The sequence below is a fragment of the Oceanobacillus longus genome, assembly GCF_042650085.1.
Lineage (GTDB): Bacteria > Bacillota > Bacilli > Bacillales > Amphibacillaceae > Oceanobacillus > Oceanobacillus longus.
On the sequence record NZ_JBHSAO010000001.1, the window covers coordinates 57,672 to 519,044 of the forward strand.

At 37.5% G+C, this 461,373-nt stretch carries 457 protein-coding genes, 2 tRNA genes, 1 other RNA gene, 1 pseudogene, 2 riboswitches and 7 other annotated features (2 of these 470 running past the window's edge); of the genes and pseudogenes, 341 read left to right on the top strand and 120 right to left on the bottom strand.

The annotated features are described in order from the left end of the window. Window positions 1-1,102, top strand: partial view of a DUF4317 domain-containing protein gene (locus ACFOUV_RS00270; RefSeq protein ID WP_379494762.1) — the 3' portion only. The gene continues 101 nt to the left of window position 1, outside the view; only the last 1,102 of its 1,203 coding nucleotides appear in the window; the start codon falls outside the window, past its left edge; it ends in the stop codon at window positions 1,100-1,102. Between the two features lie 570 nt (window positions 1,103-1,672). Here the strand turns inward: ACFOUV_RS00270 and ACFOUV_RS00275 are convergent. Next, window positions 1,673-3,835 (bottom strand): FUSC family protein, encoded by a 2,163-nt coding sequence (locus ACFOUV_RS00275; protein WP_379494763.1) that lies wholly within the window; start codon window positions 3,833-3,835, stop codon window positions 1,673-1,675. 253 nt (window positions 3,836-4,088) lie between these two features. Between ACFOUV_RS00275 and ACFOUV_RS00280 the strand changes: the two genes are divergently transcribed. The 7 genes from ACFOUV_RS00280 (at window position 4,089) to ACFOUV_RS00310 (ending at window position 12,180) form a co-directional block, all read left to right on the top strand. Further along, a complete protein-coding gene (locus ACFOUV_RS00280; protein ID WP_379494764.1) occupies window positions 4,089-5,075 on the top strand; it encodes a sodium:calcium antiporter in 987 nt (328 codons plus the stop codon). Window positions 5,076-5,166: 91 nt separating this feature from the next. Beyond that, window positions 5,167-6,072: a cupin domain-containing protein gene (locus ACFOUV_RS00285; protein ID WP_379494765.1), complete on the top strand. Its 906-nt coding sequence runs from the start codon at window positions 5,167-5,169 to the stop codon at window positions 6,070-6,072. Between the two features lie 257 nt (window positions 6,073-6,329). Beyond that, entirely contained in the window at window positions 6,330-6,509 is a 180-nt protein-coding gene (locus tag ACFOUV_RS00290; protein ID WP_379494766.1) for a DUF2187 family protein, read from the top strand. Between the two features lie 109 nt (window positions 6,510-6,618). After that, complete coding sequence (locus tag ACFOUV_RS00295) at window positions 6,619-7,059, top strand: GNAT family N-acetyltransferase (protein WP_379494767.1); 441 nt, start codon at window positions 6,619-6,621, stop codon at window positions 7,057-7,059. Window positions 7,060-7,278: 219 nt separating this feature from the next. Continuing rightward, on the top strand, window positions 7,279-9,648 hold the full coding sequence (locus ACFOUV_RS00300; RefSeq protein ID WP_379494768.1) for a polyprenyl synthetase family protein: 2,370 nt from the start codon (window positions 7,279-7,281) through the stop codon (window positions 9,646-9,648). A gap of 306 nt (window positions 9,649-9,954) precedes the next feature. Then, window positions 9,955-11,142, top strand: coding sequence for a DHH family phosphoesterase (locus tag ACFOUV_RS00305; protein WP_379494769.1), 1,188 nt, complete (start codon window positions 9,955-9,957; stop codon window positions 11,140-11,142). 114 nt (window positions 11,143-11,256) lie between these two features. Then, window positions 11,257-12,180, top strand: coding sequence for a DUF4349 domain-containing protein (locus ACFOUV_RS00310; RefSeq protein ID WP_379494770.1), 924 nt, complete (start codon window positions 11,257-11,259; stop codon window positions 12,178-12,180). Between the two features lie 40 nt (window positions 12,181-12,220). Here ACFOUV_RS00310 and ACFOUV_RS00315 read toward each other — a convergent pair whose 3' ends face one another. Both ACFOUV_RS00315 and ACFOUV_RS00320 read right to left on the bottom strand, forming a co-directional pair. Then, complete coding sequence (locus ACFOUV_RS00315; RefSeq protein ID WP_379494771.1) at window positions 12,221-12,667, bottom strand: CoxG family protein; 447 nt, start codon at window positions 12,665-12,667, stop codon at window positions 12,221-12,223. A gap of 62 nt (window positions 12,668-12,729) precedes the next feature. Continuing rightward, entirely contained in the window at window positions 12,730-13,230 is a 501-nt protein-coding gene (locus ACFOUV_RS00320) for a hypothetical protein (protein WP_379494772.1), read from the bottom strand. A gap of 98 nt (window positions 13,231-13,328) precedes the next feature. On the opposite strand from ACFOUV_RS00320, the gene ACFOUV_RS00325 reads away from it, so the two are divergent. From ACFOUV_RS00325 to ACFOUV_RS00335, 3 genes are all read left to right on the top strand, one after another. Continuing rightward, a complete protein-coding gene (locus ACFOUV_RS00325) occupies window positions 13,329-13,928 on the top strand; it encodes a vWA domain-containing protein (RefSeq protein ID WP_379494773.1) in 600 nt (199 codons plus the stop codon). A 178-nt stretch (window positions 13,929-14,106) separates the two neighbouring features. Further along, on the top strand, window positions 14,107-14,547 hold the full coding sequence (locus ACFOUV_RS00330; protein ID WP_379494774.1) for a hypothetical protein: 441 nt from the start codon (window positions 14,107-14,109) through the stop codon (window positions 14,545-14,547). A gap of 201 nt (window positions 14,548-14,748) precedes the next feature. Beyond that, a complete protein-coding gene (locus tag ACFOUV_RS00335; RefSeq protein WP_379494775.1) occupies window positions 14,749-15,186 on the top strand; it encodes a CBS domain-containing protein in 438 nt (145 codons plus the stop codon). A gap of 204 nt (window positions 15,187-15,390) precedes the next feature. Here ACFOUV_RS00335 and ACFOUV_RS00340 read toward each other — a convergent pair whose 3' ends face one another. Beyond that, complete coding sequence (locus ACFOUV_RS00340; protein WP_379494776.1) at window positions 15,391-16,950, bottom strand: PTS sugar transporter; 1,560 nt, start codon at window positions 16,948-16,950, stop codon at window positions 15,391-15,393. Between the two features lie 206 nt (window positions 16,951-17,156). Here ACFOUV_RS00340 and ACFOUV_RS00345 point away from each other — a divergent pair, with 206 nt between their 5' ends. The 6 genes from ACFOUV_RS00345 to ACFOUV_RS00370 all read left to right on the top strand — a co-directional run bounded on the left by ACFOUV_RS00345 (window position 17,157) and on the right by ACFOUV_RS00370 (window position 25,050). Further along, window positions 17,157-18,941, top strand: a complete 1,785-nt coding sequence (locus ACFOUV_RS00345; RefSeq protein ID WP_379494777.1) for a sigma 54-interacting transcriptional regulator — start codon at window positions 17,157-17,159, stop codon at window positions 18,939-18,941. A 141-nt stretch (window positions 18,942-19,082) separates the two neighbouring features. Then, the gene (locus ACFOUV_RS00350; protein WP_379494778.1) at window positions 19,083-20,282 is read left to right on the top strand and encodes an iron-containing alcohol dehydrogenase; all 1,200 of its coding nucleotides are present in this window, start codon (window positions 19,083-19,085) and stop codon (window positions 20,280-20,282) included. 30 nt (window positions 20,283-20,312) lie between these two features. After that, window positions 20,313-21,656 (top strand): GntP family permease, encoded by a 1,344-nt coding sequence (locus ACFOUV_RS00355; protein WP_379494779.1) that lies wholly within the window; start codon window positions 20,313-20,315, stop codon window positions 21,654-21,656. Between the two features lie 55 nt (window positions 21,657-21,711). Beyond that, window positions 21,712-23,172 carry a CoA-acylating methylmalonate-semialdehyde dehydrogenase gene (locus ACFOUV_RS00360; protein WP_379494780.1) on the top strand — a complete coding sequence of 487 codons (1,461 nt, stop codon included), beginning with the start codon at window positions 21,712-21,714 and terminating at the stop codon, window positions 23,170-23,172. 254 nt (window positions 23,173-23,426) lie between these two features. Next, window positions 23,427-23,837, top strand: a complete 411-nt coding sequence (locus ACFOUV_RS00365) for a MarR family winged helix-turn-helix transcriptional regulator (RefSeq protein ID WP_379494781.1) — start codon at window positions 23,427-23,429, stop codon at window positions 23,835-23,837. Between the two features lie 13 nt (window positions 23,838-23,850). Then, a complete protein-coding gene (locus tag ACFOUV_RS00370; protein ID WP_379494782.1) occupies window positions 23,851-25,050 on the top strand; it encodes an MFS transporter in 1,200 nt (399 codons plus the stop codon). Between the two features lie 82 nt (window positions 25,051-25,132). On the opposite strand, the gene ACFOUV_RS00375 is transcribed toward ACFOUV_RS00370, so the two are convergent. The 3 genes from ACFOUV_RS00375 to hxlA form a co-directional block, all read right to left on the bottom strand. Beyond that, window positions 25,133-25,399 (bottom strand): DUF1292 domain-containing protein, encoded by a 267-nt coding sequence (locus ACFOUV_RS00375; protein WP_379494783.1) that lies wholly within the window; start codon window positions 25,397-25,399, stop codon window positions 25,133-25,135. Between the two features lie 291 nt (window positions 25,400-25,690). Beyond that, complete coding sequence (hxlB, locus tag ACFOUV_RS00380; protein ID WP_379494784.1) at window positions 25,691-26,245, bottom strand: 6-phospho-3-hexuloisomerase; 555 nt, start codon at window positions 26,243-26,245, stop codon at window positions 25,691-25,693. A 1-nt stretch (window position 26,246) separates the two neighbouring features. Then, entirely contained in the window at window positions 26,247-26,888 is a 642-nt protein-coding gene (hxlA, locus tag ACFOUV_RS00385; protein WP_379494785.1) for a 3-hexulose-6-phosphate synthase, read from the bottom strand. Window positions 26,889-27,075: 187 nt separating this feature from the next. On the opposite strand from hxlA, the gene ACFOUV_RS00390 reads away from it, so the two are divergent. After that, the gene (locus tag ACFOUV_RS00390; protein WP_379494786.1) at window positions 27,076-27,222 is read left to right on the top strand and encodes a hypothetical protein; all 147 of its coding nucleotides are present in this window, start codon (window positions 27,076-27,078) and stop codon (window positions 27,220-27,222) included. A gap of 424 nt (window positions 27,223-27,646) precedes the next feature. Here ACFOUV_RS00390 and ACFOUV_RS00395 read toward each other — a convergent pair whose 3' ends face one another. Then, window positions 27,647-28,024, bottom strand: a complete 378-nt coding sequence (locus tag ACFOUV_RS00395; protein WP_379494787.1) for a winged helix-turn-helix transcriptional regulator — start codon at window positions 28,022-28,024, stop codon at window positions 27,647-27,649. 303 nt (window positions 28,025-28,327) lie between these two features. On the opposite strand from ACFOUV_RS00395, the gene ACFOUV_RS00400 reads away from it, so the two are divergent. From ACFOUV_RS00400 to ACFOUV_RS00415, 4 genes are read left to right on the top strand one after another with little or no spacing between them, the layout of a single operon-like run. Beyond that, window positions 28,328-29,104 (top strand): ABC transporter permease subunit, encoded by a 777-nt coding sequence (locus ACFOUV_RS00400; RefSeq protein WP_379494788.1) that lies wholly within the window; start codon window positions 28,328-28,330, stop codon window positions 29,102-29,104. A 30-nt stretch (window positions 29,105-29,134) separates the two neighbouring features. Continuing rightward, window positions 29,135-29,830, top strand: coding sequence for an ABC transporter ATP-binding protein (locus ACFOUV_RS00405; protein WP_379494789.1), 696 nt, complete (start codon window positions 29,135-29,137; stop codon window positions 29,828-29,830). A 4-nt stretch (window positions 29,831-29,834) separates the two neighbouring features. Continuing rightward, the gene (locus tag ACFOUV_RS00410; RefSeq protein WP_379494790.1) at window positions 29,835-30,833 is read left to right on the top strand and encodes an aliphatic sulfonate ABC transporter substrate-binding protein; all 999 of its coding nucleotides are present in this window, start codon (window positions 29,835-29,837) and stop codon (window positions 30,831-30,833) included. A gap of 22 nt (window positions 30,834-30,855) precedes the next feature. Beyond that, entirely contained in the window at window positions 30,856-31,368 is a 513-nt protein-coding gene (locus ACFOUV_RS00415; RefSeq protein ID WP_379494791.1) for a thioredoxin domain-containing protein, read from the top strand. Between the two features lie 295 nt (window positions 31,369-31,663). Here the strand turns inward: ACFOUV_RS00415 and ACFOUV_RS00420 are convergent, their stop codons facing one another. The 6 genes from ACFOUV_RS00420 to ACFOUV_RS00445 all read right to left on the bottom strand — a co-directional run bounded on the left by ACFOUV_RS00420 (window position 31,664) and on the right by ACFOUV_RS00445 (window position 39,682). Beyond that, window positions 31,664-31,846 carry an anti-repressor SinI family protein gene (locus ACFOUV_RS00420; RefSeq protein ID WP_379494792.1) on the bottom strand — a complete coding sequence of 61 codons (183 nt, stop codon included), beginning with the start codon at window positions 31,844-31,846 and terminating at the stop codon, window positions 31,664-31,666. Window positions 31,847-31,948: 102 nt separating this feature from the next. Next, window positions 31,949-32,650, bottom strand: coding sequence for a response regulator transcription factor (locus ACFOUV_RS00425; RefSeq protein WP_379494793.1), 702 nt, complete (start codon window positions 32,648-32,650; stop codon window positions 31,949-31,951). Further along, window positions 32,643-35,957 (bottom strand): ATP-binding protein, encoded by a 3,315-nt coding sequence (locus ACFOUV_RS00430; protein WP_379494794.1) that lies wholly within the window; start codon window positions 35,955-35,957, stop codon window positions 32,643-32,645. Before ACFOUV_RS00430 ends, ACFOUV_RS00425 begins: the two co-directional genes overlap by 8 nt. Before the next feature lie 334 nt (window positions 35,958-36,291). Continuing rightward, the gene (locus ACFOUV_RS00435; protein ID WP_379494795.1) at window positions 36,292-37,017 is read right to left on the bottom strand and encodes a YczE/YyaS/YitT family protein; all 726 of its coding nucleotides are present in this window, start codon (window positions 37,015-37,017) and stop codon (window positions 36,292-36,294) included. Window positions 37,018-37,300: 283 nt separating this feature from the next. Beyond that, entirely contained in the window at window positions 37,301-38,299 is a 999-nt protein-coding gene (locus tag ACFOUV_RS00440) for a hypothetical protein (protein ID WP_379494796.1), read from the bottom strand. Window positions 38,300-38,536: 237 nt separating this feature from the next. Further along, on the bottom strand, window positions 38,537-39,682 hold the full coding sequence (locus ACFOUV_RS00445) for a plasmid pRiA4b ORF-3 family protein (RefSeq protein ID WP_379494797.1): 1,146 nt from the start codon (window positions 39,680-39,682) through the stop codon (window positions 38,537-38,539). A gap of 291 nt (window positions 39,683-39,973) precedes the next feature. On the opposite strand from ACFOUV_RS00445, the gene ACFOUV_RS00450 reads away from it, so the two are divergent. Next, window positions 39,974-40,753, top strand: coding sequence for an acetoin reductase (locus tag ACFOUV_RS00450; RefSeq protein ID WP_379494798.1), 780 nt, complete (start codon window positions 39,974-39,976; stop codon window positions 40,751-40,753). Between the two features lie 146 nt (window positions 40,754-40,899). Here ACFOUV_RS00450 and ACFOUV_RS00455 read toward each other — a convergent pair whose 3' ends face one another. Further along, on the bottom strand, window positions 40,900-41,910 hold the full coding sequence (locus ACFOUV_RS00455) for a tetratricopeptide repeat protein (protein WP_379494799.1): 1,011 nt from the start codon (window positions 41,908-41,910) through the stop codon (window positions 40,900-40,902). Between the two features lie 265 nt (window positions 41,911-42,175). Further along, window positions 42,176-43,210 carry a zinc-binding dehydrogenase gene (locus ACFOUV_RS00460; protein ID WP_379494800.1) on the bottom strand — a complete coding sequence of 345 codons (1,035 nt, stop codon included), beginning with the start codon at window positions 43,208-43,210 and terminating at the stop codon, window positions 42,176-42,178. A gap of 144 nt (window positions 43,211-43,354) precedes the next feature. Here ACFOUV_RS00460 and ACFOUV_RS00465 point away from each other — a divergent pair, with 144 nt between their 5' ends. Beyond that, window positions 43,355-44,050, top strand: coding sequence for a response regulator transcription factor (locus tag ACFOUV_RS00465; protein WP_379494801.1), 696 nt, complete (start codon window positions 43,355-43,357; stop codon window positions 44,048-44,050). 162 nt (window positions 44,051-44,212) lie between these two features. Further along, on the top strand, window positions 44,213-44,590 hold the full coding sequence (locus tag ACFOUV_RS00470; protein ID WP_379494802.1) for an SET domain-containing protein: 378 nt from the start codon (window positions 44,213-44,215) through the stop codon (window positions 44,588-44,590). Window positions 44,591-44,712: 122 nt separating this feature from the next. On the opposite strand, the gene metE is transcribed toward ACFOUV_RS00470, so the two are convergent. Next, window positions 44,713-47,007: a 5-methyltetrahydropteroyltriglutamate--homocysteine S-methyltransferase gene (metE, locus tag ACFOUV_RS00475; RefSeq protein WP_379494803.1), complete on the bottom strand. Its 2,295-nt coding sequence runs from the start codon at window positions 47,005-47,007 to the stop codon at window positions 44,713-44,715. 47 nt (window positions 47,008-47,054) lie between these two features. After that, window positions 47,055-48,920 carry a bifunctional homocysteine S-methyltransferase/methylenetetrahydrofolate reductase gene (locus ACFOUV_RS00480; RefSeq protein ID WP_379494804.1) on the bottom strand — a complete coding sequence of 622 codons (1,866 nt, stop codon included), beginning with the start codon at window positions 48,918-48,920 and terminating at the stop codon, window positions 47,055-47,057. Between the two features lie 589 nt (window positions 48,921-49,509). Between ACFOUV_RS00480 and ACFOUV_RS00485 the strand changes: the two genes are divergently transcribed. Continuing rightward, window positions 49,510-52,554 (top strand): efflux RND transporter permease subunit, encoded by a 3,045-nt coding sequence (locus ACFOUV_RS00485; protein WP_379494805.1) that lies wholly within the window; start codon window positions 49,510-49,512, stop codon window positions 52,552-52,554. Window positions 52,555-52,671: 117 nt separating this feature from the next. Here ACFOUV_RS00485 and ACFOUV_RS00490 read toward each other — a convergent pair whose 3' ends face one another. Together ACFOUV_RS00490 and ACFOUV_RS00495 are read right to left on the bottom strand one after the other, a co-directional pair. Continuing rightward, window positions 52,672-53,025, bottom strand: a complete 354-nt coding sequence (locus ACFOUV_RS00490; protein WP_379494806.1) for a YbaN family protein — start codon at window positions 53,023-53,025, stop codon at window positions 52,672-52,674. Between the two features lie 220 nt (window positions 53,026-53,245). Continuing rightward, window positions 53,246-53,680, bottom strand: coding sequence for a DUF6376 family protein (locus tag ACFOUV_RS00495; protein WP_379494807.1), 435 nt, complete (start codon window positions 53,678-53,680; stop codon window positions 53,246-53,248). Between the two features lie 163 nt (window positions 53,681-53,843). Here ACFOUV_RS00495 and ACFOUV_RS00500 point away from each other — a divergent pair, with 163 nt between their 5' ends. Next, entirely contained in the window at window positions 53,844-54,509 is a 666-nt protein-coding gene (locus ACFOUV_RS00500) for a GntR family transcriptional regulator (protein ID WP_379494808.1), read from the top strand. A gap of 51 nt (window positions 54,510-54,560) precedes the next feature. On the opposite strand, the gene ACFOUV_RS00505 is transcribed toward ACFOUV_RS00500, so the two are convergent. Continuing rightward, window positions 54,561-55,325: an SDR family NAD(P)-dependent oxidoreductase gene (locus ACFOUV_RS00505; protein ID WP_379494809.1), complete on the bottom strand. Its 765-nt coding sequence runs from the start codon at window positions 55,323-55,325 to the stop codon at window positions 54,561-54,563. A 286-nt stretch (window positions 55,326-55,611) separates the two neighbouring features. On the opposite strand from ACFOUV_RS00505, the gene ACFOUV_RS00510 reads away from it, so the two are divergent. The 8 genes from ACFOUV_RS00510 to ACFOUV_RS00545 all read left to right on the top strand — a co-directional run bounded on the left by ACFOUV_RS00510 (window position 55,612) and on the right by ACFOUV_RS00545 (window position 64,737). After that, complete coding sequence (locus tag ACFOUV_RS00510) at window positions 55,612-56,190, top strand: hypothetical protein (RefSeq protein WP_379494810.1); 579 nt, start codon at window positions 55,612-55,614, stop codon at window positions 56,188-56,190. 592 nt (window positions 56,191-56,782) lie between these two features. Beyond that, a complete protein-coding gene (locus ACFOUV_RS00515) occupies window positions 56,783-57,799 on the top strand; it encodes a LacI family DNA-binding transcriptional regulator (protein ID WP_379494811.1) in 1,017 nt (338 codons plus the stop codon). 31 nt (window positions 57,800-57,830) lie between these two features. Continuing rightward, complete coding sequence (locus tag ACFOUV_RS00520; RefSeq protein WP_379494812.1) at window positions 57,831-59,252, top strand: extracellular solute-binding protein; 1,422 nt, start codon at window positions 57,831-57,833, stop codon at window positions 59,250-59,252. Window positions 59,253-59,355: 103 nt separating this feature from the next. Continuing rightward, window positions 59,356-60,231 carry an ABC transporter permease subunit gene (locus ACFOUV_RS00525; protein ID WP_379494813.1) on the top strand — a complete coding sequence of 292 codons (876 nt, stop codon included), beginning with the start codon at window positions 59,356-59,358 and terminating at the stop codon, window positions 60,229-60,231. A 4-nt stretch (window positions 60,232-60,235) separates the two neighbouring features. Then, window positions 60,236-61,102 carry a carbohydrate ABC transporter permease gene (locus tag ACFOUV_RS00530; protein ID WP_379494814.1) on the top strand — a complete coding sequence of 289 codons (867 nt, stop codon included), beginning with the start codon at window positions 60,236-60,238 and terminating at the stop codon, window positions 61,100-61,102. Window positions 61,103-61,122: 20 nt separating this feature from the next. Further along, complete coding sequence (locus ACFOUV_RS00535; RefSeq protein ID WP_379494815.1) at window positions 61,123-62,418, top strand: CehA/McbA family metallohydrolase; 1,296 nt, start codon at window positions 61,123-61,125, stop codon at window positions 62,416-62,418. 2 nt (window positions 62,419-62,420) lie between these two features. After that, window positions 62,421-63,662 carry an MFS transporter gene (locus tag ACFOUV_RS00540; protein WP_379494816.1) on the top strand — a complete coding sequence of 414 codons (1,242 nt, stop codon included), beginning with the start codon at window positions 62,421-62,423 and terminating at the stop codon, window positions 63,660-63,662. After that, window positions 63,655-64,737, top strand: a complete 1,083-nt coding sequence (locus ACFOUV_RS00545) for an ABC transporter ATP-binding protein (protein ID WP_379494817.1) — start codon at window positions 63,655-63,657, stop codon at window positions 64,735-64,737. The genes ACFOUV_RS00540 and ACFOUV_RS00545 overlap by 8 nt, the downstream gene beginning before the upstream one ends. 261 nt (window positions 64,738-64,998) lie before the next feature. On the opposite strand, the gene ACFOUV_RS00550 is transcribed toward ACFOUV_RS00545, so the two are convergent. Both ACFOUV_RS00550 and ACFOUV_RS00555 read right to left on the bottom strand, forming a co-directional pair. Beyond that, window positions 64,999-66,522, bottom strand: a complete 1,524-nt coding sequence (locus ACFOUV_RS00550; protein ID WP_379494818.1) for a class I adenylate-forming enzyme family protein — start codon at window positions 66,520-66,522, stop codon at window positions 64,999-65,001. A gap of 14 nt (window positions 66,523-66,536) precedes the next feature. Next, window positions 66,537-67,868 carry a short-chain fatty acid transporter gene (locus ACFOUV_RS00555; protein WP_379494819.1) on the bottom strand — a complete coding sequence of 444 codons (1,332 nt, stop codon included), beginning with the start codon at window positions 67,866-67,868 and terminating at the stop codon, window positions 66,537-66,539. Between the two features lie 139 nt (window positions 67,869-68,007). Here ACFOUV_RS00555 and ACFOUV_RS00560 point away from each other — a divergent pair, with 139 nt between their 5' ends. The 15 genes from ACFOUV_RS00560 (at window position 68,008) to ACFOUV_RS00630 (ending at window position 86,071) form a co-directional block, all read left to right on the top strand. Further along, window positions 68,008-68,601, top strand: a complete 594-nt coding sequence (locus tag ACFOUV_RS00560) for a TetR/AcrR family transcriptional regulator (RefSeq protein ID WP_379494820.1) — start codon at window positions 68,008-68,010, stop codon at window positions 68,599-68,601. Between the two features lie 112 nt (window positions 68,602-68,713). Beyond that, window positions 68,714-69,472, top strand: a complete 759-nt coding sequence (locus ACFOUV_RS00565; RefSeq protein ID WP_379494821.1) for a 3-oxoacyl-ACP reductase — start codon at window positions 68,714-68,716, stop codon at window positions 69,470-69,472. Between the two features lie 232 nt (window positions 69,473-69,704). Next, window positions 69,705-70,304: a DUF6438 domain-containing protein gene (locus tag ACFOUV_RS00570; protein ID WP_379494822.1), complete on the top strand. Its 600-nt coding sequence runs from the start codon at window positions 69,705-69,707 to the stop codon at window positions 70,302-70,304. Window positions 70,305-70,625: 321 nt separating this feature from the next. Further along, window positions 70,626-71,336 (top strand): FadR/GntR family transcriptional regulator, encoded by a 711-nt coding sequence (locus tag ACFOUV_RS00575; protein ID WP_379494823.1) that lies wholly within the window; start codon window positions 70,626-70,628, stop codon window positions 71,334-71,336. 39 nt (window positions 71,337-71,375) lie between these two features. Further along, window positions 71,376-72,362, top strand: a complete 987-nt coding sequence (locus ACFOUV_RS00580) for a fumarylacetoacetate hydrolase family protein (protein WP_379494824.1) — start codon at window positions 71,376-71,378, stop codon at window positions 72,360-72,362. An 83-nt stretch (window positions 72,363-72,445) separates the two neighbouring features. After that, on the top strand, window positions 72,446-74,014 hold the full coding sequence (mhpA, locus tag ACFOUV_RS00585; RefSeq protein ID WP_379494825.1) for a bifunctional 3-(3-hydroxy-phenyl)propionate/3-hydroxycinnamic acid hydroxylase MhpA: 1,569 nt from the start codon (window positions 72,446-72,448) through the stop codon (window positions 74,012-74,014). A 44-nt stretch (window positions 74,015-74,058) separates the two neighbouring features. Beyond that, the gene (gene mhpA, locus ACFOUV_RS00590) at window positions 74,059-75,639 is read left to right on the top strand and encodes a bifunctional 3-(3-hydroxy-phenyl)propionate/3-hydroxycinnamic acid hydroxylase MhpA (RefSeq protein ID WP_379494826.1); all 1,581 of its coding nucleotides are present in this window, start codon (window positions 74,059-74,061) and stop codon (window positions 75,637-75,639) included. A 113-nt stretch (window positions 75,640-75,752) separates the two neighbouring features. Beyond that, a complete protein-coding gene (locus ACFOUV_RS00595; RefSeq protein ID WP_379494827.1) occupies window positions 75,753-76,634 on the top strand; it encodes a VOC family protein in 882 nt (293 codons plus the stop codon). A gap of 12 nt (window positions 76,635-76,646) precedes the next feature. Further along, window positions 76,647-76,937, top strand: coding sequence for an antibiotic biosynthesis monooxygenase family protein (locus ACFOUV_RS00600; protein WP_379494828.1), 291 nt, complete (start codon window positions 76,647-76,649; stop codon window positions 76,935-76,937). Window positions 76,938-77,057: 120 nt separating this feature from the next. Further along, window positions 77,058-78,242: an acetyl-CoA C-acetyltransferase gene (locus tag ACFOUV_RS00605; protein WP_379494829.1), complete on the top strand. Its 1,185-nt coding sequence runs from the start codon at window positions 77,058-77,060 to the stop codon at window positions 78,240-78,242. A 46-nt stretch (window positions 78,243-78,288) separates the two neighbouring features. Continuing rightward, complete coding sequence (locus tag ACFOUV_RS00610; protein ID WP_379494830.1) at window positions 78,289-79,077, top strand: enoyl-CoA hydratase/isomerase family protein; 789 nt, start codon at window positions 78,289-78,291, stop codon at window positions 79,075-79,077. A 64-nt stretch (window positions 79,078-79,141) separates the two neighbouring features. Next, window positions 79,142-81,139, top strand: coding sequence for an acetoacetate--CoA ligase (locus ACFOUV_RS00615; RefSeq protein ID WP_379494831.1), 1,998 nt, complete (start codon window positions 79,142-79,144; stop codon window positions 81,137-81,139). Window positions 81,140-81,268: 129 nt separating this feature from the next. Then, window positions 81,269-82,240, top strand: a complete 972-nt coding sequence (locus ACFOUV_RS00620; protein ID WP_379494832.1) for an MBL fold metallo-hydrolase — start codon at window positions 81,269-81,271, stop codon at window positions 82,238-82,240. Window positions 82,241-82,668: 428 nt separating this feature from the next. Next, on the top strand, window positions 82,669-83,058 hold the full coding sequence (locus ACFOUV_RS00625; protein WP_379494833.1) for a (deoxy)nucleoside triphosphate pyrophosphohydrolase: 390 nt from the start codon (window positions 82,669-82,671) through the stop codon (window positions 83,056-83,058). Window positions 83,059-83,182: 124 nt separating this feature from the next. Beyond that, window positions 83,183-86,071: a DUF3427 domain-containing protein gene (locus ACFOUV_RS00630; protein ID WP_379494834.1), complete on the top strand. Its 2,889-nt coding sequence runs from the start codon at window positions 83,183-83,185 to the stop codon at window positions 86,069-86,071. Window positions 86,072-86,154: 83 nt separating this feature from the next. On the opposite strand, the gene ACFOUV_RS00635 is transcribed toward ACFOUV_RS00630, so the two are convergent. Together ACFOUV_RS00635 and ACFOUV_RS00640 are read right to left on the bottom strand one after the other, a co-directional pair. Further along, the gene (locus ACFOUV_RS00635; RefSeq protein ID WP_379494835.1) at window positions 86,155-88,497 is read right to left on the bottom strand and encodes a DEAD/DEAH box helicase family protein; all 2,343 of its coding nucleotides are present in this window, start codon (window positions 88,495-88,497) and stop codon (window positions 86,155-86,157) included. Further along, the gene (locus ACFOUV_RS00640) at window positions 88,497-88,820 is read right to left on the bottom strand and encodes a phosphoribosyl-ATP pyrophosphohydrolase (RefSeq protein ID WP_379494836.1); all 324 of its coding nucleotides are present in this window, start codon (window positions 88,818-88,820) and stop codon (window positions 88,497-88,499) included. Before ACFOUV_RS00640 ends, ACFOUV_RS00635 begins: the two co-directional genes overlap by 1 nt. Before the next feature lie 152 nt (window positions 88,821-88,972). Between ACFOUV_RS00640 and ACFOUV_RS00645 the strand changes: the two genes are divergently transcribed. From ACFOUV_RS00645 to ACFOUV_RS00690, 10 genes are all read left to right on the top strand, one after another. Next, window positions 88,973-89,698: a glycerol kinase gene (locus tag ACFOUV_RS00645; RefSeq protein WP_379494837.1), complete on the top strand. Its 726-nt coding sequence runs from the start codon at window positions 88,973-88,975 to the stop codon at window positions 89,696-89,698. A gap of 240 nt (window positions 89,699-89,938) precedes the next feature. Beyond that, window positions 89,939-90,712, top strand: a complete 774-nt coding sequence (locus tag ACFOUV_RS00650) for an NERD domain-containing protein (protein ID WP_379494838.1) — start codon at window positions 89,939-89,941, stop codon at window positions 90,710-90,712. 195 nt (window positions 90,713-90,907) lie between these two features. Beyond that, a complete protein-coding gene (locus ACFOUV_RS00655) occupies window positions 90,908-93,148 on the top strand; it encodes an McrB family protein (protein ID WP_379494839.1) in 2,241 nt (746 codons plus the stop codon). Beyond that, window positions 93,148-94,440 carry an McrC family protein gene (locus ACFOUV_RS00660; RefSeq protein ID WP_379494840.1) on the top strand — a complete coding sequence of 431 codons (1,293 nt, stop codon included), beginning with the start codon at window positions 93,148-93,150 and terminating at the stop codon, window positions 94,438-94,440. The genes ACFOUV_RS00655 and ACFOUV_RS00660 overlap by 1 nt, the downstream gene beginning before the upstream one ends. 532 nt (window positions 94,441-94,972) lie before the next feature. Continuing rightward, window positions 94,973-95,539 (top strand): sigma-70 family RNA polymerase sigma factor, encoded by a 567-nt coding sequence (locus ACFOUV_RS00665; RefSeq protein WP_379494841.1) that lies wholly within the window; start codon window positions 94,973-94,975, stop codon window positions 95,537-95,539. Window positions 95,540-95,691: 152 nt separating this feature from the next. After that, window positions 95,692-96,558 (top strand): DnaD domain-containing protein, encoded by an 867-nt coding sequence (locus tag ACFOUV_RS00670; protein WP_379494842.1) that lies wholly within the window; start codon window positions 95,692-95,694, stop codon window positions 96,556-96,558. 494 nt (window positions 96,559-97,052) lie between these two features. Continuing rightward, entirely contained in the window at window positions 97,053-97,277 is a 225-nt protein-coding gene (locus ACFOUV_RS00675) for a DUF1659 domain-containing protein (protein ID WP_379494843.1), read from the top strand. Window positions 97,278-97,316: 39 nt separating this feature from the next. Further along, on the top strand, window positions 97,317-97,532 hold the full coding sequence (locus ACFOUV_RS00680) for a DUF2922 domain-containing protein (protein ID WP_379494844.1): 216 nt from the start codon (window positions 97,317-97,319) through the stop codon (window positions 97,530-97,532). 95 nt (window positions 97,533-97,627) lie between these two features. After that, complete coding sequence (locus ACFOUV_RS00685; RefSeq protein WP_379494845.1) at window positions 97,628-97,762, top strand: YvrJ family protein; 135 nt, start codon at window positions 97,628-97,630, stop codon at window positions 97,760-97,762. Between the two features lie 178 nt (window positions 97,763-97,940). Beyond that, window positions 97,941-98,111 (top strand): hypothetical protein, encoded by a 171-nt coding sequence (locus ACFOUV_RS00690; protein WP_379494846.1) that lies wholly within the window; start codon window positions 97,941-97,943, stop codon window positions 98,109-98,111. 118 nt (window positions 98,112-98,229) lie between these two features. On the opposite strand, the gene ACFOUV_RS00695 is transcribed toward ACFOUV_RS00690, so the two are convergent. Both ACFOUV_RS00695 and ACFOUV_RS00700 read right to left on the bottom strand, forming a co-directional pair. Further along, window positions 98,230-99,114 (bottom strand): fructose bisphosphate aldolase, encoded by an 885-nt coding sequence (locus tag ACFOUV_RS00695; RefSeq protein ID WP_379495729.1) that lies wholly within the window; start codon window positions 99,112-99,114, stop codon window positions 98,230-98,232. A gap of 561 nt (window positions 99,115-99,675) precedes the next feature. Further along, window positions 99,676-99,783: a putative holin-like toxin gene (locus ACFOUV_RS00700; RefSeq protein ID WP_379494847.1), complete on the bottom strand. Its 108-nt coding sequence runs from the start codon at window positions 99,781-99,783 to the stop codon at window positions 99,676-99,678. A gap of 351 nt (window positions 99,784-100,134) precedes the next feature. On the opposite strand from ACFOUV_RS00700, the gene ACFOUV_RS00705 reads away from it, so the two are divergent. Further along, entirely contained in the window at window positions 100,135-100,770 is a 636-nt protein-coding gene (locus tag ACFOUV_RS00705; RefSeq protein WP_379494848.1) for a 2OG-Fe(II) oxygenase, read from the top strand. Window positions 100,771-101,251: 481 nt separating this feature from the next. After that, window positions 101,252-103,159: a DUF2339 domain-containing protein gene (locus ACFOUV_RS00710; RefSeq protein ID WP_379494849.1), complete on the top strand. Its 1,908-nt coding sequence runs from the start codon at window positions 101,252-101,254 to the stop codon at window positions 103,157-103,159. A gap of 145 nt (window positions 103,160-103,304) precedes the next feature. Here ACFOUV_RS00710 and ACFOUV_RS00715 read toward each other — a convergent pair whose 3' ends face one another. Then, a complete protein-coding gene (locus ACFOUV_RS00715) occupies window positions 103,305-103,631 on the bottom strand; it encodes a phosphoribosyl-ATP pyrophosphohydrolase (RefSeq protein WP_379494850.1) in 327 nt (108 codons plus the stop codon). Between the two features lie 321 nt (window positions 103,632-103,952). On the opposite strand from ACFOUV_RS00715, the gene ACFOUV_RS00720 reads away from it, so the two are divergent. Then, window positions 103,953-105,125, top strand: coding sequence for a glycosyltransferase family 4 protein (locus ACFOUV_RS00720; RefSeq protein WP_379494851.1), 1,173 nt, complete (start codon window positions 103,953-103,955; stop codon window positions 105,123-105,125). Between the two features lie 226 nt (window positions 105,126-105,351). Here ACFOUV_RS00720 and ACFOUV_RS00725 read toward each other — a convergent pair whose 3' ends face one another. Beyond that, a complete protein-coding gene (locus ACFOUV_RS00725) occupies window positions 105,352-106,275 on the bottom strand; it encodes a LysR family transcriptional regulator (protein WP_379494852.1) in 924 nt (307 codons plus the stop codon). Between the two features lie 185 nt (window positions 106,276-106,460). Here ACFOUV_RS00725 and ACFOUV_RS00730 point away from each other — a divergent pair, with 185 nt between their 5' ends. Continuing rightward, window positions 106,461-107,669, top strand: a complete 1,209-nt coding sequence (locus tag ACFOUV_RS00730) for an acyl-CoA dehydrogenase family protein (protein WP_379494853.1) — start codon at window positions 106,461-106,463, stop codon at window positions 107,667-107,669. Window positions 107,670-107,762: 93 nt separating this feature from the next. Continuing rightward, complete coding sequence (locus ACFOUV_RS00735; RefSeq protein ID WP_379494854.1) at window positions 107,763-108,245, top strand: flavin reductase family protein; 483 nt, start codon at window positions 107,763-107,765, stop codon at window positions 108,243-108,245. Window positions 108,246-108,264: 19 nt separating this feature from the next. Here ACFOUV_RS00735 and ACFOUV_RS00740 read toward each other — a convergent pair whose 3' ends face one another. From ACFOUV_RS00740 to ACFOUV_RS00750, 3 genes are read right to left on the bottom strand one after another with little or no spacing between them, the layout of a single operon-like run. Then, on the bottom strand, window positions 108,265-108,969 hold the full coding sequence (locus ACFOUV_RS00740) for an ABC transporter ATP-binding protein (RefSeq protein ID WP_379494855.1): 705 nt from the start codon (window positions 108,967-108,969) through the stop codon (window positions 108,265-108,267). Then, a complete protein-coding gene (locus ACFOUV_RS00745; protein WP_379494856.1) occupies window positions 108,966-109,346 on the bottom strand; it encodes a GntR family transcriptional regulator in 381 nt (126 codons plus the stop codon). The genes ACFOUV_RS00740 and ACFOUV_RS00745 overlap by 4 nt, the downstream gene beginning before the upstream one ends. A 3-nt stretch (window positions 109,347-109,349) precedes the next feature. After that, the gene (locus ACFOUV_RS00750) at window positions 109,350-110,135 is read right to left on the bottom strand and encodes a hypothetical protein (RefSeq protein ID WP_379494857.1); all 786 of its coding nucleotides are present in this window, start codon (window positions 110,133-110,135) and stop codon (window positions 109,350-109,352) included. A gap of 234 nt (window positions 110,136-110,369) precedes the next feature. Between ACFOUV_RS00750 and ACFOUV_RS00755 the strand changes: the two genes are divergently transcribed. Next, window positions 110,370-110,591 (top strand): hypothetical protein, encoded by a 222-nt coding sequence (locus tag ACFOUV_RS00755; protein WP_379494858.1) that lies wholly within the window; start codon window positions 110,370-110,372, stop codon window positions 110,589-110,591. Further along, complete coding sequence (locus ACFOUV_RS00760; RefSeq protein WP_379494859.1) at window positions 110,572-111,315, top strand: RQC-minor-1 family DNA-binding protein; 744 nt, start codon at window positions 110,572-110,574, stop codon at window positions 111,313-111,315. Before ACFOUV_RS00755 ends, ACFOUV_RS00760 begins: the two co-directional genes overlap by 20 nt. A 411-nt stretch (window positions 111,316-111,726) precedes the next feature. Here ACFOUV_RS00760 and ACFOUV_RS00765 read toward each other — a convergent pair whose 3' ends face one another. The 3 genes from ACFOUV_RS00765 to ACFOUV_RS00775 all read right to left on the bottom strand — a co-directional run bounded on the left by ACFOUV_RS00765 (window position 111,727) and on the right by ACFOUV_RS00775 (window position 113,120). Next, window positions 111,727-111,912 (bottom strand): hypothetical protein, encoded by a 186-nt coding sequence (locus tag ACFOUV_RS00765; RefSeq protein ID WP_379494860.1) that lies wholly within the window; start codon window positions 111,910-111,912, stop codon window positions 111,727-111,729. Between the two features lie 165 nt (window positions 111,913-112,077). Next, a complete protein-coding gene (locus ACFOUV_RS00770; RefSeq protein WP_379494861.1) occupies window positions 112,078-112,731 on the bottom strand; it encodes a hypothetical protein in 654 nt (217 codons plus the stop codon). A 185-nt stretch (window positions 112,732-112,916) separates the two neighbouring features. Next, window positions 112,917-113,120 carry a hypothetical protein gene (locus tag ACFOUV_RS00775; RefSeq protein ID WP_379494862.1) on the bottom strand — a complete coding sequence of 68 codons (204 nt, stop codon included), beginning with the start codon at window positions 113,118-113,120 and terminating at the stop codon, window positions 112,917-112,919. 426 nt (window positions 113,121-113,546) lie between these two features. Between ACFOUV_RS00775 and ACFOUV_RS00780 the strand changes: the two genes are divergently transcribed. Further along, on the top strand, window positions 113,547-114,770 hold the full coding sequence (locus ACFOUV_RS00780) for a dicarboxylate/amino acid:cation symporter (RefSeq protein ID WP_379494863.1): 1,224 nt from the start codon (window positions 113,547-113,549) through the stop codon (window positions 114,768-114,770). Window positions 114,771-115,083: 313 nt separating this feature from the next. Here ACFOUV_RS00780 and ACFOUV_RS00785 read toward each other — a convergent pair whose 3' ends face one another. Then, on the bottom strand, window positions 115,084-115,512 hold the full coding sequence (locus ACFOUV_RS00785) for a HEAT repeat domain-containing protein (protein WP_379494864.1): 429 nt from the start codon (window positions 115,510-115,512) through the stop codon (window positions 115,084-115,086). 310 nt (window positions 115,513-115,822) lie between these two features. On the opposite strand from ACFOUV_RS00785, the gene ACFOUV_RS00790 reads away from it, so the two are divergent. Both ACFOUV_RS00790 and ACFOUV_RS00795 read left to right on the top strand, forming a co-directional pair. Next, window positions 115,823-116,389, top strand: coding sequence for a 2-phosphoglycerate kinase (locus ACFOUV_RS00790; RefSeq protein ID WP_379494865.1), 567 nt, complete (start codon window positions 115,823-115,825; stop codon window positions 116,387-116,389). Between the two features lie 270 nt (window positions 116,390-116,659). Then, window positions 116,660-116,851 (top strand): DUF6366 family protein, encoded by a 192-nt coding sequence (locus ACFOUV_RS00795; protein ID WP_379494866.1) that lies wholly within the window; start codon window positions 116,660-116,662, stop codon window positions 116,849-116,851. 368 nt (window positions 116,852-117,219) lie between these two features. On the opposite strand, the gene arr is transcribed toward ACFOUV_RS00795, so the two are convergent. Beyond that, window positions 117,220-117,636, bottom strand: coding sequence for an NAD(+)--rifampin ADP-ribosyltransferase (arr, locus tag ACFOUV_RS00800; RefSeq protein WP_379494867.1), 417 nt, complete (start codon window positions 117,634-117,636; stop codon window positions 117,220-117,222). A 714-nt stretch (window positions 117,637-118,350) separates the two neighbouring features. Here arr and ACFOUV_RS00805 point away from each other — a divergent pair. The 12 genes from ACFOUV_RS00805 (at window position 118,351) to ACFOUV_RS00860 (ending at window position 127,663) form a co-directional block, all read left to right on the top strand. Continuing rightward, window positions 118,351-118,536 carry a hypothetical protein gene (locus ACFOUV_RS00805; RefSeq protein WP_379495730.1) on the top strand — a complete coding sequence of 62 codons (186 nt, stop codon included), beginning with the start codon at window positions 118,351-118,353 and terminating at the stop codon, window positions 118,534-118,536. 613 nt (window positions 118,537-119,149) lie between these two features. After that, on the top strand, window positions 119,150-119,464 hold the full coding sequence (locus ACFOUV_RS00810) for a hypothetical protein (protein ID WP_379494868.1): 315 nt from the start codon (window positions 119,150-119,152) through the stop codon (window positions 119,462-119,464). A gap of 388 nt (window positions 119,465-119,852) precedes the next feature. Next, complete coding sequence (gene map, locus ACFOUV_RS00815) at window positions 119,853-120,593, top strand: type I methionyl aminopeptidase (RefSeq protein ID WP_379494869.1); 741 nt, start codon at window positions 119,853-119,855, stop codon at window positions 120,591-120,593. A gap of 63 nt (window positions 120,594-120,656) precedes the next feature. Further along, window positions 120,657-121,364 (top strand): DNA alkylation repair protein, encoded by a 708-nt coding sequence (locus ACFOUV_RS00820; RefSeq protein WP_379494870.1) that lies wholly within the window; start codon window positions 120,657-120,659, stop codon window positions 121,362-121,364. A gap of 512 nt (window positions 121,365-121,876) precedes the next feature. After that, complete coding sequence (locus ACFOUV_RS00825) at window positions 121,877-122,509, top strand: hypothetical protein (RefSeq protein WP_379494871.1); 633 nt, start codon at window positions 121,877-121,879, stop codon at window positions 122,507-122,509. Between the two features lie 130 nt (window positions 122,510-122,639). Next, on the top strand, window positions 122,640-123,047 hold the full coding sequence (locus ACFOUV_RS00830; RefSeq protein WP_379494872.1) for a hypothetical protein: 408 nt from the start codon (window positions 122,640-122,642) through the stop codon (window positions 123,045-123,047). Between the two features lie 167 nt (window positions 123,048-123,214). Beyond that, window positions 123,215-124,048: a hypothetical protein gene (locus ACFOUV_RS00835; protein WP_379494873.1), complete on the top strand. Its 834-nt coding sequence runs from the start codon at window positions 123,215-123,217 to the stop codon at window positions 124,046-124,048. 87 nt (window positions 124,049-124,135) lie between these two features. Further along, window positions 124,136-124,717: a GNAT family N-acetyltransferase gene (locus ACFOUV_RS00840; protein ID WP_379494874.1), complete on the top strand. Its 582-nt coding sequence runs from the start codon at window positions 124,136-124,138 to the stop codon at window positions 124,715-124,717. A 122-nt stretch (window positions 124,718-124,839) separates the two neighbouring features. Beyond that, a complete protein-coding gene (locus tag ACFOUV_RS00845; RefSeq protein ID WP_379494875.1) occupies window positions 124,840-125,142 on the top strand; it encodes a DNA-binding protein in 303 nt (100 codons plus the stop codon). Between the two features lie 92 nt (window positions 125,143-125,234). After that, on the top strand, window positions 125,235-125,435 hold the full coding sequence (locus ACFOUV_RS00850) for a damage-inducible protein DinB (RefSeq protein WP_379494876.1): 201 nt from the start codon (window positions 125,235-125,237) through the stop codon (window positions 125,433-125,435). Window positions 125,436-125,494: 59 nt separating this feature from the next. After that, window positions 125,495-125,863 (top strand): rhodanese-like domain-containing protein, encoded by a 369-nt coding sequence (locus ACFOUV_RS00855; RefSeq protein WP_379494877.1) that lies wholly within the window; start codon window positions 125,495-125,497, stop codon window positions 125,861-125,863. A gap of 129 nt (window positions 125,864-125,992) precedes the next feature. Next, window positions 125,993-127,663: a ribonuclease J gene (locus tag ACFOUV_RS00860; RefSeq protein ID WP_379494878.1), complete on the top strand. Its 1,671-nt coding sequence runs from the start codon at window positions 125,993-125,995 to the stop codon at window positions 127,661-127,663. Window positions 127,664-127,811: 148 nt separating this feature from the next. Here the strand turns inward: ACFOUV_RS00860 and ACFOUV_RS00865 are convergent, their stop codons facing one another. Together ACFOUV_RS00865 and ACFOUV_RS00870 are read right to left on the bottom strand one after the other, a co-directional pair. After that, window positions 127,812-127,955, bottom strand: a complete 144-nt coding sequence (locus ACFOUV_RS00865; protein ID WP_379494879.1) for a hypothetical protein — start codon at window positions 127,953-127,955, stop codon at window positions 127,812-127,814. 182 nt (window positions 127,956-128,137) lie between these two features. Next, window positions 128,138-129,268, bottom strand: coding sequence for a CAP domain-containing protein (locus ACFOUV_RS00870; protein WP_379494880.1), 1,131 nt, complete (start codon window positions 129,266-129,268; stop codon window positions 128,138-128,140). A 210-nt stretch (window positions 129,269-129,478) separates the two neighbouring features. On the opposite strand from ACFOUV_RS00870, the gene ACFOUV_RS00875 reads away from it, so the two are divergent. Together ACFOUV_RS00875 and ACFOUV_RS00880 are read left to right on the top strand one after the other, a co-directional pair. Then, a complete protein-coding gene (locus ACFOUV_RS00875) occupies window positions 129,479-129,601 on the top strand; it encodes a hypothetical protein (RefSeq protein WP_379494881.1) in 123 nt (40 codons plus the stop codon). Window positions 129,602-129,618: 17 nt separating this feature from the next. Continuing rightward, window positions 129,619-129,939, top strand: coding sequence for an iron-sulfur cluster biosynthesis family protein (locus ACFOUV_RS00880; RefSeq protein WP_379494882.1), 321 nt, complete (start codon window positions 129,619-129,621; stop codon window positions 129,937-129,939). Between the two features lie 167 nt (window positions 129,940-130,106). Here the strand turns inward: ACFOUV_RS00880 and ACFOUV_RS00885 are convergent, their stop codons facing one another. After that, on the bottom strand, window positions 130,107-130,775 hold the full coding sequence (locus ACFOUV_RS00885; protein WP_379494883.1) for a GntR family transcriptional regulator: 669 nt from the start codon (window positions 130,773-130,775) through the stop codon (window positions 130,107-130,109). A gap of 386 nt (window positions 130,776-131,161) precedes the next feature. Between ACFOUV_RS00885 and ACFOUV_RS00890 the strand changes: the two genes are divergently transcribed. The 5 genes from ACFOUV_RS00890 (at window position 131,162) to ACFOUV_RS00910 (ending at window position 137,273) form a co-directional block, all read left to right on the top strand. Beyond that, window positions 131,162-132,178, top strand: a complete 1,017-nt coding sequence (locus ACFOUV_RS00890; RefSeq protein WP_379494884.1) for a zinc-binding alcohol dehydrogenase family protein — start codon at window positions 131,162-131,164, stop codon at window positions 132,176-132,178. Between the two features lie 91 nt (window positions 132,179-132,269). Continuing rightward, entirely contained in the window at window positions 132,270-133,622 is a 1,353-nt protein-coding gene (locus ACFOUV_RS00895) for a gluconate:H+ symporter (protein WP_379494885.1), read from the top strand. Between the two features lie 412 nt (window positions 133,623-134,034). Continuing rightward, a riboswitch (SAM riboswitch) is annotated at window positions 134,035-134,146 on the top strand. An 86-nt stretch (window positions 134,147-134,232) separates the two neighbouring features. Then, on the top strand, window positions 134,233-135,051 hold the full coding sequence (locus tag ACFOUV_RS00900) for a MetQ/NlpA family ABC transporter substrate-binding protein (protein WP_379494886.1): 819 nt from the start codon (window positions 134,233-134,235) through the stop codon (window positions 135,049-135,051). Between the two features lie 121 nt (window positions 135,052-135,172). Beyond that, a complete protein-coding gene (locus ACFOUV_RS00905; RefSeq protein WP_379494887.1) occupies window positions 135,173-135,949 on the top strand; it encodes an enoyl-CoA hydratase/isomerase family protein in 777 nt (258 codons plus the stop codon). A gap of 106 nt (window positions 135,950-136,055) precedes the next feature. After that, window positions 136,056-137,273 carry a CaiB/BaiF CoA transferase family protein gene (locus ACFOUV_RS00910; protein ID WP_379494888.1) on the top strand — a complete coding sequence of 406 codons (1,218 nt, stop codon included), beginning with the start codon at window positions 136,056-136,058 and terminating at the stop codon, window positions 137,271-137,273. 108 nt (window positions 137,274-137,381) lie between these two features. Here ACFOUV_RS00910 and ACFOUV_RS00915 read toward each other — a convergent pair whose 3' ends face one another. Further along, a complete protein-coding gene (locus tag ACFOUV_RS00915) occupies window positions 137,382-137,666 on the bottom strand; it encodes a hypothetical protein (protein ID WP_379494889.1) in 285 nt (94 codons plus the stop codon). Between the two features lie 426 nt (window positions 137,667-138,092). Between ACFOUV_RS00915 and ACFOUV_RS00920 the strand changes: the two genes are divergently transcribed. Further along, window positions 138,093-138,302: a hypothetical protein gene (locus ACFOUV_RS00920; RefSeq protein ID WP_379494890.1), complete on the top strand. Its 210-nt coding sequence runs from the start codon at window positions 138,093-138,095 to the stop codon at window positions 138,300-138,302. Between the two features lie 197 nt (window positions 138,303-138,499). Here ACFOUV_RS00920 and ACFOUV_RS00925 read toward each other — a convergent pair whose 3' ends face one another. Then, window positions 138,500-139,021 (bottom strand): DUF421 domain-containing protein, encoded by a 522-nt coding sequence (locus ACFOUV_RS00925; RefSeq protein WP_379494891.1) that lies wholly within the window; start codon window positions 139,019-139,021, stop codon window positions 138,500-138,502. Between the two features lie 163 nt (window positions 139,022-139,184). Here ACFOUV_RS00925 and ACFOUV_RS00930 point away from each other — a divergent pair, with 163 nt between their 5' ends. The 3 genes from ACFOUV_RS00930 (at window position 139,185) to ACFOUV_RS00940 (ending at window position 141,795) form a co-directional block, all read left to right on the top strand. Then, on the top strand, window positions 139,185-140,171 hold the full coding sequence (locus ACFOUV_RS00930) for an acrylyl-CoA reductase family protein (protein WP_379494892.1): 987 nt from the start codon (window positions 139,185-139,187) through the stop codon (window positions 140,169-140,171). A 200-nt stretch (window positions 140,172-140,371) separates the two neighbouring features. Continuing rightward, window positions 140,372-141,154 (top strand): alpha/beta fold hydrolase, encoded by a 783-nt coding sequence (locus tag ACFOUV_RS00935; protein ID WP_379494893.1) that lies wholly within the window; start codon window positions 140,372-140,374, stop codon window positions 141,152-141,154. Between the two features lie 272 nt (window positions 141,155-141,426). Then, window positions 141,427-141,795, top strand: coding sequence for a hypothetical protein (locus ACFOUV_RS00940; RefSeq protein WP_379494894.1), 369 nt, complete (start codon window positions 141,427-141,429; stop codon window positions 141,793-141,795). 265 nt (window positions 141,796-142,060) lie between these two features. Here ACFOUV_RS00940 and ACFOUV_RS00945 read toward each other — a convergent pair whose 3' ends face one another. After that, a complete protein-coding gene (locus ACFOUV_RS00945; RefSeq protein WP_379494895.1) occupies window positions 142,061-143,128 on the bottom strand; it encodes an alpha/beta fold hydrolase in 1,068 nt (355 codons plus the stop codon). Between the two features lie 246 nt (window positions 143,129-143,374). Here ACFOUV_RS00945 and ACFOUV_RS00950 point away from each other — a divergent pair, with 246 nt between their 5' ends. The 5 genes from ACFOUV_RS00950 to ACFOUV_RS00970 all read left to right on the top strand — a co-directional run bounded on the left by ACFOUV_RS00950 (window position 143,375) and on the right by ACFOUV_RS00970 (window position 147,132). Next, window positions 143,375-143,641, top strand: a complete 267-nt coding sequence (locus ACFOUV_RS00950) for a hypothetical protein (RefSeq protein WP_379494896.1) — start codon at window positions 143,375-143,377, stop codon at window positions 143,639-143,641. Window positions 143,642-143,698: 57 nt separating this feature from the next. Next, a complete protein-coding gene (locus tag ACFOUV_RS00955) occupies window positions 143,699-144,568 on the top strand; it encodes a GNAT family N-acetyltransferase (RefSeq protein WP_379494897.1) in 870 nt (289 codons plus the stop codon). A 28-nt stretch (window positions 144,569-144,596) separates the two neighbouring features. Continuing rightward, window positions 144,597-144,959, top strand: coding sequence for a VOC family protein (locus tag ACFOUV_RS00960; protein WP_379494898.1), 363 nt, complete (start codon window positions 144,597-144,599; stop codon window positions 144,957-144,959). A gap of 364 nt (window positions 144,960-145,323) precedes the next feature. Beyond that, window positions 145,324-146,100 carry a GTP-sensing pleiotropic transcriptional regulator CodY gene (gene codY / locus ACFOUV_RS00965; RefSeq protein ID WP_379494899.1) on the top strand — a complete coding sequence of 259 codons (777 nt, stop codon included), beginning with the start codon at window positions 145,324-145,326 and terminating at the stop codon, window positions 146,098-146,100. Between the two features lie 252 nt (window positions 146,101-146,352). After that, window positions 146,353-147,132, top strand: coding sequence for a Cof-type HAD-IIB family hydrolase (locus ACFOUV_RS00970; RefSeq protein WP_379495731.1), 780 nt, complete (start codon window positions 146,353-146,355; stop codon window positions 147,130-147,132). Between the two features lie 133 nt (window positions 147,133-147,265). On the opposite strand, the gene ACFOUV_RS00975 is transcribed toward ACFOUV_RS00970, so the two are convergent. From ACFOUV_RS00975 to ACFOUV_RS00995, 5 genes are all read right to left on the bottom strand, one after another. After that, a complete protein-coding gene (locus tag ACFOUV_RS00975) occupies window positions 147,266-147,748 on the bottom strand; it encodes a DUF2798 domain-containing protein (protein WP_379494900.1) in 483 nt (160 codons plus the stop codon). A 263-nt stretch (window positions 147,749-148,011) separates the two neighbouring features. Further along, window positions 148,012-148,182, bottom strand: coding sequence for a YjcZ family sporulation protein (locus ACFOUV_RS00980; RefSeq protein ID WP_379494901.1), 171 nt, complete (start codon window positions 148,180-148,182; stop codon window positions 148,012-148,014). Window positions 148,183-148,223: 41 nt separating this feature from the next. Then, a complete protein-coding gene (locus tag ACFOUV_RS00985; protein WP_379494902.1) occupies window positions 148,224-148,346 on the bottom strand; it encodes a YjcZ family sporulation protein in 123 nt (40 codons plus the stop codon). A 160-nt stretch (window positions 148,347-148,506) separates the two neighbouring features. Then, the gene (locus tag ACFOUV_RS00990) at window positions 148,507-149,364 is read right to left on the bottom strand and encodes a protein-glutamine gamma-glutamyltransferase (RefSeq protein WP_379494903.1); all 858 of its coding nucleotides are present in this window, start codon (window positions 149,362-149,364) and stop codon (window positions 148,507-148,509) included. 241 nt (window positions 149,365-149,605) lie between these two features. Then, window positions 149,606-150,709 carry a 5-methyltetrahydropteroyltriglutamate--homocysteine S-methyltransferase gene (locus ACFOUV_RS00995; RefSeq protein ID WP_379494904.1) on the bottom strand — a complete coding sequence of 368 codons (1,104 nt, stop codon included), beginning with the start codon at window positions 150,707-150,709 and terminating at the stop codon, window positions 149,606-149,608. Between the two features lie 285 nt (window positions 150,710-150,994). Between ACFOUV_RS00995 and ACFOUV_RS01000 the strand changes: the two genes are divergently transcribed. From ACFOUV_RS01000 to ACFOUV_RS01015, 4 genes are all read left to right on the top strand, one after another. Further along, entirely contained in the window at window positions 150,995-151,435 is a 441-nt protein-coding gene (locus ACFOUV_RS01000; protein ID WP_379494905.1) for a cell wall hydrolase, read from the top strand. 171 nt (window positions 151,436-151,606) lie between these two features. After that, window positions 151,607-151,984, top strand: coding sequence for an FAS1-like dehydratase domain-containing protein (locus tag ACFOUV_RS01005; protein ID WP_379494906.1), 378 nt, complete (start codon window positions 151,607-151,609; stop codon window positions 151,982-151,984). A 300-nt stretch (window positions 151,985-152,284) separates the two neighbouring features. Continuing rightward, a complete protein-coding gene (locus ACFOUV_RS01010) occupies window positions 152,285-153,781 on the top strand; it encodes an MFS transporter (RefSeq protein WP_379494907.1) in 1,497 nt (498 codons plus the stop codon). A gap of 702 nt (window positions 153,782-154,483) precedes the next feature. After that, window positions 154,484-155,950: an alkaline phosphatase family protein gene (locus ACFOUV_RS01015; protein ID WP_379494908.1), complete on the top strand. Its 1,467-nt coding sequence runs from the start codon at window positions 154,484-154,486 to the stop codon at window positions 155,948-155,950. Window positions 155,951-156,029: 79 nt separating this feature from the next. On the opposite strand, the gene ACFOUV_RS01020 is transcribed toward ACFOUV_RS01015, so the two are convergent. Then, on the bottom strand, window positions 156,030-156,725 hold the full coding sequence (locus ACFOUV_RS01020) for a DUF421 domain-containing protein (RefSeq protein ID WP_379494909.1): 696 nt from the start codon (window positions 156,723-156,725) through the stop codon (window positions 156,030-156,032). A 171-nt stretch (window positions 156,726-156,896) separates the two neighbouring features. On the opposite strand from ACFOUV_RS01020, the gene ACFOUV_RS01025 reads away from it, so the two are divergent. From ACFOUV_RS01025 to ACFOUV_RS01080, 12 genes are all read left to right on the top strand, one after another. After that, entirely contained in the window at window positions 156,897-157,727 is an 831-nt protein-coding gene (locus ACFOUV_RS01025) for a manganese catalase family protein (protein WP_379494910.1), read from the top strand. A 372-nt stretch (window positions 157,728-158,099) separates the two neighbouring features. Beyond that, the gene (locus ACFOUV_RS01030) at window positions 158,100-159,236 is read left to right on the top strand and encodes a betaine/proline/choline family ABC transporter ATP-binding protein (protein ID WP_379494911.1); all 1,137 of its coding nucleotides are present in this window, start codon (window positions 158,100-158,102) and stop codon (window positions 159,234-159,236) included. Continuing rightward, window positions 159,229-159,882 (top strand): ABC transporter permease, encoded by a 654-nt coding sequence (locus ACFOUV_RS01035; protein ID WP_379494912.1) that lies wholly within the window; start codon window positions 159,229-159,231, stop codon window positions 159,880-159,882. Before ACFOUV_RS01030 ends, ACFOUV_RS01035 begins: the two co-directional genes overlap by 8 nt. 1 nt (window position 159,883) lies before the next feature. Then, the gene (locus ACFOUV_RS01040) at window positions 159,884-160,771 is read left to right on the top strand and encodes a glycine betaine ABC transporter substrate-binding protein (RefSeq protein WP_379494913.1); all 888 of its coding nucleotides are present in this window, start codon (window positions 159,884-159,886) and stop codon (window positions 160,769-160,771) included. A gap of 471 nt (window positions 160,772-161,242) precedes the next feature. Next, window positions 161,243-161,836, top strand: a complete 594-nt coding sequence (locus ACFOUV_RS01045; RefSeq protein WP_379494914.1) for a sigma-70 family RNA polymerase sigma factor — start codon at window positions 161,243-161,245, stop codon at window positions 161,834-161,836. Then, a complete protein-coding gene (locus ACFOUV_RS01050) occupies window positions 161,821-162,489 on the top strand; it encodes a DUF6241 domain-containing protein (RefSeq protein WP_379494915.1) in 669 nt (222 codons plus the stop codon). Before ACFOUV_RS01045 ends, ACFOUV_RS01050 begins: the two co-directional genes overlap by 16 nt. A 100-nt stretch (window positions 162,490-162,589) precedes the next feature. Then, window positions 162,590-163,156, top strand: a complete 567-nt coding sequence (locus tag ACFOUV_RS01055) for a DUF6241 domain-containing protein (protein ID WP_379494916.1) — start codon at window positions 162,590-162,592, stop codon at window positions 163,154-163,156. Between the two features lie 148 nt (window positions 163,157-163,304). Then, the gene (locus tag ACFOUV_RS01060) at window positions 163,305-163,649 is read left to right on the top strand and encodes an ArsR/SmtB family transcription factor (RefSeq protein WP_379494917.1); all 345 of its coding nucleotides are present in this window, start codon (window positions 163,305-163,307) and stop codon (window positions 163,647-163,649) included. Between the two features lie 34 nt (window positions 163,650-163,683). Next, entirely contained in the window at window positions 163,684-164,040 is a 357-nt protein-coding gene (gene arsD, locus ACFOUV_RS01065; protein ID WP_379494918.1) for an arsenite efflux transporter metallochaperone ArsD, read from the top strand. Between the two features lie 15 nt (window positions 164,041-164,055). Continuing rightward, window positions 164,056-165,819 carry an arsenical pump-driving ATPase gene (gene arsA, locus ACFOUV_RS01070; protein ID WP_379494919.1) on the top strand — a complete coding sequence of 588 codons (1,764 nt, stop codon included), beginning with the start codon at window positions 164,056-164,058 and terminating at the stop codon, window positions 165,817-165,819. A 29-nt stretch (window positions 165,820-165,848) separates the two neighbouring features. After that, entirely contained in the window at window positions 165,849-166,130 is a 282-nt protein-coding gene (locus ACFOUV_RS01075; RefSeq protein ID WP_379494920.1) for an adhesin, read from the top strand. Window positions 166,131-166,279: 149 nt separating this feature from the next. Then, entirely contained in the window at window positions 166,280-167,917 is a 1,638-nt protein-coding gene (locus ACFOUV_RS01080; protein WP_379494921.1) for an FAD-dependent oxidoreductase, read from the top strand. A 177-nt stretch (window positions 167,918-168,094) separates the two neighbouring features. On the opposite strand, the gene ACFOUV_RS01085 is transcribed toward ACFOUV_RS01080, so the two are convergent. The 3 genes from ACFOUV_RS01085 to ACFOUV_RS01095 are packed head-to-tail and all read right to left on the bottom strand — an operon-like array spanning window position 168,095 to window position 169,685. Then, entirely contained in the window at window positions 168,095-168,400 is a 306-nt protein-coding gene (locus ACFOUV_RS01085) for a monooxygenase (RefSeq protein WP_379494922.1), read from the bottom strand. Window positions 168,401-168,421: 21 nt separating this feature from the next. Further along, window positions 168,422-169,342, bottom strand: a complete 921-nt coding sequence (locus tag ACFOUV_RS01090; RefSeq protein ID WP_379494923.1) for a DsbA family protein — start codon at window positions 169,340-169,342, stop codon at window positions 168,422-168,424. After that, the gene (locus ACFOUV_RS01095) at window positions 169,329-169,685 is read right to left on the bottom strand and encodes a winged helix-turn-helix transcriptional regulator (RefSeq protein ID WP_379494924.1); all 357 of its coding nucleotides are present in this window, start codon (window positions 169,683-169,685) and stop codon (window positions 169,329-169,331) included. The genes ACFOUV_RS01090 and ACFOUV_RS01095 overlap by 14 nt, the downstream gene beginning before the upstream one ends. Window positions 169,686-169,867: 182 nt before the next feature. On the opposite strand from ACFOUV_RS01095, the gene ACFOUV_RS01100 reads away from it, so the two are divergent. The 4 genes from ACFOUV_RS01100 (at window position 169,868) to ACFOUV_RS01115 (ending at window position 173,028) form a co-directional block, all read left to right on the top strand. Beyond that, window positions 169,868-170,422 (top strand): maltose acetyltransferase domain-containing protein, encoded by a 555-nt coding sequence (locus ACFOUV_RS01100; RefSeq protein ID WP_379494925.1) that lies wholly within the window; start codon window positions 169,868-169,870, stop codon window positions 170,420-170,422. A gap of 83 nt (window positions 170,423-170,505) precedes the next feature. After that, window positions 170,506-171,306, top strand: coding sequence for a SurA N-terminal domain-containing protein (locus ACFOUV_RS01105; protein ID WP_379494926.1), 801 nt, complete (start codon window positions 170,506-170,508; stop codon window positions 171,304-171,306). A gap of 146 nt (window positions 171,307-171,452) precedes the next feature. Further along, on the top strand, window positions 171,453-172,046 hold the full coding sequence (locus ACFOUV_RS01110) for a class I SAM-dependent methyltransferase (protein WP_379494927.1): 594 nt from the start codon (window positions 171,453-171,455) through the stop codon (window positions 172,044-172,046). A 139-nt stretch (window positions 172,047-172,185) separates the two neighbouring features. Further along, window positions 172,186-173,028 carry an aldo/keto reductase gene (locus ACFOUV_RS01115; RefSeq protein WP_379494928.1) on the top strand — a complete coding sequence of 281 codons (843 nt, stop codon included), beginning with the start codon at window positions 172,186-172,188 and terminating at the stop codon, window positions 173,026-173,028. Between the two features lie 78 nt (window positions 173,029-173,106). Here ACFOUV_RS01115 and ACFOUV_RS01120 read toward each other — a convergent pair whose 3' ends face one another. Beyond that, entirely contained in the window at window positions 173,107-173,499 is a 393-nt protein-coding gene (locus ACFOUV_RS01120; RefSeq protein WP_379494929.1) for a hypothetical protein, read from the bottom strand. Window positions 173,500-173,538: 39 nt separating this feature from the next. Then, on the bottom strand, window positions 173,539-173,928 hold the full coding sequence (locus ACFOUV_RS01125; protein ID WP_379494930.1) for an RDD family protein: 390 nt from the start codon (window positions 173,926-173,928) through the stop codon (window positions 173,539-173,541). A 320-nt stretch (window positions 173,929-174,248) separates the two neighbouring features. Between ACFOUV_RS01125 and ACFOUV_RS01130 the strand changes: the two genes are divergently transcribed. From ACFOUV_RS01130 to ACFOUV_RS01150, 5 genes are all read left to right on the top strand, one after another. Continuing rightward, window positions 174,249-175,724: a protein adenylyltransferase SelO gene (locus ACFOUV_RS01130; RefSeq protein ID WP_379494931.1), complete on the top strand. Its 1,476-nt coding sequence runs from the start codon at window positions 174,249-174,251 to the stop codon at window positions 175,722-175,724. Between the two features lie 95 nt (window positions 175,725-175,819). Next, window positions 175,820-176,131, top strand: a complete 312-nt coding sequence (locus ACFOUV_RS01135) for a hypothetical protein (RefSeq protein WP_379494932.1) — start codon at window positions 175,820-175,822, stop codon at window positions 176,129-176,131. After that, window positions 176,109-176,345: a hypothetical protein gene (locus ACFOUV_RS01140; RefSeq protein ID WP_379494933.1), complete on the top strand. Its 237-nt coding sequence runs from the start codon at window positions 176,109-176,111 to the stop codon at window positions 176,343-176,345. The genes ACFOUV_RS01135 and ACFOUV_RS01140 overlap by 23 nt, the downstream gene beginning before the upstream one ends. 164 nt (window positions 176,346-176,509) lie before the next feature. Further along, entirely contained in the window at window positions 176,510-177,271 is a 762-nt protein-coding gene (locus tag ACFOUV_RS01145; protein WP_379494934.1) for an alpha/beta hydrolase, read from the top strand. Between the two features lie 298 nt (window positions 177,272-177,569). Continuing rightward, window positions 177,570-178,448 carry a 3D domain-containing protein gene (locus ACFOUV_RS01150; RefSeq protein ID WP_379494935.1) on the top strand — a complete coding sequence of 293 codons (879 nt, stop codon included), beginning with the start codon at window positions 177,570-177,572 and terminating at the stop codon, window positions 178,446-178,448. A gap of 108 nt (window positions 178,449-178,556) precedes the next feature. Here the strand turns inward: ACFOUV_RS01150 and ACFOUV_RS01155 are convergent, their stop codons facing one another. Next, window positions 178,557-178,778, bottom strand: a complete 222-nt coding sequence (locus ACFOUV_RS01155; protein ID WP_379494936.1) for a hypothetical protein — start codon at window positions 178,776-178,778, stop codon at window positions 178,557-178,559. 170 nt (window positions 178,779-178,948) lie between these two features. Between ACFOUV_RS01155 and ACFOUV_RS01160 the strand changes: the two genes are divergently transcribed. Together ACFOUV_RS01160 and ACFOUV_RS01165 are read left to right on the top strand one after the other, a co-directional pair. Beyond that, window positions 178,949-179,104: a DUF1540 domain-containing protein gene (locus ACFOUV_RS01160; RefSeq protein ID WP_379494937.1), complete on the top strand. Its 156-nt coding sequence runs from the start codon at window positions 178,949-178,951 to the stop codon at window positions 179,102-179,104. Between the two features lie 254 nt (window positions 179,105-179,358). Continuing rightward, window positions 179,359-179,613 (top strand): MerR family transcriptional regulator, encoded by a 255-nt coding sequence (locus ACFOUV_RS01165; RefSeq protein WP_379494938.1) that lies wholly within the window; start codon window positions 179,359-179,361, stop codon window positions 179,611-179,613. A 33-nt stretch (window positions 179,614-179,646) separates the two neighbouring features. On the opposite strand, the gene ACFOUV_RS01170 is transcribed toward ACFOUV_RS01165, so the two are convergent. From ACFOUV_RS01170 to ACFOUV_RS01185, 4 genes are all read right to left on the bottom strand, one after another. Then, window positions 179,647-179,844: a YrdB family protein gene (locus tag ACFOUV_RS01170; RefSeq protein WP_379495732.1), complete on the bottom strand. Its 198-nt coding sequence runs from the start codon at window positions 179,842-179,844 to the stop codon at window positions 179,647-179,649. Continuing rightward, window positions 179,810-179,941, bottom strand: coding sequence for a DUF2568 domain-containing protein (locus ACFOUV_RS01175; RefSeq protein WP_379494939.1), 132 nt, complete (start codon window positions 179,939-179,941; stop codon window positions 179,810-179,812). Before ACFOUV_RS01175 ends, ACFOUV_RS01170 begins: the two co-directional genes overlap by 35 nt. Before the next feature lie 91 nt (window positions 179,942-180,032). Then, on the bottom strand, window positions 180,033-180,698 hold the full coding sequence (locus ACFOUV_RS01180) for an MBL fold metallo-hydrolase (RefSeq protein WP_379494940.1): 666 nt from the start codon (window positions 180,696-180,698) through the stop codon (window positions 180,033-180,035). Next, window positions 180,676-181,326, bottom strand: coding sequence for a TetR/AcrR family transcriptional regulator (locus ACFOUV_RS01185; protein WP_379494941.1), 651 nt, complete (start codon window positions 181,324-181,326; stop codon window positions 180,676-180,678). The genes ACFOUV_RS01180 and ACFOUV_RS01185 overlap by 23 nt, the downstream gene beginning before the upstream one ends. Window positions 181,327-181,544: 218 nt before the next feature. On the opposite strand from ACFOUV_RS01185, the gene ACFOUV_RS01190 reads away from it, so the two are divergent. After that, window positions 181,545-182,735 (top strand): cation:proton antiporter, encoded by a 1,191-nt coding sequence (locus ACFOUV_RS01190; protein WP_379494942.1) that lies wholly within the window; start codon window positions 181,545-181,547, stop codon window positions 182,733-182,735. Window positions 182,736-183,056: 321 nt separating this feature from the next. Here ACFOUV_RS01190 and ACFOUV_RS01195 read toward each other — a convergent pair whose 3' ends face one another. Next, complete coding sequence (locus ACFOUV_RS01195) at window positions 183,057-183,626, bottom strand: biotin transporter BioY (RefSeq protein ID WP_379494943.1); 570 nt, start codon at window positions 183,624-183,626, stop codon at window positions 183,057-183,059. 322 nt (window positions 183,627-183,948) lie between these two features. Between ACFOUV_RS01195 and ACFOUV_RS01200 the strand changes: the two genes are divergently transcribed. Next, complete coding sequence (locus tag ACFOUV_RS01200) at window positions 183,949-184,968, top strand: multicopper oxidase domain-containing protein (RefSeq protein WP_379494944.1); 1,020 nt, start codon at window positions 183,949-183,951, stop codon at window positions 184,966-184,968. Between the two features lie 145 nt (window positions 184,969-185,113). Next, a complete protein-coding gene (locus tag ACFOUV_RS01205) occupies window positions 185,114-185,755 on the top strand; it encodes a TVP38/TMEM64 family protein (protein WP_379494945.1) in 642 nt (213 codons plus the stop codon). Window positions 185,756-185,805: 50 nt separating this feature from the next. Here ACFOUV_RS01205 and ACFOUV_RS01210 read toward each other — a convergent pair whose 3' ends face one another. Both ACFOUV_RS01210 and ACFOUV_RS01215 read right to left on the bottom strand, forming a co-directional pair. Then, on the bottom strand, window positions 185,806-187,011 hold the full coding sequence (locus tag ACFOUV_RS01210; protein WP_379494946.1) for an aminotransferase: 1,206 nt from the start codon (window positions 187,009-187,011) through the stop codon (window positions 185,806-185,808). Next, the gene (locus ACFOUV_RS01215) at window positions 187,008-187,511 is read right to left on the bottom strand and encodes an Lrp/AsnC family transcriptional regulator (protein WP_379494947.1); all 504 of its coding nucleotides are present in this window, start codon (window positions 187,509-187,511) and stop codon (window positions 187,008-187,010) included. The genes ACFOUV_RS01210 and ACFOUV_RS01215 overlap by 4 nt, the downstream gene beginning before the upstream one ends. A 337-nt stretch (window positions 187,512-187,848) precedes the next feature. Between ACFOUV_RS01215 and ACFOUV_RS01220 the strand changes: the two genes are divergently transcribed. Continuing rightward, window positions 187,849-188,760, top strand: a complete 912-nt coding sequence (locus ACFOUV_RS01220; RefSeq protein ID WP_379494948.1) for an AEC family transporter — start codon at window positions 187,849-187,851, stop codon at window positions 188,758-188,760. A 102-nt stretch (window positions 188,761-188,862) separates the two neighbouring features. Here ACFOUV_RS01220 and ACFOUV_RS01225 read toward each other — a convergent pair whose 3' ends face one another. Continuing rightward, on the bottom strand, window positions 188,863-189,336 hold the full coding sequence (locus tag ACFOUV_RS01225; RefSeq protein ID WP_379494949.1) for a DinB family protein: 474 nt from the start codon (window positions 189,334-189,336) through the stop codon (window positions 188,863-188,865). 269 nt (window positions 189,337-189,605) lie between these two features. On the opposite strand from ACFOUV_RS01225, the gene trhA reads away from it, so the two are divergent. After that, window positions 189,606-190,247: a PAQR family membrane homeostasis protein TrhA gene (gene trhA / locus ACFOUV_RS01230; protein ID WP_379494950.1), complete on the top strand. Its 642-nt coding sequence runs from the start codon at window positions 189,606-189,608 to the stop codon at window positions 190,245-190,247. A gap of 139 nt (window positions 190,248-190,386) precedes the next feature. Further along, the gene (locus ACFOUV_RS01235; protein ID WP_379494951.1) at window positions 190,387-191,064 is read left to right on the top strand and encodes a serine/threonine protein kinase; all 678 of its coding nucleotides are present in this window, start codon (window positions 190,387-190,389) and stop codon (window positions 191,062-191,064) included. Between the two features lie 51 nt (window positions 191,065-191,115). On the opposite strand, the gene ACFOUV_RS01240 is transcribed toward ACFOUV_RS01235, so the two are convergent. Next, window positions 191,116-192,651, bottom strand: coding sequence for a multicopper oxidase family protein (locus tag ACFOUV_RS01240; RefSeq protein ID WP_379494952.1), 1,536 nt, complete (start codon window positions 192,649-192,651; stop codon window positions 191,116-191,118). A gap of 397 nt (window positions 192,652-193,048) precedes the next feature. On the opposite strand from ACFOUV_RS01240, the gene ACFOUV_RS01245 reads away from it, so the two are divergent. The 6 genes from ACFOUV_RS01245 (at window position 193,049) to speB (ending at window position 198,775) form a co-directional block, all read left to right on the top strand. Beyond that, window positions 193,049-194,503 carry a potassium/proton antiporter gene (locus ACFOUV_RS01245; RefSeq protein WP_379494953.1) on the top strand — a complete coding sequence of 485 codons (1,455 nt, stop codon included), beginning with the start codon at window positions 193,049-193,051 and terminating at the stop codon, window positions 194,501-194,503. 377 nt (window positions 194,504-194,880) lie between these two features. Next, window positions 194,881-195,135, top strand: coding sequence for an S-adenosylmethionine synthetase N-terminal domain-containing protein (locus tag ACFOUV_RS01250; RefSeq protein WP_379494954.1), 255 nt, complete (start codon window positions 194,881-194,883; stop codon window positions 195,133-195,135). Next, entirely contained in the window at window positions 195,132-196,631 is a 1,500-nt protein-coding gene (locus ACFOUV_RS01255; RefSeq protein WP_379494955.1) for an aminotransferase class I/II-fold pyridoxal phosphate-dependent enzyme, read from the top strand. Before ACFOUV_RS01250 ends, ACFOUV_RS01255 begins: the two co-directional genes overlap by 4 nt. 13 nt (window positions 196,632-196,644) lie before the next feature. Beyond that, entirely contained in the window at window positions 196,645-197,070 is a 426-nt protein-coding gene (speD, locus tag ACFOUV_RS01260; RefSeq protein WP_379495733.1) for an adenosylmethionine decarboxylase, read from the top strand. Next, window positions 197,070-197,918 carry a polyamine aminopropyltransferase gene (speE, locus tag ACFOUV_RS01265; RefSeq protein ID WP_379494956.1) on the top strand — a complete coding sequence of 283 codons (849 nt, stop codon included), beginning with the start codon at window positions 197,070-197,072 and terminating at the stop codon, window positions 197,916-197,918. Before speD ends, speE begins: the two co-directional genes overlap by 1 nt. Next, a complete protein-coding gene (gene speB, locus ACFOUV_RS01270; protein WP_379494957.1) occupies window positions 197,915-198,775 on the top strand; it encodes an agmatinase in 861 nt (286 codons plus the stop codon). The genes speE and speB overlap by 4 nt, the downstream gene beginning before the upstream one ends. Window positions 198,776-198,934: 159 nt before the next feature. Here the strand turns inward: speB and ACFOUV_RS01275 are convergent, their stop codons facing one another. Beyond that, window positions 198,935-200,404 carry a glycosyltransferase family 4 protein gene (locus ACFOUV_RS01275; RefSeq protein WP_379494958.1) on the bottom strand — a complete coding sequence of 490 codons (1,470 nt, stop codon included), beginning with the start codon at window positions 200,402-200,404 and terminating at the stop codon, window positions 198,935-198,937. Next, window positions 200,401-201,504, bottom strand: a complete 1,104-nt coding sequence (locus tag ACFOUV_RS01280; protein WP_379494959.1) for a CotS family spore coat protein — start codon at window positions 201,502-201,504, stop codon at window positions 200,401-200,403. The genes ACFOUV_RS01275 and ACFOUV_RS01280 overlap by 4 nt, the downstream gene beginning before the upstream one ends. Before the next feature lie 209 nt (window positions 201,505-201,713). On the opposite strand from ACFOUV_RS01280, the gene ACFOUV_RS01285 reads away from it, so the two are divergent. The 6 genes from ACFOUV_RS01285 to ACFOUV_RS01310 all read left to right on the top strand — a co-directional run bounded on the left by ACFOUV_RS01285 (window position 201,714) and on the right by ACFOUV_RS01310 (window position 208,152). Next, window positions 201,714-203,006 (top strand): UDP-glucose dehydrogenase family protein, encoded by a 1,293-nt coding sequence (locus tag ACFOUV_RS01285; protein WP_379494960.1) that lies wholly within the window; start codon window positions 201,714-201,716, stop codon window positions 203,004-203,006. A gap of 27 nt (window positions 203,007-203,033) precedes the next feature. Next, the gene (locus ACFOUV_RS01290; protein WP_379494961.1) at window positions 203,034-204,086 is read left to right on the top strand and encodes a glucose-1-phosphate thymidylyltransferase; all 1,053 of its coding nucleotides are present in this window, start codon (window positions 203,034-203,036) and stop codon (window positions 204,084-204,086) included. A gap of 32 nt (window positions 204,087-204,118) precedes the next feature. Next, the gene (locus ACFOUV_RS01295) at window positions 204,119-205,123 is read left to right on the top strand and encodes an NAD-dependent epimerase (protein WP_379495734.1); all 1,005 of its coding nucleotides are present in this window, start codon (window positions 204,119-204,121) and stop codon (window positions 205,121-205,123) included. Window positions 205,124-205,270: 147 nt separating this feature from the next. After that, window positions 205,271-206,167, top strand: a complete 897-nt coding sequence (opp4C, locus tag ACFOUV_RS01300) for an oligopeptide ABC transporter permease (RefSeq protein ID WP_379495735.1) — start codon at window positions 205,271-205,273, stop codon at window positions 206,165-206,167. A gap of 170 nt (window positions 206,168-206,337) precedes the next feature. Next, window positions 206,338-207,153: an STAS domain-containing protein gene (locus ACFOUV_RS01305; protein ID WP_379494962.1), complete on the top strand. Its 816-nt coding sequence runs from the start codon at window positions 206,338-206,340 to the stop codon at window positions 207,151-207,153. A 225-nt stretch (window positions 207,154-207,378) separates the two neighbouring features. Beyond that, window positions 207,379-208,152, top strand: a complete 774-nt coding sequence (locus ACFOUV_RS01310; RefSeq protein ID WP_379494963.1) for an STAS domain-containing protein — start codon at window positions 207,379-207,381, stop codon at window positions 208,150-208,152. A 245-nt stretch (window positions 208,153-208,397) separates the two neighbouring features. Here ACFOUV_RS01310 and ACFOUV_RS01315 read toward each other — a convergent pair whose 3' ends face one another. After that, entirely contained in the window at window positions 208,398-208,829 is a 432-nt protein-coding gene (locus tag ACFOUV_RS01315) for a S1 domain-containing RNA-binding protein (RefSeq protein ID WP_379494964.1), read from the bottom strand. A 220-nt stretch (window positions 208,830-209,049) separates the two neighbouring features. Here ACFOUV_RS01315 and ACFOUV_RS01320 point away from each other — a divergent pair, with 220 nt between their 5' ends. Then, window positions 209,050-209,904, top strand: coding sequence for a DegV family protein (locus ACFOUV_RS01320; RefSeq protein ID WP_379494965.1), 855 nt, complete (start codon window positions 209,050-209,052; stop codon window positions 209,902-209,904). An 88-nt stretch (window positions 209,905-209,992) separates the two neighbouring features. Further along, entirely contained in the window at window positions 209,993-210,166 is a 174-nt protein-coding gene (locus ACFOUV_RS01325) for a hypothetical protein (protein ID WP_379494966.1), read from the top strand. A gap of 113 nt (window positions 210,167-210,279) precedes the next feature. On the opposite strand, the gene ACFOUV_RS01330 is transcribed toward ACFOUV_RS01325, so the two are convergent. After that, window positions 210,280-210,447 (bottom strand): aspartyl-phosphate phosphatase Spo0E family protein, encoded by a 168-nt coding sequence (locus ACFOUV_RS01330; protein ID WP_379494967.1) that lies wholly within the window; start codon window positions 210,445-210,447, stop codon window positions 210,280-210,282. Window positions 210,448-210,705: 258 nt separating this feature from the next. Here ACFOUV_RS01330 and ACFOUV_RS01335 point away from each other — a divergent pair, with 258 nt between their 5' ends. Further along, a complete protein-coding gene (locus tag ACFOUV_RS01335) occupies window positions 210,706-210,939 on the top strand; it encodes a hypothetical protein (RefSeq protein WP_379494968.1) in 234 nt (77 codons plus the stop codon). Between the two features lie 171 nt (window positions 210,940-211,110). On the opposite strand, the gene qoxD is transcribed toward ACFOUV_RS01335, so the two are convergent. The 5 genes from qoxD to ACFOUV_RS01360 form a co-directional block, all read right to left on the bottom strand. Continuing rightward, window positions 211,111-211,395, bottom strand: coding sequence for a cytochrome aa3 quinol oxidase subunit IV (gene qoxD, locus ACFOUV_RS01340; RefSeq protein ID WP_379494969.1), 285 nt, complete (start codon window positions 211,393-211,395; stop codon window positions 211,111-211,113). Window position 211,396: 1 nt separating this feature from the next. Beyond that, complete coding sequence (qoxC, locus tag ACFOUV_RS01345; protein ID WP_379494970.1) at window positions 211,397-211,993, bottom strand: cytochrome aa3 quinol oxidase subunit III; 597 nt, start codon at window positions 211,991-211,993, stop codon at window positions 211,397-211,399. Further along, complete coding sequence (gene qoxB / locus ACFOUV_RS01350) at window positions 211,990-213,939, bottom strand: cytochrome aa3 quinol oxidase subunit I (RefSeq protein WP_379494971.1); 1,950 nt, start codon at window positions 213,937-213,939, stop codon at window positions 211,990-211,992. Before qoxB ends, qoxC begins: the two co-directional genes overlap by 4 nt. Before the next feature lie 55 nt (window positions 213,940-213,994). Next, window positions 213,995-214,930 (bottom strand): cytochrome aa3 quinol oxidase subunit II, encoded by a 936-nt coding sequence (qoxA, locus tag ACFOUV_RS01355; RefSeq protein WP_379494972.1) that lies wholly within the window; start codon window positions 214,928-214,930, stop codon window positions 213,995-213,997. 234 nt (window positions 214,931-215,164) lie between these two features. Continuing rightward, on the bottom strand, window positions 215,165-215,578 hold the full coding sequence (locus ACFOUV_RS01360) for a CHRD domain-containing protein (protein ID WP_379494973.1): 414 nt from the start codon (window positions 215,576-215,578) through the stop codon (window positions 215,165-215,167). A 198-nt stretch (window positions 215,579-215,776) separates the two neighbouring features. Between ACFOUV_RS01360 and ACFOUV_RS01365 the strand changes: the two genes are divergently transcribed. The 5 genes from ACFOUV_RS01365 (at window position 215,777) to ACFOUV_RS01385 (ending at window position 223,732) form a co-directional block, all read left to right on the top strand. After that, the gene (locus ACFOUV_RS01365; RefSeq protein ID WP_379494974.1) at window positions 215,777-216,994 is read left to right on the top strand and encodes an EAL-associated domain-containing protein; all 1,218 of its coding nucleotides are present in this window, start codon (window positions 215,777-215,779) and stop codon (window positions 216,992-216,994) included. Window positions 216,995-217,168: 174 nt separating this feature from the next. Further along, a complete protein-coding gene (locus ACFOUV_RS01370) occupies window positions 217,169-218,359 on the top strand; it encodes an exonuclease SbcCD subunit D (RefSeq protein ID WP_379494975.1) in 1,191 nt (396 codons plus the stop codon). Window positions 218,360-218,391: 32 nt separating this feature from the next. Next, on the top strand, window positions 218,392-221,484 hold the full coding sequence (locus tag ACFOUV_RS01375; RefSeq protein WP_379494976.1) for an AAA family ATPase: 3,093 nt from the start codon (window positions 218,392-218,394) through the stop codon (window positions 221,482-221,484). A 112-nt stretch (window positions 221,485-221,596) separates the two neighbouring features. Then, entirely contained in the window at window positions 221,597-222,253 is a 657-nt protein-coding gene (locus tag ACFOUV_RS01380; RefSeq protein ID WP_379494977.1) for a reverse transcriptase-like protein, read from the top strand. Window positions 222,254-222,553: 300 nt separating this feature from the next. Beyond that, window positions 222,554-223,732, top strand: a complete 1,179-nt coding sequence (locus ACFOUV_RS01385; protein WP_379495736.1) for a hydroxymethylglutaryl-CoA synthase — start codon at window positions 222,554-222,556, stop codon at window positions 223,730-223,732. A gap of 117 nt (window positions 223,733-223,849) precedes the next feature. Here the strand turns inward: ACFOUV_RS01385 and ACFOUV_RS01390 are convergent, their stop codons facing one another. Both ACFOUV_RS01390 and ACFOUV_RS01395 read right to left on the bottom strand, forming a co-directional pair. Continuing rightward, window positions 223,850-224,233, bottom strand: coding sequence for a hypothetical protein (locus ACFOUV_RS01390; RefSeq protein WP_379495737.1), 384 nt, complete (start codon window positions 224,231-224,233; stop codon window positions 223,850-223,852). A 48-nt stretch (window positions 224,234-224,281) separates the two neighbouring features. Next, the gene (locus tag ACFOUV_RS01395) at window positions 224,282-225,667 is read right to left on the bottom strand and encodes a class II fumarate hydratase (protein WP_379494978.1); all 1,386 of its coding nucleotides are present in this window, start codon (window positions 225,665-225,667) and stop codon (window positions 224,282-224,284) included. 197 nt (window positions 225,668-225,864) lie between these two features. On the opposite strand from ACFOUV_RS01395, the gene ACFOUV_RS01400 reads away from it, so the two are divergent. The 7 genes from ACFOUV_RS01400 (at window position 225,865) to ACFOUV_RS01430 (ending at window position 232,418) form a co-directional block, all read left to right on the top strand. Then, complete coding sequence (locus ACFOUV_RS01400) at window positions 225,865-227,079, top strand: glycosyltransferase (protein WP_379494979.1); 1,215 nt, start codon at window positions 225,865-225,867, stop codon at window positions 227,077-227,079. Continuing rightward, window positions 227,048-227,770 carry an HAD-IIB family hydrolase gene (locus ACFOUV_RS01405; protein ID WP_379494980.1) on the top strand — a complete coding sequence of 241 codons (723 nt, stop codon included), beginning with the start codon at window positions 227,048-227,050 and terminating at the stop codon, window positions 227,768-227,770. The genes ACFOUV_RS01400 and ACFOUV_RS01405 overlap by 32 nt, the downstream gene beginning before the upstream one ends. Window positions 227,771-227,922: 152 nt before the next feature. Continuing rightward, window positions 227,923-229,314 (top strand): NAD-dependent succinate-semialdehyde dehydrogenase, encoded by a 1,392-nt coding sequence (locus ACFOUV_RS01410; RefSeq protein ID WP_379494981.1) that lies wholly within the window; start codon window positions 227,923-227,925, stop codon window positions 229,312-229,314. A gap of 245 nt (window positions 229,315-229,559) precedes the next feature. Next, entirely contained in the window at window positions 229,560-230,537 is a 978-nt protein-coding gene (locus tag ACFOUV_RS01415; protein WP_379494982.1) for a bile acid:sodium symporter family protein, read from the top strand. A 167-nt stretch (window positions 230,538-230,704) separates the two neighbouring features. Further along, on the top strand, window positions 230,705-231,757 hold the full coding sequence (locus tag ACFOUV_RS01420) for an FUSC family protein (protein ID WP_379494983.1): 1,053 nt from the start codon (window positions 230,705-230,707) through the stop codon (window positions 231,755-231,757). 164 nt (window positions 231,758-231,921) lie between these two features. After that, window positions 231,922-232,224 carry a hypothetical protein gene (locus tag ACFOUV_RS01425; protein WP_379494984.1) on the top strand — a complete coding sequence of 101 codons (303 nt, stop codon included), beginning with the start codon at window positions 231,922-231,924 and terminating at the stop codon, window positions 232,222-232,224. Between the two features lie 14 nt (window positions 232,225-232,238). Further along, complete coding sequence (locus ACFOUV_RS01430) at window positions 232,239-232,418, top strand: hypothetical protein (protein ID WP_379494985.1); 180 nt, start codon at window positions 232,239-232,241, stop codon at window positions 232,416-232,418. A 45-nt stretch (window positions 232,419-232,463) separates the two neighbouring features. On the opposite strand, the gene ACFOUV_RS01435 is transcribed toward ACFOUV_RS01430, so the two are convergent. Continuing rightward, entirely contained in the window at window positions 232,464-233,930 is a 1,467-nt protein-coding gene (locus tag ACFOUV_RS01435; RefSeq protein ID WP_379494986.1) for a potassium/proton antiporter, read from the bottom strand. A 140-nt stretch (window positions 233,931-234,070) separates the two neighbouring features. Here ACFOUV_RS01435 and ybaK point away from each other — a divergent pair, with 140 nt between their 5' ends. The 4 genes from ybaK to ACFOUV_RS01455 all read left to right on the top strand — a co-directional run bounded on the left by ybaK (window position 234,071) and on the right by ACFOUV_RS01455 (window position 236,079). Beyond that, the gene (gene ybaK, locus ACFOUV_RS01440) at window positions 234,071-234,559 is read left to right on the top strand and encodes a Cys-tRNA(Pro) deacylase (RefSeq protein ID WP_379494987.1); all 489 of its coding nucleotides are present in this window, start codon (window positions 234,071-234,073) and stop codon (window positions 234,557-234,559) included. A gap of 98 nt (window positions 234,560-234,657) precedes the next feature. Continuing rightward, window positions 234,658-234,900, top strand: coding sequence for a DUF2642 domain-containing protein (locus ACFOUV_RS01445; RefSeq protein WP_379494988.1), 243 nt, complete (start codon window positions 234,658-234,660; stop codon window positions 234,898-234,900). 46 nt (window positions 234,901-234,946) lie between these two features. After that, a complete protein-coding gene (locus tag ACFOUV_RS01450) occupies window positions 234,947-235,831 on the top strand; it encodes a manganese catalase family protein (RefSeq protein WP_379495738.1) in 885 nt (294 codons plus the stop codon). 59 nt (window positions 235,832-235,890) lie between these two features. After that, on the top strand, window positions 235,891-236,079 hold the full coding sequence (locus ACFOUV_RS01455) for a hypothetical protein (protein WP_379494989.1): 189 nt from the start codon (window positions 235,891-235,893) through the stop codon (window positions 236,077-236,079). Window positions 236,080-236,155: 76 nt separating this feature from the next. On the opposite strand, the gene ACFOUV_RS01460 is transcribed toward ACFOUV_RS01455, so the two are convergent. The 6 genes from ACFOUV_RS01460 to ACFOUV_RS01485 all read right to left on the bottom strand — a co-directional run bounded on the left by ACFOUV_RS01460 (window position 236,156) and on the right by ACFOUV_RS01485 (window position 240,574). Next, window positions 236,156-237,289, bottom strand: coding sequence for a zinc-dependent alcohol dehydrogenase (locus ACFOUV_RS01460; protein WP_379494990.1), 1,134 nt, complete (start codon window positions 237,287-237,289; stop codon window positions 236,156-236,158). A 110-nt stretch (window positions 237,290-237,399) separates the two neighbouring features. Further along, entirely contained in the window at window positions 237,400-237,606 is a 207-nt protein-coding gene (locus ACFOUV_RS01465) for a hypothetical protein (RefSeq protein ID WP_379494991.1), read from the bottom strand. Window positions 237,607-237,795: 189 nt separating this feature from the next. Further along, window positions 237,796-238,245 (bottom strand): YndM family protein, encoded by a 450-nt coding sequence (locus tag ACFOUV_RS01470; RefSeq protein ID WP_379494992.1) that lies wholly within the window; start codon window positions 238,243-238,245, stop codon window positions 237,796-237,798. A 119-nt stretch (window positions 238,246-238,364) separates the two neighbouring features. Further along, a complete protein-coding gene (locus tag ACFOUV_RS01475; RefSeq protein ID WP_379494993.1) occupies window positions 238,365-239,834 on the bottom strand; it encodes a sodium:solute symporter family protein in 1,470 nt (489 codons plus the stop codon). Between the two features lie 2 nt (window positions 239,835-239,836). Continuing rightward, window positions 239,837-240,019, bottom strand: coding sequence for a hypothetical protein (locus ACFOUV_RS01480; RefSeq protein WP_379494994.1), 183 nt, complete (start codon window positions 240,017-240,019; stop codon window positions 239,837-239,839). A 420-nt stretch (window positions 240,020-240,439) separates the two neighbouring features. Further along, the gene (locus tag ACFOUV_RS01485) at window positions 240,440-240,574 is read right to left on the bottom strand and encodes a BA3454 family stress response protein (RefSeq protein WP_379494995.1); all 135 of its coding nucleotides are present in this window, start codon (window positions 240,572-240,574) and stop codon (window positions 240,440-240,442) included. Between the two features lie 197 nt (window positions 240,575-240,771). Between ACFOUV_RS01485 and ACFOUV_RS01490 the strand changes: the two genes are divergently transcribed. Continuing rightward, window positions 240,772-241,629, top strand: coding sequence for a YtnP family quorum-quenching lactonase (locus ACFOUV_RS01490; protein ID WP_379494996.1), 858 nt, complete (start codon window positions 240,772-240,774; stop codon window positions 241,627-241,629). Window positions 241,630-242,304: 675 nt separating this feature from the next. On the opposite strand, the gene ACFOUV_RS01495 is transcribed toward ACFOUV_RS01490, so the two are convergent. Further along, on the bottom strand, window positions 242,305-242,619 hold the full coding sequence (locus tag ACFOUV_RS01495) for a PepSY domain-containing protein (protein WP_379494997.1): 315 nt from the start codon (window positions 242,617-242,619) through the stop codon (window positions 242,305-242,307). A 158-nt stretch (window positions 242,620-242,777) separates the two neighbouring features. Between ACFOUV_RS01495 and ACFOUV_RS01500 the strand changes: the two genes are divergently transcribed. Together ACFOUV_RS01500 and ACFOUV_RS01505 are read left to right on the top strand one after the other, a co-directional pair. After that, complete coding sequence (locus ACFOUV_RS01500) at window positions 242,778-243,842, top strand: M42 family metallopeptidase (RefSeq protein ID WP_379494998.1); 1,065 nt, start codon at window positions 242,778-242,780, stop codon at window positions 243,840-243,842. A gap of 49 nt (window positions 243,843-243,891) precedes the next feature. After that, on the top strand, window positions 243,892-244,398 hold the full coding sequence (locus ACFOUV_RS01505; protein ID WP_379494999.1) for a DUF84 family protein: 507 nt from the start codon (window positions 243,892-243,894) through the stop codon (window positions 244,396-244,398). Window positions 244,399-244,445: 47 nt separating this feature from the next. Here the strand turns inward: ACFOUV_RS01505 and ACFOUV_RS01510 are convergent, their stop codons facing one another. After that, window positions 244,446-244,886 carry a YtoQ family protein gene (locus ACFOUV_RS01510; RefSeq protein WP_379495000.1) on the bottom strand — a complete coding sequence of 147 codons (441 nt, stop codon included), beginning with the start codon at window positions 244,884-244,886 and terminating at the stop codon, window positions 244,446-244,448. A 159-nt stretch (window positions 244,887-245,045) separates the two neighbouring features. On the opposite strand from ACFOUV_RS01510, the gene ACFOUV_RS01515 reads away from it, so the two are divergent. The 13 genes from ACFOUV_RS01515 (at window position 245,046) to motS (ending at window position 259,517) form a co-directional block, all read left to right on the top strand. Then, window positions 245,046-245,552: a hypothetical protein gene (locus tag ACFOUV_RS01515; protein WP_379495001.1), complete on the top strand. Its 507-nt coding sequence runs from the start codon at window positions 245,046-245,048 to the stop codon at window positions 245,550-245,552. A gap of 73 nt (window positions 245,553-245,625) precedes the next feature. After that, window positions 245,626-245,991 (top strand): thioredoxin family protein, encoded by a 366-nt coding sequence (locus ACFOUV_RS01520; RefSeq protein ID WP_379495739.1) that lies wholly within the window; start codon window positions 245,626-245,628, stop codon window positions 245,989-245,991. 28 nt (window positions 245,992-246,019) lie between these two features. After that, window positions 246,020-246,829, top strand: coding sequence for a DUF1444 domain-containing protein (locus ACFOUV_RS01525; protein WP_379495002.1), 810 nt, complete (start codon window positions 246,020-246,022; stop codon window positions 246,827-246,829). A gap of 14 nt (window positions 246,830-246,843) precedes the next feature. After that, complete coding sequence (ytpR, locus tag ACFOUV_RS01530; RefSeq protein ID WP_379495003.1) at window positions 246,844-247,446, top strand: YtpR family tRNA-binding protein; 603 nt, start codon at window positions 246,844-246,846, stop codon at window positions 247,444-247,446. A gap of 352 nt (window positions 247,447-247,798) precedes the next feature. Beyond that, window positions 247,799-250,330: a DNA translocase FtsK gene (locus ACFOUV_RS01535; protein ID WP_379495004.1), complete on the top strand. Its 2,532-nt coding sequence runs from the start codon at window positions 247,799-247,801 to the stop codon at window positions 250,328-250,330. Window positions 250,331-250,400: 70 nt separating this feature from the next. Further along, complete coding sequence (locus ACFOUV_RS01540; protein WP_379495005.1) at window positions 250,401-251,516, top strand: nicotinate phosphoribosyltransferase; 1,116 nt, start codon at window positions 250,401-250,403, stop codon at window positions 251,514-251,516. 165 nt (window positions 251,517-251,681) lie between these two features. After that, window positions 251,682-252,986, top strand: a complete 1,305-nt coding sequence (murC, locus tag ACFOUV_RS01545) for a UDP-N-acetylmuramate--L-alanine ligase (protein ID WP_379495006.1) — start codon at window positions 251,682-251,684, stop codon at window positions 252,984-252,986. A gap of 806 nt (window positions 252,987-253,792) precedes the next feature. Continuing rightward, window positions 253,793-254,200 carry a DUF948 domain-containing protein gene (locus tag ACFOUV_RS01550; RefSeq protein ID WP_379495007.1) on the top strand — a complete coding sequence of 136 codons (408 nt, stop codon included), beginning with the start codon at window positions 253,793-253,795 and terminating at the stop codon, window positions 254,198-254,200. A gap of 27 nt (window positions 254,201-254,227) precedes the next feature. Beyond that, window positions 254,228-254,809 (top strand): YtxH domain-containing protein, encoded by a 582-nt coding sequence (locus tag ACFOUV_RS01555; RefSeq protein ID WP_379495008.1) that lies wholly within the window; start codon window positions 254,228-254,230, stop codon window positions 254,807-254,809. Between the two features lie 677 nt (window positions 254,810-255,486). Continuing rightward, complete coding sequence (locus tag ACFOUV_RS01560; RefSeq protein WP_379495009.1) at window positions 255,487-256,560, top strand: bifunctional 3-deoxy-7-phosphoheptulonate synthase/chorismate mutase; 1,074 nt, start codon at window positions 255,487-255,489, stop codon at window positions 256,558-256,560. Between the two features lie 227 nt (window positions 256,561-256,787). Continuing rightward, complete coding sequence (gene ccpA, locus ACFOUV_RS01565) at window positions 256,788-257,789, top strand: catabolite control protein A (RefSeq protein ID WP_379495010.1); 1,002 nt, start codon at window positions 256,788-256,790, stop codon at window positions 257,787-257,789. Between the two features lie 128 nt (window positions 257,790-257,917). After that, entirely contained in the window at window positions 257,918-258,742 is an 825-nt protein-coding gene (gene motP, locus ACFOUV_RS01570) for a flagellar motor protein MotP (protein ID WP_379495011.1), read from the top strand. Continuing rightward, window positions 258,732-259,517 carry a flagellar motor protein MotS gene (gene motS / locus ACFOUV_RS01575; protein WP_379495012.1) on the top strand — a complete coding sequence of 262 codons (786 nt, stop codon included), beginning with the start codon at window positions 258,732-258,734 and terminating at the stop codon, window positions 259,515-259,517. The genes motP and motS overlap by 11 nt, the downstream gene beginning before the upstream one ends. 23 nt (window positions 259,518-259,540) lie before the next feature. On the opposite strand, the gene ACFOUV_RS01580 is transcribed toward motS, so the two are convergent. The 4 genes from ACFOUV_RS01580 to ACFOUV_RS01595 form a co-directional block, all read right to left on the bottom strand. Beyond that, window positions 259,541-260,698 (bottom strand): acetoin utilization protein AcuC, encoded by a 1,158-nt coding sequence (locus tag ACFOUV_RS01580; RefSeq protein WP_379495013.1) that lies wholly within the window; start codon window positions 260,696-260,698, stop codon window positions 259,541-259,543. Then, complete coding sequence (locus ACFOUV_RS01585) at window positions 260,695-261,345, bottom strand: acetoin utilization AcuB family protein (RefSeq protein ID WP_379495014.1); 651 nt, start codon at window positions 261,343-261,345, stop codon at window positions 260,695-260,697. The genes ACFOUV_RS01580 and ACFOUV_RS01585 overlap by 4 nt, the downstream gene beginning before the upstream one ends. A 1-nt stretch (window position 261,346) precedes the next feature. Further along, window positions 261,347-262,000 (bottom strand): GNAT family N-acetyltransferase, encoded by a 654-nt coding sequence (locus ACFOUV_RS01590; protein WP_379495015.1) that lies wholly within the window; start codon window positions 261,998-262,000, stop codon window positions 261,347-261,349. Window positions 262,001-262,196: 196 nt separating this feature from the next. Beyond that, window positions 262,197-265,214 carry a transglycosylase domain-containing protein gene (locus ACFOUV_RS01595; RefSeq protein ID WP_379495016.1) on the bottom strand — a complete coding sequence of 1,006 codons (3,018 nt, stop codon included), beginning with the start codon at window positions 265,212-265,214 and terminating at the stop codon, window positions 262,197-262,199. A 115-nt stretch (window positions 265,215-265,329) separates the two neighbouring features. Continuing rightward, window positions 265,330-265,548: a binding site (T-box leader), on the top strand. A 55-nt stretch (window positions 265,549-265,603) separates the two neighbouring features. Here ACFOUV_RS01595 and tyrS point away from each other — a divergent pair. Beyond that, window positions 265,604-266,875: a tyrosine--tRNA ligase gene (gene tyrS, locus ACFOUV_RS01600; protein WP_379495017.1), complete on the top strand. Its 1,272-nt coding sequence runs from the start codon at window positions 265,604-265,606 to the stop codon at window positions 266,873-266,875. Window positions 266,876-267,033: 158 nt separating this feature from the next. Then, complete coding sequence (locus ACFOUV_RS01605; protein ID WP_379495018.1) at window positions 267,034-268,623, top strand: BCCT family transporter; 1,590 nt, start codon at window positions 267,034-267,036, stop codon at window positions 268,621-268,623. 57 nt (window positions 268,624-268,680) lie between these two features. Here the strand turns inward: ACFOUV_RS01605 and rpsD are convergent, their stop codons facing one another. After that, a complete protein-coding gene (gene rpsD, locus ACFOUV_RS01610; RefSeq protein ID WP_379495019.1) occupies window positions 268,681-269,283 on the bottom strand; it encodes a 30S ribosomal protein S4 in 603 nt (200 codons plus the stop codon). A gap of 404 nt (window positions 269,284-269,687) precedes the next feature. Between rpsD and ACFOUV_RS01615 the strand changes: the two genes are divergently transcribed. Next, window positions 269,688-271,496, top strand: a complete 1,809-nt coding sequence (locus ACFOUV_RS01615; protein ID WP_379495020.1) for a GGDEF domain-containing protein — start codon at window positions 269,688-269,690, stop codon at window positions 271,494-271,496. Between the two features lie 41 nt (window positions 271,497-271,537). Here the strand turns inward: ACFOUV_RS01615 and ACFOUV_RS01620 are convergent, their stop codons facing one another. Then, the gene (locus ACFOUV_RS01620) at window positions 271,538-272,020 is read right to left on the bottom strand and encodes a GAF domain-containing protein (protein ID WP_379495021.1); all 483 of its coding nucleotides are present in this window, start codon (window positions 272,018-272,020) and stop codon (window positions 271,538-271,540) included. A gap of 125 nt (window positions 272,021-272,145) precedes the next feature. Here ACFOUV_RS01620 and refZ point away from each other — a divergent pair, with 125 nt between their 5' ends. The 5 genes from refZ (at window position 272,146) to ACFOUV_RS01645 (ending at window position 277,416) form a co-directional block, all read left to right on the top strand. Then, window positions 272,146-272,814 (top strand): forespore capture DNA-binding protein RefZ, encoded by a 669-nt coding sequence (refZ, locus tag ACFOUV_RS01625; protein WP_379495022.1) that lies wholly within the window; start codon window positions 272,146-272,148, stop codon window positions 272,812-272,814. Between the two features lie 168 nt (window positions 272,815-272,982). Next, the gene (ezrA, locus tag ACFOUV_RS01630; RefSeq protein WP_379495023.1) at window positions 272,983-274,677 is read left to right on the top strand and encodes a septation ring formation regulator EzrA; all 1,695 of its coding nucleotides are present in this window, start codon (window positions 272,983-272,985) and stop codon (window positions 274,675-274,677) included. 93 nt (window positions 274,678-274,770) lie between these two features. Next, a complete protein-coding gene (locus ACFOUV_RS01635) occupies window positions 274,771-275,910 on the top strand; it encodes a cysteine desulfurase family protein (protein WP_379495024.1) in 1,140 nt (379 codons plus the stop codon). A 6-nt stretch (window positions 275,911-275,916) separates the two neighbouring features. Next, the gene (gene thiI, locus ACFOUV_RS01640; RefSeq protein ID WP_379495025.1) at window positions 275,917-277,119 is read left to right on the top strand and encodes a tRNA uracil 4-sulfurtransferase ThiI; all 1,203 of its coding nucleotides are present in this window, start codon (window positions 275,917-275,919) and stop codon (window positions 277,117-277,119) included. Window positions 277,120-277,215: 96 nt separating this feature from the next. Continuing rightward, window positions 277,216-277,416, top strand: a complete 201-nt coding sequence (locus ACFOUV_RS01645) for a small, acid-soluble spore protein, alpha/beta type (RefSeq protein ID WP_379495026.1) — start codon at window positions 277,216-277,218, stop codon at window positions 277,414-277,416. A gap of 122 nt (window positions 277,417-277,538) precedes the next feature. On the opposite strand, the gene ACFOUV_RS01650 is transcribed toward ACFOUV_RS01645, so the two are convergent. Next, window positions 277,539-278,339, bottom strand: a complete 801-nt coding sequence (locus tag ACFOUV_RS01650) for an NAD kinase (RefSeq protein WP_379495027.1) — start codon at window positions 278,337-278,339, stop codon at window positions 277,539-277,541. Between the two features lie 145 nt (window positions 278,340-278,484). Here ACFOUV_RS01650 and ACFOUV_RS01655 point away from each other — a divergent pair, with 145 nt between their 5' ends. The 5 genes from ACFOUV_RS01655 (at window position 278,485) to ACFOUV_RS01675 (ending at window position 282,529) form a co-directional block, all read left to right on the top strand. Next, on the top strand, window positions 278,485-279,051 hold the full coding sequence (locus ACFOUV_RS01655; protein WP_379495028.1) for a DUF2953 domain-containing protein: 567 nt from the start codon (window positions 278,485-278,487) through the stop codon (window positions 279,049-279,051). Between the two features lie 10 nt (window positions 279,052-279,061). Continuing rightward, the gene (ytfJ, locus tag ACFOUV_RS01660) at window positions 279,062-279,517 is read left to right on the top strand and encodes a GerW family sporulation protein (protein ID WP_379495029.1); all 456 of its coding nucleotides are present in this window, start codon (window positions 279,062-279,064) and stop codon (window positions 279,515-279,517) included. A gap of 148 nt (window positions 279,518-279,665) precedes the next feature. Next, window positions 279,666-280,166: a thiol peroxidase gene (tpx, locus tag ACFOUV_RS01665; RefSeq protein ID WP_379495030.1), complete on the top strand. Its 501-nt coding sequence runs from the start codon at window positions 279,666-279,668 to the stop codon at window positions 280,164-280,166. Between the two features lie 176 nt (window positions 280,167-280,342). Further along, entirely contained in the window at window positions 280,343-281,326 is a 984-nt protein-coding gene (locus ACFOUV_RS01670) for a class I SAM-dependent methyltransferase (protein WP_379495031.1), read from the top strand. 18 nt (window positions 281,327-281,344) lie between these two features. Continuing rightward, window positions 281,345-282,529, top strand: a complete 1,185-nt coding sequence (locus ACFOUV_RS01675) for an acetate kinase (RefSeq protein ID WP_379495032.1) — start codon at window positions 281,345-281,347, stop codon at window positions 282,527-282,529. 258 nt (window positions 282,530-282,787) lie between these two features. Here the strand turns inward: ACFOUV_RS01675 and ACFOUV_RS01680 are convergent, their stop codons facing one another. Continuing rightward, window positions 282,788-283,216, bottom strand: a complete 429-nt coding sequence (locus ACFOUV_RS01680) for a universal stress protein (protein WP_379495033.1) — start codon at window positions 283,214-283,216, stop codon at window positions 282,788-282,790. Between the two features lie 122 nt (window positions 283,217-283,338). On the opposite strand from ACFOUV_RS01680, the gene ACFOUV_RS01685 reads away from it, so the two are divergent. After that, a complete protein-coding gene (locus tag ACFOUV_RS01685; RefSeq protein ID WP_379495034.1) occupies window positions 283,339-283,497 on the top strand; it encodes a hypothetical protein in 159 nt (52 codons plus the stop codon). Between the two features lie 360 nt (window positions 283,498-283,857). Continuing rightward, window positions 283,858-284,976, top strand: coding sequence for an alanine dehydrogenase (gene ald / locus ACFOUV_RS01690; protein ID WP_379495035.1), 1,119 nt, complete (start codon window positions 283,858-283,860; stop codon window positions 284,974-284,976). Window positions 284,977-285,016: 40 nt separating this feature from the next. On the opposite strand, the gene ACFOUV_RS01695 is transcribed toward ald, so the two are convergent. Next, entirely contained in the window at window positions 285,017-286,114 is a 1,098-nt protein-coding gene (locus ACFOUV_RS01695) for a M24 family metallopeptidase (RefSeq protein ID WP_379495036.1), read from the bottom strand. A gap of 155 nt (window positions 286,115-286,269) precedes the next feature. Here ACFOUV_RS01695 and ACFOUV_RS01700 point away from each other — a divergent pair, with 155 nt between their 5' ends. From ACFOUV_RS01700 to ACFOUV_RS01725, 6 genes are all read left to right on the top strand, one after another. Further along, complete coding sequence (locus ACFOUV_RS01700; RefSeq protein WP_379495037.1) at window positions 286,270-286,782, top strand: DUF4178 domain-containing protein; 513 nt, start codon at window positions 286,270-286,272, stop codon at window positions 286,780-286,782. A 30-nt stretch (window positions 286,783-286,812) separates the two neighbouring features. Beyond that, window positions 286,813-287,478: a PspA/IM30 family protein gene (locus ACFOUV_RS01705; protein WP_379495038.1), complete on the top strand. Its 666-nt coding sequence runs from the start codon at window positions 286,813-286,815 to the stop codon at window positions 287,476-287,478. A gap of 65 nt (window positions 287,479-287,543) precedes the next feature. Next, the gene (locus ACFOUV_RS01710) at window positions 287,544-288,209 is read left to right on the top strand and encodes a DUF4247 domain-containing protein (protein ID WP_379495039.1); all 666 of its coding nucleotides are present in this window, start codon (window positions 287,544-287,546) and stop codon (window positions 288,207-288,209) included. Window positions 288,210-288,223: 14 nt separating this feature from the next. After that, window positions 288,224-288,619, top strand: coding sequence for a DUF350 domain-containing protein (locus tag ACFOUV_RS01715; protein WP_379495040.1), 396 nt, complete (start codon window positions 288,224-288,226; stop codon window positions 288,617-288,619). Between the two features lie 75 nt (window positions 288,620-288,694). Then, the gene (locus tag ACFOUV_RS01720; protein ID WP_379495041.1) at window positions 288,695-290,251 is read left to right on the top strand and encodes a polyamine aminopropyltransferase; all 1,557 of its coding nucleotides are present in this window, start codon (window positions 288,695-288,697) and stop codon (window positions 290,249-290,251) included. Between the two features lie 103 nt (window positions 290,252-290,354). Continuing rightward, window positions 290,355-291,035, top strand: coding sequence for a metal-dependent hydrolase (locus tag ACFOUV_RS01725; protein ID WP_379495042.1), 681 nt, complete (start codon window positions 290,355-290,357; stop codon window positions 291,033-291,035). A 38-nt stretch (window positions 291,036-291,073) separates the two neighbouring features. Here ACFOUV_RS01725 and ACFOUV_RS01730 read toward each other — a convergent pair whose 3' ends face one another. After that, entirely contained in the window at window positions 291,074-291,859 is a 786-nt protein-coding gene (locus ACFOUV_RS01730; protein WP_379495043.1) for a PulJ/GspJ family protein, read from the bottom strand. Between the two features lie 61 nt (window positions 291,860-291,920). Between ACFOUV_RS01730 and ACFOUV_RS01735 the strand changes: the two genes are divergently transcribed. The 12 genes from ACFOUV_RS01735 (at window position 291,921) to ACFOUV_RS01790 (ending at window position 301,826) form a co-directional block, all read left to right on the top strand. Then, window positions 291,921-292,340: a type II secretion system protein gene (locus ACFOUV_RS01735; RefSeq protein WP_379495044.1), complete on the top strand. Its 420-nt coding sequence runs from the start codon at window positions 291,921-291,923 to the stop codon at window positions 292,338-292,340. After that, complete coding sequence (locus ACFOUV_RS01740; protein WP_379495045.1) at window positions 292,337-292,813, top strand: hypothetical protein; 477 nt, start codon at window positions 292,337-292,339, stop codon at window positions 292,811-292,813. Before ACFOUV_RS01735 ends, ACFOUV_RS01740 begins: the two co-directional genes overlap by 4 nt. Continuing rightward, window positions 292,810-294,432 carry a GspE/PulE family protein gene (locus tag ACFOUV_RS01745; protein WP_379495046.1) on the top strand — a complete coding sequence of 541 codons (1,623 nt, stop codon included), beginning with the start codon at window positions 292,810-292,812 and terminating at the stop codon, window positions 294,430-294,432. Before ACFOUV_RS01740 ends, ACFOUV_RS01745 begins: the two co-directional genes overlap by 4 nt. Before the next feature lie 11 nt (window positions 294,433-294,443). Next, window positions 294,444-295,490, top strand: coding sequence for a type IV pilus twitching motility protein PilT (locus ACFOUV_RS01750; RefSeq protein ID WP_379495047.1), 1,047 nt, complete (start codon window positions 294,444-294,446; stop codon window positions 295,488-295,490). Continuing rightward, window positions 295,487-296,683, top strand: a complete 1,197-nt coding sequence (locus tag ACFOUV_RS01755; protein ID WP_379495048.1) for a type II secretion system F family protein — start codon at window positions 295,487-295,489, stop codon at window positions 296,681-296,683. Before ACFOUV_RS01750 ends, ACFOUV_RS01755 begins: the two co-directional genes overlap by 4 nt. Window positions 296,684-296,757: 74 nt before the next feature. Further along, window positions 296,758-296,841, top strand: a riboswitch (cyclic di-GMP riboswitch). A gap of 35 nt (window positions 296,842-296,876) precedes the next feature. After that, the gene (locus ACFOUV_RS01760) at window positions 296,877-297,248 is read left to right on the top strand and encodes a competence type IV pilus major pilin ComGC (protein ID WP_379495049.1); all 372 of its coding nucleotides are present in this window, start codon (window positions 296,877-296,879) and stop codon (window positions 297,246-297,248) included. A gap of 125 nt (window positions 297,249-297,373) precedes the next feature. Next, entirely contained in the window at window positions 297,374-298,129 is a 756-nt protein-coding gene (locus tag ACFOUV_RS01765; protein WP_379495050.1) for a prepilin peptidase, read from the top strand. Between the two features lie 12 nt (window positions 298,130-298,141). Beyond that, the gene (pilM, locus tag ACFOUV_RS01770; protein ID WP_379495051.1) at window positions 298,142-299,047 is read left to right on the top strand and encodes a type IV pilus biogenesis protein PilM; all 906 of its coding nucleotides are present in this window, start codon (window positions 298,142-298,144) and stop codon (window positions 299,045-299,047) included. Window positions 299,048-299,059: 12 nt separating this feature from the next. Beyond that, a complete protein-coding gene (locus ACFOUV_RS01775; RefSeq protein WP_379495052.1) occupies window positions 299,060-299,602 on the top strand; it encodes a hypothetical protein in 543 nt (180 codons plus the stop codon). Next, window positions 299,595-300,131, top strand: coding sequence for a type 4a pilus biogenesis protein PilO (gene pilO, locus ACFOUV_RS01780; RefSeq protein ID WP_379495053.1), 537 nt, complete (start codon window positions 299,595-299,597; stop codon window positions 300,129-300,131). The genes ACFOUV_RS01775 and pilO overlap by 8 nt, the downstream gene beginning before the upstream one ends. 89 nt (window positions 300,132-300,220) lie before the next feature. Next, a complete protein-coding gene (locus tag ACFOUV_RS01785) occupies window positions 300,221-300,448 on the top strand; it encodes a hypothetical protein (protein WP_379495054.1) in 228 nt (75 codons plus the stop codon). A gap of 70 nt (window positions 300,449-300,518) precedes the next feature. After that, window positions 300,519-301,826: a DRTGG domain-containing protein gene (locus tag ACFOUV_RS01790; RefSeq protein WP_379495055.1), complete on the top strand. Its 1,308-nt coding sequence runs from the start codon at window positions 300,519-300,521 to the stop codon at window positions 301,824-301,826. 574 nt (window positions 301,827-302,400) lie between these two features. On the opposite strand, the gene ACFOUV_RS01795 is transcribed toward ACFOUV_RS01790, so the two are convergent. Then, window positions 302,401-302,697, bottom strand: a complete 297-nt coding sequence (locus ACFOUV_RS01795; RefSeq protein ID WP_379495056.1) for a YtpI family protein — start codon at window positions 302,695-302,697, stop codon at window positions 302,401-302,403. 150 nt (window positions 302,698-302,847) lie between these two features. Here ACFOUV_RS01795 and ACFOUV_RS01800 point away from each other — a divergent pair, with 150 nt between their 5' ends. Continuing rightward, entirely contained in the window at window positions 302,848-303,795 is a 948-nt protein-coding gene (locus ACFOUV_RS01800; RefSeq protein WP_379495057.1) for a DHH family phosphoesterase, read from the top strand. Window positions 303,796-303,839: 44 nt separating this feature from the next. On the opposite strand, the gene ACFOUV_RS01805 is transcribed toward ACFOUV_RS01800, so the two are convergent. The 3 genes from ACFOUV_RS01805 to ACFOUV_RS01815 all read right to left on the bottom strand — a co-directional run bounded on the left by ACFOUV_RS01805 (window position 303,840) and on the right by ACFOUV_RS01815 (window position 304,993). Continuing rightward, window positions 303,840-304,037 (bottom strand): hypothetical protein, encoded by a 198-nt coding sequence (locus ACFOUV_RS01805; protein WP_379495058.1) that lies wholly within the window; start codon window positions 304,035-304,037, stop codon window positions 303,840-303,842. A gap of 120 nt (window positions 304,038-304,157) precedes the next feature. Then, window positions 304,158-304,661 (bottom strand): sporulation membrane protein YtrI, encoded by a 504-nt coding sequence (gene ytrI, locus ACFOUV_RS01810; protein WP_379495059.1) that lies wholly within the window; start codon window positions 304,659-304,661, stop codon window positions 304,158-304,160. Next, window positions 304,661-304,993 carry a YtrH family sporulation protein gene (locus tag ACFOUV_RS01815; protein ID WP_379495060.1) on the bottom strand — a complete coding sequence of 111 codons (333 nt, stop codon included), beginning with the start codon at window positions 304,991-304,993 and terminating at the stop codon, window positions 304,661-304,663. The genes ytrI and ACFOUV_RS01815 overlap by 1 nt, the downstream gene beginning before the upstream one ends. A gap of 165 nt (window positions 304,994-305,158) precedes the next feature. Between ACFOUV_RS01815 and dnaE the strand changes: the two genes are divergently transcribed. The 8 genes from dnaE (at window position 305,159) to ACFOUV_RS01855 (ending at window position 316,123) form a co-directional block, all read left to right on the top strand. Continuing rightward, window positions 305,159-308,521 (top strand): DNA polymerase III subunit alpha, encoded by a 3,363-nt coding sequence (gene dnaE, locus ACFOUV_RS01820; RefSeq protein ID WP_379495061.1) that lies wholly within the window; start codon window positions 305,159-305,161, stop codon window positions 308,519-308,521. Between the two features lie 256 nt (window positions 308,522-308,777). Further along, entirely contained in the window at window positions 308,778-310,013 is a 1,236-nt protein-coding gene (locus ACFOUV_RS01825) for an NAD(P)-dependent malic enzyme (RefSeq protein ID WP_379495062.1), read from the top strand. A 76-nt stretch (window positions 310,014-310,089) separates the two neighbouring features. Continuing rightward, window positions 310,090-310,695 carry a FadR/GntR family transcriptional regulator gene (locus ACFOUV_RS01830; RefSeq protein ID WP_379495063.1) on the top strand — a complete coding sequence of 202 codons (606 nt, stop codon included), beginning with the start codon at window positions 310,090-310,092 and terminating at the stop codon, window positions 310,693-310,695. A 136-nt stretch (window positions 310,696-310,831) separates the two neighbouring features. Then, the gene (gene accD / locus ACFOUV_RS01835; RefSeq protein WP_379495064.1) at window positions 310,832-311,692 is read left to right on the top strand and encodes an acetyl-CoA carboxylase, carboxyltransferase subunit beta; all 861 of its coding nucleotides are present in this window, start codon (window positions 310,832-310,834) and stop codon (window positions 311,690-311,692) included. After that, the gene (gene accA / locus ACFOUV_RS01840) at window positions 311,689-312,645 is read left to right on the top strand and encodes an acetyl-CoA carboxylase carboxyl transferase subunit alpha (protein ID WP_379495065.1); all 957 of its coding nucleotides are present in this window, start codon (window positions 311,689-311,691) and stop codon (window positions 312,643-312,645) included. The genes accD and accA overlap by 4 nt, the downstream gene beginning before the upstream one ends. A gap of 180 nt (window positions 312,646-312,825) precedes the next feature. Next, window positions 312,826-313,785 carry a 6-phosphofructokinase gene (gene pfkA, locus ACFOUV_RS01845; protein WP_379495066.1) on the top strand — a complete coding sequence of 320 codons (960 nt, stop codon included), beginning with the start codon at window positions 312,826-312,828 and terminating at the stop codon, window positions 313,783-313,785. A gap of 90 nt (window positions 313,786-313,875) precedes the next feature. Continuing rightward, window positions 313,876-315,636, top strand: coding sequence for a pyruvate kinase (gene pyk / locus ACFOUV_RS01850; RefSeq protein ID WP_379495067.1), 1,761 nt, complete (start codon window positions 313,876-313,878; stop codon window positions 315,634-315,636). 100 nt (window positions 315,637-315,736) lie between these two features. Further along, entirely contained in the window at window positions 315,737-316,123 is a 387-nt protein-coding gene (locus ACFOUV_RS01855; protein WP_379495740.1) for an FxsA family protein, read from the top strand. A gap of 5 nt (window positions 316,124-316,128) precedes the next feature. Here ACFOUV_RS01855 and ytvI read toward each other — a convergent pair whose 3' ends face one another. Then, window positions 316,129-317,235 (bottom strand): sporulation integral membrane protein YtvI, encoded by a 1,107-nt coding sequence (ytvI, locus tag ACFOUV_RS01860; protein WP_379495068.1) that lies wholly within the window; start codon window positions 317,233-317,235, stop codon window positions 316,129-316,131. Between the two features lie 404 nt (window positions 317,236-317,639). Between ytvI and citZ the strand changes: the two genes are divergently transcribed. From citZ to ACFOUV_RS01960, 20 genes are all read left to right on the top strand, one after another. Beyond that, window positions 317,640-318,761 (top strand): citrate synthase, encoded by a 1,122-nt coding sequence (gene citZ / locus ACFOUV_RS01865; RefSeq protein ID WP_379495069.1) that lies wholly within the window; start codon window positions 317,640-317,642, stop codon window positions 318,759-318,761. A gap of 31 nt (window positions 318,762-318,792) precedes the next feature. After that, the gene (gene icd / locus ACFOUV_RS01870; RefSeq protein WP_379495741.1) at window positions 318,793-320,106 is read left to right on the top strand and encodes an NADP-dependent isocitrate dehydrogenase; all 1,314 of its coding nucleotides are present in this window, start codon (window positions 318,793-318,795) and stop codon (window positions 320,104-320,106) included. Window positions 320,107-320,214: 108 nt separating this feature from the next. Next, entirely contained in the window at window positions 320,215-321,153 is a 939-nt protein-coding gene (mdh, locus tag ACFOUV_RS01875; protein WP_379495070.1) for a malate dehydrogenase, read from the top strand. A 205-nt stretch (window positions 321,154-321,358) separates the two neighbouring features. After that, window positions 321,359-322,051: a response regulator transcription factor gene (locus tag ACFOUV_RS01880; protein ID WP_379495071.1), complete on the top strand. Its 693-nt coding sequence runs from the start codon at window positions 321,359-321,361 to the stop codon at window positions 322,049-322,051. Next, window positions 322,051-323,415, top strand: coding sequence for a two-component system histidine kinase PnpS (pnpS, locus tag ACFOUV_RS01885; RefSeq protein WP_379495072.1), 1,365 nt, complete (start codon window positions 322,051-322,053; stop codon window positions 323,413-323,415). Before ACFOUV_RS01880 ends, pnpS begins: the two co-directional genes overlap by 1 nt. Window positions 323,416-323,563: 148 nt before the next feature. Continuing rightward, on the top strand, window positions 323,564-326,203 hold the full coding sequence (polA, locus tag ACFOUV_RS01890) for a DNA polymerase I (protein WP_379495073.1): 2,640 nt from the start codon (window positions 323,564-323,566) through the stop codon (window positions 326,201-326,203). Window positions 326,204-326,217: 14 nt separating this feature from the next. Continuing rightward, window positions 326,218-327,045 (top strand): DNA-formamidopyrimidine glycosylase, encoded by an 828-nt coding sequence (mutM, locus tag ACFOUV_RS01895; protein WP_379495074.1) that lies wholly within the window; start codon window positions 326,218-326,220, stop codon window positions 327,043-327,045. 15 nt (window positions 327,046-327,060) lie between these two features. Continuing rightward, window positions 327,061-327,660, top strand: coding sequence for a dephospho-CoA kinase (gene coaE, locus ACFOUV_RS01900; protein WP_379495075.1), 600 nt, complete (start codon window positions 327,061-327,063; stop codon window positions 327,658-327,660). A 192-nt stretch (window positions 327,661-327,852) separates the two neighbouring features. Next, window positions 327,853-328,887, top strand: a complete 1,035-nt coding sequence (locus ACFOUV_RS01905) for a glyceraldehyde-3-phosphate dehydrogenase (protein ID WP_379495076.1) — start codon at window positions 327,853-327,855, stop codon at window positions 328,885-328,887. A gap of 81 nt (window positions 328,888-328,968) precedes the next feature. Continuing rightward, the gene (locus ACFOUV_RS01910; RefSeq protein ID WP_379495077.1) at window positions 328,969-329,427 is read left to right on the top strand and encodes a cytosolic protein; all 459 of its coding nucleotides are present in this window, start codon (window positions 328,969-328,971) and stop codon (window positions 329,425-329,427) included. A 34-nt stretch (window positions 329,428-329,461) separates the two neighbouring features. After that, window positions 329,462-329,929 (top strand): transcriptional regulator NrdR, encoded by a 468-nt coding sequence (nrdR, locus tag ACFOUV_RS01915; protein WP_379495078.1) that lies wholly within the window; start codon window positions 329,462-329,464, stop codon window positions 329,927-329,929. A 31-nt stretch (window positions 329,930-329,960) separates the two neighbouring features. Then, window positions 329,961-331,292 carry a replication initiation and membrane attachment family protein gene (locus tag ACFOUV_RS01920; protein ID WP_379495079.1) on the top strand — a complete coding sequence of 444 codons (1,332 nt, stop codon included), beginning with the start codon at window positions 329,961-329,963 and terminating at the stop codon, window positions 331,290-331,292. Between the two features lie 26 nt (window positions 331,293-331,318). After that, window positions 331,319-332,245 (top strand): primosomal protein DnaI, encoded by a 927-nt coding sequence (gene dnaI, locus ACFOUV_RS01925; RefSeq protein ID WP_379495080.1) that lies wholly within the window; start codon window positions 331,319-331,321, stop codon window positions 332,243-332,245. Between the two features lie 295 nt (window positions 332,246-332,540). Then, entirely contained in the window at window positions 332,541-333,389 is an 849-nt protein-coding gene (gene ytxC / locus ACFOUV_RS01930) for a putative sporulation protein YtxC (RefSeq protein WP_379495742.1), read from the top strand. A 75-nt stretch (window positions 333,390-333,464) separates the two neighbouring features. Then, window positions 333,465-333,688, top strand: a binding site (T-box leader). Between the two features lie 60 nt (window positions 333,689-333,748). Continuing rightward, entirely contained in the window at window positions 333,749-335,695 is a 1,947-nt protein-coding gene (gene thrS, locus ACFOUV_RS01935) for a threonine--tRNA ligase (RefSeq protein ID WP_379495081.1), read from the top strand. Between the two features lie 193 nt (window positions 335,696-335,888). After that, window positions 335,889-336,016 (top strand) — a sequence feature (ribosomal protein L20 leader region). 67 nt (window positions 336,017-336,083) lie between these two features. After that, on the top strand, window positions 336,084-336,590 hold the full coding sequence (gene infC, locus ACFOUV_RS01940; protein WP_379495082.1) for a translation initiation factor IF-3: 507 nt from the start codon (window positions 336,084-336,086) through the stop codon (window positions 336,588-336,590). Between the two features lie 42 nt (window positions 336,591-336,632). Further along, window positions 336,633-336,827, top strand: coding sequence for a 50S ribosomal protein L35 (gene rpmI, locus ACFOUV_RS01945; RefSeq protein ID WP_379495083.1), 195 nt, complete (start codon window positions 336,633-336,635; stop codon window positions 336,825-336,827). Between the two features lie 68 nt (window positions 336,828-336,895). Then, the gene (gene rplT / locus ACFOUV_RS01950) at window positions 336,896-337,252 is read left to right on the top strand and encodes a 50S ribosomal protein L20 (RefSeq protein ID WP_379495084.1); all 357 of its coding nucleotides are present in this window, start codon (window positions 336,896-336,898) and stop codon (window positions 337,250-337,252) included. Window positions 337,253-337,385: 133 nt separating this feature from the next. Next, window positions 337,386-337,664 carry a DUF1294 domain-containing protein gene (locus ACFOUV_RS01955; RefSeq protein WP_379495085.1) on the top strand — a complete coding sequence of 93 codons (279 nt, stop codon included), beginning with the start codon at window positions 337,386-337,388 and terminating at the stop codon, window positions 337,662-337,664. Window positions 337,665-337,753: 89 nt separating this feature from the next. Further along, window positions 337,754-338,353 (top strand): TVP38/TMEM64 family protein, encoded by a 600-nt coding sequence (locus ACFOUV_RS01960; RefSeq protein ID WP_379495086.1) that lies wholly within the window; start codon window positions 337,754-337,756, stop codon window positions 338,351-338,353. 21 nt (window positions 338,354-338,374) lie between these two features. On the opposite strand, the gene ACFOUV_RS01965 is transcribed toward ACFOUV_RS01960, so the two are convergent. Then, window positions 338,375-338,767, bottom strand: coding sequence for a sigma-w pathway protein ysdB (locus tag ACFOUV_RS01965; RefSeq protein WP_379495087.1), 393 nt, complete (start codon window positions 338,765-338,767; stop codon window positions 338,375-338,377). A gap of 122 nt (window positions 338,768-338,889) precedes the next feature. On the opposite strand from ACFOUV_RS01965, the gene ACFOUV_RS01970 reads away from it, so the two are divergent. From ACFOUV_RS01970 to ACFOUV_RS01980, 3 genes are all read left to right on the top strand, one after another. Next, window positions 338,890-339,375, top strand: coding sequence for a dUTP diphosphatase (locus ACFOUV_RS01970; protein WP_379495088.1), 486 nt, complete (start codon window positions 338,890-338,892; stop codon window positions 339,373-339,375). A gap of 65 nt (window positions 339,376-339,440) precedes the next feature. Then, entirely contained in the window at window positions 339,441-340,526 is a 1,086-nt protein-coding gene (locus tag ACFOUV_RS01975; protein WP_379495089.1) for a M42 family metallopeptidase, read from the top strand. A 169-nt stretch (window positions 340,527-340,695) separates the two neighbouring features. Then, window positions 340,696-341,679, top strand: coding sequence for a ring-cleaving dioxygenase (locus ACFOUV_RS01980; protein WP_379495090.1), 984 nt, complete (start codon window positions 340,696-340,698; stop codon window positions 341,677-341,679). A 760-nt stretch (window positions 341,680-342,439) separates the two neighbouring features. Here the strand turns inward: ACFOUV_RS01980 and ACFOUV_RS01985 are convergent. From ACFOUV_RS01985 to sspI, 6 genes are all read right to left on the bottom strand, one after another. Next, on the bottom strand, window positions 342,440-343,072 hold the full coding sequence (locus ACFOUV_RS01985) for a lytic transglycosylase domain-containing protein (protein WP_379495091.1): 633 nt from the start codon (window positions 343,070-343,072) through the stop codon (window positions 342,440-342,442). Window positions 343,073-343,134: 62 nt separating this feature from the next. Next, complete coding sequence (locus ACFOUV_RS01990; RefSeq protein ID WP_379495092.1) at window positions 343,135-343,806, bottom strand: ABC transporter ATP-binding protein; 672 nt, start codon at window positions 343,804-343,806, stop codon at window positions 343,135-343,137. Next, window positions 343,799-344,932, bottom strand: coding sequence for an ABC transporter permease (locus ACFOUV_RS01995; RefSeq protein WP_379495093.1), 1,134 nt, complete (start codon window positions 344,930-344,932; stop codon window positions 343,799-343,801). The genes ACFOUV_RS01990 and ACFOUV_RS01995 overlap by 8 nt, the downstream gene beginning before the upstream one ends. Continuing rightward, the gene (locus ACFOUV_RS02000; protein ID WP_379495094.1) at window positions 344,929-346,152 is read right to left on the bottom strand and encodes an ABC transporter permease; all 1,224 of its coding nucleotides are present in this window, start codon (window positions 346,150-346,152) and stop codon (window positions 344,929-344,931) included. The genes ACFOUV_RS01995 and ACFOUV_RS02000 overlap by 4 nt, the downstream gene beginning before the upstream one ends. 53 nt (window positions 346,153-346,205) lie before the next feature. Continuing rightward, window positions 346,206-347,792 carry a hypothetical protein gene (locus ACFOUV_RS02005; RefSeq protein ID WP_379495095.1) on the bottom strand — a complete coding sequence of 529 codons (1,587 nt, stop codon included), beginning with the start codon at window positions 347,790-347,792 and terminating at the stop codon, window positions 346,206-346,208. A 192-nt stretch (window positions 347,793-347,984) separates the two neighbouring features. Next, a complete protein-coding gene (gene sspI, locus ACFOUV_RS02010; protein WP_379495096.1) occupies window positions 347,985-348,197 on the bottom strand; it encodes a small acid-soluble spore protein SspI in 213 nt (70 codons plus the stop codon). A gap of 98 nt (window positions 348,198-348,295) precedes the next feature. Here sspI and ACFOUV_RS02015 point away from each other — a divergent pair, with 98 nt between their 5' ends. The 3 genes from ACFOUV_RS02015 to pheT all read left to right on the top strand — a co-directional run bounded on the left by ACFOUV_RS02015 (window position 348,296) and on the right by pheT (window position 353,054). Beyond that, window positions 348,296-349,033 carry a TrmH family RNA methyltransferase gene (locus ACFOUV_RS02015; protein WP_379495097.1) on the top strand — a complete coding sequence of 246 codons (738 nt, stop codon included), beginning with the start codon at window positions 348,296-348,298 and terminating at the stop codon, window positions 349,031-349,033. 530 nt (window positions 349,034-349,563) lie between these two features. Beyond that, window positions 349,564-350,598 (top strand): phenylalanine--tRNA ligase subunit alpha, encoded by a 1,035-nt coding sequence (gene pheS, locus ACFOUV_RS02020; RefSeq protein ID WP_379495098.1) that lies wholly within the window; start codon window positions 349,564-349,566, stop codon window positions 350,596-350,598. Window positions 350,599-350,624: 26 nt separating this feature from the next. Then, window positions 350,625-353,054, top strand: coding sequence for a phenylalanine--tRNA ligase subunit beta (gene pheT / locus ACFOUV_RS02025; protein WP_379495099.1), 2,430 nt, complete (start codon window positions 350,625-350,627; stop codon window positions 353,052-353,054). A gap of 174 nt (window positions 353,055-353,228) precedes the next feature. Here pheT and ACFOUV_RS02030 read toward each other — a convergent pair whose 3' ends face one another. Continuing rightward, window positions 353,229-353,921 (bottom strand): uracil-DNA glycosylase, encoded by a 693-nt coding sequence (locus ACFOUV_RS02030; RefSeq protein ID WP_379495100.1) that lies wholly within the window; start codon window positions 353,919-353,921, stop codon window positions 353,229-353,231. Between the two features lie 184 nt (window positions 353,922-354,105). Here ACFOUV_RS02030 and zapA point away from each other — a divergent pair, with 184 nt between their 5' ends. From zapA to uvrC, 12 genes are all read left to right on the top strand, one after another. Next, entirely contained in the window at window positions 354,106-354,369 is a 264-nt protein-coding gene (gene zapA / locus ACFOUV_RS02035) for a cell division protein ZapA (RefSeq protein ID WP_379495101.1), read from the top strand. 3 nt (window positions 354,370-354,372) lie between these two features. After that, a complete protein-coding gene (locus ACFOUV_RS02040) occupies window positions 354,373-354,930 on the top strand; it encodes a CvpA family protein (RefSeq protein ID WP_379495102.1) in 558 nt (185 codons plus the stop codon). Between the two features lie 115 nt (window positions 354,931-355,045). Continuing rightward, entirely contained in the window at window positions 355,046-356,764 is a 1,719-nt protein-coding gene (gene polX / locus ACFOUV_RS02045; protein WP_379495103.1) for a DNA polymerase/3'-5' exonuclease PolX, read from the top strand. Between the two features lie 42 nt (window positions 356,765-356,806). Then, window positions 356,807-359,152 carry an endonuclease MutS2 gene (locus ACFOUV_RS02050; protein ID WP_379495104.1) on the top strand — a complete coding sequence of 782 codons (2,346 nt, stop codon included), beginning with the start codon at window positions 356,807-356,809 and terminating at the stop codon, window positions 359,150-359,152. A 93-nt stretch (window positions 359,153-359,245) separates the two neighbouring features. After that, window positions 359,246-359,653: a DUF350 domain-containing protein gene (locus tag ACFOUV_RS02055; RefSeq protein WP_379495105.1), complete on the top strand. Its 408-nt coding sequence runs from the start codon at window positions 359,246-359,248 to the stop codon at window positions 359,651-359,653. Between the two features lie 188 nt (window positions 359,654-359,841). Continuing rightward, on the top strand, window positions 359,842-361,542 hold the full coding sequence (locus ACFOUV_RS02060; RefSeq protein WP_379495106.1) for a long-chain-fatty-acid--CoA ligase: 1,701 nt from the start codon (window positions 359,842-359,844) through the stop codon (window positions 361,540-361,542). A gap of 133 nt (window positions 361,543-361,675) precedes the next feature. Then, entirely contained in the window at window positions 361,676-362,263 is a 588-nt protein-coding gene (locus ACFOUV_RS02065) for a TetR/AcrR family transcriptional regulator (protein WP_379495107.1), read from the top strand. Between the two features lie 39 nt (window positions 362,264-362,302). Further along, complete coding sequence (locus tag ACFOUV_RS02070) at window positions 362,303-363,076, top strand: enoyl-CoA hydratase (protein ID WP_379495108.1); 774 nt, start codon at window positions 362,303-362,305, stop codon at window positions 363,074-363,076. 26 nt (window positions 363,077-363,102) lie between these two features. After that, window positions 363,103-363,876 (top strand): electron transfer flavoprotein subunit beta/FixA family protein, encoded by a 774-nt coding sequence (locus ACFOUV_RS02075; RefSeq protein ID WP_379495109.1) that lies wholly within the window; start codon window positions 363,103-363,105, stop codon window positions 363,874-363,876. A 27-nt stretch (window positions 363,877-363,903) separates the two neighbouring features. Beyond that, window positions 363,904-364,875: an electron transfer flavoprotein subunit alpha/FixB family protein gene (locus ACFOUV_RS02080; protein WP_379495110.1), complete on the top strand. Its 972-nt coding sequence runs from the start codon at window positions 363,904-363,906 to the stop codon at window positions 364,873-364,875. Window positions 364,876-365,175: 300 nt separating this feature from the next. Next, window positions 365,176-365,490, top strand: coding sequence for a thioredoxin (gene trxA, locus ACFOUV_RS02085; RefSeq protein ID WP_379495111.1), 315 nt, complete (start codon window positions 365,176-365,178; stop codon window positions 365,488-365,490). A gap of 107 nt (window positions 365,491-365,597) precedes the next feature. Further along, window positions 365,598-367,376, top strand: coding sequence for an excinuclease ABC subunit UvrC (gene uvrC / locus ACFOUV_RS02090; RefSeq protein WP_379495112.1), 1,779 nt, complete (start codon window positions 365,598-365,600; stop codon window positions 367,374-367,376). Between the two features lie 435 nt (window positions 367,377-367,811). Here uvrC and ACFOUV_RS02095 read toward each other — a convergent pair whose 3' ends face one another. After that, window positions 367,812-368,252, bottom strand: a complete 441-nt coding sequence (locus tag ACFOUV_RS02095) for a DUF2507 domain-containing protein (protein WP_379495113.1) — start codon at window positions 368,250-368,252, stop codon at window positions 367,812-367,814. Between the two features lie 326 nt (window positions 368,253-368,578). Between ACFOUV_RS02095 and ACFOUV_RS02100 the strand changes: the two genes are divergently transcribed. The 4 genes from ACFOUV_RS02100 to ACFOUV_RS02115 all read left to right on the top strand — a co-directional run bounded on the left by ACFOUV_RS02100 (window position 368,579) and on the right by ACFOUV_RS02115 (window position 372,272). After that, window positions 368,579-369,199 carry a succinate dehydrogenase cytochrome b558 subunit gene (locus ACFOUV_RS02100; RefSeq protein WP_379495114.1) on the top strand — a complete coding sequence of 207 codons (621 nt, stop codon included), beginning with the start codon at window positions 368,579-368,581 and terminating at the stop codon, window positions 369,197-369,199. A 27-nt stretch (window positions 369,200-369,226) separates the two neighbouring features. Then, a complete protein-coding gene (sdhA, locus tag ACFOUV_RS02105) occupies window positions 369,227-370,978 on the top strand; it encodes a succinate dehydrogenase flavoprotein subunit (RefSeq protein WP_379495115.1) in 1,752 nt (583 codons plus the stop codon). 17 nt (window positions 370,979-370,995) lie between these two features. Continuing rightward, complete coding sequence (gene sdhB / locus ACFOUV_RS02110) at window positions 370,996-371,760, top strand: succinate dehydrogenase iron-sulfur subunit (RefSeq protein WP_379495116.1); 765 nt, start codon at window positions 370,996-370,998, stop codon at window positions 371,758-371,760. 71 nt (window positions 371,761-371,831) lie between these two features. Beyond that, entirely contained in the window at window positions 371,832-372,272 is a 441-nt protein-coding gene (locus tag ACFOUV_RS02115) for an acyl-CoA thioesterase (RefSeq protein WP_379495117.1), read from the top strand. Between the two features lie 191 nt (window positions 372,273-372,463). Here the strand turns inward: ACFOUV_RS02115 and ACFOUV_RS02120 are convergent, their stop codons facing one another. Continuing rightward, a complete protein-coding gene (locus tag ACFOUV_RS02120) occupies window positions 372,464-372,688 on the bottom strand; it encodes a helix-turn-helix domain-containing protein (RefSeq protein WP_010651078.1) in 225 nt (74 codons plus the stop codon). A gap of 330 nt (window positions 372,689-373,018) precedes the next feature. Here ACFOUV_RS02120 and ACFOUV_RS02125 point away from each other — a divergent pair, with 330 nt between their 5' ends. From ACFOUV_RS02125 to yihA, 13 genes are all read left to right on the top strand, one after another. Continuing rightward, window positions 373,019-373,435: a MarR family winged helix-turn-helix transcriptional regulator gene (locus ACFOUV_RS02125; RefSeq protein WP_379495743.1), complete on the top strand. Its 417-nt coding sequence runs from the start codon at window positions 373,019-373,021 to the stop codon at window positions 373,433-373,435. 21 nt (window positions 373,436-373,456) lie between these two features. After that, entirely contained in the window at window positions 373,457-374,281 is an 825-nt protein-coding gene (gene racE, locus ACFOUV_RS02130; RefSeq protein WP_379495118.1) for a glutamate racemase, read from the top strand. Between the two features lie 92 nt (window positions 374,282-374,373). After that, complete coding sequence (locus ACFOUV_RS02135; protein ID WP_379495119.1) at window positions 374,374-375,441, top strand: GerMN domain-containing protein; 1,068 nt, start codon at window positions 374,374-374,376, stop codon at window positions 375,439-375,441. 185 nt (window positions 375,442-375,626) lie between these two features. Continuing rightward, entirely contained in the window at window positions 375,627-376,379 is a 753-nt protein-coding gene (rph, locus tag ACFOUV_RS02140; protein ID WP_379495120.1) for a ribonuclease PH, read from the top strand. A gap of 13 nt (window positions 376,380-376,392) precedes the next feature. Further along, a complete protein-coding gene (locus tag ACFOUV_RS02145; protein WP_379495121.1) occupies window positions 376,393-376,986 on the top strand; it encodes an XTP/dITP diphosphatase in 594 nt (197 codons plus the stop codon). A 29-nt stretch (window positions 376,987-377,015) separates the two neighbouring features. Beyond that, the gene (locus ACFOUV_RS02150) at window positions 377,016-377,525 is read left to right on the top strand and encodes a metallophosphoesterase family protein (RefSeq protein WP_379495122.1); all 510 of its coding nucleotides are present in this window, start codon (window positions 377,016-377,018) and stop codon (window positions 377,523-377,525) included. 219 nt (window positions 377,526-377,744) lie between these two features. After that, a tRNA-Gly gene (locus ACFOUV_RS02155) sits at window positions 377,745-377,818 on the top strand. A gap of 7 nt (window positions 377,819-377,825) precedes the next feature. Then, a tRNA-Arg gene (locus ACFOUV_RS02160) sits at window positions 377,826-377,899 on the top strand. 203 nt (window positions 377,900-378,102) lie between these two features. Continuing rightward, window positions 378,103-379,083 (top strand): tetratricopeptide repeat protein, encoded by a 981-nt coding sequence (locus ACFOUV_RS02165; protein ID WP_379495123.1) that lies wholly within the window; start codon window positions 378,103-378,105, stop codon window positions 379,081-379,083. A 134-nt stretch (window positions 379,084-379,217) separates the two neighbouring features. Next, window positions 379,218-380,504, top strand: a complete 1,287-nt coding sequence (gene tig, locus ACFOUV_RS02170) for a trigger factor (RefSeq protein ID WP_379495124.1) — start codon at window positions 379,218-379,220, stop codon at window positions 380,502-380,504. Between the two features lie 384 nt (window positions 380,505-380,888). Beyond that, complete coding sequence (clpX, locus tag ACFOUV_RS02175; RefSeq protein WP_379495125.1) at window positions 380,889-382,166, top strand: ATP-dependent protease ATP-binding subunit ClpX; 1,278 nt, start codon at window positions 380,889-380,891, stop codon at window positions 382,164-382,166. A 223-nt stretch (window positions 382,167-382,389) separates the two neighbouring features. Next, entirely contained in the window at window positions 382,390-384,726 is a 2,337-nt protein-coding gene (gene lon / locus ACFOUV_RS02180) for an endopeptidase La (RefSeq protein WP_379495126.1), read from the top strand. Then, a complete protein-coding gene (yihA, locus tag ACFOUV_RS02185) occupies window positions 384,707-385,294 on the top strand; it encodes a ribosome biogenesis GTP-binding protein YihA/YsxC (protein WP_379495127.1) in 588 nt (195 codons plus the stop codon). Before lon ends, yihA begins: the two co-directional genes overlap by 20 nt. A 46-nt stretch (window positions 385,295-385,340) precedes the next feature. On the opposite strand, the gene ACFOUV_RS02190 is transcribed toward yihA, so the two are convergent. Next, window positions 385,341-385,820, bottom strand: coding sequence for a LiaI-LiaF-like domain-containing protein (locus ACFOUV_RS02190; protein WP_379495128.1), 480 nt, complete (start codon window positions 385,818-385,820; stop codon window positions 385,341-385,343). A gap of 224 nt (window positions 385,821-386,044) precedes the next feature. Here ACFOUV_RS02190 and hemA point away from each other — a divergent pair, with 224 nt between their 5' ends. The 8 genes from hemA (at window position 386,045) to ysxE (ending at window position 394,602) form a co-directional block, all read left to right on the top strand. Then, entirely contained in the window at window positions 386,045-387,418 is a 1,374-nt protein-coding gene (gene hemA, locus ACFOUV_RS02195; protein WP_379495129.1) for a glutamyl-tRNA reductase, read from the top strand. 18 nt (window positions 387,419-387,436) lie between these two features. Next, window positions 387,437-388,255 (top strand): cytochrome c biogenesis protein CcsA, encoded by an 819-nt coding sequence (gene ccsA, locus ACFOUV_RS02200; protein WP_379495130.1) that lies wholly within the window; start codon window positions 387,437-387,439, stop codon window positions 388,253-388,255. An 11-nt stretch (window positions 388,256-388,266) separates the two neighbouring features. Next, complete coding sequence (hemC, locus tag ACFOUV_RS02205) at window positions 388,267-389,196, top strand: hydroxymethylbilane synthase (RefSeq protein ID WP_379495131.1); 930 nt, start codon at window positions 388,267-388,269, stop codon at window positions 389,194-389,196. After that, window positions 389,196-389,957, top strand: a complete 762-nt coding sequence (locus ACFOUV_RS02210) for a uroporphyrinogen-III synthase (protein WP_379495132.1) — start codon at window positions 389,196-389,198, stop codon at window positions 389,955-389,957. Before hemC ends, ACFOUV_RS02210 begins: the two co-directional genes overlap by 1 nt. A gap of 1 nt (window position 389,958) precedes the next feature. Next, on the top strand, window positions 389,959-390,945 hold the full coding sequence (gene hemB, locus ACFOUV_RS02215) for a porphobilinogen synthase (RefSeq protein WP_379495133.1): 987 nt from the start codon (window positions 389,959-389,961) through the stop codon (window positions 390,943-390,945). 12 nt (window positions 390,946-390,957) lie between these two features. Then, window positions 390,958-392,247 (top strand): glutamate-1-semialdehyde 2,1-aminomutase, encoded by a 1,290-nt coding sequence (gene hemL / locus ACFOUV_RS02220; protein WP_379495134.1) that lies wholly within the window; start codon window positions 390,958-390,960, stop codon window positions 392,245-392,247. 206 nt (window positions 392,248-392,453) lie between these two features. Then, entirely contained in the window at window positions 392,454-393,524 is a 1,071-nt protein-coding gene (gene spoVID, locus ACFOUV_RS02225) for a stage VI sporulation protein D (RefSeq protein WP_379495135.1), read from the top strand. Window positions 393,525-393,594: 70 nt separating this feature from the next. Next, on the top strand, window positions 393,595-394,602 hold the full coding sequence (ysxE, locus tag ACFOUV_RS02230; protein ID WP_379495136.1) for a spore coat protein YsxE: 1,008 nt from the start codon (window positions 393,595-393,597) through the stop codon (window positions 394,600-394,602). Here the strand turns inward: ysxE and ACFOUV_RS02235 are convergent. Continuing rightward, the gene (locus tag ACFOUV_RS02235; protein ID WP_379495137.1) at window positions 394,599-394,787 is read right to left on the bottom strand and encodes a hypothetical protein; all 189 of its coding nucleotides are present in this window, start codon (window positions 394,785-394,787) and stop codon (window positions 394,599-394,601) included. The two genes, ysxE and ACFOUV_RS02235, sit on opposite strands and share 4 nt — an antisense overlap. A gap of 160 nt (window positions 394,788-394,947) precedes the next feature. After that, window positions 394,948-395,176, top strand: a binding site (T-box leader). 50 nt (window positions 395,177-395,226) lie between these two features. On the opposite strand from ACFOUV_RS02235, the gene ACFOUV_RS02240 reads away from it, so the two are divergent. Beyond that, a complete protein-coding gene (locus ACFOUV_RS02240; RefSeq protein WP_379495138.1) occupies window positions 395,227-397,872 on the top strand; it encodes a valine--tRNA ligase in 2,646 nt (881 codons plus the stop codon). 150 nt (window positions 397,873-398,022) lie between these two features. On the opposite strand, the gene ACFOUV_RS02245 is transcribed toward ACFOUV_RS02240, so the two are convergent. Both ACFOUV_RS02245 and ACFOUV_RS02250 read right to left on the bottom strand, forming a co-directional pair. After that, a complete protein-coding gene (locus ACFOUV_RS02245; RefSeq protein ID WP_379495139.1) occupies window positions 398,023-398,874 on the bottom strand; it encodes an ATP-grasp domain-containing protein in 852 nt (283 codons plus the stop codon). Further along, window positions 398,871-399,761 (bottom strand): ATP-grasp domain-containing protein, encoded by an 891-nt coding sequence (locus ACFOUV_RS02250; RefSeq protein WP_379495140.1) that lies wholly within the window; start codon window positions 399,759-399,761, stop codon window positions 398,871-398,873. The genes ACFOUV_RS02245 and ACFOUV_RS02250 overlap by 4 nt, the downstream gene beginning before the upstream one ends. Before the next feature lie 59 nt (window positions 399,762-399,820). Between ACFOUV_RS02250 and ACFOUV_RS02255 the strand changes: the two genes are divergently transcribed. The 26 genes from ACFOUV_RS02255 to yajC all read left to right on the top strand — a co-directional run bounded on the left by ACFOUV_RS02255 (window position 399,821) and on the right by yajC (window position 421,030). Continuing rightward, complete coding sequence (locus ACFOUV_RS02255) at window positions 399,821-401,089, top strand: bifunctional folylpolyglutamate synthase/dihydrofolate synthase (RefSeq protein WP_379495141.1); 1,269 nt, start codon at window positions 399,821-399,823, stop codon at window positions 401,087-401,089. A gap of 121 nt (window positions 401,090-401,210) precedes the next feature. Further along, window positions 401,211-402,077: a hypothetical protein gene (locus ACFOUV_RS02260; RefSeq protein ID WP_379495142.1), complete on the top strand. Its 867-nt coding sequence runs from the start codon at window positions 401,211-401,213 to the stop codon at window positions 402,075-402,077. 164 nt (window positions 402,078-402,241) lie between these two features. Next, window positions 402,242-402,967, top strand: a complete 726-nt coding sequence (gene radC / locus ACFOUV_RS02265) for a RadC family protein (protein ID WP_379495143.1) — start codon at window positions 402,242-402,244, stop codon at window positions 402,965-402,967. Between the two features lie 230 nt (window positions 402,968-403,197). Continuing rightward, the gene (locus tag ACFOUV_RS02270) at window positions 403,198-404,235 is read left to right on the top strand and encodes a rod shape-determining protein (protein WP_379495144.1); all 1,038 of its coding nucleotides are present in this window, start codon (window positions 403,198-403,200) and stop codon (window positions 404,233-404,235) included. 18 nt (window positions 404,236-404,253) lie between these two features. Further along, a complete protein-coding gene (gene mreC, locus ACFOUV_RS02275; RefSeq protein ID WP_379495145.1) occupies window positions 404,254-405,132 on the top strand; it encodes a rod shape-determining protein MreC in 879 nt (292 codons plus the stop codon). Further along, window positions 405,132-405,671 (top strand): rod shape-determining protein MreD, encoded by a 540-nt coding sequence (mreD, locus tag ACFOUV_RS02280; protein ID WP_379495744.1) that lies wholly within the window; start codon window positions 405,132-405,134, stop codon window positions 405,669-405,671. Before mreC ends, mreD begins: the two co-directional genes overlap by 1 nt. Window positions 405,672-405,733: 62 nt before the next feature. Further along, complete coding sequence (gene minC / locus ACFOUV_RS02285; RefSeq protein WP_379495146.1) at window positions 405,734-406,420, top strand: septum site-determining protein MinC; 687 nt, start codon at window positions 405,734-405,736, stop codon at window positions 406,418-406,420. Next, entirely contained in the window at window positions 406,413-407,213 is an 801-nt protein-coding gene (gene minD / locus ACFOUV_RS02290; RefSeq protein ID WP_379495147.1) for a septum site-determining protein MinD, read from the top strand. The genes minC and minD overlap by 8 nt, the downstream gene beginning before the upstream one ends. A gap of 147 nt (window positions 407,214-407,360) precedes the next feature. Then, on the top strand, window positions 407,361-408,125 hold the full coding sequence (locus ACFOUV_RS02295; protein ID WP_379495148.1) for a peptidoglycan DD-metalloendopeptidase family protein: 765 nt from the start codon (window positions 407,361-407,363) through the stop codon (window positions 408,123-408,125). Beyond that, window positions 408,112-408,972 carry a site-2 protease family protein gene (locus ACFOUV_RS02300; RefSeq protein ID WP_379495149.1) on the top strand — a complete coding sequence of 287 codons (861 nt, stop codon included), beginning with the start codon at window positions 408,112-408,114 and terminating at the stop codon, window positions 408,970-408,972. Before ACFOUV_RS02295 ends, ACFOUV_RS02300 begins: the two co-directional genes overlap by 14 nt. Window positions 408,973-409,032: 60 nt before the next feature. Beyond that, window positions 409,033-409,103 (top strand) — a sequence feature (ribosomal protein L21 leader region). 13 nt (window positions 409,104-409,116) lie between these two features. Then, window positions 409,117-409,425, top strand: a complete 309-nt coding sequence (gene rplU, locus ACFOUV_RS02305) for a 50S ribosomal protein L21 (RefSeq protein ID WP_379495150.1) — start codon at window positions 409,117-409,119, stop codon at window positions 409,423-409,425. A 12-nt stretch (window positions 409,426-409,437) separates the two neighbouring features. Next, on the top strand, window positions 409,438-409,767 hold the full coding sequence (locus ACFOUV_RS02310) for a ribosomal-processing cysteine protease Prp (RefSeq protein WP_379495151.1): 330 nt from the start codon (window positions 409,438-409,440) through the stop codon (window positions 409,765-409,767). A gap of 13 nt (window positions 409,768-409,780) precedes the next feature. Continuing rightward, on the top strand, window positions 409,781-410,071 hold the full coding sequence (gene rpmA, locus ACFOUV_RS02315) for a 50S ribosomal protein L27 (protein ID WP_379495152.1): 291 nt from the start codon (window positions 409,781-409,783) through the stop codon (window positions 410,069-410,071). A gap of 220 nt (window positions 410,072-410,291) precedes the next feature. Then, complete coding sequence (locus ACFOUV_RS02320) at window positions 410,292-410,825, top strand: Spo0B domain-containing protein (RefSeq protein WP_379495153.1); 534 nt, start codon at window positions 410,292-410,294, stop codon at window positions 410,823-410,825. A gap of 13 nt (window positions 410,826-410,838) precedes the next feature. Beyond that, the gene (gene obgE, locus ACFOUV_RS02325; protein ID WP_379495154.1) at window positions 410,839-412,119 is read left to right on the top strand and encodes a GTPase ObgE; all 1,281 of its coding nucleotides are present in this window, start codon (window positions 410,839-410,841) and stop codon (window positions 412,117-412,119) included. 36 nt (window positions 412,120-412,155) lie between these two features. Further along, a complete protein-coding gene (pheA, locus tag ACFOUV_RS02330; protein WP_379495155.1) occupies window positions 412,156-413,007 on the top strand; it encodes a prephenate dehydratase in 852 nt (283 codons plus the stop codon). Window positions 413,008-413,252: 245 nt separating this feature from the next. After that, complete coding sequence (gene safA, locus ACFOUV_RS02335) at window positions 413,253-414,284, top strand: SafA/ExsA family spore coat assembly protein (protein WP_379495156.1); 1,032 nt, start codon at window positions 413,253-413,255, stop codon at window positions 414,282-414,284. Window positions 414,285-414,430: 146 nt separating this feature from the next. After that, on the top strand, window positions 414,431-415,171 hold the full coding sequence (nadE, locus tag ACFOUV_RS02340; RefSeq protein WP_379495157.1) for an NAD(+) synthase: 741 nt from the start codon (window positions 414,431-414,433) through the stop codon (window positions 415,169-415,171). A gap of 68 nt (window positions 415,172-415,239) precedes the next feature. Then, entirely contained in the window at window positions 415,240-415,794 is a 555-nt protein-coding gene (locus ACFOUV_RS02345; RefSeq protein WP_379495158.1) for a YhcN/YlaJ family sporulation lipoprotein, read from the top strand. Window positions 415,795-415,882: 88 nt separating this feature from the next. Continuing rightward, a complete protein-coding gene (locus ACFOUV_RS02350) occupies window positions 415,883-416,614 on the top strand; it encodes a YebC/PmpR family DNA-binding transcriptional regulator (RefSeq protein WP_379495159.1) in 732 nt (243 codons plus the stop codon). 89 nt (window positions 416,615-416,703) lie between these two features. Beyond that, window positions 416,704-417,312 carry a Holliday junction branch migration protein RuvA gene (gene ruvA / locus ACFOUV_RS02355; protein WP_379495160.1) on the top strand — a complete coding sequence of 203 codons (609 nt, stop codon included), beginning with the start codon at window positions 416,704-416,706 and terminating at the stop codon, window positions 417,310-417,312. 15 nt (window positions 417,313-417,327) lie between these two features. Then, a complete protein-coding gene (ruvB, locus tag ACFOUV_RS02360) occupies window positions 417,328-418,332 on the top strand; it encodes a Holliday junction branch migration DNA helicase RuvB (protein WP_379495161.1) in 1,005 nt (334 codons plus the stop codon). Between the two features lie 5 nt (window positions 418,333-418,337). Next, on the top strand, window positions 418,338-418,532 hold the full coding sequence (locus tag ACFOUV_RS02365) for a DUF2905 family protein (protein WP_379495162.1): 195 nt from the start codon (window positions 418,338-418,340) through the stop codon (window positions 418,530-418,532). Window positions 418,533-418,556: 24 nt separating this feature from the next. Beyond that, entirely contained in the window at window positions 418,557-419,585 is a 1,029-nt protein-coding gene (gene queA, locus ACFOUV_RS02370) for a tRNA preQ1(34) S-adenosylmethionine ribosyltransferase-isomerase QueA (protein WP_379495163.1), read from the top strand. A 15-nt stretch (window positions 419,586-419,600) separates the two neighbouring features. Then, window positions 419,601-420,740, top strand: coding sequence for a tRNA guanosine(34) transglycosylase Tgt (gene tgt, locus ACFOUV_RS02375; RefSeq protein WP_379495164.1), 1,140 nt, complete (start codon window positions 419,601-419,603; stop codon window positions 420,738-420,740). A gap of 29 nt (window positions 420,741-420,769) precedes the next feature. Then, on the top strand, window positions 420,770-421,030 hold the full coding sequence (gene yajC / locus ACFOUV_RS02380) for a preprotein translocase subunit YajC (protein WP_379495165.1): 261 nt from the start codon (window positions 420,770-420,772) through the stop codon (window positions 421,028-421,030). A gap of 165 nt (window positions 421,031-421,195) precedes the next feature. Here yajC and ACFOUV_RS02385 read toward each other — a convergent pair whose 3' ends face one another. Beyond that, entirely contained in the window at window positions 421,196-421,576 is a 381-nt protein-coding gene (locus ACFOUV_RS02385) for a TIGR04086 family membrane protein (protein WP_379495166.1), read from the bottom strand. Window positions 421,577-421,704: 128 nt separating this feature from the next. Between ACFOUV_RS02385 and ACFOUV_RS02390 the strand changes: the two genes are divergently transcribed. Next, window positions 421,705-423,003, top strand: coding sequence for an ArsB/NhaD family transporter (locus tag ACFOUV_RS02390; RefSeq protein ID WP_379495167.1), 1,299 nt, complete (start codon window positions 421,705-421,707; stop codon window positions 423,001-423,003). Window positions 423,004-423,030: 27 nt separating this feature from the next. Here the strand turns inward: ACFOUV_RS02390 and spoVB are convergent, their stop codons facing one another. Beyond that, window positions 423,031-424,581 carry a stage V sporulation protein B gene (spoVB, locus tag ACFOUV_RS02395; protein WP_379495168.1) on the bottom strand — a complete coding sequence of 517 codons (1,551 nt, stop codon included), beginning with the start codon at window positions 424,579-424,581 and terminating at the stop codon, window positions 423,031-423,033. 113 nt (window positions 424,582-424,694) lie between these two features. Here spoVB and ACFOUV_RS02400 point away from each other — a divergent pair, with 113 nt between their 5' ends. From ACFOUV_RS02400 to dtd, 7 genes are all read left to right on the top strand, one after another. Then, window positions 424,695-424,988 (top strand): post-transcriptional regulator, encoded by a 294-nt coding sequence (locus ACFOUV_RS02400; RefSeq protein ID WP_379495169.1) that lies wholly within the window; start codon window positions 424,695-424,697, stop codon window positions 424,986-424,988. A gap of 46 nt (window positions 424,989-425,034) precedes the next feature. Further along, entirely contained in the window at window positions 425,035-427,287 is a 2,253-nt protein-coding gene (gene secDF / locus ACFOUV_RS02405) for a protein translocase subunit SecDF (protein WP_379495170.1), read from the top strand. A gap of 126 nt (window positions 427,288-427,413) precedes the next feature. Beyond that, a complete protein-coding gene (locus ACFOUV_RS02410; protein ID WP_379495171.1) occupies window positions 427,414-427,749 on the top strand; it encodes a LapA family protein in 336 nt (111 codons plus the stop codon). Window positions 427,750-427,805: 56 nt separating this feature from the next. Beyond that, complete coding sequence (recJ, locus tag ACFOUV_RS02415) at window positions 427,806-430,124, top strand: single-stranded-DNA-specific exonuclease RecJ (RefSeq protein WP_379495172.1); 2,319 nt, start codon at window positions 427,806-427,808, stop codon at window positions 430,122-430,124. Beyond that, complete coding sequence (locus ACFOUV_RS02420; protein WP_379495173.1) at window positions 430,114-430,626, top strand: adenine phosphoribosyltransferase; 513 nt, start codon at window positions 430,114-430,116, stop codon at window positions 430,624-430,626. Before recJ ends, ACFOUV_RS02420 begins: the two co-directional genes overlap by 11 nt. Before the next feature lie 213 nt (window positions 430,627-430,839). Next, a complete protein-coding gene (locus ACFOUV_RS02425) occupies window positions 430,840-433,044 on the top strand; it encodes a RelA/SpoT family protein (RefSeq protein WP_379495745.1) in 2,205 nt (734 codons plus the stop codon). A gap of 407 nt (window positions 433,045-433,451) precedes the next feature. Beyond that, complete coding sequence (gene dtd, locus ACFOUV_RS02430) at window positions 433,452-433,898, top strand: D-aminoacyl-tRNA deacylase (RefSeq protein ID WP_379495174.1); 447 nt, start codon at window positions 433,452-433,454, stop codon at window positions 433,896-433,898. 62 nt (window positions 433,899-433,960) lie between these two features. Here dtd and ACFOUV_RS02435 read toward each other — a convergent pair whose 3' ends face one another. Further along, the gene (locus tag ACFOUV_RS02435) at window positions 433,961-435,022 is read right to left on the bottom strand and encodes an N-acetylmuramoyl-L-alanine amidase (protein ID WP_379495175.1); all 1,062 of its coding nucleotides are present in this window, start codon (window positions 435,020-435,022) and stop codon (window positions 433,961-433,963) included. A 671-nt stretch (window positions 435,023-435,693) separates the two neighbouring features. Between ACFOUV_RS02435 and ACFOUV_RS02440 the strand changes: the two genes are divergently transcribed. From ACFOUV_RS02440 to ssrS, 4 genes are all read left to right on the top strand, one after another. Further along, window positions 435,694-435,867: a hypothetical protein gene (locus ACFOUV_RS02440; protein ID WP_379495769.1), complete on the top strand. Its 174-nt coding sequence runs from the start codon at window positions 435,694-435,696 to the stop codon at window positions 435,865-435,867. A gap of 50 nt (window positions 435,868-435,917) precedes the next feature. Beyond that, window positions 435,918-436,136: a binding site (T-box leader), on the top strand. 61 nt (window positions 436,137-436,197) lie between these two features. Beyond that, window positions 436,198-437,490: a histidine--tRNA ligase gene (hisS, locus tag ACFOUV_RS02445; RefSeq protein WP_379495176.1), complete on the top strand. Its 1,293-nt coding sequence runs from the start codon at window positions 436,198-436,200 to the stop codon at window positions 437,488-437,490. Next, window positions 437,483-439,258: an aspartate--tRNA ligase gene (aspS, locus tag ACFOUV_RS02450; RefSeq protein ID WP_379495177.1), complete on the top strand. Its 1,776-nt coding sequence runs from the start codon at window positions 437,483-437,485 to the stop codon at window positions 439,256-439,258. The genes hisS and aspS overlap by 8 nt, the downstream gene beginning before the upstream one ends. Before the next feature lie 73 nt (window positions 439,259-439,331). Further along, window positions 439,332-439,527, top strand: a non-coding RNA gene (gene ssrS / locus ACFOUV_RS02455) — 6S RNA. 109 nt (window positions 439,528-439,636) lie between these two features. Here the strand turns inward: ssrS and ACFOUV_RS02460 are convergent. Both ACFOUV_RS02460 and ACFOUV_RS02465 read right to left on the bottom strand, forming a co-directional pair. Next, window positions 439,637-440,308 (bottom strand): RsfA family transcriptional regulator, encoded by a 672-nt coding sequence (locus tag ACFOUV_RS02460; RefSeq protein WP_379495178.1) that lies wholly within the window; start codon window positions 440,306-440,308, stop codon window positions 439,637-439,639. A 139-nt stretch (window positions 440,309-440,447) separates the two neighbouring features. Beyond that, window positions 440,448-441,725 (bottom strand): replication-associated recombination protein A, encoded by a 1,278-nt coding sequence (locus ACFOUV_RS02465; RefSeq protein WP_379495179.1) that lies wholly within the window; start codon window positions 441,723-441,725, stop codon window positions 440,448-440,450. A gap of 140 nt (window positions 441,726-441,865) precedes the next feature. On the opposite strand from ACFOUV_RS02465, the gene cymR reads away from it, so the two are divergent. The 17 genes from cymR to mtnN all read left to right on the top strand — a co-directional run bounded on the left by cymR (window position 441,866) and on the right by mtnN (window position 457,751). Next, window positions 441,866-442,285 carry a cysteine metabolism transcriptional regulator CymR gene (gene cymR / locus ACFOUV_RS02470; protein WP_379495180.1) on the top strand — a complete coding sequence of 140 codons (420 nt, stop codon included), beginning with the start codon at window positions 441,866-441,868 and terminating at the stop codon, window positions 442,283-442,285. A 32-nt stretch (window positions 442,286-442,317) separates the two neighbouring features. Continuing rightward, window positions 442,318-443,457: a cysteine desulfurase family protein gene (locus ACFOUV_RS02475; protein ID WP_379495181.1), complete on the top strand. Its 1,140-nt coding sequence runs from the start codon at window positions 442,318-442,320 to the stop codon at window positions 443,455-443,457. Window positions 443,458-443,472: 15 nt separating this feature from the next. Further along, window positions 443,473-444,585, top strand: a complete 1,113-nt coding sequence (gene mnmA, locus ACFOUV_RS02480; RefSeq protein WP_379495182.1) for a tRNA 2-thiouridine(34) synthase MnmA — start codon at window positions 443,473-443,475, stop codon at window positions 444,583-444,585. A gap of 15 nt (window positions 444,586-444,600) precedes the next feature. Beyond that, the gene (locus ACFOUV_RS02485; protein WP_379495183.1) at window positions 444,601-445,263 is read left to right on the top strand and encodes a tetratricopeptide repeat protein; all 663 of its coding nucleotides are present in this window, start codon (window positions 444,601-444,603) and stop codon (window positions 445,261-445,263) included. 26 nt (window positions 445,264-445,289) lie between these two features. After that, on the top strand, window positions 445,290-447,611 hold the full coding sequence (gene recD2, locus ACFOUV_RS02490) for an SF1B family DNA helicase RecD2 (RefSeq protein WP_379495184.1): 2,322 nt from the start codon (window positions 445,290-445,292) through the stop codon (window positions 447,609-447,611). Window positions 447,612-447,680: 69 nt separating this feature from the next. Then, window positions 447,681-447,869, top strand: coding sequence for a hypothetical protein (locus ACFOUV_RS02495; RefSeq protein WP_379495185.1), 189 nt, complete (start codon window positions 447,681-447,683; stop codon window positions 447,867-447,869). 53 nt (window positions 447,870-447,922) lie between these two features. Beyond that, window positions 447,923-448,990 (top strand): AI-2E family transporter, encoded by a 1,068-nt coding sequence (locus ACFOUV_RS02500; protein ID WP_379495186.1) that lies wholly within the window; start codon window positions 447,923-447,925, stop codon window positions 448,988-448,990. Between the two features lie 42 nt (window positions 448,991-449,032). Beyond that, window positions 449,033-449,243: a binding site (T-box leader), on the top strand. Between the two features lie 51 nt (window positions 449,244-449,294). Further along, on the top strand, window positions 449,295-451,934 hold the full coding sequence (gene alaS / locus ACFOUV_RS02505) for an alanine--tRNA ligase (RefSeq protein ID WP_379495187.1): 2,640 nt from the start codon (window positions 449,295-449,297) through the stop codon (window positions 451,932-451,934). A gap of 98 nt (window positions 451,935-452,032) precedes the next feature. Beyond that, window positions 452,033-452,302 carry an IreB family regulatory phosphoprotein gene (locus ACFOUV_RS02510; RefSeq protein ID WP_379495188.1) on the top strand — a complete coding sequence of 90 codons (270 nt, stop codon included), beginning with the start codon at window positions 452,033-452,035 and terminating at the stop codon, window positions 452,300-452,302. Beyond that, window positions 452,299-452,712 carry a Holliday junction resolvase RuvX gene (gene ruvX / locus ACFOUV_RS02515; protein ID WP_379495189.1) on the top strand — a complete coding sequence of 138 codons (414 nt, stop codon included), beginning with the start codon at window positions 452,299-452,301 and terminating at the stop codon, window positions 452,710-452,712. The genes ACFOUV_RS02510 and ruvX overlap by 4 nt, the downstream gene beginning before the upstream one ends. A 12-nt stretch (window positions 452,713-452,724) precedes the next feature. Further along, window positions 452,725-453,006 (top strand): DUF1292 domain-containing protein, encoded by a 282-nt coding sequence (locus ACFOUV_RS02520; RefSeq protein WP_379495190.1) that lies wholly within the window; start codon window positions 452,725-452,727, stop codon window positions 453,004-453,006. Between the two features lie 122 nt (window positions 453,007-453,128). Continuing rightward, window positions 453,129-454,247 (top strand): endolytic transglycosylase MltG, encoded by a 1,119-nt coding sequence (mltG, locus tag ACFOUV_RS02525; protein WP_379495191.1) that lies wholly within the window; start codon window positions 453,129-453,131, stop codon window positions 454,245-454,247. A gap of 74 nt (window positions 454,248-454,321) precedes the next feature. Beyond that, on the top strand, window positions 454,322-454,966 hold the full coding sequence (locus ACFOUV_RS02530; protein ID WP_379495192.1) for an O-methyltransferase: 645 nt from the start codon (window positions 454,322-454,324) through the stop codon (window positions 454,964-454,966). A gap of 17 nt (window positions 454,967-454,983) precedes the next feature. Next, on the top strand, window positions 454,984-455,619 hold the full coding sequence (udk, locus tag ACFOUV_RS02535; protein WP_379495193.1) for a uridine kinase: 636 nt from the start codon (window positions 454,984-454,986) through the stop codon (window positions 455,617-455,619). Between the two features lie 127 nt (window positions 455,620-455,746). Next, window positions 455,747-456,223 (top strand): transcription elongation factor GreA, encoded by a 477-nt coding sequence (greA, locus tag ACFOUV_RS02540; protein WP_379495194.1) that lies wholly within the window; start codon window positions 455,747-455,749, stop codon window positions 456,221-456,223. Between the two features lie 120 nt (window positions 456,224-456,343). Continuing rightward, window positions 456,344-457,030: a YrrS family protein gene (locus tag ACFOUV_RS02545; protein WP_379495195.1), complete on the top strand. Its 687-nt coding sequence runs from the start codon at window positions 456,344-456,346 to the stop codon at window positions 457,028-457,030. A gap of 34 nt (window positions 457,031-457,064) precedes the next feature. Beyond that, window positions 457,065-457,751, top strand: a complete 687-nt coding sequence (mtnN, locus tag ACFOUV_RS02550) for a 5'-methylthioadenosine/S-adenosylhomocysteine nucleosidase (RefSeq protein WP_379495196.1) — start codon at window positions 457,065-457,067, stop codon at window positions 457,749-457,751. Between the two features lie 42 nt (window positions 457,752-457,793). Here mtnN and ACFOUV_RS02555 read toward each other — a convergent pair. Then, window positions 457,794-458,162: pseudogene (locus ACFOUV_RS02555) on the bottom strand (sigma-70 family RNA polymerase sigma factor); the annotation flags it as partial. Window positions 458,163-458,323: 161 nt separating this feature from the next. Continuing rightward, window positions 458,324-458,632 carry a hypothetical protein gene (locus ACFOUV_RS02560; RefSeq protein WP_379495197.1) on the bottom strand — a complete coding sequence of 103 codons (309 nt, stop codon included), beginning with the start codon at window positions 458,630-458,632 and terminating at the stop codon, window positions 458,324-458,326. A 410-nt stretch (window positions 458,633-459,042) separates the two neighbouring features. Between ACFOUV_RS02560 and ACFOUV_RS02565 the strand changes: the two genes are divergently transcribed. Both ACFOUV_RS02565 and ACFOUV_RS02570 read left to right on the top strand, forming a co-directional pair. Beyond that, window positions 459,043-459,936 (top strand): tyrosine-type recombinase/integrase, encoded by an 894-nt coding sequence (locus ACFOUV_RS02565; protein ID WP_379495198.1) that lies wholly within the window; start codon window positions 459,043-459,045, stop codon window positions 459,934-459,936. A gap of 797 nt (window positions 459,937-460,733) precedes the next feature. Continuing rightward, window positions 460,734-461,373, top strand: the 5' portion of a protein-coding gene (locus tag ACFOUV_RS02570) for a DUF3102 domain-containing protein (RefSeq protein WP_379495199.1). Its footprint extends 299 nt past the window's final position; the window shows 640 of its 939 coding nt (coding positions 1-640); the start codon lies at window positions 460,734-460,736; the stop codon falls past the right edge of the window.

Consider the following 461,373-nt stretch of genomic DNA (forward strand, 5'->3'; position numbering starts at 1 on the left):
AAGCGATATTTATCATCACCAAAGCACGCCATTTGAGTTGCTTGAACAGGAACAGCAAGAATTATTTATGATGAACTTTAAGAAAGTCCTGACAGGGCAATTAGATCAAAAATTATTTGAACTTAAATTTCAGCGTGATGTAGAGAATAGTAGCCAGCTTATTCTTCATCAAGGGATTTTAACGAACGATACGGAAGAATGGAAAGGCCATATGTTGCAAATGGTTGAAAAAATGCTGAAGGATAAGCAATACGAAATGGATATTGTTGTTACCTTTATCAAAGGTGAATATTTGAAACCGACAAAAAGAAGCGGTGGAGAGACAGAAGAAAGTGTACGAGATAAGGTTTATTCCCATTCTTTCATTCTGGGTAGTATAAACAAAACGCAAGATCCGAAAAAGGAATTGTTATTTGATTATGTAGAGAAGGAATTTAAATATAATTTTGTTGTCGATCCAGTTATTAATCTAAAGACCCCAATAGGAGGGTTTTTATTCCCGTGCTTTACGGATCATGTAGCAGATGTGAATCATGTGCTTTATGCTGCCGAGAAACCGTATGAACTAGATTATCATTTTGTTGAAAAGGTTTTAAATGCAGAAGATGCAATGACTGCTGAAGACGATAAAATTGTATTTGAGGAAATAGTGAAAGACGTGGCTGGAGACCAGATCAATACATCAACCCTTTCAAACGTCTATGAAGAAATCCATCGTGTCGTCGTAGAAAATGAAGAAGAAGATGTACCGAAATTAGATTATAGAGATGTAGAACAAGTATTAAAAAGCAGCGGAATAGAAAATGTCGATCCTGAAAAGGTAGAATCTGCTTTTAAAAAGGTAATTGATGATGAAAAATTTGAGTTGAAAGCAACGAGCATCTTACCAAAATACGAATCCAAGTCGATTAAGATCAAAACAAAAGTAGCAAATATTACCGTCAGTCCACAAGATTTACGGTATATGCGGCAAGTTCATATTAATGGAAAGCTTTGTTTAATGATCGAATTGGAAGAAAATACGATGATTGAAGGCTTTGAAATGATTCCAGAGGTGTTATTTCAGAAGGCAAAAGAACAAGACGAAGACGAAGAAGAATAATTATAGAGAAAAGACAGGTTTAATGATAATCCTGTCTTTTCTCTATGGTTATACAATGGTAGAAACCTTTGCACATTGGACATGGATCAGCTAATGAATGCCAGACAAAGCTGAAAAGCCCTGAGAAGGTAACTCATAGAGCTGATGAGTACCCGAACAAGGTGAAATACCTAGTAAAAGGTAACTCATAAAGCCGATGAGTGCCCAAACAAGGCAGGAACCCAAGTAAAAGGTAACTCATAACCCGTGCAGTTGACTATTATCTGCTTCAACTGAATTAGGAGGCTACGTCAATTTAATCCTTGCCTTAGAATAATAAAAAAAAGAGCCTGGGACATAACTAAAGTGTTTAACTCAAAGCCGAACATTTCGCCATAATAGCGAAGGAAATACACGGAGACTCCTGCGGGATGAAAAGCCTAGGTGAGACTACATAGAGCGATAGCTCGGAGTAGGCTCAGCAGCGCCCGCGAAAAGCGTAGTGTATTTCCGTAGCGGTATATATGCACCAACTATGTTCGGATTTTACTTTGGTTAAAACACTTTTGTCCCAGTCTCTTCCAAAAAATGCTATGCTTCTTTTGCTCCTGCTTCCAATCCTAATTCAACGATCGACTGATTAATCCGCCATACATAATACAGATGATGAATTAGGTCTCGTTTGGATTGATGTCTTTGCGGTGAGTGTCGTTCGATTTGTTCCCGTTCAATGGTGAGACGGTACACTTTTACATCGCCTTCGTTTTTACCTTCAAGTAGATTTGTTACTGCTTCGATATTGTGATCCAGTTTTTCTACCATTGTTGTAAAGACATCCACCAATTCTTCCGGGTAATCAAATCCTTTGCGATAACTCGAAGCAACTAATTGTCTTGCATAGTAATTGATTGCTGCAATTACTGTTATCCATCGAATGGTATCTGATTGAGCGGGTGACTCAGAGCGTTGTGTGATGGAAACAGCTTCATCCTTGATGAGCTGAAGCTTCTGATCCAGTTGAAAGGCGCTTTCGGATAGTTCTTTCACATTTACATCTTCCTTAAATCCCTTTACATAGGTTGTGATATAAGGTTTTAGTTCGTTTAAATAGTCATTAATTGATTCAGAAATTTTATCTCTAGTTTTCTTTGGGAAAATAAAGGTTGATACACCAAGTGCGATGGCAGCACCAGCAATCGTATCAATGACGCGTGCTCCAATCAGGGATAATGTAATGCCACCCATTAAGATGTCGTACATAAATGCAATTAACATCGTAATAAAGACATTCATTAATGTGTAGGAAACACTAAGCAAATAAAATGCTAAAAATAGGACGATAAATATCATAATAACTTCAAAGGTGGATTGGCCAGAAAGAAGCTTAGCCATCGTAAAACCAAGCACCGCTCCAATAATTGTTCCAACAGATCGTTGATATCCCTTTGTGTAAATCCGGCCAATGGATTGCGTTCCTAGTAAGACGATAAACGTTGTAAGGAGTACCCAATATGGCTGGGTAGGTGAGATGATTTGACCGACGATAATTGCTATTGTACCTGCTACAAGAGCTTGGTAGGCTTTTTTGGTTGATGGTTTCAAACCCTTCTGATCATCTTTTACAGGATCTTTGTCTTCCTCTATTGCTTCCTCCTCTGTGTCGCTTTCGCTATGGAGCGATTGCTGGATAGTAATTGCTCCTTTTATCACATGATTCGAAATAGACTCGATACGACGGATTAAAAATAGCCATCTCTCAGGTTGCTGTTTCCGATCAAACAGATCTGCGATAAGCAATCTTAGTGCTTGTACAGAGAGTTCGGCTTCTGCTAAGTTTTGTTTTTCATAGTTGGATGCGAGTACTTCTGTATCACGAAGCGACTCAGTTGACCATATTAAGATGCGCCTTAGTTCATCAATCTCCAGTGCATCGGCTTCTTTTAAGCTTTTAATCGAATTAGTCAACGTTTCGATAAGCATACCCGTATCAAACACATAAAGCCGTAATTGAGCAACCGTTAAACCGGGCCATAATTCCTTAACATCTGCTGCGTTGATGTATCCAGAAACAATGATTGCATACTCTCTAAGCTTGAGAACATGCTTCTGCAGCTGTTTTTCTTGCTTCGGGCTTAGTTCCTTTTTCTTCATTCCTTCTATTAATAGATCAAACGTAAGATTACTCTGAATGTGAAACGAATGAATGCTTCTTTTTAAACTTTTCGCAGTACCTTGAAAAAGAATGAAGTTCATAACGTATGCATATGCTACGCCGATTGCAATGGACATGTAAAACCAAGGAATCTGGTTGCTTGATAGGTTTAAAATGGAAGAAATATATACAGTCATAAATCCAATCATGCAAAGAGAAAAATAACGTACACCAAAGCGAGTAAGATAAAAGCTTCCAAAAATAAGAGTAATCATAACCACATCAATAAAATAGGCATTCCCTGCTAGGATAGAACCGAGCGTTATTCCGAGCATAGCAGAAACACCGATGAACAAAGTGGTTACTTTCTTTTTTTTCTTCGAATCGTCCAAAACGTTCATGATACCCATCATCCCCACCATTGCCGAGACAATACCTGGAAAGAGAGGATCATTTCCGCTTGTACTTACAATGAATATCGTAGTAAAGAGAGACAATATTAAACTGATGGTGGCTTTACCAGCTTTAAAAAGACGTATCTGACCAGGGTCAGAAGCTTGTAGTCTACTTAGCCACGGATTTCTTTTATACAACAACTTCATATTGTCACCTATCTTTTCCGTTTTAATGAGACTTTAATTTTACCATGGGCTCCAAGGATATCCAAATGAATCGTATTTCCCCATTTTGTTCACGGTTCAGTCACATAATCTTCCGCTTGGGCAACATACTAAGTTTGATTCGGAAAAAGAAGTGGTAATAAAAATAGGTGTGTGTTCCATGGTATCCTTGGAGTATGTCTGTTTGGACAAGTGATGCTCCTCTGGTATGCTTTTAAAGAAGGAGTGGGAAATATTGATATTTATCTTTTTTATTTTAGCTGCAATTGTAACAGTTTTTACTGCAATGAAGTTATCGCAGTTTGCTGATGTGATTAGCGAAAAGACCGCTATGGGCGGGATGCTTGTCGGGACTTTTCTATTAGCCGGAGCTACGTCACTTCCTGAAATTACAACAAGTTTCTCAGCGGTACTTATAGATAACGTCGATATTGCGATTGGTAATATGCTTGGTTCAAATTTGTTCAATTTATTGATTTTAGCTGGATTTGACTTGTATTTTAGAAGAAAGCATTTGTTTCATCTCGTAAACCGAAATCATATGTATTCAGCTGTCCTTGGGCTATTTTTAATGCTGATGGTAACTTTAGCACTTGTTTTAAAAATTGATTACACCATTATTGGAATTGGTGTTGATGCGTTGTTGATATTGATTATCTACATCGTCGGAATGGTAATCATCAGTCGGATGCCCTCTCCTCCGAAAGAAGAGGAAACGGATAAGCATTCGAAGCCGGTGAGAGAAAAAGAAGTATCATTAAGAAGCGCTATTATTGGTTTCATTATTGCTGCTGTTGTCATCATGGCGGTAGGGAGCGTGCTGTCCATCACAGGTGATCAAATTGCTGTTATAACTGGGCTGGGATCGAGTTTTGTCGGAAGTTTTCTTATTGCAGCAACGACATCATTGCCCGAAGCCGTGTCTGTGTTTACCGCCTTCCGTCTTAAAAACCCGAATATGGCTGTTGGATCCATTCTAGGAAGTAATATGTTCAATATGGTAATTTTAGCTGTATCAGATGCTGTGTATCAAGGAGGATCCATATTAGCAGATGTATCGGGTTCGAATATAATTACTGGTATCGGAGTTTCGATTTTATCTGCAGTACTCATTTGGGGACTGATGAGAAAACCATCTAAATCACTGTGGACATACAGTATTCCTTCGATCATCACTGTTGTCGGTTACTTTGTCGTTTCCTATTTTATTTTCTTGGGCTAGGAGGAAATCGACTATCTGGAGAACTTCGATGTACATTCCCTAAACATCATGCATAGTATAATTTTATAAATGTGTGAAGGGAATGATTACCATGTACGATTCTTCTAATATGTATCCATATCCGTATTACGTAAACGCACCATCATATAATTCAGATGTTAGGTCAAGAAACCACGAAGTACACAGTCAAACTGTAAATGATGCCATACTTTCCGGAATGAAGGGGAAAGCATCAAACGTTGATTTTTACAGTCGGTTAGCAGAGGATGCGCCAGATCTAAACCATAAGCGTGATATTCTTCATGCGCTGGAAGATGAAAAAGTCCATTTGCAACAATTTACCGATCTGTATACATCGCTAACTGGAAGCCAGCCCGTTTACGAAATCGACAAGGTTACATTTACTGATTATCGAGAAGGATTACAAAAGGCTTATGAAGCAGAAATAGAGAATTATGAAGAATATCGAAATAGTTATATACTTACGCAGAATTCACCTGTTAGAGAGGTATTTTTGCGTGCTTGTACGGATGAAGTAGAGCATGCTAAACGATTTAGTTCGCTTGGGGATGACAGCATGGTATTAAGAGATTATGGTTCCCAATCCTTTCTGGTGAATATTGAAGAAGCAACGACTCAAAACAATACATTTCGCACTGCCTTATGGACGGGAAACAATTTGCAGGTTACTGTAATGAGTATCGGAGTGGGTGAAGACATCGGTTTAGAAATCCATCCAACGGTCGATCAATTTTTACGTGTTGAACAAGGGCAAGGATTGGTTCAAATGGGGGACAGAGAGGATCAACTGGATTTTCAAGAAAATGTATATGATGACTTTTCGATTATGGTCCCCGCCGGTAAATGGCATAATTTAACAAATACGGGGGATGTTCCTCTGAAACTTTACACAATCTATGCCCCACCTGAGCATCCATTTGGAACTATTCATGAAACAAAAGCAGATGCAATGCCTGCTGAAGAATACGAAGACTAATAAGTAATTACAGAAAAGAGTTGGTGATTTAAATCATCAGCTTTTTTTATAGAAATAGATTTACATGATCAGTAGATTTGTTGTAAACTAAATTTACAGAATAATCATTTAAGGTTGTTATATTAAAAACTTTGTAACAATTTTTAATGAAAATAACATATACTATTTAAACTTTCTTTACTTTCATAGGGTAAAATAAGTAGTAGTAGTTCAGTTTCTAAACAGAAGACAAGCATTTTGTAAAGGTGGGAAATATATTGAGTTCCGAGAAGAATGCAGAGATTGGCGATCAAATTTATTTCAAGTCTGGAATCATAGGTATTGTTGAAAAAATCTATGAAAATTCAGTGATGGTAATGGTGACTGAAAACCAGACAGACTTAGAGTTTAAAGGAAATAAAACAATTGTAGGACATAGAAATTATGAGGTAATCTGATTGATTTTACTAGAAGGTGCTTTCCTGTAAATAGGAAGAGCACCTTTCTTTATGATAAAAGTGTTATTCTTAAATAGAACCTTTATTACGATTACGGGGAGAATATATTATGAAGACGTTAAAAGTGAAAGAACTTCAATCACAAAGTGAAATACGGGAAGCCTTTCCGATAATAAGACAGTTGCGGACACATCTGGACGAAGATACATATCTTGAACTAGTAATCGATGCACAGAAAAATGATAGCTACAAAATGTTTGCTTTATATGATAATAAAAAGATGGTTGCAGTTACTGGATTTAAACCGATGATAACTCTTTATTATGGAAGATTTGTTTGGGTATGTGACTTAGTAACAGATCATCAGCTACGTTCCAAAGGATATGGTGAAAAGCTACTTACATTTGTTCACAAATGGGCAAGAGAAAAGAAGTATGAAAGTGTCGCATTATCATCAGGATTACAACGTACAGATGCACATCATTTTTATGAAGATCGGATGGATTATGACAAAGTAAGCTATGTATTTAAAACGTCGATCAACGATTGAAGATAAAGGGCGCCTTCCTGTATTAAGGATTAGCGTTCTTTTATTTTTTAGTAGATATGATTGAAGGTTGAGAAGTGATTTTTATTCCGTACTTACAATCTTAAGAATCCAAATTAGCTTTCTAGTTATAATGATGTTATTTTTGGATTATATTTATAGAGATATGGATTGAATTTGATTGCTTACAAATATAAGAGACATGAGTAGAGGGAATGTATAATGAAAGAGAAGTTAAACATAAATGCAGATGGAGGTTATCATCTGGCCGAACAGAAGGCGGCTGATTATTTTAAATTACTTTCTGTGCAGCTGAACGAAAAAGACTATGTCGTTAACCTGACTAAAGATATACAATCTTGGAAACAAAATCATATTCATACCTATTCCTTATTTTCCTTTTTGTCACGTAGAAAAGGAAAAAGGGATGTTTCAGAGTATCAACGTTATATCCAATGGCTGGATTCAAGCGGAAAATTGGATAATTACCTCGACCGCAGCATTTCCTATATTTTCATGCGCGATTTGGGGAAAGCCTTGGACGCTCCGGATACGCAAGAAAGGATCCGGCAAGTCGTGGCAGATTTTAAAAGACATCTCACTCAATCAGATAAAGGTGACACTACCGAAACCTTTAGCATGGCAGCGTTGTACCGTTTGGCCCAAAAGGAAGGCATAGAGTCTACAATCATCTGGGTGATGGATAAAATAAAAACTGTATCTGCCAATATTCCAAGCGGGATGGATGTAGATGAAGCCCAGCGGAAGCTAATTAAAATCATTGCCGGTGTACTTATGCATGAACTTGAAGAGATGAGTAATGATCTGCTACCGGAAGACCGTTCTGAAAAACTGGATGTTGCAATAAGGCTCGGCTATTCCTATGGACTGACCTACCCGCTTATCGACGATCTTCTCGATTCGAACGTCCTGTCTGATGAAGAGAAGGCAAGCTATTCCGATTTGATTCGTACCGCCCTTGTAACTGGAAATGTGCCGGAACTGGTTGTGTGGACTGGGAAAAATGGTGAGTTAATCCACTTTATTCACGGGGAATTAAGTGATGCTTTTACCTATATTAAGACGCATCAGCGACCGGAAACACGACAATCATTCTTTGAGCAATCGTATGTATTTTTTCAGTCTCAGGAAATTGACCGTGTCAAGGATCTAACTAATACTGCTTACTCGAATGAAGAGCTGTATATCCCCATCATTTTGAAATCAGCATCGTCACGATTAATCGTCCGTTCGGTAATCAGTGCAGAGGAAGATGATGGATTTTTGGACCGGACGTTTTATTATGGCATATACAACCAACTTGCTGATGATTTTGCAGATATGTTTGATGATTTAAAAGCGGGCGCGGTTACTCCCTATACGTATTATTTGACCCACCATGAGAAGCGTAAAGATCTGATCAACCCATTTGAATTATACTGGACAGTCATTTCTCATTTGATTCATCATGTCTATCACTCGGACAGACAGGCATGTGAGGTGATGTTGGATCGTGCGATAAACGGTCTGAAACGATTTAGGGAGAAAAGGGGAACCAACACCTACAACGAAGTGATGGAGTTATTTGCTTCTTTTAATCCGAAATTCAATCGCTTGATTCAACAAATGGTTCAAAAAGCAGATGATGTGGATTTCTTTGATAAACTGCTCAGGGACCATATCATTACAACGTTGAAAAAGGATCGGAAGGAACAAGAGGAATTTTTGGAGACTGCCGAAACCGTACGCCTTCAAATTAATAGCATCTTACATCTTTCGAATACCAATCAGGAGCCATCGATAAATGCGCCACTTCTGGATGCTGCAAACTATAGTCTGGAAGGAGATGGAAAGCGGCTCCGTCCAATAATGACATGGTTCATGGGTGTACATGAGTATGGATTGGATGAGGCTGCAATTGTACCACTGTTGAAATCACTAGAATATATGCACACGGCCTCCTTAATATTTGACGATCTGCCATCCCAGGATAATGCATCCATCCGCAGGGGACGACCTACTTTGCATGAGGTGTATAACACTGCCAATGCAGAATTGACCGGATTATTTCTGACCCAAAAGGCATATGAAGAGCAAGCTTCTCTTACGTCGTTCGATCCTAAAACGGTACTTCATCTAATACGATATTCTTCCCAAATGACAGCAGATATGTGTAGGGGCCAAGCGATGGACTTGGATTCCAAAGGCAAAAAATTGACTCTGGAGCAACTAAATACGATGTGTTTTTATAAAACGGGAATGGCATTTGAAGCATCACTCATTATGCCTGCAATTCTCGCCGGTAAAGGGGAAATAGAAGCTTTAAAAACTTTCGCCTACCACGCCGGCATTGCATTCCAAATCAAGGATGACTTGCTGGATGTAGAAGGAAATCTTGAATTACTCGGGAAAGCCCCTATGAAGGATATAGCTAACAACCGCGCTACGTTTGTGTCCATATTAGGTATTGATGGTGCCAAAAAAGCAATGTGGGAGCATTATTGCCTTGCTTCAGAAGTCTTGCAGGAACTCCCACAGCCTATTCACTTTTTGAAGCATTTCCTGAATTATTTAGTGAATCGGGATCATTGAGGGTTGTTTACTTAGGCTGAATTGCGGGGTCCAAGCGGAAAGTCGTGCGATCAAAGCCAGAAGTTGCGCGGTCCGAGCGGAAAGTCGTGCGATCAAAGCCAGAAGTTGCGCGGTCCGAGCGGAAAGTCGTGCGATCAAAGCCAGAAGTTGCGCGGTCCAAGTGGAAAGTCGCGCAACGAGGCGAGAAGTTGCGCGGTCCGAGCGGAAAGTTGAGCAATCGCGGCCAGAAGTCGCGCGATAAAAGAATGCAGATAATCATTCTATATTTTTCACTTTTAAAAGCATAATATACTTGAGGTGAAGAAAATGTATAGACTATTGTCGCATAATGATTTAGATGGAGTTGGCTGTGGAATTTTAGCGAAACTTGCTTTCGGTAAAGATATACGGGTACGATACAACTCTATTGCAAGTTTAAATCGGGAAGTCGAATGGTTCCTGGAAAATGGTAATCAGGATACATTTTTATTTATTACCGATTTATCTGTAAATGAAGAAAATGAAAAAAATCTGGAAGAATTTTATCAAGCTGGAGGGAAAGTTCAATTTCTGGATCATCATAAAACCGCATTGCATTTTAATGAATATGAATGGGGTCATGTTGTGGTAGAAGATGAGGAAGGAAAATTAACTTCAGCAACCTCCTTATTTTATGAATATCTGGTGGGTAAGAAATTACTGAAGGCAACCGAAGCCCTAACCGAATTTGTAGATCACGTCAGACAGTATGATACGTGGGAATGGGAGAAAAACGAAAACCAAACAGCAAGACAGCTTAATGCGCTCTTTTTTCTGGTTTCCATTGAGGAATTTGAAGATATTATGCTCGAACGATTACAGAAAAGTGATCATTTCTACTTTGATGATTTTGAAAAGAAAATCCTTGGTATGGAAGATCATAAAATTGATCGCTACATCCGTCGGAAAAAACGTCAGCTCGTGCAAACAAAGATTGGTGAACATTATGCTGGCATTGTTTATGCGGAATCGTATCACTCGGAGCTCGGAAATGAACTTGGCAAAGAATATCCGCATCTAGATTATATTGTCATTTTAAATATGGGTGGTAAGCGAGCGGGATTCCGGACCATCCATGATCATGTAGATGTATCGGAGGTTGCAGGCCGTTTCTCTGGGGGTGGGCATGCCAAAGCATCAGGTTGCTCGTTAAATAATGATGCTTATAAATTGTTTGTAACAGACACCTTTCACTTGGATGCATTAAGAGAAGATGCGAAACGAAACCGGTATAATCTAAAACACGCATCATTTGGTTCGATGTATAAAAATCGCACGGAAGCCTTTTTTCTAATTTTTCCTGAAGACGATGATCGATGGGTAATTGAGCAAAATCAAACAGAAATAGATCAAACTTTCTACACCTTTGAAGAAGCGGAAAACTTTCTGAAGCGAAACTACGAAGCTTGGCTTGTCAAAGATGATACATTTGTCAGGCACTTGATGGAAAAACTGGGTAAGATTAACAGAGACTAAGGTTCCTTATCCGCTGTTCCCCGTTTCTTTTTTTAAAAATAATTGTAACCCTTTTCTGTAAATTCCGTCTATACTTAATGTAAACGAGTATAGAAGTGAAGAGGGTGGGTCGAAATGAAGAAAGGTTTGCTTTTGTTGATTGTTCTTTGTATAGGAATCCTGGTGACGGCTTGCAGCAATGATTCGGAAAGTAGTGAATCGAGCAGTGACCAAGCGAATTTTAATACGGAGGAAAGTGTAGAGAGGGAGATTAATGATTCGATTAGTGAGGGAAATGATCAAGCTGTCGTGCAAGAAGATAGTGATTTCCAAGAGGAGGGAGCTGCATCTCAAGAAGTAGAAATCATCCCGTCAGATCGAAAAATAATTTATAACGCCAATCTTTATATTGAAGTCAAAGATTATCAACAAACATTAAATCGTATTCAGTCTCAGGTTGCAGATCGTGGCGGCTATATTGTGGAATCGAATATGACTGGGGATACTGAAAATAGTTCCACGTATGGTCATGTGACTGTAAGAATTCCCCAAGATCAGTTTCGTGAATTTATTCTGATCGTGGAAGAAGGAAGTAGCAACGTATTGGAAAGTTCTATTTCAGGTCAGGACGTAACGGAAGAGTTTATTGATTTGGAGTCGCGTTTGAAATCAAAACGTGTCGTGGAAGAAAGGCTGTTATCGTTTATGGAGCAAGCGGAAAAAACAGAAGATCTATTAACGATTTCAGCTGATTTGGCAAAAGTTCAAGGCGAGCTTGATGAAATAACCGGGCGAATGAAGTATTTAGAAAACAGAACGGATTTGGCAACAGTTACGATCTCTATTCAGGAAAACAATGTAACGATTTCAGGAATGAATGACGGAGATTTAAATACGTGGGAAAAAACAAAACAACAATTTTTGAAAAGTATTAACTTTCTTCTCTCTGCATTCTCTGGAATTTTCGTCTTTATCATAGGAAATTTACCACTGTTTATCTTACTCGGAGCTATCGCAGCGATTGTATTTTTTGTTTATAGGAAGAAGATGAAGGGATAAAGGTACAGGTTCGGCGTGGACCCGAACCTGCTTCCGTCCCTTAGGAACAAATTTTTTGAATATCGTTTGAAACAGCTGCCGTTAATTCGGTGGCTGTTTTTGGAATAACGGATTTTAGTGCTGGGTTTATGGCGCGACCACGTAAACCACTCGCTTTTATATCGAGATATCCAGTGATTTTTGTACGTGCTTCTGTGATTTTCTCCGCCTCAAAATAGCCCGAACCGGTAAATTTTTCATTAATTCCTTTTAAGTTAAAGGTAACTTTGGTTGGTTCCTGCCAATTGATGATGTCTACTTCCATATGAAGCGTTCTTTTAATAATCCCGATATCACTGACAAATTTCCAGGTTGATTGCTTATCATTGATGATCTGATGCTCGATATAACCTGGGACTAATGGTGCCCAGTTATTAATATCCCTTACGAACGTCCAAACCGTTTCGATTGGACAATCCACTTGAACGGAATGACTTCCACCTGGCATTTGAATACCTCCAGTCATAGTTAAATATGAATATAGTACTACTATTACCAAAATTTGACGTGTTAAAACTGCAGGAGCGGTTCCAAACCAAAATAGTTCAATGCTTCATTAACATCAAACAGATTATACATTTTTTTCTCCATACAAAACTGTACCACCAAATCGTTGGTGTCACTATTAGATAGAGAGTAGCCTGCAGCACTGAGTAGATGATCTAGATCGTCCCTATTCAGCTCCAGTGCAAAGGAAAGTGCAATAAGACTATTTTTCTTAGGAAGGTAGTTGGCATTGTTTCGTATTTTGGAAAAATGTTTGCGGTCGATTCCTGCTTTCTTATAAACTTCAGGATCACTGAGTCCAGACTTATCAATATAACTAAACAATACTTGCTGCAGTGTGGGCTGTCTGTTGCTTTTGATATAATCCGATAGCTCAATTTCCTGAATATCCATCTCACTTTCCAAAACTTCATAGTGCTCACTTTTACTGTAAAGAATTGTTATTTCTTCCTGATACAGTTGTATGTAATTTTCTAACTCCAAGAAGAATTTCGAATTAAGCATTTCCATCCCCCCAAAAAATGTCGCTTTGCAGGCGACCAATTTATGGAAAACATCCATTATGATTATAGCATAGATACGAAACTGGGAGGATGATTCAAATGAACAAAGAACGAACAGAAATTATATTTTTACTGGATCGCAGCGGCTCAATGGCTGGGCTTGAAAGAGATACAATTGGTGGATTTAATTCGTTGATAAAACAGCAATGCAAGCTTTTAGGTGACACGTTGCTGACGACCGTACTTTTTGATCATGATTACGAGGTATTATGGAATGGCATCGATGCAAAAATGGCAGACCTAACAGACAACGAATATTATGTAAGAGGAACTACCGCATTATTGGACGCGGTGGGGAAGACGATTTTGGATGTGGGGCATCGATTAGCAGAAACGAATGAAGATCAGCGGCCGGGCAAGGTAATCTTTGTCATTACAACCGACGGAATGGAGAATGCGAGTCGGGAATTCACTTATGAAAAAGTACAAGATCTCATCCTACGTCAGCAAGAAAGGTATCATTGGGAATTTATATTCCTTGGAGCAAATATCGATGCAGTCAAGGAAGCGGATAGCCTCGGAATCAGCAAGGAGAGTGTATACGAATTTGAGGCATCAGAAATAGGCGTCGATAAAATGTATAGCCTTGTTAATGAAGAAATTGCAGTTAGAAGAGAGCGTTTTAATGATCGCGAATAATGTTAAAAGGTGTTTTTCCTTTACTTATTGTTGTGCTTTTAAAATAGTAATGATTCAACTATTAAAATAATTATCGTTAAAACACACAATATTTCTGCTATACTAATAAATAGACAATTTTCATGACAAAGATCGTCCAAAAAATAGATAGGATTGTGTTTCTTCAGGAGGGGTTCAATTGAGTTTACAGAAAAAGGAAATGTATTTTGTTGATGCAAATGAATTAATTTACGGGGAGGATTTCGATGTGGTGACAGATACACCATTTATAGAGGGAGAAGTTGAGCGGTTGTATGGGTTGGATAATCATAAGATTAATTATAGTTTAATACAAAAACTCAATCTCGGAGTAGTAAAAAATAAATACTACGATGAATATTACATTTATAATGCCGTTTGTGATAACATCAAGAACGAATCGATCAGACTCGGTATTTATTACCAGATAACCCATCCGGAATTTGATGACAAGGCTTTGGATAGCTGGATATTTGGAAGTACGGATGGGGTAGATTACATCCTCGACCTCTTTGGCTCCCACGGCGTTTGCGTTTTAAGTTGGCTAAACGATATTTTCAGTAAGAAGAAAGGGAATGTGCTTGCGTTTAACCCACGGTAGCATTTCTTCTAATTAATAAATTAAATTAAAAACTCCACTTCGTTGAAATAAACGGTAGTGGAGTTTTTAGTTTCACCGTTTTATGCATGAAAACTTTATTCGACATACTTCAACAAAAACCGGGGAGTGACAGGCACCTAATGTATAACATCAGAAAAATATGCCAACCTATAGGGGAATAAACAAAGGGAGGTAATAAATATGTCACAATACTTAAGAGACATCATGACATCTCAAGTTATGACAGTTAATGAAACACAATCTGTACAAGAAGCTGCCGCGATTATGAGTCAGTATAATATTGGGGCTGTACCAGTTATAAATAATAGTGGACAAATGGTCGGAATGGTAACCGACCGTGATATCACCTTGCGTACAACGGCACAAGGGCAAAATGCACAAACGCCTGTTTCCCAAGTGATGACGGCACAACAAATGGTAGAAGGTACCCCGGATATGGATGTGCACCAAGCTGCGCAGTTAATGGCACAACAACAAATTCGCAGGTTGCCGGTAATTGAAAACGGTCAAATCGTTGGAATGGTAGCATTGGGAGATCTAGCTGTACAAAACCAATACGCCAATGAAGCTGAACAGGCACTTTCCAGTATTTCAACACCTTCTGCACCTCAGTCGTAAAACAAAAGTAAGGGAAGATAATAAACGTGCTTGTTCCCCATCGTTATAGCATCTAGCGGTGGTGGGCAGGCATATTTTTATTCGACAAAATTCATCAAAATTCAGGGAGTGACAGGCACTCAAACGGCACTTAAACCAAAAAAAGCGAATATCGAGCAGTGTATAAAATGCTTCGATATCCGAATTTTGTTTATCTTTTAGTGGTTACTTCGCCTTCTTCATCTTATTCGCAATTAATGTGATGCCAAATGAAAGAATAAATGAAGTAGCCATTGCTATTACAAAACCGATTGAATTATTTGTTAGAAATGGTGCGGTGAATGTTGGTACATATGCGGTTCCCCGGACATCGAACAATCCAACTAAAGCACCACCGATTCCAGCAGAGAAAATTGCACCTGCAAATACAAATTTATTGGAAAACATAAATGGATAAGCAGCTTCCACAAATGTTCCGAATCCCATATTGATTAGAAATCCTGGAGTAGCTGCAGCAGCTTCACCTTTATCTCTTGGTGCAATAATATTTGCCAGGTTAATACCTGCTGATACAAGAACTAATCCAACCATATCTATCGCACCTAAAAAGCTTGCGCCTGTCCTTTCCATTTCCAGTAAAACTATTGGTAGAATTGCTGCATGATAGACACCGCCTAAAATTGCGGGCCAAATGAGCAAACCGCCTACCAATCCAGCAAGTACCGGATTAAATGCAATAGCAAGTTCAATTGCTTCTTTAATCCCATCTCCAATCATTAAGGCAATTGGTGCGAAAAGGAAGTATACGAGTAAGCCTGAAATTAATCCGGCAAGTCCGCCAGCAACGATATTGACCGTTGTCATTGGAAATTTCCATTGAATACACTTCGTAAATAAAATTTGCACGAGTATACCTGCTAAAATCCCACCAATTATCCCACCGATAATCCCACCATCTACAGATAGAACGCCGGCCACGACGCCGGCTACGATAGAAACTTCATCTAGATTGGAAACCTGTTTCGCTGCAATTACCGCAACAATGATAGGAAGCGCTGCAATCATAATATCAAAAACATCCTGCAAGCCAGAAAAAGCAGGAATCTTACTTAGTGCAAGGACCAGTGCCATTGCGATAAAACCAGGAAGTGCAGAAATCATAATGCCACGAATATTGATATTTTTCCATATGGATGGATTTGTTTGAGCACCGTTATCTATAGGATTTCTGGTCCCTATAATTGGTTTATATTTTATATCCCAATATTTGGCGAGTGAACTAATAAATGAAATGGCTCTTGTCCGATTGGTAGTTCCTGTCGTTCCGGACTTAGCAATAACATGGGCACCTTTAGCACTAATGCTCGCCATGGAAGTTCCCCCTGTACCAACAATAGGAATTCCGGTTTCCACTGCTGCAGCAATAGCTTTCTTATTGACTCCCTCTGGGTCAGCGCTCATTACGATGAGTCCATCAATTTTGCCTTCATGAATAAGCGTTTCTATTTCACTATCATAATCGTTAGCTTTCAAATTTACTTCTGCCAATGGACTTGTAAGCATCTGTACAACTTGACCATTTTGATCACGACCGTAAATCGTTGCACGTGTTGTCTTTTTTACTGCATCCATGGAAGTGTCTGCAGCAATAAACTGGATGGTGGATATATGTAATTCTGTTTCCTCACTTTGCGTTATGATTTCCTGTAACAGCTTCTCCGGTTGCTTTCCACCCAAATTAAATAAATTTCCCCCACTGCTTCCTATAATTGCGATGTTTTTCAAAGCAAATCTCTCCCCCTGATGAATAAACTAAATCTTTAAGTATTTTATCATAATAAAGTATTAAAGTGTTAAAGTAATGTAATTTTTTTAAAAGGAAGTTGCAGATCAGAACTAAATCAGTTTAAATAGATTAAATCTTCAATTGAATACAAATTATCGTTATAATAAGAGATAAATCAAACTGTTAATCAAAAAGGGGCGAAAATATGTTGCATGGAGAGATAGAGGAGCTTGGAACAGGCAAGGATATTTGTGTTCAGAACTGGATGATTACTAACCCCTATTCTGCCAACTCAAGAGATACGATTAAGGATACTGCAGCGACGATGAGTAATATAAATGTAGATTGCATCCCTATTTTAGGAGATTCCAAGAATCCCATCGGAATATTAACCTGTAAGATGTTATTGGAGGCATATATTAAAGGTGCACAAGACGAGACAATTTTGCAATGTATGTCTAAAGTGGATTTTTATATCGTCCGTCCTAGTGATTCGATTTTAGATATATACGAATTACCTTATCAATATTTTCTCGTAGTTAATGATAAACATCGATTAGTTGGAATGTTAACTAGAGGTGAAATATCAAAAGGCCTTTCAGCTTATATAGAAGAGTTGACTCAAACCTTTCATACAGCAGAAATATTGGACGTTATCCTAGATAGTGCTTATGAAGGGGTAGCGGTGGTTGACAAGGATAGCGTTCTAGTTGAGTTTAATGAAGCGTACAGTCGATTTACCGGAGTGGATAAAAAAGACGCGATTGGTCGCCCTGTCCAAAGTGTTATTGACAATACTAATCTTCATAATACTGTGAGGACAGGAATGCCTGAGCGTGGTGCTATTCAGTATATACAAGGTCAGCCCATGGTAGTTCACCGTATCCCTTTGTGGAGAGATGGAAAGTTGGTTGGAGCGATAGGAATGTTGATTTTTGAAGGGGTAACGGAATTATATCGAATTTATGATCGTTTTCTGGAAAAAACGGTACAAAATTCAGCTACTAGAAAAGAAGAGCCTTTGCAGAATAGGTCGGTAAGAAATATGTCAATTGAGCAAATTATTGGTTCAAGTGAACAAATAGTAAATCTCAAGAGAGTTACAAGAAAGGTTGCAAAAACAGATGCTCCGGTCTTAATAACAGGAGAAAGTGGTACAGGGAAAGAAATGTTTGCCAATGGTATTCATGATTTAAGCCATTATAATCAAGGACCATTTGTAAGTGTAAATTGCAGTGCAATTCCTGAACAACTATTCGAGTCGGAGTTATTTGGTTATGAAGAGGGAGCTTTTACAGGTGCAAAAAAAGGAGGAAAGCCAGGAAAGTTTGAACTGGCTGAATCAGGAACTATATTTCTGGATGAGATTGGTGAAATGCCGCAACTGATGCAAACAAAATTGCTACGGGTGTTGCAGGAAAGAAAATTTGAACGTGTAGGCGGCGTGCAAAAGATACAGTTAAAAGCAAGAGTTGTTACTGCAACGAATCGAAATCTGACGGACATGGTAAATTCAGGAACCTTTCGAGAAGATTTATATTATCGGATTAATGTCATTGAACTTACAATTCCTCCACTAAGACAGCGACAAAAGGATATTCCTCTATTAATCTCTCATTATTTAACAGCAACATGTAAAAAATATGAGGTTAAAGAAAAAGAATTTACTGGAGAGGCACTGTCTGCACTTATGGGGTATGAATGGTATGGAAACATTCGAGAGCTAGCAAATACCCTGGAAAAATTAGTCATCTTAACCGAAAGTAATACAATCGATTCGCATCATCTTCCTAATTACATAAAGGATATGCATGCTAACAACTTATCGCCAATTAATCAAGTAAGGCAGGAAGAGCATGATAAAGAAAAAGAAATTATCATTAAAGTATTGGAGGAATCAGGGGGGAACAAATCTAAAGCTGCCGATAAATTAGGTGTTCATCGGACGACGTTGTACAAAAAGTTGAAAAAATACGAATTAGATAATTAATGTAGTTACATTACTACATTAAACAACAAAAGTGTAGCCTACGTGCTACACTTTATTTTTGAAACGCTTACATAGTTAGCTTTTAATAGTTGGCACACTTTTTGCAGGATAAATAGTGAGAAAGAAGAGGAGGAAGAAAATATGGAAAACTGTGCTGTTTTTCGTACGCCGCAAACGATTAATTATGGTCGAAATTCGTTTGAAAAAGTGGGAAAGGAAACAAGAATTAGGGGTAAAAAGGCACTGATTATAAGTGATAATACGATGGATAGCCTTGGATATGTAAGCAAATGTAGGGATTTACTTTTGAATGAAAAAGTTGAAAGCGTTATCTACTTAGGTGTTGAATCTGAACCAACGGACGTATACGTAGCAGAATCACTTGAATTATTTAAAAAGGAGAATTGTGATATTGTCATTTCTCTTGGTGGAGGTAGCTGTATTGATACGGCAAAAGCAATTGTCGTCGTAGCAACTAACGGAGGTTATATTGGTGATTATATGGGTGGGAGAAAATTAGCAGTTGAGCTTCCCATTCCTCATATATCGATACCTACTACAGCTGGAACTGGTTCGGAAGCAACAGATGTTACTATTATTACAAATACGACGAATGATGTAAAAATGATGATTAAGCAACCAGCATTTATGCCTGATGTTGCCATTGTTGATCCATTATTGACTGTTTCTTCACCTAAATCTGTGACAGCTGCTACAGGTGTGGACGCACTAAGCCATGCGATAGAGTCATATCTTTCAAAACGTGCACAGCCAATGACAGATATGTTGGCGCTATCGGCAATTGAAAAAATTGTTAGGAATTTAAAAGTTACTTATAATGACGGAAATAATATTGATGCTAGAGAAGCAATGTCATTAGGATCCTTGCAAGCTGGCATGGCGTTTACAAATGCTTCCGTTTGTCTGGTCCATGGTATGTCCAGGCCAATTGGAGCGTTATTTCATGTTCCTCATGGGATATCCAATGCTATGCTCCTGCCAGCAATACTTGAATTTAGTAAAGATTCCTGTGTTGATCGTTTAGCTAATTTGGCTAAAGTATTTTCAACAGATTCTATTCATCTCTCAAATGAAGAAGCTGCTGAACTTACCGTAAATGAAGTAAAAAAACTTTGTTTAGAATTGGAAATTCCAAATTTGAAAGGATGGGGAATCAATCAAGAAGAATTCAAAAAACTAACTAGTAAAATGGCAGATGATGCGTTAGCAAGTGGTAGTCCAGATAATAATCCAAAAGTACCGACAAAACAAGAAATAGAGGAGCTTTATCAAGTTTGTTTTGAATACAATTACAGCCCAGAAAAAACAGTTAACCTGTGAAAAGGTAATAATGCAATAGGGGGGAAAGTGATGGGAATTCTGGGTATGATTGGATTGGTCGGTTCTCTAGTATTATTAGTTTACCTTACAATGAAAGGTATTAATATTATAATTGCAGCTTTAATTAGTTCTGTAGTTATTGCCCTAACTAGTGGGCTAAGTTTAGAAACGGCATTAATGGAAGATTATATGACTGGATTTACAGGTTATTTCGCTTCATGGTTTCTAGTGTTCTTGCTTGGGGCAATATTTGGGAAAATTATGCAGGAGACAAAGTCAGCTGATACTATTGCACAATGGATTAAAATGAAATTCGGTGCAAAACGTGCAGTGTTTGCTGTAGTTGCAGCTGCAGCAATAATGACTTATGGTGGAGTAAGTTTGTTCGTTGTAGGGTTTGCAGTGTATCCAATTGCTGTTTCATTATTTCGAGCTGCTAATTTGCCACACCGTTATATTCCTGCTGCATTAGTGTTTGGATCAATTTCATTTACAATGACTGCACCAGGGTCACCAGAAATTCAGAATATTATACCTACTGAATTTTTTGGAACATCTCCGACTGCGGGTGGTTGGATTGGCGTACTGAGTGCACTTTTAATCATGACATTGGGTGGGTTATGGCTAGGGTTAATGGTTAGAAAAGCTTCTGTAAATGGAGAAGTATTTTCATTGCCGAATGCAAAGGATGAAGAAATGGTAGCTAGTTTAGCAGCCGAAGAAGAACTAGTTGGTCACAATCCAAAGTTATTAGAATTACCCAATATAATTGTTGCAATTATGCCACTCTTTTTAGTTATCGTTATATTAAACATTTTAGGTCAATTCATGAATCCGACAACTGCATTATTAATTGCTTTAACAGTTGGTATCGCTGTCGCGTGTATATCAATGTTTAAGTTTCTTACTGAATTTTGGGGTTCATTGGCTACAGGTACACAGAATGCATTGGTTGCATTAGCGAATACATGTGCAGTGGTAGGGTTTGGTAGTGTAGCTGCACAGGTTTCCGCCTTCGATTTGTTGATTACAGGTTTAATTAATCTACCTGGCCCACCTCTATTAGGCTTAGCCGTTGGTGTAACAGTTATTTGTGGTATAACGGGTTCTGCATCAGGCGGATTAGGAATTGCATTACCAATTCTTGCTCCAATATACCTGAGTCAAGGAGGAGATCCAGGCTCCATGCACCGTATTTCTGCATTAGCTTCAGGTGGATTAGACTCGTTACCGCATAACGGATATGTTGTAACTACTGTCCGAGCAATTTGTGGCGAATCTCATAAAAGAGCTTATAAGCCTATTTTATTGATAAGTGTATTTTTGCCAACAGTAATACTGGCGCTAGCTGTTATTCTTTACACAATATTTTAGAGCAAGTTTATTTATTAAAAGTTAAAGAATTATAAAATAATAGGAGGTTTTTCAAATGACAAAAACAAAAGTAGAAATACTAAGAAACTATGTTGGTGGTAAATGGATCGAGGCAAATACAGACAATACGCAGGAGGTTATCAATCCGGCGACAGGAGAAGTAATTGCCCACGTTCCGCTTTCAACGTTGGAGGATACGAATCATGCCGTACAGGTTGCCGCAAAAGCATTCGAGACATGGAAAGAAGTACCGGTACCGAAACGTGCTCGGATTCTATTTAAATACCAACAACTTTTAGTAAATCATCATGAGGAACTAGCTAGATTGATAACGATAGAAAATGGGAAAAATTTAGCCGAAGCCTATGGAGAAGTTCAACGAGGAATTGAAAACGTGGAATTTGCTGCAGGTGCTCCGACCTTAATGATGGGTGAATCTCTACCATCGATTGCTACTGAATTGGAATCTGGAGTATATCGTTACCCAATCGGAGTTATTGCTGGAATTACACCTTTTAACTTTCCGATGATGGTACCATGCTGGATGTTCCCGATGGCAATTGCTACAGGAAATACATTTGTTATGAAACCATCGGAGCGTACGCCGTTACTTGCCAATCGTTTGGCAGAGTTATTTGAAGAGGCGGGTCTTCCGGCAGGAGTATTCAACATTGTTCATGGTGCACATGATGTAGTTAATGGTTTATTGGATCATAAACAAACAGCAGCAATTTCCTTTGTAGGTTCTCAGCCAGTCGCTGATTATGTATACAAGCGTGGTACAAATAATCTGAAACGTGTCCAAGCACTTGCAGGCGCGAAAAACCACTCCATTGTATTAGGTGATGCGAATTTAGAAAATGCTGCAAACCAAATAATGAATGCAGCATTTGGATCAGCAGGTGAGCGTTGTATGGCAGCTTCTGTTGTAGCCGTAGAAGATTCTATAGCGGATGAATTTATTGAACTGTTAACAGAAAAAGCAAATAATATTCAAATTGGAAATGGTCTAGATGAAGGAGTCTTCCTTGGTCCAGTTATTCGAGACAATCACAAAGAGCGCACGCTAGGCTATATTGAAACAGGAGAAAAAGAAGGAGCAAAACTTGTCCGTGATGGTCGTAGAGACGAAGCTGCACAGCAAGAAGGTTATTTTGTAGGACCGACCATCTTTGATAATGTTACTTCAGAAATGAAAATTTGGCAGGAGGAGATTTTTGCACCAGTACTGTCCATTTCTCGAGTAAGTAATCTTGAAGAAGGTATTGATTTAACCAACCAATCACGATTCGCGAATGGCGCATGTATCTTCACAAAAGATGGAGGAAGTGTTCGTAAATTCCGCGAAACAATTGATGCAGGTATGTTAGGGGTTAATATCGGAGTACCAGCACCAATGGCATTTTTCCCATTCTCCGGATGGAAGGATTCCTTCTATGGAGACCTACACGCAAATGGAAAAGACGGATTACAATTCTACACACGTAAAAAGGTAATTACTACAAAATGGGTTTAAAATAACTATAAATAAAGAAGTCCTAGCAGGTATGGCACCCGAAAAGATGAAGTAAAGACTATCTTTTTGGGTCACTGCTAGGGCTTCTTTATTTGCTTTAAAAAGCGGGTAGACGAATTAATATGATAAAATCACAACCTATTTGGTGAATAGAAAGATTCTTCGAGAGGATATAAAATTCAAACCTAGACAGTTACATAAAAAAGGTATATAGTTACTTAGGTAACTATTTTTAAATTTTGGAGGGAAATCCTTTGAAACATTCGTTTTTTCATCAACACTTACAGTTCACGCGGTCGTTCACAAAAAAATTAAACGAACATTTAGCCGAGGTAGGCTTATATCATTCACAATGGTTAATGGTGTATTACTTGAAACAGCATGAGACATCTACACTTATAGAAATTAGCAGTTATCTTGCTGTGGAGAAGCCAACTATTTCTCGTACGGCCAAACGATTGGAAGAACAACAGCTTATTGAAAAAATTCCAAGTAAAGATAAGCGGGAGCGAAGAATCAGACTAACGGAAAAAGGAATAAAAGTTTATGAGGAAGCATTGCAGGTTGTTAGCAATTTTGAACAAGAATTGATGGATGGAATTTCAGAGGAAGATAAGGAAACAAGCTTACGCACGATACAACTTCTTAGAGGAAAACTTAAATAAGGGGGGAATTTTCTTGAATCGAAAACCTAAATTATGGACAAAAGATTTTATTATGGTTTCAGCAGCTAATTTCCTGCTGTTTGTATCTTTTTATATGTTAATGGTAACATTAGCGATTTATTCCATTGAACAATTTCAGGCGTCTCAAAGTATGGCAGGACTTGCATCAAGTATCTTTGTTTTGGGAGCTGTTATTGTAAGACCAATAGCAGGGAAAATGATTGAAACGGTGGGCAGGAAGAAGCTCTTAGTCTTTGGTATTGCACTGTTTTTAGTTATCATGTTACTTTATTTTCCTGTTAATAACTTAGGACTTTTATTACTCATCCGGTTTTTGCATGGTTTTGCTTTTGGTATTGGTACAACCGCAACAGGAACGATTGCGGTTGGTGTGATCCCAGAAGTACGACGAGGGGAAGGAATGGGTTACTTTGCAACGAGTACGAACCTGGCAATGGCGGTAGGGCCATTTTTAGGATTGATCATCAGTCAATATTTTGAAGATGACATGATCTTTGTTGCAACAACAATCTTCTCAATTATTGCTTTAGTAGCGACTTTACTTATGCATGTGCCAGAGAGAGAAAAAGTTATAGAACATCAGAATGTGAAAAAAGGTTTCCGTTTTAGTGATTACTTTGAAAAAACGACATTACCAATTGCAATTTTCGTTGCAATCTCTGGATTTGTATACTCCAGTATTTTGTCATTCATGACTGCTTATGCAACCGAAATAAACTTAGTGGATGCAGCAAGTTTCTTCTTTGTCATGTACGCCGTCTTTCTATTACTTTCCAGACCAGTAACAGGTCGGATGTTTGACCTTAGAGGGGAAAACACTGTCATGTATCCGGCAATCTTATTATATGGTGTTGGGTTAATTCTATTAAGTCAGGCTCATCTCGGAATTACATTGCTTATAGCTGGTGCAATCATTGGAGTTGGCTTTGGTACATTACAATCAAGTGCACAAACCATTGCTGTGAACGAAGCTCCTAACCATCGAGTTGGCTTAGCCACATCGACCTTTTTTGTGTTCTTTGACATTGGAGTTGGAACTGGTCCATTTCTATTAGGAATCATTCTCCCATTAACAGGCTTTCGAGGGCTCTATCTAGGCATGGCAGCCATCGCCTTTATTACAATTGTAGTTTATTATTTGGTGCATGGTAAAAAAGCGGCTGAGCGACATAGACTTGCAGCACAAGAATAAAATTGCCCAAAAATAAAGGAACCGACTCATTTGTATGAGTCGGTTTTTTCGCAATAAGCCTTCTTGCTTATCTGTTTTTTAATTATTCATCATCCAAGATTTCATCAAATGCTTCGGAGACTTTATCAAATTCATCATCGGTTTCGATTGCTGACAACTCACCATCATCGTCGATTTTAAGGAAAAAGAGATCAATTTCTTCTTTACTATCTTCTTGCAGGTCCTCTAAAAAGCTTACCGCCACATAGTCTGTATCTTCTAGGGTCACCTTTGCCAACACTTCAACTTCTTGATCCTGTGCCGTTTCATCCGTAATCGTAAATACTTCGCCAACTTCAATTCTATCCATTTGAATAATCCTCCCTTTCTTCATATAAAATGAATTTGTAATTGCTTTCTTTAGTTTTACTTGAAGTAGGAAAATAATGCAAATCAAATATAAACATACACTAAGAAATTTTATAGAAACCATTTATAATGCAGGGAAGGGGCAATGTATAACAGCAGTGGAGGACAAAAATGAATACGGTAAAAAGATATGTTTCATGTGGATGTTACAGAACGAGTTACAATGGAAGTAAAAAAAGAACTGGGTCAGGAACAGCTCTCGAAACTTGGACAACTTTCCTGACCACATGTCCTATTCTAAATTTGCATGTCTTCCGTACATAGTATCGTTGTGGAGTTCTTTTTTCTCCATAAATCGTAAAATAATTGAATCATAAAATAATAGAAGGGACTGTTCATACAGGGATCCCATTGGTTGAATGGATTTCCCGCTAGTTCCCTCTGCCTTTGCTTGGGCAGGAATTTCAATCATAATCGCTGCTAATGGAGCGATGACAGAAGTAGGATTGGTAGTCACCAGCGCAAGGCTTGCACCTATGCTTGTGGCTTTCTCGGCCATGGATAGCAGGCTTTTGGTTTCTCCTGACCCAGAGCCAATGATAAGCATATCATTGGCTTCGAGATTTGGTGTAATCGTTTCGCCTACGACATATGGATCAAGTCCAACATGCATCATGCGCATGGCAAATGCTTTCGCCATTAAACCGGAGCGACCACTACCTGCAACAAAAATTTTATTTGCACGCTGCATTCCATCTACCAGCTTTTCTGCTTCTGCATCATCCATACGCTCGATGGTACGACTTAGCTCGGCAAGTATTTCCTTTGTATAAGCAATTGTTTGCATATTATGCGGTCACGCCTGCATTAATAAGTTGTTGCATTTGTGCAGCGACTTCTTTTTTATTTTCTTTGCCTGTGATTCCTCCACCAACAATGATGAGATCTGGTTGTGCTTTAATGACCTCAGGTAAGGTTTCAAGCTTAATTCCACCAGCAATTGCTATTTTCGCATTTTTTACAACGCTTTTTATACTACGTAAGTCTTCGAATGAATCTTTACCTTCTGCTTGCAAGTCATAGCCTGTATGCACACAAATATAGTCAGCGCCTAATTCATCAAGCTCTTTTGCACGCGTTTGGATATCTTTTACAGCAATCATATCTACGAGAATTTGTTTTCCCTGTTTTTTTGCTTCTTCAACAGCACCTTTGATGGAAGCATCTTCTGCTTGACCAAGAATAGTAACAATATCAGCGCCAGCTTGAGATGCATTTGCCACTTCATAACCAGCAGCGTCCATGATTTTAATATCTGCTAGAACCTCTAAATTAGGGAATGCTGTTTTGATTGCTTGTACTGCTCTATGACCTTCTATATTAATAATCGGTGTTCCTATTTCTACAATATCAATATGTTCTTCTACTTCCTTCACCAATTCGATGGCTTCTGGAATGTTTACTAGGTCTAAAGCTAACTGTAATTTCATTTGTTATTTCCCCTTTGTTTTATAATTTTATGCATACCTAGTATAAATCCTTAAACTAAAATTGATAAGTACGCACATTGAAAACATATAGTGATTCAAAGTATACTGTGGTCTTCAAGAAAGGAAGCCATCTCTTGTATTTGTTTTCTTTATTGGTGTTTATACATGATCTGCTGGAGATGTCCCATTGAGTGTGGAAGATTTTTATGACAATTTGCATGTGTTAGATTTAAATGGAAAAGTATGTGGTGTCTTTGGTTCCGCTGACTCCTATTATGAGCAGTATGGTACAGCAGTTGAAATGATAGATGAACAAAAAAGAAATTTAGGTTAGAGCGATGTGAAGCAATGGTGATGGATTAACAATTATTTATATTCAAAATATCTGTATTGAACACGTATCAAAATCAAGGAGCAGATGGGTGACCAAACAAGGAAAAAACTCAAAAGAAAGGTCATTCATAGGGCAGATGAGTGACCAACCAAGGACACAACACAAGTGAAAGCTACCTTTCCTTATTGGGAAGATAGCTTTCATACGTATTTCATACGAGTTTTGAAACAAATAATTTAGCATCAAAATTAACGGATGTTTTTCTTGATTTCTTCAATCATCGTTTTATATTCTTCATCACTTAAGTATGTCTTGTTTGGGTTCATTTCGTTATTTTTGGCTTTAAAGTGCTGCAATTTTATAGTGTTTTAAATTTTTCTTTACGGAAAGCTTAATACATAAGGTTATCTGCTATTTCTGCTAGTTACTTAGCCGCCGTTTCTTTGATCGTAATTGAATTAGGTACGGTTTCATCTAAAAAATCCTTATAAGAAATACCCCATTTCGTCATTTGTTCGAGCAAGGGGCGAAGCGAATTTCCTTGTGCTGTTAACGAGTACTCTACTTTCGGTGGTACGACAGGATATACCTCTCTGTGAACAAGAAAATCAGATTCTAATTCACGAAGTTGGGTGATGAGCATGCGTTGGGTAATTCCTGGAATGAGTCGTCTTAATTCATTAAAACGTGTCGTTCCTTCATTACCTAAATTCCAAAGAATCAGCATTTTCCATTTCCCACCTATAACAGAAAGCGTTAGTTCTTTCTCACAATTAAACTCTCTTTCACGTCCATGATCCATGGAATCATTCCCTCCATCTAATTGAAATAACAGTATACTTTTATGTACTATATACGTAAAACATACTGTCTTTTGTAAAAGATAGTATACGTCAATCGAATTAAATTTGTATAGCTTAACGACTTGAGAAGGACAGGGTTCGTATCTAATTTGGTCTTTCATATTGAATGAAACATGGAATATGTCACAATGTGACGAAAATTATCTGAAATAATCAAAATTTAATCTTTACAAAAACGATAGGGATTATTATAATTAGGAAGTTATCATACCCATTTAAAATTTTATGAAGAAGGTGAGAAAGTGAAAAGAAGCGCTAAATGGTATAACAATCAATTATTCCCATGGTTGTTGCCTATCGTCTTTATTGTACTTTGGCAACTACTTGGTCAATACAAAATACTTACATCGACACTTCTACCTACTCCAGTGGAAATCGCGCAAGCAGGGATTCGGTTATTTAAAACCGGCGATTTACAAGAACATGTATTAATTAGTACGCAACGTGCCTTAATCGGTTTTTTCATTGGAGGAGCTGTCGGATTTGCTCTTGGACTATTTAACGGTACTATTTTATTCTTTGAAAGACTGACGGATACAACCATTCAAATGGTACGCACGATTCCCCATTTGGCATTAATCCCACTCGTAATTTTATGGTTTGGAATTGATGAAAGTGCAAAGATATTCTTAGTTGCAGTTGGTGTGATGTTTCCTATTTACATAAATACATTCAATGGTATTAAGAATGTGGATCGGAAATTAATTGAGATGGGTACAGTTTATGGGCTATCGAAGTGGAAGTTATTTACGAACATTATCTTACCAGGATCCTTACCTTCGATTTTAGTCGGGATCCGTTATGCTCTTGGAGTTATGTGGATGTCGTTAATCGTGGCAGAAACCATTGGTGCAGATTCAGGGATTGGCTTTATGGCAACGAATGCCCGTGAATTTATGCAAATGGACATCGTTGTATTAACCATCGTACTCTATGCCATTTTAGGTAAGCTATCCGATGTTATTGCAAAGCTGTTTGAAAAACGTTTATTAAAATGGAATGCGGCTTTTAACAAATAACAAAACTTAATGTGAGATTGGGGGGATACGATGTCTAATATTGAATTAAAAAATGTTAGTAAAAGTTATGGTGACAACGAAGTGTTACGTGATATCAACTTATCGGTAGAACAAGGTAGTTTTACAGCAATCGTTGGTCGAAGTGGTTGTGGGAAAAGTACACTTTTACGCATCATCGCTAAATTAGAAGAGAGTACGAAAGGTTCATTATCGTTTTTAACCGACGATGCGAAGGAACCAAAGATTCGTATCATGTTTCAAGATGATCGCTTGCTTCCGTGGAAAAATATTTTAAATAATATTACTCTTGGAGCGGTTAATCCAGCAGCAGCAAAAATTTCGCTAGAAGAGGTTGGGTTAATGGACAAGAAAGATGATTGGCCCGATCAATTATCAGGTGGACAAAAACAACGTATAGCCCTTGCACGCGCATTAGCAAGTAACCCTGGTGTATTGTTGTTTGATGAACCACTTGGTGCACTTGATGCGCTTACGCGTATGGAAATGCAGAATTTGATTGAAGGATTATGGCAACAGCAGAAGTTTACATCACTACTTGTTACTCATGACGTTACTGAAGCTATACACTTAGCAGATCGGGTGATTGTTATAGACAAAGGGGTTATCCAATTAGATGAAGTAATCGATTTGCCGAGACCGCGTGAACGTAACGAAAAATTTACTTATTATGAAAAGAAAATATTAAATCAAATCCTAGGGGGATAAAAAAATGAAAAAACAACTATTGATTCTAATAACAGCATTATTGGTGCTAGTATTAGCAGCCTGTAGTGAAGACTCTACTGCTGATGCAACGGATAATAGCAATGACAGTGAAAATGAAGTGATTACAATCGGTTATCAAAAAGGGAATACGGTAAATATTTTAAAAGAACATGGTAATTTAGATGAAGCATTAAACGAAGCTGGATATACGATTGATTGGAAAGTATTTACTACTGGTACCGTATTATTAGAAGCATTGAATACAGATAACATTGATTTTGGACATGCTTCTGACGGTAACGCTGTATTCATGCAATCAGGTGGCCACGAATTGAACTATCTAGCTTCAGAGGCACCGTATCCAGAAGGCGTTGCATTAGTTACTAAAGTAGATTCCGATATTGAAACAATTGAAGATTTTAAAGGGAAAACAGTAGGTGTTACACGAGGTGGTAATCAACACTATCTATTATTGGTAGCATTAGAAGAAGCGGGTATTCCTTTAGATGAAGTTGAAATTAAGTTTTATAAAGATGCTGCAGAAGGTTTAGCAGCATTTACACAAGATGAGTTTGATGTTTACGGTACATGGGATCCATACTTGGCAATTGTAGAAAACACAGTAGAAACACGTACCATAATAAATGGCACGGATACAACTGAAAATCGTACATTCTATTTTGCAACAGAAGAATTTTTAACTGAAAAACCTGATGTGGTAAAAATTATTTTAGAAGAATTACAGAATGCGGATCAATGGGCAAATGAAAATAAAACAAAAGTTGCTGAGATTTTAGCTGCTGAATTGGGCTTAGATGTAGCACCACTTCAGAAAGCAAATGACCGTCGTACGTTCGGTGTTGAGAAAATTGACGCAGAAATTATTGAAAGTCAACAACATTTAGCAGATACATTCTATAATGCGGAACTACTAGAAACGGATATTAGTATAGAAGAAGCCGTCAATATTGATGAAGCACTAATTCCAAGTAACATAGAATAGTATAGTATAGAGGAGGATTTACATGACAAAATCTGTTGAAAATGCATTCCTAAGTTATGGAGATAAAAATGCACCTGTGAAAGTAGAAGTATTTTTAAATCTTGCATGCCCATACTGTAAAACATTTTTCGAAGCGGCAGATGAAAGTTTAACACCTTATATTAAAGATGGGCAAGTCGAATACATTATTAAACATTATGACAAACCTCGCGAAATGTTGTTATATGGTACGTTAGTTAATACGTATCTTGATTATAGCGATCCAGAACGTATCTATACCATTATGAAAGAGCTTTTCGCAAACCAAAGCGCGTGGAGTGAGTCTGATAGTCACTCGATTAAAAACATGTTATCCGAACAATACGGGTTAAAAGAAGAACCTGATACAATTGAATTAAGCTTGAAAATTACGGCTGAAGCGATCGAGCGTCAGGTAAAAATGGTACCAACAGTTTATATTAACGACAAGGAATTTCAATTTCCTGTTGAGATTGACGCTGGTCAACTAAAAGAAGAAGTGGAAAAAGCATTATAAGAATCTACAACTTCCTTACAAGTGGCAAGGTACACATCCCGGTAAAGCATTTCATAGAATAATAACCAAGAGAGCCCTATTGCACATTGCAAAAGGGGCTTTTTTGGGTTGTGATTTTCTCTGAATTGGGTTGCTTAATAAACAGACGAAGGGGAAAATCAAACGTCATGGAGTGCTTGTTCAGTTGGAAGAAGTGGTTATTATAAGAAGACTTCAAAAAACAATAAACCCCGTTATTATCGTCTATAACGGAGTCTTCATTAAAGTGTATTGTGTTTGTTTGAGAAACACGATTTTATGTTCTAGTACGGGTATAATTCACCTCAGGATTCCCTTGAAGAATAAATGTTGCATTGTTTTTCTGTTGCAGGAAATTACGGATTTCTTCTATGGAAAGGTCGAGTTTTCTAGCTTCCCGTATCAAATGCAACCATTCCTTATCCAACTTTGCTATGTCAACCGATCGTTGTGAATGCATCTCTATTTCCGTTCACCCTTTCCCCGAAAAATTCACCTTATCTTCTGCCTTGTTTCATTATAATAGGGGAAGGTTAAAACAAGGTTTAAAAAGTAATAATTTTTAATTTTCTGGTGAGAATTTATATCCAAATCCTCTAACTGTAGTTATAAATTCTGGTTTTGCAGGATTAATCTCTAATTTTTTCCGGATATTACTAATATGAACTTTGACGGTTTTATAATCCCCGAATTTGTTTTCTCCCCAAATTCGTTCATAAAGCTGTTCGATGGAGAATACGTGATTGGGATGTTGAATCAGGAAGAATAGTAGCTGAATCTCTTTCGCATACAAATGGACGCGATCCCCATTCCTGAGAACCGTATAATTATCCAGATTCACTTCAAGATCTCCAAATTTCATCAAGGACACGTTTTCATTTGATTGTTTCAAAGCAATTTCTTTTCTCCTTAAATGCGCTTTGACGCGCGCAAGCACTTCACCAGGATCAAAAGGCTTGATAATATAATCATCAGCACCTGCATCTAACCCGAGAATACGATCCTCATATTCGCTACGGGAACTCAAAAATAAAATCGGAACCTCCTCATTAACGTTTCGAATTCGCCTGCATACTTCCAATCCATCTATTTCCGGCAAAAGGATATCCAAAAGAATAAGGTCAGGTGAATGGGCATGGAAACGTTCGATTGCTTTTTTACCATCTTCAGCCATGATTACATGATAATCCTTTTCCAAATATAATTGGATTAAATGACAAATATCTGCATCATCTTCTACAATCAAGATTATTTCTTTACTCAATTTCTTTCACCTCTCTGGTAACGACTGGATACAAAGGAAGAGTGATATGGAATGTACTTCCTTTGCCTACTTTGCTTTCTACCCATAAGTAACCCTGATGGTATTCCATAATCTGTTTGGAAATCGAAAGTCCAAGACCTGTATTGTTACTTTTTTCCTTGCTCAATTTATCCGCTTGATAAAAGCGATCGAATATGAGTGGAAGCTCCTCTGGAAGCATTCCTTTTCCGGTATCACGGACACTTATCTGTAAAAAAGAATGATCTGGTGTGGGCTCACGAGATTTTCCAACTTCATCGTGTTGTACTGGAACGGAGTTTGTCTTTTTTAAAGTTATTTCGATTAATCCAGATTTTCCTATAAATCGAATCGCATTAAAGATAAGATTCTGTAGAACCTGATCGATTCTGTCGATATCAATCGTCACTAATTCCATGTGTTCAGTTCCCTTTAGTTCATCCTGTATCTCAAATGTGATTTCATGCGCTATTACATCGATTTCATACTTTTGAAGCAGAATCGCTGGCAAATCACCAGCAGCTTGCTCTCTCCAACGAAAGCTAATCTGTCCTGATTCCAATCTCGATAGTTCATATAGATCCTGAATTAGCCGATCGATAAATAAAATTTTCTGATACACAATCTTTAGATAGCTATGGTCATTGGAATCGACGACCCCATCCATCATTGCTTTCACATACCCTTTGACTGAAGTCATCGGTGTGCCAAGTTCATGCGAAATATTGGACATCAGCTGCTTTCTTGCTCCTTCCGTTCTGCTGAGCTGTTCGGTACTTATTTGTAGTTCCTTTGTTCGCTTCTTTACTTTGGCTTCAAGTGAACGATTTAAATGGGAAAGTTCCTTATTAATGGAAACAACTTCCTCCATCATCTGTTTTAAGGATAGAAGTGTCTTTACGCGTGATAATAGTTCTTCCTTGGAACATGGTTTGGCTAGATAATCATTTGCTCCCATTTCAAAGGCAGTTACAATATCTTCCGTTTGTGAACGAGCGGTAAGTATCAAAATGGGAAGTTCGGTTAATGTATACTGCTCTCTTAGTTTCTTTGCAACTTCAAATCCGGAGTGTCTTGGTAACATGACATCAAGAATCACCAAATCGAATGAAGTTTTTCCAGCTAGAAGATCAAGTGCATGTTCACCATCATAGGCAATAACGACTTGATATCCGGCTGTTGACAAATGGTTGAGTAGGACTTGAATATTCACAACTTCATCATCAGCAATCAAAATTCGTTGCTGTTGATCTTCAGTTGCCGATAGCGCTGCCAATTCATCTTGGATTGGTGTTGGTTGCTGCAAATGGGAAGTCGAATTTGAAACGACATGCTTTAAAAGTTGCTTCATTCCTTGGTAAATGGGAATAGAAAAAGATACCGTCGTTCCTTTTCCAAGGGTGGATTGGATCATGATATCCCCGTCATGCAAATCGATCAGCTGTTTCGTAATGGTGAGTCCCAAACCAGTTCCAATGGAAAATCTGTCTTTAAGGTTTGAGCCTCGTTCAAAGCTTGCAAAGATGATTTCCAGGTCCTGTTCGGATATACCAATGCCTGTATCTTGAATTGATACGATTATTTCTTTTTCCTTCGTCACGGCGAATAGGGTAATCTCTCCCGAATCAGTATACTTGATTGCGTTACCTATTAAATTGTATAAAATCTGTTGCAGGCGATTTTCATCAGCGGCAACAGGAGGTAACGTGTCTGGTATCAGGTTCCGTATAGCCACTTGCTTTGCGGAGCTAATAGTGGAAGAAACGGTACAGGTCACTTCAGCTAATTCCCTCAAAGAAACGGGTTCAATATCCAGTTCCAATTCATGGTGGTTTAGTTTCGATACATCAAGCAAATCATTGATCAGATGGGTGAGCCGTTTCCCACTCGTGATGATCAGAGAAAGATTTTGGTTAATCCGCGTATCGACACCGGGACCATCCCGTAATGATTCAGCGATGCCAATCATGCCATGTAATGGTGTCCGTAGTTCATGGGAAGTATTTGCGAGAAATTCATCCTTTATCTTATTAGCCTGTTGTAAATGTTTGACCGCAAGTTCCTGACTCTGTCGTGCATGCTGTTCTGCAGCTTCCTTTCCCTGGCGCAGCCGATTAATTTGTTCACCCAATGCAAAGGAGAACAGGATAATTTCGATACCTGATCCTAGTTGAGAAGCGTATTTCGTGAGGAAGGTTACTGGAATCAGCCCCATATCGGCCAAGGAACTGCAGGTTACGCCGATAAGAAAAATAACCCATCCGAAAAAGAAATATTTGGCAGGAACATAGCCATTTTTCCAACATAGAATTGCGGCAGTAATAACAATCAACACTAAACCAATGGTCGAACCCATGATTAAATTCAATGCTAACTTATAGCTAACTGAAAGAATTACGATGAGAATCGGTTGTATGAGAATAAAGATGTTAATGAGTTTATGCAGTTTTGGTGTATTCGTTTTAAGTTGAAGAAATGATTTCGTAAACAGCATGGCACTGATATTCGCGCTGGCCATAAAGAACAGGATGGCCCGATTGTTCCACCACGTCATCTCCGGCCAGAGGTATTGGAAAGCAAGCCCATTCAAGGTGAAATGACATAGCATGAGCGATAGGATGAAGAGGACATACCACAGATAACTCGTAAAACGAATGGAGATAAATAAAAATAAGTTATAAAAAATCATAATCAGGCCAAACCCAAAATAGATCCCAAGAAGAATATATTCCACTAGACTCTTCTTATGAAAGTCATCTTCTGACCAAAGCGTCATCGGTAATTGCATGGAGCCAGCCGTATCGACTTGCAGATAATATGTCACCATCTCGCCTTGAGGAATGGTGAGCTTATACACAAAATTACGGTGGTGAATGTCTCTTGTTAAAAAGGGCAAATGATCTCCCGTCTCCCTCAAGGAGAATCCATTGTCTCCTGTTGGAGTATAAAGTCCAACCCAGTCATGGGGTGGGTAGGTCATATCTAGCAACCAATCCTCTTCTGGAGAATGATTGGAAAGGGTAATGCGGGCCCAAAATGTCGATTCTGTATAGCCATAGCTTGGAACGTCACCTGGATAATGGAAAAAGTGGTCATCAAGTATTCCACTGGCTATATCTTCTATATCCCATTGCTCTTCCTTATCCTCCAGCAGTTCAACTACTGAACCGAGCGGGTAGCTTTCTTTTCCTTCCTCTAACAGTACTTCCGCAGATACTTCTCCAGTGTTGTATATAATGATGAAAAGCATGCAGCATACAACCGTTAACATGAGTGAAACTTGACGCATTCTCCCCATCACCTTTATTCCATTTTATAAGACTATTATACTAGATTTATAACTGTAAATATAGTATTTTCTAATTTTTGTGACAACATTACCTGGATGAAACAGTCTATTAAGCTGTATTGTCACTGTAGAAGAGGTGTCGGGGCAAAAACCAAGAGAAAGGTAACTCACCAAGCTGATGAGTGACCGAAAAAGGTGATTAATTTTATAGATGGAGGTGGAGTTGTGAGTAAACTTTTTGGATTCCGTTATTTGCATCCTTTGGAACGATAATATTACTATAAGTAGTAGGCTCAAAGGTCAGATTGTCGGCAATTCAACACGAATCTTCATGTTAAGAGGAGTGACTCGTGTTTTCTTTTTGTGGTGTCGTATTTTCTATAGATTCAATATATAAATCTTCTTTATTTTTATTAATCCATAGCACTACATATTTTTGATAATGTTTCATTAACCAGCCTACAATTTTACCGATGAAGTACGCAGCAATTAGTGTACCAATACCAATGGATCCTAATGATTCAATGAATATAATACATACCAAACCTGCCAAACCGACATTTAATAAATCACTGGAAATTTTCGCATTACTAAATTGCATGTTAAATTTATGACTGATGACATGTGTTAACTCATCATATGGCATTAAAGGGAATTTAGCACTGAAATATCCAAGTAAACCAATTGCTACAACGAATAAACTAATAGTTAAAAATCCCCATCGCATAACTAATGTTTCAGGTGCAGGCAGTAGTTGCAACAGGAATAAGGTTATATCCATAAAGAAACCAAATAAAAATGCAATGATTAATTGCACGATAGAATCCCTCAAATGGAATTGTTTACTTAAAATCACTTGTACGATAATAAATAAAACATTTGCGAATACGGTCATCATCCCAACTGATAAACCGGAAGACAGTGAAAATGCATAGGCTAACGATGAAACTGGCGATACACCAAGATCTGCTTGTATGGAAAAGCTGACACCAAGTGAAAGAAAAAATAAACCAACAATGTACAGACAAAGTCGCTTCATGGTCACATTCATATATTTCATAATCCCTCTCTTTATAAATAATCCAACTTCTATTTTAGCATATAAGTTGGTATATTAAACAAGGATATTTAGCTACTTACAATAACATTGGAGGTGTTCTGTTGACACGCTTAAAGGATTGGAGAGACCCCACGCTGTTACTGTTTTCTATTGGAATATCGAGTATCGGAGACTTTATTTATTTAGTTGCGATAACGAAAAATTAAATGTTTAAGTTTATTAGATTAAATCAGCTGAATAGATATGAAACAATAGGGGGAGGAGTTTTCCAGAGAAGTTCGCTCTAAGCAAAGCGATAGTAAATCAAAATGAAGGTAGACAAGACAAATAAGAAATTAAGAAAAATGAAAATCATTTGATCTATTCTAGATTTGTGCATCTTAATTGGAGGGTGATAAAAAGAGACACCTTCAATAATAAAAATTAGTAAGATAATGTGGATCATCGCATGACCAATAATCTCCGTTATTCCAAAGAGCATGGATGTGAGTATAAACAATATCGTTACTATTGCTGCTAAAAGTCGGTTTAGTATGCCTACTACAAGTAAATAACCAACAACAAATTCTATAAAAGCAGCCATCACTATAAAAATGGACGGTTCAAATCCAAATGTAGGAACAGCGTGACGCTCAATAATATCTAGCGTCATAGCTGGATACACCCATTTTTCAACAGCAACCCAACAAAGTGAAAGCCCCGTGCCCAGATATAAGAAAGGAAATCCCCATTTTTCCCACTTTGACTTCCCTACTAATAATACGAAGAAAATAGCGATATAAAATCCATAATCAAGCATATGGAACCATCCTGTGTAGGACCAAACCATTATAAACAGACCTAAAAGTACGATAGAAGCTAATTTTGTTGCATAGTGATGGGGAATCAGTAATAAAACAATTGCAAACCAAAATGCAATTTGTTGCATTGGTTCTGTTATGCTAAATTCAGGTGCAAACATAGTTCCTGATAAAGCTTGAATGGCTAATGCAAGAGCTGTTCCGTATTTTAGCAAATGCCTTGAATAGATACGCAAGCCTGCTAGTTTTCCTTCAATCTTTTTCGCTATCTCTAAATTCATCAATCTAGGAAGAAATTGGGGTATTGCAGCTAAAACTATAGCAACGAATAGAGCAAATGCCATGAAAAAAGGCGATAAAATATTTACAATACTTTCCTTTAAAGCTGCTTCTTCTGTAAACCATTTAACGTGAGCATTTGAAATGAGTGGCGCAAACAGGCTACACAATAAAACAGTGATAAATAACAAACTTCTATTCACAAGAAGACCTCCTTTTATTACACCCCTGATTAATAATTAGTTTTTGTTAATTATTTAATTGCTATACGTCATTTGGTCTGTCATTTAATTAATATGCCCCTCGATGCGGAGGCCTTTATAGTTATATGGGATGGTGATAGAATTAAAGAACAAATAAACACTTCGGGTTAGTGCCACTGGAGCTGGCCGAAGTGTATTCTGTCTGTTTAATTCTTAATTTGTGGATTCCTATATTTTTTACTCAAATTCACTCCTCAGGAACCTGTTTACCTTCTCAATATCAAACTCCCGTTTATATTGTCCTTTACCCCATTCCAACATATGCTGATGATCGGGGTGAGTTGGATCTGCTAGGATGTTTAGATACATTTCATAGCCGTGGGTGCCACCGACATCTTCAGGTGGTGTGTTTCCTTCTCCTTCCATACATACCGGAAAATTTTTGTCATAATCATTAATGAATGATTCGACTTCTATACGATGAGTCCAATCATCGCCAAAGTCATAAATGTAATTCATATGTTTATATGTTGGAAGGTAGCTGGACAGTTTTATTTCTGCTTCAAGCTTTACCGGGATATCATTTTTATAGTCTAAAGTCTCTTTATTGCATACAAGATTTACGATGAGTTTCTTATTTTCAAGATCAAAGGAAGGGTAGTTGAGGGACCTTCCCTTGTTTTGTGCATCAGTAGTTTGGTCACCATAAATATAGAATTCATGTAAATGATAATCTTTCCAGTCAAAAGCAATTTGTAACGCTTTATGTAACTGATAAAAAGTGAAGTTAAGAGGAACCACCAGTTTGCGCACTACAGAACGATTTTCTAAATTTAATTTCACGTTAAGTCTTACTGCTTTCACTTGTATTGCCATTTGACCCGTGAAATCCTCAAGATTCTTATATAGTTCCCGGTTAGGGTTGATATAATTATTTTTGCCATTTGTAATTAAATAGCGGCTTGCTTCCTTGTTAAACTTTATTTGTTCAACATGATCATCATCCAATAAGTCATCCCAAATATAGATTGTTTCACAAGATTTATTCATTCTGGCTACGGATGTCTTATCTTTTGTTTTAGCAAAGGTAAAATCTGGGGCGTGTTGGATATATTGTTCGACGATTTCTTCCTTTATCCCTTCTTCCAAAAACGTTTCTTTAATGCTTTCTAAGATAAGTTCATCAAGTTTCTTTACATGCTTTGCGGTTATTCCATATAAAACGATGATATAGCGATTTCTATCATTTACTAAAACAATCGCTTTTCTGCGGTTAATGGTCATTAAATTGGCGTGCCATGAGAAAAGAGGGTCTAATTCCTGTTGGGACACAGGATTTATTTTTAAATAATCCAGTAGTTTTTTCGTACCTTGAATATGCATAGGGAATAACTCCTTGTTTTAATTATGAACGAACGCTTTCATTCGTTTACAGCATTATATCATGTTGATTTTTAGTTTAATAACACGGGGCAGGAAAGTTGTCCAACTGTTGCGCTTAAAATGGGACAAGTTTGAGGTGAACCACGTCCCCTATCAAGTAACTGAAAGTCTCTAAGGAAGTTTTAATGTGCACTATACGGGTATACTATCGTTACGCATACAAATTTTTTATAAAACTAATATGCAATACACTAAAATTGTATATAAACACATATGTCGGAGGCGATTATAATGAGCAATCAAAAAGTAGCAGTTATCACAGGCGCAGCACAAGGAATTGGTAAAGGATTAGCAGAAAAACTAGCAGCAGATGGATTTGCTATTGTTTTAAGTGATTTGAATGAAGAAGTTTTAAACGAAACAAAGAAGGAATTTCAAGATAAAAATGTTCAGGTAACATCATTTGTTGGAAATGTCGTAAACCCTGACGAACAAGAAGCACTTGTCAAGCATGCAGTTGAAACGTTTGGTAGTGTCGATGTATTTATTAACAATGCAGGAGTGGAAGGGCAAGTGGCGCCACTGACACATGTTGACCCGAAGGCAGTTGATTTTGCGCTTGATGTTAACGTTAAAGGTACAATTTACGGCATTAAAGCAGCAGCAAATCAAATGAAAAAACAAGGAAATGGCGGTAAAATCATTAACGCTTGTTCCATTGCTGGTCAAGAAGGGTTCGAAATGTTAGGCGTTTATTCTGCAACTAAATTTGCGGTTAAAGGGCTAACACAAACGGCTGCCAAAGAATTGGCGAAAGACAAAATTACCGTAAATTCGTATTGTCCAGGGATTGTTGGAACAGGCATGTGGGAACGACTGGATGAAAAAATGATGGAACACATGGGAACGAAAAAAGGGGAAGCATTTGAGAAATTCATAGAAGGAATTGCACTTGGACGTCCACAAACACCCGCAGATGTAGCAAACCTTGTTTCATTCTTGGCATCTCCTGCTTCGGATTATATTACAGGGCAAAATATTTTAACGGATGGCGGAATGGTATTTAATTAATTTAACAACAAAAACGTCCTATTATAGGACGTTTTTTTAGTAAGTATTGCACGGTCTCTCTCATGTCTGATTTGGAATAAAATATAAGTGTAAAGACCTGGCAATTGTTGAAGGGTCATTAAAGAGCCATATCGAAAGTATTGCGCTTAAAAATCCTTCAACTTCTCTTTTGCTTCTGTATCACCTAGAAGTGCAGCTTGTTGGTACCAGTACTTTGCTTTTTTTATATTCCTCGGGGTGCCAGTTCCGGATTCATAGCAAAAACCGAGGTTGAATTTGCCAAGAGCGTCTTGCCTATCCGCTGCCATTTGGAACCAGTATAATGCGTCTTCGCCGTTGTCCTGTTCAAATGCTTCCTGACCGAGGTGATTGGCTGCATAGTCATCACCGGAAAGGGCAGATTTTCTAAACCAATGCCTTGCTTTTCCCAAATTCATTGCTACACCGATACCATTCTTATACATATAGCCAACGGTATACATGGATTCAGCAACACCAAGTTCCGCGGCAATGGAAAATAACTCAAATGCACGTTGAACATCCTTTTCAACATACTCCCCACGGAAATACATATCTGCATAATTGTTCATTGCGTCAGGATGGCCTTTTTCTGCGGCTTTCCTATAGCATGTAAATGCCTTTTTAAAATTCTTATCGAAACCAATACCGTCAAAATAATAATTGCCAACCCAGTAGAGGGCATCGGGATTACCTGCATTTGCAGCTGCTTCGTACCAAACAAAAGCCCAATCATCTCGGTTGATTGTTTTATAGAATTTACCTAGTGCAAGCTGTGCATCCGAATCACCTTGCATTGCATGTTGATACCACGTAATTACTTCCTGCAGTTCAGCCTCTTCCATGAGTATGCTAACAAAGTCATGAGTCGGCGTGATAATTTCTTGTAGGATGTATCGCAGATCACGAAGTAATATTTCTTGATAAGTCTCATCATATACGGATAAAGCCCGTACTTGTGCATACAGAATACCGATATCATTTGAAAAATCGATTGCTTCCGCCTGGTAGTCTTCCAAAATTTCAGCGATCGTCTCAAGTTTTTCAATACCTTGCTTCACCGTGACCAAAGGCAGTAGCTTTGCAGCTTTTTGATAGCCATGTTTATTAAGATCCTTTTGTAACTGTTGTATATCCATGAAGTAACGCTTCCTTCCGTGCATTCCTCTCGTTATCATACTATTTTTATGGCAACAGTTCAGCTAACTTGCATCTAGATACTCTAAACCTTGAAAGTTCTAGCAACGATGGAAAAAGAAAAATGTCCTAAGGGGTGGGGAATAGCACCTCTAGGATTAGTCATCCTGTTAGAAAAAGGAGTCCGAATAATAATTTGGAGAAAAGAAAGGCGTTGATAGCAAACAAAAATAGCTGTCCAGAATTTCTCCAGACAGCCCATTTTACTTAGCTAAAATCCGTCACAACGAAAGTACCCGTTGTTTTGAAATTAGTCATATCTTCAAAAATTCCTTCAACCTCAGAAAGCTTGATATTTCTTGTTACCATTTTACCTGGCTCCAGTTTACCTGTAGCAACCTGATCTAATAGGGAAGGGAAGCGGAATGCTGGGATTCCAAGTGTAGTTACAAATGATTTTTCGTTCATTAACATATCATCGACAGGAATGGAAATAAATCCGCCTTCTTTTTTCGTCGTAACCCCAATTTGTAAGTGCCGGCCACCTTTACCAAGACTGTTTATTCCATTTACACATGTTTCTGGAATTCCAAGTGCATCGATTGAAACATCAGCACCGCCATGTGTCAATTCCTTAACTGCTTCCACAGGATTGGTATTTTTACTATCAATCGTGTAATCCGCACCAAGTTTCTTAGCAAGCTCAAGGTTCGATTCATTAATATCTACACCAATGACAGTTGCCCCCATCGATGAAGCAATATGAATCGCAGAGAGTCCGATGCCACCGCAACCGTAGACGACTACCTTTTCACCAGGTAATACATGCACGCGATCAACTACGCCATGATAGGCAGTCATAAAGCGACATCCGAGTGCTGCTGCATCAGAGAAACTAAGGCTATCCGGCATATGCATCACATTACGATCACCTAATGGCACTGCAACATATTCTCCGTATCCGCCCTGATAAGCGGTACCTGGTACGAAAAATGAATCACAGAGGTTTGTATTTCCAGCGATACAATGTGGGCAGGTTCCATCACTTCCAGAGAAAGGAACGATAACACGGTCCCCACGCTTAAAGTTCTTGACCTCAGGACCTACTTCTTCCACAACCCCACAGAACTCATGGCCGATGATAGGCTGAACAATTCCATGGTCGCCTACCCATACATGCCAGTCACTTCTGCATACGCCGTTTGCCATGGTTTTAACTAGAATACCGTCTTTTTCAATTTCCGGATCTGGAACATTCTTTACAACTGCTTTTTGAACATCTTCTATTACTAAAGCCTTCATTAATTTATCCCCCTTATGCATTTAAAAATAAGTAAATACTCACGCTTTTAGATAACGCTTTCATAAATTAATGTTATAATATTCGTGGAAGTGCGTATATTCCTATTTTTGTATAGTCCATCTACCCCAAAAGGAGGAGTTCCTATGGTTCAAATGTCTACCTTATCTGATCAATTACAATTAATCGAAAATACAGCATCCCATGAGAAGCAACTCGTCGCTTATCTGGAAATGTATACGGACCTATTTCCTGTACAGAATGCTTACCTATTACGTTATTCTCCACTGGGATTTTTAGGAGAAGGAATTATATCTTTGGAACAAGATGAAATTAAATATATCCATGAATTGCGATATGATATTCGAACGCTACCGACGATTATGGCAGCGATTGATGAGAAGAAAGCTAAGTTCTATCGGGATAGGGAGCTTTTTGAAAAGACGAGCAGTAATTTCGTCATTGAATCCGCGATTACTTCTTTTCTTGTCACACCGATCTGCTGCAGGTCCATCGTAGTTGGATTTATTTATAGCAGTTTATTTAATGAAGGTGCTGAATTCAATGAAGAAGACCTCAATGCCATCACGGATTTCAGTAATAAGATTGGTCAAATTATTCAAGGTTCAACACATAAGGATAGGAAGCAACTACTTAGTAAACGTGAGTTTGAGGTTATGAAAAGAATTGCGAAGGGCGAGTTAACAAAAGAAATCGCATCATCCCTAAGTATTAGTGAACTGACTGTTAAACAATATGTAAAAATGGCAATCAAAAAGCTCGACGCAACGAACCGAGTTCATGCGATTGCAGAGATGTTCCGGCGGGGAATGCTCGCCTAGGGGCATGTTTGCGACACCTAAATGATAGGGTTTCGCCAACTTTTTAGTTTAATGTTAATAGTATAAGTTAATCTAAAAAGGGATGAATGCCTTTTTTAAGCATTATGTTAAAATTCATGTTACAGTTAGATACAATAATTAAAAAGTGAGTAGGCGAACAACATGATTGAGATAAAAACATCTTCACTTAGTGATGGAGAATTTAATAGAGGGGTATTTGCTACATGTGATATCAAAAAAGGAGAAATTTTACATGTTGCACCTGTAATTTCCTATCCAAACGAACAGCATCAACACATTGAGCAAACACTACTAGCAGATTACGCTTTTGAATATGGGATCAACCATACTGCAATCCTTCTTGGTTATGGAATGCTGTTTAACCATTCCTATGAGCCTAATGCAACATACGAGATTAGTTTTGAAAATCACACTTTTATCTTTTTTGCACATACGAATATAAAAGCAGGAGAAGAGATTCTAATCAATTATAATGGTGATGTTGATAACAATGATCCGTTGTGGTTTAACGAGGACTAAAAGAATAGTAATTAGGAAAAGGTTTTTACAGGCAACCGACTCATGATGGATGAGTCGGTTGCTTGTCTATTCATTAAAAATATATTAGTGAAACTACCCAATCATACATGTGATAAGCTGACTTATTGTTTTTGAAAGGTTAACTGTTCTTCGCGTATTTCTTTAGCAGCTTGAATCATTGCTTTTAATGCCCCAATTGTTTCAGCTTCACTTCTTGTTTTTAAACCACAATCAGGATTGATCCAGAATTGTTCTTTAGGTATGGTCTGTAATGCTCGGTTGATATTTTGTTTGATTTCTTCTTTATCTGGAACACGTGGACTGTGAATATCATACACACCAAGTCCAATTTCTTTTGCATACGTATTCTCTTCAAACGTAGAAACAATCTCCCCATGACTTCGGGATGTTTCGATAGAGATAACATCTGCATCCAATCCATCAATCGCATCATAGATATTTTTAAATTCAGAATAACACATATGTGTATGAATTTGCGTTACATCTTTTACAGATGATGTTGCTAATTGGAATGCGTATACTGCAGCATCTAAATAATCTTTCCATTTATTTTCGTCCAATGGGAGTCCCTCTCGTAATGCAGGTTCATCTACTTGAATAATTTTGATGCCATTTTCTTCAAGAGATTCAACTTCTTTTCTCAGTGCTAGAGCAATCTGATTTTGTACCGTATACCTGGAAACATCATCATGGGCAAAAGACCAATTTAAAATCGTGACTGGACCTGTTAGCATTCCTTTGACAGGTTTGTCTGTTAAGCTTTGAGCAAAAACACTTTCCTTTACTGTCATTGACTGATCCAATGATACATCCCCAAAAATTAATGGAGGTTTGACACAGCGTGAACCATAAGACTGGACCCAACCGTATTCGGTCACACCAAACCCATTCAGTTTTTCACCAAAATATTCAACCATATCCGTTCGCTCGAATTCACCATGTACAAGGACATCAAGGCCAAGTTCCTCTTGGATGTGTATCCACTTTTCTATATTATCTTTAACAAAATGTTCGTATTGAGCGGTTGTAATTTCACCTTTACGCCATTTCGTTCTCGTTTTTCTTACTTCTGTTGTTTGTGGTAAGCTACCAATCGTAGTTGTTGGAAGTAGTGGCAAATTCAATTCTTGATGCTGTTTTTTTATACGCTCGTTAAAAGGTAGAGAGCGTGTTGCATCAGAAGCATCTAATTTATTTATCGCATCTTGTACTTGTTTATTATTTCGATTTGTTGAATTGGAAAAACGATCTAGTGCATTTTTATTAGCTTTTCGTTCCGTTTTAATAGAGTCTTTCCCAGAATGAAGTCCTTTCGTAAGTAAGACAATTTCCTCAAGTTTCTCATCTGCAAAAGCTAACCCATCTTTCACATCTGAATCGAGCTTTACTTCAGACTTTATGGTAACTGGAACATGTAACAGGGAAGAAGACGGCTGTATAATTAATTGATTCCCCTTACTATATTGTTGAATCAATTCTAATTGGGAGATTTTGTCTTCTAAGTTAGCTCGCCATACATTTCGTCCATTGATAACCCCAGCTGCAAGCACCTTATCTTCAGGGAAGCCATACTGTCTAATTAATTCCAATGAATCTCCAAAAACAAAATCAAGTCCAATAGCATGTACAGGGAATTCTACGATCTCTTTGTAATGAATAATATGTTCAAAATAGGTTTGTAAAATAAGTTTCAGCTTCGGTGCAGCTTGCTTAAATTGTTCATATACTTGCTTTGCTTCTAGGATAACTTCTTTGGATACATTCGTTCCAAAAATTGGCTCGTCGATTTGTACCCATGACGCTCCTGCTTCTTCAAGTTCTTTTAATAGTTGGATATATAAAGGAATAAATTCCTGTAACCGTGCTGAAAAGTCTTTCTCCTCATATCCCTTTGATAATTTTAGGTATGTAATGGGACCTAAAATAACTGGCTTGCCATTAATACCTAGCTTTTCTTTTGCTTCCTTATAAAATGCAAGTGGGCGATTTTCGGTTAATGTTGGCTTCTGATTTTCGAGTTCAGGAACAATATAGTGATAGTTCGTATTAAACCATTTCGTCATTTCAGATGCGACTGCATCTTTTCTTCCGCGAGCAATTGCAAAATACGTTTCTAAATCAACTTTTCCACCATTATAATTAAAACGATCTGGAATAATTCCAAACATAGCAGATGTATCGAGAACATGATCATATAGGGAAAAATCACCAACTGGTATTAAATCAACTCCAAGTTCTTTTTGCTTTTTCAAGTTTGCTAGTCTGATTGCATCCGTTTGTTCTAGTAATTCTTTCTCGGAAATTTGCTTGTTCCAATATCTTTCCAAAGATCGTTTCCATTCTCTCTTTTCACCAATTCGTGGATAACCTAAATTTGAGCTAATTATATTTGTCATTTTATTTCCTCCTCATGTTTGTTTTACTTGATTTAGATAATCATTATCTACAGATTGTGCCCGGTAATGGACAACACCTCCTCAACAGGATGTAGCTGTACTTTTTCCTGTATATATTCAACAAGTTGAATGATCATCTCATAACGCATGAAAGGTGTGATTAGATAAATACCGTTAAAGTTGTCTAATGCTGTATCAATTAATGTTTTTGCAATTGCAATCCCTTTTTCAATTGACAATTGTTTATCTGAAGCAACTGAACGCATTTCTTCTCTTACATTGTCGGTTAACTTGATGCCTGGCACTTCATTATGAAGAAATTCTGCATTTCTAGTGGACGTAAGTGGCATAATTCCTACATAAATCGGTGTATCAATATGCTTTGTTGCCTCACGTAATTGGATAATTTTTTCTGGACTGTACATTGGTTGTGTAAGAAAATAATCTGCACCACAGTCGATTTTTTTCTCCATTCGTTCTACTGCTTTGTCAAGTCGGGCAACATTCGGATTAAAGGCAGCACCGACTTGAAAGGAGGTTTTCTGTCTTAATGACTTTCCGGAAAAAGAAATTCCTTTATTGAATTGCTTGATTAATTTAATCAAATCAAAGGATGTAACATCAAAAACAGAAGTTGCACCTGGAAAGTCGCCAATTTTCGTCGGATCTCCAGTAATTGCTAGAATTTCATGGATACCTAATGTATGCAGTCCCATGAGATGCGATTGTAAACCAATCAAATTTCGATCCCGGCAAGTTAAATGCACAAGTGTTCTGATTCCGACCTCTTGTTTAATTTTTTCAGCGATTGCGATATTACTTATTCTTGGTGTTGCTAGTGAATTATCTGCCAATGTAATCGCGTCGACTCCGGTTTTTTTTAATGCTTTCACAGATTCCATATATTCTTCAGTCTCTAAGTGTTTCGGAGCATCGAGTTCAACAATAATGGAAGGTCTCTTTTTCACAATATCGAGTAAAGGGGTTATGGGTTGATTTTGATTCCCTTTGACTTCAATTGGCGATGGCTTCTTAACAACTTTCTTTTCTGTTAATGGTTTTAAATCGTGTACCCCTTTTGCTAACGCTTTTATATGTTCAGGTGTAGTGCCACAGCATCCACCGAGTAATCGAACACCTTCATTGCGGAAATCCTCTGCAGAACGAATGAAATAATCTGGTTCATTTTCATAGATTAGTTTTCCATCCCGGTAAGCAGGTAAACTAGCATTCGGATATGCTGCTAGATATGAATTTTCTGGTAATGGAACATCTTTGAACGAATTTAGCATATGGAAGGGGCCCAAATGGCAATTGATCCCAACCACATCGGCACCACTGTCTTCCAATCTTTGTAGTGCGTTAGGTAAGTGAATACCATTTTCAAGAATACCTGGCTCATGCATGGATACATTGGCGATTATGGGTATGTTTGTTTCTTCCCGTGCAATTTCTAACACGGTTGTTAATTCATCCAAGTTGTAATACGTTTCTAACATTAGACCATCTACATTTTCTAAAAGTAAGCAATACAACTGCTCTCTGAAACTTCTTTTCACTTCTTCATTTGTCGCCTGTGACGCTTGTGTTCCATGAATGCCACCTATTGTACCAAGAACAAATACATCGTTATTCGCGGCCTTTTTCGCTATTTTTACTGCTTGTGTATTTATCTTTTTTACTTGATCTTCTAATCCATATCGAGCAAGTTTGATATAATTAGCACCATACGTATTCGTTTGGATTAAGTCTGAACCAGCATCAATGTAGGATTGATGAATATGTGTGATTTGTTTTTCATGGGTTAGGTTTAACTCTTCAAAGCAGCGATCAACACCATAGGAATAAAGTAAAGTTCCCATCGCACCATCACCGATTAGGATTCTTCTTTTTAGTTCGGCTAATAAATCCATCCATGTCATCCTTTCAATCAATTATTATTAAAAAACCACTATTCACCAAAAGCTATAGGACCTTCAGATAAAGTTATGGCAATTCATCCTCCTTTTTTTTGTCAGTCATTGCTAAGTAAATCCTTATCGGTTAAAAACTAAACGATTTAAAATAATAAGTGAATAACGAAAATTCTATATTTAAAACTGTATATCAAGCGTATCATTAAAGAATCGATATAGTATAATACTTAAAATCTTTCCCAAGATATAGCTTTTAACTATATCCAATAGGGATTTCTATTGTTTGTTACTTTCTGTCTAAACACTTTTCCTGTACCGCCCCGTCTAAGTCTTAAGTTTTAGATGAAATCAGACCCAAGGCTATTGTTTGAAAAGTTAAAATAGTTTAACATGAAAGCAGGTGAATTAGCAATGCTAGGGGGGATACGTAAAATGTTATAGCGATAATTAGAAATAAACAGAAATTTAATCATCTGGGTCTTTGTACTTAAAGTTTTTGTAAATTATGAATGCTCTTTAACAAATTCTATTATTTATCTTTTATACTGATGAAGGTTTGTAAATAAAAGCGAGGGACGGGGAAAAGTTGCTAAAGTTTATTGTTAATCGGAAAATTTTGGTGGGATTGACTACAGTATTAGTACTTATTTTGGGTGTTTATTCATTCACGAATCTTGATGAAGAGTTATTTCCACCTGTGGAGTTCGATGGAGCATATATTGCTGTCAGTGCAGGGGATATGGCTGCGATTGAAGTAGAAAGAAAAATTACGACCCCACTTGAACAGCGAATTCTTGGGATTGATGGCGTGGAAGAAATCTCTTCCACGAGCACGGTCGGCCAAAGCAGCTTACAGATTATGATTGAAAAAGGCCTCGGTGAGGAAGTTTCAAAAGAAATACAGACTGTGGCAAGTACGGTTGCTACCAATGTGGCCGGCGTTACAGAAATAATAGCAGAACAGATGAGTTTAAGTGCGAACTATGAATTTTTTATGGATGTTTCCAGTGGGGAAATGGATGAACTGACAGCTTTTGCTCTGGATGTCCTGGAACCTCGTTTGGAGGAACTTTCTGAGGTAAAAGATGTTTCTCTAATGGGAATACAGGAAGATGAAATGAGTATCGAGTTCAATCGGGATAGTCTGACAGAACATGCACTGGATAGTTCACAAGTTATTTCCATTATTCAGCAGACGAATACAGAAGCTACATTAGGAGAAATCGAGGAGGAAGGTGCACAGCCATCCATTCGTTGGGAAACCGATTTAACGTCAATTGAAGATATGGAAAAGATTAAAATTCCAACACAGGCAGGTTTTATAGAGCTTAATGAAATTGCGGAAATTTCCATAAATCCCGTGGAAAATGCCTCCTATGTTTGGAAAGATGGTACGAAGGATTTTATTTTTGTTCAAATTGGCCGGACATCCGATGTGACGCAAATTGAAATGGCTGATGCAATACGTGAAGAAGTTCAAAAAATCAGAGATGAAGGACTAGTAGAGGATTTTGAGCTAAATGAGCTCGTTGCACAAGCTGATTATGTAAAAGAATCCATTGATGGTGTCTCCAGTAATATCCTCATTGGAGGTATATTGGCAATTGTCATCTTACTGTTGTTCCTGCGCAATGTACGCGCGATGGTTATTATCGGAATATCCATTCCAACTTCTATTCTATTAACCTTTATTACAATGTGGGTTTTAGACTATAGCTTCAATATGCTTTCACTTATTGCCCTGGGCTTGGGTATCGGTATGATGGTAGATTCATCAATCGTTATTTTAGAGTCGATTTATAAGAAAAAAGAACAAGGATTAAAGTCATTGGAATCGGTGCTGGAAGGAACAAAAGAAGTAGCTTCGGCAGTAATCGCTTCGATGCTGACCACGATTGTCGTATTTTTGCCTATCGGCTTGATGGGTGGAGATGTCGGGCAATTTATGGTCATCCTGTCTACGGTGGTTGCCGTTACACTAATCAGCTCGGTTATTGTATCCTTTACTTTAATTCCATCTTTGTCTGAGAAATTCCTTAAAATCCGCAAAAAGAATAATAATGGAAAAGAAGGACGACTCGTCAAGAGGTATGGGGAGTTCGTTTCCTGGGTCGTAAAGAAAAAACGAAACAGCATAGCAATGATTTTTATCTTTTTCCTTATGTTCGTTGGATCGATGTTTCTCGTATTTAAAATTCCAATGACCATCATGCCGGATGTGCTAAATCGGTATGCGGAGTTAATGGTTGACCTAGAGACAGGAGTTTCAGCAGCAGAACAGGAAGAAATTGCGCTAAAAATAAATGAAACTTTGGCGGCAATTGAAGATGTGGAAACAAGTTACATTATTGATGATGGATCCATGTTCTTCATGCTGATTAATATGACCAAAGGCGATGAAATCACAAGAGAACAGAAAGAAGTGAATGAGGAGATACTAAGCTCCTTGCGTGAACTGGGAGAAGATTACCCGATTAAAAGTGTTCAGAGTGCGATGTCTGTAGGTGCCGGGCAGCCGGTTCAAATACAGATGAAAGGAGCAGATTATGATGAACTGCAATTGCTTGTAAATGATTTTACGCAAGAGTTGGAAGGTATTGAAGGACTTACTGGTATTACGAATTCGATTGAACGTACTTCCACAGAAAAGGTCGTCGAAATGGATGAAGCGGCGATGGAAGATGTCGGTCTATCGGAAATCCAGATTCGCCAATACATACAGGAAGCATTTCTCCATATGCCAATTGGTGAAGTAGCAATCGATGAAAAAAGTGTCCCATTAGTAGTGAAGTGGAATGAAGAAATAGTAAATGAGGAAAATCTGCTTAATCTCGAAGTCTCAACTCGTGAAGGGGAAAGGAGACTATCCGAGTTTGTCCAATTACGTAGCGTCGATATGCCAAATGAAATTTCGCATATCGATGGAGAACGTTATATAACGGTTTCTGCGGATATTGAAAATACTGATTTAGGGACAGTAAACAGAGAAGTACAGAATCTTATCGATGATTTCGAAACGCCATCCGGTTACACGATTTCTGCTGGAGGCGATCTTGAAACACAGCAGGAGCTGCTTTATGATATGGTGCTGATTCTCGTCATTTCAATTTTTCTTGTGTACTTGGTGATGGCAGTACAATTTAATCATTTGGCACATCCGATTATTGTGATGTCCGTTATTCCAATGACGATTGTTGGTGTTATCCTTGGATTGTTTGTTACGCAGCGAGAACTTAGCGTGATGTCAGGAATGGGGATTATTATGCTCATTGGTATTGTGTTAAACAATGCAATTTTATTAATTGATCGCGCAAATCAGCTAAGAAGAGAGGGAGCTTCTGCAAATGAAGCAATCAGTAGGGCCGGAAAGGATCGTCTTCGTCCGATATTTATGACGACATTTACGACAATCGGGGGCATGCTGCCACTTGCATTAGCAGCAGGTACAACAGGTAATTATCAGGCACCGATGGCAACCGTAATTATCTCCGGGCTTCTGTTCGCAACGATGATCACATTAGTCTTAATTCCCGCAGTCTACCGGATGTTTAATGCGGTTGGAAATCGCTTTAGTAGCTTATTTAGGAAGAAGAAAAAAGTAAAGGATGAGGTAAAAGAACTGGTAGGATGATAACAGTAACACAATGGGGACAGAGGGACAGTGGGGACAGAGGGACAGGAAAGTTGTCCCAGCTGATACCGTTAAAATGGGACAATTTCCTGACCCCACGTCCTACTCATTTAAAATCTACTGACCTGGTGTAATCGTTTTGATTTTCTTTATAAAATAATAATGCTTATAGATGCCAAGTGCCAATAAAATAACTCGAACCAATAATATGTCGACATAAAATACGGAAAATAGGATGAAGAAATCGGCAATTAAATTGATGCGGATTTTTTCTTTGCGTGTCATTCCTTTATTCTGCCGGAATTCTTCCACGTATTTTTCATAGAATGTTGTGCGCTTAAACCAATTTTCAATCCGCTTAGAGCTTTTGGCAAAGCAATAGGAGGACAACAAATAAAACGGCCCACCCGGAAGAACCGGTAAGACAGTCCCTGCAATACCGATACCAAGGAATATAAATCCAAAAATCATAAATAAAACCTTTTTTATATGTGTAATGGTAAATCACCTGACTATGTGTTATTTTTATTAGCTATTAGAATGTGAATCCACTGCTTCTATTTTATCTTATAATATCTAAAAGGGTAACCACCAAAAAGGTACTGAAACTTTCCCTCCTTGCTCCGTGAAGTGTATTTTAAGACTATTTCTGTATAATGAAAAAAACCACTTCACAAAGAAGTAGTTTCCATTAAAATCCGAGTTCTTCAATTTGGCTTTTCAATTCAGTTATATTCTCAATCGTTTGGTATAAATCAGAGTTCTGCAGTTGATCTATTGCTACTTCGCCATTTTGAATTATACCGTCTGTAATATCGAGAAGCTGCTGATTCTTTTCCGTTAGATTTTGATGTAGACCCTCTGCAATCCCGGGGGCGTCAAGGGCATTAAAATCTGTAATCGATTCTTCTAAAGCTATTAATTGAGTTTCTAACTCTTCTTTTGCTGCTGGGTCAGAAGCTGCTTGATTCACAAGTCCAGAAGTTTCTTCAGCGAAATTGCTGAGATCATTGAAGTAATCCGTTGCCTCTGTTGCGTAGTTTAATGAGTTATTCGTTTCCTCAATAAAGGAACATCCAGAAAGTGCTATCGTGAATATTATAAGTATCATTATTTTTTTCATCATATAAAGCTCCTTCCATATCTATTCATTTTAACTTATTCAGGGAAATTTGTCCTCATTCAAAAAACGGAGGACTATGTGGTGCTGTCCTTCGTTGTTTAAAAAGCTTCATTTTTGATGAACATTAGTATAATATTAACTATTATATATTATATAGAAGGGGTAAATGATGGAAAATTTTAATTTCTCTTCATTAATGGAAGGTAAAAATTACTCGCTACCTGAACAAATTGCAAATTATATATTAACAAAGATATTCATAGGTGAACTATCACAAGGTGAACGCCTGATTGAATCTGAAATTGCGAAAGAATTAAATGTCAGTAATATTCCTGTACGAGAAGCTTTCTATGTTTTACAAAATACTGGGATTATCGAAAGGTTACCAAGAAAAGGTGTACGGGTAAAATCGATAACAGAACAAGAAATGAATGATTATACGGATGCATTGATTGAATTATTTCGGTTAGGAGTCGATTATTCGACCACAAAGTGGGATGATGAAAAACGTAATCATTTGGAACAGTGTTTAATAGAAGCAAACGAGAAACTTCTGGAAAAGAATATACTGGAATATGTTGTAAAGGTACATCGATTATGTGGCTATATATTTGAAGTTGCAGAAAATAAGGCATTTATTAAATTTTATTCTGACATAACGTTTATTACCAATGCATATTCTCAAATGATGTGGGGCGATGTGGAAAAAACAAAAGAACGTTATATGTATCTGGAAGCATTGGTAGATGCAATTGTCCATTCCAATTTCAAGAAGGCAAAAGAAGCTTTTGAAATATTGACGAGACAATCGTTAAGCCTAAAAATGCTATAAACCAAAAATAGATTTGTTCGAAAAAAAGAGAGACAACTGTCTCTCTTTTTATTAATTGGCCATTACGCCGCCATCAACAGGGAGTTCTACACCTGTAATGAAATTAGATTCATCCGATGCAAGGAATAATGCAGCATTAGCAATATCACTAGGATCTCCAAAATGACCTAATGGCGTTTTATTTAAGTAGAATTGTTTTATTTCTTTCGCTTCTTCCGTTTCAAGTGATGCAGACATTGGTGTGCTGATTTGACCTGGTAAGATAACGTTCGCTCTGACATTATCTTTTCCATAATCGACAGCGATATTTTTCGTTAAACCGATTAAACCAGCCTTAGCTGCCCCGTACCCAGTACCACCTTGACCACCAAGTGTAGCAGCGATGGAAGAAATGGTTACAATGGAACCTCCACCATCTTTAATCATTTCAGGGATAGCATACTTGCTTCCGAGGAAGGAACCTTTCAAGTTAATTGCCAGAAGTTTATCCCATTCGTCTGGATCATGTTCATGTGCTTTCGCTACAAATGGACCAGCCACTCCTGCAGTATTTACTAAAACATTCACTTTACCATATGTTTCTACAGCAGTATGAATAGCATTTTCCCATTCTTCCGGGGAAGAAATGTTTAGCTTAATTGCAATCGCATCACCGCCATCAGCCTTAATTTCATCAACAACTTTTTGAAGGGCTTCTACGTTCATATCAGCTCCAACCACTTTTGCCCCTTCTTTTCCAAATAAACGAGCTTGTTCCGCACCCATACCACTACCTGCACCTGTGATAATAGCTACTTTACCTGTTAATCGACCCATTTAAAATTCCCCCTTGAAAATATAATGTCATAAACCAAAATAAAATTAATCTATTATTATGGTTAAATATATTATATATAATATATAATTTTTAGTCTAATAAATTGCTTATACGGAGAATGCCGATTTCCTACAGCTCCCGGAACAGCAGATGACATAATCTCATCTAACGGAAAAGAATCAACTTTACTAGAAGAATTACGAAGCTATCTAATAATACAATGAAACCTTCCCTATATATCATCCGTATGAAAGGTAAGAAAAAGTATACAAGTGTGGTGACTAGATGGATTTTTTGGTGTGGATTTTCGTTGCAATCGTATTCTATTATGCTTACCGGGTTATTCAAGTTCTAATTAAGATGAGGAAGGATATTGTACTGCCAGTTTCAGCTGAAGAGTTAGCGTCGATTCGAAAAGAACCGCAGAAAACAGTAAAACCTCCGACCTATTCCAGTCAAAGGGCTGGCATTATTTTCTATATTTTGGTGCTAATTTATATTATTGGAATGATTATTTTGGTCTGGCGGCATGATGTTGGATTCGGATTATATTTTCTAATCATATTTCCGATTTTCCACCTATCAAACTTTCTAAATTTATTTGCTGTCACGAAGGACGGAATACTATGTGGTGCTCGTTTTGCATCATGGAAAAACATAAAATCATTTGAATTTTTACGAATTGATGTTAATCATAATTACTATGGCTTCTCAAGCGAAGTAAATAATCAATATGAATTGAGAATAAAGACGAGGTTTAGTACGTTGAGCTGTGTTGTGACTTCAGAAGAGATGAAAGCGAAGTTGGTTGGTTTATTAAAGGAACAAGGGGTAGAACAAAAGTTGGAAGCTGAAGTTATTTAATGAGGTAGACTCTTTTCTATTAGACTAAAATTTAGCTATAGTTAATATTTATGTTTGCTGTAGAGTATCCAATTTACTGAGATAATTATCGAAAAGTCAGAGTTGGTACTTACCAATGGCTTTTTGTTATTCTACTTATTTATCAAACAATATTTGCGATTGCAGTTATTCATTGTTTGGCCTTACTAGGTGGAGCTTTTGTGACGGTTACGCATATGTGCGTTTGAGTATTACGATATATCAAAATTTAGGGATCTTCAATTATATAATCCATAGAAAGAGCTCTCCTGATTCCGGAGAGCTTTTTCTATGGATTATATATCAATAATAGTTAAACCGGTTTTATAATGATGTTCCAATAATCTTATAGATAAGTCATGAATTTATAGTACTGGTATACGTTAAAGTACTTATTAAAAGCAATCAACTACATGATATATTTAAAAATAGCAAAATTATTCCTTTGAAATAAGGCATTATCACAGTATAAATAAAAAACTAATCGAGAGTTAAAGTTAACGGAAGTTATACAGTGCATTAATACTCTCTTAATAAAACCGGTTTAATATATTAGACGTGGAGGAGGAAATGCATGGCGAAAATGGAAGATGTTGCAAAGGTTGCTGGAGTTTCTAAAAGTACAGTTTCAAACGTATTTAGTGAGAAACGGCCCATTAGCAAGGAGGTGAAAGAGCGGGTACTAAGAATTGCAAATGAATTAAATTATAAGCCTAATTATTGGGCAAGAAGCTTGGCTGTAAAAGAAACTAGAATTATTGGCTTGAATATGCAGGCTGAAAAAGTGAAATTCAGTCAGTTTCATCTATCTTTGCTTAACGGTGTATTGAATGAGTGCTATAAACAAGGTTATCGATTACTAGTCAACACATTGTCTGACAACTACAAAAATAAGGTTGAGTTTCAGACATCCGATCCTGTTGATGGAGAAATTTTATTAGACCCTGAGATAGAAGATCCGAGAATTGTAGGACGAATGAAACAAAATATACCACTTGTTGTTATTGGAAAGCCTCCTCAAACTTACGAAGATAAATTGTCATATGTTGATAACAATAATGTAAGTGCGGCAGAAGGTATAGGAAAACATTTAATTTCGTTGGGTCATAAAGATATCTTGTTTTTAAATGCACCATCATTTCGAACTGTAAGTATGGATCGTGAGCTAGGATTTAAGATTTCCTTAAAAGAAGCAGGAATTGAACTAGATTCTGACCAAGTAGTGTACAAGGATAAAAAATCAAGCTCAGTTGAATTTGGTTATGAAAAAGCAAAGGAAATATTAATACAAAATAATAAGATTACTGCAATAATTACTGATAATGACAAGATGGCACTTGGTGTTTATCGTGCTGCTGAAGAAGAAGGATATTCTATTCCAAATGACTTAGCTGTTATTTCCTTTAGTGATGATTCTGTATATGCGACAGAATTTTCACCGCCATTATCATGTGTTCACTTAAATGGGGAGCAGCTTGGTTCAGAATCTGCAAAGCTATTAATCGACCAACTACATACAAATAAACCTCTTGTAAAGCGGATTATTGTACCTACACATTTTGAGAAACGAGGCTCATGTTCGAATAGTTGATGTTATCACTTATATTCTAAGGAGGATTAATATGCTTTTTAAAAATAAATATATAGTTACTTTTATCTTAGTATTTTCACTGTTTATTTTAGGAGCTTGCAATAGTTTAACTGAAGAGGATGCTGAAGCAAATGCTTCTGATAATAAAGAGACAACAGAAGAGGGAGGAACAATTAAAATCCTAAGCAATGTCGTTGGTGGTAAGGATGCTGATGAACTAGAGCTTTTTGTAAAAGAGCTTGAAGAAAAATTGGGTATCAAAGTTGATATGGAGAAGCCTCCTTCTGATTATGATCAAAAGCTCTTAACATCTATTTCTTCTGGTGAAAAATATGACATTATCTATTTAACAAAAGATCTAATGGATATTTTAGTAGATCAAGGTGCTTTAATGCAATTAAATGATCAAATTGATTCCTCTGAGACTTTATCAAATAAAGCTGTTATTCCACAATCTGAATGGGAACAAATAACATACGATGATGGTGCAATTTACGGAGTATTTAATAAATCTGAAGGTGGAACCATGCCAATTGTTCGCCAGGATTGGCTGGATAAATTAGGTCTTGACCAACCAACAACATTGGATGAATTTTATGACGTATTAAAAGTCTTTACAGAGGAAGATCCTGATGGAAATGGCAAAGCTGATACGTATGGATTATCTACAGCTGGACTATATGATATTCAACCATTTATGAGTGCTGCTGGAGTGAAATATAAATATGTAGTAGATGAAGAGGGAAACCGGACTATTCCATATGCAACAGAAGATGCCATCCCAGTATATGAATGGTTCAACATGCTTCATGAAGAAGGAATATTAGATCCGAACTTCGCAACAAATGACACAGGAAAAATGAGAGAAATGTTTTTGACTGACCGTGTTGGTATAGTTACATACTGGGATGCGTGGGTAGGATTGTTCAATAACATTCGTCAAGAAGAAGATCCAAATACAGAATTCCAAGCAAAAGGGATTACCGGTGCAGAAGGGCCGAATGGTTTCATGCTTCGCCGTGGGGACCCTAGTTTGTTTGCTATTCCTGTGAATGCAGAAAATCCTGAAGGTGCATTGAAATTCCTCGAATTTTGGCATTCTGAAGAAGGAAACATTTTAGGTACACTTGGTGTTGAAGGACACGATTATACCGTTGATAACGGTAATTATGAGCTAACCGAAATTGGTAAAGAACACGGAATGGACCATGGTGTAGTTGTTCCGAATAATTCGAATTTCGAAAACCCTATCGGACTATTGCCAGGTGTGGAAGAGGCTCGCGATGTAGTTATGACGAATAATTCAACACTTGAGAACTCCACAGCAGATTGGCCAGATGCCGAGAAAATTGTTACAAACTATGCATTCAAAGCAATTATGGGTGACCTACCAGTTGAGGAAGCTGTTTCATCTATGAATGAAGAATTAAAAGCAGCGAACCTTATAGATTAATAGAAAGAGGGGGCATAAAAGCCCCCTTAATCTTAATAAGTAAAAATAACACTTTTGATAAATAAAATCGTTTAGTCCTATAAACACAAAGAGGTGTTTAGTATTGGTTTATAAAATGAAAAAACATTACAGTCTTTATCTAATGATATTACCTATTTTTATCTATTTTATTATCTTTAATTATTACCCAGTTATCAAGGGATTCATAATAAGCTTACAGGATTTTAAATTAATTGGAGACCGACCTTTTATTGGTTTCCAAAATTACATAACTGTATTAAATGATCCTGTTTTTTGGCGAGTTGTTCAAAATACCCTTTTAATTGGTGGCGGAATTCTATTACTAGGTTTTATTGCTCCATTAGTTGTAGCACTTTCCTTAAATGAAGTTTTCCAACCACTTTTTAAAAAGGTAACCCAAATGGTAATTTATCTTCCACATTTATTTTCATGGGTAGTTGTTGGAGGGATTTGGATTTACATATTGTCACCTGATGCAGGATTAGTAAATGGAGTATTGCAATGGATAGGTGTTGGTCCAATTCACTTCTTTGCACAAGAAGAGTATGCCAAACCAATTATGATTTTATCTGCGATTTGGAAAGACATGGGTTACACCTGTATTATTTATCTAGCTGCAATTGTTGGAATAAGTCCAACGATGTATGAAGCAGCTAAAATAGATGGGGCCAATCGTTGGAAGCAGATGATTTATATCACCCTTCCACAATTAGTTCCGACTATGAAAGTTGTACTGCTATTAAATATAATGGGGATTCTTCGGATATTTGATCAGGTATTTGTGATGAGTAATCCTGCCATTGCAAGAGAAGTAAATGTAATTATGATGTATGTTTATGAAAAAGGGATATTAGAATTTGAAATGGGTGTAGCAACAGCAGCGGCATTTCTTGTAGTTTTTGCAACTCTTATTCTAGTATCTTTAGTAAGAAAAGGTATCCGATTCGATATGGAGTGATTTGATGAAAAAACAAAAACTTGAAACTGTAAAGTCAAATGGTGCCAATATACTTAACAAATTGTTCCTTATATTACTAGTTCTAACGATGATAATTCCATTATGGTATACATTCGTAACGTCCATTTCCTCTAATATATCATCCATGCAACCGGGTATTAGATTGTGGCCAACTGAATTCAGTCTGGAAGGATACGAAACTATTTGGACGAAAATGGAACTATGGCGCCCATTTTTAAATAACGTCATTGTAACGGTAATTGGAACTATATTTCATGTGCTTTTTGCTGCTATGGCCGGTTATGTATTAATCCAAAAAGAATTACCAGGGAAGAAAATAATCGTATCTATGATTATCTTGACGATGGTCATTCCAGAAGAAGCTATTATGATTCCTTTATATATTGTAAATAGAGATCTGGGGTTATTAAATACACTTACTTCATTAATCATTGCAGGCTTAGTTTCTGGATTTAGTATTTTACTTATGCGTAATTTTTTTATTTCCATTCCTAGTGACTTAGCAAAATCAGCAAGGATGGATGGAGCAGGGGACTTTTGGATCTTTAGAAAAATCTATCTTCCACTTGCTAAACCTGGTCTTGCTACTGTGTTATTGTTTGAATTTGTTAGTCGCTGGAATCAGTTTACTCAGCCATTACTATACATAAGTGATAGCGATAAATATACACTGCAAATTGCTTTACAATCATTAGTAATATCAACAGATGCAACATCTAGCAGTGACTTCTTTACGCCAAATGTTAGGATGGCGGGAATTATGATTGCTTTAATACCGTTAGTAATTATTTATCCCTTCGTACAGAAATATTTCGTTAAAGGGATTATGTTGGGTTCTACCAAAGAGTGAATAAAGAAAGGTGATATAGGATGGTTCAAACTACAACTTCAGAACAAATAAAAAAATGTTGCGTAATTACAAATGGTGAACAATTACAGTATATTGAAGTTCCATTTGAGTTGACAGAGGATATTATCAACATCCATATAAAGTATGCTGTAAAAAACAAATCAAAAGAAGAATGTGTTGTCGACTTAGGAATAAGGGATCCGTACCGAGTGAGAGGTTGGAGTGGTGGGGCTAGAAGCGAGATAGAAATTGGTTCAAAAGTCTCTACTCCCGGATACCTTTCTGGGAACCTCGCAAAAGGCACCTGGGCTGTTATTCTTGGAGCATACAAAATTCCTCAGGGTGGTAGCGAAGTTGAAGTAAACATTAAATTAGAAAAAAGTACGAATAATAAAGAAACCTGGTTAAAAGGCGATTTACATATGCATAGTGTGCATAGTGATGGTTCCTATACCTTGCAAGAAATAGCTGCAATCGCATTGGAAAAGGAACTAGATTTCATTGCATTAACAGATCACAACACTGTAAGTCAAAACTTCACTCTTCCTCGGTACGAAGATCTTATCATTATACCGGGGATGGAATTGACAACATACAAGGGTCATTGCAACTTTTTCGGCATAAACGATCCAATTAAGGATTTTCGCGCAGTTAATAATGAAGAGCTTCATAGCAAAGTCGAGGAAGCTAGAAGTTCTGGAGCAAAGGTTTCGATTAATCACCCACATGATCCAGGGTGTCCGTGGGAATGGACATGGAATGTGAATTACAATTGGGTTGAGGTATGGAATGGCCCTTGGCGTCCAGGAAACGAAAAAACCCTTGACTGGTGGCAAGAACAGCTAGTTAATGGTAATAAAATAACCGTGATAGGTGGAAGTGACACACATCGACCAGATCCTTATGTGCAACACGGTATGCCAACAACTTGGGTTAAAACAGCGGATAAGTCACAATGCGGTATCTTTGCTGGAATTGATAAAGGCCATGTGTTTTTAAGCTATAGTCCAGAGGGACCTACCATGGAATTGACTTGTGGAAATAAACAAATGGGGGATACAGTCACAGATATTTCTCAACCAGTAGTAGTAAATCTCAACAGACTACATGAAGGTGACTTAATAAAGATTATTTCTGATAGAGGAATAGAACGAACATATACTGTTCCAAAAGCAGAAAAAACCTTTCGTAAGCAACTGAAAATCAGCGATCAGAAATTTTATCGAGTAGAGGTGTGGAAATACTTTCAGGAGGTTAACCAGACACTGATGGCGGCAATGTGTAATCCCCTTTACATAAGCAAAGAGGGAATGTAAGTATGAAACAACTACCTCTTACAAAAAAGGGAATAATACAATCAGACGAAACTAATGTTCTATCAAGGACAACGAAAATTTTCCTAGCTATTATTTGCTTAAATGGTGTTGCTAATAGCTTATCCAGTATATTTATCAATGTGTATTTGTATAAGCTTTCACAAGATTTCTTTGAAGTTGCCCTATTTAATTTTATTTCTTATTTGATATGGGCACCTACTTTTGTTTTCGCAGGTTGGCTAAGTAAGAAAACTGACAGGAGAAATGGGCTGATCGTTGGAGGGGCTTTACAGCTTCTCTTTTATATTGTCCTTCTCATGTTAGGAAGCTCTGCTAGTAATAATATTGTCTTTCTGGGATTAATATTTGGAACTGGGTCGGGTTTTTATTGGTTGTCAGTAAATACATTATCCGTTGACTTAACCAATCATACCAACCGAGATTGGTTTAACGGTGTAAATGGTATCTTTAGCGCATTTTCCCAAATGATTGGCCCAGTAACAGCGGGATGGATTATTATTGCACAACCAGGTTTTAGTGGATATCAAATTATTTTCACCTTAACATTTATTTTATTTTTATTATCATTAGGTATCACATTTTTCCTTCCAAAGTACGTAGATAAGAGCACATTTAATTGGAAAGCCTTATGGAATATTAATAAGAATGTTGAATGGCGTCATCTTTCGAGAGTTTTTAGTAGTCTTGCATTTCGTGATGGAGTCTTGTCATTTGCGATTTGGATATGGGTCTACATGGTAACAGGGAGTGAAGGTAGTCTCGGTAACTATGTATTTTATACAACAACAATATCCATTATTACATATTATCTGATAGGTAAATTTCTCAGCCCAAAAAATCGAGGGTTCTATATCATAATTGGGACAATTGGTGTCAGCGTAGCTGTTTTTGGTCTAGTGTTAGATGTTAATTTTGTGACACTTCTATTCTATGGGTTTGCTGCAGGCATATGTATTCCATTGTTTGAAGTCCCATTTAATACACTTTCTCTAAATACCATTGCAAAATTTGATAATAGGGGTAAAGACCGGATTGAAATGGTTGTGTCAAGAGAGTTGGCATTAAGTACTGGCAGGATTCCAAGTGTTGGTGGGTTAATGCTCATCTATACAATTGAGGGTAATCAAAATCTATGGGTCGCATCGTATCTATTAATTGTTATATTCATAGGATTATTATCGTTACATTTTTTGCGTAACTATAGGAGGAATACAATTGGCTGAGATTCTATTTGAACATGTAAATAAAGAATATGACGAAAATGTAGTAGCTGTAAGAGATTTTAATTTAACGATCAAAGATAAGGAATTTATCGTATTTGTTGGTCCTTCTGGATGTGGAAAGTCTACTACATTGCAGATGATTGCAGGTTTAGATGAAATAACAAAGGGAAGTATCTACATTGATGGAAAACGAATAAATGATGTTTCGTCAAAAGATCGGGGTATAGCAATGGTTTTTCAGAACTATGCATTATATCCACATTTTACCGTATATGAGAATATGGCGATTAGCCTAAAATTGCGAAAAATGAAAAAGGATATTATTGAACAACGTGTAAAACATGCTGCAACTGTTTTAGGGTTGGAAAGTTATCTGGAGCGGAAACCAAAAGCTCTTTCAGGTGGACAACGTCAGCGTGTTGCATTAGGGCGGGCCATGGTTCGTGATGCAAGAGTATTTTTAATGGACGAACCGTTATCAAATCTTGATGCTAAGTTACGTGTACAAATGCGTTCTGTTATTACTAAGTTACATAAAACACTACAAACAACAACGATTTATGTTACACATGATCAAACAGAAGCAATGACAATGGCAACTAGAATCGTTATTATGAAAGACGGATTGATTCAACAAGTTGATTCTCCAAAGGAGATTTATGACAATCCTGAAAATGTTTTTGTAGGCAGCTTTATTGGATCACCACCAATGAATTTTATTACATGTATTATAGAGGATGCAAAAATAAAGGTAGGACCTGCTTCATTTCCAATTCCTGAAGAAAAAAGAAGCATTCTAAGAAAGAATAATTACTCACACAAAAAAATCATTCTAGGAATACGGCCAGAAAATATTAGCCTATCAGGAATGCACGATGTTAATATGCATATCAAAGTCAATCTCTCAGAACTGTTAGGTTCAGAAATTGTCCTTCATTCGGAGGTAGACGGGCAGTCTGTAATCGTACGTGAAGATGCTGATTATAATATTAACATTGGAGATATTATTACGGCTGGGTTTAATTTTAGTGATGTTCACCTTTTTGATGTGGAATCGAGTAGACGGATTAGATAAATAGAGTACCTGAGTTTAATAGATTATAAAATGTTTACTGAAAGGGATTCACTCTAGTGTAAAGAGGGGGTCTCTTTTTTATTCCCAAGTGAAGGGGAATATAGATAGGCGCTGCTTCATGAAAATTCTATAAATATAACAAAAGAGAAAGTGCAGGTGGAATAAACTATTGATTTCTTAGGGAAAATTAAATTGGAAAAATAAAATGAGAAGAATAAATTGAATATTCTTCTCTTCTATAATACTAAAAGGTTAACTACTTTACTGATGCCTATGCCTCAATATATTCTTTTGAATCTTACCAATAGAAGTACGTGGAAATTCATCAATAAAATAAAATTCTTCAGGTATTTTAAAGGAGGATAATCTCTCTTCGCAATATCCCCGCAATGCCTCTTCGGTAACTTCAGTATTACTTAGCTCAACATAGGCTACAACCTTTTCTTCCCGTAATTCATCCGGTGCAGCAACGACAGCACAGTTTGCGATACCTGGATGGCCGGAAAGAACGTTTTCTATTTCCAAAGAAGAAATATTTTCGCCAGCTCGTTTAATCATATCTTTATTACGATCGACAAACCAAATATAACCTTCTTCATTCATATATCCGTTATCACCTGTGTGGAGCCAGCCATCGATAATGGTAAGGCCCGTCGCTTCTTCATTCTTATAGTAGCCTTTCATCAGCGAAGGGCTTTTGATAATGATCTCACCTACTGTGTTAAAAGGGCATTCCTTTCCACTCTCATCGATAATCTTTACTTCCTGACCTAAACCTGGTTTTCCCAAAGCGAGAATTCCTGTTTGTTCATCTTCAGGCATCTCCGAATAGAGAGGAGTTGTAATATTAGTTGTTATAGATTCTGTCATACCAAACCATTGGAACAGATGAATTCCAAATCGTTCTTTAAATGCATCAACGTCTTGTTTAGGAACGAATAAACCGTAACCGACCTGCCTCATGGAATGTTTCTTTTCGTACGGGTGTGGATCTGTCTTTAATAGAATTTTTATAATGGTAGCTACAAAACTGGAAACAGTAGGCTTGTTTTTTGCAACCGTATCCCAGAAGGTATTTGCACTGAATTTTTCCAATAAAATGATGGAGCCACCTACAACGAGTGTTGCCATGGACGTATAATATTGAGAATTGGCGTGAAATAATGGTAAGAAGATCAAATATCGATCATCCGGTTGTAGTTGCTGATACAGGACGGACGAATGGCCGGCATATAAATAATTTTCATGTGTAATTAGCACACCTTTTGGTTTGGCTGTTGTCCCAGAAGTATACATAATCCCGCATACATCATGAGCATCAACGTTGTGATAGTGGGAATCTTTGCGCTGTACATCTAATTCTTTTTTCCAATTAATATCATTAGGTCTGGCGAATAGCAATTGCTTCAGGTCAGAGAAGATTTCCTGATGCTTTTCTGTAATCAATGATTCATCATAAATAAACCCTTTACTATCTGAATGTTCCAGAAAATAGTTAAGCTCATTTGGTGTAGAAGCAGTGTTTATAGGGAGCAATACCGCACCTAATGCTCCGCATGCAAACCAAATATCATAAAACGCTGGAGCATTTTTTAGCATAACAGCAACCGTGTCATTCTTCTGAATACCTTGTTGCAACAACCAGGATGCCGTCTGATTCACTCTATTTTCCATGTCCTGATAAGTTATTTCTTCTTCTTCAAAATAGATGAATACTTTATTTGGATATTTTTTTACCTGTTTTTGCAGATACGTATAGATTGTCATATTTCCGTGTGTAAGCATAAATAAACTCCTTTCTAAAAGATTAAGGGAATAACAGTTACAATGATAGAATTTGCGATTAATAATAAGACCATCGTTACGAGGCAGTAACCCCAGATGTCTTTTAGCTCCAATCTGGCTAAGCCTAATGCAGGTAAGGCGAAGAAAGGTTGAAGTAAGTTTGTTATCGTGTCTCCCATCGATACGGTGTTTACAACAACAGAAGGATGTAAAGAATATGATTGAATTGCTTCAATCATGATTGGACCTTGAACCTGCCATTGACCGCCTGCGGATGGTACAAAAATGTTAACAATTGCTGCAGACAGGAAGGAAAGCAATGGAAACGTGAGTTCATTGGATATGGATACTAGGGATTGAGCGATAATGGAAATTAATCCGGATCCAGCCATCATACCCATTATTCCGCCATAAAAAGGAAATTGTAGAAGGATCCCACTTGCTGAAGGCATCCCATCTGTAATTGCATTGATATAGCTGCTTGGTGAACCATGCAAGGCTAAACCTAAGATAATGAAAGCGAAGTTTAGAATGTTTAACTCCAAATTAAATCCATTCTGAACGATGTACATAATCAGCCATAAGACCCCAAAAGCTACGAGCGCATAATTTATTATTTTACTGTTATTCATTTTCTCTGCAAATGAATGGGGGATTCTATTCTCTGTTCTTGTCAACTCACCGTTTTCCTCACTATTAAATGGGATAACGTTTTCTTGTTTAGGCATCATTTTTAAATAAGCAAAAATTACTATAAGCAAACCAAGACCTGCTGCAAGAAGCATAGTTGGACTAAAAATCGTTTCAGTTAACGGAATCAGTCCAATCGTTTCCTCCAACGAATGATCAGGTGTATTCACAAGAAGTGGGGCTGTTAGCGTAATACTTGCTGGTAAGATAGCAATAACGGCTGTATAAGCAGCTGCAATTAAAATACGAAAATCTGCTTTAGGTACTCTTTTTGCCACTTCAATTGCAAATAATGCTCCTAATACAAACCCTAACCCCCAACTCAGATAACCAGCTGCAGCAGCTACAAGAATGGTAGAAATTAAAGCTGATTTTTGAGTTTTCGGTATGGAAGCTACACGAATCATTAGTTTCTCAACAGGAGGGGCTTTAACCAACGCATAACCAGTAATTAAAATGAGAATCATCTGTGTGGTAAAAGCTAGGAAATTCCAGAAACCTCCATACCAATGCTCCGTCATGTCTAGTAAACTGGAATCAGTAAAAAACATCCCTAGAATTAACGTAATAAAAGTCAATAGTATTGCAAAGATAAAGGCATTCGGTAAAAATTTCTCGATTACAATTCTTATTTGATTTGAAAAAGCTCTTAACATTGTTCTTCCTCCTTTTTGATAGCGTTTACATTAATTCAATTGCAAACTACCTTTTGTGATACTATAATTATATAAATTATATTTTACAGACTACAGTCTCTTTGTCAATACTTTTAGAAAATTGAAAGGAGTGATAACAATGAATAAAAGGGCGACGAAAGCTTTACTTACGAAGAAAAAGATTACAGAAGCAGCATTAAGCTTGTTTAATGAAAAAAGTTTTAGTCGAGTTACAGTGGATGAAATCATCAAGGAAACGAACACGTCCAAAGGGGCCTTTTATACACATTTTAAAAGTAAGCATGATATATTTCTGGAAAAGTTTAAGGAAATTGATGATTATTATGTGAATGAATTAGTTGACATTATAGCAAAGGAAGGAAGATATGCAGATAGATTAGAAGTTTTTTTGCGATTACAAATGACCTATATCGAAAGAGATCTAGGATGGGATGTGATTCGGACCATTTATGAGGTGGAGTTAAATACGGAGAGAGACAGCTTTTTCCTAATACCAGACCGGCCTCTATATTCCATTTTGATGGATATCTTTGAAAATGGGCAAAAAAATGGAGAGTTTCGTGATGATCTTTCAACGGAAAAAATGATGGAAATCTGTCTCCGTACGATGCGTGGTATATTATACGATTGGGCATTGCGTAAAGCTGATTTTTCACTGGTAGAGGAGCATGGGGAATTGTTTGGGGTGATGATTAGGGGGATGAAAAAGTGATTACCAATCTATTTATCTTATGTTTCTCTGTTAAACAAAATATTTTTAATCCAGTACACTCCATGTTAAGATTTATTTGAAAGCACTTACAAAATAGAACGGAGGAATCACTATGGGAAAATTAGATAATAAGGTTGCGTTTATTACTGGAGCTGGTTCTGGAATGGGGAAAGCTCAATCTGTCTTGTTTGCGAAAGAAGGAGCAAAAGTAATTGCTGCAGATATCAATTTTGATGGGGTTCAAAAAGTGGTTGATCAAATCAAAGCAGATGGAGGAGAAGCGGTTGCAATAGAGATAGATGTCTCCAAGAAATCGAGCGTAGCAACAGCGGTAGATAAAGGGTTAGAAGAATTTGGGCGAATTGATATTTTAAGTAATACTGCTGGTATACTCGATGGGTATGCACCTACGTTAGAAACTTCTGAAGAATTGTGGGACCGGATTATGAACATCAACCTTAAAGGTGTATATCAAGTGACAAATGCTGTACTTCCTCAAATGATTGAAAGAGGGGATGGCATCGTTATTAATATAGCATCAATTGCCGCCTTTGTTGCTGGTGGTGGCGGTGCAGCATACACAGCTGCGAAACATGGAATTGCTGGATTTACCAAACAACTATCATTTGATTATGGTTCAAAAGGAATCAGAGCAAACGCCATTGCTCCAGGCGCGATCGAAACGGGTATGACGAAGGAAATCTTTGCTGAAGGTTCTGCAGAAGTGATGGAATCGGTTAATTCTGTACCGGCTGGACGTTATGGTCAGCCCGAAGAGATTGCTAATGTTGCACTATTCCTCGCTTCTGATGATTCTTCCTTTATGCATGGAGCGATTGTACCAGTTGATGGTGGTTGGTTAGTGAAATAGAATGGCTTGACTTATACACTTGTTAATTGTTAAAAGCACAGATCCTGTAAATGGGATTTGTGCTTTTTGCTTTCTGTTAAACTGAGAAATGTATATAAAAAAGAACACCTGTCCTGAGCGTCATTATGTATAACCTTCCTGCTACACTCATAGTAGATAAATAACATCGATGATTTATATGTGATCAACCGAACGAATGCTTAAGTGAAAAAATTCAAGGAGGTTATAAATAATGTTCAAAAAATTGTCTCTGAAGCGTACGGAATGCTATGGATCATGTCCCATATACCAAGTGGAAGTCACGCCGGATGGTGTGGTTTACTGGAACGGGGAAGGCCACGTTTCCTTTATGGGAGAAACTACCTTTCAGATCTCAGATAAAAAAGTTCAGCAATTGGGAGCGTTGCTGGAAAGCTTTGATTATCGGATCTTCATCTATAAAGAGGGAAATCTGATGGCGACGGATATGCCATATTGCATCACTAGAGTTGAATTTGAAGATGGGTATATCAACGAGGTCGAACATTACTTGGGAGATATGGATGATCAGGCAAATAAATTGAAGCATTCCCTTACCAGTCTGGAAAAATTCGAGAAGCGGGTGGAGCGTATTATCGGTACGAAGAAATACGTAGAACAAACCCTATATATCTATCATATTCATTCAAATAATATGGCTTATATTGTTTCTGCCCCGAATCAAAAAGAAGCACTAAATCTAGTAGAAATAGAAGGTGAGTGCGACATAAGGAAAATAGGGAAAGATACAACAGGGTCGTTATATTCGTATGTTGTCATGGAGAGAGAGGGAAAAGGTGAGTTTTCAGAGTGAGTAAGAAGGATCAGGAGATGTTTTTAGAGGGGGCATAAGGATTCGTATATTCAAGTACTAGTTTACTGAACTAGTAGGATGCATTCCCGGAATGAGGGACGCATCCTTTTTGAGTTATTGATATAGGAAAACCTTAGTAAAATATTTAAAATATAGTATCGAATAAAAATTATAAATATATTAAAAAATATTGACAATTTATATTGGCCAAGTGTATTATTTAAACAAGTACTACTTATCAGAAAATATAAATAAGTAATACTTGTGTAAAAACCTTTGTAAGGAGGGATCTATTTCCTTATTCGAAAAGAGGTCTAAGCAATGCAAAATAGAAGTGAAGAGATTGTAGGTAAAATTGGAAGGGAAATTGTAAGCGGTTCAATTAGGTCTGGAGAAACACTACCAAAGATGGAAGATTTAGGTAAGGAATATGGAGTAAGCCGTACGGTTATAAGAGAAGCTCTCCAAGGGCTATCAGCAAGGAAAATTATTAGATCGACTAAACGCTCAGGTACGATCGTATTACCACGTAATGATTGGCAATGGTGGGATTTGGACGTCATGACTTGGATCAGTGATCATCAAGGGAAAGATGGAGAATTTTTCCTTGATATGACACATGTACGGTTAGGAATCGAGCCGATAGCTGCAGGATTGGCAGCAAGAAACGCAACCGCACAAGATAAAGAAAATTTAACGATTTGCTTTAGGAATTTAGAAAATACGATAGATGATACGAAAGAGTGGGCAAAAGCTGACTATGAATTTCATTTAAAAATAATAGAAGCATCCCATAATTCATTGATGATTAGTTTATTAAAATTACTTCATAAAGGATTAATAATCAGTAGAGAGAAAAGTATAGCTGCACTAAATAGTAATCCAGAATTACAACAGGATAAACCAACATCAGAAGTATTAAAAAGGCATGAGGAATTATACAACGCAATTATAACTGGAGATGAAGAGAATTCTAGGATCGTCATGACAAATATGATCTTACGAGTTCAACAATTATTTGAAAAAACGTAATCTCACCAAAAAAATTAAAAAGAAGAAGGAGTCGTTCATATGGGAATTCAAGTTGTTCGTTTTGAAAAAGATAATACGGAAAAATGGGGAGTACTATCGGATAATCAAATCAAAGTAGTAAAAGGCAATTACTTAACACTTTCAGACTTTTTAGAGGAAGGTCAGGAGGAAGCGAAAAAGTTGCTAGAAGATTCATCTGCTGAAAGCGTATCTTTTAATGATGTAACTCTACTTAGTCCAGTAACCAAACCGGCAAGAATTGTATGTCAAGGGGCTAATTACTCTACCCATCGTGCAGAATCTGGAATGGAAGCCAAGCGACCTCCATTTAATATGATATTTAGCAAGGCGGATAGTTCGCTAACTGGTGCAAACGCTAATATTGTGCGTCCATCGAATGTAGATCTACTCGATTATGAAATTGAATTAGGACTGGTAATAGGTTCTAATATTAATGAAGCGGTAGAAGTAACGGATGATAATTTACATGAATATATAGCAGGAATTGTTTTAACAAATGATGTATCTGCTCGTGATATACAGTTAGTCCAAGGACAATGGCTTAAAGGGAAAAGTTACCGTACCTTCTGTCCAACTGGGCCCATTCTATATCTACTAGACCAAGAAGAAATTTCACTTATTCATGACCTGGAATTAAATCTATGGGTAAATGATGAACTTCGTCAATCAGCAAATACGAGTCAATTACTATTTAAACCAGCAGAAACAATGACAGAGCTATCTCAAATTATGGATTTATCTAAAGGTGACTTGGTATTATCTGGTACTACAGGTGGAGTAGCAATGAATCTAACACCAGATATATTAAAGCTTGTATCTGATCCGACTTTTCCGGCTGAGGAAAAGCTAACTACATTTGTAGATAATCAATTAAGGGGCAATAATAAATATCTAAAAGATGGAGATGTTGTTCGAGCTTCTATAAAGAGCAAGGACAGCAAGATAGACCTAGGTGAACAAAAAAACGTAATTACTTCTCATTCTTTGGTTACATCAAATCACTAATAGTTATAGTAGGTGGCTTAAATCACCACCTATGAATAAAATGTATGCGCTAACATATTAAAAAATAGACGAGGGGGAAAAATATGAAAACGTTGGAGTATGATGTGATTGTAATTGGATATGGTCCGGTTGGAAAGCTAGTTTCCAGTTTACTTGGAAAAAAAGGTTGGAAAGTTGGCGTTTTTGAGAAATTTGAAAAGTCGTATGGACTTCCTCGAGCAGTAAAATATGATCATGAAGTTACAAGAGCAATCCAGACGATAGCTCCAGTTGAAGGAATTAAAAAAGTATCTGTAAAAGTACCAGATAATTATGTTTGGAGTAACGGTGAAGGTAAAACACTTCTAGAAATTGATTGGTCACAAGATGGGATTTCTGGTTGGCCTGCAGACATGCTTTTTAATCAAGCGGCGTTAGAAGAACTAATGGATCAGTCCTGTAAATCATTTTCTACTGTTGATGTTCGATTAGGCTGTCAGGGTATATACCTTAACGAATATGCCGACCGTGTAGATGCTCTGTTCAAAACAAAAGAAGGCGAAGTTATATCAGCAAAAGCAAAGTATGTTATTGGTTGTGACGGTGCAAACAGTTTTGTACGGGAAAACATGGAACATACCATGACTGATTTAGGATTTTACAATGATTTCCTTGTTGTTGATATTATTCCAAAAGAAGAAATGAAATTTGAGCCGATGAATCAGCAAATTTGTGATCCTAAACGACCAACTACGAAGGCTTCTGGTGGGCCTGGTAGAAGAAGATGGGAATTTATGTTACTTCCAGGAGAAACGAAAGAAGAGTTCCAAGACGAAGCCGTTAGTTGGGAACTTTTAAAACCATGGAATATTACCCCTGATAACGCGATTCTAGAACGAAATACAGTTTATACCTTTAAAGCAAAATGGGTAAATGAATGGAGAAAAGGAAGATTGATTCTAGCAGGTGATGCTGCACATTTAACCCCACCATTTATGGGACAAGGATTATCATCCGGAATTCGGGATGCTAATAATATTGCGTGGAAGTTAGATCATGTATTAAATGGCATTGCGGAAGACTCATTGCTAGATACGTATACGGACGAGAGAAAACCGCATATGATCAAACTTATTGAAGCAGCCATTTACTTAGGGAAAATGATTTGTACGACAGATGAAGAAGAAGCGAAAAAGAGAGATGAAGCGTTTCTAACTGGAAACTTTCCACCATTTCCTGATTTCCCAATTATTACGGACGGGATTCTCTATAAATCTGTGGAGAGTGGCTTAACCGGCCAATTATCCTTGCAGAGTGTCGTGAAATATAAAGGGGAAACAGATCTTTATGATAATGTCGTAGGCCATGGTTGGATGGTGATGGGATGGAAACAAGATCTAAAACAATATTTGAGTGATGAACAAATTCAATTTCTGGAGAGTATTGGAGCAAAGTTTGTAACGATAACTAACAACGCGGGGTCCGCAGAAGAAGTAATTGATGTCGAAGGAAACTATGAAAATTACTTTAAGAATAACAATATCGAGGCTCTTGTTGTTCGACCAGATTTCAATATTTTCGGGAGCGTTTCGCAGGCAAAGGAATTACCAAATGTCATTGAGAGTCTAAAATCCTCTCTTGGTCTAAAGGTAAGCGCAGTTAGTCCGATTTAAAAATTTTAATTTTAAATTTAAAAATATAAAGTTGAGGTGAATTTATGAAGAAAGAATTTGTGGACGTTGCGATTGTTGGCTACGGTCCTGTAGCTAAAATGTTAGGTACCCTACTAGGGAAAAAAGGTTGGAAAGTAGGTATCTATGAAAAATTTCTAGAGCCTTATACAATGCCTCGAGCAATTGCGATGGATGATGAAATTGCAAGAATCCTTCAACAGGCAGTACCTTCTATTGAATTAGAAAAACAGTTGGAATCAGCTGGAGGAGAAATGTATAACTGGTATAATGCGGCACGAGAGCTTCTTTTAACAATACCCTTTGAAAAAGAAGGAGTATCTGGATGGCCTGGAGAACTATTTTTTAATCAGCCATCTCTTGAAAAGGAAATGGATAAAACATGTTGTAGTCAGCCTTCAGTTACTGTTAATTATGGAAATGAAGTCATCGATTTACAGGAAATGGATGACGATGTGGAGTTGACGGTAAAAGATCAAAAAGGCGAAGAAAAAAAAGTCATTGCAAAATATACGGTTGGATGTGACGGTGCGAATAGTATAGTGAGAGGAAACATGGACCATACGATTACGGATTTAAATTTCGTCTATGATTTTCTAGTTGTTGACATTATTCCAAAAGAAAAAAGCAGTCTACCGGTTATTATGCAAATTTGTGATCCAGGTCGCCCAACAACTGTCGTTTCTGGCGGACCAGGAAGAAGAAGATGGGAGTTTATGGTGCTTCCAGAGGAATCTAAAGAAGAGGTTAGCAAGGAAGAATATATATGGAAACTTTTAGAACCTTGGGATCTTACTCCGGAAACGGCCATCTTAGAGAGATCCGCTGTTTATACTTTTAAGGCTCTTTGGGTAAATAAATGGAGGAATGGCAGGGTGATCTTAGCTGGAGACGCAGCACATCTAACACCACCTTTCATGGGACAAGGAATGTGTTCTGGATTACGAGATGCGGCTAATTTGGCATGGAAGCTCGATTTGGTGTTGAAAGGAAAAGTCAATGACCAGATTTTAGATACGTATATGGAAGAACGGAAGCCCCATAATGAAAAAATTGTACATGCTGCATTATATTTAGGTGAAATAATATGTATAGATGACCTTAAAAAAGCAGCAGAAAGGGATACATCTTTCTTATCCGGAATGGTTCCACCTTTTCCTGAATTTCCAATACTAAGCGATGGGATTCTTTATCAACGAGGAGAAGGAAAAGAGGATAATCTTGCAGGTAAATTGTCGTTACAAAGTCAAGTAGAATATCAAGGGAAAGTTGGTTTATTCGATGATGTCGTTGACACAGGCTGGATGGTAATAAGTAATGGACAAAATTCGAAGTCATATCTAAGTAAATCGCAACTTACATTTCTAACAGAGATCGAGGCAACATTTATTGAAGTTTCTACGATTGATGAAAGGAAAAAGGACTCAATTGTGGATATAAATGGCAAATATACCGCGTATTTTAGAGAGAATAATATAGAAGCTTTCATCGTTCGACCAGATTATTATATTTTTGGAAGTACTTCAGATGTTTCGAAAGTATCTTTACTTGTTGAGGATTTATCGATTCAATTTAAAAAATACATGAACACAGCAACTGTCCAATAAGTAACCTTCAGCTACTAGTTCATGTATATAGGTTTGGGGGACCTATTTATTTATCTTAACTTATTAGAAAATTGATAGCAAATAAAGACTAATATTAAAAGGAGGAATTATTTATGACTGTTAATATGTTTCGATTAGCTTACGTTGATTTCTTATCAAAAGATCCTACTAATATGGTGGAGTATTATACAGACACCATGGGATACCGCATTACGGAAGAACAGGATGGAATTACCTATCTAAGTAATGGTTACGACCATCACAATATTGTTATTACGCCTTCTGACAAGCAGGCGATTCGAAGCTATGGATATCAATTAGATGGGAAATTGTCATTAGAAGAAGTACAGGAGAAATTCATTGCAAGCGGAATTGACTCAAGAATACATGAAGATGCAAAACCTGGAGTAGCAAGATTCATAGAATTAAATGATCCAGCAGGAAATACAATTGAATTATTTACAGAAATTGATCAACCAGCAGTTGGCTTTTCCGGAGTAGGAATAAGTCCATTAAAATTAGGGCATGTAGCCTTTTTGGCAAATAATTATGAGGAAACAATTACGTTTTACAAGGATGTATTAGGTTTTACTTTTACCGATAAAATCGGAGAAAGTTTTGCTAACTTCTTGACTTGTAACACGGACCACCATGTCTTAAACATTATTGCAGCAGATGAAACACGATTACATCATATTGCTTTTCAAGTAAAGGATGCTAGTCATCAATATGCTGCATCTGATTTACTAGCTAAACACGGTAGACCAATCATTTGGGGCCCTTCTCGTCATACGGCTGGTAGTAATATAGCAACCTATCATCGTGATCCAGATGAGAATGTTGTGGAATTGTACACGGATATGGATGTATATGTTCCTGAACTTAATATTTTTGAACCACGTCCTTGGCATACTGAAATGCCGTATAAACCAAAAGTATGGGATAACTTAAGTGTTTGGGGAACGGAATATCAATTCGATTTAGCAAAGATCTAAGGGGTTGGACTGATGGTACAAGAGATTTTCATGATACATGTAAAATCAGGGACAGAAGAGGAATTTGAAAAGGCATTTAAAAAAGCAACGGCACTCTTGTCAACAGCTAAGGGTTACAAAGGTGCCGAAATAAAACGTTGCGTGGAGCAAAGAAATAAATATTTGGTATCTGTTTCTTGGAAGCTGGTAGAAAATCACGTAATCGATTTTAAAAACACACCAGAATTCGAAGAAATGAAGAAGATTCTTAGCCCTTTTTATTTGAGTGTTCCAAAAGTACAGCATTATGAAAAGGTAATCTAGTTAATTTTATATAGTTGCGCTCATTAAAATCTTTGAATACTTACTAATGACACTCATTGATTTTATAGGCGCAACTTTTATGAGGAAATAAAAAATTTTAAGAGAAATGAGGAGAAGTACATGCAGTCTTATATTGTAGAAGGAGCAAGAACAGCTTTTGGAACGTTCGGTGGTGGATTTAAAGATGTTAGTGACTTGGATTTAGGAGTGGTATCGGCTAAAGGTGCCATGAAAAGAAGCGGGATTTCAGCAGAGGATATCGATGAGATTATATTCGGGAACGTTATTCAAACAGGTGATCATGCGGCCTATTTAGCAAGACATATTGGTTTAATGAGTGGCTTACCCGAATCCTCTGCTGCACTAACGTTAAATCGGTTATGTGGGTCTGGATTGCAAGCAATCGTATCAGCCGCACAATCCATCGCTTTGAATGAGAGCAACGTTATTGTAGCTGGGGGCACCGAGAATATGAGTCTTGCCCCACAAGTACTTAGAGGAACGCGTTTTGGATCGCCAAATAAAGCTCCTGTTGTGGATGATATGCTATGGAAATCGTTAACGGATAAATACATTGGCTGTGGCATGGGGATGACAGCAGAAAATTTAGCAACAAAATATAATATATCGAGAGAAGAACAGGATCATTTTGCCATTCAATCACAGGAAAAAGCGAGTAATGCAAGAAAGAATGGTCGTTTTGCGGAGGAAATTGTCCCTTATGTTTCCAAGGATAAGAAAGGGAGAGAATTCGCTGTTGATGTTGATGAGCATATTAGAGATGGCGTGAATGTAGAGAGTTTAGGTAAGTTACGGACAGCATTTAAAAAAGATGGCACGGTCACACCAGGAAATTCGAGTGGTATTAATGATGGTTCGGCTTCCGTAATAATAGCATCTGAGCAGTATGTACAGGAACATGAATTAAAGCCACTCGCAAAAATTGTCTCTTGGGGTGTTGCCGGAGTGGATCCCAAGATTATGGGGATTGGACCTGTACCAGCAAGTAAGAAAGCTCTAGAAAATGCTGGATTACGTATAGATGATATCGATTTGATTGAAATTAATGAGGCTTTTGCAGCCCAATCGTTGGCAGTGATAAAAGAACTTGGTCTAAATCAGGAAAAAGTGAATGTGAACGGCGGTGCCATCGCTTTAGGTCACCCGCTTGGTGCCAGTGGAGCGAGAGTAACTTATTCACTCGCTGTTGAACTGAAGAAGAGGAATTTAAAATATGGATTAGCTTCCCTTTGTATTGGTGGAGGCCAAGGCATTGCAATGATCATTGAAAATGTTTCGAACTAAATATGAAGCGTAGTAATAAAATCATGTACAAGTAAGGAGTTATATTATGGGAAATAACCTTGTTGAATTAACAGTAAAAAATGATGTAGGAATGGTGACCTTAAATCGTCCAAATAAAGGAAATGCAATAAATTTACAAATGGCGAAAGAACTGATGAATATTGCTTTAGAGTGTTCGGAGAATGAAAAAATCAGAGCGGTCGTAATTACAGGTGCAGGGAGTACGTTTTCGGTTGGAGGCGACTTAAAAAGCTTCTCCGAACAAGGGGAAGAAATTAGTTCCCATCTAAAACATGTGACAACGTATTTGCACCAAGCAGTATCCATTTTTACGAGAATGGAAAAACCTTTTATTGGTGCGGTGAATGGAGCGGCAGCTGGTGCTGGAATGGGCCTTGTTCTTGCTTGTGACTTAGCCTATGCTTCTGAAAAAGCAAAGTTTGTGATGGCTTATAACCGTGTCGGATTAACACCAGATGGATCTGGAAGCTACTTTTTACCTCGTGTAGTTGGGATGAAACGAGCATTAGAGTTAATGTATACAAATAAACAATTAAGTGCATTAGAGGCGAAAGAATGGGGAATTATCAACGACACCCATCCTGATGAAAGCCTATTTGAAGAAGTAGTTCAATTAGCTGAGAAGTTAGCAAATGGCCCGGTAAATGCTTATGGACAAACGAAAAAATTATTCTATCATTCACTACAAGAAACATTAGAGTCGCAAATGCAATTAGAGTCTTTATCACTAGCTGAACGAGCAACAAGTAAAGAAGGAAAAGAAGGGATTTCTGCATTTTTGGAAAAACGGGAAGCAGATTTTCCTAAAAAGTAAATGTGATAGAAAAATGTTTTCGGTATTTTTATAGATTTACTTTTTTTAGGAAGGGGCAATGAAAATGACAGAAGAAGTGCAGCAACGCGTACTATGGCAACCTTCACAAGAAATGCAAGAAAGATCAAATTTGAAAAAATTTATGACTTGGCTTCGGGAAGAGAAGGGACTAAGCTTTGAAAACTACAACGAATTATGGAAATGGTCGGTGGATGAAAAGGAAGATTTTTGGGTAGCAATTTGGGATTACTTTGAAATAAAAGGGGAAAGAAAAGATGATATTGTTTTATCAGGTGAAGCAATGCCTGATATGACATGGTTTCCAAATGCAACCTTAAATTATGCGGAACATATTTTTAGAAAAGAAGACCCAGATAAAGAAGCGATCATTTATCAATCAGAAACACGGTCAGAATCTGCATTAACATGGAAAGAATTAAGACAAAATACTGCTTCGATTGCGGCTTATTTGAAATCAATTGGAATTAAACCAGGTGATCGAGTCGTTTCTTATTCTTCCAATATTCATGAGACGATCACTGCATTCTTGGCATGTGCGAGTATTGGTGCCGTTTGGTCCAGTTGTGCCCCTGAATTTGGTGTGAAGAGTGTCATAGATCGGTTTAAACAAATTGAGCCAAAAGTAATGTTTGCAGTTGATGGCTATCAATATAATGGGAAGCAATATGACCGTCTGGAGAATATCCGTCAAATTCAAGAAGAATTGCCTACATTGGAACAAACGATTATTATTCCTTATTTACGTGAGGATGTACAAGAAGCAGTTCCAGAAAGTCATTCTACGATAATATGGAATCAGATACTAAAAGAAAGCCGTGAAGCAACATTAACCTTTGAACAGCTGCCATTTAATCATCCGCTTTGGATATTGTATTCTTCTGGAACAACCGGAAAACCAAAAGGAATTGTTCATGGGCATGGTGGCATATTACTGGAACATTTAAAATTTCACGGACTGCAAAATGATTTGAATGAAAGTGACCGCTTCTTTTGGTATACCACAACGGGATGGATGATGTGGAATATTGTTGTAAGTGGACTATTAACAGGAACTACTATCGTTTTGTATGATGGTAATCCAGGTTATCCAAATTATGAGACGCTATGGAAATTTGCAGAATCTAGCAAAATGACCGTATTTGGTGCGAGTGCAAGCTTGTTAATGGCAAGTTCCAAGGAAGGGGTAAAACCAAAAGAAACCTATGATCTTTCTAACTTACGAGCCATTGGATCAACAGGCTCTCCACTACCAGATGCTGGCTTTGATTGGGTTTACGAAGAGGTAAAAGAAGATGTATGGCTTTATTCTACCAGCGGCGGTACGGATATTTGCTCGGGATTTTTAGGAGGAAGCCCACTGTTACCAGTCTATGCCGGGGAAATACAAGCACGTGCACTTGGCGTAGCAGTGAAGTCATTTAACGATGCTGGGGACGAAATCATAGATGATATTGGGGAGCTTGTGATTACAGAGCCAATGCCATCCATGCCTATATACTTCTGGAATGATGAGAACGGAGAAAGATATCGGAATAGTTATTTTGATCATTATCCTGGAATTTGGAGACATGGTGATTTTCTCCAAATTACTTCAAGAGGTACAGGAATTATCTTTGGCCGTTCCGATGCTACCATTAATCGTGGTGGTATTCGAATGGGTACAAGTGAAATTTACAGTGCCCTAGATCGTGTACCGGAAATAGCGGACAGTTTAATCTTAGACATTCCGATAAGTTCAGAGCAATCCATGATGCCTTTATTCCTTGTGTTAAAGGATGGAGGGCAAATTACTGATGAATTAAAAACTAGAATTAAACAAACGATACGCCAAAACTGCTCACCAAGACATATTCCAAATGAAATAATTGAAGTTGATGATCTACCAAAGACTCTAAATGGAAAGAAAATAGAAGTCCCAATTAAGAAGATCTTAATGGGTGTCCCACTGGAAGATGCGATTAACATCGGTTCCTTATTGAATCCAGAATCGATTGACTATTTTTTGGAGTTTAAAGAGTCGTTGGGAGTAAGATCTCATTAACCGTAAATAGTAGTCTTTGGTTTAGACAATATTTGATTTGCTATGATTGGAGTGTAGAAGGTGAAAAACAAATATATATTTTTAATTGCAATCTGCTTTATTTCTTTCGTTTGGTTAGGTGGATGTGCAATGGAGACGCAATCGAAAAGTGATGAAAACGAGGCGAAAGAATCGAATCAGGATAGTAATTCCTCTTCAGAACAAAATGATGATACGGATAAGATAGCTCAGGAAGAAAGTAGTGCAGATATAAAGGTAACGCTTCTTGGAACTGGATCACCAGTTTTGTCTATGGATCGTTTTGGAAGTGCCACTTTAGTAGAAGCTGGAGATGAAAGGTTACTTTTTGATGTTGGAAGAGGAGCTGCCCTCAGGTTGGATCAAATGGATATTGCTCCAGGAATGATTGATAAATTATTTGTCACTCATCTACATCATGACCACACGGTTGGGTTTGCGGATTTACACATAACGGCAGCTGTGCCTGACCCAAGGGGAAATAGAGAAGGTGACTTTCAAGTTTGGGGACCAAAAGGAACCGAAAATATGGTTAATAGCACAATCCAAGCATTTGAAGTAGATATCCAAACCCGAAAAAAGGTGGAAGGTGCATCCGGGTTGGAAGCTGAAGTTCATGAGATTGAAGAAGGGGTCGTATACGAAAATAATGGTGTGGAAGTTATTGCATTTAATGTTGACCACGGTCCCATGAAGCCGGCATTAGGTTATAGAATTAATTACAATGGACATTCCGTCGTTATTTCTGGAGATACCACATATAGTGAAAATCTCATTAAGTATGCAAAGGATACTGACTTACTCGTTCAGGAAGTCGTGGTAGTGAAAGGTCCAGAAGAAGAATATCAATCAGAAGCTCATAAAAACATCGAAGCTTATCATACGACTCCGGAACAAGCAGGAGAAATATTTAAGGAAGTAAATCCTAAACTTGCGGTATTTACACATATCGCAACCTTTTTACCGGAACACGAAGCTACTATTGTAGATCGAACTAACGAAATTTACGATGGTAAGGTTGTATTGGGGGAAGATTTGATGACGATTGAAATTGGAGCTGAAGTAAAAGTAATTCAAGATTAAATGGCTTGGTTTTGAAAGAGCTTAGAATTAGATACTTGTACCTCAATTATTTACCGTATTAAAAGTACTTTGGGCATTGAGATTATTCCTATAAGGTAGACAGATCAAATGAGGGTGTTACGTTGTCCTTAAGGAGTATTTGCAATGGATTGTTGATAGAAAACGTGAAGGAAAACAGACGGAAGAATCGAATAAGGCGATAATTACTCTTAAATACAAAATGATGAGACTAATAAGAACAATGAAAGAAAAAGTGCCGACTCCGCTTTAATACGTTAAAGCAATGGGGGACAGGCACTTTTTTTAGTGTGATAATTTTCATTATATGTAAGCAGAACATTATCTACAGGATAAATGAAAAGATTGCTCTTGTTGTATCAATATCGGTATAATTTAGTAACAATAAATAAAGGACAAAGGAGAAACGCATGAAAAAAGATATACACGTAGTAGGAGCAGTAATCATAAATAAAAATAAAATCCTATGTGCACAAAGAGGACCCGACAAATCATTACCATACATGTGGGAGTTTCCAGGTGGAAAGATAGAACCTGGAGAGACTCCTCAAGAGGCTCTAAAAAGAGAAATCGTTGAAGAAATGCATTGTGAAATTGAAATAGGCGAGCAAGTCGAACATACGATATATGAATATGATTTCGGTGTTGTTCATTTAAGTACTTATAAATGTAAACTAATTGAGGGAACTCCTGTATTAACAGAGCATGCTGCTATCAAGTGGTTATCGTCAAAAGAACTTCCATCTTTGGAATGGGCTCCAGCAGATATACCTGCCATAGAGAGACTGGCAACGGAATAATCGATATACATTACAGAAAACCTACTCCATTATGGGGTAGGTTTTTGAATAGTTTAAAAATATTGCGGTTTAATAGAGTGAGTAGTAAGATTAACCTATAAATTGGAAAAGATTGGTGGTTATTATGGAAGACTTTATCCAAGATTTACAGGATTCTTTACATAAGGGTTTTATTGACCAAACATACAACAAGACTAGCAGATATATTCCTGAATTATTAATAAATAATACAAGCCAGAATAAAAACGTATTAACAACACTTCTAGAAGAGCTTGATAGCTGTAATTCATTTCTGTTTTCAGTTGCATTTATTACAGAAAGTGGACTGGCAACCCTTAAATCGCATCTACTTGATTTGAATAGAAAGGGGATTAAAGGAAGAATATTAACATCTACCTTTCTTAATTTTAATCAACCAAAAGTATTTAAAGAATTAATGAAGATTACGAATGTTGAGGTCAGAATGACGGATATACCTGGATTTCATTCAAAAGGGTATATATTTGACCATAGTGACCATTATTCGTTAATTGTCGGAAGCTCTAACTTAACTGCCCACGCACTACAAGTCAATCATGAATGGAATGTTAAGCTTTCATCTCATGAAAATGGGGAAGTAATCAACCACTTCAAGTCACAATTTGAAGATGTTTGGAATGAGGCACATCCTTTAACAGATCAATGGATAAAAAATTACGAGGAAGTATATACGCCAGTGGACTTCAAAAAGGCAGAAAAGGTTATCGAATTACCTTCAAATTACAGTGTAAATCCGTTAGAAGAGGCTTTAGAAATTAAACCAAATAAAATGCAGATTGCTGCATTGGAACAAATCGAGTCGGTTCGTAATGCAGGAAATAATAAAGGATTGGTAATTTCTGCAACTGGGACAGGTAAAACTTTTCTTTCTGCATTTGATGTAAGAAGATTTACTCCCAAGAAAATGCTTTTTATCGTACATAGAGAGCAAATACTTCATAAGGCTAAATCTGACTTTCAACTCATTACGGGTGGTATAGACAAAGAATTTGGAATTTTATCAGGGTCTACCAAGGAGAAAGAAGCAAAATACTTATTTGCAACTATACAAACAATTTCAAAGCAGCATATGCTAGATCAATTTAATCCTGAAGAATTTGATTATATCCTGATCGATGAAGTTCATAAAGCCGGTGCTAAATCGTATTTGAGAGTAATAGATTATTTTAAACCAAAGTTTTTAATGGGAATGACAGCAACTCCGGAACGTACAGACGATTTTAATATATTTGAGCTATTTGATTACAACATCGCGTATGAAATTAGATTACAAGAAGCTCTCGAAGAAGATATGCTCTGTCCTTTTCATTACTTTGGGGTAACTGATTTAGAATACAATGGCGAGCTCATTGATGATGCAACCATTCTTTCTCATCTTGTTACAGAAGAACGTGTGAATCATATCATGGATAAAGTGAACTATTATAGCTATTCAGGTGAACATATAAAAGGATTAATGTTTTGTAGCCGAAAAGAAGAAGCTATTAAGTTATCAGAAGCTCTGAATAATAGGGGGTTAAGGACAGTAGCTTTAAACGGTGATCATTCACAGGAAGATAGAATGCATCAAGTAAATCGTCTGGAAAATGGAAGTCTGGATTACATTATAACTGTAGATATTTTTAATGAGGGTATCGATATACCGAGTATTAATCAAGTGGTTATGCTTCGTCAAACACAGTCAAGTATTATATTTATACAACAGCTAGGAAGAGGTCTAAGAAAACATAATTCAAAAGATTATGTTACTATCATTGATTTTATAGGTAACTACAAAAATAACTATTTAATTCCAGTAGCGCTCTCAGGAGACAAAACACAGAACAAAGATAATATTCGCAAGGCTACAGCAGAAACCAGTTATATCAAAGGTGTTTCCACAATTAATTTTGAAGAAATAGCTAAGAAGCAAATCTTTAAATCGATTAATAATAGTAACCTAACCGCTATGAAAGTTCTTAAAGATGCCTATATAGAATTAAAAAATAGAATAGGAAAAGTACCATATTTCTATGACTTTGTAGAAAACCATTCGATCGATCCAGTTGTTATTGCAGATAAATATAAGAACTATTATCAATTTCTGCTTAAGGTAAAGGAAGAAGTGCCAATACTTAATGCTTATGAGAATAGTGTGTTAACCATGTTTTCTTTAGAGATTCTATCAGGCAAGAGAAAGCACGAATTAATTTTGCTAGATCAATTAGTACAAAATGGAGAAGTTGCTTACAATGACTATTTACATCTTTTAGAAACATCAAATTGTTTAGTTAGCCAGGCAAACTTAAACTCAGTGCATCGTATAATGAATTTATCCTTCTTTACACAAACAGACCAAACAAAGTATGGCGTTGAGCCAATTGCTGAGTTGAATGATGAAAAGAATTATGCATTTAATAGTAGAATAAAAGAAAGCCTGGAAAAAAATAAGTACTTTAAGCATTTAGTTGAAGATGTGATTCGCACTGGAATGGAAAAAAGTAAAAAGTATGATGCTGACAAGTCTTTAACGCTATATGAGAAATACTCTCGAAAAGATTCTTGTAAGTTATTAAACTGGGACAATGATGAAAGTTCCACCATGTACGGCTATAAACCAAAACATCAAACATGTCCTGTATTTGTTACATATCATAAAAATAATGAAGTTGAAGCAAGTGTCGATTATGGAGATGAATTCATAAGTCCTCAATTATTTAAATGGTATACCAGAAGCAATAGAACCTTACAATCAAGCGAAGTCCAGAAGATTATTCATGCAGAGGAAAATAATCTAGATATTCATTTATTCGTGAAGAAAGATGATGATGAGGGAACCGGTTTTTATTATATGGGTGAAGTAAAACCAGATCAAGATACTGTTCAGCAGGACAAAATGGCAGATAATAAGCCAGTGGTACACATGAACATGGTCATGGAACAGCCGGTTGAAAGTATGCTTTATAACTATATTGTAAATGGACAGGAACTCTAGGAAGAACATGTAAAAAGCTCACTTCTTTTAAATAGAATTGAGCTTTTTATACATGAATTATTTTTTATAGGATGAATCCAATTTCAACTATGTTTAACTTTCCTCTCAAAATATACCTGCATCTTATACTCGCAAATCCCACCAGTCATCTCATGCAACACGTCTTGATCATCTTTTTCAACATCAAAATTCATCCCAAACTGACTATCCTTAAAATAAACAAGAGCATCCTTACCAACCCACTTTGTCATAGGCATATCAGCAATCAACTTAGCAACTTTAGCTTCATCATAGTTCCATAGTTTCTTCGTATTTTTATTCGAAAAGTCAGCATTTCTTCGATAGCTTTTTTCCATGTAAAACTGATGAAAATAGAGAGCGACTTCTTCTGGCGTTACGCTTTTCAGCCAATCACTCGGGCCTTTATCAAGTAAATACTGTAGAACAACCATCTTATAGGACTTAGACATTTGCTCCTTTTCTACTTTGATAAACCAGCGATAATGTTTCTGATAGACTTCAAATTCATGATCAGTCAGTTCGCCGTATTCATTCAAGAATGCATAGTAGCCACCAAACGCTTGACGATATTCTTTGGAGTTAGTCGTTCCATGAAGGTGAACTTCTTTATATGTTGGTCTTCTCCCTAAATACTCTTTGACTTTTAAGTAATCCAGATAAACTCCTTCTTTTCTTGAGCTCCGTTTCTTTCGCATTTCCTCCAAAAGATTGATTACCTCTGTTTCAAATTGAATTTCACACGTTGCAGGTACTACTGGAACAACGCTTTGATTTGTTTTTGGTTCATCAGCTTGATAGTCATTAAATACTTGAAGTTTTGTATCAGCGTTTCGATAATTCCCGATAAGATCAATAATGACACAGGTTTCTTTCCCTGCGTATTTTCTTAAGCCCCTGCCAATTTGCTGTGTAAATACAACGAGCGACTCCGTTGGTCTTGCGAAAAGTAATGTATCAACGGATGGGATATCTACACCTTCGTTAAATAAATCGACGGTGAATATAATATCAATCTCATTTGTCTCAAGCATACGTATCGCTTCAGACCGAGAAATATCTTTGGTTGCAGAAGTTACTGTAATCGATCTAACCCCTTGTTCATTGAAATAACCTGACAGAAATTCAGCCTGTTGAATCGATGAGGTGAATGCAAGCGTACGTGTTTGTTTATACTCATTCCATTTATCATAGATTTGCTTTGCTCGCTCATCTTGAAGCTGCTGAATTATCAATTCATGCTGATCATATTGTTTTCCGAGCCATTTGATTTGTGAGTAATCAATATTATCCTTAACACCATAATAATTAAAAGGTGTTAACCAGCCATGTTGAATTGCTTCAATTTCATATGCGACATTTCCATCACAAATAGCGAAAACATCCTGGCCGTCTGTTCTTTCGGGTGTCGCGGTTAAACCTAGTAGGAATCTCGGCTGAAAGTATTCAATAACCTTTTGGTAGCTTTTTGCTGCTGCATGGTGGAATTCATCAACTATTACCAAATCAAAATTCTCTGGATCAAATTGATGTAATTGTTCCTGGATGCTAAGAGTAAAAATAGATGCGAAAAGCATATCGTGGTTTGCATCTTTTTCCAAACCGTAATACAGCCCTCCAGATTTTTCAAGAACCTGTTCAAAGCTCTTCTTTGCCTGTTTTAGAATCTCCTCACGATGAGCAATGAATAAAATCTTATTGAATCGTTGTGCAAAAAATGCAGCCAAATAGGTTTTACCAAGACCAGTTGCCATTACTACCATCGCTTTGTTATAGTCCTCATTCATGGTGTCCTCTAACCCTTTTAATGCATCCAATTGTGCAGGTCGAGGTTCTAATTTTGTTATGTAAGGTATTGGTGTATCTATAACTTGCTGGGGTATTTCCTGGTCTTCACTATGTAAGGTCAGTTCTATTTCCTCACGTTTTGTCCATGTGGATATAAGATTTGTATCGTAAAAGGATTCAATGAATAGATCAATTGCCTGATTAAACGTATCTATAGAAGCATTACGCTGCATGCGTAGATTCCATTCCACACCGCTTGTTAATGCGGAGCGGGATAGATTAGAGGAGCCAACGATGATCGCACCTTCTTCTTGATGTTTGAAGATATATGTCTTTGGATGAAAGGAGATCCCGTTGCTGTGCCGCAGCCGAATTTCCAGGTTAGCTCCTTGCAAATCTAATAATCTTGTTAACGCTTTTGGCTGAGTTATATACAAATAATCTCCAGTTAATATTTTTACATCTGCACCTTTTGCCAGAGCATCTTGAAGGGCATCAAAAATTACCTCCACACCCGATTTCATAATGAATGATGTCATAATGTAGATGGTTGAGGAGTTTTGCATATCCTCTATTAGTTGTTTATGCAGATTAGATGTATGTATCGATATGTCAGCCATTAGTCTTCAACCTCAATTAAAAAGATTTTTTCGTCAAAGCCTCCTCGCTTCTCAGCTTTTTTAGCTCTGATTTTTTCCACTTCTTCGATAGAAGATCCATGAACATTTGTGAGGGCGTGCATTAATTCCAATACATCTGCTAGTTCTTCCAAAGCATCTTTTTGGGTTGCTGCCTGTTGGTATTCTTCCACTTCTTCATATAACTTTTTCTTAAGTTCCAGGATATAGCGATCATGGTTAAGTGTCTCTGTTTTTAAATCTTTACCAGAGTTTTTAATAATTTCCGGGATACGGTCACGTACGAGTTTGTTATATGTTGGCATGTGAACACTTCTTATTGTTGTTAGTTTTAGTTTATAGAAAATATAGTAGTCTAGCAAATGAGGTTGTTACTGTTAATTTTCTGTTAGGGTTGTCCGATAACAGATAAGAAGAACTATATAATTAGGATAATTTTGGAAAAAGGGGAATTGCCATGGCTATTAAAAATCAGGTAAAATATTTGTCAACTACTGCACTCTCTAAGGAACTAAAAATGGGTGTTAAAGATGTTTTTCAAGTCTTGCTAGATAACGATTATATTACAAGAGTTAATGAAAAATGGGAATTAACAGAAAATGGAAAACAAAGCGGAGGAATTACAAAGAAGCACCCTAAAATAGGAGAATACATAGCTTGGCAAGAGGATTTAAAAACAAATACCATGTTTAAAACCAGCAATGAAATCCTTCTAAATGCAACAGCATTAAGTGCTCATTTTGGAGTTTCTAAATTTAAAATGAATCCTATTTTATCTGAACTTGGATTTATACAAAAATCGGTAAAAGGATGGACGGTTACGAAACTTGGATTAAGTATTGGAGGAGAACAATTAGAATATGATAGAACTGGGGTGCCATATGTGAACTGGCCAGAAAGTATTCTAAAAAATAAAAGGTTATTGGAAACTATTCGTGAATTGGAAGGGAATGAACCTGTTGAACCAAAAAGAATATCTGAAGATCAAAACTCTCTAGGATTTCGTGAAAAATTTGTTGCAAAGCATAGAAGTGCTGATGGTCATTATGTACGTTCAAGAGCAGAAATGCTAATAGATAATTGGTTATACATGTCTGAGATCGCTCATGCATATGAAAGAAAGCTACCAATTGAAGAAGATGTTTATACAGATTTCTACTTACCAGTTGGAAAGTATACATAGAGTACTGGGGATTAGAAAATGATCCAAAATATGCTGAAAGAAAACAACGGAAATTAGAGATTTACCATAAATATGGATTTAATTTAATCGAATTACAGGATGCAGATATTCAGAATTTGGATGATATCCTGCCTAAGAAGTTGTTAAAGTTTGGAATACAGGCTTATTAGATTAAAATTGTAAGATTGGCGGCTTTATGATTTATAGTGTATTAAAATAATTAATGAATGGATGGGGAAATTGTCAGTAATCATTTATATAATTTTTATATTTCTATTTTTATTTTTAATTTACGTTAAGCTTAATTTTGCAAATATTAAAGGAAGTTATGGAGAGAAACGTGTTAACAATATACTAGGTCAATTGGATGAAAATGAATATAAAATCTATCATGATTTGTATATTCCAACAGATGGTAATAAAACAACACAAGTCGATCATGTCGTTACATCTTCGTACGGTATTTTTGTAATAGAAACTAAGCACTACAATGGATGGATTTTTGGTAATGAAAGAAATAGATACTGGACCCAGGTAATTTATAAGCGAAAAGAAAAACTATTTAATCCAATATGGCAAAATGCTGGTCATATAAAATCATTAGAAAATTACCTTGAGATAGATAAGCAATTGTTTGATTCGATTATTGCTTTTTCTAACCAATCCACCTTTAAATTCAAGGAAGACTTTACTCGTGCGAAAGTCATTCATTTTACAGAGTTACGTAGGACAATTAAAGAGAAGGAATCAAAAGTATTTAGTGATGAACAACTTCAGGCAATAAATAATAAGTTGAACAAGCTAATTATTACAAATAAAAAAGTAAAAAGACAAATAAGTAAAGAACATGTTAATACAGTAAAAACGGATGTACAGAAAAGCAAAGTGCCTTATTATGATAAGGCAAAATGCCCCAAGTGCCATTCTAATTTAATTAAAAGAAGAGGTAAGTATGGTGATTTTATGGGATGCAGTAATTATCCGAAATGTAGATTTACTAGGAAATTAAGTTGAGTGGCGGAGATTTTTTAGAACTATGTCTAAGTAACTTAAAAAAGATAAATTACAGTGTATTTGTTATTTAAATGGTATACATAAAAATGTACAACTATTCTTCTATACTAAAGTTGTAATATCATGTATATGATAACATTAGAGCACAAAGAGCTTGACATAACTCAACTATATTTGGAATAAGGAGCTAATCTAATGAACCGCATACAGCAAATAATAGATACATACAAAATGATCTCGCCAGAACGTCTATATAATGAAAACAGACAGCTTTTTGAAGAATACTATGAAAGTGCAAGTAATTTTCATAAAAACTATAAAGACAGAGTAAAGGATGCAAACTGGGATGAAGAGAAGAAAACCACCGTACTAAGAGTCATTGATATTATTCAAAGTCCGTCCGAAAAATTTGCTGATGATGATGTTACGGATTTGGACACTTTTACGGGAGTCATCAATTTAATCGTCAATACAAATAATTTCTTAAACAACTTCAAATCAAATCGATTGGATATTGTTTCATTATTCAATGAAATGAAAGAAGAAAACGATTATCAAGTGATTTTAAATCATTTCAAAATGCCTTCAACCTTGAAAGGTCATTTTGTCCATCTATTTTCGATTGTGAAAAATATCCAAGCACCGGATGAATTTCTTGTATCGTACAAATTTGAAAGAAGTATGAACAAGGTGATTTTAAATAAAACAGAAGATTATAATGATCTCTTGGAAACTTATCGACAATTTGAGGCAACGATGGAAATAAAATATTTATCCTTTTATACATACTGCGGGGTAATACGTCAATTGATTGAAAATGATGTAAATGAGCTGCAACCAGCATTAAGTAAGAAGGAACTAAGACAATTAGATAAAATATATCAGTTTAGTAGTCGTGCCAAAACATTAAAACTGGATTGTAACCTATTATCCTTCCAGTCTAAAGAGTCTGTCTCGAGCCTCGAGGAACAATGGAATACTGGATCCACAGTGGTAGCTGAAATGAAAACAGATGATATCAATATCAAGACACTAAAGACTATCGAAAATACAAAACTGTATATATGTGATCGTTCCACTGAAGAAGTAAAGTGGGTAGCCGATGTTGACGTGGTTTTATTGGATGAAAGTGAAGTGTCATTGCAACCAAGTGTAATAGAAATTGACCCTTCTAACACAAAAGGTGAAACGGTTTGGTTGAAAATCAGTAAATTAATGAAATTAACAACGAGCATCTTGTTGGACCAATTGGTTCCGGTACATCATAAGATTGATAAAGTAGCACATCAGGGACTTCATTTAATTTTTAAAACGGAATTAGGACTGTCGAATATTAAACCTAATCCAACTCAAGAAGAAGACGTGGTAGTAAATTACGATGAAGAGTTAATTTACAGTAACCCGAATATGATTCTTTACGGACCACCAGGGACTGGGAAAACGTATCAAGTTGCCACAAAAGCTATGGAAATCATTTACAATCTCTCTGCAGAAGATTTGGAAGATCAAATTGATATAAAGAAAATGTTCAAAAAGTACCAGCAGAAGGGACAAGTACGATTTGTAACTTTCCATCAATCTTATTCTTATGAAGACTTCAATGAAGGCCTCCGCTCGGATGATAAAGGCAAGTTCGTACCAACGGATGGCACGTTTAAAAGGGTAGTAATAGATGCATTGTTTGCTGGTCTTGAGAATAACGGTCAGGAAGTTGATTATAGCGAACGGAAAAGTCGGGTATTAGATGCACTGCAAAATGATGGTTCATTTAATTTTGACCGTGCGGATAAATTCGTAATGATTATTGATGAAATAAATCGTGCAAACATTTCTAAAGTTTTTGGCGAGTTGATTACATTAATTGAGGATGATAAACGATTAACAAAGGAAAACGAAACACGTGTAAACTTGCCGTATTCTGGAGAGACGTTTGTGTTGCCACCAAATCTTTGGATTATAGGAACAATGAATACAGCTGACCGTTCCGTAGCACTGTTGGATACCGCATTGCGCCGTCGCTTTGAATTTGAAGAAGTCATGCCAAAGCCTTCCTTACTATCTACAATTGATGATATTGATTTACCAACCATGCTGCACCGGATGAACCAACGAATCGAAATTCTGTATAGCAGGGATCACACGATTGGTCATGCATATTTCATTCATGTGGAAACGGTAGATGAAATAATCACGACATTGCAAAATAAGGTAATTCCTTTGCTGAAAGAATATTTCTATGATGACTGGGAAAAAATCGCTTTAGTTCTAGGTGGAGTAGGTAAGAGTGAACAAGATTCCTTTATTATTTATCAAGAGAAAGTAAATGTGGAAGCATTATTTAAACGTACCAGTGCCTACACCACGATGGATTTCCCAGCCAAATATCATATAAAATCCAATATCACGGTCGAAGATATAAAAGGGATCTATGAATAATGAAACAGATAATTATTAGAGAAGCTTATGATTGGCTTTATCTGCATGATGAGGAACCTAGGAGTCTCACTCAAGTAGAGTGGGAGCAACTCCTCCTTTTCCTGGAACAAGAATACAGAAATGAAAATATAGTGGAATATTCCAATAAGAAACTTCGATTTATCAATTTGGTGGGCGTTATCCAGTTGAAGACAGTCAGGATTGAGATACTTCCTAAAATAAATTTGATTGAACAAGACGATACACTTAATCGAAGAGCGTTACTTAATATGCTCGCAGTTACCAAGAAACTCCCGGTCGAATTAGGAGAACAAACGCTCAGTAAGTTTGAAAAAGTAGATTTGATCCACATATTGGCCCAATTGTATATCAAAGAACTGAGTAAAACGTTACACAGAGGAATCTACAGAGAGTATCGTTTGAAAGAGGAGAACATTCCAACGCTAAAAGGTCGATTGCTGGTCTCCGATCATATCCGTAGAAATGCCTTTGGTTCGGTAAATGCATACTGTGAATTTGATGATTTGACTCCTAATATTTATGTGAATCAAGTGTTAAAAGCAGCTTTAAAGAAACTATTTCCATACGTGAAGCAAATCTCTTTAAAAACAGATATGTTAAAAGGGCTTGCATTATTGGAAGATGTCCAAGATGTCTTATTTGATTCTACGACAATTGGGCAGTACGAACTCAATCGTCAAAATACACATTATGATAGCTCCATTCAATTAGCACATGCTATCTTACAATCGAATTCAATGACTAGTGGTAAGGACAATCAAATTGCTTTCTCCTTTTTGTTTAAGATGAACGATTTATATGAGGGGTATATTGGAGAAGTAATGAAAATGATTATACATGGAACTTCTTATGAGGTATGGTCCCAACATGCTGAGAAAAGATTGCTGGAAAACATCCATTCAGGCAGGGAAAATATATTGCTGAAGCCAGATTTTGTTATATCGGATAAAGATTCCATTCCTAGGACAATCATAGATACCAAATGGAAAAGCGTTGTAGTCAATACACGTTTCAATTATAAGCAAGGTGATATTTATCAAATGTACGCTTATGTTACAGCGTATAAAACAGCAGAGAAGTGTATTCTGTTATATCCAAGAACGGATGAAGATAAATTATTGCCTAAGTGGCTGGTACCAGACAGTCATCCGGAAAAATATATTGAAGTGCATCAAGTTCGGTTGGATAATTTGCAGGCTACGGTAGAGGATGTCCGTATGTTGTTATCGGATATTTTTACTGATTCGGTGGAGACGAGTGTGGTTCAATGATTAAGTAGTGGTAAGTATGATTGGTGCCTGTTCCTCACTGCTTTGCATTTCAGAGTGATGGGGATTGATAAATTAAAACTCGCTATTGATCTTGAAGGAAAACAGCAAGGTTAGTAAGAGACTAGGATTTTTAAAAAGTTTCATTAAAGATTTCAAGTGCCTGTCCAACACCTCTTTAATACTGTAAAGTGGTGAGGGACTGACACCATTTACTACTGCACAAGTGCCTCTATTTCTCTTCAATATCAATATGTCTATAAAGAAAAATCTACCATATCTAAAATGTTTATCTGGTACGTGTATACGTACCAACTTTTAAAATAAAAAATAGCTAACTTGCAAACCCCCTCCGAAAATTGATTTTTAGGAGGGAGTTTTTTGTGTATTTCTCCATTTTCCCCTAGAGAAAATTCAATTTTACAATCAAAAATGGCAAGTTAGGCTAGATGCAGATTTTTTGATTTTATGTAGAATAAATCTATGACCTTACTAACTTGAAAAACAAATTATTAATAAGAAAGGGAGTAATCAAATGAAGAAGGACAACGATCAAACGTTTGAGGAAATCTTCAAGCAGAATGAACGAAGGATCTATTACCAGATGCAGCGATTAGGAATCAAGGATCCGTCAAGGGAATTTTATACGGAAGGACTATACGCTATGTGGATGGCCTACAAGAAATATCAACCAGACAAAGGACCTCTTGCAACTTACTTCAATTACACCATCCGCAACCGATTAATCGACTTGCTACGAAAGAAAGCATCAACCCTCGAAGTAGAAGAGAAAAATCGCAAAGAAGCAGTAACACAATTAACGGAAGGAAATTATATCCGCAACAGTCATACTCCCTATCCGCTTCCAAATGTCCCCGATATTCTACTTGAAGACCCAATTCAATGGAGGAAGCTTAAATCACAATTAACCGAGAATCAGTGGAAGTGGATCTATTTTCATATCTTAGGAGACATGTCAGTGAAGGACATCGCCATTCAAGAAAATACGACCGTAGAAGCTGTAAAGAGTTGGGGAAAACAAGTGAGGAAGAAACTGAAGAGAATGAGTGAGGTTGGTTCTTTTAACTTCTTTATGGACTGATGTTGTCCAAGGCTCTGCACTGTGTTCCTCGAATTTTGTTAAGAGTTACTAGAATTACAGAGGCTGTTAGGAGGATGCTAGCAATTCTTTTTGTATTTTCTAACAGCCTTGCATCCGTATAAAAAGTTTCCTAATTTGAAAGGGTGGAATCAATGAATTACATAAAACAAGTTAATGCATTTTATACTCATTTGGAGACGAACCCGCTGTCAGCTGCAGCGGCGAACCTTTGGCATGTGTTGATGCATGTTAATAATCGAGCAGGCTGGAAGGAGGAATTTACGGTTTCGATGTCGGTACTCTGTTGTAAAGCAAATTTATCTGAAAGCACATTTAAACGAGCACGGACGGAATTGCGGGAGAAGGGATATATTTGTGTGAAGTCACGAGGCGGAAATCAAGCAGCGGCATATCAGATTGTTTCATTAGATGGAATGATGAATCAGGGGAATGGGATTGATGAGATGGACGAAAGCATGGGCGGAAGTGTGGACTATAGTGTGAACTACAAGATGGACTGCAATATGAACCGCAATGTTGACCCATTAATTAAACAAAACAAAACGAAACAAAACCATACAACAAACACAACAGACGCGATTCGATTTTTCCAGGAAAATTTCGGTGTGGTGAGTCCGTATGTGGCAGAGGATATGATTCATTGGATTAATGACTTAGGTGAATCGTTAGTTCAGTATGCCATGAAACGAGCGTTAGAACGTGGAAGTTCAAACTGGGGGTATGTAAAAGCAATCCTTGATTCATGGGCAAAGAAGGGCATTCGGAACTTGGACGATGCTAAGGCCGAGGAAGCGGCATATCGGCGTCGTCGCGAGCAGAAAGCGACATGTAGGCCAGGTGGCTTTCACTCTGGTGGTCAGGTTGTTGCGGAGATTGTGCCGGATTGGTTTAGGCAGGGCGGTCATAATGTGCAGAAGCGTGAAGATCGGGAAAAGAAGAATGTGGAAGAGGAGATGGCGGAGATAGGAAGGAGGTTGAAGGAGTTTGCGAATGCGTAATGGGTTTGCTCTCTTTGAAACTGACAATTGAATATTTCTATAACTACAATCGATACGAGATTGAAAGAGGGGGCATTTTTAAGCAAATAAATTTTTATATTTTTTAATGCCACCAAACGCAATGTCGTTATCGATTGTGGTTGTGAAGGTATCTAAAAAGCAAAGCTTTTTAGACGGGGAGAGGACCTAGTTAGATACAAGTGAATGACAATATCATTTTAATAATTACAAAATGAAAATATACGTTTGCTTAGAGGTTATAAAACAGAACTATTCTGCCGTTAGATTAAAAGAGTTCAAATCATATAGGGATGATACGACTACTTTGTGATACTTATATAAGTAAAAATAGTGAATGATGTAATGAAAGTCTGTCCCAAAGTGCTTGAACATCTCGCCTAATATGGCAATTAAATTATTTAAAAAATTTCTCCACTTCACACCCCCTAATCCAATTTCATTTCGATTGTAATTGTGAAAGGGAGGTGAGAAACATGGCAGTAGCAGATATGACAAAATCCACATTACAGTTGGTACTTCAAGATGGGATTGATTCCGAATCAGGTTCACCAATTTTTAAGTCCAAAAGCTTCAACAACGTCAAGACCGATACAACGGCAGATCAGCTTTACGCAATTGCAACAGCTTTAGTAGAACTACAAGAACGTGCCCTTTACAACATTAATCGTAAGGACACAGCGGATATTCGGGAGGCGTAGTAAATTTTGAATTCAATTAAATAGAAAGGAGTTGTAACCATGAAAAAACTTGAAATGAAGTTTACAAATCAAGACGGCAAAATTGTAACGTATTCATTAGACAAGCCTATTGAACCTGTCAATGTCGCATCTGTACATGCAGCGATGGATGAGATCATTGCACAGAATGCTTTTACTTCTACTGGTGGCGATCTTATTGAGAAGAAAAGTGCTCGCTTGGTTGAGAATATTGTGGAAGATATTGAATTAGGTTAATTAAATTAGAGGGCTTCGGGGATAATGGAGCTTCATTAAAAAAACATGACTAGTGGCTTTGCCTCTGGTCATGTTTTGATAAGGAGGGAATTTACATGGAAACCTGGATACCATTCATGACTGAAGTCGGCTTTCCAATTGCGGTTACATTTTACTTACTACACCGTGTTGAGGGAAAGCTTAATCAATTGATTGAATCGATTCATGCGTTGCCAGGAAAAATGAAATGATAGAAAAGAGAGGCTTCAAGTGCCAGTATTAAAGTGCCTGTCGCCTATTACGTTAATGTGATAGAGCGTTGGGGGAAAACAGTCACAAGTGTGAGCATATATGCTTTTAACTGAAAAGGATTCCACGTATATTTTCATTTCCTCTTCTCATACTAAAGAAAAAGAGGAGTGAAATCACATGGCAAAAAGAACAAAGAAAAATGATCCACAACAAAAAAATAAGCAGGGTTTTGATTCCAGCAAACGAGATTCTGAGTTCTCAAAAGAAATTGGTAGTGGCAGTGCAAAGGCAAATCAAGCACATAAAAATAAAGCGAAAAAAGCTAGAGCTGATAATCGAGAAATATAACTGTAGTAAGAAAGTGCCCCCACTGCTTTAGTGGGGGCACTTTCTAGTCTAAGACCTCTTGCTGACTGATAGGAAACGTTGGAGTATTGGGACAAGGAACTCTCTCTATGACTCTATTCTAAACAGATGCCTCATAAATTGACTTCACAGCTTTTTCCAGTGCTGCATGAAACGTTTCATTGGTTTGGTTGACATTGAGATCCTGGCTTAACGCTCTAGAGAAGCTGGCGATGAGACCATCATTTGCTTTTAGTTTTTCATTTGCCACGTCTGTGGAATATCCGCCAGAAAGTGCCACGACACGAACTACCATTGAATGATGGATTAACTCCTTATACAAATTCTTCCTTGTAGGAATTGTTAATTTTAACATCACATACTCATCATTATTTAAGTTATCGAGATGACGAAGAATCTCCGCTTTTAGAATTTCTTCGCATTTTTCCTTTTCTGGGCTATTAATATCAACTTCTGGTTCAATAATTGGGACCAAACCAGCAGCAATAATTTGTTTTCCGATTTCAAATTGCTGATCAACGACAGCCTTGATGCTTTCCGGTTTGGCTTCTTTAATAACGGAGCGCATTTTCGTACCAAATATATGACGTTCATTCGCACGCTTCAATGTTTTTTCTAGGTTTGTGATTGGTTTCATCAGCTGCACGCCATCTTTTTCCTCTGCAAGACCTTTATCCACTTTTAAAAAAGGTACAATACCTTTCTTCTCAGCCAAATAATCGCCTGTGTACATTCCCTCAATTTGTCGATCCATCGTTTGTTCAAATAAAATGGCTCCGAGGATGTGATTGGGATCAAATGCAGGCGAGGTGATTATCCGTGTCCTCATTTCGTGAACCAAATCAAACATTTCCTCTTCATTGGAGTACGCTTCATCTGTAACACCGTAAGCAGCAAGTGCTTTTGGTGTGCTGCCACCACTTTGATCGAGCGCTGCGATAAACCCTTTTCCGTTTTTGATCTTTTCAAATTGATTTTGCTTCATCATTTCCACACTCCTCTTGTAATCATTTTATCTTTATAATCAAATTGTAACTATAATTGGAATAATGTTATAGTTATATGCATTGAATTGTAGTATGACGAAATAAAATAGGACTATTATCAATGAAACGGAGGGACAGATCCATGTCTCTGCAGATTTAGGTATCTGGAATCCCAACCTTAGGTGGGAGAATACTAAAAAGACTGATGGAGAAAATGAAGAAGTGGCGTATTGAAAATTAATTGTCTTACCATTCTCGGTGGGGTAGGAGTATTAAAGTGCCTAGTAAATTCAGTTTGCCTATTTGCTAGATATCGAGCGTGCAGAACCTTCCATTATGGCAGAATGGCTCTTCGCTGAAAACGATTGTCGGTTGAGGTGGCAGTTATATGTATCCAATAAATTGACAGTATAATGAAATAAATTTATACTATAATAAGAATAAGGTACTGAGTAGCTGTAACTACTCAGTACCGGCAACTACAAACCGCATAATGAGCGGTTGACCAAGTTAATGATGTTGTTCATAGAAGTAATCGCCATCTTAGTCAGAGTGGGCGGTTACTTCTTTTTGTATAGAAAAACGACAATAGATACAATAAAAGAAAGAACCGCTATTAGTATGAGACTAAATTGCGCTACTAGATTTAATGCTTCGTATGTCGTCATCTTACCACCTCCCCTCTACAGGAAGATGGTCAACCGCCCACTAAAATAACCAGGGGTAATCCATTTCGAGGGACGGGGGGACGTGAAACATTCCCTCGTTCCTGTGAAATTTCATCTTGTTTCACAAAAAGTAAAGTCTGGGAATAATCACAATATCCTAAATCTCCATTTGCCGGATTATGTAAGTAGGGAAGAATTAAGAGAAGCGTATTTTGGAAAAAGAATAAATCTTTCGAAATGTACCTTAATTTACTAAAAAGACGGAAAATTGCAGTATAATAATATAAGAACGGCAGATTCGGATACAAAAGCCCTCTTCTGGAATTTAAATATTGAAGGAGTCGATGTACGTTGACAAAGGTAAAGGAACAAACCATTTTTCATCATGTCGGAAATCGATTTCAAACAGAGGATAGAGAGATTCATATCGTTGCCCGTCTGGAAGAACCGCTCGTGGTAGTGTTAGAGAATGTTTTGAGCGATGAAGAGTGCGACGAATTAATTCGATTATCAAAAGATAACATGCATCGTTCAAAAATCGGAGATGTTCGGGAAGTGAATGACATTCGAACAAGCAGCGGCATGTTTTTTGATGAAGAACATGACATTCTGAAGCCCATTGAAAAACGGGTAGCAAGCATTATGAACATCCCTGTCGAACACGCAGAAGGGCTTCAAATTCTGAACTATACGCCCGGACAGGAGTACAAAGCTCATTATGATTATTTTCAAGCTGCAAGCAAAGCTTCCAAAAATAATCGAATCAGCACGCTGGTCATGTACTTAAATGATGTCGATCAAGGCGGAGAAACCCTTTTTCCGGAACTTGGTTTTTACGTTTCCCCGAAGAAAGGAATGGCGGTGTACTTTGAATACTTCTATACCGATCAACGCCTAAATGAACAAACCTTACACGCCGGTGCACCTGTCATCGCTGGAGAGAAATGGGTAGCCACACAATGGATGAGAAAACAAAAAGTGAGATAGTTAAGAATTAATTGAACAGAAAAGAGACTTGAGTAATCAAGCCTCTTTTTAAAATGTACAAGCTTAACCCATGGTAATGCCGCCATCAACAACCACTTCATAAGCGATTGTACGATAAAAGAATAAGAAGTATATAGAATTAGTGTGATTTGGTAAATGGGGGATTTTACTTAACATGAAATCCGTCGTTTCCTGGGTTTGAGTTAATTCCACTCGAATCTCTAACCAAACTTATTTTCCAACTGTTCGGAATCAGTAGAGTTTTTACTGATGAAAAATCTTGTATATTAGTGACTGGTGTTTCATAATTTGGACAGTGGGGAGCTCAACCTTGTCTCGTCATCTAGAGAAGCTGGAACGTGACTGTCCCTCGTCCCCAACAAAATATGACTTTTATTCGTACGCTTTAAATTCAAATGCCTATCCCCATCGCTTTAATACTGTAAAGAAGAGGGGGACAGGAACCGTCAGGAGGTAGCCCATGGAAGATGAAAAAGTTATTAAGCTGGAGCAGAGAATCAGGAAACTTGAGATGGATGTTCAATCACTTAAAGAGCAACGTTTGGCTGAGAAAGAATCAATCAAGCCGAAGCAAGAGCAAAGAACAGAGGATACGCTCCATACAACTGAATATAAGCAACAAATCGGAAAGCCAAGAACCACCAAACCTGCCAAACCTTTTGAAATACCGAAGAAAACTGCAATGGATCCCAGAAAGGAGCCGGTTGATTGGGAGAATCTGATTGGAAGGGTCTGGCTGCCAAGAATTTTTATTTTCATTCTATTATTAGGAGTTATTTGGGGATTTAAAGTAGCGGTCGATGCAGGAATATTAAACGAGACGAATCGGGTTATTACTGGTTTTCTTGCTGCAATTTTATTTTTATACATCGGCGAGAAACAAATCAAGCGCGATCATCATGCATTAGGAAAAGTGCTTGTATCCGGTTCAGTTGCGATTCTTCTGTTGTCAACGTTTGCGATGCACATTTTATATGGTATGATTCCAGCCGGATTTGCCTTTTTCCTGAATGTTCTCTGGGTTGCCATGGGAATTTATTTAGTCCACCGCCATAAATCAGAGGCAATGGGGATCATGATGACGGTATTTGGCTATTTAATCCCATTTCTCGTCCAGGGAGCGACAGATACAAATGAGATTTTTCTTGTGATTGGCTATGAACTGCTTTTCTATATTGCATTATTAATTTTCGCCGTTCGCATGCAATATAAGAAGCTTTTCTATATTGCTGCAGTACTGCTTCATTTTGTCTTTCTAACATTGTCCGTATCTGCTTTCCAATATGATTCGATTGTTTTCGTATGGATGGCAGTCGGTATGATGCTGCAGCATGAATTGATCTTTGGCACCCTCTATTTTAAAAAGATGAATAATCGAGGAACATTTCCTGTTCTGTTTACTAGTTTTATAGCCACATTGCTATGGACAAAAGGCGGTTTTGATGCCATCGATCAGGATCTGTATTATCTGCTCTATCTTGTTGTTGCTACCATTCGATATGGCGCCGTTGCCTATTCTTCCCATCTGCGGAAAAGGGAAGAATTATTTCCGCTGTCCATTGTCCTAGCAACAATTGGTCTGTCTTGTATCATTTTTGAAGGCTTGAATAATCAGGATATGGCTTTTTCCATGTATTTGATTGTAGGTTTATTCGCTACGTATATTGGATACTATTTCCATGTTTTCGCACAAAGGTTTATTGGACTGATCATTTATTTTTTAACTGCATTCATGGTTGTTGCGGATCCGCTGTATGACCTTTGGAGTTGGGATTTATTCAACATGCTTTTATTGATTGGAACGCTTTATGCCATGCATATTCTCTTAAAACCGTTTGTAGAAAATCATGTGCAGCAAATATTGACAGGTGTCCTGCTTGCTGCACATGTCCTGTTTTTAATGAAAATACCAATCCTCTATCAGGCGATCAGTTTGGAAACCTTATTATGGATTGGGGTGATTATTTCTTTATATATTCTGTATCAATTGGTACGGACAGAAATCAATCGCTACTTTCATATGGCAGTGGTAGCAGTACACGTAACGATTCATTTGACCTTTATCACAAAACTTATTATAGCACTGACTGTCAATCAATCAGTGAGTATTGAAGTGATGTCCATATCGATTGGCTGGGCTCTCTATGCAACAGGCTGTTTGATTGCAGGATTTGTCTATCAGAAGAAATCTGTCCGCCTTTTGGGGATTGGTCTACTTTTCCTGACACTTGTTAAGCTTGTATTTATCGACCTGGCTTTCCTTGACCTCATTGTCCGTGCTGGGTTATTTATGGGTATTGGTGTATTGGGTATCGTTTTATCCCGCTTGTTTTATATCAAAGATACCGGAACAGAGAAAGAGGAATAATTTAGGTCACTTAGCCCACTCAATATAGGGGGTAAATTTTTGGGAATGTTTCTATGGCCAAATATTTGGGTTCCTGTTTAATTCTTAGATAATAATAAAAGAGATTCCATTAATTACAGCGGAATCTCTTTTACCAAATAATCTCTTAATCTTCAACCTCAACAAGAAAGACTTTCTCCTCATATCCGCCACGTTTCTCAGCCTTATCAGATCGAATTTTTTCTAATTCTTCCATGGATGAGTCATGAACATCTTTCACTAGCGTATGGATTAATTCTAATAGATCAGCCAGCTCTTCCAGTGCATCTTCTTTGGTTGCTGCCTGTTGGTATTCTTCTACTTCTTCCATTACCTTTTTCTTCAGCTCCAAAATATAACGGTCATGATTAAGTGTATCAGTCTTACAAGATTTACCGGAATTTTCAATGATTTGCGGGATACGGTCACGTACGAGTTTATTATAGGTTGGCATAGGAACACTCCTTTTCGTTGATAGTTTACTGTTTCACTTTTGCTATTGAGATAAACATGGATAGAGGAAGAGATTGTTCTTCCTATCACTTTTACATGATAGATTATCAAAAGGGTGGTTGACTGGTAATAGAATAAGAAGAGGTGCTAAAAAAATAGGGAATTTAGGAAGAAAGGGGATATTCTTGGCATTAAGAATAAGATAAAATATTAGTCGATTTTGTACATTGTAAACTTATTTTATCCTTATCTTAAGGAAAATTTAATTATTTTTTAGTATAATAAATTAAATTCAAACTTTTCCGTAAAAGGGAGGAACAGAATGAAGATTCTAATTACAACGGAATGCTATTCTCCAGTAATTAATGGGGTAGTAACTTCTGTTGTTAATTTACATCAAGAATTAATTAATCTTGGACATGAGGTACGAATACTGACATTATCAGGAAAGTTACGTTCGTTTGAGAAGGACGGTGTAACCTATATAGGATCTTTAGGAATTGGTAAAATCTATCCAGGTGCAAGAGTAGCATTAACTACTGAAAATGTATATCTTAAGACTATAGTTGAATGGGAGCCGGACATTATCCATTCACAAAGTGAATTCAGTACCTTTCAAATGGCTAGGCATATGGCCAAAAAGCTTCATATTCCAATTGTACATACATATCACACCATATACGAGGATTATACGCATTATTTCTCACCGAATAAAAAATGGGGAAAGGCAATGGCGGCCCGGTTTACTAAAACCATCCTAAAGCATACCGAGTGTGTGATTGCCCCTACGGACAAAGTGCGGTGTTTGTTAGAAGATTATGGTGTTAACCAAAAGATCCAAGTTGTACCTACTGGAATTAATTTGGAATTATATGTAAAAGAAGTAGAAAACACCAAGAAACAACAACTGCGAGACAGGATTGGTATTCCTCGTAATCATAAAGTGCTTCTATCTGTTGGGCGATTAGCAAAGGAAAAAAATCTGGAAGAGATAATACTTTTTCTTTCAACATTACAAACGGGCAATTTTACCTTGTTAATTGTTGGAGATGGTCCGCATCGCAGTTTTCTAGAAAAGTATGTTGGTGAATTAGGCCTTTCGAAAAAAGTGATTTTCATAGGGATGGTACTTCCTGAAGAAATATCCGCATTTTACCAATTAGGAGATGTCTTTGTTAGTGCTTCCAATAGTGAAACCCAAGGATTAACGTATTTAGAAGCAATGGCAAATGGGACTCCTGCACTTTGCCGAAAGGACGCTTGTTTGGAAAAAGTGATTGTCAGTGGGGTTAATGGATGGCAGTTTTCTTCATACGAAGAATTTGTGAAAGGATTGGAATCGTTACTAAAGTACAGGGATCTTATCAGCCAAAATGCTAGATTAGATGTCATTTCTAACTATTCTTCAGCTGTTTTCGTAAAAAGGGTTGAGAAGATTTATCGAAATGCAATTCAACAGTACAGCTTGAAAGAGAATGAACTACTTCCTCAGTAAAGGAGAAATAAACGAAAAGTAGAGGTAAGCCCATGCAACCGCAATAGGATTTAAATGCCAGTCCCCCATTACTAGCTTAAAGCGGTGGGGGACTGGTACTTTAAGTTATATTTCTTACGCTCGCATACCATAATTCCTACAATTAAACTGAGTTCACTAATCCCCTTGCCACGAGACCTTTATAGGCTTTCCTTACGACTGTCCAGCAAACTTAATACATCATCAATTAATGATTATAACTTTTTATATTAATTTTCATCACTTCATTTACAAATAACTCAACAGAAGGATTTTGAATGTTTTTATTCCAAGCAATACCAATATCAAAATTTAATAAATCACTTTTTAGTGAGTCCGTTTTAATAGGCAATGTAATAATTTGATTATCATGATTAAAATAATCAAATATTGAATTGGGTAAAATAGAAATCCCTATATTCGATTTAACCATCATTAGTAAATGTTCGAAATTATCAGGTTCATTAACTATGATAGGATTTAAACCATTTTCATTACAAAGTTTGATAATGCTGTTATTTGCATACGAAGCACTTTCCTCAGATAATATGATAAAATTTTCGTTCTTAAGTTCTGAAAGGTTTACAAATTTTTCAGAACTTAATCTATGATTTTTATGGCAATAGATTACAAAAGAATCACTGTAAATACTTTTGAAAATAAGGTTTGGATATTTTTCAATTATCATAGAAAGCGAAAAAATAATATCTAAATTATCATTAATTAAAGAATTAATTAATGGCCCTTGATAATATTGTTTAGAAATCAAATTAATATCAGGGTATTTTTCATGAAAATTTTGCAACAGATCGGGTAAAAATTTAAATTCAGCCGGTCCTAAATAACCTAATCTCAAGGTTTTTTTATAGCTTGAACTTATGTCTTCAATTTTCTTCACCGCTTCTTCAATTTTAGTTATAATTTCTAGCGCATCTTTATAAAAAGTTTGACCAACAGATGTTAATTTTACAGTTCTTTTATTTCTTTCTAATAAAACGACGCCTAATTCATCTTCTAAAGCTGCAATTTTTTTACTTACAGCTGCTTGACTTACAAACAATTTTTTTGAAGCGTTAGTAAAGTTCAATTCTTTTGCGACTTCAATGAAGTATCTAATTTGGATTATATCCATATCTATCATCCTTTTTAAGTTTTTTGTTATTACAGATATAACAAATATGCATTTCACCAAATGATTGTTTTAATGTAGTATCTTAAGTAAGCGTTTGCAGTTGTTGGAAATATCAGTTAATTATTTTGTTCAATACTGCAACCTCTTACCAATTAATTATAGCATTTTATCAAAGGAGGATTTTTATGGTAAATAAGCAAATGTCAATCGAATCCACATTTTATGAAGAATTATTAGGAAAAGCTGAGGAAATGATACCAAATCTTCGGGAACGAATGAATGAAGTAGATCGTCTAAGAAGTATTCCCCAATCTACTATTAGTGAATTAACAGAAGCTGGTCTTTTAAAATTACTTACACCTAAAAAATATGGAGGTTATCAACTAAATTTCCGACAGTATTTAGATATTGTATCACAGATTGGTAAGGGATGTGGTTCTACTGCCTGGGTGGTGGCTTTAATAAACGTTGCAAAATGGGTTGTTTCTGTAAATTTCACGGAAGAAGTTCATGATGAAATTTTTAAAGATGATGCAATTGCTAACGTTTGTGGTGTGTTCGAAGCAAGAAAATGTGATGTGGAGAAAGTTGAGGGAGGATATCTTATTAAAGAAGGGTTGTGGGGGTTTGCTTCTGGTTCCAATCATTCAGATTACTTCTTTTTAGGATTCCCACAAGTCAACGAAAATGGAGAAGTGGAAGGCCTCGGTGCTGCACTTATACCTCGTAAGGATGTTAATCTTTTAGACGATTGGCATACGATAAGCATGCGAGGGACAGGAAGTAATAGCGTCACAGTAACAAATTTATTTGTACCGGAAAAATGGACAACATCTTTATCAAAAGCTGTTGTTGGGGAATACCCCGCAGTACATTTAGAGGATCAAGCGTTGTATAAATCAGCCTTCATTCCAGTAGCTGCACTAGTTCTACTAGCTCCAGGAATAGGGTTAAGTGCAGCAGCAAAAGAGATCTTCTTAGAAAAACTACCCAGCAGGAGAATTCAATATACATTCCATAACAAACAGGCAGAAGCAGCAGTCACGCATTTACAATTAGCGGAGGTTGTAATGAAAATGGAAACAGCTAGTCTATTAGCATACCGTGCAGCAGATGAAATTGATAAATGGGCAGCTTCTGGAGAATATATGAACTTTAATAGTCGTGTACAAGCCCGCGTAGACTGTAGTTACGCTAATAGATTGAACTGTGAAGCAGTAGATCTTATTTTTTCACTTGCCGGAGGTAGTGCAATTTCAGAGTCAAACCTACTTTCTAAAATTATGAAAGATTCTAAGACACCTCCACAACATGGCTTAATAACACCAACAACAGGCCTTGAGTTATATGGAAGAATTTTAGCAGAACAAGAACCGAACACTTATTTAGTTTAAAGTTTTGTAGATTTTAAAAGCGAATAAACCGTGTGATTACATTTAAAGTGGTACACAGCACGTGAACAAAATATGCTAAAGGGAGGAATTTTAATGGACGCAAAAGAATTTCGTAATGTGATGGGACATTTTGCATCAGGAGTGACGGTGATTACAACAAAGAATGAAGATAATTTCGTAGGATTAACAGTGAATGCATTTTCTTCACTATCATTAGATCCAGCTCAAATTCTTTTTTGTATTGACAAAGGTTCAACCAGTTTACACGCAATTAAGAATGACAGTCCTTTTGTAGTTAATATTTTGCAGGATCAACAGGAATCTGTGTGCCGAGGATTTGCTAGAAAGGGCGGAGATAAATTTTCTGGTATAAATTATTCTCTCACCAATGAAGGAATTCCGTTCTTGAAAGATAATCTAGCAACCATTCATTGCACCGTTCATGAAATATATGAAGGCGGAGATCACTTTATTGTCGTAGGAAATGTAGGCGATTTCTCTTATGATGATACAAAAAATCCACTTCTTTTCTATGGCGGAAAATTCAGTTCTATTTCTCAAAGATCTTTAGTTTAAATTCAGAAAAAGCAATCACCTAATGGCGATTGCTTTTTTCATATATATCCGTCATCCAGTCAACAATGTTCGTATGCTTTTCCTCACGCAGCTGCTCCACATTATGGTGACCGACAACAGAACCATCTTTAATTGCAATCACTTCATCCAGAACATTTTCCAGTTCACGGATTTCATGTGTTGTAATCAGCACAAGTTGCTTTTCCAGGTCAATAAAGGAAATCAGTCCTTTTACAATGGAATTACGGACCATTGGATCAAGACCAGATAATGGTTCGTCCATCAAGATAACTGGTACATTTCGCGACAAGGAGAGCACCATTTTTAACCGGCCACGATTTCCTTTTGATAGATGTTTCAGTTTGTCATTTGGGTTGAGCTTCATAAATTTCAAAATTTCATAGGCTTTTTCCTCATCAAAATCCGCAAATTGACTTGCATAAAATGCGATGGATTGTCTGACATTAAAAAACCTGTAATATTCATCAAGCTCTGACAAATAAGAAACGGACTGAGCAATTCTTCGGTTTACTTTATTCCCATTCACCTTAATTTCACCTTTTGTAGGATGGTTAAGCCCTGCAATCAGCTTAAGGGTTGTTGATTTTCCACTACCGTTTTCTCCAACAAGACCAATCAATTTTCCAGGTGTTAATTCCAAATTGACCTGATCTAATGCTCTTTTACTTCCATATCTTTTTGTTACATCCGTTAGCGTAATCATGCATTTGCCTCTCCCTTCTCTTTTAAATAATTCGTTAATCCGCTCTGTGTCTCCTTGTCTGAATAACCCATCTCATGCATTCCCCGAACAAAATCAGTAATCATTTTTGTTTTCATTTCTTCACGTATAGAATTAAGCGCAAATTCATCTTTTGTAACAAATGTGCCTTGCCCACGTCTTGTTTCAACAATTTGCATGCTTTCCAATTCCCGATATGTCCGCTGCACCGTGTTCGGATTCACACTTACCTCAATCCCGGTTTCCCGAACAGATGGAAGCTTATCACCAGGAGATAACTCTCCACGTATGATTTGTCTTTTTATCCGCTCAGCAAGCTGTTGATAAATAGGCTGCGATGATTGGAATATATCTGCCATCAATTACACCTCAACTTTTCGCTCGATGATCCAGCAAGCAGCAATAAACATGATGATTGCAAAAAATATATCTCTTACAAAATGACCAATATAGAACACTGTTGCTTCCTTCATCGTCTGGACCTCAAATGATTCCTGAATATAACTCATTTCAAGTCCGACAAAAATATCTCCTACTTGAATGTCTCCCCAGTTCGTCAGCGTTTGGACAAAGGATATATCCAGGAATTTGCTATAGGCCCAAGCACTAACAAAAAATAGAACAATCGTAAGCAAAAAGCTAAGAAAATTATTAAATTTTTGACTGAAAGTAAGGTAAACAGTCCAAAACAACAGGAACGCGGAGCCAATAAACAATGCCGTAATTAATATTATAAATGAAGTGACTCCTACACTATTAAAGAGACTATCCTGATTTAATAGGCTGAATGTATGCTTGAAACTTTGCATAGCTAGGATGATTGAAATGATAAAAGTTGAAAGCATAAATACGATTCCTGTAAAAAGCTTAGAAGTGAGTAGTCCTACTATAGACATTGGTGTATGTAGCCATAAATGCAATCGTCTTTTTTCTGCATTCAAACTATAATACAAGTAAAAGGCAAGAAAAAATGTGTGAAGACCTACAACAATCGATAGTGCAATTGTCATAAACTCACCTTCAAATCCAAATTGATTACCAGCAATAACACCTCCACCTATAATTCCCGAAAATAAAATTAATGCAATAAGAAAACTAGGTAAACCGAGCCGAAATTCCTTCTTCGTTAAATACAACCAAGCATTCATCGATCATCCTCCTAAAATTGTATTAGTGTACTATCTAAATAGTGCACTAATACATAATGTTTTGTCAATACCTATTCTTAGACAAAACAAATAAAAAAGTCATAAAATTTGGGTTTGTTTAAATCTGCACGAATAATATTCAATTTATCTAAACGAATATCAATGCATACTACTTTTTCCTTCAATTAAAAAGTAGTATCCTAGAACTGATAATTATTGAAAGGGCCGAAACAAATGGTAAAAAATAAGTCCGATTGGGCAGAAGCTAAAAAACGTTGTCGCTTGAATCAAGCAGATATACAAATGGCAAAAGAACTAGGGTTAAAATCAAAAAGCTTAATTAAAAATATACCAGCTCCCAATCAGCAGTGGAAGGAACCTGTTAAAATATGGGTTAGGGATTTATACGAAGAAAAGTTCGGAAAGGTAATTGAAAATGGGATTAACAATAGATGAAAAGTTAGCGATATTAAGAGCTGCTGATGAAATTATTGGGCAAGGTGGTCGCACCCTTTTGACTAAGATTCTAAAAGGTTCGCGCGATAAAAAAGTTCTGGCATTAGAATTGGACAAATGTCCTGTCTACGGATATTTTAAATCTGAAAAAATAGCTGATATCGTAGAAAAAGTAGATTGGATGATTGATTATGACTTTTTATCCATTGAATACTATGGGAAGTTACCACTGATAATTTTTACGGAACGTGGTTGGAAAATCGAGTCTAATCAACTTTCAGATGAATTTTTAGCAGAATGGGATGCATGGATAGAAGCGAATAGACCTTTACCAAATATGGAATATTTAAAAGACCGTAACCGAAATATGATGCTTTTGTTCTTAGAAAAAGTAAAAGAGTCTAAAGATCGAAAATACATACCTTATCTTAAAGCGTGGGAAAAGATTGATTATAAGAAGGTAAGGGCAGAAATTCGCTCAAGCATCGAAGCCATAGAATCCAATCAAGAAATAGATTATATTGCCTTACAAAACAGAGAAGCAGAAATCCAAGAAGCTTTATCGGGTTCTGCGCCACAGGATCTGCTTCTTAAATGCTGGGAATGTGGTGATAGATTTAAGTTCACGATTGGTGAGCAACAGTTTTATAAACAGAAAGGTTTTGATTTTCCTAAAAGATGTGAGGAATGCCGAGATAGACGAAAGTTTGGAGAGCTTTATTAAAGAGCTAACATTTAAAACCAAAAGTCTATCTTGCTAATCCAGCAGAGTTAATAGGAAAGCGTATGCAGATGTTAGTGAAATAGACATTAAAATATCAAGAAAATCGAGACCCAATGGTAGGTATAGTAGAAGTCAAACGGAAAAGAAAAAAGTAGTTTCCTAAACGCTCATGACAGTATTCAACAAATGGATAAAGGAAAATGAAATCAGCTTTTAGATGATGACAGGGAAAACCGAACAGTTCCTGGTACTGTACGGTTTGATTATCGTACGGAGTTGTATTTTAGAATAGTGTGAGTTACTTTACTGATGTTGATCAGAAAGTTGGCGAAGCTTTTTCTCATGTTGTGCCGTTTTACTTAATATAAAATCGGTGGTTTCTTGCGTTTCAGTTAATTCTACTCGGTTGCCCTAGACCTTTTTTTCTAAGCGGTCGAACCTTTGATTAACTTTTGTAAACCCTTCATCCATCTTAGAATTCAAATCGTCCAATCTTTTATCAAATTTTTTATCCATTTCGTCAAATCTTTTATCCATATGTTCACCATGTGATTTTAGTGCGTTTAAAATTTCCTTTAGAATCGTTTCTTGTTCCATGCGTTTCACCAACTTGTACCAATATTATAAAGGATAATAGACTGTTTGGAAGGATACGTGGGCAACGTAAAATTTTGTGAAGCACGGGGACGGTTCTCATGCTTCCTTTTGTACAGATATGGAAGCACGAGAACCGTCCCCGTGCTTCCCAGCAGGCAATTACATTTATTCTGTAGCTTCCTCTGCTTCTTCTAGAGCTTCGGGATAATTAACTGTATCAAATACTTCACCGGTCGCAGCATCTTCCAAGGAGATCGTTACATTATAATCATCTGGTGATGCACCATCAAATAACTGGTAAAGCATTCCACTCATTCCTAATGTTAAAGCTGCAAATCCGTCAAAACTGTTTTCGTATCCTTCGCGGTCCACTACCATGGTGAATTCTGAAAATGATTTACTTGCTTTAACATCCTGTATGGAGACGTAATCTTCACTGGTTACCATATCTTCTATGGTTGTACTGATTTCTGACTCCATTTCTTCCATCATCTCTTTATGTTTGGACTTGGACATTTTGTATGTCAGGGTACCATCACTATTTTGTGTGACTTCCTTGATTCCTTCTTCCGCTTCGGCCTCTTCAATAATCGTTGCCACATCCTTTTCCTCGGATTCAAAGAAATTAGGTGGAAGGGTCACTTCAACGTTTAATAATCCTTTATCAACGTCCAGTGATTCATCACTTTCTTTCTCGGATGCAGAACCGCTTTCTTGGTTTTCCGTATTACCAGTGTCATTGTCCCCACATGCAGCCAACAATAGAAGTAGACTTAAGAGTACGATAAGACACAGGCTTTTCTTTCTGTTAACGATCAAAACGAACAACCCCTTATTATAATTACACAGATCAACAGAACTTGACCGTGTAATACCGATTATATCGTAATGGGTGTACAAAGATATGTATTTCTACTTAGGAAATTGTATTTTTTAGATAAATAAATAACTCAAAATAAAAATGCCATTCGCTCCAACATCAGTTGATAGAATGGCATAATTCTTCACTTAAATAACTTCTTAATCAATTTAAATAGATCAAATGATGTTTTGTTGTAAACCTTATTGTAGGCATATTTCTTTGGGTTACGGATCCATCCTTTGCCTTTTGGCATCTTTAACCCAGCTCGATGGACGACTTGGCGTTTGATACTCGTTTTTGCAGAGATTCTCTTCTTTAAGCTTGGTTTTCGCATACCGAATTTCATGAGATTCCTCCTACATTTTCTTATCCAAATAGGTGCGTTGAATTTGTGGGCTTCTATATCTATTCTACTACAAGGATATGTAATTAAAAGGATGGTATGGAAGTTTCATTATAAATTTATCTCTTTACATTAACAAAGTGATGGGCAGACACTGTGTTTTAGATTCTTCATTTAAAAAGTTCTATATACGAAGTTTTAGCAATAGGATGATTATAAAAATAAACAAATGTAATCGCTTTCAAAAAATGCGAATCTGGTAGTTATTGAAAATAAAGGAGGGGGTTTATGCGATAGAATTTGGATAAAGAATTTGGTTGGCAATAGAAGGAAATTCATTTTGGGGTGGAATTATAATTTGGAGGTATACCGGTTGCTGTCAACTGAATAAAGCTATTTTCATCATTTCATAAGAAAGGTGGTAGCTAAATGAGTTTAACCAAAAAGATACTAATAGCACTTGGTCTTGGTGTGATTGTTGGTTTAGCTTTAACCTTTGTACCGGAAAATATTTTTTCTCCTATTGATAACTATGTACTGTATCCAATTGGACAAATATTTATTAATTTAATTATGATGGTTGTTGTCCCAATCGTATTTGTATCTATCGTTCTTGGATCGGCTGGTCTGGGTGAACCGGCAAAGCTTGGTAAAATCGGAATTCAAACCATTACTTTTTTTCTTATTACAACAGCATTAGCCCTCTGTATCAGTCTTGCATTAGCTTATGCAATCAAACCGGGAGCGGAGGGAGTATTTGATGTAAACACCGCAAATTACGAAGCGAGTGAAGCTCCTCCGATTATGGAAACCATTGTTAATATTATTCCAACAAACCCGCTATCTTCTATGGCTACAGGCTCTATGCTACAGATTATTGCATTTGCTATTTTTATTGGGGTTGCACTCGCCTTCTTAGGGGATAAGACAAAAGGGATTTATCGTTTATTCGAGCAAGCAAATGAAATCCTTATGTTAGTCGTAAATTTTATTATGAAAACAGCCCCATATGGCGCATTTGCTTTGATTGCATCTGCAATTGGAGGAGCAGGATTGGATGCGGTCGGGTCGATGGGTGCATATATGGGAACCGTTATCTTAGGATTGTTTGTTCATGCAGGGATTACGTATAGTTTGGCAATCTGGCTGCTTGGAAGAGAAAATCCGCTTCGTTTCTATAAGGGATTTTTCCCAGCAATATCCGTTGCATTCAGTACGGCCAGTTCAAGTGCAACATTGCCAATTTCCATGAAAACAGCACAGGAAAACCTAGGTGTTAATAAAAATATCAGCAGTTTCGTACAGCCATTGGGTGCTACCATTAATATGGACGGAACAGCGATTATGCAAGCAACGGCTGCGGTATTCATTTCCCAAGTGTATGCAATACCTCTGGAATTCAGTGATATCATTATGATTATTATAACTGCTACATTGGCCAGTATCGGAACCGCCGGTGTTCCTGGTGTTGGATTAATTATGCTTGCCATGGTTCTGACACAGATAGGTCTGCCAGTTGAAGGGATTGCATTAATCATTGGAATCGATCGTTTATTGGATATGCTGCGAACGTCCCTCAATATTACAGGAGATGCAACTTGTGCCTATATTATTTCTGAAAATGAAAAACGTAAGAATATAAAGACCAGCTGAATGAAGGTGAGTTATTATCTTAAATTTCTCGTTTTGAAAAGGATGGTGGAGATTCTGGATATGTAAGTGCCAGTCCCTCCCACTTTGAAGGAGTGACCAAGGCATAATAACAAGAAAAAGCAGATGAGTGACCGAACGAGGCAAAACAACTTGAGAAAGGGCACTCATAGAGCTGATGAGTGCCCAAATCAGGCGAACCGACAAGAGTAAGGACACTCATATAGACATTGGTGACCCTTAGTCTAAGATAAAAAAAGCCACTCCTTCTACATTCGAAGAGAGTGACTTTTTTTGTGAATTGCCAAACTACGGATTACAGTTTTGCCCAACGTTCCTCTAACCAGCTCATAAATTGTTCTCCTTTGTCGCCTTCATACGCATCATAGACATCTAATCGCATACGTTTTAGCTTGTCCGCAAAGTCTTCCACAGTGTGGTCCTTTGGTAGGCTCTTTTTCACTCGTAGGAAAATTTTGTCTGTGTTTTTAATAATATCAAATCGTGCAGGTGATGGCTTTTCTACGTCCTCACCAAACGCTGCAAGTGCTTCGTAAGCAGCGATTTGCACCTTGTAGACAATATCATGCTGCATACGGTTTTTTAATAAATCTATAATTTTGTCATGTTGATAAGCCGATAATGTTTCGACTGCGTCTAATCGGTCTCGCCAGCTAGACGTATAATTGGCCTGTTTTTTTAATGCCTCGTATTGCTCAGGTAATGTTGTTTCAAACTTTTTCAAGTAATTGCACCTCTTTTTTTTACTAGTGGAAAAATGAATTCCTCTTCTGCTTTTATTATTATACGTTGTCTGAATGAAAAAAGCGATGAATCATTGGTATATAGATATAAATTACATAAAAATTAACTACATGAAGCGAATCGTATCCTAAGTATGTGCATTTTTCTTAAGTTCAGTTGAAGGGTTTAGGTGCTGAAAGTTAAATGACAAGGTTAAATTTTTAAAAATTCTAATATATGATAAGATAACTTAGGAAATATTATATTTAAGCTGGCGGAGAAATAATTTATAAATTGGATAGGAGTAATTTATGGTTATTTTAATAAGTGCTGTAAGTGGTACTGGTAAAACCTTGATGGCACAGAATTTATTAGAGAAATATAAAATTCCTTATCTTTCTATTGACCATTTAAAAATGGGTTTGTACAAAGGGGATAAGAATTGTGGGTTTACACCACTAGATAGTACCGAAGTTATTGGAGTTAAACTGTGGCCAATATTAAAGGGGATTATTAGGACGAATATCGAGAATGATCAACATATCATTATTGAAGGATGCTATATATTGCCTCACTATATAAAGGACTTTGACGTCCAAGATTCAGAAAAAATTCTTCCAGTATTCTTAAGTTTTTCAGAGAATTATATTCAGAAAAACTTCACTTCAAAAATAGTAAAATATAGAAATGCTATTGAACTCCGTAATTTGCCGGAAAAAAGAACGTTAACGGAACTAATCAAAGAACATCGGGAATTTAAAGCACAATGTTTAGAAGCTGGTGTTAAGTATTTTGAAATTGAAAAAGACTATCATAAAGAAATATTAAAAGTATATGACTATATAGCTACACAAAAGCGAAAAATGGATTCCTTATAATGGAGATCCACTTATTGAATAAGAATGCTAAATGGTACCAGAGTAGAAGGCAATCATAATTTGATTGTCCTTTCTTTTTGTGCGCCCAGCATGCATGGGCTATAACTTGGTGGTGTGAGAAACCGACTAGTCAGTTAATGGCTAGTCTCCTACTCGATTGAAAACCATATGGATTAGTATGTTAAGATTAATTAAAAGTTTATTGAGTTAACTGGCAGAAGAGTTGAATAAGATTATTGATAGAATAATTAAACTTAAGGGGGTATTAAAATGGATAAAGATAAAGAAACTCCTCAAATGAGAAGAGAAAAAATGAGACAAGAGGAATTAAAAAAACCTTCCAGCAGTATTCACGGAAGTAATCTTTCTGACTTAGTTGGTGGTATAGGTTGGAGAGGCACAGGAATACTTATACTTTTAGCTATATTAGGTTTTATAATTTATGCTGTTTTCTTTCGTTAACGGGTGCATAAGATCAAAGGAAGGGTTGGATTTTATGGGAATTATAGAAAAAACGCATAAACCTGATTATGTCCTTGAGTATTATATGATCTGTGTATTTTCTATACTAACATTTAGGAAAATAAAAAGAGTTGAAAAATTGAAAGTGAAATTTAGAAAAAGGAAAGAAGAGAACTCTAATAGAAATATGTAACTACATGATAATGTTTTTGCTATCTGGTGCGTCAGCTTTATAAGCCAAATCAAAAAAATCGGTTCCTAAAATGTTGTAAGGAACCGATTTTTCTATGTTGTAATTTGCGTACGTTGTAAATCCGAATTTTCCTGACGCTACCCCTTTTAAGTCATGACTTTATAGATGTTGAAGATTAATCGTGTATTACAGCTTTTCCTTGTTCACGTAATTTTTTTAAAGATGTAAGCATATGATTTATTTCTTCATCGGAATGTCTTTTCCATGAACTTAATTCAGCTATTATTTTCAATGGCGATTTAGACCTATAAGAACGTGTTGGGTTTCCAGTAAATTTTTTGTCAGTTACGTTTGGATCATTTTCAAAATCACCTAATGGTTCTACAATGTAAATTCTTTCTTTGGAATTAGAAGTTGCTAATTCAGCACCCCATTTAGCCGCATCTAATGTTGCAGTGAAATATATATAGTTCGATTTTTTGTCTTGGTAATTTGATAAGTGTTGTGGTTCTAAAAGATCTCCAATTTTTAGTTTTGCTTTAGTACCATGAAAGAAAGGACCATTATCTAAGATATCTTGTTTGTCATTCATACCAATACACCTCTTATATTTTTAATTTGTATATAAAAGTATAGGACAGGAGCTTTAGAAAGTATAGTCTATAAATAATTTACAATTAGTAGTATAATGTAAGTAGAGAGAATGATGTCGAACGACGCGTTATAATTGAAGACCGTTATTAACTTTTTCTTTTAATCAATACTTGGTTTTTGGAAAATATAGGTTAAATAAAAAAGAGTAAGAGATAAAAGAGCCACCTTTATTCAGGTGGCTTTCGGTTTATATACTAATATTAAGTGTTCGGGCAACTAAGATTGAAAAACAACAAATATACTAACGCATTCAAACGATAGCTATTTATGCTAACTTTGTGAAAGAATGTGGTTAAAGTAAAGGGTGCAAGAGTAGAAAAGACAATCCAAATTTGATTGTCTTTTCTTTTGCTAATAATGTTAGGAATATAATTTTATTTTAATGTTAAATAAAAAAATGTTGAGCTATTTAGCAGAAGAGTTGGAAAAGTGAAACGTATACTGGTTCTAATTCGTATACAAAAGGTAAGAGTACTTTAATTTAAATTAGCCTAATAAGGGGGAAGTAATATGAAAAAGGGCCGGATTGATTAACAAGATTATTGATTAAAAAGAGGGCGAGGGTGATATTTTGAATGAGAAAAAAACAAAGAATATATTAGGAGCTTTATCAATATTAACCGCGGTAATAAGTGTCATCTTTTTCTTTATAATGAGAGGACCTAATGCAAACTTGACTATGGGAATAAGCGTATTTACAGTCCTTTCTGTACTTGGAATTATTTTTGCAATAATATCTAAAAAACTGTTGTTTGTTATAACAGGAATTCTACTGAATGGCACTGTGCTAGTATTTGCTTATTTTCTTTTGCTTGCATTAGGAATTGGCGGACCATAAATTTTCTTACATTTTGTTTAATGTCATAGGTTCTTGGTCATATGATTATTATTACTTTTTTTATGACCTTGAAAATATTGTTTAATATGAACGAAGATAAATGGAGCAAAACATATCTCCTAAGTACCGTAACTTGTGGATTATTTATTATCGGCTCCATTGTGTATGTCTTAACACATTACAATACAATAGTTTAAAATGTGTCAAAGAGAAGTAACATAATATACTCAAGCAAATAAAAAATTAGTAAGCTAAATCGCAAGTGTGAACGGTAAACGTCATTCTATGAAGGAGTGAGACTATGGGTTTTTGGTATTTCTTAATATTATTTGTAGGAATATTTTTAGTTGTTAAGGGGTTACGTAGGAATAAAAAAATTAGCTTGGTATTTGCAGGACTTTTATGTATTGCGTTCTCAATATTTATGTTTTCTCCAGGAAGTGCTGAAATCATCTCTGAATTATTCAATTTGGATTAGATCTATTGGTATCTGGCAGGCTTGTTAAATAGAGATTAGGGGGTGGTAATATGGAAAGTTTCAAAAATGATACATATATAGTATTGGATTTACCAAAGAAAAATTTAAAAGGCGAAAGAAAGGAGGGTTATAAATATGGACCTACCTTTGGAAATTGCGCGTATTTTACTTCCTGTGATAATAATGGGTGGGATTGCAGTATTTGTAGTTTTAAGAATGAAACATAAATATAAGAAAGACACCCTGGGTAAGAAAAAATCAAAAGGCGCTCAAAATCTGTTAGATAGTTTAATCCCGCTCGGAATGATGATTGGTTGTGCTGTTGCTGTACTTCTTAGCATGTTTTTCCGTATCTCCTTACTATCAACAATTGTTTGGGGACCTGGAATCGGTTTATTATTTGGATATTTTGCTTATGAAATTTATAGTAAAAAAAGAGAAAGTTATTAGTAAAGAGTTATATTCCAGTAAAGGGCGCCTTTGGTGGAAGAGAATATCAGCAATCAGGCTTATAATCCTGGAAGACGGAGCCGTATCTTTATTAAGGTACGGTTTTTTAAGTATTGTGATATTCTTAAATTTAAGTAGGCATATGCCCGTCAAAAACAATATTAAGAAATCAGCTATTATGGTATTAAGATGGCATAAGATTTACGAGTTATACGTCAAACATTTAATACCAATTGGATTATATTTTCATAATCATATCTTTTCAAAAAATGTTTTGAATGTATGCTAGAAACTGGACATCTGATTGAAGAAAAAGCAATCCATTTATGCTAGAATCTAAATGGAATGACACTCATAAAATACATACTTAAAGAAGTGGGGACCCACGATGATTGCAAAGACGGAAGAAGATTTTAATGGATTAAAAGAAATTGGTAAAATTTGTGGATCAATTCGAGATGAATTACTCCAACGTACGAAACCTGGAATTACGACTAAAGAACTCGATGAAATTGCTGCGGAGATTTTTGAAAAAGAAGGAGCCCAATCTGCACCAAAAGGAGAATATGATTTCCCTGGATATACGTGCATTAGTGTAAACGAAGAAGTAGCACACGGTATTCCGAGTAAACGGGTCATTCAGGAAGGGGATCTTGTTAATATTGATGTTTCAGGTTCTAAAAATGGGTATTTCGCTGATACTGGAATCTCCTTTGTTGTTGGTAACGGAGAGGTCATTTTGCAGAAAATATGTGACGTTGTTAAAGAAGCATTTGACGCTGGACTTGAGAAGGCAAAACCAGGTTCGAAAAAAAGCGCTCTCGGAAAAGCTGTACACAATGTAGCGAAAAAGCATGGCTTAACTGTCATAAAAAATCTTACTGGACACGGTGTTGGGCGCTCGATTCATGAAGCGCCAGACCATATTTTCAATTATTTCTCTCGCTGGGATGACGAAATTTTAAAAGAGGGTATGGTAATTGCCTTTGAGCCTTTTATCTCAACAATTGAAGAGGAAGTTTTCCAATCCGAAGATGGATGGACCTACCTAACCGATGAAAGCTTTGTCGCTCAATATGAACATACGATTATTCTTACGAAGGAAGGACCAATTATTACTACATTGTAAGAGCATTAATACTTTAGATTTGGAATAAAATGCATATTATATGAAGGAAGGAAGTACAAAACGGTGGATTTCGATACAGTGATGCGGGAGCTTGAAGAATTGGGCAAGGAAAGAATGAAAAAAATGTACATATCCAATGGTGCACACGAGCCGCTTTTTGGCGTGGCCACAGGTGCTATGAAACCAATCGCAAAGAAAATAAAAACAAATCAACGTTTAGCTGACGAACTTTATGCCACGGGCAACTATGATGCAATGTACTTTGCAGGCATTATTGCAGATCCAAAAGCCATGACAGAGACGGATTTTGACGCTTGGATGGATGGAGCATATTTTTATATGCTGTCCGATTATGTGGTAGCAGTAACCTTATCTGAGTCAGATATTGCCGAGGGCGTTGCCGATAAATGGATCCGTAGCGGTGAGGAGCTAAGAATGTCAGCGGGCTGGAGTTGTTACTGTTGGCTTTTAGGGAATCGTAAAGACAATGAATTTTCTGAAAGCAAGATTTCCAATATGCTCGATATCGTGAAAAATACGATTCATGATTCTCCAGAACGAACGAAATCTGCGATGAATAATTTTCTATACACCGTGGGGGTTTCCTATTCACCACTACATGAAAAGGCGATGGAGACCGCAGCGGCAGTAGGTATAGTAGAAGTCAAACGAGAAAATAAAAAAAGCAGTATCCTAAACGCTTATGAAAGTATTCAAAAACAAATGGATAAAGGAAAGTTAGGCTTCAAACGCAAATATGTAAGATGTTAAAATTAGCAACGCATCAGAGTGTTAATCCAAGGAGGATGGACACTCTTTTTGATTTTACAAAACGGGATATTGTTATTGTGCATACTTGCCAGGCTTTTGGCGTTTTAAACGTTCGTTGACTGTCTTTTTTACTAATAATGTTAGGAATATTATGTTAATGTTGAATAAAAGACTGCCCGAGCTATCTGGCAGAAAAGAAGAATGGGAGTTGAGATAATTGAAGACATTCCTTTCTGGTATTGCAGGGGTACTTATAGGGCTAATAATTTTGGGTTTAATTCGTAATGGAGAAATAGATTGGGACTCAATTGGTATTCTAATTGCTTTAACTTTCTTAGTATTGCTTTTTAGATTAGGTTTGAATTTATATAAAAAGTAGAGTGAATTCCTATTGAAAAAACGGGTTCGTTGTTATATGACTGGCCATGTTTATTTATTAAAAAGGGGCTTACTAAAATGAAATATTTCTTGAAGTTAAATGTTATGAGTATTCTGTATGCTTTTTTGTTATTATGCCTATTGAACTTATGTTAAATGTATATAGAATCAGCAGACTAACCAATTGGGAAATTGGTACGGTAAATATTTTCACTGGTGTAATAGTCATTGTTGATATTATAGGTGGTACAATATTACTCTTCTTCTTAACGAAAAAGTGGTTGGATGGGCGAAAGGCAAACTTTTGGACAGTCATCCTGTGGGTACTATACTTTGTTCTTTTTATTTATGTATTCGCATCTTTATTTCCGATAACTAATGGTGGAGATGACCCCAATCCTGTTACTGGTCTTTTAGCATTAGGTGGACTGGTCGTTTATCCATTTTATATATTAATTCTTAATTTTGTAGGTATGGAGGGGATAATTAATTCTTGTAGTAAAGTGGCGGGATTGTTAATTGATTCGGTGAAGGGAGGTTCAAGAATGGAAGTAATTTTAATTAGTATCTTTTCAGCTATAATAATTTTTATTACTGTTTATTCTATAATTAAGGTACTAAATATCGCCTATAAAAGAAAAGAAATCACGCTTTGGAAATTAAGGGTTTTGGTAACTACTTCTATTGTAATTGGTTTATTGATAGCTTCATCTTTGCCCTTTGGTTACCAAAAATTATTTGATACATTTCTCCAACCCCTTTTGTAATGTTGATGGTAGAAATTAACGTAATTGGTGCGGAAACAAAGAAGTCATTCATTTACTGTGATGAACAATAATTGAATAAAAAATTTTGAGGGATGTGAGATAAATCGCATATGATGTACGATCACAAAGAATGTCGATTTTTGTTTTTTTCTTTAGCGTAACCTTATGGAATGTATTAGCAGATTATTATGGAGGCATTTTACCTCTATTCTCATCTATTTTATTATTAGTTATACTATTAGCTTCTTTTCGGTTTAAATTTATAATCCACCCTGATCATTTAGTATATCAAATATTATTATTTAATAAATCTGTTATCAAAAGGGAAATTTATCCTGAACAAATAAATCAAGTGAAATTTATGCGAGTTGGTTGGGCTAAAAAAGCTGCAATTATAAAAGTAAATAAAGGGATCAATATTAGGTTAGCTGTGCTCGAACCGCAAAAAGCATATGATCATTTAATTGAGTATGCAGAAATACACGATATAACGATATTTAAATCAAAGGACTATTTAATCCTGGAAAGAATGAAATAGAAATTGTTATTCAAGTAGGGACAGGTTAATACAATAGGAATATCGTAAATATGGCTAATTTTATTCAGCTTAACTGGCAGGATTGTTCAACAAGTGAAACTTCACATCTTTTTAACCGTAGTAATAAATGTAAGCGTTTAGAAGTATTGATTGTTAGGAGGAGTTTTATGGAAACCAAGAAAGTGTTTTTAAGTATCTTTATTGTATTTTTCTTTATCTTGACCGCTTGTTCGAATAATGATGTTAGTGAACATATATCCTCAGTACAAGATGCAAGTGATAAAGCTACTCAGCTTGGAAACGGGAAATTTTCATATGTTAATGTCGTAGAAAACGAGAATGAAGAACAAACGAAAGAAACAGAAGGGGTTTTTGTTGATCAAGATGATTATATTGATTGGCATACAGAGTTGGTTTTAGGAGATGGGAATAATAAAACGCTCACCGAGATTATTCAAAAAGATAAAAAGCAATACCAGCGTTTTAGTAGAATAAACGGGGATGATCAATTTATTGGTAGCGATAATGAGGTATTAACAGAAGAACCTGAATGGCAAATAATTAATGAGGATGCAACGGGATACCCTGATTATCTGCAATCATTTATGAATCTAGAACTGAATGCGGATGATATTGAAAAGATAGAGAAAAAAGAGGAAAACCATTTAACGATTTACGAGATTGCTTACAATGACTCTTACCTATCATCTTTAAAGCGGGACAATATTGCTGAAATAAATGAACAGTTGGACAAGGCGAAACAAGAAGATGCTGATCCTAACGTAATAAGTTCTTTAGAAAATTCTTTATCTTATAATGAGAACATAACCTATAATAGCATAAATTTGATTTTAACAGTGGATGACACAGGAGTGTTGAATAGAAAAGAATTACATAGTAGTTTTGAACAAACGGTTAACGGTTCATCAAAAAATATACAAATGACGGATCGATTAGAAATTTTAGAATATAACGGGACAGATATAATAATTGAACTTTAATTCTTGAAAGAAATTAAAGTATTAATTTAAAGTAACGGGTGGAAATAGCAGGTTACTAAAAAAGTAACCTAAAAGGAGGAGAGATATATGAACATAGATTCTGATGCATTTCCCGTACTTGAGACTAAAAGATTAGTATTAAGAAAGATTACAAATGAGGATGCAAACAGCATTTTGAATTACCTTTCTGATGAAGAAGTAATGAAGCATTATGGATTAGAGCCTTTTAATTCAATAAACGATGCCTTGGATGAGATTTCATGGTATCAGTCAATTCAAAAAAACAAAACAGGTATTCGATGGGGAATTACGTTAAAAGAGGAAGGAATTGTTATTGGCAGTTGTGGTTTCCATAACAATGTTTCTCAGCATTTTCGTACAGAAATAGGCTTTGAATTGAGTAAAGAGCAGTGGGGGAAAGGCATAGCTGCAGAAGCGGTTAAAGCTATAATAAGTTACGGATATGAACATATGAATTTCATGCGGATAGAAGCATTAATAGAGCCCCCTAATCGACCGTCACAAAAGTTAGTAGAAAAATTGGGTTTTATCAGAGAAGGATTACTAAGGAATTATGAGTTTACATGTGGTAAATTTGATGATTTGTATATGTATTCTTTGTTGAAGCAAGACTTTGATAAATGTTTCACTCATAAAGCAGATGAGTAAACGACAAGAGAAACTTACAATAGAAATTCGAGTTTTCTAGAGTGAGTTAGCACCTGGTCAAGCAAGAAAGGCATAATTTATCGGTGTGAAAGAATGAATATATCTTTAGAGGAGTGAAAAGTATGGAATGGGATTTTATTTGGATAGCAATAGGAATTTCCTTAGCAGGTTATTTTATTGGAGAGGGATTGAAGAATTTTAAAAATCCCAAGGCAACAGGTCTTATAGGTTCTTTAGATGATGATGAGGATGATGAACACGAACTAATAAAAGAAAACGAAGTACATTATTTTATAGGTATATCAAAAGAAGATGTAAGTTCTTTAATTCAAGAGCATGCAGACATCCCACACATTATTATAAATAACAACATATACTACCCAAAAGCAAAATTGCGACAATGGTTATTAAATTTAGAAAAGTAAATTTTAGATTAACAAGCAGAGAAAGAACCACGTTAATATTTTAAAAAAAGCCACTTATTAATTAATAATCGAATAAATCAGGAGGCGAGTAGATGAATTTATCTGTTTTTAAAGATAGTAAATTTACGATTGGAATGATTTTTTCGTTTGTATTAACTCTTATAGCAGTTATAACTGCAGCTACTATAGAAAATAAAAATTGGGTTATATTTATTGTTCTTTCATACATCATATTATTTTTTAGTATTCAAAGAGTAGATAAATTATATAGGGAAAAAGGAAATGAGAGCTAGACCCAGCTTAAGGGTTTGGCTTTTTTTATGTCCACAGTTTGTTTAATATGTAATTATTAGTGGCACTCAATCATCTATACGGAAGATATAAAGAAGTAAAAGTTTCACAAGTTCGAGAATTGGTTGAAACGAGTTCTTTTATTATTAATGCAAGAGAAAAAGGTGAGTATCGTTCAGGACATCTAAAAAATGCAGTAAATATCCCCTTAAGTGAATTTAGAGAGCGCCTGGAGGAAATTCCAAAGGATCAACTGGTTTATATTCATTGTCGTTCAGGCCAACGCAGTTATAATATCGTCATAGTTCTGGAAAACTTAGGATATGCCAATGTGTTTAATATTTCTGGTTCATTTTTAGGTATATGCCTCTATGAATACTACAATGATGTCGTTACTAGAAGGGAAAAGCTTGTATCGGGAAATTCTTAATAATCTATGCGCACGCCAATTTCTCCTCCTATTCGTCACGAGCAGTTTCCTCTGCGTCACCCTCCCCACTAATAAATGGAAACCAAAAGGGCATACTACGGTTAAAATTTAAAGTGGGAGGACAAAAAAATGAATACAAGGGAGAATATCCTTTCTATCTTCGCCTTAGGTGGCTTACATGAAATCGGTAAAAATATGTATGCAATTGAATATTCAAATGATATCGTGATTATCGACTGTGGAAATAAATTTCCTGATGAAAGTTTATTGGGAGTCGATTTGATTATTCCGGATTATGCTTACTTAGTAGAAAATAAGGATAAAGTAAGGGCTTTAATTGTCACACATGGCCATGAAGATCATATCGGGGGGATTCCGTTCTTCTTAAAAACGTTGAATGTACCTGTTTATGCCACTCGCTTCACTCTAGGATTAATTGAATTAAAATTGAAAGAGCATAAACTTCTAAGAGAGAGCGAACTTATTGAAATTAACTCGAATTCAAATTTAACCATTGGAGAAATAACTGTAAACTTTTTCAAAGTGAACCACAGTATTCCGGATTGCTTGGGAATGGTTTTGCGCACACCACAAGGTAATATTGTACATACAGGGGATTTTAAATTCGATTTAACCCCTGCGAATAATGAGCATTCGGACATTCAAAAAATGGCCGAAATTGGTAAAGAAGGGGTCTTGCTTCTATTGTCCGAGAGTACCAATGCGGAACGTCCAGGGTGGACCCCATCTGAACAAATGGTAGGGGAACATCTAGACGCAGCATTCATGAAAGCCGAACGCAAGATTATTATTTCTACCTTTGCTTCTAATATTAGCCGTGTGCAACAGGTCGTGCATGCAGCACAAAAAATGAATCGTAAACTTGCGTTGCTCGGAAGAAGTATGGTTAATGTCGTAGCGGTCGCTATGGATCGTGGTTATTTAACGGTTCCGGATGGGATGTTAATTGAACCCCATGAAATTAATAAAATGGATCCCGAAAAAGTTGCTATTTTATGCACGGGTAGTCAAGGAGAACAAATGGCTGCTCTTGCTCGCTTGTCCACTGGAGATTTCCGTGGTGTTGACATTTTATCAGGAGATACGGTTATCTTTGCGGCAGGTCCAATACCTGGGAATGAGAAAAATGTCACGAGTATTGTCGACAACTTATTTGCGCTCGGGGCAAAAGTGATTTATGGATCCGGGAGTTCGTCGGGAATGCATGTTTCTGGTCATGGTTATCAAGAAGATATCAAACTGATGCTTACATTAATGAAACCAACCTATTTAATTCCTATTCATGGAGAATACAGGATGCTGCATCATCATCGAATGCTCGCTGAATCTGTTGGCGTTGAGCAAGAAAATACTTTTATTATGAGTAATGGGGATGTCGTTGATATTGAAGATTCCATTGCCCGTCAAACTCGGAAAATAGACGCGGGGAATACGTATGTAGATGGTGGAGATGTAGGCAATGTAGGGGAATTTGTATTACGGGACCGCAAACAGCTGTCAGAGGATGGAATGCTCATGATTATTTTAACGATGAATAAAGCTGATGGAAAAATCATTTCTGAACCGGAGACGATTTCTCGTGGTTTTTTGGATCGTGATTTCGCGGAACTTCGAAAAGATATTAATCGAATCACTTTAAAAACGGTTAACGAGCTACATGAAGCAAATAAATATAATAGGAATGGAATGAAAAAACAAATCAAAAAAGCCGTACGACAATATGCTTATTCTCAAACGAAGAAAAAGCCCATGATTGTTCCGATATTTATTGAAATTTAAATGAGGAAATCTCCTTTGCTTATTTGAGAAATTTTATATCCACTTAAAAACCCCACCTATTTATGATTATAAACAAGTGGGGTTTCTATTTAACGTCGATCTCTGCATCTAAATCTAATGGAGTTTCCGTTTTTTACACTTCCTTTTCTTAAACAGCCAATTTACTGTACTCGCTAATCTGGTCTTCCGTCAATTCCTGTACAAAATGATAAAAGTTAACAGATTCCATACCATACCTTTCACAAATAGACAAGTAACCACGATATGCTGTCAAACACATATTTTCCATCATTTCTCCTCCTTTTGTTATATAACAGTTGTTATATTGTTTAATATAATATATAACAGTTATCGTTCTCTGTCAATAGTTATTTTTAGAATTTTAGAAACAGGAAAATAACAATGAAAAGCATTGCAAAAGTAAGTGACCGAACAGCTCTAGGAACTGTTCGGTCTTTTAGAAGTAATTTACAACTACTTCGTCAAAAAATTCTCCGTATAATATGGTCTTGAATCTGAATCGAATGAAACACCAACAGCAAGTGTTTCATAACCTTCTTTCAATATGTTTTCTCTATGACCGAGCGAGTTCATTAAGCCTTCATGGGCAAAAATACTGCTTGGCTGACCGGCAGCAAGATTTTCTCCGGCTGTACGGAAGACAATATCATCTTCTGCCATTCGGTCAAATGGTGATTGCCCTTCCAGATTTGTGTGACTGAAATAGTTGTTTTCAGCCATATCTGAGCTGTGGTCCTGAGCTGTTTCTCGTAATGGCTCGTTCCAGTCCAACACGGAAAGTCCGTGATTCACTCTTACGGCATTTGTTAAATCGAATAATTGATATTCCAATCCCTCGTTTAACGCTTCACTAGGCTCGGGATAGTATGCGTCTTTTTGGTTTTCGAGTTCACCACTAATGATCTGAATCGCTGTTACCGTACTGTTCTCATGCTTGTCATAAAAAATAGTTACATAATTGTTATCGATATGAAATGTATCATATTCTTCATTGGCTTGAATTTGGATATTGATGAACCCTTTACGTATTGATTGAAGTGGTTCACCTAGTACAGATAGTACAGACTCCCTTGTACTGTCGTAGGTAATTCCATCGGTAGAGGATAATAAGTCTTGATTGGTGTATAAGCCGGTAACTTTATCCTGCTCATCATAAGCAGCCATGAAAAAGTTGTGATAATTATCATGATAGGTCATCCACTCAACCCCATATTCATTCATGGAGGAGCGCTCTGGAGCACCTGTATGTTGCTCCAGCTCGGAACGTTCATCACCAATTTCAGCATTGTGGATTGAAAACGATTGGTCCTCTGGAGCCTCTAATGGAGGTTTTTCAGGATCAGGTTGTGAAGGCTGTTCGTTATCCTTTTTATCCTCTGTTATCGTACCAATAAATGATTGAATCTCTTGATTTATCGTATTTAACACAGCAATCACATTTGGATGTTGTCTAATTTCATTGACATCTGTTCGAATTTCTTCATAAACTCCCGTAAAACCGGAATCCTGGAAATCCTCTCCATAAAAATGCCAAAGAGTTCCTGCTATTAGCAACAAAACGATGATATTTCTTAATTTTGGCATATGTTCCCACCCTGTCGTACTTCTAATTCATCTATTGTAGCAAGTATCATCAGTATGAACAAATATGAGAAAGGTAGTAGTATTTTGAGACTTACGTAATAAAAGTAGAATTTCATATGTTTTCTGGCCGAAATGCAATTGTGTATAATGAAAGTATGATTACATCGATACCATTTGTTAGTTGAAAACAGATATGGGAGGTTAAAGCAATTGGAAAACAAAACGTTCTTCATTCTTATGATTTCTATACTATTCGGTGTTGCAGGGATGCTTGATATCAAGTATAAAGGCTTATTTTATCGTCAAGTGCAGAAAGTATTCAAGACCAATTGAAACAAGAAAGGGGAAACATGATGAAAATAGACATCCGCGATAAAGCAGTAGAAGAATTGTCCCAAATTACATTCCAAGAAGATGAAGGAATACGAATTCTGGCTGAGTTTGTAGGTACTTGTTCCATTGCAACGGACATCGAATTGTCTGTTGCAAAAGCGAAAGAAGATGATTTCGTACTTGTAGAAAAGGGGATTAACTTCTTTGTGCCAAAAGGGTCGGTAGCGTCTTTACCGGAAGAAATCATTTTAGATTTTAAAAATGGGATGGGATTTAAAATTTCATCTAAAGAGGAAACATTAGGGTATAATTTTAAGCTGAATAATCATAGAAGGTAAGGCCACTTTTATTGAATAGATGTGGCAGGCGACAGAGAAATAATAAGATTTTTCAAAATAAAGTTGTCTATAAGTAGAACCTCCATGATTTCTACTTACAGGCAACTTTTATTAGAAATTAATTATGCCTTCAATGAATATTCTGCCGACCTCCAAAGATTCTCACTTTATAGATTCACTTCATCCCATCGTAATTTAGCTTCCTTTTTAATACTTTCAATGTGCTGCGTTATTGTATCAGAAAAGAAAGAAAAATTACGATCCCTTATTGCCTCATATAAACTTAGGTGATCTTTGTGCCTTTTTATAGTGCTTTCTCGTGAGGTGGAGTGGACGATCCGGGATAAGGATACATGCGTATTTAATGAAGTAAACATATCTCTAATTTTTTTATTACCTGTCCAATCTATTAAAGTTAAATGAAATTGCATATCTAACTTATTATACGATTCAAAAGGAAAGGGTGTCACTTCCAGAAATGAATCCATTTCCTGAATAATTTTCCCCCATTGTTCTATCTTGTCAGTTGGTAAGGTATTAATTATTTGCCCAGCAGCCCAGATTTCAATCATTAATCGTGCATCGAGTACTTCAATAAACTCGGTAAAATTTAATTCCGTTACATACGTACCTTTACGAGGAATGATTTCTATTAGTTCATCATAAACAAGTTGGTTTATTGCATCCTTTACAGGCGAGCGACTCACACCGAATTCATCTGCCAACTTTTGAATATCTAACTTATTACCAGGCAAGTATTCTCCAGAAATAATTTTACCACGCAGCACCTCATATACTTGCTTTGTTAAAAGAGAAGTTTCAATTTTAATCATCATTTAATTCCCCTTTGTTCTATTTTCAATTGTACATTTTCAGTATAATCTACTATCGGATTACCATTTATTATATAGGGCTTTCAATAAAAAGAAAACTCTAATTTTTTTAAAAATAAAAGTATTTGACTCCTAATAATTATTATTGTATCCTAATAAAAGTGTTGTGTGAAATGTAACATGTTACATTTCACGTAAGCGGTTTCCATTTAAAAGCTTTTCTATTTACCCTCACCATATGCTCAATAGATTATAAATTAACGTGCTAAAGATGGTAGGGTCATAACAACATAAGTCAAAGATTTAAATATTTCTATCTACAAGATTTTCTTTGTTATGTAAATGAAAGGGATTACAAGTTTGTTGCAAACTTAAAAGGAGTGGACAAGATGAAGGCAGTACAGATTCCAGAAGCAAATAAGATTGAGATTCTGGATATACCAGAACCAGATTTAGAACAGGCAGGTGATGTGAAAGTAAAGATAAGAAGTGTGGGCATCTGTGGTTCAGATATGCATATCTATCATGGTACTAACCCTCTCGCGACATATCCAAGAATCGTTGGACATGAAGTAACTGGAGAAATAGTGGAAATTGGTTCGGAAGTAAATCATGTAGCGGTTGGTGATCATGTCGTGATTGAACCAATTAACTATTGCGGCGAGTGCTATGCATGCAAAAGTGGAAGACCAAACGTATGTAAAGAAGTTTCTGTATTTGGTGTACATGAAGATGGTGGGATGAGAGAGTTTGTTATATTGCCAGAAAAACAAGTACATCAAGTGGCTTCTGAGATTGAATGGGACGAAGCGGTAATGGCTGAGCCTTATACAATAGGTGCCCAAGCTACATGGAGAGGGAGTGTTCAGGAGGGACAAACGGTCTTTATCCAAGGAGCAGGACCCATTGGTATTACTGTCTTAAAAATGGCTAAACTGCGTGGAGCAACTGTTATTATTTCCGATTTTACAAATGAACGTTTGGAATTTGCGAAAGATAATGGTGCCGATTTCACATTAAATCCAGCAGAAGTTGATTCTATAGCTAAAATAAATGAAATTACGAATAACGAGGGTGCAAATGTGGTCATCGATGCAGTTGGAGTTCCTCAGACATTTGAATTGGCTGTGGAGGTAGCATCACCAGCTGGAAATGTCGTAACACTTGGCTTTAATGAAACGCCTTCATCGATTGCAATGATGCATATCACTAAAAAGGAATTAACCATTACAGGTTCAAGACTACAAACCAATCAATTTTCAAAAGTAGTGGAACTGATTAATGCAAAGAAATTAACTCATAACGGCCTGGTAACGCATCGATTCCAAGTCGATCAAGTTAAAGAAGCATTTGAATTTATTGAAAAGAACCCAGATAAAGTTAGAAAAGCTGTTATAGAGTTTTAGAAACATAATTCAAACGTACTTCGTCTATTAGAATTACAAAAGTTTAGGAGAATACGAACGTTACATTTAAAGAGAAAAGGGAGAGAAAGTCATGCCATTACTTATTACTGCATTGGGTATTTTACTTCTATTAATTATGATAATGAAGTTTAAAATTAATACGTTTATTACATTGGTGGTTGTTTCATTCTTACTTGGCCTCGCACTTGGAATGCCAGTAAATGAGATTATGGGGTCCATTGAGGCTGGTCTTGGAAGCACATTGGCGAGCACAGGATTAATTTTTGGATTTGGTGCCATTCTTGGTAAATTAATCGCAGACGCAGGCGGGGCACAGCGGATTGCAATGACTTTAATTGCAAAATTTGGCGAGAAAAGAGTGCAATGGGCAGTTATTTTAACCGCATTTATTCTCGGTATAGCGCTGTTCTTTGAAGTAGGTCTAGTATTATTAATTCCTATCATTTACCAGATTGCTAAACAAACAAATATATCATTTCTATGGTTGGGTCTTCCAATGGCTACAGCATTGTCTGTAACCCATGCATTTCTACCGCCACATCCTGGTCCAACAGTTATTGCTGATCAATATGGAGCCAATATAGGAATGGTATTATTATACGGATTTATTATTGCGATTCCGACTATTCTTATTGCGGGTCCGTTATTTACGAAATATGCAAGAAAAATGGTCCCTGCAGCTTTTGAGAAAGCCGGTGAGGGAAGCATTGCGAAACTTGGTGATGCGAAACAATATAAATTGGAAGATACGCCGAGTTTTGCTATAAGTGCATTTACAGCATTATTCCCAGTTATTTTGATGGGTCTTTCAACGATCTTCACCCTTATAAAGGATACTGTCGGAATGGATGACAATTTATTCTTTGATATTATTGCGACTTTAGGAACTCCTTCCATGGTAATGCTGCTTTCTGTATTACTTTCTATTTATACGATGGGTATTGCCCGTAAGATTCCAATGACAGATCTTATGGAATCAGCGGAGAGCTCAGTAAAAGCTATTGGTATGCTATTACTAATTCTTGGTGTAAGTGGCTCACTGAAAGAAGTTTTGATGGATGGTGGAGTAGGCGATTATGTCGCTGAAGTTTTTGAAGGAAGTACCATTTCACCATTACTGCTTGCTTGGTTAATTGCAGCTATTATAAGACTAGCACAAGGATCAGCAACAGTATCAGCATTAACGACAGCAGGGTTGGTTCTACCAATGGTGGCTGATTCAGATGTTAACCTAGCATTAATGGTATTGGCTACAGGTGCTGGTAGTATTATAGCTTCTCATGTTAATGATACAGGTTTTTGGATTGTTAAAGAATCATTTGGTTTGTCGATGAAGGAAACATTTGCCACATGGACCGTCTTAGAAACGATTATCTCTGTTAGTGGTCTTGCATTTGTACTACTTTTAAGCTTGTTTGTATAGTAACTTTGTAACCGAACAGTGCCTGTCACTGCTCGGTTTTTTGATTGTTTAGGAAATTATAAAATTGTATGTTGTAGATAACGTAAATACACAGAAACAGCCACGTCCAGCTCCAGCGCCCAATGACTATTGGACTTCCCTCACCTCCGTAAGATAAGTCAACATCGGTTCGCATACGCTCACCGTGTTTCCCTCACCTCCGTAAGATAAGTCAACATCGGTTCGCATACGCTCACCGTGTTTCCCTTATCTCCTACGGCTCAGTCCAGTCCATACGTCGCTAACCGGGCGCTTACGCTTTTGTTCTTATGGAATCACAAAAGAAATGAAACAGAAAATAAAATAAGTATTGACGCAATTAGAATTATACGGTAATTTAAATAGATAGAATTGATAATCGAATAGTAAAAATCTCTTATCAAGAGTAGCTGAGGGACTGGCCCGTTGAAGCTCGGCAACCTTTATGCGTTACAGCATAGTAAGGTGCTAAATCCTGCAAAACGTAATGTTTTGAAAGATGAGAGAGGATCCCTGTAGAATTTTACAAGCCTCTCTTTCTTATAAGAGAGGCTTTTCTATTATCAGTGACTTACAACAAGGGGGAAATGCAATGAAGAAGTTAGGATTTATCTTATCGATTATTTTACTAGTTGGCGTACTTGCTGCTTGTGGAGATGATACATCTGACAGCTCTACAATAAGTGAAGATAAATTAGTTGTCGGCGTAACTGCTGGTCCACACGAGCAAATCGTAGAAGTCGCTGCTGAAGTTGCTGCTGAAAACGGACTGGATGTTGAAGTGAAGGTGTTTTCCGATTATGTGCTACCGAACTCCGCATTATCAGAAGGGGATTTGGATACGAATAGTTATCAACATGGACCTTTCTTAGATCAATTTAATGAAGATCATGAGACAGATTTAGTCCCTGTTGGTAAAACCATTCTAAATCCTATGGGTGTTTATTCGGAAACCTATGAAAGCATCGAGGATCTTCCGGATGGTGCAAAATTTGGATTACCAAATGACCCAACAAACGGTGGACGCGCACTATTTATATTAGAAGAAGCTGGGATAATTACATTAGAAGAAGGCAAAGAAGAAACAGCTTCGATTTATGATATTGTAGATAATCCGAAAAACCTGGAGTTTATCGAATTAGATGCTGCGCAAATTCCAAATCAACTAAGCGAGGTTGATGCAGCTGCAATTAATACAAATTTCGCTTTAGGGGCGGGAATAAATCCAAAAGAGAATTCTATTCTATTGGAATCAACCAACTCACCATATGTTAACTTTATTGTTGTACGTGCAGAAAATGAAAATGATCCAGTGATTGAAAAATTCGTAAATGCGTATCAATCCGATAAAGTGAAAGCATTTATCGAAGAAGAATTTCAAGGTTCAGTACTTGCAAGTTGGGATGAATAAGGATAAATAAGAAAAGAAGAATGTTGCGTATTTGGAGCAGCATTCTTTTTCGAAAGGGATTCAATCGCTCGAAAACCGACTTGCAGCACGATTGAAAAAGATTAAATTGGAGGGATTACGCATGTCACATGAACTTTATATTGAAAAGGATGGCGCGATTGCAACGATAATCATTAACCGTCCACAAAAAAAGAATTGCTTCAACCTTGCCATGTTTCAAAGGCTCGAAGAATTACTTGATGATCTGAAACAGGATGAGACAATCAAACTCTTAATTGTCCGTGGGGTGGATGAAACAGCCTTTTCCGCTGGCGCTGATATTAGTGAGTTTCTCGAAGTCCGCCTGCATGCGAAGAAAGCAAAAGCATATAATGATTTCGCACTTGGAGCCATTGAAAAACTATATCGGTTTCCGAGGCCGACGATTGCCCTTATCCAAACACTGGCAATCGGTGGTGGTCTGGAGCTTGCGAACGCATGTGATTTCCGGTTTGCAACGTCAGGCAGTAAGGTTGGCATAACCTCTGCGAACATCGGCATCGTATATAACTTAGCAAGTACAAAGCGTTTATACAATTTAATTGGCCCATCTAAAACAAAGGAATTGCTTTATACAGCAGAACTCCTCACAGCAGAAGAAGCGCAAGCCATTGGTTTAATCGACTACATATATTCTCAAGAGGAAATCGAAGGCAAAGTACTAGCATTTGCCAATCGGATTCTTAGCAAATCACCGGTTGCAAATTCTGGCATTAAGCAAGTAATCCAAGCAATTACCGATGGAGAAAACACAGAGTCCGACGCTATTTCAGATCTTATTCTTGAATCCTATAGCTCCGATGATTATACAGAAGGAATCCAAGCCTTCCTTGAAAAAAGAAAGCCAAATTTTCTATAAAGGTGATTCATGAGGACTCTTTTTTCCAAAATATCCTATCCTCCTCTTGATCACGCATTTATGAAAACTAGACAACAAGAAAATAATCATAAAGGAGTACATCAAAATGGAACAAGCATTAAAAGGCATGAAGGTAATTGATTTATCACAAGTTTTAGCAGGACCTTATTGTACGATGGTATTAGGTGATATGGGCGCAGATGTCATTAAAGTAGAGAAATATCCAAAAGGCGATGATACCCGGACAATGGGGCCCTATATTCATGAAGAAAGCTATATGTACATGATGGTCAATCGGAATAAAAGAGGAATGTGTTTAAACTTAAAAACAGAAGAAGGGCTAAATGTTTTCTATGAGCTTATCAAGGACGCTGATGTTATTGTTGAAAACTATCGACCCGGCGTAACGAAGAAGCTTGGCATTGATTATGACCATTTAAAAGTAATCAATCCAAACCTGATCTATTGCTCCATCTCTGGTTACGGGCAAACAGGACCTTATCGGAATAAAGGTGGATTTGATATTATGGCACAAGGCCTTTCCGGGTTAATTGATATGACTGGCGATAAAGAAGGAAAACCTGCTAAAGTTGGAATTGCGATTCACGATATTGCTGCAGCAGAGACTGCAATCCAGTCCATACTCACCGCTTACATTCATCGTTTAAAAGGCGGAAAAGGCCAATATATTGATATTTCTCTCGTTGACTCTGGACTCGCATGGACCGTTTGGGAGGCTGCCGCTTACTTTGGTAAAGGGGAAGTTGCACAGCGAAACGGAACGGCACACCGTGTTTCCGCTCCTTATCAAGGGTTTAAAACAAAAGACGGCTTTATCTTAATCGGTGCAGGAAATCAGAAGCTCTGGGAGAATTTATGCCGGCACGTGCTTCATAAACCGGAATGGACCCAAGAGCAGCGCTTTTTAACAAACAGTATCCGTGCGGAAAATGTAGTAGAGCTTGAGGCCGAAATTGAAAATGTACTTACAACAGAGTCAAGTGATTACTGGCTTGATTTACTAGATAAGCACGGCATTCCATCTGGACCGATCTTATCCTATGATCAAGCACTTCATAATGAACAAATCCAATCACGTGAAATGATTTTGGATTACGAGCATCCTGTTGGTGGTTCGATGAAAACACTCGGATTTCCCGCTAAGTTTTCTGCAACACCTGGGCAATTGGTAAAACCTGCCCCTCTTCTTGGACAACATAATAAAGAAATCTTAGCTGAACTCGGTTATTCAGATGAAACGGTTGAACAATTGGTTCGTGATACGATATTGAATGACAACGCGGATAAAAGCGGAATCAGGTAGTGAATATGTTGATGATACAGTCCTAATGATAAGTAAATCAAACAGTACGTGTCACTGTTTGATATGACTATAGTACCGTATTGGATTCCAGGAGTAGTGTGAGGGATTTTACTGATGTTGTTGCTCTGAAAGTTGGCGAAGCTTTTTCTCATGCTGTGCAGTTTTACTTAACATGAAATCGGTCGTTTCCTGGGTTTCAGTTAATTCAACTCGAATTCCGTCGACTTTTTTTTCTAACCGATCGAATCTCTGATCAAACTTACTTTCCAACTGTTCGAATCTGTTATCGATTTGCTCAAATTTGCTATCCATCTGTTCGAACCTATTATTCATTTGGTCTCCGTGATTTTTTAATACATTCAAAATTTCTTTTAGAATGGTTTCTTGTTCCACGTTATTCACCTCCTTGTATCACCAGTATAAATGATTTTGGGTTGGTTGAAAAGATTATTTAAAAAGTGTGAAAGTTGAATCTTTAATGGTGAAAAACCTTGTAACTTAGTGTAATAGACATTAAAATATGTTGAAAATTGGATTTCAGAGCACTACAGAGACATAAAAACCGTTCTCTTAAATAATATTTTTTTGAAATGACTAGTTCAGCATTCAAGTGCCTATACCCATAACTTTAAATTATTAAAGTGGTGGGGGAGTGGGAATTCTATTTATACGATTTAGTACGCGTTCAAGATAACGATTCGTTTGGTTGTGTAGACGCTTATGGTATAATGAAGCGCTTAGGATAATTACGACTTTCTCTTAATTGAACGGATGCTAAGAAAAGCCTCCGCCTAGGATAAAAAATGGAGGTGTAAGTGAATGGGTAAACGTTGGACAATCGGTGAGATAAATGAATTTGTAGAGAAAAATTCGGAAAGTAAGTTGCTGTCGACAGAATATCGTGGTTTTTCTCAAAAGTTACTATTTACATGTTCGTGTGGTAACCATTTCGAAAAAACATTTACGAAATTTAAAAATAAAAACCAACGTAAATGTGACGTGTGCCAACCGCCAAGACCGTCAAGATAAACGTCTCGTGAATAGATAAAGTAATTCTTTACTTAAATAAAAAATGGGAACAGGGTCTATTAAAGACCATGTGCCCGTTTTTTTATTTCAACCACCAGAAAGATTGCTGTATAGTGGCTTTTTGTATTGGCCCCTGGATCAATGCTATGACAATCCATAAAAGTCCAATTAACTTCATACTCGCAAGTAATTTCTATTTATTTCAATACATTATCGTTTTTAACATTAAACAATGTGGATTGATGTAATTCATCTGATTTTTTTATGATTGATATCGTTCCATTCGTCTCAAGCACAACGGCTTCAATCATGTCCAATGATTCAATGCCGCTTGATCTTGCAGCTTGAAGAATTTCTACTTTGAGGATACGATTTTTCTTCATAACTTTATAAAAGAACTGATCCTTATAGTAAATCAGTTCAGGTTCAGACTTAATTAATTTACCAAAAAAATTTGACCTTACTGATAACCATGCAACAATATATTGCATAGCAATTAAAATAAATAAAGCGGATATCCCTTCTGTGAGTGCTACATTTTTATTTAACAGGATGGTTGCTAGTGTAGAACCAAGTGCCACGGTAATAACAAAATCAAATGCATTCATTTTCGACAAGGTCCTCTTCCCAGAAATTCGAAGGAATAAGATCAAAGTCAGATACGCCAAAAAACCTAATAAAATTGTTCTTCCAATTGTCTCCCAATCATTAAAAAACATATCCTTCCTCCTTAAGAAAATACTCAATAAAATTTTATTCCCTTAATTAAATTTCTAAAAACCCTACCGGTATTAAAACAGAAATCCGGATGCAGTCCATTACTATTTTTCAAAGTGAATATGTTACGATATATTTAATCATACGTAGAGGAGATGGCTAAATATGGATAATTTTCAAGCGTTAGTACTGAATAAAATTGATGAACAAACGAATTTGAATGTGAAACAATTAACGATAGATGACCTTCCAAAAGGTGAAGTAACTATTAAAGTTGCTTACTCCAGTGTGAATTATAAGGATGGTTTGGTAGGCATTCAGAATCAGTTGGTAGAATCCTATCCTTTAATACCTGGAATCGATTTGTCAGGGACAGTCATGGAATCAACGGATACACGTTATAAAGAGGGTGATGAAGTGATTGTTACCAGCTATAAACTTGGGACAGGACATTCTGGCGGATTTAGTGAAGTAGCAAGAGTACCCGGAGAGTGGGTCGTTCCTCTTCCTGAAGGATTATCATTAAAAGAAGCTATGATCCTTGGAACAGCAGGATTAACAGCAGCATTATCTGTTGCAAAGCTTGAAGCTGCTGGATTAAAACCAGAGGATGGGCCTGTATTAGTTGCAGGTGCTACAGGTGGAGTAGGCAGTATTGCAGTCAATATTTTGGCTGATAGAGGCTATGAAGTTGTAGCAAGTACCGGTAAAGCAGATCAAGAAGCATATCTAAAACAGTTAGGTGCGAAAGAAGTTATCCACCGCAATGAAATCGTAGCTACAGATGCGCAGCCGGCACGCAAGAAAAGATGGGCTGCTGCAGTGGATCCTGTCGGTGGAAAAACACTGGAATATATCCTTACGACATTACAATACGGTGGATCTGTTGCAACATGCGGATTAGCTGGTGGGGTAGAAGTAGCAACAACGGTGATTCCGTTTATCTCACGTAGTATTAACTGGCTTGGTATTGATTCGGTGATGTACCCGATGGATAAACGATTAGAAGCATGGAAACTTCTCAGTGACAATATGAAACCAACTGCATTGAATAATGAGATGGTAAATGAAGTTTCATTAACAGATCTCCCAGAAATACTTGGTGATATTTTAGAAGGAAAAGTTCGAGGGCGGACTTTGGTTAAACTTTGATTTTGTGGAAGCATGGGGACGGTTCTCCTGCTTCCGTTTTTAATTTCGGAAGCGACAGAACCGTTCCCATGCTGATAGATATAAACTGGATTACTTGGTATATAGATAGGAGTACGGAATAGCAAACCTCTGTTACGTTCACCCATGTTACTCAAGCTGAATAATGTATTGTAAAATACGTTATTGTTGGAGGAATCTGCATGGGATACTATGTAACGGTAGAACCAGGGGTAAATTTATTTGTAGAGGATATTAATCCAAGGGGGAGCAAGACCATTGTATTTCTACATGGTTGGCCATTAACCCATGAACAGTTTGAGTACCAATTTGATGTTCTTCCATCCATGGATTACCGTTGTATAGGGATAGACTGGCGGGGATTCGGAAATTCGGATAAACCGATGGATGGCTATACGTATGACCGATTGGCAGATGATATCTACTCTGTTGTGAATGCGCTCCAGTTAGATAATTTTACACTTGTTGGCCACTCCACGGGTGGAGCAATTGCAATTCGATATATGTCAAGATACAACGAATACGGAGTATCCAAGCTTGTTCTTATTGATGCTGCGGCTCCTATTGGCTTCACTGCAGAAACGGCCGCTGAACTTCTCGAGGGTGCGCTCAATGATCGTCCTAAAATGATGCAAGAAGTAACAGATACTTTTTTCTTTCAATATATTAGTGTTCCGTTTTCAAAGTGGTTCTTGCAAATGGGGTTACAGGCTGCGGGTTGGTCAACAGCAGCTGTTATTAAATTATTAAGAGATGAAACATTATATGAAGATCTTGGTAAAATAAATACGAATGCGCTAATTGCTCATGGTATCCATGACAAAGTGATCCCCTTTGCGCAGGCGGAGGAACTGAACAGAAAAATAAGTAATTCTCATCTCGTTCCGTTTTCCTATAGTGGGCATGGTCTTTTCTGGGAAGAACGTGATACATTTAACCAGCTATTGATGCAATTTATTGGCTGAGAATCCTAACTTGCATTTCTATTAAATGATAATTCTGTTGAACTTAGAGCGCATTTCACTGAAATGCGCATTCTTTAAGTTAAAGTGCATTTTCTTGAAAAATTAGACTTTAACAGGATATCATAAGTCTAGTAAATCTATGCTTCTTTCATACATATCATAAAATGGACGAATAGTAGAGGGGATTAGCCATTACGGAAATGTAGAGCCAACATATAAATACTAGTGGCAGTAGAAAATTATTGCCAAATCATAGGAAAGGGGGAACGACCATGTCAAAGGTATTCTCTACGGGACCATTAGAAAATGCAAACGGTCCACTTACGACCGCATCATTCGTTATGGTTAAAGTTTTAAATAATGACACAGACGATGAAACAGAAGCTCACATCAAAGTTTTTGCTTTAAATGGAGATAAAATAGAAATTGGCGATGAAACACTCGAAGTGGAACCAGAATCCTCGGATTTCACTTCGTTTGATGTATCTAACGCGGTTGAGTACGAAGTCCAAATCGAATTAGAAGAAGAAACAGATGATGTATTAGTTAGTGTGTTTGGTAAAAATGTAGACAATGAGCTAATAGCAGCTCACCGTGTACTGCAGTCGGAACTTAAAAAAATAGACGAACTTACAGATTAAGTTAACTTGAATAGGTAGGTGTTTTCGAAAAAATAAATTGTCATTTAAGCAGAGCTTGTATCCCCATACAAACTCTGCCTTTTTTTTGGCTTCCTTAAAAAACAGATTTCTTCGTCAAGATTTGGAGGAAATACAAATAATTGATCCAAAGAAAAGGTAACTGGATTGGGGCAGAAAACCTGGCCCTTTGTCCAGTGCCCCTGATGCCGTTAAAAAAGTCAGTCCAATTAGACTGACTTTTCAAGTTATAATTTAATATGTCTAATTAAAAAACTTTATCTGCAACTGCAATGGACAGTAATTCATTAAGGTGTTTATCAATTTGGTCATGGTAGTAAGAGCCTTCACCGCCAAATAATCCAAAGTGTCCGGCAATGCTATGGATAATCTTCATTTCGCTATTCGGAATCAGGTTTTGTTCTACTTTACAGTCTCTTGGTGGGAAAAAGATGTCTTCATCGATTGGCATCACAAACACTTTTGCTTTAATTCTTCCAAGTGCCTCTTCAAGATTCCCCTTTGTCATCCTACTGACATCACCGCGCTGCCACTTCCAGGCCATCGTTAGTAAAGCGTTCGGATCCATACCTTGAAAAAAGGGCTCGAGAAACCCTGATACAAATTCCTCTGCAGAATCAACGCCGAAAAGTGTCCATTTTTCCTGTTGATAAAATTCGGTGCTCAATCCCATCACTGACCAAATATCTGCATGTCTTTTTAAACCTTCTGCCACTTCTGTATTGGAGTTATAGTTCCCGTTATTCCAACCTGGATCTGAGGTGATGGCATCCATTAACGTTTTTGTAAATAGGAAATCATGCGTCGTATTTTTAGCGGTTCCGGCAATGGGCGCTGCACGTTTTACCATGTCTGGATATCTAACTGCCCATTCATACGTTTGCTGTGCTCCCATAGAACCTCCGACTACGAGCGCTATTTCTTTTATTCCATATTTCTCAGTAATCAGCTGATGTTGTGCACGAACATCATCACCGATTCTTACTTTCGGAAAATTGTTCATAGAAATAGGTTCGGGACTATTGTGTGGCGAACTTGAAAGTCCATTTCCAATTTGATTAATGACAATAATAAAGTACTTTGTTGGGTTTAGTGCTCTTTCTTCTCCAATATAACTTTCGTAATCGTTGCTTGTCCCAGCAAACCAGGTAGGTATAACAATTACATTATCTTTCGCTTCATTTAGCTCTCCAAAAGTTTTGTATGCCAATGTACAATCAAGTATTTTCCCACCATCTTCTAAATCAAAATCACCCGCATCATAAAGTTCGTAATTGCCGTGAATTTCTTTTGTGTAAAAGTCATTTTTATACATTTATTGTACCCCCTTTCAATTTTTGTTGAAATTGGTGACTGAAAGATATATGTACTCTAATCATAGATTAATTATATTTTTTAGAAAAGTCAATAAATAAAGCTTGGAGAACAGATGACTAGGACAATAGATGTATGGAAAAGAGATCATCGTGAGCTAAAGAGATAGGGAAACCTTTTTAATTCTAACACGTAATATATATCGAACTATAAATTATTTTCGGAAATTAAATACTGGAGGGATTGGATGATAAAAGATAATTTAAAAGGAGTAATTACTCTGGGAGCGTTATTAGCTATTCTTGGTTTTATATTAATATTTTCCAGTGTACATTTCGGAATTTCGCTTGCAGATAATTGGTTAGCCAAACAAGGTGGAGCAGATACTTCCATTTATTTAATCGTCATAGAAGGATATACAAATAACTTTTTGTTTGCGGGAAGCATTCTCTTTGGGGTAGGTTTAGTCACTTTTATCATCGCAATCTATAAACTGCTTCACATAAAAAAGTAAGAAAATTTTTAGATCTAAATACGAATATTTTAGTTGAGAGAAAAGTGGTGTTTTTAAGTGAATGAGACAATAGAAAAAGCAAAAGACCTGAAGGAATTAGCTAGATTTTTATCTGAAATAAATAAGCAGAAAGTATCACATATTGGTTATTGCGGTGAAAAGGTAGAGGAAATCTACGAGACATTAAAACAAGATTTTATCGATAAAGATGGTGATATCAAATTTCTCGTTGCGCGAGGTAATTCAGGGGAAATTATAGCAGCTATTGGTATGGACATAGATGACACTCGTGCAGAAGTGTGGGGGCCGTTTAATCAACCAGGTTCTGCTACGCTTCAAGATCAATTATGGACACAGATTGTAAATGATAATCCTACTGTTCTAGACTTTCATTTTTTTATTAATAAAGAAAACATAGGACAACAAGCATTTATGAATGAACTAAAGGCAATACGGACGGGGGAACACCTTATCCTAGAAGTTCAAAAACAAAACTTCGTTAGCCTTGATAAGATAAAAAGTGTATCGTTTAAACAAGGTGATTTTAAAGCATTTGAAAAATTGCATAACGAAACTTTTCCAAACACGTACTATGATGCGAAAACAATTATTCATCGGCTCAGTACAGAGAATATTTTAAAAGTGCTTAAAAACGAATCAGATGAATTACAGGGCTATGCCTATTTTGAAATGGATACGAAAATGGAAGAGGGTTCCTTAGAATATATTGGAATTTCTGCAAATGCTCAAAATCAAGGTTTAGGCACATTGTTATTAAAAGAAGTACTGACAGATATGTTTTCATTCCCACAAATTAACGAAATCAGATTATCCGTAGATTATTCCAACAGTAAGGCAAATCATGTTTATATGAAAGCAGGATTTAAACCGAAAAACATTTTAATTAGTTATTGTCTTAAACCATAAGGTGGATTATTTAAAAGGAGGGAATTTTATGATTATTGGCTTGTATCACGCTCAAATTACTATTCCAAAGGGCGCGGAAGAAGAAGGAAGAAACTTTTATTGTGGGGTATTGGGATTAACTGAAATTGAAAAACCGGAATCACTTAAAGCAAGGGGAGGATTTTGGTTAAAGGTTGGCGACATAGATGTACACATCGGAACAGAAAATGGTTTTGATCGAACAAAAACAAAAGCACACATAGCTTATCGTGTAGATGATATCTCTTATTGGAGGGGAATTTTGGAGCAAAATGATATTAAAATTATAGACTCGGTTCCAATCCCAAATTTCGAACGATTTGAGTTTCGAGACCCCTTTGGTAATAGGGTGGAGATGATAAAGGAAATTTAAATATACACTATAAATCTCTATGTTCAATCCAAATTCGACATGTTTCAACAAAATTCGGGGAGTGACAGGCACCTTAGAGATGCTCCCTTCATCTGTTGTTAGGCACCTTAAAATAAATAGATTAAAGTTGAATAAAATGAAGTTTAAAGTTGTTTTATGTTGATAGTTATATTATGATTTACTATTTAAGGTAGAAATTTGTCTATTCAACTAAATTCTTGGGTTTCTGTGCATATGGAAAGGGGAAGGCTAAAGACATCATGTAATAAACGAATGCGATAACTTCCTGGCCGGAGTCTCAAGTGTATTAGATAAAAGGTAAATAGGATATTATGATAACAAATGACCATTTGGAGGTATTTAAGTGAATTTATTAACAAAGTCAAGAAAAATCAATGCGAATCTTCAAAACGCAGGAGGAAATCAAGTAAACTTTAAAGAAATGGCAGAAACACTTTCTGAAGTGATCGAAGCAAATGTTTTAGTTATCAGCAGAAAAGGAAAAATTTTAGGGTACGGGTTGCACGATACGTTTGAAAACGACCGGATGCTCCAAATGCTAGAGGAACGTCAATTGCCTGAAGACTATACAAATCATTTATCAACTGTTCACGAAACGGCTGAAAACTTAGATGTTAATAGCGAATTTACAGCATTTCCTGAAGAAAGCAAAGAATTATATAAAACGGGGTTAACAACTATCGTTCCTATAATTGGTGGTGGCAGAAGATTGGCCACGCTAAGCCTTTCACGACTGGATAAAGAATTCAGTCCAGATGATTTGGTTTTATCTGAATATGGGGCAACGGTTGTCGGTATGGAAATATTACGTGGTAAAACGGATGAGATTGAAGCAGAAGCTCGTAGTCAGGCTATTGTGAAGCAAGCCATCAGTTCTCTGTCTTTCAGTGAAATGGAAGCAGTTGACCAAATTTTTCAAGAGCTGGACGGGATGGAAGGATTAATCGTTGCGTCTAAAGTGGCTGACCGCGCTGGTATCACTCGCTCCGTTATTGTGAATGCCTTGAGAAAATTGGAAAGTGCAGGCGTCCTCGAATCACGTTCGCTTGGAATGAAAGGAACTTTTATTAAACTTTTGAATGACAAATTCCTCGTTGAGCTGGAAAAAGCTAAACTTTAAGAAGAATTCCCACTTGAATAATAGAAACACCTGTAAGTTTTCATCGGCTGCGGGTGTTTTTTTAGTGGATAATCAAATGGAGGGCTTGCACTTTTTCTAACAAATACAGGGAACAGATCGGACTATATTCCCCAATGGCGCGCACGCTCTATCTCCTTTAATCGAACCAAATTGTATTATTTCATTTCGCTTTGGGTTAGAATGAACGAGAAAAATACGAATCATACTACCTATGGAAAGTTGGCGAAAACGATGGCGGAAAGAAGTGTTATTTTTTTTGATATAGATGGTACTTTACTGACACATGATAAAAAATTGCCTGCATTAACGAAAGAAGCGATTTTTACGTTAAAAGAAGCAGGCCATGAAGTAGCAATTGCAACGGGACGTGCTCCTTTTATGTTCGAAGATTTGCGAAAAGAGTTGGATATACATACGTATGTTAGCTATAACGGTCAGTATGTGGTGCTGAACGGGGAGGTTATTGATAGAAATGCATTAAATCTTCCTTCTCTTGAAAAATTAACGGCGACGGCTCTTGAGAATGATCACCCGGCTGTCTACATGGACCACGAAGATATGAAAGCGAATGTCCCGGAACATAGCTATATTACGGAAAGCATGAGCACATTGAAGATTGGTCGTTTTCCCGCCCATAATTCAAATTATTATAAAGACCGCGAGATGTATCAAACCCTTTTATTTTGTGCTGAAGGAGAAGAAAAACAATATGAACGCAAATTTGAGGACTTTGATTTTATAAGATGGCATCCAGTGGCAGTTGATGTTATACCAGCTGGAGGATCAAAGGCCAAAGGAATTGAGAAAATCATTGAAAAATTAGGGTATCCAAGAGAAAGGCAATATGCTTTTGGTGATGGACTAAATGATCGAGAAATGCTTTCTAGTATTTATCATAGTGTAGCAATGGGAAATGCAAGTGACGAAATAAAAGCAGTTGCAAAACATGTAACGGAATCGGTAGAAGATGATGGGTTATACCGTGGGCTACAGCTAGTAGGGTTGTTGTAAATACTTTGCGAAAAGTCAAATGAGTGTCCGAACGAGGGAAAATTCAAGGAAGAAATGCATGTTGTAGGAGCAGTTTTACTATTTCTACATACTAAAAAAACAAGCAAGCTACCAATACGTAGCTTGCTTGTTTTTATGCGTTTAATTCTGGTTGTACTGCAGATGGTTTCACGTATTTGGCTAAGAGCGCACGTGAGATTGGTCCAACAATTAGTAATTGTGATGGAAGTGCCACGATGAAGTTTAGTCCAACTGTCTTAAGATACGCTGTGAAAATGGAACCTTCAATTCCTGTCATTAGCGCCGTTAAACCTAGTCCATACACCGACATAATCAAAACCATCATAGGGACCATACAGAATGCAATAGCCACGATAATGTTGATTTCTTTCGATTTATCATACGGTAGCGCTAATGCAATTTTACGAGCTTGCGGTTCAACAATCGATTCTACGATAAAAGCGACTGCAAATGTTACTGCAAATTGAATCATTACACTCCATATTGTAAGCGATGAAAATCCGTGTAAAGCTGTGTTGTAAACGGACATAATCAGAACCATTCCAAAACACATAAATAGTCCGAAAATAATACCTTCTTTTTTATTACTAGGCAAATATAAAACGTCCTTCCTTTTTGAGCATAAAGCTTATTATATATTCCTAAAAATTTTTATGTAAGTGACAGATTTGTGTCAAATTTTAACTTATGTTCATTGATACGGTTGTTTTATTGCGAAAAATAAAGTTATCCTTGTTTATAGGAAATACTAATTTAAAAAAGGAAACAGAGCATAAATTTCCAATATAAAAGGCTGTCGAGTAGAAGAAACTCGAAGCAGCCTTTTATATTCCTATTTAATTGTATTATACAGTATGGTTATTTAAACCAAACTGCACCTACAATAATTAGAAGAATAAACAATACTACAATTAACGCAAATCCATTACCAGCACCGTGACCGGCTCCGCCAACAGGCCCGCAATATCCAGCACCAGCAACAGGTCCACCGTGTCCAAATCCGCCGAATGGTCCATTCTCGTATCCCATATATATCTCTCCTAACATATCGATTTATTTTTTATCAAATTTTAATAACCGTATCCACCATGTCCACCGAAAGATGCTCCGACGATAATGAGGAGGATAAATAACACAACTACAAATGCAAAACCTCCACCGTAACCATAGCCTGCTCCAGTTGCTTCGCCCATTCCATATCACCTCCATTAATTAACATATGATGGACGTGAGATTGTGACAGGGCTCTGACAAGCTAATCTTAATTGGATGTCTGATTTCTGTAAAAAAAGAATAAATACAAAAATAACAATCCGAACGGGTTCTGCTTTCAGGTGCACAACTTTAATAATCTTATATTTGTAAATGCTGATTATAGAACTGTTGTAAATAAAATAGATATTGATCACATGAAATGGAACTTTCCTGATGGTGAATGGCGGTATGCTGGATTTTATAAGAAGTTAAGCTGCGAGAGTACATAGAAAGATTTGCGAGGTTTTTAAATGACGGCCTTGCGATAACGTTTGACAGATAGGCGGAGCGGTTGCTACCGGGCTTTCTCATCTCATTCAGTGCTTGAATCATTTGTTCAGCGTTCCTTATGCCCAAGCCATGTCCAAAGAATGTTCCATCACCTAGATCAACCGCATTTTCACCTCTCCACCAGGACGTATCCGGATTCACATCCGGGTTATTAAAATAGACAACATCTCCAGGCAAATAATGGTTATTATTAACGGTATGAATTCCGAGATCTGGGTCGAAATGCCAACTATACAAATAAAGATTTTGGAATAACTGATTAAACAAATCTTTATCGATACTATTTAAAACAGCATGGTAAAAGATAATTACTTTTGCTACTGCACACTCAAACCCATATAGGGAACTGTTCGTGAAAATGTCCTGAATTGCAACAGATGGCAATACTCCATCCTTTAAATGAAATCCACCAGCACTCGTTAAACGCCAGTACTCAGAATTACAATAAGATGTTCGAAAGACTTCAAACTGTGCCTGACCATTATTCATGGCTCTTGCACTTGCAATGATGTTTTTTCGTAACGTCAGTTCGAAACCAAGCTCTTCAATGGATGAATAGGAATAAACAATTGGATCTTGATTCATCCGTTGAATGATGACTCTTTCCATACTTCCAGGAGGCCAGATGTTACTTTGTTGAAAAGCAATTCCTGATACTTGTATCATACAATACCTCATTCCAAGATTACGTATTTTTTGGCAGTATTTCTTTCTGCATAAGTGCAACTAAGGCAATTCGCCTAAAGGCTTGGCGAACGCCAAGTTTTCTAATATTATTGCTTAGTTTATTCACCTAGCATTTAAATGTGAAGGATTAATGATGTATTTATAAAATTATCATAATTAATCAATAAAATAATGCAAAAAAATCGATGCATTCTTATATGAATGCATCGATTTTTTCATTTTATCCCCAAATTTCTTTGGACACATCGACTATAAATTTTAATTTTTCCCATTGCTGTTCTTCTGTTAGTTTGTTGCCGTGGTGTGTAGAAGCAAAACCACACTGCGGGCTGATACAAATCTGTTCCAATGGTACATAATTAGAAGCTTCTTTCACGCGAGTAATAATCGCTTCTTTATCTTCTAATTCGCCGTTTTTAGATGTGAATACACCTAGTACGACTTGTGGTCCTCCAGCTGGTACATGTTCAAGTGGCTTGAAGTCTCCGGAACGTTCATCATCGTATTCTAAGAAGAAACCGTCTACCTTTTCTTTCGCAAAGAAACTAGGAGCGATTCGGTCATATGGACCTTCAAAGGCATAAGCAGATTGATAGTTTCCACGGCAAAGGTGCGTTGTAACAATTAAATCTTCAGGTTTGTCTTCCAATACACCGTTGGCTACTTGTAATGCTAGATTAATCAAATTTTCCCTTTCCAAATCACTTTTCGCAAATGGAAGCTCCGGTGCACAAAGTCCTGCAATATAAACATCATCTAGCTGAATATAACGGCAACCAGCATCATAGAATGCTTGAATTGCATCACGATAGGCTTGAATAATATCTTGCGTGAATTCCTCAATCGTTGGATAAATTTCTTCATTTCGGATACCAGAGTTGAAAAATTGATTTGGGCTTGGGAGTGTCATTTTTGCTACTGCACGATCACCTACAATTTCTTTAAATTCAATAAAATCTTTTAAATGCGGGTGATCTGGGTTGAAGGAAACTTTACCAATGGTACGCACATCATACGCTTCGGTTTCAACGCCTTCAAATTTATATCCATGGTCAGGAATATAACCTTCCACACCATCTAAATGCTCCATGAAATCGGTGTGCCAAAATCTGCGGCGGAACTCACCGTCCGTTACTGCTTGAAGTCCAGCTTCAATTTGTTTGTCTACGATTCGCTTTATTTCTTCCGTTTCCACGTCACGTAATTGTTCAGCAGAAATGGAGCCTTCCACAAATTTCTTTCTGGCATCATGAATGGATGGAGGACGAAGCAAGCTTCCGACATGATCTGCTCTAAAAGGTGCTTTAATAATCGTTTTTGTCATTTTCATACCTACTTTCTTCTTATTAATTTGTAATGTAAGTGTAGCATGAAAGAAAGTTTATAGAGTAACATTTAAAATCTATATCCTGCTATAGTTTTAAACTATGGTGAAGGTTATCATTGTTTAAAAATGAAACCCAATGTCTGTTGTATCGTAGTGCAATAAGGAGTCGCATCGTGTTCATAATAACTAAAGTCGTAAAACTTAAAAAGTCTAGAGAATTCTTATTTGATAAACAAGGTCATTAATGTCTTTTTTTTCATAGTATAGTTTGGAGGTGAAAAAATGGCAAGAGTAGCTTACCGAAGTGCGGACGTTGACTTAATGGCAAGGATGATGCGAGCAGAAGCTGAAGGCGAAGGAAAACAAGGTATGCTCTATGTTGGCAATGTAATTGTTAACCGTGCTGTAGCAGATTGTATCGATTTTAATGAAGTGAGAACAATTGAAGATGTCATTTTTCAAATACAAGGAGGAAATTACTCTTTTGAAGCTGTACAAAAAGGCAATGTGTTTTATCAAAGACCAAGAGAATTTGAAAGAAGATTAGCTAGGCAAAATTTAGATTATTGGAGAAACCATCCAGCGAAATATGCCCTTTGGTACTTTAATCCATATGGTCCGTGTCCTCCAACATGGTACGACCAACCTTTTACTGGACAATATAAACAACACTGTTTTTATGAACCATTGCCTGGAACATGTGATAGTGTATATAGTGGATGACAAGTTAGCTCTTTAATCTCATCCTTAAGATTATGGTCTTAGGGGTGGGTTTTTTGTTATTTAACCAGTTTTTATTAATAAAAAGATGGACATTTCAAAGTTCAGATTAGATAATGAAGAGAAAATGTTTTCAAATAAATAATAAAATATATAATTTTTGGAGGGATTTATATGTCATTAAAAGTAGGAGATATCATTACGTTTGAACGGACTTTTACAGTAAAGGATGTTGAATTATTTATAGAGATTTCAGGTGATGAAGGGATTCATCATATAACGCCAGATGAAAAGGGAAGACTTGTCATTCAAGGGTTATTGACTGCTACATTGCCAACAAAAATTGGTGGAGACAACAATGTACTAGCCCGTACGATGAACTTTGAATTTTTGAGACCAGTTTTTACAGGAGATACAATAATATGTGAAGTAACGATTGAGAAGTATGAAAAGCAAGATAATAATCGAATATCTATTTTGGCGTTTTTTGTATGTACAAATCAGAATGAAAAACACGTATTGAAAGGAAACTTTTCGGGAGTAATCGTATAACCTATATGTTTTTTCACCGTTGTAGGAGGCTTAAAATGGTTGAATCACTAATGTACTTGAATAGGGTAAATGGTAATTCGAATAGTCTAAAAAGACACTTGATTATTAAAACGCTTTCAGTTATAATTTCCTGTATTGATAGTTTGTTTACCAAACAAAATAATGGGTATTTATTAACAAAGTTATTTTGACTATTGTTAAAAGTACAAAATGTAAGCGATTTAGTAGGAAAATGAATTTGGGCAAAATTTTTAAATCCTATAAGGGAGATTTTTGAAAAGACTTAAGGGGGAAAACAACATGGCAAGCACTACAATGGAACAAAATAATCAATATAATTCTGCAAAGATATGGCAAATCGGATTATTTGCCTTAAATAATACAGCTACAAACATGTATCTATTCATTATTGGATTCGTGGCGTATTATGCGACAGGCATTGCCGGACTAACTGTTGTAGCAGTTAGTGCAGTTATCGGGCTTAGTCGGGTACTTGATGCGATAACTGACCCAATTATTGGTTTCATTATTGATAAAACGGAATCCAAATTTGGTAAGTTCCGGCCAATGATGGTGATTGGAAACGTTATCCTAGCTAGTTCCGTTTTAATTATGTACAATGTTACGCATTTATTACCCGAAGTATGGCAACTACCATTCTTCATTTTGCTTTATGCCTTGTACATTATCGGTTATACATTCCAGACCGCATGTACGAAAGCAGCACAAACGGTTCTGACGAATGATCCAAAACAACGTCCACTGTTCAGTGCATTCGATGCAGCGTATAATATTGTCGTATTCACTGGTGGGCAAGTTTTCGTTGCCAATTATCTAGTAGCTAAACATGGTGATTTCACGATGGCTCTGTTTACGGAATTGAATATGTTTGCCATTGTTTTAGCAGGATTATTTACAATCCTGGCAGTGTTTGCTATTAAGGGTAGAGATAGGAAAGAATACTATGGACTTGCTGGTGAAAATGTAGAAACAAGATTCCGTGATTACTGGCCAATTCTGAAAGGAAACAGACCGTTACAAATGTTAGTTATCGCAGCTTCCACAGATAAAGTTGCAACCATGGTGCTTAGACAGCCAGCAGTCTATATTATGTTCTTCGGAATTGTATTAGGGGATTATGCACTTAGCGGTACTTTTTCAATGATTACAATTGTACCAAGTCTGTTAATTACTATATTCGGTGTTCGGTTAGCTTCGAAAACAAGCTTAAAGAATGCGTTAGTAAAAGCGACATGGGTGGGTTTAATCACAGCGGCCATTCTAATGGCACTCTTCTTGCTCGTTGATCCAAGTCTAATCTCACTTAATAATATTGGATTTGCTACGATTCTATTTATCGTTTTCTATTGCTTGCTTCGTGGAATTGAGACGTTAACACCAGCAATCGTTATTCCGATGATTGCTGACGTAGCTGATTATGAAACATATCGAACAGGCAGATTCGTACCTGGTATGATGGGAACTATTTTTTCCTTTATTGATAAAGTAATGTCTGCAATGGCACCAGCACTTGTTGGAATTGTTGTTGCAATGATTGGTTATAAGGATGAGTTCCCACAATTGGGAGAGGCATTAACCACGCCATTACTTATCGCGACCTTGATTCTTATATTCGGTATTCCGATTCTTGGTTGGATTATCTCACTCATCGCTATGAAATTCTATGGTCTTGATGATAAGAAAATGGTAGAAATTCAAACAGAAATTACAAGAGTAAGAGAACAGATTACGACAGCGAAAGAGAAAAAGGCCGCTGCCGCTTCAAAAAAAGTGTAATCGAACATTTGTAGATAACCTTGTTGAATATATCAGTTCTAGTGTAGGACAAGCATAACTTTAATTAATTGCTCAACACAAAAGTCGTCTGCATAATAAGCAGGCGATTTTTTATTTAGAGATGATTTAATCAACTTTTTCTGCAAAAGCATCACTATAGTTACAACTAATGAAACAAAATGTAGAGTTGTTGTATCCAATTAAAAGGTGATTTAAGATAATTTCAGAGGAGAGGTGAACATTAGGAGTAAATATGAACTTTCGACATTAAAAAAGAGCTGCAAATCTTAGACTTACTGCAAGAGGAACAATTTCTAACATTAACAGAAATCACAGAGACGCTTGAGTTAAAGTTATAGCTGAAAGTAAAGAAATTACAAAGGAACTAAATATTCGGTATTAAGATTGTTTAGACATTAGACGTTCAATTGACAGAGAATGAAATTACAAAAATTGATAATATTTTTCAATAATTACCGGAATGGGTAGAACATATGATGACGGTGTAGTGCCTGTCACTCCCCGAATTTTGTCATATTTTGTTGGAAAATGCCTTATATAATTAAAAGAAGGTGGAACAATAGAGAGATACTCTATATTGCTCCACTTTTTTATGACTTGTCACTTACATTTCCGTCGACAAATTTCAACATAATTCGGGGAGTGACAGGCACCCTTTATGATAGTGAGGATGAAAATGATATGAAGAAAAAGGTAAGATCGTTTAAACCTGTAATTTTGCTGAACATTGATTCATTGATGGCGGAACCGCTTGAGGTAGCTATCCAAACCGGACGTGCTCCTGCTTTAAAATTTTTAATGGAAAATGGCAGTTATATTCCAAACATGGTGACTTCGTTTCCGACAATGTCCGTCACCATCGACAGCAGTCTCTTGACAGGTACATATGCTGACAAACATCATATTCCGGGCCTAAACTGGTTCGATGATTCCCGAAAAGAAATTATTAACTACGGAACGGGATTCCGGGAGACGTTCAGGCTAGGGATGCGGCGGTCTGTCCATAACATGCTCTACCGATTGAATAATGAGCATATGAGCAGTGAAGTTACTACGATTTATGAGGATTTAGCTGGAAGAGGGATACCTTCTGCGTCCATTAATTCTTTTGTTTATCGTGGAAACACACCACAACGGTTACGTGTACCGCGGTTACTTAGTACATTAACCCGATTTAAAGACGGTAAATGGACAACAGATGCAACAACTATTTTTTCCTTAGGTACGTTCTCCAAACTAAGGTCATGGGGTGTCGCAACTCAAATAGCTGCCGGAAATTATAAATATACAGCCCGGGAGCTTAGGTATTTAATTCGTAAGCGAAAGCTTCCAGGTTTTACTTTTTGTATATTTCAGGATATGGACGCCCGTATTCATTTTAAAGGACCGATGGATATTAAAGGGATCGCCAAGATTGATAGGGAGATTCAAAAAACATTGAACCTGTACCTAAGTTGGGAGGAAGCGCTCAATCAAAATATATGGCTTGTTATGGGAGATAATGGTCAATCTCCAACAGGTAGCAGGTACCGTGACTTTATCATTGATTTACGCAAACAATTAAAAAAATATCGTATCTCCCGCATCGAACGTCCTGTATCCAAAAAAGATCAGCTTGTCCTCTGTGTAAACCAGCGAATGGCTTATATTTACGTACTAGATCAACAACTTCCACTGTCTGCTATTGTTGAACAGCTCAAAAATGATCAACGAATTGATATCATAGCCTGGAAGGACGAAGATTCCATTCACGTCGAATCTGGTATGAGAGAAGGTTCATTGCAATTTCATCCAGGGGGAGAATATACGGATGTATATCATCAAACATGGAGTATGGAAGGAGATTGTAAGCTTTTGGATTTGAATCTGACAAATGGAAAAGAATTGTCTTATGGTGATTATCCTGATGCGTTAGTTCGGTTACATAGCGTATTGCACTCCCATTCGGGACGTTATATTGTCGTTAATGCGAAACCGGGTTGTGAATTTAAAGCACAATCTACACCATTCCATCTTGCTGGTGCAGCACACGGTTCATTACACAAACAAGAATCACTTGTACCGCTCATCATTTCAGGAACTACCGAGAAACCAATATATCGACGTGTTGTGGATTTGAAAGCGTATATACTTAAGTTGATTCCATAAAAGCTAACTTGTGTATTCAGACTGGATTTTATAAAAAAGATCTACGTTAAATAGGGAGAAGGCTAAATAGAAAGCTATTTTAACGTAGAATATCTTTTTTCTTATCGATATATAAAGTACCGTCTTTTTGCACTTCAGCATAGAAGACATCTGAAATAGATGATATACCAGCTGCTTCTAATTGTTGGTTTACCCATTGGTGATCAAGTTTTAACTTTTTTAAATTATCTTTTTTAATTTTCCCATCTGAAATAACAGCCGTAGAAATAGAAAAAACGGGCTTAGTTGGGTGAATATTCATATCACCTTTATTTAACGGTTGATTGCCTTCCTTTTTCAATACGGAGAGCGTGCCGTCGGTTTCAAAAATTGCATAGTCTACGTCTGAAAGTGAAAATACATACTTTTTTCGTAAGAGCGCATTTAATGCGTCTACATCTAAACGTACCTTTCGAAGTTCACTCTCCATAATTTTCCCCTTTTTGATCAGAATTCTTGGTTGTCCTTCGACAGTGTAGCGAACTTTTGGGGATTTTATGTCCAGAATTCCTAGGATAATCGTAAATGCGCTCCAAATGATTAAGGCAATGATCCCGTTGCGAATACTTAACGTAGAATCAATTGCAAGGGAAGCACCAATGGTACCTATAGAAATCCCTGACACAAAATTAAAAAAAGTCATTTGCGAAATCTCTTTTCTACCCATGAGCCTTGTTAGAATGATCAAGGTTACATAAGCTATTGCAAGTCTGAGAACTAATTCTACAATTGTCATATTCAATCTCCTTCTATGTTTCAACTATTAACAGTTATTGTTCCGGGATATTTAAGTTTTGATACATTAAATAGTCAATGGTTAGGACAATCTAATGTTACATCCTAAATATTATGGAAAGAATAAATAGTTGGTTGTAGGTTAATTTAAAACTAAAAGGAGTGTGGAATCATGTTTTATCACGTGAAAGAATTGCAGTATAATGCAAAACCAGATCGGCCTGACCCAGTTTATGCTAAAAAGCTACAAGAAGTTTTAGGTGGACAGTTCGGCGAAATAACCGTTATGATGCAGTACCTTTTCCAAGGTTGGAATTGTCGTGGTGAAGAAAAATATCGTGATATGCTGTTAGATATTGGTACGGAAGAGATTGCCCATGTGGAGATGCTTGCTACAATGATTGCACAATTACTTGATCATGCCCCGATTGAGGAACAGGAGCAAGCTGCAAAAAATCCGGTTATCGGAGCTGTGATGGGTGGGATGAATCCTCAGCATGCCATTGTTTCAGGATTGGGAGCAACGCCTACAGATAGTGCGGGTTATCCATTTAATGCACGATATACCATTGCGAGTGGGAACTTGCTTGCTGATTTCCGAGCAAATTTAAATGCGGAGTCACAGGGCCGCCTTCAGGTAGTGAGACTCTATGAAATGACTGATGATAAAGGTGTAAGGGACATGCTTTCCTGGCTAATTGCCCGCGACACAATGCACCAAAATCAGTGGATGGCAGCAATTGAGGAATTGGAACAGAGACAAAAGCCAATTGTACCTTCTACGTTTAATCAAAAATACGAAAAACAGGAAGTATCCTATTCGTTCATGAATTATTCATTAGGTGAAGAGAGCAGTGAAGGTCGATGGGCAAATGGAAAGAGCATGGATGGACAGGGAGAATTTAAATATGTAAGTGAGCCAAAAGCTTTAGGGCAGAAACCAGCACTACAACCGGCTCCGGGATATATTCACGGAACGCCACCCACCAACCCTAAACAATAAGTTAAAGATGTCTTCTGAGTTAGGAGGCATCTTTTTGTGTTTAGATTGCTTTTTAACTATTGTGTTATCCAAAATTTCCATAAAAGTAACGTTTAAGAAACATGCTTTGGATAAATGACAGTCAGCAAGAGGATATAAGAGGCTTAGAGAGGATTTATAACTTAAATCATTTTAATGTTCACTATTTTCGCAAATAGTGGAAAATATTGGCTTATTGCACTGTTTATCGGCTTTGTACCTATTACTATTGGGATGTATACTGAAATTAGAACTATTTTTTACATAAGCCTTTTCTAATAAAAAAGGTTTCCCTGCGCACACTAGTGCTTAGGGAAATTTTTTTTTGTTAGAAAAAAACTACAGGGGGTACATATGTTAAAATTTGAAAACGTAAGCAAAGTTTACAAGGATGGTTTTAAAGCAGTAGATTCCGTCAGTTTTGAAATTCCTGAAGGAGAGCTTGTTGTTCTTATTGGACCAAGTGGATCCGGAAAATCAACGACAATGAAAATGATTAATAGAATGATTCCCCACACATCGGGTACGATTTCTATAAATGGAAAAGATGTTACGAAGTTAAATGCAGCAGAGTTGCGACGTAATATCGGGTATGTTATTCAACAAATTGGCCTATTTCCACATTATACGATTGAAAAAAATATTGCGATTGTACCGCAACTTAAGGGTTGGAAGGAACAGGATATCAAAGAGCGAGTGAAAGAACTTTTGGTGCTGGTTGGACTTGATCCAAAGGTATTTAGCACCCGTTATCCTAAAGAATTATCAGGTGGACAACAGCAGCGTGTCGGTGTGGCAAGAGCTCTAGCATCCAATCCTAGTGTTATCTTGATGGATGAACCATTTGGTGCACTTGATCCAATCACAAGGGAGCAATTACAAGGAGAGTTAATTTCGTTGCAGCAAAAATTGAAGAAGACAATTGTTTTTGTAACGCATGATATGGATGAGGCGTTAAAGCTTGGTGATCGAATTGCCATAATGAAAGATGGTGCTTTACTTCAGCTCGATACTCCAGAGAAATTATTACACGAACCAGCATATGGCTTTGTCGAAGATTTTATTGGTAAGCATCGAATTATCCAAAATCCAGATTTAATGTCCGTTGTAGATGTCATGACGGATTCAGTCTTAACGGCTCTTCCAAATAGATCTCCTGAAAAATCCCTTGCAATGATGCGCAAACAAAGAAAAACGATGTTAATTGTTGTTGACGAGACGGATAAATTGCTAGGAATTGTATCTGCATATGATCTAATGAAGAAAATGGACGATATTAAAACAATTGAAGAGATTATGCTTCCTGCTAAGGTATTTCTTGATAGCTCAAAAAGTGCTAAAGATGCCATTCTTTTAATGCAGACAGCTTCACGGGGGATAATTCCGGTAGTAGATGAGGGCGAAAAGCTAATCGGATTAGTGACTCGTGGAACATTGCTTTCCGCATTATCTAGTCAATGGACAGAAATGGAGGAGGAAGTGAATGAATAATTTAAATTTATGGGAACAAATTGTCCAACAGACACAAATGCGTTGGCAAGAAGTTCTTGAGGCGACATTTGTCCATATCCAACTCGTGTTTTTTTCTATGTTAATGGCTATTATATTAGGTGTTTTCTTAGGTATTCTTATAACACGCGTTCCATCGCTCGTACCGTTCGTATTAGGTGGGACAGGTATTATGCAAACTATTCCCAGTCTAGCAGTACTTGGCTTTTTAATCCCTGTTTTTGGAATTGGTGTCAAGACAGGAATTGCAGCCTTATTTTTATATTCCCTTTTACCGATTGTTCGGAACACGTATACAGGTATTAAAGATGTAGATAGGGCAACCTTGGAAGCGGCTAAGGGAATGGGAATGACGAGCAAGATGATTTTATTTAAAGTGGAGCTCCCTTTGTCCATCCCAATTATAATGGCTGGAATCCGTACTGCAGCTGTTATCAACGTGGGGAATGCTACATTGGCAGCCTTTATTGGCGCTGGTGGGCTTGGAGACTTTATATTCTTAGGTATTACCCGAGGGATTGATGGCTTAATTTTCTTAGGAGCAATACCAGCTGCTATCTTAGCGATTTTACTTGAGTTTTCCTTCAATAAGATTGAACGTTGGTCTACACCAGAAGGGTTGAAATAGAATGAATAAGATAAAATTACTATTAATGGTTATTATTTTTATTACGGTTCTCCCACTTGCAGGTTGCATTTTAAAGACAGATGATGCAGTCACTGTTGGTTCAAGAAATAATACGGAAAGTATCATATTATCGAATATTATGGGTCAATTGATTGAAGAAAAAACAGATATAGATGTCATATATCGGGAAAATCTTGGTGGATCTAATGTAGTGTGGAATGCAATGATGAATGGTAGTATTCAGGTAATACCTGATTATACAGGTACGATTGTGATAACGTATTATGGTGAATCTCCCGGTACTGCGGAGGAAACGTTAGCGAAAACGAAGGAACTGGTGGCTGAGGATGGGATTGCAGCATTTGGCACATTCGGCTTTAATAATACGTACACACTTGCCTTTGATGAATCAGAAGCAGAACGACTAGGGGTAGAAACGTTTAGTGACTTTGCCGAAGTATCCGACCAATATACACTTGGAGCTGTTTTCGAGTTTATTGATCGCCCGGACGGTTTGCCAGGTTTTGAAGAAGAATACGATTTGGAGTTTAAAGATGTGAAGGGTATGGATCATGGGATGATGTATCGTGCCATAGATAATGGTGAAGTGGATGTAATCAATTCCTACACAACGGATGGGCAATTACAGATATATGATTTAAGAGTGCTCGAAGATGATAAATCTTACTTTCCACCATACCATGCGCTTCCTCTAGTACGAGAAGAAACACTTGAAAAATATCCGGAGTTAGAAGAAGTACTACAACTGCTCGAAGGTAAAATTGATGAACAAACAATGCAAGCTATGAATGCTAAAGTGGATAACGAAGGCATGATGGTTGATTTGGTGGCAAAAGAATTTTTACAAGAATCTGAGCTAATTGAATAGAAGGAAGCATCTCCATGCTTCTTCTTTTTTTTGGAGAAAAATATTTGAATAGTTAAAATTGTGACTAAAATTTAAACGACTATGATGTGGTGGTTCCTGCGTATTTTGGTTTCCTCAGATTTCCTTCCAATACCCGAATCATAAGCAAACTACATACCTTATATTCCATATTTTATTAAACATCACTTAATTAAAAATAAGTGAAGCAGATAAGCCGGAGTAAAGATTAGAAAGATGATAAACTGAATCAATAGAAAAAATTGTTAGCAAGATGTTCACTGATGCTAGGAAGGATGAAATGGATTTTAATATATGTCCCTCAGCGGTTTAAGGCATGAAAACGCTGGCTGTGGTTCTTTTTCTGAAAAAGAACCGGATCTAGGTAGATTCGAAAACTTTGTGGGTTTTTTGAATCATTTTTTATATTCACTACGTCTAACTAGGATGTCATCTAAAGAAGGGGGAAGTAGATTGGTCAAATCGATAAACTCTACGTCATACGATAGAAGTGATACAGAGATTTTACAATTAAATCCGAACGAAGCAATTAATACCATCATGGATATATATGGTAATGAAATAAAAAGATTAATATACACCTATGTTAATAGCGTTGCAGAAACAGATGATATTACGCAGGAAGTCTTTGTGACGATTTATCAAAAGTTGGATACATTCCAACGAAAATCATCTTTGAAAACATGGATTTACTCCATCGCTATCAATAAATGTAAAGACTACCTAAGAAGCTGGCAATCACGGAATAAGCGATTAAAGGAGAAAATGTTGCAACAGGTTGACCAGGTCGAAGTAGAAGATACGCCTGAAGAATTGATTATAAAGAAGAACGAATCCAATCTCATACTGAATCAAGTATTGAAATTGCCGATCAAATATCGGGAAGTCATTATCCTATATTATTTTAAAGAGTTATCGGTAAAGGAAATAAGTAATTCATTACATATGAAAGAAGTGTCTATACGTACAAGATTGCAACGAGCCCGTGAAAAGTTGAAAGTTCTTTTGCTGAAAGAAGGGGTGGATAGTTTATGGATGGACATTTGAAGAAAAAAAGTAAAGATCTGGAAAATCAAATTCCAGTGTCATTTACGGAAAAAGATAAGCAGGCAATCTTAAAGAAAATTAAAACTACAGAGCAAAGTCGAAAGACAAACGCACATCAAATTTTTCCGAAGCTTATGACTGCATTTGTCCTTGTTGGAGCAATTTTCCTACTTATTTCGATTACCATATCAGATTTTAATCAGGAACAGACAAGTCAAATAGAAGAAAACGATCAAATCAAAGATGTGGATGAAGAAATGGAAGAAAAAAAGAGTGTTAGGGAAAAAAATCCATTTGGAAACTTTATTTCTCATGGAAGTCTAAAGGAGACGGACTATCTACAATATATTCATTGGATGTCACATCAAAAAGTCATTGCTGAGAATAAGTGGGGATTCTATGAAATCACAGATGAGCGGATTAGTTGGTTAATAGAAGGGCTAGAAAAGAGAGATTTTGGTCATGAGGAAACTTACCGGGATATCCTGGAAAGGTGGGCATCAGGTGATTTTTCAGAAGTAGATGAAGACCATAACATCGTACACGGTATATTGGGTGGAACCGAAGATGAAGCAACTGGAATACTAAGCCCAGAAGAAGAACAAGAATATATCAACAACACACAAGAAGTAAGCGAAATATACAACAACTAGGAAGCATGGGGACGGTTCTCTTGCTTCCATTTCGGACAAATGGAAGCAGAAGAACCGTCCCCGCGCTTCCAATAAGACGATAATTGGGAGGAATAACAATATGAAGAAAGCATTATGGATTTTGGGAACCGCGGCAGTTATCGCATTAGGCGTTTTCTTGTATATGGTAGGAACGACATTATTTGAAGCAGCAGAAAAAGCAGAGGAAGATGATCCGTCTACAGAAGAAACGAAAGAAGTAAACTTTGATGCTGTAATGAACGGGGAGGCCGAAGAAGAAAATTCTGAGGAGGAGGAAGAAACGGAAGAAGTTTCAGCAGATATGAATCCATTCGGTCAGGCTATAGTTGTCAGTGATATAAAAGAGGACCACATCCAAGGTTATATACATAATATGTCCCATCAGAAGGTAGAAGCAAGTGAGAAGTGGGGATTCTATGAAATAACAGATGAGCGTATTAATTGGTTATTAGAAGCTGTAAATAATGGTGATTATCCGAATGGAGATACTTACAGAGATATTTTAGAAAGATGGGCGAATGGCGATTTTTCCAGCGTAGTTCAAGATCATAACACGGTCTGGAGTTTACAGGATGGAACCATCGGCAAAGCAACAGGCATATTAAGCAAAGAAGAAGAACAAGCCTTTATAGAAAGTAGAAAGTAAGAAAAAGGAAGCACGGGGACGGTTCTCGTGCTTCCTTTTAAGTCTGCATGGAAGCAGGAGAACCGTCCCCGTGCTTCCAGAACTTTTGGTTTGAGTATATAAGCAAATCGTTATATAATGATATTAAGATAGGGTGGAGGTGAATTCTATGTTGCAAACAGCAACGGATATAGAGAAGGCGTCAATGTTACTGAAATTGTTAGGGGATAAAACACGTTTAAGCATGATGAAAATTCTTGATAGTCAGGCTTGTTGTGTTTGTGAATTTGTAGAGATTTTTCAGATGAGTCAACCTGCGATTAGTCAGCACCTTCGTAAATTAAGAGCCATTGGTTTAGTTAATGAGGAAAGAAAAGGTCAATGGATTTTTTATTCGGTAAATAAGGAACACGGGGACTACCCATTTATTCAGCAGATTCTTAGTCAATTACCGAATCAAGATGATAAATTAAAAGAATTAGAAGAACGAGGTACGCGTATTACGTGTTGTTAACAATAAATCATTCTTATGAGGGAGATGTTTAAATATGAAAAAAGTTGAGATTTATGATCCGGCAATGTGCTGTTCTACAGGAGTTTGCGGGCCGAGTGTTGATCCTGACTTGACTCGTGTTGCCTCAGCTGTGTATTCGCTTGAGAAACAAGGTGTGGATATTAAACGTTATAACTTGGCAAATGATCCGGCAACCTTTGCAGAGAACGAAACAATTAATCAGGTACTTCAGGAAAAAGGCGTCGATGCACTTCCAATTACGCTTTTAAATCAAAAAGTTGCTAAAGCTGGAGCATATCCCACGAATGAAGAATTTGCAGAATGGGCTGAAGTGAAAGCCGAGGAACTTAACGAAAAACCTCGTGTACGTGTTTCGATAAAACTTGATTAACAAAGGAGGAAGATTATGTACCAACTATACGATCCAATAAAGAATGTTCAAACTCCAGTTTTATTCTTTACTGGAAAAGGTGGGGTTGGGAAAACATCCGTAGCTTGTTCCACTGCTGTGTCCCTGACAGATGTAGGGAAAAAAGTACTCTTAGTTAGTACGGATCCAGCATCCAACTTACAGGACGTTTTTGGCATCGATCTGACGAGTGACCCGATTGAAGTGCCGAATGTGAAAAATCTTTTTGCAAGCAATATTGACCCCGAAGAAGCAGCAAGCGCTTATCGGGAGAAAACGGTAGGTCCGTATCGAGACAAACTTCCGGAATCTGTTGTTAATCAAATGGAAGAACAACTATCAGGCGCTTGTACGGTAGAAATTGCTGCATTTGATGAGTTCTCTCATATACTTGCTAATGATTATATATTAACGCAATATGATCATGTATTATTTGATACCGCACCAACTGGTCATACGCTTCGATTATTATCGCTGCCAACGGCTTGGAATGGTTATTTAGAAGAAAGCACACACGGTGCCTCTTGTTTAGGGCCACTTTCAGGACTTGGAGACAAAAAGAATTTGTATCAAAAAGCGGTTCAAGCTCTCTCTGATGATGAGAAAACAACGCTCATTTTAGTCGCGAGACCCGAGGAATCAACGTTAGTAGAGGCAAATCGTGCGTCGATGGAATTGCGCGATATCGGGATTCAAAATCAAATGATGATTATCAACGGACTGCTTCAATCACATGTGCCAACTGATGCAGTTTCCAAAGCGTTTTATGAAAGTCAGCAAGCTTCATTAAAACAAATACCAGAGTCATTGCAGCAAATGAAAACTTTATCATTGCCATATATTTCGTATTCATTAACAGGTGTCAATAGCCTGCGTCAACTCGTAAGCGAACATCCATATATTGAAAAAGAGGTTAAATCGAATGAAATTGAACTTGATCAACTATCTGAGTTAAATGATGTGATCGATGACTTTTCCACCAGAAATACACGTGTTATTTTTACAATGGGAAAAGGTGGAGTCGGAAAAACATCTGTCGCTTCAGCCATTGCAGTTGTCCTCTCGGAAAGAGGGCATAAAGTTCATTTGACAACGACGGACCCTGCATCACATCTGGATTACATTTTTAAAAATAGGGCTGTAGACGAAAATTTATCGATAAGCAGCATTAATCCAGAAACCGAAGTTGAAACATACAAGAAGGAAATCATTACAGCAGCTGGTGAACTGTCTGAAGGAGAATTATCTTACTTGAAAGAGGACCTTGAATCACCATGTACCGAAGAAATAGCGGTTTTCCGTGCCTTTGCTGATGTGGTGTCAAGGTCTGAAAATGAGATAGTTGTTATTGACACAGCACCAACTGGCCATACGTTATTGTTGCTCGATTCTTCAGAAGCATATCATAAGGAAATGAATCGCTCGACAGGTAAAATACCCGGAAATGTAAAGGAATTATTACCTCGACTTCGTGATCCTGAAGAGACAGGAGTAGTCATTGTAACATTGGCAGAAGAAACACCTGTATTTGAATCCACTCGTTTGCAGGAAGATCTTAAGCGTGCGCAGATTGTTCCAAAGTGGTGGGTCATCAATCGAAGTTTATATGCGACAGGAACAAACGATCCAATCCTAAAAGCAAGGGCATCCAGTGAAAAACAATGGATTAAAAAGATAGAAGAGGATCTGGCTGAACAAAGTGCTCTTATCCCGTGGACATCAGAAGTTAAAATCGGTTTACCTACCAAAACATACGTATAAACGTTCATTAAATTAGAGGGGGATTTAAAATGAATATTACTGAAAAGGCAAAATTGAACTTGCAAACCATTTTTGAAACAAAGGGCGGAGAGAGTATTCGCTTTTATTCCATGGGAGATGGATGCTGTGGACCACAACTAGGAATATCATTGGATGGACCGGAAGAAAATGACATCGTTGAAGAGGTAAATGGAATAAAAGTAGCAGTGGATCAGGATATAAAAGATACGGTTGAGGGATTAACATTAGACAATGATGAAACTCCTGAGGGTTCACAGTTTGTGTTATTAGGAATGAATCAATGCTGTTAGTTTTTTTGGCAGTAAAGAAAGTATATCCATATTTCTTTCTGCATAAGTGCAACTAAGGCATCGCCCAAAGGCTTGGCGAATGCCAAGTTTTCTAATGTGACAATTAAAGACGGTGAAACAACAAATCATCCTTTGGAGGAATTTTTAACATGAAAATAATCATTATCGGCTCAGTTGCTGCAGGTACTTCTGTTGCTGCAAAAGCCCGCAGAAATGATGAAAAGACGGAAATAACTTTATATAATGCGGACTACGATATCTCTTATTCAATATGTGGGATTCCTTACTTTTTGGGTGGAGAAGTAAATGAATTAGAATCATTAACCCCTCGAAGTGCAGCTTGGTTTAAAAAGCGGTACAATGTGGATATTTTTACCCGCCATGAGGTAACGACAATCAACCATAAGCGTAAAAAAGTAACCGTTAAAAACCTGGAAACCAATGAAACAATGGAAGACGATTACGATACATTAGTATTTGCAACCGGAGCAACACCTACAACACCAGATATTACGGGGGCAGATCAGGATCATGTCTTCCATGTACGCACTATTCAAAACACAGCCGCAATTGACGCTTATATGACGGCAAATCAACCAAAAAAAGTAACGATTATTGGTGCTGGATTTATTGGACTTGAAGTGGCGGAACAACTGACACATAAGGGATTAGAAGTAACATTAATTCAACGAAGTAACCAAATAATGCCCCATCTGGACAAAGATATGGCATCCAGAGTGAAACATCATGTAATCAGTCATGGTGTGACATTGTACTTAAATGAAGAAGTCCGTACTATTTCGGAAAATGCTGTAGAAACGAAAAACGGGATGGTCATTGATTCGGAGATGGTCATCTTAGCGACCGGTGTCCGACCAAATAAAAAACTGGCAGAAGAAATCGGTGTGGAATTAGGAAAATCTGGTGCTATCAAAGTGAACAACAAAATGCAAACGAATCTTCCGGAAGTATATGCAGTTGGCGATGTTGCGGAAAGCTTTTCTGTAATTACTGGAGAACCCATTTATCGTCCGTTAGGTTCTACTGCCAACAAAATGGGTCGTATTGCTGGAGATGTAATTACAGGTGGAGATTTGGAACATCGAGGGGTTCTTGGTACTGGAATTTTAAGGGTGTTTGACCTTGCTGTTGGTTACACTGGATTAAGTGAAAAAGAAGCAATTAAAGCCGGCTATGATATGGAAGTACTTCACAATATTAAACCGTCGAGAGCAGATTATTTGGGAGGGAAAGAACTTGTTATTAAGGCGATAGCTGATAGAAAAACGAGCCAGATTCTAGGTGTTCAAATTATTGGTGAAGACGGTGTTGATAAGCGAATTGACGTTTTCGTAACTGCTATGTCTTTTAAAGCAAAAGCTGAGGATCTGTTCCATTTAGATCTAGCATATGCACCTCCCTTCAGTACAACGAAAGATCCCGTTATGTACACGGGAATGGCTTTGCAGAATGCCATCGATAAGAAAAACAAACTGATTACCCCGCGCGAACTAATTGACCGGATCGACAATGGGGAACAGTTACAAATTATTGATACGAGAGCGACCAAGCAATTTGAAGCTTCTAATGTAACGGGAGCAATCAATATTCCATTGGCAGCATTACGTTCTGAGGCTAAAAATCTAGACCCCAACTTACCTACTGTTACATACTGCAACAGCGGAGTATCTGGTAATGCAGCTCAGAATGTTTTAAGAAATATGGGATTTAAAGAAGTGTTTAACCTATCAGGTGGAAATAAAAATTATCAAAGCTTTCATAAGTAGTAGGAAGCACGGGGACGGTTCTCGTGCTTCCCTTTTACGTATGCATGGAAGCAGAAGAACCGTCCCCGTGCTTCTTTTCAAAAACAATTAATTATATTACATGTTTCCGTGTAAGTATCTAAAACACGAGAAATGAAAAAACGGTAACCCCTTGATGAGAAGGAGGTTACCGTTGTTTTATTTTACAGGACCATTCGTAATCGCTGTCAGTTTTGAATTAATAGCAAATACTTTTGCGTTTACGTCGGTTATTCCGAATCCTGCCAATCGTTTTGTATGCATCTCCATATATTTACCAGCTGTTTCTTTCGTTTCAAATATATAAATTCCACCAGCCTCGTTTGTTTCGGGGCTTTCTGTCCAAATTTTCCATAGGAATCCTTCTTCCTTGTTGATACTTTCTGCTAAATCGGCAAATGCATTTGCCATTTCATCCCCGAATGGTCCATCCATCGTAAAATCAACCTGTAAAACATACGCCATTTGAATTCTCCTTTTGTTGATTTATTTTTTTACAAAATAGGTTTCGCCTAGAATTTCTTTTGTTTGATAATCATTTGATGAAAGCTCTTTTTCAACAAATGCGCGGATAGTTGTTTTTTCAACATCGTACATGATTTCAATCTCTTTTGAGAATAAAAGTTTTTCTTTTTCAAGTAAACTGGAAAGTGCTGGTTGTTGTGATGGTTCGAGCTCATCTACATTCAGAACTTGCTTTAGCCCAGTAACATAGGACTCAAATGGGCGCCCGCCAACAATTTTCATGCCCTTATTTTCCTTGTTTACCATTACAATGGTTGGAAATCCTCTAGCGCCTAAATTTGCAGCAAGCTTGAAATCTTCGTTCAATAATTGCTGGGAGCTCGGTAATTCTGCTTCTTTTACAATTGCCTCACCATCAAGTCCAAGATCATTTACGATTTCAATTAAAATGGATTTCTCTGCAATATTTTGATTAAACGCAAAAACGGCTTCTCTTGCGCGTCGTAAAAATACAGAAGCTAACGCTTGGTTATGCTCTTGAATAACTTTATATACGCGTGATGGGGGATAGGATGAGTAAACAGGATTGTCATACCAAAGGGTTCCATCAATTGGCATACGCGTTTGTTCCCCAACTTCTCTCCAGTGCCCAGCAACATCTGCTGGTCCTGAAATACCGTTGGCTGAATCGGCAAAACCATCTCCCCATTTCTCCAATAATCCGCCCATCACCGTATGGAAGTTGAAATGAGCGCCGTACTGCTCTACAAAACGACGAAGAACAGGTTCCAATGCCCAGCAATGCGAGCAAATGGGATCTGTCACATAATACAGATCAATCTTTTTCTCAGGTTGATTCAAATCAATTAATTCCATATCTTCGTCACTAGCTACACCGCATACTCCTGTTTCCGTGTCACAAATCATACTATTGTTCGTCAAATTCTTTTTCCTCACTTTCCATTGATATATTTACATCCATATAATCCCTGGCCCAATCCTGAATTGGTTTAAGACTATCCGCCAGGGCGATGCCTTTTTCTGTTAATCGATATGAAATGATAACAGGGGAACCAATTTTCACTACTTTTTCTACTAATTTATTCTCTACAAGTTCCGTTAGCTTAAGGGAGAGTGCTCTGGACGTAATTCCGGACAAATCACGCTTTATATCCGAAAAATGAACCGTATTATTATCACATAAGGATAAATAATGGATCAGTTGCCCATTCCACTTTTTTCCTATTATTTGAAAGGAAGCTTCAATATAAGGGCAAACCTTCATTTTTACCACCTCTTTTTATAATTATAACAAGTATAAAAAATATATCAAGTATAAAAATTATACTAATATTTGAAATTGGGATTGGCTTGGCGCATGCCAGGTTTTCTAAGATAAAGATAAAAATGATGTCTGTATGCTATGATTACTTAATATCATGGTTTTTATAAGGAGGAAATTATTTATTGAAAACAGAAAAGGAAAAAATGTTAAATGGTGAGCATTATAATGCCGCTGATTCCCAATTACTAGAGGAGAGAAAAAACGCTAGAAGACTTACAAGATTATATAATCAAACATTGGAAACAGAAGAGAACAAAAGGAACAAACTATTAAAGGAACTTTTCGGATCAACTGGAAATAATCTTTACATAGAACCAACGTTTCGATGTGATTATGGCAAAAATATTTATGTTGGAGAAAATTTCTATGCGAATTTTGACTGTGTATTTCTAGACGTGTGTGACATTCGAATCGGAGATAACTGTTTTATTGCTCCAGGGGTACACATCTATACAGCAACACATCCGCTAAACGCCTCCGAACGAATATCGGGAGTTGAATTTGGTAAACCAGTCACGATTGGTCATAATGTCTGGATTGGCGGAAGGTCGATTATAAATCCAGGAGTTACTATAGGAAATAATGTGGTCATTGCTTCTGGTTCAGTTGTAATCGAAAATGTGCCGGATCAAGTAGTCGTTGGTGGAAATCCAGCACAATTCATAAAAGAAATATAAGAGATGAGAGGAAGCACGGACATACAAATGGATGTACAAGAAGTAAATTTATGGTAGAATAGCAAGCAAAATAAGAAAGGGGAATGAATTTGATTAAAAAATGGTTATTAAGTTTATCTATTGCTGTACTTGCTGTAGTAGTCGTTGCATGCAGTGATGAGGATGATACAGCTGAAGATAATAATGAAAATGCACAAACACAAGAAGAGTCTAATAGTGATAGCGAAGAAACTCCGGAAAGTGAGGAAGGTTTAGAACAGCCGCAAATGCCTGAACCTGATTTAGAAGGGGTTCCTGATGTTGTTGCAGAAGTGAATGGAGTAGAAATACCGAGAGAAGAATTTGAAACGAATTACACTGGGCAATTTCAACAAGCCGCCATGCAATCTCAGATGACTGGACAAGAAGTTGACCAGGATCAATTAAAAAAGCAATTAGCAGAAAGTATGATTGGTCTTGAACTACTGAAGCAGGAAGCAGACAGGACTAATATAGAAGCTACAGAAGAAGATATCGATCAGACATTAGATGAATTAGCAAAACAAAATGGACTTGAATCAAAGGATGAGTTCTTGACTGCATTAAACGAACAAGGCATGGGTGAAGAAGAAGTCATGTCTCAGCTTGACTTGCAAGTAAAAGTAGAAAAGCTTATCGCTAATGAAGCTGGTGAAATTGAGACAACTGACGAAGAGTTAGAAGAAATTTATGATCAATTCAAAGCGCAGCAAGAGGAAATGAATGGTGAAGATGCAGAAGTACCATCTTTTGAAGATATGAAGCCACAACTTGAACAACAAGTTAAGGGTCAACAAGAAGCGGAAGCATATCAAGCGTTAGTTGAAAAACTTCGTGAAGATGCAGACGTCACTAACTACTTATAATAGCTAATAAAACCAGGCTCAATACGATTGACCTGGTTTTTTAGTGTTTAAATGGAAGCATGGGGACGGTTCTCTTGCTTCTGTTAAAGGATAAAGGAAGCAAAATAACCGTCCCCATGCTTCCTGTGTATAAAGGATGATGGCAGTTGAGTATATGGTTTACGAAAATGTATGACTACTTCATGAAACCGCTTGAAAAAAATCGATTAGGAAATATTCGCAAGCACCTTGTTTCACAGCAGAAGGGGATTATATTGGAGATTGGGTCGGGGACAGGGGCTAATTTCTGTTATTATAAACAGGCGGAAAAGGTTGTTGCCATCGAACCAGATGCTGCGATGATGGGACAGTCGTTTACTAGAGTAGAAGTGGCAACGGTACCGATCGAACTGGTGAATGGCTCGGGTGAATGGTTACCATTTGAAGACAATAGCTTTGATGCAGCTGTCGGAACTTTGGTGCTATGTACTATACCTAATCCGAACCGGGCGCTCAAAGAAATCCGCCGTGTATGTAAACCAGGAGTTCCTATCTTATTTATAGAACACGTCAGGATTGATAGGCCGTTGCTCGGTAATCTACAGGATTTGGTGACGCCATTATGGAAGCGGCTGTGTGATGGCTGTCATTTAAACCGTAACACACTTGAACTCATTCAACAAAATGGCTTTGAAGTGATAAAGGTGGAAAAGTATTATAAGGACATCCTTCTTTCTATTGAAGCGACGAATGAAAAATAAAAATTACAGACTGATTGGAGAATCTCGAATTCAAATTGAATTGATTACAGTTGTCCTGAGTAGAATGAGTACCACAAATAGTTGAATTTCAATTCCTATAGGTGGTACTCTTAAAGTATATGGAAGGGAGTTTTTTGTTATGGGGATATCTATTCCAGAAATTACGCTTAATGATGGTGTTACATTGCCGGTTATCGGTCTTGGTACATATAAACTTAATGGAAATGAGGGTGCTACTGCGATAAATAGTGCAATTGACGCAGGTTATCGACTAATTGATTCCGCTTATAATTATGAAAATGAAGGAACTGTAGGTGAAGCTGTTCGTCGTAGTACAGTTCCAAGGGAAGAATTAAGAATTACATCTAAATTACCTGGTCGTTATCAAGCGTACGATAAAGCGGTCACTACTATTCAAGAATCTTTATACCGTGCAAATTTGGATTATTATGATTTATATCTAATTCATTGGCCAAATCCGAAACAAAATGATTATGTAGAGGCATGGCAGGCATTAATTGATGCTAAAAAATGGGGGTTGATCCGTTCGATTGGAGTTTGTAATTTCTTACCCGAACATTTGGAGCGTTTAAAAAAGGAAACCGGTATAATGCCAAGTATTAACCAAATAGAATTACATCCGTTTTTCAACCAGGAAGAACAAAGAAAATGGCATGAGGAGAATAATGTGCAGACTCAATCCTGGAGTCCATTAGCTCGAGTAAACCATGTTTTAGAAAATGAAACACTGAAAAATATTGCAGAACATCATAACAAGACGGTTTCACAAGTTATTTTACGTTGGCATCATCAACTTGGATCGATTCCAATTCCTAAATCTTCATCACCTGAACGACAACGTGATAATATATCAATTTTTGATTTTACTCTAAGTGAAACAGATATGAGTGAGATTGCGAAACTAACGCTCCAAAACGGCAGACAGAAAGATCAAGATCCGGCTATTTACGAAGAATTTTAAGTTTTAGGAAGCACGGGGACGGTTCTTTTGCTTCCATTTTAAGGATGGTTGGAAGCAGGAGAACCGTCCCCATGCTTCTCAATCTTCTTTTTCTACTAAAAATGATATTATCATAAATAACAAAAATGCTAATAATAATAGTGAGCCACCAATAATGAAAAGGACCATGGCTAGGGTTTGATTAATATTAAAAGGATTTATACTGTACATCCACATTCCGAAAGTTAATCCGAAAGCTCCTGCCATTGCGAGGTAACTGTGAAGGCTAACAAGTTTCTTGTACCTGACTTTATAGACTTTGTAAAAGATCCCCCATGCAAAAACGGATAACCAACCGACTAATAATATATGCGCATGAATTGGTCGAAGTGAATAATCCATGCTACCTGACATCTGTGAACCTATGAATGTACCAATGAATCCAAAAACAGTTGCAAATCGTATTAAACGTATACTCCAGACTTTCTCCACAACTAGATCCTCCTGTGTCTATTCATTTATGCAAACTTTTTATATTTCTTTCACTATTGTACCTGAGAATCGGTCATGAGGGAGAATCGATCCATCTTGTTTCTCAAATTCTTTATGGTTTTTCAAGTAATCCAGCGTGCTTAAGGTATCCCGATAAGCCATGCGCTTTATGATTTGGCATGATGTTAGGTCTGAACCATCTTCATTTTCAAGGACAAGTCCAATCTTTTTGTAACCAATCGTTTGACCAGATTTACGTAACTGGGTGTATTCTAGTGTCCATAATACGATGGTCGGGGTAATCAAAACATGAACCATTTCATTTTTTACTTTTTTTCTTAGAAAATACTCAACACCAGCAGTCACTGCGCTTGATATTGCCATGTCTAGCAGTATTGCACCCGTACGCTTTTTCGTAATAGATTTCATTAAAATCCTCCTCTAGCTTTTGCCTATGTATAATACTACGAACAACTAAGAAATAAGTTTCAATCATTTTGGAAGCACGGGGACGGTTCTCCTGCTTCCTCACCACAAATTAGCGAATGGAGAATATAAATCTGTATTATTATTCTGTTTAGCTGAAACTATATCGTTTCTGATTCGTATGTAATGTATGTATGAAGATCACAAAATTTACGTGATAGGAAGCATATTACCTTAGGATAATATTTTAATGGTAGTGGAGACTAAATAGGATAAATTTTTTATAGAGAACACAAATTTTTAGAAGTAAAGAAGGCGATATGATGTCGAACGGAGAAGAAATCACAAAAACAGGATGGAACTTGGACAATAGTTATGCTCGTTTACCGGAATTATTTTTTAAGAGCCTAACCCCTAACCTAGTACATGCACCGAGACTAGTCATTTTTAATAGTCAGTTGGCAACATCACTTGGATTGAATGCCCAGGAGCTGATCAGTGATGATGGCATTGCAATTCTTGCTGGTAATCGGACTCCTGAAGGTTCTTTGCCACTTGCTCAAGCTTATGCAGGACATCAATTCGGAAATTTTACCATGTTAGGAGATGGCAGGGCGATGCTGTTCGGCGAGCAAATTACTCCGCACGATGAGCGGGTTGATATTCAACTCAAAGGATCAGGCAGAACACCATATTCACGCGGGGGCGATGGACGCGCTGGGCTTGGACCGATGCTTCGCGAGTATATTATCAGTGAGGCAATGCATGCGCTTGGTATTCCAACTACGCGCAGCCTGGCAGTGGTTACGACGGGTGAGGCAATCAAGCGTGAAACGGAATTGCCTGGTGCAATTATGACACGTGTGGCTGACAGTCACCTGCGTGTCGGCACTTTTGAATATGCGGCAAACTGGGGCACGAAAGCGGATCTTCGGCTTCTTGCTGATTATGCATTGCAACGGCATTTCCCAGAAATTGATAATGTTCCGGACCGCTATCTCTCCCTGCTTCAAGAAGTAATTAAGCGTCAGGCTAAGTTAATTGCACAATGGCAATTAGTAGGTTTTATCCACGGGGTAATGAATACCGACAACATGACGATTAGTGGAGAAACGATTGATTATGGTCCGTGTGCCTTTATGGACATTTATGACCCGAAAACGGTCTTCAGTTCCATTGATGTTCAAGGCCGCTATTCCTATGGAAATCAGCCGGGGATTGCTGGCTGGAACCTCGCACGCTTTGCTGAAACGTTATTGCCATTATTGCATGAAAATAAGGAACAGGCACTTGAACTGGCTCAAAATGCAATTTCAGAATTTCCAGATCTGTATCGTTCGAAGTGGCTTGAGGGAATGCGAGCAAAACTGGGGTTATTTAATGAAGAAACAGAGGATGCGTCATTGATTGATGACCTGCTTCAAATGATGCAAACGTATCGTGCGGATTATACGAATACCTTCCTTGCGTTAACATTTGACACACCGGAAGATTTTGTCCTGTTCGGTACTCCAGAATTTGTGCAATGGCATGAATTGTGGCAGGCGAGACTCGGAAGGCAGAATGAATCGAAGGATTCCTCCCTACAAATGATGCGAAACAGTAATCCTGCAGTAATTCCTCGGAATCACCGGGTAGAAGCTGCACTGGAAGCCGCAGTAAATCAGGGAGACTATCGTGTGGTTGAGCAACTTCTTCATGTTCTTTCAAATCCATACGCACACTCACCCGAACAAGCTGATTACACCAAACTACCAGCAAAATCAACTCAACCATACCAAACATTTTGCGGTACATGACAGGAAGCACGGGGACGGTTCTCCTGCTTCCCAGCTCTTAGGAAGCAAAAGAACCGTCCCTATTCTTCCTATTTCGAATAGAGGGAGGTTAAATTATGCTGAAAATCGGTGTTCCTATGTTTGTGCTGTTCTTGATTGCTATACTGGCTTATATATTAAGTAAGCAACTACAGAGAGAATGGACATTTGTTGTTTGGGGAATTGCGACCATTGTACCTATTGCACCTTTGTTATCTTGGATTATTTCATATTTATACTCATATTATGAAGGTGATGGTTTTGCAGGTATAGCCCTATTTGGGATCTTGTTACCACTTCTTTTTCTGGTCGGATTGGTTTTAATTGCCATCGGTATTTATAGAATAGTAAGGAAGAAGGGTTCGGATGAAAAAGTTGAAAAACTATAAAAAGATATCTATCATCTGCTTACTTATTAGTATAAGTGTTTGGATTCCGAATATTATTTTTCAAATACCAGCTCCATTTTGGATGACAACTTTTCTCATTGCCCCGATTGGTATACTGTTTGCATTTTTTACAAAGAAATCTTGGTTAATTCTAGCAAACACAGCAATGTTCTTCAGCTTTTTTATCTTTATGTTTGCAGGTTATCAAAGATGAAAGCACGGGGACGGTTCTTTTGCTTCCTAAAATGGAAGCAAAAGAACCGTCCCCGTGCTTCCTGAAATTTGTTGTTTATTAATCATGAGTAAACTGGTATGATTAATATAATTAATAAATTTAAATAAATGATTGGTTTAAAACATATAGGGAGTGAAACTTTCATGCAAAATAAATATCCAGTAATCTCAGGTGCAGAACAGTTTTATAGGAAGCGGGGGCAAACGGGGATTCTTATCTCGCATGGTTTTATGGGCACCCCGCAAAGTGTACAATATATCGGAGAAAAACTGGCAAAATACGGATATTCTGTTCTTGCTCCAAGATTAGAAGGTCATGGAACGCATTATTATGATCTAGAGAAATGCAATCATAACGAATGGTTTGAATCATTGGAGAGAGGATATCATGAGTTAAAACAACACTGTACAACTATTTTGGTTATGGGTCAATCCATGGGTGGAACATTGGCACTTTGGCTTGCTAAAAAATACAAGGATGTAGAGGGCGTTATTTTAGTTAATCCAGCATTAACACTTCCATCCTATGAGTATTTGAGAGAAAAAACAGAACCGAGGTTTATAGATGAAGGGGTCCCAGATATTAAAGCAGAAAATGTTCATGAAATAACGTATTCTAAAATCCCAATCAGTGCAATCCATCAACTGCAAGAATTAATGGAACAGACTCCTCGAATTCTTCCGGAAATTAATTGTCCCGTTCTTGGCATTAAATCAACGGTAGACCATGTTGTGCCACCTGAAAACACAGATTATATTTTGAACCATGTAGGATCTGAAAAAAAACAAAGGATGATCTTGGAAAATTCCTATCATGTAGCATCTCTTGACAATGACAAAGAGCAAATAGCAAAAGGTTGTCACGATTTTACTCAAAATCTGGTTGGGTTGAAAGTGCCGTATTAATCATTATGTATGTACCTTTCAATCTAAAGTAGAAAGCACGGGGACGGTTCTCCTGCTTCCAAAAGTGGAAGCAAAAGAACCGTCCCCGTGCTTCTTGCTTGGGTGGAATCGGTCAATGGCATGAGATCTCCAATATATTCTATGCAATTGGTAGAGCAAGTAGAACCAATTCCTTAAAATATATTTAATTTTTAATATAGTGTGATAATTTGTAATCTTCTCTTAAACGAGCTGTAACCACAGATAGAATTTTGCGTGTTACGATAAGACTTGTCAATAATAAAAGGGGGACTACATAATGAAAAAGTTAGTAGCCGCATTTATAGGGTTGATCATGGTAAGTATTGCTGCGACGTCGGTGTCAGCAGCTGAATATGAGATACATAAGGGAGATAGTCTTTGGAAAATAGCAAATGAAAATAATACAACAGTAGAAACGTTAATGGAAATAAATGAACTGAAATCTTCTTTGATTCATCCGAAACAAGTATTGAAGCTAGAAGAAAAAGAAACGACAGCAGAATTTTATATTGTTCAAGAGGGAGATACCTTGAGCCAGATTCGTAGTGCACATGGTGATAACGTATCGGTAAAAGAACTGAAAGAGTGGAATAATCTTTCTTCTGACCTAATTATCACGGGACAGAAATTGATCGTGAATGATGCTACAGAACCTGAAAAAGTAGAAGAAGAATCTTCGGGGCAAACAGCAAATGTCGAATCTGAGGAACCTGAAAAAGAAGAGGTTGTTGAAATAACAACGGCTAGCAGTGAAGAAGTAAGTGAGGCGGAAGTAGAGACAGCTGAAGTAGACGCACAGCAAGCAGAAAAAGAGGTCGAACCGAAAGAACAGGTAACGGAAACAAAAACGGAACAACAAGTTAACGGTAGAACGTTTGCTGTTGAGTCAACAGCTTATACTGCAGGTTGTAATGGTTGCTCTGGTATTACTGCAACTGGAATAAATTTGAATAACGACCCAAATGCAAAAGTCATTGCTGTTGATCCAAATGTTATCCCGCTCGGCACGCAAGTCTATGTTGAAGGCTATGGGTATGCCGTGGCCGGTGATACCGGTGGTGCGATTAAAGGAAATAAAATAGATGTCCATCTCCCAACCAAATCCGAGGCCTACAGCTGGGGCAGAAGGACGGTAAACATTACCATTGTAGAGTAATTAGGAAGCATGGGGACGGTTCTCCTGCTTCCTTGTAACAGCAGTTTCTAATTAAATGAAATATGTAAAAAATGCTTATCCTCATACCGCATGAGGATAAGCATTTTTTTATTCGGATTCGTATGGAGATGCTTGCGTCTGTAGCGCGCTTTGGACTTGGCTTACCGTTGTTTGTGCTTGCGCAATTTCAGCAGTAGCCTGTTTTATCGCTTCTTGAGCCAATGCTTGATCAGATGTGGCTTTTTCAATTGCTTGGGTTAACAATTGCTGTGTTAATGTAACATTTGCTTTGGCTTGGTTTAATTGATTTACATCAATTTGTTGAGACATTCATATCTCTCCCTTAAGATAATTTTACAGACAGATATAGCTTTTACATTTTTTCAAAAGTTATTAGCATTTTTTATAAATTATTATGTACGAATCAAGAAATGGAAGTTAATTAAAAGTATCAGTCACTTTCCATTTGTACATGATAAACGAATGAGGAGGTGTGATTCATGGCACAAGATGTCCTTTGTGAAGTTAATAATTGTACGTATTGGGGACCAGGAAACAAATGTCATGCGAAAGCAATTTATGTAGTAAGTCATAAGGGAAAACAAGCATCAAATAGTGAAGAAACAGATTGCAAAACATTTATTCCGAAAATTTAAGTTAAGGGGTAACCATCATGGTGGTTACCCTTCTTACATTTAATACAAATTAGCATTTTCTTTCATTATTAAAAGCCTCTCTCTAAAGAATTTAAATCCTTTTGTGGGATGGTCAGATGAAACCATTTCAAAAATTACTCTCTTTTCCCATATTTGTTTCATATATATTCCACGATTTACTTTTAAAATGCGTGTATGAGGGGAAATGCAAATATGCAAAATTTCTAATCTCATTTAGTTTAAACGAGAGTGTGGTGAAAACATTGTATTTAATCAGTTTGTATGGGTTATGCCAGATTATTAACGTTCCGCTGGGTACAGTGAAAAAATGGATCGATGAATATGATACCTATATTCCAAAAACAAAAATCAATGGTGTCACCTATTTTGAATTGGAAGCAATTGATGTATTAAAATTTATAAAAATATATACAGAAGAAAAGCTTGAAAAAATAAAAATAGAAAATATGTTAGCAAACACTACATTTGTCTTGACTGAGGAACTGTAAATGAAGCAAAAGAACCGTCCCCATGCTTCCTGACTACAAATCCAATAAGAATAGCATAAGTTTGTTTATCAAAATAGCTCCCAAGAAAGAAATTCCAAGCATACTTTTACCAGAAACGTGTAAGGCAGCTGCTGCCAAGCTGAATATCCCAATTTGAAGTATCGTTCGTAAGGGTTCCGTTGTAAGGTAGGATGCTTTAGGAGCTAAGAACAATCCCCAGACAAATGCGATGAAAGGGTGTACTTAAACCGAATAAAATTTTAATGGAAATGCCTCTATCCACATGGAACCCCCAGTAGGAAAATGCTACTAGGGCTGCTATTTCCAATAAAAAAATGAAGTATATAATATAATTTCCACAAAAACCATCAAACTCAGCACCTCTCTGAAGGAAGCATAGGGACGGTTCTCAAGCTTCCTTATGTCATTTTACGAACGTAAGCTTCTATTTGTTCTGCTGGTTTATAAACGGTGTTTCCATGACATACTTCCAGTTGCTTTGGTTTTAGTTGCTCGACGATGGTGCTGCTTTTGACAGCTTCCTTCATATTTCCGGTAAACAGTGGCATCGGTTTCTGCAGTTTTCCTTTTTTAGAGGTGAACAGATCTCCTGCTAACAGCACTTGATCCTCTGCATGGTAATAGACAACATGGCCAGGGGAATGACCGGGTGTAAAATATGGTGTAAGACCGGAAACGGAATTTAGTCTGCCTTGCTCATCTGTTTTAAGCGGTTGAACAATCCCTTTTTTAACATTCTTTTCTAATTTCTTTCTCCCCGGATAAAGCTTATCTCCTTCCAAATATGGAATTTCAATATAATGCGCATGTACGGATATTTCCTTTTCTTGTGTAACCTTTTTTAATGCACCAATATGATCAACATGTCCATGTGTCAGTAAAATACGATTTAATGGTCCGGCATCCAGCTGTTCCACAAATTTCATTATTTTTGTTGCCATCAGTGGCATTCCTGCATCGACGAGTGTGACACCTTCTTCATCTGTAACGGCCCATACGTGGATCGGCATTCCAATCCAACTTTTCAAGCTCCAAATATGGTCAGATACTTTTTTTATTTTCATTTCTATTCTCCCCTTGATTTATTTTTTCTTTAAATCCCGATATTAGAATTTCTACTGTAAGATCAAATGTTGGTGTTAACCTTTCCATTAAAATTTCTGTAGGTTCATGTTGATAGGAATAGGTGCTTAAGATCCCATATAAGTTGTAGAAGAAAATACGTGAGAAGGCTAATAATTGTTCGTCATCGGGTAGTGACAAACAGTTTCCGAGTAAATGTTTCATGATCGCGAATATCTCTAAGCGCAATTTATTAATCTCTAGCTCTGGTTCCTGTTCATCTACTCTAGATGACTTCACATTAATAAAAATAGAGTAGACGCTCTTGTTCGTTAAACAAAAGTGTATAAATTCGTTGCAGATTCCTTTTAGTTTTTCTTCCGATGTTAGAGAGTACATTTCTACGGTCCGAAGCATATTTTGTTGCAAATTTTTCAGAGAAGGCATGGTGAGTTCGTGAAGCAATGCTTCCTTGTCCTTGAAATAAAGATAGATGGTTGTATGCGAACAACCCGCTTTCTTAGCGATTTCTCGAATTGATACGGCATCATACCCTTTTTCAGCGAAAAGTTTTCCCGCAGTAATAAGAATTATCTTCTTTGTCTCCTCAGAACGCTTCGTTTTCCTCAATGCTATTCACTCATTTCTTTAAAAATCAATAACTAACCACTGGTTATAATGTAACCAGTGGTTAGTTATTTGTCAATAGGGGATGGAAGCACGGGGACGGTTCTTTTGCTTCCGCACTATGTTATTTGGCAAAACAGGAAGCAAAAGAACCGTCTCCATGCTTCCTGTTTAACTTTGGTTGCTTAGAGGTATTAATTAAATTAGATGGGGGTGTTCGTATGGTTTACTATCAAGTGTTTTTACTATTACTTATTGGATATATTGTGTTCACTGTAGATAAAAAGCAAAAGAATTTCCCTGTTCCGATGGTGCTGTTGCTGATTGGGATTGGTCTTTCTTTTATCCCATTTTTCTCATCCATGGAAGTTACAAAGGATATGATCTTCAATATCTTTCTGCCGGCATTGCTCTTTGTATCAGCATATCAATTTCCAATTGCTGGATTGAAGAAAAATATCGGTGTGATTACGGTATTAAGTACAGTTGGCTTAATTTTCACTGTCCTCCTGCTCGGCACGTCCATTTATTTTGTGAGTATGGCATCATTGACATTTGTCGGTTCATTGCTTATTGCCTCTATTCTCACACCTACAGATCCGGTATCCGTCGTATCGATTCTTAAGCAGTCGTCAAATAATCCAAAGGTAGCAGATGTTGTAGAGGGAGAATCAATGGTAAATGATGGTACAAGCATCGTGCTATTTACCATCATTGCTCAAATTTATATAACGGATGCAAGTTTTCATGTCGGTACAGCTTTTCTTGAATTTTTTAAAGTTTCACTTGGAGGTTTATTTATTGGGATTTTCTTTGGTTGGCTCGTCAGTAGAGTCATTCATTTGACCCACGATCGGCAATATCAGATTATGTTGAGTATTGTGCTGGCATATGGAAGTTTTTATGCAGCCGAGCATTTTGGGGTATCAGGCGTGCTGGCATCTGTTTCAGCAGGGATTATGCTTTCCTGGAAATTAGGTACCACCGTTAAGGAAGATGACTACCGCAGTTATCTCGATGCTTTTTGGGAAGTGATCGAACCAAGTATTTTAGCAATCCTATTCCTTATTATCGGTATCGAATTCAGTGACTATTTTAACATTGGACAAATCGGTTTTGTTTTTATTATCTTTGGACTTTCGTTGGTTGTCAGGTTTGTGGTTCTTGCAGGAGTTTTTAAGCTGTTTCCGAAATGGAGAAAAGAATTTTTGTGGAGTGATATTTCTTTGATTACCTGGTCAGGAATCAAAGGAACGATGTCTGTAGCACTGCTTCTTGGGTTAGCTGCAGATAGTCCCGATAAAGCGGCACCTTTATTATCATTGATTTATGGGTCAATTATTTTATCCCTGGTCATTCAAAGCCCGCTCGTCTACCCATTATCCAAAAAGTTTTCAAAAGGGAATAGTTAGTATGTGAGTGTATGGATATTGTGCTGAACATTGGAGAAGTTTTAGTTCAGAAAATCGCCAAAACAGAACACCAATATTAGATTAGTTTTTAAAGAGCAATTATTTGTTATCGTACGAGTAGAAGTCCATACAATAGAAAAAGCGTTCCATGCAGCAACGTGGAACGGCTCCATAGCCCGACCCTACCAAGAAAGAGGGGAGGCGCATGAAAAGAATAAACCCTCACGGCCTGGTTAGAGCACATGAGGGTTTGTTTGTCCTATTTAATTATTAGATCACCTTGCTCAAAATTGCTTCTTTGTTATTATGGCTTGTCCTGGATTAAGCAATTTCTTTCTTTGGGGCAGTGATTAATTTTGCTTGAATTAATCGTTGTCTCACCGTTATTCCGATCCAGCTTGCTAAATATGCTTTTATCAAACCTACGACGATAAATGGATAAACACCTGCTACGATGGCTGCATTCCATCCTAAATCAAGTACAATTTTCAGTTGAACGGTACCGAATAGGAGAGTGACAATCATTCCGACTATATTGGCAAGGAACGCCATCCGAATGGTGAACTTCGTTTTCTCTAGAATTAGACCAGTGACATATGCTGCTGCAATAAAACCGAAAATATACCCTCCTGATGGGCCCACCAGAACTTGTGGACCTCCGCTGAATCCTGCGAAAACAGGAAGACCAACCGCGCCAATGGCCGCATAACAAACCATTGCCAACGCGCCATGACGGCTACCAAGAATAGTAGCTGCAATACCAACGGCCAAGGTTTGCCCACTAATTGGTATGAGAGGTAATGGAATCTCGATTTGTGCTAAAATTGCAGTAATTGCAGCAAAAATGGAACACTTTAGAAGTATTCGAAGTCGCTCGCTTTTTTTGTTCATTTTAATACTCAGCCCCTTATTGATTTCTTAATAGGATCGTAAAAATTCTATGTAGTTTTCTTACTATTTGAATTATAAGATATGTCACCTTTAATTGTCAACCTAAAATAGTATTAAGTTGACGGTTAGTAGTGAGGTAGTGCTTTGTATTTTCAATAGAGTTAAACTGGAATAATTGATGTATCAAGGTTTAGATGGACATAATTTGTACATAAAGTGTTAAAAAAAAGTGATTCAAATCACATTGAAAGTTCGCATACTGATCTATACTGATATTAAAGATAAGACATGTATCTTATCTAAACATAACGAGGTGAGGATCATGCAAATAAGTAAACGTTGTTTTGGCTTAGCCACTGGTCTAATATTGAGTACATTTATGTTATATGCTTGTAGTAATGAAACTGCAGAAGGAATTGAGTCCATAAGTGCTGAAGAGAACGAAGTCGCTGTTATAACGCCACATAAAGATTTAAATCAACTGCCCGTTGCCCCTGAAATCGAGCGCGATGGAGACGATGTTTTTGTTAAAATGACCGCTCAAATCACGGATATTGAAATTGATAAGGATTACAATTATAAAGCATGGACATTTAATGGAGAAGCACCAGGACCAGTAATTGTCGTTAATGAAGGTGACACGATTCATTATACATTGGAAAATCTCGATCCGGCAATCCCCCATAGTATGGATTTCCACGCTGTCCATACTGCCCCGGATACAGGATTTGCTGATGTCGCACCGAATGAAGAAGGAACATTTGTATATCAAGCAAACAGTCCTGGAGTTTTTATGTATCATTGTGGTACTGATCCCGTATTATCACATATTGCAAATGGCATGCACGGTGTTATCATCGTTAAGCCGGCAGATGGGTACCCGACAGATGATGAAATTGATCGCGAATTTGTCATTATTCAAAATGAATGGTACAAATATAATGATTTAAATGACATGACAAATAACGAACCTTCTCAAGTCGTATTTTCTTCCAAAGCCCTTAATGAGGAAGATCAACCAAATACAGACGGAACAGTTGGCGCATTAATTGATGAACCGCTTCAAACAAAGGTAGGAGAAAAAGTGCGATTCTATCTTGCCAATATGGGACCGAATGAGTTTTCAAGCTTTCATGTGATTGGAACGATCTTAGATGATGTCTATATAGACGGTCACCCATACAATCACAATAAAGGAATGCAGACGGTCGGGTTGCCAGCAAGTGGTGGAGCGGTAATTGAATTTACGCTAAAAGAAGAAGGACAGTATAAATTCGTTACCCATCAATTTAACCATGTACAAAAAGGTGCAGCCGGTAAAATTATTGTCGAAGGTGAATAAGTGGTACAGACAGGCACGAACCCCTTTCTTGAAAGAGAATGGGGTTCGTTTTTGTCTGTGAACAGGACTCAACGCTTGGAGATAATAGCACTCCTATAAATCGGTAATACTACCAAAGATATATAATTTGGTAGGGAGCATGCGTATGAAAAAAGGAATCGTTGTTGTTATCCTGTATGGAGTTATTTTATTTCTAGCATTTTTGTTTCGGGAGCCATTACTAATTTGGTTGGATTACAGCGATTTTTCGCAGCTACCATTGATGTTTTTTCTTGCGATATTTTTTGCTGTGATTCCGGTCATTCCATTTACGGTTTTTGCTGGATTGATGGGGGTGAAGTATGGCGTCTGGATTGGTGCAACTATCAATTGGATAGGTTCAGTAGGGGCTGCAGTGATTTTTTTCGTGCTGGCTCGCCATTTTTTTGTTCAACAATTTCAGGCTTATATAGCAAGATATCAAAAGGTAAAAAAGTTTGATTATATTATTAGTCAACATGCATTTATTGCTGTTTTATTCAGTAGGTTGATTCCTATTGTTCCATCACCTGTGATCAATATTTACTCTGGTCTGAGCACCATGCAGTTTCGAATATATTTTATGGCAACTGCGATTGGTCAGATTCCAGCAATGATTGTTTTTGCTTATCTTGGAAACCAACTTTTCAGCTCGGTCCATTCTTTTACCCTAGGTATCTCCGTGTATGCTGGATTTGTATTTATGATGATGGTGTTGTATCGCTTTTGGTATAAACTTTCGCAACGAAAAGTGCAGGATGCAGAATAGGAAATAACAGCCTTCACGCTATTGACGAAGACTGTTATTTTACAGCTGATTTATTTTGCTTGTTTTAAATGATCGCTTTCCTTTACTTCGAGCGACAATAGAAACCGTTCGATTCGGTTCATAGCTTCCTGAAGCTGGTCAATAGAAGTAGCATAGGAACAACGGATATATCCTTCACCTGAAGCACCAAATGCATTTCCTGGAACGACAGCTACTTTCTCCTGATGCAGTAGACCTTCAGCAAACTGTTCCGAAGTGAGGCCTGTTTTCTTAATGGATGGAAAAACATAAAATGCTCCGCCTGGTGTATGACATTCCAAACCAATTTTATTGAGAGATTGGACGGTGAAATTCCTTCTCCTCCAGTAATTCTGCTTCATCTTTTCTACTTGGTCTGAGCTATTGCGTAACGCTTCAATCGCACCAAGCTGCAGCATGTAAGGTGCGCACATCGTTGTATACTGATAAATTTTAATCATTACACTGATAAATTCACTTGGTGCCGTTAAAAATCCTAAACGCCAGCCGGTCATTGCAAATCCTTTAGAGAAACCGTTAATTAAAATGGTTCGTTCATACATTCCTGGAATAGCGGCAAAGCTTGTATATTCCTGGTCATAGGCAAGCTCTGCATAAATTTCATCCGAAACAACAAGAAGATCGTGTTTTTCAACAACGCTCGCAATCGCTGTGAGTTCATCCTTATTTAAACATGTGCCTGTGGGATTATTTGGCGAACATAGTAAAATGGCTTTCGTTTTATCGGTAATGGATGCTTCGATTTGTTCTGGTGTTACTTTAAATCCGTTTTCTTCCTTTGTTGCGATTCGAACCGGGTTCCCACCGGCCATCGTAACGAGTGAAGCATAGGAAACAAAAGCAGGTTCAATAACGAGTACTTCATCACCTGGATTCAATATAGCCCGGAAAGCTAAGTCCAATGATTGACTGGCACCAACAGTTACAATCACCTGATTTTCGGCCTGATATTCCACGTGAAATCTTCTTTGCAAATAAGCGGTGATTTCTTGACGGAGCTCAAGCAAGCCAGCGTTGGCAGTATATGAAGTGTATCCATCCTGTAACGCTTCAATGGCAACTTCGCGAATATTCCAAGGCGTTATAAAATCCGGTTCGCCGACACCTAAGGAAATAACGCCTTCCATACTTGCCGCTACATCAAAGAATTTTCGAATGCCGGAGGGTTCTAAATCCATTGCTTTTTTGGAAAGATAGTTTTGATGATTTAAGCTCATGGAGAAATCACCATTCTACGGTCTTTGTCATCATTTCCTTCCACAATAAAACCATCATGTTTGTATTTTTTCAACATAAAGTGACTTGTTGTAGAGACCACGTTTTCAATCGTAGCCAGTTTGTTGGATACGAACAATGCAATTTCCTTCATGGTTTTTCCTTCGACAGTTACAGATAAATCATATGTTCCAGACATAAGATACAGAGAAGTAACTTCCGGGTTACGGTAAATCTGTTCCGCCACCTCGTTAAAACCAACACTTCGTTGCGGTGTCACTTTTACATCAATCATTGCCACGATCATTTCCTTACCCTCAATTTTATTCCAGTCAATAAGGGTCGGATAGCTTACAATAATTTTTTCATTCTCTAATTTCTTAACAATCTTTTGTACGTTTTCCTCCGTCATCGCCAACTGCATAGCAATGGATTTGGAAGATAGGCTGTGATTTTCTTCCAGTATGCCTAATATATTCAATTCTTCATTTGTTAGTTTCATAAAAATCCTCCTTCCAAGAGTTCCAAGATTCAATAATTCAGTTATTCAACTGTAATTTAAAAATTATAACACTTTTGAGTGATAATCTACAATAAATTATGCAAATGGTCAAATTCGTAAATAATTTATCAGATAATTCAAAAATGTGGAGAACATCAAGCGTCAGTAATGCTCCTATCAGAGAATTTGAAATCACTAAAATATGTGAGAAAGAAGGGCGGATAAAGTAGCCCTGTGGACAATTTTCGACAATTTTCAGCATAATTCGGGAAGTGACAGGCACGATATGTTATATTAATTTAGTAATCTGATAAGTTGCAGTTGGGAGTAATGTGTGGTGTCTGGTTTTAATGATCAATTTCTTTATTCTATTTTTATTATTGCATTGGGATATATTCTGAAGCGGTCGAACATTATTAAAGAGGATGATGGGGAAGGTTTGTCCCGAATTATTTTTAATCTGACGCTTCCGGCTCTGATTCTCGTTACATTTAATGATATTACTATCGAGTATTCTTTGTTTATGCTTATTCTTATCGCCTTTGTTTATGGTTTATTTTCAGCAGTATTAGGCATTTTAATTTTTAGAAACCAATCAAAGAATGCAAAAGGTATGCTCTCCATGATGGTGCCCGGATTTAATATTGGGCTCTTTGCCTATCCATTAGTGGAAGGCATCTGGGGAAGAGAAGGTATCCAGCATTTCGGCATGTTTGATGTAGGTAATTCCTTTATCGTATTTGGTGTATGTTACTTTATTGGTAGTTATTATGCAGGGGAAGGGGCTCGTTTGGATGTAAAAACGATGTTCATTAAGATGTCCAAGTCGATTCCCTTGATGACTTACATTGTTGTTCTTATCTTAAATTTAGCAGGTTTTAAGCTGCCAACGCTGATGATTGAAACAGCAGATATTATTTCATTGGCCAATATGCCATTATCGCTATTGTTGCTTGGTATTTATTTGAATTTTACGTTTGATAAGAAATACATAAAACTGATTTTCAAATACATGGCAGTAAAATATGTCGTTGGTATCGTTGTTGGGGTTGGATTATTTATCCTCTTGCCGTTCGATGATATGTTTAAATACACCGTGTTAATTGGTCTGATCCTACCAACGTCCATGTCCGTGCTGCCATATGCCGTCGAGTTCAATTATGATAAACGATTTGTCGGTACCGTATCCAATATAACGATTATTACAAGCTTTATCCTCATCTGGATTATCGCTAACTTTGTCATCTAACGGTGCCTGTCACTTCCCGGTTTTTGTCATATTTTGTTGAAGGATTCCGAATCAAAAAAGCAGATGGGACAATGAGTAACTTTTCATTGTCCCATCTGCTTTTTATTTTGATTTTGCTAAACGGTATATGCTTTTAATGGTTTCCATGTGCATGGCTTCATGGTAGAAGCTAAATAGGAAAGTTTCTCCGAGTGTGTTGAATGTTAGTCCACGGCTATTTGTGAATGGGGTGATAAGTTTTTCCTCCAGACGGCCTGTAAGAAATTCCTCTACTCTCGATTGTTGTTCTGTCAAAATGGTTTCAATTTCTGGAAGCAAAGGGGGAGCAATCTTCCAATCTGCAGGCTTCGTTCCAGGACTGAATAATTCTTTATACTCTACTGGTAGACCGGATTCTTCCCCAACCACTCCAAAGACAAGATTCTCCTGTACATAAGCAATATGTCCGAAATTCCATTTTATATTGTTGTTATACCCTTTTGGGACGACCTCAGAAGCATCTTCCGGTATCCGTTTGATCGATTTTTCCGTAATTCCTCTAACTTTACGCATATGGTGAAAAACAGTTTGTTCCAAAAGAAATTCCTCCTTTACTTCTATATATTAGTATTCTAGAGAAGTGAACTTTTTCCTTCTTTGTTTATATTTATTTTCATTTTAACTTAACTTAACTTTCCTAGTGTGGAACGGACAAAAAGGGTTGGTAGAATTAGGATAGTTGGAGAAAAAGTTCGCAAGATGTCTAGCGGTCTAAATAAATTAGACACTTCAATTTCATATCTACTAATACTTCCTGTTATAATAAGTTAATATCGATGAAAATTAGAACGTAAGGGATGATTGGTTTGGCAGAAACACATGTATTCTCTAAAGGTGAGGAAATTGCGAATGCAGTTACTCATGGAATCGGAGCGGTTTTAAGTCTTGTTGGGTTAGTTGTATTAATTGTTGCTTCGTCACTCCATGGTACAGCATGGCATATTGTCAGCTTTACAATCTTTGGGGCGACGATGTTTATCTTGTATATATCATCTACAATGGTTCATGCATTGAAACCTGGTAAGGCCAAGGATTTATTTGAAATCTTTGACCATTCCTCGATCTATCTGTTTATTGCTGGAACGTACACCCCATTTACATTTATTGTCATACAAGGTCCCATAGGTTGGACAATGTTTGGAGTAATCTGGGGTATTGCAATCGGAGGAATTGTTTTTAAAGCGTTTTTCGTTAAAAAATATTTGTTTACCTCAACAATTCTGTACGTCGTCATGGGCTGGATCATCACCCTTGGGTGGAGTCAAATTGTTGAAAATTTACATCCGAATGGCGTCGTTTTACTCGTCGTTGGTGGACTTTGCTATACTGTCGGTGCTGTTTTTTATGTATGGCGGGGTTTTAAATACCACCATTTGGTTTGGCATATATTTGTTCTAGCAGGAACAACGACACATTATTTTTGTGTATTGCTGTATTTATTACCATAGTACGAAAAAATTCAGGAATAATGCTATGACCTGCATGATGCACATAGCATTATTCTTTTATTATTTAAGGAATTGTATAGAAACAAATAAAATTAAATATACATAAAATACATCATGCATTTTAAGAAGGGGAAACACGATGGAAAACAACTGGGAAACAGCAACTCCATATCTATCCAAAATTAGAGTTACATCTAATCCAAACAATCAACCTGTAACCATACATGGAGATTCAGACGGGTTAAAATGTATAGGCGTTGGCACAGACGCAGCCGTTTTTCAATGTCTTTATGTTCCGTCCTACGCATTTAAACTCTATGCAGAAGATAAAATTTCTAAAGTTAATATCGAAAAAGAAGTTTATCGTACTTTAGGAGCGTCATCATTCTTTTCAACGTGCTTTGCTGCAACGGAAAACTATCTTGTTTTGAGTTTTGAAGAAGGACCGACTCTTTTTGATTGCCTCTTACAAGGAATACACATTCCAGAACGCGTAATTCTGGACGTGGAGGATGCACGACAATATATACGTGAGCAAGGGCTAAACCCACGTGATATCCATCTGAAAAATATATTAATGCAAAACGGGAGAGCAAAGATTATTGATGTTTCTGAATACATTCAACCAGGGAATGATTTTCGTTTTGAACATTTAAAAAAGGCATACGAAGATCACTATCATCGAATGGATAGCAAACCGGTTCCATTTTGGTTATTGGAAACGATTCGGAAATGGTATCATCAGCGGCAAAAGTATTTTTCGACGTATGAGGAATTTATGCAATTTGTTATCAAGCATACAACATTTAAAAAGTAATGTAGCTATGAAAAACTGCTGAACTTACAATTTGTAAATTCAGCAGTTTTGTTATTTTTCCGGGTCTGTAACGGTAAACGGGCGCATCATATCATAATCTTCATGTTCAAGAATATGGCAATGCCACACGTAATCACCGGTATATGGTGCAAATTTGGCAATGACGCGGGTGATTTGTGCAGAAGGTGCTGTCACCGTGTCTTTCCATCCGCGCTCGTTTGGTGCAGGTGCTTGAGGGGAGCCGGTGTAAATAATTTGCCCATCTTTGTTATAGCGTTCCAAATCAAATGGCTGATGGTCCAGTACTTGGAATTGAATCAAATGGATATGGATTGGATGGCCAAAGCCAGTAATATTAATCAATGACCAAATTTCTGTTGCACCGAGGTGCGGTTTTTCAGTAATGGGATCATCCCATTTTTTATTATCAAGTAATAAAAGGGGGCGTCCATATTTATCATTTGATCCGACTAATTTCAAATTACGAATCGTTGAAATTTTGTTCGCTTTCAATGAAGAGATTTGAGATAAATTTTGTGGGAGGCTACTTGTATCCTTCTGTTTGAGCGGCTTCGTTACCCGAAACTGCATGATATGAGCAAGGTCATTATTGGGATCGGCATCTGGACCAAGATTATTTTTTAATGTGACCCACTCACCCATATTTTTCGAAAAATCGATAATTACATCGACACGCTCGGAAGGCTGCAGGCGAATCTGATTTAGCTCCAACGTTTTTCGAAGTAAGCCACCATCTGAACCGATTTGATAGATTGGCTGTTCTGAATCAAGATAAATCTGGTAACCTCTTGTGTTTGATCCATTCACCATTCGAAACCGATATTTACGTGGTTCTACTTCCAAATAAGGCCAAACTTTTCCGTTTACAAGAATTGTTTCTGCGGCATATGCAGGGAGAATAGAAGGATTGGGAAGATTGTCCGCCGCATCTTCCGGCTGTACTGGATAAAATAGGGAGCCATCTGAGTTGAAAGTCCGATCCTGAATCATCAGCGGAATCTCATAATCGTCTGCAGGAAGGTTAAGTGCTTTTTCCTTCCAATCACGAATAATATACATGCCAGCAAGTCCTGCATAAACATTTAATCTCGTAATACCCATTGCATGGTCGTGATACCATAGCAAGGTAGCACGCTGATGATTAGGGTATTCATACACTTCTCTACTGAAAGAAGGACCAGTTTCTGCAAATCCACGTGTATACCATGCCTCCGGATATCCATCACTGTCCGGCTTTGTTTCACTGCCATGCAAGTGAACAACCGATCGCACAATAGGTATATGTTCCAAATGATGGATGGAGCGGTCAACCGGAAGGATATGCCTGTTGGGCAGATTGTTCATCCATTTTACATGTACCGCTTCACCTCGGTTTGTCTCAATCGTTGGTCCCGGAAACTGTCGGTTATAGCCCCACAGTTTCGTCGGTGGCAAATCTCTATGCAACTTTCGCCTGAATTCCTCCATGCCTACTTCATAATAAGCTCCTTCTTTTGTTTTCTTGTGCGGCTTTATTATCCCTATAATTGGCAGCGGATCCACGAATTTTTCAAGCACTGGACTCATTTTCTCATCTCCATTCCTAAGCATTTGTAATAGTAGATGACAAAAGCTCAGAAAATGGGAAGGCTAATGTAACGGTTTTGGGAAAATGGGTTACTGCTTTATGAACGGGTTGCGGTGAGGGATGCATCGAAAGGGAAAAATAAAAATATGAACTGATTATCTATTTAGAAGGATTTATAGGTGCATTTCCTAATCATGGATTTGCATCTTTTTTTATAGTTAAGCATAGGCAATGAATAAGGTTAAAAATAGATATTTGTGTTAAAATTTAATAGAGAATCATTTAAAAGTTTCAGGTTAAACGAATAAGTTGGAAAATCTATTTAAATAGTAGATTAACTTTTCACTTTTTTACAATAAATTGTTATAAGTTAATGTAATGGAAGGATTGTTCTGGATGGAAATCATAGGGGGATTATTATTCTTACTATCTGTCATGCTAATCATTGGTGTATTAACGACGAAGTTCTCTTCTCGATTAGGAGTGCCTTCACTTATTCTTTTCCTAATTGCTGGCATGATACTTAACAGATTTATTTTTTTTGAGGAAGTTCGGTTAACCCAATTTATTGGTACGTTGGCATTAATCATTATTCTATTCGATGGTGGTACCCAAACAAAATGGGGTAGAATACGGCCAATCCTTGTTCCTGCGACATCTCTGGCAACACTGGGAGTCTTCATTACAACGATTGTGACTGGTTTAGCAGCTATGTATATTTTGGATTTTTCATTATTGGAGGGACTTCTTTTAGGTGCTATCGTTGGATCAACGGACGCAGCAGCCGTCTTTTCGGTATTAGGAAATAAAAACTTCAATAAACGACTGACATCTACATTGGAGGCTGAGTCTGGTTCGAATGATCCGATGGCTGTATTTCTTACCGTTACGTTAATTGAAATGATTCAAATTCCCGACATGTCGATTTGGTCTGCAGTCGGAAGTTTTTTCTTGCAAATGGGTCTTGGCCTTGGATTAGGACTACTACTTGGTAAAATCACTGTTGTTGTTATAAATAATATAAAACTGGATATTTCCGGCTTATACCCTGTACTTGCAATGGGATCTGCTGTTTTCACGTATGCACTAACCGATTTCCTTGGAGGTAGCGGTTTACTCGCAGTTTATGTCATGGCCGTATTTGTTGGTAACAGTGATTTAACACACCGTTTTTCTATTTTAAGGTTTAATGAAGGTTTTGCCTGGATGATGCAAATTGTAATGTTTACCCTGCTTGGACTACTTGTCTTTCCGGAACAACTAACAGCAGTATTTTGGGAAGGGATTCTGATTGCCATTATTTTAATGTTTGTCGCACGTCCGATTGCTGTTTTTATCAGTATGCTGTTTATGAAATACGATGTAAAACAAAAATTATTTATTTCATGGGCAGGTTTAAAAGGTGCAGTGCCGATTGTGTTGGCTACCTATCCTATTTTATCGGGTCTGGAAAATAGTAATCTGATATTTAACACCGTATTTTTCGTTGTATTAATTTCTGCCTTAGTTCAAGGAAGCACATTATCCTGGCTTGCTGAAAAGCTAGGTTTAACGGAAGAGGAAGAGGATGGAAATGCAAGCATTGAATTAATCAATTTGGGGAATACCGACTCGGAAATTATGAAGGTAACTATACCAAAACGTTCCCCAGCGATTGGAACATCATTAATCGATTTGGAATTACCTGATGCGACATTAATTATTGGGATTACTCGAAAGAAAAAATTATTGACGCCAACAGGTACGTCTATCATTGAAAAAGGCGACACGTTATTCGTCTTGAGTGATAAGGAAAACAGGAAAAAAGCAAAAACAGCATTATTGGGAAATCAAAATAAGCGTGAACTTTAATTAATCGTTATGTCCTATAATCCCATGTGATTATAGGACATCTTTGTGATGTTTGAAAAATTTGTTCGGCAACAGTTAAATTTTAGGAATTCCATACAAAAAAATCAATTGACATGATATATATTATCGATTAGTATTATTCTCAGCATGAATAAAGTCTATCTTATTAATAGCCGTTGAGACGAGGGGTCAAGGATACGGTGGCAAACCAATCTGATTTAAACAATCAGATCATGGGGCCCAACCTGAGCACAAAATATTGCATTTTGTGAACGATAAGAGGATAAGCAGCTGATATTAATCGAAGCTTTCCTTAGGTGGTTGTAGGAGAGCTTTTTTGTGTGCCTAAAATTATTTTTTTGTTAGGAGGGTTAATGTTGGCAGAGAAAATTTTATTTACTTCAGAGCCTGTGTCTGAAGGACATCCCGATAAAATCGCAAATCAAATTTCGGATGCAGAACTGGGCGCAGAACTTGAGCAGAATCCCTTTTCAAGGGTAGCCTGTGAAGTGTTTGACACGACAAATACGGTTATTGTAGGTGGGAAAATGACCACTAGAGCCTTCATAGATATCGAAAAAATTGCAAGAGATACATTAATTGAAATAGGGTACACGGTATCATCGACATGATGAACGAATTGCAGGAGCGTGTAACGAAAAGTATTTCATTGGTTGATCAGGATAAGATGCCCTTGTTTGAAGCTTTAGTTCACTATGCAAAGCAAAAAGTAACCCCGTTTGATGTACCAGGTCATAAAATGGGTGCCCAAATGAATCCGTTGAAGATGGCACTTGGGGAAACGGCGATGCGGATGGATGTTAATTCTATGAAAGAGCTTGATCTATTAAGTCATCCTCAATTTGTCATTAAAGAAGCACAAGACTTAGCTGCCGATGCGTTTGGTGCCGATCATGCTTATTTTCTAGTGAATGGAACGACGATTGGCATTCATGCAATGATTATGGCAGCCTGTAAGCCGGGAGATACATTACTCGTACCCCGAAATTGCCATAAATCCGTCATGGATGGAATTATTTTAAGTGGAGTAAAACCAGTATTTATTAAGCCGGAAGTTGATTACCACTTTGGAATTTCCCACGGTATTTCGGTTTCAAATGTAAGAAAAGCTATCGAAGCGCATCCAGAAGCAGGGACGTTATTGGTTACCTACCCAACTTATTTCGGATCGATGAGCGATTTGGCAACAATTTGCCGGATTGCCCATGACCAGGATATGACGGTCATTGTTGACAGTGCGCACGGTGCCCATCTTGGCTTTATGTCAGAGGAGATGATCGATCCTATCTATGCTGGGGCAGATGTTGTAGCGGTAAGCATGCATAAAACTGGTGGCTCATTAACACAAAGTTCCATACTTCTCCTTAACAATAATAGAATCGCATCTAAACAGATTCGAAAAGTACTGGATATGCTGCAAACAACGAGTGCAAATTACTTGCTTATGAGTTCGTTGGATGTAGCAAGGAGGGAATTGTCTCTCTACGGAAAGAAGCGTTACAGTCAGTTACAATCAATTATAGAAGAAGCGATCAATGAAATTGAGTCGGCTTCAAACTATGAAATATTGAAAGCTCCCTATGTAAAAGACCATTATGATCAATCGTATGATTGGACGAAATTAGTCATCCGGGTGAATGGTATTGGTTTAACTGGATTCGAAGTATATACCCTTTTAAAAGAAAAATACGGAATACAGATGGAACTCGCTGAAGGCTATGTTATCATGGCCATAGTTACTGGATCGGATACAAGGGAATCGATTGAAAAACTTGTTTTGGCTTTAAAGGATATTGAAAAAAACCTTGGTCACCGTTCTATGATTATGCTGCCACATGTTACAGCAGATCAGGTTAATGAACTCGTTATAAGCCCAAGGGATGCATTCTATGCTGCCCAGGAGTCAATTACTATTGATGATGCTGTTGGCAGAATATGTGCAGACACATTAATGATCTATCCACCGGGGATACCACTTGTGATTCCAGGGGAACGGATATCCACGGATATCCTCAAGCAATATCATTATTATCGTAAGACGTTTGGCAATGTGTTAACGGAATCTAAAGAAACAAACCATATAACAGTTATAAAGGAGAATGCGTAAAATGGGATTAGAAATAAAGGCATTAGGGAGACATGTTTTAATTGAGTTTTACGGTTGTCCAAGCGAAGTGATTGAAGATCATGCCTTAATTGAAAAGCATATGCGTGGAGCGGCAGCTTATTCTGGTGCGACGATTGTTGAATCGGTTTTCCATCATTTTAATCCATATGGAGTTTCAGGTGCCGTCATTATTGCAGAATCGCATTTAACCATTCACACATGGCCGGAATATGGTTTTGCTTCTGTAGATGTTTATACTTGCGGCGATTCCGTAAACCCTTGGAAAGCAGCTGATTACTTATCTGAAAAACTGCAAGCCAAAAAAACCGAATCATCTGAAGTACCTCGTGGAATGGTTGATAAAATTCGCCAATTTGCGGAACAGGAAATTGAAGAGGTAAGAGTGAAGCCAAAAGAAGAATTAGAGGGTGTAAAGTAATGAATTGGTATACCGAACAATGGAGTAACGATTGTAAATTCTCCATTGCCTATGATAAGAAAATATACAGTGAACAATCATCCTTTCAACAAATTAATTTCTATCAAGGAAAAGAATTTGGTACATTTTTCACATTGGATGGATTGATGATGGTAAATGAAAAAGATGAATTTATTTATCATGACATGATTGTACACCCTGCATTTGCAACAAATCCGAACATCAAAAAGGTTTTGATTATTGGTGGGGGAGATGGTGGAACAGCACGTGAAGTGTTACGTTATCCAAACGTAGAAGAAGTGGTTATGGCAGAAATTGATGAGCGGGTTTTTCGATTATGTCAACAATATTTGCCAGTGACTGCCCGCGGTGTTGAAGAAGATAGCCGGATGAAGTTGCGCTTTGAAGATGGCTTGGAATATGTACGAAACGCGCCGGATCAATCGTTTGATCTGATCTTGGTTGATTCCACAGATCCAGTCTCTGTAGGTGAAGGACTGTTTACGAAGCCATTTTATAAGGAATGTTATCGCGTATTAAATGCGGATGGTATCTTGATTAACCAGCACGAATCGCCATACTTTGCTGAATATGCTGCCAATATGAAAAAAGCACATACGAAGATTAAAGATATTTTCCCAATTACGCATGTATATCAATACCATATGCCCACCTATCCATCAGGCCATTGGCTATTTGGGTTTGCATCAAAGCGTCTAGATCCCCTCAAGAATCTAAACGTGAAAGCCTGGGAGCAGTTCGGACTTAAAACGAAATATTATAATACCAATCTCCACATTGGGGCCTTCGGTTTGCCGAATTACGTGAAGGAGGCTCTCAATCGGTGAAGAATAAATCGTTAAATGTAAGTACCTTCATTGGTTGTGAAAATTCATACAAAGAAGCGGAGGTTGTCTTATTTGGTGTGCCATTTGACGGTACAACAAGTTTCCGTCCAGGGACTCGTTTTGCTATGCAGCATATCAGACCGGATTCTTATGGACTGGAAACCTATTCCCCGTATTTAGATAAAGACCTGGAAGATACATCTATTTTCGATGGTGGAGATTTAGAATTGCCTTTTGGAAATACAGGTCGAGTAATCGAACAGATTTTTGAATACAGCCAGGAAGTCTTGCAGGATGGGAAGAAGTTTCTCATGGTAGGCGGAGAGCATCTGGTTAGTTTACCTACGATTAAGGCAGCACATGAAAAATATCCAGAGTTGCATGTGATTCATATCGATGCCCATACAGATCTTCGAGAAGATTATTTAGGAGAAAAGCTTTCCCACGCGTCCGTTATTCGCCGGAGTCATGACTTTCTGGGAGATGGACGGATATTTCAATTCGGGATCAGGTCCGGACTGAAGGAAGAGTTCGACTGGGCAAAAGAGCATACGTATTTAGAGCGGTTTTCCCTTTATACGTTAAAAGAGAAAATAGGTGAACTAAAAGATGTTCCCGTATATATAACCATGGATTTGGATGTTCTTGACCCTGGTATTTTTCCTGGGACAGGGACGCCTGAACCCGGTGGAATCACCTATCGAGAACTGCTGGAGGCAATCCAGCAAATGCAAGCTTTAAATCAAATTGTAGCAGCTGATGTGGTAGAACTTTCACCAGCCTACGATCCATCAGGTGCTTCAACAGCGATGGCATGCAAAACGATTCGAGAACTTTTACTTACGTTAGTAAAATAGAATTTATTATGTATTAAAGAAAATACACCGTTCATTCGGTGTGTTTTTTTATCATGTCAACTTGTTTACGTCTTACCCAAATAGGATGTGAGTCTAGGATCAGTCCCATTTTTTACGAAAGGTGTCGTTTAGCTTGGGACCGACACAGGACTCATATCCCTATTGTGTTCTTTGTTCCTGCTTTTCTTCCTCTGAATGTTTGTTGTTATTATTAACTTGCTGCAGTTTTGCTTCTATTGACTTTATAATTAATTTGTTGGTTCTTAACAACGTACGGTCTGTCTCTTGCTCCAGTTGTTTTTGCAGAAGTACTTGAAGAATAACTAGACCTTTTATTTGCGTAGAATTGGAATTTTTATTGAAAATGGTACTTTCATCATTTTCAATTTCCAAGTTCTCAAATGACGTTTTAGCTATAGAATCCACGCTTATTTCATTAAAATAATCGACATCCAGAATGTTATAATCCTGACTTTCCATGTTCTCTACTTCATCCCAAACAGAAGAAATATCATTGACGACACGTTCCCACGTATAGTGTTTTTCAGCTAGGGTGCGTCCGTATTTGCCCATTTCTTCCCCTTTTTCCGGATTGGAGAGAAGGTAAGATAAATGTTCAACAAATTCTCCTGGGTCTTTTGGATTTTCTACCAATATCCCATTCTTATAGGGTTCAATTACTTCTTTATTTCCACCTCGGTCTGTTGTAATGATCGGTAATGCTGCTGCCATGGCTTCATAGTGGACTCGAGCTAGAGGCTCTTGCCATTGGGAAGTACAAACAAAAATGTCAGAGGCAACGAACCATTCATGGATTTTATCTGGAGATACAAAACCCGTTTGAATGACCGGGATTGGAAGTCGCTCAGCAAGTGCTCGAACATAGGCAATATAATCGGTTACGGAATTATTGCTGAACCATTTACTTCCCATAATAACGAGAGCAATATCTTCATGTTTTTGTGCCAATTCAGGAATCGCCCGAATCAGTACATCGATTCCTTTATTAGGGGAAAGTCTACCGGCGAATAAGATAACTTTTTTTGAGGAAAGATTATGCGCTTCACGCATCTTCGTTCTGATTATTTTTGCTTCTTGCGAATAGGATGGTACGAAACGATCCAAATCGACTCCGGAATAGATGGTTTGAAGCTTAGGAGCGGCATCAGGGAACAAATCTTTAATCGTTTTGCCTATATAATTACTGATCGTAATTATTTTATCGACGTTCTTTACAGCAAATGCTCCCTCCGTTGCATCAATTTTTTCAGGTTTAAACATGTCATTATGCATACTCAAAACAATTCTGGACTTAGGTGCCAGTGTGCGAACGGAATTTACTAAACGTGGCCGGTTGAAAATATGAATCAAATCATAATCTTCCTGTGATGCGTTGAAGAATTGGATGACATTTTCCCGGTAAATCTCCAATAGACCACCATCGACCCGAATGTAGCGGATATCATCTTGGACTTCATCATTAGGAAGTGATTCGTCACTTCTTCCCAACACCGTTATTTGGTGTTTTTTCTTTAATGCTGGTAGTGCTCCGTCGATATACGTTTGAATAGCCCCACCACGAATGGCTGGAACGGGCAATTTCTCCGTACAAATGATTAAAATTTTCATGTTGTTGTTTTACCTCCTTTCCGATCTTTGGCTAATTCCTCTAGCACAGGCCATTTTTGCTTATCGAGTTCAATGATTAACTGTAATTCCTGATCTAATTTCTCAGTCATAAATATGGTGGGAGAGTAGACGATATCTTTTATATTCTTATAAAACAAATTTGGCAATGATAAATCGATGAGTAACATCTCATATGATTCATCCGTAATTGGATTAGCTTGCTCGTAAGCTTGAATCATTTCTCTTATCCAATTTATATCCCATTTTTCAAGATAATACATTCGATCGATAATCAGTTTTCTTAAATCACGAATCGTGATGTCGAATGACACACCATCCAAGTCAATAATCCACATTCTATCATCAGCAAATTGGGAATTTCCCCATCCATAGTCTTGGTGAGCAAGACCAGCTTCCTGTGTGCCCATGGCAAGTATTTTGTGATAGGGTGAATTTGCTAGTTGAATGCGTGCTTCGCGAGCTTGATTTTCAAACATGTCGATTGCAGATAAGATCGTTGCGCTTGCCGGCATATCACTGTAGGCTGTTGCGATATCCCGAAACCAGCCCAATTTTTTCTCGATTCGTTCATAGGTTCTTGGCCACCGATGAAGTCGGGAGACATGTTCTGCATCAGCTGGAGGTACGTATCCATGTGATCGTCTATGAAATTCCCCTAAAGCATAGCAAAGCATTTTCGTACCTTCCAAATCTTCCGAGACTGGTTGTAGTGTCTCAATCCATTTTGCTACAAACCAAATTTTCCCTCCCATTTCAACATAGTTTTCTCCTTCTACTGTTTGAATAATTGCTGGCACGTTTGCCTTTTGTACCTTTACTAAATATTCTTGAGCACCAAGGCTAAATTTGCTGTGAGCCGGTCTACGGTGTAATAACTTCAAACTAAAAGGACCTTGATCGGTGTCAATTTTCCAAATGGCACCGCCTTGTTTATCCTTCGTTGCCATAACCGCCATATGATGAACACTAAACTCGTAAAACTTCAATACTTCCTGTGTCATATCCTCGATATACGCTGGAACATAAAGAGAGTCTGAAGCAATCTCTTCTGCCCATGGTTTTATTAATTGATCTGCCATTATTTCACCTCCGTAGTAAGTATTCTATTCAGGCAAAAAGAGAAAGTATAGATTGATTACTTACAAATAGAGAAAATAGACAATTTATTAAGGGAGTGTATCAAGTAGCCGTACGCCTTATTTGTGCTTTTCTACTTATTCGCCGTTACTGATTTTGGAAATAGCAATATATTAATCGTACGACTTGTTAATAAGTGGGGAGATATTTTATGAAAATTTTATTCATAGGGATGGGTTACGTTGGTACGACAATGGGAGCGGTATTTGCAAACGCAGGCCATGAGGTTTCAGGTTTAGACACTGATAAAGAAAAGATAGCTTCGTTAAAGAAAGGAGAACTCTATTTTTACGAGCCGGGCTTACAAGAGATGCTAAGAAATCAAATTTGTCATGAACGGTTAAGTTTTACAACAGATGTAAAAGAAGCGATCGAAAACCATGACATTCTCTTTATTACAGTTGGCACACCTTCCCTCGAGAATGGGAATGCTGATTTAACCTATGTAAAAAAAGTTGCTCAAATGATTGGGCGTTATAAGAACAGGGAGAAAACAATTGTAGTAAAAAGCACTGTACCAATTGGGACGACAAATAAAGTGAAGGAATGGATTAACGAAGAAAGTGCTGATTTAAACCCCGTGCATGTAGTAATGAATCCAGAGTTTTTAAGAGAAGGAAATGCATTGCAAGATGCTCTTTATCCAGACCGTATCATAATAGGTAGTGATGATGAAGAGGCACTGAAAGCAATGCTCAAACTTTATCAAAGCTGGAATTGTCCGATTTTACAAACGACTGCAATGGCTGCAGAAACGATAAAATATACTTCCAATGCTTTTCTCGCAACAAAAATATCTTTTATCAACGAAATGGCAAAACTTTGCGATACACTCGGAGTTAATATTAAAGATGTATCAAAAGGGATGGGATTGGATGATCGTATTGGCCCCCACTTCTTAGAGGCTGGACTCGGCTATGGAGGTTCCTGTTTTCCAAAAGATGTCAAGGAGCTCTTGGGCACAGCTGATGCCTATCAACGTCCACTTGGTCTTTTAAAAGAAGTGGAGAAGATTAACAGTAATCAAAGCTCCTATTTCTTAGAAAAAGTAAAGAAGAGTTTTGATACGCTAGAAGGTAAAAGAATTGCTTTATTTGGATTGGCTTTCAAGCCTCATACAGATGATACGCGTGAATCGGTATCCTTACCGATTATAGACCAATTGCTGAAAGAAAAGGCAAGTGTTGCTGTACATGATCCGGTTGTTCATCTATCAAAGGATTGGATAAATAAAGGGATAAAACAATACAGTGACCCTTATGAAGCGGTAAAAGGGTCCGATGCAATTCTTATTTGTACGCATTGGCCGCAATATGAAGAACTGGATTGGGAGAGAGTACGGCATCTCGTAAATGAGCCATCTATTTTTGATGGAAGGAATATGCTAGATGCTGCAAAAATAAAAGAATTCAAGTTTCATTATAAAGGAATTGGTTATTCCTAATGACCGTTTACAGAAAGGATGAGAGAAATGAAGGGTTTAATCCTGACCGCAGGAAAAGGAACTAGATTAAGGCCTTTAACGTATACAAAGCCTAAACCCTTATTGCCAGTTGCAAATCAATCCGTAATTAATTATGGAATAGATCATTTATACAATATCGGCATACGGGAAATAGGCCTCGTAATACAACCAAATGATGAGGAAATATTTAAGAACCATGTACAGTCCAGTACGAGTAAAGATATACGGTTTCATTATATCTATCAATATGAACAAAAAGGCATTGCGCATGCAGTTGGTAAAGCTGAAGATTTTATCGGATCAGACTCTTTTGTTTTATTATTGGGCGATAACTTGATAGAAGAACCGTTAGATTTATTAATGGAGTCATTTCATAAAGAAGATATCCACGGTACGGTGTTGGTGACGAAAGTAGAACACCCTAAAGATTATGGAATAGCAGAAATTGAGGATGGGAAAATCAAAACCTTGGAAGAAAAACCAGCAAATCCGAAATCTGATTTGGCTGTGATTGGTGCTTATATATTTAATGGAAATATCTTTAAGGCTATCGATTCGATCTCCCCTTCAGCAAGAGGTGAATATGAAATTACTGATGCCATCCAATGGATGATTGATCATGGTTATTCCATCAATTATATAAAAACGAACGAACCTACCTTTGATGTGGGAACGATGGAACGTTGGCTTGAGGCCAACCAGTGGATGCTTAAGAAAAGTCCTACACAGTCGGATCATGATTTCGAAGAAGAAATTACTAGAAATTCGATTATCATTCCACCAGTCATCATTGGAGAAAATTGTGAAATTAGCAATTCTGTAATTGGCCCATACGTATCAATTGAAGCAGGTGTGACAATAAAAAAATGCACTCTAAAAAACAGCATCGTTCTAAAAGGTTCTTGCTTGAAAAATGTACCGTATGAAATTACGGATAGTGTATTTGGAGAGAAAGCAAAACTGATTGGAAAAAATATTAAAAAAAATACAATTTATGGGGTTTTCGGTGATGAATCAACCTTACATTTTTCAAACTCCAACTCAAAAAAGAAAAAGTAATGGAAAAGGAACCCCTAAAATTTAGAGGTGAGATCATGATTCTAGTAACTGGCGCAGCAGGTTTTATAGGTGCGCATTTGTCGAAACGTTTACTTCTTCTTGGGTATCCAGTAATCGGAATCGATAACATGAATGATTATTATGATGTGGAATTAAAGGAAAATCGCTTAAAATGGTTATCCGATGAAAACTTTACTTTTGTGAAAATGGAACGGGAAAATCAAGATCAAATAAATGCGTTATTTAAAGAGTATCAACCTTCTATCGTTATCGATCTAGCTGCTCAGGCAGGAGTGCGTTATAGTTTAGAGAATCCACATGCGTATATAAATTCAAATATCGTCGGTTTCATTCATATACTTGAAGCTTGTCGCCACCATAACGTTGATCATCTGATCTATGCATCTTCAAGTTCGGTCTATGGAGCAAACACAAAATTACCATTCTCCGTTCATGATAATGTCGATCATCCCGTAAGCTTATATGCCGCTACCAAAAAAGCAAATGAACTGATGGCTCACACGTATAGCCACCTCTATGGATTACCTACAACTGGCCTCCGATTTTTCACTGTATATGGACCATGGGGACGCCCGGATATGGCATTATACCAATTCACCGAAGCGATACTGGAGGGGAAACCGATAAAAATATATAATCATGGAAACATGGAGCGAGATTTTACCTATATTGATGATATTGTGGAAGGCATTGTAAGGATTATGAATCATTTGCCGAACTCGAACGCGAAATGGAGTGATAATCCAGATGCCAGCAGTCGTAATGCACCGTATAAAATTTACAATATAGGGAGCAACACTCCGGTCAAATTAATGGATTTTATTGCTGCAATTGAAAACAAACTCGGTGTTGAAGCCAAGAAAGAGTATCTGCCATTACAGAGTGGGGATGTCCTTCAGACATATGCGGATATAGATGATTTAATTAAAGACGTTGGCTATAAACCTAGCACTTCCATTGAAGAAGGTATAAGTGAATTCATTGATTGGTATAAAGATTATTACGGTTATAAATGATTCCATCCGTAAAACGAGTAATTGATGAGCGCGTTTCAGTAAAATGAATGCGCTTTTTTGTGTTTAGAAAAGGAACTAATATCATAAGCAGAATGATGAAATGTTACAAATTACAAATTATTAGCAGAAATATATCAATTTACTACTATATTTAATAATCGCAAATATACTAGAAAAGAATTGGGTAGCCTGTCAAATTTGTCTAAATTGGGCTTACACCGGTTTATAAGAAATAAAATGGCAGTTGTCAGTTTATTTATTTTACTCATTATTATTATGATTTGTGTCATGGCACCCGTATTCACAACTATTGATCCAGAAGAAACGAACCTATTATTGATTGAAAAGGGACCAAGTAATGAGCATATTCTAGGTACAAATGGAACAGGTCAAGATAACTTTGCGCGTCTTTTGTATGGTGGGCGTGTGTCTTTAATTGTAGGTTTTAGTGCGATGTTCTTTACGCTGATTATCGGAGTTATTCTTGGTTCACTTGCTGGCTACTATGGTGGAAAAGTCGACAATGTTATTATGCGGGCAACGGATATTATGCTTATGTTGCCATTTCTCGTCCTTGTGCTGACAATTATGGCGATTATTGACAAAGTGACGATTGGATTATTCGTGACGATTATTGCGCTAACGTCGTGGCCTAATTTAACTCGTATTATTCGAGGGACGTATTTATCATTACGTGAACAGGAGTTTGTTCTAAGTGCACGTGCTATAGGAGCGACGGACTTCCGTATTATTTTTAAGCATTTTATCCCAAATGCAATTGGACCAATTGTCGTTAATGCGACACTAATGATGGCATCATACATTATCATTGAGTCTGGTCTAAGTTTTATTGGATTTGGTATTCCTCAGCCGACACCTACATGGGGAAATATGATCTCTGAAGCTCAAAATATACGAATATTGCGCAACCATCCCGAAGCATGGATTCCACCGGGGTTAGGAATATTGATAACGGTTCTGTCTATTAATTTCATTGGGGATGGTTTACGGGATGCATTTGATCCGAAGAGTAATCGGAGATAGACCTTCGTGCTTGTAATTCATGCAAAAATCTAGGGAATTACAAGCCATTCTTTATTGGATAAAGGCTAATAGACTCATTTTAAAAGGAAATAGGGAACAAATGTAGAATTATTATATTGAGGCCTTAACCAATATAAGACCGAGCACAATACAAGAAGGTGGGAATACGCATGAGCTCGTTATTTATTTTTTCCAAATACATAAGTGAAAATAAGAAGATATTGGCTACCAAAGTTGTAAATGGAGTAATTCGAAAAGGAAAGTTAGATGTTCCAAAATGGGAAGAAGAACAGGCAATGGAGATGTATGATGATTTATTTAGATTTTTGGGAGAATCACTTATTGATAAGGATGAGAAGGAGATCCCAGATTTACTATTGGAATGGAGTAAGAAAAATTCAGAGATGCAAGTATCCTCTGGAGGCAGATTATCAGAGATTATTAATCGCTATCCACCTACCAAAGAAATCTTTAATGATATTTTAACTGGGTTGAGTATAGAGTTTGGTTTGTCTATCCGGGATCATGCGTATATTTTGAAACGGATTGATAAAATGTTGGACGCTAGTTTAAATGAAACCTTCCTTTGGTATAAACGCCTTTCCGATAAACAGAGGGAAGATACAGAAAAAGAAGTCCTGAAGTTGTCTGCACCAATTGTGCCGATTCAAGATGGAATCGTTATTGTACCCTTAATCGGATATATTGGGAGAAATAATGCAAAACATATTATGGACAACGTTGTTCCAAAAATTGCTGAACTAGAAGTAGATCATGTGATAGCAGATTTCTCGGGAACATTAACCATTAATGAATACATTTCAGATTTAATACATCAAGTAGGAACAACACTGCGCTTGATGGGTATACACGTAGTTATTACAGGCCTTCGTCCAGATATTGTACAGACAGTTATACATAGTGGTATTGATTTATCCGACGTTGAATCTTTTGCAACGGTGAAGCAAGCTGTAGAGAATATATAATAGGACAAAGTAAGGGCACACTATGACGACGTGTGCTCTTGCTTTGTGTATAGGGTTTTACGTCATATTTTATAAATGTATTCGGTCTTTTCGTTTACTATCCTTTCGACATGCATGAAATTTATGTTAGACTAGTGAGAATTCCTCATGTTATAAATCTTACTGACATATCGTAATGAAATTACATAATTGACTTCTATAAGTAGAAAGGTGAAAGTGATATTAATGGAACAAATCAACAGTACGTTTCCATTGCCTATGTTTAGTATAAATAAAAACCTCGATGTATTAGGTTGCTCTTCAGAGGTTTCTGAAACATTTCATGAACCTGATTCTTTGCTTGATATTATTGATGTGGAAAGCCGTGCTAAAGTCAAAACGTCCATTCATCCTGACATCAAAAAGACATATCTTGAAGTAGATATGGTGGGAAAATTAGGAGAAGTGATTTTAACAGACCTTTATGTAAAGTGGAACAGCGGTTTTTATGGAGAAGTACTAATTATAACGAAAGATCGGGCTATGGAAAAAGTCACAAATCAATTAGATACGTTGCAGCGTAGACTAAAGGAAAAGAATTTAGAACTCTTAAAAGAAAGAGAAAAAATGGATGAGCTCTTAGAAGATAATATAAAACTATCTGCCCCCTTTATTGAAGTTACACAAGATGTAGCACTTATACCATTGTTTGGCGATTTAGATGAAAACAAGGTTGACGAAATTAGAGTCAACACGTTAAATATGGCATATTCATGTGAAGCGAATAGTCTATTAATAGATTTTACTGCAGTAGGTGGAATTGATTTTGAAGGTCTTTCCGGATTAAAAAATTTGTTTAAATCGCTCCAAACTTTAGGGAAAGAAGTCATTATAACTGGCATTCATCCTAAACAGGCACAGCGTCTTCATCATTTGGACATTCGCCTAAATATAAGATTCATTCAATCCCCCCAGGTAGCTGTTAAGGAATTGTTTAATAAAGTTTCCTATCAAACCTAAGGAAACCGTTAGCTTTGAGTTTCTTTATGAGCAATATATGAGGACCTTAATTAAATGTATTCAATTTTTATGTGAAGAAAGGAAACACGGGTTTAATTAATTATTCAAATGATTCATGCAACCGATTTTTTCGGTGAATTGGATTCGAACAAGTACAGTACAGAACTTTCCGTTAATAATAAAAAAAGCAAAAAGGCAAGCCGTTGTACATGCCGGCTTGCCTTTATCTATTTGTTTCCTATTAATTATCCGCGTCGTCCGCCTCTGCCACCACGTTTTGATTCAGTGCTGCGTTTGAGGGTATATAAATTCTCTTCGCTCGACTTTAAGAAACTAGCCATTTTATCTTCAAAACTTTCCTTTGGTTTGAAATTTCCTCTTGGACGTGAGTCTTTGGAATTTCTGTTTCCCTGACGTTGTGGACGCTGGGAATAGCCTTCAGGTCTGTCGATTGCTTTTTTAATGGATAAGGATGTCTTACCTTCCTTCTCACTGATTACTTTTACTTCAATTTCATCGCCAACTGTAAGATGATCATTTACATCCTTTACATAGCTATCAGCTACTTCACTGATATGCACGAGACCAGTGGTACCTCCGGGTAATTCTACAAATGCTCCAAAATTAGTGATACCTGTAACCTTACCTTTTACCTTACTACCTATTTCGATTGACAAAAAATTTCCCCCTCAATATTGATAACACACTTATTATACCAAGGATGGATTACAATATCAATTGGAGGAATTAGGTTATTTGAATTACATTATATAATTGATCCTATAACCGTTTAATATACGAAATCGAATGGTTTAGCACCAGTTATTAATACTTGGTATAATTCACAATACCCTGTATAATCTTCATTAGAAAGTGAAATCGAAAGGAGTGGATGACATGGCAAAGAAAAAGATTGCTTTTGTTACAGATACGACGGTTTATCTAACAGAAGAATTACGTTCCCACCCCGATGTATATGTTGTTCCAATGGTTGTTATTGCCGAGGGAAAAGAATACGAAGATGGAGCAGATCTGTCAACAGATCAATTATATGACATCATTCGAGAAAATAAAGAGGTACCTAAAACATCGCAGCCTTCTGTCGGCAGATTTAAAGATTTGTACGAACAATTGAAAGAAGACTATGACGATGCAATAGCAATTCATGTTTCCTCCAAATTAAGTGGGACAATTTCCAGCTCCACAGCAGGTAAAGATCAAGCAGATTTTGATGTAGAAATAATTGATTCCTTATCACTCTCCTTTGCAATTACCATGCTTATCGAAAAAGGGATAAAATTAGCAAATCAGAATGTGGATAAGACTATTATTGCCAATGAACTTCGGGAGGAAGCTTCCAGATCGCAAAATTTAATTCTGCTTGGAAGTTTGGAACAGTTATATAAAGGTGGGAGAATGTCAGGAGCACAATTTTTATTAGGTAATCTCCTCCAAATCAAACCGATTCTTTCAATCAATTCGGGTGGGGAACTTGGGATCTATGAGCGGGTCCGTTCAGAGAAAAAGGCAACCAAGAAACTGGTCGTATTATTAAAACAATCATGTGATGAAAACGAGGTTACACAAGTAGGCATCATGCAAGGTAATACAATAGAGAGAGCAAAAGAATTGAAGCAAATGATTGAACAGGAGATCCCTGGGATGGAGATTATCGTTGGAGATATCAGTTCATCACTAGCAGTACATGCAGGTGAAGGAACTTTGGCCGTTTTCTGGAATCCAAAAAAATAACCGGTTTTATAGATTTCCAAAAAAGATAGCTTCTTTTCCGAAATCGTAATATAATAGAAGTCTAATACGAATTACGAGGAGACAACCAATGTCTGGTGAAAAGAAACTTAGCACAAGAGAAATTGTACAGCAACAATTGGAAAGAAAAAAACAAGCACAAGCGGATAACAGGAATAAAGGCAATGCGAATAGTACGACAAAACGCATGCAAAGCCAACAAACCAAAAAACCGAGTAATACGCGTAGGAAAATGGGTAGTTAATTCATCGGGTTGAAATAGTGAAGTACTTGGTAGGAGTTAATCACTCCTGCCTTTTTTGTGTGATTCTATAATGGAAGGGCGCTATTCTTTATAAGAATTGCGCCCTTCTTCTATCAAACTTTATTTAAATTATTCAACAAGGAGTCTAGTTCCTGGCTGCACGCTATTGTCTTGTTGGAGGATAAACCATTTATTTTTGCGAGCGACAACATTTCATTCCTCTTTCTTACGATCATTAAGACGATTGATTCCCTATCAATCTTATTTTCTTCTACCACCATGATCTTCACCTTCACCTTTTATTAAAATTAACACGCTTTGCATTATCTCAAATAAAAAATGAAAAATAAATAGTTTCGACAAAGGTAGACAAAAAGATATATCATTTAGCAAAATAATCATCTTTTTCAACAAAAAAAGAGTTGTATTAGCTAAATTATAGTTTGTCAATTTTAAAAAGGTAACTTCGCAAAAATGACATAAATTATTTGACAAATTTATGAACAATATGAATAATATAAAGAAAGGGGATGTTTGAAATGGATGTTAATGTCAAATTATTAAAAGCAACTTCCTATATATGTGGAACGTTATTAACAATTGGGATGGCAATTTTCTTTTACAATTATTTTGTAAGCGGTTCCTCCCCGTGGACTGCTATAGGCATTGGTACAGTGATGGGTGCGACGTTTATATTTATTATGGGGATTTTCCTTGTAGCAACAGAAGAGACAATTGGAGGCAAGAAAGAGCAGGGGAGACAACTTTCGTAAATCTTGAAGAATCGCCCGATATAAAAGTGTCTATCCATTTGATAGGCATTTTTTAATGGAATCACAAGTGGTTGTGAACGGCAGCATTTCCACCACAGATAGTTTCACGGACCGAATCACACACCATCAAAACATAAAAAAACGCCTGGACCGAAATCCAAGCGTTGGTTTTTAAAGGTAACCCCATACCATTACAAGTAAAGAACCGAATACGGTAATTAGCGCAATGAAGATACCGTAATACAGACTTGTATAAATTGCTTTTTTATCTTCGCCTTCACCGGCATGCATGAATATGAGAAGCTGCACGCCAGCTTGTACGAATGCTGTTACGATTAGGATTGTTATGCCCAATTCAAATGACATATCTAAAAAGTATACACTAAGTGCTACTACCGTAAGTAGCATGGAGAATACAAAGCCATTGACTTGTTTCATTGGAAATAATTCTTTCATGTTACATCATTCCTTTCAGGTAAATGAAGCTGAAAATGAAGATCCACATGACGTCAAGAAAGTGCCAGTATAATGAAAAAATAAATGATTTATTAGCTGTTTGAGGAGTCAGGCCTTGTTTTCTAATTTGCAGGAAGATGAAAAGACCCCAGAATAAACCAAATGTAACGTGGGCACCATGTGTACCGAGCGTCGTTAACAGCATACCTGTAAAGGCACTTGTTTGCAGTGTTGCTCCAACGTGATAGTAATGGATAAACTCATAAATCTCAACCCCAAGGAAAGCAGCGCCAAGCAGAAGGGTAATGGCTAAGAATCCAAGCATTGCTTTCTTGCGGCCAAGTCTCATTGCGTTAACGGCAAGTCCAATTGTGAAACTACTCGTTAAGAGCAATATTGTTTCGAATAATACAGGTGTTATCTCAAAGATTTCAGCTCCACTAGGACCACCTCCTATACGATTTTCATAAATAAAGTAGGAAGTGAATAATGTTGCAAAAAGCATAATCTCAGCCCCTAGGAAAATCCAAAAACCTAATATATTCAGGCGATTTTGTTCGGTGCTGTATTCAAGAGGCTGTGTAGAATCTATCTTCATTTGTTAGCACCTCCAAATGTATCTTCTGTTTCTTTAATTTCTTCAGTTGAAATATAACGTCCATCATCTTTTTCAAATGAGCGATATGCCATGCATCCAAGTATTCCTAGTCCAGAGATGATTACTGCTGGCCAGATGAAGAAGACAAATGAGAATCCAAATACTAAGAAAAATCCAGCCATAATGATTGGCCATCCGGTATTGTTTGGCATGTGAATTTTTTCAATCTTGTCTTTGAATAAAACATGGCCGTGTTTCTTGACATCCCATAAAGCCTCAGACGACACTACTTCTGGAGCAACTGCAAAGTTATATTCTGGTACTGGGTTATGTGTTGCCCATTCCAGTGAACGTGCATCCCATGGATCGTCTCCAACATTTCTTGGTGAATGCCTGAAACTGTAATAGATGTTATATACAATAATAACAAATCCAATTCCCAATAAACCTGCTCCAAAGAAGGAAAGCATATTTAATGGTCCGAAACCAGTTGCTTCTGAGTAGGTGTACATGCGTCGTGCCTGACCGTCCAATCCGGTAATATACATCGGGAAGAAAGATAAACAGAAACCGACAACGATAAACCAAAATGCGGATTTACCGATTTTTTCATTCAACATAAAGCCGAACATTTTTGGCCACCAGTAAATGAGGCCGGCAATCATCGCAAATACAACTCCAGGTATAATGACATTATGGAAGTGGGCTACCAAGAACATCGTATTATGATATTGGTAGTCGGCACTTGCGATTGCAAGCATAACTCCTGTCACACCGCCAATAGTAAATAGGGGAATAAACGCGATGGAATACAACATCGGTGTCGTAAAGCGAATTTTCCCTTTCCACATCGTAAGTAGCCAGTTAAATATTTTTATACCGGTTGGTACAGCAATTGCCATCGTTGTAATGGAGAATATGCTGTTGGTCATGGCATCCTGACCCATCGTAAAGAAATGGTGTACCCATACTAAGAAGGAGAGGAGTGAGATTAGTACCATGGATGCAACCATCGATTTGTAACCATATAGATTACGACTGGAGAAGGTAGCAATGATCTGACTATAAATACCAAATGCCGGTAGAATTAAGATATACACTTCAGGATGTCCCCAAATCCAGAATAAGTTGGCCCACATCATATCCATGCCACCATTTTCCGTTGCAAAGAAGAATGTACCGAACTGGCGGTCAAATGTTCCCATTAACAATGCGATTGTGAGAACAGGGAACGCGAATACAATAATGACATTGGTAATGAGCGCAGACCATACGAACATTGGCATTTTCATCAATGTCATTCCAGGTGCTCTCATTTTCATAATCGTAACGATAAAGTTGATTCCAGTCATCAATGTACCGATTCCTGAAATTTGTAATGCCCAATTATAGTAATTTACACCGACGGATTGACTGAAATCAGTTCCTGCCAGTGGATAATAATTGGTCCAACCTGCATCAGGTGAACCGCCGACAACAAAGGATATGTTAAACAGCATTGCACCTGCGAAGTACAACCAGAAACTTAATGCGTTTAATCTTGGGAAGGCAACGTCTCTTGCACCAATTTGCAGTGGAATAATGTAGTTCATCAAACCAATAACAAATGCCATCGCCATAAAGAAAATCATGACAACACCATGCGTGGTAAATACTTCATTATAATGCTGAGCGTCCAGAAACGCATTTTCAGGTACAGAAGTTTGCAATCGCATCATGACCGCATCTGCGCCACCACGGAAAAGCATAAGAAGTGCAGAAATAATATACATCATACCGATTCGTTTATGGTCTGTGGTAGTTAACCATTCATTCCATAAGTAGCCCCATTTTTTAAAATAAGTGACACCTGCGATAATTGCGATGGTTACGAGAGCGATAGAAACCATTGCGCCATAAATCAACGGGCTTGGATGGGGGACGGCGAATCTATCAAAAAAGTCCATATCTATTTAACTCCTTTCGAGAGTCTTGAAGTTTGTCTGTTTATCGTGAAACGGATTAGTGGTTACTGTGTTCTGATTCTTCACTGCTTGATTGGTCATTATGTTCTTCATGTTCTGTGTTTTCATCTTCAGAATCAGTGGTGGAACCGTGGTTATGTCCACTATTTTCACCTTCAGGGGCAGGTGCGAAATCTAAATGTGTCCCTGTAAATGTCATTTGCCCAAGATGGCCGGGCTCTAATAATTGTTCGAATTCTTCTTCGGTAAGAGGATCAGCAGTTGCATGAATCTCTTCTACCCATGTATCAAATTCTTCCTGTGGCATGGCAGTTACATTAAAGGTGTTTTCTGCAAAACCTTCTCCATTAAAGTTGGCGTTACGTCCCAGATAATCACCTGGAACTTCAGCAACAAGGTTTAATGTGTTTACCATATCTGCCATCGCGTATTTTTGTCCTGCAAGTTGTGGTATCCAGAAACTCGAAATTGTGCCATGGGAATAGAGTTTAAACTCTATTGCCTGGTTGGTAGGGATAAATAGGTAGTTAACCGTTTCGATATCTTGTTCCGGATAACTAAAATGCCATTTCCAGTTGGAAGAAGAGGCATAAATGACCATTGGTTCCTGTTCTTCGTATCCGACTGGTGTGGACTCTACTTCATAGGTCGACATGACAGATACAACAGATAGGAAGGCAACAATCAAAATTGGAATCCCAACGATAATTCCCTCAACAATTGGATTTCCTTCAATGTATGGAGGCTCATAATCATCCGGCTGTTTGGATGCTCTGTATTTCACAAGAACGATGATTAAAAGTGTGATGACGACGATAACAATGAGTGCCATTGAGATAATCGAAATCCATATCACATTGGCTGTGGTTTCAGCCTGTGGCCCTTTAGGATCTAAAACGAGGACAGGCTCACAACCTGTTAAAACGGCGACTATAGTGATCATAAATGTTAATACTGCCCATTTAAACTTCATCTGAATACCCCTTTCTCTTAAACTATATTTATTTTTTAGTGGATAATTACAGAAATGCTCAAAAAACATAACATGTTACATAATAGTGTCGAAAAAATTTAATTTCAATATCATGAGAAATCCTTCACAAAATGTTCATGAAGATTAGTATATTTTATGAAAGGGGGTGTTAATTAATGGAATTTTATTGAGGCTTGTCCATTCGACAAAAAACGGGGAGTGACAGGCACCCCCTTACTGTTGTTTGATTTTTCCGCGGATTTCACCGTCCGGAAATTGAGTAGTATGGACATTCACATATGTTTTACCAGCACTCATGAGATCAACTAATTCCGATAATGGCTTTCCCATTAATGGACCAACAAGATCTTTTGCAGTTAGGATTCCTTCTATTACTTTATTATTTGTACTGGTCCCATGATCAATTGGACCAAATAGAAAAGCGACGATGGGACCATTAATATTTCTTTGTCCTAAATGGATATGTGCCTGTGTCATGTTTCTTAAGTCATGAACAGCCAACCGATAGATAATCTTCTTTTGATCGCTACTCACATGAAACAATGCCAATCCATCAGCGTCTGTACGAACAGGTGGTACTTCCTGTGAACCAGATAATTGGGAAATGAAAAAATAATCGTTATACATGTTTATCCTCCTTTTCATATAGTTTATTTTTGGAAGGACAATCTGCTTGTATTGCTATCTCTACAAATGGCAAATCGTTAAAAAATGGCTAATGACCATGACCAATTAATTATTATTCTCTATAACATCGTTTCCTTTACAGCATTTCGGAATGGGACAGACATCACTTATGATATAATTGGGTGTGGAGGTGATTGTATGGACCCGTTAGAAATTATGTTGAATTTGGATCGCGTAGTTCCCCATTATAAACCTGTCATTAGTGCGGATAATCAAATGGTTGTTGGCTATGAAGTGATTGCGTTCTTTCAGGAAGAAGATGGCAGTATGGAACGGATGGATTGGTTTTTTGATGACTCGACGATCCCTGATGAATTCCGTCTTGAGGTGAATAATTATATCCACCAACAAGCGATTGATCGACTGATGAACGAAGAACAACCTATACATCTGACTATTTATTATGACGCTGATCTATTAATTAAAGACAATGGTGAATCATTATTGTCCATATTGCATTCCAATGGAGAAAAAGGCTTGGATCTGCATCAGATTGTGATTGAAATAAAGGATACATACTTAATCGAACAACTAGATACCCTTCGTAATTTAATAAAATATATGAAAACACTTGGCATTCGAATTTCCCTCCATATGGAACAACCGAATGGAAGTCTTGACAAATTGGCTATCATTCAGCCGAATATCGTGAAAGTAGATGCGGGATTTTTGAAAGATGATTTATTGCCACATTTATATCGTGATGTACATCAGTCCCTTTCCATGCTGTCCCGGAAAATAGGTGCTGCCTTATTATTCAAAGGGATCTCCTCGTATAATCAGTTTAACTATGCATGGAGGAGTGGAGGACAATATTATCAGGGCCGTTACCTGAAAGAACCTCAAGCAGCATTCATTGAAGCAGATTGCTGTCAGCAACTCATTCGAACGAACTTCCATCAATTCGTAAGTTTTGAACGAAGAAAGGTCAAAGCGCAACTAAAACTAATGGAACAGCTTAACCAAAAGTTTAAAACAACGCTAATGGCAATAAATCCGGATAACGCGTACGATGATACTATTCTAAGTGTTGGAAGTGCCTGCAACGAACTTGCTTTTCGGGTGTATATTTGTAATGAAGAAGGGATACAATTGTCCTCGAATGCGGAAAAAAATATAGATGGGGAATGGGAGCTGCTGCAGGAAGGAAGAAATAAAAACTGGAGCTGGCGTCCTTATTTCTTTGAAAATATTATGCGAATGAACGTGGAGAAGAGAGGGTTACTTTCTGATTTATATACAGATATCGAAAAGGACGAACTGATTCGAACATACTCTTATCCAATCACAGATGAATTATATGTTTTTCTAGATGTTCCTTACGCGTATCTGTATGACCAGGAAGGACTGCTTTAGTTTTAAACACACCGCCTTAGAACGTTTATGGAAAGCTTTGGAGCCTCTCTTCAAAGCTTCCACCAACTTCCACATTTTAAGAAGCCCACAAGAATCCTCATCATGATAAACTAATACCATACGAACCTAAAAGATTATTATAAAAATATAAAACTAAAAAAAGGGGAGAAGTTTATGAAATTTTTCCACACAGCAGATTGGCATTTAGGAAAACTTGTGCAAGGAGTCTATATGACGGAGGAACAGCGCTATGTTCTCAAGCAATTTATTAAAGCGGTAGAAGAAGAACAACCAGATGCTGTTATCATTGCAGGTGATTTATATGACCGTGCAGTTCCGCCCATCGAGGCCGTTCATCTTCTAGATGAGGTTCTGGAAACAATTGTATTAAAATTAAAAACTCCTGTTATAGCGGTAGCTGGTAACCATGATAGCCCGAGCAGATTAAACTTTGGGAGCAGCATGATGAGGAATAACGGTTTTCATATTGTTGGAAACTTTACGGGAGACATGAAACCGGTAATCTTGCATGATGAGCATGGGGAAGTTCATTTTCATCTAATTCCGTATTGTGATCCTAGTATCGTGCGCAATGTTTTGGATGATGAAGAGATCCGTTCCCATAATGATGCGACGAAAAAAATTGTGGAGAATATCAGTAAATCCATGGATCCAAATAGCAGACACGTTGCAGTTGGACATGCTTTTGTGACCCCTTTTGGTGAAGAGGAAGAGAATACAAGTGATTCGGAGCGACCACTCTCCATTGGTGGAGCAGAATATGTTGATGCACATCATTATAAGCCTTTCCACTATACGGCATTGGGACACTTGCATCAGGCGCACTATGTACAGAATGAAAAAGTACGTTATTCTGGTTCTATTTTAAAATATTCAATCTCTGAAGAGCATCATAAAAAGGGATTCCATATTGTGGAAATGGATGCAGAAGGGACAATTACGTTACAAAAACGTCTTTTGAAACCAAGACGTGATATTCGAACTGTAGAGTCAAGCTTAGAGGATATATTAACACACCCTATTAATGAAGATTATGTTTTTGTGAAACTACTTGATGAGACACCAGTTCTTTCGCCAATGGAAAAGGTCAAGTCGGTTTACCCGAATGCGATGCATGTGGAACGGACCAAATACTCGCTATCTCCTGCCTCGAAGCAACACGAGACGATAAATCGGAGCAAAATGAGTGACTTCGAACTGTTTAAAGCTTTCTATAAGGAAGTTAAAGGGGACGATGCTACGGAAGAAGCGGAAACCATTTTCAAAGAAGTTCTGAATGACTTATTAAAAGAAGCAAATGAAACAAATGTGGATACAAAGAAAAAAGAAGTTCTATCAAACTAAGGTCTTATGGATGGCAGGAAGGTGAATAATCATTGAAACCACTTAAATTAACCATGACGGCATTTGGACCGTATAAAAATATGGAAGTTATTGATTTTACGGAGTTAGAAGATACCAATCTGTTTGCCATTTCCGGAAATACGGGTGCAGGGAAAACAACGATATTCGATGGGATTGCTTTTGCATTGTATGGTAGTGCCAGTGGGACAGACAGGGAAGATAATAAAATGCTTCGCAGTGATTTTGCTGATGATAGTGTCCATACTGCTGTGGAACTAGAGTTTTCGCTAAACGATCGAATCTACCGTGTATTCCGTCAATTGGGTCATGTGAAAAAGGGGAATAAGTCTAAAACGGGAGAACGGTATGAGTTTTTCGAGAAAGTGGATGGAAAAGAAGTTCCCTGTGTTGACAGACAAATTGTTTCAGAGATTGATAAAAAGGTGGAAGAAATTATCGGTCTCACACAAGATCAGTTCAAGCAAATTGTTATGTTGCCACAAGGTGAGTTTCGTAAACTATTAACCTCGGAAACAGAAAACAAGGAAGCGATTTTACGTAGACTTTTCAAGACAGAAAATTATAAGCAATTGAATGAAGTGTTACGAAATAAAAAGAACCTGGTAGAAAATGACTTTAATCAAGTAAAACAAACGAGGGACCATTATATTGGAAACATTTCTACGGTTTTACCAACTCGTGAAGAATCGCTGCTCTTCGGTGTGCTAGCTGCAGATCATTACAATGTCCCACAGGTTGTTGCAGGTCTTGAAGAAGAAACAGAATTTTACCGGAATCAAATTAGCAAGGATGAACAAAGCTATAAAGAAGCATATAACGCTCATGACAAAGAGCAAAAGGCCTATCATCAGGCACAGGCATTAAACGAACGTTTTCTCGAATTGGATCAAAAAGAGAAGTTATTCAAAGAGCTAGAAGTCCAGGTTCCTACCATTTTGGAGAAAGAAAAACAACTGGAAGATGCGGAACGGGCTAGTACCATTGAGGTTTATGAAAAACAGGCAGATGAGTGGCGTCAGGAAGAAAAGCTGAAAGAACAAACACTTACGAATACGGTGGCAGCGGAGAAAGCTGCCTTGGCTAATCTGGAAAAAGCGCAATTAAGCTATCAAGAGGAAGAAAATAAAAAAGAGCAACGAGAAACGGCTGGTAAAACGCTCGATCGACTCGAAGATCATTTACCAGTTGTTAAAGATATTGATGAACGAAAAAAGTATTTAGCTGAACTTGCTCGTAAAGGTGCGCAAACACATGCAGAACTGGAAAATGTAAAATCCAAGCTAAATGAATTAAACCTCCAGTCTGAAAAATACAAGGAACAAATCGACAAGCTTGATCAAGCTGTCAGCGAATTACCTGATAAACAGGAGAAGTTAACCGAGATGCGCGAACAGGCAAGAGTTTTAAAAGGCTATAGCGATTTAAAGGAACAGCAGGAAACCCTTGCTAAAGATGCAACAATCAAAGAGCAGGAATACAAGAGCACGAAAGATGCCTTTATGAATCTAGAGAAGGCGTGGCTTAATAATCAAGCAATTGTTTTAGCAAATCATTTACATGATGGTGTGGCATGTCCTGTTTGTGGAAGTGTAGATCATCCGAATATAGCAACAACCGAAGAGGATATCGTAACAAAAGAGCAGCTCGAAGCATTTAAGAAACAACTGGATGAGAAGGATGAATTATATCGAACTGCAGTTGCAGAAGTAAAAGCAAATGTAGCCCAACTTGCAGATAAGGAAAAGGAAGTTGCAGAACATAAGGTGCAATTGGATGAAATCCCATCGTTATTCCGCCAATTGGTAGAAGCGGGAAAACATGTAGTGAAAGAAGTAGAGGAATTAACAGCTTCACGGAATCAATTGAAGAAGCTGAAAGAAGCAGCAGAGAAAATTAATGGGGAAATCAAGGAATTGGAGCCAAAGCGGGACAAGCTTGATCGGACGAATCAGGATCAAAGGGCGACATATAAAGCTGATTTGGCTGTTTATGAAGAAAGATTGCGTAACATCCCAGAAGAAGTAAGGGTTTTAGCTGAACTGGAGAAACGTATTCATGAAGCCAAAGCATATAAATTAAAACTGGAAAAAGCATGGGAAGATATTCAGATCGTGTACCAGAAGGCAAAAGAAGAACACACGAAAGCAACCTCCAACACTGCTCATTCAAAAAGCCAATTCCAGGAAACGAAAAGCAAACGGGAAAGTTCGGTACAACAATTTAAAGACGTGCTCATTGATGCGGATTTTGCATCCGAAGAAGCATACCAACAGGCAAAAATGTCTGCAGCAGATCGCCAAAATTGGAAGGAAGAAATCAAGCAGTTTAATCAAAAACTTGCATCCATCAAACAGCAAGTCGCTGATTTGAAAGATGCATTAAAAGAGAAAACAAGAATTGATTTAGCCTTGCTAGAACAAAAGCTTGGACAGTTAAAACAAGAGTATGAGCTTGCTTTAAATCAGCTGAATCGTTCTAAAGAGCATCATCAGGAAGCAGCTGATTTAAAAGCGAATATCATGGAAGCAAATGAGCATGTAAGAGAAAGTGAAAAACAACTTGGTGTGATCTCGGATTTATATGATGTTCTCCGAGGACAAAACAGCCGGAAAATTTCATTTGAACGGTATTTGCAAATTGAGTATTTGGAGCAAATTATTGAAGCGGCAAACAGCCGTTTGAAAGAGTTATCCAATGGGCAATATTATTTGACGAGAAGTGACAGACAGGAATCCCATGGAAAACAAAGTGGCTTGGCGCTTGATGTGTATGATTCCTATACAGGTCAAACCCGTGACGTGAAAACATTATCTGGTGGTGAGAAGTTTAATGCTTCGTTATCACTTGCACTTGGAATGTCCGATGTCATCCAGAGCTTCCAAGGCAATATATCAATCGATACGATGTTTATTGATGAAGGATTTGGTTCACTGGATGAAGAATCTTTAACGAAAGCAATTGACACATTAATCGACCTGCAACAGTCTGGACGTATGATTGGAGTTATTTCCCATGTACAGGAACTAAAATCGATGTTCCCAGCAACATTGGAAGTTCTGAAAACAAAGGAAGGCCACAGCAATACGAAGTTTGTTGTAAAGTAAACGACCCACAGCTGTGTGTTCGTAACCTAATTCGACAAAATTCGGGGAGTGACAGGCACCATGGTGGGGTATGCTATGTAGAGATTAAATTGTAGTTGGGGCTGATATCATCGTGAAAGTTAGAATTGAATTGTCATATAAAACACCAAAAGGTTCTGAAGCGCTATTTACTTCGGATGAAATGCGTGATGCGCATGCGATTTTAATTGCCGAAGACTTGGTTAAAACCGGGCGTGCTAAGCAGGTAATGTTTATTGATCGACATGAAAATACATGGACGATGAAGGAAATGAAGAAGTTCATGGAGGGGATTAAAACCGAACCGCATCATGTGAAGGTTTATTTTGATGGTGGCTTTGATTTGAAAGATAAAAATTCAGGGCTCGGCTGTGTCATTTATTATGAACAAAATAATAAATCCTACCGAATCAGAAGAAATGCACGTGTTCAAGAGCTAAATACGAATAACGAGGCTGAATACGCAGCATTGCATCTGGGGTTGCATGAACTGGAGTTGCTCGGTGTCCACCATTTACACGTTACGTTTGTTGGTGATTCAAAAGTCGTCATTAATCAGTTAAACGGAGAATGGCCTTGCTATGAAGCAGAGCTGTCATTGTGGATTGACCGGATTGAGGCCAAGTTTGAGAAATTGGGAATTACACCTGAATATGAAATCGTCTCTCGTAAATTGAATCGCGAGGCAGACCACCTCGCATCGCAAGCATTGAATGGTACTGAAATAACGAGTAACATCGAACTTTCATAAACACGAATAAATGGTAGAACGAATACTTCATAAAATAGGAAACTCAGGGTATATCATGTATACCTGAGTTTTTCTGTTAAACGAAACACATGCCGATCGACAAAGTTTTAGGTCCGTGTTCTAAGACTGAGAGGCACTCATAGTTGCTTTTTTAAGGGTGGTTATATTATCATTTAGATATTGAATTCCTGAGCGGAAGGTATATGTGTGAATACAATTATGAAGCTCATACGTTATGTATATCTACGGAATCCGTTTCTGCATAACGAAACTATACATAAGTAGATAAGGAGAATAATGTTGAAAATTGGAATTGATAAAATCGGGTTTTATGCCCCTCATTTATATGTAGATATGAACAATTTAGCGGTAGCAAGAAATATAGAACCAGAAAAATTTACAATTGGCATCGGGCAGGAAAAGATGGCGATTGCACCAATTACTCAGGATCCCGTTACGTTAGCAGCAAACGCAGCGGTCGAAATTCTGGATGAAACCGATAAAGAAAAAATTGACTTTGTTATTTTTGGAACGGAGTCAGGTATTGATAACTCCAAGTCTGCTGGAGTTTATGTTCATCGATTGCTCGGCTTGAACCCACGCGCACGTACAATTGAATTGAAACAGGCATGTTACGGAGCGACTGCAGCGATTCAAATGGCAAAAGGGCATATCGCTTTAAATCCGGAAAGCAGGGTACTCGTACTGGCATCTGATATTGCCAGATATGGCTTAAATACTTCAGGAGAATCCACGCAAGGTGCTGGGGCGGTTGCGATGGTGATGAGTGCAGATCCGAAAATGATGGCACTTGAAGATCAGAGTTCGTATTTGACGGATGATGTGATGGATTTTTGGCGTCCCGTCTATTCGGACAAAGCGTTTGTTGACGGTAAATTTTCAAATGAACAATATATTTTATTTTTCCAAAAAGTATGGGAAGAATATAAAGAAAAGACGGGATTTGGACTTGCTGACTTTGAAGCAATCTGCTTCCACTTACCATATACGAAAATGGGAATGAAGGCATTACGGACAGTGTTGGAACAAGGTACAGAAGAAGATCAGGAGCGATTATTGGCAAATTACAAGATTAGCACATTATATAATAGAATCGTAGGAAATATCTACACTGGTTCGTTATACTTGAGCCTGCTATCCCTTCTTGAGCTAAAAGAAGATTTAGAAGATGGATCCCGTATTGGTTTGTTCAGCTATGGTTCAGGAGCTGTAGGGGAATTCTTCACAGGGATAGTGCAACCAAACTATCGTGCGCATTTGCATGTGGATAGGCATACGAAAGTATTCGAATCAAGAACAGAAGTAACCGTTCCTGAATATGAAGCGATTTTTAATAAAACATTACCTGTCGATGGTTCGACCGTTGAATTGGATATAGACAGCGATCCAGCGACGATTTGTTTGTCTGGTATGAAAGATAATATGCGATTGTACATTAATAAAATGAATAGAAATTAAGTATAAAAAGACCAGCTTGTATTAGATACAGCTGGTCTTTTTAATGCAAAGAGTTGTTAGCTTACATCATTTAAGGTTACACAATCTGTATTTTTAGCATATAGAAATATTTTTCGCTTATGCTTTGTACACTGCATTGTACGAATTTTCCCCTGCATGGACGGAAAGCAACGTATCTGCATAGCCGACAAGTCGATTGATAATTTCGTCTGCTAAAGCATAAACAAATGGATGCAATTGTGGGTCATACATGTTTGGATCATCAAAAATGATTGTTGTATTGATAAATATATCTCGGTTACCCAAGAGATTGTAATGAATGATCGTCTTCCCAGCTGCTCCACCTGTTTTCTTATCTTTAAATCCAGGCAGATAAACATACCATTCTTCAGCAGTGGACGAACGGAAATTTTTAATAAACGTTAACCCATTTATTTCCTTGTCAATTAGCTTTTTTAATGTTGGATCTACGACGACGTCAATCGCAATGTTTTTCTCCATCATGCCACCTACTTTTAAATTACTGTCCTCTCTAAGTACCCACCTTAGTTATACCATTCCTTTAGGATTTAATGCTTTGACAATTTCAGGTGTGAGTAAATCTTTTTCTTGAAGAATTTCTTTGATCTTAACATTTTTCTCATCTGCTTCTTTACCTATTTGGGCGGCACGGTCATACCCCATGATTGGACTCAGGGCCGTGACGAGTGCGAGGCTTTCTTGCATGAAATGATTGCAGATTTCCTCATTTCCTTCGATTCCATTAATACATTTTGTTACAAGAGTAGGTAACGCATTGGACAATAGTTCAAGAGACTCCATTAATGTATGTGCAATTACAGGCATCATTACATTGATTTCTAATTGACCAGCAATTCCTGCTGTTGCTACTGTCGTTTCATAGCCGATGACCTGGCAACAGACCATATGCGTCATTTCTAAAATAGCTGGATTTACTTTTCCAGGCATAATTGTTGAACCGGGTTGAACAGAGGGGAGTGAGATTTCTGCTAAACCTGTTCTAGGGCCGGATGCTAGGAGGCGTAAATCACTCGTAATTTTAATTAAGTGAATGGAAAGTTCTTTCAAAGCTAGCATGGTACGTATTGGTGCATTTGTATTTTGCATAAATTGGAACATATTTGCAGGTTCCCGAAATGGTAGATTGGTTCGATTGCAAACCTCTTTGATAATTTTTGGAATATAGTCGGGTGGTAAGTTCATTCTCGTTCCAATTGCTTTTCCGCCTAAACCAATTTCATACAAGGCATCTGTCGTATCTTCTATTTGTTTATACGTTGATTTAATGGTTTCTGAATATCCAGCGAATTCTTGTCCTAAACGCATTGGTACTGCGTCATGCAAATGCGTACGTCCAGATTTCATAATCGGCATTAATTCAATGGATTTTCTTTCCAGCTCTTTTTGCAATTGGAGCAGTGATGGTAAAAGTCGTTCATGAAGCATTTCTGCAGCTGCCAGATGGATAGCTGCATGGAAGGTATCATTTGTTGATTGCATCATGTTCACGTGATCATTTGGATGAACCCGATGTGATTCCAAAGTTCCATCTAATAGTTCAGATGCGCGATGTGCAATAACTTCATTTATATTCATGTTTTGAGAAGTTCCAGCACCAGCCTGGTAAACATCAACGACAAACTGATCATCCCAATTGCCTTGGATTACTTCTTCGGCAGCTTGTATGATCGCTTCCCCTGTTGATTTTGGCAACAAGCCCAATTCCATGTTTGTCTTCGCTGCCGAAGCTTTAATAACTCCCTGCGCTTTAATGATCGATCGTGGCAGACGCAATCCACTAATTTGATAATTATTTACTGCGCGTTGAGTTTGTGCACCATAATAGGCATGTTTTGGAACCGCAATTTCACCCAAGGAATCCTGTTCTTTTCGGTATTCGTTAGACGAATTCATTCCGACACCCCCTTGATATATAAATAGTCTTTCTATGTAACCATACTGATTATTGTCTCCATTCAAGAAACTATTAAACATAATCTGTTCGACAAAATTCGAGCAAATTCGGGGAGTGACAGGCACCATTCCGTGTTTGAAAAAAGAAAATTAGGGAAATTAATTAAAGAATATATTATTAAGGGAGCGATTGTGTTTTGGGGAAGAAAATTCTATTTATTTCAGATCACGGAGATCCACTGGCAAAGCTCGGTGGAAAGCAGTCAGGTGGACAAAACAACTATGTAAAACAACTAGCACTTGCACTAGATGATAAGGGAATAAAGGTAGATGTCATTACTCATTGGAGTAACCCTGAAGCACCAATGAAAGAAGAATTTGGAAAAAAATGCAGCGTCATCCGTATTGCTGCAGGACACAAAGGGTATGTTCCAAAAACTAAAATGTACCGCATGCTACCAGCTTTCTTCGAAGAAATAAAAGAGAAAGTGCAGTTGGAAACCTATGATATTGTTCATACACATTATTGGTTATCCGGGCTTCTAGGTTTATATGTCAAAAAAGAATATGATATGCCGCTGGTTCATACATCACATTCGCTTGGGGTTGCAAAAAAGGAAGCGACCGGAAAAGTGGAGAAAAGGCGATTACAAGCAGAGAAAATGATACTTAAAGGAGCAGATCGCGTTATCGCAACAACTCCAAATGAAAAAGATTTAATATGGAAGTTTGCAGGTGAAGACGTGAAAGTGGAAATTTCATCCATTGGCGTTGACCCAGCTTTTCAACCATACGCAAAGAAAAAACGATCGATCCCACCAACATTTGCTTTTGCTGGAAGATTGGAGAAGACAAAAGGAATCTATACCTTACTGGATGCTTTTAAACATTTCCACAAATATTCAAGACGTGAAGCGCGTCTTATCATTGCTGGTGGAGGAGAAGAAGATGTTGATTTTTCTAAAAAGATGCCAAATAACCCTGATTTAAGAGAGATGGTAAAAGGAATGGAAAACCATGTAGAATTTATTGGTCCACAGTCGCAAGTTGAGCTAGCTGAACTATTTAATGAGGTAACATCTGTCATTGTGCCATCCTATTATGAATCATTTGGTATGGTTGCTGCGGAAGCCCAGGCATGTGGTACACCAGTTATTGCATCCGATGTCGGAGGATTAAAGAATGTCGTATCCCACAGGGAATCTGGTTTACTGACAGAACCAAAATGCTCAGAACAACTTTCAATGGCAATGAAAGAACTGGCCCAGGACAATACACTTGCAAAAAGACTTGGAACACAGGCAGCAAAACGTGCAAGAATCCATTTTAACTGGTCGGAAATTGCACAGCAAATGAATCAAATGTACGAGGTGTTGGGTAATGTTAGAAATCACGCATATGTTGGCGACTGATCTTGATGGAACCTTTGTAGGAGATACAAAAGGTTTGAAAAGATTGATCCGTTATTATGAAAAACTACCATATGAAGTTACACTCGTCTACATTACTGGACGGCATCGTGATTCTGCACTTTCTCTTATAAAAACAGAAAACCTGCCAATCCCACAAATTCTTGTTACAGATGTTGGTACAACTATTTACGAAGATAAGAATTTTAAACCGAATATAGAATGGGACGAGAAAATGAAACAGAATTGGTATCCAGAATCTATACGCAAAGTGGCATTGGAGTTCCCACAACTTATACCTCAGCAGTTACCGGCTGATCGAAGGGTTTCATTTGTAATAGAAGAATCAGGTACTGGTTCAGTCAAAGGGTTTAAGGAGGCACTGGCAGAAGAAGGCATACCACATAAATTCATTTTCAGTTCTGGACGGGATATTGATATCCTCCCTTCACATAGTGGTAAAGGAGAAGCACTACGCTTTATTACTGAAAACTATACGAGTGATGATACATCCATTCTTGTGGCAGGCGACTCCGGCAACGATTTGGAAATGCTGACATTAGGATATCCATCGGTTATTGTTGCCAATGCCAGAAAGGAACTACTAGAGATGAAAGAGCACCCAAATCTATACCGAGCCACACAAAACTGTGCCGGAGGTATACAGCAAGCTTGGCAACACTTCTATGGATAATACTTATTAAATGCTATTAAATGAAACTAAAATAGCCTGGCATTTTGCAAGGCTATTTTTCTTCTTCATTAATCTTATGTTTCACTTACCTCTTACAAGGTAATAGGTTATTATAAATGATATAAAGTTTCTAATCCGGAGGAGGCAAATGTATGTCAGTAAAACAATCCGTCATTGATGTTATCAACCCGGTGAACGGGGAAAAAATAAAGTCAGTTTCACGTGCTGGAAGTGAAGAAGCGCGGAATGCGGTGGATGCTGCATATGCAGCATTCCCGGAATGGTCAGATCTGACAGCTTATGAGCGAAGTGAACTGTTGATGAAATGGCATCAGCTAATACATGAGAATTTGGAAGACCTTGCAAAAACAATGACTATGGAACAAGGAAAGCCACTGAAGGAAGCTAAAGGGGAAATTAATTATGCGAATAGTTTTATTTCCTGGTATGCGGAGGAAGGAAAACGCATCTACGGTGAAACGATTCCTTCTTCTGCTCGCAACAAAAGAATACTTGTGCATAAGCAGCCTGTAGGTGTTATCGCTGCGATTACACCTTGGAATTTTCCAGCGGCGATGATTACTCGAAAAGTTGCCCCAGCATTAGCAGCAGGCTGTACAGCAGTTGTGAAGCCTGCAAGTGCGACACCGTTAACAGCGATAAAGTTAGGTGAGCTTGCTGTAAAAGCTGGAATCCCAGATGGTGTCCTCACCATTTTGCCCGGTAGTTCCGGCGAAATCAGCGATGCCTGGATGGAAGACTCAAGAGTTCGTAAAATCTCATTTACTGGCTCAACAGAAGTCGGGAAATTACTTATGGAAAAATCAGCTGCTACGGTTAAGAAAATTTCATTGGAGCTTGGCGGTCATGCGCCACTTATCGTTATGAAAGATGCAGACCTTGATAAAGCCGTCGAAGGTGCAGTTGGATCGAAATTTCGTAATGCAGGACAAACCTGTGTCTGCAGTAACCGCATTTATGTTCATGAAAACATTGTGGATGCCTTTAATGAAAAAATTAAAGAGAAAGTAGCGAAGTTAAACGTAGGGAACGGTCTTGATGAAGGTGTAGATGTCGGGCCGCTCATTGATAAAGATGCTTATGAAAAAGTCAATAAACATATTCAAGATGCATTGGATCATGGTGCTAAAATTGTGTGTGGCGGGAATTCCTATAAGGATGGCGAAGGATTTTTTGTGGAACCAACTGTGCTCACAAATATTTCTGATGAAATGCTTTGTATGAATGAAGAAACATTTGGTCCAGTGGCACCTGTTTCCACGTTTACTTCTGAAGAAGAAGTGATTACACGTGCAAACAATTCACCTTATGGTCTTGCCGCATACCTATTCACCGAAAATATTTCAAAGGCAATTCGTGTTGGGGAAAAGCTTGAATTTGGTATTGTTGGTATCAATGATGGATTGCCATCCACTGCCCAGGCCCCATTCGGTGGCTTTAAAGAAAGTGGTATAGGTCGCGAAGGCGGTCACCAAGGAATGGATGAATATTTAGAAGTGAAGTATTTTTCAATTGGGATTTAAGATGAATAGAAGATTAAAAGACCTGTGGGAGGAGAAGGCTTGTTGGTTAACATTACCAGCAAGTCTTCTTTTGGTTTAGAACTGATTACAACGTAGATGATAGAATATGAGAAATAAAACGATAAAAATAAATCTATCTTTTCAAATAATTTTATGCTAGAATTTTGAATTAACCGGATATTATTTATTTTTTCAAATTTTTATCGCATCCGAAGAAGAATTTTACATAATTGGAGGAAATATTGATGAAGACAGTAGGGAAGGTTAGTAAGTTTGCACAAAGTACGTTCGCAGTATGGGTAATTATTTTTGCAGTTTTAAGTTTTTTAGTTCCAGAAGGATTTATGTGGATTGCTCCTCATATTTCACTTCTATTAAGTATTATCATGTTTGGAATGGGACTTACACTATCATTAAATGACTTTAAGGGTATTGTTAAAGCTCCGAAAAGTGTGTTGATTGGAGTTGCTGCACAATATACAATCATGCCATTGCTTGCATTTGGACTGGCTAAACTATTTCAGCTACCAGCTGAAGTTGCAGTAGGAGTAATCTTGGTTGGTTGTTGTCCGGGTGGTACTGCCTCAAATGTAATGACATTTATGGCAAAAGGTAATACTGCTTTATCTGTAACGATCACATCGGTTTCAACATTATTGGCACCGATTCTGACCCCTGCTTTGACGTTGCTGTTAGCAAGTCAATGGCTGCCGGTATCATTTGGGGATATGTTCATGTCTATCGTGCAAGTTGTATTGCTTCCAATCGGATTAGGGGTAATTGCTCGCTTGTTGTTTAGTAAACAAGTGGATAAAAGTGTTGCCGCATTACCTCTCGTTTCCGTTGTTGGAATTGTAGCGGTAGCAGCTGCAGTTGTTGCAACGAATAAAGAGGCCATTATAACAACCGGATTGCTTATCTTTGGAGTAGTCGTGTTACACAATATTCTTGGGCTATTGATTGGATTCTCATTAGCTAAGATATTTAAATTGAAATTTGATGAACAAAAAGCAGTATCAATCGAAGTTGGTATGCAAAATTCAGGACTAGGAGCTGCGCTAGCCATGGCGCATTTTGCACCAATTGCTGCTGTGCCGAGTGCGATTTTCAGTGTATGGCACAATATTTCAGGACCGCTTTTGGCAACCTGGTGGGGAAAACGAAGTGTAAACGCTGGTGAGGCAGAAGCTTCAATACCAAACTTGAATAAAAAGATTGATTAACTGATACGTATATATTAAAATCGAGACAAAAACCTGTATTGCAATGTATGATTATATGCGATACAGGTTTTTTATGCCTAAACGAAGATAATATTATTCGACAAAATTCGGGAAGTGACAGGCACTGTTTAAAAGGGTATACTACTGCTAGTGAGGTGCAGAAAAAAATGGAATTTAATATTGGCCCGCGGATGGTGAAAACTGGTCTTGCGGTTGCTTTGACGTTATTAATAACAGGTATGATTGGAATGGAGCTGCAAATTGTAGCCGCCATGGCTGCGGTTTTGGCCATGCAACCTTCCATTATGCGTTCGTTTAAATATATCAAAGAAGTTGTAATTTCAAATGGTGTAGGTCTTGTGTTTGCGTTACTCGGCATACTTTTGGTTGGTAATAATCCAATCTCTGTTGGGGCAGTGGTAATCATCTCTATTGCCATTAATATTAGACTAGGATTGAATAAAACTGTCAGTTTAACCGTATTGACCATTGTCAACATGATGTTAGCAAGTGACAATGATACGGTCAACTTTGTTTATATTATTGAACGATTATCGCTCGTTGGGATTGGTGTCTTTTCAGCATTCATTGTAAATGTTCTCGTCTATCCACCGGACCATCAGAAAATTTTATACGGAATGATTAAAAAAGCGAGTGAAAAGACAAATTTTCTGCTACGAGTCATTCCGAATAAAACGATGAGTGTTCCACAAATGAAAAATGATGATAGGGAAATTGAGAAAATAATCAACAATGCCAGAGATTACTATGAGATTATTTCCGATGAGAGAAATAGCCTATTTATTCGCAAAAGAACGGACTTTTTAAGGAATATTGTCATCTACAGACATATGATTACGGTTTTACGAAAGAAGCACACATTGATCCAGCAACTGGAGAAAAATCTTGATAATATAGAAGTTATTTCAAGTGGAAAATCACATTTAGTTAAAAAGCTGGTAAGTGAAATAAACACGTACAGTGAAAATGTGCTTTTAATGTATGAGGATAGACTTATTCTGGACAGTGATCTTCAAAAAGAAACAAAGAATGCGATGCGAATTACAATCAATAATCTGATCGAGGCTCTGCAAGGATCTGACTTTGAAAAGTGGACCTATGTTTTTCCTATAGCAAACAGTATTATCGAACTATTTTACGAGCTTGATAAACTTGAAAAATTTGTAAGAATAAAAGAAATACGTGATAATAAACAATAGACTTTGGAAGCAGGGGGACGGTTCTCTTGCTTCCTTTTTGGTGGATAAAAGTTTAGGACAATGAACCCGTCTCTATTTTTGAAAATTGCCTACACAAAACTGTTTATGGACCGATATTAATAAAGGTACATAGATAGATAACGAAAAACAAGGGGATTAAGTGGATGAAAAAGTTATTTAGAATGAATAGTTTAAAGAAGAAATTAATTACGATATTCTTGGCATTGACCATTATTCCTTTGGTCGTTACGGTAGCAGTTATTTTTCTTACTACATCCGATGCCTTCGATAAGTTGATAACCAATCAGCAAGCCGATATGGAACATATTATTCAATCTGAATTTGATAATGTGGCGGAGGAGCTTCAGGATGTCACCGAAATTTATTCACAAAATCTGGAGTTTGTTGAGGCATTTCATGCTGATGATCGCGATACATTGTTTCTGAGAACCTATCAGAAATTGTAGCTAACAGTCAGGAAATGAATGCTTCCATTGAAGAGATTGCGTCTGTTTCTGAAGAAGCAGCTGCAGGAGTTGAACAAGCTGCAGCAACCGCTGAGCAATCTAGCAGTTCCATGGAAGAAGTAGCTGGAAGCTCTGAACAGCTCGCAAAACTAGCAGAAGAAATGAACGAACTAGTAGCTCGATTTAAACTGTAGCTAAAATAGAAAAGCAGATATAAGCACTTCCCATGGTATGACCTGTTACTCATTCAATATCCCCTCAATTCGTTCGACATCTTTTTCGGGGACAAGAATATAGAGCAGGTCTTTTTCTTGCAGAATAATATTACCGTGGGGTGAAATGGTTGCACCGTCACGCAAAATTAAGGTAATATTTGCTTTTACTGGCATTCCCAAGTTTTTAATTTTTTTACCGGTTACATTCGAACTTTCCTCAATATAGATCTCTACAATCTCCAGATTATTTTTCCCGACGGATAATAATTCCATATGGTTGATTTGTGTATTTCTGCCAGCTTTGACGAGTCCTAACTTTTCTGCAAACCATGTCATTGTCGTACCTTGCAATAAGGTAGAAGTCAAGACGACAAAAAATATAACATTGAAATATAATTGACTATTGCTCAGCCCAGCTATGATTGTAAAGAGAGCTAATACAATCGGAACGGCCCCGCGAAGTCCAGCCCAGGATAGGAGTAACTTTTCCCGCATATTAAATTTCATCCCTATGACAGATAGGAAAACAGCGATCGGTCGTGCGACGAACATTAAGGTAAAGGATAGCAACAATGCCCTCCATATTATTTCCCATTGAAACAGATCACTTGGTACCACGAAAATGCCAAGAGTAATAAAAAGAACAATTTGAGCAATCCAGCTGAATCCCTCATTGAAATGAAGGATGGCATTCCGCTGTTTTAAACCTGTATTTCCAATGAAGATTGCTGTAGCATACACAGCTAAAAGGCCACTGGCATTAACTAAAGATGCACCACTATATGCGAGGAAGGCAAATGCAAGGGCGTGTAGTGGGTAAAGCCCACTGGAATTTAATGTAACTCTATGCAATGCCTTACTTCCGAACCATCCAATCAATAAACCGATAAATAGCCCACCACCCATTGTCCATAGAAAGCTGCCGATTAATTCGAGAATGCCATGATATTCGAGCTGTACGAAGGAAATGAGTGTGATTGTAAGAAATACGGCCATCGGATCGTTAGCACCTGATTCCGCCTCCAGTGTTGCTTCCAACCGATCGTGAATATTCCTGCCTTGAAGCATGGCAAAAACGGCAGCAGCATCCGTAGAACCAACGAGCGCCCCCATAAGTAAAGCTTCCGGCCAACTTAGTTCAAATATCACTTTGGCAACCATACCCAAAATCAAAGAAGTAATGGCGACTCCGAGTGTAGCTAAAGAAATGGAAGGGATAGCAACGGGTTTAATGGTTGTCCAATTTGTTTTAATCCCGCCATCAAATAAAATAACAACCAATGCCATCATGCCAATTAACTGTGCCATTTCAGCATCATAGAAATCAAATATGTTCAATCCATCATTTCCAACCAGCATGCCCAAAGCAATGAAAAACAGTAGGGAAGGGGTATTTACTTTTGCTGTAAATTTAGTTCCAAGGATACTGAGTATCAGTATGACGGAAAATATAAGTATAAGAAAGTTTGAATCGGTGAGTTCTGGTAACATAGATTCCCTCCATGCCTCTATTGTTATTTTTTTAGTTTACTATACCCTTTACCGTTTAATAAGACACCTGTTTTAAGACATGCCCAAATAAAATTTGTGCTAAACTAGGGGTAGAATAAAAATTACAAGAGGGTTCTGAAATGAATAAGAAGAAAGAGCAAAAAACAAATGCTATTCGAAAACTTGAAAAGGAAAAAATCAGTTATCATGTTCACGAGTATCCATGGAATGAGGAATATCTGGATGCAAAAACTGCAGCAAGAAAAGTTGGAATGCCAATGGAAAAGATATATAAAACATTGGTAACCGTTGGGGATAAAACTGGAGTACTAATCGCCTGTATTCCTGCTGAAAATGAATTGAATTTGAAAGCTTTGGCAAGGGTGAGCGGCAACAAAAAAGTGGAAATGCTTAATATGAAGGATTTGGAAACGACTACCGGATATATTCGTGGAGGCTGTTCTCCGATTGGGATGAAGAAAAATTTCCCGACTTATGTGGCTACAAAAGCCGAAATGAAGGAAAGTATTGTTGTATCTGCTGGGAAAAGAGGACTGCAGGTAGAGTTGTCGCCAGCAGATTTACTAAAAGTAACGAATGCCGTTTATGCAGATATTTTAATGGAATAATCTCAAAAATAATTTCTGGTTATCAGACAACCTACACCTCCAATAAACTAAAGTTGGAGGTGTTTTTGTATTTAGTAAAACGATAAGGAGGTACTTTAATGAGTGAAAAGCAGGAGGAACGAAATCTTCCCAGAAATATGCCTCAAATGATGACCCATGTGGATCCTTATTTATATGAAATGCTTCAAGCATGTACAGGTTCCTATGTAGTCATTCAGACGATGAAAGATACCGTTCGAGGAGAATTGGCTCAAGTGTACCCGGACCATGTAGTCGTTGTGCATAACGGATATTATTTTTATGTTCGTATTCCACAAATCATTTGGGTGCTTCGCCATTGAGCTACTTCATGAACGATGATTGGAGGGAAGTCATGTGATCGAACGGATGGATAGAATTGCGATTGAACTGCCACGACCAAAGGAAGCAGATCCGAACGCGGCATCAGCAGTACAGGAATTGCTAGGAGGAAGATATGGAGAGATGTCGACCCTCAATAATTATATGTACCAATCGTTTAATTTTAAAAATAAGAAAAAGCTGAAGCCATTTTATGACCTTGTTGCGAGTATTACTGCAGAAGAGTTTGGACATGTGGAACTTGTTGCACATACAATTAATATTATGATGGAGGGAAGCACTTTCCCGGCGGACCCAAATATTGCACCACTGCGAAATGGGAAAGATAAAAGAAGTACGTACCATTTTATTGATACAGCACAATCAGCGAAACCAGGTGATTCCCATGGCAGGGCGTGGACGGGAGATAATGTGTTTAATAGTGGAAATCTCGTAGTCGATTTACTTCATAACTATTTCTTGGAAATTGGTGCGAGAACACATAAGATGCGCGTGTATGAAATGACAGATCACCCAACTGCAAGAGAGATGATCGGATACTTACTTGTGCGTGGTGGTACGCATATTGTTGCCTATGCAAAAGCACTTGAAGTGGCAACCGGAGTCGATATGACAAAAATGCTGCCGGTACCTAGTCTGGATAATCGAGTTTTTGATACTGCTCGTAAATATGAAGCGGAGGGTGTGCATACAAGACTCTATACATTCAGTGAAAAAGACTATAGAGATATTGATAAAATTTGGAAGGGTGCCCATCCGGAGAGCGGCGAACCGTTGGAAGTGGTGATTGGTGCGCCACAGGGAGAGCCTGTTCCAGATTATGAAGATATACCAGAAGAATATGCACCAGGTGTTTCTCATGAAGATTTTATGGAAATTGCAAAGCGGCTGCAGCGGTCGGCTGGACTATAGTATAAATATTAATTCTTCGGAGAAAAATAGAAAGAACAATCAGGAAAGGAACATCAGCCTTGAATCACTTTTTATCACATACAGAGATAGCTAATTTGCGGCATATTATTGAGGAGCATGAACGAATTGCAAACAAGCTGGAAAGTCTTGCCCAAACTTCTGAAAACGAGGAAATCAGCAATAAACTCCAAGAAGATGCTGAAGTTGCTAAGCTTTTACATCAGCAGCTGTTAACTACATTTAATTAATTATATTTATACAATGGGAGTCCCAATCGGTTTCATAATCGGTTGGGACTATTCATGTTCGTTTTTTAAATTCGCATTACGGCTTCAGGATAACTTTCACACAATCATCTTTACGTCCGTTGAAAATATCATAACCCTGTTCTGCCTGATCTAACGAAAGTGTATGTGTGATAATATCTGTTGGGTCAATTTTATTGCTCTTAATTTGCTCGTAAATTTCCTTCATATAGGTTCGTGCTGGTGCTTGTCCCGTTTTTAATGTGATATTTCGAGAGAAGAATGCACCCAATGGAAATAAATTATAGTTTCCGCCATACACACCTGTAATCTGTACGATTCCGCCTTTTTTTACTGCTTTTGTTGAAATTTGAATTGGACCAAGTGTTCCACCCTGAAGCTTGAGTTTTTGCTCAACAAATTCAAGAGGGGATTTTTTACCATCCATTCCAACACAATCAATAACAACATCCGCTCCACCTTTTGTTAATTCTTTTAATGTTTCACCCATATCATCGTATTTCGTAAAATCATATACTTCCGTACGGTTTATATTCTTAGCATGATTCAGCCGATAATCAAAATAATCGACAGCAATTACACGTTCTGCCCCTTTTTGCCAGGCAAATTTTTGTGTCATTAAGCCTACGGGACCACATCCAAGGACAATAACAGTGTCGCCTTCCTTAACACCTGCATTTTCCACACTCCAATATGCAGTTGGAAGGACGTCAGATAGAAAGAGAAGTTTTTCATCTTCTAATTCACAATCCTCAGGAATCAGAAAAGGAGTATAATTTCCAAATGGAACACGAAGATATTCTGCCTGACCTCCAGGGTAGTCACCGAATTTCTCCGAATAACCAAAATAACCACCAGAATCATAGTGTGGATTGGCATTATCACACTGGCTCTCCAAGTGATTATTACAATAAGGACAAGTCCCACAAGCAACCGTAAATGGGATAACGACCCGATCCCCTTTTTTCACTTTCGTGACATCATGGCCAACTTCTTCAACAATGCCCATCGGTTCATGACCAATTACATAATTTATCGGAAGAGGGAAATTACCTTGGTATAAATGAAGATCAGATCCACAGATGGCAGTTGAAGTTATCTTAATAATGACATCCTGAGGGTCCTGTATACGTGGTACTTCAACATTTTTTACTTCTATTTTATATTTTCCTTGATAGGTTACTGCTCTCATAGAATTCCTCCCAATCGTATATGGTGTTATTAAAATTCCCTTGGAAAGAAAAAATATACAAATGAAAAGCCTGAGTCACGAGATTCCGTGATTCAGGCCTAATCAAATGATTAACGGTTGTTATTGTTGTTGTTATTATTGTCGTTGTTGCGATTGCGATTTCTGTTATTGCGTTGGTTGTTGTCATTGTTATCATTGTTGTTATCTAGAAATTCGTTAGCAAATTCAACATTATCGACATTGTTGTTCTGGTTGTTGTCGTTATTGTTGTTGTTACGATTTCTGTTGTTACGTTGGTTGTTATTATTGTTTTCCATGATAATACCTCCAGGTAGTTTGTATTTTTGCAAAAACGTTCTTCAAGTGAAGGAGTGGCTTTTACACAACCTATTTTGTGCTTAAACTTGAAAAATACTCATAAAAATTCATCTTTCTTTAAAAAAATGAATTTCTTATCTGTATTAGTGTAAAAAATACGCCTGTAGGCTTGGCGAATGCCACACTTTCTAATCTTTTTTTGGGGGAACGCCGTCGTTTTCATCGATTTCTGTGCTGAACTCCGTTTGGAATCTGTTAGGAAAATAGGCAATCTTGCTTTCCCTATCTTTTTCATTTTCAAAAACTGATTTTTTTAAGTAACGGTGGTAGAAAATTTCTCCTGCTGCTATAGTAATTGCTGAAATGAAGGCAGCCGTACCAAGGGAAATTGGCTCACCGTACATAGTACTTCCAATCAACCATATAACTACCCATGCTAAGGCAAAATCACCAATCGTAGCAGCAGTATTTCCTATACGTGGCATAATGTACAGGTCACCAAGATAGGCTACAGCGGTTAGTACAACACTTGTCGCTAAGATGTCTCCGAATGTTACGCCAAAAAATAATCCTAGTACAATCCACAGAACAGCAGTCGTCATAATAAATTTAATAAGCAAGGGAGTAGTATGTTTCATGTATCTTCTTCCTTTCCATTGGGTGGTATTTTAATAGGTTATCCAGATTTTTTTTAACCATTCACATATGGAAATGGGAACAAAAAAAGATCTCTTTTCAGAAGAGATCTTTAAAGACTTCATTTGGCTTTTTTTAATGCTTGATTTACATAAGATAAAAATTCATTTGCTTTTTCTTCAGGTGCCCGTGTTGTCAGGCTGACCCCGATAAAGAGTATAGTGGAAATGGAAATTCCCCATAATCCGGAAGCAAGTCCAAGTGGCTTTAATTGGAAAAATTCCAATATAATTACGACAAGCCCAGCAATAATGACACTGGAAAGAACGCCAGCAGCTGTTCCTCTCTTCCAGAAAAATGTACCAAAAATAGCTGGTACGACTACAATAAGCCCTGCCGAGGAAGCAACGGAAAGTACGGCAATCAAGTTCAATTCCATTTCTGCAAACAGATAGGCAAGAATAGCTATCATTGGAATGACAATCTTTCCTACACGAAGTTGCATCTGATCTGTCGTACCTTTTTTCACATTTCCATAGACATCCTTCGCAAAAAGAGAAGATAAAGTCAGCAAAATCGAGTCAATGGTTGAGATGGCAGCAGCCATAATACCAACCATGACAATAACACCGAGTAATGGAGGTACGAGGTCAGATGAAAGGACCAATGGTGTTGCCAAATCAGGATTATCCAGTCCTGGAAACAGGATCGACGCTGAAAATCCCCAAACAACGGCAACGATGGTGTAGATGAAACCAAACACAAGAAATCCCATTAACATCGTTTTTAAACTTTTCAATGATGCTGGCATAAATAACCGCTGACTAACCTGTGGATTGGAAATACTGAAAAAGAACCATGGAATTGTAAGTCCGAGAAATGTCAGAAAGCTGAAATAACCATTTCCGGGAACCGTCAGTAGTTCCGGTTGGCTTGTCTCTATCTTCTCAAAAAAACCAGTAAATCCTCCAAGTCCATTAATCAGCACAATAACAATGAGTGTAGAACTGATAATCATAAATAATGACTGTAAAGAATCTGTCCATGCAACCGAACGTATTCCTGCAATATACGTAAAAATTAATGCAAGAATAGTTGCGATTAGCACCCCTGTAGAATATGGGATCGCGTTATTCGTTACACCCTGCAGCAAATATCCAACCCCGGATAGCTGAACAGCACTATAAGGGATAAGAAAAAGACAGTTGGTAATGGCAACGGTAATAGCAACATTCTTGTTATTGTACCGATCACCAAGCATTTCGGATGGAGTCACGTAGCCATATTTTTTACCAACGACCCAAAAACGCGGTCCGAAAAAGGCGACTAGTGAAACACCCATCAAGTAAATCAATTCGAAACCAAGAGCTCCGACACCCCCGTTATACGTTAAACCGGCTAGTCCCACGAGCATAAATGCACTATATGTAGTTGCACTATAACTTAGTGCGGATACAATGCCGCCAAGCTTCCTGTCTCCAAGAAAAAAGCTTTCCATATTATTTTGTTTGCCTTTTCTGGATAAGTAAGCAATAAACAGAGCAATGACGACATAAACTGCAATTGCTCCCCAAACGAATGTAGTAGTCATAATTATTTACCCCAATCTTTCGTTAAAAAATAATTGATCACAATGGTAATAAGTGCAAGTACCATCCATACTAAAAAGCTTCCGTACCATTTAGCTGTGTTTGTGAAAATGGTATAAGGAAGGGTAAATGCCAGTATAACAATCACAAATATAAACAAAGCCCATTTTAATTCGTTGGTTTTCATATAAAACACTCCTGCACCATTTTTGTCGTTGCATCTTTCGTCGTTACTTTCTAATAAGAGATCTTTCTGTATGTATGAACATGATGCATTTAGTGAATTGTTTCACAAGAAACGAATAAGATATATTGGCCCCTCAGTAATTCATCAAATGTTCAAGATTTATCATAGCAAATAGAAATCACTTTTACCATTCATTTAAGTAGAAAATTTTAAATTAACAAACAGAGCTTTCAAAAGGTAAGGAGGAGTGCAGCTATTCTTAAAGGACGTCCTAATATAGAATCAACCAAAAACCAGACAGACAAAATAGCTGCAGAGGATAGAGATAGTAAATAAATGTATGGTCTTGTCTAGGGAATGTGTGGAATATAAATGGAGGGAAATAAAAAAGCAGGTATCATTACTGATGCCTACATTTTCCTATTCTTTCCATTGCTTTTCGATTTGGGAAGCCGCAAGCTTCATTACTTCTTCGTCGCTTGTATCCCGACTTGTGATCACATTCGTCATATAAAACTTGCCGTCATAGTCGATCGTTACATTTACTTGTATCATTTCTTTGCCTCCTTTCTAGTTGCTGGCTAATTTAAAATAGTATAAATATTAAATTAACTAATAACAATTATAATATAGAACTTGAAATTTGTACATGTCATTAATTGTAATTTTATGAAAACTTAACATTCTATTTTTGTTAGCATTTGCAGAATCTTCGGTGTTTCGCTACACTTATCAAAAAGGGGGATGGATACATGGAGAAACTGCAGGTAGGAAGAGCAAGTCTGACTTGGCTTAAAGGTGGAGTATCCCATTTAGATGGTGGTGCAATGTTTGGTGTGGTACCGAAAGCATTATGGCAGAAAAAATATCCGCATAATGATAAAAATCAGATTGAATTGCGAGCAGATCCTATACTTCTGCAAGTCGACGGGAAAAATTTTCTGATTGATTCAGGAATTGGTAATGATAAGTTGGAAGACAAACAATTACGGAACTTCGGTGTGTTAGAACAATCAAAATTGGAAGCTTCACTGGAGAGCCTCGGTTTATCAGTTCATGATATAGATGCCATTCTAATGACACATTTGCACTATGATCATGCATGCGGATTAACTAAAAAGGTTGCGGAAGATACATATGAAAGCGTATTTAAAAATGCAACCATCTATACTTCTGAAGTCGAGTGGCATGAGATGAGAAATCCAAACATCAGATCGGTGAATTCGTATTGGGAAATGAACTGGAAACCAATTGTTGACCAGGTTGAGACATATGAAAAGGAAATTGAAGTAGTAGAGGGTTTAAAGATGATTCATACGAGTGGGCATAGTGATGGGCATTCGATTATCCTTTTTGAAGATGGAGAAGAGACGTTTATTCATATGGCAGATATTATGCCAACACATGCACACCAAAATAAATTATGGGTGCTCGCTTACGATGATTACCCTATTCGTTCTGTACATGCCAAAGAAAAATGGATGGAATTCGGTTATCAAAAAAAAGCATGGTACACCTTTTACCATGATGCCTATCTTCGAGCGGTAAAATTTAATGAATCCGGCGAAAAGACAGATGAGGTCAAAAGGGAAAGGTATGAGTATAATTAACTCAACTTCCGCAGAGTGAAATGAATAAACAAGCCTTTATACACTGCTCAAGTTGATTTGGAATAACTGTTTGCACTAGTCAGTCTGGATACACTAAACTCCAAGGCTCTTTTCGTTAATTTTGTTGTTATTTATCATCGTAAATTTCTATAAATTTCGAAGTAACTGCTAGTTTTTTGGTTTCTTTAAGTAACTGCTTTTCCCGCCGTCTGGGATCGCTCTGGGCGGATGGGCATCCTTAGGGCACGGCCTCAGCCCCGAAGAGAAAACCACTCTTCTGGTCTTCGGACACGTGCTGGGACTGCGATTACTCGCCCCACCGAAAACATTTGTTCCCGCAGTAGTCACCGCCCGCCGCTCACCCGGACTGGTGAAGCTCGGTGATATGAATTTTATAGATCACTAATGCAGTTATCAGTTTGTAAGCTAAAAACCAGCTCTGGGGAAATATACGAAGACTCCAGCGGGAGGAAAGGCATAGGTGAGACCCCGGAGTGCGGTAGCACGAGGAGGGCTCACCAGCCGCCCGCGAACCGCAAGTATATTTCCCCAGAGCGGTCGCCGAAGTTACTTATCTTATCTCAATTGCTAAGATTAAAAGCAACAATACTTACGAAACCATAAAAGAGACTGGCCAAATAAATGGTCAGTCTCTTGTTAGCTAGTCACGTTAATTTATGCAACTTCTTTCGTTTCGACGATACCGCCTGTTTCCACATCAACATAAAATTCATATTGCTTATTTTCGCCATCGATATTACGAGTGATTCCTCCACGATAGGCACTGTAGAGAAGGCCGTTTTTTTCAATTTCTTCTGGTTTCATATAAATCCAGGAACCACTGATTGGTCCTTTGCGTTTAAACATCTCTTTTGCATTGTTCAATGCTTTTTCAGGTGTTATTTTTTGATAGTTATTCATTTGCTCTCTTGCCAAATATCCTATAGCAACTCCAACTGCAGCGGCAAGGAGTACTCTTCTTTTGCTCAATATGTTCCACCCCTTGATAAAGATTAATCGTTCTTATCCTAGTTGTAAGTATACAGGATTAAAAATAAAATTGAAAATCTAACATGCCTGATAAGTGGAAAGTATTAGATATTTTCAGTTATACTGGTAATATCGAGATACATATTGGAGGGAATCGTATGAACAAAGATACACTTGATCTTTTTAAAAATTTAACAGAGCTTCAAGGTGCACCAGGCAATGAACATCCTGTACGCTCTTTTATGAAAAATGAATTGGAAAAGTATTCCGATGAGATTATCCAGGATAATCTTGGTGGCGTATTTGGAGTTAAGCGCGGTGAAGGTCCACGTGTCATGGTTGCAGGGCATATGGATGAAGTTGGATTTATGGTTACACAAATTACAGATAATGGGATGATTCGTTTTCAAACACTTGGTGGTTGGTGGAGCCAGGTAATGCTTGCACAACGTGTACAAGTGATGACAGCAAATGGTCCAGTTATCGGTGTCATTGGTTCGATTCCACCGCATCTATTAACAGATGCGCAACGCAGCAAACCAATGGAAATCAAGAATATGCTGATTGATATTGGTGCGGATGACCGAGAAGATGCTGAAAAAATTGGTGTGAAGCCAGGTGACAGCATTGTGCCTTTAACTCCGTTTGAGCCAATGGCAAATAACAAAAAAATTCTCGCGAAAGCATGGGACAATCGTTATGGTTGTGGACTATCCATTGAATTAATGAAGGAATTGCAAAATGAAACACTACCGAATCACTTATATTCGGGTGCTACGGTTCAGGAAGAGGTTGGTTTACGTGGTTCCAAAGTTGCCGCTAATATGATTAACCCAGATATTTTCTATGCGCTTGATGCTTCTCCTGCAAATGATGCTTCTGGTGATAAAAAGGCATTTGGTCAATTGGGTAAAGGTGCATTGCTTCGTATTTTCGACCGTACGATGATTACACATAAAGGAATTCGTGAATTCGTTCTTGATACAGCAGAATCACATGACATTCCATATCAGTATTTTATCTCTCAAGGTGGTACGGATGCTGGAAGTGTACATCATTCCAATGAGGGTGTTCCATCAGCGGTAATTGGTATTTGCTCTAGATATATCCATACGTCTGCATCTATTATTCATGTGGATGACTATGCAGCAGCAAAGGAATTGCTCGTGAGACTTGTTAAAACGACCGATCAAAACACATTGGATCAAATTAAAAAATATTAATTTTCGAACAGCTGCCATTGCTGGCAGCTGTATTAATGAGGTGAATACATTGGAAATTATTATTGGATCAAAAAACCCGACGAAAATCCAGGCTGTTACCGATATATTTCCATCTGCTGAAGTGACATCCATCGACGCAGAATCTGGCGTCTGTGCACAGCCATTTTCAGATGAAGAAACGAAACAGGGGGCAGTCAACCGAGCAATGCGCTGCACGGAAACGAAACCGAACACGTTTGGAGTAGGATTAGAAGGCGGTGTCATGTATGTTGATAACCAATTGTATCTATGCAATTGGGGTGCACTCGTAACACCGGATGGTAAAATTTTTACTGGGAGTGGAGCGAGAGTCGTATTGCCTAAACAAATTGAAATTGGACTTAAAGAAGGGAAAGAACTAGGTGATCTAATGGATGATTATGCCAAGAAACAGGAAGTTCGCAAAAATGAGGGTGCGATTGGAATTTTTACGAATGAACTTGTATCACGCAAGGAAATGTTCTCCCATGTCGTAAAACTTTTACGCGGACAACTGGAATATGGTTTGAAACAGTAAAGAAAAAAGAAGGCAGGGCATAAATAAATCCCAACCTTCTTTTTTTCTTATTCAAATATATATGCTAAAACATCAAGTGCTTGATCAATTGTTTCAACGGTGACATTTGCTTTATTGGATAATTCTTTTAGCGGATGGACAAGCGATTCGGGTCTCACAATAATCGTTGGTTTGTTCATCGTTATCGCAGCACTCGCATCCATCGCAGTGTTCCATTGCTTATATTTTTCCCCAAACAAAGCGATAACCACATCTGATTTCTCCATCAATACTTGTGTACGGAAATTGTTAATGCTGGATGCTGTATCATCTTTATATATATCTCCTGGCTGTTTGCCAAGAATATCCTCACCAATCTGGTCAGATCGGTCATGATTTGTTTGAGGTGCGACAAATTTGAGTGGAAGATTTTTTTTCTCCGCCTGCTTTTGTACTTCCTTCCGCCAGTTCGTATGAATCTGACCTGCAAGATATACGGTTAATTCCATAGAAACCCCTCCTAAATAATAGATTCTATTAATTATAGTAACGAAATTTACAAATATTGCAAAGAAATCAACGCACATGATAGAGATGCAGGTTTCCTATTTTTTTATTTTATAGTATGATGTAATTTGGTAAAAAAGGACTAGACAGGGGGAACTACCATGAGAAATCCTATATTTATACTGGCTGGACTGATTGGGCTTATCATCGTACTAAATGGATGCGGATTGAAATCAGAAGAGGATGCGCTCGCTGGTGCAAAGGCGACTGCAGAAAATATTTTCCATAATGAATCACAAATAGAAACAAACTACGAACTTGGTAATAATACCATTTATATACCAGAATACCTGGAAATAGAAAGCAGCGATGAAAGTAATCTCATTTTGGTAAATGGGGATCAGACGTATATTCTCTTTCGTAATCCAATCGAAACCTCTCAAAGTGAGCTGAACTTCCATGCTGCAAATGCAGAAAATGCTTTGTTGCTAGATTCCTTTAGCAATGAAGATAACTTTGGCTATATCCGCATCCTTCCTGATGAAGGGGAGGGCTATGAAATGCAAATTGGCGTCGGTGGTGTGAAAATAACCACGTTCACAACAAAGGGAAAGATGGATGCTGATGCAGAAGAACTTATGAAAATGGCAAAATCAATTGTAATGTAAGAATAAGCAGGGCGATGCAGATTATCGCGCTGCTTTTTTTATTTTGGGCCAAGAAACCAAGATAATTGAATCCATATCCAAACAAGGATATGATAAGAAAAGAAAGGAAGTTGATGAAACGATGAAACCGTTAGAAACGATAGAGCAATTTAATGAATTGAAAAATAATGAAAACGTCCTTTTTATTTTTTCTGCAGGATGGTGTCCGGACTGTCGTGTCATCGAGCCTGTATTACCAGAAATAGAAGAAGACCACCCCGAGTATCAATTTATTGAAGTAAACCGTGACGCGTTTATGGAAGTTTGCCAGGAACACGATATTTACGGTATCCCGAGCTTCTTAGCCTTTGCAGGCGGAAAAGAAGCTGGCCGCTTTGTCAGTAAGGATCGTAAAACAAAAGAGGAAATCGAGCAGTTTATCAACGGATTATCTGCTTGATTTCCAATGGTTTTCAGGAGGTAGCTAGATGTCTAAAATGACTAGTTTTAAATTAAAAAAAATATTAGAAGAGCGACTTGCAAATGAAAATTTAGTCACTTCGTTTAACCGTGATCAGGATGCATTTCGGATTGAATGGAAGCATTCGAAGCAAGGAATTACCATCACATTGCCAAATATGGTTGTGAAATACAATCAGCGCGGAGAAGAGGCAATTGATGAGTTGATCGAGCACGTGAAAGAAGCTTTAAGAATTATGAATGAAGATCAACAGCTGTCCGGTATGGAGAAAAACATCTACCCGGTTATGCGGTCTCCTTCCTTCCCAACTGAAACTAAATCCGGTGCCACATTGGTATATAAGAATCATACGGCAGAAACACGAATTTTTTATGCACTTGATTTAGGAAAGTCTTATCGACTCGTTGATGAGGAACTTCTTGAGAAAGAAGGTTGGTCACAAGAACGGATCGATGAAATAGCTGCGTTTAATGTCCGCTCCCTATCACGTGATTTCAAACATGATCGAGTAGCAGAAAATGATTTTTATTTTGTGGCAACACAGGACGGGTATGATGCGAGCAGAATTTTGAATGATGCCTTTTTGGAAGAAATGAAGGCCAATGCCAAAGGAGACTTGACAGTTGCAGTTCCTCATCAGGATGTCCTGATTTTTGCTGACATACAGAATAAAATGGGTTATGATATTTTGGCACAGATGACAATGAAGTTTTTCGCAGAAGGTCGTATTCCGATTACTTCTCTTCCATTTATTTATGAAGATAAAAAATTGGAACCGATCTTTATCCTTGCAAAAAACAGACCTGAAAAGAACTAGGGAGGATGAAACGAATGGATGTTTTTTATAATCCGGATGGTATTGGTGACGTACTGCTAATTCCAATAAAAGATGGAGATAGGTATGAAATCACACATGAAAAATTTGGCGATATTACAAAGATAACTACCAATGATGGTGAGTTGTTGGGATATAATATTTTTCAAGCATCTAAGAATTTAAATTTTGAAGAAAAAGGAAAAATAAAGTTAACCGAAAGCTTGTTGGAAGAAATTAAAGGGCTCTTTGAAGCGAATAATTTGAACGACCCCCTTGATTTTGATTTAAGTCCGAAGTTTGTAGTAGGATATGTTTCAAGTAAAGGTCCTCATGAAAATGCAGATAAATTAAGTGTTTGCACCGTCGATGTTGGCAATGAATCATTGCAAATCGTTTGTGGAGCGCCTAATATCGATGCAGACCAAAAAGTCGTGGTTGCCAAGGTTGGAGCAACCATGCCAAGCGGAATGAAAATAAAAGCCTCTGAGCTCAGAGGTGTACCATCCAATGGTATGATTTGTTCGCAAAAGGAACTCGGTCTGCCAAACGCACCTAAAGAAAAAGGCATTTATGTACTGGATGACTCCTTTACGGTGGGCGAAGAATTTGTATTTTAATGAGAAAGCAACCCCTGTACATATGCAGAGGTTGTTTTTTTATTGTTTAGGAAATTATAAAATTGTATGTTGTAGATAACGTAAATACACAGAAACAGCCACGTCGAGCTCCAGCGCCCAACGACTATTGGACTTCCCTCACCTCCGTACGATAAGTCAACATCGGTTCGCATACGCTCACCGTGTTTCCTTTATCTCCTACGGCTCAGTCCAGTCCATACGTCGCTAACCGGGCGCTTACGCTTTTGTTCTGTAAGGAAGTAAAAACTTTTTAATTAACTTTTTCCAGAAACTTTCCAAATCTATAGAAAAACTGCTAAAATAGAGAGCAAACGATTTTTAGGAAATAGAAATGAGTGATTTAAAAATGTGGGACGATTGGAAAGAGAAAATTAAAAATATATTTACAAAAGAAGTTGAAATAGAGGTGGAAGAAGTGGTTGAACTAGAATCACATCAACACCACAATACAACCAATGGTAATCAAGAGTTAAAAGCTAAAATGATGTATCAATATCCAGATCGTAATTCATTTCGATTCCCGGTTATCCCGGACGAGCCGAAACCAAAAAGGGAAGAGGAAAAAGATAGACCAAAATCAACAAAAACAGATGATATTTCAGCATATCAGAAAAGGCAGCAGACACGGGAAGAGAGAAAACCCCGAGAATCAAAAATCAAACCGCCGGTGAGACAAACATACAATGAGCCATCGATAGAGAGCAGAAAAGTATACAAGAAAGATCCAAGTGTACCTTTCCAACCGACTGATGTACCTTCACCTATTTATGGCTTTCAAAAAGGAAAGCAGAAAGAGGAAATTGAAAATATACCTGCTTATAAGCGTAAGGAATTGAAACAGGAGAGTGCGTTTGGAACAAAGCAACCAGTTCAAACAGATGTGACTGAAGATTTGCTTGATCCGTTGAATGTTGCCAGTGAACGTTTGAAGGACAAGCCAGAAGAAAGCATTGTCAATCAGGAGATCATACAACCTGAAAAAGAAGAGCCGAATACTGTAGTTGAATTGAATCAACAAGAAACAGCTGCTACCGCTGAATCAATTGAAGAAGAGATACAGGAAACTGTTGAGAAAGATTTTTCTGAGAGAAAGCAAGATAGTCAGAAGAAGATTAACCCGATTAGCTCGAGAGAGAACAAAAAAGCTTATGAAAAGACATCAAATGAATATAAGCCGGAACCATTTAATGTGATAATGACGCCAAGGGATAAGAAGAATCTTTTTGACAGACAACAACGGGCGCAAACACAACAGCGGAGAGAAAAGACACAACAGCGGAGAGAAAAGACACAACAGCAAAATCAAGAACGTATGCATGCAGAAAAATTAAGGCAACAACATGAAGTACAGGCGGAACAAATAAGACAAGAGCAACATCATGCCCAAGTCTTAAAGCCATCAGAAGAGAAACAGGAAGAACCTGTGAAGAAGCAGCAAATAGAACAACCAGCACAGGAGCAAATTAAAATTCCATTTCATCTGCTGAATGATCCAATTCAAAAAAGTAACGATGATCAGATTTGGGTCAGTGAACAGCAGGAACTCCTAGAGCAGACGTTAAAGTATTTTAATGTTCGTGCCAAGGTCGTAAAAGCAACTCAAGGGCCATCTGTTACTAGATTTGAAGTGCAGCCTGAAATGGGAGTGAAGGTAAGCAAGATTAAAAACCTTTCCGATGACCTTAAGTTGAATATGTCTGCAAGAGATATACGTATTGAAGCACCGATTCCAGGTAAAAATACTGTTGGGATTGAGATTCCAAATCGAAAATCGGAAATGGTAGGTTTACAGGGGATTTTTGAAACAGATGACTTTAAAGAAAGCAAATCTCCCTTGAGCATTGCTCTAGGACTAACGATAGAAGGATACCCTAAAATTACAAACATACAAAAGATGCCGCATGGTCTGATTGCAGGTGCTACAGGTTCAGGGAAAAGTGTCTGTATCAATACGATACTAATTAGTTTGATCTACAAGGCGAGTCATGAGGATGTTAAATTCTTATTGATTGATCCGAAGATGGTGGAGCTTGCACCATATAATGGCATTCCTCATTTGGTAGCACCGGTTATTACCGATGTGAAAGCCGCAACACAAAGTTTAAAATGGGCTGTCAATGAAATGGAAGAACGGTATGAAAAATTTGTGGAAGAAGGGGTTCGAGATATAGAACGCTATAACCAAAAAGTCTTTAAACAGGGCAGAGGCAATCAGAAGATGCCATTTATTGTGATTGTTATTGATGAGCTGGCAGATTTAATGATGATGTCACCACAGGATGTCGAGGATTCCATTAGCCGAATTGCTCAGAAAGCAAGAGCTTGTGGAATCCATCTGCTATTGGCAACACAGCGGCCGTCTGTGGATGTAATTACCGGTCTCATTAAGGCGAATATTCCAACTCGAATTGCCTTCAGCGTATCTTCCCAAATTGATTCACGCACCATCATCGACTCAAGTGGTGCTGATAAGCTCCTTGGAAGAGGGGATATGCTATTTGTAGAGAATGGAACTGGACAAAGCGTGAGATTGCAAGGCCCATTTGTATCTGATGAAGAAATCGAACGGGTAACAAATTATGCAAGAAGTATTGCAGAACCGAACTATTTATTTGAACAGGAACAACTCTTGGAACAGGTTAGTATGGATGAAGATGAGGACGAATTAATGGAGGAAGCCATTCAGTTTATCATGAATCAAAATAGTGCAAGTACATCCTTGCTGCAGCGTCACTTCAAGATTGGTTATAATCGAGCTGCACGACTGATTGATACGTTGGAAGCGAGAGGTTATATTTCCGGTCAAAATGGAAGTAAGCCAAGAGATGTGCTTATTACGCAGTCACAACTGGATGAATTGTAATTATTTGTTTGAATTTGAAAAATTCTATATGATAGAGAAACCATGGCAATCGATAAGGAGAAAACATTTTATGAAAGAGATTAGTCAGAAACTCACAGGTGAAATAAAACGTCTCACGAATAAAACCTTTAAATTTGATGACCGTATCAAAGAAGGCTGGTTCTCAGCTGTATATTTTTTAAAAACAAAGGAAATCGCAGAAAAGAAATTACCTAATAATTATGTAACCATGCAATTTTTCCAGAAAGAAAATGCTGTATTATGTGGTACGGATGAAGCTATTGCATTGCTGCATACATTTGCCGATAATGCTGAAACATTGGAAATTAACTCGTTAAAAGACGGAGATAAAATCACTCCATACGAAACTGTACTGACGATTTCTGGATCATACCAACAATTTGGCTTTTTAGAAGGTCTTATAGATGGAATTCTTGCAAGAAGAACATCTGTAGCAACAAATGTATACAATGTGGTAAAAGCTGCACGAACCTCCGGGGAGCAAAAACCGGTTATCTTTATGGGTGATCGTGATGATCATTATACGACACAGGCCGGAGACGGTTATGCCGCATTTATCGGTGGTTCCACTGCCCAAGCTACCCATGCCATGAATGAATGGTGGGGGAAAGAAGGCATGGGGACGATGCCACATGCATTAATACAAATGTTTCGTGGAGACTTGGTAGCAGCTGCGAAAGCCTATCATGAACTATATCCTGAAGATGAATTGGCAGCACTCGTTGATTATAATAATGATGTGATTACAGATTCACTGAAAGTCGCAAGAGAATTCGGTGATAAGCTGAAATCGGTTCGACTTGATACATCCCGTACACTTGTGGATAAATACTTCCTTAGAAACCATCATCTAATGGGGACTTTCGACCCGCGCGGTGTTAATCCCGAATTGCTTTTTGCATTAAGGAAAGCACTCGATGAAGATGGCTTCCAACATGTTAAAATTATGGTTACAGGTGGATTTACCGAAGATCGGATTACCGATTTTGAAAGAACAGGCGTACCGGTGGACATGTATGGAGTGGGAAGAAGTTTATTGCGACTTAATATTGGATTTACCGGGGATCTTGTCCTTTTCAATGGCAGTCCGGAAGCAAAAGAGGGACGACGGTTCAGACCTAATCCTCGTCTAGAAAAGGTTGACTACTTTAATCCAAATGAATAAGTAAGGGAACATTCATTTACAGCTAATTTACAATTTGATTACATTTTCAGATGTAGAGCATTAGTGTTTGAAACGGCGTCAATCTTTGCTATAATGAAGCGGTGTGAAAATCCTTTCATACAATTTTTAAATTAACGTTTGTATGAACATGTTGGAGGTTCGTTTATGACAACTTACCATTTTATTGGTATTAAAGGGACAGGAATGAGTGCACTGGCACAAATTCTTCACGACTCTGGAGAAAAAGTTCAGGGTTCGGATGTAGAGAAGAAGTTTTTTACGCAGGAAGTTTTGGAAGAGAAGAACATACCAGTATTTCCTTTTTCTGAGAGTAATATTAAACAAGAATATACCGTTATTGCAGGTAATGCTTTTTCCGATGAGCATATAGAAATTCAAGAAGCGAAAAAACAAGGTTGTACCTTTTACAGATACCATGAATTCCTTGGTGAATGGTTAAAACAATTCACAAGTATTGCTGTAACTGGTGCACATGGAAAGACTTCTACTACAGGACTGCTCGCACATGTTCTGGATGAGTCGTTCCCGATTTCCTATCTTATCGGAGATGGTACTGGAAACGGTCATGTGGACAGTAAGTATTTTGTATTTGAAGCTTGTGAATATCGTCGCCATTTTCTGAGCTATGAACCCGACTATGCGATCATAACCAATATAGATTTTGATCATCCTGACTATTTTACGAGTCTCGACGATGTCGTTGATGCGTTTCAGTCGATGGCAGACTTAGTTAAGAAATGTATTGTTGCTTGTGGTGATGATGAAGAATTGCAAAAAATTCATACGAAGGTTCCAGTTATTTATTACGGGTTTGCTGCAACGAATGATTTTCAGGCACAAAACGTAAAAGAAACAGAAGCTGGCACACAATTTGACGTTTTTGTTAGGAATACGTATTATGATACATTTACCATTCCAATGTTTGGAAATCATAATATTTTAAATGCCCTGGCAGTGATCGCAATTTGTCATTATGAAGGCATTGATGCAGAGTACATTAAAAAGCTTTATTCATTTAAAGGGGTTAAACGCCGTTTTAGTGAAAAAAGATTAGGAAATCAAATAATTATTGATGATTATGCGCATCATCCAATAGAGATTACAGCTACGATTGACTCTGCAAGAAGGAAATATCCGGGTAAACAAATTGTGGCTATTTTTCAACCGCATACCTTTACAAGGACGAAAACATTCTTACAAGAATTTGCTGATAGTTTAAGTGAAGCTGATGTTGTTTATTTATGTGATATTTTTGGTTCAGCAAGAGAAGAATCAGGCAAGTTGACCATTAATGATTTGCAGGAACGTATTCCAGATTGTTCCTTATTTGAATTAGATCATGCTGAAGTATTGCAGGAATATCAAGACAGTGTATTAATTTTCATGGGTGCAGGGGATATTCAAAAATTCCAAAAAGCCTATGAGGATACAATGAATACTTCTGTTTAGAAATAAATTTGAGAACCATCCGACTCGTTGGATGGTTCTTTTTCCATGTCTAAAAATCACTCACAACCATCCACATATCTTTAAGTAAGACTATTTTAGGTTAAAATTGTTGTTTCTTGAGCAACACAGAGTTGAGATGAAATGCGAACTAGGATAGAAACTTCGGCGACCGCTCTGGGAAATACACTACGCTTTCCACGGGCGGCTGGTGAGCCCCTTTATGCTAACGCATTACAGTGTCTCACCGATGCCTCTCTTCCCGTAGGAGTCTCCGTGTATTTCCCCGAGCTGTATAGAAGGTTGCTGACAATGACAATGACAATGACAACACTTGCTAATAGCTAAAAAAGCATCCTACAGCTTCACCAGTCCGGGTGAGCGGCGGGCGGTGACTCCTGCGGGAACAGCACGTGTCCGAAGACCTGAAGAGCGGTATTCTCTTCGGGGCTGAGGCCGTGCCCGCGGAAAGCATCCGCCCAGAGCGATCCCGGACGGCGGGAAAAGCAGTTACTTCACATTTTATAGATTTTGTAACATAAGCAATAAATTTTTAGAAAACAGGCTTAAGTAAGAAGAATAATAAAAAAGAAGGATTTATATCATATTTGTCGAAATTGTTAAGAGAAGAGTCTATACTAGAAATAAGTAGGTAACGGTAACGAACTTCAACCTTACATATGTTTATCGTCGATTTATTAGGGTAATATTGAAAGAGGGTAGGCTTCGTTCGGAACCGAAAGGGACTTACTTATCTGTATTAGAACTTACTTAACTTACTATTACATGCAAAAGGAGCTGAATTAGAAATGGAAATATTGTTATATATTGCCGCACTCATCGCTGCGATTGCATTTGTCGTGCTGGTAGTATATGTAATTATCACATTAAAAGCAACGAAACAAACACTAAATGATGTATCAGGGACAATGCAAGGTCTGGAAAAGCAAATGCAGGGAGTAACGACAGAGACGACAGAGTTACTCAATAAAACGAATCGATTAGCGGATGATATTAATCATAAATCCACAAAATTGGATGGTTTATTTGAAGGAGCAAGAGGTATTGGAGATACAGTCAATGACTTCAATCAAACGCTTAGACAGCTTTCAAGTATTATCTCCCGTAATTCTAAAGAAGATCAGGAAAAAGCGGCACAGGCTGTTAAATGGGGAGCATCCATTTTTGAGTATTGGAACAAGAAAAAAAATAAATAAGATCAATTATAAATAGGAGGGAATTATATGTCAGAGAATAACAATAATATTAATTCAAAAGATTTTATTATCGGTACGCTAGTGGGAACAATGGTAGGGGTATCTGCTGCATTATTATTCGCACCAAAATCGGGAAGAGAGTTAAGAGGTAATATAAATCAAAGTGCAAATCAAGTGAAATACCGTGCTGGAGAGTTGAGAAATGTGGCACAGGAAAAAGGAACCGATTGGAAAGATAAAGCATACACAACAGGATCGGAATTAAGAAGAAAAGCAATGGATACAACCTCACAGCTGTCTAAAACAGTAACGCAACAATCAAAGGACTTCAAAGATAATGTGGTTCAAAAAACAGAGGAATTTACAAAGAATGCTACTCAAAAGGCAGAAGAATTAAAAAATGACGCTTCCCAAAAAATACAGGAAGTTAAACAAGATGCTGGGCAAAAATCACAAGAAGTAAAGAAAGATGCTGCGAGTCAGGCACAAGAAGTGAAAAATACGGTAGATAATCAAGCAAAACAATCAAATAAGGAAGACTTGCAGGCAAAAGAAAAAGTTTCCCAACAAACGGCAAATGATACTGTGAAAAACAAACCAAACAATTAATTCGAAAAAGAATAATTAATATGAAGACCGCTCATTTTAACATGTAGCGGTCTTTTTATTTGTGAATTAACATAATAGCCTTGCCTCCGTTATCTCATCGCAATTAATAACCCATTCCCTTAGTCTGTAAGCGCTCCTCTGGCCGTGTTGGTATATTTCCCACTCGTACATGCCCCTACACCTACTAGAGCCCTGTTTAGCCGTCTCATAGATTCTTGTATCAATACATTTGCCGCATTTTGCTCCACCATCAGTCAGTCCCTGTCAATGCTGCAACACAGGTTTGTTTAGTAAATAAATAAAGTACATATGGAGAGTTTGTAAATTTGATTCAGCTCTACGAGATAAGCTAACATCAACATAGGGAAAAGATGTTCGATACATGCATGTCGGCCTATTTATTGTATAGCGAACGAATTTAGTAATCTATTACCATTACTACAAATTTCACCACTTTTTTTCAGGTAGAAGGTTGGTAACGGAGCGTGTACTGTTACGCAAAGATAGGCTATAGACCTGCCTCAGCATCCCTTTCTATTAGCAGGAATGTTTGGTTTGGAATTCAAATCTATTTATTTATAAACTTAATAGTGACAAATGGTAGAATTTTAGCTATAATTGTCACTAATTATTAAAAATAGTTATAGTTAAAATCTGTAGCAGGGGGCGTATAGGAAATGAGTAATGAAATGGAACCGCTAAGAAAGCAAATTGACGATGTGAATCTGGAAATTCTAGAGTTGATTAATCGTCGTGCCGAGCTAAATCAGCAAATTGGTCAATTAAAAACAAAACAGAGCATCAAACGATTTGATCCAGTACGTGAAAGAGAAATGTTGGATAAAATCAAGGAAAGTAATAATGGGCCATTCCAAAATGCGACACTTGAACATATATTTAAAGAGATTTTTAAAGCAAGTCTTGAATTACAGGAAGACGATCACAGTAAAGCCTTACTTGTGTCTCGCAAAAAGAAACCTGAGAATACGGTTGTAGACGTGAAAGGCAAAAAAGTTGGTGACGGAACGACAAGCTATGTCTTTGGTCCGTGTGCAGTCGAAAGTTACGAGCAGGTTGCCGCTGTAGCTGAATCTATAAAAGGTAAAGGATTGAAACTGCTTCGCGGTGGTGCATTCAAACCAAGAACATCGCCATATGACTTCCAAGGTCTTGGTGTAGAAGGACTTCAAATATTAAAACGCGTTGCTGATGAATATGATTTAGCTGTCATCAGTGAAATCGTAAATCCGGCACATATTGAAGAAGCAATTAATTATATTGACGTTATTCAAATTGGTGCAAGAAACATGCAAAACTTCGAATTACTAAAAGCAGCTGGAGATACAAATAAACCCGTATTATTAAAACGTGGTTTGTCAGCAACAATAGCTGAATTCATCAACGCTGCAGAATATATTATGTCACGTGGTAATGGTAATATCATTTTATGTGAACGTGGTATCAGAACGTATGAAACAGCAACTCGGAACACACTTGATATTTCTGCAGTACCGATCTTGAAACAGGAAACACATCTTCCGGTAATGGTTGATGTAACGCATTCTACTGGACGTCGTGATTTACTTCTTCCAACAGCAAAAGCTGCACTTGCAATTGGAGCAGATGGTGTAATGGCAGAAGTTCATCCAGATCCAGCTGTAGCGTTATCTGATTCAGCTCAACAAATGGATATTCCTACATTTGATAAATTCTTTAACGAAATAAAAGATGTTGAAAATCGTTTAAAATAATAGAAGTGGCTGATCATTTTTAGCGATCAGCCTTTCTTTTTGTGTTAAAATAAATAAACAAAAAGATTGGTACAAGGTTGACGATTTGGTGAATAATAGTGTTGTATAGCGTCTGACTGTGATGGTACAGCATAATTTTGTGATGCAATTTTTTGTAATTTTTTTCATGGTAGAGTATCATATAGAGAAAGAAGTCGATTTGTAATTTTTTTAGGAGGTAGACTTAGATGAACATAACGATATACGATGTAGCAAGAGAGGCAAATGTCTCCATGGCTACCGTTTCACGTGTTGTAAATGGCAACCCGAACGTTAAACCAACAACACGCAAAAAGGTATTAGCAACGATAGAACGATTAGGCTATCGCCCAAACGCAGTTGCCAGAGGATTGGCAAGTAAGAAAACAACGACAGTTGGTGCGATTATCCCTGATATTTCTAATATCTTTTTCTCCGAACTTGCCCGTGGTATAGAAGATATTGCAACGATGTACAAATATAATATTATTTTAAGTAGTTCCGACCAGAATAAAGATAAAGAACTCCAGTTAATTAACACCATGTTGGAGAAACAGGTGGATGGAATTCTGTTTATGGGTGGGAATATAACCGATGAACATACCCACCAATTTAAAACATCTTCGGTACCGATCGTACTCGCATCAACATATGATCCAACCGATACGATTCCTACGGTTAATATTGATTATGAACTTGCTGCATATGAAGCAACCAAGCATTTAATCGAAAAAGGTCATAAACAACCTGCTCTGGTAGCGAGCAAAACGAATACGAGTGTTAATGTACTTAAATATAATGGCTATATTCGCGCATTGAAAGAGTCTAACATTGAAGTAAACGAAGATTTGATTATTAAAGGCGTGTATGCTTATCAAACAGGACTCACTGCTGTGGAAGAATTACTGGCTTTGGATGAGAAACCTACAGCTGTATTTGTTACTTATGACGAAATTGCTTTAGGGGTCATTCATGGTGCACAGGACATGGGTTTAAACGTACCAGATGATCTTGAAGTATTTGGCTTTGATAATACAAGATTGGCTACAATGGTCAGACCAACACTTACTACAATTGTACAGCCCACGTATGATATTGGAGCAGTTGCCATGCGCCTTCTTACCAAATATATGAATAAAGAAGAAGTAGAAGATAAAAATGTGGTATTACCTCATCGAATTGAGTTCAGAAACTCAACATTAAATAATTAATGCCGATATAAATAGTAAATCAAATAGTGTTCAAAAAGTTACCAGATGTTCATTGGGAGGTTCTGCTTCTCTGCAGGTAACATTTTTGAACGCTTCTTGTTTAGTAAAGCTATGGGGAGATAATGAATATGAGAAAACGTGATATATTAACTCCGGTCGGTATTACATTGGGTTTTATTATGATTATGTTGGCTATTCTAACGAAAAGCGGTACGGGGGGAATAGCATCTTTTGCAGATATTCCTGCTATTTTTATTGTGATCGGTGGCTTAATCGCTTCCATGCTTATCACTTTTAAAATGGAACAGTTAAAGTTAACGAGTGCCATATGGAAAGAAGCATTTCATAAAAATGATATGCAACTTTCAGAGTTAATCCATTTGTTTATTCGGTTATCTGAGCGTGCTAGAAGAGAGGGAATACTTGCTCTGGAAAATGAACTGGAAGATGTGGAGGACCCCTTTATAAAAAAAGGAATTCTGCTTGCAGTCGATGGCATTGAACCAGAAGTAATATCAGATATTCTACATGCTGAAATCACAGCATTGGAGGATCGACATTATAAAGGTAGAATGCTCATCGAAAAAGCGGCAGAATATGCACCTGCGTGGGGAATGATTGGTACATTAATTGGACTTGTTCTAATGCTGAATACGCTATCAGACCCTAGTACTCTTGGTCCGAGTATGGCTGTTGCGCTTCTAACGACTCTCTATGGAACAGTTCTTGCAAATCTGGTATTTACTCCGATGGCAGGCAAATTGGAAGCCAAGACGGAGGAAGAAGTTTTTACAAAGCAGATCATCATTGAAGGGATTATTGGTGTACAATCAGGCCAGAATCCACGGATTTTGGAAGAAAAGCTTAGTGCATTCCTTCCGAAAGATTCCAAACAACGAAAAGAGACAGAAGATGCTGCGGGTTACGTAGGGGAGAGCGTAAATGAAACGTAGAGAGATCAAGCGTAAAAAAAATAGCGGGGCACCAAAGTGGATGGTTACGTATTCTGACATGGTGACACTTATATTGGTTTTTTTCATTTTGCTTTTTTCTATGTCACAAATCGATCATGTGAAATTTGATGCCATATCGGAATCGTTTCAGAACCGAATGATCTTTGATTTTTTCCCATCCCCGGTTCCGATGGAGAACCCTACTGAAAGCACCGACCATATGGAGAGCGGAGAAGAGACCAATGAATTTGATACGCCAACCCAAATGGATAACGTAACGGATAGGGATGAACCGGAAAAAGAAGATTCTCTAAATGATTTAGTGCATAATGTAGAAAATTATTTAGATGAATATGAACTGAATAATGTTATTTCAGCAGATAGAACGGAGCGAGGAGTCGTTCTCGTGCTTCAGGAGAGTATTTTGTTCGACTCAGGGGAAGCCAATATTTTGGATGAAGGTCAACCATTCCTCGATCGTATCGGTACATTGTTAAGCGATATCCCGAATCATGTTAAAGTTGAAGGACATACAGATTCAAGGCCAATTTCCAATTATCGTTTCCCTTCCAACTGGGAGTTGTCCGGTGCTAGAGCAAGCAGTGTCGTTCGCTATCTAATCAGTGAAAATGATTTAGACATAGCCCGGTTTTCAACCGTGGGTTATGCGGACACAAGACCACTCGTTCCAAATTCCCCGGAGAACTGGAGTCAAAACCGCCGTGTGGAAATCGTAATCTTGGAAACTGGCAATGATGATGGAGCTGAAAATTGATCAGCTCTTATTACTTTTTCTATCTATTTAATTGTTTTTGTATATTTTAGTAGGCTCTGTAATAGTTTATCGTTTTTCTCCGTTATTTCAGCTTTTCTAGGAATGTCAGGTAGTACTTCACTGTTATCGTGCCAGAATAGAGGAAGATCAACAGGTGAATCAATTTGCCATTTTGTAATCCATTCTTTAGGAATAGATCCTTTTGCAGGCTCCCCAGTTTTCATTACATTCCATATCTGCGCCCATGCACGAGGTACAACGCGCCACATGTCGTATCCACCACCGCCGGTTGCAATCCACTTGCCATTACAATATTGATGTGCCATTTCATGTGCAACAAGAGGAATTTGATCAAAAATGCGCATGGATCCACAGAGGTGTGTCAGCGGATCAAAACAATGGGCATCTGCACCGTTCTGGGTTACAATAATATCTGGTTTGAAAAATTCAGCGATCTCTTTGAATGCGGTTTCATAAACATGTAAAAATGATTCATCCTGGGTAAAAGCATCAATTGGTAGATTAAAAGAATAACCGTGACCATGCTTTATACCACGTTCATTTACATTACCAGTTCCAGGGAAAAGATATCTGCCTGTTTCATGTATGGAAAAGGTACAGACATTCGGATCGTCATAAAAAGCCCATTGTACACCGTCTCCATGGTGTGCATCCGTGTCTACGTACAATACTTTAAGATCATATTTTTTACGAATGTATTTAATTGCAACAGCACTGTCATTATATATGCAAAATCCTGCTGCTTTTCGCTGAAATCCATGATGTAATCCACCACCAAGATTTAAGGCATGATCCCTGTTTCCACTCAGTACTTCATCAACAGCGGTCAACGTTCCACCTACCAGATAACTGCTAGCTTCATGCATATTTGTAAAAATGGGTGTATCCTCGGTTCCTAATCCATATTCATAACCCTCATCCTCACTTAATAAACCCTTACCACCGCGCTTAACAGCATGAATAAAATCATAATCATGGAAAAGCGCAAGTTCCTCATCGGTAGCCATCCTCGGTGGGATAATATCTTGAACTTGTAACGTATCGTTTGTTTCCAATAAATCCTTGGCCAGCAAAACTCTTTTCTGATTAAATGGATGCTCATCATTAAATCGATATTTCAGGAAGTCTTCAGAGAATATAAAACCCGCATTTCCACTCATCGTCTTGGCTCCGCAATATTATTTGGCCATAGCAATTGATAACCTGCTTCACGCAAATCCTGAATGACAGGCATGGGATTCAGTGTCTGAATACGGAATACGAGAATCTTATAATCTGGATCACTTTGATAAGGATAAATTAGAACAGATACGATATTGGTTTTTCGTTTTCCAAAAATAGCAGCAACCTCAGGAAGTATCCCAGGACGGTGGGGAACCTTTACTTCTATAAGAGAGCTCTGTACATGGGTGCCGGTTAATTGAATTAATGTATAGAGCATATCTTTTTCCGTTATGATACCAACGAGGCGATTATTACTAACAACAGGGAGACATGCAATTTCCTTATCGTAAAAAATAGCAGCAATCTCCTCGACAAAATCCATAGGGTGTATCGTGATGACGGGATGACTCATGATCGTTTGAATCTCATTATTTAATTCACTACTGTCCGCATCTTTAAGAAATGTAGAGGGACTTGCATCTCTTACATCCCGATCTGATACGATTCCAATTACTTGTTTTTCATCATCCACGATAGGGAGATGCCTAATTTTATTCTTCTGCAGCAATAGCAATGCTTCTTCAATGGTTGCTGTTGGATTTAGTGTAATGACTTCTGTTTTCATGATATCTTCTACCAGCATTTTATAAACCCTCTCTCATATTTCGAAAATTATGCCTTGCTAAAAAGCGAAGTTTATCAAACTGTTGAATCGATTCATCTGATACATTTTTGCCGATACGGACCATCAAACAATTAGCAGGATGGGAAATAATTTCTGGATCATCTGTAGGAGCAGGGAGTAAGCCTCCTGCAGCCATCATTTTTTCCATCACTTTTCGGTAGTCCCAGATGCTCAGTTTTGTACCTTCTAGATCCCAATGCCAATAATATTCTGTTGAAATTACAATGTAATTCTCCATATAATCATCCATCATGGATAGCTTAAGCAGGTTGGATGACACTCTTGCTCCGCGGTATGCAGGTATCATTTCAATCGCACCAAGCTCAATTAAATCTTCCATATTGAATTCAGACCATCTCTCCAGAGGATCCGGGTGTAAATACGTGACATAGCCAACAATGGTATCATTTGTTCTCGCAACAAGAATTCGACCCTCCGGAAATTCTGCAATACTCAAAAGCGCTTCGAATTGCTTGTGGGCAGGTCTGAACGCGGTTAACTGTTCATGAAAATGGTATTGCTTTAGTTCATTTGAAGATAGTGGCCCTTCAATAACAATTGGTCCAAGATCTGTTTCATAGGAAAAAGAATGATAAGTTTTGGCATGTTCCATTTGTTCACCACCTGTTTTTAATGCGCTTACACAAATCATTATACAGGAATTGTCTCTTTATTTTTAGTATTTTGTAAAAGTTGTTGGAAATATTATTTAATTTAAAAGGTAGAGAAGTGGGTGATGGTGGCAGGGCCAATAACAAGCGGCTTTTAGATAAGACAAAAAAAAGGGAGCGAATTGCTCCCTTTGCAAATTAACTATTCTCTTCTTCGTTTTGCTCATTCTCATTTTCAGAAGCATTCGACTCATCATCTGATGGATCGGTCTCTTCATTTTCACTGTTATCTTCATCATTGGCCGATTCTTCTTCACCATTTGATGAATCCTCTTCATTTGAAGTTTCTTCACTTGTTGAAGCTTCTTCGTCATTTACAGCTTCCTCCTCTTTTTCCTCTTCTTTCTTATCTGGTGTTTCGTTTTCATCTTTTGGTGTTTCACCGATGATTACTTCACTCGACGCTTTCGATTCCATCCCGAAGTAGTCAACCGCTTTTACGGTATAGATGGCATTTTCATTTCCAATTCCAAAGTTAGTGGACTTCGAGCTTCCAATGAGCTTAACGTTTCCTGCAGGGGAAGTGGAACGATAGATACGATAACCAACAACATCTTTACTTCCCGGTTTTTCCCACGTTAATTTGTCACCTGATTTTTTAACCGATGTTGGAGCACCGGGAGCTTTGCCGTCATCTGTGATACTGCTGCCAACTTTACCTTTTGGTACACCAATCTTTGACCACTTGTCGGTATCGGTTCTCGGGTAAAGTTTAGTGAGGTCATTCAGGTCACCATAACCATTTCTTTCCAGCCATTCAGGGTTAAAGGTAAGACCATTGCCTTCAGTAAATTCAGATGGTGTATTTGGACCTGCGACAACTGATTTACCATTCACAATCACCTGATTACCAGTCGTTAAACTGTCATCTGTTTCGGTCGGTACAAATTTGGCATTGAATATATCCGTTTTCACCAATCCGGCTTTCTTACATAGTTCGGATGGGAGCATGCCTGAAATTGCACAATAACTTTTTTCTACGATACCATCTGGGCGTTCAAATCGCTCGGTTGGTGCAACAAGATCTGGTCTTATATCTGCTGCTGCATTGATTAATTGTGACCAAAGCTTTAGATTTCGTTGACTGTAGCTTAATGGATAAGGATGATTGATTGGATAAGGTGTATCATAACCAATCCATGTTCCGAACGTTACATTTGGATTCGTTGCAACAAACCATGCATCATGGTAATCATTCGAAGTACCAGATTTACCTGCCCAGTCAACACCATCATGTTTTAGCTGGTTGTTTATATAAACTGCAGTCCCACCTGAAATTACATCACGCATCATATCAATTGTTAAGTAGGTTGTTTGTGGTGAAAATACTTCCACAGGTTCTGGTTCATGTTCATAAACAACATCTCCATCATTAGTAGTAATTTTTTCAATCATATAACCATCCACAAATTCACCGTTATTCCCAAATGTAGCAAAGGCATTCGTATTTTCTTCAACAGTAATACCTCTTTCCATACCTCCAAGTGAAAGAGATAGGTTACTATGATCTGCTGGTTCTAATGAAGTAATACCCATCTTTTCCAAATAGTGAGTTGCTGGATCATCATTTATAATTTTCAAGTACGTATCAGCAGCGGGAATATTATAAGATTTAGCTAGTGCTGTTCGTGCAGATACCATACCATAATAACCGCCGCCATAATTCTTTGGCTCCCAATTTTTTTGTCCTGGAATAACATAAGACCTATTATAATCAGCTATAGGAGTACCTGGCTGAACAACGCCTTTTTCCATGGCAGGTGCATAGTCCAGTAGTGGTTTAATCGTACTACCGATAGAACGTTCTGCTTGTGTTGCATAGTTGAATTCATTATTTTCATCCTCACCACGCCCACCAACAAAACTAATAATTCTTCCGGTGCTGTTTTCAATTAACATTCCACCGGTTTGAATGATATCGGTAACTTCATAAGTTTCTCCATCAGCATTTGTTTCTGTGAAGGTCCTGCTATTACCGTAATCTTGATAATTCTGGACTATTTCCTGAAATACATCATAAATCTCTTTATCAATCGTGGAATGAATTTCGTACCCATTCATTCTCATTGCACGATCAGCGAGGATATCATATTCCTCACTAAGCTCGTCATTGTCTTTTAAATCGTCATCTGAATATCCGTCTTCTTTAAGTAAATGATCTTTTATAATAGCTTTGGCTCTCTTTTCAATTTCAACTGTCAGATAAGGATATATTTCATTTGGTGAAGGTTGATCTTCTTTAAAGTCAGCAACAATATCATAATTCAATGCTTCTTCAAGTTCGTCTTTTGTTATATATTCCATTTCATGCATCCGATTCAATACGGTTTGCATTCGATTTAATCCTGGTTGAATACCTGCTTCATCTTTTAAACCGCCAGTATTTACAAATGGTGTATAAGCAGAAGGACTTTGTGGTAGACCAGCTAGATAGGCTGCTTGCGCAAGATTAACTTCATTTGCATCTATTCCAAAAATACCTTGTGATGCAGTTTGTATCCCAGCAATATTTCTTCCTGAAGAATTACGACCATACGGTATAATATTTAGATAGGTCTCAAGAATCTCATCTTTCTCAAAAAACTGCTCGAGTCGTAATGCTAGTAAGATTTCTTTTGCCTTTCTTTCAAAGGATACTTCATTTGTCAGAATCTGATTTTTAATCAACTGTTGGGTTAATGTACTACCACCTGTCTGAACGGAAGAGTTCGTAACTTCCTGAACTACTGCACGCATAATCGCCTTTGGAACGACACCATTATGCTCCGTAAAGTACTCGTCTTCCGTTGCAATAACTGCTTCCAAAAGAATAGGGGAAACATCCTCCAATGTTGTTTCTTCCCGATAAATGTCAGATTTTACATCCCCAAAATAGACATCATCCGCAAAATAGAGTTTAGACGTTTCCGAATAATTATAAATATCCTGTGCCATTGTTTCTTTGCTTCGGATTGGCTCGTCCTTTACAAGTGATGCAAAGTAGCCTGCACCGACACCGCCAACAAAAATAAATAAGAGAAAGCCAACTACAAGTACAAACAGGATAACATTCCACACGACATCATAAGTAATTCTGGATGAGCGCTGAACTTTTCCAGTTTTCCAGACAGTCTTTGCCTTTTTCATATAGGATTGAATCTTATCTTTTAAATCCATTTGTAAACCCCCTAAATTCTTCTATAATTATAGCATAACTGCATTTTATGTTGTATAATATTTGGAAAAGATATATTGCAATTTCATTACATATATGCTAAGAATGTATAATAAACTAATTGCTATGAAGGATCGAAGTAACTTTGCAAATCCCTTTTTAAGAGAGCTGGCGGTAGGTGCAAGCCAGTATACATTTGCAGGTGAATTACAGTCCGGAGCATTTCTTTTGTATAAATTCATTTATTACAGAAGAACGGTGGAGACATCGTTAACAATCCCAAGTGGCTGTTTTCCAGCAACAAGGGTGGTACCGCGTGTTAAACTCGTCCCTTATCTATGATAAGGGACGAGTTTTTTGTTTTTAAAATTAAAGATGGAGAGTGAAAAACATGGATATTTTACAGGATTTAGAAAGCCGTGGATTAATACATCAAATAACGGACAGAGAGGGATTGGAGAAACACTTAAAAGAAAATCAGGTAACATTGTATTGTGGATTTGATCCAACGGCGGACAGCTTGCATATCGGCCACTTAGTTCCATTAACCATGCTGAAACGTTTTCAGCAAGCAGGTCATAAACCGATTGCTCTTGTTGGCGGAGGCACAGGAATGATTGGTGATCCAAGTGGCAGATCTAGTGAGCGTTCTTTGAACACAAGTGAAATCGTTAAAGGATATGCACATAAAATTCAAGAGCAAATTGGAAAACTTGTTGACTTGGATACAGAGGGTAACTCGGTTCAGTCCCGTAATAATCACGATTGGCTTGGCAGTATGACAGTTATTGATTTTCTGCGTGATGCCGGAAAGCATTTTGGTATCAACTACATGCTCGCAAAAGAATCTGTCTCAGCGCGAATTGAAAAAGGAATTACCTTTACTGAATTCAGCTATATGATTCTCCAGTCTCTCGATTTTCTTAAGCTGTATGAACAGGAGAATTGTACCGTCCAGATTGGTGGAAGCGATCAGTGGGGGAATATCACAGCCGGCATGGAGCTTATCCGCCGTTCCAGAGAAAATCAGAATGAAGATGTTAAAGTATTTGGGCTGACTGTACCATTGATTACAAAAGCAGATGGTACTAAATTTGGCAAAACAGCAGGCAATGCAATATGGCTAGATGCGGATAAAACTTCGCCATATGAGTTTTACCAGTTTTGGATAAACACAGATGACCGTGACGTTATTAAATTTACCCGCTACTTTACATTTCTTTCTAAAGAGGAAATTGCAGATCTGGAAGACGAAGTTGCTAACCACCCGGAAAACCGTGTTGCTCAAAAACGTCTTGCCGAAGAGGTGACGAAGACGGTTCATAGTGAAGAAGCACTGAAGCAGGCCGAAAAAATTTCTCAAGCTTTGTTCAGTGGGGACTTGAAACAATTATCCGTAACGGAGATTGAGCAAGGATTTAAAGATGTACCGACTTACCAGACGGAAAAGGAAGATACAGGTTTAATTGATTTACTCGTGAATGCGTCGATTTCTTCATCGAAGAGACAGGCAAGGGAAGACATAAAGAGTGGTGCCGTTTATATTAATGGGGAAAGAGTACAGGAATTGGATTACGTTCTAACTGCAGCAGATCGGATAGAAGATACTTTTACCATTATTCGCCGCGGGAAGAAAAAATACTTCCTCGTTAGTTACAATTAGCATGAAAAACATCAGCCTAGGCTGGTGTTTTTTTCAATTCCAATGCTTTCCTGTGCACATGAGTTTATTAACGATATATTCGTGGTAAGCAAGTAGGGGCATCAAATATATTGTAAGCTTCTTTTTACTGATGTCTTAAACTGTAAGGAGGAATTTTTATGAGTGAAAATAATAAATCAAACAAAAGTAAATTGATAGACTACAAAATTTTTGCACCATCATTACTAATCGTTATTTTTATCAGTATTTTATTTGCAATTTATGAGTCAGAATCTCTCGATTTGTTGAATGGTATTTTTGACACGATCGTAGAAGTCTTTTCCTGGGGCTACATATGGTACGCAATCATACTGGTTGGAGCCGGCTTATATCTTTCATTTTCCAAGTATGGGGAAATCGTTTTGGGTGATCCAACAGAGAAACCAAGATTTACATTATTTGAGTATTCTTCCATTCTAATTGCAATGGGTCTTGGATCTACCATCATGCGGACAGGGATGACTCAATGGGCTGAAGTCGCAATAGATCCTCCATTTGGTGTAGAAGCCCAGTCAGCAGAAGCCTTGCTATGGGGGAACGCGTACAGCATGTTTATGTGGAGCTTTCAAGTGTTTGCCATCTTTGTCATGGCTGCGCCAGCAATCGGTTATATTCTACATGTACGTAAACGGCCATTGATGCGGATTTCGGAAGCTTGTCGCACCATTTTTGGCAATAAGTTTACGGATGGTATCGGTGGGAAGATATTGGATATTATCTTTCTTATCAGTATTCTTTCAGGTGCAGCTGTTACCCTGGGACTTGGAACACCAATTGTAACGTATAATCTTGCTGAACTATTTAATATTGAGATTTCATTTGGTTTAACAATGACTGTAACGATTGTCTGGGTGATATTATTCAGTATTAGCGCTTATCTAGGTATTGAAAGAGGTATTAAAAAATTAAGTACGCTAAACATGTATTTTGCCGGTGGTTTTGCTGTATTTATTATGCTAGCAGGACCCGGAATTTTTATTCTCAATTACTTTACAGACAGTATTGGATTTCTACTATCTAATTATATTGATTTCTCCTTAAATACGAACTCTGTGTATGAAGGTACAACACATATTGAAAGCAATACAATATTTTGGTTTGCCTACAGTGCCACATGGGCAATGTTGCACAGTGTATTTGCTGCAAAAATATCCCGAGGTAGGACGATAAGAGAAATGATATTAACGTATCTGTTAGCACCTACGCTAATATCCTGGGTAGCCACAGGGGTTCTTGGAGGACTGGGTGTACACAGATATCTTACAGGAGAAGTTCCTGTATTGGAAATTGTACAAGAAAACGCTATGGCAGCAATACCAGAAATACTAAGCTCATTGCCATTTTCTACGATTGCAATTTCAATTTTTGTCATTATTGCTATTATTTTTATGACAACGACATTAGACTCAACGACATATACAATCGCATCCTATACTGGCACGAAAAATATGAGTAAAGCAGAGCCATCAAAGAGTTTACGTATTATTGTTGCAGCAATCATCACCATACTAGCTCTTACACTAATGAGGATAGGAGGGCTTGCACCACTGGAAGTTCTTTCGGGGCTCATGGGGATACCGATCATTATTATCCAGTTCCTGACTATTTACGCTGCTAAGAAGATGATGGATGAAGATCAGGCATGGATTACTAATGTGAGAGAGAAAAAAGAGGGGAAGAATAAAAAGACAACAAGTAAATCATTGTAAATAAAAAACTGTGACATCCATCTATTTTGGATGTCACAGTTTTTTTGACTGATCGTATTAACGAGAGTAGAATTCTACGATAAGTTGTTCGTTAATTTCTGCTGGAAGTTCAGAACGCTCAGGATAACGAGAGTAAGTTCCTTCTAGTTTTTCAGCATCAAAAGTTGTATATTCAGGTACAAAGCTGTTCGCTTCAATAGCTTCTTTAACGATATCAAGCTTTTGAGATTTTTCACGTAAGCTAATTACTTGACCTGGTTCTACAGCGAAAGATGGGATATCAACGCGTTTGCCATCAACTAGAATATGACCGTGGTTTACTAGCTGACGAGATTGTCTGCGTGTGCGAGCAAGACCAAGACGGTAAACTAAGTTATCTAGACGGGATTCAAGTAAGATCATGAAGTTTTCCCCGTGAATACCTTTCATTTTACCAGCTTTTACGAATAAGTTTTTAAATTGACGTTCGTTTAAGCCATACATGAAGCGTAGTTTTTGCTTCTCTTGCATTTGCAAACCGTATTCAGAGATTTTTCTGCGCGAGTTCGGTCCGTGTTGACCAGGAGCGTAAGGGCGTTTATCTAATTCCTTACCAGTTCCAGTTAATGAAATACCAAGACGACGTGATTTCTTCCATATTGATCCAGTATAACGTGACATAAAGTAATTCTCCTTTAAAATGTTTTATTTGCATAAAATAAAACGCGCGAGTTCCTACGCCAGTCCATTTTGTTTTCATGTACCATCGCTCCAGCAGCAGAGAGTTACACGATACACCTTGGGGCTATAAGCCTCTCGAAGGAACAAAATGGGTTCAGGCGGCGGTTCACATAGGCTACCTAATTATTTTACACAAACGTTAGTATATAATTTTAAGAGAGCCATGTCAACCATGTATGAAAAAATACATATTTATTTCGTTTATTTATAGGAATAAATAACTAGTTATTGTATAATAAAGATAAGAATTATTCTGAAATTGTATATTAATTGAGATAATAAGACGATTATAGCACTTTTGAACTATTTTTATAAAAATTTTATAGTTAAGCCAGGTGATCAGAATGACTTCAATTCCAAATCTGTATGGAATCGTACATCAATCCTATTTTGAATTACTCTCTACAATCACTAATAAAAGCTATAATAAAATAGAGATAATTGTAATTCTACTTGAAAAAATGGGGGAATTCCTCAATCCTTCAAGTGCCGTCGTATATTATTATGATGAGTTCAAGAACATATATCAACGAATGGATGCAGATCTTAATTTAAATTCAAAGCTGGAACCAAAATTCATTCTTAAAGAAGATGTATTCAAATATAAAAAGAATGACGTAAAAATTACTTTCCCTTTCACTGTTGATCAGGAGGAGTTTTTATATGTATTTACATTTACAAACAGGAAATTGCCATCAGAGGAAAACGTCGAATTTGTCAAAAAGGAAACCGAAACCTTACTGAAAATGATCGGAAAATTTCGAGTGAAGAAAAGAAGTAATTGGTACTATCAGGAGTTATTTGAACTTAGTAAACGCATATTTGCGACTTATGATATGAACACCATTTTAAAAGAAATATCCGGCAGATTGGAAAGAAATTACTCGGAGATCAGCTATACTTTTTTCTTATCACAGGATACGGAAGTTTCTGCATCATTGCCCGTCAAGACTATGGAGTACAATGATATTGAAACTGAAAATCTGAGTACAAAAGCATTTCAGACTGGTGAGCTACAGTCTGAAAGTAAGCCGGAGATAAATGCTTCCTATATATATGCACCATTAACAGGAAAGCAGGGTATCTATGGTGTACTGGAAATCAACGTACCTTTAAATACTTCTTTTCCAAAGATGGGGAAACAATTTTTAATTGAATTTGCGCACGTGGCTGGTAAAGCAATAGAGGCTGCGACGTTATTCCAAAATTCCAAACATCAAGTTTCGGACTTAACGATCATTAATGATACATCACATCAACTAAATTCTAATTTGGATCTAGGGGAAATTGTAAGCCTATTAAAGGAGCAAATTCAATCAACTTGTCACGCTGCAGATGTCGGCTTTATTAAATTTTATGATGAGTATGAAATTTTGTCGGGAAGTTCAGCGTTTTTCCATACAAGTGATAATATGTTGTTCATGGATTATTTATATAAAAAAACGAAAGCTTACAAGGAACCACTATTTATTGGTAACTTCTCTGATGAAGAAATGCTACTTCCTTATCGATCTGTCATGGCGTTTCCCATGGTCCAAGCAGGAAAAGTATTGAGTCTCACAGTGATTCTTCATAGAGACTCCTACCATTTTAGTTTTGATCAATTTAAGTTAATGCAGGCAATCATTCAGCATTCCGCCTTGGCAATGGCCAATACAATTCTTAAAGACAAATTGAAAGAAGCGGTTATTAAAGATTATCTGACAGGGTTATACTCCCGAAACTTTCTGGAGGAAACGATTGAGAGGCATATGCGTGAAGGTGAAAGAGGAATATTAATGTTATTTGATATTGATGATTTTAAAAAGATAAATGACAGTTTCGGTCATCATGTTGGAGACCAAGTACTTATCCAAGTGTCAAGCACACTGATGAATCATATTGGGCCAGGAAACATTGCTGCAAGATGGGGCGGTGAGGAAATAGCAATTTATGCACCAAACATGAATCTGGAAGAAGGGTATATCCTTGCAGAGGCAATTAGTATGCAAGTGGAGCTAACAACGGACCCAACGGTTACGTTATCTTCTGGTGTATCGGCATGGAATAAGGAAATGAAAGGTGATCAAGATATGCTTACACTGTTCTTGCGTACAGATAAAGCACTATATGAAGCAAAGAATAATGGGAAAAACCAGGTGATAAAAAACTAGCAGCTTAAGATAGCTGCTAGTTTTGTTATACTAGAAGAATACTAGCCCATATGTTTTACTAATACACCTACGAATTTTTCGAGATAAATCTGATCGGTTTCATCAAAGCGATTTTTGATTGGGCTGTCAATATCGAGAACACCAAATACTTTATCATGGATAATAATTGGTACAACAATTTCTGATTGACTTGCGGCATCACAGGCAATATGACCTGGAAATTGGTGAACATCGGCAATGCGCTGTGTTGTGCGCTCCTTAACAGAAGTACCGCACACGCCTTTACCAGATGCGATACGAATGCATGCTGGAAGGCCTTGGAATGGCCCGAGAACCAGTTCATCTTCCTTCCAAATATAAAATCCGACCCAGTTCACTTCTTCAAGGAACTGATTTAATAATGCTGAAGCATTGGACAGAATTGCAACGTCATCCTTCTCACCATCTGTTAATGCATCCAATTGTTTAATCAAAAGCTCATAATCTTTTTCTTTTGTACCCGTGTATACTGTTGATTGAAACAAGAAAACTCCCCCTTTAATATCTATATGTGGAATAAAAATCGACACGATCATCCTTTTTGTCGAGAAGAAATTGCAGGAATTTAAAGGTTCATTGTCGTAATTGTGTAGTAAGGAGATGAATAACAATGAAAAAGAACCCAACCAAGCAAAAAGTGATAGATGCTGCTTCCTCATTGTTTTTCCAAAAAGGCTTTCATGGCACTTCTGTCAGAGATATTGCTGAAAAAGCCTCTGTTAATGTATCCTTGATTAGCTATTATTTTAAAGGCAAACAAGGCCTATTAGAATATGCAGTAACCAATTACTATGAGGAATACCTAAAAACACTGGAAGAAACAATAGAAGAAACTGACTCCCTTACTCCTTTGAAAAAATTGAATGCGCTAATTTTTACTATTATACATTATAAACAGCGAAATCATCAATTGACATGTTTTATTCAACGAGAGCTTTCACTGGACTCTGTATTTGTTCGTGAAATGGCTGTAACTTATTTAGCAAAGGAAAATCATTATATACGTCATACTTTTCTTGATGCGATTGGTGGCCAGGTGAAAGGGGATACTCGTCACTATTTATTGATGCAGCTGAAAGGTATGCTGATCACTCCGTATATTTTACATAGTGAATGGAAAGAACAGGTCATTGGTGATTATTCACACCAGATCTTCGTAAAAAAATATGTGAATACGATTCAGCAATGGATTAATTTTATTACAGAAAAGGGAATTTCCGCTGAAAAAAATATGTCGAATATAATCACAGATGAAAAAACGTGGCGAATTGGCGAGTAATTTGCATTTTTTTAGCCAAATATGCATGATCCATGGTATTATAAGTATTGTATTTAGAAAATTAACGTTTACATGATTCCATTAGAATATAAAATATAAGTTAACTTACAAATTAATTAGAAAATTTAAGGAAACCTCTTTTTTTGGAAACTGGTTGGGAGGCATTTTATGGTTTTCATCATCGGAACAATTTTAGCAGTCATCGTACTAATTATTATCGGACTCATTTTAAGAAAGCGAATTTACGACAGGGTAGATCGTCTGGAGAGCTGGAAAATGGACATCATGGGGCGTGATGTTGCCACGCAGCTCAGTAAGATTAAAACGTTAAATCTTTCGGGAGAAACTCAGGTGAAGTTCGAAACCTGGAAAGAACGTTGGGAACATATTATCGCAATGGAACTTCCAAACATAGAAGAGCATCTATTTGATGCAGAAGAAGCTGCCGATCGTTTCCGCATAAACAAAGCGAAGTCTATCCTGAATAAGGGAGAAGAAACATTGCAGGGTATTGAAAAGAGTATTGTAACTATACTGCAGGAGCTTGATGAACTTCTGGAATCTGAAAAGACAAGCAGAAAAGAAGCTGGAGAACTTGCGCCAACAATCAAAGCACTGCGTAAAATGATCTCCCAAAGCAGGTATCAGTATGGGAAAGCAGATATGTATTTTGACGGTTTTCTTGATAAAATGGAAGATCAACTATCAACATACTATGAATTGGTAGAGGCTGGAGATTATATGGAAGCGAATAACCTGATTACAGATATGAAAATTGAAATTAAAATGATGGAAGAAAAAATTACCGAATTTCCATCCATGTATAAAAAATGCAAACAGGATTTGCCATCCCAATTCGATAATATGCTTTCTGGTCTTAAAGAGATGAAAGAAGAAGGTTATCGGGTAGATCATCTTGGGTTAGAAAAAGAAATTCATACATACCAGGAAAAACTATCGAAACTACTTCTACAATTAGAAAACGGGGACATGACGAATGGCGAACAATTGATAATTGAAATAGAAGATAGAATGAAAGAAATGTATGACTTGCTTGAAACAGAGGCACATGCAAGGAATTATTTAGAAGCACATATACCTGAATATGAGAATTCGCTGGACGAACTTATCGATACATTTGATGCGACGAAAATTGAAGTAGAAGAAATAAAAAAGGCATATTATGTAGAAAATAATGACATGGAAAGATTTTTATCCGTAGGTAAAACAATCTCCAAATTACTGGATCAGCTCAAGGAGCTTTCCGAAGAGATGGAGAAAGATGGTAAATCTCATTCCGAATTACGTGAACAAGTAGAAGAGGGCTTTCAAAAAATTGAAGATCTGCAATTGAAACATGAAGAATTTAAGAAAAGTATTCAAAACTTACGTAAAGATGAATTGGAAGCAAGAGAAAAACTTGCAGAAATGCGTAATCAACTAGCCTATTTGAACAGACGTTTGAAGAAAAGTAATATTCCTGGTGTACCAAGTTTTATCTGGTCCAGTTTTGAAACAGCTCTTACTAAAAATGAACAAGTTATTAAGACGTTGGAAAAGTATCCACTTGATATGGCGAATGTTCAACAAGCATTAACAGAAGCTAAAAGTTCAATAGAGCAAACATCAGAGCAAGTGGATTTAATGCTCGATCAAGCATATTTGACTGAACAAGTGATTCAATATGCAAACAGATACCGCAGCCAAAATCCAATTCTTGCAGCTAAGCTACAAGAAGCAGAGCGATTATTCCGAGCATATGAATATGAACTTTCACTTGAACATGCTGCAAAAGCTGTAGAAGAGGTAGAGGCTGGTGCCCTAAAACGAATTGAAGAAACCCAAACCGTAATGAATAAATGAGTCAATGAGGAGGCTGTCATTAAGATACCTGATTTCCAGGTTCTTAGGTCAGCCTTACATTTTTGTGTTCAGATGAAGTGAGGAGTCCTTATAATGATTTATTTAGATAACAGTGCAACAACTAAACCAGATCCATCTGTCCTTGAGAGCTTTCAGCAAGTATCCAGTAACTATTTTGCCAACCCATCGTCTATCCATCAATTAGGTGGAACTGCTGAGAAACTTCTGTTAACAGCTAAAAAGCAGACAGCTGAAATCTTAGGAACGTTTCCACAAGAAATCGTTTTTACTTCTGGTGGAACGGAAGGAAATAATATTGCGATTAAAGGAATTGCGGTTGAACATCAGGGCAGGGGGAAACATATTATTACTTCTGACATTGAGCATCCTTCAATTTATGAGGCATGTAAAAGTCTGGAAGATCATGGATTTGAGGTAACCTATTTACCTGTCGATCAAAATGGTGTAGTATCAGTAAATGATTTAGAAAACGCGATTCGCAAGGATACGGTTTTAATCAGTATTATGCATGTTAATAATGAAACGGGTTCCGTCCAACCCATTAAAGAAATAGGGGAAATTGCAAAAAAACACCCAAAATTATTTTTCCATGTTGATGCAGTGCAAAGTCTCGGTAAGGTTCCATTGAAATTAAAGGATAGTGGAATCGATTTATGTACGTTTTCCGGTCACAAAATTCATGGTTTAAAAGGCACGGGAATGTTATATGTAAACAAGCGGATTACTTTATTTCCCTTATTTCATGGTGGAAGTCAGGAGCAGTCACGAAGATCAGGAACTGAAAATCTAGCTGGTTCGGTAGCATTTGTGAAGGCATTACGCATGATTAAAGAACGTGAAAAAAATGATAAGCAACATTTATATGACATGCAAAGCTACTTGATACGTAAATTAAAAATGATGGACGGGGTAGAGGTTAATACACCGGAACATGCAGCACCACATATTATTAATATGTCTGTACCGGGAATCAAACCGGAAGTCATTATCCATATGCTCGGTGAACAGGATATTTTTATCTCCACAAAATCCGCCTGTTCTTCCAAACTAAAAGATGAAAGTAAAGTATTGGCTGCATGTGGTTTTGGACGTGACCGATCAACTTCTGCATTGCGTGTAAGCATGTCCTATGAAAATACAATGGATGAAATGGAAATTTTCGCTGAAGCATTGGCAAAAGCAATTAAACAATTTAAAGAAGCACTGGAGTAGATAAATATGCAATATGATCATATATTAATTCGTTATGGTGAAATGGCTTTAAAAGGAAAAAATATTAAAACCTTTATCATCCGTTTACAGGAAAATATCCAACAGAAGATTAAAGAGTTTCCAAATGCGAAAGTGAAACGCTCACAAGGAAGAATGTTTATTTTATTAAATGGACATGAGCCAGATCCTGTAATGGAAAAATTGCAAAATGTATTTGGTATTCATAGCCTTAGTCTCGCAATTAAAGTGGATAATAATTTGGAAAAAATTAAAGAAGCAGCATTATATGCATTGACTAAGAATGAAGAAGTTAACACATTTAAAGTATCCGTTAAGAGGATAGCAAAAGACTTCCCTGTTCGCTCACAGGAATTGAATCAAATTCTTGGTGGACATTTGCTCAAAAATACGGAAGGTATCCAAGTGGATGTCCACAAACCTGACTTGGAAATCAAAGTGGAAATTAGATTGGAAGCAACGTATATTACATCAAGTGTTGCTCCGGGTCTTGGTGGTTTACCAGTAGGAACATCTGGAAAATCCCTTTTACTCCTGTCTGGTGGAATTGACAGCCCGGTTGCAGGTTACCTCGCTATGAAACGTGGTGTGCAACTGGAAGCCATCCATTTCCATTCACCGCCATTTACAAGTGAGCGTGCCAAGCAAAAAGTACTTGATCTGACGAAACAACTGACAAAATACGGGAAAGCGATTAAAGTTCACGTCGTACCATTTACAAATTTGCAGCAGGAGATTTTTCGCGAAATGCCTGAAGACTATGCGATGACGATTATGCGTCGTATGATGTTTCGAATCAGTGAACGGGTCTGTGAAAATGAATCGATTCTATCGTTAGCAACAGGGGAGAATCTTGGCCAAGTGGCAAGTCAGACAATGGATAGTATGCATACAATCAATGAAGTTACAAACTATCCAATTATCCGTCCGTTAGTTACGATGGACAAACAGGAAGTTATTCAAATCGCTGAGGAAATTGGAACGTACGAAACATCGATATTACCATACGAGGATTGCTGTACGATTTTCGTTCCTAAATCTCCAAAAACGAAACCAAAACGAGAGAAAGTAAGTTACTATGAGTCGACACACGATTTTACTGCTTCAATTGAAGAAGCAATTAATGGGATTGAAACAATTAAAGTGACGGATCAAGAAAAAGTCGAAGAATATTTCACAGATTTATTTTAGAAATATATAGAGAAACTAACAACATATACCAATTAAAATATTGCATGGTTTACCTCCTACTGTGACATTCTATAAGTACCAAGGAGGTGAACTAACATGGCAAATAACAATTCGTCAAACCAATTGCTAGTTCCAGGTGTACAACAAGCTTTAGATCAAATGAAGATTGAAATTGCATCCGAATTTGGTGTTCAACTTGGTGCTGATACAACTTCTCGTGCTAACGGTTCTGTTGGTGGAGAAATTACGAAGCGTCTAGTTTCAATGGCTGAACAACAGTTTGGTGGTTCTCAGTAAATAACTAACTAAATAAAATATGGCTGGAGCTATCCTTGTTATCAAGGGTAGCTCTTTTACTGCCATGGATATTATTGTCTAAATAGGCATGCCATCGACGTTATTGCAGACATAGCAATCGATTATAAAAACGTTCGTTTCACACGATCCCAATATGTATTGTTTTTTAATTTCACTGTTTTAATAACGGTATCATCCATGGAAACTTCGATGGATTGTACTTTTCGAATCGGCAGTGCTTCATTATCAAGACTAATAATCGGATAGTCGTTGCCATCTTGGATGATATCTAGTATCAGCTGCCTATTTTTATTCAAGATAAAGGAAGACCCTAGTGTACGATATTGATTGTTATTCAAAGATGCAATTTCAGACACTTGATAGCAGGCAGTAAGTGGATCAATAACTGCACCACGAGCAGATTTCGTATAGCCAGTACTTCCGGTAGGAGTCGCTACAATTAAGCCATCACCGCGAAACGTTTCAAAATGCTGTTCATCAATTTTCACATCAATTACAATTGTTTTAACAATCGTAGAACGAACGGTAACTTCATTAAGACAATAAAAAACTGTACCGTCATTTATTTTTGTTTTAATGACTGGGAATCGTCGAACCTCCATTTCATCATGTTGTAAGGAGTGCAGCATCTCATCAAAATTATCAATATTAAAGTCACAATATAATCCCGACTGGCCTTCACGCGTAATACCTGTATAAATGCAATCCTGGCGAAATCCGGTCTTTCGTACAGCTTGCAGGAATGCACCGTCTCCTCCAATACTAACAATGATGCTTGCGTCCTCATGGCGATCAACAATTTGAAAACCATTTTCTTCCGCTAAACGATGCAATGTCTCTACTTTCGAATCCGTTTCACCATCTCTATGGTAATAAAAGAACAATTCATTACTTTTTGACATATATGTACCCTCCAGCTATCCACTTTAATTCATCATATCATTTCTAATGTATTTATCCCATTCATAGAAATGTAAACGTTTAAAATTCTTTAAATTGCTACAGAATAGATGAAAAAGAACGATTTGTGGAAGGCGGAGACGCGATATGCTGCTGGTTATCTTCGGATTAGTAGTTATTATTCTAATAATTATGTTACTTTCAAAAATCATTGTATCCATCCAGTATACATATGAACAGAATAATCAGCATGTAACATTCTCCGTATTTATATTACGAATCAGATGTTTTAAGAAGAAGTATGATTTAGCAGAATGGAGTGAACAAAAATTAGAAATGGTAGATATTCACTTTGAATCTTTTTCGGAGAGAATAAAGACCTCCTATAAAGTAATGAAGGATGCCAACAAACGAATCACAGAAGTATTACAAAAGGTTCGGCTGCATCATTACAGCTGGGTAACAGTTGGTGGAACTGGAGACGCATTTTCCACAGGAATTGCAAGTGGAGGAATATGGACAATCAAGGGAATAATCACTGGCTTCTTTTTAGAAAAAGTTCAGTTAGAGTGTAAACCTAAAATTCATGTGGAACCTCACTTTCAGCAAAGGTATCTGCGTACTGACTTTGATTGCATGGTATCGATTCGAATTGGGCAAGCTATACGTGCTCTTATAAAGTTAATTAGGAAACCGATTAAATTACAACACTAGGAGGCAAATCATGACAGAAGAACATCCAATTGAAGGATTAATGACAACAGCCATGGAGAATCTGCAAAAAATGGTGGAAGTGAATACGATTATTGGTGATCCAGTTAAATCACCGGATGGCAGCCTTATTATACCTGTATCCAAGCTAGGATTCGGCTTTGCGGCAGGTGGAAGTGAATTCAATTCCAATCAATCACAAGGAGATTCCGATGCTACATTACCATTTGGTGGTGGTAGTGGTGGGGGTGTCTCCATAACGCCAGTAGCATTTCTGATTGTTAGTGAACAGGGAATCAAAATGGTTCATCTTGATCAAAATACACATTTATATGAAAAAATGATTGATTTTGCACCACAAGTGATTGAAAAGGTACAACAAATTATAAAAGACTCAAACGGTTCAACTAAAAAAGAAGATAAAAAAGAAAAATCAGAAAAAAGTAATCCATCCCAATATGATATATAGATGTTTTTAACGGTACAAGAAAGGGAAGAAGTTATAGAACTTAACTTCACATAAGTTTAACAATTAACGCGTTTGCTATTGGTGGACAGATGCGGTGGTAATCCTCCATAATAAAGGTAGAGTATGAAAAAGGGAGGAATATATTTATATGTTAAATGTTACATTCAAACAAGAACCGGTTACATTAGTTGGGCCCGAATTAAAAGCAGGGGATAAGGCACCGGATTTCAAAGTGCTATCCAATGGACTAGAAGAGGTTCGTCTAAGTGATTATGATGGAAAAGTTAAATTGATTAGTGTTGTACCTTCTATTGACACTGGAGTTTGTTCTGATCAAACAAGAAGGTTTAACGAAGAAGCAGACAAATTGGATAATGTACATGTTTTAACGATAAGCATGGATTTACCTTTTGCTCAAAAACGTTGGTGTGCTGCCAATGGAATTGAAAAAGTAGACACACTTTCCGATCATCGTGATGCCGATTTCGGTAAAAACTATGGTGTCTTAATGCAGGAATTACGTTTACTGGCAAGATCCATTTTTGTAGTTAATTCAAAAAATGAAATAACATATGTTGAATATCTTCCAGAAGTAACAAACCACCCAGATTATGAATCAGCATTAAAAGCAGCTAAAGAAGCGGAATAAGTAATAGAAATCTCTCCATCTATATTTGGAGAGATTTTCCTAGTAAAAGGTTGCTCAATCTTTCACCAAGTGATTTCCTTTAAAAAAGTGTCATCCTTCTTCTTATTCCTTTTACATAAACCAATTGGATTGGTACAATAGAAAAGTTGTGAAAAGAACGAATGGAGGATTGTTTCATGGAAAAGACAGGTGTTGAAACATTATTCGGCTGGTTGGATGAAGCGACAGAGTTAATCAGGCAGCATAGAAATGAAACATATTTGGATAGTTTGACAATCACGATGGAAATTCTCTTTTATGAGGGTGTTCCTGAAGACATGGACGATATTTTATCGCATAAACTAGAAAACACGTTAACAACAATAGATTTTCATTCCTACAGTACAGATGAGATACGCAAATCCATTCAGCTTGCTATATTAAAAGGAATGAAGGGATCCACACAACAACAGCATTTAATGACTCCTGAGACGGTTGGCCTTATCGTCGGGTATCTATCCGATAAACTGACAAAGGATAAAGAAAACCTAAGGGTATTTGACCCTGTAAGTGGGACAGGAAATCTGTTAACAACGGTTCTTGCTCAGCTTAAACAGGAAGTTACTGCGTTTGCAAGTGAGGTAGATCAAACCCTGATCCAGTTAGCTGTATTAAGTGCAAATCTGCAGAAAAAACAAATTGAATTTTTTCACCAAGACAGCTTAAGTCCCTTTTTGATGGATCCGGTAGATCTTATTGTAGCTGATCTTCCAGTCGGCTATTATCCAGATGATATTCGAGCAAATGATTTTGAATTAAAAGCAGATTCAGGTCATTCTTATTCCCATCATCTGTTAATCGAGCAAAGTTTGAAATACACAATAGAGGCAGGATATTTAATTTTTGTAGCCCCTGAATTTCTCTTTGACAGTGACCAATCTGATAAGCTGCATGCCTATATTCAGAAGTATGCTCACATTGTAGGGGTCATCCGTTTACCTGAAACTGCTTTTAAATCAGAAAAGAATGCCAAGAGTATTTTAATTTTACAAAAGAAAGGCCAACATACAAGTACGCCGAAACAGCCGTTGCTTGTCCAAATGCCATCTTTTAAAAATTCCAATGCGATGGCAGACATTCTCGGAAAAATGAATGCGTGGTTTGACACGTACAGTAAATAACTATAGGAGTTGACATCAATGAGTAACGTATTAGCTATTAATGCAGGTAGTTCATCTTTAAAATTTCAGTTGATTAAAATGCCGGAGGAAGTCGTTGCTGCAATCGGACTAGTGGAAAGAATCGGAATGAATGATTCTATTTTTACAGTCGAAGCGAATGGGAGCAAGGATAAAACTGTAGTAGATATTCCCGACCACGGTGTTGCTGTTAAAATGCTTTTGGAATCTTTAACTTCCACAGGAGTTATTCAATCATTTGATGAAATCGATGCCGTTGGACACCGTGTCGTTCATGGTGGGGAACATTTCAGTGACTCGGTTCTGATTACAGAAGATGTGATTGCTAAAATTGAGCAAACCTCAGAATTAGCACCATTGCACAATCCGGCAAACTTAACTGGTATTCATGCATTTAAAGAGATTCTACCAAATATTCCTATGGTTGCAGTATTCGATACTGCATTTCATCAATCGATGCCGGAATCCTCTTATTTATATAGCTTACCAAGAGAATACTATGAAGAATACGGTATTCGTAAATATGGTTTCCATGGTACATCACATAAATATGTGTCTGAACGTGCGTCCGATTTAATGGGTGTTTCACTAAATAATTTACGCTTAATATCCTGTCATATTGGTAATGGTGCAAGTGTTACTGCGATCAAAGATGGCGAATCCATTGACACGTCTATGGGATTCACACCACTTGCCGGGGTCACAATGGGGACTCGTTCCGGTAATATTGATCCTGCTTTAATTCCGTACATTATGGATAAAACTGGTAAAACTGCAGATGAAGTTATTGACGTTTTAAATAAAGAAAGTGGCATGCTTGCATTATCTGGTTTTTCCAGTGATCTACGGGATATCGAGGAGAAAACAGATACGAATCCTCGTGCAGAACTTGCTTTGGATGTATTTGCTGGAAGAATTCATAAATACATTGGTTCCTACGCTGCGAAAATGAATGGTGTTGACGCCATTATCTTTACAGCTGGCGTTGGGGAGAACAGTACAACAATTAGAGAAAAAATTCTTACTGGACTTGAATTTATGGGAATATACTGGGATCCGAAGTTAAACGAGGTACGTGGTAAAGAGCAATTTATTAATTACCCGCATTCACCAGTTAAAGTTATTATTATTCCAACAAACGAAGAAGTAATGATTGCAAGAGATACGGTGCGTTTAAGTAAATAAGAATAAGAAGAGAAGGCTTTGTCATGAGGATTTATGACAAAGCCTTTTTATTATTTAGGAAATTATAAAATTGGTAGCGTGGATAACGTAAATACACAGAAACAGCCACGTCCAGCTCCAGCGCCCAACGACTATTGGACTTCCCTCACCTCCGTACGATAAGTCAACATCGATTCGCATACGCTCACCGTGTTTCCTTTATCTCCTGCGGCTCAGTCTAGTCCATACGTCGCTATCCGGGCGCTTGCGCTTTTGTTCTTATCGTACGACAAGTACGTCACATGATGCATATCTTGTGATACTTTCAGAGACACTACCAATTAGAAAGCGCTCGACGGCATTCATCCCCGTAGCTCCACAAATAATTAAGTCTGCTTTAAAATTTCCGGCAATATCTTTTGCTATCTTTACTTTAGGGGAACCATATTCAATACATCTTAGGAGATCGTTCACTCCAGCTGTTTTAGCATTCTCCACATAAGAATAAAGTAATTCTTTTGCATACTCTTCCGCTCTTTCGGACAATGTACGGTCATATGCTTCCGCTGTTGCAAAGGTGCGAGAGTCAACTACGTGAGCAAGGATAAGACGTGCATGATTTCTTTTTGCGATGTCCAAGGATTTTTGAAAAGCCTTTTCAGCAGCTTCAGAGCCGTCCACAGCAACAACAATATTTTTATATTCCATTATAAATCTCCCCTTTCATAATAATTATATACCCTTTATGAAAGCGCTACAATCAATTTTTGGTAATATTAGTTACAACATTGTTACAGAAAGCCGGGCATACTACAGGTACGGAGGTGATGATGTTGTCTAAAAAAGAAGGTAAGAAGCGCAGTTTTTATGAAGACGATAAAGGTGTAGATGCCGTTCGAAATCAATTAAATGAGAGCTACCAAAGTGGTGTCGTTGAACAACTGCATAATAACAAAAACATCTATACCTTCAATAATCGTAAAAATTAATCCTCATTACTAGAAGTAACAAAGGAAGATAGTTTTCATTCTGTCTTCCTTTGTTAAAATAGAAAAGTATAAATCTTTTTAGCAGTAATTAACTCTTACACATAAACGGCCACGTCCAGCTCCAGCGCCCAGGGACTAGCGAGACTTCCTTCACCTCCGTACGATAAGTCAACATCGACTCTCTCCGTTCGTCGTGTTTCCTTTATCTCCTACGCCTCAGTCCAGTCCGTACGTCCCTAAACGGACGCTTGCGCTTTTGTTTAATAATCGTGATTTTTATAAATCCATCTGATACAATTGAATTAGTGCTATGTTGGATATATTCGGAATACATACTTAGGTTCTGAAAGGGGTATGGAGATGAGAATAGGTATACCTAAAGAAATCATGAACAATGAAAACAGGGTTGCAATGGCACCATCCGGAATACTCACATTGAAAAATGCGGGACATGATGTTTTTGTGGAAACAGAAGCGGGTGTTGGATCCAGTTTTACCGACGAACAATATGTTGCTGCAGGTGCTGTAATAGTAAATAGTGCAAGAGAAGCATGGTCACAGGAAATGGTGATTAAAGTTAAAGAGCCCTTGCAAGAAGAATTTGATTACTTCTATGAAGGGCAGATCTTGTTCACCTATTTGCATTTAGCAAATGAACCGGAAGTGACAAAGGCATTAATTGATAAAAAAGTTGTTGGAATTGCTTATGAAACCGTTCAACTACCAAATCGCTCCTTGCCGTTATTGACTCCTATGAGTGAAGTTGCAGGGAGAATGGCTACACAGATTGGTGCACAATTCCTTGAAAAGCCTAAAGGTGGAAAGGGAATTATTCTTTCCGGAATTCCAGGAGTTAAACGAGGGAAAGTTACCATTATTGGTGGCGGTGTAGTTGGAACAAACGCTGCTAAAGTCGCTATCGGATTAGGTGCAGATGTTACCATTATCGATTTGAACCCGGAACGCTTGCGTCAACTAGATGATATTTTCGGGACATCGATAAATACATTGATTTCCAATTCATTGAATATCCAGGAGGCGGTTCAAGAGTCCGATCTTGTGGTTGGTTCTGTTCTGATTCCTGGTGCGAGGGCGCCTAAACTTGTAGCAGAAGAAACGGTCAAGCTTATGTCCGAGGGGTCTGTCATCGTAGATGTTGCGATTGATCAAGGTGGGAACTTTGAAACGAGTGATCGTATTACAACCCATGATCAACCAACATTTACAAAACATGGTGTACTTCATTATACTGTCGCAAATATGCCTGGTGCTGTTCCACGTACGTCTACAATTGGACTTACAAATGTTACCGTACCCTATGCATTGCAGCTTGCCAACAAGGGATACAAACGAGCATGTCTTGAAAATGAAGCCTTGCTTAAAGGGATTAATACATTGGATGGCTATGTTACGTATCAAGCAGTAGCAGAAGCACATGATTTGGAATTTGATGATGCACATGTTTTATTGCAAAAATAGGTCCTACCAAAAAGAAGAGCACCACAATGCTCTTCTTTTGCTATCCTACAATTTGTAAGCTTTTAGGGTGGGCGGTTAAAACTTCTGGACCTTGATCCGTCATAAAAATCATATCTTCAATACGTACGCCACCTGTATCAGGTACATAGATTCCGGGTTCAATGGTAAAGCACATCCCTGTTTTTAAGGGTAAATCATTATTGCTGTGCATAGAGGGATATTCATGTGTTTCAATTCCCAATCCATGCCCGACACGATGGGTGAAATAGTCACCATAACCTGCTTTTTGGATGATTTGACGTGCAGCCTGATCCACTTTACCAACGGAAGTATTCAACTTAGATACTTCAATCGCATTCAACTCAGCAGCAAGTACCGTGTTATATATTGTTTTTTGCTTATCGGTAATCGATTGAAATGCGAACGTTCTTGTAATGTCGGAACAATAGCCTTCGAATATAACACCGAGGTCAAAGAGAACGAGATCGCCTGGGGAAATTTTCGAATTGGAAGGTGTACCATGTGGGGAAGCTGTTTTTAACCCTGTCAATGCCATCGTATTAAATGACATCTCCTGCACACCCTGTTTTTTTAGTTCATATTCTATTTTAGCAATCAATTCAAGTTCACTTACACCTTCAGCAATTGCGTTTAACCCAGTCTCCACTCCAAAGTCAGCCAAATTAGCTGCCTGTTTTAATAACGTATATTCTTTCTTATCTTTCACAACTCGTAAATTGGCGAGAATATCTTTTGCATCAAAAATCGTTGTGTTCGGTAATATCCGTTTAATTGCTTCAAAACGTTCCAATGTGATATGATCGTGCTCTAAGGCAATGCTTTTGGGAAGCCTATTATTTTTCTTTAAATAGTCGAGAAATAACTGCCATGGATCCTCATGGTCATAATAGCTGATGATGTCATCCGCCCAGCCAGCAGCTATTGCATCTTCTACTTCCATTTTTGGAACGATAAGTACTGGATCTAAATTGTTACTGACGTAAACACCGATGACACGTTCATGTGGATCGGTATAATAATTGCTTAAGTAATAGAAATTAGATTTGGATGTAATAAGCGCACTATCCAAATTATTCTTCTTCAATTCTGCAAATAAATTCTCCAAACGAGAGTTCATACATGTTCACCTCTTCCATTTATACTATAATAAGTATATCAGAGGGAAATATTTTTTCACCTTTCAAGAAATATTTTGTTTATCTGAAACCTTTTACCAAAATGGTACGTATTACTTAAGGAACAAAGAAATCGAATGACATGCGAGGTGAAAACATGGGTCTGTTTTCTAATATTTTTTCAAAAAAAGATAAACATAAGCCAGAACCAAAAGAACGAACGGCCTTATCTATAAAGATCGGTGATATCATCACATATGATCTAAGAGATTTCGAAGTGGTCGGGAAAATCACTTATCGGGATGGCGGATACGAATGGTTTGGATATCAACTGTTAGAAGGAAATGATACTGTCTGGCTGTCAGCTGAAATGGATGATGAGCTTGAGCTCGGAATCTATAAGAAGATTCAAATGCAGGTCTCCACACCATATCCGAAACAAGTGGCCTACGAAAATAAGACCTACTATCTGGAAGAAAAAGGTACAGCAAGGATTCAAGGGGAAGGCAGAAATGCGAACGTTAATGGTACGGAAAGTCATTACGCTGAATATGCGGATGACGGCGAACAGAATTTTATCAGTCTTGAATCGTGGGGAACAGAGGTTGAAGCAAGTATTGGGTATTCAATTGAAGCATATGAGATTAAAATTTTAGCAGGATCTATTTAAAGAAACAAGAAATTATTAGGAGGAGATAATATGTTTAAATTTTTTGGACGCGTAAAAACAGTAGTGAGCTCAGAATTAAATTCGATGCTTGATAAAGCAGAAGACCCGGTGAAATTACTGGATCAGTATATGCGTGATATGGCTGATGATATTCGTGATGTGGAAGCATCCGTCGCAAAACAAATTGCTAATGAGAAAATGTTGAAACGTAAAGCAAATGATGCACTTGCATTAGTTGATAAAAGACAGAAACAAGCAGAGCAGGCTATTGAAGCTGGGAATGATGATTTAGCTAGACGTGCTTTGGAAGATAAGAAGGCTCATGATACTACAGCAACTGCTTTAAATGAATCATGGGAACGTGCGAAAAGCGATGCAGATATGCTCCGTACGAAATTGGATGAAATGAAAAAAGAATATCAAGAAATGAATTTGAAAAAGGATTCATTGAAAGCACGTGCAGAATCAGCAAAAACAAGAACAAAGATGAATCGCACCATGTCTTCCATTGGAAATGATGCTTCCAAGCAAGGATTCGATCGTATGGAAGAAAAAGTCATGCAGTTTGAAGCAGAAGCAGAGACAAGTGATGACCTTTCACAAGCAAGTCGTACATTAGACGATGAATTTGAAGATTTGGGAAATAGTGATGTAGATGATGAATTAGCTAAATTAAAAGAAAAAATGGGCAAATAGTAGAAATGATAATTAGAATAAGGAGCAGTCATCACTGCTCCTTATGTATTGAGAGGGGGATCCAGTTGCAAAAAAAATGGATTGCATTTATTGTATTACTATTTACTATACTTGTATTAAGCGCATGTTCTTCCCCTTTTTCGAACGGTGCAAATAGAGGTATGAGTCAAGAAATAACGATTACAGCAGAAGATGTTCCACCTGAACCGGCAAAAGACGATATTATTTCATCCATCAAGCAAAGTCCTAGTAAGCAGATTGATGCACTTATAGCAGCTAATTTTCCATTAATGGATACGGTTTCAGATGATTCAGGTACGACGTCCGAAATATACGCAACAACCGAGTTCAAGCTTGAAGAACTTGCTACGACAATTAGCTCCGTGGCTGAACCAGATGAAACAAGTGAAGTGGTAGATAACCAGCAAGTCTTTATTTATCCGGATTATTTTGTGACATTAAAACCAAGTGTAGATGATGCCGATGTATTATTAATCGAAGTGGCAAGTGAAGCATTTGTGAAAAGAAATTATTCACCAAGTTTTTTAAGTACATACTTTACCATACGGATGCTGGATAGTTTACTTGGAAATAATTGGAGCAGTAATAGAACAAAAGCCTGCCAAACAGGGGATTGTTATGGTGGATATACAGGTAAACAATCGGCTTCAAGTACAGGTACTCGTGGTAATACAACCTTTCGTGGTGGTGGCCCGGGGACAGGAAAATAAAGGAGGATGATTAAATGGAACCATTTATAGCAACAATCGCGTATTTTTTAATTTCAGTAGTAATCGTTTTAATTGGTTTGTTTATTTTTGAAAATTTAACCCGAAAATATAAAGATATGGAAGAAGTTGAAAAAGGAAATACGGCAGTAGCATTGTCGATTGCAGGAAAAATCATCGGTATATGTATCATACTTGCATTTGCAATTTATAACAGTTCCTATATTTATGAAACGTTAATATGGGGTGCATTTGGGGTTGTCTTACAAATGATTGCTTATTTGTTATTTGATTTATTTACAAGAAAATTTTCTGTGGAAGAGCAGTTAAAAAATAATAATGTTGCAGTGGCAATTGTGTCCATGAGTGTATCGATTGGATTAGCATTTGTAATTGGTGCATCAATTACATAATTAGAGTGGAGCGGCCTGAGCCTATGTCTCGGCCGCCTTTATTTTTTTGGATGTTTATAAACGGAGTGGTAGAAAATGAATGATGCAGCGAAAAGAAAAAGTAATATAATTTATTGGTCGTCCGGAATAGTATCGATATGCGGAATTATCTTTGAAGTTTTGTTTGGTGCATTGGGTTCATACATATTGGGGGATGGCATTACACAGTATACACTAACCATTTCCTTATTCTTAACGGGGATGGGAATTGGTGCTAGTCTCAGTGAAAAGGTAATGAAGCATTTAATCCTTGCTTTTGTCTGGATTGAATTTGGAGTTGCCATTATTGGAGGCTTTTCCAGCTTTACGATGTTTGGTATTACAGCCTTCGCACCATCAGGAACAGATGCATTGTTCTTGTATTCAATCACCATTTTAGTTGGTGCTTTAACTGGTTTTGAATTGCCGATCTTGATTCGCAAGGCAAATGAAATCGGAGTAGAGTTAAATAGAAGCACGGCGCGTGTTTTATTTTCCGATTATGCCGGTGGTTTAATCGGCGGATTAATGTTTGCATTTTTCCTTCGCCCACAGTTAGGGATGGTGAAATCAGCATTTTTAGTCGGATGTATAAATGTTACGGTAGCTTTGATTGTTCTATGGTTATTCCGTAAAGAAATCCGCAATTTTATGGTTCATGCTGTTATTGGTCTAAGTATTTTTATTGTATTGCTCATTGGTCTGTTTTTCGGGGAAGCGACTGCATTTAGTTTTGAACAGAAAATGTATAAAGATCCAATAATGCATTTGGAGGAAAGCAGTTATCAAAAAATTATTTTAACACAGGATGAAGCAGAAGAGGACATACGACTTTATTTGGATGGGTCGTTACAATTTAGTTCAACGGACGAATATCGTTATCATGAAGTACTTGTTCATCCAACCATGTCGCATGCAGAAGGTCATGAAAATGTATTGATTCTCGGAGGTGGCGATGGAATTGCAGCAAAAGAAGTGCTTAAGTATGAGGATGTTGAGAAAATAACATTGGTTGATCTAGATCCAGCAGTTGTGGAATTAGCCAATACAAACAAGGAATTATTGAAACTGAATGAAGGTGTCTTGAAAAATGAAAAAGTGGAAGTAAAAAACCTCGATGCTTTTGAATTTTTAAAGGAAACAGATGAATGGTTTGATGTGATTATAGTTGATTTGCCTGATCCGAATAATGAGAGTTTAAACAAGCTCTATACAAAAGAATTCTATTCTTTAGTAAGGAATCACTCCGTTCCTGGTGGTGCAATAATGATTCAGGCTACGAGTCCAGTATTTGCAACGGAAGTATATTGGACCATAGCTGAAACGGTAGAATCAACCGGATTGAATACGGAGAATTTGCATGTGGACGTTCCGAGTTTCGGAAATTGGGGCTTTGTGCTAGCAAGCCGTGATCCAATTGACTTGGATGAGATTGATATAACCGTACCGACCCGATTTTTAACAAATGAATTACTCTCTGGGTTAGCAAGTTTTGGGAAGGATGAAGATAAGCAAGTAGAGAAAGCAAATGGTGATAAGCTAGAGTTGAAACCCAACACGTTAATTGATCCCCATTTAATTCAACTTTATGAAAAGTCCTGGCAAAATTATTAACCATTTTCTTTATTACTTTTAGAAAATCTTCCAAAAGGGTAGAGGTATAATATATGCTTTGTCGAATAGATAGAGTGAATACTTTATAAAGGGAGAGGTTAGCGTGAAAATATCTTATCATGGACATTCGGTTGTAAAGGTCGTTACAGATAGTCACACTATTTTAATTGATCCATTTATTTCAGGAAATGAAGCATGTGACCTTGATGCTGACACAGTGAAAGCAGATGTCATCTTACTGACACACGCACATAATGATCATGTAGGTGATACATTCGAAATTGCAAAAAGAAATAATGCATTGGTCGTCGCCCCTAATGAACTTGCTGTTTACTTGGGAGGCAAAGGATTGGTAACACATCCAATGCATATTGGTGGCTCACATGAATTTGATTTCGGTACCGTAAAGTTTACACAAGCCTTTCATGGTTCGGCATATACAGAAGATAATGGAGCGGTAATCTATGGTGGTATGCCAGGTGGGATTCTACTAACTGTGGAAGGGAAAACCATCTATCATGTCGGGGATACGGCATTATTTAGCGATTTGAAAATGTATGGTGAAATGAATGATATTGAAGTAGCCTTTATTCCAATTGGCGATAATTTCACCATGGGACCTGAGGATGCGCTAGTTGCAGCTGATTGGATAAATGCAAAAGTATCTGTTCCCGTTCACTATAATACGTTCCCAATGATTGACCAGGACCCGAAAGCATGGGCAGGTAAGGTTAAGACTGGTGAGGGTAGAGTGATGGAGATAGGGGAAGCGATGGAGTTATAAAAATAAGCTCGTAAGCTGGAAATAGCTTACGAGCTTATTTAATCTTTTTCAACTATATAAATATGTTGAGAGTTATCATTATTTGGTAAGGGGCATTCATTTACTATGGTTAAATTATCTGGTCTATTTTCAAAGGAGGCATTTCCATTTATACATAGGGTTCCTTTGCTTCCACTAAATTTAATATCCCCTTTTAAATAAAAATCTTTATGAGCAGTAATATAAACCTTATTATGGATTGTAAAACCATCCAGGAATGCTACATTCTCATAGAAATTATAGTCATTAAAACATGGTTCTTTATCTTTATTTTTTAACCTAACATTTTGCTCAAACTTAACATTTTCATAAAAGTCACAACTGCTAGTAACATCTCCTGGTGGAAACTCTTCCGGATTTACATCCTTTTTTGTAATATTTAAATTTATAGCTGTTTTATTTTCCAAAGTCGTCTTCACTTCAAAACTTTCACCTGAATTTTTTGTGGAAGTTAATACAAAGGATAAAGGCTCCTCTGTATATTCAAGACAGCCATTAGCATTTATTGTTCCATTGTTAATTTCACTAAAACTATAACGTATTTTATCCTCTGTAATACATAGTGGATTGGTATCTTCCGGTTCTTGGTGCTTCTTTCTTAATTCATTAATCACTGTATTTGTTTCCCGCTTCAATGAAATATCATTGCTAGTGGTATTTTCCCCACTCACCATTTGAATAATAACCGTCGAAGAAAGAGCAATTACCACAGCAAATAAACTAAGTGCAGCCAGCAACTCTACCAATGTCATTCCTTTATCGTTCGTAAATTGTCGAAATTTCATTTTTTCACATCCCATTAAATGGTATAATAGTAGAAAAGTCACGGTTGAGGAGTGAACTTCTTTGTATAATAAATTTAAAATGCGTAACAGCAAAGGGTTCACCCTTATTGAAATTATAGCATCTATTGCGCTTTTAGTAATGGTAATTGGGACATTATTACCATTTTTTCCGCAAATAATGAGTTGGACACAGACAACGGATGATGAATTGGTGGCTAGTAATCTATTGCCTCAAGTAAGCAGTGAAGTTAAAAATTTAGATGTACATGCGTTCTTCGATAATATTCAACAATGTGATACGTATCAAGGAGAAGATATCTTTTATAAAGAATATGCGTTAAATGGGATCAATTACAAATCAATGTTAAATACTTGCGAAGAGCAAAATCTGGATTTATATCGTACAAAGATAAACATACTTACTGAATCAGGGAAACTAGTTAGTGAATCGTATACATATATTTCAGGTGATTTAGAATGAATACATATAGAAATGAAAAAGGTGCAGCATTAGTACTCACGGTAATGATTATTACTTTATTTTTTGTGTTTATATTGGGCTTGTTTACTGTAGTAACAAATACAACCAAACAGGTAACTTCGATGGAAAAACAAATAGATGCTCAGCTTATTGCCGAGATGGGTGTGACATATTTTCAGAGACTAGTTGAAATAAATCAACATCTTCTAGAGGAGGAAATTAACGAGCATCGTGATAATGCTGATTTTACTAATGTTGTGCAGGTATTTATAGATGATTTATTAAATGGTATAGAGCAACCGGTTCATGTTGATGAGTATAGAACTTATGAAATCACGGTTGAAAGCTATAACGATGATGAGAAAAGTATTCATTTTAAGAGTGTCGGTGTTGTTCCTGATGCTGAAGCAACATCTAACGGAACCATCATCATAAATACTTCTGAACAAGATGAAAGCGAGGAACCTGAATGATGAAACGAAAACGTCTTGGAGATCTGCTCCAGGAAGCGGGTCTTGTTTCCGAAGAACAGATAATAGAAGCACTTGAAAATAAAAAAGATGATCAAAAAATGGGAGATGCTTTACTTGAACATGGTTTTATAACCGAACAACAGCTCATTGAAGTTCTCGAGTTTCAATTGGGAATTCCGCATGTGTCGTTATATCGCTATCCAATTGAAGAAAATGTGCTCAGTTTCGTGACAAAGGAAGCTGCTCAAGAGAATATCATTATGCCATTGAAGTTACAGGACAACACACTAACAATTGCCATGCGTGACCCAATGGATTATTTTGTCATTGATGATTTGGAAATTGGGACAGGATTTACGATTTCACCGGTAATCGCTGCAAAAGACGATATATTATTTGCGATTAATAAGCACTATTTTAAAAATGATTCCGATATGATGATGGATTCGAATGAAGGAGAAGAGGCACCAGTAATCCGTTTGCTGGATCAGCTCCTAAATACGGGGGTTCAATTAAAGGCAAGTGATATACATATTGATCCGCACGTTGCAAATGTTCATATCCGCTATCGAATTGATGGACGTTTGCAAACAGAGAAAATGGTTCCGAAACAGATGCAAAATTCGCTCGTTGCCAGGATAAAAATATTGGCAGACATGAATATTACCCAAACGCGATTGCCACAGGATGGACGCATAAAAATGTTAGTTGGTAACACGCCAGTCGATTTAAGGATTTCTTGTTTACCTACAGTTCATGGAGAAAAGATAGTAATCCGTATTCTTGATTTGAATAATGCCATGATGGATTTAACAGAACTTAGTTTTTCAGAAGAAAATCGAAAAAAATACAGTGATCTAATCAAACAGCCTTCCGGACTTGTCCTGTTGACTGGCCCAACAGGATCTGGAAAAACCTCCACACTATATGCTTCTGTAAATCGGTTGAATTCTGAGAATGTAAATATTATAACGGTGGAGGATCCAGTAGAATATCAGATGGAAGGGATCAACCAGGTACAAGTAAACAGTAAAATCGGTTTAACCTTTGCTGAAGGTCTTCGTTCCATTTTAAGACAGGATCCAAATATAATTATGGTTGGAGAAATTCGTGACCAGGATACGGCAGAAATTGCAATACGCTCGTCTCTAACAGGTCATTTAGTATTCAGTACATTGCATACGAACAGTGCAATAGAATCCATTCCAAGACTCATCGACATGGGAATCGAACCATATCTAGTTGTTTCCTCTTTATCCGGTGTTGTTGCCCAACGTTTAGTACGTAAAATTTGTCGTGACTGTCGTACAGAACGGAACATGACTGAAATGGAAAAAGAGATATTTTCCAAAAACGGCGTAGAAGTAGATCATGTTTTTCATGGTGGGGGCTGCAGTGTATGTCACCATACGGGTTATCGAGGGAGAATTGCAATACATGAAGTCCTCGTACTCGATGAAATGATGAAAAGTATGTTGTTGAACCATAAATCGACTGGCGATCTTCGTAATTATGCGAAAGAACAAGGGATGGCTTTCCTTATTCAAGATGGCTTGGAAAAAGTGAAATCAGGATTGACAACAATCGATGAAATTATGCAAGTATCCATTAATGTATAGGGTGAATAGAGATGAAGAGAAAATTTGAAAAATGGTTAATAGAAGCGTATGAAAAGAAAGCGTCGGATGTACATTTAACCGTTGGAAAAGCACCAATATTCCGGATAAACGGAAACTTGGTCGAACAGGATTTACCAAAACTCGTACCAGCTGATACAAGACAAATAGTCCGATTAATTTTATCTGAAGAACAATTGGAGACACTCCGTGTGAAGCGTGAACTGGATTTTTCCTATGGGATTCATGGTGTATCCCGATTCCGGATGAACACCTTCTATCAGCGCGGGGAATTATCCTTTGCAGTTCGAATTATACCAGCTGAAATTCCGTCCATCGAGCAATTAAAATTGCCATTGATCACAAAAGAAATGGTGCATTATCCACAAGGATTGATTCTAGTAACTGGACCAACAGGAAGTGGAAAGAGCACGACCCAGGCTTCCATGATTGATTATATAAATCAAACCATGCGAAAACATATCATTACTTTGGAGGATCCGATAGAGTACATGTATACGCATAATAAATCGATTATTGACCAACGTGAAGTTGGTTTTGACACGAATAATTTTGTGAATGGACTGCGGGCAAGTCTTCGCCAGGATCCTGATGTGATTCTGGTCGGGGAAATGCGGGACTTGGAAACCATTTCTACAGCCATTACGGCTGCTGAAACGGGTCATTTAGTTTTTGGAACGTTACATACCACCGATGCTGTCTCCACAATTGAGCGCATCATCGATGTATTCCCACCCGAACAGCAAGGACAAATACGAATCCAATTATCAACCATCTTGCAGGCAGTCATTTCTCAACGGTTGCTCGTTACAAAAGACCAGATGAATCGACGGGTTGCATCGGAAATATTGATCAATTCGTCTGCTGTTAAAAATTTAATTCGTAATGAAAAGCTCCATCAGATTCAAAATGTGCTCCAAACATCTAGGGACAAGGGGATGCATACGCTAGAGATGGATTTGAAACGATTGATTCATGAAAATGAAATTGACTTTGAAACTGCTGCTCCGTTTATGCGGGAGGGAGCTTCTAAAGGATGAATTTTCAATATAGTGGGCGGAGAATATCGGGTCAGAAGATTAAAGGGAAGATCGAAGCAGATACGAAAAACATTGCGCTCTCACAGCTTGAAAGAGATGGATTAATTATTTTTAAAATAGACGAAACAAGGCCTTGGAATAAAGATATTATTTTACAAAACAGAGTGAAGAATAAAGATTTCGTTATTTTTCTCAGGCAATATTCTACATTGATACATGCGGGGATCTCGATTTCAGATGCGACCAAAACGATGATGGTGCAGACCAACAATTACGCATTAAAAAACGCTCTGGTAGATATAGATAAACAACTTGACCAAGGTCAGCCTCTATCCAAAGCATGCGAGCGGCACCCAAAGATTTTCCCAGAACTGCTCGTGAATATGATTCTTGCCGGTGAGGTAAGTGGAAAATTGGATGAAATCCTGAATGAAATGGCAGATTACTATGAAAAGCAATACCGGAACAAACAAAGGGTAATTTCAGCACTGCTTTATCCAAGTGTGGTAGGAGTGATTACAGTTATTTTGAGTATTTTTCTGCTTGTTTTTATCGTACCGCAGTTTGTTGGCATGTTCAGCTCCATGGGTGAGGAAATTCCAGCGTATACACAGTTCGTCATCAACCTAAGTGATTTTGCAGGGAAGTACTGGTGGATGCTGCTATTTGTCATTGCGCTCTTCGTCGTTTTATACAACTATCTGATTCAATATGATGCGGTAAACTATCGAATGGATCTGATCAAAATGAAATTTCCTTTTCTCGGGGTACTCGTTCATAAAGGCGCATTGGTAAGGATGACCCAAACATTAAGCACGCTTGTCAATAGTTCTGTACCTATTTTGCAATCGGTGGAAATTACCGAAAAGGTTGTCGGAAATAGGGTGATAGAGAATGCACTAACCCGGGCAAGGAAGTCATTGGAAGTTGGAGACTCACTGACGAAGCCGATGAAAGACCACTGGGCATTCCCAGCATTAATTGTACAAATGATACAAATCGGTGAAAAAACAGGTACATTAGACCATATGCTAACAAAAGCTGCCGATTTTTATGAAGAAGAAGTGGACCAGCTTTCAAGTCGAATCAAGACATTAATTGAACCATTGATGATTATTATATTAACCGTGATGGTCGGAAGTATTGTAATGGCAATCGTTATACCAATGTTTGGTATGTTTGAGAATATGTAGTAAATTGTTCACAATTAAGTGAAGATAATTGTAGAAATATGGTAAAAGTTATACTATAATGTAAGAGAAATAGGAGTTTAGTAGGACACGGTGATGAATTACCTATATTTGGGCACTTGGGTAATTTGGAGTGAGTAGTGCAACCGACCGACTGGAATTAATAGAAACTTAGATTAAGGAAGGCGGAGATGTTATGTTACAAAAAATGAAGAAGATGATGAAGAAAGAGAAAGGTTTTACATTGGTAGAGCTTTTAGCAGTTATTGTTATTTTGGGGATTATTTTGGCGATTGCGGTGCCGAGTGTTAGTGGACTAATTACTAAATCAGAGAATGATGCAAAACAAGCAAATGTTGAGTTAATTGAAAATGCTGCTAGACTGGCTGATCTTAGTGGCTTGTTCCCAGAGGGTGGAATGTCAGTTGAGGATCTAATAACTGAAGGATTTTTAGACGGAGACATAGATGTCCCTGGAGGAAGTGAAGTTTATAAAGGTACAGTTACAAAAGCTGGTGATACTTTTACTTATGATGGTAACGGAGAGCCAACTGAACCATCAGCATAAAATAAAAAAGATTTAAGTTGTAATTGTAGGACATAAGTAAATTATAATATGGTATTCATACGCCTTGCATCCACTATTGCAGGGCTTTTTATTGAAATAGATTGAAAATAAGGAGTCCAGATAAAATGACCACACCCCTAACAATCCTATTTTTCCTCCTAGGCCTAATATTCGGCTCGTTCTACAATGTAGTCGGTTTACGCCTTCCACAACATATACCCTTCGCAAATGACCGTTCAATGTGTCCGCATTGCAAGAATCAATTAGCTTGGTATGAAAATATCCCTTTATTTTCATTTCTGATCCAAGGTGGAAAATGCCGGCATTGTAAACAGAAGATCTCCTACATATACCCAACCATTGAGCTTCTCACAGGCTTTTTATTCGCATTGAGCTATTACACGCTTGGATTCCAATTCGAATTGATCACCGTATTACTTTTAGTTTCTATGCTAATGATTATACTAGTAGCAGACATCAACTACATGTTGATCCCAAATAAGGTGCTTTTGTTCTTTCTACCATTTTTCATCATGATGCGATTTGTGGTACCCTTGAATCCATGGGGATCGGCAATCGTTGGTGCAATTATTGGCTTTGGCCTTATTTTTATTATTATTTTAATAAGCCGTGGGGGTATGGGGGCAGGCGATATGAAACTTTTCGGTGTACTAGGAATTGTGCTCGGAACCGAAAAGATTTTAGTGGCTTTTTTCCTGGCATGTGTAATTGGGTCTGTGATAGGTATGATGCTAATCTTATTTAACGTAATTGAAAGAAAGCAGCCGGTGCCATTCGGTCCATATATCGTTTTAGCAGCTTTAATTACTTATTTTTACGGGGATTCATTAATCAATTGGTACTTTAATCTACTTATATAAGCGGGTGACAACATGGGGATTATGAATAATGGAAGAGTCAATATGGTAATTACCAATCAAGTATTGCGATACAGTTACCATAAACACAATAATGTCGTCGGAATGGTCATACATGGAGAAGTGGAATTGCCTGATGGGACAATCAAAGACGGTATGATTCAAAATAAAGGCATTTTTGTTGAAGTCGTAAATGAACTTGTGCATAAACATAAATGGAAACGGAAGAAATTATTCTTTGCTATGCCGGATGATACGATCGTTATTCGCCAATTACAAGTCCCGGCAACGTTAACAAAAGAAGAAACAGTAGGCTATGTAAAAACACAAATCGGAAACAGTTTTTATTTACCATTTTCCAATCCAGCAATTGCAATCGAATTTCTAGAATCAGATGAGAAAAATAGAGATATCCTATTATTTGCATATCCAAAAGATAAGATCTCCACTTTTGAAGAAGCGTTTGATAAAGCAGGATTAAAACCGATGGCTGCTGATCTAACATCTTTATCTGTTTACCGCTATTACTATTTAACAAACCAGGAAAAAAAGAATCATGTATTGTTGATTCACTGGAATAAAGATGCATTGATCCTAACAGCATTCCGAAATCATAAAGCTATTTTTTCAAGATATATGAAAATGAGCATCACGAAAGATGCAGAGGAAGAGTCTGCACAGCAGTTAATCCGTGAATATATTATAGAAATTAATCGGATTATCGATTTTTATCAATATTCGATTACAAAAGGGGAGTCAGAAATAAATCAGCTGCTTCTTTCCGGTGATTTTCCTTTCCTTGAATCTGTGAAATCCAGTCTATCCAAATTGGTAACAATACCAATCCATCGTTTTGAAGAAGAGGAGCTTACAGCTAAGTATATCGATGTTCTTGGACTGGCTTTAAAGAAAGATTCGTAAGGAGGAGCAATCATGAATACAGAAATTAATTTCATTGAGAAAGAACCAAATAAAAATATCGCATCTATCATCCTTGGAATTATTTTTATCGTCCTCCTGGCGAGTGCTGTTTCGGTGCTTCTTTATCAAAAAAACAGTTATGACAATCAACTGGAAGCACTTGAAAGTGAAAGAATACAAATGGAATCAGTGTTGTTGGAACAACAAAAAGCAAATGGAACCCAAAGGCAACTGGAACAATTGGAGCAGGAGCTCGTTACACTCGAATCTGAAATGCTTCCCAATGTCGAACTGTATCATGAAATAATTGGCTTGCTTTCAGAACCAGAACAACTGTTGACATTTGATTATGGGACAGAAAATCAACTGATCATTGATGCTTCTTTTCCAACACTACATGCAGTTGCTGATTATATTGCAATTCTCACCGAGCAACCCTATGTACAGGACACGCAACTGACAAGTTCCGTAAAAATGGAAAATTCTTATGAAGCTACATTATCAGTGATTATAGACAGCGAAATACTGGTAGAGGAGTTCTTCGTAAATGATTAAACATTGGGGGAAAATACATACATATATTGCTGTAGGTCTGTTTGTAGCTATTCTAGTAATCTACGGAATATCCTATTTAAATGTGATTAAACCGTTGAATGCAGAGATGGATTCGTTAGCGAAGGAAGTTTCCATTTATGATAAACAACTGGATAAGCTGACAAATGAGGAAGAAACAGATGTTAGTGCGGACCTCTCTGAAGTTTCTCGTAAAGTACCAAACAGTAAATCAATAAATAATGTTCTTATCGAGTTACAGGAAATTGCAACACGTGCCGATGTAAGTATTGACTATATTGGAGCGGATGAAGAACTAACGGTACAGACAGATGAAAAGGAAGAAAGCTCCGTCCTAGATGAAAGCAGCTATACACTGGATGCCACAGCAACAAATCTCGGAGAAATAGATACTTTTTTAGATGGTGTAACCAATAGTAATCGTCTAATAAGAATAGATACAATAAATCTTCAACATTCAGAGAGTGATGTTTACCTAACCATTACCTTTACAGCATTTCACGCAGGATAGCTTTCACTGAAGCTGTCCTTTTACTTTGTCGAAATGGTTCTTATACCACTGTATTCCTCATAAAATTAGAATTAAAGGAGGGGATACGAATGCGTCATTATGCCATTTTACGATTACTATTAGCCAGCTTTTTTCTATATATTGCCTGGCCTGTCATTCCATATATAACGACAAATGTAGAATTGATTTTCTGGGGGGGGTGGCTCTTGTTCCTCTTGCTTGTTGTAGGTGCCAATTTTGCAACACTTTTACAAATGACTAGACCACCGGTTATGGAACAGGAAGAATATAATAGGAGGCAACGTGATTTTCATTGAGTTTGAACTAGTTCAACTGTATAATAATAATTACTAAGTGATATAGTACAGTTGAAAGCTGGTGAAATAGATGACAACCAAGCACGAGCAAATTATACAGTATATCATTTCGTTGTCGGTTGGAAATAAAATATCCGTTCGTCAAATTGCAAAGGATCTGAATGTGAGTGATGGGACAGCATACCGTGCGATAAAAGAGGCCGAGAATCAAGGGTTAGTCAGCACGATTGAACGGGTTGGTACGATTCGAATCGAGCGAAAGAAAAAAGAAAACTTTGAGCAACTCACTTTTGCTGAAATTGTAAATATTATAGATGGACAAGTATTAGGTGGCCGTGATGGGCTATATAAAACGTTAAGCAAATTTGTAATCGGTGCGATGCAACTTGATGCCATGATGCGTTATACGCAAGCGGATTCCCTTCTTATTGTCGGGAATCGGTTTAAGGCACATGAGCTTGCACTGACTGCAGGTGCTGCTGTACTGATTACAGGTGGATTTGATACAGAGGATCATGTTAAAAAATTAGCAGATGAAAAAAAACTGCCAATTATTTCGACGAGCTATGATACATTCACGGTAGCGGCCATGATTAACCGAGCGATTTACGATCAACTGATCAAGAAAGAGATTGTATTTGTAGGTGATATTGCAACATCCTTTGAAGAATCTTATTTTTTGAGAGTGAAAGATACAATTGCTGATTGGTATGAGCTGAATGAAAAGTCATCTCATTCAAGATTTCCAGTAGTGGATGATAAGTTGCGTGTCGTTGGAATGGTTTCTTCTAAGGATATTGTAGGGAAAGATCGAACAGTCATTATCGACCGTGTAATGAGTAAGAAACCGCAAGTCGTCCAGGCAAAAACGTCTCTCGCATCTGTTGCGCATACCATGGTCTGGCAAGGGATTGAACTGATTCCTGTCGTTGACCAGGGTTATCATTTGCAAGGAGTGGTTTCCAGGCAGGATGTATTAAAGGCTATGCAGCAAATTCAGCGTCAACCACAAGTTGGGGAAACAATTGATGATATTGTCGCGAGTAATTTGGAAGCCAGTGAAGATGATGATTCCGTTTTTGAATCAAAAGTTATCCCTCAGATGACAAACCAACTAGGGACATTATCCAATGGTGTGTTTACTTCTTTAATTACCGAGGCAAGTAGCAGATTGCTGATGAAAGTAAGAAAAGCGGATATTACCATTGAAAACCTGACCGTTTATTTCAGCAAACCGGTGCAGATTGATAGCAAGTTGGTCATTAAACCAAAACTGCTTGATGTCGGTAGACTATACGCAAAAATAGATGTGGAAGTATACAATGAGCGCAATTTGGTAGGCAAAGGACTAATCATGGCTCAACTGATTAATCGTTAAGTGATGTTGTTTTAATCTGCAGTTGAGGTAAAAGACGAAACTTCTATCTATGTTAGAAATCATTTTTCAGGAGACGTGTGGTCTTACTGCCCGTCCGGGATCGCTACGGGCGGATGCTTTCCGCGGGCACGGCCTCAGCCCCGAAGAGAAAAACGCTCTTCTGGTCTTCGGACACGTGCTTTTCCCGCAGGAGTCACCGCCCTTCGCTCACCCGGACTGGTGAAGTTGTATGTTGCAATCTTAGCTATGCAAGTATAGTAATTATTAGCAACCTTCTAACCAGCTCTGGGAAATATACGAAGACTCCTGTGGGAGGAAAGGCATCGGCGAGACCCCGGAGTGCGAAGCACGAGGAGGGCTCACCAGCCGCCCACGGAAAGCGAAGTATATTTCCCAGAGCGGTCGCCGAAGTTTCTGCATACAGATTGAAATCAGCAGTTACTTCGCATTTTATAGATTTTGTGACAAAACTACATATCTTTTGGTGGGACGAGTATCCGCAGCCCAAATTTTGTATATAACAGCCTAAAGAAAAAAAGAAATCGGCTAACGTTGTCGATTTCTTTTTTCTTCGCTATTCATTTGGATTCAAACGTCGCCATTCACTGCGATAATGCTTTGCTTCCATAAAACCTCTGTATAATTGGAGTGCTCCAACGAGGGCAATGATAAAACAAATGAACAACGCAAGCTGTGTTTTGTAGAAAATATACTGATTGACACCAAAAAATAAAAGGAATGTTCCGAGACAAACCCGGGCTTTTCCGTTAAAATACTTTTGAGTAAGTTCATCATTATTTTTAAGAATTGCAACCTTATAATAAATATAAAGTACTGCAGAAACAACAATGACAATAGGGAATATAACCATTTGATCTCTCCTAGTTTCTTCTGAGTTTTATGTAATATGTCTGTACGCATTTGGATAGAATCCAATTATAATTGTAACGTGTTTTTACATAGATAGCCAGAAAGAAAAAGGATGTTCAAAGAATATTAACAGGACAGGGGCAAAACAACAATGGAAATCAAACAAATTTTAGAAACCATTAAAGCTTATGACACTATCATTATCCACCGCCATGCTAGACCAGATCCAGATGCACTTGGATCGCAGGCCGGTTTGAAGGAAATACTAGCACATTCTTTTCCTGATAAACAAATTTATGCAGTAGGCGAGGAAGAACCCTCATTGACGTTTCTCACCCGAATGGATGAAATTGAAAATTCTGCCTATCAACATGCACTCGTCATTGTTTGTGACACAGCAAATGAAGCCCGCATTGACGATCGACGATACCATTTGGGAGAAAAGTTGATCAAGATTGATCATCATCCAAATGTCGATCAGTACGGTGATCTGAGATGGGTCGATACTAATGCAAGCTCTGTAAGTGAAATGATTTATGAATTTTACGACACCGGAAAAGAAGACGGCCTCCAACTGAATGATGAAGCAGCACGCCTGTTGTATGCTGGAATTGTTGGAGATACCGGCAGATTCATGTATCCGAGCACAACAAAGAAGACCTTTCAATACGCTGCAGAGCTGGTAACCTATGACTTTAACCGACCGGCATTTTATAAAGAACTATACAGTGTGGAAGATAAAATTTCTAGAATGAGTGGCTATATCCTGCAACAATTTAAATTATTGCCGTCCGGACTTTGCACGATAAAACTTACGGAAGAAATATTGAATAAGTTTGACGTAACACCAGATGAATCGGCACAGCTTGTTAATGTCATTGGTGATGTTAAAGGCATTAAAGCGTGGGTATTTTTCATTGAAGAAGAAGAACAAATCCGTGTACGTCTTCGATCCAAAGGGCCCGTTATAAATCAAATAGCTGCTAAACATAATGGTGGTGGACACCCCCTCGCATCCGGGGCGACCATTTATTCATGGGAAGAAGCAGATGAAATGACAGAAGAGCTGAATGATGCATGCAAGTCATTTGGAGTATAAAGAGAAAAAAGTGATGATTTCAATAATGAAATCATCACTTTTTCTTAACTGGTTTTGCTGCTGGACATCGGAATAAACCAGCAGCCAGCATCTGCTTCATCAAGCTCAACATGTAAGCACTCTTTATCTATTGCTCTTTTCATTAACCGAATAAGTTCGTCTGTTTCTGCAAAGGCATTATTGCCTTTTTTTAGTTGCTCGATCTTTTCGTCACGCATTCTTCTTAGATTGATGGGTAACATGTAAACCGACTCCCTTCAATTAAGCTATATAAGTGAGTAATTACATCTCTTCCCCACAATTATATACTAAATTATATCTAAATTCCATTGTATGGAATGAGGAGTCATGAAATGTTCATATTAGTTCGATAATTTAGGAATGACGCTTACTTCCAATTCAGAGGCAATGGTAAGTTTGTTTACTTCAAAATAATAGGTGACATCTTCAATGGTAAACCCTTTATTTTCAATTGCCGATAGGAGTAGCTGATCACTTTTATTAATCATGTCTACTTCCTCACCAACAAGATGATTGATCTCCTCTATAATCATTTCTTCCAGTTGAAGCTCAATTAATCGGTCCATTTTCAGCTGATCGCCTTCAACAATTGTAATTACGATGGAACTGACTGTCAGAGGCTCTCGCGATTTTTCATCCAAATCTTCCTTATCTTTTAGTAGGGCCTCATTTTGATCTTTCAAGTCCCTTATTTGAGATGTAAACTCCATATTTTCTGCCAAAAGTTCTTCATACATGGTACCATACATATAAATCAGAATAAAATAGGCGATAAAGCCCCCGAAGAATGCTCCCGCGAAAAAACGCTGCCACGTTGTTTTTCTATGATAGGGTGGGATATGCATTAGGATAACTCCTTTTGCAGAAACCAATCGATAATAATGATGCCTACTTTCACGCCACCCATGGCAGAAAGGATAAGCAGTGCCTGTTTAAAGAGATCGATCGTTGAACCCTCAAACAGCCCTTTTTCAAAATTGGCGATGGCATCAAATGTTCCTCCGATTGCTGCAACAATTGCCCAAATTCGCAGTCTGTCAGCAATTCGACCCATGGAAGTCAGTGGTGCATCTCCAGTCGCAAAATCTCCCATACTTCCAATGAAAGATCCACCGATAATAACACCGAGAGCAATAAAAAAACAATGTATAAATACAGCAAAAAACCGTTCTTCCATCTCCTATGCACTCCTTTAAGGCATGCTTCTTCCATTCTATGAGAAACTCGGACATGTTATGCTAAGAAACAAGGTAAAACCGTATGCATGTTCTCAAATCGTTGTTATAATAAGTATAGAGATATTTTGAACATATATTTGTTGATAGAAAAAAGGTGGGATAGTATGTCATACACACATTTACAAGTGAAAAGCGGATATAGTCTGATGGAAAGCACGATAACGATTCCTAAATTAGTGAAGAGGGCACATGAGCTCGAATTCGATGCAATTGCCCTCACAGATGTAGAGGTGCTGTATGGTGTCATCCCTTTTTATCGTGCGTGTGAAAGCTTTGGAATCAAGCCGATTATCGGAATGACCGTCTACGTTCGAGATCATGAAGAGGAGGAAGGCATTCCATGTGTTCTGTTGGCAAAGAATAATACTGGGTATAACCAGTTAATGAAAATTAGCTCGGCTATTCAGCTTCGTGACAAAAATGGTATTCATAGAGAAGAATTACGTACACTTACTAATCAGTTAATTGGTATCTTTCCAGCAACCAGCGAAAAACTCGAAACCTATTTCCTAAATCGATCAGATGAGGAAACGTACGCGTACATAAAAGAATGGCAAGCACTATTTTCAGAAGGGGATTTTTATCTTGGCGTGCACCATCGGGAACAGGAAGGCGATAGGGAATTTATCGAGACTGTGAAAGCTTTCCATGAATTGTATGGCATACCTGTAACAGCTCTCAATGACGTCATCTACCTCGAAGAAAAAGATGATATTGCTTTTGATTGTTTACAGGCGATGAAAAAAGGTAAGTCGTGGGAAATGAAAATTACAGATCCGACATTGAAAAACAGGCATCTTCGTTCAGAAGCTGAAATGATGGAGAGCTTTCAATCCTTTTGGCCAGAAGTTCTTTTTGAAACAGATTCCATTAAAAAAAAATGCCATGTAACATTTGATTTCGAAAAACGCCTCCTACCATCTTTTCCCGTTCCAAAAGGGACAGATGCTAAAGAATATCTGACTAAACAATGCTTTGAAAATGTTGAAAAGAAATACTCCGTAGTCACAGAAGAAATCAGAGACCGATTAACCTATGAGCTTGATATTATTCAATCTATGAATTTTAGTGATTACTTTTTGATTGTTGCTGATTTTATCAACTATGCGAAAACCAATCAAATTCTAGTAGGACCGGGTCGTGGCTCATCGGCTGGCTCCATCGTTGCGTATGTACTTGGAATTACCGATGTCGATCCAATCGAATATAATCTGTTGTTTGAGCGTTTTTTAAATCCGGAAAGATTGACAATGCCGGATATCGATGTCGATTTTTCAGATGCCAGACGTGACGAAGTTATTGAATATGTGCGAACTAAATACGGAGAGGAGCATGTTGCACAAATTATTACATTTGGCACATTTGCTGCACGCTCCCTAATTAGAGAATTAATTAAGACAATGGACATTGACCAACAGGATGCAAACTTTATTTTAAAAGAAATACCACTGCAGTCGAAGGTTCGTATTCCTGAAATCGTAAAATCTTCTGAGGAACTGAATCGTTATGTGAAAAGTTCTTCAAAATTAAAGGCGCTATTTGCCGTAGCTGTTAAGCTGGAAGGATTACCCAGACATATATCAACCCATGCAGCAGGTGTCGTTATTAGTGAACAACCGTTAATCGAACACATTCCATTAACGTTAGGGGCAACGAATACACACCTTACACAGTTCCCAATGAATGATTTAGAGGCACTTGGCTTATTAAAGATGGATTTTCTTGGATTAAAGAATTTAACGTTGCTTGAGAAAATAATACAGACGATTAAATATACCACCGATAAACAGGTATCTTTGGAAAATATTCCAGGTCATGACGAGCAAACATATGAATTATTACGAAATGGGCTGACGAACGGAGTTTTCCAGTTGGAATCACAAGGGATGAAGCAAGTATTGACAAGACTTAAACCGACATCCTTTGAAGATATCGTAGCAGTCAATGCACTCTTTAGGCCGGGTCCGATGGATTTTATACCTACCTTCATTGCTCGTAAACACAAGCAGGAACAAGTCACGTATCCACATCCTGATTTAAAACCAATTCTTGAAAAAACATTTGGCGTACTCGTTTATCAGGAGCAGATAATGCAAATTGCTAATAAAATTGCAGGATTCACACTTGGTGAAGCAGATATGCTACGCAGGGCGGTCAGCAAGAAGAAAAAGGAAGTCATGGATGACCAACGGGAAGCGTTCATTAATGGTTGTAGCAAGAATGGTTATGAGAGACACGTGGCAGAAGAGATTTTCAGCTGGATTGTTAAATTCTCCAATTATGGTTTTCCAAGAAGCCATGCAGTAGCTTATAGTAAAATTTCTTATCAGCTCGCCTTTTTAAAAACACACTATCCAGCAAGTTTTTTTGCCGAATTATTAAGCTCTACGAAGAACCAACAAGAAAAACTAAATACATATATGCAGGAACTGAAAGGAATGAATCTCGGTCTATTGCCACCATCGATCAACCGAAGCTTTGGGAAATATACCGTAGAAAAGAGAAGTGTCCGTATGGGTTTTTCTTCTATTAAAGGAGTAGGTAATCAGACCGTTTCCGAGATAGTCCGCGCGAGAAGGGAAGGTCCTTTTAAAAGTTTATTTGATTTCTGCCTACGTGTTTCACCAAAATTGGTGAATCGAACGACATTGGAGAATTTAATCATTGCAGGCACGTTTGATGAATTGCACCCAAACCGGGCGAGTTTGCTTGCTTCCATTGATCATGCAATGGAGCAGGGGGAATTATTCAGTGACTTTTCCGGACAATCCAGTTTATTCCAGAACAAGATAGAATTTGAAGCAGATTATGTTGATATAGAAGACTTCAGTCAAGTTAAAAAATTAGCTGATGAAAAAGAACTCCTTGGAATGTATGTATCGAGCCACCCTCTGAAAGACTTCAGGAAACGTTTGCGGGAGAATGGGCATCTTTCACTTCAGAAGGCGGCAAAACTGGTTGGTAAGCGAAATTTAACTGCAACAGCTATTATTCAATCCATGAAGACAATCCGAACGAAACGCGGCGATCGAATGGCTTTTCTTACATTAGGCGACGAACATACAGAAATGGATGCGGTTGTTTTCCCTGATCTGTTCCGAGAAACGAGTCTTTTTCTTGAAGAGGAAATAATTATCAGCATTTCTGGAAAAGTCGAATCCAGAAACAACAAACTTCAATGGGTGGTTGACTCACTAAAGCTATTTAATGAAGAGGAGCTTTCTGATCAGCCGAAACAACGGCTATTTATAAAATCGAGTAGTAGTACAAGCAGTAATGCATTAAAAACAATCAAAAGCATTGCAGAGCATTATCCAGGTGCTACACCAATTATTATTTATGATGACGAAAGGAAACAGTCCTATCAACTTGCACATGAATATTTTGTCAACCCGGACGCAGGCTGTATGAAAGAATTGAATTATAATTTCGGAAAAAATAATGTAGTTTTAAAGAAAATAGATTAAGCTGCTTGACTATAGATGGAAAGCTGTCCGTATTCGTGTTTATGATTAGTGCGAAATCGATTAGATTACTTTACAGACATAAATCATCTGTTATAATATAGAAGTTATTAGTGGTCTGACCACTAGGAGCTCCATTATTCTAAGGATAAGCAATTATTAATTTTTTAAATTCTATATGTCTGAGCAACCATGAGTAATCTAAACCATAAAAATGAAGAACAGACCATTTCTACTTTAAAGGGGAGAGAATATACTAATGGCAAGCTTAAGAGATGAAGCATTACATATGCATAAGGTAAATCAAGGAAAACTCGAGATTAACTCAAAGGTACCAGTTAATAATGCAGAGGATTTAAGCCTTGCTTATTCTCCTGGAGTAGCAGAACCGTGTAAGGAAATTCATGATCGAACTGAAACCGTATATGATTATACAATGAAAGGCAACATGGTAGCAGTTGTCAGTGATGGTTCAGCTGTCCTTGGACTAGGTAATATTGGCCCAGAAGCCGCACTCCCGGTTATGGAAGGCAAAGCAGTATTATTCAAAGGATTTGCCGGGGTTGATGCATTTCCGATTTGTCTTGCTACCCATGATGTGGATCAAATTGTGCAGACAGTTAAGCTACTTGAACCAAATTTTGGTGGTGTCAATCTTGAAGATATCGCAGCGCCGAATTGCTTTATTATTGAAGACCGTTTAAAGAGTGAAACAAATATCCCAATTTTTCATGATGATCAGCATGGAACTGCAATTGTAACAGTTGCAGGATTAATAAATGCGTTGAAGCTTGTTGGAAAAAATTTCTCAGAGATAAAAGTAGTAGCCAATGGAGCAGGAGCGGCAGGTATCGCAATTGTTCGATTGCTACAGAGCTTTGGTGTTCGTGAAATAGTCATGTGTGATTCCAAAGGTGCTATCTATGAAGGCAGACCATATGGAATGAATAAAGTAAAAGATATAGTTGCAAAATTTACAAATAACGCTAAAAAAGAAGGTTCACTACAAGATGTTCTCGTAGATGCCGATGTATTTATTGGTGTTTCAGTAGGTGGGGCATTAACAAAAGAAATGGTTGCAAGCATGAATAATGACGCGATTATTTTTGCCATGGCAAATCCGGATCCTGAAATTCTTCCTGAAGAAGCAAAAGAAGCTGGTGCAAGAGTTATTGGTACCGGAAGATCGGACTTTGCCAATCAAGTAAATAACGTACTTGCATTTCCTGGCATTTTCCGGGGAGCATTGGATGTAAGGGCTACAAGAATCAATGAAGAAATGAAAGTAGCTGCTGCAGAAGCAATTGCTTCTTTAATCGATGAAAGCGAGCTGCATGATGATTATGTTATTCCAAGCCCATTTGATACCCGTGTTGCTCCTCTAGTCGCATCAAGGGTTGCTAAGGCGGCAATGGAATCTGGAGTTGCCAGACTAAAACTTGATCCGGAAGAAATTGCAGAAAAAACAAGAAGACTGACTCAAAAGGAAAAATAATAAAAGAGTGTGTTTAAAAAAGAGTAAAGGCCTTTTTGAACACACTCTATCCGTTCCAAAGGAGTGAAGGCCTGCTGTGTCAACTTCAAGTAAACAAAAGGTATATCAGGAAGTAATCAAGGAATTGCAACGACATATTGAGATGCATCATTTAAATGCTGGAGACAAGCTTCCATCTGAAAGAGAGATATCAGAAAGGTTAAATGCAGGCAGATCTTCTGTTAGGGAAGCTTTACGGGCGTTGGAACTTATTGGGCTAATTGAAACAAGGCATGGTGAGGGTACGTATTTAAGGACGTATCGTACCTTTCAGACAGTGGAATTGTTATCTTCATTTATTCTTAGGCAGGAAAACATGAAGAATGACCTGTCCGTTACACAGAAAATTATCGAAAAAGAAGCTGCCAAATTGGCCTTCAGTCGAATGGAAGAAAATGATTTTAAAAAACTAAACAAAATTGCTGCTATGTACACAAATGATCCACATACAAGACATAGCACCTACTTTACTTATTTATTTGAAAAGACGGAAAATCTATTAATGACTAAAATTTGGGTTTTGATGAACGAATTTTCACATACTGTTAGTACACAACATTATGATGACGCATTTTACTCAAAGTTGACAGATTTATACTCGGATCGTGACTATCTATCCATCGAAGAGTTATTTATTAATTAAACAAATTTGACAGTTGAGCGTTCACTCGATTGTTTTCGACACTCTTTTTAAAACGGAATTGTTATAATGAGAGTATGGTTCTAAATTTATTTGTACATGCTTGCATGACAAGGTAGGTATTAAAGGGGGAATAGCCTTGCTTAAAGATTTTTTCGGCAAGCGAAAGAAGTACGCATCCATACCAAATGAACAGGCTAAGATGGATGTTCCTGAAGGACTTATGCAAAAATGCACGAGTTGTAATAAAATATATTATCGTAAAGAAATGAAGAAATCATTGCATGTATGTCCGAATTGTAGCTACCACCATCCGATGACTGCATGGAATCGAATAAACAGTTTATTTGATCCGGAATCATTTCAGGAATGGGATCAAGGAATTACATCCGGAAATCCGCTTGGTTTCCCTGATTACGAGCAAAAAATTGCCAAGGATCGTAAAAAAACGAATCTGAACGAGGGAGTCGTTACCGGTAAAGGTACGATAAATGGTACTTTAACTGCGTTTGCTGTAATGGATTCCAGTTTCCGGATGGGGAGTATGGGTTCTGCAATGGGTGAGAAGATTGCGCGTGCAATTGAAAACGCAAAAAATGAATCGATACCATTTATTATTTTTACGGCTTCTGGTGGTGCCAGAATGCAGGAAGGTGTCCTAAGCTTAATGCAGATGGCAAAAACCTCCATTGCCATTAAACGCTTCAGTGACAAGGGTGGATTAATGATTTCTGTTATGACTCACCCAACTACTGGCGGTGTTTCAGCGAGCTTTGCTTCCATTGGTGACTATAATTTCGCTGAGCCAGGTGCACTAATTGGTTTTGCAGGACGAAGAATCATTGAACAAACGATTCGCGAGAAGTTGCCAGAGGACTTTCAGACAGCAGAGTTTCAGCTAAAACATGGCCAATTAGACAAAGTGATTCACCGACATGATATGAAATCAACCATCTCCAAGCTTCTTGAAATGCATCAGAATGGTGGCGAGACAAAATGACTCACATACTCGATTTTGAAAAACCAATCGTAAATCTGAAAGAAAAGATCGCTGAACTGAAAAATTTCACCGAGAATAGTGAAATTGATTTGTCAGCGGAAATTCAAACATTGGAAAAACGCCTCTCCGTTCTCGAAGATGAAATTTATGGTAATTTGAAACCATGGAATCGAGTACAGATGGCAAGACACCCAATGCGACCGACAACGTTGGATTATATAGGGAAACTATTTAAAGATTTCATTGAATTTCATGGTGACCGAAATTATGGCGATGATGAAGCTATTGTTGCTGGACTGGCTTATTATATGGGGGAACCTGTAACAGTAATTGGACATCAGCGTGGGAAAGATACGAAGGAGAACATCCGCAGAAATTTTGGAATGCCGCATCCAGAAGGGTATCGTAAAGCATTGCGTCATATGAAACAAGCAGAGAAATTTAATCGACCAATTATTTGCTTTATTGATACAAAGGGTGCATTTCCGGGGAAAGCAGCAGAGGAAAGAGGACAAAGTGAAGCCATTGCCAGAAATCTGATGGAAATGGCAGGGCTAACGGTTCCAATCATATGTATCGTTATTGGTGAAGGTGGTAGCGGTGGTGCTTTGGCATTAGGTGTCGGGGATCAGATTCATATGCTTGAGAATTCCACGTATTCGGTTATCTCCCCTGAAGGAGCAGCTGCTCTTCTATGGAAGGATTCGGGACAGGCTAAACGTGCTGCCGAAACGATGAAAATCACAGCTTATGACTTAAAGGAATTAAATGTTATCGATCAAGTCATTCCTGAACCTAAGGGTGGAGCGCATCGTGACATTGACAAGCAAGCGGAAAATATAGGTAAAGTAATTCAAAACTCCTTAAATTCTTTAAGTAAATTAACAAAAGAAGAATTACTTGAGAATAGATGGGAAAAGTATAAACAGATTGGTGAATACGAAACAATATAGAAACTGTTGTAGTTGAGACTGATAATTTATAGTATCAGTCTCTTATTCTGTATGAATTAATATAAAATATCACTTTACATATAAGATAATGATTGCTATTTGTTCTGTTTTTATTTATCTTTAAAGGGTATGGTACAGTAAAAGCAGATTTATAATTTTACGACTAGAGGTGAAGTTTACGTGAAGAAAATAGGTGTACTTACTAGTGGTGGAGATTCACCAGGTATGAATGCAGCCATTCGTGCCGTAGTCAGAAAAGCTATCTTTCATGAGATGGAAGTTTATGGAATCAAAAATGGGTTTCAAGGTCTAATGGAGGGTAATATAGAAAATATGGATCTGGGCTCTGTAGGAGATATTATTCAACGCGGCGGTACAATATTATTCTCTGCCCGCAGTGAGGAATTTAAAACAGAAGCCGGACAGCAACGGGCAATTGAACAACTAAAAAAGTTCGGAATTGAAGGCTTAATTGTTATTGGTGGGGATGGAAGTTTCCGTGGAGCGCAAAAGTTAACCGATAAAGGTTTTCCTTGTATCGGAGTTCCGGGAACAATCGACAATGATATTTCAGGAACCGATTTTACGATTGGTTTTGATACTTCGTTAAACACGATTATACAAGCGGTGGACAAAATTCGTGATACTGCAACTTCTCATGAACGTACGTATATTATTGAAGTTATGGGAAGAGATGCCGGGGACCTTGCGCTTTGGGCAGGACTCGCTGGAGGTGCAGAAAGTATTTTGATACCTGAGAAAAAGGAAGACTTTTCCGGAATTTTGGATCGTTTGAAGCGTGGTCATGACCGCGGCAAGAAACATAGCATTATTCTGTTGGCAGAAGGTGTTGGAAGCGGTTTTGATTATGGTGATCGAATCGAGAAAGAAACCAAACTTGAAACACGTGTTACCGTACTAGGATATATTCAGCGCGGTGGTTCACCATCCGCAACAGACAGAGTGCTTGCGAGCCGTTTAGGCGCGAGAGCAGTAGAACTGCTTATGAATGAGCAAGGTGGTAGAATGGTTGGTATACAGCAGAATATATTGGTTGACCATGCTTTTGATGAAGTGTTTACAAAAGACCATTCAATCAATGAAGAAATGTACCAGCTTTCCAAGGAATTATCCATCTAACTTCAATGAGAACTAGATCGATGATTTAAAATTAATTTCAGCTAGAATAGTTATAAACATCGTTAAGATAACAAGGAGGAAGAACAATACATGAGAAATACGAAAATTGTTTGTACGATTGGACCAGCTTCAGAAACGGTGGAAATACTTGAAAATTTAATTGATGCAGGTATGAATGTTGCCAGACTTAATTTCTCACATGGTGACTTTGAGGAGCATGGTGCACGTATAAAAAATATTAGAGAAGCCGCAAAAAATAAAAATAAAACAGTCGCTATTTTATTGGATACGAAAGGACCGGAAATTAGAACCGGTAACTTTAAAGAAGGATATGCTGAGCTTGTACAAGGAAATAATGTTATTGTTTCCATGAATGAAGTGGAGGGTACAGCAGAGAAATTTTCTGTAACGTATGAAGGTTTAATCAATGACGTACATGAAGGGTCCAAAATTCTACTTGATGACGGGTTAATTGAACTTGAAGTCATTGAGATTGACCAAGCAAAAGGCGAAATTACTACAAAAGCGATGAACACCGGTGTTATAAAAAATAAAAAAGGTGTAAATGTACCGAATGTCTCTGTAAACCTTCCAGGTATTACAGACAAGGATGCGGCAGACATCAATTTTGGTATCGAACAGGGTGTAGATTTTATTGCTGCATCTTTCGTACGTCGCGCATCTGATATTCTTGAAATCAAAGAATTACTTGAAAACAATGGGGCAACACATATCCACATCATTCCTAAAATTGAGAATCAGGAAGGTGTCGATAATATTGGCAGTATCCTGGAAGTAAGTGATGGATTAATGGTAGCTCGTGGAGATTTAGGTGTGGAAATTCCAGCTGAAGATGTTCCACTCGTACAAAAAGCATTGATTAAAAAATGCAATAACGCAGGCAAACCTGTTATTACTGCAACACAAATGCTTGATTCTATGCAAAGAAACCCACGTCCGACAAGAGCAGAGGCATCCGACGTAGCTAATGCAATTTTTGATGGAACCGATGCAATTATGCTTTCAGGAGAAACTGCTGCAGGGCTTTATCCGGTTGAATCTGTCCAAACAATGAGCAATATTGCATTGAAAGCAGAATCTGCACTGCAACATAAATCGATTTTGGAAGAGCGTTCTAAAAATGTGGACATGACAATTACAGAGGCAATTAGTCAATCGGTAACACATACTGCAATGAACCTAAATGTGGATACGATTATCACACCGACGGAAAGCGGCCATACTGCTAGAATGATTTCTAAATATAAACCAAAAGCAACGATTCTTGCGGTTACTTTCTCCGATGCCGTTAACCGTCAGCTATCCCTTGTATGGGGTGTACATGCGGTCCAGGGCAATGTAGCGAGTTCTACTGATGAAATGCTTGACATAGCAATTAACAAAGGCTTGGATACAGGTCTTTGCAAACGCGGAAGTAGAGTAATTATTACTGCGGGTGTACCTGTAAATGAAAGTGGTACGACAAATCTGTTGAAAGTACATGTAATTGGCGATGTTATAGCTAAGGGACAAGGAATTGGAAGAAGAAGCGCTTACGGTCGTGTCGTTTTTGCTAAGAGTAATGAAGAAGCATTATCAAACGTACAAGATGGTGATATTCTTGTTACTCATGCTACAGATCGTGATATGATGCCTGCGATTGAAAAAGCAGCAGCAATTATTACGGAAGAGGGCGGTTTAACTTCCCATGCAGCTGTCGTAGGTTTAAGCTTGGGAATCCCGGTAATCGTTGGAGTGAGCAATGTTTTCAAATTACTTGAAAATGGTCAGGATATTACAGTTGATGGTACAAAAGGTGATATTTACGAAGGACATGCAAGTGTTCTTTAACTAAAATAATCTTATAAATAGAAATCGGTATATTGCCGGTTTCTATTTTTTATTTACAGAGAATCATGTTAAAATTAAGTGTGAGAAAGGATGTTTTATGATGCGCTGGTTATTATTGGCTTTATTAGTTATTCCCGCTTCAGAAATCGGTGTTTTTATTTGGATTGGTGGAATGACGGGACCTTGGTGGATCGTATTTCTAATCGTTTTGACTGGAGTTATTGGTGTAACCCTTGCGAAGAAACAAGGCATAGATACATGGAGAAGAGCCCAGTTACAGATGAGTAAGGGAATTCCTCCAACAGAAGAAATTATGGATGGTATATGCATCTTTATTGGAGCTGTATTCTTATTTTCACCGGGTTTTATTACAGATACGGTCGGATTCATTTTAGTAATCCCATATACAAGAACCCCTTTGAAGAACATGATACGCAAATTGATGAACAAAATGATGGGAAATGGAACAATTATATATCGTAAATGATATTTTTATTCTTTGATGAACTTCCATATTATTTGTAAGAATCCTGACTGATACAACGCATTTCCCAAAACGATAAGTAGTGGAGCAATCAGAAGTCCAGCAAATCCCCATAATTGTATACCAACGAACATACCTATCAGTACAATCAATGGATGAATTCCGATGCTTGCTGAAAGTATTTTTGGTTCCAGAATTTGTCTAGAAAGAATAACTATCATATATAGAATACTGAGTCCTATGGTCATCGAATAATCGGATACGGAATAGGTGTATAGAATCCAGGGAATAAAGATGATACCTGTTCCGATAAAAGGGATGAGATCGACTGCAGCAGCGAAAAAGCTAATTGTTAATGCATGTTCAACCTGTAGAATCAATAAGCCTGTCAGAATAAGACAAGCTGAAATAAAGATTAGTATTAGTTGAGCTTTAAAAAATCCGGTAATTGCTAGCTTAAGATGATTAATAAGCTCATGTAACGATTTCCCCGCCTTTACTGGAATAATTCGCTGTAAGATTCGCTTTAAACCTTCAAAATCATTTAATATCATAAACGTAGCCAGTAAGATAAAGATAGCGGTTGTTAATGACCCTGGTACGATAGCGAGCATAGCAGGAATTTTTGCCAAGGTACTACGCAGTAATTCCGTTCCTGAAGATGCAACGAAATCTGTTAATGTTCGAATATATTCATTGATTGTAACTTGCTGATTTGGATCAAGCGAATGAAAGAATGAAATGACCACCTTATATAGCGGTAATAAATGATCATTAAAAAATGTTTCTAGATACAAAACAAAGGAATGGAAATGTTTTGGTAATTGATCAGCCAAAAATAAAGAGCCCTGATAAACTTCGGTAACGATTAATAATAGAAAGCCGAAAAACAACAGAATTAAACCAATCATCATAAACGATACAGATAGAAACCTGGGTAGCTTTGTAATTTTTTCAAGAAAACGGACAAATGGGTGAATGATGACGGCAATGGTTACAGCAATCAATAGTGGGTAAATATAATGGAACGTATATATAAATGCCATGCTAACGAGGATACACATAACGATTACGAGAAGAAATCGTATAAATTGTTGAAGATATAATTTTTGCATACTTAGGACACTCCAATTAAAGCCTTAATTTAGAAACCTGTGCAGGCCTGTACTAGTTTTATATATGATGAACGAAGGAATAATAGACTTCCAGATATGAAAAATTAGAGCGATAAAAAAATATAAAACGACATAAACCTCTGTAAGATATATTATTTATAGCAAAAATTAGAAATTTAAACGGTTTCAATTCACTTTCTGCTAGAATTACTTTATAATAATATTTGGGGTAGACAATAATAAGCTACTTAAAAGTATAAACAGATTTAAGTAGAAGCGTTGCATGACTTCTGCTATTTAATTATGAATAGCGAGATTTCATCACGCTATAGATATTATTGTCAGGTAATTGTGTGTTTTTTTATATCGTGCCACAATTAACATAAAAAAAGGAGAGGGTTACTATGACAACATCAGCAAAGGGGCTAGAGGGTATTGTCGCAACTCAATCGTCTATCAGTTCCATCATTGACGACCAATTATCGTATGTTGGTTATCGTATCGATGATTTAGCTGAGAATTCGAGTTTTGAAGAAGTCGTGTACTTATTGTGGAATAAGAAACTTCCAAATACGACTGAATTGGAAAAGATTAAGAAAGAACTCGCAGAGCATATGGAAATTCCAGATGCGATCATTGATCATTTGCGTTCTTATGATTTATCAACCGTTCATCCAATGGCAGCATTACGTACTGCAATATCCTTACTTGGGTTATATGATAATAAGGCAGATGTATTGGAGTCCGAAGTAAATAAACAAAAAGCTGTTTCTATACAAGCAAAAATCGCAACGATAGTAGCCGCTTTTTCCAGAATCCGTAATGGTCAAGATCCGGTTAAACCGAAGAAAGATTTAGGATATGCCGAAAACTTCTTATACATGCTTAATGGAAAAGAAGCTGAAGAAATTGAAATTGAAGCAATCAATAAAGCGTTGGTACTGCATGCAGATCATGAATTAAATGCTTCTACTTTCACAGCAAGAGTATGTGTTGCTACTCTATCAGACATCTATTCTGGTATTACTGCTGCAATTGGTGCGCTAAAAGGACCCTTGCATGGTGGAGCAAACGAAAACGTTATGAAGATGCTAAGTGAAATTGGCGAAGAAGAAAATGCAATCCCTTATATTGAAAAGAAATTTGAAAACAAAGAAAAAATCATGGGGATGGGACATCGTGTTTACCAAAATGGAGATCCTCGTGCGAAACATTTGAAAAAAATGTCCGAAGAGCTGACTAAACTTACAGGTCAGGAAAAATGGTATAATATGTCTGTAAAAATTGAAGACTATATCAAAAAGCATAAAGGTCTTCCAGCTAATGTGGATTTCTACAGTGCATCTGTTTATCACAGTCTTGGTATTGACCACGACTTATTTACACCGATATTCGCAGTAAGTCGTACTTCAGGATGGTTAGCACATATTCTGGAACAATATGAAAACAATCGTTTAATCCGTCCACGTGCGGAATATACGGGCCCAGAGTTGCAAGATTATGTTGAACTTGCAAAACGTGGCTAATTTTACAAATGGAAACTAGGGATAGCTGGTAATCCGGCTATTCTGTTCAGATAAATTTAGGAGGGTATTATTAATGGCAAATGGAGAAAAAATTATCGTAGAAAATGGGAACTTAAACGTACCAAACAATCCAATCATTCCTTTTATTGAAGGTGACGGTACTGGTCCTGATATCTGGGCATCTGCTAAAGAAGTAATTGAAGCATCTGTTGAGAAAGCATATAACGGAGAAAAGAAAATAGATTGGTTGGAAGTCTATGCTGGTCAAAAAGCATTTGATAAAACTGGCGAATGGCTTCCACAAGACACATTGGATAAAATTAATGAATATAAAATTGCAATCAAAGGTCCATTAACGACACCAATTGGCGGTGGAATACGTTCCCTAAACGTTGCATTGCGTCAGGAACTTGATTTATTTACTTGTCTGCGTCCAGTGCGCTATTTTGAAGGTGTGCCTTCACCTGTAAAACGTCCGGAAGATGTGGATATGGTTATTTTCCGTGAGAATACAGAGGATATTTATGCAGGGATTGAGTGGCAAAAAGGATCCGATGATGTAAAGAAAGTAATTGAATTCCTTAAAAATGAAATGGGTGTAAGTAATATTCGCTTTCCTGAAACTTCAGGTATCGGCGTAAAACCAGTCTCAGAAGAAGGAACGAAACGATTGGTCCGTTCAGCTATAGAATATGCATTAACTGAAGGACGCGACAGTGTTACTCTCGTACATAAAGGTAACATTATGAAATTTACTGAAGGTGCTTTTAAACAATGGGGCTATGAAGTTGCTGAACAAGAATATGGTGATAAAGTGTTCACATGGGCTGAGTATGACCGCCTCGTGGAATCGGATGGTAAAGATGCAGCCAATAAAGTACAGGAAGAAGCATTAGCATCAGGTAAAATCCTAGTGAAGGATGCTATCGCTGATATCTTCCTACAACAGATTTTAACCCGTCCAAAAGAATTTGATGTTGTAGCAACAATGAATCTAAATGGGGATTACATTTCAGATGCACTTGCAGCACAAGTAGGCGGAATTGGGATTGCTCCAGGAGCTAACATAAACTATGATACTGGGCATGCTATTTTCGAAGCTACTCATGGTACTGCACCTAAATATGCGGGCCTTGATAAAGTGAATCCATCTTCTGTCATTCTTTCAGCTGTACTCATGCTTGAGCATCTTGGCTGGAGAGAAGCAGCAGACCTAATTACGGTTTCAATGGATAAAACTATTGCATCTAAAGTTGTCACATATGACTTTGCACGTTTGATGGATGGCGCGACAGAGGTTAAATGTTCCGAGTTTGGTCAAGAATTAATTAAAAATATGGGCTAATTCATATACAGTAGTGGTGAACGACCATCCCATTGATTGGTCGCTCACCACGCTGTTTATTTTTAATTTAATCATGCTCTGATAGCCTACAAAATGGGGGTAATTTAGATGGGATTGAAAAGAAACAAGATTTCAGTAATCGGTTCAGGATTTACTGGTGCAACTACAGCTCTAATGATTGCTCAAAAAGAACTTGGTGACGTTGTACTCGTAGATATTCCGCAAATGGAAGACCCAACAAAAGGAAAAGCGCTTGATATGGCAGAGGCAGCGCCTGTGCAGGGCTTCGATGCGAAAATTATTGGTACTTCAAACTACGAAGATACAAAAGACTCTGATCTGGTTATCATTACTGCTGGTATTGCACGTAAACCAGGTATGAGCCGTGATGACTTAGTGAATACAAATGCTAAAATTATGAAAGCGGTAGCAAAAGATATTGTTAACTATTCACCGGATACGACAATCATCGTATTAACGAACCCGGTTGATGCTATGACATACACAGTATTTAAAGAATCTGGATTACCAAAAGGACGCGTTATTGGACAATCAGGTGTACTTGATACGGCACGTTTTCGGACGTTTGTTGCTGAAGAATTAAACCTGTCTGTAAAAGACATAACCGGATTTGTCCTCGGTGGGCACGGTGATGACATGGTTCCATTAATCCGTTATTCTTATGCTGGCGGTGTGCCATTGGAAACATTGATTTCCAAAGAGCGTCTTGAAGAAATTGTTCAGCGGACACGTACGGGTGGGGGAGAAATCGTTAGCTTGCTTGGCAATGGTAGTGCATATTATGCACCTGCAGCTTCATTGACTGTAATGGCTGAAGCAATTCTTAAAGACCAGCGTCGTGTCATTCCTTCTATTGCTTTCCTTGAAGGGGAATACGGTTATAAAGATATCTACCTTGGAGTACCAACAATTCTAGGTGGAAAAGGTATTGAAAAAATTATTGAATTAGATTTAACTGCAGAAGAGAAAGCAGCATTGGATAAATCTGCAGCTTCTGTTAAAAAAGTACTATCGTTATTAAGTTAATGGTAATAGAATTTTCATAAATCTCCGGATGCAGTTCATGCATTCGGAGATTTTTTATACAAAAATCCAAAAATTACGGGAATACTACAATAACTTAGATGTTAAGTTTTTTTAATATTTCTTTATTTATTATACGTTTTTCGATATTAATGTTAAGATATTGATAGAAGAGAAAAATTAGCTGCTGAAGTTGGGGGTTCTGAATATGAGTCAAAAAATTCTAATTGTGGATGATGAAAAACCGATAGTAACTCTATTAAATTATAATATTGAGAATGCAGGTTTTCAGACTGACGTTGCTTACGATGGACGTGAAGCTGTCCAAAAATGTGAAACGAATGAATATGATTTAATTGTGCTTGATCTAATGCTTCCGGAGATGGATGGGATGGAAGTTTGCAGACACTTAAGAATGAATAAAATTGACACTCCTATTCTAATGCTAACTGCAAAAGATGAAGAGTTTGATAAAGTTCTTGGATTGGAAATGGGAGCAGATGACTATTTAACGAAACCGTTTAGTCCGAAAGAAGTGATTGCAAGAATAAAAGCAATCTTACGAAGAAGTAAAAAATCTGCAGAGCAAAGTTTTAATTTGATGAAAGTTGGTGCTCTCGTTATATATCCAGAACGTTATGAAGCAGAGATGGATTCCAATACAATCTCCTTTACAAGGAAAGAATTTGAGTTGTTATTTCATCTTGCTAAAAATAAGGGGAAGGTTATATCAAGAGATCAGCTTTTAAGCAGTGTTTGGGACTACGACTTTGTTGGTGATACTCGAATTGTTGATGTACATATTAGTCATTTGAGAGATAAGATTGAACCGAATTCAAAAAAACCTGTTTATATTAAAACCGTAAGAGGGCTTGGCTATAAAATGGAGGAGCCGATTTAATGAAAGATTTATTCTCCAAAGCATTATTACCATATGTATTGGTTATTATTTTGAGTCTACTTGCGACAGGTTTGATTATATGGCAGTCAGAAGGCCATCCTTTTGTTTTAATTGTTCTATTATTGATTGACATGGTTGTCTTTCTATCAATGTTTTCCCTGCTATTTAATAAATACGTAAAACCGATTCATAAGGCCACATACACCATTAGCCAAATCGTTAAAGGCAATTACAATGTCCGATTTCATAGTTCTGCAAGCAAAGAGATTGAAGCGCTTAGCCTCAAAATCAATTCGCTGGCAAGGAATATGAGTGAAATTTCCATGCAGGAGCAGAGACATTCTGAACAGTTATCGACAATCATTGATAATATGCAAAGTGGACTCGTATTAATTGATGAGAAGGGTTATATTCACGTAGTAAATCGAAAATTCATATCGATGTTCGGTAAAACGGTGAAAGATTATAAAGGTTACTTGTATTACGACGTCCTTGAAGAAGAAAAATTCCATGATACGGTACAAAAGACATTTCTCTATGAACGTAATATTAAAGAATCATTTACCCACAGATCTGGATTAAATAAATTACATCTTGAAATTATTGGAGCCCCTATTTTCAATGAGCGAAGCATGCTAAAGGGTGCAGTATTGGTTCTCTATGATATAACGGAATTAAAGAAATTGGAGAAAACACGTAAAGACTTTGTTGCCAATGTTTCCCATGAACTGCGTACACCGATTACATCAATTAAAGGTTTTTCCGAGACTTTATTGGAAAGCGGTATGAATGATCAAGATACAACGAAGGAATTCTTGACTATCATTCAAAATGAAAGTCATCGCCTTCAATTGTTAATAGAAGATTTATTATCTTTGTCCCGACTAGAAAGAGAAGATTTTCGTTTGGTCTTGAATAAGTTCAAGGCTGGAGAGTTAATTGATGAAGTTTTACCTGCTCTAAAACATAATGCAGAGCAAAAAGGGCTAAAATTTTCTGTTGATATTGATTCTCAATTGATGATGAAAGCTGATAAAGAGCGCATCAAACAAGTAATTATAAACTTGTTGGATAATGCAATTCTCTATACTGCTGAAAATGGCAGTGTCGAATTCTATCTCGGTCATGTTGAGGACTATATCCATATCAAGGTGGCAGACACTGGAATCGGAATTGAACAAAAAGCGATACCTCGAATTTTTGAGCGTTTTTATCGCGTGGACAAAGCACGGAGTCGGAACACAGGTGGCACCGGCCTTGGGTTAGCGATTGTGAAGCATATTGTTGAAGTACATGATGGAAAAATCGATGTGGAAAGTGAAATCAATAAAGGTACAACCATTCATATTTATTTACCAAAATAAACATCTTCTTATTACAGAGGATGTTTTTTTCATAATTTTATCATGACCGTAAGCTGTGTTTTATGAAATGCATATCTTTATTTTTTCATTTCCTTATAGAGAATGCTAAAATGAGTTAAGGAATCATATAAACAGGAGGATAACTTAAATGTCAAAAAAAATGGTATTAATCGATGGCAACAGTATTATTTATCGTGCGTTTTTCGCTTTGCCACTTTTAAATAATGATAAGGGCGTTTACACGAATGCAGTTTATGGCTTTACTACGATGTTATTGCGGATATTAGAAGAAGAGAAACCTACCCATATGCTAGTAGCTTTTGATGCAGGAAAAACAACTTTCCGTCATTCTACGTACAAGGAGTATAAAGGCGGACGGCAGAAGACACCATCTGAGCTTTCGGAACAATTTCCGGTTTTAAAAGAGCTGCTTGATGCATTTGATATTAAACATTATCAACTTGCCCAATATGAAGCAGATGATATTATCGGCACACTGTCCAAGCAAGGTAATAATGAAGCGTGGGAAGTAACCGTTATTTCTGGAGATAAAGACTTGCTTCAGCTTGCCTCTGAACAAGTTACGGTTCATGTGACAAAAAAAGGAATAAGTGATGTTGAAAAGTACACTCCTGATTATATGGTTGAAAAAATGGAAATAACACCGGAACAAATTATTGATCTAAAGGCATTAATGGGAGATAGTTCAGATAACATTCCAGGCGTGCCGGGTGTAGGCCAAAAAACAGCAACCAAGCTTATTAAGCAATATAACACTTTGGAAGAAGTATATAATCATCTTGATGAAGTGAGCGGAAAAAAATTAAAAGAAAACCTGATCAATCATAAAGAAGATGCTTTTATGAGTAAGGAACTCGTAACAATCAATCGAGATTCTCCGATTGAAATTTCCGTTGACAATATTACATACGACGGGTTTGAACAGTCAAAAGTTAGTACGGCATTTAAAGATCTTGGATTCCTGTCATTGCTTAATCGTGTATCTGATGACGCGGAAGAGGAACAGGAAGCAAATACAGAAATGAATGATATTTCATTTACTATTGTTGAAGAAGTGATCGAAAGTATGTTTATTGGCAATGAATCATTAGTTGTTGAAATGATTGGGGAAAATTACCATCAGTCAACGATTGACGGATTTGGAATCATCAATGAAAGTGGAGCATATTTCATTCCAACTGAAATTGCGTTAAATTCCGATGTATTCAAAACATGGGCAGAAGATGGTACGATGACGAAGCATGTTTTCGATGCGAAGAAAACAATGGTCGCTCTTCTAAGGAACGGCATCCACGTTCAGGGAATTACCTTTGATATGTTTCTGGCGTCTTATTTACTCAACCCGGCAGAAAATAATCATGACATACCCGCCATCGGAAACCGGATGGGGAAAAAGGATGTATTATTCGATGAAGAAGTTTACGGTAAAGGAGCAAAATTGAAAGTTCCAGAGCTTCCAGAACTTGCTGAACATGTCGTCCGCAAAGCAACTACATTATATGTATTAAAAGATGAAATGGAAGAACGATTAAAAGAAAATGAGCAGTATGGATTACTGAAAGAACTAGAAATGCCGCTTGCCTTAATCCTCGGGGAATTGGAGCATCTCGGGGTTCAGGTTGATATTAGCAAATTGGAAGAAATGGGTATAGATTTAAAAGAACGTTTAAATACGTTAGAGAAAGAAGTTTATGAGTTGGCTGGGGAAAATTTCAACTTAAACTCGCCGAAACAGCTTGGTCCAATCTTATTTGAAAAATTAGGTCTACCCGTTATTAAGAAAACAAAAACCGGTTATTCGACTGCCGCAGATGTTTTGGAACAACTGCAAAACGAGCATGAAATAATACCAAAGCTGCTCCTATACCGGCAGCTAGGGAAACTTCAATCCACCTATATTGAAGGTCTATTAAAAGTGGTTAAAAAAGATACAAATAAAATTCATACCCGATTTAATCAAGCATTGACCCAGACCGGCAGACTAAGCTCTATTGAACCTAATCTGCAAAACATTCCAATCAGGCTTGAAGAAGGAAGAAAGATCAGACAGGCATTTGTACCGGCTGAAAAGGACTGGATTATGTTTGCTGCCGATTATTCGCAAATTGAATTACGTGTACTTGCACATATTGCAAATGATGAAAAACTCGTAGCGGCATTCAAAAATGATTTGGATATCCATACCCAAACTGCAATGGATGTTTTTCATGTGGAAAAAGATGAAGTTACATCCAATATGAGAAGACAAGCCAAAGCAGTAAACTTTGGAATCGTATATGGTATCAGTGATTATGGACTTTCCCAAAGTCTAGGAATTACAAGAAAAGAGGCCAAAAACTTTATTGAACGCTATTTCACAAGTTATCCAGGTGTAAAAAAGTATATGGAAGAAATCGTTCAGGAAGCAAAGCATAAAGGCTATGTAACGACTCTCATGAACAGACGCAGATACTTGCCAGAAATTACAAGCCGAAATTTCAATCTTAGAAGTTTCGCCGAGCGCACTGCGATGAATACACCGATCCAAGGTAGTGCAGCAGACATCATTAAAAAAGCAATGATCGATTTACATTGGAAATTGAAAGATGAAAAGCTTCAGGCAAGAATGCTGCTTCAGGTTCATGATGAACTCATTCTTGAAGCTCCAAAAGAAGAATTAGAAATCTTGAAAGAAATCGTACCAGAAATGATGGAAAATACCGTAGAATTAAATGTGCCATTGAAAGTGGATTATGAATATGGTAGCAGCTGGTTCGATGCAAAATAAGGAGAAATTTAAACATGCCAGAGTTACCGGAAGTAGAAACAATAAAAAACACATTAAAACGATTTGTTTTAAATAAAACAATTGAAAAGGTAGATATCTATTGGCCAAATATTATTAAAGAACCCGATGATACAGAGCATTTCAAAGTCCTGCTTCAAGGGCAAACGATCCGTGGCCTTTCCAGAAAAGGAAAATTCCTGATGTTTTATCTCGATGACCATGTATTAATCTCCCACCTGCGAATGGAAGGGAAGTATAGTGTGCATCAATCCATTGAACCAGTGAAAAAGCATACCCATGTCATTTTTACGTTTACAGATGGCGAAGAGCTCCGTTATAACGATGTGAGGAAATTTGGTACGATGCACGTATATGCGAAAGGCCAAGAATTTACGAACAAGCCATTAAAGCAGCTAGGACCAGACCCATTCGATGATACATTTACATTTGACTATTTTTATCAAAAGCTAAAAAAAACAGACCGTTTTATTAAAGCAGCTCTATTGGACCAAACAATCGTTACTGGACTTGGAAATATTTATGTCGACGAAACATTATTTAAAGCTGGAGTTCACCCTTTGAAAAGGGCAAGTAAATTGACAAAGCAAGAAGTCAAAGCTATTCAAGAGCAGGCAATCGTTACACTTGAAGAAGCGGTTAAGGCTGGAGGAACGACCATTCGATCCTATGTAAACAGCCAGGGTGATATGGGAATGTTTCAGCAAGAACTATTTGTATATGGACAGGATAAAAAAGCTTGTAAAAAATGTGGTACGGAAATAACGAAAATGAAAGTTGGGGGACGAGGGACACATGTATGTCCAACTTGTCAAAAAAGCTAAATGAGGTGAAGGATAATGTCTCTATGCATCGGTTTGACCGGAAGTATTGCTAGTGGAAAAAGTACAGTATCTCTCATGTTTGATGATTTCAACATTCCCGTTGTGGATGCGGATAAAATTGCAAGGACTGTTGTTGAACCGGGTGAGAAAGCCTATGAGAAAATCGTAGAAACCTTTGGCGAAACGATTTTAAGAGATGATAAGACGTTAGATAGGCAATCACTAGGTGCAATCATTTTTGCAGATGAATCCAAAAGAGAACTTTTAAATAGGATCGTGCATCCAGCCATACGTGAAACAATGTTGTATCAAAGGGATGCTTATTTAAAAGCTGGTGCGGAATGTGTTGTGCTGGATATTCCTTTATTATTTGAAAGCAAGCTAACCGATTTTGTAGATCGTACCATCGTTGTATTTGTTGAAGAGTCTGTACAGCTTGAAAGATTGATGGAAAGGGATCAATATACAGCGGAAGAGGCAATAAAACGAATTCAATCTCAAATACCACTGAAAGAAAAAGTGAAGTTGGCTGATGCAGTAATCGATAATAACGGCTCGAAATCAAGTTCCTACGAACAGTTGGAAAAACTGTTAAAAAATTGGACCGTATTATAAAAATGTAGGACTGGATAAATGGAATCATTCCTTTATCCAGTTTTTTTTATAAAAAAACTGTATGGATGTCCATTTTATAAAAAACTTAGAAAAATTATGATATATGCCAAACACTTTTCAAACCAAATGTGTTATACTAATTAATATAAAAACAAATAAAAGTATAACATATATGGGAGGAATAAGTACCTTATGAACAAAACTCGTGTGGCCATAACTGGATTTGGAAGAATCGGACGAATGGTGTTCCGTCAAGCAATTACTGATAATCAATTAGAAGTAGTAGCAATCAATGCAAGCTACCCTCCTGAAACACTTGCACATCTAATTAAATATGATAGTGTTCACGGTATTTTTGACGGCGAAGTGAAAGCGCTTCAGGATGGAATCGAAGTAAATCAAAAGATAGTAAAGATTGTGAACTCGAGAGAACCAGAAAAACTTCCTTGGGCAGAATATGATATTGATGTAGTTATTGAAGCAACGGGCAAGTTTAAAACAAAAGAAAGTGCTGGGTTGCATCTGGAGGCAGGGGCAAAGAAAGTTGTTATCACAGCACCAGGGAAACAAGTAGATAAAACAATTGTAATGGGAGTAAATGAAGCAGCCTATTTACACGAAGAAGATCATGTCATTTCTAATGCTTCCTGCACCACGAATTGCCTTGCACCTATTGTAAAAGTATTGGATGATAATTTTTCCATTATTAATGGTCTGATGACAACCGTACACGCATTTACAAATGACCAGAAAAACTTGGATAATCCACATAAGGATTTACGTCGTTCACGTGGTTGTACACAATCCATCATCCCTACAACAACTGGAGCTGCAAAGGCCTTAAGTGAAGTTTTACCCCATTTAAAAGGAAAACTTCATGGTATGTCATTACGTGTTCCAACTCCAAATGTTTCGCTTGTTGATTTAGTAGTGGATGTAGAGAAATCTGTAACGGTGGAAGAAATCAATCAAGCATTTAAATTTGCTGCTGAAAGTGAACTGAAGGGAATTATTGATTATTCGGAGGAACCATTAGTTTCGATTGATTATACAACAACGGACTTTTCAGCAACCATTGATGGATTATCCACAATGGTAATGGAAGGAAACAAAATAAAAATAATTGCTTGGTATGATAATGAATGGGGTTATTCCAAACGTGTTCTTGATTTAACAAAACACGTAGGAAGCTATTTGTTTCATCAACATGAAGCAAAAATATCATAATCATATATTACATGAACGCACCTGCTTCGATTATAAAAATCGAAACAGGTGTTTTTAAATATTACCAACTAGAGGATTTGTTTGAAACATGTTAAAATGAATAGTAATAGATATGCATGGAAAACAATGCAGGTTGGGGTGCGAAATATGTCATTTAGTGAAATGCTTAAAAAATATTTTAACAATCATGCAGAGACTGGAGAAAAACATTGGGATACCTCTCTACAAACACATTATTATAAAACTAGTAAAGACAAAGCTTTGGCTACATTGGAAAATTATTTTTCAAACAGTACGGACTTTGAAGTAAAAGCTGTATCTGCTGAACATGGTGAAATGAGTGTAGTCAGTAAGAAAGGTAAAAAGGTTTTTGTTGTTGCAACGGTTATTATGGTTCGACCTTATCATACAGCTATTGATTTTTCAGTAACTACGGAATCATTACTGCCCTTTGATTTTGGGTACAGCACGAAACTCATCAACCAATTATATACACAGATAAATAGAGAGTTACCACTGATCAAAGATAAACATATGTAAATATGAAAGCCAGGATGAATGGGGTTGAACAAAAATGCGATGTTCCAATTGCCAAAACAAGAATACGAAAGTACTGGATTCACGTCCTATTGAAGAAGGGCGATCAATTCGTAGACGCAGAGAATGTGAGAAATGCGGCTTTCGTTTTACAACCTTTGAGCGATTTGAGGAAGTACCTTTAATTGTCGTAAAAAAAGATGGAGTAAGACAGGAATTCTCCAGAGAAAAACTGACAAGAGGATTGATCAGAGCGTGTGAAAAAAGACCGGTTGCACTTGAGACCATCGAATCCCTAGCACTGGATGTGGAGAAAGCATTAAGAGATCAAGGTTCTTCTGAAGTATCCAGTAATGATATTGGAGAATTGGTTATGGAGAGATTATCCAAGGTCGATGAAGTATCGTATGTTCGATTTGCTTCCGTTTATCGTCAATTTAAAGACATTACTGTGTTCCTGGACGAGCTTAAAGATATTATAAATACAGATAAAAACAGTAAATAATCGTTACTTCGTACAAAAGGGTGTGATAAATATGAATTATATAGGACGAATTTTGCCGGTGGACGGCTATATTGTACATCAAAAAGAATATTTACCGGTAGACTACGCCAGGTCACTGACCCATTTATATCAACCATTGATAGGGATACAGGCAGTGTCACTTTACCAGACCCTTTTGCATGATATGGAACTCCAAGAGGATTTCTCACCCCAGACGCATCATTCATTGATGAATTACTTAAATCTACCGTTGGATGAAATCTATCAGTCCAGACTTAAGCTTGAAGGAATCGGTTTGTTAAAAACATTTAAAAAGAATGGGGAGTCGAATGACCTGTATACATATGAGCTACAGAGCCCATTTGCACCTGATAAATTCTTTAAAGATGCAATGCTCTCCCAATTGTTGTTTCACCATATTGGGGATCAAAAATTTAACATGTTAAAAAACCGTTACTTAAAAGCTGCTTTTACGGACCGCGGAGAGAATATAACGGCTGTTTTTAGTGAGGTTTTTCAGACGTTTACCCCGTCCGCTAAAGCATTGGAAGGAATCCCGAAAGAGGAATCAGCTACGGAAGAATTAAATATGGATTTCTCTTGGATGGAGCAAATGCTCAAACAACGTATGATTCCTGCGGGAAAGGTACTTACTTCCGAAAATCGTAGACTAATTTATCAAATGATGGTGCTTTATGATTTGGAAACACATGAAATCGATAAATCGGTTTTATGGGCATTAAACGATGAAAATCTACTCGATACAGAAGAATTTAAAGTAGCCTGCCACGATTTGTTTAAGGCGAAAAATAATAATAAAACGATCAGGCTGACGGAGACGGTTCAGACTGTTAAAAAGGAACCAACAGAAGTACCGACGACGAAAGAAGAAATGCTTATTCAGGAATTGGAGATAATATCACCGAAGCAGCTTCTAGAGGATTTATCCAGTGGACAACATGCATCAGAACAGGACATGAAAGCAATTCGCGAAGTTATGACAACTCAAGGATTACCGGCGCCAGTGATGAATGTTCTTATACACTATGTACTTTTACAGTCAAATATGAAGCTGTCAAAAGCATATTTGGAAAAAATTGCAAGTCATTGGTCGCGAGCTAATATTAAAACAGCAAAAGAGGCAATGATGTTTGCGAAAAAAGAGCAAGAACGTTTCCAAAAAGATATGAAACGAAAGTCAAGCTACAGCAAAAAGCAAAATTCCAAAGAAGTTGTTCCCGATTGGTTTAAAGAAAGAAAGCATAAACAGACGAAGCAACCGGAAGTAAGCAATAGCTTAAATATTTCAAAAGAGCAGGAAAAGATTGCTGCCCGACTCAGACAATATTCCAACGGAAACTAAACGAATCATGTGTTAGGATGGTTAAATTGAAACCAATACAGTCTTCATTAAAATCATGGATGCAAACAAATGAAAATTTCAAAGAAAATTACTTGAAAATAAAACAAGAAGTGTTGAATGACCCAGAAATTAGTGAATTTCTAACATTGCACCCACAACTTACACAAGCTGAAATAAATAAAAGTCTGATTAAACTTTATGAGTACAAAACACAGGCAAAACAATGCGATCAATGTGGGTCCTATCAAGCATGTAAAAATATGATTGCGGGCTATTCACCAGTGCTTCATGTGGAGAATGACGAGATTCGTTTATCTTATGAAAAATGTCATAGTAGAGTAATGTATGAAAAGGACCAGGAGAAGCAGAAATTAATTCAAAGTCTATATATGCCCAAAGAAATACTTCAGGCAAGCTTTTCGGATATAGCGAATGATGAGACAAGGATTACAGCAATTGCAGAGCTTTTGGACTTTTTAGATCAGGCTAAAACAGATCTCCCTCGTAAGGGCGTTTATTTTTACGGACAATTTGGTGTTGGAAAAACGTACCTTTTAGGTGCACTTGCCAATGAACTGAAAAAATTTAATATATCATCTACGTTAATTTATATGCCCGAATTTGTACGTGAAATTAAAGGTTCATTTAAGGATGACTCTGTTAATGAAAAGATTGATTATTTTAAGAAAGCAGATGTCTTAATGTTGGATGATATTGGAGCTGAACTTCAATCTGCATGGTTCCGGGATGAAATTCTTGGTTCCGTTCTTCAATATCGGATGATGGAACGTTTGCCGGTCTTTTTTACGTCTAATTATGATTTGGACCAACTGGAAGTCCAACTCGCTACTACAAAGAGTGGAGTAGAAACAGTAAAAGCCGGAAGAATTATCGAACGGATTAAACAAGTCAGTAAAGAAGTGAAAATCGAAGGACATAACCGTCGATTGTAAAAATAAAAGTGTAAGTGACCGTATAATCGTATAATATATCATTGTAAAAGCCTGAGGGATATAGGTACCACATCCCTCGGTTTTTTTATTTTATATAAAACATTGCTCTATTCGCTTAATTACTTGCATACGTTTAAATAGAAGGTAGACTATCATCAGTTTTTAACAGCAAGTAATAACGTCCAAACAAAAATACTGCAGCAAATACTTGCTAGATTAGAAAGTTTAATCATTTTTTATACAGATTGTCCATATAATGTAACAGTTTGGTCGTGGATGAGGGTGATAATTATTGGTGGAGGTATTTTTTGAGTCGAATAAAGAAGTAATCAGTTTTTGTGAGCATTTATTTCGTAAACATCATCAGATTGAGCTAATTTGGAAAACGGATGAGAAATGGGGCAATCATCTTAAATTTGTGGAGAAACAGCCCAAAAATGAACTGGTGGATATGATTGCTGGTACGATGGTAGATGTTTTTATGACACATCGGTTAAGAACAATGATTAAACGCATTATTACGGACTATTATTATTATAGCGAACATGAGGAAATTGAACGGATACATGACTTAACGCATTGGATCATTACCGGAGAAGACGAAGAAAGTAAACGATTAAGAAGTAATAAAGATCAAAATTTAATTCTAAAAACCTTATTTATTGCAAATTTGAAAGAAAGTTTTGAGTTCCACTTTGACTCGATTGTAAATTTTCGTTTAAAACAATTTAAAGATCAGCTAATTTCTTTTGTGGGACTTGCGATTGACGAATTCAAAAGAGAAGAAGATCATCAGGCGTTTATTGATATGGTCCGTGCATATGTTATTAAAAAGAAGCCAGGATTATCAGTTATCCATATTTTGCAAGGGAATACATTTGCATTTTTTAAAGAGAATGGAAAGCGATTGACCACTATCGAGTTACGGGTATTAATGAAAAAGGAACCATTGTATATTGTCGGACTTCATGATAATGAGTTTAATCTTGCTCCGCTAATAGCGATGGCGCCTGAAAAATTAAAAATATATGGTGACGATCCATCGGAACCGAAAACATTAACAGTCATCAATGTTTTTCAGGAAAAAGTAGATTTTCAACCAATCAGCAATTTTCCTTTTCCTTATTATTTAAATAATGATTAACATTGGACTTGATTTTACTTATATGACGGTCTATAATACTCATTAAATACTTATTAGAAACGTCAATCGTTTAAATCAAAAGTAATGATAAGGACAATATTATTTGTCAAAGCATAAATAAGAGAGGGAAGTCAGCGGCTGAAAGCTTCCTATATGCAAACAAGTAATTACCACCTTTGAACTCTGTCAGTGAAATAACAGTAATTGACAGCGTATCTTCTGCGTTAAAGATTAATGAAGCCGTAAGATTTTTACGGGAATTAGGGTGGAACCACGATGTATAAAGCGCCGTCCCTTTGCAGTAAGTGCAGAGGGATGGGCGTTTTTTTAATCTGTTTTATAATGAAGGAGAGATTAGCATGCCAGAAGAAATTGGAATTATATTCCCTGACGGAGCTGAAAAGGGTTTTCCGGCGGGAACAACAGGAGAAGCGATTGCAGCATCGATATCTCCCGGTTTAAGAAAACAGGCTTTGGCGATAAAATTGGATGGTCAGCTCGTTGACTTAAAACGTGAATTGAACCATGGTGGAAAGATTGAAATCATAACGTATAAAAGTGATGAAGGGATAGAGGTGGTACGTCACTCCACTGCCCATTTGCTTGCACAAGCAATCAAACGTCTTTATAAAGATGTTAAGTTTGGCGTAGGTCCTGTTATCGAGGAAGGCTTTTATTATGACATCGATATGGAAGAATCATTGACTCCTGAAGATCTGCCGAGAATTGAAAAAGAAATGAAGCGTATTGTGGATGAAAACCTAGAAATCAAACGGGTTGAAGTATCACGGAATGAAGCAAAAGAAAGATTCCAGGAAATTGGAGACGATCTGAAGCTAGAACTAATTGATGCTATTCCTGAAGATGAGCAAGTGACTATTTACGAGCAGGGAGAATTCTTTGATCTTTGCCGTGGTATTCACGTTCCATCTACAAGCAAAATTAAAGCATTTAAGCTATTGAGCATCTCTGGAGCTTACTGGCGCGGGGATAGCAATAATAAACAGTTACAACGAATCTATGGCACTGCTTTTGAGAAAAAAGCACAAGTGGAAGATTATTTACAATTACTCCAGGAGCGTAAAGAGCGTGACCATCGTAAGTTAGGAAAAGAGCTAGATCTATTTACTGTCTCCCAAAAAGTTGGTCAGGGTCTACCACTATGGCTGCCAAAAGGAGCTACGATCCGACGCAATATTGAGCGCTATATTGTCGATTTGGAAGAACGTTTGGGCTACAGCCATGTATACACTCCTGTACTTGGAAGTGTGGAACTTTATAAAACAAGTGGCCATTGGGATCACTATCAGGAAGATATGTTCCCAGTCATGGAAATGGATAATGAAGATTTAGTTCTTCGCCCAATGAACTGTCCGCACCATATGATGGTCTTTAAAAACCAACTATGGAGCTACCGTAATCTCCCGGTACGTATTGCAGAACTTGGTACAATGCATCGTCACGAAATGAGTGGGGCGCTCGCAGGACTTCAGCGGGTTCGTGGAATGACACTGAATGATGCACATATCTTTGCACGTCCGGACCAATTGAAGCAAGAATTCATTCGTGTCGTGGAGCTCGTGAAGAAGGTATATGAAGATTTTGGTATCGGTGACTACTATTTCCGTTTGTCCTACCGTGACCCAGAAGACAAAGAAAAGTATATTGATAATGATGAGATGTGGGAAAAAGCACAGGCGATGCTGAAAGAAACAATGGACGATATGGGCCTTGATTATGTGGAAGCAATTGGCGAAGCTGCGTTCTACGGTCCAAAACTTGATGTACAGGTAAAAACCGCGTTGGGTAAAGATGAAACGCTATCTACGGTTCAATTGGATTTCCATTTACCGGAACGTTTTGATTTAACTTATATCGGTGAGGACGGTAAAGAACATCGTCCAGTCGTTATCCACCGTGGAGTAGTGTCAACGATGGAGCGTTTTGTTGCCTTCTTGATTGAAGAATATAAAGGTGCATTCCCGACATGGCTCTCACCTGTTCAGGTAAAAGTAATTCCAGTATCTCCTCAGGTCCATTTGGATTATGCAAAAAAAGTGGAAGAAAAACTCCGCTTCCAGGGTATACGTGTGGAAATGGATGAGCGTGACGAAAAGATTGGTTATAAAATCCGTGAAGCACAAACGCAGAAAGTTCCATTTGCACTCGTTCTTGGGGATAAGGAGATTGAAGCAGATGCAGTTAATTTCCGTCGATATGGGGAGCAGAACACAGAAACACTTTCCTATACTGATTTTGAAGCATTGATTATTGCAGAAATTGCTGAGAAACAACTTCGGAAATAAAAGGCAATTTCATTCATGTAGCGTTCGAAATAGATGACCTATTTTGGACGCTGCTTTATTTATTACTCTAGCTTTTCATTTATAAGAGTATATGTTATTGTAGTCAATAGGAAAGATATGCATGGAGGAAAACGTTTATTTGACATAAATTGGCCCTCATGATATACTAATAAAGTTGAAAATTAAATGATCTAAAGACAAGTAGAAGCACCCGCTTCTCACCTGATTGACGCCTTAATGGCTGTTAACTGGTTCCAACTATTTTTTATAAGTTATTGGAGATGTGTGGGTGCAATATTGTACCGACACTTTTTTAATTCAAAAAAATTGCTTGTCAACGATAGATCAGTAACAAAAAATTTGGAGGTGGCTGGCTATTAGCAAGGATATGAATGTCAATGAGAAAATTCGTGCGAGAGAAGTACGACTTATCGATTCAAATGGTGATCAGCTTGGAGTTAAAACACGTCAGGAAGCTTTGGAAATTGCAACAACACGCAACTTGGATTTAGTGATGGTTGCTCCGACAGCGAAACCACCAGTGTGTCGCATCATGGACTATGGTAAATTCCGATTTGAACAGCAAAAGAAAGAAAAAGAAGCGCGTAAGAAACAAAAAGTCATCAATATAAAAGAAGTCCGCTTTACACCTGGAATTGGCGATCACGATTTCGAAACGAAATTGAAGAATGCCCGTAAATTCCTTGAAAAAGGGGATAAAGTTAAAGCAGCGGTTCGTTTCCGTGGGCGTGCAATCACGCATAAAGAACTTGGACGTGAAGTGTTAGACCGCTTCTCTGACGAAGTGAAAGATATTGCGACGATTGAAACAAAACCAAAAATGGAAGGCCGTAACATGTTTATGATGGTCGCTCCAATCAATGAAAAACAATAAATTATTTACTCGATGAATGATTCGTACAAGGAGGAAATTATTATGCCTAAAATGAAAACTCATAGTGGTTCAGCAAAACGTTTTAAAAGAACGGGATCTGGAAAATTGAAAAGATCTCATGCTTACACAAGTCATATGTTCGCAAACAAATCTCAAAAACAGAAACGTAAATTGCGTAAAAGTGCAGTTGTATCTTCTGGAGACTACAAACGTATCAAAGCAATGATACCTAAATAAGCAAAATAAAATTTAACGATTAAATTCGGATCTACAATTGTATTGAATTGTACTAGGAGGGAATTATTATGCCACGTGTAAAAGGTGGAACAGTAACACGCAAAAGACGTAAACGCGTCCTTAAATTAGCAAAAGGTTATTATGGTTCAAAAAGTACGCTATTTAAAGTAGCAAAACAACAAGTAATGAAATCAGGTCAATATGCATATCGTGACCGCAGACAGAAAAAACGTGATTTCCGTAAATTATGGATCGCTCGTATTAATGCTGCTGCACGTTTGAACGATATTTCTTACAGCAAATTAATGCATGGTCTTAAACTTGCAGGTATCGATATCAACCGTAAAATGTTGTCAGAACTTGCAATTAACGACGAAAAGGCATTTACTCAAATAGTTGGTCAAGCTAAAGAAGCACTAAAATAATTTAAAATGAAGGACCAAATCCGATTGTTGCATGGATTTGGTCCTTTTTAAAATCGCTCTTCTCGAAATTAATTGGAGCATACGTTTAAAGTTCAGTATCAATTAACATTAAATTGTGAAAAAGGAGAATATCATGGAAGACTTTAGTTCTATTCTATTATATTTTATTGGAGTAAATATGGCAGGTTTTATACTTATGTATATTGATAAACAAAAAGCGATTAAACAAAAGTACCGGATACCTGAGCGAACATTTTGGGGACTTGCTGTTCTAGGCAGTGCTATCGGAACTTACATTGGAATGAATTTATTTCGACATAAAACAAAACACCGTTCATTTATAATCGGTATGCCTATTCTTATAGTGATTAATCTTGCTCTTATCACTTATATTTTATTCTTCATGTCATAAAGGCTCGTCTCCTGTCATATACATGTACTAAGAAGACATCTTCCTGCCACTAGATGATTTACTGTATGTAAATGTGAAGGAGGTGGATTATGGAGTTTTTCGCAAACTACTTAATGACATTCATTGAGATGGGAGGACTATTTTCACCGCTACTGTTCATCGTTTTTCATCTGTTGAGACCACTATTATTCCTACCCGTCGTGTTCATCTGTATCTCAGGAGGTATTCTTTTTGGTCCGGTGGCAGGCACCATTTATTCGATTGTTGGAATTACGATATCAAGTATAATATTTTATACGATGATTGGTTGGATGCCACAATCGCTTCATCGACTGATGCATGTAAAGCAGAAATTGATGGGTAAGCATTCAGCATTAACAACCTCACAAGTTACATTGCTTAGGTTGGTCCCATTTATACATTTTCACCTTTTATCACTATGTTTGATTGAAGTTTCTACTAGCTTTAAAGAGTACACGAAATCATCTTTATTATCCAATATTCCGTTTGTAATTATTTATACATCCATTGGTGGATGGCTTTCCAATCTTACTCCTTACTATCTCTTCGTCTTTCTAATCGCCTTATTGCCTTTCATTTATATTTTAAGAAGAAAAGAAATCATTATTAAATGGCAGGATTTCTTTCCGATAAAGGAAACGCAAAAACACGCATCTATTAAAGTATAGATGCGTGTTTTTTTGCTGCTTTTATTCCATATCGGTTAGTATCAGCTGATTTATAGGATGTTTCCATGTGACTTTAGCGTATGGGTAAAGTAATAAAATTTCTTTTTCCAAGAAATAGAGATCATCTCTTGTAAATCCACGCAGTTCGATTGAGTCACGCACGGTGACATGGATATCAACTACTTCAAATGACTCTTCCGTTGTTCCTAAGTATTTCTCACCCTCAAATAGGCATCCTTTATATACGAGCTGCAGGTTTTTTTTATTGTTATTGTTATCATTAAGAAGGAAGAATTCATTGGATTCTTTGGCAATTTGCAGTCTTCTTTCCGGTTTTCTTAGGTATTGGATCCACGTATAGACGAGGAAAACCAAAGCAATAAGAATGAGTATGCGAAATAAAATGATGACCATTTCTATCTTCTCCCTGTTTTTTTGCTATTGGCTATTCATACGGAATAGAATGTGAATAGGTTTCACTTTTTTAAAATTTTCATGATACAATTATAATAACGAAAAAAAGAGGTGGGAAATCATTGAATTGGGATAAATTATTTACGATGCAAAAACAGTTGGATACATATATTGAAAATAACCATGATTTAAGTAAGACAGATGTTTTTCAGGAGAAATACTTAGCATTACTCGTTGAACTGGGGGAACTCGCCAATGAAACGAGATGTTTCAAATTTTGGAGCAATAAGCCACGAAATGAAAAAGCTGTCATTCTCGAAGAATATGTCGATGTTATTCATTTCATTCTCTCACTCGGTTTGGAAAAAGGATTCAGCTATGAAACAATAGCATGGGAAAATATTTCCCATACGGAAACAGAACAATTTAATGCGGTATTTGAGTCTGCAGTTATATTTAAAAATGATACGACAGAGGCTAATTATGTTAACCTATTTATAACAACGCTGCAGTTGGCTGCAATCCTTGGATTCACTGAAGAGGATATACAGCATGCATATATAAAGAAAAATGAGATAAATTATGAAAGGCAGAATCAAGGTTACTAACACTTTGTTGTTTAAAAGATACGCGTTATAATTAATGAAGTATTTAAATAAGGAGGTTTTTACATATGACAAATTTAGACGGAACATTAACGATGCTGAAGGATTTAACGGATGCAAAAGGTATTCCGGGGAATGAAAAAGAGGTAAGACAAGTGTTTGAGAAATATATTAGACCATACTCAGATGAAATGAAAATGGATAACCTTGGCAGTTCAATTGCTAAAAAGACTGGGAAGGAAGACGGACCCAAAATTATGGTAGCTGGCCACCTGGATGAAATTGGCTTTATGGTTACCCGTGTTGATGATAAAGGTTTTATCTATTTCCAGACTGTTGGCGGCTGGTGGAATCAGGTAATGCTTGCACAGCGTGTAACAATTATGGGGAACAAAGGGGATGTTACAGGTGTAATTGGATCTAAACCGCCACATGTCCTATCAGCTGAAGCCCGAAAGAAGCCATATGAAATTAAAGATATGTTTATTGATATTGGTGCTTCAAGTAAAGAAGAAGTGGAAGAATTTGGTGTAAAACCAGGTGATTCGGTGGTACCATACTTTGAATTTACTCCAATGAAAAATGAAAAATTATTACTAGCCAAGGCGTGGGATAACCGTATTGGCCTTGCCATTGCTATTGAAGTGTTTAAACAACTAAAAGGTGAGGATCATCCAAATATTGTTTATGGAGTTGGGACGATTCAGGAAGAGGTCGGCTTACGTGGTGCAAAAACTTCTACACAAGTTGTTAAACCTGACATCGGATTCGGTGTAGATGTAGGAATTGCAGGGGATACACCGGGAATCTCTGATCAAGATGCAGATAGTAAGATTGGAAAAGGTCCTCAAATCGTGTTGTATGATGCATCAATGGTTTCCCATAAAGGACTACGTGATTTCGTTGTAAAAACAGCAGATGAAAATAATATTCCTTACCAGTTTACATCAATGGCTGGAGGTGGAACAGATTCAGGATCGATTCACCTCACTGGCAATGGTGTCCCTTCATTATCCATTACTGTTGCCACACGTTATATTCATTCACATGCAGGAATACTTCACCGTGATGATTTCGAAAATGCAGTAAAACTAATTGTAGAAGTGATTAAAAAAATGGACGCGGAAACAGTAAAGGAAATTGTTTTAGCGTAAGTAGTAGGATTAGACCAGCAGAAACAATCGCTGGTCTTTCTTATTTTACTTTTATCGAACGATTACTTACTATTTGACAGTTATGCAGCATTCATGATATATTTATAATTAATTAAAGATACCTTAATTAAAAATAATAAGAATCACCAAATCAATGGAGGAATTATCAATGAACGGACTAAAAGGAATGCATCATGTAACTGCGATTACGAGTAGCGCTGAAAAGAACTATGAATTTTTTACATTTGTTTTAGGAATGCGATTAGTTAAGAAAACCGTTAATCAAGATGACATTCAAACCTATCATCTATTTTACGCGGATGATAAAGGGAATGCAGGTACGGATATGACATTTTTTGATTTCCCTGGGATACCAAAAGGTGTTCATGGAACAAATGAAATTTCAAAAACATCTTTACGTGTACCAAGTGATGCCGCTTTGGATTACTGGGTGAAACGTTTTGATCGACTCGAAGTAAGCCATGCTGGAATTAAGGAACAGTTTGGTACAAAAACATTGTCATTTGTAGATTTTGATGATCAGCAATATCAACTAATATCAGACGAGAATAATAAAGGGCTTGCTTCAGGAACTCCTTGGCAGGACGGGCCAATCCCATTAGAATATGCGATCACAGGGTTAGGACCGATTTTTGTTCGTATTTCACAATTTGATTATTTTAAAGAAGTGCTGGAAAAAGTGCTATTATATAAAGAAATAGCGAGCGAAGGTTCTTTCCATTTGTTTGAAGTTGGTGAAGGTGGAAATGGGGCCCAGATTGTTGTTGAACACAATACAGTACTTCCAATGGCACGACAAGGATATGGCACGGTTCACCATGCAGCATTATGTGTCGATGAGCGTACTGATTTAGATGAATGGATGGATCGCATGCATAGCTTTGGTTTCCAGACTTCAGGCTTTGTGGATCGCTTCTTCTTTGGATCTCTCTATTGCCAAGTTGCGCCACAGATTTTATTTGAGTTTGCAACAAAAGGTCCAGGATTTATGGGGGATGAGCCATACGAGACACTTGGTGAGAAATTATCGTTGCCACCATTCCTTGAATCAAAACGGGAACAAATTGAAGAGATGGTTCGCCCAATCGATACGGTAAGAAGTACGATTCATTTTGAAAAAGAATATAAGTAATCCAAGGCACAATCCTAGACGATGGGATTGTGCCTTTTTTACACTGATAGGAAAGTTATAACTTTTTATAGGTAATCAGTATAAGTGCAACTAAGGTTTACGTAATTAGATCTTGGCGATAAGCCAAGTCTTCTAAATATGCGCTCACTATTACAATCGAAAGTGAGTATCGAAAAGTGGCATACATACTTAAAATACTTTTCTGGAATTCTTACCACCATTTTACAATGCAATTCGATTGTAGTTGGGAAAGGGCGGTATATAAATCAATCCACTTTCGCAGAGAGAAACTGACAAAAAAGCCTTGGTAGAATCACGGAGGCTGGAGACACACTGCTCAAATTGACTTTGGATTAACTATTTGCTCTGAGCAGTCTCGATATATCTAGACTCCAAGGCTGCTTTCGTTCATTTTGTTGCTTTTTATCATCGCATTTGAGATAAACTGCGACGTAACTGCTAGCTGATATCCAAAATCGTGTTCTTCTATTGCCGTCTGGGATCGCTCTGGGCGGATGCTTTCCGCGGGCACGGCCTCAGCCCCGAAGTTTATCTTACGTCGTAGTTTATAGAAATTGCGAGGATTATAAAGCGGCAAACATTACGAAAAGAGCCTTTAGAAAACAGCCTTGGTTATCAAGGAGATTATTAGAGTCATTCTAAATTTAACCCAATTAACTGTTTGAACTAATTTTATTGGTGCGAAAGTTGAGTGAATCAATAAAAAAAGAAACTCCTAGTTAATAGAGTTTCCATTGGATTAAGCTAGATATGTGTTCATAACTTTAGTCACGTAATTTCTCGTTTCCTCAAAAGGGGGAATACCTTGGTATTTCTGTATATTTCCTGGTCCAGCATTGTAAGCTGCCAGCGAAAGTTCAATATTGCCATTATAACGTTGCAGCATTTGCCCTAAATATTTGGTGCCACCTTCAATGTTCTGGCGAGCATCATAGGAATTTGTTACTCCTAAACTTGCAGCTGTCGCAGGCATTAATTGCATCAATCCTTGTGCACCGGCTGAACTTTTGGCGGAAGCATTATAATTGGACTCCTGTTTAATAACTGCATGAATCAGATTCTCATCAACCCCATATTTGTTAGCAGCATCTGAAATAAGTGAACGATAATCTGTTACATTTCCACCAATAGCTCCTGTAACAGCAGGAGAAATAAGTCCATTGTCATATTCATTGATGTAGGCTGTGCTATTTTGTGTTGTTGTATTCATATTTGTTAGCCGCTCGGCTTCATTAATTTTTTCCAATAATAGTTGCTGAAACGATGAATCCATCGTTTGTGTTGAACCTGAAAAACGTGTGGAATTGGAGTTACCTGTCATGATAGACATTGCCTGATATTGTATCATTTGCTGTAAATCCCGAATTTCCATCTGACATTTCTCCTTCCTGTATACATCATATATTTTACGACTATTTTCGAGGTTAAGCAATACTAAAATGTAACAACATGTTTACCAGCCTTTTCCAAGATGTTTTTATAGAATGGATCGTTACCGATACATAAGATCTGATCACAGAGATTGATGATTTCATCCATGTCATGGGAAGTATAAATAATGATTTTATTTTGATTTGTTGTCAAATTCTTTAAGTAATTTCCAATTTCTTTTCTTGATTTCAAATCGATGCCAACGGTTGGTTCATCTAGAAGTAGGACATGGGGATTATGAATCAGACTAATAGCTAGATTCAGTTTACGTTTCATCCCACCAGACATTTTATAAACTGGTTCTTTCCATTTGTCGAGCTCCATATCGAGGCAGAGCTGTTTTAATTGCTGTTTGTTTTTATTTTTCCAGGAAAGTTTTTCAAAAAAGACCATATTCTCCTCCACGGTAAATTCTTCCCAGATTGCGATATCTTGTGGTACAAAACCGATCTGTTTTCGTATTTCTTTTTTATCATCTTCGTAGGCAAGGTCGTTCAACTGCATGATTCCTTTTGTCGGTTTGATTAGTGTGGCAAGAATTTGCAGCAACGTCGACTTACCAGCACCATTTTCTCCAACTAAACCTACAATTTCACCACTTTGGATAGAGAAGGAAAGGGGATTAAGTATTTGTTTTTTTCCATAGGATTTTGAAATGGATTGTACATTAAGCATTTATTTTCTCTCCTTTAGCAAACCAGATAATGATAAGTAGCACAAATATGATCAACCAGGGATTCCAAATTTCCTGATGTAAAAATGGATGAACTGGATTCATATAGACTAGCCAAGGGAACTGATTGGTTAGACCTTCAACCGGAAGTATTGCTCCACTAGTAATTGCTAATAATAATACGAAAGCAAATGAGATAGAATAATAGAAATAGGTATTTTTGAATAACAATGCCAGTAGAAATGCTCCTGTACTGCAAAGCATTCGAAATGTAATCATCGTTCCTATTAATTTCAAGCTAATCGGTTCATCGAGAAAATGATGAAACGCAAAAGCTGCAGCAGAATCGAATAATAATAGGATACTCGAATAAACGATAAGATTTCGTAATAGATAACTTTTAAAAGAAAACCGGATAAAAGAAAAACGTAGCACGACCCCAGAATTTTTTTCTTTTATAATCCAATCAGATAAGAATAAGGTAGAAAGAACACTGAAAATCACCCATATTCCCCATGTATTCCAGATGGTTAAATCCTCTACACGGTCGGTGTCACCGTGATTATTAAATGAGAAATCCGTACGAATTAAGTTTTCTTGTGCTTGTACCTCCCGTGTATTCTTCATAATTTCATCTAATGAAACGGACGTGTTTGTATCTATATTTTCAGCCAGACCAATAATGGTATAGGCCGCTTTAGCTTTCCCTGTATCCTGTTGCACATAGGAGATCAACATTTCGCTTACCGGAGTATAGGCAAAAGATAAGTCGGATTTATAGCCTGTAATAAGCCGGTTACGCTCCCCTTTCATGATTTGCTGTTCATATCCAGCCTCGATAACAAAAGCACTGTCCAATTCATGGCTTTCAATCATCTTTTGTATTTCGAATTCTGTTCCTTCGTAAACTCTGATTAAAGGAGAAGCTTTCACTGACTCAAGAAGATTTAAAGCCATTGGTGTGTTTTCTTCCATGACAATGCCTACTGGGATCTTACTGTCTTCCTGAAACATGCTCATCAGGTTAATCATTAATAGTGTTGCAATAAGTGGCATAATCAACCAGAAAAGCAGGGATACCCACTGTTTCTTCCACTGAATCAGGCGTGTTTCGATAATCGATTTCATTGAATGACACGCTCCTTCCAAGAAGAGGCAGCAAGTAATATTAAAGTACCTGCACCATTCATTAACAGCAATGGGATATAGTCAGCATATAGCCGATCATTCAACAAAATTTCCTGCATCCACCGTAGTGACTCAAAGGAGAAGATATACGGCATAACTGCTTGAATCGATAAAGGATAATAGATGACTGGGATAATAGCACCACTTAAAATCAAGGAAGCAACAGTGAACAGCGATTGTGCCAGTAATCTAAGCTTTTGGGATGAAATCAATGTCTCTATAATTGCAAGAGAGAGAAGGAAAAAACTGCTGTACAAGGTCGTAACAATTCCAATTCTTACAAGGTCCTGTACGATTACTTCTGTTTCAAAAAGACTACTTAGAAAATAAAAGGATATACCCGAAAAAATTAAAGAAACGACGAGCGTAACAATTATTTTTGCTATTGACTGCTGAAGTTCAGTGACACCATACAAACGCATTCTGTTTTTTAGACGATTGGAATGTTCTTTTGTAAGAACCTGAAATATGGAAAAAATCCAGATGGTAATGATGATCAACCAACCTCCAACGACAAAATAGTCAACAGGGGAAGCAGTAGCCAGATTGGATATTTCTTTTTCATTTAATACACGATCACGACCAATTGTGTAAAAAAGAAAATCCTGAAACTGCTGGAAAACAAATTCATTACGAGCTTCATTATCCAATCCAAATTCTTTGGCATAATTATTGATCGTTAGAATATTTGCTTGTGAGGAGCGAAGATGTCGTGAAACACTTTCCATCAATTCGGTGATCATGTAGCTCTCTAATGGCTGATTCGGATTGCCAATAATTGGCATTTTTACGGATTCTCCCTGATACAAATGGTTCGTAAAATTGGCTGGGAATACAATGTATGAACTAATCTTATCTTGATCGATTGCTGCTAAGGCATCTTTTTCCGACATACTATGTATGACTATATAAGACCCCAACTGTGAGGATTCTTCTATCAGTTGAACGACCAGTTGTGTTTCTTCGGATCCATCGAGATCGACCAAACCAATTTCAATTGGGGATTTATCGACTGGGGAGAAGAAGCTAATAATAATTGTTGCAGCAAGACCTACTAAAATAATTGGAAAAATTAAAAGAAGAGGAAGTGATAACCACTTCCTCCTTAATTGCATCAAATGATTTTTTGAAAATAATAAAAGATGTTTTATGAAATGCATAGAAGCACGCTCATTTCTATAACATAGTCGCTTATTGTTTTTTATTTCTCAATTTAAAATCCTATTCCGCCTCCGGCCATGAGACCGAATAACCATTGTTGGAATTTAGGTGTTACATCCATTTCAATATACGCTTGTATTTCAGAAGGGGACATGCCACCGATTTCTTTCACATTTTCATCACTTATTGTTTCCACCGAATCTATCATTTTTCCATCGGTAACAATCGTCAATGAAAACATATCCTGACCGAAGTCTGGTGTTTCTACGGATAAGTTGTTTTCGGAATTCATGATGTCATTGTCATACGTTGCATTGCCTGACCATAGTAGGCTTCCACCACCACTGGTTGGCTCTTGAAGTGTAAACGTACGTTCAAAATCGCGGTTGCCATCTTCAAGTGTTTCGGAGCCTTCATAGGATAACACGATATCTTCCAAAGATAGACTAATAGAATCGGTTGCCTGATTATCTTCCCAATTTAAATCTCCCGAGATATTCATAGAACCCTCACTATAAGCATCTGAAAAAGTCATGTCATAGTTGAAGAATTGATTCGTGTCTGTTAATAATTGCGTTCCTTTTACGGACAATGCTGCTAACTCTTCTTCATTTGGTCCCATTTCCATTGCGATATCACGTTGTACAATCTTATCTTCGTGGATCCAAACCGTAGATGTTAATCCATCTGGTATTTTAAATTCATCCAATCCTTGTTTAGCATCTGCAACGGCTGTTTCAAAATCGGACATCAATAAATCAATGTCTTCATCCATATAAATGTTGCTGCCAAATTGTTGTGCAGTCATTTGATCTACGAGGATTTCTTTTAATCTATCATCGTTTTCCATCTTATCCAATACAGTTGTGATTAAATCTTTTGATTGTTCCTCGCTTAGCTTAAACTCAATCTTTTCCGAATTAATCGATTCACCGTTTACATCGATAGATTCGTCACTGCTTGTAAACGCATCCTCAGGTAATTCGTCATAAATAAACTTCAGATATTCTTTCTCCAGATATTCTATATCTTCTTCAGGAAGAACACCCTCTGCGCTTTCAAAAATTGTTTCTAAACCAAGCTTTTCATCTCCTGTGAACATATCCGGATCAGCCTCATGTAGTAGTGGGCCAAGATCCTCATCATTCATTTGAATCACTTCTTCTAGGAATGGTAAACCAAGCATTAACTTTTCTTCAGTTAAATAAAGTTGAATATCATCAATTTCCATGCCACCAATAGTTGCCTTCAGATCTGTATATATTTGTCTGTTTTCCATATCTGTCTGTGCATCAAAAATAATACTGGAATTATTGATAAACATGGATGGATCCAATCCATACCCACCAGTACTTGCAGCAGGGTCATTATAAGCTGCAGTCAATTCTACCGTAGAGGCAGTTTTGTCTGTTTGTGTTTTTTCGTACCAGTCGAGTTCGGGCTCATAACGGTTCTCCATTTGCTCCACCATATAATCAATTGTATTTTTTTCAGCAAGGAAATACGATGCTTTCGGTGAGTTGCTCAAAATCATGAATGCAGCTGCACTCCCTCCAGCGAGCACAATAACTCCTACAATAAGTGCGATAATTCCTTTCGAAACCCCTTTTTTCTGATTGCCATTCGTCGATTCTCCCACAAATTTACCCCTTTCATTTCTTTTGTCTTAACAAGTTTATTATAAAGCAATTGAACATATAATTAAAAACTATTTCAACTTTTTATATCATTTAAAAATGGACTAGTCAATATGTGTTCGTTACAAAAAAGTAATGAACATTTTGATTTAAAAAAGGATAGGCAATTGCACCCATCCTTCCTGGTTAACGTTTTAAAGTTTTTTGACACCTTGTTCCAAAGCATCAATCATTTCTTGTTTTTCCTGTTCCTCTGAATGATTCCAAATTAATTCGAAAAGTACCCCAAGTCCTGGAAGCATCTTTTCTTCGCCGTTTTGGATAGCATCGACAATCGTTGCTTCCAATTGGTCCTGATCATTGGTTGCGATGTTTGAATAAATAGCTTTTCTTAAATTTAAATCCATTTAGGACACTCCTTCTCATTATAAACTAACGATAGTTTGACCAAGGACAGTAAAAATATGTATGATACAGATAGAAATAATAATGAAGGATGAAAATGATGATTAGTTCAGTAAAGAATGAAAAAGTAAAAGGTTTGAAAAAACTGCATAAACGGAAAGAAAGAATGAATACAAACACTTTTGTAGTGGAAGGATTTCATTTATTGGAAGAAGCGTCCAAAAGTGAGTGGGAAATTCTTGAAATTATCGCACAGGAAGATATCATAGTACCAGATTGGACAGAAAATTATCCAATGGAAAGAGTAAGTGACAATGTGATGGAACATATATCCCAGACAACAACCCCCCAAGGTGTACTAGCGGTTATGAGAATGAAGAATCAAGAAGAACGTAAAGGCAATCATTTTCTTATTATTGATTCCATTCAGGATCCAGGCAATTTGGGTACTATTATTCGGACTGCAGATGCTGCAGGAATGGACGGCATTGTCTTGGGAGAAGGAACGGTTGATCTGTATAATGATAAAGTTATTCGGGCAACTCAAGGATCGATTTTTCATATTCCGATTTACCACGCTGATCTCCGACAAGAACTTGGAATACTGAAAGGGAAAGGTTTCTCCATTTGGGCAACAGCTCTTTGGAATGCAACCAATTATAATGAAACTGTGCCGGAAGATAAAGTTGCAATTATTATGGGGAATGAGGGTGCAGGCGTCCATCCGGAATTGCTGAAACTGGCTGACACGATCGTGACGATTCCAATTTACGGGAAGGCCGAATCATTAAATGTTAGTATCGCCGCCGGTATTCTTATGTACCATTTAAAAAGATAGAGTTGCATCCGTTAAATTTTTTATCTATAATGTATGTATTATATATAAGCGAAGAAAGAGCCTGTAAGTATTCAGAAAGCGATTCAGGGAAGAAATGCCCCAGACTGAGAGCATTTCGATCGTGTAAGAATACCTACATTTCACTCTGGAGCTGACACTTGGACCTTTAGACCAAAGCTTAATGCTAGTATAACGACGTATGGATCGCGCCACATCGGATGTGGGGGCTTTGACGTGGGAATCTCGCTAGCCATTGGACGTGGAAAGTAAAGGTGTTCCGGATTTAAATTCCGTTATCAGATTTGAGTTGGACAGGATACGTATGTCATTTTTCATACACTTACTGTCAACAAGGGTGGTACCGCGAAATAATAGCCTCGTCCCTTTTCAGGGATGAAGGCTTTTTTTATTTTCGCTAATAAGAAAGTACAACACATTCCTATCTACATAAGTACAGGCTCTGGCATTCGCACAAAGGTTTAGGTAGGCATTTGCTAAGTTTTCTAACATATTTAAGGAGGCAATATACAATGAAAGAACAATTGGAGGCTATACAAGCCGAAGCATTGGAGAGAATCTCCCAAACGGAGAATATCAAAGAGCTTCAAGACATAAAAGTCACATTCCTCGGTAAAAAAGGATCCCTGACTGGTGTATTACGAGGTATGGGGAAACTTTCCAAGGAAGAACGTCCAGTTGTAGGTGAAATTGCAAATAAGGTGAGAGAAGCAATTACAGCTGCGTTCGAAGAAAAAAATGAAAAACTGGAGATTGCTTTGTTGGAAGAACAATTGGAGTCTGAAGCGATTGACGTAACATTGCCTGGACGTCCGGTTAAGGTGGGTGGCCCGCATCTTTTGACAAGCATTGTAGAAGAGATTGAAGATCTGTTCATCGGAATGGGTTATGAAGTAAGAGAAGGTCCGGAAGTGGAGACAGATTTTTATAATTTTGAAGCATTGAATCTACCAAAAGATCATCCGGCACGTGATATGCAGGATACTTTCTATATTACAAACGAATTGTTGTTGCGAACCCATACATCCCCGGTACAAGCACGTACCATGCGGGAGTATAAAGGGGAAAAGCCAGTAAAAATGATTTGCCCGGGTAAAGTGTACCGCCGTGATACGGACGATGCAACACATTCCCATCAATTTACCCAAATCGAAGGCTTATATGTGGACAAACATGTTCGCATGAGTGATTTGAAAGGCACGTTGGATATATTCGCCAAAAAAATGTTTGGTGAAGAACGCGAAATTCGTTTACGTCCAAGCTTCTTCCCGTTTACAGAGCCATCTGTCGAAATGGATATTTCCTGTAAGGTGTGTCATGGAACAGGGTGTAATGTATGTAAAGGAACTGGCTGGATTGAAATACTTGGTGGAGGAATGGTTCATCCGAAAGTACTCGAAATGGGTGGTTATGATCCTGAAGTCTATAGCGGGTTTGCATTTGGAATGGGACCGGAACGAATCGCGATGCTGAAATACGGCGTGAATGACATTCGTCAGTTTTATACAAATGATATTCGATTCCTGAAACAATACCATAAAGCTTAATACAATTTTTAAAGGAGGCATTTCAATTGTTAGTATCATATAATTGGTTAAAAAATTACGTTGATTTAGGAAACCTGACACCAGAAGAACTGGCCGCTAAAATTACAAAGTCAGGTATAGAAGTTGAAGGTGTGGAATATGTTGCAGAGAAAAGTACCGATGTTGTTGTCGGTTATGTAGTGAGCTGTGAGCAGCATCCAAATGCCGACAAACTGAATCTTTGTCAAGTAGACGTTGGAGATCAACAACTACAAATAATTTGTGGCGCACCGAATATAACAGAAGGACAGAAAGTTGCTGTAGCCAAGCCTGGTGCAGTTCTACCAGGGAATTTTAGAATAAAAAAAGTAAAACTCCGTGGAATTGAATCCAACGGTATGATCTGTTCCTTAAAGGAATTGGGTATTGAAGAGAAATATGTTCCAACTGATATTGCAGATGGAATTTTCGTATTCCCCGAAGATGCAGGGGTTGGTGAAAATGTTGATGAGCTACTCAACTTAAACGATGCTGTTCTGGAACTGGATATTTTGCCTAATCGGGCAGACGCATTAAGTATGCTTGGTGTTGCTTATGAAGTAGGAGCAATTCTGGATCAGCCGGTAAATCTTCCTGATGAAGCAGTTACAATTACAGAAGATCATGCAGCAGAAAGTTACATATCTGTTGAGGTAGAAGCGGCAGATCTTAATCCTTATTATGGTGCTTTCGTTATTAGAGATGTTGAAATAAAGCCATCTCCATTATGGATGAGAAATTATCTGATAGCTTCTGGAATTCGCCCAATTAATAATGTCGTGGATATCACAAACTATGTGTTGTTGGAGTACGGTCAGCCATTACATGCGTTTGATTATGACAAATTAGGTTCGGAAAAAGTTCTCGTTAGACGTGCCGCTAATGGGGAAACGATGGTTACGTTAGATGGTCAGGAAAGATTATTGACGGAGAAAAACCTTGTTATCACAAATGGGAAAGAACCTGTAGCATTAGCTGGCGTCATGGGTGGCGCAAACACGGAAGTAAATTCTGAAACGAAGAATGTGCTGCTTGAAGCTGCTTACTTTGATTCCAAATCGGTAAGAAGAACGGTAAAACAAACAGGTCTTCGCAGTGAATCAAGTACCCGTTTTGAAAAAGGAATCGATCCAAATCGTGTGAAGAATGCTGGTATTCGTGCAAGTTTTCTCATGCAGCAATATGCAGGTGCAAAGGTGGCAGCAGGTGCTGCTGAATTTGATGAGCTTGACCGTTCTGAAAAAGTGGTTGAAATGGACATAGAGCATATTAATACCCGTCTTGGAACAGAGATGACCGCTGCAGATGTGGTGTCTATTTTGAACAGACTAAAGTTTGATTATAAACAGGATGGTTCTGAATTCGTTGTGCAAGTACCGACCCGTCGTGGAGATATTACGATATTTGAAGATATGCTTGAGGAAGTTGCAAGGATCTATGGTTATGATAATTTACCGTTTACTTTGCCACAAGGTGCCGCACAAGCTGGTGCATTAACAAGTAGGCAGTCTTTGAAGCGGAAAGTTAAAAATTATATCCAAGGTACAGGTCTGATGGAGACATTAACGTATTCGTTAACGAATCCTACTGATATAAAAAGACTCATCAGCCCGGAAATTAGTGGAAATAAGATTATACCAGTTGCTTTGGCGATGCCGATGAGTGAAGAACATAAATATCTTCGCCTAAGCGTTTTACCGGAGATTTTAAACGTCCTTTCATACAACAGCGCAAGAAACCAAGCGAATCTCGGTTACTATGAGCTTGGAAGTATTTTTGTTTCAAATGAAAAAACATTAACGGAACAGCCGGATGAGAAATTACGTCTATCGGGCGCTCTAACAGGTAATTGGTTGGAACAACCTTGGCAGCAGGAAAAGAAAGAAGTAGATTTCTATGTTGTAAAAGGGATCATCGAAGGACTGTTTGGGCATCTGGAACTTCCAGTATCATTCCGTCAAGAAAAAGTAGCTGACATGCATCCAGGGCGTTGTGCGGTTATTGAAATGAATGAACAAATCATTGGATTTATTGGTCAATTGCATCCGACCCTTGCAAAAGAACTGGATTTAAAAGAAACGTACGTATTTGATGTGAATCTTGAAGCTGTTTTTGCAGAATACGAAGATATTCCTTCCTATGCACAAATACCGAAATACCCTTCAATTGCAAGAGACATAGCCTTCATCTTGGAGGAAAACGTTCATGCTGGAGATATAAAAGTTCATATTGAAGAAATAGGCGCACCATTGGTTAAACGAGTAGATATCTTTGACGTGTATCAAGGTGCCAATCTCGAAGCAGGTAAGAAATCAATTGCCTACAGTCTTCTTTATCAACATCCGGAAAAAACATTAAAGGATGAAGAAGTAGAAGACTCCTATCAAAAAATTATTACATCGGTTAATGAGAAATTTAATTCGTATGTAAGATCATAAGTATATGGCAGTTTTTTTCAAAATCCACGAAAGGCTTTCTCAGTGATGAGGAAGCTTTTTTTACGTAATACAGGGAAATGTTGAAGTTCACATATCTGAAATTAGCAGCATTTCACTTTTACTTAGGAAACCTGTATAAAAAGAAATAGGTGCACCATATATAGAGCACCTATATCAAACATATTTATTTTTGCTCGGAAGCAGCCAGTCAACTTCATCCAATGCTGATTCTCTGAGTAACCTGTTTGTTTGTGAAAAAGGACTACTTCCAAAGAATCCTCTATACGCTGACAACGGACTCGGGTGGGGTGCCTGAATAATAAAATGCTTTGTGGTATCAATCAAAGCTACTTTTTTTTGAGCTGCACTTCCCCACAGGATATAAACGACAGGTTCAGTTTTCTTATTTAATGATCCGATTACTTGGTCAGTGAAATATTCCCAGCCTTTGCCCTTGTGTGAATGTGCCTGGCCAGCCCTTACAGTCAGAACGGTGTTCAGCAAAAGAACACCTTGTTTGGCCCAGCTAATTAAATAACCGTGGTCAGGAATGGGGTAACCTAAATCAGATTTAAGCTCTTTGAAGATATTCCGTAATGATGGTGGCACTTTAACTTCGGGTTTTACTGAAAAACTAAAGCCATGTGCCTGATTTGGGCCATGATATGGATCCTGACCCAGAATAACTACCTTTACTCGATGGAAAGGAGTGTGATGGAAGGCGTTAAAAACATGACCCATCTCCGGATATATTGTATGTTTGGCATATTCCTTTTTAAGAAACTCACATAATTCAATATAATAGGGTTTGTTAAATTCATCACTTAATAGTTCAGCCCAGTCGTTTTGTAAAATTTGTTTATTCATGTTCCATTCTCCTGTGTACTAGTATTCCTGGATTCTTTAAATAATTTGATTTACTTGTTGTCTCCTCTATATCATTCAGTGTATATAGACACTATAGCAAAATGACAATCATAATGAAATACTTCTTTTTGCAAGAACTTCATGTTAATATTAAGTGAAGATTTTTTCGGCAGGAGGTATCATCATGAGCCAGGACGATAGACATCGTATAACAGTAGACATACATAATAAAACATACACGATCATTGGAACAGAACGAGAAAGTCATGTAAAGTTGGTTGCGAGTCTGGTAGATCAGAAAATGAAAGAAATCCATAATGTGAATAAACAATTGGATACAACGAGACTGGCGGTATTAACTGCTGTAAATACAATGAATGATTACCTGAAACTAAAGGAAGATTATGCAACTCTTTTGGGGTCGTTTAATAAGAAAGAGGATAAGTAACATATGTTGGATTTAATTTTAATACTAATATTAATTTTTGGATTTTTAATGGGATTAAAGAGGGGCTTTATATTACAAATTCTCCATTTGGGCGGATTTATTATCGCGTTCATCGTTGCAGCTATGTATTATGATGAGTTAGGTACAAGGTTCGCACTCTGGATTCCATACCCCGAATTATCAAGTGACGGTGCATGGGCCGATTTTCTAGAATCAATGCCGCTTGAAAATGCATTTTATAATGCGATCGCTTTTGCAGTTATCTTTTTTGCTGTAAAGCTTGTATTGCAAATTATTGCTTCCATGCTCGATTTCGTAGCTTCCATCCCGATTATAAGCTCGGTGAACAAATTGCTTGGTGCTATTTTAGGTTTTCTAGAGGTATATTTAATATTGTTTATCCTGTTATATATCCTTGCATTGACACCAATGGATGGCATTCAAACTGCGGTTAATCATTCATCGATTGCCCTGTATATTATTGAACAAACTCCTTATTTCTCGGAGAAAATTCTCGAACTATGGTTCTCCTATACTGGGGATACATCAATGAAGATATAATTATGAAGGACTGATTCATCGTAGTAGGGAATACCTTGTATGTCATGTACAATAGTATTTATCCAACATGAATCAGTTTTTTACTAGATACGAAAAGATAAAGCGAGGTAAGATGATGGCGGTAAATAAAAAAGATGTTATTAAATTACTCGAACAAATTGCTATATATCTAGAATTGAAGGGAGAAAATCCTTTTAAAATATCCGCATACAGAAAAGCTGCACAGGCACTTGAAACGGATGATAGATCCCTTTCAGAGATTGATGATTTTACAAAGATTAAAGGAATAGGTAAAGGTACAAGTACAGTTATTGTAGAATATGTGGAAAATGGTGAATCGGAAACATTAAAAGAACTGGCAGAGGAAGTACCACCAGGTTTAATCCCACTATTGAATCTTCCCGGTCTTGGCGGTAAAAAATTGTCCAAACTGTACCAGGAACTTCATGTTGTGGATGCCGACACGCTGAAGGAAGCGTGCCTTCATGGTAAGGTGGAGAGCCTTGCGGGATTTGGAAAGAAAACGGCAGAAAAAATAGTTGCTGCACTGGATGAAGCAGGAAAACGTCCAGAGCGACTTCCTATCGCCATGATGCTTCCCGTAGCTGAGAAAATTGAAGCTTATTTGACAGAAATGGAGGAGATCGATTCCTTTTCGCGTGCAGGTAGTTTAAGACGAATGCGCGAAACGATTAAAGATCTTGATTTTATTATCGCAACTTCCAAACAATCTGCAGTAAGAGATGCCTTGCTTTCAATACCTGATATTAAAGATGTTATAGCCAAAGGAGATACAAAAGTATCTGTCACCTTGGAGGAAGCTTTTGACATTAATGTTGATTTCAGACTCGTAACAATGGAAGAGTATGCAACTACATTACATCATTTTACCGGCTCCAAGGATCATAATGTCGCATTAAGACAGCTGGCTAAATCCCGAGGGGAGAAAATCAGTGAATATGGTGTTGAGGTAGAAGAAACAAATGAAATTTTGACATTTGCCACGGAGGAAGAATTCTTTGGGCACTTTGGACTTACTTTTATTCCTCCTGAAGTTAGAGAAAACACGGGGGAAATAGAAGTTTTTACAGAAGAGAAGCGTTTCATTGAGTTAGAGGATATCAAAGGTGATTTGCATATGCATACGACATGGAGTGATGGCGCACAGTCACTGGATGAGATGGTGAAACGTGTTCGAGATAAGGGTTACTCCTATATGGCTGTAACAGATCACTCCAAATACCTTCGGGTTGCGAATGGATTGGATGAGACACGATTACTGAAACAGCGAGAGGAAATTACAAAGTTGAATGAACAAATGAATGATTTTCATATATTTGCTGGCGTGGAAATGGATATTCAACCTGATGGCACACTCGATTTCTCAGATGCGTTCCTACGCGAAATGGACTATGTTATAGGTGCAATTCACTCCAGCTTCAATCAATCAGAAGAAAAAATTATGAAGCGATTATATAATGCATTGGAGAACCCTTATGTATCCCTAATTGCGCATCCGACCGGAAGATTGATTGGAAGACGCCCAGGTTATCATGTTAATGTGGAGAAACTAATTGAAAAAGCGAAAGAGACGAATACTGCTTTGGAAATTAACGCAAACCCGAATCGGTTGGACCTATCATCTGACTGGGTGCGTAAAGTTCAGGAGGCAGGGGTTACTTTAGCCATCAATACCGACGCTCACAGCTATCCAATGCTTGATCATATGAAATATGGGGTTGGGGTTGCTAGAAAAGGCTGGGTGGAGAAAGATATGGTTATGAATACATGGACAAAAGAAAAACTACTGGAATTTTTTAATCAAAATAAATAAAAGTTATTCCGACTTAGAAACACAATTAAAGGAGTATATAGCATGAATGAACGGATTCTCCGTGTACTAGAGTTCAAAAAAATTAAGGAACAATTAAATAGCAACGCAGCCACATCACTTGGTAAAGATCTGGCAGGCAGGTTAAGTCCTTCTATAGAATTGAATGAAGTTGTTCAATTACAGCAGGAAACGGATGAAGCGGCCCATATTGTACGTCTTAACAAAGCCATCCCGCTTGGGGGAATTACGGATATTCGAGCAAGTCTGAAGCGAAGTGCGATTGGAGGCATTCTATCAACGGAAGAATGTCTTGATGTAGCTAATACGATATATGGAGGCAGGCAGGTTAAATTATTTATTGAAAATCTGGAAGATGAAGAACTGCCTATTTTATATGAATTAGTGGAGCAAATAACCCCACTTCGGGAACTCGAGCAAAGCATAAAAAATTGTATCGATGATCATGGTCATGTTTTAGACAATGCCTCCACCAAGCTCCGCAGTATTCGAACATCGATTCGTACCTATGAAAATAGAATACGGGAAAAGTTAGAGAGTTATACGAGAAACAACAGTAATATGCTTTCAGATGCTATTGTAACCATTCGTAATGACCGCTACGTACTTCCTGTTAAACAGGAGCATAGAGGTTCTGTCGGTGGAATTGTACATGATCAATCCTCTTCAGGACAAACATTATTTATGGAACCAAAAGCGGTTGTTGATCTGAACAATCAATTACATGAGGCAGTTAGTAAAGAACAAGAAGAAATCGAACGGATATTAAAAGAGCTAAGTGAACATATAGCAAGCTTTGAACATGATTTATATGCAAATGTCATCGTCCTCGCTAAAATTGATTTTATGTTTGCACGTGCGAAACTGGGACAGAAAATGAAGGCAGCAAAACCCAAAATGAATGATCAAGGCTATATTAAAATGCAACAGGCAAGACATCCATTAATTCCGATTGATGAGGTAGTGCCGAATGATGTAGAAATTGGAAAAACCTACACGTCAATCGTCATAACTGGCCCAAATACTGGTGGGAAGACGGTCACATTAAAAATGATTGGTTTATGTACATTGATGGCCCAGTCTGGATTACAGATTCCAGCATTAGATGGCTGCGAGATGGCGGTATTTAAGGATGTTTTCGCTGATATTGGTGATGAACAATCGATCGAGCAGAATTTAAGTACTTTTTCTTCCCACATGACAAACATCGTGGACATCATTCAACAAGTGGATCACCAATCATTGGTTTTATTTGATGAGCTTGGTTCTGGTACAGATCCACAAGAAGGTGCTGCACTTGCTATGTCGATTCTCGATGAAGTCGTATCCAGGAATGCGCGCGTAATTGCCACAACCCACTATCCGGAACTTAAAGCATATGGTTATAATAGGGAGAATGTAGTTAACGCGTCTGTTGAATTTAATGTAGAAACATTACAACCGACATATCGTTTACTGATCGGTGTTCCAGGCCGAAGCAATGCTTTTGAAATATCCAAGCGGCTTGGATTGGATCAACATGTAATCGAAAGAGCTAAGGGACTTGTTGGTGTTGATTCCAAAAGTGTGGAAACAATGATCGCTTCTTTGGAAAAATCCCAGCTAGATGCTGAAAAAGATTATGAACAAGCCCACGAAATTTTGCTTGAAAGTGAGCAATTGCGTGCTGATATTGCAAAAGAATGGAAGCAATTGGAGCAGAAACGGGAAGAGCTATATAAAAAAGCAGAAGAAAAAGCGGAGAAGGCTTTAAAGAAAGCACGTGAAGAAGCTGAATTTATTGTGAATGAAATTCGCCAAATGAAGTCAAATGTTACGTTAAAAGAACATGAATGGATTGAAGCGAAAAAAATGCTTGAAGATGCTCAACCGGACCTCTCCAAAAAGCAAAAAAAATCGGTTGAGAAAAAAACTACCGAAAAACAGGACCTAAAACCCGGTGATGAAATTAAACTATTAACAGTTAATCAGAACGGTGAAGTACTGGAGAAAATAAATGACAAAGAATACATGGTACAGGTAGGTATTATGAAAGTTAAAGTTAAAAGAAATGACCTTCAACTACTTGGAAAAAAGAAACAAACCGACCATAAACCAGTAGCAACAATTAAGGGATCTAATTATCATGTTCGTTCGGAATTGGATTTGCGTGGAGAAAGATATGATGATGCACTATTAAAACTTGAAAAATACATTGATGATGTCCTACTTGCAGGATATTCGAAAGCGTCCATTATACACGGAAAAGGTACGGGAGCTTTACGTAAAGGTGTGCAAGAGTATGCGAAGCGTCATCCACATATTGCATCAGCAAGAGCCGGTGAAGGCAATGAAGGAGGAAGTGGTGTTACCGTCATCGAATTTCGATAACCTCCTTATTTTTGATAAATAATGATTTTACTTTCGCCCCTTAAGAGGGGCGAAAGCTACATATACTTACAGGATAGGAGAGGATTGACCGTGATGGAAAGCTTTTGGGAGAATATTATTGTTGTAACTGCTGCCCGCTATAGTGTATTTGTTCTCTGTACGCTCGTCTTTCTGGCAATCTTTGAACTCGTCACATCCTACAAAAACTGGGAAGAGATTAAAAAAGGAAATTTCGCTGTTGCAATGGCAACCGGTGGTAAACTTTTCGGATTAGCGACGATATTTCGTTATTCCATTGAACATAATGATAGCCTTTTTCAATCAATTGGGTGGGGAGTATTTGGCTTTGTTTTATTATTATTTGGTTATTTGATTTTTGAATTCCTTACACCAACAATCAAAGTTGATGAAGAAATTGGGAAAGGAAATACCGCAGTGGGATTCATTTCGATGATGATTTCAATTGGTTTGGCATTTGTGATAGGTGCAAGCATCGTATAAAGGGGGAAGCCAGCAATGGTACTGGATCGTTTGGCAAAAATCTTAATTGTGGTCGCAGTTATTTTTCTAGTAGTAGGTATTGTTTATTTAATATGACAAAGAAATTTACAAAATAATTAAATAAAATTTCAAAAAATAGAAATTAATCGGTATAATGATTATAGTATAACTATAAGGAGGAATGTAAAATGGAATTTTCCCGTAAATGGCATGATCATTATCCGACTGAAATACCGCCATCTTTAGAATATGACGAGAAGCCTTTATATGCTTATCTGGTTGAGAGTGCTGAACGCCACAAAGAAAAGAAAGCGCTTCATTTCTTAGGAAAAGATATTTCTTATGGAGATCTATACACGGAATCCAAGAAAATGGCAAATTACTTGCAATCTCTTGGAGTTAGAAAAGGTGATAAAGTAGCAATTATGCTGCCGAATTGTCCGCAAGCAGTCATAAGCTATTACGGTAGCCTAATGGCTGGAGCAATTGTTGTTCAGACCAATCCTCTGTATACAGAAAGGGAATTGGAGTATCAATTAAATGATTCCGATACGTCGGTTATTGTATGTTTGGATATTCTTCTTCCAAAAGTAACGAATGTCCGAAATAAAACTTCTCTTAAGCATACAATCGTTACTGGAATAAAAGATTACTTGCCTTTTCCAAAGAATCTTATTTATCCATTTATCCAAAAGAAGGAATACAATATGGTTGTCAAAGTCGAGCAGAGTGGAGATACCCATGTTTGGAAGCAGTTAATGGAGAAGTCTTCTGACGATTATCTTGAGACGGTAATTGATCCTCGTGTTGATCTTGCCCTACTTCAATATACAGGCGGTACAACTGGTCACCCGAAAGGGGTTATGCTGACTCACTTTAATTTAACATCAAATGTACAGATGAGTGAAGCATGGCTATATAAGACAAGTAAAAGACAAGGAGTCGTGTTGGGTGTTTTACCATTCTTCCATGTGTATGGAATGACGACAGTAATGAATTTCGCAATTAAATTAGGATCCAAAATGATATTGATGCCGAAGTTTAATGCCCTTGACGTACTTAAAACAATCGACAAGCAAAAGCCTACACTATTTCCTGGTGCTCCCACCATTTATGTAGGCTTGCTAAACCATCCAGACATAAAAAAATATGATTTATCATCTATTGAAGCATGTCTTAGCGGTTCTGCTCCATTGCCATTGGAAGTACAGGAACAATTCGAAAAAATTACAGGTGGAAAACTTGTTGAGGGTTACGGCTTAACAGAATCTTCTCCTGTAACCCATGCAAACTTTATTTGGTCAGACCGGATTAATGGAAGTATTGGAGTACCTTGGCCGGATACAGACTGTAAAATATTTAACATGGATGCAGGTGGAGAAGAAGCAGATGTTGGCGAAGTTGGAGAGATTGCGGTAAAGGGTCCGCAAATTATGCAGGGATATTGGAATAACGAGGAAGAAACGGACAATGTACTAAAAGACGGATGGCTGTTTACTGGAGACTTAGGTTATATGAATGAAGATGGTTATTTCTTTGTAGTGGATCGAAAGAAAGATATGATTATTGCAGGAGGGTATAATATTTATCCGCGCGAAGTGGAAGAAGTACTTTATGAGCATGAAGGTATTCAGGAAGCGGTCGTTGCAGGTATACCAGACCCTTATCGTGGGGAAACCGTTAAAGCCTATGTCGTGCTTAAGGAGGACTATTCGCTATCGGAGGAAGATTTAAATGCGTTTTGCCGGAAACATCTTGCTGTATATAAAGTACCGAAATTATATGAATTCCGAGATGAACTTCCTAAAACCGCTGTCGGTAAAATATTGAGAAGAAGACTAGTTGATGAAGAAACAAGCAAACAGACAGAAGTAACGAAGACGGTTTGAGCCTTGTGCTCTTTTTTTCCTTTAAATCAGGACAAGCTTTTCATTGACAGAATAATCTGTTGAAGTTACAATATAAATTATGAATGACTATTCACTCAGTTAGGGGAGTTTGGACGCATCTAAGGAGAAAGACATGAGAAATAATAAGCCGAAGTATAATCAAATTATAGAAGCAGCAGTAAGAGTCATTGCAGAAAATGGGTATCATGGATCCCAGGTTTCCAAGATTGCCAAAGCTGCTGGAGTAGCAGACGGTACGATTTACCTTTATTTTAAAAATAAGGAAGATGTGCTTGTATCCGTGTTTGAAGAGAAAATGGGTCAATTTATTGAAAAGATTGCTGAATCCACAAGCCAGAAACAGAATGCAGAAGAGAAATTGCAGACATTAATCGAGGAGCATTTTGGACAGCTCTCTGCAGATTATTACCTGGCGATTGTTACACAATTGGAATTGAGGCAGTCGAATTATTCCCTTCGCCTTCAAATTAATAACGTCTTAAAACCGTATCTAACGGTAATAGACAATATAGTGAGAGAAGGAATCGAACAAAATCATTTTCGCAGTGACTTAAATACTCCATTAGTAAGGCAAATGATATTTGGGACACTAGATGAGATTGTGACAAATTGGGTCATGAAGGAGCAGAAATACGATTTACTGAGCCAGGTGCCAGAAGTTCATGCATTACTGATTGGTGCCTTGTCCCGCACAGATTGAGCGATGACAGAAAAAATTAAAAAGGAGGATGCTTATACGATGGGAAAAGTTTCTTATGAAGTAAATGCAAAAATAGCCTATTTGACAATTCAAAGTCCACCTGCAAATGCGTTATCAAGGTCCCTTCTTAAAGACATTAACGAGAAACTCGATCAAATTGAAGAGGAAAACATGGCAAAAGCAATTGTTTTTAAGGGGGAAGGGAAGTTTTTCTCAGCAGGTGCAGACATTAAAGAATTTACAGAATTACAGAATGCTTCCGAATACGAATCCCTTTCCACACAAGGCCAACAAATATTAGAGCGTATTGAAAACTTTTCCATTCCCGTAATCGCGGCTATACATGGTGCTGCTTTAGGTGGCGGGCTGGAACTAGCGATGGCTTGTCATATCCGTATTGTTACGGAAAAAGCAAAACTAGGCTTGCCTGAGATGAGTCTTGGAATTATTCCTGGATTTGCAGGAACGCAGCGCTTACCAGGATATGTAGGTACTGCAAAAGCGTATGAAATGATACTTAGCAGTGAACCAATCAGTGGAACACAAGCAGTTGAATATGGTTTGGCAAACAAAGCAGTACCCGAAGAGGACCTAACAGCTGAAACTATAAAACTAGCAGAAAAAATTGCTGCTAAAAGTAAACCGGCAATAAATCAGATTATGCACCTTATTCCATTTGCAAAAACCGAACAGTTTTCTAAAGGGGTTCGTGAAGAGGCGAAAGCATTTGGTGAAATATTCGGTTCTGAAGATGCAAAAGAAGGAGTACAGGCTTTTCTGGAAAAACGTAAACCAAATTTCCAGGATAAATAGATATTAATAGTTTAGGAGGATGCCAGATGAATATTTATGTACTATTAAAAAAGACATTTGATACAGAGGAAAAAATATCTGTGTCTGGTGGAAAAATTGAAGACGACGGTGCTGAATTCATTATTAATCCATATGATGAATATGCGGTGGAAGAAGCGATTGTTCAACGTGATGCACATGGCGGAGAAGTTACAGTAGTAACGGTTGGTGATGAAGACTCCGAGAAACAACTTCGAACTGCATTAGCCATGGGAGCAGACAAAGCTGTGTTAATTAACATTGAAGAAGATCTTGAAGAAGGAGATCAGTTTACAACAGCTAAAGTTCTCCAAGCTTATTTTGAAGATAAAGAAGTTGATTTAATCCTTGCAGGTAATGTTGCTATTGACGAAGCCAGTGGTCAGGTTGGTCCTAGGTTAGCAGAACTGTTGGGGTTCCCATATGTAACTACTATTACTAGTTTGAAAGTAACTGGAGATAGTGCAGTTATCGAGAAGGATGTTGAAGGGGATGTAGAAATCATAGAGGCTAGTCTTCCATTACTGGTAACGTGTCAACAAGGATTAAATGAACCTCGTTATCCATCTCTTCCAGGAATTATGAAAGCGAAAAAGAAACCACTGGATGAACTTGAATTAGATGATTTGGACTTGGATGAAGATGATGTCGAAGCAAAAACAAAAACAATTGATATCTACCTGCCACCAGAAAAAGAAGCTGGAAGAGTGCTCGAAGGTGAGATAGCAGATCAAGTAAGTGAATTAGTTTCTCTACTTAAAAATGATAAAAAAGTATTGTAAAGACAGACATGGGAAAGGAGCAATGATATGAGTGATAAAATAGTAGTTATTGGTGAAGTAAGAGAAGGGGAATTACGAAACGTTTCTTTCGAGGCTGTTGCTGCAGCGAAAAAAATTAGTTCAGATGCTGAAGTCGTTGGAGTAGTTGTTGGAGATGGCTCTCTAGATGATTTGGCAAAGGAAATGATCGAATATGGTGTGGATAGAGTTACAACTGTGTCGCATTCAAATTTGAAAACGTATACATCTGAAGGATATGGCCAGGCTGTTATGGCTGTTGTTAATGATGAGTCTCCGACAGGAATTGTTATGGGCCATACGTCGATAGGAAAGGACTTAACTCCTAAGCTTGCAAGTAAATTGGAGACAGGACTCATTTCTGATGCTGTTGGTATTGAATCTGATGGAGGACAGCCTGTTTTTATCCGCCCAATCTATTCAGGTAAAGCCTTTGAAAAGAAAATTAATACGAGTGATATAACTTTTGTTACCATTCGTCCAAATAATATTCCACCATTGGACAAAGATGAGTCTCGTACAGGGGAAGTTAATGCAAAAGATGTGGATGTAGCAGATATTCGGACCATTGTTAAAGAAGTAATTCGTAAAGCTGCTAAAGGTGTAGATCTATCTGAAGCCAATGTTATCGTTGCAGGTGGGCGTGGAGTTAAAAGTGCTGATGGGTTTAAGCCATTGTATGAATTGGCGGAAGTATTAGGCGGCGCAGTTGGAGCTTCACGTGGAGCATGTGATGCGGAGTATTGTGATTATGCCTTGCAAATTGGGCAAACAGGAAAGGTAGTAACACCTGATCTCTATATTGCAGTCGGTATTTCCGGAGCTATACAGCATCTTGCTGGTATGTCTAACTCCAAAGTAATTGTTGCGATCAATAAAGATGCCGAATCCAATATTTTCAATGTAGCAGATTATGGAATTGTCGGTGATTTATTCGAAGTCATTCCTCTACTTATTGAAGAAATCAAGAAAATAAAATAACTTAAAAATGACCTGATTGTTTACATCAGGTCATTTTTATTCAATTTGTAAGGAACATCAGATACAGCAATTTTTGGATCCCTTCATTACCGTACAATAAGTCAGCATTAATTTGGATTCCACTAAAATCGCCTCATTAAGTGGAAATTTTTTGAGGGGCGGGGATTCGCAGTGCAAACGTCGCTAAAGGCTCATTTTTGCTTTTGAATTTTCTAAGCAAACTATTAGGAAGAATATACGTCGGATGATATACTCATACTAAGCTTCACATAATATTGAATTTTTAGGAGGTATAAAATAATGGCTATTAAACATGTAACAGATCAAAATTTTACAGACGAAACATCTAAAGGTTTAGTATTAGCTGATTTTTGGGCACCTTGGTGTGGTCCATGTAAGATGATTGCGCCTGTATTGGAAGAAATTGATGGTGAAATGGAAGAAAAAGTTCAAATCGTTAAATTAGATGTGGACGAAAATCAAGAAACTGCTGGTAAATTTGGTGTGATGAGTATCCCTACTTTGCTATTGTTCAAAGATGGTAATGTAGTTGATCAAGTAATTGGTTTTCAGCCGAAAGAGGCTCTAACTGACCTTATTAACAAACATGCATAATTAAAAGCTTTTTGAACATCTATACCGTGTATAATAGAAAGAAAATATGAAATCCCTTGTTACTCATGTGACAAGGGATTTTCTAAGATTAAAAGGATTTGAATTCTATGAATGAAAAAATTGAGGGCAAGTTGGCAATTTTGCCTGCACAGCCGGGCTGTTATTTAATGAAAGACAGGCACGGTACAATTATATATGTTGGAAAATCCAAGTTGCTAAGAAATCGCGTTCGGTCCTACTTCAGGGGTGCAAATGACCGGAAAACACAACGCCTTGTTCAGGAGATAGAGGATTTTGAATATGTTGTAACTTCTTCAGAGATGGAAGCACTTATTCTTGAAATGAATTTAATTAAAAAATATGACCCAAAATATAATGTCATGCTTAAAGATGACAAATCTTATCCGTATCTAAAAATTACTTCGGAAAGACATCCCCGGTTGCTGATCACTCGTAAGGTTAAAAAGGATAAAGGCAAGTACTTTGGTCCTTATCCAAACGTAATTGCCGCCAGGGAAACAAAAAAATTACTTGATCGATTGTACCCATTGAAGAAATGTAATAATCCACCTGGGCGTCCATGCTTATACTATCATATGAATCAATGTATGGCTTGCAGCGAAAATCCTCCTTCTATAACAGAATATCAGGCAATTGTGCAGGAAATAACATCTTTTCTTCATGGTGGATATAAAGAAATTAGAAATAATTTGAAGTCCAAAATGTTGGAAGCAAGTGAACAACTAAATTTTGAACGGGCAATGGAAATGCGTGATCAAATTCAGCATATTGATGCAGTTATGGAACAGCAAAAAATGACGATGAACGATCTTGTGGATAGAGACATATTTGGTTATAACTATGATAAGGGCTGGATGTGTATACAAGTATTCTTCATCCGTCAAGGAAAATTGATTGAAAGGGACGTTACTGTCTTTCCTTTCTTTGATGAACATGAAGAAACATTTATTAGCTTTATCGGTCGTTTTTACTTACACGAAAATCACTTAAAACCGAAGCAAATACTTGTTCCAATCGGTACCGATGATGAGTTGTTGGAACAACTGCTTGAAATTCAAGTGCATACACCACTCCGCGGTAGGAAAAAGGAACTTGTGGAGTTGGCAACGAAAAATGCGCAGATTGCATTAAATGAAAAGTTTCAACTTATTGAACGCAATGAGGAACGTACAATCCAGGCTGTAGAGGAATTGGGAGAACAATTAAATATTGAAACACCACATCGCATTGAAGCATTTGATAATTCCAATATCCAAGGAACAGACCCTGTATCAGCAATGATAGTTTTTGAAGATGGAAAACCGAATAAGAAAGAATACCGTAAATACAAAATCAGAGATGTTCAGGGCCCTGATGACTATGAAACGATGCGGGAAGTTATTCGTCGAAGGTATTCACGCGTATTGAAAGATAAACTTCCAATGCCTGATTTAATCATTGTTGATGGGGGGAAAGGGCAAATGTCTTCTGCGCTAGATGTATTGGAAAACGAGCTGGGACTCGATATACCACTTGCAGGTCTGGCTAAAGATGATAAACATAAAACAAGTGAACTGTTGTTTGGGATGCCTCCGATAATTGTTCCTCTAGAAAGACAGTCACAGGTATTCTACCTTGTGCAGCGTATACAGGATGAAGTTCATCGATTTGCTATTACATTTCACCGACAGCTACGTGGTAAAAGTTTATTCCAATCTGAATTGGATAAAATACCTGGGATCGGTGAAAAAAGAAGGAAACTTTTACTCACTCATTTTAAGTCGGTAACTGAAATAAGAAAAGCAGCTGTATCAGATATTACGAAACTTGGAATACCGAAGAATACGGCAGAAGATATACTCGCTCATTTAAATAAAGAAGAATAGAAAACAGGCAGAAGAATGAGCTTCTGCCTGTTTATTTAGTTTTGACTGATTTCTATAAGTTTGTTTGCCGCCGTCCGGGATCGCTCTGGGCGGATGCGCATCCTTAGGGCACGGCCTCAGCCCCGAAGAGAAAACCACTCTTCTGGTCTTCGGACACGTGCTTTTCCCGCAGGAGTCACCGCCCACAGCGATGCCGGACTGGTGAAGATGTGTGATGAGATTTTTATAACAATCAAACCAGCTCTGGGAAATATACGAAGACTCCAGTGGGAGGAAAGGCATCGGTGAGACCCCGGAGTGCGAAGCACGAGGAGGGCTCACCAGCCGCCCGCGGAAAGCGAAGTATATTTCCCAGAGCGGTCGCTGAAGAGACATATCCTAGTTCGCAGTTTATCTCTACTGCGTGGATGATAAAGCAACAAACATTAGAGAGCTTTAAGCGTCCGTAAATACGACCGAAAATTCGATCTGACTTATTCGTTGGTTTACTTCTTCCATACATTCGCATTCCATTCCTTCAACCATCTGAACAGCTTCTGATAAAAATCCAGCCTCTAAACGGAAGTCAGTTTCGAAAGGAGCTTTCAGTCGCATTACGATAGCATCCGATAGGAGATTGAAAATGTACTCTTTTTTCTTTTGTTTGATAAGTTCAAGATTTCCCCAACCAAGTTTATCAAATATAATATATATATCTTCCATCGTATTAATATCGAATTTTCTTGCCAGGTTTTTACCCATAAAATAGAAAAGTGTATCCTTCTCTTTTCCTAGCAATTCCGGCAAGCTCACATAACGCAGGATGTCATAACCCGCCCCCGTTGTATTGAGTTCTTCTAGATGTGATAAGTCTAATATATGTTGCTTTTTTGACATCCTTTTCATCCTCTCCATAAAAAGTCCTGTATACATTTTCATATTCTCAAGGAGAACTGTATGATAACTTCTATTATTATCTATATAAATCAAGGAATAATCAAGTATTCTCTATCATTTTCATCAAAAGGCAATTCTATATATTACTATTAATCTATAAATTATTGTCTAAGTTTTCTTGACGCTTTTCATAGTAAGAAGTACAATAAATATGTTACGAATTTGTGCTATTTTAAAAAGTTTCGCTATTTGCTATAAAAGCGCTTTACTTTTTTTAATAGACTACATATCACATAAACAATGAATTTGGCTAAGGGGGGGTAAACATGGCAGAGCAACGTGAATTTTTTTACAGAAGATTGCATTCATTCTTAGGTGTTGTTCCAATTGGTATTTTCTTGGTGCAGCATTTAGTAGTGAATCATTTTGCTGTGTATGGAGAAGAGAGTTTTAATCAAGCGGCAGGTTTTATGGCAGGGCTTCCATTTGTTCTGTTGCTGGAAATATTCGTGATTTATCTGCCAATCTTGTTTCATGCAATTTTAGGGGTATATATCGTTTTTACTGCAAGAAACAATGTGAGCAGATATGGATTTTTCCGTAACTGGATGTTTAAAATTCAACGAATTACAGGGATTATTACACTTGTATTCCTGGTATGGCATGTATTTGAAACGCGTGTTCAAATCGGTCTAGGAAATGCGGAACTCGATTACAGCTTGATGGAAGGTATTTTAACAAATCCATTTATGTTCTGGTTCTACGTTATCGGTGTACTATCAGCAGTATTCCATTTCGCTAACGGATTATGGAGCTTTTTGGTTACATGGGGAATTACACAATCACCGAAATCACAACAAATATCCACTTATGCTTGTATCGGTATATTTTTAGTAGTCAGTTATTTAGGTGTTAGAACATTAATTCAATTTGCTTATGGTGTTTAATAGAAAGAGAAGGAGTGAGCCAACAAAATGAATAATCGTAAAGTCGCTGTTGTCGGTGGTGGATTAGCCGGATTAATGGCTACTATAAAGTCAGCCGAAGCAGGCGTAAAAGTAGATCTGTTTTCTATTGTTCCTGTAAAACGCTCTCACTCTGTATGTGCTCAAGGTGGTATAAATGGAGCAGTAAACACAAAAGGGGAAGGAGATTCTCCTTGGCTTCACTTTGATGATACAGTTTATGGCGGAGATTTTCTTGCAAATCAGCCTCAAGTAAAGGCGATGTGTGATGCGGCTCCGGGTATTATACATATGTTTGATCGTATGGGGGTTATGTTTAATCGGACTCCGGAAGGGTTACTTGATTTCCGTCGTTTTGGTGGAACCCAAATGCATCGTACAGCATATGCAGGAGCTACTACAGGTCAGCAATTACTATATGCTTTAGATGAACAAGTTCGTCGGTTTGAAGTAGAAGGCCTTGTTACAAAATATGAAGGTTGGGAATTTCTTCAAGCAATCATTGATGAAGAGGGTATTGGTAGAGGAATTGTTGCCCAGGACATCAAGACACATGAAGTCAAGGCATTCCGTTCTGATGCAACTATATTTGCTACTGGTGGTCCAGGGATTATCTTTGGTAAATCAACGAACTCCATGATAAATACCGGTTCAGCTGCTAGCATGCTTTATCAGCAGGGAGCTAAATATGCAAATGGTGAATTTATTCAAATTCATCCAACTGCTATTCCTGGTGATGATAAGTTACGACTCATGAGTGAATCGGCTCGTGGTGAAGGTGGACGTATTTGGACGTATAAAGACGGAGAGCCATGGTACTTTCTGGAGGAGAAGTATCCAGCGTATGGTAACCTTGTTCCTCGTGATATTGCTACACGTGAAATTTTTGATGTCTGTGTAAACCAAAAATTAGGAATTAATGGAGAAAACATGGTTTACCTTGACCTTTCACATAAGGATTCAAAAGAATTGGATATTAAATTAGGTGGAATCATTGAAATCTATGAAAAATTTGTAGGTGAAGATCCCCGTAAAGTGCCAATGAAAATCTTCCCGGCTGTTCATTATTCCATGGGTGGTCTGTGGGTTGATGAAGATCAAATGACGAGTATCCCTGGTATATTTGCTGCTGGCGAATGTGATTATTCTCAACATGGTGGTAACCGTCTTGGAGCCAATTCCTTATTATCAGCAATCTATGGAGGAATGGTTGCAGGACCGAAGGCTATCAATTATATTGATGGTCTTGATGTTCATGCAGAGGATCTTTCGAATGATTTATTCGAATCTCTGGAAAAAGAAGAGAAGAATAACTTTGAAAATCTCATGAATATGGAAGGAACTGAAAATGCTTACCAGATTCATAGAGAACTCGGAGAATGGATGACAGATAATGTTACAGTGGTTCGTGAAAATGAGAAGCTGCTAAAAACAGATGATAAGATTAAGGAGCTTCTTGAACGCTGGGATAATATTAATATTAACGATACATCCCGTTGGAGCAATCAAGGTGTTATGTTTACCCGTCAATTAAAAAATATGCTTCATCTTGCTCGGGTAATTACAATCGGTGCTTATAATCGTAATGAGAGTCGTGGTGCACATTACAAACCGGAATACCCTGAACGTAATGATGACGAATTCTTGAAAACAACGATTGCTGAATTTGATAAATTAGCACAATCACCTGTATTCAGTTACGAGGAAATTGATGTTTCTTTAATTCCGCCTCGTAAACGTGATTACACAACAAAACATTAAAGGGGGAGTAAATAAAAATGGCTGAACAAAGTACAGTTACCTTTATAATAACTAGACAAGACGGCCCGGAATCTGCTCCTTATGAGGAAACCTTTGAAATTCCTTATCGGACAAATATGAACGTTATATCCGGTCTTATGGAAATTAGACAGAACCCTGTTAACGCCAAAGGGGAAAAAACAACTCCGGTAATGTGGGATATGAACTGTTTGGAAGAAGTATGTGGTGCATGTTCCATGGTTATTAATGGAACTGCAAGACAATCCTGTGCGGCTTTGGTGGATCAACTTGAACAGCCAATCCGGTTGGAACCAATGTCAACATTTCCGATAGTACGTGATTTAATTATTGATCGTGAGCGAATGTTTGATGCATTAAAACAGGTTAAAGCTTGGATTCCAATTGATGGAACACATGATTTAGGTCCTGGACCTCGTATGCCTGAAAAGAAACGCCAATGGGCTTATGAATTGTCTAAATGTATGACTTGTGGTGTTTGTCTGGAAGCATGTCCAAATGTTAATGATAAATCAAACTTTATTGGGCCGGCTGCAATTTCACAAGCACGTTTGTTCAACGCCCATCCAACAGGAGAAATGAATGAAGGTGATCGTTTGGATGGTTTAATGGAAGATGGAGGAATTGATGGATGTGGAAACTCACAGAACTGTGTTCAAGTTTGTCCTAAAGGGATTCCGTTAACGACATCAATTGCTGCTATGAACCGTGCTACAAATATACAAGCATTCAAAAACTTCTTTGGAAGTGACAGTGCGTTATAATCAATAGTTTCATAGACAATGCCCCTTTCCATACTAGGTAAGGGGCATTGTTTTAAAGAAAGGGTTTTTAAATGAGGGCAGTAAATTACATAGAGAATTTGGAAAAGTGGAAATCTGAATTTAAATTTCATATTCCTGTAAAGGTTCGTTTTTCGGAAACAGATATGTATGGGCACGTAAATAATGTATCTGCATTTATTTATTTTGAAGAAGCGCGAATTGACTATATTAAATATCTTGATTTTTTGCCTGATTACACAAGTAAAGAAGAAGCTATAATTGTGGCAGATCAGCAATGTGATTATTTTCAACAAATATACTTTAACGAAGCCTTAAAAATTTATGTCAAGATTGCTTCCATCGGAAATACATCCTTTGATATTCATTATATGGGCTTAAAAGAAGATGGTGAAATAGCATTAACTGCTCGAAGTAGAATAGTTTATATTAATGCTCAGACTGGTCGTCCGATACAAATGTCAGAGCAAAAAAAGAAGCTGTTAACCAAATAGGAAACATATAAAAACCGAAATCCTAATAAAGGAAGTCGGTTTTTTCAGATAAACCGGCAATATGATTCCCACTTCCCAACTCCCAAGTGAATCGAAAAAATGTAAGTTGGAATCAAACTGCCAGTAAATCCCGATTCTGCTTAACTAACATTCAGTGGGGAATAAACTCCCTTGAATGAAGTTTCACATTATTAGAGCTTTAATTCCCCCATGCGAAGAAGCTCGACTACGGCTTGTGATCGCCCCTTGACTCCTAGTTTTTGCATAGCATTTGAAATATGGTTCCGGACAGTTTTTTCGGAAATAAACAACTCCTGTGCTATTTCTTTTGTTGTCTTATCCTGCACTAATAATTCAAACACTTCTTTTTCGCGTTTGGTTAATAATTGCTTCGGTTTGTACTCGTTGTCCTTCAAATGTTACCCCCTCCTTGCTCTATAGAGCTGCAGTATGAAGGGAAATTATTTAGTCAATATAGCTTATGAAATGGTAGAAAAAAAGTGCGCACATTTAAAGAATAGTTCCCAATTTTTATGATCTGGTTTATTATGATACATATAGAAGTGACTTATATTGAGGCTTTTTTCCGCATGTGGGCAAATAAGTTAATGTTGAATATACTGTTCATTAAATAGTAAACATTCATTTATATGGTTTACTTTTCTTTATGTTAAACTATTCGATAAGATGAAATGTAGGGGGTAACACTTTTGGAAAAAGATGCAACCTTAGATTCGATAAAGAAAATGGAAAAAAGACTTCGATATATTTCCGGTATTATTAAGCAAAACGGCCGGCAAATTCTGAATAATTATCCTATCACTTCACCACAATTTGTTGCATTACAATGGTTATTGGAAGAAGGAGATCTGACAATTGGAGAGTTATCCAATAAAATCAGCCTTGCCTTTAGTACGACAACTGATTTAGTGGATCGGATGGAAAAAAATGACCTCGTGGAAAGAGTTCGTGACACAAACGACAGAAGGGTTGTTAGAATCCATTTATTGAGTAAAGGGAAAAAGATAATTCGTGAAGTAATAAAAAAACGACAAGAATACCTTGGAGAAGTGTTAAATAAATTCTCCGAGGAAGAAAAAGATTCATTAAATTATTTGCTTGATTTTCTCTATGAGGAAATGAAATCCGTTAATGAAAAATAACAACACAGAGGAGACATAATTTTGAATAGAGCTATCGGTGTTATTGATTCGGGAGTTGGTGGCTTAACTGTTGTTCATGAACTGATGAGACAATTACCGAAAGAACAACTTATTTACTTGGGAGATACAGCCAGGTGTCCATATGGTCCGCGTACAAAAGAAGAGGTAAAAAAGTATACGTGGGAAATGGTCGATTTTTTATTGACCAAAGATATAAAAATGCTTGTCATTGCCTGTAATACTGCTACTGCATTTACACTGCATGATTTAAAAGAAAAATTGAACATTCCGGTTATTGGTGTTATCCAACCTGGTGCGAGGGCAGCGATCAAGTTCACAAGGAATAATCAGGTTGGTATCATAGGTACGGAAGGCACCGTTAACAGCAGCGCCTATACACATGCTTTAAAGAATATAAAAACAGATATTCATGTAACTGCACTTGCGTGTCCTTTGTTTGTTCCAATGGTCGAAAAAGGTATATTATCAGGTGGTCAGGCTCTGAAGGTAGTTAATGAATCATTGCAACCCTTAAAGTATGACAGGGAAATGGATACATTAATATTAGGATGCACGCATTATCCACTGCTTAAAGATACGATACAGGAAGTAATGGGGAAACATGTAACCATTATATCTTCAAGTGAAGAAACTGCCAGAGAAACAAGTACGATACTGGATGTTCATCAATTGTTAAATAAAGAAGAGTTAAGTCCTGTGCATCAATTTTATACGACAGGAGATTTGGAAATTTTTATTGAAATATCCAAGAGTATATTTAAAGAAGCCCATTTCCAAATGCTAACCATCAAAAATGCAAATATCAGCCATAATCAGGTATCCTAAAAAATTGGATATCTGATTTTTTCGCTTTGATGGTCTATTTTTTTTAATAGCTCGTATATATAGTAGTACAAACCATCGTAGGGGGTAATGACATGCGTAAGCGAGGAATGCTTTTAATTGGTACGGTCAGTATTACGGTAATTCTATCAGGCTGTTTTCAGGGGGAACAATCATCGGAAGAAATAGATCCGCCTCAAGATGCGGAGGCAGTAGATAATTTGGAGAATATAGAAAAAGCTGATGCTGGTGAGTTGAATGAGGAAGAACAACTCGTATCCGAAACTGTTCCGAGAGAACTATTTTTAATTGACTCAAATGGGATGGTAGCTTCACAGACTCTTGAATTGCCTACTCCAGATTCCAATGAAGTAGCGACACAGGTAATGGAATATCTGGTTAAGGGTGGACCTGTAACTCCAATTCTACCTAATGGGTTTCAAGCTGTATTACCAGAGGGTACTGAAATTCTTGGGTTGAACCTGCAAGAAGATGGAACAATGATTGTCGATGTTTCCGAGGATTTCAAAAATTACGAGGCAACAGAGGAACTAAAAATTTTAGAAGCAATGACACACACACTTACACAGTTTGAAAATGTAAATAAAATTAAGCTTCGAATAAATGGACATCAGTTAAATGAAATGCCTGTTAATGGAGCACCAATCACGGATGGATACTCTCGTGTAAATGGGATAAATATCGTTGATACGGACACATTGGACTTCATGGATAGTAAACCAGTTACCATGTATTATCCTGCAGAACATGATGAGAACCGTTACTATGTTCCGGTTACGCAATATATCGAATCTGATGGGAATAGTGAGTTTAGTTCCATTATCAAGGCTCTTATCGAAGGCCCGGGTTTCAATACCAATGTTGTTCATGTATTTAATCCCGAAACAATTCTGGCAGCTGAACCAAAGCTCAATGATGGGGTACTGGATATTGTCTTTAACGAAGGTATATTACAGGATTCCGACCAATCGATAATATCGGATGAGGTAATGGAAACCATTGTAAGAACATTAACAGAACAACGAAATGTGGAAGCAGTTAATGTGAAGGTGGAAAATGTCGACCAACTAGTTAATGAAAGTGGAGAAGAATACACCGAACCAGTTACAAAGCAAGCTTTTATTCCTACAGAAAAACTGTAAACGAAGAGGCTGAGAATACCAGCCTCTTTTTATTTTGGAAGCACGTTTGGTTCTTGGTCGAAAATTCTTCTTTAAGGGAGATGTTTAAGGTGCTTCTGCTTCTGTTTAAATAAAATGTATCAGCGTGTTTCTTTTGTAAAAAATATGATAAGCTAATAATTGTATGATGAGGAGGAAATTTTTTTATGAGAAATGATCAACGCGAAGTTAATAATTTGAGACCTATAAAAATGACTACAAATTATATCAGCCATCCAGAAGGCTCTGTCTTAATAGAGATGGGCAATACAAAAGTAATATGTAATGCAAGTATTGAAGATCGGGTTCCACCTTTTATGCGTGGACAGGGAAAAGGCTGGATTACAGCAGAATATTCGATGCTACCTCGTGCAACAGCACAGCGTAATATTCGTGAATCTTCTAAGGGGAAAGTAAGTGGAAGAACAATGGAAATACAACGACTGATTGGTCGTGCACTACGGTCCGTAGTTAATTTAAATAAAATTGGTGAAAGAACCATATGGGTCGATTGTGATGTCATCCAAGCTGATGGTGGAACTAGAACAGCTTCCATTACAGGTGCGTATGTTGCAGTTGTACTTGCTCTTGGAAAATTATTAGAGAAAAAATCGATTTCCAAAATGCCTGTAACTGATTATCTTGCAGCTATTTCTGTTGGTGTTTTACCGGGTGGTACGGAAATTCTGGATTTAAATTATGAAGAAGATTTCAAGGCTCTTGTTGATATGAATATCGTAATGACAGGTGCCGGCGAATTTGTCGAAATTCAGGGTACTGGAGAGGAAGCAACTTTTTCTCATAACCAGCTGCAGAATATGTTGAAGCTTGCTAATGAAGGGATACAACAGATTATAGAAACCCAAAAAGAAATGATAGGTGAACTTGCAAACCGAATTGGAGAAACAAACCCTGTCTAATAGGAGAATATTGATGAATCAAATAATTATTGCTACAAAAAACAAAGGGAAAGCAAATGAATTTAAAGCGTTTTTTTCCAAATATGAGATAGAAGCTGTTTCATTATTGGATTTGAACAAGGAACTTCCAGATGTGGAAGAAACAGGTTCCACTTTTGAAGAGAATGCCGCATTAAAAGCAGAACAAATTGCAACATTGTTAAACACTCCTGTGCTTGCCGATGATTCTGGTTTGATCATTGATGCGTTGCATGGTCGCCCTGGTTTATTTTCAGCAAGATATGCAGGAGAGCCTAAAAATGATCAAGCAAATATCGACAAAGTACTACAAGAACTGAAAGATATTCCTCTGGAAAAAAGATCTGCAAGATTTATATGTGTTCTGGCCATTGCAATACCAGGTGAAGATACTGTTTTTCGCACTGGTTTTTGTGAAGGACAAATTACTACTGTACCAAAAGGTAGAAATGGATTTGGTTATGATCCGATTTTTATCCCGGAAAACTTTGATGTAACCATGGCAGAATTAACACCAAAAGTAAAAAACGAAATCAGTCATCGAAAAAATGCGATTAGCCAATTGGAAAAATGGATACATAATTTATAGGAACGGAAAAAGTTTTTGGAGGTGGTAAAATGTCAAAAGTACTCATTTTAAGTGATAGTCATGGTTTAATGGAGGAAGTTTCTGCCATTAAAGAACGTCATCAAATAAAGTCAATGATTCATTGTGGTGATTCAGAACTCGATTTGGATGCACAAGAATTGGAGGGCTTCTATAAAGTTGCAGGAAATTGTGATTTTGATACTAGGTATCCAGATGAACAAACGATTAAGCTTGATGGGATCACTTTTTATATTACGCATGGTCATCTTCACAACGTAAAATTGAATTTGATGGGACTGTCGTACCGTGCTGAAGAAGAACAGGCACAAGTCATATGTTTTGGTCATACTCATATCGCAGGAGCTGAACAAGTGGATAAGCAGCTTTTTATTAATCCGGGAAGTATTCGGCAACCGCGAAACAGGACTGAAAAAACATATGCAATAATGGAATGGGATACCCCTGCTTCTATTACGGTAAAATTCTATACGGTAACTGGTGAAAGAGTGGATGATCTCACATATAATGCCTCATTATAGGCTTTTAAGTGTTTGTCAGGAAAAATAAAAATGGTTCCTGACAAACACTTCATATAAAAAATTTAAAAATCTGTTGACAAAGATACATATAATGCCTATAATAATTCTTGTCCGCTAATTTTGGGTTTGTCATTTTTTACATATAATGAATACATTGGATTGCTTTGTTATTTCAACTAGTTAGCGTTTTTAATAATTAAATAACCTTACATACATCATGCGGGTGTAGTTTAGTGGTAAAACCTCAGCCTTCCAAGCTGATGATGAGGGTTCGATTCCCTTCACCCGCTCCAAAAACATGTCCCAGTAGCTCAGCTGGATAGAGCAACAGCCTTCTAAGCTGTGGGTCGCAGGTTCGAATCCTGCCTGGGACATTCTAACAAAGAGAAACCTAAGGATACATACTAGGTTTCTTTTTTTTCATAGTTAGGATACTATTGAATAATAAATTCAATTGATTCAGATTTTCACGACACGAACAACCTATATCGCTACTATGTTTTATTTATTTAATTTCGGGTATTTATACATATTAAAGAATTTGAGCAATTATAGTTCCTAGGAAAGAGGTGAATAGATGGAGTCGAAATCTGAAAAAATCATACTTTTTCCCGGATTAAAGAAAACGCTTGAAGAAGAAAGTTTAAAAGCGCTGCAGGAAAAAAGGTATGAGGAAGCTTTGGGAAAACTGAATCAACTAATAAGCTACCATGAACACAGCCATGAAATAATTATCGGTAAACTTATTTGCTTAATGGAATTGGGCAGACATGAAGAAGCACAGGATCTCTGTGAAGATCTCCTTCACCATAAAGATGAAAATTATTTCCATTACGTACATATTTATTTAACCATCTTGTTTCAAACAAGCCAATATAGTCTCTTAATGGAGCAGGTGGAATCTGAGTTTGAGAAAAACAATGTTCCTGAACTATTGCATGAACAATTTAAACAGCTCTATGATATGAGTGAAAAAATGAAGCTGGATTTTATGATTGAAGAATCAAGTTCGATCATTGATGAATTGTTTGCCGCAGTGAATCAGGATAATCATATAGAACAGTGGCGTGTGGTTGAACAACTTAGAAATATGAAGGCCCAGCCAGTGAATCAAGTTTTGTCCTTGTTGACGAATGAGCATGTTCATCCAGTTATAAAAACAGCAATCCTTGCCTGGATGAAGGATAAGCATATTTCTGATGAAGTGGAAATACATAAATTCAGTACTAGTATGACTGTCATACCATTCGACATTCCATATATAAAAGTAAATGAAATATATAAGCAAATTCTACTAGTGATACTGGATGTCGAGCAGGATAACCCAACATTATTCCAATTACTTGAACAACTGCTCTATCGGTATGTTTACGTGATTTATCCATTTATGCCTTCGACTGAAGATATTGTGGACATTGCAGCAGCAATTAAAAATATAGGAAATCAATATTTACATATACAGACAACTGAAAATGATATATCAAGTGCGAAAGTTCAACACTATATGAAAGAAATAAGAATGTGTGACTCCTTATACTTGAGTATCATTGAGGACTAGCCTTGTAGAAGCAGTAAATGCTTGAAACGCAAACAAATTATGTTATAATGAGATGGTTGCAATTTTGATAACATATCATTCAAGCATGAACCGTTAAAAATGAATCGAAACAATAGATTTTGGAGGGAATTTTTATGACAGCAAAATGGGAAAAGCAAGAAGGTAATAAAGGTTTATTAACATTTGAAGTAACATCTGAAGAATTTGACACGGCATTGGATCAAGCATTTAAGAAAGTTGCCAAGGATGTTCAAATCCCTGGTTTCCGTAAAGGGAAAATTCCGCGTGGTATGTTTGAAAAACGTTTTGGTGTTGAATCTTTGTACCAGGATGCTGTAGATATTGTACTCCCGGCAGCTTATACAAAAGCAATTGATGAAACAGACATTTTCCCAATTGCACAACCAGAAGTGGATATTGAGCAAATTGAAAAAGGAAAAGATCTTGTTTTCACAGCTACAGTTGAAGTGAAACCGGAAGTAACTTTAGGTGATTACAAAGGCCTTGAAGTGGAAGAACAATCCGTAGAAGTAACTGATGAAGATGTAACAAATGAAATTGAACAACTGCGTGAACGTCATGCAGAACTTGTTGTTAAAGAAGAAGGCAAAGTTGAAAATGGTGATACAGTAGTAATCGACTTTGAAGGTTTCCTTGATGGCGAAGCATTTGATGGTGGAAAAGGTGAGAACCACACATTGGAAATCGGATCAGGCCAATTTATCCCTGGTTTTGAAGAAGAATTAATTGGAAAAGAAGCAGGAGAAGATACTGAAGTTGAAGTCACTTTCCCTGAAGATTACCATGCTGAAGATCTGGCAGGTAAAAAAGCAGTATTCAAGGTTAAAATCCATGAATTAAAATCAAAAGAACTTCCTGAACTTGATGATGAGTTTGCTAAAGATGTAGACGAAGAAGTTGAGTCACTTGAAGATTTGAAGAAGAAAAAGAAAGAAGAGTTGGAAGCACAGAAAAAACAAAATGCTGAAAATGAGAAACGTGAAGTATTAATTCAAAAAGCTTCCGATAACACGCAAGTTGAAGTTCCAGACGCGATGGTAGATACAGAACTTGAGCAAATGATTCGTGAATTTGAACAACAATTGCAAGCGCAAGGTATGACGATGGAAATGTATTCTCAGTTCTCTGGTCAAGATGAGAGTGCTTTGAAAGAACAAATGAGAGAAGATGCAGCAAAACGTGTTAAAACGAATCTTACTTTAGAAGCTATCGTAGCAGCAGAAAATCTGGAAGCATCTGAAGAAGATGTTAAAGCAGAACTTGAAAAAATGGCATCTATGTATGGTGCAGAAGTTGACCAGCTTGTTCAAATGCTTGGTGGCAACACAGATACAATTAAAAATGATTTGAAAATGAGAACTGCAATTGATTTCCTCGCTGAAAACAGCAAAACAGTCTAAATTAGTCAGCATTCATAGATGATTTACATTGCAAGGTGCGATTTATGTCGCATCTTGTTTTGCTTTTTCTTCCGCATAAACTGCTAGACCTAATTTTGTGCAACTTACATAAAGTGTGGGATAAAAGTGGATGAAGTTTACTTTTTATAGAAATAATGCAATTAATTTGCTGTACCATTCATATAGTAACTATAAGACTTTTAAAAGTTATAAGTTGACATTTCGATTTAATTATCCATAATGGAAACAACAACCAATTTCATTTGTATTTAATACGATGGAGATGGGTTAAGGTATATTGTTTTGTTTTTTAATTTTTATCTGATATGATGACTATAAAAGTTGAATGTTGATATTAATCAGCACGTTTAGGGGTGAGATGTTATGTTTAAGTTTAATGAAGAAAAAGGTCAACTGAAATGTTCATTTTGTGGAAAGAGTCAAGAACAAGTACGTAAGTTAGTAGCCGGTCCTGGCGTTTATATATGTGATGAATGTATTGAACTTTGCACAGAAATTGTCGAGGAAGAATTAGGAACAGAAGAAGAAATGGAAATGAATGAAATTCCAAAGCCAAAAGATATCTGTGACATTCTTGATGATTATGTGATTGGCCAGGATAAAGCTAAGAAGAATATGTCTGTAGCGGTATATAACCACTATAAACGTGTTAATTCAACAAAGAGTACAGATGACGTTGAGATATCAAAAAGTAACATTGCTATGATTGGACCAACAGGTAGTGGTAAAACGTTGTTGGCTCAAACATTGGCCCGTATTATTAATGTACCTTTTGCTATGGCAGATGCAACATCATTAACAGAAGCTGGTTATGTAGGTGAAGATGTTGAGAATATTCTTCTGAAATTGATTCAATCAGCAGATTATGATGTTGAAAAAGCCGAAAAAGGGATAATTTATATCGATGAAATTGATAAGGTTGCCCGTAAATCGGAAAATCCATCAATTACTCGTGATGTATCCGGTGAAGGTGTACAACAGGCATTGTTGAAAATTCTTGAAGGTACGGTAGCAAGTGTTCCACCACAGGGGGGCCGCAAGCATCCACACCAGGAATTTATTCAAATTGATACAACTAATATTTTATTTATTGTTGGTGGTGCGTTTGACGGAATCGACCAGGTTATCAAACGTCGTCTTGGTAAAAAGGTAATTGGTTTTGGTTCAAACGAAAAGCAGGAAGATTTAGACATGGGTCAATTACTTTCAAAAGTATTACCTGAAGATCTTCTCCGTTATGGTTTGATTCCAGAATTCATTGGACGTATCCCTGTAATCGGAAGTTTGACTCCATTAGATGAAGAGGCTCTAATTCAAATTTTGACTAAACCAAAAAATGCGCTTGTAAAACAATACGAAAAATTATTCGAAATGGATAATGTTGAATTGGAATTTGAAGAGGATGCATTAGTTGAAATTGCCAAAAAAGCAATTGAACGTAAAACAGGTGCCCGTGGACTGCGTTCTATAATCGAAGGCATCGTACTAGAAGTCATGTTTGATCTTCCGTCTAGAGAAGACGTAAAAAAATGTGTGATTACAAAAGAAACAGTTACAGAGGAAGATGGTAGTCCTAAACTGATTTTCCATGATGGAACGGTTAAAAGAGGAAATGAAACACTTCCTAAAGAAAGTGCATAATCATTGGTTTTGAGACTGACTGGGGCAACTTCTTCTTTAATTAAGAATTGCCCGCAGTCAGTCTCTTTTTTTGTTTATAAAAGCCGGTAATGGTAATACTAACGAAGAAAAGTAGCACCTTAAAGAAAAGAAATAGTTTTACAAATGGAAATATATTCTTTAAACTTAAGTGATACATAATAGCAATTATTTTTGATTACATACAAATTTGGAGGTACAAATTATGAGTAAAGAGACAATACAAATCCCCCTCCTCCCTTTGCGTGGACTACTGGTGTTTCCGTCAATGGTTCTTCATTTGGATGTAGGTAGAGATAAATCCGTAGCTGCACTTGAAAAAGCAATGATGGATGATCAAAGGATATTTTTGGCGGCACAGAAAAAAGTCAGTCTGGATGACCCGGAACCAAAGGATATCTATAATATTGGAACATTGGCAACCGTAAAACAAATGCTGAAATTGCCAAATGGGACAATTAGAGTCCTTGTTGAAGGGTTACATCGTGGTGAGATTCAACAATTCCTTGATTCTGATGATGAATTTATGGTGGAAATAAAAGCAATGGATGATATTCATGGGGAAAAACATGAAGAAGAAGCATTAATGCGTTCTTTACTTGGTCAATTTAAACAGTACACAAAACTATCCAGAAAAATCACCCAAGAAACATATGAAACGGTGGAAGATATTGAAGAACCTAGTCGGTTGGCTGATATTATTTCCTCACATCTAACACTCAAAGTGAAAGACAAACAAGAGGTTTTAGAGTTAGTTAATGTGACAGAAAGAATTAAACATCTTATTAAAATAATTTCCAACGAAAAAAAAGTGCTGGACTTGGAAAAGAAAATTGGCCAGCGTGTAAAGACATCGATGGAAAAGACACAGAAGGAATATTATCTGCGTGAACAGTTAAAAGCGATCCAGAAAGAACTTGGTGAAAGAGATGGTAAATCCAGTGAAGTGGAGCAGTTGCGGGAGAAGATTGAAGAATCCGATATGCCGGAACATATTATGGAGGTCGCTCTTAAAGAGTTGGGCAGATATGAGAAAGTTCCACAATCATCAGCTGAAAGCTCTGTTATCCGAAACTATCTCGATTGGCTGATTGTACTACCATGGACAAAAAAGACACAAGATACAATCAAAATTAATCGCGCTGAAAAAATATTGAATGAAGATCATTATGGGTTAGAAAAGGTGAAAGAGCGCATTTTAGAATATCTTGCTGTTCAGAAATTAACAAACACGATAAAAGGCCCAATTCTATGTCTTGTAGGCCCTCCTGGAGTGGGGAAAACATCTTTGGCGAAATCGATTGCCCGTTCCATTGATCGTAATTTCGTAAGGATTTCACTTGGTGGAGTAAGGGATGAAGCTGAGATAAGAGGACACCGCAGAACTTATATAGGTGCCATGCCAGGAAGAATCGTACAAGGAATGAAAAAAGCAGGAACCATTAATCCTGTCTTTCTTCTCGATGAAATTGATAAAATGTCCAATGATTTCCGTGGTGACCCTTCTTCGGCAATGCTTGAAGTTTTGGATCCGGAACAAAACAGTACCTTTAGTGATCATTTTATAGAAGAAAACTATGACTTATCCAATGTGCTTTTCATTGCAACCGCCAACAATGTAAACAGTATCCCTGGACCTTTATTAGATCGCATGGAACTTATTTCGATTGCTGGTTATACGGAAGTAGAAAAGCTTCATATTGCCAAACAACACCTGTTTCCAAAGCAATTAAAAGAAAATGGTTTGTCCAAGGGAACGATGCAAATACGAGAAGGTGCTTTACTTAAGTTGATTCGCACCTATACACGGGAAGCTGGAGTACGTAGTCTGGAGAGACAATTAGCTAAATTATGCCGTAAAGCTGCGAAAATCATAATATCTAAAGATAAAGAGAAAGTAGTTGTTACAGAGAAAAGCATCGAGGATCTACTTGGCAAACCGGTATACAGCTATGGACTTATGGAACTGGAAGATCAGGTGGGAGCAGCCACAGGATTGGCATATACTTCTGCCGGTGGAGATATACTCTCTATTGAGGTTAGCCACTACCCGGGTAAAGGGAAACTAACACTAACGGGACAATTAGGGGATGTTATGCAGGAATCTGCTCAAGCGGCATTCAGCTATGTTCGTTCTCGAACGAACGAATTTAATATTGAATCTAATTTTTATGAGAAGTATGATATTCACATCCATGTACCAGCAGGGGCTACGCCGAAAGATGGTCCATCAGCTGGTATTACAATAGCTACAGCACTTGTATCTTCATTAACAGGAAGAGCAATAAAAAAAGAAGTAGGTATGACCGGTGAGATAACATTGCGGGGACGTGTACTGCCGATTGGCGGATTAAAGGAAAAATCTTTAAGCGCACACCGAGCTGGACTGACTACGTTGATCATTCCTGAAGAAAATGAAAAAGATATAGAAAATATACCGGAAAGCGTGCGAAACGAATTGACATTTATACCAGTGAACCATCTTGATCAAGTTCTAAAGCATGCATTAGTGGAGGAAAAAAATGAAAGTAACAAAAGCTGAAATAGTAATTAGTGCGGTAAGTCAGAAGCAATATCCTGGGGACATGTTACCCGAAATTGCATTGGCAGGCCGTTCAAACGTGGGGAAATCTTCGTTTATCAATAAATTGATCAACCGTAAAAATTTAGCTCGTACATCTTCAAAGCCAGGGAAGACACAAACATTAAATTTCTACCGAATAAACGATGTTTTTTATTTTGTTGACGTTCCTGGATATGGGTACGCAAAGGTTTCCAAATCGGAAAAAGAAAAATGGGGACCAATGATGGAGGAATACTTTCAGACAAGGAATACGCTGAAAGCAGTTCTTCTTATTACCGATCTTCGACATGAACCAACGAAAGATGATTTACGGATGTATGATTTTCTTAAATTTAATGATCTTGAAGTAATTATAGTAGGGACGAAATTAGATAAAGTTCCTAAAAGTAAACGGGCACAGCATATAAAACGGACAAAGCAAACATTCCAAGTTGCCCCTGAGGATATCGTGATTCCTTTCTCCTCTGAAACAGGAGAAGGAAAAGAAGAGTCATGGTCAATTATTACGAAATATCTAAAAAGCTGATAAAAAGCTCCCTATTCGAGAACAGTTCTCGGCATAGGGAGCTTTTTTATTGCTTTTTCATCAGATAAAAACCAATAACGATAAGGACAATCGGCCAAAATCTCTCTAATAAATCAATAATACTGTATATCCAGTCAAAGTATGCTGGTAGATTGATAGAAAAAATGAACAGAACGGCCAATAGAATGAGAAGAAGACCTGGTAACAATCCTTTCTTTGTTTTTGCATAACGAACAATAAAAGCAATACCGATGATCAGTAAAATGACGCCCCAATGATCAATCCAAAAGGAATAATGCTGCACACCATGCAAATGAATACCTAATCCAAGTACAATGGTTCCGACGAACAAGTTCTGATATGTTTTTGATGTATAACTATGTATTAGCAGTGCAAGACCTATTATGATCAGCAATGTCTGCCATGAATAAAAGTTTGTTAGAATGGGTATTTTCATTTCCCTTAGAAGAAAATAGATACCAATTCCAATCAATAAATATGCTAGTAAAGAATTTGTTTTTTTCACCTTACGAAATTCCCTCCGATTTGAGTCGATTTCTTGATAACATGATTACAGTATGATAAAGTACATTCGAACTTATTATTATACATTTTATACTAACATATTGTTTCAGATTCTGTTCACATTTTGGGGAAATGAGTATAGGAATCCGTGTTATACTATAAACTAGGTAATTAATTATAGAATTTATATTGAATTTATCCGTAAATTATTTTGGGGGTAGAAAAGTGCATATTTTAAAAGTCGGATTCAATTACAAAACAGCCCCTGTAGAAATAAGGGAGAAGCTCACATTTTCAGAAGACTCACTTCATGAAGCAATGAATGAACTTAAAAGTCAGAAAAGCATTTTAGAAAATGTGATAGTTTCCACTTGCAATCGTACGGAAATCTACGCAGTGGTTGATCAATTACACACAGGTCGTTTTTATATCAAACAATTTTTAGCGGATTGGTTTGATATAGATAAAGAGGAATTTTCCTCCTATTTACGTATTACAGAAGACGATGGTGCGATGGAACACCTTTTCCGTGTATCTACTGGACTAGACTCAATGGTGCTTGGCGAAACACAAATACTTGGCCAAGTAAAACAGGCATTCCTGACTTCTCAGGAAATGAAAACGACCGGTACCATTTTTAATGAACTATTCAAGCAGGCAATTACTTTTGGTAAGCGTGCCCATAAAGATACAGCAATTGGTGAGCATGCAGTATCCATCAGTTATGCGGCAGTAGAATTAGCAAAGAAAATTTTCGGTGATCTTCAGAATAAACACGTAGTAATTCTTGGTGCAGGTAAAATGGGAGAGCTCGCAGCCAAAAACCTCCAAGGTTCAGGTGTCACTAAAATTACTGTTATTAATCGAACAATGAAAAAGGCAGAAGAATTGGCAGAGAAATTTGATGCAACTCCAGAAAGCATGGATAATCTAATGCATGTTATCCAGGAAGCTGATATCCTTATCAGTTCAACTGGTTCGGATTCCGTTGTTCTGAGAAAGGACATGCTCGAGCCCGTTCAAAAAAAACGTAAAGGAAAGGCATTATTCCTCGTGGATATTGCAGTGCCTAGAGATATCGATTCTGAGATTAGTAACTTAGATAATGTTTTTCTATATGATATTGATAATCTAAAAAATATTGTCGACGATAATCTGGAATCAAGAAAGGCAGCTGCTGCGCAAATCGAATTAATGATGGAAGAGGAAATTGTCCTATTTAAGGAATGGATGAAAACGCTCGGTGTCGTTCCAGTCATTTCCGCTCTACGTCAAAAAGCAATGTCGATCCAGGCAGAAACAATGAAAAGTATTGAAAGAAAGATACCTGATATGACCGCTCGTGAGAAAAAAGTACTAAATAAGCATACGAAAAGTATTATCAACCAGTTATTGAAAGAACCTGTTACGCAGGCAAAAGAGCTTGCAGGTAATGAAAAGGCAGATGAATCACTGCAACTTTTCATTGATATTTTCGGTATAGAAGAGGAAGTAAAAGCCGAATTTGAAAAACAGGCAAAAAAAAATGACACAATGAAGACTTTGTCAAAAGATGATAAGTCCTCCTTTCCTTTGATTGAAAAAATCACTACAGCTTAATCGAGAAAGGAAAACATAATGATTGAAATGAAGTGGCTCTACGAAATTAGCCTGGTTATATATGGCTTCAGTTTGATCGGGTATTTTATAGATTTTATTCATAACAACCGGAAGGCAAACAGGTTTGCTTTCTGGTTGCTTAGTATGGTTTTGATTATTCAAACGGTTTTTTTCTTTTTTGAAGTGTTCATTGAGAAGAACTTCCCTGTAGCGACAGTCGTGGATAGTTTACTTTTGTATTCATGGGTACTCATTATTTTTTCATTAATTATCAATAAATTGTTTCCTGTGCGTTTTATTATATTCTTTATTAATGTATTTGGATTCTTTATTCTATTAATGTATGTTGCAGCTAGTGCTGCTAATCGTTTTCCTAATGAAGCAATACAGTTCGTAAACGAAATCCTGGTTGCACATATTACCCTTGCAATCATATCTTATGGTTTTTTTACAATTGCATTTCTTTTTTCCATTATGTATTTGGTTCAATATCATTTGTTAAAAAAGAAAAAAGGGTTAAAATGGATGTGGCGCCTAGGTGATTTAAAGGAACTGGATAACTATAGTTTTAAAGCGGTATCTATAGGGGTACCATTATTATTAATAGCTATTATTTTAGGTTTGGTCTGGGCCTATGTTTCCTCATCCGCATTTTATTGGTTTGATAGTAAGACCATTGGTTCGATTGTTGTGCTGATGGTGTATATTGTTTATTTGATTTTACGGATTGTTAAGGGGTATGAGGGTAAATTTCTCTCCTCTTACAACACCATTGCATTTTTAATTTTGCTGATTAATTTCTTTTTATTCAGCTCGTTATCGAGTTTTCACTTTTAGGAGGATTATATATGCGTAAGATTGTAGTAGGTACTAGAAAAAGTAATTTAGCATTAACTCAAACAGAATGGGTAATTAACCAGCTCAAAGAGGCAGGGGTTAAAAATGAATTTGAAATAAAGAAAATCGTGACGAAAGGGGATCGAATTCTTGATGTTACATTATCAAAAGTAGGCGGTAAAGGTCTTTTTGTAAAAGAGATTGAGCAGGCTATGTATGATAAAGAGATTGACTTTGCTGTACATAGTATGAAAGATATGCCTTCTGAGATGCCACCAGGGCTCATAATTTCTTCCATTCCGATAAGGGAAGATCACCGTGATGCATATATCGCAAACAATAACGTAAAGCTTGCGGACTTACCAAAAGGAGCAATCGTGGGTACGAGCAGTTTACGGCGGGCTGCCCAAATTCTTTCAGAACGCCCTGATGTAGAGATTAAGTGGATCCGCGGCAATATCGAAACGCGAATTCGCAAATTACAGGAAGAAGGCTATGATGCAATCATTCTTGCTGTGTCGGGACTTAAACGTGTTGGGTTGAGTGAAGAATTAATTACGGAATACTTGGAGCCAGAAATATGTGTTCCAGCAGTCGGGCAGGGAGCCTTAGCGATTGAGAGCCGTGAAGATGACGAAGAAATTCGTGGAATTTTAGAAAAGATCAATGATGACTTAACCACACGAACAGTTACAGCAGAAAGAACATTTCTGAATTTACTTGAAGGTGGATGCCAAGTACCAATTGGCGGATATGCTTACCTTGAAGAGAATGATATTGTCCTGACTGCGTTAGTTGGTACTCCTGATGGAAAAACAATCCTAAAAGAAGAGGTACGAGGAAGTGATCCGAAAGCAGTTGGAAAAGAAGCGGCAGACTCTCTGATTAAGCAAGGTGCCAAGGAGATTGTGGATAAGGTAAAAGAGGAGCTAGACAAGTAATGGAACAATCATTGCATGGATACAAAATTCTTATAACAAGGGAAGCGAAGCAGGCAAAAGATCTTGCCGAAAAAGTTATAGCGCTTGATGGTATACCTGTTCAGGTTCCAATACTTAGAATTTCGTGTAAAGATGCAAAAGAAAATCAACAAATATTCTCCAAAATCCAAACCTATAAATGGATTTTTTTCACGAGTGCAAATGGGGTCGATTGTTTCTTTCGACTTACTGAAAAATACCATGTGCATCATCTTAGAAAACATAAATTTGCGACTGTTGGTCATAAAACGGAGAAAGTATTAAATGAGTATGGATATCAATCCTCGTTTATTCCTTCCATCTATAATGCAGAGATCATGGCTGAGGAATTTTTAAATGGATTTAGTGAGGAAGGACCAGCCCTATTAATCCGTGGCAATCGCTCAAGAGATGTTCTTCCTGTGGAATTTTCCAAACAACAGCTAGCCTTTGATTCCATGGAAGTTTATGAGACAGCTGTAAATTATGATGCAAAAGAAAAACTCAATCAAATCCTATCAGAGGACGAAATTGATTTTATTACTTTCACTAGCCCATCCACCGTAGAGGCCTTTGTGGAATTGGCTGAGGCGATTCCTCGGAAGAAGATTGTTTGCATCGGGACAACAACGAAACAACGAGCAGAAGAGCTTGGATTTTCCACGCTCCTTACTCCAGAAGAGTTTACAACAGAAGAAATGCTTTTATCTATAAGTAAATACATAAACAGAAAGGAACGATAACATGTCTGAATCAACTAATTTTAAGCGTCATCGCCGTTTACGTTCATCACTAGCTATGCGTTCCATGGTACGGGAAACACATTTGCGCGCAGAAGATTTTATCTATCCGATGTTTGTCGTTGAAGGAGAAAATGTAAAAAATGAGGTTCCTTCGATGCCCGGTGTATATCAACTTTCCTTTGATTTATTGTTAGATGAGGTAAGAGAAGTATACGAACTAGGAATCAGATCGGTTATATTCTTTGGTGTCATCTTAGATAAAGACGAAATTGGTACAGGAGCGTTTGCTGAGGACGGTATTATTCAAGAGGCAACTCGTTTAGTTAAAAATGAATTCCCTGAATTACTCGTAGTTGCTGATACATGCCTATGTGAATACACCTCACACGGTCACTGTGGCGTTATTCATAACCATGATGTAGATAATGACGAATCATTAAAGTTACTAGCCAAAACGGCTGTATCACAAGCTAAAGCGGGAGCAGATATTATCGCTCCCTCCAATATGATGGACGGTTTTGTCGCTGTCATTCGTAATGCGCTAGATGAGGCTGGATTTTCACATATTCCAATTATGTCTTATGCTGTAAAATATGCTTCCGCTTTTTACGGTCCTTTTCGTGATGCTGCAGATAGTACGCCACAGTTTGGGGACCGGAAAACCTATCAAATGGACCCAGCTAATCGCCTAGAAGCGCTAAGAGAAGCTGAATCAGATGTTGCTGAAGGAGCAGACTTTCTTATCGTAAAACCAGCAATGTCTTATCTTGATATTGTCAGAGAAGTTCGCGACAACTTTAATGTACCAGTAGTCGCGTATAATGTAAGTGGTGAATATGCCATGGTTAAAGCTGCCGCCCAAAACGGCTGGATTGATGAAAAAGCACTTGTGATGGAAAAACTCACCTCCATGAAACGTGCTGGAGCAGATTTGATTATATCCTACTATGCAAAAGATGTTGCTAATTGGCTGAAAGAAAACGAATAAGGGGTGCTAAACTTGAAAAATTTTACTAATTCAATAGATGCATATAAAGAAGCGGTAGATTTAATGCCAGGAGGAGTTAATTCACCGGTACGAGCATTTAAATCCGTTGGAATGTCACCTGTTTTCATGGAGTCTGGAAAGGGTTCAAAAATATATGATATCGACGGTAACGAATATATTGATTACGTATTGAGTTGGGGTCCACTGATTTTAGGTCATTCGGATGATCGTGTAGTACAAAAACTTAAAGCAATTGTAGAAAAAGGTACAAGCTTTGGAGCACCTACGAAACTTGAAAACGAACTTGCTCAGCTTGTAATTGATCGGGTACCTTCGATTGAAATGGTTCGTATGGTTAATTCCGGCACAGAGGCGACGATGAGTGCGATCCGTCTTGCTAGGGGCTATACAGGAAAAGACCTTATCTTAAAATTCGAGGGAAGCTATCATGGACACGGTGATTCATTACTAATTAAGGCTGGTTCTGGTGTCGCTACACTTGGCTTACCGGATAGCCCGGGAGTACCGAAATCCATTGCAAGTAATACCATTACCGTACCTTATAATGATTTGGCAAGTTTAAAAGTTGCTTTTGAAACTTATGGTGAAAATATTGCAGCAGTTATAACGGAACCTGTTTGCGGAAATATGGGTGTTGTACCCCCACAACCTGACTTTTTGAAAGAATTAAGAAAAATCACTGAAGATAATGGAACACTTCTCATTTTTGACGAAGTAATGACAGGTTTCCGTGTTGGTTATAACTGTGCTCAAGGGTATTTTGATATTACACCAGATTTAACGTGTCTTGGGAAAGTTATCGGTGGTGGACTTCCGGTTGGTGCTTATGGTGGGAAGCGTGAAATCATGGAACAAGTGGCACCATCGGGTCCAATCTACCAGGCTGGAACTCTTTCCGGTAATCCGCTAGCAATGACTGCTGGCTTTGAAACCTTATCAGCTTTGACACCAGAATCATACGAAGCAATAAATAAAAAAGTAGATCACCTTGTCGATGGATTCCGTGCTGCCGCAGCGGAATATAGTATTCCATTGCAAATTAACCGTGCAGGGTCAATGGTTGGCGTGTTTTTTACAAATGAAGAAGTAGTCAACTTTGAAAGTGCGAAAACATCAAACCTAGATTACTTTGCACAATATTACCGGACCATGATGGAAGAAGGCGTCTTTCTTCCACCATCGCAATTTGAAGGTTTATTCCTTTCAACAGCACATACCGATGAAGATATAGCTAAGACAATACAAGCAATTCGCACAGCATTCTCTAAAATAGAGAAATAAATACGAATACCTAGCATCCCTCCAAAAGGCGAATCTAGCCACATCATGAGCGAATGCGACTAAAAGCTATTCCATTACTGAAGTACCATCTATTAAGGTGGCACTCAGTAAGGAATAGCTTTTTTCATGCATATCCTCAAGGAACAGGTCATATAGATTATAAAGACATATCGGCATATGGATATATGTTGAAAGGAGGAGGTTTTTTGGCAGGCGATTCCAAGACATTTACCTTTGAACTACAGGAGTCTCTATTTTTTGAAAAGGGACAGGAAGTTGCGGAAATGAGGGGAATTTCTTTAGAACCCGAGATATCGATTCAGCCCTATGATGAATATATCTCAATAAGAGGTATTATTGAATTGCGTGGAGAGTATGAAAAGATTAATTCTAGTGATTCGGAAGATGAATTAATTGATTTTGAAGATTTCCAAGCAAAACGTTATGTGGAAAAAGTTATAGAAGAAAATGGGGTCACTATGTTTTCTCATCGTTTTCCAGTAGAGATTTCAGTTCCACCATACCGTGTTGCTGATCTGGATGAAGTTACAGTCAATATTGAATCCTTTGACTACGAAATTCCAGAATCCAGCCAATTGAAGCTGTATGCATCAATCGAAATCCACGGGATCAACAGTGATGCAGAGAAACCACGGGAGGAAAAAGAAGAAGGAAATACAGAAGAAGTAACAGAAGAAGAAAATACAGAAGAGGTAATGGAAGAATTTGTGAATGATGAGGAAAATTCGTTTGAATTTGAAATCAGGAAACAGAAGGAAGATGTGGAAGAGACAGAAGAAGACGTTGAAGCTACTGAGGTTATTGAAGAAGCGATTGCAATGGAAGATCCTGTTGAGTTAAGTGAGACGGAAGTTACACGTTCCTCAAATGAAGATCCAGATAGATGGAAGGTTAAATCACAGACCTTATCTGAGTTTTTTAATCAATTACCAGAAGAAAATGAGGCATCCAATGTAGAAGAGGAGGTACAGACAGATTCGGTATCGGATGAAACAGACGAATCAATAGAATCAAAAGATGATGATTATGAACAACTATCAGTGGAAGATGCCACTTACTTATCCGACATTTTTAGAAATACAGAGGAAGAAAGTTTCACAAAAATGAAACTTTGTATTGTTCAGGATCAGGATACAATTGAAACGATTGCCCAGCGTTTTTCAATTAGTCCTTTACAATTGATCAAACACAATGATCTGGAGGCTGATTTTGAAGTTCACGAAGGACAGTTATTATATATCCCTGCCAATAATTAGCAGGTTGTAATTCTACCCCTTGTTTATTCTAATTCAGGGGGTAAATTATTTTACAGGTGGTGAAGAAAAAATGCAGGAAATCATAAAAGAAGTCATGCAATCGTACCGGGTATACCCAACAGAAATAGAGGAAATAACAGAACGATTAGTTCGTATAAAGGATGGTCAACGTGATTATGCCTTGAAACGAAGTACGTTGACGAAGGAGAATATACCTGCCTGGCTAAGGGTATATCATATTGCGAACGAAAAAAAACTAGCGGAAATAGCACCTGTCTATGTAACGAGGGATGGGAAACTATATAAGGAAATGGATGAATCTTTTTTTTATCTTACGCCTTGGATTGAATCTCCCAATCGAGCTAATTTAAAAAACGAGATTGAAAATACGATGCAATATCTAGGCCACTTGCATGAAAAGACAAAGACATCACAGCGCATTTCCAAAGATACACTGACACAAAATTTCCTTACATATCAAACGCACTGCGCACAAGTCCCAACAGAACTGAATGCTATTGTTCGTCAATTTGAAGGTAACCGATATTTGTCACCATTTGAATTACTTGTTTGCACACAGTTTAGAGATATAGAATATGCGTCAAAAATGAATAATGATATTATACGTGAATTTCTTGATCCGTCTGATGAAGATTTAACATGGAATCAATGTTTATGTCATGGAAATCTTACACAAGACCACACATTGGGAAGGTATATCATTAATTGGGAAAATGCTCGTTACGATCATCCTGTAATGGATTTGGCAAATTATTTTAGCCATTTGACAGGTAATTATGATCAGCCGCAAAATAAGATAACCGAAGCATTTAAACTATATAAAAACCAAAATGATCTAAATGAGATAGAACTAAAGTTGCTAACGATATACTTACTTAATCCATCTTCTTATTTGACAACGATTCGTGAATACGTGAATAATACATCAAAAAAATCAATGGTAATTCAAATCAGAGAGTTGCAACAACAATACAGAAAACTTATTTTTGCATTGAATTGGAATAAATTCATGAAAGAAGAATATGAAACAATAGCCTTTGAGGATGCTGATCATTAAATCCATTCCAAATAAAACGCTATAAATAATCCGATTAACATTCCCAGCAATAGAATATCAAATGTTGTAGGAATAAATAATGTCCGTATCAGTTGAAAAATCATGATTGGTAATGTAATCCTTTCAAGAACAAAAAGGCAATGTCTTGCCCATGGTGGAAGCTTGTATCGGTAATAACGAGCCACTTCATTCACCCCCTTTAATTCAATATGTGTTCACATACTTCCTTTTTTCAATATACTATGTATAAACAAACCTGATATGTGCAATATGTATAATATTAATAGTTGACGATATCCGCACTTATCGCTAAAATAAGAGGCATACGAACAATTGAACTGATATGAAAAAGCGATGACAGGGAAGAGTACAGAGTAAACGCCTAAAAGAGAGGGAAATCAAGAGCTGAGAATTTCCCAGGCAGGTTGTTCTAGAAGGTCGCCCTCGATGCAGTTTCTTTGAAATTGGAGTAGAAGAAGCCGGAATTTGACCGTTATCAAATCTTGAGTGTGCAGACTTTTTTAGTTTGTAAACAAAGGTGGTACCACGGAAGCTAACCCTTTTCGTCCTTTATTTATAGGATGAAAAGGGTTTTTTTAGTTAGTTAAAATAGGAGGTATACGAATGAATGATCAAGAAAAAACTTCACTTCCATCAAAATACAATCCCCAGGAAGTGGAAAAAGGACGTTATCAGTTTTGGCTGGAGGGAAAATACTTTGAAGCAACCGGTAATCCGGAAAAAGAACCATTCTCCATTGTTATTCCACCACCGAATGTAACCGGGAAACTGCATTTAGGTCATGCATGGGATACCACGATGCAGGATACAATTTCTCGTATGAAACGAATGCAGGGATATGATGTATTATGGCTTCCGGGTATGGACCATGCAGGAATTGCAACACAGGCCAAAGTAGAAGCGAAATTAAAAGAACAGGGTACGAATCGTTATGAATTAGGTCGCGAGAAATTCCTTGAAACGGCATGGGAATGGAAAGAAGAGTACGCAGACTTTATTCGTTCCCAGTGGGAAAAAGTAGGACTTGGTCTCGATTATTCCCGTGAGCGATTTACCTTGGATGATGGCCTCTCAGATGCGGTTAAAGAAGTATTTGTTAAGTTATATGAAAAAGGGCTCATCTATCGTGGGGAGTACATCATTAATTGGGACCCCAAGACAAAAACTGCCTTGTCCGATATTGAAGTTATTTATGAGGAAGTCCAAGGTAAATTTTATCACATGCGTTATCCAATTAAAGACAGCGATGAAACAATTGAAATAGCAACTACGCGCCCAGAAACGATGCTCGGAGATACTGCGATTGCCGTTCATCCAAAAGATGAACGTTATAAGCACTTCGTAGGTAAGACGGTTATTCTGCCAATTATAGGTCGTGAAATAGAAATTGTTGCAGACGAGTATGTGGATATGGAACTCGGTTCAGGTGCTGTAAAAATTACACCTGCACATGATCCGAATGATTTTGAAGTAGGTAATCGGCACGAGTTGGAACGTGTACTCGTTATGAACGAAGACGGTTCAATGAATGAAAATGCTGGAAAATATAATGGACTCGATCGCTTTGAATGCCGTAAGCAAATTGTAAAAGATTTACAAGATATGGATGTGCTTTTTGAAATTGAAGAACGTGTCCATCAGGTAGGACATTCAGAAAGAAGCGGAGCGGTTGTCGAACCGTACCTTTCCACCCAATGGTTTGTAAAAATGGATCCCCTAGCAGAAGCTGCACTTGATTTGCAGCATGGGGAAGATAAAGTTAATTTCATACCGGAACGCTTTGAGAAAACGTATTTTAACTGGATGGACAATATCCGTGACTGGTGTATTTCACGTCAGTTATGGTGGGGGCATCGTATTCCTGCCTGGTATCACAAGGAAACAAAAGAAGTATATGTAGGTAAAGATGCACCAGCAGATATTGAGAATTGGGAGCAGGATGAGGATGTACTGGATACATGGTTCTCATCTGCGTTATGGCCCTTCTCTACAATGGGTTGGCCGGATAAGGAAGCAGAAGATTTTAAACGTTATTTCCCAACGGATGTGCTTGTAACAGGATATGATATCATTTTCTTCTGGGTTGCCCGTATGATATTTCAGTCAAAGGAGTTCACTGGTGAAAAACCATTTAAAGATGTATTGATGCACGGTCTGATTCGTGATGCAGAGGGACGAAAAATGAGTAAGTCACTTGGGAACGGTGTAGATCCTATGGATGTAATCGACAAGTACGGTGCAGATTCTTTACGTTATTTCCTACTGACTGGTTCAACACCCGGACAGGATTTGCGATTTAGCTGGGAAAAGGTAGAGTCTACATGGAACTTTGCTAATAAAGTTTGGAATGCTTCCCGCTTCTCATTGATGAATATGGAAGGCTTCACATATGAAGAGATAGATTTAACTGGAGAACTCTCTTTGGCAGATAAATGGATCCTGACTCGCTTGAATGAAACCATTGAACATGTAACTAAAAATACAAATAAATATGAGTTTGGTGAAGCAGGCCGCCATTTATACAATTTCATCTGGGATGAACTTTGCGACTGGTATATTGAAATGGCAAAACTTCCGCTATATGGAGAAGACGAGGCGAAAAAGAAAACAACGAGATCCGTCCTTGCTTATGTGCTCGATCAAACGATGCGTATGCTTCACCCATACATGCCTTTTATAACGGAGGAAATTTGGCAGCAACTTCCACACGTTGGTACGTCCATTACAGTAGCAAAATGGCCGGAAGTACGCGCTGAATTCCATGATATTACTGCTTCAGAGGAAATGAAACGTTTAGTTTCTATTATCAAATCGGTTCGTAATAGCCGTGCAGAGGTGGATACACCAATGTCGAAACAGATAAAGATGCTGATTCAGGCAGAGAATGAGACGATTGTTCGTGAGCTTGAAGGTAATCGGGAGTATTTAGAACGCTTCTGTAATCCTAGTGAATTAATGATTGCTGAAAAATTGGAAGTACCTGAAAAAGCAATGTCTGCGGTTGTAACCGGTGCAGAAATCTTCCTTCCACTTGAAGGACTGATTGATTTTGATAAAGAAATTACACGTTTAGAGAAAGAATTGACAAAGTGGACAAAAGAAGTGGAACGCGTTCAGAAGAAGCTTTCTAATCAAGGTTTTATCAGCAAAGCACCAGAATCTGTTGTTGATGATGAAAAACGAAAAGAGCAGGATTACATCGATAAGCAAGCTAAAGTGAAAGTACGTTTGGATGAATTAAAAGGATAAAATATACAGTCTGCTCTCTATAAGTTTGTTACTTTTGCTACAAAAGAGAAAAACTGTACCATCTTTTATGTCAATTGCTAGGATTAAATGTAGCAATACTTACGAGAGACAAATGGAAAGGCGGAAATCCTGATTGGGATTTCCGCCTTTCTACAATAAATTTTTTTTAATATGAGAAATATATTTCTCTAAAATATTAACATCATCCGCTGCACTTAATGTTCTGGACCCAACAACATCCTCAATTTCATTCAATAAGAGCTCACCCTCATGACCGATAAGGAAGTCGATACCAACCATGCCAAAATCAAAGGTCTTTATAATTTGATGAATTAGATTCTCTTCTTCTTCATTTAACTTGTAAAGTTGTGCAGACCCCCCTAATTTGTAATTGGCCCTAAAGTCAGTTGAGCTTTCTCGAAGGACAGCAGCAACTATTTCCTTGCCGACAACAAAAACACGAAGATCCTTGCCGAGCTGTACGTCCGAAGATTGTATAATGATGTCTGTTTGAATGCTCATTTTGCAATTCATCCAATCCATTGCGTTTTCAATATAGTATACTTGTTTACCACCTCTGCCACTGACTTCCTTAACGATAAACGGATATGCTAGGGGAGGTGTATCCTGTATACTTTCTCTTTTGCTGTAAATCGTATCCACCATCGGTAAACCGAGCTGATTGATATGATGATGTGTTAAAGCCTTATTATTACAAATGCTGGAAACGATGGAAGAATTAAAGACAGATACTCCCAAAGCTTCCAGGTGCAGATTTAAGAGTGGTTCGATGCTCCTGACAATTGCAAAATCTGGAAGGTCTACGGATTCATTTCTTACCTGAACACATTGCTGATTCTTCACAATGCCAATTGTCATTTCTTCACGAAGAATTAAATTTAAGGCAAGTGCTTGCTTGTTCGCTTCTTCGATAAACCAATCAATATAAGATGAGTTTTGTACGGCATCTTCTTTACTGTAAATTAGCCACCCGGTTTTCATAATAGGACCTCCATAATATAGTCGATAATATAATCAGCAGCGTTAATCCCCGTACAATCAAGGAGGTTTCGTATATGAGCGTTTGAATTAACTTCACAGACAAGTCTTGAATTGTTTTTACCGACCAACAAATCTACTCCGGCAAAATCAGCTTGGATTGCCTTTACTGCAGCAATTGCCAGGTCTGATTCAGCTTTTGATGGGGTATATGTATTCATTGTCCCTCCGGCAGTTACATTGGCACGGAAATCATTGGTGTTTTTTCTTGCCATTGCTGCAACAACTCGATCGCCAACGACTTGAAGACGTAAATCCATGCCGAAACTGGAAGGAATAAACTCTTGAAATAGATAAGGTTTCCCTTGAATTTCTTTTATTTTCATTATAATTTCTTCCATATTCTCAAGCAAATATACCTGTTCACCAAAAGAGCCAAATGCTTCTTTAATAATCAGTGGTTGGCCTAGTTTTTCGATGACCTGTTGCAAAAGTGATGGATCAACATTGCCCTTATAAAAAATCTTTGGTGCAATAATCGTTTTTGGAATCGGCAATTGATTTGCAGCTAAATATTGATAGGTTGCTATTTTGTCATCACTCGTATCAATCGCTTTAGCCGAATTAAAAACACGAACACCTAGTAATTCGAGTTGTCTCGCTAAATATATGTCTTTATCAGCAAATACGACGAAATCTGGCAATTCTTTCTTATAAGGCTCTAATAGATCAAGTTGGTCCTTAGTCAACAGGCTAAGTAGTTCATTGTTTTTATAAATCGTTGTTTCTATACTTTTTGCTGCAGCCGCCTGTTGAATCATTTCTGCATAATCAAGAAATTTATTGCCAGGCAGGTTTCCATTATAGATAATCCATCCATTTTTATTCATTGGCTCCGTTCCTTTCTGCTATACTTACTTTACTTATATTTTGGGGAAGTGGTGGAATTATGTTTACAACCTTTCAGGAAGTTGAATCCTTTTTTGATACTAGAAAATCACTTGGTATTAGGCCTGGATTGGATCGCATCCAGCGACTACTAGGGCTCTTAGGTGATCCACAGAAAGAAATTCAGGCAATCCATGTTGCAGGTACAAATGGCAAAGGGTCAACCGTTCAATATATTAAAAATGCACTGCAGGCAAATGGATATCAGGTGGGGGTTTTCATATCACCAAGCATAACTGGATTAACTGGTCATATCTATTTAAATGATACAGAAATAGGTAATGAAGAGTTTCTTCAACTCTGTAATGAGATTTATCCATATATTAAGCAATTGGATAATGAAAACCTCGCTCCAACCGAATTTGAAATTATTACAGCATTAGGGTTTCTTTATTTCTCACTTAACGGTGATATTGCGCTTATCGAAGCAGGAATGGGTGGCAGAGCAGATACAACGAACTGTTTTCAGCCAATTATATCCATTATAACAAATATAGCAAAAGACCATACAAGATTCCTAGGAGAAACGATAGCTGAAATAGCATATCAGAAAGCTGGGATTATTAAAAGGAATGCACCTGTCATTACTGGGGAGCTGGATAGAGAGGCAGAATCGGTCATTGAATTAGAAGCAGAGAAAAGAAAAACAGGTGTATATAAGTTGGATGAAGATTTCTTTTATAGAAGGGAGAAGCATCAACAATTTATATGGAAAGGCAACCACGTACAAATAGAAACAAGACTAAATATGGTCGGTGAACATCAAGCAAAAAACGCATCGATTGCTTTAATGGCACTGGAACTACTTTCAGACAAAGGGTATTCTATTTCGTTTTCAAAAGCAGGGGATGCAATTGCAGCTACACGATTGGCTGGGAGATTTGAGTTGGTTAGCAACGAGCCTATCATTATATTGGATGGGGCTCATAATCCGGATGGAATGGCTGCTTTTTTATCAACTGTTGAGGAAAATTTCCCTCATACGTATAAGCATATTTTATTTGCTGCATTTAAAGATAAAGATCTCGAATTGATGCTTGAGCAAATTGAAAACAAGTTCGCATCCATAACATTTACAAGCTTTCCTCATCCCCGTGCTGCCCAAACCGAGCAATTATTTAGTTCATCGTCAGACGTAAATAAACGTATCCATGATAATTGGATCGAGGCAGTTGATGAAATAATAAAGAAGGAATCTGGTTATTATTTTATTACTGGTTCTTTAAATTTCATTTTCCTTGTTCGAACCTATATTTTAGCGATTAAATAGGTTAGGGGAATTACAGGAAATATGTAGAACGATTTTTTCTGAGCTTGTCATTATTCGTCTTACTTTTTAAAATCTGTGTGCTAGAGTTTAAACATATTAGCGGGCACAGGAGGCGATTATCGTGGACAAAAACAAAGCAATCTTAGTAGAGAAAAACGGGAAACAACTGAAGTACAAACTGAATGATAGAAGCAATTCATCCGCAGAAAAAGAATTCGCGGCTGCCCTTGATGACTCTGATGACACTATCCCTGTTTTAACAGGGCTTCATAAATCAAAAAAAGCTGGCAGTAAAATGAGGAAAAATAAATATCAGTATTTTAAACCTATTATATTCGCTATCGGTTCAGCAATCATAGTTGGTTCTATCCTCGGCTTTGTGATGTTACGCTTATTTGTAGATGTGGAAGCAGATATGGTTGGACAAACGTTAAATAATAATCCGTCTACCGCAGTAACCGAGAATAAAGAAACGACAACAACTTCTTCTATAAACCTTGAACCATTGCAGGCGCACATTCTGCAGGTTGGTCTCTTTTCTGAGAAAGTAAATGCTGAAGAATGGGCATCTATTTATAACGCTAAAGGGCTACCAACGATGACTTGGGAGCGGGATAATCAGTTTTTTCTTATTGCTGGTGCGGCGAATACAAAGGAAGATGCTAAATTTCTAGCTGATGAATTAAAACTGGATAATTCTGTTGATATATTTGTGAAGGAATGGACGACGATAAATGGGGAAATTGAGCTTACGGAAGAAGAGGAAAACTGGATGGAACTATTTCGCAGTTTGTGGCAGGATACATTAAACAACTTGAATGAACAGAATACGTTTCCCACTGAAAAATGGACGAATCTTTTAGAACAAAAACCTGATGAGTCAACTAAATTAACTCCACTTCTATCTTCCATAAGTGAGTCTGGTGGAGATGGAGATCACCTTCAACTTTTGGAGTGGATGTATTTCTATGAGCAATTATTAGAATAGGTATTGGTCAGAAACAGGTAATTTAAAAATTACCTGTTTTTTAATTTTGCTGTAATGAACACCTATTAAAAGGCATTTCTCTCTAGGAGATTTTTAGATTGTTGATGCTAATATAATAGTCATAACTCTATTTTAGCTATTTGTTGCTCTCTTAAGAAGCAGGTATGATAGTGGTATTACGAAAGAAAGGAGAATGGGAATTGACACTATCAACAATAACGATTAAAGATGTCCCGAAGGAAGATCGACCTCGTGAAAGATTACTAAAGCTAGGACCAGCTCATTTATCCAATCAAGAAATACTTGCTATTTTAATTGGAAGTGGTACGAAGGATGAACCGGTAATGTCGGTTGCAAATCGGGTGTTAATGCATTTTGATGGTTTAAAATTATTGAGAGAAGCCACAATCGAAGAATTGATTGCCATAAAGGGAATCGGAACTGCAAAAGGCTTGTTAATTCTATCGGCTATCGAACTTGGTAAACGTATGAATGAATACAAACCGAATGAAAAATATGTAATTAAATCGCCGGATGATGGTGCAGATTATATCATGGAAGAAATGAGGAATTTAACGCAGGAACATTTTGTCGTATTGTTTCTAAACACGAAAAACCAGATTATTCATAGGCAAACGATATTCATCGGTAGCTTAAATGCCTCTATTGTCCACCCCAGAGAAGTCTATCGAGAAGCAGTGAAGCGATCTGCAGCATCTATTATCGTCGCTCATAATCATCCCTCCGGAGATCCCGCACCTTCCCAGGAAGATATTCATGTTACAAGAAGATTGGTTGAATCAGGAAAGATGATTGGTATTGAACTTTTGGATCATTTAATAATTGGAGACCGAAAATTTGTTTCTTTAAAAGAAAAAGGATACTTATAATACTATCTATTTTAGAAGATTTTTCGTATAATTATATAAGAATTGAAATTAGAGCGCCATTTTTCGAGTTTTAATAGAAATTGGCGCTTGTTCTAATTTGAGAAACAAATAGAATAGTTTACTTATTTTAATTAAGATGCAATAATTAATGATTGTTTGCGACTTATATAATTAATCGATATAGTAAAACTACATATAAATGCGGAATTGTATCGGAAAGGGAGATATTATTGGGAATTTTTAACTTTTCACAGGATTTAGGAATAGATTTAGGGACCGCTAATACACTTGTTTTTGTCAAAGGGAAGGGTGTTGTTGTACGGGAACCTTCTGTTGTAGCAAAAAACATTACAACTGGCGAAATAGAGGCAGTAGGTAGTTCGGCGAGAAACATGATTGGAAGAACTCCGGGGAATATTTCTGTTATACGCCCTATGAAAGACGGCGTCATTGCGGACTATGAAACGACAGCCATCATGATGAAGTATTACATGAAACAAGCGATGAAAAAACGTTCTTTCTTGGCTAAAAAACCGAACGTTATGATCTGTGTGCCATCAGGAATTACGATGGTTGAAGAACGTGCCGTGATTGATGCTTCTAAACAAGCAGGTGCAAAAGATGCATTTCCGATTGCTGAACCATTTGCAGCAGCAATTGGGGCAGGGCTCCCTGTTTGGGAACCAACAGGGAGTATGATTGTGGATATTGGTGGAGGAACAACTGAAGTTGCCGTTATTTCTCTTGGCGGTGTTGTAACCAGTGAATCCATTCGGGTTGCAGGCGACAATATGGATGAAGCAATCATTAATTTCATTCGGAAAAATTATAGTTTGTTGATTGGTGAGCGATCTGCGGAGTCTATAAAAATGGATCTTGGTGTCGCAAGAAAAACAAATTCGGATGAGGAAATGGATATTCGTGGCCGAGACCTCCTAACAGGCTTACCGAAAACCATTACAATTACTGCAAATGAAATTTCTACTTCCCTGGATGACACGGTTGACGCAGTTGTGAATGCAGTAAAAATTACTTTGGAAAAAACACCTCCTGAATTAGCAGCGGATATTATGGATCGTGGGATTGTATTATCAGGTGGGGGAGCATTGCTCAGAAATTTAGATCAGGTGATAAGCGATGAGACTAAAATACCTGTATTTGTAGCAGATAATCCTTTGGAAAGTGTAGCAATAGGAACAGGTAAATCATTGGATTATATCCATCATTTCCGTTCCAGTCCTAATGTTTCATCTCGTTCTTTAAATTAATAAGTAGTAGGTGTTCTTATGCAATTTTTTCGTAACAAAAGACTATTTATTCTACTAATCGGATTTATCGTCTTGGTAGCATTAATAGGATATTCATTCAAAGATAGAGAAAATTTAACCACTGTCGAAAAATTCATCAATGATACAGTTGGATGGACACAAAACGTGATTCATACCCCTGTTACCTTTGTCACAGATATCGTGACAAATATAAAAGATTTCAAAAACACATATGATGAGAATCAGTTATTGAAAGAACAACTATCCCAATATAAGAGCTTAATTTATGAAGTTCAGGATATTGAAGAAGAAAATGAAGAGTTAAGGGATTTACTTGGTATATCAGAATCTGTCAGAGACTATGACCCCATACAGGCTACGGTTATCTCCAGGTCTCCAGAGCGTTGGGTGGAACAAGTAACCATCAATAAAGGAGAGCAGGATGGTGTCCGTTCTAATATGGTAGTCATTACTGCAGAAGGAATGGTTGGAAAAATTCAAAGTACATCTGAATTCACATCCACTGTACAGCTGTTAACCGGTTTTGATCAGTACAACCGCATTTCCGCAACCATTTCACGAGAAGATGAAAATGATATCTTCGGTATGATAGAAGGGTTTGATGAGGAAACCAATTCACTCCTCTTCCGAATTATCGAAGAATCGGAAAAAGATTTAGAAGAGGGAGAATTAGTTGTCTCCTCTGAACTAGGAGGAGAATTTCCAGCTGGATTGCCCATAGGTACTGTCAAGGAGGTAGTTTCGGATCAATATGGGCTGACTCGAATTGCGATGATTGATCCTGCTGCTGATATGTATGATTTACGTAATGTTATTGTAGTTGATCGTGCACTTGCTGAACCGATAGAAAGCAATGATGAGGAGGAAGATGAGTGATGAAACATTTATTTTTTCCTCTCATCCTCTTTCTTTTAACCATACTTGAGGGAGTAGCATTAGAACTATTACCATCTGACCTTGTGATGGGTAATCTTATGCTCGTACCTCACTGGGTTTTTGCTTTTTTAGTATACTTGGCAGTTTTCTATGATAAGGATCATACGTATCATTCCATTGTATATGCATTACTTTTTGGACTACTGATTGATGTCGTATATACGGGAGTACTTGGTGTGTACATGTTTTCCTATGGGTTGGCCACTTATATTATCCATGGTTTAAAGAAAATTCTACATGGGAACTTTTACGTATTAGTATTATTGGGAGCTGTCGGTGTACTCTTGGCAGATCTCTTTATATACTTGATTTATACTTCGGTGGGATTAGCAGACATGGTTTTTGAGGATTATACCTTCAGCCGGATGATTCCAACTGTTTTGTCAAATCTTGTATTTATATTACTTCTATATCCTTTCACCGCCAAAAGGCTTGCCAGGTGGCAAAGAGAACAACTAACTGGAAACCGGACACTGTGAGGAATCCTTCATAGTGTCCTTACATAAACAAGTTAGGTTAATTTTAATGAGGTGAACTTGCTGTGCAGGACAGGAAACAGATAATTACAATAAAAGGAACAAGAGAAGGACTTAGTATATTTATTGAGGATTCGTCATCATATAAGGATGCAATTAGAGAACTGGAAGAAATTATTAAGGCTAGCAAACCAAAAAAAGATGAACCTATCGTATCTGTGAAAGTTAAATTAGGGAACAGGTACTTAACCGAAGAACAAGAAAACGATTTAAGAAGTATTATCAGTATGGAAAATCGTTTCAAAATTGAAACGATAGAATCAGAGCTTATCCGAATAGAAGATGCTTTGAAATGGCAGGAAGATAGTGAGATAAAAGCGATAAATCGTATTGTACGGTCCGGGCAAGTTCTGGAAGTTAAAGGGGATTTGCTATTAATTGGGGATGTCAATCCTGGTGGTAAGGTTGTATCAACCGGAAATATCTATATCATGGGTAATTTATTTGGGATTGCTCATGCGGGTGCAGAAGGTGATCCTGATTCATTTATAGTAGCTTCATATATGAAGCCGACACAACTTCGAATTGCTGATTATATAAGCCGTGCACCTGATTACGAATCTGATGGTGTATATATGGAATGTGGAATCATCGATGAGGAGCAGGGCAAAATTATTATTGATTCGTTAAAAGTTCTTTCACATAAACGTAAGGAAATAAGCGGATTCGAAAGGAGAATGAATAATGGGTGAGGCAATTGTTATTACTTCCGGAAAAGGCGGGGTTGGTAAAACCACAACGTCAGCAAATATAGGGACAGCACTGGCTCTTATGGATAAAAAAGTTTGTTTAATAGATACAGATATTGGTTTAAGAAACCTTGATGTAGTAATGGGACTTGAAAACAGAATCATATACGATATCGTGGACGTAATCCAAGGGCGCTGTAAACTTAAGCAAGCACTCATTAAGGATAAACGTTTCGATTATTTATCTTTGCTTCCTGCAGCGCAAACTAGTGATAAGACAGCGGTAACTACGTCAGGAATGAAAGAAATAGTCACTGAATTAAAACAAGAATATGATTATATTATTATAGATTGTCCCGCCGGTATTGAACAAGGATTCCAGAACGCAATTGCCGGTGCGGATAGAGCAATTGTAGTAACCACTCCAGAAAAATCCAGTGTTCGTGATGCTGACCGAATTGTAGGATTGCTTGAGAAGGAAGATATGAAAGAGTCTCCTAGATTAGTAATCAATCGTATCCGAAATCATATGATGAAAAGTGGAGATATGATTGATGTAGATGACATTGTTCAATTATTGTCTATTGATTTAATTGGAATCGTAATTGATGATGATGAAGTGATCAAAGCATCAAATAAAGGGGAACCAATTGCACTTAGTCCAAACTCAAAAGCATCTCTTGCTTACCGAAATATTGCCAGAAGGATACTCGGTGAAACCGTTCCATTACAATCACTTGAAGATGATAAAGGGGTACTAAAGAGATTGAAAAAATTTATTGGTATGCGTGCGTAAATCGTCAAAGAGAATAGATCTCTTATTTGATTCCTAGATATGGTCAAAGATGTAATGAAATCCTAACTTCATTACATCTTTTTTGTTCATACATTATTCCTTTTGTACATATAGATGTATAAATGATACTGAAGGAATGTGAGGAAAATGGACAAAGATATCAAGAAAATCAGAAAGTCGATTGAACAGCGTAAAAAAGTGCGTGGAGTAAATCCAGGCACAGGTAGTAGCAAGCAATTATTTTCACCATTTCCAGAAACAGAGGAAAAACATGGTTATTATCCTGTGTTTACAGGTACTGGAGAATCTAATGGGAAAAGTAATGGGGCTGCTGGAATCGCTGTGAAGGGTATATTATCAGTCATGCTTTTCTTTGGTACTGCAATCGTATGGCAAACGGATTCCGATATCTTACAAAAGCCTAAAGAATGGACAAGCCAGGTACTGACTGACGAATTTCCCTTTGCAAAAGTAAATGTATGGTATAAAGAAACATTTGGCCAACCATTATCCTTATCACCCAGTTCAACTGCACAAATGGATCAAAATCAGGAAATAGCCCTACCTGTAACAGGCAACATTACAGAAACCTTTCAGGTAAATGGAACAGGCATCATGATTAGTCCTGGTGAAACAGCAAATGTATCAGCAATTCGAGAAGGAGTAGTCATTTTTTCAGGAAATGACAGAGAGACGAATAAAACGGTAACTGTTCAGCATTCAGATGGATCAGTATCCAATTATGGAAATCTTAGCTCTATTGATGTACATCTATATCAATTTATCTCAGGAAATCAACGGATAGGAAGCTTTGTCCCTAACGCTGAAAATGAGACTGTTTATTTCTCCATAACGAAAGATAATGATTATATTGATCCAGTCCAGGTGATTCAGGTTGATGAATCTAACTAATTATGTACCAAGTATTCACATTCATCCTGTTCTATACATTTTCATTGTAATTTCCTTTATTACCGGCACATTTTTGGAATTATTTATTATTTTTTTTCTCGTCCTGTTTCATGAACTGGGCCATTATACAGCTGCGAAAGTATTTAAATGGAGAATAAAGAATATTGTGCTTTGGGTCTTTGGTGGAGTTATGGACACAGATGAGCATGGGAATAAGCCGATGAAAGAAGAAGTACTTGTTACTATCGCTGGACCATTTCAGCATCTTATCATTTATTTCTTTTGCTTTTTGGCTGAAGCATTTCAAATTTTCCCTTTGTCTGTACTGGAACTCATACTTTATTATAATACGATCCTATTTATTTTTAATCTTATTCCCATTTGGCCATTGGATGGAGGGAAATTACTTCTTTTATTAACTTCTGCATACTTTCCCTTTAAAAAATCGTATCACTTTACCATTCTATTTTCGATGGTTACCATTGTCATCGTCTTAATCATACAACTTCTATTTTTTCCTTTTACATTAAGTTCTTTTTTTATATGGATATTTCTATTCATGGAAAATAGGACAGATTGGAAACAGCGATTCTATGTCTTTATGCGCTTTTTACTAAGGAGATATGATGGAGAGTCTTCAATTAACGGAGTCGTACCACTGCATGTTGCATCGGAAAGTTCTTTTTTAGAAGTGTTTTCGCAATTCAGAAGAGAAAAGAAACACCCAATTTATATTATCTATCCCGGCAATGAACGTAAATCGGTGGATGAGAGTGACTGTCTGCAAAGTTACTTTTATGAAAAAGCCTATAATCATACAATAGGTGACATATTTCTTTATAAATAATTGTGAGCTTGACAAACAGTGAAGAATCATGATATTATCAATACGTTATTCATCGTAGCACCCGTGCTACAACCGCACAGAACAGGTCTTAAACTCTTCGGAGTACCTGTATGGCGAGTCTGAGTCTATTAAGGAGGTGCAAGTATGTACGCAATTATTGAAACAGGCGGTAAACAAATTAAAGTTGTTGAAGGCCAAGAAATTTATGTAGAAAAAGTTGCAGCAGATACAAGTGAATCTGTTACTTTTGAAAAAGTTCTTTTCGTCGGCGGAGATGATGTTAAAGTTGGTGCTCCATATGTTGATGGTGCTACTGTAACAGCTAAAGTTGAAAAACAAGGCCGTCAGAAGAAAATTACTGTATTCAAATTTAAAGCAAAGAAAAACTACCATCGTAAGCAAGGTCATCGTCAGCCTTACACAAAATTAGTGATTGAAAAAATCAATGCATAAGGGTTTTGGAATATGATTCTAGTAACTGTAAATCGATCAGACAATCAAATTAAATCTTTTGAATTATCTGGACATGCTGATAGTGGTCCTTACGGCTATGATCTTGTATGTGCAGGAGTATCGGCTGTATCAATTGGAACAGTTAATGCAGTAATGGAATTATGTGAAACAAACCTGGACATCGAACAAGGCGGAGAAGGCGGTTATTTATCTGTAAAACTCCCGAATCAACTTCGACCAGAAATAATGGCAGAAGTACAGCTTTTGTTCGAGGGTATGCTCATATCACTAAAATCAATTGAACTTGAGTATAGTGAATTTATAAAGATAAAAAATAAATAAGGAGGTGTAATCCATGATACGTCTTGATTTACAATTTTTCTCAACTAAAAAAGGTGCAGGTAGCACAAAAAACGGTCGTGATTCTGAATCCAAACGTCTTGGTTCAAAACGTGCCGACGGACAATTTGTAACAGGTGGATCTATTTTATATCGCCAACGCGGTACGAAAATTTACCCAGGCGAAAATGTAGGCCGCGGTGGAGATGACACTCTTTTCTCTAAAATCGATGGTGTTGTGAAATTTGAACGCTATGGTAGAGATCGTAAAAAAGTAAGTGTATATCCGGTTGCACAAGAAGCATAATTAATCTTATAAAAACTCCAGCCAATTCGTTGGCTGGAGTTTTTATTATGAATTTGTTTTTGGTTATTGGAACAGGTCCTATATAAGTCAACAACACGTAGCACAACGTTGAACTATCACCCGTCCTTTTGTATGGGTTCGTTACTAACACAGCTACAAAGGAGCTTCCGCTTTTAGTAGATTTCTGCTATACTTTTCATCATAATGGGGTGAGAGCGTAATGAGTGAGGAAGTTATTCATGTTTTACAGCATTATCGCCACGATTTAATGAATCGGTTGCAGGTTGTTCAAGGTTATTTAAGTATGGGGAAGACTGAAAAAGCAGAAGAGAAACTTTATGAAGTTCTGAATTTTTACAATGAAGAACGCAAATTAATGAGTTTGAATGTGCCTGCCTTTATGCTCTGGATTCTTGAGTTCAATAGTAACTTTGAAAATTTCCGTTTAACGTATAAAATCCATGCAGAGTATAAAAATGTGCATATATCAGATTCTATATTAGTAGAACAGTGTCGGGAAATTATGGAGTTTTGTATCAAGGAACTTGATCCACTAGTTCTTTATCAAGTATTTCTTGAATTGAAGGAAGTACCAAATAAGCCCATCATGAAAGTTGTCTTGTTCATAAATGGTGACAAAGAGATGGATGGACTTGTGATAGAGGAAATGAAAAATAAATTTGTGAACAAAGAAATTGACATAGATAGGACAATTGATGGTTTAATTATCGGTTTTTCGGTACCATGTCAATAATGAGGTGAATGGAATGTTTGTAGATCAGGTCAGTGTATATGTAAAAGCTGGTGACGGGGGTAATGGTCTCGTTGCTTATAGAAGAGAAAAGTATGTGCCAATGGGCGGACCTGCTGGTGGAGACGGTGGAAATGGTGCAGATGTAGTTTTTAAAGTTGATGAGGGGCTCAACACACTTATGGACTTTCGATATAACCGTCATTTCAAAGGAAAACGTGGCGAAAATGGAATGAGTAAAACCCAGCATGGGAAAAATGCAGCGCCATTAGTCGTGGATGTTCCCCCTGGGACGACAGTATTCGATGAAGATACTGGGGAAGTAATTGCTGATTTATTGGTACATGAGCAGCAGGCAGTTATTTCCAAAGGAGGCAGAGGTGGCCGCGGAAATACGCGTTTCGCTACACCAAATAATCCTGCACCAGATATGGCAGAGAACGGCGAACCAGGTCAAGAACGTAATATAAAAGTGGAATTGAAGCTAATTGCAGATGTAGGTCTTGTTGGTTTTCCAAGTGTTGGTAAATCAACATTTATATCTGTAGTAAGTGCAGCAAAACCTAAAATTGCAGATTATCATTTTACAACACTGTCTCCTAATCTTGGTGTTGTGGACACAAGCGATCATCGTAGTTTTGTTATGGCTGATCTTCCAGGATTAATTGAGGGTGCATCCGAGGGGGTTGGTCTTGGACATCAATTCCTACGACACGTAGAACGTACGAGGGTCATTGTTCATGTAATTGACATGGCAAGTACGGAGGGTCGAGACCCATATGAAGATTTTATGAAAATTAACAAGGAACTGGAAGAATATGATGAAAAATTAATGAAACGGCCGCAAATTATTGCAGCTAATAAGATGGACATGCCGGGTGCGAAAGAAAACCTGGAAACATTTAAAGAACAAATTGGTGAGGACTATCCGGTTTATGAAATGTCTGCACTAACCAAAGAAGGTTTAAGGGATATTCTTTTCGCAATAGCTGATACGTTGGAAGCTATTCCGAAAGTAACGACTGAAATAGAGGATATCGACGAGACGGTAGTATATCGTCATCAAAAAGAAGAAGCTCCGTTTAAACTTACTAGGGACCCAGACGGCGCCTATGTACTCTATGGTAATAAGATAGAAAAGCTATTCAAAATGACTGATTTCCAACATGATGAAGCAGCGCAACGCTTTGCTCGTCAAATGCGAGGAATGGGTGTAGACAAAGCACTTAGAGAACGTGGGGCTAAAGATGGAGATATCATTCGTCTATTGGATTATGAATTTGAATTTATAGAATAGATAAAGCAATAAAATGCTTTTGGGGGAGGAAAGATTTTGACAACAATTGGTTATTTAGGTCCAAAGGGGACATTTACAAAACTGGCAGTAGATACTGCGTTTAATCAAGAAGCAACACGGGGTTTTAAAACAATTCCTGAATGTATTGATGCTGTAGACAAAAATGAAATCGAAATCGGTGTTGTTCCATTAGAAAACGCGATTGAAGGTACGGTGCAATTAACCGTTGATTATCTTGTTCACCAGGTAAGACTTCCCGTTGCTGCAGAATTAATAGTTCCAATTCAGCAGCATTTGCTTGTAAGATCTGATTTCGAAGGGGATTTATCAGATATTTCGGAGGTACATTCACATAGTCATGCAATCGCACAGTGCCATCAATATTTACATCAGCATTTACCTGAAGCCAATATGGTTTTCACAACATCTACAGGTAAAGCGGCAGAATTGGTAAGTGAAAGCAGGGAATCCATAGCAGCAATTGGTAACAAACTAGCTGCTAGGGAATATGGTTTACGAATTTTCAAAGAAAATATTCATGACTATCCGAATAATCATACACGTTTTCTCGTATTATCGAAGAACGAAGAATTGGTAAAGATAAACCATCCGATTCAAGTAACAAAAACAACCTTGTTAATCACATTACCAAGTGATCAGGCTGGTGCATTGCATCAAATATTATCGGCGTTTTCTTGGAGAAAAATGAATTTATCAAAAATAGAATCCCGTCCAACCAAAACTGGATTGGGAAATTACTTCTTTCTCATCGATGTAGACCAGCCGTATGATGATGTATTGTTTCCAGGTGTAAAGGCTGAATTGGAATCATTGGGATGTAAAGTGACTATTCTTGGTACATATCCTGTCTACCCTTTAAATATTTGAGACAAGCCGTCCACAGCGTATATCGCAATGGGCGGTTTTTTTTAAGAGGTAAATATAAAGTATGACATAAATTAATTCACACACATACACAGCCACGTCGCCTTTCAACGCTTAAGTGTATTGTACTTACCAATTTAATTGGATAGGTTTTAAAAATTGATGGGCAACTTTTTTTCTTTTGGTGCATATGCTGATATAGAGTAATTAGCCCAGATTTATATGCAATGAAAGGAGCATGGTTCATTTTGAAGATACACATTGTTCAAAAAGGAGATACATTGTGGGAAATTTCAAAAAAGTATGGTGTTGATTTTGAAGAATTGAAAGGAATGAACACACAATTATCTAGCCCTGATATGATTATGCCGGGAATGAAAATTAAAGTACCTGGTTCAACAAAAGCAGTAAAAAAAGAATCAGTTGCGATAAAGGAAACAAAAAAGGAAGCCGTTCAACCGTACAAGGACACTTCCCCTACGCCAATAGCAGCAATTGAAGAGGATGATTATCAGATTCAGAAGCCTGTAAAACCTGAAATGCCAGTTCCTGCAATGCCACAAATGCCAATCATGGAACAGGATATTAAACAGTATACGACAATAAATTTCCCTCAGATGCCTCAAATGAAAGCTCCACAAGTAAAACCGGAAAAAAAGGAAGTTAAAAAGGAAGAAGTGAAAAAGCAACAACCGATTCAAAAACCAATGCAGAAACCAGTGCAGCAACCAATGCAGAAACCAGTGCAGCAACCAATGCAGAAACCAATGCAGAAACCAATGCAGAAACCAATGCAGAAACCAATGCAACAACCAATGCAACAACCAATCGATCTGAAACCTGCCCAGCAACCAATGCAACCGATACATCAACCGCCAGTATATCAGCCTATACATCACCAGCCAATGCAGCCTCCGTTCCATCATGCGGTTCCTGTTTGCTGGCATTTTCATCCACTATGCTGCCATCCTAGTAGCTATCATCAATTTCAAATGCCTTTTGATGGACAGATGGAACCAGTTTTTCAACCGCCAACACAAGTTGCACCAATGTCTGACTGTGGTTGTAATGGAAGCCAATTAGTTCCCTATCCTAATCAGCAGATGAAGCCGAGCATGGAGAACATGCCGAATGCATATCCGTCACACCAATCCAATCCCGGTATGTATCCTCCACAATTTGGAACGATGCCGGAAGATGGAGATTTTTATCCAAAACCACCTTCATTCCCGAATTTTTCAGCACTTCGTAAAGAAAAAGAAAATCAAGAAGATGAATAGCGTACATCACCTGAGGCGAATCTTATTCGTCTCTTATTTTGTTTTGCATTCAACAAATTTCACATCTCCACAGCTATATTTTTTGAAAAAAGCTAGAACAATGTTAGAATATAAAGTAAATTGCTATAATCAAGGAGAGATGAAAATTGGAAAAAGAAGTAAATGCAATCGTTGAATGGTTACAGGATCAAGTGAAACTAGCAGGTGTAGACGGGTTGCTTGTTGGGGTAAGTGGTGGACTTGATTCAGCCGTAGTAGCCAATTTAATTAAACGGGCATGTCCAGATAACTCCCTTGGTGTTTTGATGCCTATCTATACATCAGATGCAGATTTGGATGATGCTAAAAACGTAATTGAGCAATGTAAAATAGACTCCATGACAGTGGATTTAACGAAAACGCATAATGTCATGTATGAACAAATTCAAAATGGCTTGAAAGAAAAGGACGAATTTAATGAAGCGAATGACCGTCTAGCTGGAGCAAACTTAAGAGCAAGACTTCGTATGAGTACTTTGTATACATTGGCCACCAATTATAATTATATGGTTGTAGGAACGGATAATGCTGCAGAATGGTATACAGGTTACTTTACGAAGTACGGTGATGGTGGTGTGGATATACTTCCAGTTGTAGAATATACAAAAACAGAAGTTAGAGAAATGGCGAAATACCTCGAAGTACCCCAACAAATCGTCACTAAAAAACCAAGTGCTGATCTTTGGGAAGACCAAACCGATGAATCGGAAATGGGAGTAAGTTATGATACAATTGACACTTATTTGAAAGGCAATAAAATTTCTGATGAAGATAAGGAAATTATCGAAAATCTGCATAAACGTTCGGCACACAAACGTGAAGCTCTTCCACAATTTAACAGAAGTTAATTTTTCCTAAATTTAACTGTGTAAATAAACCTCCCTTATACAAACTATGTATAAGGGAGGTTTATTTTATGCGTACAAAAAATTTAATGTTATTTGTTTTGATGATTTTTATTTTTGCAGCTTGTAATGGCGAAGAACAGAATACTTCTGAACACCCACCTGAAGAATCCGTACAGCCAATGCATTATGATGATAGGAATAGGGATATCTATAACATCCAAGAGCCTTCAATTGGTCAACGAGGCGGTTATCCGCAGAGTGAACAGAAAGGAGTCAATTCTTCTGATTTCAGCAAGTATTCAGATGCATTTACCAATGAGGAATCGATTCGTATTACAGAGGAATTAAAGAAACAAAAAGATATCATCCAAGCACAGGTAGCCTCGACGGATGACCGAATTATCGTTGCGGTAATGCTTCGTGAGCACTTTGATCGTCAAATACCGGATGATATTGAAGAAAACGTAAGAGAAATTGTCCCACAGACGGACAAAGAGATTATAGTTTATACAGATGATATTCAATGGGATCGTATGAAAGACTTTGACGCAAGATTGCAGTCGAAAAATATGGGAGAAGGTATGGAGGAATTTATCGAGGATTTATTTCAAATAAATGACTAAAAGCCATTGAAGCCTGAAGGATTTTCCTTTTCCAAAACTGTATTCTTTGATATAGTTAGAAAAGAATTTCTAGAGAGGAGAAAGTCCAATGGCTGGTCATTCTAAGTGGAAAAACATACAAAAAAGAAAAAATGCTCAGGATGCCAAAAAAGGTAAAATCTTTATGAGGCATGCGAAAGATATTTATATTGCTGCTAAACAGGGTGGGGCAGATCTCGGAACAAATGCTACACTACGAGCAGCTGTAGAAAAAGCGAAAGCAGATAACATGCCTAATGACAACATCGAACGCAATATAAAAAAGGCAGCAGGGACACTTGATGGAGCAACCTATGAAGAAATCACGTATGAAGGATATGGTCCAGGCGGTGTAGCTGTTATCGTCAACATTTTGACAGATAATAAAAATAGAACAGCAGCCGACATCCGACATGCTTTCAAAAAGAATGGCGGAAATCTCGGCGAAAATGGTAGTGTATCTTTTATGTTCGATCGTAAAGGGTATATTGTAATCTCCAATGAAAAAGGTTCCATCGATGAAGATGCCATTACATTAGATGCGCTTGAATCAGGTGCAGAGGATATTACGAATCAGGAAGACGCGTATGAAATTTATACAGAACCTGAGAACTATCAGGAAGTGGTTAATCATTTGACTGAGAGCGGGTATGAAATCGCTGATGGTGAAGTAACGCTGATACCTCAAAACTACAATCAGTTATCTAAAGAAGACGAAGAAAAAATGATGAACTTAATTGATTCACTGGAAGAAAATGAAGATGTCCAGGATATTCATCATAATTTAGAAGAATCTAATTAAACTGTCACTTAAACTTCTATTTCTGATTAGGAAATAGAAGTTTATTACTTCTTCTACAACTATGTTAAAATAAGTAAAGGAATGATTATATGATCGCATATATTAAAGGTATTGTTGTAACGATACAAGATGATTCCGTTGTAGTTGATGTCAATGGTGTTGGCTTTGAAATTATATGCCCAAACCCCTTTGCCTTTCAATCATCATTAAATAAAGAGATACTGATCAATACATATCACTATGTACGTGAAGATCTTCAAGTACTATATGGTTTTAAAAATGAAGATGAAAAATATTTATTTACAAAGTTAATTTCTGTTTCTGGAATCGGTCCTAAGGGTGCTTTGGCTATTCTCGCTGGTGTGGATATAGTTGGTTTTATTTCGGCAATTGAACAAGAAGATGATAAATTCCTTACCAGTTTTCCAGGAGTAGGTAAAAAAACTGCAAGACAAATTATCCTTGACCTCAAAGGGAAATTAACGAATGTATTCTCAGTAAATGCAGAATTAGAGCAGGAATCTGTAGGTAGTGAAGGAAATCATTCGGGAGCATACATGGAGGCCGAGGAGGCTCTAAAGGCACTTGGTTATACGGATAGAGAAATTAAAAGTGTTATTCCTGTACTTAAAAAGGAGAATTATTCCAATACGGATGAAATCATACGAAAAGCATTGGGATTGCTCGTAAAAAATTAGGAAGGGGGACAGATGATGGAAGAACGTATAGTAACGGGGGAATTACAGGAGGATGATGATACAACAATAGAACTAAGTCTACGCCCAACAAAACTCAACCAATATATTGGTCAGCACAAGGTGAAAGATAATCTCAGCATATTTATTCAAGCAGCCAAAATGCGCGAGGAGCCGCTGGATCATGTTTTGCTGTATGGTCCACCAGGATTGGGGAAAACAACACTGGCAGCCATTATAGCAAATGAAATGGGCGTTAATTTCAGATCTACATCCGGTCCAGTGATCGAACGTGCTGGAGATCTTGCTGCTATCCTGTCATCCCTTGAGCCAGGTGATGTTTTATTTATTGATGAAGTCCACCGGTTGCCAAGATCGGTAGAAGAAGTACTCTATCCTGCGATGGAGGACTTTTTCCTCGACATTGTCATTGGAAATGGACCGAGTGCCAGATCGGTAAGAATCGATTTACCACCGTTTACCCTTATAGGTGCAACTACAAGATCCGGTCTGCTTACTGCTCCACTTCGAGACAGATTTGGAGTATTAAGTAGATTGGAATTCTATGAAGTTAAAGATCTATGTTCGATTGTTGAGCGAACGGCCGAAATATTTAATACGACTATTACGAAAGAGGCTGCTATTGAAGTTGCACGCAGGTCAAGGGGAACACCAAGAATTGCAAACAGATTGCTAAAGCGTATTCGGGATATTTCACAAGTTAAAGGTGAGACTGAAATCAGCCTCCAAACAACAAATATCGCTTTAGAAATGCTCCAGGTGGATGATGCAGGCTTGGATCATATTGACCATAAAATTTTAAAAGGAATGATTGATGGATTCCAAGGTGGACCGGTTGGCTTGGATACGATTGCAGCCACAATAGGGGAGGAATCCCAAACTATTGAGGATGTTTATGAACCATACCTTCTGCAAGTCGGTTTTATCCAGCGAACCCCGAGAGGAAGGATTGTGACTCCAAAAGCATATCAGCATTTTGGATTAAAAAGGCATGGTGAGTGATGAATATGGGTAAGCTTTTTATCATACTTGGTATTTTGTTTATCATTATTGGTTTTATATGGACATTTATCGGAAAATTACCTGGAGATATTACGTTTAAAAAAGGAAATTTCACCTTTTATTTTCCGATTGTAACTTCCATCATAGTCAGTATTATATTTTCATTGCTATTTTTTATTTTTGGACGATTTTTTCGTTAAGAGACGGATAGGAGATTCATCATAATGAATATTGAGGACTTTGATTTTAATTTACCAGAAGAGCTCATTGCTCAAACCCCATTAAAAGATCGGACGGCATCCAGACTGCTTGTATTGAGTAGACAAACAAATGAAATGGAGCATCAACATTTTTCAGATATAAAAAGATATTTGAAAAAGGGAGATTGTCTTGTGCTGAATGACACGCGCGTACTACCTGCTCGGTTATATGGTATAAAAGCAGATACCGGTGCAAAAATAGAAGTATTATTGCTACATCAGGAAGAGCAGGATACTTGGGAAGTACTTACGAAACCAGCGAAAAAAGTGAAGGTAGGGACCGAACTCCTTTTTGGGGATGGTAAATTAAAGGCGATTTGTATAGGGTTTAAGGAACATGGTGGTCGAATTCTGGAGTTTTCGTATGAAGGGATTTTTTATGAAGTTTTAGATGAGCTCGGTGAAATGCCATTGCCACCTTATATTAAAGAACAGCTACCTGAAAAGGAACGATATCAAACTGTTTTTGCCAAGGAAGAGGGATCAGCGGCTGCGCCAACAGCTGGTTTACATTTTACCAACCAACTTTTAGAGGAGATAAAAAATCTAGGAATAACCATTTCTTTTATTACGTTACATGTTGGATTGGGAACCTTTAGACCTGTAAGTGTTGATAATGTAGATGATCATCAAATGCATTCTGAATTTTATCATATGACACAAGAGACGGCAGAAACCTTAAATAAGGTAAAAAATAATGGAGGCAGAATTATTTCTGTTGGAACTACATCGACAAGAACTTTGGAGACAATTGCTAGAGATAACGAAGGTGAATTCGTGGAAAGCACAGGGTGGACGGATATCTTTATCTACCCACCATATCAATTTAAAGCAATAGATGGTCTCATCACAAACTTTCACCTGCCAAAATCCACGTTGATTATGCTCGTCAGTGCATTAGTGGATAGAGATACGATTCTAAAAGCCTATAATGAAGCAGTAAAAGAAAAATATCGTTTCTTCAGTTTCGGAGATGCGATGTTAATTTTATAAAAGAGGAACGAATATATGACACCAATAACATATGAGTTAATAAAAACAGATAAACAAACTGGTGCGAGACTTGGACGAGTTCATACTCCACATGGTTCATTCGACACGCCAACATTTATGCCAGTAGGGACTCTAGCAACGGTCAAAACAATGAGCCCGGAAGAATTACAAGAAATGGATGCAAAAATTATATTATCCAACACTTATCATCTATGGTTACGGCCTGGAGAGGATATCATTCGGGAAGCTGGTGGTCTCCATAAGTTTATGAACTGGGACGGAGCTATTTTAACGGACTCTGGTGGGTTTCAGGTTTTCAGTTTGAGTGATATGCGAGAGATCAAAGAAGAGGGTGTCCATTTCCGTAATCATTTAAATGGCGATAAGTTATTCCTATCACCAGAAAAGGCCATGCAAATACAAAATGCACTTGGTTCAGATATTATGATGGCCTTTGATGAATGCCCACCCTATCCTGCAACATATGATTATATGAAGTCATCAGTAGAGAGAACGTCCCGTTGGGCTGAACGATGTCTGGAAGCTCATGAACGGAAAGATGTGCAAGGTTTATTTGGAATTATCCAGGGTGGAGAATTTGAAGATTTGAGAAAACAGAGTGCTAATGACCTTGTATCCCTCGATTTTCCGGGCTATGCCATTGGTGGATTGTCTGTTGGAGAACCGAAAGATGTTATGAATCGCGTCTTGGAATCAACCACACCATTCATGCCGACAAATAAACCTCGTTATTTAATGGGGGTAGGTTCACCTGATTCATTAATTGATGGAGCCATTCGCGGTATTGATATGTTTGATTGTGTACTGCCAACAAGGATTGCCCGCAATGGTACCTGTATGACATCGAATGGAAGACTCGTTGTCAGGAATGCAAAGTATGCTAGAGATTTTAGTCCGATAGATGAGAATTGTGACTGCCATGTATGCAAAAACTATACGAGGGCATATATCCGACACTTAGTAAAATGCAATGAAACATTCGGATTCAGACTTACGACTTATCATAACCTCCATTTTCTGTTAAAATTAATGGAGCAAGTTCGAGCTGCTATAAAAGAAGATCGACTTGGTGACTTTAGAGAGTCATTCTTTGAGCAATATGGTTTGAACAAACCGAATCCAAAGAACTTTTAAACTAATACTCGGGAAAGAGGTGAAACTATATGGAAATGTTAGTATCATTATTACCTATCATCTTGATGTTCGTCATTTTTTACTTTTTGCTTATCCGTCCGCAACAAAAGCGTCAAAAGCAAGTAAGAGAAATGCAAACAAACCTACAAAAAGGTGATGACATCGTAACAATCGGTGGTATGCACGCTAAGGTTCATGCACTTGATGAAGCTACAATCGTTGTAATTACTGGAGAAGGCACAAAACTTACGTACGACCGTTCATCGGTCCGTGAAGTGAAACAATCTTAATGTGTATTTGGGTTATAGGCTGAAGAATTATCTTTGGCTTATCCAGATACTAGTTTTATGTATGTATATACATAGAAAAATATTTAACGTATAACAAGAATATTACTATCGTAAAAAAGAAGTTAATGCTTAGGCATTAACTTCTTTTTATGCATTTTTGGAATATTACTCTGTTGTCGTTCCTACCAGATTGACTCCGATGATACCCCCAAGTAGTGCAGCTGCTAAGTAGGCAAGGTGGTAAAGGGACTGCTCAATTGAGAATCCTTGTTGGTATCCAAGGTATTGGATTAGAAAGATAATGAGAGAGAATCCGAGTCCAATTGTCCCTCCAATCATCCAACCTTTAGCTTTCCCTTTCATTCCTGCTGTAACTCCTCCTATGAATAATGCCAACAGTCCGATGATTAATGTTGCCCATTCAAGACTTGACTCGCCAAAAGCGGCGAAATTTAGTATTAGAGCTAAAACAAAACTGGATATCAGAATGATACCGAAGACTACAATCCAACCGTATAACAATGCAATAAACTGATTCCTATGCATCACGTTCCCCCCTATTGTTTGTCCGCCTATCTTTATATTATTCAAGTGAATTTAATTTAGAAGAAAATATTTGTATTTTCGTTGCATATAATCTAAAGAGATCATTTCTAATGTGAAAGAGGGCTAATATGGATGTAATTCTTGCGGGTATTATATTTGTGGTCAGTTATTTCTTTATTATGACAGAGAAAATTAATCGTGCTATAGCTTCACTTGCTGGAGGTGTTCTATTACTACTGACAGGAATTTACTCGACACATGAAGTGTTTTTCCAGTATATAGACTGGAATACGATTGCATTGTTATTTTCAATGATGGTATTGATTTCCATTACAGAAAAAACAGGACTATTTACATTTATTGCCATCCGTTTCGCTCAGAAAGTACGTGGAAATCCAATATACCTATTAATTGGATCGGCCATACTTACAGCAATAGGTTCAGCCTTTTTGGATAATGTTACAACGGTATTAATATTTGTACCGGTTATGCTTAAAATAACAAAGCTGCTGAAACTTCCTGCATTTCCGTACCTTTTAACGATTATTTTTAGCTCGAATATAGGTGGTGCCGCTACATTAATCGGAGACCCGCCCAACATTATGATCGGACAAGCTGTTGAACATTTTACGTTTCTTTCTTTTATTCAGCATACAGCACCTGTAGCTATAGTTATGTTTGCTATTTTGATAGCTTTCTGTCTTATATTTTTCAAAGGGAAATTATCTAACATAAAGTCTAATATGGTAGAACTTTCAGCTATTGACGCCAGTAAAAATCTAACTAGGTCACCGTTATTATATAAATCTGTAGGAGTCCTGATGATGACTTTACTCGGTTTCCTGCTACACTCAATTTTGCATATTGAAATGACGACCATCGCACTTACCGGAGCAATATTACTTTTATTATTAACGGAAGGTGAATTGGATACAGAAGAAATTCTTTCTAAAGTAGAATGGGTGACATTGTTCTTTTTTATTGGTTTATTTGCAATTGTGGGTGGATTGCAACAAGTAGGGGTCATTGATGAAATGGCTAGAATGATTGTCGTGTCAACAGAAGGAGACTATGTCAAAACGACATTGCTTATTCTATGGGTTTCAGGCTTGTTTTCCGGGTTTATCGATAATATTCCATTTGTCGCTGCGATGATACCGGTAATACAGGAATTTGAAACATATGGAATGGTTTACTTGGATCCAATATGGTGGGCATTAGCACTTGGAGCTTGTCTGGGAGGAAATGCAACGTTGGTAGGAGCATCTGCGAATGTTGTCGTTGCTGGCATGGCAGAAGCGGACAATCAGAAGATTTCATTCATTCGATTTATGAAGTATGGAATACCTATTGTTCTCATATCTTTAGTCGTATCAACCGTGTATATTTATTTTCGATATCTGATTCCTTATATGGGACAAGGATAAAAAAATGACACTTGAAATTTCCAAGTGTCATTTTTTTCTGTTGAAAAAAGGGAGTTGTCGTAATTCTTCTTTTGTTATAAATTTAAGCGCAAAAAGTAAAACCAGATAGAATAGTAATAGAACAATAATATGGAGAGCGAATAGCAACAGATTCGAGTCTGTTCTTTCTAGAATATTTTTAAGGAAGCTTCCAGCGCCCCAGGAAAGGGATAACAAGAGTATCATCTTACATGTATCCATTAACGGAATGGTATAGCCGATTTCTTTTCGAAGAACGGCCATATGTAGCAAGGTAACCACGACTACGCCTGAACTGATGGCAATAGCTGCTCCCATAATTCCAAAGTTTGGGTTCGTTGCAAGAGCTAGTAAGACGATTGATTTAAGTGCGACCCCAATTAAACTATTCCACATAGCAGGTCTGGCAAGATCAAGTGCTTGAAGGGTTGCCTGCAATGGTGCTTGAATGTAAAGCAACAGAAAGAACGGTGCCATTAAAACAAGATAGTGACTTGCATTTCCTGTTCCATACATATACGTCAGTAGTTGAACGGAAAATAGTGAGAGAACAACTGTTGATATTGCCCCCGAAGCAAATGATATCCTTATCGATTGATGTATCCGGTAATGGATAATTTTTCTGTTTTTGTTTGCTTCTGCTTCGGCAATGGAAGGAACAAGTGCAACTGCTAGTGAATGGGTAATAAAAGTAGGAAGATACAACAGTGGCATGACATATCCTGTCAATTCCCCGTACTGTTTTGTAGCAAGTGAGCTTGCAACTCCCGCAATAGCAAGACTTTGAAAGACTAAAATCGGATCTAGAAAATTAGAGATGGAGCCAATCATTCTGCTTCCCAGACTTGGTAATGCAATGGAGAAAAGTTCTTTTGCTACAGTTTGTCCAGATCTAAAATAGGAAAAAAATCGATTTCTCAGTTTTAATGTCTTTTTCCTTTTAAAAACATAAATCATATACATCATGGAGATGAATTCACCTAGTATAACACTAAACATAGCACCTGCTGCAGCATATTCAACGCCATACGGAAGTAAAAGATTAATAAAAAAAGCGACGCAGGCTATTCTTACAATTTGCTCGATGACTTGGGCATAACTTTGAGGCTTCATATTCTGTTTGCCTTGAAAGTATCCCCTGATGACTGCTGAAACGGCTGTAATAGGAATAATTGGACTGATCGCTAGTAGCGGAAACATGGACCTGCTGTCAGTTAAAAGGCTAGAAGCTAGATATGGTGCACCAATAGCCAATAGAATGGTGAACACGATGCTTGTAGTTAAGGTTATCATCAATGAAACGATGATAATCTTTTTGATTTTAGCCTGATCATTAACCGCGTCTGCTTCAGCCACTCGCTTAGATATTGCTACAGGCAATCCCAGCTGTGTTAACGTCATCACAAGAAATAGTGTTGGGAGTGCCATCATATATAGGCCGACACCTTCTTCTCCCATGAGCCTAGCTACAACGATACGATTGATAAAACCCATAAAACGGGTAATCATTCCTGCAATTATTAGAACCATAGCACCCTGCAAAAATGTTTGTTTGGTCATTTTTGTCGACCTGCCTTCTCAAATAATTAAATTTCATATACAATGATATATATGCACAAAGGTGTACAAAGCATGACAAGCTAAAAGTATATGACAGGAATTGGTGGGATAATATGGAAATTAAACAGACTGTTAGTGAGTGGAAGCAAATGATCATTCCCGCCTTAAAAAGCAAGGCAGAAGAATTGGAAATGATGGGATACTCCCAGGCAACACCAGATGATGTATGGTCATGCATGGTGAAAAAGGTTTGGAAAGGGGATCCTGAAATGCTGCTCCACGAGATTGTTCAGGATATACTTCATCTTGCATCCAATACATATTTGAGCTATTTAACAATGAGTTCCTATCAGAATGACAATCTGATGGCTTCTATTGCGGCCTTAACTGGTGACAAAGAAAAATAAAATGTATACATAGATGTTTAGTATTTTTAAGGAGGAAGTATATTCAATGAAAAAGAGAGGAAGAATCGTTTCCTTTTTTCTTGTTTGTTTAGTTTTGGCAGGAACAATAGGAACAACGGTAATAGGAATTACAAAAGATATCAATCTTGGGTTGGATTTACAGGGAGGATTCGAGGTACTTTATGAAGTTGCACCTGTGGATGAAAATCAGGAAGTAACAAGAGGGTTATTGGAAGGTACAGTTGAAACACTGAATGACCGTGTCAATCGTCTTGGAATTAGTGAGGCAGTCATTAATATAGAGGGCGAAGATAGAATTCGCGTACAGTTGGCAGGTATTGAAAACCAGTCAGAAGCTAGAGATTTACTCTCCACATCTGCGCAATTATCTTTTCGTGATGTAAATGATAATGAACTGCTTGATGGAAATGATGTAAAAGAGGGTAGTGCTGCACAGGATTTTGATCCACAGACAAATGCTCCAATTGTTACCTTGCAACTGAAAGATGCTGCAAAATTTGGGGAGGTTACGACAGAAATCAGCCAAATGAACCCACCTGATAATAAGCTTGTAATTTGGATGGATTATCAGGAAGGAGATTCTTATAAAGCGGAAGCAATGGAGGCAGAACCGAAATTTGTTTCTGCACCGAATGTAGGTGAACCTTTACATACGTCAAATGTCATGATTTCGGGGAGCTTTACGGTAGAATCTGCAAAACAACTCGCAGATATTATTAACTCTGGTTCACTACCAGTTCATATGACTGAAATATTTTCTACTTCTGTCGGTGCACAATTTGGGGAGCAAGCTTTAAACGAGACATTAATTGCAGGCATTGTAGGTATCGGTTTAATATTGCTATATCTTATTGTTGTCTACCGCTTTTCCGGTTCTATAGCAGCGATCAATTTAACTTTCTATGTATATCTAGTTTTATTGGTGTTTGAGCTTCTTAATGGTGTATTAACTTTATCTGGAATTGCAGCACTTATACTGGGTGTTGGTATGGCGGTAGACGCGAATGTAATTACATTCGAACGTATTAAAGAAGAACTGCGGACAGGGAAATCTGTTAAAGCAGCATTTAAAGCCGGAAATAAAAATTCCCTTTCAACGATTATGGATGCTAATATTACCACTTTAATCGCAGCGGTTGTTCTGTTTATTTTTGGAACAAGTTCAGTTAAAGGCTTTGCGACAATGCTCATTATCAGTATTATCATTAGTTTCCTGACAGCAGTTCTTGGTACAAGAATCCTTCTCGGATTGTGGGTGCAGAGTGGCTATCTTACAAAAAGGAAAACATGGTTCGGTGTTAAACAATCGCAAATTAAAGATATAGCTGAAGAAGAAGAAAAACCGAAATTATTTAAACGCAACGTAAATTTTGTTCAACATCGGAAAAAGTTTTTCACGGGAACAATCATACTGATTATTATTGGGGGGATAGCCCTTACTGTCTTCCAGATTAATCCCGGGATTGATTTCACTAGTGGTTCCCGTGTGGAAGTTGTTTCTGATACAAGTCTTACGAATGAAGAAGTGGAAGCAGGATTTAAAGAGCTTGGATTGGAAGCTAAATCAATTGTGCTATCAGGTGCCAACAATGAACTTGCGGTTACCAGATTTGACAATGTGCTTTCTGAGGCGGAAGTGGAAGAAGTGCAAGCCTATTTTAGTGAGAAATACGGGCAGGACCCAAGTGTCAGCGTAGTATCGCCAATTGTAGGTCAGGAATTGGTTAAGAATGCCATTTATGCAGTGGCAATCGCCTCCGTATTTATGATTATTTATGTAACCATCCGTTTTGAGTTTTTCTTTGCAATTACAGCCTTAATTACATTACTGCATGATGTATTTATCATTCTATTCGTTTTCAGCATTACACAGTTGGAATTCGATATTACGATTGTTGCTGCACTCTTAACCATTGTAGGTTATTCGATAAATAATACGATCGTTATTTTTGATCGTATCAGGGAAAATATTCGCAAGAAAAAACGTGTCAAATCCTTTAAGGATCTTGCTGAGGTTGTGAATACAAGTATCATCCAATCTTTTACAAGAACGATGAACACATCAATCACTACGCTAATTGCAATTCTGGCATTTCTAATATTAGGAGCATCTTCCATTGGAAGTTTTGCTATCGCATTGGCAGTAGGAATTGTTGCTGGAACCTATTCTTCGTTATTATTAGCCTCTCAACTATGGCTCGTATGGCGAGGAAGATCGGTTAAAGATAAGCCTTTGGATTTCACAAAGAAAAAACGAGTGGAAGGTCCACAGGTATAAGAAATATAATTACAAGCTTTGTTAGAAGTTCTAACAAAGCTTGTATATTATCATGCATGCTTGAATTGTTCGGAAACAGGGTACTCTAACATACATAATGAAATTGAGCTGTAGGAGGAATTTAAGATGAAAGGACAGACATATGTCATTTTAGCAATTATACTAGTAATTATTGTTGCAATTTTTGCTGTAATTAATGTAGATCCCGTAGAGGTAAATTATTTATTCGTGACACAAGAATCACCATTAATCCTCGTAATCTTATTTTCTGTACTCATGGGGGGAATTATAACGGCTTCTGTAGGTACAATGCGAATTTACCGATTACAAAGGGAAATTAAACTTCTAAAAACGGAAAATGTTACATTATCTCAAAGACTCGATGAAAACGGTATTCCAATCCAGAGTGAAAAGAAGGATTTTAAAGGAGATATAGAAGATAACAATACTCCAACTAAATAATTCTGATTGCTACCCCTGCTAGTCTCTTGTATAATAGATTAGTCAGGGGTGAATTTATGTTAGAAAGTAAGGCAATATGGAAATATACTACAACTGAAAATCAGACAGAGGTTTTAACAGATGATACATTAGACGTATCCCCAACTGTAAAAAAACTTTTACAGCAAAGAGGGATTACCAACACTGAAGATGCTAGAAAATTTTTATCACCTGATCTAAAGAATTTACACATTCCACTACAGATTGATTCAATTGAAAAAGCATCAGAACGTGTACATAAAGCAATAGACTCCAACGAGAAAATTCTTGTATTTGGGGACTATGATGCAGATGGTGTAAGTTCTACAACTGTTCTTATAAAAGCCTTGCATGAACTTGGAGCATTATGTGATTATTATATACCAAACCGTTTTACAGAAGGATATGGTCCCAATGAATCTGCTTTTAGACGTGCAGCCGAAAATGGGTATTCACTAATCATCACAGTTGATACTGGAATCGCATCCGTGCATGAGGCTTTCGTCGCTAAACAATTAGGTATTGATTTGATTATAACGGATCACCATGAGCCACAGAAAGAATTACCGGAGGCTTATGCCATTCTGCATCCAAAGTGTTCACCTGATTATCCTTTTCAGGAACTTGCGGGAGTAGGTGTAGCATTTAAATTCGCACAAGCCTTACTTGGTTATTTCCCAAAACATTTGCTAGAGTTTGCAGCAATCGGAACAATAGCTGATCTAGTACCATTGGTGGATGAGAATCGTATTCTGTCATTTTATGGTCTTCATGCACTGACTATATCAAAAAAACCAGGTATTAAGGCGCTTAAACGAATTTGTAAGATAGAAGGTAATGTTTCCGAGGAAGACGTTGGTTTCTTAATTGGACCAAGAATTAATGCGGTTGGAAGGCTACAAGATGCCGATCTGGCAGTAAAGTTACTATTGACCGAAGATGCCGATTTGGCACAAGAAATTGCAGAAGAGATTGATGCAATAAACGAGCAGCGAAAAAAAATAGTAAATGATATTGTTAAAGAGGCAGAACTAATTGTTCAATCCTCCGATTCACATGGTGTTATCATTGCGGCAAAAGAAGGTTGGAATGAAGGGGTACTAGGAATTGTTGCATCCAAATTAGTTCGAAAATACGATCGCCCTGCAATCGTCCTGACGATTAAGCCGGAAACCGGAGAAGTGAAAGGCTCAGCGAGAAGTATTCCAGCATTTGACTTATTTCAAAACTGCATGAAAATAAGAGACCTATTCACACATTTCGGTGGACATTCACAGGCTGCCGGGATGACATTTCCACTAGAAAATATGGTACATGTACAGAATAAACTGGATTTATTTATACAGGAAGAATTGACTGAAGAAGATTTTAAACAGGAAATCATGATTAGTGCCGAATTGGCTCTCGAAGATATAAATGAAGGTCTTGTATCCGAAATTGATAAACTGGCACCATTTGGTATGGGAAATCCAAAACCGATTATTCAGGTAAAAGAAATTCCTTCAGACGCAAGAAAAATTGGCAGTGCTAAAAATCATCTAAAACTTCAATTCAAAAAAGAGGGCTTCTCACTCGATGGAATTGCCTTTGGTATGGGGGAACTGTACGATCATATTTCGCCACATACGCCTCTTACGATTGCTGGAGAACTTGGAATTAATGAATGGAATGGCAATCGGAAAGCCCAAATTCTCATCCAGGATATGAAGATTGAGGAATGGCAGCTATTTGATTTTAGAGGTAAACGGAAAATGGAGATTAAACCAGTCGGCAATGGGAAAGAATTAATTATTAGTAATTCTGTTGAACGGATTCATAATCAGATTGAACAGGTAAGTTATAATACTTCAATGGAAATGGTCGATGAAAAGGATTCTCTCTATTTATATGACCTTCCTGAAAAACTGGAATCTTTAACGAGAATCATTCAGCACGTAAAACCATTAAATATTTACGTCTTTTTTCATTTAGAAGACAGTGCATATCTTTCAGCGTTTCCTTCAAGAGAAGAATTCGTTTGGTTTTATGCACTATGCAGGCAACGTAAAGTGATGGATATGAAACAGGAATTAACAAAGATTATGAACCACAAAGGATGGAACAAAGATAAAATCATCTTTATTTCAAATGTGTTTTTTGAGCTCGGGTTTGTTAAAATAGAAAATGGTATCATTGAAGTACAATCGAATCCAATAAAAAAAGATCTCCAAGATTCAAAATTGTATCAGGAACGCCTTGAAAAGGCAGCTATTGAAAAGCAACTTTACTATTCAAATTACCAAGAATTGAAACAATGGTTTACCAGTTGTATGGATTATTTGGGAAGTCCCAAGGAGGAAGCAATAAATGGATTATAAGCAATATATTAAAATTGTTGAAGATTGGCCTAAAGAAGGAATTCAGTTTAAAGATATCACACCACTGATGGATAACGGAAAGGCGTTCAAATCAGCTGTTGATGAGATCGTTGAATTTGCTAAAGAAAAGGAAATAGATATCGTAGTAGGTCCAGAAGCGAGAGGATTTATCGTTGGTTGCCCAGTTTCCTATGCGCTTGAAGTGGGCTTTGCTCCTGTTCGAAAAGAAGGAAAGCTGCCACGTGAAGTGATTAGGGTAGACTATGGTCTTGAATATGGTTCTAACGTATTAACAATCCATAAAGATGCAATTAAGCCAGGGCAACGTGTTTTAATAACAGATGATTTACTCGCAACGGGGGGGACAATTGAAGCAACTATAAAGCTTGTCGAAGAGCTTGGTGGAATTGTTGTTGGCTGTGCGTTTCTAATTGAATTAAGCTATCTTGATGGTAAAGATAAATTGGATGGCTATGATGTGTTAGCATTAATGACATATTAAAAATATAATAATAGGTCTGGCGCTATGTAAATAACGTCAGACCTATTATTATATAAAAATTTTGAATGGACACTTGAAGCATAAAAGCATATAATTAAAAATATTTAGGACGCTTGTAAAAATATGTCTACCACTTAAACTGGAGGATAGACGGTAATATTTATTTCCGTGAATATGTGGTAAATAATGCAGACAGCTAGTAAAGGTGATTACATGGCAAACGATGAAAACATAACAATAACGGACATTTTAAATAAAGCAGAACGGTATTTGTCGAGTGAAGATATCGACTTGATTCAGCTTGCCTATGATTTTGCAAACGAATCACACCATGATCAATTTAGAAAATCAGGGGAACCTTATATTATTCACCCAGTTCAGGTCGCAGGTATACTTGTGAATCTTGAGATGGATGCAGAAACGATTGCAGGAGGTTTTCTGCATGATGTTGTTGAGGATACGGATATAACGGTGGAAAGATTAGAAGAAGCGTTTAATCATGAAGTTGCAATGTTGGTGGATGGCGTTACAAAATTGGGTAAAATCAGATATGAAACAAAAGAAGCCCAACAAGCTGAAAACCACCGTAAAATGTTTGTAGCAATGGCAAAGGATATTCGCGTAATTCTAATTAAACTTGCAGACAGACTGCATAATATGCGGACATTAAAGCATCTCGCCCCTGAAAAGCAGCGTCGTATTTCAAACGAGACGTTGGAAATTTTCGCTCCTCTGGCACATCGTCTTGGAATCTCTACTATAAAATGGGAATTGGAAGATACTGCTTTAAGATATCTTAATCCTCAACAATATTATCGCATTGTCCAACTGATGAAACAAAAGAGAGATCAACGCGAATCTTATATTAAACAAGTAATTGAAGAACTTACAGAAGAATTACAAGATGTCAATGTAAAAGCGGAAATGTCAGGACGCCCAAAACATTTATACAGCATTTATCAAAAAATGGTGAAACAAGGTAAACAATTTAATGAAATATATGATTTATTGGCCGTTCGAATTATCGTAGATAGTATTAAAGACTGCTATGCAGTTCTTGGAATTATCCATACAAACTGGAAACCAATGCCCGGAAGATTTAAGGATTATATTGCAATGCCGAAACAGAATCTTTATCAATCCTTACACACAACGGTAATTGGACCAAAGGGTGACCCACTGGAAGTCCAAATACGTACAAAGGAAATGCATGAAATTGCTGAATATGGTATTGCCGCACATTGGGCTTATAAAGAAGGAAAGCAGTTTAAGTCTGGGAAGAAATCCTTTGAGGAAAAGTTAACATGGTTCCGGGAGATACTTGATTGGCAAAATGACACCCATGATGCGGAAGAGTTTATTGAATCTCTAAAAATTGATCTCTTTTCCGATATGGTTTATGTTTTTACACCGAAAGGCGAAGTAGTTGAATTACCATCTGGATCGATCCCGCTGGATTTTGCCTATAAAATTCATACAGAAATTGGAAATAAGACAATTGGAGCAAAAATCAACGGTAAAATGGAGCCACTTGATTATGAACTGCAAAATGGTGATATTGTTGAAGTAATGACTTCCAAACATTCCTATGGTCCATCCCAGGACTGGTTGAAGATGACACAGACTTCTCAGGCTAAAAGTAAAATTAAACAATTTTTTAAAAAGCAGCGAAGAGAAGAAAATGTTGTAAAAGGCAAGGAAGCAGTGGATAAGGAAATTCGTGCCTTAAATATCGATCCGAAAGAAGTTCTTGTATCCGATAATATGCAACGGATTTTTGATAAATTTAATTTTACTAGTGAAGAGGATATGTATGCTGCAGTAGGTTATCAAGGAATCACAGCAGCACTTATTGCAACAAGACTTACCGAAAAGCTTCGTCAAACGAGACAAAAGGAACAGGACCTACAAACAACCATTGAAGAAGTTAAAACAGATCGAGCGAGTACGAGCAGATCACATAAAAAGGATTTTGGTGTAAGGGTGGAAGGTGTAGATAATTTACTTGTCCGGCTTGCGAAATGCTGCAATCCTGTACCCGGTGATACAATTTTAGGTTATATTACAAAAGGTCGAGGTGTATCTGTTCACCGTTCGGATTGTCCTAATGTGCAGACGGAAGAAGCTAAACAACGTTATCTGCATGTAATGTGGGAAAATGGAAATACAGAAAATAAACAATATCATGTTGATATTCAAATAACGGGTTATGACCGTCGAGGACTTCTGAATGAAGTTTTACAGGCTGTCAATGAAATGAAAACAAATATCACCCATGTAAATGGAAAATCGGACAGAAATAAAATGGCGATTATTCAGATTACCATATTAATCCATAATACCAGTCATCTACGAAAAATCGTCGAACGCATCAAACAAATCAAAGATGTTTATACGGTTACACGTACGGTACAATAGACACCTATCTTGCAGTAGGATTAATACCTACTGAATTTTACTTCATGACTGTAATCTAAAAAAATTGAAACTACGGTTACTATTCCCGTTGGAAAGAATTGTTGTTATTGTTATAAAATCTATAAACTACGAAGTAACTGCCATTTGCGAGAGACCTTTAGCTAATAATGGAAGCAAGTTTCTTCGGCTACCGCTCTGGGAAATACACTTACGGTTCGCGGGCGGCTGGTGAGCCTTAGAATGCGCGAAGTGTATACGGGCTGCGGTCGCCTGAGAGCCTATTTTCCATTATAAGCGCTGTACATAAATAGAAGTTACGTCGCACTTTATCTCAATTCTGCGATGCTTGAAAAAACAAACATTACAAAAAGAGGCTAATTTATAAAGTTCTAAAGGAGTAATTGATAATGAAAGCAGTAATACAGAGGACAAAAGATGCCAGTGTTCGTGTAGAAGGAGAGATAGTGGGAGAAATAACGGAAGGTTTTGTTGTTCTTCTTGGTGTGACACATGAAGATACCCAGGAAGACGTTAATTATCTTGTCAATAAAATCATTCATTTACGTGTATTTGAAGACGAAAATGAAAAGATGAATCTTTCCCTTCAAGATGTACACGGAAGTATTTTGTCGATTTCTCAGTTTACCCTTTACGGTGATACACGAAAAGGAAGACGTCCAAATTTTATGCAGGCAGCTAAGCCAGATGAAGCTAATAATAGGTATGAAAGTTTTAATGCTTTGATCAGAGAACATGGGATACATGTTGAAACAGGTAAATTTGGTGCAATGATGGATGTTACATTTACAAATACTGGACCAGTAACGTTAATCATTGACAGCAAAGAAAAATAGGTAGCCAAATAAAAACAGGGATGGTCATGATTGACATCCCTGTTTTTGGCTTTAGAATTTGCTTATTCACTGAAATATTTTCTAAGTCCTTCTACAATACCGGTAACGAGTTTCTTCTGATAGGCATTTGTTTGGAGCAATGCCTCTCTCTCCGGATTTGATATAAAACCAAGTTCGAGGAGGACAGACGGTTTTAAATTTGTTCTTAGAACTTGAAAATCTCCCTTTGCTATTCCGCGGTCAGACTCATCTGTTTCTTTAATAATCCCTTGCTGAATATATTTAGCTAAATTCTCATTTTGATCTGCATAATAAAATGATTCGATACCAGAGACATTAGGAAGTTCAGGTACGCTATTATAATGAATACTAATAAATGCGTCTGTATCGTTAAAATTGGAGTATGTTGACCGACTGGATAATGAGATAAATTCGTCTTCTTCCCTCGTAAGAAGAACGTTGGCACCAAGATATTGGAGTTCTTGCTCAAGTTCATGTGCAGTTAGGTATGTAAAGCTTTTTTCATAAGTATCTGTAGTACCAATTGCACCTACGTCTCTACCACCATGCCCCGCATCGATGATTATCGTTTTATTTTTGAAAACATTTTTATTGCTAGCTTCTTTTGGTTCACTAACAAGATCTTTCAGTATGTAACCTGATTGGCCGGCAACATCTATTTCATACCATTCATTAATTGCGGACAAGACATCATATTCTATCCCCTTTTCTGCAAAGTGAATAATATCATAGTCTGTAGAAGGTCCTTCCCTTAATTGTGTATGCTCATGTTGTATTGTAATCGAGCTTACATCGGTCTCTTTCTCTGTTTCTTCATCCTCTTCAGATGACTCAGTTACAGTTGTAAAATCTTCCGCAACCCAGCCAGATCCACCTGGTAATTCAATTTCCACCCAACCATTCTTTTCTTGAATAATGGTGTAAGACTCACCAGTATCAGCTACACCAACACTATCATAATCAGTCCCAGGACCACTTCTAATATTTAGATTGGATCCTTCAATGATAGCTTCATCCGCATAAACAATTTCCACATTTGCAGAATAGAGGAAGATAATTGCTGTAAATAGTATGAACATTAGTTTTCTCGAATGCGTTTGCACAATATGCCTCCCTAATTTTTTATATGTATATGTATCTTTTAGTATAATAAAATTTCTCCTTTAAGGCAAAACTGTAAGAAGACGTTCCAAAATATTTTGAAGGTTATCTCTCTAAATAGGACTGGAAATACTCTTCCCACTGAAAAAAATGTTGTTTTTATCGCAATATATATAAACTGCGAAGTAACTGCTAGTTGATTTCTATCCGTATGAAGAAACTTCGGCGACCGCTCTGGGAAATATACTTCGCTTTCCACGGGCGGCTGGTGAGCCCCTTCATGCTGACGCATTTCAGTGTCTCACCTATGCCTCTCTTCCCGTAGGAGTCTCCGTATATTTCCCAGAGCTGGTTAGAAGGTTGCTGACGATGGGTAGCTAAAATCGTCATACAGCCTTACCAGTCCGGATGAGCGGCGGGCGGTGACTCCTGCGGGAACAGCACGTGACCGAAGACCAGAAGAGTGGTTTTCTCTTCGGGGCTGAGGCCGTGCCCGCGGAAAGCATCCGCCCAGAGCGATCCCGGACTGTGGTAAAAGAAGTTATTTCGCAGTTTATCTCAACTCTGCGATATATTAAAAGAACCATTTTTTACAGTGGGACGAGAAACTGCAGTCCCAAACATTAAGGAAATATTTCAAACGAGGTATTTGCAAAAAAGAGGAGACAGTATAGTGAGAATGAATGATAAACAAACGAATGTAAATGATCAGAAAGATATCTTTTCTACAGATCTTCATCATTTTGTGGAGATGGAAGGACGTGGTACACACTTGGAAATTGCCAGTGAACTTGGAATTTCTATAGGGGAAGTTAAAATGTTAAAGAAAAAGCTGAATCGTTCTTGACAATACAGGTTGTTAACATTAATATTATAGACATTCAACTAATTAAAATAAACTTACCGATGAAGGAAAAAGTAATCAGGAACCACCTGTATAGAGAGAAAATGGCTTTGGCTGAAAACATTTTCCCTGTTGGTCTGATGAAGGACGTTCCGGAGGATTTATATCGAAATAGAGTAGGTATGAACGTTTTGCGGGCGTTAACTGTGAAGAGCGGGTGCTGATATTGGCATCAACTAGGGTGGCAACGCGGGAAAACTCCCGTCCCTTATATTTATATAAGGGACGGGAGTTTTTTATTTTAATTTAATATAAGTTATTGGGGGTTTTAAGATGAGTATGAAAGCACCAAGAGGTACAGTGGATATTTTGCCTAAAGATGCAGCTAAATGGCAGTATGCAGAAAATAAAATTAAAGATATATGCAACAGATTTCATTTTAAAGAAATTCGTACGCCTTTATTTGAACATACCGAAGTGTTTCAACGAGGTGTTGGAGATTCTACAGATATCGTACAAAAAGAGATGTATACCTTTGATGATCGTGGTGGTAGAAGCCTGACACTTAGACCTGAAGGAACTGCATCGGTAGCAAGAGCTTTTGTGGAAAACAAATTATTTGGGGAACCGAATCAACCGGTTAAACTTTATTATTTTGCACAAATGTTTCGATATGAACGCCCTCAAAAAGGAAGAATGCGTCAATTAAATCAGTTTGGTGTAGAAGTACTTGGCAGTGCGGATCCAGCTGTGGATGCAGAGGTTATTGATCTTGCTATGACGACGTACAAAGAATTAGGTTTGAAATCATTAAAATTAGTGATTAATTCCCTGGGTGACAAAGAAAGCCGAAGCAATCACAGAAAAGCACTTGTAAACCATTTTGAACCACATAAAGAAGAACTTTGTGATGATTGTCAAAACAGACTGTCTCAGAATCCGCTTCGTGTCCTGGATTGCAAAACCGACCGTGACCACCCGGCAATGAAAACAGCTCCATCCATTCTGGAATTTTTAAATGAAGAATCAAAATTATATTTTGAAAAGGTTCAAGAATACTTATCATTGATGGAAATTGATTTTATTGTTGACCCAACCCTTGTAAGAGGACTGGATTATTATAATCATACTGCTTTTGAGATTATGAGTGAAGCAGATGGCTTCGGTGCAATTACAACACTCGCTGGTGGTGGCAGGTATAATGGATTAATCGAAGAACTTGGAGGACCTGATACACCAGGAATTGGATTCGGAATGGGATTTGAACGTTTACTCATGGCTTTGGAGGCTGAAAACATTGCCCTACCACTGAATGACAGCTTGGATTGTTTCATCGTTGCAATGGGTTCTGATAAAGTGAGTAAAGAAGCAACAAAACTTGTACATCAGCTCCGTGTTAACGGTATACAAGTCGATAAGGATTATCAGGATCGAAAGATGAAAGGTCAGTTTAAGGCTGCTAATCGTTTCGATTCGAAATATGTGCTCGTTCTTGGAGAAGAAGAGATCGACAGAAAAATTATTAATGTAAAAGAAATGGAATCTGGTGAACAAATAGAAATACCATTAGAAAATATTGTTGAAACATTAAAGCAAAAGCTTCTGGGAGGTAAAGGACATGAGTGAACGGGTAATGGCTGGAAAGTTATCGGAAGAAACTATCGGGCAAGCGATACTACTAAAAGGTTGGGTTCAAAGAAGACGTGATTTAGGTGGATTAATCTTTATTGATCTTCGTGACAAATCAGGAATTGTGCAGGTAGTATTTAATCCTGATCATTCAAAGAATGCTCTTGAAATTGCTGAAAAGATCCGTTCCGAGTATGTAGTGGAAATTAATGGAGAAGTGGTTGAACGAGATAAATCAACTGTAAATCCAATAATGAAAACTGGAAGGATTGAAGTGATCGCTACTTCTATTAAAATTTTAAACAAGGCAAAGACACCACCTTTTACGATTCAAGATGATACAGATGTGTCCGAAGATGTCCGACTGAAGTATCGGTACCTTGATTTAAGAAGAAGTCCTTTGCAGGAAACGTTTAAATTGCGCCATCGGACCACACAAGCTATTCGTAATTTCCTTAACGATAATGATTTTATGGAAATGGAAACCCCAATATTGACAAAGAGCACACCAGAAGGGGCTCGGGATTATCTGGTTCCAAGCCGTGTTCATCCTGGTGAGTTTTACGCTTTACCGCAGTCACCACAACTTTTTAAACAGTTGATTATGATGAGTGGTTTTGAAAAATATTATCAAATTGCAAGATGTTTCCGTGATGAAGATCTTCGTGCTGACCGTCAGCCGGAATTCACTCAGATTGATATTGAGACTTCCTTTTTAACCAGCGATGAAATTATGGAAATGACGGAACATATGATGCAGCAAGTTGTAAAAGAAGTTAAAGATTTGGATATAGAGTTGCCATTGCAAAGAATGCCATATGATGAAGCAATGGAACGCTTTGGCTCGGATAAACCGGATACGAGATTTGGTCTTGAATTAATACATGTTTCCGATATCCTAGTTAACTCTACTTTCAAAGTTTTCCAAGGTGCAATTCAATCTGGTGGAAATGTTGCTCTATTGAATGTAAAAGGGGAAGCGGCTAATTTCTCTCGCAAAGACATTGACAAATTAACCGATTATGTAAAAGTATATGGAGCAAAAGGACTGGCTTGGCTGAAAGTAGAAGGGGACGAACTGAAAGGACCAATCGCTAAATTTCTTACCGATAAAGAAATATCTGATCTATCAAATAAAGCAAATGCGATAGATGGTGATTTGTTATTATTTGTAGCAGATAAAACATCCGTTGTTTCTGACAGTTTGGGTGCTTTGCGCTTAAAATTAGGGAAACAGTTGGAACTTATCGATGAATCTAAATTTAACTTTTTATGGGTAACAGACTGGCCATTACTTGAATACGACGAAGAACTTGGCAGATACTTTGCGGCTCACCATCCGTTCACATCTCCTATTGAGGAAGATATGGAAAGATTAGAGAGTGACCCGGCAAGTGTCAGGGCAAATGCATATGATCTCGTTCTCAATGGTTATGAACTAGGTGGAGGATCAATCCGTATTTACCAAAAGGAACAGCAGGATCATATGTTTAAAGTATTAGGATTTAGTGAAGAAGAAGCGAAAGAGCAATTTGGGTTCCTTTTGGATGCATTAGAATATGGTGCTCCTCCACACGGTGGAATCGCACTTGGTCTAGACCGGATTATAATGCTGCTTGCTGGTAGAACAAATCTTCGGGACACCATTTTGTTTCCAAAAACAGCCTCAGCGTCCGATTTATTGACTGATGCGCCCAATGAAGTAAGTGATGCTCAATTAGATGAACTGTCTATAGCATTATCCAAACAAAAACCAAAGAAATAAAGTTTTAACATTGTAAATATTGAAATAAATAATTAGCTGTGTTAAGATTAATTTACAAATCAATATTAATAGCTTAATCCTGATGTGTTCGTCTATAAAAAGTATTTTGACCGAACAACTATATATTTGGGAGCCTGATTTAGTTTTTATAGTGCGTGCATGCCTGTATTCTTCGGAATCAATGGAAGCACAATACATGTAAAACAGGGCACCCACCTGCTTCAAGCGGGATCAAAACTTTAAAATAGGACGGCACAATCGGGATTAAGCTATACATACAAAAAAGAAAAGAGGACCTGTATAAAATACAGGTCCTCTTTTTATTGGCTTGAACAGCCATATCTAACACTTATTCCTAGAAAATCTTCTTTGATTCTTTTAATTGGAACCTTGGATGAGCTGTTCCAAGTTACCGTTTTTATCCATTCGGAATGCAGGGGAAGCGTGACTTCCTTTATCATTGAGTACGGTCATTTTTCTTGCCCGATCCATAATTTGAATAAATGTCTGGTAATCTTCTTGAATGGTAACCAACTGTTCTTCCGTATTGGAAAGCTGTTTTTCAAGTTCTTTCACTTTTGTCTGCAACATGGTATTCTCTTTTTCAACAGTCTCCAGTGTTGATTTTGATTGATTGGAAGCATGATAGTCTTTTTTTAATTCTCTTAAATATTGTATAACCATATCAAGATTTATAGTTGGTGGTTCCACCATAACAAAGGTATTTTCTTCTTCTACTTCGGATTTGCTTTCTTCAAATACCGGTGGAAGTGAAAGTGTCGGCGGAACTCTTGTTTGCTTCAACGTGGAACTCATCGCCCTTTTTTTCTCTTTTCGCTGTCTTTTTGCGAGATCGATAGCACTATCATATTTTGTTCTAACTTCTGCATTCCAGCGAAAACCGCAGGCTGCTGATGTTCGGTTTAATTTGTCGCCGACTTCATCAAAAGCATTTAATTGGGTACTGCCTTCTCGAATGTGACGCAATACTGTCTCAGCAAGTAATAAATCGTCCTCGTGGGACCAGGCGTCTTGTCTAACTTTTACCAAAATATTCAACTCCTTTTTATAGTAGGGAATGTTCCAAAAGTCCTGTTAAAGATTCTTTAATTTGGAACACACACTAGTAGCACAACAATAGATTGTAACTTTTATGTCTATTATTGCCTTATAGAAAGGGTTATATACGTTAATTCTTCTTATCTCTTTGAATTTTATCGTAAACTTGCTTTAGAGCTTGTTCGAATTTAGCGCTGTTCTTTGGTTGGTAGTAGTTTCTGTTTTTGATAGAATCAGGCAAATACTGTTGCTTCACCCAAGCCCCATCATAATTATGTGGATATTTGTAATCGACTCCCCGACCAAGTTTTGTTGCACCTTGATAATGGGAATCTTTCAGGTGCGCAGGAATCTCTCCGCTTTTACCACTTCTTATGTCAGATAAAGCTCCATCAAGCGCTTTATAGGCAGTGTTTGATTTAGGTGATAATGCTAGTTCCACAATGGCAACAGACAATGGAATTCGTGCTTCTGGGAATCCAAGTCTCTCTGCCGCCTGAACCGCAGAAACTGCACGTGGGCCTGCCTGTGGGTTTGCAAGACCGATATCTTCATAGGCGATCACAATCATACGACGGGCAATACTATCAAGATCCCCGGCCTCAATTAATCTTCCTAAATAGTGAAGTGCCGCATCCACATCACTACCACGAATTGATTTTTGGAATGCGGAAAGTACATCATAGTGAGCATCGCCATTTTTATCATGAGAAAAGCTTTTTTTTTGCATGCACTCCTCTGCAGTATTTAGATCAATTAAAATCTGCCTTTTTTCATTTTCTGGTGTGGAAGAAACGGCCAGTTCGAGTCCATTTAAAGCAGATCGGAGGTCACCGTTCGCTGCAGTAGCAAAATGACTAAGGGCATCCTCTGTTAAGACTACATCACTGCTCCCAAATCCATGCTCTTCATTGTTTAAAGCACGAGTAATCGCAGTTTTAATATTCTCATCGGTTAAAGCCTGTAATTCAAACAGATGGCACCTACTACGTATTGCAGGGTTAATAGAATGATACGGATTACTCGTCGTACAACCGATCAATGTAACCAAATTGCTTTCTAGATGTGGGAGGAGGAAATCCTGTTTCGCTTTATCAAGCCGATGGACCTCATCTAGTATTAAGACAACTTGTCCCATCATTTTTGCTTCTTCCACAACTATCTCCATATCCTTCTTTTTGTCTGCAACCGCATTTAACATTTTAACAGGCAGGCCGACACTTTTTCCAAGTGCATAGGCCATCGATGTTTTACCTGTTCCTGGTGGCCCAAATAGAATCATGGAAGCAAGTCTATTGGCGTTTACCATTCGATTAATTATTTTACCGTTACCGACCAGATGTTCCTGACCGATAATATCTTCTACTTGTTCTGGTCTCATACGAAATGCAAGAGGTTTTTGTTTCATTTACAACGTCCTTTATATATAATATTACATTTAAAGCTTAATCCTGATTCAGCTTAAATGCAAGGAGCATACTATTCATGCTATAATAGCACTTATTATAGTATGATGGACGATCAAATCATTAAGAGGAGTTTATATATATGAAAATTTCTACAAAAGGAAGATATGGATTAACAATTATGGTTGAATTGGCAAAGAAGTATGGCGAAGGGCCAACATCATTAAAATCGATTGCCAAAGAGAATGACCTATCAGAACATTATTTGGAGCAACTAGCATCACCACTTCGAAATGCCGGTTTAATTAAAAGTATTCGCGGTGCATATGGGGGATATAAATTATCTAGGGAACCAAAGGAAATCACGGCAGGAGACATTATCCGTGTTCTTGAAGGACCGCTTACCATTGTGGAAGGTATTGAAGATGAAAAGCCTGCTCAACAGGCATTATGGATGGAAATTCGAGATGCAGTAAAAAGCGTTATGGATAAAACGACATTGGATGATTTAGCTAATCATGATAATGATGAACTACAAGATGCATACATGTTTTATATCTAGAATCTTTTTTTGAGATGGAAGGGAAATGTACTATGGAACCAATTTATTTGGATCACGCTGCAACTACTCCAATGGCTGAGGAAGTAATTCAAGCAATGCTTCCTGTCTATAATGAGGTTTTTGGTAATCCATCAAGTGTCCATTCATTCGGTAGAAAAGCGCGGCAGATTTTGGATGGGGCAAGACGTGTTATGGCATGGAGTATACGAGCGAACGAAAAAGAAATTACCTTTACCAGTGGGGGAACAGAAGCGGATAACCTTGCATTTGTTGGAACTGCATTGGCTAACCGTCATAAAGGTAATCATATAATTACAACTAACCAGGAGCATCATGCTGTACTTCATACTGCTGAGGCATTAGAAAAACAAGGCTTTATAGTAACGTATCTCCCAGTATATAGGGATGGAAAAATAGCAATAGAAGATTTAAAAAACGCATTAACGAATGAAACAATTCTTGTCTCCATTATGTATGTAAATAATGAAACTGGAATTATTCAGCCAATAAAGGAAATCGGCGATCTACTCAGAAATCATCAGGCATATTTTCATACAGATGCAGTTCAAGCGTTCGGACTCCTTGAAATGGATGTTAAAGAATTGGGAATTGATATGCTGACGGTGTCTTCACACAAAATTAATGGACCAAAAGGGATTGGATTTTTGTATGTAAAAGAAAATGTAAAAATCAATGCTTTGCAGTATGGCGGTGAACAGGAAAGAAAACGTCGCCCAGGTACAGAAAATATTGCAGGAGCAGCAGGCTTCCAAAAAGCTGTCGAACTGGCAATTCAAAACAGAGAAACAAGAAGAAACCAGTATCAGATATACAAAGAATTATTTATCGAAGAACTGAAGGAACATGGGATTAATTTTGAAGTCAATGGTGATATTGAGTCGACAATATCCTCCATTATAAATATAAGTTTTCCAGGTGCAAATGTGGAAACATTGCTAACGAATTTTGATTTAGATGGGATTGCAGCCTCAAGTGGAAGTGCCTGTACGGCAGGAAGTGTGGAACCATCACATGTATTAACTGCCATGTTTGGAAAAGATAATCCATGTACGACAAATTCCATCCGTTTTAGTTTTGGAATCTTTAATACGGAAGAAAATGTTAAAGAGGCAGCGAGACGGGTTTCAAGGATTATAAAAAGATTAAGATAAAGGATCGTGAAAATAATGAAAAGTAATAAAGATATTCGAGTAGTAGTGGGAATGAGCGGTGGTGTCGATTCTTCAGTAGCTGCCTTACTTCTTAAAGAACAAGGCTATGATGTAGTCGGTATCTTTATGAAAAACTGGGATGACACAGACGAGTTCGGTGTATGTACGGCAACAGAGGATTTTGATGATGTTGTTCGTGTCTGTAATCAGCTGGATATACCCTATTACTCTGTTAACTTTGAAAAACAATATTGGGATAAAGTATTTACTTATTTTCTGGAAGAATACAAAGCAGGGCGTACACCAAATCCTGATGTCATGTGTAATAAAGAAATTAAGTTCAAAGCATTTCTTGACCACGCCATGTCTCTAGGCGCAGATTATCTTGCGACAGGTCATTACGCTCAAGTAAGGGAAGTAAATGGTCGCATTGAAATGTTACGTGGTGTAGATGATAATAAAGACCAAACGTACTTCCTCAATCAATTATCTTCAGACGTTCTGAGGCAAGTGATGTTTCCATTAGGACATATGCCAAAATCTGAAGTACGAAAAATTGCGAAAGAATACGGTTTGGTTACAGCCGATAAAAAAGATTCGACTGGAATTTGTTTTATTGGAGAACGTAATTTCAAAGAATTTCTAAGTGAGTACTTACCTGCACAACCTGGTGATATGCAAACGATGGATGGACTGGTTAAAGGAAAACACGATGGTTTAATGTATTATACATTAGGCCAACGCCAAGGACTTGGTATTGGCGGAGCAGGAGATCCATGGTTTGTTATAGGTAAAAATCTTAAAAATAATACGCTATATGTGGAACAAGGTTATAGTAATGATAAACTGTATTCGGATGCATTAATTGCAACGGATATGAACTGGATAAATGATGATGTGATCACGGAATCGTTTATCTGTACTGCTAAGTTCCGCTACCGTCAAAAAGATAGTAATGTTACCGTCCATCTTCAAAATGATGGGAAAGTTTTCGTTGAATTTGCAGAAAGCGAAAGGGCAGTAACTCCTGGACAGGCGGTTGTCTTTTATGATGGAGACGTCTGTCTTGGTGGTGGGACAATTGATGAAATTATAAAGAATAATCATACACTTGATTATGTAGGTTAAGTAAGGAGATTTGAGATGGATAAAAATACACAAGCAATAAATTATATGAGGGAACAGAATTTTGAGGAAGCAGCCAGACTGTTCAATGAAGTCATTGAGGAACAGCCAGATGAACCGTTAGGCTATATTAATTTTGGCAATCTTTTAGTGCAATTAAATGAGAATGAACGTGCAGAGCGTTTTTTTGAAAAAGCAATTGAATTGGACACAGAAGCTGCAACAGCCTATTACGGTTTAGGAAATCTTTACTTTGAGCAATCTTTATTTCCAAAAGCACAGATGAATTTTCAACAGGCAATTGAGCTTGGACTCGAGGAAAGTGATGTATACTTTATGCTTGGCTTAACGTTACAGAATCAGGAACAGTTTAAATATGCGCTACCATATTTATTACGAGCTACCGAGTTGAATCCGAACGATGAAGAGATTCTCTTTCAATATGGATTATCCCTAGCACAAAGTAACAGTCTGGAAGATGCGGAGAATGTTTTTAATCGCGTCCTCGAAATAAATCAGGATCATAGTGACACCCATTACAATCTGGGTGTCCTATCCCTGTTTAATGAAAATGTCGATGAGGCATTAGGCCATTTCAACGAGGCGCTTCGAATACAGCCAGAGCATGTTCTTGCAGCTAACGGAAAGAAAAATGTGGAACAACTAATAAACGAAAACTAGGTATATAGATAGTGGGGTTGTTTGAAATGGAAATGAGTCAACAACAATCAAATGAAGAACAAGGATATATTAAAGGTGAAATAGTTAATACAATTTTTAATAATGAAGCTGAACATTTCTCGATCGTAAAAATCAAAGTACAGGAGACAAATGAAGACTTCAAAGAGAAAGAGATTGTTGCGAAAGGCTATTTTTCCAATCTCCATGAACAGACAACCTACTATTTTTACGGAGAATTTGAGAGGCATGTCCGGTTTGGTACGCAATATAAAGTGTCTTCTTATAAAACCATTATTCCAGATACAAAAGATGGTTTGGTCGCATATCTATCAAGTGATTTATTTTATGGTATTGGCGAAAAAACAGCAGAACGTATTGTAGGATACTTAGGTGAAACAGCCATCTCTAAAATACTAAACGACTCAAACGTATTGAAAGATGTACCAGGATTAAAAAAAGAAACTGCTGAGAGATTGGCAGCAAGCCTAAAAGAAAATCAAGGCTTTGAACATGTAGCTGTTTATTTATCCAACTATGGAGTAGGATTAAAAATGGCTCAAAACGTCTACCAAAAGTACAAAGAGGAAGCAATCGAGATACTGGAAAAAGATCCATATCAATATGTATTTGATATAGAAGGATTTGGATTCCGAACTGCGGACGAAATTGCCAGGCAAAATGGACTTTCTTTGACACATCCGAATCGAATTGGTGCAGGGTGTATTTATGTTCTTCAGAGAAGTATTCAGGAAGGACATGTTTTTTTACCAATGGACCTCTGTGTTGATCAGGTGATGGGACTGCTTGCAGTTCATCCTGCTGAACAATCAATTATTACAGATAGGCTTGAAGAATTAAATACGGAGAAAAAGTTGATTATTTATGAAGGTAACGTGTATCTCCCGACTCTTTACTATGCAGAGGATGGCTTTGCTTCCAATTTAAAACGAATTATTACTAAACCGTTGGAGGAAGAAACGTCTTTGGCAGAAATGTTAAAAATAACTGGACAAATTGAAGAAGCGGAAGTATTAAGTTATGGTAAGGAGCAATTTTCTGCTATTAATCAATCATTGCATTCTAAGATTATGATATTAACAGGGGGACCCGGGACCGGTAAGACTACCGTTATAAAAGGAATTCTCAAAGCATATGCTGCAATACATCAGGTATCTCTTGATCCGAAAGATTACGAATCCAAGTCGGACTATCCATTTATACTGACTGCTCCAACCGGCCGTGCAGCAAAAAGATTGAACGAATCAACCGGACTTCCTGCATTAACAATACATAGACTTCTTGGATGGAATGGTAGCAACGGTTTTGATAAAGATGAACAGGAACAGCTTTCAGGGAAAATTTTAATTGTTGATGAGTTTTCGATGGTTGATATCTGGTTGGCAAATAGCCTCTTCAAAGCAATTCCCGATGATATGCAGGTTCTATTGGTAGGGGATGAAGATCAATTGCCATCTGTTGGGCCAGGACAGGTTCTATCAGATTTATTGAAAAGTAACTTACTGCCACTCGTAAGTTTGAGCGAGGTTTATCGGCAGAAGGAAGGATCCAAAATTATTCAGCTTGCACATGAGATCAAAAATGATACATGTTCAGCGGGGTCGCTTGCGAATGATAAAGATTTCAGCTTTATTGCATGTTTCGAACATCATATGATCCACGTAATTACGTCCATTTATAAAAAGGCACTGGATAAAGGTTTAGACGCAAGGGATATTCAAGTCCTTGCTCCGATGTACAGATCGCAGGCCGGGATAACGATGATTAATAAAGAACTGCAGCAGCTAATCAACCCAAAGACAAAAAGAAGACGAGAAATTAAGTTCAATGATGTTACTTATCGTGTGGGTGATAAGGTGATTCAGCTTGTTAACCAACCTGAAGATGGCGTTTATAATGGGGATATTGGAGAAATCGCAGCTATTTTCAAAGAAGACGAAAACAAAGAAAATGTAGAGCAGCTTGTAATCACATTTGAAGATAGAGAAGTAGTATATGTACGGAAAGATTATGTGAATTTTACGCATGCCTATTGTATTTCCATTCATAAGTCTCAGGGAAGTGAATTTCCAATCGTCATTTTACCAGTAGTCTCAACCTATAATCGTATGCTGCGAAAAAACTTACTGTACACAGCAATTACCCGAAGTAAAGAGTCACTGATTATTTGCGGGGAAGAACAGGCTTTTTTACGAGGAATACAAACAAAAGACACAAATAAACGATTTACTTCATTAAAAGAACAGTTAACAGAAAGACTTCAAGGAATTTCACTCACAGAAATGAAAGAACCAGAAGAACAAGAAATCTCTCCTTATGATTTTATGTGATTATTTATGTATATAAAGTTATAAATCGGGCAAGCATAGTAGCGTATTATCCGAAAAGGGGTTATGATTATGCTGCGTTGTCCGAATTGTAACGGAAAAGATATAGGCAAAATAGGTACACAGGATTATTTTTGCTGGACGTGCTGTATTGAAATGACAGTATCCGGTAAAGAACTAATGGTTCATCAAATAGAATCTGACGGAAGTCTAAGTTCATTGGATGATTTGTTTACAAAAGAACAACGCCAACTTCCATAGAGAGCTCCCAGCAAAAAATGAGTATAATACCAATCTGCTGAGGAGTGTCTTTCATGTTTGAGGATAAAAAACGCTTTACGATATTATACTGGTTAGTCATTGGTATCGTATTATTTATATTTTCTTATTTATTTTTTAAAACAATGCCATATTACGGTACCTTTTTTTCTTTTCTCGGTAAACTGTTAATACCTTTTGTTATTTCTGCTTTAATTGCTTATTTGTTGCATCCATTAGTTGATCAATTGGATAGCATGAATATTCATCGAGGTTTGGCTATCCTGTTGATCTATCTCATTTTCTTTGGCGGAACAGGCTATCTGTTTTATCGGGGATATCCATTAATTGTCCATCAACTGGGAGATTTAAATGAAAATCTTCCAGAAATTATAGCAATGTATGAAAATTTAATTTATCAGATATATAACTATACGTCGTTTTTGCCTGAAGCGGTACATGATAAAATAGATGAACTAATACTCTCCTTGGAAACATCATTGGATCAATTGATTTCTAAACTTGTAGCAGGTTTTGCTAAAATAATAGATATGATTATTATAATTACGGTAATACCGGTACTTGTTTTCTACTTCCTTAAGGATTATACGAAAATAAAAACCTTCTTTATTACATTTATTCCCAAAAAATTCCGGAGTGATGCAAGTAATTTGCTGTCCGAGATTGATAAAGGTTTGGGTGGCTATATTCGCGGTCAGATAATCATCAGCTTATTTGTAGGTCTCACATCACTAATCATGTTTAAACTGCTAAATATAAAATATGCCTTATTGCTAGCTATTGTAATGGGGGTCACGAATATTATACCCTATTTTGGTCCAATCATTGGTGCAATACCAGCGGTGACAATCTCCTATACTACGGCTGGAAATAAAGTTTTTTTAGTTATTCTTGCTTTGTTTGTAATACAGATTATTGAAGGTAATCTGCTGTCGCCATATATAATGGGCAAGAGTGTGAAAATTCATCCCGTTGCCATCATCTTTGTACTATTGCTCGGTGGTCAGTTGTTTGGAGTGTGGGGAATGATATTGGCTGTTCCAGTTCTTACGATCACCAAAGTAATAACTGGTCAATTAATCGCGTTACATTCATATGATTGACAATGCTTGAAAAGTTTCATATAATATCGCTAACATAATAAATTAAACACTTTGATGGTTATAAGTACATGATCTACTTGTTTTTAGAGAAGAATTTCCGAGGGCTGAGAGAAATTCCAAACACAGTGTCATGGAAAGCTAAACCGGAGTACGGTTAAACCCCGTCGGTCTCATACCGTTAACATGATAAAGTGATGAATGATTTTCTTCATTCATAATTAGGGTGGTACCGCGAACATATCTCGTCCCTGCAATAATGCAGAGAGGGGATTTTTTTATTTTTAAAGAATGTGGAGGAATTTAGATGAAACAGTTAAGTTCAGCAGAAATCAGACAAATGTTTATTGACTTTTTTAAGGAAAAAGGACATCGTGTCGAACCAAGTGCCTCACTTGTTCCAATTGAAGATCCTACATTATTGTGGATTAATAGTGGCGTAGCGACATTAAAAAAATATTTTGATGGGCGTGTTATACCCGAGAATCCACGGATTGTAAATGCGCAAAAATCAATTCGTACCAATGATATTGAAAATGTCGGTTTTACAGCACGTCACCATACATTTTTCGAAATGCTTGGGAACTTTTCAATTGGAGAATACTTTAAGAAAGAAGCAATAGACTGGGCATGGGAATTCCTGACGAGTGATAAATGGATTGGTTTTGATAAGGAACTTCTTTCCGTAACTGTTCATCCAGAAGATGATGAAGCATATGACATGTGGCTAAATGATATTAAATTGCCAAAAGAACGCATCATTCGATTGGAAGAAAACTTCTGGGATATCGGAGAAGGCCCAAGTGGACCGAATACGGAAATATTCTACGACCGCGGAGAAAAATACGGAAATAACCCAGCTGACCCGGAACTATATCCAGGTGGAGAAAATAATCGTTATCTAGAAGTATGGAATCTAGTATTTTCCCAGTTTAACCATAACCCGGATGACACATATACACCACTTCCAAAGAAAAATATTGATACCGGCATGGGACTTGAGCGCCTGACATCAATTATTCAGGAAGTACCAACCAATTTTGAAACAGATTTATTTATGCCGATTATTCGCAAAACAGAAGAAATCGCGAATACGACTTACGGAAAAGAACTATCCAGTGATACCGCATTTAAAGTAATCGCAGATCATATTCGAACTGTCAGCTTTGCAATAGGTGATGGGGCTGTCCCTTCCAATGAAGGCAGGGGCTATGTATTACGTAGATTAGTGAGAAGAGCCATCCGATTTGCAAAAGAAATCGGTATCGAAAAACCTTTTATGTTTGAGCTTGTAGATACGGTTGGAGAGATCATGAAGGATTTCTATCCAGAAGTACTCAAGCAACGCGAATTCATTATAAATATCATTAAAGTGGAAGAGGAACGTTTCCATGAAACATTAAATGATGGTCTGGAAATTTTGACTGCCATTATGGATCAACAAAAAGTTGCTGGGAATACCGTCATCCCTGGAGAAGAAGTATTCCGTCTTTATGATACGTATGGTTTTCCAAAGGAATTAACTGCAGAATATGTGGAACAACAAGGGTTTACCATTGATAAAGAAGGTTATAATCGTGAAATGAATAAACAACGCGAACGTGCTAGAAGTGCAAGGCAAAAAGTCGATTCCATGCAGGTTCAAGACACGATTTTAAGTGAAATCAATGTAAAAAGTGAATTTATTGGATATGACCAAATGGCTGTGGATGCAACGGTGGAAACCATTATCGGTGGAAAAGAAGTAATCGATTCTGCAAGTCAAGATGATGAAGTATTTCTATTTTTAAATGAAACACCATTTTATGCTGAAAGTGGCGGACAGGTAGCTGATCATGGCTGGATTATTACGGAAAATGCTTCCGCATATGTGCTAGATGTTCAAAAGTCTCCGAAAGGACAAAATATTCATCGAGTACAGATAAAAGAAGGAGAGATACGTACTGGCGATACGGTGAAGGCTGCTGTAGACTCCCATTTCCGAACTTCTGTTATCAAGAATCATACGGCTACACATTTACTTCACCAGGCCCTTAAAGATGTTTTAGGAAAACACGTTAATCAAGCTGGTTCATTAGTAACACCTGAACGTTTACGCTTTGACTTTTCCCATTTCAGTGGTGTTTCCAGTGATGAATTGAAACAGGTAGAACAAATAGTTAACGAAAAAATTTGGGAATCTGTATCATTAGCAATTGAAAATAAGAATTTGGATGAGGCAAGAGAAATGGGTGCAATGGCATTATTCGGTGAAAAGTATGGTGATGTGGTTCGTGTAGTACAAATAGGAGACTATAGCCTGGAATTATGTGGAGGTTGTCACGTTACAAATACATCCGAGATAGGGTTATTTAAAATCGTCTCAGAGAGTGGCATTGGAGCAGGTACAAGAAGAATTGAAGCTGTTACAAGTCAATATGCCTATGAATTCCTGAATAAGAAACTTTCTATTTTGAGTTCCTCTGCGGAATTAGTTAAATCCAGTGATGAACAAGTTCCGGAAAGAATTGAAGGATTACAACAAGAACTGAGAGCATTGCAAAAAGAAACAGAATCATTAAGTGCAAAATTATCTAATTTGGAAGCCTCATCTATTTTGGACCAGGTTGAAAACGTACAGGATATACCATTGCTAGCTCAGAAAGTAAATGTTAAAGATATGAACCAGCTTCGAAACATGGTTGATAGTCTAAAACAGAAATTAACTACAGGTATTGTTCTACTTGCAGCTGAGAATAATGGAAAAGTACAATTGGCAGCAGGAGTATCCAACGATTTAAATCAAAAAGGATTGCATGCTGGCAACTTGATTAAACAAGCTGCAACAATTTGCGGAGGTGGTGGTGGGGGCCGTCCGGATATGGCACAAGCTGGCGGTAAAGACCCTGCAAAAATAGAAGAAGCACTTGAATCTGCAAAAAATTATATTACAGAAAATGTAAAATAACCGTAACTGTTTGTAAACAAAGCATTAAAAAAGTATAATAATACCAATAAACATGTTAAAATGATTTTTAGAATGCAAACTTGGAACGAGGTGTCACAGTGAGTTCAATTGATAAAACGATGAAGTTTAACTTTTCAGAAGAACCATTTGATCAGGATATTAAGGATATTCTATTGACTGTACATGAATCATTGCAAGAAAAAGGATATAATCCGATTAATCAGATTGTGGGTTATTTATTATCAGGTGACCCCGCGTATATTCCGAGATACAATGATGCCAGAAATTTGATCCGTAAAATAGAACGAGACGAAGTGATTGAAGAACTGGTTAAATTTTATCTGGAGCAGAACAAGGAGAATAAATGAAAATAGTAGGATTAGATGTTGGCTCAAAAACCATCGGTGTTGCGGTCAGTGATGCGTTTGGCTGGACTGCCCAAGGAGTGACTACAATCAAATGGAATGAGTTAGAAATTCATTCTGCCGATGAGGAATTAAAACAAATTATAGAAACGCATGAGATTGGAAAAGCTATTGTCGGGCTGCCGAAAAATATGAATGGAACCATTGGAGAACGTGGAGAAGCTTCTCAAAGATATGCCAGACATATAGAGAACGTACATGGCATACCTACTGAATTATGGGATGAACGTCTTTCTACCATAGCAGCCGAACGCGTATTGCTCGAAGCAGATATGAGCAGAAAGAAAAGAAAGAAAGTAATTGATAAAATGGCTGCGGTCATGATACTGCAAGGGTACTTAAATCAGAAATAGAGGAGTGATCGAATGGCTTTGGAAGAAAAAGAAAGAATAATTATCCCTGATGAAAATGGTGATGAGCACCTATTTGAAGTTTTGTTCACTTTTGATGTTGATGAAACAGAACAATCGTATATTGCAGTAGTACCAGCTGAACAGGCAGAAGAAGAAGAAGTGGAAGTATATGCATTCCGTTTCGAAGAACAGGATAACGAGGATTTCACGCTTTTTCCGATAGAATCGGATGAAGAATGGGAACTGGTTGAGGAAATGTTAAACACATTGGCAGACGAAGAAGACGAAGCGTAAAAATCTAAGATTATAGCGGCTGATGTCAGTAATTCGACATCAGCTTTTGCTTGTAATCCACTATATTATGGATAAAAACTTTCTTTTTTAGTATAATATAGCGGACGAAGGGGGGATACTGGATGTCTAAGAAGAAAGAGCCTGGCAGTTTTAAGGACAATCTTCTAGCCAGAAGCAAAGAAGCCAGTACGGTAAGAAAGATTGTGTCTATTATCCTTATAGCATTAATACTAATATTGGTCATTGGAGGAATATCAGGTTTTTTGTATGTTAAATCAGCACTTCAACCAGTAAATTCAGAAAGTGATGAGCAGATTACTGTAGAAGTTCCTATCGGTTCTTCAACTTCAACGATAGCAACTATCCTTGAAGAGAATGGAATTATTAAAGACGGAAGAATTTTCCGATTCTATACTAAATTTAATAATGAGTCCGACTTCCAAGCTGGAGAATATACATTCACACCTGCAGTAACATTTGATGAAATCATTGAGTCATTAAAAAATGGACGAGTTTACATAGAACCAGTTCATACCGTGACAATACCTGAAGGACTGACAGTTGATCAGATAGCAGATATTTTCAGTGAAACATTTGAGTTCACAAAAGAAGAATTCCTGGAGCAAGTGAATGATGAAACATATATAGAAGAATTGATTGCAAGTTACCCTAATCTATTATCTAATGCGATCCTTGATCAAGAAATCAGAACTCCATTAGAAGGTTATCTTTTTGCATCTACATACGACTTTTATGAGGAAGAACCGACTATAGAATCAATTATTGAAGCAATGCTTACACAAACAGAAAAAGTCTACTCCAAATATGCAGCAGACTTAGAACAAATTGATTTCACCACGCACGAAGCAATTACGTTTGCTTCGCTCGTTGAGAGGGAAACAGCAAGTGAAGAGCAACGCCAGCAAATATCACGTGTCTTTTATAATCGATTGGATGCTGGTATGCCGTTGCAGACAGACCCAACCGTATTATATGCACTAGGTGAACATAATGAAACGGTGACGTACGATGATTTAGAGATTGAATCACCTTACAACACATACTACATTGATGCACTTCCTATTGGTCCTATATCGAATTTTGCTGAAAATTCATTGAAGGCTGTGCTAGAGCCGGCAGAGTCTGACTTTTTATATTTTCTTCATGACTCGGAAGGAAATATATATTATGCAGAAACACATGATGAGCATTTACAAAACAGAGATCAATATTTAAATTAAATAACATGGAAATGTGGATTACCATTCACATTTCCCATTTTTATAAAGATATCTTTCAATAAAGAGGTAAAATAATGAGTGAAAAACTGAAGAGTTATCTAACAGAAACACTACCAGTTCAACAACAATGGGTTTATGAGCTGGAATCACAGGCCCGAGAAGATCATGTACCAATTATGGACAAGGTTGGCATTCATTTTGTGATGCAATTGATTCATATGAAAAGACCTGAGAAAATTCTGGAGGTGGGTACGGCGATAGGCTATTCTGCATTAAGAATGCTGGAAGCAAACCCGAGTTCGTCCATTGTAACGATAGAAAAGGATGAGCATCGTTACGAACAGGCAATGAATCATATTTATCAATTAAAGAAAGATAAACAGATAGAAGTAATACTTGGTGATGCGCTGGAAAAGCTTGTGGAGCTTTCAAATCAAAGCCATACCTTTGATTTTATCTTCATTGATGCTGCAAAAGGTCAATATCAGCGATTTTTTGAACTTGCCGAACCGATGTTGAAGAAGAATGGAATTATTTTATCAGATAATGTCTTGTTTAGAGGTTATGTAGCAGATCCAGAAGATGTTCCAAAAAGGTATACGAAAATGGTTAAAAAACTAAGAGATTATAACGAGATGCTGATGAATCATCCGAATTTTAATACGTCCATTATCCCTATAGGAGATGGGGTAGCAGTCAGTTATAAAATAAGCGAATAAAGGAGCTTCACACATCTATGAAAGACAAACCGGTAGTTATTGGTGTAGCAGGAGGAAGTGGCAGTGGTAAAACCTCTGTGACCCGCTCTATATGCCAACGATTCACAGATAAAACAATACTAGTTATCGAACAAGACTATTATTACAAAGATCAAAGTCATCTTCCGCTTGAAGAAAGGTTAAATACAAACTATGATCATCCGTTGGCATTTGATAATGATTTACTTATCGATCATCTTAATCAACTCCTTGATAGCAAACCAGTTGAAAAACCTGTTTATGATTATAAAATTCATACCAGATCAAATGAAGTGATTCATGTAGAACCGAAAGAAGTTATTATCGTAGAAGGTATTTTAATTCTTGAAGACCCAAGGCTTGTTGAATTGATGGATATTAAAGTATTTGTTGATACGGACGCAGATCTAAGGATTATTCGTAGACTCTTAAGAGATATTAAAGAGAGAGGGCGTAATTTAGATTCTGTAATTGATCAGTACATCAATAATGTTAGACCATCCCATCTGCAATTTATCGAACCTACAAAACGTTATGCAGATATAATTATTCCTGAAGGTGGTCAGAATCATGTAGCAATTGACATTATGGCTACAAAGATTGAGAACATCTTATCACAAAGTCGAAATAAATAATTTTGGTCAAAAATATTGAAAAACTATTGCAAATCTGCCATAGTAATGATTAGTATATTCTTCATATGTAACGCATAGGCTTTAAAGCTTATTTTTATTTGCACAGTGAAAAGAAGGAGTGTTTTTAATGGCTGTAGAGAAAAGTTATTATATGACGCAAGAGGGGAAAGAAAAATTAGAGAAAGAATTGCATTACTTAAAAACTGAAAGAAGGCAAGAAGTTGTGGAACGTATAAAAGTCGCACGTGACTTTGGAGATCTTTCAGAGAATTCCGAATATGATGCAGCAAAAGATGATCAGGCTTTTGTTGAACAACGTATCACACAAGTTGAAAAAATGATTCGTAATGCTGTCATTATTGAGAATGATAATGATAACCCAAATATTGTTTCTTTAGGCAAATCAGTTACATTTGTCGAATTACCAAATGGTGAAGAAGAAACCTACACCATTGTAGGAAGTGCAGAAGCAGACCCGTTTGAAGGTAAAATTTCCAATGATTCACCAATGGCGAAAAGCTTACTAGGTCATGAAGTTGGTACAGAGGTTGCTGTTGCAACTCCTGGTGGAGAAATTCAGGTAAGAATCGTAAAGGTTAATTAATTATAAAAATAAAGGTGGGGAGATAAGTCCCCGCTTTTTTTGTGCGCTCATTTCGTTGGATATGAATCGGCATATCACCTATAATATGATACTATAATATAGATGATAGGAGGGAATAGAGTGAGCGAATCAGAAAACAATTCACGCTTTAACAAATTTGAGAAACGTAGAAAGAATACAAAGGCGATTTCTATTTTCCTTATAGTAGGAGCATTTCTACTGATATTATTGCTTGGTATATGGTTTTTCGGTGGCGGTAATAATGAAACGGCAAACGATTCAACTGCTGATGATGAAGGGAATTCCTCTGATTTTCTGATTACGGAAGAAGATGAAGCGGAGTCAAATGAGGATTCAGAAAATAATTCAACCAAGAACGATGCGACTACAGATGAGGAATCAACGGAAGACAATGAAGGTAATGAAGAAGAAAACGATAGTCAAGAGAATGAAGAAGAGGACAATACAGAAACAGAAGCAGCAGAACCATCGGATGATAATGTTGCAGAAGCATATACCGGCAACTGGGAACCTGTTGGCACAGAACAGGAAGGACCTCATACACTGAATTTTGACAATGGTTCTAAGGATCGAATTGAAATTAAAAAGGCTGCATCCATGGCCACAGGCATAGATGAGAATGACATGGTTGAATGGTGGGTTGAAAACAATGGCGCTCAAAAAGCAATAGCTACGGTTTCCGATAGTGTGGAAACAGAGGTCTACCGTGTTTTCCTTTCATGGATAGATAACGAAGGATGGCAACCAACCAAAGTTGAAATTCTTATTGAAAATGACAAAAAGTAAAATTGTCGAGAAATAGTAAACTGGAGGATACATCATGACAATCGGAATAATTGGTGCAATGGACGAAGAGATTGCATTGTTATTAGAAAATATGACGGATAGGAAAGAAAAAGAGGTTGCTAGTTGCCTCTTTGTAGAAGGAAAAATTCATAATAAAGATATTGTCCTTTTGAAATCAGGAATTGGTAAGGTGAATGCTGCAATGGCTACAACGATTATGCATGAGCGTTTTTCGCCTGCATATGTAATCAATACTGGATCAGCTGGGGGTTTTGCAGAGAAATTGGAAGTAGGAGATGTTGTTATTTCCACCGAAGTCGTTCATCATGATGTAGATGTAACTGCTTTTGACTATGCATATGGACAAGTACCTGGTCATCCTGCAATGTATACGGCGGATAAAATGCTAATCGAAAAGGCAGTATCTGCTATAAGCAAACTGGAGATTAACTATGAAAAAGGGATTATCGCAACAGGTGACGCATTCATGGAGGATCCTGAACGCGTATCATTTGTTCGTGAAAAGTTTCCAAGTATGCTAGCATCCGAAATGGAGGCTGCCGCAGTTGCTCAAGTATGCTATCAATATGAGAAGCCATTTGTTATTATTCGTGCATTATCTGATATCGCTGGGAAAAAGTCATCTATATCCTTTGATCAGTTTCTTGAGAAAGCTGCCAAAAATGCTGCACAATTAATAATGAATATGATTAAAGACTAAAATAAGCAGAAGCGCTGAACATTACATTCAGGCGCTTCTGCTTTAATTCTGTCTTTCCTTTCGATAATACTCATGGAATACTTTCATTAATGCTCTTTTTTCAATACGTGATACGTAACTCCTAGATATATTAAGTTTTTTGGCTATTTCTCTCTGCGTCATTTCATTATAGTCATTTAATCCATACCGATATACAATAACTTCACGTTCCCGTTTATCGAGAACAGAAAAATACTTTTGCATTTTTGCTATTTCCATGTTCAATTGAATGTACTCGATTACGTTATCATTTTCAGCTTCGAGAATATCAATCAGGCTAATCTCATTTCCTTCCTTGTCTTGCCCAATAGGATCATGGAGTGATACGTCTTTTTTAACTTTTTTAAGAGCTCTTAGATGCATCAGTATTTCTATACTAAAGACAATAGAGCGCATAGTCAAGTCTTATATATCGCAAGCATACGGGGAAGCGTTCGGACAACTATTCGCTCAATCGAAAGTGAATGCAACACAGGGCGTTGTGACGACACGAAAAACCGCCAACCATTACGGATTGACGATTTGGAATATCATTATTTGATTTCGTCCCGATACTTTAACAATGATTGGATAATTTCTTCGGTCGGTCGATCGGTTGCGGCAAGATCGTCAAGATGTTTTGTTGATTCGCTTGAAACGTTCAAAACTTCGTCTTTCGGAAAATCCAATTTTGATAATATCGTAAATGCGTTGTGTTGATGAACACGGTCAAACGGCGTTCCTTCTTCATAAGATAGCGACGCAAGGTCAACGGATTCGCCTTCGGTCACAATTCGTTTGTGTGCTTCGATTGAATTGGCAAGTAATCGGTCGGTCAAGTATTCGTTTAATGATTCGTTCATTGGCGGCACTTCCTTTCGAAAATACGTTTCTACTATTATATCACGACAAAATGGTGAATGTCGCCTTGACCGCATGACCCCGAAGTTTTCAAAATTTATTGCGAAAATTTTTATAGCGACTTTCACTTTTCGGAAGGGGTCGTTTCCTTTTTCGATAAGTTTAGTTGAACTAAAGTTGTCCGATTGATCTTCGTCAAGTGACGTACAGTGACCCGAAGATATGAAAATCGGATTGTATACGTTTCGCTCACCTTATGTTTGGCATTGATGGGGTAGCCCACGCCCCCCCCCCCCACGGTCAATTATTCCGTCTTCCTTTTCAAAAGTGTCACGAAAGTTGACTTTTATGTCACTTCTATGTATTATAAGAGTATCGAAACATTATTAAATCAAGGACGGTGCATAAACGAATGAACAATAAAAGTGTCATGAAAGTAATTGAAGGGAATGCGGACTTCTTTTCACGTTTTGAATTCGATCAATTGGACAAAGGAAAAGCGAAAGGAACGGTTGAAGTATATCTTCGGGAATTGAAGCGGCTTGACAATTGGTTGAAGGGAAGCGGCGGTTCTATCGAATCTATTACAAGATACGACGTTCAAGCATATATTAACGCATTGCAAGCGGGGGAAATCGTCAAGAATAAGTCGGGCGAATTCATTCCCGCAAGTGCCGCAACAATTGATCGTATATTTGGAACGATTTCAGTATTGGCGAAATATCTTGATCGAACAAATATTGTTGAAGATATCCGAAGACCGAAGAAACAATCGGTGACGGGAATCGCCCCGAAATCGCTTGATCGTAATAAAATAAATGGTCTTCTTCGTGACGTTGAAAGGGACGGCAACCTTCGCAATATAGCGGTTGTGAATTTGTTGGCTTATACGGGAATTCGAATCGGTGAATTGGTTACATTGAAGCGGCATGACATTGATCTTCGTCGTGGCGGGGAATTGACGGTTATCGGCAAAGGTAATAAGGAACGCAAAGTTCCGATTCCAAAGGAAGCACGTCGACACGTTCAACAATACCTTGAAAGTCGCACGGACGATCTTGACGCCTTATTCCTATCGAATTACAACAAACCTATTTCCAAGCGGTCGGCACAACGTATCATTGAAAAATACGGATACCATGCCCACGAACTTCGACACACTTATTGTCGCAATCTGATTCGTAAAGGCGTTGATATCGTGACCGTTTCGCAATTGGCGGGTCATGAAACAATCGAAGTCACCCGTCGTTATGCTATGGCAAGCGAACAAGAAATCGAAGTACAATTGAACGGATTGTTTGATTAAGGTCGTCCATTTGGGCGGCTTCTTTTTTTATGCAAAAAATAAAAATAAATTATAAAAAAGCGTCCAACTTTTACAGAAAGGTGCGAATTAAAGGTGAAAGCAATTCGGGACATACTATCGCATTATATATCGTATACCTTCGCACTATCGCCAAACCTATCATTCGTATAGTAATAGCGTATAGTCCTATATTATTTGGGGCGACGTACTTTGCACATACCTTCGACAACGATCTTCGGTTGCTTCCGTGACCTTCGATAAGACCCTTCGACATTCATTCCTATTGTAGCGATATGACCTTCGACCAACATGCGAATTATACATACGAACAACAAGACCTTCGTCAATTGCGGCGGGGGTCTTTCTATTGTCGCAATATCCGTCAAGCAAAAGTTCTTGACAACGGCAGGCAAACGAACCGATCAACGGATACTGCAAGTCAACGTACTTCTTTCGAAACTTCGTTCAATCACCGACAAATCGTCCATATAACACGCGCACAGGGACGTCAAACCTTCGTCAATCCTTTTACCTTCATTGTCGCAAATGACCGTCATATCAACGACTAAAGGACATATTCTTCGCAAGCAAATCGACTTTCTTCCTATTAAATATACGTTATCCATTACAACGAATATTCGATTCATTCCTTCATACACAACCGCAATCCTTGTCAAATTGACGAATATGCCGATTTCCGCTTTTTAAATTTCTTCGTGTATAGTGTCACGAATCAACGATTCCTTTCCACAATTATTCGTGTAAAGCAAATCAAACACAATGTGGGGGAAACGAAAATGAATGACGTAAACACAAAAAATGAAGTTATGGAATTGTCGAATGACTTAAACGTTATCACCGCGGAAATCAAATCTTATCAAAATATTGCGGGTCAAGCGGTGTTTGAAATCGGAAGAAGGTTGCGGCACGTTCAAAAAAATGACATTGCGCGGGGTGAATGGAAACGTTGGTGTCGTGATGAAATTGGGATATCGTCGCATATGGTTCGGCAGTACACAAAAGTATATGAAGAATTTAGCGGCGAAAAAGGTGAACCAGTTTACAATTTGGGTGTTTCGGTACTTTATCAAATCGCAATGATTCCAAAAGAAGAACGCACGAAACCCCTTGAAATCCCGTCAAGCGGCGAAACAAAGAAGGTCGAAAAAATGTCCCGAACCGAAATAATCGAAGTCAAGCAAGCGTTGAAGCAAGCGCAAAAGGAAGGAATCACGTATCAAGAATCTATCGAAAACCTTCGCAAAGAGAAATCCGAAACCGAAGCAGAAAATCAACGCTTGGAAGCATTGTTGAACGAAGAAAAAGCGAAGCGTCTTGAAGAACAAAACAAGAAGACGCCGCAAGTCGAAGTTGTCGAAAAGGTCGTCAAAGAGGTCGTCAAGGACACGCAAGCCGAAGCGAAACTTCGGAAGCAAT

Coding starts and splice junctions, on each gene's coding strand:
- ACFOUV_RS00275 (WP_379494763.1), bottom strand. CDS start 3,835: ATGAAGTTGTTGTATAAAAGAAATCCGTGGCTAAGTAGACTACAAGCT.
- ACFOUV_RS00285 (WP_379494765.1), top strand. CDS start 5,167: ATGTACGATTCTTCTAATATGTATCCATATCCGTATTACGTAAACGCA.
- ACFOUV_RS00295 (WP_379494767.1), top strand. CDS start 6,619: ATGAAGACGTTAAAAGTGAAAGAACTTCAATCACAAAGTGAAATACGG.
- ACFOUV_RS00300 (WP_379494768.1), top strand. CDS start 7,279: ATGAAAGAGAAGTTAAACATAAATGCAGATGGAGGTTATCATCTGGCC.
- ACFOUV_RS00305 (WP_379494769.1), top strand. CDS start 9,955: ATGTATAGACTATTGTCGCATAATGATTTAGATGGAGTTGGCTGTGGA.
- ACFOUV_RS00310 (WP_379494770.1), top strand. CDS start 11,257: ATGAAGAAAGGTTTGCTTTTGTTGATTGTTCTTTGTATAGGAATCCTG.
- ACFOUV_RS00315 (WP_379494771.1), bottom strand. CDS start 12,667: ATGCCAGGTGGAAGTCATTCCGTTCAAGTGGATTGTCCAATCGAAACG.
- ACFOUV_RS00320 (WP_379494772.1), bottom strand. CDS start 13,230: ATGCTTAATTCGAAATTCTTCTTGGAGTTAGAAAATTACATACAACTG.
- ACFOUV_RS00325 (WP_379494773.1), top strand. CDS start 13,329: ATGAACAAAGAACGAACAGAAATTATATTTTTACTGGATCGCAGCGGC.
- ACFOUV_RS00335 (WP_379494775.1), top strand. CDS start 14,749: ATGTCACAATACTTAAGAGACATCATGACATCTCAAGTTATGACAGTT.
- ACFOUV_RS00345 (WP_379494777.1), top strand. CDS start 17,157: ATGTTGCATGGAGAGATAGAGGAGCTTGGAACAGGCAAGGATATTTGT.
- ACFOUV_RS00350 (WP_379494778.1), top strand. CDS start 19,083: ATGGAAAACTGTGCTGTTTTTCGTACGCCGCAAACGATTAATTATGGT.
- ACFOUV_RS00355 (WP_379494779.1), top strand. CDS start 20,313: ATGGGAATTCTGGGTATGATTGGATTGGTCGGTTCTCTAGTATTATTA.
- ACFOUV_RS00360 (WP_379494780.1), top strand. CDS start 21,712: ATGACAAAAACAAAAGTAGAAATACTAAGAAACTATGTTGGTGGTAAA.
- ACFOUV_RS00375 (WP_379494783.1), bottom strand. CDS start 25,399: ATGGATAGAATTGAAGTTGGCGAAGTATTTACGATTACGGATGAAACG.
- hxlB (WP_379494784.1), bottom strand. CDS start 26,245: ATGCAAACAATTGCTTATACAAAGGAAATACTTGCCGAGCTAAGTCGT.
- hxlA (WP_379494785.1), bottom strand. CDS start 26,888: ATGAAATTACAGTTAGCTTTAGACCTAGTAAACATTCCAGAAGCCATC.
- ACFOUV_RS00395 (WP_379494787.1), bottom strand. CDS start 28,024: ATGGATCATGGACGTGAAAGAGAGTTTAATTGTGAGAAAGAACTAACG.
- ACFOUV_RS00405 (WP_379494789.1), top strand. CDS start 29,135: ATGTCTAATATTGAATTAAAAAATGTTAGTAAAAGTTATGGTGACAAC.
- ACFOUV_RS00410 (WP_379494790.1), top strand. CDS start 29,835: ATGAAAAAACAACTATTGATTCTAATAACAGCATTATTGGTGCTAGTA.
- ACFOUV_RS00415 (WP_379494791.1), top strand. CDS start 30,856: ATGACAAAATCTGTTGAAAATGCATTCCTAAGTTATGGAGATAAAAAT.
- ACFOUV_RS00420 (WP_379494792.1), bottom strand. CDS start 31,846: ATGCATTCACAACGATCGGTTGACATAGCAAAGTTGGATAAGGAATGG.
- ACFOUV_RS00430 (WP_379494794.1), bottom strand. CDS start 35,957: ATGCGTCAAGTTTCACTCATGTTAACGGTTGTATGCTGCATGCTTTTC.
- ACFOUV_RS00435 (WP_379494795.1), bottom strand. CDS start 37,017: ATGAAATATATGAATGTGACCATGAAGCGACTTTGTCTGTACATTGTT.
- ACFOUV_RS00445 (WP_379494797.1), bottom strand. CDS start 39,682: ATGCATATTCAAGGTACGAAAAAACTACTGGATTATTTAAAAATAAAT.
- ACFOUV_RS00450 (WP_379494798.1), top strand. CDS start 39,974: ATGAGCAATCAAAAAGTAGCAGTTATCACAGGCGCAGCACAAGGAATT.
- ACFOUV_RS00455 (WP_379494799.1), bottom strand. CDS start 41,910: ATGGATATACAACAGTTACAAAAGGATCTTAATAAACATGGCTATCAA.
- ACFOUV_RS00460 (WP_379494800.1), bottom strand. CDS start 43,210: ATGAAGGCTTTAGTAATAGAAGATGTTCAAAAAGCAGTTGTAAAGAAT.
- ACFOUV_RS00465 (WP_379494801.1), top strand. CDS start 43,355: ATGGTTCAAATGTCTACCTTATCTGATCAATTACAATTAATCGAAAAT.
- ACFOUV_RS00470 (WP_379494802.1), top strand. CDS start 44,213: ATGATTGAGATAAAAACATCTTCACTTAGTGATGGAGAATTTAATAGA.
- metE (WP_379494803.1), bottom strand. CDS start 47,007: ATGACAAATATAATTAGCTCAAATTTAGGTTATCCACGAATTGGTGAA.
- ACFOUV_RS00480 (WP_379494804.1), bottom strand. CDS start 48,920: ATGGATTTATTAGCCGAACTAAAAAGAAGAATCCTAATCGGTGATGGT.
- ACFOUV_RS00490 (WP_379494806.1), bottom strand. CDS start 53,025: ATGATTTTTGGATTTATATTCCTTGGTATCGGTATTGCAGGGACTGTC.
- ACFOUV_RS00495 (WP_379494807.1), bottom strand. CDS start 53,680: ATGATGAAAAAAATAATGATACTTATAATATTCACGATAGCACTTTCT.
- ACFOUV_RS00500 (WP_379494808.1), top strand. CDS start 53,844: ATGATGGAAAATTTTAATTTCTCTTCATTAATGGAAGGTAAAAATTAC.
- ACFOUV_RS00505 (WP_379494809.1), bottom strand. CDS start 55,325: ATGGGTCGATTAACAGGTAAAGTAGCTATTATCACAGGTGCAGGTAGT.
- ACFOUV_RS00510 (WP_379494810.1), top strand. CDS start 55,612: ATGGATTTTTTGGTGTGGATTTTCGTTGCAATCGTATTCTATTATGCT.
- ACFOUV_RS00515 (WP_379494811.1), top strand. CDS start 56,783: ATGGCGAAAATGGAAGATGTTGCAAAGGTTGCTGGAGTTTCTAAAAGT.
- ACFOUV_RS00520 (WP_379494812.1), top strand. CDS start 57,831: ATGCTTTTTAAAAATAAATATATAGTTACTTTTATCTTAGTATTTTCA.
- ACFOUV_RS00530 (WP_379494814.1), top strand. CDS start 60,236: ATGAAAAAACAAAAACTTGAAACTGTAAAGTCAAATGGTGCCAATATA.
- ACFOUV_RS00535 (WP_379494815.1), top strand. CDS start 61,123: ATGGTTCAAACTACAACTTCAGAACAAATAAAAAAATGTTGCGTAATT.
- ACFOUV_RS00540 (WP_379494816.1), top strand. CDS start 62,421: ATGAAACAACTACCTCTTACAAAAAAGGGAATAATACAATCAGACGAA.
- ACFOUV_RS00550 (WP_379494818.1), bottom strand. CDS start 66,522: ATGCTTACACACGGAAATATGACAATCTATACGTATCTGCAAAAACAG.
- ACFOUV_RS00555 (WP_379494819.1), bottom strand. CDS start 67,868: ATGTTAAGAGCTTTTTCAAATCAAATAAGAATTGTAATCGAGAAATTT.
- ACFOUV_RS00560 (WP_379494820.1), top strand. CDS start 68,008: ATGAATAAAAGGGCGACGAAAGCTTTACTTACGAAGAAAAAGATTACA.
- ACFOUV_RS00565 (WP_379494821.1), top strand. CDS start 68,714: ATGGGAAAATTAGATAATAAGGTTGCGTTTATTACTGGAGCTGGTTCT.
- ACFOUV_RS00570 (WP_379494822.1), top strand. CDS start 69,705: ATGTTCAAAAAATTGTCTCTGAAGCGTACGGAATGCTATGGATCATGT.
- ACFOUV_RS00575 (WP_379494823.1), top strand. CDS start 70,626: ATGCAAAATAGAAGTGAAGAGATTGTAGGTAAAATTGGAAGGGAAATT.
- ACFOUV_RS00580 (WP_379494824.1), top strand. CDS start 71,376: ATGGGAATTCAAGTTGTTCGTTTTGAAAAAGATAATACGGAAAAATGG.
- mhpA (WP_379494825.1), top strand. CDS start 72,446: ATGAAAACGTTGGAGTATGATGTGATTGTAATTGGATATGGTCCGGTT.
- mhpA (WP_379494826.1), top strand. CDS start 74,059: ATGAAGAAAGAATTTGTGGACGTTGCGATTGTTGGCTACGGTCCTGTA.
- ACFOUV_RS00595 (WP_379494827.1), top strand. CDS start 75,753: ATGACTGTTAATATGTTTCGATTAGCTTACGTTGATTTCTTATCAAAA.
- ACFOUV_RS00600 (WP_379494828.1), top strand. CDS start 76,647: ATGGTACAAGAGATTTTCATGATACATGTAAAATCAGGGACAGAAGAG.
- ACFOUV_RS00605 (WP_379494829.1), top strand. CDS start 77,058: ATGCAGTCTTATATTGTAGAAGGAGCAAGAACAGCTTTTGGAACGTTC.
- ACFOUV_RS00610 (WP_379494830.1), top strand. CDS start 78,289: ATGGGAAATAACCTTGTTGAATTAACAGTAAAAAATGATGTAGGAATG.
- ACFOUV_RS00615 (WP_379494831.1), top strand. CDS start 79,142: ATGACAGAAGAAGTGCAGCAACGCGTACTATGGCAACCTTCACAAGAA.
- ACFOUV_RS00620 (WP_379494832.1), top strand. CDS start 81,269: ATGGAGACGCAATCGAAAAGTGATGAAAACGAGGCGAAAGAATCGAAT.
- ACFOUV_RS00625 (WP_379494833.1), top strand. CDS start 82,669: ATGAAAAAAGATATACACGTAGTAGGAGCAGTAATCATAAATAAAAAT.
- ACFOUV_RS00630 (WP_379494834.1), top strand. CDS start 83,183: ATGGAAGACTTTATCCAAGATTTACAGGATTCTTTACATAAGGGTTTT.
- ACFOUV_RS00635 (WP_379494835.1), bottom strand. CDS start 88,497: ATGGCTGACATATCGATACATACATCTAATCTGCATAAACAACTAATA.
- ACFOUV_RS00640 (WP_379494836.1), bottom strand. CDS start 88,820: ATGCCAACATATAACAAACTCGTACGTGACCGTATCCCGGAAATTATT.
- ACFOUV_RS00645 (WP_379494837.1), top strand. CDS start 88,973: ATGGCTATTAAAAATCAGGTAAAATATTTGTCAACTACTGCACTCTCT.
- ACFOUV_RS00655 (WP_379494839.1), top strand. CDS start 90,908: ATGAACCGCATACAGCAAATAATAGATACATACAAAATGATCTCGCCA.
- ACFOUV_RS00660 (WP_379494840.1), top strand. CDS start 93,148: ATGAAACAGATAATTATTAGAGAAGCTTATGATTGGCTTTATCTGCAT.
- ACFOUV_RS00665 (WP_379494841.1), top strand. CDS start 94,973: ATGAAGAAGGACAACGATCAAACGTTTGAGGAAATCTTCAAGCAGAAT.
- ACFOUV_RS00670 (WP_379494842.1), top strand. CDS start 95,692: ATGAATTACATAAAACAAGTTAATGCATTTTATACTCATTTGGAGACG.
- ACFOUV_RS00675 (WP_379494843.1), top strand. CDS start 97,053: ATGGCAGTAGCAGATATGACAAAATCCACATTACAGTTGGTACTTCAA.
- ACFOUV_RS00680 (WP_379494844.1), top strand. CDS start 97,317: ATGAAAAAACTTGAAATGAAGTTTACAAATCAAGACGGCAAAATTGTA.
- ACFOUV_RS00685 (WP_379494845.1), top strand. CDS start 97,628: ATGGAAACCTGGATACCATTCATGACTGAAGTCGGCTTTCCAATTGCG.
- ACFOUV_RS00690 (WP_379494846.1), top strand. CDS start 97,941: ATGGCAAAAAGAACAAAGAAAAATGATCCACAACAAAAAAATAAGCAG.
- ACFOUV_RS00695 (WP_379495729.1), bottom strand. CDS start 99,114: ATGAAGCAAAATCAATTTGAAAAGATCAAAAACGGAAAAGGGTTTATC.
- ACFOUV_RS00700 (WP_379494847.1), bottom strand. CDS start 99,783: ATGACGACATACGAAGCATTAAATCTAGTAGCGCAATTTAGTCTCATA.
- ACFOUV_RS00710 (WP_379494849.1), top strand. CDS start 101,252: ATGGAAGATGAAAAAGTTATTAAGCTGGAGCAGAGAATCAGGAAACTT.
- ACFOUV_RS00715 (WP_379494850.1), bottom strand. CDS start 103,631: ATGCCAACCTATAATAAACTCGTACGTGACCGTATCCCGCAAATCATT.
- ACFOUV_RS00720 (WP_379494851.1), top strand. CDS start 103,953: ATGAAGATTCTAATTACAACGGAATGCTATTCTCCAGTAATTAATGGG.
- ACFOUV_RS00725 (WP_379494852.1), bottom strand. CDS start 106,275: ATGGATATAATCCAAATTAGATACTTCATTGAAGTCGCAAAAGAATTG.
- ACFOUV_RS00730 (WP_379494853.1), top strand. CDS start 106,461: ATGGTAAATAAGCAAATGTCAATCGAATCCACATTTTATGAAGAATTA.
- ACFOUV_RS00735 (WP_379494854.1), top strand. CDS start 107,763: ATGGACGCAAAAGAATTTCGTAATGTGATGGGACATTTTGCATCAGGA.
- ACFOUV_RS00740 (WP_379494855.1), bottom strand. CDS start 108,969: ATGATTACGCTAACGGATGTAACAAAAAGATATGGAAGTAAAAGAGCA.
- ACFOUV_RS00745 (WP_379494856.1), bottom strand. CDS start 109,346: ATGGCAGATATATTCCAATCATCGCAGCCTATTTATCAACAGCTTGCT.
- ACFOUV_RS00750 (WP_379494857.1), bottom strand. CDS start 110,135: ATGAATGCTTGGTTGTATTTAACGAAGAAGGAATTTCGGCTCGGTTTA.
- ACFOUV_RS00755 (WP_379494858.1), top strand. CDS start 110,370: ATGGTAAAAAATAAGTCCGATTGGGCAGAAGCTAAAAAACGTTGTCGC.
- ACFOUV_RS00760 (WP_379494859.1), top strand. CDS start 110,572: ATGGGATTAACAATAGATGAAAAGTTAGCGATATTAAGAGCTGCTGAT.
- ACFOUV_RS00765 (WP_379494860.1), bottom strand. CDS start 111,912: ATGGAACAAGAAACGATTCTAAAGGAAATTTTAAACGCACTAAAATCA.
- ACFOUV_RS00775 (WP_379494862.1), bottom strand. CDS start 113,120: ATGAAATTCGGTATGCGAAAACCAAGCTTAAAGAAGAGAATCTCTGCA.
- ACFOUV_RS00780 (WP_379494863.1), top strand. CDS start 113,547: ATGAGTTTAACCAAAAAGATACTAATAGCACTTGGTCTTGGTGTGATT.
- ACFOUV_RS00790 (WP_379494865.1), top strand. CDS start 115,823: ATGGTTATTTTAATAAGTGCTGTAAGTGGTACTGGTAAAACCTTGATG.
- ACFOUV_RS00795 (WP_379494866.1), top strand. CDS start 116,660: ATGGATAAAGATAAAGAAACTCCTCAAATGAGAAGAGAAAAAATGAGA.
- arr (WP_379494867.1), bottom strand. CDS start 117,636: ATGAATGACAAACAAGATATCTTAGATAATGGTCCTTTCTTTCATGGT.
- ACFOUV_RS00805 (WP_379495730.1), top strand. CDS start 118,351: ATGAGAGGACCTAATGCAAACTTGACTATGGGAATAAGCGTATTTACA.
- ACFOUV_RS00810 (WP_379494868.1), top strand. CDS start 119,150: ATGGACCTACCTTTGGAAATTGCGCGTATTTTACTTCCTGTGATAATA.
- map (WP_379494869.1), top strand. CDS start 119,853: ATGATTGCAAAGACGGAAGAAGATTTTAATGGATTAAAAGAAATTGGT.
- ACFOUV_RS00825 (WP_379494871.1), top strand. CDS start 121,877: ATGCCTATTGAACTTATGTTAAATGTATATAGAATCAGCAGACTAACC.
- ACFOUV_RS00830 (WP_379494872.1), top strand. CDS start 122,640: ATGTCGATTTTTGTTTTTTTCTTTAGCGTAACCTTATGGAATGTATTA.
- ACFOUV_RS00835 (WP_379494873.1), top strand. CDS start 123,215: ATGGAAACCAAGAAAGTGTTTTTAAGTATCTTTATTGTATTTTTCTTT.
- ACFOUV_RS00840 (WP_379494874.1), top strand. CDS start 124,136: ATGAACATAGATTCTGATGCATTTCCCGTACTTGAGACTAAAAGATTA.
- ACFOUV_RS00845 (WP_379494875.1), top strand. CDS start 124,840: ATGGAATGGGATTTTATTTGGATAGCAATAGGAATTTCCTTAGCAGGT.
- ACFOUV_RS00850 (WP_379494876.1), top strand. CDS start 125,235: ATGAATTTATCTGTTTTTAAAGATAGTAAATTTACGATTGGAATGATT.
- ACFOUV_RS00860 (WP_379494878.1), top strand. CDS start 125,993: ATGAATACAAGGGAGAATATCCTTTCTATCTTCGCCTTAGGTGGCTTA.
- ACFOUV_RS00865 (WP_379494879.1), bottom strand. CDS start 127,955: ATGATGGAAAATATGTGTTTGACAGCATATCGTGGTTACTTGTCTATT.
- ACFOUV_RS00870 (WP_379494880.1), bottom strand. CDS start 129,268: ATGCCAAAATTAAGAAATATCATCGTTTTGTTGCTAATAGCAGGAACT.
- ACFOUV_RS00880 (WP_379494882.1), top strand. CDS start 129,619: ATGATGAAAATAGACATCCGCGATAAAGCAGTAGAAGAATTGTCCCAA.
- ACFOUV_RS00885 (WP_379494883.1), bottom strand. CDS start 130,775: ATGATGATTAAAATTGAAACTTCTCTTTTAACAAAGCAAGTATATGAG.
- ACFOUV_RS00890 (WP_379494884.1), top strand. CDS start 131,162: ATGAAGGCAGTACAGATTCCAGAAGCAAATAAGATTGAGATTCTGGAT.
- ACFOUV_RS00895 (WP_379494885.1), top strand. CDS start 132,270: ATGCCATTACTTATTACTGCATTGGGTATTTTACTTCTATTAATTATG.
- ACFOUV_RS00900 (WP_379494886.1), top strand. CDS start 134,233: ATGAAGAAGTTAGGATTTATCTTATCGATTATTTTACTAGTTGGCGTA.
- ACFOUV_RS00905 (WP_379494887.1), top strand. CDS start 135,173: ATGTCACATGAACTTTATATTGAAAAGGATGGCGCGATTGCAACGATA.
- ACFOUV_RS00910 (WP_379494888.1), top strand. CDS start 136,056: ATGGAACAAGCATTAAAAGGCATGAAGGTAATTGATTTATCACAAGTT.
- ACFOUV_RS00920 (WP_379494890.1), top strand. CDS start 138,093: ATGGGTAAACGTTGGACAATCGGTGAGATAAATGAATTTGTAGAGAAA.
- ACFOUV_RS00925 (WP_379494891.1), bottom strand. CDS start 139,021: ATGTTTTTTAATGATTGGGAGACAATTGGAAGAACAATTTTATTAGGT.
- ACFOUV_RS00930 (WP_379494892.1), top strand. CDS start 139,185: ATGGATAATTTTCAAGCGTTAGTACTGAATAAAATTGATGAACAAACG.
- ACFOUV_RS00935 (WP_379494893.1), top strand. CDS start 140,372: ATGGGATACTATGTAACGGTAGAACCAGGGGTAAATTTATTTGTAGAG.
- ACFOUV_RS00940 (WP_379494894.1), top strand. CDS start 141,427: ATGTCAAAGGTATTCTCTACGGGACCATTAGAAAATGCAAACGGTCCA.
- ACFOUV_RS00945 (WP_379494895.1), bottom strand. CDS start 143,128: ATGTATAAAAATGACTTTTACACAAAAGAAATTCACGGCAATTACGAA.
- ACFOUV_RS00950 (WP_379494896.1), top strand. CDS start 143,375: ATGATAAAAGATAATTTAAAAGGAGTAATTACTCTGGGAGCGTTATTA.
- ACFOUV_RS00960 (WP_379494898.1), top strand. CDS start 144,597: ATGATTATTGGCTTGTATCACGCTCAAATTACTATTCCAAAGGGCGCG.
- ACFOUV_RS00970 (WP_379495731.1), top strand. CDS start 146,353: ATGGCGGAAAGAAGTGTTATTTTTTTTGATATAGATGGTACTTTACTG.
- ACFOUV_RS00980 (WP_379494901.1), bottom strand. CDS start 148,182: ATGGGATACGAGAATGGACCATTCGGCGGATTTGGACACGGTGGACCT.
- ACFOUV_RS00985 (WP_379494902.1), bottom strand. CDS start 148,346: ATGGGCGAAGCAACTGGAGCAGGCTATGGTTACGGTGGAGGTTTTGCA.
- ACFOUV_RS00990 (WP_379494903.1), bottom strand. CDS start 149,364: ATGATACAAGTATCAGGAATTGCTTTTCAACAAAGTAACATCTGGCCT.
- ACFOUV_RS00995 (WP_379494904.1), bottom strand. CDS start 150,709: ATGACAAAAACGATTATTAAAGCACCTTTTAGAGCAGATCATGTCGGA.
- ACFOUV_RS01000 (WP_379494905.1), top strand. CDS start 150,995: ATGGCAAGAGTAGCTTACCGAAGTGCGGACGTTGACTTAATGGCAAGG.
- ACFOUV_RS01005 (WP_379494906.1), top strand. CDS start 151,607: ATGTCATTAAAAGTAGGAGATATCATTACGTTTGAACGGACTTTTACA.
- ACFOUV_RS01010 (WP_379494907.1), top strand. CDS start 152,285: ATGGCAAGCACTACAATGGAACAAAATAATCAATATAATTCTGCAAAG.
- ACFOUV_RS01015 (WP_379494908.1), top strand. CDS start 154,484: ATGAAGAAAAAGGTAAGATCGTTTAAACCTGTAATTTTGCTGAACATT.
- ACFOUV_RS01020 (WP_379494909.1), bottom strand. CDS start 156,725: ATGACAATTGTAGAATTAGTTCTCAGACTTGCAATAGCTTATGTAACC.
- ACFOUV_RS01025 (WP_379494910.1), top strand. CDS start 156,897: ATGTTTTATCACGTGAAAGAATTGCAGTATAATGCAAAACCAGATCGG.
- ACFOUV_RS01030 (WP_379494911.1), top strand. CDS start 158,100: ATGTTAAAATTTGAAAACGTAAGCAAAGTTTACAAGGATGGTTTTAAA.
- ACFOUV_RS01035 (WP_379494912.1), top strand. CDS start 159,229: ATGAATAATTTAAATTTATGGGAACAAATTGTCCAACAGACACAAATG.
- ACFOUV_RS01040 (WP_379494913.1), top strand. CDS start 159,884: ATGAATAAGATAAAATTACTATTAATGGTTATTATTTTTATTACGGTT.
- ACFOUV_RS01050 (WP_379494915.1), top strand. CDS start 161,821: ATGGATGGACATTTGAAGAAAAAAAGTAAAGATCTGGAAAATCAAATT.
- ACFOUV_RS01055 (WP_379494916.1), top strand. CDS start 162,590: ATGAAGAAAGCATTATGGATTTTGGGAACCGCGGCAGTTATCGCATTA.
- ACFOUV_RS01060 (WP_379494917.1), top strand. CDS start 163,305: ATGTTGCAAACAGCAACGGATATAGAGAAGGCGTCAATGTTACTGAAA.
- arsD (WP_379494918.1), top strand. CDS start 163,684: ATGAAAAAAGTTGAGATTTATGATCCGGCAATGTGCTGTTCTACAGGA.
- arsA (WP_379494919.1), top strand. CDS start 164,056: ATGTACCAACTATACGATCCAATAAAGAATGTTCAAACTCCAGTTTTA.
- ACFOUV_RS01075 (WP_379494920.1), top strand. CDS start 165,849: ATGAATATTACTGAAAAGGCAAAATTGAACTTGCAAACCATTTTTGAA.
- ACFOUV_RS01080 (WP_379494921.1), top strand. CDS start 166,280: ATGAAAATAATCATTATCGGCTCAGTTGCTGCAGGTACTTCTGTTGCT.
- ACFOUV_RS01085 (WP_379494922.1), bottom strand. CDS start 168,400: ATGGCGTATGTTTTACAGGTTGATTTTACGATGGATGGACCATTCGGG.
- ACFOUV_RS01095 (WP_379494924.1), bottom strand. CDS start 169,685: ATGAAGGTTTGCCCTTATATTGAAGCTTCCTTTCAAATAATAGGAAAA.
- ACFOUV_RS01105 (WP_379494926.1), top strand. CDS start 170,506: ATGAATTTGATTAAAAAATGGTTATTAAGTTTATCTATTGCTGTACTT.
- ACFOUV_RS01115 (WP_379494928.1), top strand. CDS start 172,186: ATGGGGATATCTATTCCAGAAATTACGCTTAATGATGGTGTTACATTG.
- ACFOUV_RS01125 (WP_379494930.1), bottom strand. CDS start 173,928: ATGAAATCTATTACGAAAAAGCGTACGGGTGCAATACTGCTAGACATG.
- ACFOUV_RS01130 (WP_379494931.1), top strand. CDS start 174,249: ATGTCGAACGGAGAAGAAATCACAAAAACAGGATGGAACTTGGACAAT.
- ACFOUV_RS01135 (WP_379494932.1), top strand. CDS start 175,820: ATGCTGAAAATCGGTGTTCCTATGTTTGTGCTGTTCTTGATTGCTATA.
- ACFOUV_RS01140 (WP_379494933.1), top strand. CDS start 176,109: ATGAAAAAGTTGAAAAACTATAAAAAGATATCTATCATCTGCTTACTT.
- ACFOUV_RS01145 (WP_379494934.1), top strand. CDS start 176,510: ATGCAAAATAAATATCCAGTAATCTCAGGTGCAGAACAGTTTTATAGG.
- ACFOUV_RS01150 (WP_379494935.1), top strand. CDS start 177,570: ATGAAAAAGTTAGTAGCCGCATTTATAGGGTTGATCATGGTAAGTATT.
- ACFOUV_RS01155 (WP_379494936.1), bottom strand. CDS start 178,778: ATGTCTCAACAAATTGATGTAAATCAATTAAACCAAGCCAAAGCAAAT.
- ACFOUV_RS01160 (WP_379494937.1), top strand. CDS start 178,949: ATGGCACAAGATGTCCTTTGTGAAGTTAATAATTGTACGTATTGGGGA.
- ACFOUV_RS01180 (WP_379494940.1), bottom strand. CDS start 180,698: ATGAAAATAAAAAAAGTATCTGACCATATTTGGAGCTTGAAAAGTTGG.
- ACFOUV_RS01190 (WP_379494942.1), top strand. CDS start 181,545: ATGGTTTACTATCAAGTGTTTTTACTATTACTTATTGGATATATTGTG.
- ACFOUV_RS01195 (WP_379494943.1), bottom strand. CDS start 183,626: ATGAACAAAAAAAGCGAGCGACTTCGAATACTTCTAAAGTGTTCCATT.
- ACFOUV_RS01200 (WP_379494944.1), top strand. CDS start 183,949: ATGCAAATAAGTAAACGTTGTTTTGGCTTAGCCACTGGTCTAATATTG.
- ACFOUV_RS01205 (WP_379494945.1), top strand. CDS start 185,114: ATGAAAAAAGGAATCGTTGTTGTTATCCTGTATGGAGTTATTTTATTT.
- ACFOUV_RS01210 (WP_379494946.1), bottom strand. CDS start 187,011: ATGAGCTTAAATCATCAAAACTATCTTTCCAAAAAAGCAATGGATTTA.
- ACFOUV_RS01215 (WP_379494947.1), bottom strand. CDS start 187,511: ATGAAACTAACAAATGAAGAATTGAATATATTAGGCATACTGGAAGAA.
- ACFOUV_RS01235 (WP_379494951.1), top strand. CDS start 190,387: ATGGAAAACAACTGGGAAACAGCAACTCCATATCTATCCAAAATTAGA.
- ACFOUV_RS01240 (WP_379494952.1), bottom strand. CDS start 192,651: ATGAGTCCAGTGCTTGAAAAATTCGTGGATCCGCTGCCAATTATAGGG.
- ACFOUV_RS01245 (WP_379494953.1), top strand. CDS start 193,049: ATGGAAATCATAGGGGGATTATTATTCTTACTATCTGTCATGCTAATC.
- ACFOUV_RS01255 (WP_379494955.1), top strand. CDS start 195,132: ATGATGAACGAATTGCAGGAGCGTGTAACGAAAAGTATTTCATTGGTT.
- speE (WP_379494956.1), top strand. CDS start 197,070: ATGAATTGGTATACCGAACAATGGAGTAACGATTGTAAATTCTCCATT.
- ACFOUV_RS01275 (WP_379494958.1), bottom strand. CDS start 200,404: ATGAAAATTTTAATCATTTGTACGGAGAAATTGCCCGTTCCAGCCATT.
- ACFOUV_RS01280 (WP_379494959.1), bottom strand. CDS start 201,504: ATGGCAGATCAATTAATAAAACCATGGGCAGAAGAGATTGCTTCAGAC.
- ACFOUV_RS01285 (WP_379494960.1), top strand. CDS start 201,714: ATGAAAATTTTATTCATAGGGATGGGTTACGTTGGTACGACAATGGGA.
- ACFOUV_RS01290 (WP_379494961.1), top strand. CDS start 203,034: ATGAAGGGTTTAATCCTGACCGCAGGAAAAGGAACTAGATTAAGGCCT.
- ACFOUV_RS01305 (WP_379494962.1), top strand. CDS start 206,338: ATGAGCTCGTTATTTATTTTTTCCAAATACATAAGTGAAAATAAGAAG.
- ACFOUV_RS01310 (WP_379494963.1), top strand. CDS start 207,379: ATGGAACAAATCAACAGTACGTTTCCATTGCCTATGTTTAGTATAAAT.
- ACFOUV_RS01320 (WP_379494965.1), top strand. CDS start 209,050: ATGGCAAAGAAAAAGATTGCTTTTGTTACAGATACGACGGTTTATCTA.
- ACFOUV_RS01325 (WP_379494966.1), top strand. CDS start 209,993: ATGTCTGGTGAAAAGAAACTTAGCACAAGAGAAATTGTACAGCAACAA.
- ACFOUV_RS01330 (WP_379494967.1), bottom strand. CDS start 210,447: ATGGTGGTAGAAGAAAATAAGATTGATAGGGAATCAATCGTCTTAATG.
- ACFOUV_RS01335 (WP_379494968.1), top strand. CDS start 210,706: ATGGATGTTAATGTCAAATTATTAAAAGCAACTTCCTATATATGTGGA.
- qoxD (WP_379494969.1), bottom strand. CDS start 211,395: ATGAAAGAATTATTTCCAATGAAACAAGTCAATGGCTTTGTATTCTCC.
- qoxC (WP_379494970.1), bottom strand. CDS start 211,993: ATGAAGATAGATTCTACACAGCCTCTTGAATACAGCACCGAACAAAAT.
- qoxB (WP_379494971.1), bottom strand. CDS start 213,939: ATGGACTTTTTTGATAGATTCGCCGTCCCCCATCCAAGCCCGTTGATT.
- qoxA (WP_379494972.1), bottom strand. CDS start 214,930: ATGAAGTTTAAATGGGCAGTATTAACATTTATGATCACTATAGTCGCC.
- ACFOUV_RS01360 (WP_379494973.1), bottom strand. CDS start 215,578: ATGTATAACGATTATTTTTTCATTTCCCAATTATCTGGTTCACAGGAA.
- ACFOUV_RS01365 (WP_379494974.1), top strand. CDS start 215,777: ATGGACCCGTTAGAAATTATGTTGAATTTGGATCGCGTAGTTCCCCAT.
- ACFOUV_RS01370 (WP_379494975.1), top strand. CDS start 217,169: ATGAAATTTTTCCACACAGCAGATTGGCATTTAGGAAAACTTGTGCAA.
- ACFOUV_RS01390 (WP_379495737.1), bottom strand. CDS start 224,233: ATGGAGAAAAACATTGCGATTGACGTCGTCGTAGATCCAACATTAAAA.
- ACFOUV_RS01395 (WP_379494978.1), bottom strand. CDS start 225,667: ATGAATTCGTCTAACGAATACCGAAAAGAACAGGATTCCTTGGGTGAA.
- ACFOUV_RS01405 (WP_379494980.1), top strand. CDS start 227,048: ATGTTAGAAATCACGCATATGTTGGCGACTGATCTTGATGGAACCTTT.
- ACFOUV_RS01410 (WP_379494981.1), top strand. CDS start 227,923: ATGTCAGTAAAACAATCCGTCATTGATGTTATCAACCCGGTGAACGGG.
- ACFOUV_RS01415 (WP_379494982.1), top strand. CDS start 229,560: ATGAAGACAGTAGGGAAGGTTAGTAAGTTTGCACAAAGTACGTTCGCA.
- ACFOUV_RS01420 (WP_379494983.1), top strand. CDS start 230,705: ATGGAATTTAATATTGGCCCGCGGATGGTGAAAACTGGTCTTGCGGTT.
- ACFOUV_RS01425 (WP_379494984.1), top strand. CDS start 231,922: ATGAAAAAGTTATTTAGAATGAATAGTTTAAAGAAGAAATTAATTACG.
- ACFOUV_RS01430 (WP_379494985.1), top strand. CDS start 232,239: ATGAATGCTTCCATTGAAGAGATTGCGTCTGTTTCTGAAGAAGCAGCT.
- ACFOUV_RS01435 (WP_379494986.1), bottom strand. CDS start 233,930: ATGTTACCAGAACTCACCGATTCAAACTTTCTTATACTTATATTTTCC.
- ybaK (WP_379494987.1), top strand. CDS start 234,071: ATGAATAAGAAGAAAGAGCAAAAAACAAATGCTATTCGAAAACTTGAA.
- ACFOUV_RS01445 (WP_379494988.1), top strand. CDS start 234,658: ATGAGTGAAAAGCAGGAGGAACGAAATCTTCCCAGAAATATGCCTCAA.
- ACFOUV_RS01450 (WP_379495738.1), top strand. CDS start 234,947: ATGGATAGAATTGCGATTGAACTGCCACGACCAAAGGAAGCAGATCCG.
- ACFOUV_RS01460 (WP_379494990.1), bottom strand. CDS start 237,289: ATGAGAGCAGTAACCTATCAAGGAAAATATAAAATAGAAGTAAAAAAT.
- ACFOUV_RS01465 (WP_379494991.1), bottom strand. CDS start 237,606: ATGGAAAACAATAATAACAACCAACGTAACAACAGAAATCGTAACAAC.
- ACFOUV_RS01470 (WP_379494992.1), bottom strand. CDS start 238,245: ATGAAACATACTACTCCCTTGCTTATTAAATTTATTATGACGACTGCT.
- ACFOUV_RS01475 (WP_379494993.1), bottom strand. CDS start 239,834: ATGACTACTACATTCGTTTGGGGAGCAATTGCAGTTTATGTCGTCATT.
- ACFOUV_RS01480 (WP_379494994.1), bottom strand. CDS start 240,019: ATGAAAACCAACGAATTAAAATGGGCTTTGTTTATATTTGTGATTGTT.
- ACFOUV_RS01485 (WP_379494995.1), bottom strand. CDS start 240,574: ATGATACAAGTAAATGTAACGATCGACTATGACGGCAAGTTTTATATG.
- ACFOUV_RS01490 (WP_379494996.1), top strand. CDS start 240,772: ATGGAGAAACTGCAGGTAGGAAGAGCAAGTCTGACTTGGCTTAAAGGT.
- ACFOUV_RS01500 (WP_379494998.1), top strand. CDS start 242,778: ATGAACAAAGATACACTTGATCTTTTTAAAAATTTAACAGAGCTTCAA.
- ACFOUV_RS01510 (WP_379495000.1), bottom strand. CDS start 244,886: ATGGAATTAACCGTATATCTTGCAGGTCAGATTCATACGAACTGGCGG.
- ACFOUV_RS01515 (WP_379495001.1), top strand. CDS start 245,046: ATGAGAAATCCTATATTTATACTGGCTGGACTGATTGGGCTTATCATC.
- ACFOUV_RS01525 (WP_379495002.1), top strand. CDS start 246,020: ATGTCTAAAATGACTAGTTTTAAATTAAAAAAAATATTAGAAGAGCGA.
- ytpR (WP_379495003.1), top strand. CDS start 246,844: ATGGATGTTTTTTATAATCCGGATGGTATTGGTGACGTACTGCTAATT.
- ACFOUV_RS01535 (WP_379495004.1), top strand. CDS start 247,799: ATGAGTGATTTAAAAATGTGGGACGATTGGAAAGAGAAAATTAAAAAT.
- ACFOUV_RS01540 (WP_379495005.1), top strand. CDS start 250,401: ATGAAAGAGATTAGTCAGAAACTCACAGGTGAAATAAAACGTCTCACG.
- murC (WP_379495006.1), top strand. CDS start 251,682: ATGACAACTTACCATTTTATTGGTATTAAAGGGACAGGAATGAGTGCA.
- ACFOUV_RS01550 (WP_379495007.1), top strand. CDS start 253,793: ATGGAAATATTGTTATATATTGCCGCACTCATCGCTGCGATTGCATTT.
- ACFOUV_RS01555 (WP_379495008.1), top strand. CDS start 254,228: ATGTCAGAGAATAACAATAATATTAATTCAAAAGATTTTATTATCGGT.
- ACFOUV_RS01560 (WP_379495009.1), top strand. CDS start 255,487: ATGAGTAATGAAATGGAACCGCTAAGAAAGCAAATTGACGATGTGAAT.
- ccpA (WP_379495010.1), top strand. CDS start 256,788: ATGAACATAACGATATACGATGTAGCAAGAGAGGCAAATGTCTCCATG.
- motP (WP_379495011.1), top strand. CDS start 257,918: ATGAGAAAACGTGATATATTAACTCCGGTCGGTATTACATTGGGTTTT.
- motS (WP_379495012.1), top strand. CDS start 258,732: ATGAAACGTAGAGAGATCAAGCGTAAAAAAAATAGCGGGGCACCAAAG.
- ACFOUV_RS01580 (WP_379495013.1), bottom strand. CDS start 260,698: ATGAGTGGAAATGCGGGTTTTATATTCTCTGAAGACTTCCTGAAATAT.
- ACFOUV_RS01585 (WP_379495014.1), bottom strand. CDS start 261,345: ATGCTGGTAGAAGATATCATGAAAACAGAAGTCATTACACTAAATCCA.
- ACFOUV_RS01590 (WP_379495015.1), bottom strand. CDS start 262,000: ATGGAACATGCCAAAACTTATCATTCTTTTTCCTATGAAACAGATCTT.
- ACFOUV_RS01595 (WP_379495016.1), bottom strand. CDS start 265,214: ATGGATTTAAAAGATAAGATTCAATCCTATATGAAAAAGGCAAAGACT.
- tyrS (WP_379495017.1), top strand. CDS start 265,604: ATGGATATTTTACAGGATTTAGAAAGCCGTGGATTAATACATCAAATA.
- ACFOUV_RS01605 (WP_379495018.1), top strand. CDS start 267,034: ATGAGTGAAAATAATAAATCAAACAAAAGTAAATTGATAGACTACAAA.
- rpsD (WP_379495019.1), bottom strand. CDS start 269,283: ATGTCACGTTATACTGGATCAATATGGAAGAAATCACGTCGTCTTGGT.
- ACFOUV_RS01615 (WP_379495020.1), top strand. CDS start 269,688: ATGACTTCAATTCCAAATCTGTATGGAATCGTACATCAATCCTATTTT.
- refZ (WP_379495022.1), top strand. CDS start 272,146: ATGAAAAAGAACCCAACCAAGCAAAAAGTGATAGATGCTGCTTCCTCA.
- ezrA (WP_379495023.1), top strand. CDS start 272,983: ATGGTTTTCATCATCGGAACAATTTTAGCAGTCATCGTACTAATTATT.
- ACFOUV_RS01635 (WP_379495024.1), top strand. CDS start 274,771: ATGATTTATTTAGATAACAGTGCAACAACTAAACCAGATCCATCTGTC.
- thiI (WP_379495025.1), top strand. CDS start 275,917: ATGCAATATGATCATATATTAATTCGTTATGGTGAAATGGCTTTAAAA.
- ACFOUV_RS01645 (WP_379495026.1), top strand. CDS start 277,216: ATGGCAAATAACAATTCGTCAAACCAATTGCTAGTTCCAGGTGTACAA.
- ACFOUV_RS01650 (WP_379495027.1), bottom strand. CDS start 278,339: ATGTCAAAAAGTAATGAATTGTTCTTTTATTACCATAGAGATGGTGAA.
- ACFOUV_RS01655 (WP_379495028.1), top strand. CDS start 278,485: ATGCTGCTGGTTATCTTCGGATTAGTAGTTATTATTCTAATAATTATG.
- ytfJ (WP_379495029.1), top strand. CDS start 279,062: ATGACAGAAGAACATCCAATTGAAGGATTAATGACAACAGCCATGGAG.
- tpx (WP_379495030.1), top strand. CDS start 279,666: ATGTTAAATGTTACATTCAAACAAGAACCGGTTACATTAGTTGGGCCC.
- ACFOUV_RS01670 (WP_379495031.1), top strand. CDS start 280,343: ATGGAAAAGACAGGTGTTGAAACATTATTCGGCTGGTTGGATGAAGCG.
- ACFOUV_RS01675 (WP_379495032.1), top strand. CDS start 281,345: ATGAGTAACGTATTAGCTATTAATGCAGGTAGTTCATCTTTAAAATTT.
- ACFOUV_RS01680 (WP_379495033.1), bottom strand. CDS start 283,216: ATGGAATATAAAAATATTGTTGTTGCTGTGGACGGCTCTGAAGCTGCT.
- ACFOUV_RS01685 (WP_379495034.1), top strand. CDS start 283,339: ATGTTGTCTAAAAAAGAAGGTAAGAAGCGCAGTTTTTATGAAGACGAT.
- ald (WP_379495035.1), top strand. CDS start 283,858: ATGAGAATAGGTATACCTAAAGAAATCATGAACAATGAAAACAGGGTT.
- ACFOUV_RS01695 (WP_379495036.1), bottom strand. CDS start 286,114: ATGAACTCTCGTTTGGAGAATTTATTTGCAGAATTGAAGAAGAATAAT.
- ACFOUV_RS01700 (WP_379495037.1), top strand. CDS start 286,270: ATGGGTCTGTTTTCTAATATTTTTTCAAAAAAAGATAAACATAAGCCA.
- ACFOUV_RS01705 (WP_379495038.1), top strand. CDS start 286,813: ATGTTTAAATTTTTTGGACGCGTAAAAACAGTAGTGAGCTCAGAATTA.
- ACFOUV_RS01715 (WP_379495040.1), top strand. CDS start 288,224: ATGGAACCATTTATAGCAACAATCGCGTATTTTTTAATTTCAGTAGTA.
- ACFOUV_RS01720 (WP_379495041.1), top strand. CDS start 288,695: ATGAATGATGCAGCGAAAAGAAAAAGTAATATAATTTATTGGTCGTCC.
- ACFOUV_RS01730 (WP_379495043.1), bottom strand. CDS start 291,859: ATGAAATTTCGACAATTTACGAACGATAAAGGAATGACATTGGTAGAG.
- ACFOUV_RS01740 (WP_379495045.1), top strand. CDS start 292,337: ATGAATACATATAGAAATGAAAAAGGTGCAGCATTAGTACTCACGGTA.
- ACFOUV_RS01745 (WP_379495046.1), top strand. CDS start 292,810: ATGATGAAACGAAAACGTCTTGGAGATCTGCTCCAGGAAGCGGGTCTT.
- ACFOUV_RS01750 (WP_379495047.1), top strand. CDS start 294,444: ATGAAGAGAAAATTTGAAAAATGGTTAATAGAAGCGTATGAAAAGAAA.
- ACFOUV_RS01755 (WP_379495048.1), top strand. CDS start 295,487: ATGAATTTTCAATATAGTGGGCGGAGAATATCGGGTCAGAAGATTAAA.
- ACFOUV_RS01760 (WP_379495049.1), top strand. CDS start 296,877: ATGTTACAAAAAATGAAGAAGATGATGAAGAAAGAGAAAGGTTTTACA.
- ACFOUV_RS01765 (WP_379495050.1), top strand. CDS start 297,374: ATGACCACACCCCTAACAATCCTATTTTTCCTCCTAGGCCTAATATTC.
- pilM (WP_379495051.1), top strand. CDS start 298,142: ATGGGGATTATGAATAATGGAAGAGTCAATATGGTAATTACCAATCAA.
- ACFOUV_RS01775 (WP_379495052.1), top strand. CDS start 299,060: ATGAATACAGAAATTAATTTCATTGAGAAAGAACCAAATAAAAATATC.
- pilO (WP_379495053.1), top strand. CDS start 299,595: ATGATTAAACATTGGGGGAAAATACATACATATATTGCTGTAGGTCTG.
- ACFOUV_RS01785 (WP_379495054.1), top strand. CDS start 300,221: ATGCGTCATTATGCCATTTTACGATTACTATTAGCCAGCTTTTTTCTA.
- ACFOUV_RS01790 (WP_379495055.1), top strand. CDS start 300,519: ATGACAACCAAGCACGAGCAAATTATACAGTATATCATTTCGTTGTCG.
- ACFOUV_RS01795 (WP_379495056.1), bottom strand. CDS start 302,697: ATGGTTATATTCCCTATTGTCATTGTTGTTTCTGCAGTACTTTATATT.
- ACFOUV_RS01800 (WP_379495057.1), top strand. CDS start 302,848: ATGGAAATCAAACAAATTTTAGAAACCATTAAAGCTTATGACACTATC.
- ACFOUV_RS01805 (WP_379495058.1), bottom strand. CDS start 304,037: ATGTTACCCATCAATCTAAGAAGAATGCGTGACGAAAAGATCGAGCAA.
- ytrI (WP_379495059.1), bottom strand. CDS start 304,661: ATGCATATCCCACCCTATCATAGAAAAACAACGTGGCAGCGTTTTTTC.
- ACFOUV_RS01815 (WP_379495060.1), bottom strand. CDS start 304,993: ATGGAAGAACGGTTTTTTGCTGTATTTATACATTGTTTTTTTATTGCT.
- dnaE (WP_379495061.1), top strand. CDS start 305,159: ATGTCATACACACATTTACAAGTGAAAAGCGGATATAGTCTGATGGAA.
- ACFOUV_RS01825 (WP_379495062.1), top strand. CDS start 308,778: ATGGCAAGCTTAAGAGATGAAGCATTACATATGCATAAGGTAAATCAA.
- accA (WP_379495065.1), top strand. CDS start 311,689: ATGACTCACATACTCGATTTTGAAAAACCAATCGTAAATCTGAAAGAA.
- pyk (WP_379495067.1), top strand. CDS start 313,876: ATGAGAAATACGAAAATTGTTTGTACGATTGGACCAGCTTCAGAAACG.
- ACFOUV_RS01855 (WP_379495740.1), top strand. CDS start 315,737: ATGCGCTGGTTATTATTGGCTTTATTAGTTATTCCCGCTTCAGAAATC.
- ytvI (WP_379495068.1), bottom strand. CDS start 317,235: ATGCAAAAATTATATCTTCAACAATTTATACGATTTCTTCTCGTAATC.
- citZ (WP_379495069.1), top strand. CDS start 317,640: ATGACAACATCAGCAAAGGGGCTAGAGGGTATTGTCGCAACTCAATCG.
- mdh (WP_379495070.1), top strand. CDS start 320,215: ATGGGATTGAAAAGAAACAAGATTTCAGTAATCGGTTCAGGATTTACT.
- ACFOUV_RS01880 (WP_379495071.1), top strand. CDS start 321,359: ATGAGTCAAAAAATTCTAATTGTGGATGATGAAAAACCGATAGTAACT.
- pnpS (WP_379495072.1), top strand. CDS start 322,051: ATGAAAGATTTATTCTCCAAAGCATTATTACCATATGTATTGGTTATT.
- polA (WP_379495073.1), top strand. CDS start 323,564: ATGTCAAAAAAAATGGTATTAATCGATGGCAACAGTATTATTTATCGT.
- mutM (WP_379495074.1), top strand. CDS start 326,218: ATGCCAGAGTTACCGGAAGTAGAAACAATAAAAAACACATTAAAACGA.
- coaE (WP_379495075.1), top strand. CDS start 327,061: ATGTCTCTATGCATCGGTTTGACCGGAAGTATTGCTAGTGGAAAAAGT.
- ACFOUV_RS01905 (WP_379495076.1), top strand. CDS start 327,853: ATGAACAAAACTCGTGTGGCCATAACTGGATTTGGAAGAATCGGACGA.
- nrdR (WP_379495078.1), top strand. CDS start 329,462: ATGCGATGTTCCAATTGCCAAAACAAGAATACGAAAGTACTGGATTCA.
- ACFOUV_RS01920 (WP_379495079.1), top strand. CDS start 329,961: ATGAATTATATAGGACGAATTTTGCCGGTGGACGGCTATATTGTACAT.
- thrS (WP_379495081.1), top strand. CDS start 333,749: ATGCCAGAAGAAATTGGAATTATATTCCCTGACGGAGCTGAAAAGGGT.
- infC (WP_379495082.1), top strand. CDS start 336,084: ATGAATGTCAATGAGAAAATTCGTGCGAGAGAAGTACGACTTATCGAT.
- rpmI (WP_379495083.1), top strand. CDS start 336,633: ATGCCTAAAATGAAAACTCATAGTGGTTCAGCAAAACGTTTTAAAAGA.
- rplT (WP_379495084.1), top strand. CDS start 336,896: ATGCCACGTGTAAAAGGTGGAACAGTAACACGCAAAAGACGTAAACGC.
- ACFOUV_RS01955 (WP_379495085.1), top strand. CDS start 337,386: ATGGAAGACTTTAGTTCTATTCTATTATATTTTATTGGAGTAAATATG.
- ACFOUV_RS01960 (WP_379495086.1), top strand. CDS start 337,754: ATGGAGTTTTTCGCAAACTACTTAATGACATTCATTGAGATGGGAGGA.
- ACFOUV_RS01965 (WP_379495087.1), bottom strand. CDS start 338,767: ATGGTCATCATTTTATTTCGCATACTCATTCTTATTGCTTTGGTTTTC.
- ACFOUV_RS01975 (WP_379495089.1), top strand. CDS start 339,441: ATGACAAATTTAGACGGAACATTAACGATGCTGAAGGATTTAACGGAT.
- ACFOUV_RS01980 (WP_379495090.1), top strand. CDS start 340,696: ATGAACGGACTAAAAGGAATGCATCATGTAACTGCGATTACGAGTAGC.
- ACFOUV_RS01985 (WP_379495091.1), bottom strand. CDS start 343,072: ATGGAAATTCGGGATTTACAGCAAATGATACAATATCAGGCAATGTCT.
- ACFOUV_RS01990 (WP_379495092.1), bottom strand. CDS start 343,806: ATGCTTAATGTACAATCCATTTCAAAATCCTATGGAAAAAAACAAATA.
- ACFOUV_RS01995 (WP_379495093.1), bottom strand. CDS start 344,932: ATGAAATCGATTATCGAAACACGCCTGATTCAGTGGAAGAAACAGTGG.
- ACFOUV_RS02000 (WP_379495094.1), bottom strand. CDS start 346,152: ATGCATTTCATAAAACATCTTTTATTATTTTCAAAAAATCATTTGATG.
- sspI (WP_379495096.1), bottom strand. CDS start 348,197: ATGGATTTAAATTTAAGAAAAGCTATTTATTCAAACATCGCAACCAAT.
- ACFOUV_RS02015 (WP_379495097.1), top strand. CDS start 348,296: ATGATTAGTTCAGTAAAGAATGAAAAAGTAAAAGGTTTGAAAAAACTG.
- pheS (WP_379495098.1), top strand. CDS start 349,564: ATGAAAGAACAATTGGAGGCTATACAAGCCGAAGCATTGGAGAGAATC.
- ACFOUV_RS02030 (WP_379495100.1), bottom strand. CDS start 353,921: ATGAATAAACAAATTTTACAAAACGACTGGGCTGAACTATTAAGTGAT.
- zapA (WP_379495101.1), top strand. CDS start 354,106: ATGAGCCAGGACGATAGACATCGTATAACAGTAGACATACATAATAAA.
- ACFOUV_RS02040 (WP_379495102.1), top strand. CDS start 354,373: ATGTTGGATTTAATTTTAATACTAATATTAATTTTTGGATTTTTAATG.
- polX (WP_379495103.1), top strand. CDS start 355,046: ATGGCGGTAAATAAAAAAGATGTTATTAAATTACTCGAACAAATTGCT.
- ACFOUV_RS02050 (WP_379495104.1), top strand. CDS start 356,807: ATGAATGAACGGATTCTCCGTGTACTAGAGTTCAAAAAAATTAAGGAA.
- ACFOUV_RS02055 (WP_379495105.1), top strand. CDS start 359,246: ATGGAAAGCTTTTGGGAGAATATTATTGTTGTAACTGCTGCCCGCTAT.
- ACFOUV_RS02060 (WP_379495106.1), top strand. CDS start 359,842: ATGGAATTTTCCCGTAAATGGCATGATCATTATCCGACTGAAATACCG.
- ACFOUV_RS02065 (WP_379495107.1), top strand. CDS start 361,676: ATGAGAAATAATAAGCCGAAGTATAATCAAATTATAGAAGCAGCAGTA.
- ACFOUV_RS02070 (WP_379495108.1), top strand. CDS start 362,303: ATGGGAAAAGTTTCTTATGAAGTAAATGCAAAAATAGCCTATTTGACA.
- ACFOUV_RS02075 (WP_379495109.1), top strand. CDS start 363,103: ATGAATATTTATGTACTATTAAAAAAGACATTTGATACAGAGGAAAAA.
- ACFOUV_RS02080 (WP_379495110.1), top strand. CDS start 363,904: ATGAGTGATAAAATAGTAGTTATTGGTGAAGTAAGAGAAGGGGAATTA.
- trxA (WP_379495111.1), top strand. CDS start 365,176: ATGGCTATTAAACATGTAACAGATCAAAATTTTACAGACGAAACATCT.
- uvrC (WP_379495112.1), top strand. CDS start 365,598: ATGAATGAAAAAATTGAGGGCAAGTTGGCAATTTTGCCTGCACAGCCG.
- ACFOUV_RS02095 (WP_379495113.1), bottom strand. CDS start 368,252: ATGTCAAAAAAGCAACATATATTAGACTTATCACATCTAGAAGAACTC.
- ACFOUV_RS02100 (WP_379495114.1), top strand. CDS start 368,579: ATGGCAGAGCAACGTGAATTTTTTTACAGAAGATTGCATTCATTCTTA.
- sdhA (WP_379495115.1), top strand. CDS start 369,227: ATGAATAATCGTAAAGTCGCTGTTGTCGGTGGTGGATTAGCCGGATTA.
- sdhB (WP_379495116.1), top strand. CDS start 370,996: ATGGCTGAACAAAGTACAGTTACCTTTATAATAACTAGACAAGACGGC.
- ACFOUV_RS02115 (WP_379495117.1), top strand. CDS start 371,832: ATGAGGGCAGTAAATTACATAGAGAATTTGGAAAAGTGGAAATCTGAA.
- ACFOUV_RS02125 (WP_379495743.1), top strand. CDS start 373,019: ATGGAAAAAAGACTTCGATATATTTCCGGTATTATTAAGCAAAACGGC.
- ACFOUV_RS02135 (WP_379495119.1), top strand. CDS start 374,374: ATGCGTAAGCGAGGAATGCTTTTAATTGGTACGGTCAGTATTACGGTA.
- rph (WP_379495120.1), top strand. CDS start 375,627: ATGAGAAATGATCAACGCGAAGTTAATAATTTGAGACCTATAAAAATG.
- ACFOUV_RS02145 (WP_379495121.1), top strand. CDS start 376,393: ATGAATCAAATAATTATTGCTACAAAAAACAAAGGGAAAGCAAATGAA.
- ACFOUV_RS02150 (WP_379495122.1), top strand. CDS start 377,016: ATGTCAAAAGTACTCATTTTAAGTGATAGTCATGGTTTAATGGAGGAA.
- ACFOUV_RS02165 (WP_379495123.1), top strand. CDS start 378,103: ATGGAGTCGAAATCTGAAAAAATCATACTTTTTCCCGGATTAAAGAAA.
- tig (WP_379495124.1), top strand. CDS start 379,218: ATGACAGCAAAATGGGAAAAGCAAGAAGGTAATAAAGGTTTATTAACA.
- clpX (WP_379495125.1), top strand. CDS start 380,889: ATGTTTAAGTTTAATGAAGAAAAAGGTCAACTGAAATGTTCATTTTGT.
- lon (WP_379495126.1), top strand. CDS start 382,390: ATGAGTAAAGAGACAATACAAATCCCCCTCCTCCCTTTGCGTGGACTA.
- yihA (WP_379495127.1), top strand. CDS start 384,707: ATGAAAGTAACAAAAGCTGAAATAGTAATTAGTGCGGTAAGTCAGAAG.
- ccsA (WP_379495130.1), top strand. CDS start 387,437: ATGATTGAAATGAAGTGGCTCTACGAAATTAGCCTGGTTATATATGGC.
- hemC (WP_379495131.1), top strand. CDS start 388,267: ATGCGTAAGATTGTAGTAGGTACTAGAAAAAGTAATTTAGCATTAACT.
- ACFOUV_RS02210 (WP_379495132.1), top strand. CDS start 389,196: ATGGAACAATCATTGCATGGATACAAAATTCTTATAACAAGGGAAGCG.
- hemB (WP_379495133.1), top strand. CDS start 389,959: ATGTCTGAATCAACTAATTTTAAGCGTCATCGCCGTTTACGTTCATCA.
- ysxE (WP_379495136.1), top strand. CDS start 393,595: ATGCAGGAAATCATAAAAGAAGTCATGCAATCGTACCGGGTATACCCA.
- ACFOUV_RS02240 (WP_379495138.1), top strand. CDS start 395,227: ATGAATGATCAAGAAAAAACTTCACTTCCATCAAAATACAATCCCCAG.
- ACFOUV_RS02245 (WP_379495139.1), bottom strand. CDS start 398,874: ATGAAAACCGGGTGGCTAATTTACAGTAAAGAAGATGCCGTACAAAAC.
- ACFOUV_RS02250 (WP_379495140.1), bottom strand. CDS start 399,761: ATGAATAAAAATGGATGGATTATCTATAATGGAAACCTGCCTGGCAAT.
- ACFOUV_RS02255 (WP_379495141.1), top strand. CDS start 399,821: ATGTTTACAACCTTTCAGGAAGTTGAATCCTTTTTTGATACTAGAAAA.
- radC (WP_379495143.1), top strand. CDS start 402,242: ATGATAGTGGTATTACGAAAGAAAGGAGAATGGGAATTGACACTATCA.
- mreC (WP_379495145.1), top strand. CDS start 404,254: ATGCAATTTTTTCGTAACAAAAGACTATTTATTCTACTAATCGGATTT.
- mreD (WP_379495744.1), top strand. CDS start 405,132: ATGAAACATTTATTTTTTCCTCTCATCCTCTTTCTTTTAACCATACTT.
- minD (WP_379495147.1), top strand. CDS start 406,413: ATGGGTGAGGCAATTGTTATTACTTCCGGAAAAGGCGGGGTTGGTAAA.
- ACFOUV_RS02295 (WP_379495148.1), top strand. CDS start 407,361: ATGGACAAAGATATCAAGAAAATCAGAAAGTCGATTGAACAGCGTAAA.
- ACFOUV_RS02300 (WP_379495149.1), top strand. CDS start 408,112: ATGAATCTAACTAATTATGTACCAAGTATTCACATTCATCCTGTTCTA.
- rplU (WP_379495150.1), top strand. CDS start 409,117: ATGTACGCAATTATTGAAACAGGCGGTAAACAAATTAAAGTTGTTGAA.
- ACFOUV_RS02310 (WP_379495151.1), top strand. CDS start 409,438: ATGATTCTAGTAACTGTAAATCGATCAGACAATCAAATTAAATCTTTT.
- rpmA (WP_379495152.1), top strand. CDS start 409,781: ATGATACGTCTTGATTTACAATTTTTCTCAACTAAAAAAGGTGCAGGT.
- ACFOUV_RS02320 (WP_379495153.1), top strand. CDS start 410,292: ATGAGTGAGGAAGTTATTCATGTTTTACAGCATTATCGCCACGATTTA.
- obgE (WP_379495154.1), top strand. CDS start 410,839: ATGTTTGTAGATCAGGTCAGTGTATATGTAAAAGCTGGTGACGGGGGT.
- ACFOUV_RS02345 (WP_379495158.1), top strand. CDS start 415,240: ATGCGTACAAAAAATTTAATGTTATTTGTTTTGATGATTTTTATTTTT.
- ACFOUV_RS02350 (WP_379495159.1), top strand. CDS start 415,883: ATGGCTGGTCATTCTAAGTGGAAAAACATACAAAAAAGAAAAAATGCT.
- ruvA (WP_379495160.1), top strand. CDS start 416,704: ATGATCGCATATATTAAAGGTATTGTTGTAACGATACAAGATGATTCC.
- ruvB (WP_379495161.1), top strand. CDS start 417,328: ATGGAAGAACGTATAGTAACGGGGGAATTACAGGAGGATGATGATACA.
- ACFOUV_RS02365 (WP_379495162.1), top strand. CDS start 418,338: ATGGGTAAGCTTTTTATCATACTTGGTATTTTGTTTATCATTATTGGT.
- queA (WP_379495163.1), top strand. CDS start 418,557: ATGAATATTGAGGACTTTGATTTTAATTTACCAGAAGAGCTCATTGCT.
- tgt (WP_379495164.1), top strand. CDS start 419,601: ATGACACCAATAACATATGAGTTAATAAAAACAGATAAACAAACTGGT.
- yajC (WP_379495165.1), top strand. CDS start 420,770: ATGGAAATGTTAGTATCATTATTACCTATCATCTTGATGTTCGTCATT.
- ACFOUV_RS02385 (WP_379495166.1), bottom strand. CDS start 421,576: ATGCATAGGAATCAGTTTATTGCATTGTTATACGGTTGGATTGTAGTC.
- ACFOUV_RS02390 (WP_379495167.1), top strand. CDS start 421,705: ATGGATGTAATTCTTGCGGGTATTATATTTGTGGTCAGTTATTTCTTT.
- spoVB (WP_379495168.1), bottom strand. CDS start 424,581: ATGACCAAACAAACATTTTTGCAGGGTGCTATGGTTCTAATAATTGCA.
- ACFOUV_RS02400 (WP_379495169.1), top strand. CDS start 424,695: ATGGAAATTAAACAGACTGTTAGTGAGTGGAAGCAAATGATCATTCCC.
- secDF (WP_379495170.1), top strand. CDS start 425,035: ATGAAAAAGAGAGGAAGAATCGTTTCCTTTTTTCTTGTTTGTTTAGTT.
- ACFOUV_RS02410 (WP_379495171.1), top strand. CDS start 427,414: ATGAAAGGACAGACATATGTCATTTTAGCAATTATACTAGTAATTATT.
- recJ (WP_379495172.1), top strand. CDS start 427,806: ATGTTAGAAAGTAAGGCAATATGGAAATATACTACAACTGAAAATCAG.
- ACFOUV_RS02420 (WP_379495173.1), top strand. CDS start 430,114: ATGGATTATAAGCAATATATTAAAATTGTTGAAGATTGGCCTAAAGAA.
- ACFOUV_RS02425 (WP_379495745.1), top strand. CDS start 430,840: ATGGCAAACGATGAAAACATAACAATAACGGACATTTTAAATAAAGCA.
- dtd (WP_379495174.1), top strand. CDS start 433,452: ATGAAAGCAGTAATACAGAGGACAAAAGATGCCAGTGTTCGTGTAGAA.
- hisS (WP_379495176.1), top strand. CDS start 436,198: ATGAGTATGAAAGCACCAAGAGGTACAGTGGATATTTTGCCTAAAGAT.
- aspS (WP_379495177.1), top strand. CDS start 437,483: ATGAGTGAACGGGTAATGGCTGGAAAGTTATCGGAAGAAACTATCGGG.
- ACFOUV_RS02465 (WP_379495179.1), bottom strand. CDS start 441,725: ATGAAACAAAAACCTCTTGCATTTCGTATGAGACCAGAACAAGTAGAA.
- cymR (WP_379495180.1), top strand. CDS start 441,866: ATGAAAATTTCTACAAAAGGAAGATATGGATTAACAATTATGGTTGAA.
- ACFOUV_RS02475 (WP_379495181.1), top strand. CDS start 442,318: ATGGAACCAATTTATTTGGATCACGCTGCAACTACTCCAATGGCTGAG.
- mnmA (WP_379495182.1), top strand. CDS start 443,473: ATGAAAAGTAATAAAGATATTCGAGTAGTAGTGGGAATGAGCGGTGGT.
- ACFOUV_RS02485 (WP_379495183.1), top strand. CDS start 444,601: ATGGATAAAAATACACAAGCAATAAATTATATGAGGGAACAGAATTTT.
- recD2 (WP_379495184.1), top strand. CDS start 445,290: ATGGAAATGAGTCAACAACAATCAAATGAAGAACAAGGATATATTAAA.
- ACFOUV_RS02495 (WP_379495185.1), top strand. CDS start 447,681: ATGCTGCGTTGTCCGAATTGTAACGGAAAAGATATAGGCAAAATAGGT.
- ACFOUV_RS02500 (WP_379495186.1), top strand. CDS start 447,923: ATGTTTGAGGATAAAAAACGCTTTACGATATTATACTGGTTAGTCATT.
- alaS (WP_379495187.1), top strand. CDS start 449,295: ATGAAACAGTTAAGTTCAGCAGAAATCAGACAAATGTTTATTGACTTT.
- ruvX (WP_379495189.1), top strand. CDS start 452,299: ATGAAAATAGTAGGATTAGATGTTGGCTCAAAAACCATCGGTGTTGCG.
- ACFOUV_RS02520 (WP_379495190.1), top strand. CDS start 452,725: ATGGCTTTGGAAGAAAAAGAAAGAATAATTATCCCTGATGAAAATGGT.
- mltG (WP_379495191.1), top strand. CDS start 453,129: ATGTCTAAGAAGAAAGAGCCTGGCAGTTTTAAGGACAATCTTCTAGCC.
- ACFOUV_RS02530 (WP_379495192.1), top strand. CDS start 454,322: ATGAGTGAAAAACTGAAGAGTTATCTAACAGAAACACTACCAGTTCAA.
- udk (WP_379495193.1), top strand. CDS start 454,984: ATGAAAGACAAACCGGTAGTTATTGGTGTAGCAGGAGGAAGTGGCAGT.
- greA (WP_379495194.1), top strand. CDS start 455,747: ATGGCTGTAGAGAAAAGTTATTATATGACGCAAGAGGGGAAAGAAAAA.
- mtnN (WP_379495196.1), top strand. CDS start 457,065: ATGACAATCGGAATAATTGGTGCAATGGACGAAGAGATTGCATTGTTA.
- ACFOUV_RS02560 (WP_379495197.1), bottom strand. CDS start 458,632: ATGAACGAATCATTAAACGAATACTTGACCGACCGATTACTTGCCAAT.
- ACFOUV_RS02565 (WP_379495198.1), top strand. CDS start 459,043: ATGAACAATAAAAGTGTCATGAAAGTAATTGAAGGGAATGCGGACTTC.